This window comes from Cytophagales bacterium, from assembly GCA_033344775.1.
Lineage (GTDB): Bacteria > Bacteroidota > Bacteroidia > Cytophagales > Cyclobacteriaceae > JAWPMT01.
Genome location: JAWPMT010000005.1, coordinates 727,501 through 1,188,873 on the forward strand (window position 1 = coordinate 727,501; position 461,373 = coordinate 1,188,873).

Sequence of the window (461,373 nt, forward strand, 5' to 3'; positions counted from 1 at the left end):
ATTGGGGCGATTTACATCATTCAAGGTTTTGTCATTTCGAAAATCCTATAATCTTCACTATAACTTCAACTCAATTGACTTTTTAGAGTAAAATCAGAATGCAAATATAAATTGTGCTTATAGTAATATGGAATGGATACTGCGGCAGGCCCGCCAGTGCCGGCCTGGTAAGAGGAATTGGTCTTCGATAAACTCAGACTATAGCTGCAATCATATTGACCAACTGCGGAGGGCGACCCCTCGATAAACTCGGGGTGACACATTTCGACAAGCTAGCTCAGCGTGACCTCTACTGCCTTTTCTGAATATTTAATTATCCGGGCGGTTTTCGCAATTCATGTTTTTGCAATTGGCGTATAGGATCAATGAATGATGGATGACATCAAATTGCAATAACTCGCCAACGGTATTCTGAATATTCTGGATTCGTGGGTCGCAGAACTCCACCACTTTATTGCAATCTGTGCAAATGAGGTGATCATGCTGTCGAAAACCAAAGGATTTTTCGTATTGGGCGATGTTCTTGCCGAATTGGTGTTTTGTAACAAGGTCGCATTCACTTAATAAATCCAGTGTATTATAAACGGTAGCCCGGCTGACCCGGTAGTTTTTCTCCTTCATACTGATGTAGAGTAGCTCCACATCAAAATGATCTTTTCTGGTATAAATCTCTTCGAGAATAGCGAACCTCTCAGGTGTCTTACGAAGGTTCTTTTTCTCTAAAAACGCGGTAAAAATTTTCTTTACTTCCTCGAATATCGTCTCCGTCTGCGTCATATTTCAAAGATAGATCAAATCTCATTATTGCTGTAGCGTGATACATTGAGCACTCCCTCAACATTCTCTAATTTTCTGATCATTAGATCCAGGTGCTCCGTATCTTCTATGAATAACTGGATCTCTCCTTCAAAAATTCCCCCTTCGGTATTGATTTTCATGGAACGCATATTAATCCGCAGTTCACTGGAAATCACATTGGACACATCCGAAATAAGTCCCAACCGATCCGTACCAATGATTTTGATTGCCGCTTCAAAGGTCTCATCTTGCTGAGAAGACCACTGAGCTTTTACCACCCGGTAACCATAGTTGGAGAGCAATTCCGGGGCATTTGGACAGTTGGTCCGATGAATTTTGATTCCTTCTGCCACTGTTACAAATCCAAACACATCATCTCCAGGGATAGGATTGCAACATTTGGAGAGCTTATATTCCATGACATCTTTGTCTTCTCCAATGAGCAGGATATCCCCTTTTTCAGCCGGGGCTTTGGTCTTAGATTTCGATGTTTTTACGGCTGGAATGGGAACCGGCTTTTGGACTTTTTCCTCTTGGGAAGTATCATGAAACTTCTTTATGTCATTGTGTTCAATCTTCCCTTTACCTATTAAAAAGTAGAGTTCGGTGGGTGTGGGCACATTGAAGAATGTGATCATCTTATTAAGCGTAGCCTGGTCAAATGGCTGTTTGATCTGTTTCAGTTTTCTTTTGACCACTTCCTTGCCCTCTGCCGCGAATTTCTTTCGCTCTTCTTTTAGCGCTTCTTTGATGCCGTTTTTCGCTTTGGAACTGACCACATATTTCAACCAATCCTCGCTAGGTTTCTGCTTTTTGGAAGTGAGGATCTCTACCTGGTCGCCATTCTTGAACTTGTAATTTAATGGCACCAATTTTTGATTCACTTTAGCCCCAATGCATCTGGCACCTATTTCTGTATGTATATCAAAAGCAAAATCCAGGGTCGTGGCTCCGTTTGGCAAAGTGACCAGATCTCCTTTTGGGGTAAAAGTAAATACCTCTTCACTGTATAGGTTTGACCGGAAATCGTCTACAAACTCAATGGCATTGGAATCACTCTGCTCAAGTACCTCCCGGACTTTCGCAATCCACATTTCCAGCCCCATTTCGTTTTGACCGGCGCTGTTTTCTTTGTACTTCCAGTGAGCCGCATAGCCTTTTTCGGCAATGTCATCCATTCTTTTGGTTCGGATCTGTACTTCTACCCACTGGCCACGATCACTCATAACAGTCGTGTGTAGTGACTCATACCCATTGGCCTTTGGCATAGATATCCAGTCTCTCAATCTTTCCGGATTGGGTTGATAAAAATCCGTTACGATGGAATAGGCTTGCCAACACAAAGCTTTTTCCGCCTGCATGGGTGTTTCCAAAATGATCCTGATTGCAAATAGATCATAGACTTCTTCAAATGAAACTCCCTGTTTTTGCATCTTATTCCAGATGGAATTGATGGACTTGGGACGTCCCTTGATCTCGTAATTGACGCCTAGAGCATCAAGAGAGTCTTTGATCGGTCGCACAAACTTCTTAATGAACTTATTACGTGCCTGACGTGACGCGTTGATCTTGTTTGCTACATCGACATAAACTTCATTATCTGTAATCTTCAAACAAAGGTCTTCCAATTCTGATTTGATGGCATAGAGGCCCAAACGGTGTGCCAGGGGTGCATATATGAATTTGGTCTCTGAAGCAATCTTCAATTGTTTGTCCCTGGGCATGCTTTCGAGGGTACGCATATTGTGTAACCTGTCCGCTAGTTTGATCAGAATTACCCTCACATCTTCAGAAAGTGTAAGGATCATCTTCCTGAAATTTTCTGCTTGTTGAGAAGACCCTTGATCAAAAACTCCAGATATCTTGGTCAACCCATCAATGATCTTCGCGACTTTCGGACCAAAGAGTCTTTCAATATCAGAAAGCTGGATCTCAGTATCTTCCACCACGTCATGCAAAAGTGCAGCCACGATGGATGTAGTACCCAGACCTATTTCATCCACACAAATCATGGAAACTTCAATAGGATGGAAAATATAGGGTTCACCGGAACGTCGCCTCATCCCCTGATGGGCTTCCATAGACGTATTGAACGCCTTTCTTATGACTCTGGCATCATTGTCTTTTAGAACCGGCTTGGCATGTCTTAGCAGCGTTCGGTACTTGCGAACAATTTGTTTCTTTTCGTCTTCTTGCTCGAATTCACGCATTTATTTGCATAATACTTAAACAAAGGTGCATAGATATAATTTTTTAGCTATCTTCGCACTCCGATTTTGCGGATGTGGCGAAATTGGTAGACGCACTAGACTTAGGATCTAGCGCCGCGAGGCATGGGGGTTCGAGTCCCTCCATCCGCACAATTACCCTCTTATGACTTGTTAGCATAAGGGGGTTTTTAGTTTTAAATGACATCTTAAATTATTTCAAAATTGGATATCTCACTTGATAAAACCGAAAACAACGAGGCCTTAATTAAAATTAGCCTAAAGCAAGAGGATTATCAACAAGGTGTTGACCAAAAAATAAAGGACTTCAGTAAAAAGGCCAACTTGAAAGGATTTCGTCCTGGAAAGGTCCCTCCTGGTCTTATCCGAAAAATGTATGGCAAATCAATCCTGGCTGAAGAAATCAATAGAATCCTTGGTGAGGAGCTTACAAAATACATTCGAGAGAGTGATTTAAGAATTCTCGGTGAGCCGATGCCAAGACGTGAGGAAATGGAGGCTATCAACTGGGAAACACAAAAAGAATTTGAATTCACTTATGATGCCGGGTATGCCGGTGAATTTGACCTGAAAGTTGATAAGAAGGTCAAGGTTGACATGGCTAAGATCAAAGTAGATGATACCGTAATTGAAGAAACTATCGGCAATCTACAACGTCAGTTTGGCGAAACTTCTCCTGCTGAAGAAGTTTCTGAAGGAGATACAGTCTACGGACAAATAACTGCAGAAAGCATCGAACTGGATCGGGAGATTACGATTGAATTGAAAGAAGCTGAAAAAGCGGGTATCAATAAATTCAAAGGCCTGAAAGTCGATGACACCTTGACTATCGACGGCAAGAAGTTTTTTAAAGATGCAGATTACGTCACCCGACTAGCTGGCTTGACGGCAGACCAGGTAAAAACAGCCAAGGCCAAATATGAATTCACTGTGAAGGGAATCACACATGTCGAGCCCTCTGAAGTGAATCAAGAGCTATTCGACAAAACTTTTGGAGCTGGAAACGTCGATTCTGAAGAGGTTTTCAAAGAGAAAGTGAGTGAGACACTTTCTCAGACGTACAGTAAGGAAAGTGATCAGCTTTTCTTCATGAAAGTCCGAGACGAATTAGTGGAGAAATCAGGTATCACCTTACCAGACAGCTTTTTGAAGACCTGGTTGAAGGCTACCAATGAGAACATGACTGACGAATTGCTGGACAATGAGTATGATCAATATGCTAAAGAGCTCCGATGGTCATTGATCAGTGATAAAATCTCAGCTGATAATGATCTTAAGGTTGAGCACGAAGATGTGATGACCGAAGCTAAAGCTCAAATTGTGCAGCAATTTGGCGGACCAGCCATTGCGGAGCAATTGGGCGATCAACTGGATCAATTTGCCAACAACTATCTGCAAGGTGAAAATGGCCAGAATTACATGAAAGTATTCAATCAAGTGAAAGGAACGAAGGTGTTTGAATTCGTAAAAGGAGAGATAACGGTAAAAGAGAAAGAGGTCACGCTCGAAGAGTTCCGTAAATTGGTCTAACCTAAAGAACTTAAGATCGCATTAATGAGTTAATAGAGAAGTCCTCACTTATGAGGACTTTTTTTATTTTTGTTAAAATACGCACTACACATAAATGATTAATAAAGAAGAATTTAGAAAATTCGCAGTTAAAGGACAGGGAATTAGTGGCACCACTTTCGATGCTTATGCCGACCGTGTTGAAAATATGACGCGAGCGGTTATCGAGGAAAGGCCAACCAACTTCAGGGAAATTGATGTTTTCTCAAGACTGATCATGGATCGAATCATTTTCCTGGGCATGCAAGTTGAAGAGGGTATTGGTAATGTCATTACAGCGCAATTGCTATTCCTGGAATCCGTAGATGCTAAAAAAGATATCCTTCTCTATATCAATAGTCCGGGTGGATCTGTATATGCTGGTCTTGGCATGTATGATACGATGCAATATGTTGGACCTGATGTGGCCACCATATGTACGGGCATGGCTGCTTCTATGGGAGCCGTATTGATGGCTGGTGGAGCCAAAGGAAAGCGTTCTGCTCTTCCTCATGCAAGAATTATGATCCATCAACCCAGCGGTGGCATGCAAGGACAGTCTCGCGATATGGAGATCACTTTGAAGCAAATGCAAGAGCTTAGAAAAGACCTCTATACGATTCTCGCCGGTCATACCGGTAAAACTTACGAAGAAATAGAACAAGACTCTGACAGGGACTACTGGATGAGGGCCTCCGAAGCCAAAGAATACGGCTTGATCGATGAGGTGTTAATCAAAAAGTAAATCAATAATTTATGGCACAAGTCACTTGTAGTTTTTGCGGACGCAATAAGAAGGATGTGGACCTGATGATCTCAGGGATACATGCTCACATCTGTGACAAATGTATTACACAGGCTCAGCAGATCCTCAATGAGGAACTGAAGACCAAAGATGATCCTGAAACGCCAAACTTCAATTTGATCAAACCGATCGACATGAAGCGGCATCTTGATGAATTTGTGGTCGGACAAGACGAGGCAAAAAGATACATGTCCGTAGCGGTCTATAATCACTACAAGCGGCTTATGCAGCAAAAAAATAAAGACGATGTGGTCATTGAAAAGTCCAACATCGTCATGGTAGGACAAACGGGTACTGGCAAAACTTACCTGGCCCGTACCCTTGCCAAAATCCTACAGGTTCCTTTCTGTATCGCTGATGCCACTGTTTTGACTGAAGCGGGTTATGTCGGCGAAGATGTGGAAAGTATCCTGACCCGACTACTACAGGCAGCTAACTACGAAGTAGAATCTGCTGAACGTGGCATTGTTTACATCGATGAGTTAGATAAAATTGCCCGTAAGTCTGATAACCCTTCTATTACAAGAGATGTGAGTGGTGAAGGTGTACAGCAAGCGCTTTTGAAATTACTGGAAGGAACGAGTGTGAATGTCCCTCCTCAAGGCGGAAGGAAACACCCGGACCAGAAAATGATTTCGGTCAACACTGAGAATATTCTTTTCATTTGTGGTGGTGCTTTTGACGGTATTGAACGACATATCGGTAACCGACTCAATACACGCCCAATTGGATTTGTGAGTGATGAGGATAACGGGTTTCAACACCTTGATAAGTCGAACTTACTCCAGTATATCACTGCACAGGACCTCAAAAGCTTTGGCTTGATCCCTGAATTGATTGGTCGGCTTCCGGTACTTACACACCTCGATCCTCTCAATGAAGAGGCGTTGAAGAAGATTTTGAAAGAGCCTAAGAATGCACTGATCAAGCAATACCAAAAGCTCTTCGAAATGGAAGATGTAAAACTGGAGCTGGAAGAAGGCGCATTGGATTATATTGTGGAGAAAGCCATGGAATTCAAACTGGGAGCAAGAGGATTGCGATCCATTTTTGAAGCTATCATCACTGATGCCATGTTTGAAATTCCTTCTGCGGAAGATGTTAAGGAAATGGTCATTGATCGTTCTTACGCTGAGGAGAAATTTGAAAAGAGCAAATTCAATAAGCTCAAGGCAGCTTAATCACTTTCTTTCATCCAGGCTGTGATATCTTCTGCTACTTTTTGAGAAGCAGAATAACTTCCTATTTGATGGTTTAGTTTCTTGTAGTTGTTCAACATCCGTTGACGATATCCGTCCTTTTCAAAGATCCTTTCCACTTCTTTCAAAACGATCTCCGGCGTGTATTCATGTTGCACGAACTCTTGAACTACCCTGTCATCTAAAATCAAATTGACCAGGGATATAAACCGAACTTTTATCACCGCCCGGGCAATCCAATAAGAAATCTTACTCGTTCGGTAACATACCACCTGCGGAATATTCAACAAGGCCGTTTCTAACGTAGCTGTCCCTGAAGTCACAATGGCAGCATCTGACGCCCGGAGAACTTCATACGTCTTACCCAAAAAGACCTGCACATTTACCAATCCTTCAAGCGGTTTGTAATGAATTTCATCCACATTATCTACCGCAGCGATAAGAAAATGCCAGTCAGGCCTGAGACGTGCGCATTCAATGATCATTTTGATGGAAGTTTGAACTTCCTGCACTCTACTACCCGGCAAATAGGCAATTTTGGTGTCTGTGAAATGGTTAATCGAAAGGTCTGTAAAAACATGTTGCTTAATTTCTTCCACTACAGGATTTCCAACATAATGCACTGGGCAATCATGTCTCTGAAAGAAATCAACTTCAAACGGAAGAATACTGTACAATCGATTGACATACTTTTTGATCGAATTGGCTCTACTCTCTTTCCATGCCCATGCTTTCGGGGCAATGTAGTAGGCTACTTTGAATTGGTGTGAATTGGCAAAACGAGCCATTCTGAGGTTGAACCCCGGAAAATCAATTAAGATGAGTACATTTGGTCGGAACCTCAGTATCTCCCGCTCACATTCTTTCAATCTGCGGGAAATCCCTTGTAGATTCTGAACTACTTCGATGAAACCCATGAAGGAGATCTCCCTGTAATGAGCGACGAGATCCATACCCTGTTCCGCCATTTGATCTCCACCATAACCTCTTAGCTCAGCTTCCGGTTGCAGATTCAGGAGTTGTTTAATTAAAAAAGCCCCATGCAGATCTCCGGATCTCTCCCCCGCAATCAGGAAATATTTCAATGTGTCAGGGTGTTTTCTTCACCAGCTTTCATTCTCCGAAGTATTCAACGAAGTTTCGTGGCGTTTCGTAAAGCTTTAGGGAATGCAACTGTGCCTTAGGGGCAATCTCTTTGACTTTAGGTGCCAGTATTTGCCAAAATTGAAAAATGAGATTTTCGCAACTGGGCAATATATCTTCCATAAAAGGAACGTCCAGGTTCAGGTTCTTATGATCGACCTTCTCCGTGATTTCGACCCTAACCAGTGTGCTCAGTCTTTTCAAATCCACTACAAAGCCAGTGTCCGGATCAGGTACTCCTTTCACTGTTACGATCAACTCAAAGTTGTGCCCATGCCAATTTTCATTGGCACACGGACCAAATACTTCGGCATTCCTCTCCCTACTCCATTTCGGATTATACAGCTTATGTGCGGCGTTGAAATGCTCCTTCCTGCTTACGTAAATCATCATTTCGTCATTTCAATTGCAAAGATAAGAGGTTCTTTCTCATCTATTTTGCTTGCTGCGTGTTTATGATGCGTACTAATTTCGCAATATGATAGTTGTAACCGGGGCCGCAGGATTTATTGGCAGTTGTCTGATCGGAAAATTGAATGCTGAAAATTTCAATCATATCATTGCTGTTGATCAATTCGGGGATGCCCAAAAAGAACACAACCTCAAGGGTAAGCAGCTAAAAAAGATCGAAAGGGATTCTTTTTTTGAGTGGCTGGATGAACATTTCAGGCATGTGGAATTCATCTTTCACCTGGGTGCCCGAACAGATACCGCGGAATTTGACCGGGAACTTCTACACAAACTCAATACGGCATACACACAACAAGTCTGGAAGAAATGTGTGGCATATCAAATTCCATTGGTCTACGCTAGTTCTGCCGCTACTTATGGCTTGAGTCTCGAACCTAGCGAAGATGATGAGAAGAATATCAAAGACCTCACCCCTCTTAATCCTTACGGAGAATCCAAGCAAGCTTTTGACTTATGGGCACTAGCTGAAACCGAAAAACCATTTTATTGGGCCGGGTTGAAATTCTTCAATGTTTATGGGCCTAACGAGTATCATAAATCCCGGATGGCTTCAGTGGTTTATCATGCGTTTCGGCAGATTTCAAAAACGGGTGAAATGAAATTGTTCAGGTCCCATCATCCGGATTTTGAGGACGGCCACCAACAGCGTGATTTCATCTATGTGAAGGATGTTGTTGATGTGATGTACTGGCTTATGAGGTATCGCAAAAATTCGGGTATTTACAACCTCGGCACCGGGCAATCAAACACCTTTCTAGGGCTTACTCATGCGGTTTTTGACGCGCTGGAAAAACCCCGGAAAATATCCTTCATCGATACTCCTGAAGATATTCGAGAAAAATATCAATATTTCACGGAGGCTAAGATGTCCAAATTGCGGTCCATTGGATATGAGGAACCGTTTTGTAACCTGGAAGAAGGTGTCAGGGATTATGTTAGGAATTACCTTAAGGGGAGTCAATATTATTAACAGAAATATTTGAGAAAATAGATTCAAAAGGACACAAATACTCTCCTCTTTGAAGTGGCTTAATCAAAAATAGTTCCGAACAACCCACCCCTCACCCCTCCCAAGAGGGGATTCTTTATCATTCGCCGAAATAAATTTTACGTCGAAAAATCCCGAAATAAAGTCCTTTAAGAAATGAGTATTACTAAGCCAGATTTGGCTGCTGCTCCACAATCCCTAATCGAGATTTTATTTGCTTCAAGAGTAGTTTTTGACCAGCACGTTTTTCTTTATCCTGGTCCGAAGCATTACTTCTGGCTGCCTCCTGAAGTTGTTGATTCTGTATCTCGAAAGAAGGAATATCACTTTCGTAAGCCACACTTTTACCAGAAACTTTCGAATACCCTAGCTCTTTTAATGCTACACCTGCAACACTTTCAAATAAAGCAATCTCCGTTTCTGAAAGCTCCTTTAAATATTTTCCTGTGTTGTCCTTCATGACTGGGTTAAGTACATTCTTCCACATCTCACCCGAATCTGCAGTTCGACGCGACTCATTGGATATGTAGAATTGGAGCATTTTGGGATCATATGTAATCCCTAGTTTGTCGCAAATTTGCTGGATACACGTTTCAGGCTTTATGAGCAGGTCCTCATAGGCCAACACCATGTACCTCTCTGGTGAAACCCCAACCAGAAAATCTCTGACAGCCTTTTGCTCATCAGCCCATTTTTGAGCCAAATGGTAAACGTGCTTAGGGCCTACAATGGCCTTCTTAAAGGAAGTTGCTACATCTCGACCATCTCGGTATAAATAAATGTAAAATGGCCTGATGGCCGATTCCATGTCTGCTACATAATTGATGTTAAACGTGCTTTTACAACACCAGATATTGGCTCCGTCATGTTGCATTCGTGCTTCATAAAGCTGACGGAAAATATCGATGATACTTGAAGTGCTTGCGACAATTTTATTCCGATCAAGTGCTACTCCTTCCCAGGGAACCGGATTGGCATCTACCCAATCACACATATCGTTGACCAAGCTGGTTCTATTATCCAAACGCTGAAAATCACCGTAGTATGACAACAACGGATAAAACGTTTTTAATAAATGAGGTGGATGTGGTGCAGAAATATCCGCATGTGAATCAAGCATCAACCTGAGTAGATTAGAACCGGATCGTTGTGTACCTATGAATTGAATTGCATTGAACCTCATGTTCCTCTACTCCTTCGATTATGCTCAATTTCCAAAATTAGTAGAAACCCTCATGACAACTGGTTTTATCCGATGTGAATTCCTCATGAATTTGATAGGAATAGATCCAACAAGACACTGCCTGTTCCAAAGATCAACATCAACCAAAAGAAATTGATATTGAATTTTGTGATGGCTACAGCTGAAACAATCAGTACCAGTCCTGCAAACCAATCCAGTTCATTGAAAGGAATGATAAGTGAAATGGAAAATACGATGAAACCAATAATGGCCGGACTGATCCCTTTAAACAACTTGCTGATTACCGCCAATCCGCTGATGGACTGATAAAAAACACCTACCAGAATGATCAATAAGGCGGATGGTAAAAATATTCCTACTGTAGCTACTAACGCTCCCAGTATACCAGACACCTTGTATCCAACAAAAGTGGCTGACACCAATATTGGTCCTGGAGTAATCTGCCCGAAGGCTATGGCCTGAGCGAATTCTGAAGAAGCCAGCCATTGATTTTGTTCCACAACTAAATCATGCAATACGGGTATCATGACATAACCCCCACCAAATAACGTAAGGCTCACCTTTGAAAAAGTATTTAGCAGTATTGCCTCTTCTCCCCAAAGAAACGAGATCAATAGAAAAGCAGCTGCAATAACCACTACTCCTATAACTGCAGACCTGACTTTTTTACTCATGTCCACGTCGGTCTTAGACGTTTCCTTCTCCCCCAAGAATAACCCAATGAATCCAGCCAGTACAATGGTGATGATGAACACGATATATCCTTTTAATAGGAATGCACTGATAGCAGTCGCTAGAAATATGACCCACTGCCACCATGTTTTGATGTTCTTTTTAGCCATTTTGAAAGCCACCGAAAAAATAATGGCTGCAATTACAGGGAGTACACCTTCCAGAAAAGCAGCGATTAATCCAATTTCGTTGAAATTGCTCTGGAATTCAGCTAATAGCATCATCAGCAATACTGAAGGAAACAATACGGCAGCCATGGACAGCAATGCTCCTGCCCAACCCTTCAAATAGAATCCGATGTAAGTGGTGATATTTACCGCTAATGGACCGGGGAGAACGGACGCTAGTGTGATACTATCCATGATCAATCGATCATCCAGGACCCGATCCTGCTCGACTAATCGCTTCCTGATGATGGCTACTAGTGCGGTATAACCTCCGAAGGCCGTTACTCCGATAAACAGGAATACTTTAACGAGATACCACAAAGAAACCTTATTCTCCAAATCTGTTATTGTAGGCCGTTAGTTTTTAGGAAATCCGAATCCAAATAATAGGCACGATAAAAAGGCTGATCGCTTAACGCCATCCAGGTAACTTCTCCGTCTTTATCTGTAATGATCAAACGTTTGTTCATGGTGCTACTAAACAGCCACTGATCTTTGCCCATTTCATATACGCTACCTTGTTTAAAGGTAAAAAGTGAATCAGGCAATGTAATGATATCAGTGGTTTGTACTGGGTTTCCATCCCGAAAAGCATAGGCTCGGGAAGTTCCTCGTTCTCGTCGATCTCCATTATCAAAAAGAACTACCTCGTTTCGTACGTTGCGATGTACACCGTGCTGTTTGTAGAAATAATTCGTTTTATCTGAAAAGGTGTCGTGACCTACCTTCCAGATGACTTCTCCGGTTTGGCTATTGATTTTCCAGATCGCATTGAAATCCCTCCAAGAAACCAGATAATGTCCATCCTCTTCAATATATAGGGCATTGGCATGTCCCCAATCTTTCTTGACTCGTTTGATCCCATCAAAAGTCAATGGGTCAATCTCTTGATCCAGCGACCAGTGCCAGAGCTTTTCACCTGTTGCAGATAGTTTGATGATTCCGTCTGTTTTTATGGTATCTGTACTTTCTCCGCCGAATTCAGAAAGATCAGCAGGAATAAATTCACGGGTCAACGCCACATAATTTCCTTCCGAATCTTTGACCAATTCATGATGTAATAGTCGATCAAATCCATTTTGTCCATACCTCAATTCGACAAGCGTATCGCCCTTATAGGAAATATCATGGATGACTTTGTCACTGTACAACGCAACATAACTTTTATCGTAAGGTGCGTAAGGTCTAAACAGAGCGGTATCAGAAGCTTGAAACCACTTTACCTGACCTCTGCTATCGATCATCATCTGAGCACCAGGGCTTACAATTTGTCGAAGAAATATATAACCATCGAAAGACTGTTCATTCCCTACTTCCACCTGAAATGAGGCCAACGTAGAAGGAATGATCAATGGTTCCTGCTCCTTAACTTCACATCTGATAAGACCAAATACTGCCAAAAGGCAGGCAAAAAATGATGATTTGGATATTGATTTCAATTGCTATCTACTTTATTAAATACGCTGACCGGACCATTGCTGCGTATGGCCAGTAACAATTCTCCTTGTCCTTCCATGGACAACCATTGTAAGTCTTTAACATTGCCCGAAAGAAAGATCCCGGTCTTATCTGACTGCATGGCATGATAATTACCCTTTCCGTCAGATTTTAAGACTAATCCAGTTCCTCCATCCCATCTTGGTGTTTCCACTTCCGTATTATAAATATTCCCAGCAAGAATTATTTCATCCAGGCCATCCCCATCCAGGTCTTTGGTGACTGTACTCAACAATGGAAATGTTTGTGCCTGATTTGGGAGTGGCTTTACCTCAAAGCCTTGCGCTCCTTTATTGATCAATAGTACTGATCTAAACTCATTTACTTCGAGTGCAAGTGATTCATTTAGTTCCTCACCAAAAATCTCATCTATAGAGGCATTAGCAAAGGAGGAATAAGTCTCGTACTTTTTGGCAAGGAAAGGCATCTGTTCGGAAGAACATTCTCGCCCCCTTACAGGCACATACTTTTCCTTGTAAGACTGACTTAACACCACATCGAGGGTTCCGTTTGCATCAAAATCATTGGCATAAACCTTAAATGGTTTCTCCACGGAGGCCTTGAATTTTGTATTCAAACCCACATTCCCTACTACATAATCCGGTAAGCCATCCTGATTGGCATCTGTCTCTGTAACAGAAAACCACCACCCTTTTATATCCTCAAGACCATAACTCTCGGTTACCTTTTCAAAGGCGACTCCTGTATTTCGAAAGAGCCCAATTTCACCCCATTCACCTACAGCAAAAAAGTCAGGCTTACCATCATCATTGAAATCAGAAACCAATATATCATTGATGATTCCCTGCTCTAATAATTGAGGAGCAACTTCCGAGGTTACATCAACTAATTTACCTCCATCATTTATTAAAATCTGTGATTGTCCGGCAATTGGGTACTGCTGAGGCCTTATCCTATTTCCTACGATCAGATCCTGATCGCCATCGCCATCAAAATCAATTGGTTTTACCACCCCGCCGCTAAACTTCGGTGTATTTCCTGAAAATTGCTGTCTTTCAAAGTTCCCTTTGCCGTCATTGATGTAAAGTCGATCCTCATACCATTCAGCATCCGGAATGTGCTCATTTCCACCGCTTACTACATAAAGATCTAAATCGTCATCACCATCTATATCAAATAAGCTAGCGCTGATATCTTCATAGACCTTATCCGTCTCGAAAGCGGCCAGGACTAACCTAATAAAGCCATCTGGTCGCTGAACATAAACACTAGCCGCTTGTCCTGAAGCTCCTCCCAGATAAATGTCTTCCAGCCCATCTCCATTGACGTCACCCATGACATAAGCCGGACCTAAAGTTGATTGCTTGTAAGGCAACAAAACTTCTTTGCGGAAATCATCAAATTCGTTCTCCACATGCCGATAATCAAGCCCCAATTTCGTTAAATCAGCCTCCTGAAATAAGGCTATTTTCTCCTTCGCATCACTCATCTTCTCCGTTTCTTCAGCTTTGATCGTTATCCGTTGATTTGCTTGCACATCGTATCGATAAGCGGTTTCACCTCCTGGCCAAACTACCTGGACAGTGTCTACCTTGTCTATAGGGCCTAATCCAAAGTGAGCTACTGGTTCTACATAAGAAAAGTATCCTCGTACTCCTTTTATTTCGATAACCTGAGCTTTGGCGCCATATTTAATGTACACTTTTGGGAAACTTTCTGAAATATCACTCTCTACGGCTATAGTCAAGTAATTCCCAGCCTTTGAATCAACAGCTTTGTTTTGAAACAAGAATGCTTCCTGATCCAGGTTATTGACTACCAGATCCAGGTCACCATCATTGTCCAGATCGCCATAGGCCGCCCCATTAGAAAAGGACGCTTTACCTAAACCAGAAGTCTTACTGACGTCCGAAAAGCCAAACTTTCCATCGTTTTTGTAGAGGACATTTGGCAGTTTTTCAGAATTCATTTGCTCATAGAGCTCACTCTTGGCACTGATTGGCACATTGCCCCGGTACATGATCTGGGTTTTCGTTACCTCATTCTTAAAGTCATTATCCAGGGCATACCTTCGATATCCATTGGTCACATATATATCCTTCCAGCCATCATTATCGAAATCGGTAATTAACCCTGCCCAACTCCAATCCGTCTTAGAAATTCCCATCTGATGGCTTACATTCCGGAAATTCTGATTGCTCGTATTTAGCTGCAGAGAATTGAACATGTATTGATGAGCAAAACCAAGATCCTCCGTAAGCATGTCAAATTGATCTACATCCATGCTTGCCATTAATGTTTTAGAACGATAGTGGTCCTTTGACGCCATGTCAAGCACCAAAATATCTTTGTGCAAATCATTATTAAAATCTGCAATATCCACACCCATACCGAAAAAGGATACCTGACTTGCTCTTAATTTGATTTCGTCAAAAAAGCGACCGTTACCTTGATTGATGTACATGGCATCGGGGATATAATAGTCATTAGCAATATATATATCCAACCAGCCATCATCGTTTATATCACTGATAGAAAGCCCCAGGCCAAATGAAGGCCTAAGCATTCCTGCCTGGGCAGTAATGTCTTTAAAAACGCCTCCATCATTTTCATATAAGTGACTTGAACTTTTACCCAATAAGCCTTTCGTTACTCTCATCTGGCGATAAAATGTAACCGGATCTAAACCATATGCGGGGCTCTCATTGAGCACGAAACAATCAAGGTCACCATCTCTATCAAAGTCAAAGAATCCCGCTTGTGTGCTTATTCCCTGATCTGCCAGGCCATAATCTTTAGCCTTTTCTGAAAAAGTGTTGTCCTGGTTGTTGATGAACAGTAAGTTTCCTCTATCATATTCTTCATTCGGACCACCTTGGGAGACATATATATCTGACCAACCATCGCCATTGATATCTGCAATAGTCACTCCATTGGACCAACGCTTTCCAGCATTGATACCTGCTTGCTCTGAGATATCTTCAAATCTTAATTCCCCTCTATTCAGGTAAAGTCTATTGGGAACCTGATTGCCAGTAAAAAAAATGTCCTGTAAGCCATCGTTGTTGATATCTACCATGGCTACTCCGGCACCATTATAGAAATAATCAAAATCAAACAAATTGGCTTTAGTTGAAACATCGTGTTTCAGATCGTTGGAAAATTGAATTCCTGAAGCATCAGACGAAACTTCTTCAAATAATGCGCTTTCTTCTGGTTCTTCCTTTGTTTTTTGAGTTGATGAGTCTGAACAGCTCATAATAAATAAGCCTAAAAGCAGGAATATGATTAAAAGTCTGTTCTGTGCTAGTCCGAACCTCATAATACTATCACTTAAATCAGAGCAATATTAAAAAAGCCGCCTTATTGCTAAGGCGGCTTTTATCAATTAAATAATTTACTACTTAAGGAGCTAAGGTAAATGGTACACCTCCAGGGAATGTAATTACGGAAGTCGCAGACTCACCATAAGTGTTATCCCAAGCAATGGTCCACTCTTCTCCACTAATAGAAGAAGTGTAGGTCCAGGTATCACCAAAGCTATCAGTAAAGCCAGTGAAAGAAACAACCTCACATACATCAGTAAAGGTAAGGTCACCACTAGCACCGCCACCACCGTAGCAAGGTCCGTATGCACCAAATGCCCAATCGTCGAACTGATATCTACCGCCACCAAGCGCTTGAAGCTCTACAGTGCCAGTTACATCAGCACCACCACACCAGATATCGGTAGTCGCGTAAGAATACGTTCCTTCCAATGCCGAAGGGCAGGCTAAAGGGCGTGTAAACGCAAATCGACCACCTCGGAAAGCCGCACCTCTAACAGAAGAGGAGGAGTTTGTGCTGCGATATTCTGTTCCATCTACGTGCACAATTACAGTAGATAACTGGAATTCGTCTCCAGCAGCAAAATCAGCATATCCAAGACCAATTGCAGAAGTGATTGCAGTAGAGCTTACATCAAACGTAGTTTGAAGGAAGCCATTCTCACTAGCAGTCAATGCAGATGCACCTACTCGAGTTACCTCTACAGCAGCTTGTGCAGATCCGCCAACAGGATTGTACACTACTTCTACATAAACTTCAGCAACATTCTGACCCGCATTGTCATCGACAAACTCAACTGTGTAGCTGTAGTTAGACGAATTGAAATCAGTCTCAGTAAGTAGGTTCACCAAAAGTGCACCATCTTCAGAGATCAACCTTGGGTAGATTCCGTGTCCTGCACTATCGAAAGTTACAATAGGAGCTTTATCAGGATCTTCACAGGCAGTGAAGACCATCACTAAGGCCATCAAACCAATTGACAACCTCAATTTCATGTTATTGAAAAATTTCATTTTCATTCTCAATTAAAGTGATCAATTATCTCAAGTTAGTCAGCGATTGCCAGAACGTAGGAACGGCGATAGGCTTAGTATCAACATTCGAGTTTCTGGTAACAAAATCCACTGGATAGAAGAATGTATTAGGGAATTGTCCCGGATCAACTTCCAGCGTTGGCTGAATGTTAGATGGGAACCCTGTTCTTCTGTACATATTATATGCTTCGAGGCCATTACCCCAAGCTGCGATATAATACTCAGTAACTACAACGTCGATTCTTTCCTGAGCTGTAGTAGCAGCGTCATAAATAGCAAGAATCTCAGCAACGTAATCGTCTTTGTCAGCATCGCTCATACCGAACAATTCTTTGATTGTCCCTATGCTACCATCTCTCAGTTCTACACTGGTTCCCATTTTAGTAGCAACCAAAGACTCAAAGCCTTCCACTTTATCCAGGGACTTTCTGATTCCACTTTCAAGCAATGCTCTGGCATCATCTGCAGTACCCAATGATAAGGCAGCTTCTGCTCTCATGAAGTCTACAAAAGAACTCAACATGATAGGGAAAATTCCTTGCCCAAGACCTCCTAATGTTCCGTTTGCACGGGTATCATCGAAAGTACTGTCATCGAAATCTCCACCACCAGGATACAGACCATAGGAGGTTCTGATTGGACCATCTGGAGGAATACCACCACCATTACCGTGATCTCTACCGCTGTATCCATCAGCCACAACGCAATAAACCTCAGCTAGGTTAGGATCAATGGCAGTCCAGTGATCGATAGTAGTACCAGGATCATCCGTAGGAAGTGCCGTAAAGTGGCAAGAATACGTAGTTGCATCCTGAGCTTCCGCGTCAGAAACTTTTCTGTAGAAGTAATATCTTCTTCTAGGGTCATCGATTCTAACACCGTCAGTGATCTCACTTTCACGACCTCTTCTTAACAACCACATGTAGTAGTTAGACAAGTAAGCACCGTCTCCTACCTCGTAATGGTTATTGTAAAAAGGATGTCGTGAGTTAGGATTGGTTCGCTGATTACCAAAATTAATTTGGAAATCCTCGCCTGCCTCATCGATGATCATGCCACCAGAAACCAAAGTGTTAATGGTAGAAGCATCACCAGTGTTCAATGCAGCTCTCAACTTCAAGGTATTCGCAAACTTAATCCAACCTTCAGGATCCCCTCCGTAGAAGTTATCGAAGGCAGGAGCACCAGCTACTGTTCCATCCAACTGAGCAATGGCCTCATCAAGCAAAGCAATGGCCGCATTGTAAACATCCTGTCCAGAATCAACATTCGGGCTAATGATATCTGTTCCTTGTCCAGCTTCGCTGAAAGGCACATCACCGAAAAGATCCACCAAAACCATCATGGTATAAGCCTTCATGATTTTGACAGTTCCAGCATGGATATCTAAACCGTTTGCTTCAGCAAGCAATAACACGTTATCAATATCCGGGAATAGGCCTGCATAAGCAGTATTCCAGGCAAAGTTGTACGTGTTTGGCGTCGTAGCAGCATTGTAGGTAAATCCTCCAAAGTGATACATTCGAGCTACAGCTCCAGGGTTACCTTCAGTAGCACTATAGAAATCTCCGAAATCCAATTGAATGGAATTATATAAATCATTGACACTAGCATTTGCAGGTGTTACTGCCAATGGGTTATCCTGAAGATCTAAGTCGAAACTGTTACATGCACTGATCATAGCAGTGATCGCAACAGCCATAAATAATCTATTGATAATTTTCTTCATTATCCTAAATCTTAAGTGAATTAGAAAGTTAGACTAAGCGTTGCACCATATTTCTTAGCGGTAGGAGCAGTACGGAAGTCGAAACCTCTACCGTTACCTACACCTAAGCTAGAAATCTCAGGATCAAAGTTGATTCCTTCAGGGAAGTTAGGAGCATTGTACCACAAGTTCTCTCCTGAAAGCGTGATACCAACGGTACCGAAAGGAGTCTTCTCAAGAAGAGACTTAGGTAAAACATATCCAAGAGAAACTTGACGCAATCTGATTACAGTTCCATCAAATACCCCTCCTTCATCCGCGAAGAAATAAGCTCGGAAGAAGCTATCACCAATATATGTCTGAACATCATTAGGCACATAAACAGGGTTTCCATTGTCATCAGTACCCGTTTGCTTCACAGCATTAGGCATTACCAAAGGAACGTTTCTGTCTACGTCAGTATCAACTGTGTTACCCCGAGCAAGTAGTGACTGAACAGTAGAAGAGAAGATATCTCCACCGTCAATGTACTGCCACTGGAATCCAAATGAAATCCCTTTCCAGCTAATGCTGTTATCCCAGTTAGCCTGGAAGTTAGGGTTAGGATCACCAATTACTTCAAAGTTACCAGAAGACTGGTATGCACCTTGGTTGTCTACTACAAACAGACCAACTTGGTCGCCGTAGTTAGTCAGGTTATTTCCGTTTTCGTCAAATACATCCTGAACTTTCAGGAAAGACTCGCCGAAGAATACACCAAACTGCTGACCAGGAATCGCATAGTTACCTAATGTGCTGTAACCTGCAGTCTGAACCTGATCGATTCCTTCGAAGATAGACTCTACGTTAGAAACATTTCTGGTGTAGTTCAAGTTGATGTCCCACTTGATTCCGTTAGGAAGTGGAGGCGTAATGTTCACACCAAGCTCAACTCCCTTGTTCTCCATTTTCGCAGCGTTTACAGTAGTTACTGTAAATCCTGTAGAAGGATCAAGAGGCAAGTTGATGATCAGGTCTTCTGAGGTCTTTTGGTAAAGAGAAAGGTCGATTCCGATGATATTATCAAGTAATCTTGCTTCAACTCCAGCCTCGATCTCGTTGAAGAACTGAGCGGTCAAGTTTCTGTTACCCAAGAAGTTAGATACAGAGTTAGTATTCAATACTGTACCACCAGCAGTTACGAATTGGTTCGTACTTGCATCGAGAACAGACCTAGTTCTGTATGGGTCAGGATAACCTGCAGATCGTCCGTATCCTACACGTACTTTCAAGAAATTCAGAATATTACTGTTGCTGATCGCAGTGATCGCATCAGTAGGTACAAATGCCAAACTAGCAGAAGGATAGAATACTGAACGATTCTCTTGCTCCAACGTAGACGTCCAGTCATTTCTAGCCTGCAAGTTCAAGAACAATGCATATTTGAAACCAACTGAAGCAGTAGCATAAAGACCTAATGTATTTTCCTCACTGAATCCAGAGAAACCTAAGTGGTCAATGAAGTTATTGTGAGAAAGAATGTTATATACAAACTGGTTAGAGCTTGATAGTACAGAGATATCTCTTACTTCTCTACGAGAGTTGAATCCAACAACCCCATCAACAGTGATCTCTCCAGGTAAGCTGAAGTTATACAATACGTTGATGATTTGGTCAGTGATTCTATTACTGATGTCCGTAGTTGTCAACTCACCAAGAGGCTGTCTTGGTCCACCTTTGTTTACATGACGTTTGTTTTCCTGCTGATAGTTATCAACACTCAGACGATACATCAATGAAAGGTTATCAGTCAATTTATAAGACAACTGAGTACTAGAGAAGAATCTGTTGACTTGCTCGCTCTGACCTGAGTTATTCAAAGTCCAAAGCGGGTTTTGGATCGGAGAACCACGTCTATAATAGATGTTAGAACCATCAATAGGAGACTGGAATGGAAGACCCAAAAGATCTACAGATCGAGGAGTAAACAGGATCGCAGCGAAAAGACCGTTACCATCACCACCAAATGCAGGTGCAGTAATAGGTGTAAATCTTTCAGACTGGATATAGTTAAAAGAACCTCTGATAGAAAGACCATTGTTCAAGGTAGCCTGAGCACCCAAACCGAAGTTATTCTTATCAATGTAGTTAGATCGATCACCGTTAGCCAACTTAGGAGTAAAGCCCTGGTCAGTCAAGTAGCTGTAAGTAGCACTCAAAGATGCATTGTCAGCCAACTTACTCTCAACAGCGATTGAAGTGTTTGAAGAAACACCACTTTCGAAGAAGTTCTCAACACTTTCGTAAGGACGATAAATGTACTCCGCTCCGATGAACTCAGGAACATCATCATTATACTGTGTTTGATCCAATGGGTGAGTGATGAGTACTTGAGTACCGTCAGCAGTCAGTCCCTGGAAATCAGAACCGTAAGAAGATGGGTTCAAATCGTTGAAAGCAGCCCCCCAGTTAGAGAAGAACCATCCGAAACCAGCGTTGAAACCGTTTCCGTAAGTGTTCTGATAATCAGGCAGGTTAGCAATTTCAGAAACATAAACACCTTGACGGATGCTAACCTCAGCTTTTCTAGAAGCATTCTGACCAGCTTTACCGTTTTTGGTAGTTACCAAAACCACACCATTACGTCCAGCCTCTCCGTATAGTACCGTTGCTGAAAGACCTTTCAAGATCGAAATTTCTTCAATCGTGTTAGGATCCAGATCAAGGAATCGGGAAGATGCTGTTGCACTACCAGAACCAAACCCTTGGTTACCTGTGTTCGTATCGGTGTTGAAAGGAACCCCATCAACTACGAACAAAGGCTGGTTGGAACCAGTAATTGTAGAATACCCTCGGATGATGATATTCGTACCTGAACCTGAAAGACCGGAAGTTTGGGTAATGTCTACCCCAGTTGCTTTACCTCTTAAGAGACGAGCAACATCAGCTTCCTGACGATCAACTAATACTTCATTGTCGATGGATGACACCCCGTATCCAAGCGCTTTACGCTCTTTACTGATACCGAGGGCGGTAACAACCACCTCTTGAAGTTCCTGCACGTCGGACTGCATGGCTACGTCAATCGTAGACCGGCTACCGATCGTTGCTTCCTGGCTGATTAAGCCAATAAACGAAAACACCAGAATGCCACCATCTGCTGGCACTGACAAACTGAAGTTCCCATCGAAATCCGTCGTGGTACCGTTAGTAGTACCTTTCAGGATCACGTTCACACCAGGTATAGTACTTCCGTCTTCTTCAGAAGTTACCTTACCTGTAACTGTTCTATCCTGCGCTAGGGCAGAAAAGACCACAGACAAACTAAACAAACTAAGTAGTAAAATCCTCTTCATATTAGAATTGGTTTATTAAGCTAGAAACCTTAAAGATTTCTAAATGTCTAAATTATAACTTTTTGGGAATAATAAAAATGTGAGCAATCCTTTTGAGAATTAATACGTAGAAGTTGAAAATATTGAAATTCTCAAAATTTCCCAATATAATTTACATAACTGCCAGTTATTACGGAACATGAGAAAAGAATTACTTGCAGTAACATCAAAAAGCCAGAAATTCTTTGGTACCCGAAATATTATTTTTTCAATATTCCGAAGATTATTTATCTAACGTACCGAGTATGCGAAACTCGATGCGCCTATTCTTAGAATCATCCGTTTGTTGTTCGCTTTGAGAGACCGGAAATTGTGATCCGTATCCTTTGTACTTCATCCTGCTCCCAGGAATCCCTTTTTCAACCAAAAAGTCATATACTGATTTGGCTCTTTTTTCTGATAAATCCAGATTGTATGCCGATCCACCGGATGCATCCGTATGACCAGCGATCTCTACTTCCAGCTTTTCGTTCTTTTTCAGAAACTGAAAAACAAGATCCAGTTCGCTTTTCGATTTATCTATGAGTGCATAGCTGTCGAATTCAAAATAGACATTCTCCAGAATGATCGTTTCTCCACTTCGAAGCGGGTTCAATGAAATATTAAGGGTATCCGGCTTCAAATCAACTGAGGATTGTAAGTCAAATTGAAAATCCTCGAACAAGAAACCATCTGCACTGGCGTAAGCACCATATTCCCCTCCTTCAAATAAAGCCATGAAATATCTACCAGTAACCGGATCAGAAGTGGTACTGTACAATTTCTCCTGAGTTATTAGATCATACAATTCAAGTTTTGCTTCAATCGGCAAATCCGTTTCCTTGTTGGTGATCAAACCCGTTAGATAACTGGCCTTGTGGGATAATAATGTATCAACTTCAATATCGAACGAAAAGAGCTCGCTCCGATTTTCGGACTCATCCGTATAAAATGCCATTTTTCCATCCGCAGTAATAAAGAGTCCGGACTGGTCTTCGAAATCATTGGTGGGATACCCAAGATTCACTGGGTTCGTCCATTCATCTCCCGAGCGTTCTGATACATAAAGATCAAATCCACCCAACCCTACATGTCCTTTTGAAGAAAAGAATAAAGACTCACCATTAAAATGTATGAATGGCGTTGATTCATCCTGCGCCGTATTGATTCTTGGCCCGAGGTTCGTTGGCTTAGTCCAAACTCCTTCTTTTTGTTGAGTCACCCATATATCTCTCTTTCCATGACCTCCCGGGCGGTTAGAAACAAAATACAACGTTTTTCCATCTGCAGACAGGCTTGGCTGAGAATCCCAGCTCGAAGAATTGACAGTTTTACCCAGATTTTTAGGTTTTCCCCATTCATCTCCTTCTCTAATGACATAGTATAAATCACAACTTCCGTAGGATCTTCTGCCTTCACAAGAAGTAAAGATCAAGGTTCGGCCATCTGCCGAAATGGAACAGGCACCTTCGTTGAAGCCAGTATTAATCGTAGAAGCAATCCCATTGGCTGTTTCCCAAACTCCATTCTTTTTATGTGCGATGACAATGTCCTCATCAAATTGAATCCCTGTACCATCACGCTTGGTATATACGATCGATTGATTGTCGATGGTAAGCACCGGAAAATACTGTAGCGAAAAGCGGTTGACCGAATCACTCAGCTTTCGTGTTTCACGGATCATGGGTTTGAGTAAGGATCGATGGGAATATTCGATCGAATGCAAGAGTACGGAATCCCCTTTACCCATTACATTTCCCTTCAACGACGACAGATAATAGTTTAAAACCTCCGATGCCTTTTCATATTTCCCACGCTGATAATAGCGAACGGCTAACCCCCTTGCAATTTTTGGATTGACCTCTTCCTTTGGAATGGTCTCGTAATAGCGCTGGTAATTGGCAAAAGAAGCATCCTCCGCTCGCAAATAATTGTAGACACCTGCGAGCTTGAGGTAAGCCTCTGCAAAATCAGGATCACGTTCGAGCGCTTGATTCAGTGACTTGATTCCTCCTTCGAAATCCCGGGATTTGAATTGTTCTTCGGATTTCTCGTAAAGCTTGATCGCCTTCTTATCCTTCGTATGAAAGTTTTGTCCGAAACAAGGTAACAGTAAAAGTAGCAGACCAAAAAGGATGGAGCCTCTTAGGGTATGCTCATGTATTTGTGCACTTGCAGTGATATCCTCCATTTGGGATTTTCTTTGACAAATTGGATAATCGAAGGTAACATTTCTGATTCTTTCGACCATTCCGGCTGGACATACCAATTGGAACCCTGATGCATTTTTTCCGCGTGTTCCTGCGCCCACTTAAAATCAGACCTGTTATAGATAATAACTTTCAGTTCGTGGCTTTTCGTGTAAAACTCAGGAAGAGGTTTCTTAAATTTTTTCGGTGAGAAACAAATCCAGTCCCAATCTCCCGTCAAAGGATGTGCTCCGGAAGTCTCTATATGTGTCCTTAAACCTGCCGATTTCAGTGACAGGGTTAATTCGGTGAGGTCATACATTAATGGTTCTCCTCCAGTGATCACAACAATCGGTGCCTGACTGGCTTTGGCATTTTCTACGATCTGGTCAATGGCCAATTCAGGATGTGCACTTCGGTCCCAGGATTCTTTCACGTCACACCAAACACATCCTACGTCACAACCACCCAAACGTATAAAATACGCTGCAGCGCCGGAATAAGCACCTTCACCCTGAACGGTATAGAAATACTCCATTACAGGTAGGGTCGCCACATCTGTCAGTTCCAATTTATTACTGGTGTTGATTCTCGTAAGCTTTATACGTATTGAGTAGCAAAGATGCAATAGTCATCGGACCTACTCCCCCTGGCACTGGTGTAATGTAACTTGCCTTCTCTTTCGATGCTTCAAAACTTACATCTCCTGCCAGACGAAATCCACTCTTCTTACTCGCGTCCTCCACACGGGTCGTACCAATATCCACCACCACAGCACCCGCCTTGATCATGTCAGCAGATATAAGATCAGGCTTACCTACTGCAACGACCAGTACATCTGCGGTTCGGGTATGAGAAGGCAGGTCCACCGTGTATTTGTGACAAATCGTAACCGTTGCTGCAGCACGTTGCATCATTAAACTCAAAGGAGCACCTGCAATTCGGCTGGCTCCTACGATCACACAATGCTTACCTTTCAGCTCAATCTCGTAGCGATCTAAAAGCTCCATAACACCATAGGGTGTCGCAGGCAACAGTAATTGGTTGTCAGAAATGATACTCCCAAAATTCTGATTGGTAAAACCATCGACATCTTTGGCCGGTTGCACCGTCTCAATAATGGTTTCAACAGAAATATGCTCGGGAAGAGGCAATTGAACGATGAACCCATCAATATCTTCGTCCTCATTCAGTGATTCGATATGTTTGACCAGTTTCTTTTCAGAAATAGTCTGAGCAAATTGCATCAAGCTATAATCAAACCCAACCGCCTTGCATGCCTTGATCTTTCCATTCACATAGGTGTGACTGGCACCATCATCACCGACAATGATGATCGCCAAATGCGGTACACGCTTATCTGCGGCCTTCAATGCCACTACTTTCTCGGCAATTTCTTTTTTGATGTCAGACGCAATCTGTTTGCCGTCTAATATTTCAGCTCCCATCGTTTTCTAATTATCAAGTTTGAGGACAGCCATGAATGCCTCCTGCGGAATCTCTACACTTCCTACCTGGCGCATGCGTTTCTTTCCTTTCTTCTGCTTCTCCAAAAGCTTCCTTTTCCGGGAAATATCTCCTCCATAACACTTCGCCAATACATTCTTCCGCATTGCCTTCACCGTTTCTCTGGCGATGATCTTCGTTCCAATTGAGGCCTGAACGGCAATTTCAAACATCTGTCTAGGCAACAACTCTCTCAATTTCTCGCAAAGGCGTTTTCCCCATTCGTATGCCTTGTCTCTATGTACAATAGCTGAGAGGGCATCTACCTTTTCGCCATTTAGCTGAATGTCCAGTTTTACCATGGTCGACTGGCGATAGCCAATCAACTCATAATCTAATGAGGCGTATCCACGAGAAATGGTCTTGAGTTTATCGAAGAAATCAAATACAATTTCTGAAAGTGGTAGATCAAAGGTTAATTCTACGCGATCAGCTGTCAGATATACCTGGTTTTTGATCTCGCCTCGCTTGTCCATGCAAAGGGCAATCACAGCTCCGATGTAATCAGCCTTCGTGATGATCTGTGCCTTAATGAAAGGCTCTTCTATGTGTGAGATCGTATTGGGTTCCGGCATTTCGGAGGGTGCACTTACCTCCACCACTTCTCCTTTCGTGCCAATCGTTCGGAATTTCACCGAGGGCACGGTAGTGATCACGGTCATGCCAAATTCTCTTTCCAGCCGTTCCTGCACGATTTCCATATGGAGCATACCCAAAAATCCGCAACGGAATCCAAATCCAAGTGCTGCAGATGTTTCAGGTTCCCAAACAAGAGCTGCATCATTCAATTGCAACTTCTCCATGGACGTGCGTAATTCTTCGAATTCACTGGTCTCTACCGGATAAATACCAGCAAATACCATCGGCTTCACGTCCTCAAACCCTTTGACTTCTTTCTGAGTAGGCTTATCAACATGCGTGATGGTATCTCCCACCTTTACCTCTTTAGCAACCTTGATCCCAGAGATCAGGTATCCTACATTTCCGGTAGAGATTGTTTTTCGAGGTTCATGATCCAGACGCAGTACGCCTATTTCATCTGCCTCGTAGGTTTTACCTGTGTTGACAAATTTTACCTTATCTCCTTTATTGATCTCTCCGTTGAAAACCCGGAAGTAAACTTCAATTCCACGGTAAGAGTTGAACACAGAGTCAAAGATCATGGCCTGCAGTGCCTCGTCCTGATTGCCTTTTGGTGCAGGAATGCGATGAACGATCGCTTCCAGAATATTGTCAATCCCAATTCCTTCCTTGGCACTGGCGTGAATAATATCTTCCAAATCACAGCCGATCAGTTCGATGATTTGATCTGAAACTTCCTCAGGCATCGCACCAGGCAAATCGATCTTATTCAGCACGGGGATGATTTCCAAATCATGCTCCAACGCCAGATATAGGTTCGAAATGGTCTGTGCTTCTATGCCTTGTGCCGCATCCACGACCAGCAAAGCCCCTTCACAAGAAGCAATGGACCGGGATACCTCATAGGAGAAATCCACATGACCAGGAGTGTCGATCAAATTGAGTGTATATTGCTGATTATCATAGAGATAATCCATCTGAATGGCGTGGCTCTTAATCGTGATACCTCGTTCACGTTCAAGGTCCATATCATCCAATAGCTGCGCTTGCATATCGCGCTGAGAAACTGTCTGCGTCGCCTCTAATAACCTATCCGCCAACGTACTTTTCCCATGATCAATATGGGCTATAATGCAGAAATTTCTTATGTGATCCATGATGTCTTTCGCGAAAGAAGGTGCAAAAATAGCAATAGCCCATCAACTCTACGTCAGAAAGTTCATCATTGAAAATAAAGCTTAACAACATCTGGCATTATTTGCGAAAGGAACTACCAGATTTCAGGTAATTAGGGCATAAAAATTACCGCACTTTGGGTATTTCAATAGAGTCGGAGATTTTGTTACTTGCAATCAGCATCTTAGACCACCTAACACCGCCTGATATGAAAGTCATTAAGTACGTTATTCTCGTCATTAGCCTCATTCTTACCAGCATTTTTTTACCCAAAGTCCTGAAGCTTCGGAAATCCTGAAATAGCTTTTTGGCATTCTAGAAATCACGGATTCCGAATGAGCCTTACCTCGGATATGCTGCATTCCTTGGATTGAAGTTGAAAAGGTGGCTATTTTAGCCCGGCAATCAATCCTATCACATGTACATCCGAAAAAAATACCGGGTCCGCGATATGATCCGTTGGACTCGAAGAGAAATTCGCTTTTTTGTTGTTTTTGCCCTGATCGTTGCTATCCTGCATGACCTTTTGGGATTGACCTGGCTACAGCTTCCATGGACTCCCATTGCTATGATCGGTACAGCAGTTGCATTTCTTGTCGGTTTCCAAAGCAATGCCGCTTACGGAAGGATCTGGGAAGCACGCAAAATTTGGGGAGGAATTGTCAATGATTCCCGTAGCCTCGCCATCATGGTGATGGACATGATCACCAACGAATACGCTTCTGAAGAAATGACTGAAGAAGAGATGTATTCCCACAAAAAGACAATTATATATCGCCACATTGCCTGGATGACTGCTTTGAGGTATGCTATGCGCCAAAGCAAACCATGGGAAACCAATCGGGAGATCAAGGAAAACAAGGAATGGCAGGATCGGTTGTATATCCCGGAACGTAAATTCGAACTGGAAGATGAACTAAAGAAAGTACTTCCCGAAAGTGAATTAAAAAACGTAATGGGCCGTACCAATAAGCCGGCAGCAATCATGGCTTTTCAATCTCATCATTTGCGTACCTTAAAAGAACGTGGGATCATTTGGGAATTCTCATTTCTGGAATTGGAAGGAAAACTTAGCGCATTGATCGATCATCAGGGTAAATCCGAAAGGATCAAGAACTTCCCCTATCCGAGACAATTCGCTACCATCGGCTATGATTTTGTCAACCTGTTCATAATGATCTTGCCATTTGGAATTATTCCCGAATTTGGCAAAATCGGAGAAAGATTCATTGCGGATTATCCCCTTATTGCGGATTCATTTATATGGCTAGGTATTCCTTTTTCTGTGATTGTCTCATGGATATTCAATACCATGCTCCGTATTGGTACCACTGGGGAAAATCCATTTGAAGGATCACCCAATGATGTGCCCATTAGTGGAATTTCAAGAGGCATTGAAATAGATATTCGAGAGATTCTTGGCGAGGAAAAAGAGCAGATCCCTGAACCCTTTCCGATTGAATTGGAAGCTCAGATGTAGCTTCGGTAAACTCAGCTCATGGATTTCGACAAGCACGTCTTGCCGGAGTTGATAGACTCAGCATTAAGATTTATTCTAAAAAACGAGGCCCACTAAATATTCATTAGTGGGCCTATATGTTTTATAATGAGGATATATTAAGATATTCCCAGCACTTGCTTCGCCCGGGCTAGATAGGCTTCACGATCTTCCAGGCCATTGTAACCACCATTGATACGTTTAGTAATGGCTTTGATGTCATCCTGATCGGCATAACCATTCAGTTTGCGCATGTCCCAAAACCAACCAGCAGCAGCTACAGCAGCATCCGCATTATCGGCCAATTGATCAGGGTTATTTACCAGGTCCATTCCGGTGGCATTTCCGCAATTGGTGTAATTATCTTTTCCTGTCAATTGAATCAATCCTCTACCACGGTATTTCCAGCCTTCTCCACTCGACTCATCGCCATTCCCCATGCGATTGGCATATACGCGATTAGCAATCTTCTCCGGTTGTCGTGCGTAAGCTTCTGCCTCCTCATCAGTTGGGAAATATTTCCCAAAAACAGCTCTCAATGCACTCGCACTATAATTCAGGTTTTCGGAGCTATAATGAAAACTACCACTTTCATGTGCGAGTTGAGCAATGAAATGAGCAGCTCTCAATGGTGTATTGATGTCAAACTTTGACATTTCACCATTCAAGGCGCCCAGGTATTTATCAATGTTGACCTGAGAGGCTTTGGGCATGATCTCCGCAAGTGTAGCCGCGGTGAAAAATCCATCTCCAGTAGCAGGCGTCGCAGGCTCTTCAGGAGTTGGAGCACTAGGTGCAGGTGCTGCAGCTGGTTTATCTGCTTCATTATCTTCAATTCCTGGCAGAACCAGTTCCTGACCCACTTTGACCACATTAGGATTGGAAATGTCATTAGCTTCCGCAATCTCGGTGTATTTTGACGCGTTGCCGTAAAACTTTTTCGCAATAGTCCCAAGGGTATCACCGGGTTGTATGGTGTATTTTTTCATATACTTGATTTATTTCTAGATGCTGGTAATATTGTAACAGACATGCTGAGATGTTCCATGAACAGAAAAGTAGAAAGAAAAACAACGCGCCGCCAAAATAGGATAGATTTTTTTACGCTGTGATTGCTACATAAATTTGTCCCTACAGCAATTTGAACGAATTTGAAATCGAAACAACTTCTGATACTTGTCTGTTTTGCGCTTTGGGTCAATGACCTGATGGCTCAGGAATTCGATGAAGATCGGCTAACCCTTTCGGAGCGTCAATCACTCATTCGCATCCTACAAAAACGGAAAAACCTCCATCGCCCGAATAGCGACAACCTATTCGACAGAAAGATTCGTGATTTACATGAGAAAAGAACTCAGTTTCTTGTTCGACTGATCAAACACAACCTGCTTATTACTCCTGGGTCCGAATTTCAACGGATCCAATTTCTATTTGATTCTCTGAAAACTTCCGACTTGATCAAGCGAAAAGAAAGCCAACTTCTGATCATGCGCAGCCCTATTCCCAACGCTTTTTGCGTAGGTGAAGGCACCATTGCTGTTACTACTGGGCTATTAGAGATCATGGATACCGATGAGCAGGTGACATGGGTGCTAGGTCATGAATTGGCACATTATGAGTTAGATCACGCCAATCAACATCTAAGAGGGTATGCGCGAAGGCATAGTTCGTTAAGCCGAAGGCAAAAACAAGAATTGTCTGATCCTGACAAAAATATCTCTCTTGAAACCCTCAATGCTTATAAAGAAATGGCCTTTGGACTCGGGAAATTCAAAAGAAAGGATGAGTTTGAAGCCGACTCTTTGGGGCATTTGATATTTCAGGATTTGAAGCAACCTGGGTATATCGGTTTAAAAACACTGAATACACTCGATTCCGCTTTTGAAGAACAACTCCCTTACCACATTGATAAAATATTCAATTTCAGGGACTATCCTTTTCAAAAATTTTGGTTTAAAAACAGACCTTCTTTTTTCTCAAGAATTCCATCCAGTTCGTTATTCCCGGATGATTCAACCAAAAGCCACCCAGCGATGGCAGAAAGAATATCCAAGCTGGATTTAGATTTTGGGATCAGCCAACAGCTGCAGGTTTCCATAAAAACAACCCCTTTAGATAAGTCGTATGCACTGGAGAATTTGAAAAGCGCCTACAGCTCCAAAAATTATGATTTCCTAATCTTTCTGGCTGCCAAGTATTATCGACAAAAGGAATACAGATATTGGATCGTACGACTGGTTTCTGCAGCGCTATTTGAACTTTATCAATTGAAAGGTGAGCCAGATTTTCCTTACCTGGTCAGTCCATTTACCTATCAATATGGAGAACACCTTACGCAGGTCAATAATTTCCTGCACAATGCACGACCAAAAGACCTACTGACGATTGGATTCCTGTTCTTGAATGATGGTAGAAACTTCAACCCTAAGGATGAAAGTCACTTTTTCATGTTATGGAAATATGCACGTGCCATGGATGATTTCCGACTAATGAACAACATCCGTCGAACCTATCAGGAATATCACGATGACCCTAAGTACCTGAGTCAAATGCGCCAGGTTAAATACTAGCTACCAAATGGGCCGCTTCGTAAATGGCTCGTTTCGCATCCAGTTCTGCCGCTTCTTTGGCACCTCCAATTAAATGTGTTCTGATTCCCGCCGCTTCCAACTCTTCAAACAGTGATCTTAACGGCTCCTGTCCGGCACAAACTACCACGTGATCCACAGGTAAAACCTGGGTCTCTCCGTTCACGGAAATATGGAATCCTTCATCATCCACTTTTTGGTATTCCACATTGGCCAGCATGTTCACTTGTTTCATGGCCAAACTCGCCCGGTGTATCCAGCCCGTGGTTTTTCCCAGCCCTTTGCCATGCTTCCCCGTGGAACGTTTCAGTAAGTAAATTTCTCGCGGAGAAGGTGCAGGTTGTGGCATCATATTGGCACCCGGCTTTTCATAAGCCATATCCACTCCCCATTCTTTCATGTATTCTTCTACACTCATACTTGGCGACTCTCCCTGATGCGCCAGGAATTCTGCCATATCAAAACCAATTCCTCCTGAACCAACTATGGCGACTTTATCTCCAACTGCTTTATTTTCATAAAGTACTTCCGCGTAATCCAACACCTTCTCATGGTCTGAACCTTCAAATGTTACCTTTCGCGGGGTAACTCCTGTAGCAATGATCACCTCATCAAATCCACCTTCCTGTAATAATGTTTTGGTGGCTGGCGTATTGAGGTGCAAATGCACGCCATGTACTTCGATCATGCGGCCGTAATAGCGGATGGTTTCCGCGTATTCTTCTTTCCCTGGAATCACTTTAGCCATGTTGAACTGGCCACCAATTTCACCTTTGGCCTCATACAAATGCACTTCATGTCCACGCTCAGCGGCAATTGTCGCAGCAGCCAACCCGCCAGGACCTGCTCCTACTACAGCCAATTTCTTTTTATTATCTGTAAGCTCGTAATTCAATAAAGTTTCATGACATGCCCTGGGGTTCACCAGACAAGAACTGATCTGCATCGTAAATGTGTGATCCAAACAGGCTTGATTGCAGGCAATACAAGTGTTGATCTCATCGGCTTTGTTTTCCATGGCTTTCTTCACCAGGTCGGCATCCGCCAGGAAGGGACGTGCCATACTCACCATGTCCGCACACCCTTCTTCAAGGATCTGATCAGCCACGTCAGGCATATTGATCCGGTTGGTAGTGATCAATGGAATATTGATTTCACCCATCATGCGCTTGGTCACCCAGGCAAACCCACCTCGTGGAACCACCGTCCCAATCGTAGGGACGCGAGCCTCATGCCAACCAATTCCCGTATTGATGATGGTAGCTCCAGCAGCTTCAATGGCCTTACCCAATTGTACTACCTGCTCCCAGGTGCTGCCTCCTTCTACCAGGTCCAGCATAGACAAACGGAAAATGATAATGAACTCTTTACCAACAGCTTCCCGAACCGCTTTCACAATTTCAACCGGGAATTTCATCCGATTTTCATAAGTCCCGCCCCATTCATCTTCACGGTGATTGGTTCGAGGCGCAATGAATTGATTGATCAAATAGCCTTCCGATCCCATCACTTCTACTCCGTCATAACCTGCTTGCTGGGCCAGCTTTGCACAATTTGCAAAGTCTGCAATGGTTCTAAGAATATCTTCATGGGCCAATTCCCGCGGTTTCATTGGATTGATCGGTGCTTGAATCGGTGATGGTGCCACATTGAATGCGTGGTAGCCATACCGTCCGCTGTGCAGGATCTGCATACAAATTTTTCCTCCTTCTTTGTGTACCGCTTCTGTGATTAATTGGTGAGGTGCAACTTCGCTTTCCTCAGAAAGTTTGGCTGAATGTGGACCTACCCAACCTTCTTTATTAGGAGCGATACCTCCGGTCACGATCAAGCCAACCTGTCCTCTTGCTCGCTCTGCATAAAATTGCGCGGCACGTTCAAAACCATTCGGAGCTTCTTCCAGCATGGTGTGCATGGAGCCCATCAAGACCCGGTTTTTAAGGGTGGTAAATCCAAGATCTAATGGGGAAAGTAACTTGTCGTACATCAATTTGAGGGTTTAGGCAGATAAATGCTCTGCATGCATACTATTTTCCAAATATAATAAAGATCACATATCAGCCATGATCTGTGGCCAGATCTCTTTAGAAAATTCAGGATTATTTTGATTAGTTAAACAAAAGCTAACTATATTCGTATTACTTTAACAAATGTTAATCTTATGAACCTGAAACTTGGTGTACTGGAAGAGATCATTTTACTCATCCTCCTCTCAAAGGAAAATACCTATGCGGTGGAAATTGCTAAGGAGTACAAACACCAATTTGATCAGACGGTATCACTGCCCGCCATCCATGTCGTGTTGAAGCGACTGGAGCAAAGAAGTCTGGTTCGTTCTGAAATGGGCGAACCCACCGCTGAACGTGGTGGCCGGAGAAAGCGCATTTACCATGCGACCAAAGAAGGATACCGCCTGGCTGCCGATTTGCAAGAGAAGCGCAACAACCTCTGGCAAATGATCCCAAAATTGAATTTCTCTACCATATGAGTAATTCGCCCATCATTCCTCCGCGTTGGGCGGACTGGCTGCTGGAAAAACTCCTGCACGGCGAAGCACTGGAAGAAGTGCAGGGAGATCTTCATGAGTCGTTTTTATGGCGACTGGAAGAACGGGGAGTCAGACATGCCAAATGGCATTTTATCAAAGAAATCTTACAAAGCATCCGATTGTCAAATCTCAAGCCTTATCCATTCATGCAACAATTTCTTACCCTTTTCTCCAGCCATATCAAGACCGGCTGGCGATTCATCTGGAAAACCAAAGCTTTTTCTGCGATCAATATATTGGGACTAAGTATCGGGATTGTTTTCAGCTGGTTCGCCTATCAGTATGCCGCTGATCAATTCAGCTACAACAAGCATATAAAACATGTAGACCATCTCTACAAGATGTTGATGCGAGCAAACATGATGGGAAATGAGATCAACTTTCCAGGTGGGTCGTACAAAGCGTCAAACATGATCGTGGATGAGCTCCCGGAAGTAGAGGCAGCGGCCCTATTTGCCGAAGAAAAACGACTGATCAAGGTAAAAGGCACACCGGTGCATCAAAGTATCTTAGCTACTAATAGGCCACTACTGGACTACCTGAACCTTGATTTACTGGAAGGTGAACCTGGTACTTTCGACGCTCCCAGAACAATCCTTATCTCTGAACAAATGGCTTATAACCTGGGCATTCGGGGTGAAGCGGTAGGCCAATTCATTGAATTGCAAGATTCCTCGGCATTTACAAGTTATCAGGTTCTGGGGGTGTATCGGGACATTCCTCAAAATACTTCTATCCAGGCAGATTACTTTGTGCCTCTCAAAGACTTTTTGGATAAAGATCCAAGTAGAGCCACCACCTTCATCAATTTCGATCTGAGTGTACTTTTCCAATTGACCCCCGGTGCTCAAGTCGATTCGGTCAATTCAAAGATCAAGGCGATTTTTAAAAGAGAAACGGACAGTGACACCTTTTTTGCCTCGTTGGCACCGATGGCTACTTTTCACCTGGATACCAACCCGAATTTGGGCAACGGATTTCTTCCCGGTGGCAACAAACAACTGGTGGGCTTCATTCTCATAGCAGGAATATTGTGTTTGGTCATTTCCATCATCAATTATGCGAACTTCAGCATATCACAATATGTGAATCGCTCAAGAGAAGTAGCGGTGAGGAAAATCATCGGAGCTGCTAAAAAAGGGGTATTCCAACAGCTGATGACCGAATCATTTCTTACGACACTGATCGCCACCTTTTTTGCGGTGATACTCTATGCCCTACTAGCGCCCTATTTTTCCAGTTTCGTTGAAAGGACGTTTGATTTCGAGACGCTGATCGATGCACGATTTATCCCTGGAAATATCGGCCTAATCCTGTTGATCTCGTTCCTAAGTGGATTTTATCCCGCGGTAATCTTGTCGCGGTTTGAGATCATCAAAACCCTAAAAGGCCATCAAAAAATTGGGAAAGGAAAACTGGTCATGCAATCACTACTGATTGTACAATTCTCTATTTCCACCGCCATGATCGTGTGCATGTTTGTCTTTCGAGGGCAGTTAGATCTGCTACTCAACCAGGACATGGGACGAGACGTAACCGATGTGGTCAGGATCCGTTTTCCAAACGAAATCGTGGATGATCAGAAGACCCAAAGCTTCCTAAATGAGGTAAAACAATTGGCCATTATTGAAAATGTAACCGGATCAAGTGGTTTCAGTATGAACCCTTACGATGATGGCGAACATAGCTTTGGCCTGATGAACATGGGCGTTGACACCTCCTACCTGAATGTACTTGGATATAGATTCCTGGACGGAACAGGATTCATGGAGCCTGCCGCTTCCTCTAAAGAAGTGATCGTGAATGAAGCTTTTTTGAAAAAGATCAATATGAATGATCCCATCGGCAAATCCATCCCTTTTGGCAGAGATCATGGTCAATCTTCAGTCATCGTTGGCGTATTGCAAAACGTCTTACACAATGCGAAATCAGAGGCCAGTGAAGAAGTCTATTTTCCTGAAAATGGAGATCGAAGTATTCGTCAGGTGTTTTTGAAAACCAAACAATCGCAAGCCGATATTCAGCAGGCGATAGCACCCATTTGGGATGACTTTTTCTATCCTTACCCATTCAAGTACGATTATCTATCAGAAGAGCACTCTAAAAAACTGGCACATGAAGCAAAAATTGCCAAAATCTCAGGTATCGGAAGCCTCATCGCCATCTTCATCGCTGCTTTTGGTTTGCTAGGACTAATGGGCGTTACGATACGTCAAAAGCTTAAGCGTTTGAGCATCAGCCGTGTGCTAGGAGCAGAAAGAGTGCACATTGCTCGAATGATCTCCAGCAAATTCATCTTTCCAGTTTTGATAAGCCTCGCATTGGGACTGGCCACCAGTGTGTACCTCGCACAAAGCTGGCTGGAAGCCTATACCATTCGAATTAATCTCATGTGGTATCACCTCTTACTCGCTTCCCTGATCATCGTAGGCGTGTTGATACTTATCATTTGGACCCAGGTAAATGAGGCCTTGAGAAAAAATCCGGTGATTTATTTGAAGGAGGACTAATTCAATCATCAACACAACTTCACTATAATGAATTCCACGAACCCTCGCCCTCCCAGATGGGCAGACTGGCTCCTTGAAAAACTACTGCATGGCGAAGCTTTGGAAGAAGTCCAGGGGGATCTTCATGAATCGTTTTTGTGGCGACTGGAGGATCGTGGAAAAAGACATGCCAAATGGCAATTCGTACTGGAAATACTTCAAAGCATCCGATTCTCGAATCTCAAACCCTATCCAATGATACAACAACTAATGACGCTGTTTACCAGCTATATAAAAACTGGCTGGAGATTTATCATTAAATCCAAAGGATATGCTGCCATCAATATTCTCGGACTCAGCATCGGGATGGTCTTCAGCTGGTTCGCCTATCAATATTCGGTCGACCAATACACCTATGATCAACACATAGATGAAGCGGAAAATCTATACAACATGATCATGGCGCAAGGCTATTTAGGCACATCCGTCTATAGTTCGGGAGGGTCCTATGAAGCAGCCCATCGCATTGTAGATCAAATTCCAGAAGTGGTCGATGTTGCCTTGTTTGCAGAAGAGGAACGGATCCTTAATCTCAATGGAAATACCGTCGCACAAAAGGTATTTTGGAATAATGCCACCTTAGCGAACCTCCTGAATTTGAAGATACTGGAAGGGAAACAAGGCACCTTTGATCAACCGGATCAGGTCATAATCTCGGAACGCATGGCGCTTAAATTGGGTGTTCGTGGAGAAGCGTTAGATCATACGTTAAAATTGTTCGATTCAGCCAGGTTCAACACATATCAAATCATTGGCGTTTACCAGAATCTCCCTAGTAATTCGACGATCAACCCGGACATCATGCTTCCTCTTGATGAGTTTTTGGAAAACAAGCCAGATCGTAAATCCGATTTTGGCAATGGCGATCTGAGTATCCTGTTAAAATTCAAAGAAACGTCAGTGATGGCAATTGTCAATGAAAAAGTCAACCGTCTGTTTGAGGCAGAAGGAGAAGGGAACTTCGTCGCAGATATTAGTCCTTTTTCAGCATATCATTTAGGTAGTAGCGTTTCTTCTACCAATGGATTTGCTCCCAAAGGCGATAAAGAATTCATTGGCTTCATCGCTATTTCAGGACTTCTATGCCTCTTAATCTCTATTATCAACTACGCCAATCTGAGTGTTTCCATTCACATCAATCGTTCCAGGGAAGTAGCCGTCCGAAAAGTTATGGGAGCCGCCAGAATGGGCATTTTCCTTCAATTGATGATAGAAGCCTTCCTCAGTACGATGTTAGCAGTTATTGTTGCCTTAATCATTTATCATCTGGCATCGCCTACATTCTCCGATTTAGTGGAAAAAACGTTTGATCTCAGCACTTTACTGGAAAGTAGATTTATTCCAGGTGTAGTTGGTTGATCTTAATGATTTCTCTCATCAGCGGATTTTACCCGGCTATGATTTTGGCCCGATTTGATATTGTAAAGTCGCTCAAAGGCATTCAAAAAGCACGGAAAGGAAAAGCCGTCATGCAATCCTTACTGGTCGTACAATTTTCTATTTCCACGGCTATGATCATCTGTATGTTCATTTTTCACAGACAACTAAATTTCATCCTCAATGCAGATCACGGCCAAAACATAGAGGAGGTAGTGCTACTAAATACTCCGGATGAAGTCGCTCCTAAAACAACGCGTTATTCTTTAACAAAATCCAGTCCCTGAAAGAAATTAAAGCCTCCACAACCTCCCTGGATGTTGCTGTAATGCCCTATCAAGGAGAAAAACATGCTTTCCCAACTTTGCGACACACTGTTGACGAAAAACACTTCGATCTTTTTGAAATTCCCATTAAGGAAGGAAGAGGATTTAAAGCGGAAGAAGCACGGGATCATATCATTGTTAATGAGGCCTTCATCAAAAGTGCAGAGATTGAAGATCCAATTGGAAAAACAGTGAACCTACAGGGATTATCATTTACCAGAGGGACCATCATTGGCGTCAGTAAAAACACCGTGTTCTTTTCTTCCAAACTATCTACTATTCCGACCATCTATTTTCCCGGAGACAGCAAGGCCAGCATTTTTGCTATTAACGTCAAGTCATCAGCACCGGAGCAAGAACTGATTGCCGCCATTGAACCAGTTTGGGAAGAGTGCTTCTATCCGTATCCTTTAAAGTACAAGTACCTGGATGACTCATTTCTGGAAGCAGTCAAGAAAGAACGGAAAATTGCCAAAATCTCCAGTATCGGAAGCGGTATAGGCATCTTCCTTGCCTTATTTGGCTTGTTAGGATTGGTTTCCATCAATATTAAAGAAAAGTTAAAGCGTGTGAGTATCAGCAGGGTCCTGGGTGCGTCTAGCCTTCATATCGCCGCCATGATATCCAATCGATTCATTATTCCAATTGCCCTAAGTCTAACTCTTGGTATATCCATGGGCGTCTACATTTCCCTCCATTGGTTGGAAAATTATCCCTTCAGAATTAGCCTTGAATGGTACCACCTGACCATCGCCAGCTTTTTGATTTTGGGTTTAGCTGGTGCCATTATCTGGTCTCAGCTCCGAATGGCCCTCAATAAAAATCCGGTGATCTACTTGAAGGAGGATTGAAGAAAATAGAGGTACTACTCAATCTCTACCAACTCAAATACCAGCAACTGGCCTTTATAGTTCTTGTATTGCATCTTAACGAAGCCAAAGACTTCATGGTACCAGAAATCGTGAGTAGATACGCCGTAGCCCGCATCCAGGTAGGAGGTGATGTGCCAGGGTCCTTTGATGTCTCCAAACTCGATTTTGAGCAACGTCTCCTGTCCTACTACTTCATAGGTACTGAATAGCTGCTGATTGTTCCAGTCGCCCCATCCTTCGTAAATGATCAGGTTGGAAGTCCATTGTTTGCCTGTGGACAGTGGCAAATTGACCGATGGATAAGGTGCAACCTGAGTGAACACAAATTGATTCTCGCGGAAAGGCAACATCCAGACGTCATCAGGAGATTCAAAAAGGCCTGCAGGCATCTGATCGATCCAGCTTCGATCTTCTAAATCACTGTTGATGTTGTAGGCTTGTATTCGATCAATTTCTTCTTCTGAATATTGATATTGCGCTACTCCTTCTTGCTCATTCGCTACGCCATCGGGGACCGCATTTCCGGTCGCTGTGACCCGTACCAAACTCTCAGAAATCAAATTATACTCCGCATCCCAATACTTTGCCCGGTAGGTAAATGAACGACATGGAGAGAATACCTGATAATGGTCATACTCACTTTGAATTACCTGACAAGCCACCTCTTCAAATTGGAAGGACTCCTGTGAGGAGCAACTGAATAAGATCAGACCAATAAACAGACAAAATAACCGCTGAAACATGGCTGTAAAACTACCCAAGAATTTATGTCTTTTTATTTTGTTGTCATAACAACTATTTTATACATTTGTCAAGACAGTTATTTTTCAACTACCTATAATCGATTTTGACATGGAAAACGCAACGCTTGAAATTGAAAAAGTATTCGAAGAGGCTCAGGACTTCATGCCAATCAATGGCACGGACTATTTGGAGCTTTATGTAGGCAATGCCAAACAGGCTGCTCACTATTACAAAACGGCTTTCGGATTTCAGTCTTTTGCCTATCGAGGTTTACAAACCGGATGCAAGGATGCTGAATCTTATGTTGTGATCCAGGACAAGATCAGATTGGTACTAACCACTCCACTTAAAAGCGGAACTGAAATTGGAAAACACATTGACAAACACGGAGATGGAGTAAAAGTCATCGCACTTTGGGTGGAAGACGCTACCAAAGCCTACGAATCTGCCGTGGCCAGAGGCGCGAAAAGTTACATGGAGCCTTTTACTGAGTCTGACGAAAATGGCGAAGTGGTTCGAGCCGGAATCTACACGTATGGAGAGACCGTTCACTTATTCGTAGAGCGCAAAAACTACAATGGTCACTTCCTGCCTGGGTTTATCGAGTGGGAAACTACTTACAATCCCACCTCGACTGGCCTGAAATATGTGGATCACATGGTCGGAAACGTGGACTGGGGTCGTATGAATCACTGGGTAGAATTCTACGAAAAAGTGATGGGCTTCACCCAGATCCTTTCTTTCGACGATAAAGACATCTCTACTGAGTACACGGCTTTGATGAGTAAGGTGATGAGCAATGGCAACGGCCGCATTAAATTCCCAATCAATGAGCCTGCGGATGGTGCCAAAAAATCACAAGTTGAAGAATACCTTGATTTCTACGAAGGAGAAGGCGTACAGCATATTGCCGTAGCTACGGATGACATCCTCCACACCGTAACAGAACTCCAGAACAGAGGTGTAGAATTCCTCCATGTACCTACCAACTACTACGATTCCCTGCAAGACCGTGTTGGTAAAATCGATGAGGACATTGATGCACTGAAAGATCTAGGCATTCTGGTTGATCGTGATGATGAAGGGTATCTGCTACAGATCTTCACCAAACCTGTAGAGCCAAGACCAACCATGTTCTTCGAGATCATCCAGCGAAAAGGAGCTCAGTCTTTTGGGAAAGGTAACTTCAAAGCACTTTTCGAGGCCATCGAGCGGGAGCAGGAATTGAGAGGTACTTTATAAGAAATCAAGTAGAAAGTACAAGGTATTAGGTACAGATTAAGCGTACTTAGTACCTTGTACCTGATACTTTCTACCTTTCTATCCATGCCTATCTATCATCGATTAGGGAAAATCCCTCAAAAGCGTCATACCACTTTCAAGAAGGAAGATGGTACGCTACACTATGAGCAGCTTTTTGGCACCATTGGATTTGATGGCATGTCTTCGTTGCTGTATCACCTGCATCGCCCAACCATGGTCCGGGACATCCTGGCCCCGATTGACCTCACGCCTAAAATTGCTGTAGAAAAAAACATCACTTCCCGAAAATTGATCGGATTCAATGTGGCCCCCAAGGATGACTTTTTGGAAGCCCGTGAACCTTTGATGATCAATAATGACGTGCACGTGGGTGTGGCCTCACCTAAGCAATCCATGACGTCCTATTTCTATAAGAATGCGGACGCAGATGAAATGCTTTTCATCCACAAAGGGACTGGTACGCTTCGTACGCTATTAGGCAATATTTCATTCGAATACGGTGACTACCTGATCATTCCAAGAGGCATGATCTATCAGATCGAATTTGATACAGAAGACAATCGCATCCTGTATGCAGAGTCTTTTCATCCGATCTATACCCCCAAACGTTATCGAAACTGGTTTGGCCAATTGCTGGAGCACTCTCCCTACTGTGAGCGGGACTACAAGTTGCCGGAGCAGTTGGAGACTTATGATGAAAGAGGAGAATTCTTGCTGAAGATCAAAAAGGAAGGCGTATTGCATCAGTTGGTGTATGCCTCTCATCCATTCGATGTAGTGGGTTGGGACGGTTACAACTATCCTTACGGCTTCTCTATCCACAATTTCGAGCCGATTACCGGTCGGGTACATCAGCCACCACCGGTTCATCAAACTTTTGAGACCAGTGCGTTTGTGATCTGTTCTTTTTGCCCCCGATTGTACGATTATCACCCGGAATCCATTCCCGCGCCATACAACCACTCCAACATTGATTCCGATGAAGTGCTGTACTACGTGGATGGCGATTTCATGAGTCGGACTAACATCGGGCCTGGGTACTTTTCGTTGCACCCGGCAGGCATCCCACACGGACCTCATCCGGGAACCTATGAAGCCAGTATCGGTAAAAAAGAGACCCATGAACTGGCAGTTATGATCGATACATTCAAGCCGTTGAAATTGACTGAAAATGCCATGAAAATTGATGATGGGACTTACTATCAATCATGGCTCGACCCTTCAACGAAATAAGGATCAAAACCTCTTGTTAAAAAGCATTAATCAATGATTATCAATATTCCTGTGGATTCGCATTTTACGATACACAACATTCCATTTGGCATTTTCTCGACAGAAACTAATGCCGCTCGAGTTGGTGTAGCCATTGGCGACCAAATCCTTGATTTAGCAGCCGTTGCTGAATTGGGTGTTTTCGATTTTGATACAGCTGTTTTGTCCAATACAGTACTGAACGATTTCATTGCACTGGGCAAGCCAGTAACGAATAAGGTCAGGACTGACATTCAAAGCTGGCTGAAAGATGATCAATCTGTGCTGGCTGAGAAAGCCAATCTATTTGTACAGCAATCCGAAGCGACGATGCATATGCCCGTACACATCGGGGACTATACGGATTTCTACTCCAGTATTGAACATGCTACGAATGTGGGCATCATGTTTCGGGGTAAAGACAATGCGTTGATGCCGAATTGGAAGCATATCCCGGTAGGTTATCATGGCCGGTCATCTTCCATTACCTTGAGTGGTGTCCCAGTTAAACGCCCTAAAGGTCAGACACTTCCTCCGGGAGCTGAGCAACCTGTCTTCGGACCTTGCAAGCGCATGGATTTCGAACTGGAAATGGGATTCATTACTAATTCCAATACCGAAATTGGTGAATCAATTAGCGTCGCGGATGCGGAAGATCACATTTTTGGCATGGTCTTGTTCAATGATTGGTCAGCAAGAGATATTCAAAAATGGGAATATGTTCCATTAGGGCCTTTCCTGGCCAAGAACTTTGCTTCTTCTATCTCACCTTGGGTGGTCACGCTGGAAGCATTGGAACCGTTCCGGGTAGCCGGACCAGTTCAAGACCCGAAAGTCTTGCCTTATCTGGAATACGAAGGTGAAAGGAACATAGATATCCAACTTGAAGTGGCTGTCACGACTCAAAAATCACCAGAAACGGTTATTTGTAAGTCCAATTTCAAATACATGTATTGGAACATGGCCCAGCAATTGGCACATCATACGGTCAATGGATGCAACATTAAGCCCGGCGACATGATGGCTTCCGGAACGATCTCAGGAAAGACAGAAGATTCCTTCGGCTCTATGCTGGAACTGTCCTGGTCCGGATCGAAACCCATCGCATTGGCCAACGGAGAAACCAGAACCTTTCTGGAAGATCACGATACAGTGACCATGCGTGGTATAGCTGAAAAAGGAGACATCCGAGTAGGATTCGGAGAAGTTAAAACCCAAATTCTTCCCAGTGACTGATCAATTTCAACACATCGACCCTGCCGACCTGTCCGGAGGGGAAATGCATGGTTTGCTTCTCAGTGCAGTAGCCCCAAGGCCCATTTGCTTTGCCAGTACGATTGATGCTGAAGGTAACGTTAATCTAAGCCCTTTCAGTTTTTTCAATGTATTTAGTGCCAACCCTCCGATCATGGTCTTCTCCCCCGCTAGAAGGGGCAGGGACAATACCACCAAGCACTCTTTCGATAATGTGAAGGAGGTACCGGAAGTGGTGATCAACATTGTGAACTACTCGATCGTGGAGCAAATGTCTTTGTCGAGCACGGAATATGCGAAAGGTGTCAATGAATTTGTAAAATCCGGGCTCACCGAAGTTCCTAGTGATTTAGTAAAGCCTCCAAGGGTTGGCGAATCGCCCATTTCTTTCGAGTGCAAGGTAGATGATGTCATTGAGCTGGGACAAAATGGCGGCGCGGGGAATCTGGTCATTTCAAGAGTGGTCAAAATCCACGTAGACAAGCAATACCTGGATTCAAATAGCAAATTGGATACCGTAAAACTCGACCTGGTTGCTAGATTGGGTGGCAATTGGTATGGCCGTATGATCCCTGAGGCTTTGTTCGAGGTTCCGAAACCGCTAGCTAAAAAAGGTATAGGCGTAGATGCCTTACCGGAGCATGTACGTATGAGTGACGTCCTCACTGGCAATGAACTGGGCCGGTTAGGCAATTTGGAAAGTCTTCCTTCTGCAGAAGCAATAGATAAGATCAGTAAGTTGCCCGAAGTGGCTGCTCTGACCGAATTAGATCCGACCAAAGAGCAGCTGAAAGCCATCCATGGTTTGGCGAGTGATTGGTTGGCAGATGGGAAGGTTGAGGAAGCTTTGGCCCTTATTCTGGCATTCTAATTCGAGAACTGAATAATCCCCCGCCCATGCCTCGTTCGGCAGGCGGGCTGTCTTGTCCTAAAATAGGTTTACACAATTGTGATAAACTAAAATGGATGAAAACAAGAATGGAAGAATTCGCCATGGAGGAGAGATAAGTATAGCTGAACGCCACAAAATGATTCAGGAATATCTCGCTGGCGGTGTTACCAAAAAAGAGATTTGGTACAAATACACAGGCAAGCCCGAGGAGCACGGAGCTATACTAAAATGGATGAGAATGTATGGCTATATCGACGATGAGCCTAAAAGAAGACCTATCTTTAGTCAACCGATCAATTATATGACTATGGGTGGCCCTGAAGATTTAGATAAGTCGGAAATGCTTGCCAGAATTAAGCAGTTGGAGAAGCAACTTGAAGATTCAAAGCTGAGAGAAGAAGGCTATAGGTCGATGATTGAATTAGCAGAAAGGACCTTCAAAATACCCATCAGAAAAAAGTCCGATACCAAATAATCAGTTCATTAAAAGAAAGACATACTCGTGTTTCCCTGGGACGATTGTGTCAATTATTTGGTGTGACCAGGCAATCCTATTATCAATACTACTGGCAACAAGAGACGACTTCATTTGAAGAAGAATTGATTATTAGAGAGGTTCTCAGAATCCGTCAAGTTCATCGTAGAATGGGCGGCAGGAAGCTCTATGAATTACTGGAGCCGTTCATGCTAGAGCATCAGATTAAAATGGGCAGAGATGCATTATTTAACGTCTTAGCTGCTCATAATCTGTTAGTTAAGCGAAGAAAGCGGCGAGTCTTTACGACTCAATCTTTCCATTGGCTCCGCAAGTATCCAAACCACATCAGAGACTTTATACCTAGAGCTTCCAATCAACTTTGGGTGAGTGATATCACTTATTGGAAGATTGAGGCTGGGTATTTGTATATCAGCCTGATCACTGATGCATACTCAAGAAAGATCGTTGGATATCAAGTTGCTGAGACATTAGAATCAGTAGAAACACTTCATGCCTTGAAGATGGCTCTTGATAATAATAAAGGGTCAATAGATCAGCTGATTCATCATTCAGATAGAGGTATTCAATACTGCTCAGGAGTATATGTTTCTCTACTTAAGAAGCATGGCATTATGATATCTATGACTGAAAACGGAGATCCTTTGGAGAATGCGATCGCAGAAAGAATAAATGGTATTATCAAGAATGAATATCTGGATGGCTATGAAGTCAATACACTAAATGTAGCTAAACAGCTCTTGGATCGTGTCATAGAAGTCTACAATAATGAACGACCACATATGAGCCTTGGGAATCTAACTCCCAACCAGGTTCATGATAACCCTTCGATAAACGTTGAAAACATTTGGAAAAAAAGACGAACTGTAAACCTTATTCAGGACTATCGAAAATTGTAAATTACTGATAGGACTATATGTAAAACCTGTAAACTTATATCAGGACGAGACAGGCTTTCAGGCACCCTACGCGGGTCGCCCCCTTTTCAAGGGGGATCTTTTTAGTATTTTCACAGTTGAATGAAAATCTACTCTGTTTTACAGATCGGGCAATTTCATACCAATTATTGTGAGGACTTTTTAGTGACTGAACCTGTAGGCACGGACAAACGCCTGATCGCCGTGCTGGATGGGTGCTCCATGGGCACAGAATCTGCATTTGCTTCAATCCTTTTTGGCAAAATTCTCAGAAGCATCGCCAAACAACTTTATTACAAGGAATTCCTGGAAGGTATTTCGGATGATCTTGATCATATCCTAAAGGATGTCTTACACCAGTTATTCAAAGAAGCAAAGACCATCAAAAATCAATTGAGCCTGGACACCAATGAGTTACTGTCTACTATTATCCTTGGGATTGTCGATGAGGCCCAGGCAAAAGCTACCTTCCTGGCTGTAGGTGATGGATTGATCTACTTCGACGGTCAAATAGTGGAATATGAACAGGATAACAAACCACACTATTTAGGTTATCATCTTGGCGAGGACTTTGAGTCGTGGTTTAGCAAACAAAAGCAACTACTATCAATCTCCGACTTCAAAGACTTATCAATCTGCACTGATGGCATTTTTACGTTTCAGAACCTTACGAATAAGAAGGATCAATTGTCTGAAGGACATATCATCGATTTTATGCTGAGCGATCTGGAATTTTCGGAAAATGATAATTTCCTGGAAAGAAAAGTCAGGTACCTGGATCAGGAAAGGCAGCATTTGGTAACGGATGATCTGGCGATTGTGAGGGTGAGAACACACCCCTAGCCGGTCGCCCCTAACCCCCGCTTCCGCGGACGGTCTCAAGACAGGAATTTTTCTGAAAGAGGTAGGGTCAAAGGGGCTTTCCGGTATTTCATACCAAAGATCAAAGACACGGTATGAAAAAATTGATATTACTGGCTTACATCCTGTTACTCGCTGCTTTGTTGTCTTGCGGAGTTGGTGAAGATGATGATGAAATAGAAGAAGTCATTGACCAGAATGAACAGCTTATCAGTGAAACCAGATTCACTGATGATGAGCTGAATGCTTTCAATGGTATTCTCCATTTAAAACAAGACCTCTTCAATTATGCTAAGCTGAACGTTCCTGAATACTTTGAAGAAAGTAGCGGATCATTACCTCAACAGGACAATACACCAGAAAGTAATCCGGTTACCGATGCAGGAGCTACGCTAGGAAGGGTATTATTCTACGACAAAAGCCTATCCGCCAACAATACCATTTCATGTGCTTCTTGTCATCAACAGGAAAAAGGATTTTCGGACCCTGCGAGATTTAGTGTAGGATTAAATGGCGAAACTACCAAACGTAACTCCATGACACTGATCAATAGTCGTTGGTATCAAAAAAGAGGATTCTTCTGGGATGAGCGAGCTGCTACACTGGAAGAACAAGTGCTGATGCCGATTCAGGATCATGTAGAAATGGGATTGGAGCTTCCTGATTTGGTGATCAAACTGGAACAATTAGAATACTATAGTGTCTTATTCAATAAAGCTTTTGGCAGCCTTGAAATCACGATGGATAGAATTGCTCTGTCATTGGCACAATTTACCCGATCCATCGTTTCTACCGATTCAAAATTTAATCAGGCGGTAAGAGCAGATGGACTGGATGAGGTACCCGAAACAGAAATGGTGGCTCTTTCCACCCTGACTGATCAAGAGAATGTGGGTCTGGACATTTTCTTCAATTATGCGACTTGCGGCTATTGTCATATGGGGCCAGCTCATGTGGCAGACAGCATGAAAAATAATGGCCTTGAAATCAGTTACTTAGATAAAGGAAAAGGAGAATGGACTGGAAATCCACAGGACAATGGTTTATTCAAGCCACCTTCATTGGCCAATATTGCTCAGACTGCCCCTTATATGCACGATGGACGATTTGAGACGTTGATGGATGTCGTGAATCATTACAATGGCAATATACAGGCACATCCTAACTTGAATTTCCGATTAACTATTGAGGATCGAGATGGTACAGTTGGAGGAACACCCCTGGTCCTTGAACTGGATCAAGAACAAAAAGATGCGCTTGTTGCCTTTTTGAAGACGTTCACTGATGAACAGGTGAGTAAAGATGAGAAGTACAGTGATCCATTCATCCAATAAAAGGACGAATTGAATCATTTGAAAACGGAAGGATTTACCATTCGAACTGAACAAAAAATGTGGTTCCCTTTCCGACCTCCGTTTCAAAAGAAATCTTTCCATTTAGTTCGTCAACATAGCGTTTGACGATAGAAAGCCCCAAACCGGTAGAAGACTCATTCCCGGTAGGCTGGGCACTGAGCTTCTGAAACTTATTAAACATCAAGGTCTTATCTGACTCACTGAATCCAGGCCCCTGATCAGTGACTTTGAAAACAAGCTTCTGATGGTTGACCTGCGCGGCTATGGTAACCTGTGCATTGTGCGGTGAGAACTTGATGGCATTTGACATCAAATTGTCGAGTATTTGTAATAATAGCACATGATCAGACATCAACTCAAAGTCTTTGTCACAGTTATTGATACTGATCCCAATACCTTTTTCCCGAGCCCGGGAAGCAAATCTTTGAGCCACTTCCTCCAACAAAGGAGCAATTTTAACTTGTTCTAAAACAGTCGGAGAGTTCATGCCTTCTAAATACTCGACATTCAGGATTTTATCAATCATTTCATTGATCCTGTGTCCGCCTTCAGAAATTTTGCTCAATAATTCTTTTTGCGTGTCATCGGATGCTTTATGTTCGGCAGCCAGAATATCCGCAATACCAATGATCTGACTTAATGGGGATCTTAAGTCATGTGCCAGAATGCGGACAAAGTTGTTTTTTTCCTCATTCAAAGCGATTAATCCGGCATTTCTGGCAATCAATTGTTGACTTTTCTCCTGGAGAGCAATTTGCTGATTTTCCACTTCATTTTTACGGGCCACCAATTCAAGGGTCGTCCGCTTGTTCCGAACAAAAAGCCAAAGAATAATTAGGCCTGAGATCAAACTGAAGATGGTCCCCGCCGTGAGCAGGCGGTTATAACTTTCTTGTTCTGCGATCCTCAATTGTGCATTCCGAATCAATTCCAATTGCAGCTCCTTCTCTTTGGTCAATATGGATGTACCCAATTGCGTCTCGGTTTCTAATTCCTCTAAAAACTCAAATAACTCCGGCCCCAGAAATTCTGAAAAAATGGCGTCTATCTGAGTTCGATATTTTGTGTCATTCAAGAATTCATTGAAAGGAATATCCCAATCACTGTTTTGCGGCATGATCAAACCATACCCCGTCCCTCGGATGGTAAAAATATTTTGCCTTGTCAGGTCTCCTCCTCGCTTGATGAGCATGAGGTATATCGGTAAATCAATGTATCCGAAACGATTCGGAGCTTGTGAAATTTTATCCAAAACATTCTGATCACTGTCGATGTACATCAACTCAAATTCGAGGTTTAAACGTTGCTGTAAATCAGAAAGGAAGTTTTCATAGGTTGTTCCTGCTATGGTGACAGCTACCATTTTGTGCATCATTTCCTCAATCTCTTCAGGAGTTTGTACTATCGCTGACCCCTGACTACTGACCAGTACAGCAATATCAGGAAGATAAGGCGCTGTAAATTGTAACACCTCCTGGCGAGCGGGTGTGATAGAAAAAGCAGAAGCACCGAATACATTCGGATTAGTAGCTCGATTGACCTCCTCCATGATATTTGAAAAGCTGGCTGCTTCTATCAAGTTTGACTCCAGGTCTACTTTGTATTTCTCCTGAAGAAATTCCGAGAATAGTTCAATGAGTTCATACTCAATGCCGGTGAGGTTACCATTGCCATCTTCATAAATGAAAGGCCTTGAAACATACCAATAAATATCAAGTTTGGCAGATTTGTTTGTCTGAGCCACTTCCCAGCTTTGTGAGACAAGGGGAATGGTGCAAACTAAGAGAAAGCAGGCGGCGGCAATCCTAAGCATCTTCTAAAGATGAGGATTTAAACATTATTTTACACGTATTTTTAGCCGTAATTCAAGATATAATATGTGATTTAGCACAACTAACAGCCAAAGTATGCGGCTATTAAAGATTTCTATTTAGAATTTTTGGATCTATGAAAATAAAAAGCCCCTCCAGGTTAGGGAGAGGCCATCTTCATTTGGTTAGGAATATCTTTTTTCTTTGAATTTCTTCTTTCTTGACTTAAAAGTAATGCAAAAAAATTAATTCATCTTCACTCCGATGCTTTTCAAATCTTCCCAATATCCGGGATAGGACTTGGCCACAACACCAGGCTCCTCAACCTGAAGGTCACTGACCAGGCTCAAAGGACCAAACGCCATGGCCATGCGATGATCTTCATAGGTCTGAATCACAGGGGCTGAAAAATCATTTGAGCCCGGCTTCAATATCCAGTTATTACCTAAATCCTCCAGTGTCGCACCAATCTTAGCTAGCTCTGCACGCATGGCTCCTACACGGTCCGTTTCTTTGATGTAAAGTGTCTCAAGTCCTGTCATGGTGAGCGTGATACCTTTCAATGCAGCAGCCACCATCACACCTTGTGCCAGGTCCGGGCATTTATTGAAATCAATGTCCAACTCCGTAGCTGCTTCTTGATTTTTCGTCAGCCTGACGCCATTCGATTCGTAAGTAGAATCCACCCCAAAAGCCTTCATGATGGGTACAATAGCCTGGTCTCCTTGAAAGCTTTTCTCTTTCAGCCCGGTCAACAACAGATTCGCATTGGGGGCTACAGCAGCCATAGCATACCAATAGCTGGCACCAGACCAATCGCTTTCGACTTGATATTTTCCCGATTGGTAAACTTGTGGCGCAATGTCAATAACCGCCTCTTCCCAGGTATGCTCAATCCCAAAATTAGACATCAAACCAAGGGTCATTTCGATGTATGGTCGACTGAATATTCCGTCCGTTAAAGTAAGCTTCAATCCTTCCGGTAATGTCGGGGCAATCATTAACAAGGCGCTAATGAATTGACTGGAAATATTGCCCGGGATAGAAATTTCACGGGTTTTCTGGGTCCTAAGACCATCAATTTTCATGGGAGGATAGCCTTCTTTCTCCAAATAGGAAATATCAGAACCTAGTTTCCGAAGCGCATCTACCAGCAAACCAATGGGCCGGTTTTTCATTCTTTCGGTTCCGGTGATCGTTTGACCTTTTCCATGAACACCTAAATAAGCGGTGCAAAACCTCATGGTTGTTCCAGCTTCCATCACATCCCAAACATCGCCCTGGTCTTGCAGCAACCGAATCATGGTTTGCGTGTCTTTGGCATCCGAAAGATTGGTCAACTCAAAGGGTACAGGACTCAGGGCATTCATCAACAAAACCCGATTACTTTCACTCTTCGATGAGGATAAATTGATTTGGCCGTTCAGATTGGCATCAGATTTGTATAGTTGAAGCATAAATCGCTAAAATCGAAGGTTAATTGTTGAAACAAATTCCGGGTTTTGGCCGTTAAAGGATGTAATACCGCTAAATAAAGTAGACATGAAATTAATAACTAAAGCAATCTTATCCATTTTGGTAACAGCAGTCATTGGGGCATTCACCGTTATCGTAGCATCGCCGAAAAAAGCAGCTAAATCTGATGATGGAAATATCCAGGCCGAAGAGAAAAAGCAGAAAGAAAACCTATTCATCTAGCAGTTTCTGTAAAAAGCTATTGCCTCATGGATCAGTGAAGTTTCGACTTGCTGATCCCAAAAACAACTACCAATCTCACTTAGTAGAGAGTAATTCACTTTACCTCCGGCATTTTTCTTGTCATGTATTAGTAACTGACCAAACGCTTTCAAGTCTGGAATCTCTACCTTTCCGTAAGTGTCAAGCAGGTATTTTGTAAGTGTTTGCAAATCGGATTCCGGTAACCCCGAAACATGGGTGGATAAATAACCTTCCAGGATCATACCTATTGCAATTGCTTCTCCATGTAATAGTCGGTCATTCGTGTCAAGAAAATAAGTTTCTATAGCGTGCCCCAGAGTATGACCGAAATTCAGGATTTTCCTTAGCCCTTGTTCTTCCGGGTCTTCCTTAACCACTGATCCTTTTAATCCCACTGAACGCTCCAAAATCGTAGACCAGTCTTTTTGTGGGTCAAAAGCTTCTTGCTTGAGCTGGTACCAACCTTCTTTGTCTCTGATCAAGCAATGTTTAACGATCTCCGCAAATCCGGATCGAATCTCACGGTCGGGCAAGGTTGAAAGATACTGCGTATCACAAATCACCAGATTCGGCTCTCTAAATATCCCGATGTGGTTTTTCAGACCATTGAAATCAATAGCAAGCTTCCCTCCTATGCTGGCATCTACCTGCGCCAATAGGGTGGTTGGAACATTCACAAAGGACATGCCGCGCTTATAGGTACTCGCCACGAAGCCTCCCATGTCTCCGATCACACCACCTCCCAGATTGATCAACAGCGACTTTCGACTCATTTTGAGGTCAGTCATTTGCTGCCAGATATGGGTGCAAGTTTCAAGGGTCTTGTTTTCCTCCCCACTGCGGATTTCTATAATCGCAACATCGTCCCCAATTTCAGATTTGGGCAAACAATGCGCTCTGGTATTTTCATCCACCAACACGGCAGTCCGATCGAATGTATTGGCTGATCTGAATTCCTTCAAAACAGACAAAGAATCGCCAATAACCACATTATCCGGTATATGCATATGCAAAGAATATCAAACGATTTTAAAGGAGGGGTGAATTGAGATTCAAATCTAAGCTTAGTTATTCAAGTTTTAAATACTGAATTGAAATCAATGTCACATCTTTCGTCACTTTGAGAAAAATCGACGCTCTCAAATTATAATTCCAAATCCCCCGGTCTTCGACCACCCCCTTTTTGTAAAGGGGGAATTTCTCCAAATTTTATAAACTTCTAACAGTTAACTCAACCTAACCTGCCAAGGTCATTTGAAATCAAAAGGAAATGATTTTTTGAAACCGTCGAATGAGTTATTTGTTTTTAACTCGGACTCTATATTTGCGACATCAACGTTTAACCTATGTCAAATACCCCCATTTCTTTTGACGATACCTCGACTGCATTTGCTATCCGGTCTGATCAGGAACTGAAGCAATCACACTTTCTTTTCAGCACCATGAAGTTTCCGTGGATGGTCAAGGCTGGCACTTTCTTTACTGCAAAAGCCTTAAGCTTACGTCTTCCAGTGAAAGGCATCATCAAAAAGACACTTTTCAAACAATTCTGTGGGGGTGAATCCATCGAAGACTGCCAACATACCATTGATCAACTGGCCAGTTTCGGCGTTCAGACTATCCTTGATTATTCTGTAGAAGGTAAGGGCGATGAGCAGAGCTACGACGCCACGCTGGAAGAGGCCATGCGTGTGGCCACGTTCGGTCAAACTGAAAAGAATATCGTTTTCGCAGTGATTAAGCTTACCGGACTTGGCCCCAGCGAATTGATGGAGAAGAAACAAGCAGGTAAAGACCTTACCGACGAGGAACAAGTACGGTATGATCGCTTTGAAGAACGGGTATTGCAACTGGCGCAACACACGGTTGATTGCGGGCTTCGTTTCATGGTAGATGCGGAGGAATCATGGATCCAGGATGAGATTGACAGGATCGTATTGGGATTAATGCAAAAATTCAATATGGAGAAAGCAGCGGTCTATAATACTTATCAGCTGTATCGGCACGCGGCGTTGAGCAACATGCATGATCATTTTGATCAGGTCAGCCAAAATGGAGGTTACTTCGGAGCCAAACTTGTCCGAGGAGCTTACATGGAAAAAGAACGTGAGCGGGCCTATCAAATGGGTTATGTGGACCCTATCCAAAAAAACAAAGCGGCAACAGACCGAGATTATAACGCTGGCGTGGCTTTTGCCCTGAATAATATCGAACGTTTTGGGCTTTGTGCCGGGACGCACAATGAAGCATCCAGTGCGTTGCTCGCGCAAATCATTGAAGATCGTAACCTGGACAAAAACCACGAACATCTGCATTTTGCGCAGTTACTGGGCATGAGTGACAACATTTCATTCACTTTATCACAGAAAGCGTTCAATGTAGCCAAGTACGTTCCTTATGGTCCGGTAGAAAAGGTACTCCCCTACTTATTCAGACGTGCCGAAGAGAATACCAGTATTGCAGGTCAAAGTGGCCGGGAAATAACTTTGGTAAAAAAGGAATTGGAGCGCAGGAAAGCGGAGAAGAAGTGATAACCTAGTCCATTCTACAGCTGTTTTTTGACTTTAATTACGGTAATGAAACAGCGAAAACCTGCTCGTCCTCACTCAAACAAAAATAATCCTGACAGTCATAAGGCAACTATGGGCATTAAGCCTCTGCACGCGTCTGAAGGAGAATTGCGTCCCTTATTGAATGAAGCAGAAAATGAAGTCGTTGAAGACCTGAACTGGGACATACAAAAACAACCCTACAAAAGGTAATTTTAAAACATGCATCGTGAAAACAAATGGTAATTGTAAGGGAGTTGTCCTTCAATTCCAGTTTCACCGGGTCAAGTTCCGCTGAACTTTGAGGTGCAACCGCAAGAGTTCCTTTAATTTTGCCGGAATTTTGAAAATGACCTGAACTGGTCAAGTCCAATAGCCTTACATAGAAATGTTAACTGAGCAAGAATTACAACGTAGACAAGCCCGAGAAGAACTCATGCAAATGGGAGTTGATCCCTATCCGCCAGAGCTATTCAAGGTGAATGTTACCGCAGCAGACATCCACGAAAACTATGAACGGCGAAAGACGGACTATAAAGACATTTCGATAGCTGGAAGGATCATGAGCAGGCGAATCATGGGGTCTGCTTCTTTTGCCGAGATCCAGGACCATACCGGACGTGTCCAGATCTATCTTCGGCGCGATGACATCTGCCCGGATGAGAACAAAGACCTCTACAATACGGTCTTCAAAAAGAAATTGGATATCGGAGACATCATTGGGGTGACCGGATACGTGTTCACTACTCAGACAGGTGAAATTTCGATCCACGTTACTTCCATGAAAGTGCTGACCAAAAGCCTGAGACCACTACCTGTAGTGAAGGAAGCCACCGATGAATCCGGAGAAAAGAAAACCTGGGATGCTTTTACCGATCCTGAGCAGCGCTATCGTCAGCGATATCTGGACCTGATCGTCAATCCTCATATCAAGGATACTTTTCAAAAGCGTACGACACTGGTCAACACCATCAGAAACTTCTTTAATGAAAAAGGATACCTGGAGGTAGAAACACCCATTTTGCAACCGATCCACGGTGGAGCATCTGCACGACCTTTCAAAACACATCACAATACGCTGGACATGGATTTGTACATGCGAATTGCGAATGAGCTTTACCTCAAAAGACTGATTGTCGGTGGGTTTGAAGGGGTCTACGAGTTTGCAAAGGATTTTCGTAACGAAGGCATGTCACGCTTCCATAATCCGGAATTTACACAGGTTGAGCTCTACGTGGCGTACAAAGACTACTTCTGGATGATGGATCTCATGGAAGAGGTAGTGGAAAAAATAGCCATCAACTTGCATGGTGGCACTGAAGTCAAAGTGGGCGAACACACCATTGATTTCAAACGACCATGGAAGCGATTCACGATGTTTGAGGCTATTGAGCATTTCACGGGTATCGACATCTCTGAAATGGATGAGGATCAATTGCGTGAAGCAGCGAAATCCTTGAATGTACCCCTGGATGATACCATGGGCAAAGCCAAAATCATAGACGAGATCTTCGGTGAAAAGTGTGAAGGAAATTTGATCCAACCGACCTTCATCACTGATTATCCAGAAGAGATGTCGCCTTTGACCAAAAAACATCGTTCGAAAGAAGGATTGGTGGAACGCTTTGAGGCAATCTGTAATGGCAAAGAGATCATGAATGCCTACACAGAGTTAAATGACCCCATCGATCAGCGTAAGCGTTTCGAAGATCAGTTGGAATTGGCAAAACGTGGTGACGAAGAAGCCATGGTCCTGGATGAAGATTTCTTACGTGCACTGGAATATGGTATGCCTCCTACTTCAGGAGTAGGATTGGGTATTGATAGGCTGACTATGATCATGACAGATTCTGCGTCAATCCAGGATGTGCTTTTCTTTCCACAAATGCGTCCGGAGAAGAAACCCGAAGTAGCTTCAGAAGCGGATTACGAAGCACAGGGCATCGATAAGGTTTACATTCCTATCCTTCAAAAACTGGGCTATCACACCATCGATGCGATCAAGGAGTCGAACACAAATAAGCTTCACAATGATGTTTGTGGCATGCGCAAGAAGATGAAGCTGAAGGAAGTGAAGAATCCTACTAAGGAAGAGGTTGAGGGGTGGATTAATTCCTAATACCCAGTATTGTATAAGGTTTGAGTCTCAAAAGAAATCCCCCGTCTTTCAGGCACCCCCTTTCAAGGGGGATTTTTATTTAGTTTTTATTTCCGAAAGCTCTTTTCCCTTGATTGGTAATGGAAATTCTATCCACTAGCACATCAAACCAGGCATAAAAAAACCGGGACATTAAAAAATGTCCCGGAATAGACCTATTAGTTTTTTCCTACGGCTGTTTGCTCTAGGCTGTCCTAGGAGCTTAGGAGCTTGCTGTCTTAGACCGGTTATCGGCCAACACGCGGTACTTGTCCATGATCCTGAATACAATGTGGCGAACAAATCGATTGTTATCGAATCGGTCGTTGCCAAATATGCCGGATGCATAGCCTTGCCAAATGGTTTTCTTCAATTTGCGATCATAGAAAGAGATCAGCAAAGTACCTTCCCTCAAATCGCATAGCACAGGATCGTAGGATGCATCGTCCGTATTCCAGGATCCCGCTTCTGTATAGGGGTCAAAACTTGATATCGTTGAATCACTCGCTGCTTCCTCCGCCGCGAGGTTAGAAGCCACTACATTGTTAGAATATCTCTGGCTCACCCAATTCTCAAAATTAGGTTGCTGATATCCTTTCATTTGAAAATCATCGTAGTACAGCTTATAGAAAATAAGCAGACTGGGGCGTTTTGTTTTTTGCTCATACCCCCAATTGGTGAGTGTTTGATCAAGGTATTTTTCTATTAGTTCCTTGTGAATCTCCGAACCTTCAAAATTTCGATCGGCAATAAAATCGAAGGAGTCATATCGCCCAAAATTTCCGTCAAAACTGTAATCTGACTCGATCACATGTCCGTAATAGTTTCCGCACCCGCTCAGCACCAATACCGCCAAAAGCAGTAAAAAGACGTTCTTCATAGGTTATTATGGTTTATTTTTTCTAGTAACAACTGAATATCCAAAGGCACTAAGCCTTTCTGCATTTTATTATTGAAATCCAAAAGCAAACGATATACTATTGGCCCCTACGCTCAATGGGCAATCAATATACTTGGTTTGAACCTAAATTACCAAAGGAGCTCGTACTCAATACCCAAATGTTAACAATTGGACAAAGCTTTCCGCCATTTCAGATAAAACAGGCTTCTCAAACATTTGGTTAAAATGGACCTACTTCTATCTCAGTAGCTGATTCATTATTTTTACAAGTCAACCCAAAAATTCAGCGTACGATGGAAGCTTATGTGGCCGTACTTAATTACGCAATCCCCTTTTTTCTGATCCTGCTTTTGATTGAGGTATGGGCAGCTAATCGAAAAAATGCCAAGGTCATTCGAAGCATGGACACCCTTTCCAGTCTTAGTTCTGGCATGACCAACTCCATCAAAGATGTGCTGGGCCTGACCGTGGTTATCTTGTCTTATCGTTGGGTTGAAGCACGAGTAGGTCTGTTCGATATTGAGGCCACCTGGTATGCTTATGTATTGGCCTTCATAGGAATTGATTTTGCCGGATATTGGAGTCATCGTTTAAATCATCAAGTCAATTATTTTTGGAATCATCATATCATTCACCATAGTAGCGAAGAATTTAATCTCGGGTGCGCTCTGAGACAGACAGTCTCCGCGTGGTTCTCGATGGGGTTTCTTTTCTTGTTCCCAACAGCAGTACTTGGCGTACCTCCTGAAGTGATTGCAGTGGTTCAGCCCTTGCACTTGTTTGCGCAGTATTGGTACCATACCCGCCTTATCGATCGAATGGGCTTTCTGGAAAAAATCATTGTAACACCTTCTCATCATCGGGTGCATCACGCCATCAATGAGCAATATTTAGATAAAAACCTCTCACAGATCTTCATTATCTGGGACAAGCTTTTTGGCACATTTCAGGAAGAATTGAAAGATGTACCTCCCATCTATGGTGTGAAACGACCTGTTAGGACCTGGAATCCTATTCTAATCAATTTTCAACACCTATGGCAGCTGATCAAGGACGCGTGGCGTGCACAATCCTGGTGGGATAAGGCACGCATCTGGTTCATGCCTACCGGATGGCGTCCCGAAGATGTCGCTAAAAACTATCCTTTAGCAGTAATACAAGACGTTTACGCTTACGAAAAGTATGACCCCTCAAGCTCTTTTGCCTTGAAGGCATGGTCCTGGACGCAGTGGGTGGTCGCTGCCACGGCGATGATGTATATGTTCAATTCCCTTACCGCACTGCCTTTTCAAAGTGCTTTGATGTTTGGACTATTTCTGGTGGTTTCAGTCTTTAGTTACACCATGCTCATGGACCGTCATCAGTATGCTTTATTGGTGGAATCTGTCCGGGTAATATTAGGGCTGTCTCTATTCTGGTTCAATGACTGGTTCTTATTGACTTCTATCTTACCTTTTGCTCAGCTCATTGTGATTACCTACCTCCTCACCTCATGGACCCTATGTTTCTACTTTTCGAGGATAGAGAAACCGGAAGTATTGAGTCAAGTGATGGCTTGACGCTACACTTTTCGAATGATAAAATCTACCCAACTTTCAGCCACCCCTTACGCAGGCCGCCCTTTGTAAAGGGGGGATTGGAAATACTCCAAATATTAGACTTTGTATCAATTAAGGTTTTCCCTTAGCAATTTCCTGGCTGATCCCAATGATGTGGCCATCTGGATCGGTGATATCAAAATCTCTCATGCCATAATCACGATCGCCAATCTCAGCGTGTATGTTAACTCCATTCTTTTTACACTGCTCGTAAACCGCATCTACGTCATGGGCAAACATGGCGATGTGAACATGCTCCTGACTGACCTGATAATTGTCTGACTTCAACGAAAGATGTATTCCTATTTCTCCATTTTTCACCACCGCATATGCGGGAGGTTCCTGCCAGGTAAAGGTTAAATCGAATCCAAGCTTATTCACGTAAAAATCGATGGAGGCAGCTACATCTGAAACAGGCAGAATGGTTGCGGCATGAGACAAAAGTGGATTCATAATAAAAGCGACGTTGATTTCATAAAGTTAGCATTGAACATAGTTCAACAGTAGTATGTTCTGATTTAAACAACACTGAACTACTAAAAAACCATGAAAGGGCCAGCGTTTTTCCTCTTAGTATTCCTCATCCAGTTCCAGATTTCAGGACAATTGGTAAAATCCTTTCTGATTGATGAGAAAGGTAGAGGTGCAGATTCTACCCAGGCAAAATACACACGTATTGTGTTTTGGAATAGATTCAAGCAGCTCAGTTTTAAAGATCATGGCTTGCAAGACCTCAAGTTGTATCAATCAGGGAGTATTTTTCCAGACACCCTACAAGGCAATCGCCTGGTCGATTATCCTGTTAAGTATTGGAGAAACGGAGTATGCACCACTTATCATGCAAATGGCCGTAAAAAGCTAGAGGGTTCCTACAAAAACGGAATCCCTGTGGGTGAATTTTCAGAATGGTATTCCAATGGAAAGCAGAAGGGCAAATACCAATACGAAAATATGGAAGAACAAAAGAATCCTTATGATCATGAATACAGGGTCATCTCTTTTTTCGACCGAAATGGAAAGCAGTTAGTGGAGAATGGTGCGGGCCGGTACTTTGAAAGGACTGATGATTCTAAGGGTAACGGTCGTGTTACGCTCGGTTATAAAAATGGACGATGGACTGGCTACTTCGAAGTAGAAGGAGAAACTTTCGAGTACGAAGAATTCTACAGAAATGGCCAGCTTGAATACGGTATTTCAACGGATAGCAAAAAGCAAACTGAACGATATAAAGAGCTACATGTGCTACCCAAGTTTCGAGAAGGCATTCAGTCCTTTTATATATTCGTGGGAAGGCATGTTCGCTATCCAAAAAGCGCGCGGAGGGTTGGCATCACTGGAAATGTTTACGTGATGTTTACGGTAGATGAAGAGGGAAGCACCACCGACTTGAAAATCGCAAAAAGCCTACAGGAAGACTGTGACGCTCAGGCTTTGAAAGCCGTCGATAAAGCGGATCATTTTACCCCGGCGTATTACCGGGGTAGAAAAGTGAAGTTAAGGATGGTGATGCCCATTCTTTTTACGAATAATGGTTAAAAGCGACTTAATGCTCTCTGAGGACTATCCCTATAAGCAAGACAAGTTCAAGAACCATTTTTACTTTCTCCGCTTCAAAAGGACTTGATTTTGATCAACCCACCTCTTACTCCCACTTCGGTGGACCGTCCAGAGAGGAGAACTATTGTGTCCTTTTGAATCGATATACTATTTCCGTGGGATGGGTATTCATGTTATTTCAACTCGTAGACGATTCCCAGCGAAAACATAGGACTTGCCAGGATATTTTGCCCACTGAAAGCACCCAAGGCGCTTCCTGAAACTGACCAGTTGTTACCAAATGAGTAGGCCAACTCAGGACCGAAGGAAATGAACTCCGTGTTATTGGAAAAGATTCCGGTTTGACTGGCAATGGCTTCACCATTCATGAAGGATTCAACCACTGATAATTTCAAAGCGGCGAAAAACCCACTTGGGAAAGCTGCTCCTGCTTCCAATCCAAAATGGAATTCGTCAGAGAAATCTTTGGTTCGATTATTTACTCCTACATAGGCAGCTGCATAAAATGGCTTTGGATAAAAGGAATAGCCTGCATGTAGTCTTAACAATTGATTAAATTCTCCGTCACCAGATTGTAGGATCATGGACTCGCCACCGGCTGTCTCACCAGAAGGCACTCCCAATAAAAGGCTCGTTGAAAGCACGAAGGGTCCTTTTTGTAATAAGCCATATTGCAAACCAACATTGAAGTCACCGAAGCTATTGGATTCGTCCCCTTCCTCTACATTGGTAGAAACCTCAAACTCTTGACGATTGATGGTATTGCGAAAAAAGAATGGCACAAAAGCAACAGCTGTCAATTTATCCGTGAGGCCATATTCGGCATAAATACTGGAGATGTACACTCCTGCCGTTTTAATGTCCTGAATACTTCCCTCAGGTGAATAAAAGGCATCAGAAACAATCACTGACTGACTTAACTTGAAGAAACCTTCGTTCTGTGCTTTGGGCCACGCTCCCTGAGCATAGCTAGCGATGGCAAGGAATAACAGGAATACACTGATCCCTATACTTTTCATGTTTTTCATCTTAATTATCCAGTTGTGCAGTTCCAAATCCGACCCCAAACGGTTTACAATACAATACCACGTTATTGAACGTATTGAGACCAACTCCTTCTGGCACTTCATAGGTATCACCACCCGTTATTGACCGTACTGCTCCGAGTTCAATCCCTCCTGATACACTGTTGCGGCTATTGGAAAGGTAGAAATACAAGCCAGGGCCATCCTGGGCAGAAAAGTTATCTCCGAGTACCATGATCACATTACCTTCATCATTTAACATCAAAGTCACATCACCGCTGGCCCGATAGCCGTTGAGGCCTTCCCATTGACCAGTTCGTGACAGGGACGAAGCATCTCCTATAAAAAGATCTACAAAGCCAGTAACGCCTGAAGCACTGGCTGAAATTCGCACAGAGCCATCCGCGATACCTGTTACCAATCCATTCTCATCCACGGTTGCTACGTCTTCATTGCTGCTACTCCAGGCAATGGTATTTCCTTCAATCTCTCCGCCGGCTGCATTCAGAGTAGTCCCTGATAATTGTAACGTTTCTCCTGGATTGATTACTGAAGTATTATTTTCAGTAACGATTTGCACCAAAGCCACAGTCGTCAAATCAGCCGCAACAGAGATAACAACAGGTTCGCTTTCTATGCCTTGTGCAGCGGCAGTGATCATGGCTGTTCCACCTGATAAGGCGGTAACAGTACCGTCTTCTTCTACGGAAGCCACAGCAGGTGCAGAACTGGACCAGGTCACTTCAATCACCTGAAAGGATCCACCAAGATCGGACATCCCCCAGGCTTCCAGTGTTACCGTTTCACCAACTAAACGAGCAATGCTGCCATTGATGGTTTCTTCCTCGCCTGCGGCGGAAAGTGTCATCGCACTCAGGCGATCTTCTACCAAATCAGTGCCGATACAACTCGACAACCAAATGGCCATTACAGCTACAAGGGATCTTATTTTCATAACATGGGAAGTTTTAATCCAGTCCATTATCTATACGTCTTCCTTTACCGGCGATGTTAGCAGATAGTTTGTTTGTGAAGAGAGTAGAATTAGGAAGTGTCGGAGGCAGGACTAAAATCAGACTGGAAGCTATTATAAATACTTCATAAGATTTGATTCCGACCAAATCATTTAATTAGACCCGCTCTCCTTCTCCGATGGGTCTAACTCAACTTTAGTATGCTTACTTTAGGGTTATGAATCTTCAATCAAATACAGGTATCCTTTTATTTGTATTCATAGCAATTGGTTGCAGCTCAACCACATCCAATCTGCCTGCCAAACTCATCAGAATGGACCATTTCTCTTCTGTAAATATTGATAGTAGAAATGTTGATATTTGGTTGCCACCGGGCTATGATGAAAAAGCGAAGTATCCGGTGCTTTACATGCATGACGGCCAGATGCTGTTCGATTCTACCACAACCTGGAATGGCCAGGAATGGGGAGTAGATGAAACAATCACTACCCTACTTACTTCAAACCAGATTGAGTCTGTCATTATCGTAGGTATTTGGAATACCACTAAAAGACACTCAGAGTACTTCCCTCAAAAACCCTTTGAAAGCCTACCAGTTTCCACACAAGACTCATTATTGCAGCTAGGAAGAAATGAAAACACACCACTATTTCAAATAGAAATTGTTTCCGACTTGTACCTGAAATTTTTAGTTGAAGAATTAAAACCGCATATTGACAACCATTATTCAACCATATCCGGGCCAGAAGGCACGTTCATCATGGGTTCTAGTATGGGTGGCCTCATCAGTATGTACGCCATCAGTGAGTATTCTGAGATTTTTGGAGCTGCCGCTTGTTTATCCACTCATTGGACCGGCACCTATACAGACCAAAACAATCCAATCCCCATGGCCATTTTCAATTACATGGCCGAAAACCTACCTGACCCTACCAATCACAAATTGTATTTCGATTACGGTACCGAAACCTTAGATGCCCTTTACGAGCCCTTTCAGCAACAAGCGGATTCGGTATTGATCCAAGCAGGATTTAATGCCACCAATTGGACCACTCAAAAATTTGAAGGACAGGATCATTCGGAAAGGGCATGGAATAGCCGGCTGGAGATCCCTTTGAAGTTCCTTTTGGGGAAATGATGGATCAATAGCGATCCCTGAGGAAGAATGTATTTCTTCACTGATCCTGAAATGATTAGGTGAATTTTCTTGGGATGGCATTAAAAAAATGCCGAATTAGATCAGATCTCAATCCAAATACAATCAAGCAATATCAATTAAAGAAATCCAGGAAGTTTCTGCGTCGTTCGATCTTCAATTCCTGTAGCAGGGATGCCCGTGGTTGTATGGTCAGATTGAAGGATTGGAACCTACCAAAGGGAACTACATTGAATGCCAAAGTCCAGCAGTGCAGGTCTCGAGCTACATTGATCCGTGTAGTGGTAAACTCCTTTCCCTGAAGGTCATATCCTGAATTGAAAGAAACCTGGGTCTTTGGTGTGAGCGCCACAGATCCTCCAAAGGACAAGGTCTGATTTATCCTCGAATCCTGAAAGCCGGTCTTGGTCCGAGAGATAGCATAATTGGCATTGAGTCGCCAGGGCAGGTTGAAATCCACGTATTGGTCGGGATTATTCAAGATCGGTTGAAGCTGGTCCGGACTCGCCAGGTCATTGGCAATGCTGGGATCATCAAAGAAACTCGTATTATTCAAATCACGGTTCTGTGGTTGATTCCGTTCATTAGGATTTCCAGTGCTATTATTATTGGCATTTCCGCCACCATCTCTTTTGAAGGTTTGTGGACTTAAGGTCAATGTGATGTTAGTTGACAATCTCGTCAGCTGCCCTAATCCTTCTCCATTGTCCCAGGCAAATCGATTGATACGCTCCTGAACTACTGTGCGGGTACCACTCGCGCTAAAAGACTCACTGATCAAATTATAGACGTAAGGATCGATGGTTCCTGAAAAGTTGACGCCAATGGCTCGTTTCAGGAAACTGGTCCGTGCCTGAAAAGTGATGTTCGACAATTGGAAAGAGTCCGCTGCAAAATTGTACCCCGTTCCGAATGAAAGGTTATCAAAGATTTTTATCTTCTTGAATTCATTCCCGGTAGTATCCTTCAAATTGCGCACCTTCATCTCAAGGTTGTTTTGTAAACGGAAGCCGAGGCTTTGACTTTCTCCTCCCGGTGGTGAGCCATAAATAAAACCTTGATACTTGCTTAATCGACGGGTTCGCCCTGTTTCATCGATTTGAACATCCTGAAAAATTCCTCTGGATGGATCCCCAAAGTCGGGATTATAGGACAAGGAAATACTGGGTGTAATCACATGTCGAATGGCCTCAATCCTTTTGCCTTTCACGAAATAAGTACCATAAAGAATCGTATTCATGGACATGCTGGATCGCCAGGAACTGGCCCGACTAAATTTCCTGACCGTATCCACTTCCAATCCTTGTAGCTCGTCATTGTATGACCAGTTGAGTTCCTGGGTGTACCACAATTCCTGATAGTTGAAGGATGGTGTTACTGTGAAGTATTTCAAGAAGCTGAAGGAAGTTGAAACGGGGATGGTATGTCGACCACCGTATCTACCACGAGAAAATACACGATCTATGTCATTGAAAAAGTCAAGGGTGTCAGAATTAGTTGTAGAGGTATTGACGATGTTCAGTCCAGCATTAGTCACAGGGGCATTACTGAATTCACTTCTGGCCACGAAATTGTGACTAAAGTTGAGCTTTGACAATGGGGACTTGGAGTTCCGTACGATCTTCTTGAATGGATTGACACGATTGACATTGAAGGTGACTTCCGGAGCAGTCACATTCATGATACCTGTAGAAATATTCTGATTTTGGCGGGCATTCAACGACAAACTGGACCATCGGAAACGCTGCTGATAACTCAAATTGGACGTAAACCGGGCATTGATACTGCGTTCAAAATCCTGATTTACCAGGTTTTGATTCTGGCTAAAAGAAGAACTACCTAATGACACAGAGGCACTGAAACTAGAATTACCGCGTGTCTCAGGTCGGTGACTCCATCGCACCCAGGTATCATTACTGATCGCTCCGCCCTCTACATCATCCGTGATTGTTCTGTTGAATGAATACGAGAAGGAGCCACTGAATGCGTAGCGCTTTTTGTAGTTAGAACTGATCTCAAATCCCGCGCCACCTTTCGAGTAAATATCACCTGTAATTCGCAAGTCAGCGTAATCACTCATTGCCCAATAGTAGCCCCCTCGTCTCAAAAAGAACCCTCTACGGTTTTCTTCACCATAGCTTGGAAAAATCACCCCAGAAACTTTACTCTTCGGTTGTGGGAACATCGCAAAAGGCAATGCGAGTGGGGTAAAAATAGACTTCCCTTCTGTTGAGCGGAATTTCAAAACGCTGGGGCCCGCCAGGATCTTTTTGCTGGGAATTACCTTGATAATATCGGCCTCAATGAAGAAATGTGGGTCTGCCAGGTTACAGGTAGTGTATCGTGCACGTCGAATGAACAATTCATCGGCCTCGTTTTTCTTTACATCTTCCCCGTGCATGAATGCACCATCTTGCTCGGTGACCACTCCCCTGATGACCGCCCGTTTGTTTTTGAAATTGTACAGGATGTTTTCCGTTTCATAGACCTCCTCTTGATCTGTAAAAATGGGTTTACCTACCTTTCGACCTGTCGAATCCTCTGAATATTGTGAAGAAATGGTTTGATCATACCAGTTCACATTGGTACGGTCCGCGTCGAGACTGATGTCCCCATAGTCAATGTGCGTATCGCCATACATGCTGATGTTTTGTTGTTCCAGATCAAAGAAAATTGAATCTGTGGCTTTGTAATTGATCGTCGTTTCTATGTCACCCTCTTGTTGTGGTCTGGCTGCTTTGGCTCGGGTCGTATCAAATTCCACAGGAATATCCGCCGGAATGTTATTCAATTCGTTGAGGGCATTGACCAAAGAATCCTGACTTGTCCTTGTTTCGGTACGAATATTGAGTGAATCAGCGTTAATACGTTGAACACTGTCCTGTTGAGCAACGGACAAAAGCGTACTGAAGATGAAAAACCCGATAAGAACAATTCGCCTCAAGCCGCCTGGAATTTTAAATTTTGTGGGAAATTTTGCAATTTTGCGTCAAAATTATCGCATTTTATACCTTTTACAACATTAGAGGAGTGAGAAATATTGCGATACCGGTTATCTTTTCTTTGATACTTGTATTGGCATCTTTTACGCCAGCAGGTAAAACAAGGAATACGATCAGCAAAATCGTCATAGATCCTGGCCACGGCGGAAAGGACCCTGGAACCAGTGGCTCCATGTCTAAGGAAAAAGATCTGGCCCTTTCCATCGCTAAGCACCTTGGTCGAATCATGCAGGACGAACTCCCTGAGGTTGAGATACTTTACACCAGAGATGACGACAGTTTCCCCACACTACAACAACGTTCTGATTTTGCCAACAGAGAAGGCGCCGACCTATTTATTTCAGTGCATTGCAATTGGATAAGTAATCCGAAAATCTATGGTAGCGAGACCTACGTCATGGGATTGCACAAAACCGAAGAAAATTTCCAGATTGCGAAACGGGAAAATGCAGTGATCCTGCAAGAAGAAAATTACGAGGAAAATTACGATGGTTTTGATCCGAACTCTCCGGAATCCTACATTTTCCTGACACTTCAGCAGAGTGCTTTCCAAGAAAGCAGTCTTAAATTGGCCACAGGTATCGAAAAACAACTGGGTACCCGGGCAGGAAGAAGAAGTCGCGGAGTAAAATCTGCGGGATTCATTGTCTTGTACAAAACCACCATGCCTAGTGTCTTGGTAGAAACTGGTTACTTATCCAACTCGAAAGAGGAAGCAGATCTGAATGATGACCTGAAACAACGCTATATTGCATCTGGTATTTTTCGCGCGATCCGCGATTATAAAAAGGAAGTTGAATCAACAAACTGACATCTAAGTGTCTAAGGAATTTCGAATAGGCATCATCACCGTACTTTCCGGGGTGATCCTCTATTATGGTTTTAATTTTTTGAAAGGTAGTGACATTCTTACACGAAGCAGTTACTACTATACGATCTTTCCGAACATTGGCACCCTGCAGTTGTCAAATCCGGTAAGTATCAATGGTGTTCCCGTTGGAAAAGTCACGGCAGTGAAACTTTTACCCAAACAGGGCAATGCTGTTCTGGTACAGTTTGACGTGCAAGATGAGGTAACCCTTTATGAAAGTACGATCGCAGAGCTGACCAGCGATCTTTTGGGTTCTACATCCATTGTATTGCGAACGGTCACCTCAGGTCAGGCTTTGACTGTAGGGGATACCTTACAATCTCAAATCGATAAAGGGCTGGAAGAAATTTTAGAAACTGCCCAACCTGTGGCTCAAAACCTTAACATTACCATCAATCGACTGAATGCTCTTCTTGAAGAATTCGAAGGAATTGGAGATCAGGTAAAAGGAGCCGTTGGAACCATGGATACTACCCTTCTCGCGGTGAAAGAACTGCTGGAAGCCAACAAAAATGAAATTTCAGGTATCATGTCCAATACCAATGAATTGATCAAAGGCCTGGATGCTCGAGTGGAAGAACTCAAGCCGATACTAAGTAAGACTGGTGAGGTCATGGAGGGCATTGATCCTGAAAAAGTTGGGAAGATTCTCGATGATGTGAATACCCTTACGAGCACACTTGCGGAAACGATGGAGAAATTGAACAAAGGAGAAGGATCGCTCGGCAAATTGATGAGTAGTGACAGCCTCTATCAAGACATCCACAAAACCATCAAAGACCTGGATTCACTGATCATCCACTTTGATAACTACCCAAAAGATTTTTTGAAACCTCTGGGACGAAAGCACGAAAAACTTAGAGGCAAATAGAACTTATTGAGCCTTCACCCCTTTTATTGGATCAATGGATATCAACTTTAACCGAAATGAAGATGAGAACAAACAATTGTTGTCTCGTCTGAACCATAAGCTGAAGCAAGTACACCTCGGAGGTGGCGAAAAAAAAATCGCTTCGCAACACAAGAAAAACAAATTAACGGCAAGAGAACGCATCGATTACCTCACCGATGACAACACCTCTTTCCTCGAAATCGGTGCACTGGCGGCCGATGGCATGTATGCCGAACAAGGTGGATGCCCCTCTGCAGGGGTAGTAACCGGTATCGGCTATGTAGCTGGTAGACAATGCATGATTGTTGCCAACGACGCCACCGTAAAAGCAGGTGCATGGTTTCCCATGACTGCCAAAAAGAACCTTCGTGCCCAGGAAATTGCGATGGAAAACAAGCTTCCGGTGATCTATCTGGTGGATAGCGCTGGTGTATTTCTACCTATGCAAGACGAGATCTTCCCGGATAAGGAGCACTTTGGTCGTCAGTTTCGCAACAACGCGAAAATGTCCTCCATGGGCATCATTCAGATTGCGGCGATTATGGGTAGTTGTGTAGCAGGTGGTGCGTACTTGCCTATCATGTCAGATGAAGCTTTAATCGTTGATAAAACCGGATCCATCTTCCTGGCGGGGAGTTACCTGGTAAAGGCGGCCATTGGTGAATCCATTGATAATGAAACACTGGGTGGTGCTACTACTCATTGTGAAATCTCTGGTGTAACGGACAATAAATTTGATTCGGATCAGGATTGCCTGGATGCAATCAAAAGGATGTTTGATAAAATCGGCCAACCGGAAAGTGCTGGTTTTGATCGCGTGGAATCTACAGAACCCAAAAAAGACCCTAACGAACTTTACGGCTTGTTCCCCACTGACCGAACGAAACCTTACGACATGGTCGAGATCATTGAACGACTGGTGGATAATTCGGAGTTCGATCAATACAAGAAAGACTATGGAAAGACCATTCTTTGCGGACATGCTCGGATTGATGGTTGGGCGGTAGGCATTGTTGCCAATCAGCGTCAGGTGATGAAGACAAAGAAGGGTGAAATGCAGATGGGAGGAGTGATTTACAGTGATTCTGCGGATAAGGCCGCACGATTCATCATGAATTGCAATCAGCGGAAAATCCCCTTGATCTTTTTACATGATGTTAATGGATTTATGGTGGGAAGTCGCTCTGAACATGGGGGCATCATCAAAGATGGCGCGAAAATGGTCAATGCCGTTTCTAATTCCGTGGTTCCGAAGTTTAGCATCATCGTAGGTAGCTCCTACGGTGCAGGAAATTATGCCATGTGTGGTAAAGCATATGATCCTCGACTGATCTTTGCCTGGCCTACCGCTGAAATCGCTGTGATGAGTGGAAATTCTGCGGCAAATACCCTCTTGCAAATCAAAGTTGCAGGACTGGAAGCCAGTGGACAGAAGATCAGTGACGAAGAAAAAACGAAACTGCTGGACGAAATCAAAGCTTCGTACAATGAGCAGTTGAGTCCGTATTACGCGGCTTCACGTCTTTGGGTTGACGGCATTATTGATCCGCTTACAACGCGTAACGCAATATCAGAAGGTATAAAGGCTGCCAATCTTGCGCCTATGGAAAAACCAATGAATGTTGGAGTCATACAGACCTAGTGTCTAATTTGCACTTATCTCAAGATAAATGACAGACGCTGAATTAAAAGCATTAGTGGTGCTCCTCGACGATGACGACATGGAAGTGGTGACACATGTCGAGGATAAAATCCGGTCTCAGGGGACGGGTATCATTCCTTTTCTGGAAAATGAATGGGAAATCAATTTCAATCCTACACTGCAACGCAGGATTGAAGATCTGATCCATGGCCTTCAATTTGAATTGGTTCAGGAACGTTTGTCGGCCTGGGAAGCTGGTGATCAGGAAGATCTTTTGGAAGTCCTTTGGTTGATCTGCACTTACCAATATCCTGATCTGGAATACAATGATCTGGCCAATCAAATTGAACAACACTACATCGAAACGTGGCGGGAACTCAAAGACGACCTTACACCTTTTGATCAGATCCGGATCATCAATAGTGTGATTTTTGATCGACTGAAGTTTCGGGCAAATACCAAGAATTTTCATTCGCCGGCCAATTCCATGATCAGTGCTGTACTGGAATCTAAGCGAGGCAATCCGATTTCTCTAAGTGCGATTTACCTGTTGATTGCCAAGAAGCTTAACCTGCCCATATATGGGGTCAATGTCCCGAATTTGTTCATACTCACCTATAAGTCAGAGCAACTTCAATTCTACATCAATGTGTTCAACAAGGGCCTGATCTTCTCGAAAGAAGACATTGAGAATTATATTGAGCACTTGCAACTAGAACCAAACGACACGCATTTCGAGCCTTGCTCGCACATGGACATTGCGGTACGATTCCTGCGAAACCTGATCATTTCTTTTGAAAAACTAGGCGAATACCAAAAAACAGATGAGGTGAAGATGTTGTTGAAGGCGTTGGGGCAGAGATATGTAGACTAACCTTTGAAAGGCCTGTCTGCCGACAAGGCAGGCTCAGGTTACTGGACTCTTCGATTCGAGGGTTGTTGGGTAATTACGTTATTTGGTCAGAACTTCGCTCAAATACAGGACTCAAAATGACACTGGTGAGTCAATAATGTCTTTTTCTTCATTTTAAGGTTTATGGCATTTAAAATGCCGAATAAGATGAGATCGCAATGCAATTGCAATCAAGCAGAGGAATCATTATTGCTCCAATCATGCTTGGCAGCATTTGTAATACCTAAAAAGTATACACCAGCAAATACTGCTTCACTTGTTCATGGATGATGGGAATTTCGGTTCTTTCTCCGTTTTGGAGTATCCAGCTTCTTAGGCCCTTTTCGGTGATCTCTACTTTCATGTTGTCTTTGAAGGAGAGTTGCTTCTTTCCGTAGCGTTTGTAGATGGCCTCTTTGGCTGCCCAAATAATACACAATGCTTTCTGATCATCGCGATATTGATACTCTTCTTCATTTAGGAATTTATGTTGAACGCGTTGCATGGTGGCACGGGGCCATTCTACGTCTATCCCGCAAGGTGAGTTCATGTGGATCATTGCAGAGGCGATTGGAAAGGAATGCGAAATGGAAATCTGTGCGGAATGGCCTTTCAAGAATGGTTTTCCGTACTCATCTTTGACAATGCCCTGATACTGCAAATCGAATTTCTGACACAGGTTTTCAATCAACATGCGGGTTGCCATCCATTCCGCCTGCTTGGTCGGGTGATAATCTTCGGGAGGTTGTTCTTTAATCATCTGCTGCAATTGCCCGTTTGTTTCGGAGATTTTCCAAACGGCATAAGCCGCTTCATGGTCATCTAATTTCTTGGACAGCAGTAAAGGCATGAACAAAAAGGATTAAAAAGCAATTGTAATAATTTTGAACCATCTCTTAAGGATGAATAAAGTATCTGTACAAAAAAAGCACTTGCTCACGGGGCATAAGGACTGTTTATACACCCTCGCCCCTATCAATAGCCATGAATTGATCTCTGCGGGAGCAGATGGCATGGTCGTTCGCTGGAACCTCGATGATGCCGAAAATGGAAAAGTTATCGCCAAGGTCAATGCTTCTATCTATGCCATGAACCGGCATGAAGACCAGTTATTGGTCGTGGAGAACAATGAAGGCCTCCATATCATTGACCTCATCGAAAATAAGGAAACCAAATCGGTAAAACTGGGTCAATCGGCCTATTTCGACATTCAGGTCATTCATGGCAATTACTGGATCGGGGCTGGCAATGGCGAAGTGATCGTGGTGAACCCTGAAATGGCCATTCTTTACCGTAAGCAGTTGTCGAACAAAAGTGCGAGAAGTCTAACCTTCATTCCACACAGAAATGAAGTGGCTATTGGGTTCAGTGACCATAGTATCAAAGTCCTCGATGCAACTACATTCAAAAAGAATTGGGAAATTGATGCACATGGCAACTCCGTATTTGCGGTCGTAACAAGTCCGGATCAAAAATTCTTAGTAAGCGGTAGCAGAGATGCCCATTTAAAAATCTGGCATACGGATAATTATACCCTGCATGAATCCGTTGTTGCACATATGTACGCAATCAACGGCATAGATTTCAGCCCCAATGGCCAATATTTCGTAACTTGTAGCATGGACAAGTCGGTCAAGGTCTGGGATGCCAGCAGTTTCAGGCTACTAAAAGTAATCGATAAGGCACGGCATGCGGGACATGCCACTTCCGTGAACAAAGTAAAATGGCTCTCAGATTCGCTCGTGGCATCATGCAGCGACGATAGAAGTGTATCTATCTGGAAATTAGGTTTTTGATATGAAATGAAAAGGTGTTCACTTTGCGGTAGGTAAGCGGCCTTTTTGTAAGAGATTGACAAATGAAAATAACGCCAATAGAGATACGGCAAAAAGTATTTGAAAAAAAGCTTCGTGGGTACGACAAAGATGAGGTGCAGGCTTTTTTACAATCCCTTTCGAACGAATGGGAACGAGTACTGGATGAAAATAAAGAATACAAGATCAAGCTAGATCAGGCTGAGAAAGAGGTGCAGAAACTTCGCGAAGTGGAAAACTCTCTATTCAAGACCCTGAAAACAGCTGAAGATACAGGAGCCAATCTGGTAGAACAGGCCAATAAAGCGGCAGAGCTGCATTTGAAAGAAACACAAATCAATGCAGAGGCTTTGATGCGTGAATCAAAAAGCAAGGCCAGTGCGATCATCGAACAAGCAGAATTACAAGCCAAAGAGATGATCGACGAAATGCAGGAGGCTTTAAAGGACCTGGAAAAGAACTACAGATCCATTGAAAATCAACGTGATAATCTACTCGGTGAGTTGAAGATCTTGTCTGCTGACATCATGGAAAGACTGGATCGCAGTAGCCGTCAGTCTGAGCCATTCAAGGTAGAAGACCACATGAAGCGGGTCAAAAGCATGGTTCGTGAATCGGAACAACGAATCAAGGATCAAAAACTTGAAATCAATCCTCCGGTGGCGGAAAAGATCCCTTCTCTCGATCCAAAAGATTCAGACAGTAGCAAGAAACTAGAATCCTTCCTGAAATCCAGAGAAGAACCAAAAAAACCAGAACCAGTTGCTGAAGAAGCGCCCGTAGCTGCTACCCCGGAACCTGTACCAGCTCCTGAGCCTGTCAAGGTCGAGACCAAATCTCCAGCGCAAAAAAACGGGGATACCACGCCGAAAAAGCCGAAGCTAAAAGTCCGAAAAACCGTATTGCCTCCTCCCGAAGCCACCAAGGAAGACGAGGAAGGTGGATCATTCTTCGATACGCTGTAATTCAATATCATGGGTAAAATCAGTTTGAAAGGCATGGAATTCTTTGCCTTCCACGGCGTGTATGAAGAAGAACGCGTCAAAGGCAACAAATTTGAAGTCGACCTGACCATTGATTATCCTTTTGAAGATAAGGTAGCTGATGATCAATTGGATAATACCATTGATTACGCTGAGCTGTATGAGATTGTCAAAACAGTCATGGATAAGCCTGCCAACCTTTTGGAACACCTTGCTGTATCTATTCGGGATCAGATTAAAGCCAAATTTGCTCAGATCGAACAAGTCAATGTAACGGTCACCAAATTCAACCCTCCGATCAATGGAAGGTGTGATAAAGCGGAAGTTACGGTTTAGTAACTGTTAATAATTTTCGGGAGTCATCTCATATTTATCCGTACTCATTGAAAGTATTTCTGCTTTGGTTGTTTTTGGTTTGAGGTTTTTCATTTAGTACTACTGTAGGGAAGTTTATGAGGGCACAAACTTTGGCTGAGAAAGAGGATGTTGAGCAGAGTAATCGTTTTTTCAATTTTGAAGTAATGGAAACACCAATATTCCCACTTTTAAAAGGGGGTGAAGGGGGATTTGATAGATAAAAAGTTTCAATTACTTCAATAAAGCATTTAGTCCATTTAAATGAGATTGTCCTTAGTGAATAGGAGATCAAAAAGCTATAGCACCGCTTACTATCTTCGAGCAGATGAAAAACATGTACATCATCTCGGCACCGAAAGGTGCTGGAAAGACCACTCTTTCTTACATCATACTTCCTGAAATATTTGATGCGGATGAATTCATTAGTGCCGATGAAATTGCGAAAGGACTTTCTCCTCTGAATCCCGGAAAGGCCAATATCAGGGCCGGTAAACTCATGCTATCTAGAATTCGGGAATTGATGGAAGCAGGGAGTTCCTTTGCCTTTGAAACGACGCTTTCCACCGAATCCTATGCTTCCATGATCAAGAAGGCCAAAACTTTGGGTTATTCGGTAACGCTGTTATTCCTGGCGTTAGACTCCATTGAATTAGCCAAGTCGAGGGTATAAGCCAGGGTTGCAGAAGGTGGACATGATATTCCTCCTGATATTATTGAAAGAAGGTTCGAGAAAGGATTGATTAATTTTTTCAACATTTACATTCCGTTAGTAGATGAATGGATATTAACAAACAACACTCAAAATCACATTAACTTTATTGCAAGAGGTGCAGGGTCTGAATTGAAGATTCAGGACCAGTTAACATGGAACGCTCTCAAAAAAGATTACCATGGAGATCTTGAAGAATTGCAAAAGCAAGTAGAGCTTGGTCTTAAAAAGTCCTATGAGAAACTGATGGCTTTTAAGAAATGCACAACATTCCATTGATCGTTTCTGAGAACGGGAAAGTGGTGGCTATTCCTCCGGATGAGATACCTCCGACACGGGGAGGTGAAGGGTGAAAACTTACTTAACCGTCACACTTCCTGCCTTGCTGGCAAGATGGCGAAGACCTCACACTTCGAGGGCCTCAGTGTGACAGTCACGGAAAGAAAGTAATTGAAACTCCCTCCGAGATCGTCAAAAGAGATTCAGATTAATGTACTGACACTAATCCTCAATCAGGATAAAGCGCGTGAAAGAGATACCGGTCTTTCGTTGACCCTGAAAAGGTAGGTCAACGAAAACCGGATCGCCGGCCGCCGGCATGACTCGCCCAATTAGGCATCGACTCTATGAGTCAAACTTCTTCATGACCACAATAGCATTGTGGCCTCCGAAGCCAAAAGTGTTACTGATGGCTACGTTTATTTCGGCTTTTTGCCCTTCTCCAATAACAATGTCCAGGTTCTCGGGGACTTCCTCGTCCAGATCAGTGGTATTTATGGTCGGGGGTACAAACTGATTTTTGATAGCCAAAATACTGGCTATGCCTTCAATGGCTCCTGCGCCACCCAGCAAATGCCCGGTCATGGATTTGGTCGCACTGACCTTGGGCGAAGGTCCATCTAGCACCCCATTTAGAGCTTGTAGCTCACTGATATCTCCTAATGGGGTTGATGTCGCATGCATGTTCACATAATCCACATCATTCATGGTCAATCCTGCTTCTTCCAGCCCTAATATCATTGCCCGTTTCGCACCTTCTCCCTCTGGATGGGTAGCGGTCAAGTGATAAGCATCACTGGTCATCGCACCACCAACTACTTCCGCGTAAATTTTGGCTCCACGTCTCTGTGCATGTTCCAACTCTTCCAGGATCAAGGTCCCTGAACCCTCTCCCATCACAAAACCATCCCTGTTTTTATCAAAAGGCCGAGAAGCATGCTCCGGGTCATCGTTACGGGTGGACAAGGCTTTGCTGGCATTGAATCCTGCAATTCCGGGCTCACAGATGGCTGCATCCGATCCTCCCGCGATGATCATGTCTGCTTTACCCCATTGGATGTAGTTCATGGCCTCGATGATGGCGGTATTTCCTGTGGCACAGGCGGAAATCGGTGTAAAAGTCACCCCTTTCAGGCCATATTTAATCGAGATCACTCCGGAAGCCATGTTCGGAATAATCTTGGGAATGAAATAGGGATTGAAACGTGGTACCGTTTCACTTTTGATGTAATCCACTACTTCGTTGTAGTACGACTGGATTCCTCCGTTTCCGGTACCCCAGATCACACCGACTCGATACGGATCTACTTCTTCGAAGTTAAGTCTTGCATCCTCGATGGCTTCCTTGGTACTGACCAGCGCATATTGTACGTATGGATCATTGGTACGAATTTCTTTGCGATCCAGGTGATCTTTCACATCAAATCCCTTGAGCTCACAAGCAAAATTTGTCTTGTACGGGGTGGTATCAAAATAAGTAATGGGAGCCGCACCTGATTTCCCGGTGCTTAATCCTTCCCAAAAATCCGATAGGTTGTTTCCGATAGGCGTCAAAGCACCCATACCAGTAACTACTACTCTTCTTTTTTCCATTTTAGGTATCAAAAATTAGGGCAAAACTAAGGATTCAGTCTTTGTCATTTGTTCTCGCTAACACGAGTTCATGAAGAAAAAGTTCTGAATTATCTGTGGAAAAAGAATTGATCTTTTTTCAACCATTTTTCGAATGATCCTCGTTAGTAACTAGAAATCTTTGACTATTTTGGTCAAAGACATTGGAATGAGTGTCTATTAAACCACCGCTTCTGTGATTGAGAAATCTAAAGTTGTATTGAACAACTACGATAAGTTGCAATTTCTCGATGAAGAGTCTAAGCTCTTTTTGGAGAAGATCAATGTGACCAATCTTCTAGATCGACTTACTTTTTCACACGAAGAACTCCACGATCTCATTGCCACGGAATCGGATTATCAACAACTGGACCCTAAAAACCTGCAGCGGGTTTTTCGTAATCGAGGAAAGTAAGGATCAATCAGAATCCCTTAGTGGCCACGAATGCTTCAAATGCTTATTAACACCTAATTCTTCTCGGTTCTCGATTGCCTATCAAAGGCGCGGTGAACCACTTTGAGTTCACTTTACAGCCCTATTCATTCAAATTTTTCCTCAAAAAAATTATGAGTTAAGCAACTTACCAGCATTAAATATTGTACGGGTAATCGTTGCTTATATTTACCCATGGGCCTCTGGTTAACCGAAATTCTATTCTGGTCTGTATTCCTGGCTTTGAACAGCCTGAATTTTGTCATCAATTACATTTTCTATGCCAGGGAGAGTGATTTTTTTCCTATTCTCAGAGACTTTAGAGTAGGAAACAACCTGGGATTAACAGAAAGCCAGAATTGCGACATGTTTCGATTTGTAGCTGAGTTTTCTTTGATCCTGTTACTCTCTCGAATTGTAGACCTCTCGTCCTTCCATGCGCTGATCACAGGTCTCTATTTTTTGTTGCTGATCTTCAACATTTACCAATATGCGATGCGCAGGACTTATCACACCGAGCCTGTCCTGTTCAACGACCTGAAATTGCTGAAGAATGGAATTTCCATCGTCTGGCATGAGTCACCGTTTAAGGTCTTGATCTTCGCGGCACTTCTGATCGGATTTGTAATAAGTTTGGATTACTTCATACAAATGATGTTGGTAAACAACATCCAGCAGGAACTTACCTGGTTCTACATGGTGGCAGCAAGTATTTGGATGATCATCATGTTCCGATCGATCCTCAACATGAAAGGTACTTACCCATTATATCCGGGCGACATCTATATGCGGATCCACTTTACTGCAGTAGAATTATGGATCAACCTGAAAAGAAGTCGCGAACACCTACAACTTTCCAGACAGGAATTCGGGAGTAGGTACCGCAAGGCACGAAAGGAAATTAGCTTAACGCTGAATGGCACTCGACCTAATGTGTTTTTCCTTTTCATCGAATCCTATGGTGCCTATTATTTCAAAGAACCCGCTTTAAGGAAAGCTTCGCTCGAGACTTATCAAAACTTTGATTCGCAACTGGCCAAACATGGCTACTACTCCAATTCGATCTATTCCACTTCCACTGCATTTGGTGGTCAATCCTGGCTGGCATATTCTTCTGTGCTCTACGGCTATGAAATGAACAACAACACCTTGTTTGAGAATCACCTTAATGATCCCATATTCCGACAAAGCAATAGTTTGTTGCATTTGTTCAGAAACATGGGGTATAAAAACTATAACCTCAATCCAATCACCCCAATTGTCGGAATCAATGTGCCGTATGATGAAATGCGGGAATTTTATGCGATCGATCGATGGATCCTGAATGAGGACATCAATTACAATGGAGATGAGTACGGCTGGGGGGCCTGCGCCCCTGATCAATACAGTATGAATTTCATGATGGACCTGATCAAAAAAGAAGAGCCGGGTCCATTCACGTATTTCTATCTGACCAAAAACTCACATAGCCCTTTTATCACTCCGAAATTTGAACAAGATTGGAAGTCACTAAATAATCAATCAGAACAAGAACATATCCACCGCGGTTTTCTGGCCAACCCGGAGCAAGCGGACTATGCCAATGCCATTCAATATGAATTTGATGTAATCCAGGATTTCATCACTCGCCACGGTTCAGACCAGGACATTTTCTTACTAATCGGTGATCATCAACCTCCCTTCCTCAGTGACGAAAAAATCCATGGGCGTGAATCACCGGTGCATATTTTTAGTAAAAATGAGGCATTCATCAACGAGTTTAGTCACTATGGATTTCAAAAAGACCTTGATCAATTAGAAACAAATGTCCGTCATGAAAGTTTGTATTCTATCTTTCTCAATGTATTTGCAAAAAACTATGCCCATTCATACGAAAACCTGCCGGACTATGAAACTGAAGGGATCCAACTATAACCCATGATATCGATCCCGACTTTGAATCCTTTTACGCACCATGAGTCAGAAAAATAAGTCAAGCATGGCATTACGTAATCCATGGATCAGGCAAACCATGAGTTCCAGCACGTTTAGCGGGCGATGGATCTATCCGCATTCGCTGATCAACCTGTTAGGGTTATTCGTCTTTACTTATTCAAGCTTGTATCCCTACTGGCTGGGACTTGTCGGCATGTCACTGACCCTTTTGATTCTGGACATCAATAAATCCATCAAAGTACGTGATTTTCAACCTTTTCGATTTGGATACCCTAATCTGATCACTACCGGCAGACTGATCGGAATTCTCGGTCTGTGCTACACCTTTCATGCCTTATCTGACCTGGCCCTATTCATTGCATTCACCGTGTTGATTCTATTGGATGGTGTCGATGGACTTGTTGCTAGAAAATTGAATCAATGTAGTCCGGAAGGAGAAAAACTGGATACAGAAGTAGATGCCCAACTGGTTTGGTTGCTTTCCTGGATCCACTTCTATTCAGGCAATGTGGATTGGTGGATACTGATCCCCGGAAGTCTTCGATATACCTATCAGTTGTTGTTTTTCTGGGTCCCATCCGTTAGTAGTTTCCCTCCTAAAAGATTCAGGGCTACCATCGCCGTGATCTTTTTCTTCAGTTTGTCATTAGCTTTCATTCTTGAGGAGTCCATTGCTAAACAGCTATTATTTGTGGCCTCTGTGTTAATTGTTTTATCATTTGGTTTGTCACTCATCGGAGGGCTGAAACAACATTACGACCGCAAATCAGCCGCATGAAATTCAATGGTAATTCGCCGCAGAAAGCGGCCATGGTCTACTTAATTCTCGGCATGCTTCCGTCTGGCATCAAGATCTTCTTGCTTCCAGTCTACATTAATTTCCTATCTCCGGCAGATTACGGTATCCTTTCCATTCTCAATGTCTTTGCAGCGGCTTATGGCATTTTAGGCGCCTTTCAAATGAACATTGGTGTAGGCGTCCATTTCTTCAAAACCGAAGCAAAGGATGCTTTCGAAAAAACCGCAATTTCCTCGACGATCATTCTCGCGTTCATCTCATTCTTGTTCTTTATGGCTTTAGGGCCGGTCTTATTCAAGTACTTTTTCAAGATTCCCGAGTTAGATTTCTTTCCTTTAGGCCTCATGACTTTGGTGACCGGACTGGTAACACAGGTCCATCTGGTCTATTTTGTCTTGCTGAAGAACACCTATCGGTTGAAGGAATTGAGTATCTACTCGGTTAGCTTGCTTGTCTTAAGCTCCGGATTACAATTCTTCCTGATCGTTTTCATGGAATTGAATGTGATGGGTTCCGTCCTGGGAGGCCTGATCGCGAATGCTGGGGTTGTTGTGGTTTTGTTATTCTTGAACCGAAAGTCGCTTACTTTCCACGTCAATTATGACATTCTGAAAGGTTGCCTGGCCGTCAGCCTTCCAATGATCCCTTCAGTTTTCATCAATTGGGTCATCAACTTTGGGGATCGAGTCATTCTAGAAAAATACCTTACACTTCATGATCTGGGCATATATACGCTACTGCTCAATATACTTGGGGTTTCCTTACTGATCTCACAGTCCTTGGCCACTGCCATCCGCCCCATGTTCTTCACTTATCTTAACGACCCTCAGGAAAACAAATCTCAATTGATGGGTTTGGATCGGAATTTCACCCTTATTTCGGTATTATCCTCTTCTGCAGTCATGCTGATCGGCTTCAACCTGGAGCTGATCATCTCTGATGAACGATACTTGAGCATCATCCCATTCATGAGTATGGCGATCTTTATTTTGTTGCCTAAAGCATTGGTAAAACTCCCAAGACTTGCCATGGCATTTAAAGGTAAAACCGGCTTGATCTCCTTATTCACTTTTGTGAATGCCGCGGTGATGATCACTCTCATGCTCTGGCTTATTCCCATCGGAGGGATCACGTATGCATTGATCAGCATGTCCATCGCATCAGCCGTAGAACTACTTTTGTGCTACATCATTTTCTATCAATTGAAAATTCCTAATAGTGCCAAAGCAAGTATCATTATGGTCCTTGCTTCGAGTATTTTAATTACTGGTGTCTGTTGGATAGGGTTGAAAATGGATTGGGCCTATGGTATTATCGGTATCCTGCAATTCATGGTCGCGCTTATGATCATTGTATTAATCGAAAGGAAAAACCTGTCCATTTCCAGAATCACAAATATGTTCAATTCATGACGATCGATCGATTTTGGAAAAGAATGCGCCCCCACTTCATCATTATTGGTGGGGTGAAATGTGCCTCTACTTCGATGTTCCGATACCTCATCGATCATCCAAACATCCTACCAGGAGCCTATAAAGAGCCCATGTTTTTCAATCACCTGGGATTAATTAGAGCAACACTGACTTTTCCGCGATACCTGAGGAATTTCCCGATGAAGGAAAACAGGCAATCAGTCACCTTGAACTGGGCCAAGTTATCACCGGAAGGAAAGGTCATTGATACGGTGATCGAGCAGGACGTCAAGGATGGTATCCAGCATGTTACCGGCGAAGCTTCTGCCACCTATAATCATGCAGCTGACCCGAAGGTAGTGAAGGCACTCTTACCCAAAGTGAAGATCATTTTCCTGGTTCGAAACCCCACCGAAAGATTCATCTCTCACTACAACATGTTCCAGCGGTTCCACCGTGAAGGGCGACCAGGATATGATATCGGTGAGTTATCCGCATTTGTGGAGCAAGAAATTGACAACTATCACTCTAATGAACCCATCCGATTATTGCATCAAGGCCTTTACCATGAACTGGCCACCAAATGGACACGACATTTCGGAGAGGGGCAGTTTCTCATCATACACAAGGACCAATTGGATGCACCTGAGAATGCCCATAAATTGCTACAAGAAGTCACTTCATTTCTAGGCTTACCTGCGCATGATTATGCCAATATTCTCACTCAGAAATACAACGTAGCGCCCCAAAAAGAAACCAATGATCGATCCAAAGACTTGTTGGATGAATTTTATGCGCCTGCTAATAAGCTGTTTACGAGGGATTTTGGAATTTCACTTGCTTAGGAACATTTGACACTATCACGATTGTAAGCGGTAACCAAAGTACTGCAACAAGTCCTCATTTACCCCAAACACTTCATTGATTTCCGAAATAGCTGAAGCACTCAGCCGATCAATTTTTTCCTGATTGAAGTTTTTTAGTCCCAGTGGCTGTTGGTAATGATTATGGGCATAAAAAATCCCGCCCGTTTCGATATCACTCAGCTCTCCAAGAAATGCAGTTAGTCGCTTTTTAAATGTCTCAGGATCCTGGACCAGTGTTTCGTAATGAAGCAACAAAGCTCGATCCAATTCTTTTAGATTTCTCTGTTGCACTTTCAACATACGAATCACAAATTCTGCCGTTTGCCTGGGTGTGAAGTCATTTTTCCTAATGAATGTTTCACAGTGAGCGTATGGATCTCTGACAAAAACGAGAAAATAGGCAGGTTCGAAAACAGCTTCAATGGCTCGCGCTCTCAATAAGTTTGTAGGGCTTTTTTCCAGTAATACACACTTTCGGACATCCCAATACTTCCGCCATTCCTGCTTCACAAAATGCCAGTCAATCTCAAGGTCTTCTTCCCACTGCTGCCCATGAGTAAACATGTGATCGATTACTGTAGGCAGCAATTGCCCTTCGCGCGTATGTAAATAATTATTTGACGAAACATGTTCAGACGTGGAAAGCAACTCTGTAAGCTCCGTCGTTCCTCCATGCGTAGCTTCGAGAACGAAAAGGTACTTGTTGTTTACTTTAGATGAAAAGGCTTTTTTCAACGCATTCTGATAAACAATGATGGCATAGTTCATATACACCGATTGATTGATCTACCACGTCTTTACTCTCCTTATGACCTTCTTGAATACAGCAAGCCGCTGCTTCAACGATTGAATAAAAGGTTCTTTTGGCTCAGCATCAAACTCATGTGTTTCCCAAACTGATAATGCCCGTTGTGCCCATTGAAATGCGTTCATCGACATGAATGTCAATCGACCCTCCCCATGGATCGGGTTGATCTCTGCTTGATCCAGTGGGCGGGGCACCTGATAGGGGGCAATTTGAATCCGATTGATTCTTGCTTTTTCAAAAATCGCCGATAGCACAATGTCATCGGCCAACTGGGTTAGTGCTGAATTTTGAAGCGATTCAATGAGTTCTTTAGGAACCAGGTTGGGGTTGAAAAGGATCAAACTAAACCCCTGAACCGTATCTACCGCTAAAGGGGACTTGTTATTCCTGATTACGGTCAATGCATTGTTTTGGAGTTCCTCATGAACCATGAATCGACGGATTTTTTGCCCCTGAAGTACGCCTCCTGTAGAACAGTAAACCTGATGCGGGTCTTTCTGGAAAAATTCATAAAGATTGGCCACCATTTCAGTAGAATAATGACAATCATCATCCATGACCAAGAGCATGACCTCCTCACCTGCTAAATAAGCCAATGCCGGCAGCCATTTTGTTGCAGGGCCAAAATCCTGATCATGCTCAAACACCTTGACTTGCGAAAACTTACCGATAAAATCAGGCAAATCATAGCCGCAACCTTCCTTCAAACAGTGTTTGGGCAATTGCAAATGGATTTCATCCGGTGGCATGGACTGATTCAAAATGGAAAGTAATACGGGTTCCAAATATGCAATCCGTGATGGCATGGTGGTCAATGTGGCAATCAATTTCATGCTTGCGCCTATTTTTCGGCGATCAAGACAAAATACCCGACCTGCCGAAGATTATAGAGTTGCTCTAATATCAGCCCACCAAGATAAATCTCAAACTTTAAACGATGCTGATTTGGAGAAAAGAACAGCATCAATCCGACCAAAAATATTAATGTACTTAAAAGCCATTTTGCCCGCTTGGTTACGTAACTGGAAAGGTCCACCTGTTTTACTGAAAAACCTTTTTGCTCCAGGCACAGCACCATTCTCTCTCTCTTATCGAAACCGGGGACCTGCCAAAACCTTTTATGCTGTTTTAGTTGAACGTTCACATCTTCTAAAACAAAATCATCGGCGATGATCAATGTTCCTTCAGTCTCCAGGCTCTCAGTAAGATTATCAAGAACAACTTCGATATCACCAACATGTTTAATAGACTCAATGGCCAGCACTTTATCGTATTTTTCAGCAATGGGATTATCAAAACTCGCTACCTCAAACGCAATCTGCCGCTCTAAGTCCAATTGCTGAGACTGTTGCCTGGCAAAGGCTACCTCCTCTTTAGACAATGAAATTCCCTTGCCTGATACACCTACGTTTCGCGCCAGCTTTAATAGGCTATAGCCTGTCCCACACCCAGCATCAAAGATCCTATCCTGAGGAGAAAACTTGACCTGATCCATCAACCAATCGAGCAGATCAGCATAGCGATCATCCAGATAAAGGGATTTGTGAATGGGGTAAACGCCCTTACGTTTCCTAGACTCAAAACTGAACAGGGTATCGTACAGTTGAGAGACGTTGCTCATGCTTTTTTCAGTACAAAAATGAATTCATAGGCTCCCCGAATACTGAAAGGGAACCTGAGCACTTTGGAGAAATTGATCATGCGCTTTGGCTTCAAAAATCGGATCACCTTGTAATATGGCCAATGATCGGGATAAATCGCCTCTACCTTCAACCCTACTCCAGCGAATAATTCAGTCCATTCCTCCAGGTTCAGTGCATCCTGGTGGCCTTTATTATTCTGGATCCCAAGGGGTTTCCAAAAGTATTTCCAAAAGAAGTGTTCCGAATTCCGGACCATCAGACAAATTTTTCCATCGCTTCTCAGCACACGCATTTGCTCTTTGAGAGCCTTTTCACGGTCGAGCATACGCTCCATAGAACCAATGCACGAAATGGTATTAAAGGTCTGATCAGCAAAGGGTAAAGCTTCTGCATTTGCTTCCTGTATGCTCGCTTCCGGGCAATACTCTTTCGCCCGCCTGACCGCTTCTTCCGAAAGGTCAACGCCATTGCAAACCGCACCGCGCTGAGACATCACTTTGAGTAACAGGCCCAGACCACAAGCCACATCTAAGTGGGTATCTCCTTTAGATGGATTCAAAATACCTCCGAAAATCTGGTAAGCCTGCAATGGACGCAGATAGGTGAATCCCCATCGCCTGTAATTGCTATCGAACCAGTTCTTGATTTTAATTTGTTCGGTCATGCTCAGTGCCTGATCCATTTATTAATGATTTATGTGGTGCTAATGATATTCAGGTATTCCTTACTACAAACATCCCAGGAATACTCAGTTGGTACCTGACATTGAAAATCAGCTTCGTTGGCTTTATTCATCTCTACAAACGCATGAGCAAGCCTTTCTATCGAATAAGGCGGCACCAAAATTCCCTGATTCGCTCCAATGATTTCAGCTGATCCTCCTACGTTGAAAGCTAACACTGGTAGTCCATTATGTAAGGCTTCACAAAAGGTGATGGGGAGATTTTCCATGACGGAAGTATGCAGCAAAAATGCATAATCACCGTAGGGAACTTGTTCTTGAAATCCCATGATCCTTACAAAACTGAACCGAGACAATTCATCCGCCAGGACCTGATCATTGACTCGTCCAAAAATATGTATCTGAACCTTTATATGCCCCTGTTGTTTCAGCAGGCGAAAAAGGTCCAATGCCCTTGCATACTTTCTCTGATCAATGTTTCCCGCCATGAGCACATTGGAGGTTTTCTCCGTAGTTGGTGCCTTGATTGAAGAAAAACCATTTCTCACTACAGACACCCGATCAGTGAATTTCCGAATGAATTCCGCTTTATGGTGAGATACTGAGAACACATGTTTTGCGCTCCGAAATATCCGAATGTAGGCAGTGGTGTAAAACAAGGACCGTATCCTGTTTTTTAACCCAAACTGTCTCATCTCCGGCCAGTTATCGTGATAAGTGAAGTAGAAGGGCACCCTGGCCAGTAAAAACAAAAAAGCATTGTAGAAATCCCCATAGAAAACGGACTCTTGTTGTATCCATTGTCTGACGAATGTTACCGCTTCTCTCCAGTTATTGTATTTGACAAAATTCAGTGATTTGAATGGATGTACTCCTAGTTGTGTCCCGATGACGGTTACCCCTCGAAATTCCTGCTCAAGTCTGGAGAATATCTCACAAGTGGCTGTAGAACCACCTGAAAAATTGGTCCCAAAGTGAGTGGTTAAAATCACCAGTTGTTTGTCTTTAAGCTTCATAGCTCGCAGAAGCCACGTGGGACTCCAACAATTCGATTTTCAAGCGCAAATGTGGCTCAATCTGTGCTTTGATCTTTCCATGAATGTAGGCCGCCAGGAATTCAGTAGTGGTCAATATTCCTTTTAACTCTGGCATCTCATCCAGGTCCTGATAGTTGAGTTTACCCAACACCTCTTTGGTAATGTTTGTGGCTTCTCCGATATCAATTACCACATTGGCATGATTGAGATCTTTGCTCATAAAAGTGGCCTCTATCACATAGGTGGCTCCATGTTTGTTTTGCGCTGGTCCAAAAAATGGATCAGGCAAAGAATGAGCGATCATGATATGGTCTTTTACGGTTACTGTAAACATCAGCGATAGTTAATGATAGTACTTAATTCCTTTATTTCTCCAGCACGGAGTTTATCGTAAAATTCAGGGGTGTCCTGAAAATTGATTTCGTTTCCCAGCAAGTAGATTGGGTTGATTTCCTGCAATAAGCGAATGACCAGATCTTTCCGGTTTTTGTAATTCCATATTGGCTGCTTTCTGTAGGGAATGTGGCTTACCTGTGAACAGATAAGGCGCTTCCTGCCATAATGAAAATTCTCACCTAATGACAGGTTCACCTGGCGGTTCCCATACCAACTCAACTCTATAACTGTACCTTCTAAACGTGTCAATCGAAATGCATCCTTCAACGCTTGCTCGGAAGAGGTTGTGTTAAAAACCACATCAAATTCCTTTTCTTCTCCATCGTAAAAGCCCAATCCATGTGCAGCAATCAAATCTGATTTTAGCGGATCTATCTCATGTACATGCAAATTCAGGCCAGGATGTTTCTGTAATGTACTAGCTACAAGCGCCCCAATGGTGCCGTAGCCCTGGATCAATACACGATCTCCCAACTCGATTTGTGCATCCCAAACTGCATTGACAGCTGTTTCCATGTTACTGATCAAGGTAGCCAGTTTAGGATCCATTCCTTCTGGAAGGACACGCACATCGTCACGCTTGACAAGGACGACATCCTGGTGAGGGTGCATCACATGTACATATTTCCCATTGAGGTTTCCTTCACTGATCACCTCACCTACCAAGGAATATCCGTACGTGAAACGCTGACTCAACGTCCCTTTTTGATATAACACCGCCATCTTATGGGCAAGTTCAGGATCGAGCATTTGGTTGGTAAGAACCCTTTCGGTACCTGCACTGATCAAGGAATACATCGATCGAATCAAGAGCTGATCTTCCGATGGTGAAGACAGTTCACTCGGTTCCAGCCAGCTTTTTTGAAGATCATGCCACAATTCGACAGACTTCATGATTCGTAGGTAAGGTTTCCAACAAACATGATTTCATCACCCATGGGCACAAACTTACTTTCACTGAACGTGATCGCATCCTCCACCTGATTGACTCCATCAAAACTGAAGGAACTCACCCCAGCACCTAATACTTTCGGCGCAAAGTGCAACTGAACCTGATCCAACTGTCGCTGTTGAATAAAGGACGAAGTAGTGAAACTTCCACCTTCAATGTAAACAGAATAAATACCTGTTTTGCTCAGTTCAATCAATACGTCCTGCAGGTTTATTTCTTCGGAAGATGAACTGCCATTCAAAACAGCTTGATTCTTGTAAATCAAGGTTTCTGGTCCTATCGCATGATATTGTTCTTCGCTGAATTCAGGGGCATCACCAATGATCACTTTAATGGGGTCAGCGCCATTCACTTTTCTAACATTCAGCCGAGGGTTGTCAGTGACTACTGTATTGGCGCCAACCAAAATACCATCGCACAAGGCACGCATGCGATGTGCATGGATTAGGTTTTCTTCATTCCCAATCCACTTGCTATCACCGGTGCATGAGGCAATCCTTCCATCCAGTGTCTGCGCAAAGTGAGAGATAGAAAAACACTTTCCCTGTTTTGAGCCAAAGAAGGGTAAAGTCGTATATGGAAAATAGAGTGTCAGACAATGCTGTTCTTCTGGAGATAAACCCATTTCATCTCTGATACGCAGCTGTTGAAATCCCCCTGCAAAAGGATGGTTTTGGGTTATCTTTTCAACATCAAATTCCAAATAGAGATCGGCTCCTTCGTTGTATTCGAAGGAGACTTCAACATCTTGTCGTAAGTAAATAGAGATCGTAGCAGGAAACTGAGCAGCATTCGTGAATTGTTCCTTGATCGACAAAAGGGCATCCCAAATCTTCATTCTACAATTCATCGGAGCTCAGCATGTGGCCCATGTCGTGCTTTTTGGTTCTTAAATACCCTAAGTTCTCTTTTTTCGGTTGAATTTCCACAGGCACCCGATCTACAACCGCTATGGAAGTACCATCAAAAGCATCGACTTTCTCAGGATTATTGGTCAATAACTTGATTTGACTGACCTCCATATCTTCCAGGATCTCAATGGCAGCGGTGTAATCTCTGGCATCTTCATGGAATCCTAATGCCAGATTTGCTTCTCGCGTATCAAAACCATCGGCCTGCAGGTTGTATGCTTTCAATTTATTGACCAGTCCAATGCCTCTTCCTTCCTGTCTTAAATAAACAATGATCCCTCCATGTTTTTGGACCCACTTCATAGCAAAATCCAATTGTTCACCACAATCACATTTCGATGAACCAAATACATCCCCGGTCATGCATTCGGAGTGGACCCGAACATAAACAGGTTGACTTACATCCAGATTGGGTGTTACAAGCGCCAAATTGGGCATGGCCTCTACCTCATAAGGATACGCTCTCACTGAAAATGTACCATATTCCGTTGGCAATTCAGTGGAAACACTAGGTCTCATGGTCATGGTTGTGGATAACACAGTAAGCAGATATTTATGTATAAATTAAAACCAGCGGCTCAATTGCAACTAGAAATATATCTTTAATATCTGCCTTTACAGCAGGCTTAGATCAAAAGTTGTTTCGGTGAATTATTTATTTTGATATAATACTCAATTTAACTGATTAGAAGATGGTTGAGATCAGCGTAGCCATTGAATTAAAAGCGTATCATTAATCAATTCAAGTTGGGCCGGTGTTGGAAATCCAATAAAACTTAGATCGACTTCCAATATGTGTTTTCTACGGCGAAAATCTTTCTTTTCGTTTAATTTCCATGTTTTACTTTGCCGCTCGATCTTGGTCATCAGCGAGTTGAATCCTATAAAAACGGAAAAGTCGAAAGTTGTAGCATTTCGCTCATTTAATTTTGTAACTTTTGTATAGTCTTCGCCTCTGTAATCCTGCACACACGCTTTGATCCTATCGATTTTGCGTTGTTTTGAACCATTTGAAAGTTTATTCAAACGTCTTCGAATTTTCCTGAGGTTCCGCTGCGATCGTTTATAGCTTTTGAACTCACTTTTCGTAGCATTCACTTTTACGGTTTGCCACTTCTGAAAGAATTCTTTAATCTTTCCTCCGCCTCCTCCAGCTCCAACGATACTCACATTTGCAGCATCATTTAAATCAAACGCATTCCCGGAGATTGTCCAGCTCAACAGGCAGCAGAAGATGAATGTTCTCAACATGGCTATTTTGTAAAGACAATGGATACAGTATCGGCAAGTAAAAGTCCTTCACTCGCATGTGATGCTCTCAGTGTAACCACACCAGTGCTATCATTGATGTTATCGAGTATGACCGAAGCTTTGCCCTCGTTGGACAGTGCGATCGGAGCAAAGTTCACCTTTACCGTATCATCCGATACAGGAGGGCTCAATTGCTCAAAAATAACTTCCAACCCATTGGAAGTCGTCCCAACGGACCTTAGGAAATTACATGTTACGGTAACATCCTGAGAAACATTCGACTCAAAGCTACTTGCAGTCAGGTACAGTGAATCAGGAAACGCCGCCTGAACACCAATAGCCACAGTTTGAACAATCTCCTGCAGTTCAGCACTGATCAAAATGTCTCGATCGAAATCAAGTGGTGCGGTATAAATAAACTCTGCTTCTCTGCTTTTGATCAATAGTTCCAATTCAGTAGTAGCTGCACTTGTATCTGTCGTAGGTACCTGCGTCAAAACTCCAAGGTTTGTGGAAAGCATTACCGTTTGATCTGGTTCTGCACGATCACCAAGCGTAACCTTAAACATCCTAAAGTCCAGTCCATCAGCAACCATGGCTAAAGTATCCCCGTCATTCGCAGGTTTTATGGATAGCACTTCATCTGCAATTACTTCCTCATAGGGGTCTTCCAGTTCAAAAAATTTTTCGCAGGATAGGAGTCCTAGAAAGATCAGCAGGATTAATAAACTTTTAAATGTTTTTAACATGTGATAAAAGTTGGTTTTTTCCATCTATCAATTTCATTCCCATTTTGATCTTTTAGAGAGACAAGCAATACAATAGGACTTTCAAATCCTTGGGTACAAGATAACTTCAACTCCATTTCAACTGTGCACGAACTGCCGTCTGCACATTGAACAGCCCTGCAGACTTGTGTTGAACCCGAAGGCTGAAAAGTACATGGCACCCCTGATTCCAATCCGATACAAATTTGACCGGTACCACCTGGAACGCTATATCGTATTGACACTTTAAAAGACTCCCCACATTTGAGGCGATTATCGACGCTAATATTTTCTATCATGGCTATTTGCTGTAATATTTATCTCGCTTACTCAAGGCATTGATGATGTCCACATCAAAGCTTAACCCTAGAAAAAAGCTTCCTTTTAAACGAGCCGATTCAATGGCAGGACTGACATTAGGTTGATCATAAAAGACCATCCCTCCTTCTATGCTAATGAATCGATTAAAATCTCTGCCGAAACCCACAACCGGCTTAACACCAAGATTTGTATTTTGTAGGTCCTGATTTTTGAATTTGAAATTTTCTGAGGTTACAACTCCCACCAAAAAATACCACCGGTCAAAAAACCGATTGCCTACATAAGCGTTCTTAAGTCCTTTGTCTACAGGAGCGAAAAAGAACTTGAAGGCGAAGTAGCTGAACAAATCAACATCGGAAGCCTCTCTTGATCCTGCATTTAACCACACATTGGCCAAACCAAATGAAGTCCCCACCATAACCGCCTGTAGGTCTGTAGTTACATCCGTCAGTCCTTCAGAGAATCCATTGTAAGCCACGTCCTGAAGTTCTGCGCCCAAAATACCTTTCTGCTCTTCAATAACTTTGTCTTCATCAACTTTGGTGAAATAAAAACCGAGATAGTCTCTGATCGGTCTTGTCTTCGCGTTGATCGCTGAAGTAGCAGTTCCTTTTGCGCCATCAGCTAGCGACTGTACATCAGAACTATTGATCAATTCCGTATGCGCTGATCCATAATTATCCTTTGTTATGGTTTTGTCCGCAACCAATTCTGAAATAAGATCCATTATGGTTTTAGTACCTGCGATCTGTTGGGTACCAATAGCTGTTTTTTCAGTCTCCATATTCTTTTTAGCAGACTCAGAAGCTTGTATGGCGTTTAAGAGCGTTCTATTTCCTGACAATACCTCTGCCAAATCATTGGAAAACTCCTTTACCTTAACTTCATCTTCAATGACGCTTTTTGTTTCCTTTAGTTTGGCAAGAACGTCCTGTGCAGGAATCGTTGTTCGACCATTTGCGACAAACACACCCTCAGCTACTTTGGATAACTCCTCCAGTAAAGTATTGACCTGTTCATCAGAAAGTTTCTTAAAGAAGTAATATTTGAAATCGTAGTTTGTCTTAAACCTCAATGGTGTATCGAAATTGATCTCGAACTCTGTTTCATCCTCTTTCGATCGTGTCCATTGTTTCTTAATATCATCATCCAATGGTCGATCCAAGTCTCTTAAAATGAACACTACAGAATCCGCACCTTTCGCATCACCTTTGATTTTAATCTTCTGCCCGTAAGGCAGCGGATCCGTAGTTATGGACTTTCCATCAAACTTCACCTCCGCATAATCTTGCGCAGAAAGCAAGAAATTACCGGAGAGTAAGATGGCTAGAAATATAATTTTTACTGGGCTGTAACTCATTTAGACAAACATAGTTTGAGTTAGGACTGATTTACAATACCTAATTCTAAGTATATCGAAGGAATATTTCAGATAAATCGTATGAAAACGTAGATAATTTCATGATTCCTTAGAATCACCCTAAATTCCATTAGGATAATACCAATACTCATCTAACCCCGAGATTACCAGCAATAAGAAGAATTGTTATTCATCCACCAATTGGACATACTATTATTTCGAAATCGCCATTATGAGCCATTACATCACCGCTTCTTTTGGAGAAAAGAATGAAGATAGCGTCGTTCTTTCATATGGCGTAAGTTGGCGAACGCTCTCTGCGCTACGGAACTCGGGTATCGATATTTACGAACTTTATGACGGTCATACGCACGATGCTGGCATGAGTGGAGATGGCACTACGATCGAAGTTTCTTCCGAACAAGGTGAATACGCCTACCGACATGTGGTTGCATGGGCTGTTGCCATGCAAGAATGTTATCCTGAAACCTATCAAAAGGAATATGGTGGAGATGCTGTTGCTGAATCCGACCAGCTCACTGATGCGCAAAAAATTAATCAGATCATCGATAATCAACCCTTCCCACTACCTGACATTGAGCCGTTGGCTCAACAACTTTATGATGATCTTTATCAATATCCATTGAATGAGGATCAAATCAACCGTAGTATGGGCTACTTATACCTGTTTTGACATTTGCCAAATCAATTTGGGAATTCACGACTAAAAACAACGAGGGAGTATTTGTTGGATTCTATTGAATACTAATAGAAGGACTAATCCAATTCAGCCCACACCTTCTCAATCAGTTGCTTAGTAGCCCGGATACCCTCCGGTTCGGACAAGTTTTCCCCTTCGTATTCGATCCCGATGTAACCCTGATAACCTGCATCTTTTACGGTCTTCAATAAACGCACATAATCCAGGCGGGGTTGATCACCTGCCTCATCAAAGTCATAGGTCTTGGCACTCACGCCTTTCGCGTAGGGCATAAATTCTTTGACACCTCCTACCAGGTCATAAACTTGCTTACAACTATCATCACGGGTACCACCCCACTTCTCACTTGTACACCAATTGCCAAAATCGGGTAATGTTCCCATGTAGGGTGAATCAACTGCTTTGATCACTTCCACCATCAAATTGGCTTCGGAGCTATAAAGTCCGTGATTTTCAATGAGGATATTGATGCCGGCCTTAGCTGCGTATTCACATAAGCGCCCCATGCCATCGATCAATGCGGATTTCACTACGGACCTTTCACCAGTTCCAAACGCATTGACTCGAATAGAATGACAGCCTGATCGTTTGGCAGCATCTACCCAACCATAATGATTTTCTACCGCCGCTTTTCTGGCATTCTCGTCAGGATTTCCCAGATCACCTTCCTCATCAATCATGATCAACAGGTTTTGCACTCCTTCGGATTTGGAGCGCACCAACATATCGCTCCAGAATGACTGATCATTTTTTTGTTTGCGATAAAAGCTTCCCACAAACTCCACGGCATCCAGTTGATAAGTATTACGAGTAATGGCAGCAAAATCAATTGCGTTGATCTCACCTGCCCTGATCGCACGATTCAAAGACCACTGTGCCAATGAAATCCGGACCGCATTGGATTGTCCGAAAAGAGGGTTGGAAAAAGGCATGACTGATAAGGTAGCTGCAGACGCTACTGCTTGTTTGACAAAAATTCTTCGAGATGACATGGGAAGAAAGTTAATCAAAATTGGAATTGTTGTCTTTCAGGAAAGCGTTTGAGGTCTTCATTTTGTATCATTGACACTTGAGCAACTCCGACATATCACTTCAACGCTTTCTCGTACCCACAGGCTGGAAGGTTGATTGGCATCAATTCTATGAGGTTGATCCCAATGAAGCAATGATGCACTACTTTGACAGTCCTACTTTATTGCTGATGTATCATCAACATGCCAACTTGTTATTGGACATGTCATGGCAGCCTGAATGTGACCCTGAGGGTGAATTTATTGTGAAACTCATCCCTTGTTTGGAAGTATTCAATCCTCAGACAAACAGAATTGATGGCGAAGGCAACTGGGAAGAAGTATTGGAAGAATTTAGAACTAGGGACCGATTGACGCTGGTCGAAAAAATAGAATCCCTACTTGAATTCAGTAAGCGCTACAAAGATCCAAGAATCCTTAAAAGTCCAGGTGTCATAGACGAACCTTCGGAATCCTTAAGGCTACGCCTGCTAGAAGAAGGATTGACCCCATCACTATTTGAAGCAATTGTTGAAAAGGGCAATCCAATCATTCAACTAATGGTAATAGACCATCCAGACATTTCTCCTGACATGCTTAAGGTCATGATGGAAAAAGCCATTAAAAAAGGATTAAGGAAAAAAGCTACTGATATATTCAGTTCTCGCAGATTCCGGAACAAGCATGGATTGGATTAATTCAGAGAACAATTTGAATGATTGATCCGACTAAGATGATCGTCGCTTGAATAAGTTCTGATTTTGTAAATTGTTTGACGATGGTATTCATATTCTTATGCTTTATGATTGAATACCGGAATCATGCAGACACCCTACCCCACCGAACTATTTTTTATTCCGAATCAAATCCAGGGCTTTATTAAGTACCACATCTTCTTTGTTGGAAAATTGATCCCAGGTTGGAATTATTTCATGATCGGGAATCACGCCTCTTGCAGGATATGGATGTCCTACGTTGGCGGTTGTATACTTCCATAATGGAACAAATACTCTTATTCCACTATTGGGCAGTGTAATGGTTTTCGTATTGCCACTGGTGTTGCCATCATATCCTCCTCCCGTTTCTTGGCCTATAAAAACGCCTCTATCATTATGATGCAGCACCGTAGCAACATCCGCACAAGTGGAAAAACTTCCCCCATCCGTCAGCACATATAAGTTTCCTTGAAAAGCATTGGACTGGGGTTCCCAAATATTAAGTCCTTGATGGCTGGTCACATACTTCTTGCCCTTTCTGTTGACCACTCCGCCGTAACCGGAATACTCGTCAGTCACTTCGATGTTGTCAAAGTATCCAAAGGAGTCCGCCAGCAGATAAGACACCAACAATGCTCCATAATTGTCTCTTCCTCCCCCATTACCTCGCAGGTCTAAAACCAGGTTTTCTACACCTTCATTCTTGATTGATCTAAAACTTTGCTCCAAAAAAAGCTCATAGTCTAACCCTGCATTAGATAAGGACTGCTGACCAAAAGTGGAAATGCGCATGTAACTATGATCATCCAAATGATTTAGCTGAAGTGCTGCTTTTCTATCCTCATAACTCGACAATACTTCAATTGCTTTATCCCTAACCCGATTGACCGAAAGCTGCACATTTTCACCTGATGCTGTTTGATATTCAATATTTACCGGATCACTGCTACTTTCAATGTACAGTTGATAATAAAAGGGAAAGAACCAGCTGATCATGCGGCGCTTTCCCGATTCGATGAATCCATCCGCCGCGAGGTGCTGAAAAATGGTCGCTTCTATTTCCTGATAAGATTTTCCATTGATGGATAAAAGCTTAGCCCCTTTAGGCAGTTGTGAGTCCAATGAAGCAGAAATAAAGGGTTCAGCACCCAACAATTGAATTTGAAAAGGGGGGAATCGGCTGTTGGCACGATTGTCACGTCGCATGATATCGGGCATGGCCGTCCGTGTATGCCCGCATTTGACCTGACTGAGCAAAAAGGTGATCCGGGCATAGAGTTCAATACCTTCAAGGCCATCGGAAGTTTGAGCAGCCTCCTCAAAGTAGGCATTCATTTGCGATTTCGGCGTATATCGATACAATCCCGGATGGAATCGTTCCAGTTGATCCCGAAGAAAATTGACATCTTCAGCAACTTGATTGGCATTGTATTCTTTAGGTTGGCTGTAACAGGCTGTGCTGATTAGCAATAGGAAAATGAGATGGCGCATGATTACTTAAACGGAATAGAAAAAACCCTACGTACAGAAATGATTCGGAAGAGCAGTGACGGCTATGGTTGGAGGATTTGGGGTAGTGGTGGTATTTGATTAGACGCGTTGTTGCCTTTTACCCCATAGAATCCTTTCTATTGTAATTAGATCGACTTGACCCGAAAAGTATAAGATGTATTTTTGGTGTGTCCATTTGCGAAAACGTGGAAGAACATATTCCCTGGATTCACCCATCCCTGGCGTCTGGGATAGTTTATGAAAAACGGGAATAAAGCTTTCAATAAAGCTTCAATAATTGGCTTTTCTAATGCATTCATGAATATAGAATTAACACATTTTGGTTTAGGCAGAACATAGACCAGATGATCATTAGAATTTCAAGCTAATCCAAGAACCCTATGATATTATTATATCCATTCAACAAACTCATTTTATCACCAACACCCTGGGATTGATCGGATAAAGCCATTCAATTCCTCTTTCGGTAATCACTGCATCGTCTTCCAAAGGAATGCGAAGTTTTTTCCCGCCCCATTCTGGCACTTTGGTGTAAGCAAACAACTCAATGGAGATCAGGTTAGAAGGCTTGAGTTCATAACCGATCCGGACCGGATTGAAAAACGCAATAGAAGGACCAATACCATGCCCCCAATTTCCCACGGAATGGCATCCAATGATGACATCAGTCACATCCTGATCAGTAGCCTGATTGAAGGCTTTCATTTTATTAAAGCCGGCATCAGTTAAGGCTTTATAGATCTGGTCCTCCGCTTTTTGGGCAGTGACCCCAGGTTTAATGGTCTTTTTGATAATATCACGTACTTTCACTCCCTGATCGAACGCATTTTTAATTCCAGCTGGCACTTCCGTCTCCCCTTCTTTAAGCACATATGCGATGCGTTTCATGTCGGTGAACATGTTCATCAGGCCCACGCCCCAATCAATCATCAGTACATCACCTCGTTGAATGATCCGGTCGGACGAAGTGGCAATGATCCCTTCTGGCCCTGTCAAATAAACAGAAGGCATCCCGAATGAAGAACCCAGATTATGCTTGTGCAACTCTTCCAGCATCCACCAGGCCACGTCTTCTAAGGTAGTAACTCCAGGTGTGATCACTTCATTAGAAAATGCTCGTTCGGCAATAGTATAGGACAATTCTCCGGCCTCGCCATAAATAGCTATTTCAGTGGCTACCCTACGCGATCTAAAATCAGATACCAGCTTCTCTGCAGATACAAATCGATCTTCGTAGGTTTTGCCCAAGGTTTCTGCTAATTCCAGAAAACCCGAATAAGTCAGGCCATCTGCTCCTCCAAAGTTCTTGGAATAATTCAGTCCAATGCGTTTGGGATCTCGTTCTGAAACAAAGGCTTTCAATTCATCTGGAGATCCGAAGTAATCGTAGCCTCCACCTTCTTCTAATAAGTATCCGCCTATTCCCAGGGCTGCTCGCTCAATTCGGTCTCCACCCCGATCTGTGAAAATGTAAAATCCAGTGGCATACACATAGCCCTCGCCCAAATCTGTATAAAGTGGATCAAAATTTCCTTCCCGACACATCACAATCCACATATCGATTTCATTCTCCCGCATGACTTCAGGAAGAACCAAATCAAACTTATCGTTTCTTACCTGATTCAGTTTACGCCATCTTCTAAAAGCCTCCTGGCTGAATGATGTCTGAACAATGAATAGGGTGAGGATAAAAAGGAGCGATCTCATGAAGTACCAGGTTTCCACTAATGTAGCACCTTTTGGTATGTCTTTCTTGCTATCCATTAGTTTTGGAAACATGGAATGGACATCACAACAAAAGTCATTGCTCGAATTTGTGAAAAAGAAACACGGTGATCAAAAAAGAAAATATACAGGCGCTCCTTATTGGACGCATCTGGTCGCTGTAGCCACCATAGTGAAGCCTTATGCGCCGGAAGGTGTAGAAATTGCCCTCTGTCACGACCTGTTTGAGGATACTTCCTGTGGTGAAGAAGAATTGTTGTCATTGCTGACTGAAGCTGGCTATACGAATGAAAAAGCGAATATGATCCTTCATGGAGCCCTGGAATTAACCGATCAATTTGTCCCGGAGAACTATCCTGAACTTAATCGAAAAGAAAGAAAGAAAAGGGAAGCGGTCAGACTGGGTGAAATCTCAGCTCTTGCTCAAACTGTCAAATACGCTGATCTTATCGATAACTCTTCATCGATCATTAAGGAAGATCCAGGATTTGCCAGAATATACCTCAGCGAAAAGCAAGATATATTAAACGTGATGCGCGCCGGAAACCCGACATTACTTAAACGGTGCGAAAAGATCATTGATTGATCTCTCCTCAAGCTTCACGTGCAGATAGAACGAGGTACTCTTTTAGCTTTTTCTTCTTCTTCCTTTCGCGCTCAAAGTCCTGTAACAATTTTGGATGATCCTGAAGAATGATGCGTAGATTTTTCTTGGATAACTCAATGATAGTCCCGGTTGATCGGTCCAGTAGCATCTCTTTCAGGATCGTGTCTTCCATGTATACTTCGTCTATCCAGACCGGATATTTATGAATGTCCACGAAGTAACCGTAATTCCCAATCCATTCTACTTTAAAGAAATCAGTATTCTTCCTGAGTTTAGGCCTGTTCAGATTGATGAACAAAGAACCATCCATATAAACCGCAAATGTCTTTGTCTTTGGGAGTTTGTATTCCCTTGGACCTTTGAAACGATAAGCCGCAATTTTCTGCCCTCTCAATTTCCCTTGATGACGCTGGCGTTCATATCGGAATGTAGGAGGAATCTCTTCCGCAGGTTGATTCGCCAACAGGTCTTCCAAAGTTCGATAGGTGTGAGAATCTTGTGCTGTAGATAACGCCGGGATCAGTAGGATACTAAGAAGGATAAGTAACTGCTTCATGGCTTGATTGTTTGGTAGAATGGAGCAATTATTGGACCAAAACCGACTCCCCTTCCACCGGCATTTTCTCCCCTTCATTAATTCTTACAAATATTTTCCCAAAGAGATTCTTCAATTAACCCGAAATGCTATATTTGCAGTCCTTTTTGAAAGGCAGTCCAAAAATCACGGAGAGGTGGGTGAGTGGCTGAAACCACATGTTTGCTAAACATGCGTGCGAGAAATCGTACCGGGGGTTCGAATCCCCCTCTCTCCGCACTGAACCACTGAAGCATTTGCGGAGGTGGTTTTTAGTTAGAGATACCAGAAGCTATTGGTTCCATAACTCAACTGGATAGAGCAACTGTCCCAACCGGGCACGGCTTCTAATCAGCAGGTTTCAGGCGGTTCGCTGATGCGATCGAGTCCTGGAGGAATCGAAAAGGTATTTCTAGAGCTATTGGTTCCATAGCTCAACTGGATAGAGCAACTGCCTTCTAAGCAGTAGGTTCCAGGTTCGAGTCCTGGTGGAATCACTTGAAACCCCGCAATCAGCGGGGTTTTTTGTTTCCTTTCCGCATTGTCAAAACAGGCCACAATGACCATCCATCCTTAAAAAAAGTTAAATGGTATCGGTTGGTGTGCTTCGGGCCGTCTACACTTTGTAATTTTGGGTGTTATGATTTGGGCAAGAACCATCAGTTCGGCAGAGATGATCTTCATCGGCCTGTTCGTTTTACTTTATGGCATTTATGTCATCAGGGTTTTCAAAGTCGCACAGGCATTGCAATCGCCTATGCGCCGCATTTTGATCAAGCTGACCATCCGTACACTTTACTTCGGTCTATTCATCGTGGCCTTGCTTGGTCCGTCATTCGGTCAGTCTACCAAAGAAGTCAAATCTGTCGGAAAGGACATCTTCATTTGCGTAGACCTCAGCACTTCAATGAATGCCTTTGATGTTCAACCTACTCGACTGGAAAAAGTCAAGTTTGAACTCAAGAACATTGTAGAGGCCTTTAGTGCCGATAGAATTGGCCTGATCATGTTCAGCAACGAGGCCTTCATGCAATGCCCACTGACCTATGACAATAACGCCCTCAATCTTTTTATTCAATCCTTGAATACCTCGCTGGTCCCTAACACAGGAACGGACTTTGGTCCACCTCTGAAAATGGCTTTGGACAAATTGGAAAGTGATGCTTCCAATGTAGCTCGCCAAACCTCAAAAACCATTGTACTGATCAGCGACGGTGAAGATTTTGGTGAAGAAACAGCCGCCATCGCTACAAAAATCGAGGAAGCCGGGATCAAATTATTCACTTTGGGTGTTGGTACGGAAAGAGGATCGAAAATCTCTACCCGCAGAGGTTTTAAAAAGAATAGAAGCGGCGAAGAAGTTGTCTCTAAACTGAATTCCTCTTCATTAAGAAAAATTGCCTCGGATACAGATGGTAAATATTTTGAAATCAATAAGAGCAGAAACGATGTTTCCAGATTGATTTCATCCATTAATGATATCGAAGGCGAATTGCGCGATAGCAAACAAGTGGACGCTAAATCCAACAAATACTTTTATTTCCTGGGTCTGGCTCTTTTACTCATGTGCATGGACCTTATGTCGAATATTAGCGTATTAAGAATATGATCAAATACGTCTTTTTCCTTTTCGCTTTGATAAGCAACGATCCAAAAGAGATTGCCAAGATCAACGAATTAAAGCGTGATGCTGAGCGGTTCTTTAAGCAAAACGAATTTCAGCTAGCTGCTAATAAATACATCTACCTCACAGATTCTATGTATGTGGAAGACCCGGAGGTCATGTTGAATTTGGCACATTGCTATTACAGATTGGCCGATTCAACCAGCGCAAAGACTGCTTACCAAAACGTGGCAGCACTTGGGTCAAATGAAGCGAAAAGCATTGCCTATCAACAGCTTGGAGTCATGGCCAAAAAGCCAGAAACGCTGGAAAAGTCCTTGCAACTGATGAAAGCAGCAGTAAAAGCCGATCCGTCTAATATAGATGCTCGCTTCGACTATGAGGTTGTGAAAAAATTGCTGGAGAAACAACAAGAAGAGCAGCAAAACGATCAGAATAACGACGACCAGCAGCAACAAGAAGACGAAAAACAAAACGAAGAAGAGGAAAACCAGGAGCAGCAGGAAAATCAGGAGCAGCAACAAGATCAAGAGAAAGAGAAAGGCGAGCAGCAACAACAGGAGCAACAGCAAGAACAAGAAGGCGAGGAAGGTGAAGAACAAGAGCAACAGCAGGAACAGGAAGGTGAAGAAGGCGAGGAACAACAAGAACAAGAAGCTACACCCAAGGAAAAGCTGGAGGAAATGAACATCAGTGAAGAAAAAGCCCGCATGATCCTCGAAGCCTTGCGCAATAACGAGATCCAATACATTCAGCAGCAAAAAAGAAAAGCGACCAAAAGACCTGAAAGCGACAAGCCAGACTGGTAATTTTGCAGCACATAAAGCATTAACCCTAAGAATTAAAAATGGAAGAAGTATTTATTCTATCAGCTGTTCGTACCCCAATCGGAAGCTTCGGTGGATCGCTTGCCGGTTTTTCAGCCGTAGAATTAGGTTCAAAGGCCATTAGTGGTGCCTTGGATAAAGCAGGCGTCAACGCTTCAGATGTAGATGAAGTCTACTTTGGCAATGTGGTCAGCGCGAACCTTGGTCAGGCTCCTGCCCGACAAGCTGCTATCGGTGCTGGCATCGGCCACAATGTACCATGCACCACGGTCAACAAAGTTTGCTCTTCGGGCATGAAAACTGTCATGTTAGGTGCACAATCCATCATGCTTGGCGTGAACGATATAGTGGTCACAGGTGGCATGGAAAGCATGTCCAATATCCCTTATTACATCCCCAAGGCAAGATATGGCTACAAATATGGTCATGGTCAAATGGTGGATGGACTGATGCACGATGGCTTATGGGAGATTTACAACGGATTCCCTATGGGAAGCTGTGCTGATAATACTGCCAAAGAGATGAACATCTCTAGGGAAGAGCAGGATGAATATGCCATTAATAGCTACAAAAGAGCCGCTGCATCTACTGAGGCCGGACATTTCAGAGATGAGATCATCCCGGTTGAGATCCCTCAAAGAAAAGGTGACCAAATCGTAATGGCCGACGATGAGGAATATCGAAATGTAAAATTTGATAAGATCCCTTCCCTTCGACCGGTTTTCAATAAAGATGGTAGCGTTACAGCCGCCAATGCATCAACGATCAATGACGGTGCATCATCCATCATTCTGATCAGCAAATCAAAAATGGAAGAACTGGGCCTTAAGCCTGTTGCTAAAGTGCGTGGATTTGGTGATGCTGCTCAGGAGCCTATCTGGTTCACCACTTCTCCGTCTTTGGCCATTCCTAAAGCGATGAAACATGCAGGAGTTGAGAAAAGTGATGTAGATTTCTATGAAATCAACGAAGCATTTTCTGCGGTAGCGATTGCTAACAATCGTCAATTGGAGCTCGATCCGGAGAAAGTGAATGTATTTGGTGGAGCAGTTGCACTAGGCCACCCGCTTGGCGCTTCAGGAGCAAGAATTATCTCTACGTTGAATTCAGTGCTTACCAAAAATGAAGGTTCGATTGGCGTTGCAGGAATCTGTAATGGCGGTGGTGGTGCTTCAGCCATTGTTTTAGAGAAAGTATAATTGATAGTCCCTTTCAGGGAAAATATAAAAGCGACAGGCCCTGATGATTCATCAGGGCCTGTTCTATTTATTAGTAACCAACCAGCTTAGGATTTCTTCCAAACAGTTTGGTTACTCCAATTGATGGTATTGCCATCAAAGTTGATCACACCAGCCTGATCTCCTGCTGCAGGCACTGAGCCATCGGAGAAATCAACACTTACTACAGTAGATCCTAAATCCACTGAAAAACCAGTGAAAGGGCCTCTTCCATTGCTATATTTCAATGAATAAGCGGTAGCGCTACCGTTTGATTGTTCAACTGTGATGGTTGCACCATCCTGATCTGTCCATGTTCCAATAAAAGCACTCATAAAAATTTGAATATGTGGTTTTCCCTACTCTAAAGGCTTCCTGCCCAGGGCTTTTCGGGTTACGCCCTCCGTCAAATCACCGGACGAAAACGGTTCGTTTTTTATCGTGGGTGCTGCTCCACTTGTCTCTTTTGTTTTTGAAGCTTCATCTCTAAAGGACAAGCCAAAAGTAGCAGTAGCAGCCACCGCAACGATACCACGCATGTAGTATCGATGAGATTACGAGTGACGTAGTAAAGGAGGAAAAAAGTCGTAGCTTCAGACATGGATGTTGGCAATGGATTGACTCAGAATTAAAAAATAATCTTAACGGCCTTTCGTTAGTTCACAAGGCTTTTTTACTTTTTCGGTGTTATGCAAAGAGGTTATTCCAAAACCGTTTCAGTTTTACTAATGGTGTTGTGGTGCGCTATTAGCTATGCGCAAAAACCCTATAGAACGTATTATGACTTGGATCAAAAGGTCCTGAAAGAAGAATACGGCATTATCTATACGGATACCATTGTTCCACATGGTGCCTATAAAATGTTCAGTCAGACGGGTAAAGTAATCGTCAATGGCACCTTCGAACAGGGACATAAAGAAGGTAAATTCCTCAACTACTACGAGGATGGCTCCCTACAACGTGAAACGATTTACCTCGCTGGCTTAAGACAAGGCCCAACAAAAGTGTTCTACCCTAACGGCAACCTGCAACAAGAAGCAAACTTTGTCAACGACACCTTGATTGGTGAAGTAAAAACTTACCACCCAGACGGAAAAGTAAAGGGGTTGTCATCGTTTGATCGAGGACTGCCCGAAGGAATGGTAGTCACTTATTTCGATAATGGCAATAAACAAGAGGAAGTCAATTATTCCACCGGAAAACCCAACGGCATCACCCGTAAATTCTATGATACGGGAGTTGTGCAACTAGAAGCACAATATTCCAATGGCCTGTTAAATGGATACTACAAAACCTTCTATGCTTCCGGAAAACTGGAAATGGAAGTTTTAAATGAACGTGGAAAACGATCGGGCTTTGTGAAAAGATATCACGAAAATGGACAGATCAAGTCTACGGGAAACTATGAGGAAGGCGAACTTGAAGGGGAGTTTCTGGTATACTATAAAGATGGAAGTCCTAAGTCCGTCTACAAATACCGATACGGCAGAAAACAAGGGTTAAATAAAGACTTCTATCCCTCAGGAGCAATCAGTAAAGAAGCGGACTTTTCTTTCAATGGTCTCAATGCCTCCATTATAGACTATTATGAAAATGGCAAGGTCTCCAAAGAAAGCTATGTCGTCAACGAGCTACCAGGCAAAAACTGGAAATATTACAATGAGAAAGGTAAGCTGACCATCAGTGAAAATTACGAAGCTGGAAAACTACAAGGAGAACGATTGATTTATGAAGGTAGGAAAATCGTCAGTCGTGAGTCTTATGAACGTGGCATGAAAAACGGAACATGGACCAGCTACCACCCCAATGGTAAAGAAAAAGAGGTCTCTAACTGGAAACTGAACCGATTACATGGCCCATTTACGCTCTACTACAAAAACGGCAAAAAGCAGTATGAAGGAAATTACCTGATCAATAAACGAACAGGCGATTGGGTTTACTATGATGAAAAAGAAAAGGTCACTTCCCGTAAAAAGTACAAATCGGGAAGGATCGTAAGTGAGGAATAACCACTGCCTTTTTTTGTCATCCCCTGCTTTCCTACTGAGTGATTCAACACCCATCAATGCTACCAGACATGATCATGGACAGGAAGGGACTATGGAAACTTTAACATCTCGAAACTCAGCATCAGCAGGACGAATACACTCCTAAAGGTTTCATCAAAAGACTAAATTGTCTGCAACAAGCTTTTTTGCAAGCCTTTTTACCAGATTTGAAATATTTTTTGGTGATCCTTTGTTTTTTAGAAGAATCCACTTCTACCTTTGTCTCGACTTAGAAATGATTTTATAAAGAAGCGTGGAGAGACGGACTCGATGAAGCGCTAGCAACCATCTGCAAGGAAAGGTGCTAAGTTCCGAACTTGAAAAAGTAAAGATGAAATTATGAGAACTACATCCACTTTCAACTTCACACTAACGCATCGCACATCGGATCACGCCCTGATGATTTGTTGTTGCTGTTGTTGTTAATCTTTCCCGGAGACCAGTTCTAAGGATCAGAACGCACTCCATTCCTTTTTTCTTTTCCTGACAAAACTTTTCGTTCAAACATGAACTTCGAGACGAACGCCGTACGTACCCAGATTGAAAATGCACTCCACAGGGAGCATTCTTCTCCGATTTACATGACTAGTAGCTTCACCTTTGCCGATGCAGAGGAAGCGAGGGCCATGTTTGCAGATGAAGTCCCTGGCAATATCTACTCGCGATATTCCAACCCTAATACATCGGAATTTATCGATAAACTTTGCTTGTTAGAAAAAGCGGAAGACGGTATTGCCACAGCAACAGGCATGTCTGCTATGTTCACGAGCATTGCTGGCTACTTGCAAAAAGGGGATCATATTCTGGCTTCAAGAGCTGTTTTTGGGTCTACTCACCAGCTGTTCACTTCTATCTTGCCAAAATGGGGCATTGAACATACTTACTTCAATCTTCATCGTCCGGAAAAGATAGAGAGCCTGATCCAGCCCAATACGAAAATGATTTTTGTAGAATCTCCAAGTAATCCAGGATTGGATATTATTGATCTGGAGCACTTAGGTAATCTGGCCAACAAATACGGAATTGTTTTGAACGTGGACAATTGTTTTGCAACTCCTTACCTGCAAAACCCTATCGATTATGGCGCCACATTGGTCACACATTCTGCAACCAAATTCATTGATGGACAGGGCCGTTCTTTGGGCGGTGCCATCGTCGGAAAAAGGGAAATTATTGAAGAAATACGGTTTTTCGCGCGCCACACTGGTCCCAGTCTTTCCCCATTTAATGCGTGGTTACTGAGCAAAAGTCTGGAGACCCTGGCCGTGCGAATGGATCGCCACTGCGACAATGCACACAAAATAGCAAAATATTTAGAGGGTCATGAGGAACTAGAATTGGTAAAATATCCTTTTCTCGAAAGTCATCCGCAATATGACCTTGCTCGCAAGCAAATGAAACATGGTGGGGGACTTGTTTCGATCATCGTGAAAGGTGGAATCGAACGTGGCGTGAAATTTTTGAGCAGTTTGAAACTTTTGAGTTTGACGGCCAATTTGGGAGACACCCGTACGACGGTGACCCATCCGGCCAGCACCACTCACTCGAAACTGACCGAAGAAGAGCGTAGCAGTGTAGGGATCGCGCCTGGTCTGGTACGTATCTCTGCAGGGTTGGAAGACATAAATGACATTGTACAAGATATAGAACAAGCACTGACTGTAAGTGCAGATGTGATAGTGACATGATGCAATTGGCAAAACATATATGTAGGCAAGAAATGACAATCTGTTGTTGTCCATGTTGCTGTACAACCAAAATAAAATACCGTTAAGTGAGTTATAAAATGATTTTTATAAGACCCTGACGGTAAATCGTCAGGGTTTTTTTATGTCAAAATATTGAAAAACAAAGCATGAGTACCGAATTCGACACCTTATCCCCAGCTGCACAGCGCGACATCATCGAGCTGCAAGACAAGATAGATCGCTTCAAAAAAGGCGAAATCCCAGAAGAACGCTTCAAGGCTTTTCGATTGACCAGAGGCGTTTATGGTCAGCGACAACAAGGCGTGCAAATGTTCAGGATCAAGCTCCCTTTTGGAAAGATCAATCCAACACAAATCCGTGCCATGGCAGACCTGGCGGAAGAATTCGGTCACGGCAATTTGCATCTCACCACACGCCAGAACATACAGATGCACTATGTGGATGTGGCCAATTCGCCCCGCATTTGGGAGGTGTTGGAATCCGTTGGTGTGACTGCCCGTGAAGCTTGCGGTAATACCGTACGTAACATTACCGCCAGTCCCTATGCTGGCATTGATCCTGATGAACCTTTTGATGTATCTCCCTATGCGCATGCTGTATTCGAGTACTTCTTGCGCAATCCCATCTGCCAGGACATGGGCCGTAAGATCAAAATGGCTTTCTCTTCCTCAGAAAAGGACTCAGCCTTCACTTATATCCATGATTTCGGTTTCATCCCAAAAGTGATTGAAGTGCAGGGAAAACAAAAAAGAGGCTTCCGGGTGGTTGTCGGTGGCGGCTTGGGTGCACAAGCTTTTGTTGCTGAAACGGCCTATGAATTTCTGGAAGAAGAAAAACTGATCCCGTTCATCGAAGCAGGTTTGCGAGTATTTGACCGTCACGGCGAAAGAGAAAGAAGAAATAAAGCACGTCTGAAATTCCTGATTGATCCCAAAAAAGGCCTCGGGCTTGAAAAATTCCTGCAACTCGTAGAGGAAGAACGTCAATCTTTGCCCAATCAGGTGATCTGGATTGATCGGGAAACAGTACCCAATGAAATTCCTGATGCCACCACCATTGAAGCAAAACAGACCTCTTCTCCAGCATTTGAACAGTGGCTAAAAGCCAATGTAATTGAGCAAAAACAGGCTGGTTTTTACGCCGCTAAGATCAAAGTTCCTTTAGGCGATCTGAAGGTAGCAAAAGCAAGAAAGTTTGCAGATTTAGTGGAGAAATGGGCCTCTAATGATGCGAGGCTTACCATTAATCAAGGCGTTTTGCTCAAATTCCTCCGCAAGGAAGAATTACTGGGCTTATTCCATGACTTACAGGCATTAGAGCTTGGTAACAGTGGTTTTGAAAGCCTCGGAGACATCATCGCGTGCCCGGGGACGGATACCTGTAACCTTGCCGTGACCAATAGCACAGACCTCACCACAGAACTGGAAAAACTGATCCAAAACGAGTTTCCACATTTGATTGATGAAGCCAACATCCAGATCAAGATCAGTGGATGCATGAATTCCTGTGGCCAGCACATGATCGCCAACATTGGGTTCCATGGCAGCAGTATCAAATACCAGGGTAAAGTCTCTCCTGCTCAGCAAGTGGTATTAGGCGGAGGAGTCGACCCGGAGGGACGTGGATTCATCGCTGAAAAAGTGATCAAGGTACCCACCAAACGAGTGCCTGATACCGTCCGAAATTTGCTCCTGGATTATGAAGCCAACGCAACCGAAGAAGAGTACTTCAATCAGTACTTCCAGCGCAAGGGCAAAATGTATTTCTATGAGTTACTGAAGCCTTTGGCCGATCTGTCTACACTGAATGAGGAAGGTTTTCAGGATTGGGGTCGTGAGGTTTCCTTCACTCCGGAAATTGGTGTCGGGGAATGTGCCGGTGTGGTACTTGATCTGGTCAGTACCATCGTAGGAGATGCGCAGGAAAAAGCGACCTGGGGAAGAGAAGCACTAAATGAGGGTAAGTGGTCCGGTGCCATTTATCATGCGTACAGCGCCATGGTTATCGGAGCGAAAGCCTTGCTGTTACATGAAGAAATTCAGTGCAACACCCACAACCAGATCATCAATACTTTTCAGGAAAAACTAGTAGCCGAAGGAAATTTCAACAGTGTCAGTGATTTCCCTGAGACAGTACTTCAGATCAATAAGCATGAGCCTTCCGAAGGTTTTGCAAATGAATATTTAGCCACTGCAGAAGCATTCATGGCTGAAGTATTGAACTATCGCGAGGTTCAACAAGGAGAAAAATTAGTCATCAGCAACTTCTACAAAGCATAACATGGATCAGTCAAAACTTACCTTAGTCGGTGCGGGGCCCGGAGACCCGGAATTGATCACACTCAAAGGTGTGAATGCCCTTCAACAGGCAGATGTAGTACTTTACGATGCCCTGGTCAATCCTGAATTATTGCAACATGCACCGGAGGCTGAGCACATTCCTGTCGGCAAACGAGCCGGCAAAGCCAGTGTTAAGCAGCAAACCATCAACCAATTGATCGTGGAACATGCCCTGCAAGGCAAGCACGTCGTTCGGTTGAAAGGTGGTGATCCCTTTCTTTTCGCCAGGGGTTTTGAAGAGTTGGAATATGCACGATCCTTTGGTATTGAAGTAAACTCCGTGGTAGGCGTGAGCAGCTTGCATCTTCCGGGCATGTATGGGATTCCGCTCACCTTAAGAGGGGTCAACCAGAGCATCAACATCGTGACGGCCACAACCTCGGAGGGAACATTGAGTAATGAAGTAGAGCAAGCGGCAAAACATGCAGCGACCACAGTATTCTTCATGGGTTTCAACAAACTAGAGCAGATCGTTGACCACTACCTGACTCACCGCCCAGCAGATCTACCTGTAGCCGTCATTGGTCGTGGGTCGTTGGAGGATGCATTTGTCTACCAATCCACCGTCGGAGAAATCGTTACAGAATTGAAGGATGTCAAAGTGCCTTCTCCTGCTTTGTTGTTGTTCGGAGAAGTCGCTGGTGTAAGATATGGTGAGATCCTGTCAGATGTAGAAAGCCAAATCACCCGTGTAGCATGAGTCAGGAGCATCTGCAAAATCACCTTTTCCCCATCTTCCTGAAACTACGGGAAGTACCTACTCTGCTGGTAGGAGGTGGAAATGTAGGTCTGGAAAAACTGGAGGCCTTGTTGAAAAATGATGCAGAGGCACTGGTACACATTGTGGCCCCGGAGATCCGGGAAGAAATTCAGGAGCTCGCAAAGGCTCATCAAGGAATAACCCTGGAATTCCGTGTTTTCGATCCTTCTGATCTGGACAACTTTCGAGTGGCCATTCTGGCAACTGATCAGCCAGAACTACACAAAGAAATCAAAGCTTTGGCGCTGATCAAAAAGGTGTTGGTGAATGTTGCTGATACGCCCGACCTATGTGATTTCTATCTAGGGTCAACGGTCAAAAAAGGTGCGTTAAAGATCGGGATCAGCACCAATGGCCAATCTCCTACCCTCGCCAAGCGGATTCGGGAATTGCTGGAGGAAGTGCTCCCGGATGATACCCCTCAATTACTCAAAAACTTAAAAGCCATTCGGGACCGACTCAAAGGTGACTTTGAATTCAAGGTCAATAAACTGAATGACATCACTACTAAAATGCTCAAGGACGATGAATGATTTTTTAACGGATATCGACCTCAATACGCTCAACAAGGAGTTTGAACCCTTGACGTTTCAGGAACGAATGACATTGCTGTTCGAAAAGTTTGACCCTGAAGAAATTCTAGTCACCACCTCTTTGGGCTCAACCTCTTCTATTTTGCTTCACTTATTGAGCAAGGCGGCTCCGGAGCATCCGGTCAATCTAATCAATACAGGCTATTTATTTGAGGAGACATTAACGCATCGCCGGAACATTGAACAAAAACTAGGCATCAATATCGTCGACGTAAAACCCTCAAAAAATAAACATGTCTTTACCCAGGAAAACAATTCCTGGAATCACAACAATGACCTTTGCTGCTTTGTGAACAAAGTCGAACCCATGAATCGCCTGAAAAAAGGGAAAAAGATCTGGATCTCCGGCGTACTCCGGTTTCAAAATGAAAACCGCAGGCACCTCAATATTTTTCATGATTCGGGGAATATCATCAAGTTCCATCCCATCATCGACATGAAGCAAGAGGACGTTGGATTGTACCATCAGGTATTTGATCTACCAGTAAATTCATTGTTCTATCAGGGGTACGGATCTATCGGCTGTCACCACTGTACTGCGAAAGGAGAAGGACGTGAAGGAAGATGGCTCAATGCACAAAAGACGGAATGCGGGCTACACCTTTGAAATAAGTCACCGAGAATTTTGGCCGACTGAACCAGTAAATTGTCGGTTGATCTAAGATTCACACATCTGGAATCCTATTGGAACAAATTAGCTTCCAAAAAAAGGATATGAATTTTTTCCGGAGAATTTTAGGCCTCAACACCGAGCAACCTTTTCAGTTGAAGTATAACAAGATGTTTGATGAATGGCAGGTATTCGAAGAAAAAAGAGTCGTTTACCAGGGCACCAAATCCCGCTGTAACAAATACATTAAGTTCATGACTTCTAAGTAATTGATTGTCATTTGGATGGATTTACTTTCATTCAACGACAAACACAGGTCAATTAACTAAAAACAACCAACGAAACACGGTGCGTGTAAGCGTCTCTTGATATATTGAATAAGTATACAACCAATCTTATTCTAAATCATGAGTACGCAGAAAATCGAGAAAGCCAACGGTCGTCGGCAATTTCTCAAATCCAGTATTGGCAGCGCCGCAGCTGTCACCTTACCCGCAAGTATGACCATGTGTGGCCCCAATGAAGAGGGAGCTGCACAATCTGCTCAAGGTCCGCAAGGCCCACGTTACCGTAAAAACGTCACGAGCTTAACCGCTCAGGAAAAAGCAGACTTTACCAATGGCATTCTTGAACTAAAAAGAGTACCTTCTCCTTTCTTCAAAAACAACCTGCTGAGCTATTATGATGGCTTGGTACGCATGCATCAGCTTGCGGTAATCCAGGCAAGGCAGCAGGGATTCGGTGTAGGACACAAATGCCCTTCTTTATTGCCATTCCACAGAAAACTGGTCCTTTTATTGGAAGATGGTCTGAGGTCAGTCACGGGAAAAGATATTGCAGTACCCTTTTGGGACTGGACAGATCCATCCAGTGTAGCAACGGTTTTCGCAGATGATTTCATGGGGCCAGCAACAGGGGACCCTAACAATGACTATGCGGTTACCTCTGGGCCATTCAAAAAAGGGGATTATGAATTGAACTTGATCACTGTTCCTGATGGAGACGAGGATTACCTTAACTTTTGCCCATTCCCATTCCTGACGCGTGCGGGTACCATTGGAGACAACAATCAGAAAACCAATATCAATAGCCAGTTGCCGCTTTTAGCAACTGTCGATTTGCCTACCAGTCTTGAAGTAAATGCGGCTATGGAAGTACCAAATTACGACATAGCACCCTTTGACCCTTCCGTAGATCGAGCGCAGAGCTTTAGAAACCATCTGGGCGGATGGAAAGGTCCCGGAGGTGCCCCGACCCTTCACAACGTTGTTCATACGTGGACTGGCGGTTCCTGGGAAAGCTGTTCTTACCGATACTATCCGGGAGCGAAAACTGCCACCATCACCAACTGTGATGGCGACGAAAAAGCATGGCCAGCCTGGATCACTGGAAAACGCTACTATGTAGGGACCATGCAGGCACTGCAAACTTCGGCCAATGATCCGGTATTCTTCATTCATCATGCCAATGTGGACCGAATTTGGGCCGAATGGCAAGCCAAGGAAGGTAATGGCGGCACCGATGGTTACCCAAAACAAGGAGCCGAAGGACTACAAGCAGGCTGGGGTCCTGATGATGAAATCGCCCCTTATGCTGCGCATAAAGATGTTCCTGAAATGACCAAAACAGGCATCACAAACGCATCTATGTTGGACATAGAGAAGTTAGGTTATTCTTACGAGCCAGTGTAACCTTTAGTTATTAAGTGCTCTTCACTGATCATATGAAAGGCTATCGAAATCGGTAGCCTTTTTTTATCTGCACTTGATCGCTATTTATTTAATCATCCCTCTCACTCGCGGATCTCGGAGCCACAAAGCCAGCCACATCACCACCCCGAAAATGGCGGGAAATACGGTATTGAATACAGGGTCCTGATGGATGACGTGTGTAGCAACCGCCCCGCCCAGCCAGGCTGTTAAAAAAAGCGCGCCAATCACCGCCGTTCTCGGAATGGCATATAAAATGGTAGACAGCAATAGTGCCACTCCCAGTTTAAATACCGTGTGCTCCATATAACCAAAGGCTACGGCATTTTGCACGGCTTCTTCATTCTCCATCAAATTCATCGCCGCTCCCATAACAAACATCACAACGATGATTCCTTGCAAAATGTAGGAAGTCCATAAAAGCACTTTAGGGATTGTTTGATCTGACATGTCGATTTAGATAGGTTAGTACCTCTCAAATTAGTCTTTTTTCCTCAATCCAATGATCTCCGCTAATCAGACAATTGTCTGATCAACTCAGCTTGTTCCGGAAATTGAGTGATCAATGCTTCTTGATCGGCCGCTTTAAAATCAGAAAAATCAAAACCTGGAGCCATAGTTGTTCCCATCAGAGCAAAACTTCCACCCTCCTGTAAGTACGATCCCTGCCAGGTTCTCCCTGGGACCTTGTACTGAACTTGATGACCTTTTAGTATGTCCTGACCCAATGTGATCAACTCAGATGTCCCTGTTTCGAATAAATTGAGCATGGTAACCGGATCACCCAAATAAAAATGAAAAATCTCATCAGTTGGAAGCCAATGCAAAGCAGACTGGGTATCGGGAGTCAGTAAGTAATAAATAGCGGTGTAAATAGCCTTATCTTCGTCATAATCCACTTTAAAATGCTTTTTATCAATGATTTCATCGGCTCGATGGGTTTGTCGGTAATACCCCCCTTCCACAGGAAGTGGTTGAAGTTCCAAATAGTCAATTACTTCCTGAGCGTTCATAGGCTTATCAATAGCGTTTTTTAACACCTTTCCTTAAAATGAACTTAACCATTTTTTGTATTACTTCTTCGCAAAATATTGCTATTTTGGGAGACACTCTTAAAATAGCCATACATGTATTCCGCCAACTTTAGAAGAGCTCTAGGCTTCTTAACAGTCGTATTCACTCTTTTCATTTCTTTCTCTATTTCAGCACAAAACAATGCCCTGGATTTTGATGGTTCCAACGATGTAGTCACAACCAGTGATTTCTTCGAATTTCGAACAGATTATACGGTGGAAGCATGGGTGAATACCACTGCAACTACAGGTATGATTGTTAGCAAGTGGGATGCAGGAGATGGAAACTCTACCTTCAGTTTGCAATTATCAAGTGGAAGGCCTTGGGCGAGCAATAATGAGGCCCCTTTTAGTTTCGTGTCTTCGATAACAATCAATGATGGAAATTGGCACCATATAGCCGTAACCTATGATCTCAGCGCAACTACAATCACCATGTATGTGGATGGAATCCTGGATATAACCAATTCATCGGCAGGTGTCAATGGCACGCAGAATGATATCAATATAGCCATTGGTGCCGAAGCAGATGGAGGTACCCCACTGGATGGCACTATTGATGAAGTTAGAATATGGAATGATGTCAGGACCGACGAAGAACTCGCTTTAAATATGAACCATGAACTTTCAGGATCGGAATCAGGACTTATTGCCTATTACAATTTCAATCAGGGAACAGCGGGAGGTTCCAATGGTTCTTTTACTTCATTGCCTGACGAATCCACGAATTCCAATACAGGGACCTTGAGTAATTTCGTGCTTACTGGTTCATCTTCCAATTATTTATCTGGATTTTCGGCCACAAATCATGCCCTTGATTTTGATGGAACGAATGATTTTGTCAATGTAGCCTCACCGAATACGTCTTTTGGAACTGAAATATCTGTTGAAGCCTGGATCAACCTTGCAACCCTTACATCAGCCGAAGGAGTAATGGGGCAAAGTACGGCCAATAGTGATAATTCGGGGACAAATGTCTGGCTTCTGGGAAACATCGGGACCTCCGACGGATCACTTACTTTTTTCGTGTGGGACGGCAGCAATGTAAGGTCCGCAACGTCTACTACAGATTTTGCCGGAACTGGTTGGCATCATGTGGTCGGTGTGGCAGATGCCACCTCTACAAGGATATACGTCGATGGTACGTTAGAAGCATCTGGTACGGGTATCAGTTCAGGAGTTCAAAGTAATGGCAGCGCAATAGTGCATTTAGGAAAAGACTCCAGATATTCTTCCGCGAGATTTGCGGACGGCCTGATCGATGAAGTCCGAATATGGAGTGACGCTCGAACATGTTCCGAAATCCTATCTACCAAAGACGTGGAACTCACCGGATCAGAAACTGGCTTGGTTGCTTATTATAATTTTAATCATGGTTTCGCCTCAGGAACCAATTCCGGACTCACCACTCTCCCAGACCTAAGCGGAAACAATAGCGATGGAACCCTGACCAATTTTGCTTTATCGAGCACGTCTTCCAACTATCTCGATGGGTCTGGAAATAGCGTATCTGGAAATACCCCTGCTGCTCAACCCGAGATCAATGTGCAAGGCAACAGTAATGATATAACGGATGGATCTACAGCGATCAATGGCACTATCAACACAGATTTCGGAACACAGACCTCCTCCAATGCTATTGTTTACACGATTCAAAATACCGGATCAACCACTTTGACCATTTCCAGTATCACTGCAACCGGTACCAATGCCGGGGATTTTGTGATCAGTGGCGCTCCTACTACAGTCGCTTCTTCAGGCAGTGAAACCTTCACCGTCACATTTGGTCCGCTGGCTACTGGAACCCGAAACGCCACCATCAACATCAATTCGGATGATTGCGATGAAGCGGCTTACGACTTTGCCGTGCAAGGTGTTGGCGATACTAATCACGCCCTGGATTTTGACGGGTCGGATGATTTTGTTGCATTAACTAAAATCAATCTATTTACCGGGCTTAGCTACGAAGCATGGATCCGAACTACCAGCACCGACGCTACCTCAGGATATGCCGGTAATTCTGCGATAAATATTATCGGAGAACATACCAATGACATCTGGAACTCCTTTGGAGTACACGACGGAAAAGTCCGGTATTCACATTTCACAGGTTCATGGAATACATTGGAAAGTACAACTTCCGTCAATGATGGAAATTGGCACCATGTTGCGGTTACGCACAATCAAAGCACTGGAGAAGCAATCATCTACGTCGATGGAACTGCTGAGGGCACGTCCACAATCAGTTACGGTGCAGGTGGTGGTTCGGCTAAAGTTGGCTTAACTCGAATCGGCGGTAGTTATTCGGATGGCACGAATACCGCAGACTTTTTCGATGGGGATATTGACGAAGTTCGCGTATGGAACAACACTAGATCCTGTTCACAGATCTTAAGCACCAAAGATGTAGAGTTAACAGGCTCGGAATCTGGCCTGGTAGGTTATTACAATTTCAATCAAAATGATGCAGGAGGCACTAATACCGGTCAGACTACCCTGGATGACCTGACATCAAACAATAACGATGGAACCCTCACAGGGTTTAGTTTATCCGGCTCAACCTCCAACTGGATAGACGGCTCCGGAAATAATGTAAGCAATTCAACGACTCCTGCCGACCAGCCAGAGATCAACGTACAAGGCAACAGCAATGATATCGCCGACGGCTCTACTGCGATTAATGGCGCTATCAACACAGATTTCGGAACACAGACCTCCTCTAATGCCATTGTTTACACCATTCAAAATACAGGATCAACTACGCTAAACATATCCAGCATCACGTCAACAGGTACTAACGCGGGAGATTTTGTAATCAGTGGCGCTCCGACTACTGTCGCTTCTTCAGGCAGTGAAACCTTCACCGTCACATTTGGTCCGCTGGCTACTGGAACCCGAAACGCCACCATCAACATCAATTCGGATGATTGCGATGAAGCAGCTTATGACTTTGCAGTGCAGGGTGTTGGAGATACGAATCATGCCCTGGATTTTGATGGTGCCGACGATGATATCATTGTCTCAGGCTTCGCAGCTTCCACCGGAAGCTGGACTTATGAGTTTCTATTTTCACCGACAAGCACTTTGACTTCAGCGGATGCCCGAGAGGACCTTTTCTACTATAGTACGGGAGGTAGGCCGCACATTACTTTTAATAGACAGGGTAATGGGTCTATTGGTATACACACTGATATTGGTGGTTCACAGCAGGATATCACAACCACAACTACCACCTGGACCTCTGGTACGTGGTACCATATAGCCTTTAGCTATGATGGCACAGCTGTTAGAGCGTATGTGAATGGAACCGAAGAGAATAGTTTGAATGTCAGTGAGGCATCAAATGCGGCATCAACTTTAAATATCGGCTCTGCGGGTTCAACTAATTACTTCGCGGGACAAATGGATGAAGTCAGAATTTGGAGTGTGGCAAGAACATGCTCGGAAATTCTCTCAACGAAAGATGTGGAATTAACCGGATCAGAAACAGGCCTGGAATTGTATTACAATTTCAATCAAAATGAAGCCGGTGGAACTAATACCGGGCAAACCACCCTTGATGACCTCACTTCCAATAACAACGATGGAACCCTGACCGGTTTTGCATTGACTGGATCTACTTCCAACTGGGTGGATGGCTCCGGAAACAACGTGAGCAACTCAACGACTCCTGCCAATCAGCCCGAAATCAATGTTCAAGGCAACAACAATGATATTGCTGATGGCAGCACCACCATCAACACAACCATCGATACGGATTTTGGCATTAGCAGCAATGCGATTGTCTATACCATCCAAAATACAGGTACCGCCACGCTTAACATCAGCAGCATTACCTCAACGGGCACCAATTCCAGCGAATTTGTAGTCAGCGGAGTTCCAAGTACGATAGCTGCCTCAGGAAGTGAAACTTTTACCGTTACTTTCACCTCCGCAGGATCTGGAACGAGAATGGCCACCATTACCATTAACTCCGACGATTGTAACGAAGCAGCTTATGATTTTGCTGTACAAGGTTCTGGTGCAGCACCAGGTGGTTTTGGCACGGACCTCCAACTCTGGCTGAAAGCCGGGACGGACTTCACAGCAAGCCAGTGGGATGACCAATCCGGGAACAGTAATCACGCTACACAAGGAACAGCATCCGCCCAACCTGCAAGCACAGCCAATGCCATCAACTTTAATACGGCTATTGATTTTGACGGATCGGACTTCCTGACCCTCACCAATGATGCAGGCACCATGGGACTCAACAACTCGGACTATGAGTTGTTTTTTATTGCGAATACGTCTCAAACTGATGTTCGATTCTTGATTTCAGCAGTTACCCAGGAACGTTACGAAATGCACCTCAACGGGGATGCCGGTCATCGGTTCATACCTGCAAATGCGACCAACATCTCCGATATTGGCTCGGCGAGTGATTATGCGGATGGAATCGCTCGTATCTTCGGGGGCACCTTACAAAGTAGTGGAGCTTCTGCTGCCTCGCACGTTAACGGGCTATTTACAACCGACATAGAAACAGCTGGGCTGCAAACTACTGAAACAGGAGCTATCACCATCGGTAGAAGAGAATTTAATGATTCTTTTCATTGGTTGGGACAAATGGGAGAAGTGATCATCTACGGTGATGCCATGACTTCCACGCAGCGACAACAAGTCTTTTCCTATTTGGCCTTGAAATATGGCATTACGCTAGATCAAACTTCTGCTACAGACTACCTTGCTGCTGATGGTGCTACCGTTTGGAATGCAACAATCAATGCTGCTTACAATGATGACATTGCCGGACTCGCACGAGACGATGCCTCCGAATTGGGTCAACGACAATCCGAGAGTATCAACAGTGGTGCTATCCTCGAATTGGCCAATGGCACACATGCTTCTCCTTCTACTTATTCCGCAGATGATTCCTGGTTGATCTGGGGGCACGATGGTGGGGCCACTACCTTTGGATCGGGCAACATCAACAATAGTAATGCTACCACCTCCAATCGAATGGCTCGGGTATGGCGAGCCCAGGAAACCGGAACCGTGGGCGGTGTTGAAATTCGCTTTTCTAATTCACTGGCAGCAGGAACCGTTTCTCTTGTAGCACACACTTCCGATGCGAACTTCCCTGCCGACGGGAACCGAAGAGTCGTAGAAATGGTCGATGATGGCACACATTATAGTGCTTCTATCGATCTGGCGGATGGCGAGTACTTCTCTTTCGCAAATGCCAATTACGCCACACTGACCTCTCAATTTGTAGTGATCAATGAAGTGATCACTGATCCTCAACAAGACTGGGGAGCCAGTAATTTTTTCAATCCAAGTCCGGGAGGAACCGGAGATTCAGATGACGAGTGGGTTGAATTGTACATTGCTAGTGACAACCTGGACCTGACTAACTGGACCATTGAAATGAATGACGGTACTAATGAGTCTGGGAGCGTTGCTGCCGGCGGTGCTTTTAACCAATCCAATTATCGATCCCTGACCGGAGGATTTTTCAACAACACCAAAGCCGGAGATTACCTCATCCTTGGTGATCCTTCCTCCGGCATGATGAACTCGGTAGGAGGATTAACTGTCGTGCTAAAAGATGGTAGTGGCGGAACCATCGATCAGGTGACCATTGCTACCGGTTCAGGAACTGGTTTTAGCGGAAGTGCCAGTTCAACTACAGATGAGTCAGTAGCAAGAATTCCAAATGGTTCGGATACCGATGTTGATGCCACAGATTTCGTAAAGACCAGGGCTACATTAGGAGAATCTAGTACGCCATCAGGTACCGTAGTGATTAATGAAGTGGTGACTGATCCTTTCACGGATTGGAGTTCAGGTGGCTTTGATGGCAGCGATGGAGGAAGTACCGTCTCCAACATTGACGAATGGGTGGAATTATATATCGGTACCGATGGACTGAACTTAACCGGTTGGACGATCAGCCTGATCGATGGTTCGGGTGATGTTGTTGATCAAAGCATTGCCGCCGGAGGCGCTTTTTCCGTGAACCAGTATTACGGTTCTGGTTCCTTTATCAATACCTCAGCGGGTGATTATCTTGTATTAGGTAACCCTGGTTCAGGTACTAGCGCCATGAACAATGACGTGCAAATTATATTGAAAGATGCTTCAGGGAATACAATCGATCAAGTCCAGCTAGGCGGAGGAAGTGGTGAAGCCCCAGACGGGGGTAATTCCGCTTTTAACAGTGAGGCCGTAGTACGATATCCAAATGCTGCTGATACAGGAACTGACAATGTAGACTTCATTCAGACGCGACCTACTCTGGGCACGACTAATTCACCTACAGGGACTGTCGTCATCAATGAGATAGTCACTGACCCGAAGCAAGACTGGAGTTCGAACGGGTTTGATGGCACCATTGGAGGCACGACCATAGACGCAGATGATGAGGATGAATGGATAGAATTGTACATCGCCTCATCTGAGATCAACCTGACAGGTTGGACCATCAGCCTGGAAGATGGTAACGGAGATATTGTTGATCAATCACTGGCTGCGGGAGGAGCATTTTCTACCTCCAATTACATTGCTGCGAGTATCGGATCGTTCGTGAATACAGAAGCTGGAGATTTCCTTGTTCTTGGAAATCCAACAGGATCTGGAACGGTACAAATGGACAATAATGTTCAGATTACGCTGAAAGATGCGAGTGGTAACACTGTAGATCAAGTGAAACTGGGGGGTGGATCAGGTGAAGCCCCAAGTGGTGCCTCCACAGTGATAAGCGACGAAGCCATTGCCCGAATTCCAAATGGTACCGATACCGATAATAATGCTTCCGATTTCACTGCTGGTCCAGCCACTTTAGGGGCAGTGAATCAAACGGCTCAACTACCAGGTGTTGGGAATGGGTTGGTATTTGATGGCACAAATGATTTAGTAAACCTGGGAAGTCAGATCTTAAGCAGCTCGACTTTCACAGTGGAAGCCTGGGTAAATGGAAGCTCTTTCACCAATTCTGGTCGTTTCAACCGGATTATGGCCATCAATTATGGATCCTACACCAGTGACAACCCATTTGTGCTATTCGTCGATAATTCCGGAAATATTGGCTATGTCTTTGGCACAGGAGATGCTTCAACCGACCAGCAAGTCCCGCTATCGTTTAGCCCAACTTTGTCTACCAGCACCTGGTATCACGTTGCATTAACTTTCGATGGATCCAACAAACGGCTATACGTCGATGGGGTTTTATATGGTACCATCAACGATGCAGGAACTTTTACGAACACCAATTCCGAGCCATTGCTGATCGGAGATTTCGACACGAGTACATCAGATGATGGAGAATGGGAAGGTAGTATCGATGAAGTTCGTATCTGGAATGATGTAAGAACACATGAGGAAATCGTTGAAAATATGATGGGGCTCTTAAATCCGTCGGAATCTAATCTTCAGGCCTATTATCGGTTCGATCAATCCAGCGGTACTACACTGCCGGACCTTACTTCAAATGGTAATAATGGCACCCTCACCAACATGGCTGGTACGGAATGGGCAGCTGCCGGATGGGACATATTCGCACAAAACCAGGCCATCTTCCAATCTGGAGGATCAGATACCTCCACTGGTACATCCGGGGAATTAACCTTAACCGATGCTAGCTTCCTCAATGACGACAATGACCTTCTTTTGGCTGGACATGATAATGGAAGTTTCAATGAAGTAGCTTCTGACCTTCCTTCCGGAACCTTGCTTACCGCTCGGTATGATCGCATTTGGAACCTGAAGAAAAATGATGCTTCAGGAACGTCCAATGGCTCAGTGAGACTAGGTTTTGACCTGGGGGCTACACCCGATGTGACCTACACCTATTATTTACTCGAACGAACTGGGACTTCAGGAGACTTTGCGATTGTTCCTGCCCTCGGCATAAACCCAAATAGCAATAGCGTTGAATTTACAGTGGATGCTTCTGCGATCGACAATGCTTCCTACTATACCCTGGGAAGATCGGATGCGGGAGTAGGGAATGCCTTGAATTTAGATGGCTCAAATGATTACATTGATCTGGGAGATTTGACACTTACCACCGGAACGGTAGAAATGTGGCTGAATCCAGATGCCTTACCGGCTAATCAACGCATCTATGCACAACCAACTGGTGCTACGACGCAACAGGGTTCTTTGGGGATTAATCCACAAAATGATGGCAATGACTATGACATTTTTGTTTGGTCGGGCTCAGCATGGTTAAAACTCGTGGATTTATCCGCCGATTGGTCAGGAGAATGGCATCACCTGGTTGTCGTGTATTCCGGTGGAAGCGCAACTGCCTATTGGGATGGGGTCCAACAACAAACGCAAACTACAAATTTCGATTTTAATGGGGTTGTATTTGGTTTAGGGAGTAATTACACCGGACCAAATGGAACTACCTGGGATGGCAATTTTGATGAAGTGCGTATTTGGAGTGATGCAAGAACCCAACAGGAAATTCTGGACAATATGTTCGCCAATCTCACCGGAGATGAAGCTAATCTGGCCGCATACTATCGCTTTAATCAAGGTATAGGAGACAGTAACACCAGTTTGCCAGACCTAAGTTCAAATAGTAATGGCGGTACCCTGAACAATTTCGCAAACCTGGGAGGCTCAACTACTTCCTCCAATTACATCGCATCAACAAGGACTGCAATAACTACAAGTGTCATCATTTCTAATGGAGGTGACTTATCGGCTACCGATGGCGAATTAGCGCTGACCAGCACCCAAAATGCCGGAGACTTCTTGCAAGATTCCAATGATTTCATCAGATGGAACAATGACGGTGGGGCTTTCACGGAAACTACGGCAGACGTGCCCTCCACTACGCAAGTCACCACGAGGTATACTAAAACCTGGCAACTCGACAAAAATGATGCGGTGGGAACCGCCAATGGAAACGTAACTTTCACATTTGATTTGGGTGCAGTTCCCGATCCCGATTACACGTATTTCGTACTTTCAAGATCAGGCACGTCAGGAGATTTCTCCATCGTGGAAGCACTATCCTCCTCCCCTTCTGGCAATACCATCTCATTCACAGTTGATGCGGGAGAAATCACAGATGACAACTATTTCACTTTAGGTCGAACCGATGCAGGGGCTGGGAATACCATCGATTTTGATGCTGATAATGATTATATCGATGTGGCTGATGCGGATGCTTTTACTTTCGGAAACGGAACAACTGATTCGCCCTTCAGTATTGAGACCTGGGTGAGGATAGACAACACGGCGGAGTTCACCATGATTTCGAAAAAAAGCGGAGGACTCGCTGCAGGAGAGTGGTACATGGGCTCGGGAACGGGAGGCCAATACCATGTCACACTTTGGGATGAGTCTGCTGGAGGAAGTGTGTATCAGCAAACAGCAGCGGGCTTGTTCACCGCAGGAGAATGGTACCATTTGGCATTCACCTATGATGGTAGCGGTTCAGCTAATGGACTTACCCTATATGTAGATGGTATCGCGAGTAATGACGGCACCGGCGGCTCCGGAAGCTATACGGCCATGGAGAATACTACCTCATCCGTCCAGTTTGGTGTAGTCACAAATACTTTTTCAAATCTGGACGGGGCTTTGGACGAAATTAGGATTTGGTCTGATGAGCGCACAGAGCAAGAAATCCGGGACAACATGAATCGCAAACTGGATGTTGCGAACGAATCCAACCTGATCGCTTATTATCAATTCAATACTGGAATCGCTGGTGGCACCAATACAGGAGTAGATGTATTAACGGATCGCAGTGGAAATGGCAACAGTGGCACATTAACCAACCTGGCATTAAGTGGAACAGCTTCCAACTGGGTTGCTTCCACGGCAACAGTAGCGGATCAGACCGTAGCAACTAGTCTTCAAGGTGCAGGAAATGCATTAGATTTTGATGGAGTAGATGAATTTGTAGCAATTGCAGATAATGCGACATTAGAATCTTCGTCCACTCTGACGATAGAGGCATGGATCAGACCTGACGTTACCACTAGTTTCCGTGGTATTGTCTCGAGATATTTCACCTCGGGTGATGCCAGCAACGCCTACTTGATAGAGATCAACTCAGGAAATTACAATTTTACCATCAATGAAAGTGATAATAATCTGGTCACCGCCTCTGCCGCAGCAACCGCTTCTACCTGGACGCACGTCGCCGGGGTAGCTGATGGCACCAATGTTAACATCTATATCGATGGTATCCTGATAGCCTCTACCGCATATGATGGCACCATTACTTCGAACAGTTCTAGGGGCTTATTTATCGGAAAATACCGAACTGATGATTTATTTGGCCCCTATGATGGGTTGATCGATGAAGTAAGGATCTGGAATACTGCCCGCACCGGGGCAGAGATCCAAGCCAATATGTTTGAATCGCTTACAGGAAATGAATCAGGGCTGGTGGCCTACTACACCTTCGATGAAAGTAGTGGAACCACTCTGGACGATAACTCAGCTAATACTAACACCGGCACTTTGAACAACATGGAAGACGCAGATTGGGTAGATGCTTCTGCTCGCGAGCCTTTCAAAACCAATGGACCTGGTAACCTGAATTCAGGAGGAACCTGGATCGGGGGTGCTGCCCCGGGTGCTTCTCAAACACTTTATGTACAGCATGACCTGACGGTAGATGCTAACCTGACGGTAGATGATTTCAACCTTACCTCAGGCAACACCCTTACTTTGGGCGCTGGACAAACATTGACCATTACTGGTAATTTGGTCAATAATGGTACGATTACGGGAGATGGTAAAATTCAATTCACCTCCGGCAACCCTATGATCTCGGGAGGCACTTTCAGTAATCTGGAAATGAATGGTGGAAGTCCTGTTCTTTGTGGCAATACCACCCTGACTGGTACACTTACCATGACCAGCGGCAATTTGCAATTGGAAGGGTTTAACCTCACGTTAAACTCCGGCGCTAGTATCTCAGGAGGGAGTAGTTCCAGTTACATCCAGACGCTCAATCAAAATAGTTCAGGTGGTTCCATTTCCATGGAAATAGGATCTTCCAATGGTGTGGTGACCTATCCAATAGGGACAAGCACGAATTACACCCCTATTTTCTTCACCAACCTGGGTTCAACAGCTACGTTTGCCATTCGTACCTTCGATGGTATTTACACAGAAAACACATCAGGAACAGCAATCACCTCTGAAGTGATCAACAAAACCTGGGATGTAAATGCTACCGGGAGTGGCTTCAACGTGACACTTAGCATCCAATGGAATACCGCTGATGAAACTTCAGGATTTGACCGAACCAACATGTTTGTGTCCACCAACGATGGTTCAGGATGGGTACAACGTTCGGGTCAGGTAAGTGCTAGCGAAGTTTCTTCAGGCATTTATCAGGCAACTGCCAGTGGCATTACTGGTTTCTCCGGCGTTGGTGGCGGTGGTGATGTGATTACACCCGTCACACTGCTTGATTTCTACGCCCTGGAAATGGAAGAGGCAATCGAGTTGGTCTGGCATACAGCTACTGAGATCAACAATGAGAAATTCATGATTGAGCGATCTGCCGATGGCATTGAATTCACAGCGATTGATGAAATCCCAGGCAATGGAGACAGTGATGACATCATTGAATATCGGTATGTGGATACCGAACCATTTGTAGGTTCAAACTATTATCGACTGAAGCAAATGGATTTCGATGGTGAGTTTGAATATTCTCCCATTGTATTGGCAGAAACCGAACGCATCACCCATGATCTGGTGGTTTATCCGAATCCTTTCTCTGATCGATTATACATTGGGTTGAAAGAGGCGGATGTACCTGCTAATGTAAAGCTCACGAGTATGAATGGACAAGTCATCCTTTCCGAATCAGTGATCTCTGATAATCGTTTTGTACAGTTCGAAGACCTGCAAGCTTCTCCCGGGATCTATATCCTGGAAATCGAGCAAAGTGGTGAAGTCGTACGAATGAGGATTGTGAATGAATAAAAGGAACATGTATTAAATAGAAAAAGGAAGGTTTCGACCTTCCTCTTCTATATTTTATTCCAATAAATCTTATTCACTCTTCAGCACCTTGGCAGGGTCCGAATGTGCGGTTCTCAAGGTGATCATACCGGAACTCAATGCAATAATGATCAGCATGGAAAGGCCGGCTAGTAGAAATATTCCAGGACTTAAGGTAATTCGATAAGCAAAATCTTCTAACCACCAGTTGGACAAGTAATACGCTCCAGGTAGTCCAATCAGTAGCGCAAATAGCAATAGCCAGGCAAATCCTTTTGACAATTGTTTGAGCAATTCCAACAGACTGCCGCCCAGGACTTTTCGTATGGCAATTTCTTTCGCACGCTGATGCGCATTGTAGCTGGCCACGCCAAAAACCCCTGAGATGGTCAACAAAATCGTGATAATGCAAAACACCCAAACGATGGTCATCAACTTGCTTTCCGCCAGGTAAAGCTGCTCAAATCGCTGATCTAAAAACTCGACTTCCAAAGGGGGCAGATTGGGGTAGACCTGAAGTGAAGCCCTTTCAATAGCCGCCAGGACCTTGTCCGTGGCCTGAGCTTCATATTTGATGCTGGCGTATCCGAAGATGGCTGGGGGCAAATTCGAAATAGTCAGCGGTTCAACTTCCGCATGTAATGTCTGAAAATTGAAATCCTCGATGACCCCAACAACAATCCCTGTATCTCCAGAGATAGTAATTTCCTGATTGATTGGATTTCTATCTCCGAAAAAGCGCTTTGCTGCAGTTTGGTTGAACATATACTCATCATTTCCCAGTTCGATGGTTGGATCGAAATGCCTTCCTTCAAGCAACTTGATGTCATACGTTTCCAGGAAAGTCTCATCTGCATACAATAGCCGACTGCTATATTCTTCACTGGAGCCTAGTTCAGACATGCCCTCCAGCATGATCCGATAACCAGGAACAGAAGAGGAAGTCGACACGGATTTGATCCCTGCGACTTGTAACAATTCATTTTCGAATTGATTGAACTGACCTGTAATAGAGCGTTCCAGCCTGATCAACAGTACCTGATCCTTTTCAAATCCAAGGTCCCTGGATTGAATGTAAGCCAATTGATCATAGACCACCATGGAACTAATAACCAGGATCACTGAAATACAGAACTGTGCAATCATCAGCACCTGCCGGGTCAATCCGACCTTTTTCATGGACCGGGATTGGCTTCCTGATTTCAAAGTCTCAGCTGGCATGAACCTACTTAACACCAACGCCGGGTACAACCCACTGATCACTTGCAGGGTGATCAAAATCCCAATTAGTGCTATTAAAATTGTAGGGGAAGTAAATACATTCAACGGGAGCTTCAAGCCTGAAAACTCCTGAAAAACAGGTGCCAATAAGGCCAAAGCAGACAAACATATGATTCCGGAAATCGATAGTAAAATGCTGTTTTCTCCAAGAAACTGAACAACAAGTTGAGACCGGTTAGCACCAACGACTTTTCTCAAGCCTACTTCTTTCGACCGGTCCAGTCCTTTGATCACGGTCAGGTTAATGAAATTGATACAGGAAATGATCAGGACAAACAAACCGATAGAGAAGAGAATGTACACGTAATAGACATTACCATTATCTGCATACTCCTTTTCATGATTGGTGTACAGATGGATCTGCTTAATTGGGACCATCAATATATGATAAAGACTTAGCTCATCCTCAGGTATGTCCCGTATGCTGGCGAGTTCCTGCTTGATGATCGATTTTGTATTTTCTGTTGTTGCCCCGGGAGCTAACTCCACATATGTATACACCCAAAAATTGCGCCATTGTCGAGAAAACCTTTCGTTGAAGGAATAAATCGAACAGAGATAATCGAACTGTAAATGAGACTGCTCCGGCAGATCGCGCATGACTCCAGAAACGATCCGTGGTTCTATGTTCCCTTCCCGGTCCGAATCACTAGAAAGTTCGAGCTGTTTACCCATCGGATCCTGATCACCAAAATACTTTTGGGCCATGCGCTCGGTAATCACAATAGACCTGGGATCTGTTAATACAGATTGCTTGTCACCTCGTACCAATTCAAATGAGAACATTTGAAAGAAACTACTATCAGCATAAAAACCGTTCTTTTCATAAAAGAGCTTGTCTTCGAATTTGATTGTCGTGTTTCTTATTGGGGCCATTCTAGTCATATGGAGTACTTCACCACCATTGTCCTGCACAAATGGTCCCATTCCCATGGGTGTAGCAGCCCACTTGTTGCCTTCGGCGGATGAGCCTACTCGAAATATGCGGTCTGCTTTTTCATGAAACTGATCATAGCTCAATTCGTACCTGGCGTAGACCAGAGATAGCAGGAAGATGGTAATCCCCAGGGTAAAGTTCCCAATGCGGATCAGCCCGGACAATTTGTCCCGACGAAGATTCCTGAAGGTGAGTTTAGCAATCGCTTTCATAGATAGATAATTCGGATGTTGTATGAGTTTTTGAAAAGGTTTTAGCCTGAATAGGCTGAAATAACGGAACACCATGATCCAATAGCGAAGACTTGCTTTTCGATACCCCACACGCTGATTCTCCAATTCGAACCACTCGTGCAGATCACCTTGCACCTCTTCCAGATAGTATTCGGCACAATACCATTCCAGGAATCGGTCAGGCCACTCAGGAGGATTTTGTTGTGTCGGTTTCAAAAGATCAACTGGTAAAATCAAACTTCAATTCCGGCATCACTGACCACATGCGATTCCGGACTTCCCTGGCTTCATTCAATGTCTGATAACCAATAGAAGTGATCTTATAAAGTCTTCTTCTCCGGCCACCGCGTTCCTTCAAGGCCCCTCCCATGTAGGAATTGACAAAACCCTTCTTTTCCAGGCGGTTCAATGAAGTGTGAACGGAACTTAATGTCAGTTCCCTATTGGTTTGCCGTGCAATTTCCTCCACGATCGTCACCGTGTATGCATTGCCAGCCAAAAGCGCGGTAGACAACAGGACCAGTTCTTCTAATTCTCCTAAATGATTTCCTCTCATGGATATTAGTATTCTATTTGTAAGACTAATGTACGGCATTAATTTGATTAGTGTTGCATTTGTAAGAGTAATAGTTAAGAAAAAGGCCTCAGCGTGGTGCCGAGGCCAATCATTTCAATTATCACCCTTGTACGACAATCTGAGGATCCCATTGGTAATAACCTAATAAAACCGGGTAACCATTATCATCTCTTTGGTACACCGCAAACCGTACCTGATAATTCTCAGTACCTGCCTGAATCACATTGGCTTGAAAAAACCAAAACCTTTCCGATCCTACATGTGCAGGAAGAACGGCTGGATTTGAAGGAGAAACTCCTGATTTGGTGAAAGTATAACTGATAAATTCACTAAATACCTGGGAACCACCAAACCTGGGCATTCCATAAAGTAAAACCGCGTTCTCAAAATTATTGGATGCGGAACTCCCATGGAATCGCACTGTGTCTCCTACCTGAGCTGCAAAACTTAAATCCGCACCTCCCTGACCTGAAATAGCTGCACCATCTGTTACCACCATAAATGCATACTGATGGCCAATTTGTGATGGACTTTCTGGATTTTTGCTTGGGTTAGGGACGTCTTTGATTAATGTATCCGTATCAATGGTTACCTGAACATCGATTATATTATTCATGATTAAAAATTTAACCCCTACTCATATGGCTTTTCGGTATCGCCTTCTATCATGTCTGGACAGAAACAGTTCGTTGATTAAAGTGGGTTCTGCTCCACTTGTCCGTGCATCTTGAAGCTTCTTGATTCGCAATTGACAAGTCAAAGGTCAGGGAACCAGGATCGAAATAGACCATCACAAAAACGTATTGTTTTGGATAACGTGATTGGGGTATCGACCTGGTGACCCATTAAAATTCAGAACACAAAAAAGCCTGGCAAAAGTGCCAGACCCTTGATTTATCGTTAATTATAGTACTCTTTAATCCTTATAGCTACCCTGCCGGTATTTGATCTTACCTGACTGGGCATCTTGCCAAACCAGGGTCAGTACTTTGCCATCTGAGGTCATGCTGATCGGACTGTCAATATTGATCGATACGTTCTCCATCTCCCGTTCATCAGTCCACCCGGCCTGGTCGAGCGTGCCATAGCCATTGGTCAATTCATTAGAAGCTGTATAGATACCAGTCAAGCCGAAAATCTCGGTGTAGGCATTAGACAGATCCGGATAACCTCCCCGATGAACCAAATGCATTTCACCAGAAGCGGTAGCCATGGTCATGTTTCCCAGGTTTTGGTATTCATCCTTTAAGGCGGCCATCTTGCGGGCAAAGTGTCCAACCGGATAGTCTGCTACTGCCCATTGATGAAGAGAAGTATCATTTTCAGGTGCCGGATCGCCCTGGAAATTCACCGCATCAAAGGCATTGAAAGGTGCCACATTATAAGAAGTCATGCGCATCTTTCGGGTGTTTCGTTCCTTGTAAACCAGAAATAACGACCCTCCTACCTGGCCCAGGGTCATGGTACCATCCGTCAATTGGCCCACGGGTATTATCTGACCGGAAAATCCCTTTTCATCTCCCAGCATGGACTGCATAAAGCCATCTCCTCCTACCCAACAAAGCATCAGTTTTTGTTGAGCCGATGCATAATCCAAAAAGGATGACACTGCGAAACTTCCATGTGTTTTGATCTTCAGGCCTACAGGTTTGGACCACTTTCCTGACCCTTCTTTACTGATACTCAAAGACAAAGCCTGATGCTCATCTGAAGTGACCAGATAATAAATACCATTCAAGCAAGTCAGGCTTATGCCGTTTCCGGCAGGTATCCCAACTTCTGAAGGCTTGTCCCATTTTTTCTTACCTAAGCTACTTTGCTGCAATACTCCGTTTTTATCAGAAAAGACCATCAGTTCTTCCTTCTTTCCTGCAGCTACTTCAAGGAATTGACCTACTGCGAATGACGTTTCCTCCACCTTGCTCCAGGAAAACTCTTCGTCCCATAAAAAACGGAACCAATTGGCGTCTTTATCATTCTTTTCTAGGCTGCCCAGATTGAAATTTTCTTCTACCGTACGGATCAGATTGAAATGATTGTAAGGTGTTGGAATAACTGTTCCCGGCTTGATCATGTCTCCAAGCAATACGGTGTAGATCTGATTTGGGCCATCATAAGAAGTATCGTACCCTACTGCATCAAAATCTGCTTCATCAAAAGTGACCACCAATAACGTTCGCGGGGGCACATTAGACTGTTTCCATGCTTTCTTAGGATCAGTTAGCAATAGATCCACATCGAGGTTTAAGCCAATATTTTGCAATCCGGTGGCCATCCCGCCCTGGATGTTATCATAGGCAATCTGCCCCAGAAATACATGTTCCAACCAGGCCGACAATTGGGGTACTAATTGCGTACGCGGATTTGTATCGATGTGCGTATTGTAGAGGTAATGTCCATCGTTCCAGATATCGGGTGTGAACCAGCTGTACTCTGGCAGTGAATCATTGGCCACATCCTGCCAAAACTCGACATCACTCACGATCCTCTTCCAGCGACGCTCTTCCTTCTGAATGGTGTGAAAAGAAGCAAATGCATTGTGTTTTCGGTAATACCGTGATAAATCAGCCGCACCTTCAGGAGGAAACTGACCGATGGGAGGCGGTGTGGTTTTTGAGTAACCCGGAACTTTCCACTTCGGATTCCAGGGGTCGCCTGGATAGGCTTCCATATAGGCCTTCCAACTCACGTCTTTCTTTTCCAGTAAATCCACCAGGGTTTGCTGCATCAGAGGCGCTACGGGTGGGGTATCATTGGTCACCGCACAAACTTCGGCAGCCAACGAGGCGATGTAATTGGTTTGGGAAGGGTGAAAAGCACCAAAATAATTGGTCATATCCGCACCTGCGGAGGCTAGCTTTTTCAAAAATGGATTCTGGATCACATAACTGCGATACTGGTTTTCAAACATCACCGTAATGATGCGATCAAAGGGTTTTGCCATGTACGTGTTGGTTGTATGCTTGTAGCTTTCTAAACTAGTAAAGGCCCTTGAGCCGTGCAACTGCTAGGCAAAAGAAAAGCCCAGTCGGTACATGGGCTTTCATGCATTCAAGACTTCATTGATCAATTAGAATTTCTGAACGGATGCCTCAATGGTTCCCGAGTTGTTGTCTTTATCGCTATCAAAGCACCACAATGTGAGTGAGTCACCTTCTACAGGAGAACTGTTTTCTTCGTCCACACCAATCACAGAGAGGCAATAACCATAATCCCGGTCACCCATTGCTTTGCCCGGCTCAGCCGAGATGAATAATTGATATCCCTGACCTATGCGGCGAAGTTCAATCGAACGACAACTGGGAAAGACAATAAAATTGCACTCATATGATAATGGATAGTATTTTATCAATTAACGCTTTTAAGTTATTGCAAAGTTATTGTATGGCTACCGTGCTTGATGTACCTTAAGTTAACGTATTAGTAAAGAGGTAAGTAAAGTAATACCCCGATTGGGGTAACCGTGCAGCGATATGAAATAGCAATTTTGGGTAAAATAATTAACAATTTTAAAATACTTAATCATGGCTATTGAATCATCGACAGTTTCCCAAAACGGTAGTTTAATCCAAGAAAATGAATCTACTGATCGTATCATTAATGTTAGGTTAGGTCCAGATGGATCCATGGATGTTGAAAATATTACAGGGTTCGTAAATGACCCTGTTTATCTGAATGTCACGGAAAATTCAAATATGATCCGCTTCATGGCTATTATTGTTTGGAATTCCATTTCCGACCCGAATGATCCAGGCACTGGTTCGCAACCGGGAATTAGAATCAATAAATCACCATTACGTGCAGATACCGAAGCAAGAGGTATTCCTCTAATTGTACCAGGATCTACGGAAAACCCCATTCTTCTTGGTGAAATGAAGTTTTCAACCACAGTGGAGTACACTATAATTATTACCAATGGCACAGATTACTGGTACAAAGACCCGCAAATGACTATTACAACGGGCACTGTTGATGACCTAACCAAATAAATTCCTGAGCCAACTATTGAGAATCTACAAGATGATTAATCGTATGTCAAGAATAAAAAAACCCTATATGAAACTCTTTCTTATGGGGTTTTATTTTCTTGTTCATTTTCAGTTGTTCTCACAAAAGCAATCAACAGCTGATAGTTTAATGCTTATTTATCATAAGGAAAATAATGACTCCCTTAAGATCAAACTACTATTAAAATTGGCTTTCAATGAAGTTACAGACCTTCAATTGGCTTTAGAGTATGCCGAAGCCTTAATCCATTTAGGGGAATCCTTAAATGACGACCAAGCCATGTTCGAAGGTTGGCTTCAAAAAGGATATAAAAATTGGGGGCTGGGTTATCATGAAGTTGCTCTCAAGGCATTTATCGAGGCTGTTGATCTGGCGATAAAAACAAAGTATGCTCGAGGAGAAGGAGCTGCCTATAGCGCAATGGCGAGTTTATACGTTACCACTAAAAGTTATGAGTATTCATTTCCATATTTTAAAAAAGCAATTGAAGTATTGAGCAAAACGGATGATACTGTGGCACTGGCAAGCACCATATTAAATACCGGAGATGCTTTTTTAACAATTAAAGAATATGATTCAGCCCTACACTACTTTCGAGAATCCGGCAAAATATTTAACAAACTCCATCATCGTTCCGGGCAGGCATTTACATTAGGAAATACCGGTATGGCTTATGCCAACATGGGGGAAACGGAGCTGGCTGAAAGAAATATTAATCAAGCTATTGATCTATTAGAAGGTTTGGGAAATTTCTACCCAGTGTGCTTCTATCTGCTTTCGATGGCAGATATTTTTTGGGAACGTGGTGATATTTCTGAAGCCTTAGCCTATGCGCAAAGAAGTCTTGATCTGGCTGTTCAATATGAACTCAAGCAACAAATCTCAGATGCCAATCTCAAACTCTTTGAATTTTACGAAAGTCAAGGAAATTCAGATCAAGCCCTACAACATTATAAAGACTACATCGCTTATCGCGACAGTGTGATCAACCTGAAAAATGTGCAGGAAATAGCAGATCAGCGTACGGAGTTTGAAGTAAGTCAAAAGCAAAACGAAATCGATCTCCAAAACCAGGAAATTACTATTTTGGAACGGGAAAAAGAACTACAACGCACCTATGTAGCCATTGCTTTTATTTTATTGGTGTTATCTGGTGTTGTTATCTTGTATTTTCGGCAGCGCTTTTACAATACAGAACTCATGGCCAAGGCAGAGCGCAAGGAACATGAAGATGAAATCCATGGCCTCCTGAAATTTCAGGAAACTAAGGCGCTTCAGTCCATGGTGAAAGGCAAGGAAGAAGAACGCCAACACCTGGCCAAAGAATTACACAATCACCTGGGTAGCTTGCTGGCTACAGTTAAGGTTAATCTGAATGGATTAGACCAAAATCACGAAGAAAATAAACTGGACACGATCATTGGACTGGTAGATCAGGCTACACAAGATGTTCGTAACATGTCTCATGAGCTGCACATGGGCGTGTCTGAAAACTTTGGCTTGATCCCGGCGCTACAAGAGTTGGTCAATCACTTGCAGCAATCCAAGCAGATAAGAACCAAACTCTCCGCAGACCTGGGAGCGATTCACATTTCTTCAGAAGATGAGATAATGATCTATCGCATCGTCCAGGAGTTGGTAAGTAATGTGCTGAAACATGCGGGAGCGACGCAACTGACCATCTCCCTGACCGGCTTTGAGGAAGACAACCTGATCAGTATCATGGTAGAAGACAATGGTCAAGGATTCGATCCTGAGAAACTTCAAAAATCTGATAAAGGCATTGGGCTGGATAGCCTTGAAGCAATGATCCATCAACTGGAAGGTGAAATTCACATGGACAGTTCCTCAGGTCGGGGGACAACCATCAACGTGGACATCCCATTCGCCATCCCTGAAAATCAAATCACCTCATGATCAGTGTACTTATCGTCGACGACCATGCGTTGTTTGTAGAAGGTATGAAATCTATGTTCAAACCAACAGATGGTATTGAAGTGACCTGCACAACACAAAATGGCCATGAAGTTCCGCACATTCTGGAAGATCAAGAGGTTGATGTGATCCTGATGGACATTGACATGCCAATCCTCGATGGCATTGCCACGATGGATATGCTGAAAAAGAAAGGTTATGAGATCCCCGTTCTGATGCTTACCATGCACCAGTCGATCAAAAGGATCCGTGGATCGTTGGAAAGAGGGGCTCAGGGCTACATCTTGAAAGATGCTTCCAAGCCAGATTTGGTAGAAGCCATCAAAAAGGTGAGTCAGCGGCAAAATTATTTTCATCCAAAGATCAACGATCAGGTTTTTGATTATTTCCGGGGGAAAACAGCGGCCAAAAATACCTTGCAGGAATTGTCGGATCGGGAAATCGAGATCATCAAGTGCCTCTCCGATGGGATGAATACCAAAGCGATCTCAGAAGCGCTTTTCATCAGTGAGCACACGGTAAAAACGCACCGCAGGAACATCATGCAAAAGCTTCGGGTAAAGACTTCCGCGGAGTTGATCCGATTGGCGATGGAAAGGGAGTTGATTTGATTGAGGCCTAGTAGGGGAATCTAGGTGAGTGTATTTTTTTCCTGTTGTTTAATAGATTCAGAAAAGCGCGAGAAAGAGATACCGGTCTTTCGTTGACATGGAAAAGGTAGGTCAACAAAAACCGGCATGACGCGCTTATTTTAGCTGAGCTTTTTGCTAATCTGCAGAAAGTTCCAGATAGGTAATGACGTCTACGTATCTTGTGTAGTAGTACACTGTAACTTGCTGATCATTGGCAGTTACTGTTTCATTGTCTACGAAATATTCAAACTCCAGTGTACCCTCCTCTCCTTCGATTTTAAGGCTACTTGGCAAGTCTCCTGAAGTCCGGGTTGCTCCGCGGATAATACCTGTGAAGCTTTCGAGTCCTTCATGATCTTCAGGAGCGTACTCACCTAGCAGAAATTGTCCGTTGAAGATGATGTCCAACACTTCGGTTGATTCCTCTGACTCATAATAGATTGTAGCATATTGCTCCAGATAGGCACTTGCTTCATGCGATAGCGCTGCTTGTTCGGCGTTGAGAGAAAAGTTGCTGGAGCTCCCGCGTTCCGGGAAAGAAATGGTCACATTGTACAAAGGATAGCCAGCATCCTGCATTTCGGTGATCACTCCAAATTCATTCAGTTCATCATCATTGGGATCGCGGACCACAAAACCAGTCGGTGCTTCAGGTGTTTCCTCCAAAGTGGTTGGTTCTTCAACTTCCTGTTGGGCTACCTCCTCAACTTTTTGTTCACTTGTTTTTGGCGTACAAGCCACGACCAACAATAGACAACTAACAAGCAGCGTGAATGGCTTCATTATTCAATCAAAAATTCTCCTTAAGGTTCTACAATAATTATCCATAAGTTAGGCTACTTCTACTTTCACACCTGAAAAAGCCGCATTGCCTGAAATAGGGTCAACAAACTGATCATCGGTCAGGTCGTTGATAGACACACCGGCATGTTCTTCCGCAATTTTCCATTGGGTTCCTTTTCGGTTGTGTCCCCATCCATGTGGGATGCTCACCACACCCTGCATGACTTCTTCGGATATCTCTGCTTTGATCCGGACTTTACCTACGCGAGAAGAAACCTCTACTTCCTGCTGATTTTCAATCGCACGTTGAGCTGCATCTTCGGGGTGGATCAATAAGGTACACATATCTCTCCCTTTTACCAGTCGCAAGCTGTTGTGCATCCAGCTGTTGTTACTTCGAAGCAATCGACGACCGATCAATACCAACCCATCTTCACCCTGATCAAGGGACAATTTCTTCAACTGATCTACAAATAAGGATGGGGCCAAATCCACTTTTCCGGAATCGGTGTATATCCTATCCTGTAGCACCGGCTTATGAGGGCCTAGATCAACACCATGTGGTTCTTTTTTCAGTTTCTTCACTGAAAGGTTATTGTTGCTTCTTTTAAAACCTCCATCCAGCATGGTCTCAGGCGTCATGAATGGATCTTGTAATTTCTGGCTGAGTGATTGTTTTGAGAATCTTTTGGCCAATGCTTTAAGGATCTCCCAATCTTTCATCGCTCCAGGCTGCGGGTCAAATAATGCTTCGGAATATTTTGCTTGATTGTGGATGGCCAAGGTATGGAACACCACGTCATAATGATCATTTTCCAAACCTGTGGCAGGTGGTAAAATCACATCGGCATATTTGGTAGTTTCATTGATGTAAATATCAATAGACACCATGAACTCCATACTTTCCAGTGCCTTCTCTAATTGATTGCCATTAGGAGTAGACAAAACCGGATTCCCGGCAACAGTGAGCATGCCTTTGATGCCCCCGGCAAGTATGTCTTCCGCCATGGCGGCTACAGGTAATTCCCCACCAAACTCAGGTAGGTTTCTTACTGCACTTTGCCAGCGATTGAATTTCTTATAGGTACCTCTACCGGACATCCCGACCGTATCAAACGCTGGTGAAGGAAACATGGCTCCACCTTCTTTATCAAAATTGCCAGTCAAAATATTGATCAGGTTGATCATCCATTGACAAAGCACACCATGCTCCTGCGTTGAAAGCCCCATTCGTCCATAACAAACTGCAGATTCAGCTTCACAAAAATCAGCTACTAACCGTTTCACAGCTTGTGGGTCTATGCCGGTAAGTTTCTGAGTACTTTCAGGAGAATAGGCCTGAAACATCTCCTGAAGCCCCTCTTCATGTTCATAAATATCAGATAAGGACTGTACCTTTCCTTCCTCAAAGAGCACATGGATCATAGCCGCCAACAGATACACATCTGCTCCTGGCTTGATGAATAAATGCTGATCAGATTTATCTGCTGTTTCTGTTCTTCTTGGATCCACCACCACGATCTTTCCTCCCCGGGCACGTAAGTCTTTCATCTTTTGAGGCATCCCTCCTGCCGACATCAAACTGCCATTGGAAACCACAGGATTAGCCCCCATGCACAAGAAAAACTGCGTACGATTGATATCGGGAACCGGGATCATAGACATATGTCCAATCATGAATTGCGATGCATAATGATGTGGCAACTGATCCACGGAAGTAGCGGAAAATCGATTCCTGGTCTTAAGTGACCTGATAAAATTGGGGCCAAATAGCATGGCGCCAAGGCTGTGAACATTTGGATTTCCCTGATACACACCTAGCGCATCTACACCGTGCTGTTCCTGCAGTGCTTCGATCTTTTCTTCGACCAGATCGAAAGCTGCTTTCCAGGAAATTTCCTCCCAGCCATCGACGGTCTTTTTCACTGGTTTGGTCAGGCGATCCGGATCTTTGTAAATGTCCTGTAGTCCTGTGGCCTTAGGACAGATGTATCCTTTGCTAAAAGGGTCTTGCTTATCTCCTTTGATGGATTTGATTTCATCATCTACCACCTCGATCTCTACGCCGCACATGGCTTCGCAGAGATTGCAAGTTCTGTAATGTGTAAATGTCCCGGATTTCTTAGCCATATCAGTCAAATTATCTTTGTAAGATAATTCATTCATGACTTTTGAAGTATGTCTTATCTGACCATTGGAATGTTCTACATTTTTAAGAATACAAATCTGTTGCTTGCATCATCTCTACGGCCTCTTCTATGCTGGCAACCGGATATGCCTCCAAAGCACCTTGACCCTGATATAGCCTGGCTGTCTTACGGGCAGAAAGCTTACTGATGGCTGATTGTGGTAATACCACGAACAAGAACTTGATGCCATTTTCCGCCAATTTGGGTCGGGCCACATTTTTACGAAACTCCTGAACTTCGGGTCTAAAAACACCATTGCTATTACTGGTATCAATGATCCAACCGATTACGCCATTTTTTGGAGCATAATCCAGGATGCCGATCTCATAAACAGATGCTTTCCAATCATCTAAAGTAATAGAAAGTGATTCCCATGTATCGATTATTGTATTGATTTCCGAATGGTGGTGACCTACCACCTTACCCGGAATATTGTAGAGTTCATTTACCATAGCAATATATTTATCGAATTTGACGGATTTATGTTTCAAGAAACATTAATAAACCCGGTCGAATTTTCGAGGCCTTACTTCTAATAGAAAATCGGTATTTTGATATATGTTTCTGATAATACCTAAAACGTGAACCGACGAACAGCTTCCCTCAATAAAAAATCTACTGTGGCGATTACAGGAGTAAATGATCAAACAGACCTGGATAGCCCGATTTGGGCCATTAATTGGTTCAATCTGAAGCGATCCAAACTGTATACATTTTACAATGTAATGGTTTTTCCCCACGTAAAAAAGGTTGGTGGAAAGGCACATTTCAAAGGCTACATCAAAGAGAAATTGGAAGGAAATTCGGACTTTGATCGACAAATGTTGCTGATTGTAAAGTATCCGACAGCCAGTGCTTTCCTCCAAATGTTGACCAATAAATTATTCCTGCTAAAAAGTGTTCTGAGAATGAAGTCCGTAAGCCGGTTCATCTTCGGATTTACGAAACGAATCGGGGATCAACCCGCACCACCGGAAAAACCTACCAGGTACATTGGGAAAAATTACTACCTCGCTCACTTGTTTCAGAGCGAAAAAATATCGGAGGATGATCTCCTGTTGTTGAAGCCGCTTTTTAGTCAGTACAATTTGGTGAACTATTTCTCCGGTCTTAAAGCCGCAACGCTTTCCAGGATAGATGAAGGTGACAATGAACAGATGCAACCCTTTTTCGTGGATGGATTATTTGTCTTGGAAGGCTCAGATCGAGCGTCGTTTAAAATGCTCTTAAAAGACCCCATTTATGAAGCTTTTAAGTCGAAGTGTACGGAGAATAATGTGTATTTGGTGAAGCGGGTGATTTAGGGTTCGAGGGCCTCACCATTCGAGCGCCTCAGGGTTCGTTCGAGAGCTAAAGCAAAGAGAGTCACACGCTTCGAAGAGCCTCAGGGTTTGGGGTTGTTAATCCTCTTCCAATACAAATCCTTTTCCATGCACATTGGTGATGCGGATGGAAGGGTCTTTGTCCAGGTATTTTCGTAGTTTGTGGATGAAGACATCCATGCTCTTGCGGTTGAAAAAGTCACTTTCACCCCAGATGGATTGCAGGGCTTTTCTGCGGTCCAATACTTCGTTTTTCTTTTCACAAAGCATCAAAAGGATACGAGCTTCTTTTTCGGTCAGTCGTTGGACGTGGCCTTCCAATTCCAGCGAGTGATTGGAAAAATCAAAGGTGTATCGACCAATTTTATGAGCCGCCGGAGTTTCCTGATGTCGACCAGCACTTCTATTAATGATGGCCTGTACGCGGGCTATAAACAATTCTTCATCAATCGGTTTCACCACATAATCATCACAACCTAATCGAAAGCCTTTGAGCTTGTCCACTTTCAAAGCTTTGGCAGTAAGGAATATGAAGGGTGTATCCTGATCCAATTGACGAATCTCTTTGGCAAGGGTAAAACCATCTTTCGTGGGGAGCATCACATCTAAAATGCACAATTCAAATGCCCCTTTCTTGAAGGCCTGTAGTCCTTCTTCGCCATCTGTGGCCAGGGTCACCTGAAAATTATGGATCTCAAGGTATTCCCGCAGGATATAGCCGAAGCTTTCATCGTCTTCTACCAAAAGGATATGATTGGCTTTGCGCATCAGGTGGTAGGAAAGTAAAGTTGAAATTCGCTACCTTCATTTAAACGGCTGGACAAGGAAATGCGTCCTTGATGTGCCTGCACCAGTTTCTTTACATAACTAAGACCCAGTCCAAACCCTTTGGCATCATGAACATTGCCAGACTGTGAGCGATAAAATTTATCAAATATGAAATCCTGAATTTCCTGACCGATCCCGATGCCATTGTCTTTGATGGAAATTCGGATACCTTCTGTACTATTAGCCGTGACTATTTCTATTTTGGGCTGGTCGATGGTGTACTTCAGGGCATTGTCCAGCAAATTGTAAATCACATTGACCAGATGTGTATTGTCCCCCAATACTTTCGAAGGACTGGCCTCAAACGACTTGGAAATCAATGCTTTTCGTTGCTCTATGGTCACTCCCATACTTTCGATGACCGTTTCAATCACTTCGTGGATATCGACTTCCTTTTTATCCAGTGTAAAATTCCCGGAATCGATCATGGCTATCTGCAATATCTTATCCACCTGTCCCTCAAGCCGTTTACTCTCTTTGTCGATCAGGTTGATGTAATTCTCATGTTTGGCCTCATCCTCATTACCACCTCGCCGCAACAAATTTGCGGCCAGGTTGATACTGGCAATTGGTGTCTTGAATTCATGGGTGAGGTTATTGATGAAGTCGTTTTTGATCTCCGAAAGTTTTTTCTGCCGCTTGATCACTAAAATCGTGTAGGTGAAACAACCAATCAGCAGCAATATGAATGCGATGGACAGGAACATGGCCCCTTGCGACTGGGCAAATACGTAAGCCTCTTGCTGCGGAAAGAACAACGCCAGGTGATAATCTCCATAGTCCATACTCGGTGAACAAGTCAGGTTGGCCCATCCATGCCCGCGTTCTCTCGGATTCTCACAACTAACCAGATCAAAATCCAAACTGGCACCATCATCGCCAAGTACGAATTGAAATCCGGAACCTTCTTCTTTGTGTTCATACACCGCGTACTCATAGGGTGTGTCGATGTTATGATCCTCGAGAATAGGTTCGATGACTTCTCGCAAAGCTCCGTCAACTTTCGGCTCGTTGATCCCTCCGGTACAGGACAATCGAACACCGGCATCACTTAACAGCAACGAGTATTTCCTGTTCCCTATGAAGGATTCGGTCATCTCTTTGGAGGCAAGGTCTACTTTTTGTAAAAAGATCTGTCGATTGGTTTTGATGGATGATTGCAGGTTCAGGATCTGCAAAACAGATAGCCCTAAAAAAGCGACCAAAGCAAGGCTGATCACCAGATACGTCGACTTATTTCCCGGAACTTTTTTAATCATTTGCGCAAATGAAATGCCTTTCAATCTTCAAATTAGGGCTTTTTAAACCTTCGTTTAAAGTTTTTAACTTTTCGTTAACCAATTTAATCTTTCTTTAAATCACCTTAACCATGCCTTAAGCAAAACGTCTTTTGCAACCGACTAAGCTTGTGAAAAAAGAACATCGCAATGCTCAGCAATTTTTTAAAGCACTTCACCCGTAGCCTTCGCAACTTCTGGTTCCTTAACAGCATTAACCTACTTGGCCTTTCACTAGCTGGAACTGCTGCGATCCTGGTATTTCTATATGTAGATCACGAAACCAGCTTCGATCAGTTTCATGAAGCTAGTAAAAACATCGTCAGACTGGAGGCAAAAACCAATTCCGATGAATGGTTTTCCAATCTCGGGGTGGAACATGCCAGGGCCTTAAAAAATGGCACCTATCCTGAGTTGGAACGATTGACTGTCCTTAACCGAAGGTCCCGAGCATTCGTGGAAACCAACAATCAGCGTTTTGCTGAGGAAAACATCTATCAAACCTCAGTAGGATCTGCTTTCTTCGAAATGTTCGATTTTCCATTTGTAGAAGGAAGTCCCGAACAAGCACTCAAAGACCCGAAGCAGATCGTCCTTACCGAATCTACTGCCAGGAAGTACTTTGGTAATGCTCCTGCATTGGGCCAGATAGTCATCTATGATTCTACAAGCTACTCCATCGCCGGAGTGATTGCCGACCTGCCCACCCACACCCATTTCGAATTTGACTTGGTAGTTAATAGCGGCAGTTTTAATGGTACCGATCACTTTCATGGGAATGCCTACCTGAAACTCTATCCGGATGTTAATCGAAAAGTGCTTGAACAAAAAATCCTTGAGCTGGATGTGGCATACAATGAGTACCATGATCTACAAGGCGTTCGATTGATGAACATAGGTGACATCCATCTGAAGTCCGACGTATCTTTTGGCGCATCGGGAAAAGGTGATTTGGTTCAGATCAGAATCTTTCAGGTATTGGCCATTCTCATTCTGGCCGTAGCAGCCATCAACTACGTTAACCTGAGTTTTGCCATATTTCTGAATAAGGGTAAAGAACTGGGCATGCGCAAAATTCTGGGTGAAACACGAATGGAAATCATCATTCATCTTAGTTTACAAGCGGTAACAACGGCGCTATTGGCTCTTCCCTTCATTGCCTTGGGGTTGTACTTTTCCTTACCCTCATTTGAAGCATTGATGGGCATTAAAATCACGGCTTTACTGTTCGAACACCCTGCTTATATCTTTCTTGGCATTGGGCTTCTGGTATTGATCGGATTGCTCACGGTAATCTATCCACTAGCGGCCATCGGACAGATCTCTATTGGTGAAATGCTAAAATCCAAGCAACTCCTCAATGGCCATGGTGGTGTACGATACCGGAATCTCCTGATGTTCATTCAGTTTGTATTCCTGTTTGCTTTAGGCATCTCTGCCTGGTTCATGAATCGTCAGATTTCGTATCTGGATGAAAAGGACAAGGGGTTTGATGCCAGTCAGGTATTGAAAGTGCAGAATGCATATGATATTGGTAGTTATGAAGATTATCAGTTATTTAAAAACAGACTACTCTCCTATCCTCAGATACAGGGAGTGGCTTTTGGTCCCATGATGGGAGATGGCATGTCTCCGTTGAGTTATCAAACAGAGGGAAGCGAAGAAATCTATGAAAACCTGCTGTCTTATGGTGTAGATACGGACTACTTTGAAGTCATGGGCATTCCCATCCTGGAAGGTGATTTCAAAACGGTATTGGCAGGAGCGGACAATGGACAGATTGTATCGCTTGTCAATCAAAGTTTCATCAATCGATTTAACTGGAAGTCCGATCCGATTGGCAAAAAGATCACCTTGCGTCCCGGAACAGAAAATGAACTACACCGCAAAGTATCCGCAGTTTTCCAGGACTTTCACTTCTTTTCTTTCAAGGAAAAAATAGCTCCACAGATCATCTCCTTAAGACCCGACCCACAATTCGTCAACACCAATATACTGGTGAAGGTGGCCACGCCTGATTTCATCGGAGTGAGCAAAATGATTGAATTTGAATGGAACAAAATACAGCCGGGTTTACCCCTGGACCTTATCACGATGGAATCTGCTGTAAGAAAAATGTACACCAAGGAGCGACAAACCGCCACGGTGGGCATTAATCTTTCTTTTCTGGCCATTGGCCTTTCGATCATGGGGGTATTGGGATTCATGGTTTACCTGATCAGCATCAAATCGAAGGAGATCGTGATCCGAAAAGTGTTGGGGGCCTCCATTGCACAGATCATAAAACTTTTGAATCAACAACTGTTTCTGGCGGTACTTGCTGCTGGTGTAGTTGGAAGTCTGACCAGTTACTGGTTGCTCTCACGCTGGCTAGAAGCCTATGCCTATCGAATTACGCTGAACCCTGTGGCATTCTTGCTGTCTATCATGGCTTCGTACCTGACAATCATGGCCATCACCGCCTATCAGACCATTCGTTCTACGCGAGTTAATCCGGCGGTTGTATTGAAGGAAGAATGAAGTTTGTAAATGGTCTTTTCGCCTGTATTAAGCATGTTGAATTGAAAATAATATCCACCAGTTTTCGATTGCAAAGGAAATTACCTTTATTGGCTTGAAATTAATTCAACCTAATTGATGAGTAGATCAACCTTTATCACAGCCCTAGTACTTGTAGGAATGATGCTGTCCTGTACCAGTCAAACAGAAGAAGCCAAAACACCTCCGGCCGATGAGATCAAATTGAGTTTTGCCTTCATCGGTTGTAACCGCATTTCCTACACGGATAGAAAAGAGTCCAATGCATCAAAAGCCAATGTGCCAGCTGTCCGAAGAATATTCAAGGAGCTCACGGGTATGGAACGCAGACCTGAGTTGCTGTTCTTTCTTGGTGATATGGTCCTCGGAGAGCAGGATACTTCAGCTTTGAGCACACAACTTGATGCCTGGGTAAAGCAATACAAAGACCCAGCCTTTAGCGGCATCGCAACTTCTGGCATTGAACTCGTGGCTGTAACTGGTAATCATGAAATGCTTTTTTATGATGTGACCACCAAGGGGGAATACCCTCTAAAAGGGGCTACAGAAGATTGGCTTACCTTTATGACTGAATACATGCCATCAGACCGGAACCAAGTGCCATACGATTCACTGCTCAATGGCGCCACCTTTTCCTTTGTTCGAGATAGCATAGGATTTGTAGTCATGAATACAGACACCTACAATGAACCCAAATCAGGTCAGCAATATGGTGAAGAAGGCCGGGTGCCTTACAAATGGGTGAATGAAGAAGTATCAAGATTGGGGTCAGATCCTGGAGTCAAACACCTTTTCACAGTAGGTCACCGACCTTATTACGTGGATGGAAAATATGACACGCTACATGGTGGTTTCCCTGATGGCCCTAAGATTTGGCCAACGATGTTGGTAAATGATGTAGTGGCAATGATCGTCGCACATCAACACAATTATCAACGATGGCAACCAGAAGGTACAGGTATCTATGAAGTGATTTCGGGACAAGGTGGCACCTACAGCGGTCCCGATACACCGAAATTCTATGGATATTCAATCATTAATATCTATGAAAGCGGTCGCATCGAACTGATCACCAAGGGCTGGGACTTACCTAACCCAACCTGGGGTGCTGCTCCTCAAAACCCTACTACCACAAGGGACTCTACGACTTTGAGTTACAGACCTAATGCCAATCCTTATGATAATGGTACGACTGGAAAGTGACACTTCAAGCACCTCAGCACATTCCAAGTCACATCAACACTCCTCCCTTCGCCTTTATCGGTGCAGGGAGTTCTGTTTCACCTAGCATTTCACGCAGGTCAATTTCAATGGTGCGACACAGCGACATCATTGGGATGTCATTGGCCATGCCCATGAAGGGGTTTTCGGTGTAATCGCCTACTACTTCCATCATGACATAAACCCAACCGATCAATACGGAAATCGGAATGGATAGCCAGCCCCAATCACCCATTTTCAAAAGTTCGGGGATCATACTGAAGGGAAACAGTATGATGAATATCGCGACAAAATACCGGCTCATGTTGGCGTATTGTCGAGGCAAAGGAAACTTCTTGATCCGTTCGTTCTTTCCCTGATATTCGTAAAAGCTGCGAAGTACATTACCCATTTCCATGTGTCGGAAATCATCTATCAGGTTAATTTTTCTTAAAGCTGCCAGATCACGAGATTGTTCATTGATGATCTGAGTTGCAGTATTCGCATGATTGATCAGCCGGTCATGTTCATCAGGTGGCAAATAGTGCTTTAATTCTGTTTGAGTCGTCTCATCACCATATAAGCCAATGCCATATTTTTTCTGACGATTTTCCACAAACTTACCCAGGTACCCACCCTGACTGATGTGTTCCCATTCCGTAGGGATCAGAAGCTGACTTCTATGTGCATATAACCACCCGATATGTCGATAGATCAGTCGTTTTTTGATCTTTTGCACCTCATCCGACCTTAGTTTTTCCTGAGCGAATAAATTAGAAACATAACCATCCACCATCATACCCCACGCACGACTATCGTTCACTATACCACCCCACACTTTTCTTGCTTCCCACATGCGGTCATAAGCCTGGTTGTTTTTAAAACCTACATAAAAAGCTACCGCTGTACCGATCACCGACATGGGCAACCAGGGAATCGCAAAAGTGAGTAGTCCCAGATGATAAAGCGCAGATATTGACCCCATCATCAATGTCAGCCATATGATGTGATGTCGGGTCCATCTCAGCAGTTTACCTATTCCTACACCTTTGGTTACGAGCATCGTACTATTCTTTGCTCACAAGATAAAATGGTCGCATGGATCTGACAAATGATCCGCTCCAGCTAAACCCTTCTTATTCTATCATGTATACCCTGCTGCACCGCGATTTCCTTTTCTTTTGTATCTCGTTCAACTTTCCAGTAGTTATTCTTTAAGTTCTTTCTCAATGTGTTTACACCATTTGGTTACAGTGTTCAATTGTCCTAACCTTTTAGTTGCAATGGTTCTATCTAAATGCATTACGTCCTTAAAATCCAAAACCTATTCCACCAAAGCCACCGCCATTCAGATCGGGCGTATGACGGTCTCTGCCACGATTATATAGCTCACTCAATGAAGGATAATCCTCTCTTCCCTGACTTGTCTTCGCTCGTTTCCGTAACCTTTTCTCAAGTGCTTTCTTTTCGGCACGTCGTTCCATGACCTCCTGGATCAGTTGATCATAGCGCCCATGTCCTTGAGTTTTTAAAATGGCCATAGCAGCATCGCCAACGATCTCTACCGGATCTTTGACCAGAACCATCAGCGCATCTTTTACTTTTTCTGACGTGATGAAGGTCCTCAAATGGGAACAAGCCAACAGACGTAAATCGAATTGCCCTTCCTGTGTGGCAAAAATCAAATGATCTACTTTTCCCAATTTAGCCCAGCGATCAATGCGGGATCCTGATAATTTGAGCCATCCGGACTTGTAAAAGAGTTGCTGTATTTGATGCATAAGTAGTCGTTCAGTATTTCAAATATAGCCAACCCTAAGCCATCACCGAAACCATACTCAGTACCTTTTCAGCCAGGCGTTGATCACCTTCGATTGTCACTTGATCCTGAATCTGGCTTGGTCGCAAACTCTTGGTGAACAGCTTCCACGAGATGTCCAAAGGAACATTTACCGCGGCATCAAACCTATCTGCTTGCTCCACCAATTCCCATTGATCTGCTGCTCTTTTCAACCACCATGTTCCTCCGGCATCAGCATCAACCGTCACTCGAATGATCGTTCCATCGCTCGCTGTAACGTCACGAAAAGTATGTGGCAAGGCCAGCATGAATGTGTTGATTACCGGTTGAAAGAATTGCTGACTAAGAATGGTACGATCTTCCATGGCATCACGGATCTGCTGCTGATGATGCCATTTCTCGGTGTATTCCCGTGCTACGTGCATCCAGTTATAACTCGTGGCTTCACCAGCCCATGCCACAGAAAAAGCAGCTTCCTCCCATGGATCAAGAGTCGAGTAGTATTCTGAAACTTGTTCACCAGAAAGTTCGAGTAACATCACAAGCACAGCCGGACTCAATCTTTTAGTCGCCTTGACCCAGTCAGCATTCAGCTGATTTAGCCATTCAACCAGATCGCGGAAGCCCTTGATCTCAGGCGGGTTTTCCCCGAAATAGTAATCGCGTTGCATCGATAAGGCCCTTAAATTTCCATCCAGTAAATGCGTGGCAACATCTTTTACTTTCCAGTGTTTTGCTACTGTCTGCTTATTCCAATCAGTAGGTTCCAGTTGTTTTAGAAAATCGATTAATAGATGATCCAGCGGCTTGAATAAGGGCCTGGCATCAACTGGAATCTCCGACTTACTCATCAGACAATGGAATAAGCCTTGCGCTTAGATCAGGGTCCTGCATATCCGGATCTAATGGATAGATCGGTCGATTGATGCGTTTATAATCCAATCGTTTCAGATCCTGGTCCACCCCACCTGGGGTTAATGCCATGACCCAATCCGCCCGGATATCATAGAGTTCGGGAACCAGGTATCCAATTTTCACAATGACAATGTCCGTTTCCAACGGATTGAGTGTCAACCTCGTAAAATCCTGAATCTTATGGTAAGGCTTGCGCTTTTGGGTGACGATGACACTGATGGTGCCGACCTGAACTACAACTTCCGTCTCTGCGTGAATATCACCTGGCTCAATCGCTTTTACCACCCCTTTGAGCCGCACTGGAGGAGCAAACCTGTCATCAATTTCAGCGCCAACCACTTCATCGACTTCTCCACCAACTCCGACGGCTACCGCTTTTTCCACCAATTTGGGGCCAGGGATGGAAGCATAGATGACGGATGGTCCGTTTTCCTCAAAAAATTCTGGTCGTTCGAGCAATTGTTGCAGCGTCCAGGAAACATCGCCAGCGCCACCAGCCGTCGGGTTATCGCCCATATCACTGATCAGATAGGGAACTTTATCACTAGCAATGGCCATATCAAGACTCGCTTCCAGTGTGGCAGTAGGGGCTACAAATTCAAACCGCTCCCGTTCCTCCCAGAATGATTTGGCCAGGGCTTCTGCAGATTCTTTTACAGATTGTTCGTCATCGCCAACTGCCATCACTACCGCATGATTTCGTGGTTCATCAGCCCAGGCGTAGCCTACCCATATCGCAGCGTCGATCACACCTTCTATTCGTGTGAGTGGGTCTACTTTGGCATAAAGACTTTTACCTGGATCGATTCTCGTGCTTGTTTTCTCTCCCGGCAACAAAATTGGTACACGGATCCAGGCTTTGTATTTTGGTTTTCCCTTGCCACTTTCTAATCGATCGAGCAGGTTTACCAACGCCCTCTTTTTTGATTCAATTGCATCCTCGTGTGGTGCCATTCTGTAGCAGGTGATCAAGTCTGATTGCCTGGCCAGTTTCTGAGATACATTTCCATGTAAATCCATGGAAGTGGAAATCAACGTATTCGGGCCCACTACCTGGCGGATCCTGGAGATCATATTTCCTTCAGGATCATCCATTCCTTCGACGCTCATGGCGCCATGGATATCAAAAAACAAACCATCATAAGGCAAATTTTCCTGTAACATGGTCAGTGTTTTTTCCATCAAGGACTCATATGTTTCTCTGGAAACAATACCCCCAGGTAAGGCATGCCCCCGAAGGGTCGGGAACCACATGGCGCGTGATCGATTAACCGAGTCCTGATCCAGAAAAGGGTAATAGGTAAACACTTCTTCACCAATCCTGGAATGGAAGGCATCTTCATAGGTAACAGCAGGAGAAAAAGTACTGGATTCAATCGCAAGGCCAGCGATGGCTACTCTGGGCAAAGACTTTTGGATTTCTTCTTCCTGGCCTTGCGAACCGCAGGCAAGAAGTGCCACACTAACCAATAGGAATAAACAGAGACGCATGAACCAATTAGGATGTAAAGCTCTGAAATTAAACAATTCGTAGCAGGAGAAAGCAAAGGAATGTATAAACCTGTACGAATAGTGCTGTAAGTGGCTTTAATGGAATCAACAAAACATCAGCTAAACTCCTATAAATCCGTATCTTAGAAAAGTCGATGAGGACAAGCAGCACTTATAAAAAGAGAAGCAGGCCAATCAACCGAACTGGAAGCCCATTCGGTAATGGAAGAGGAATAGCGGGTCCGAAAGCGCTGCATTTATTTCGGTTGGAAGATCAAGTCAATCAAAGTGATCGGGTGCGGCATGGCAAGCTGTTGCAGCAAAAAGCCTATCTGTTCACCACACAACTCAAGAAAAACGGGCAAGACGAGTCTCCCAATCATCAAGTTGGAAAATACATCCCTTCCAAAGGAGCAGAGATCCACGTATACGAATCCCCGCATGGCAATAAGAAAATCAAAGGACAATTGTCGGTCGGTCAAACCACATACCTCATCAATAGCCACCACAAGGCCCTAAAAGCCCTCGAATTGCTTCGGCAACATCGAGAAGCCAAAGGATTCAGTTAGATGGAGTCCATGCTGATCTGTTGGATCGAAGCGTTGAACCCCTCGAATGAAACTGCTCCTGAAGAAAGTCCTGTCAAAAAGAAACACGGAGATGGAGATGGTGAACCAGGTGTGAATCCATCAAATACTCCTTCAGCTTAAAATCAATAAAGCTATTGTCGCTCAGGAAAGAGCCGAAGAATGTCTGCTTCGTTGGCTGCACAAATCCCTCTTTCGGTAATCAATCCCGTGATCAGCCGCGCGGGAGTTACATCAAAACCATAATTGATCGCAGGACTATCCGGAGGGGTCAACAACACCTCTTTGATATCACCTTCGTGTAATCCCCAGATGGATTTTACTTCCGAAGCACCACGCTCTTCTATGGGTATTTCCTTAACACCATCCCGAATGTTCCAGTCAAAGGAAGAAGAAGGTAATGCCACGTAAAAGGGAACCCCATTGTCATGGGCTGCCAGTGCTTTCAAATACGTTCCAATTTTATTGGCCACGTCGCCTGTTCGGGTGGTACGATCTGTGCCTGTGATCGCCAGGTCCACCTGGCCATGTTGCATCAAATGCCCTCCGGTATTGTCCGCAATCACCGTATGAGGAACACCATGTTGACCGAGTTCCCAGGCCGTAAGTCGCGCTCCTTGATTTCTCGGACGTGTTTCATCTACCCACACGTGGATATCATACCCCTGATCAAATGCTTCATAAATTGGCGCCGTAGCACTACCATGATCCACAAACGCAAGCCAACCCGCATTGCAGTGGGTAAGAATATTGATGGTGCCTTTCTTCTTTTCGGCAACTTTCTGGATTAACGACAAACCATGCTCTCCCAATCGCTTGCAAAAGCTTGCATCTTCATCCGCAATTTGATTGGCTATTTCGCGAGTATATACAACCTTCTCCTCGACTTTATCAGTACTATCAATGGCTTTCAATTGTCGATCAACTGCCCACTCCAAATTGACAGCTGTGGGGCGTGTGGCCTTTAACTGTTGCGCTAACTGTTGGATAGATAGGTCGAAATTATCCGAGAGCGAAGCCTCCTTAGCTGCCAGGTACATGCCGTATCCGGCAGCAGCCCCAATCAGGCCTGCTCCTCTCACATGCATGTCTTTGATGGCCGTACACATCTGTGCAACCGTTGTAATATCTTCCACTACAAATTGATGTGGAAGAGTCCGTTGATCAATGATCTGTACAATTTCAGGTTGATCCTGTTTCAACCAGATGGTTCGAAAATGCTGCTCCTTAACGTTCATTATCTGCAATTTATCGAATGGTTGTTTCAAATCGTCGACTTTCATGCGGCAATCCCGTAAAAGATGGTGAGATTGAATAATCCAAATCAGCCTGTTAGACAACACTCAACCCCAGCTATCGACCTTTGATGATTTAATGCTGGATCTAACATGTTAAACAACTGCTCACAAACGACAGGCCGCGGAGACCTATGGCAAATTGATTTAAGAAAGCGACACGAATTTCTCTCCCAATTGATGGTCGCCATTGGTTGGGACTTCCTTCCTCCCAATAGTTTTGATCTTGACCTGACCTGCTTCCTGCTTGGAGATGATGGCAAATTACTTTCCAAAGAACACCTGATCTTCTACAATAATCTGGTCTCACCTGACAAGGCTGTAGAACATAGTGGTGATAATAGCGATGGCAAAGGAGACGGTGCCGATGAAATTATTCTGGCTGATTTAAATGCGCTTGATCAATCAGTACATGAAATTGAATTTGTTGTATTTATCGATAATGCCGGAAGTAGAGACCAGGTATTTGGACTACTGAAACATGCTTTTGTCGCAGTGGAGGATGTCGGAAACCACAAAGAATTACTTCGATATCGCCTTGATACGGAATGCCCTTCAGCCAGTTGTGTCAACCTGGGCAAACTTCAGAAAGAGCGAGGAGAGTGGAAATTTTTGGCTGAAGGAACTTGTTCGGACCTTAATCTGGAAAATTATTTACAGTTGTTGGGTGCTTAATCAAGTTCGTACCACTCAGGTGTTGGGAGGTTTCTTCTACGGCCCTCGTCCACGGGCGCATAAAATTCAGCGAGGTACCAGACAATGATCTCTTCATTCTCTCCCAGTTGCCAAAGCCCCTGTGTCTCTTGCATCCACTGAATAGTTCCTCGCCATCCACTGGCTGTGGCTTTGTTTTGGGTGATCAATTTTGCAGAATGGCATCCCGTACAATTGCGAATCACCATGTCCAAACCCGGACCGTCCAGCAATCCGGTTGGCGTATGTACGCCATCTACAATTTCTGATGATTTGATCATGGTTAAAGACACTTCCTCTTCTGTAGCATCACTCCAGGAAGCCACCCATTCAGGGTTTCCGTTGAGAAACAATACGCCTACAAACAGGAATGCCACTAAAAAGGTCAGCCCCACAATCAGGTTGAACAGCTTTACCAGTAAATTGATAAGTTCCTTCATCGATTAGTTGATCTGGACCGCAATTCGGTGACAAGCATTGTTCAGATATCCTTTTGGGTTCCAACCTGGAAGGACCAATGGTTGTGCCAACCCATTCGAATCCGTCGCTCGGGCCCACACTTCATAGTATCCTTTTTCAGGAAAATTGATTGCTGCTTTCCATTGTTGCCAGGCAAGACGATTCACAGGTTTTGACAGGTCGCAAGACTCCCAGGTAGCTCCAAAATTGATGGAGTATTCTACTTTTGTCACTTCTAGTTCCCCAGCCCAGGCCTGTCCATTGATCTCAAGTAATTTTCCACGCTTCAGCATGGCTCCTGTTTTAGGATAGGTGATCAGCGATTTGACTGGCATGGACTCAATGATGCACATGTTTTCATCAGCCACCTTAGTTCCCGGAGCTACGGGTTCGCAGGGTACCCGATAGGAAGAACCACCCATCTTAGCTCCATCATGGACCTGATCGCGCACCACTAATTTATGCAGCCACTTGCCCGAAGCAGACGCGGGCCAACCTCCTGCCACCAACCTTAGCGGAAAACCATGTGCCAGAGGAATGTCTTCACCATTCATGGCATAAGCCACCATTGTTTCTTCCATCATGGCTTTTGAAAGAGGAACACCCCGAGAAATCGGATCTTTGCTTGCATCGCCACTCAAATGCGTATCCCTGCCATAGTAACCGATATAAACCGCGTCATCTTTGATCCCAACATCTTGCAGCAAATCTCTCAGACGGACCCCTGTCCATGTAGCACAAGCCACCGCTCCAATCGTCCATTGATTCCCTTTCGCAGGGGGATTAAATTCACTCCGCCCATTACCTCCGCATTCCAGGGTTAATTGATAGGTATGTGCTTCAAAACGTGATTTCAGGTCCTGCAACGTATAAGTCCTCCTACGGTTAGCAGATTCTCCTTCAATGGTCAGTGTCCACTGGGACACATCAATGTCTTGCGGTATCCTGCCATTATTGCGAATGAACATGCGATCTGCAGGAGTAATAGGATCGTTCAGCAAGTGCGCCTGCGCCTCCATGTTCCAGGGACGATCATTCAACAGCACCATTTCCGCATGCTTCGAAAAAAGCTCATAAGGGTCCTGAATACCCAACAAGTCCATCCCTTTTGGTAGATTTCTGGCAAATACAACATCCAGTCCCAACCCCAGTGAAATTCCTCCAAGGGCGGATTGGCGTATAAAAGATCGTCTATTGGTCATGTACTCATCAGGGTTTATGGCTCATGGCTAAAAATAAGTTATTTTGGTTGGTTGAATGATACCTGAACATATCTTGATCTCTTAGAACCAGCCATGAATGCAACTGACCTGACGATCACACTCCTTAGTTGTGCCTTTTTCATGGGCCTGGTAGCCTATGTTTCTTATCTAAAAACCAGGGGGCAAGCCAATTCTCGTGAAGGATATTTTCTGGCCGGCAGAAGCTTATCCGGAATTTTCATTGCTGGTTCATTGCTACTCACCAACTTATCCGCTGAACAACTTGTCGGCCTGAATGGATCGGCATATGGCAGCAACCTGAGTAGCATGGCCTGGGAAGTGACTGCCGGATTGGCCATTGTGATCATGGCACTCGTATTCTTACCGAAATATTTGAAAGGTGCGTTCACCACTCTTCCTGAATTCCTGAATACACGCTTTGATGATGATGTACGGCGATTGTCCGTGATTCTTTTCATGCTGGGGTATGGTCTCATCACCATTCCTTCCGTTTTGTACTCTGGATCAATCGCAGTACTAAGGCTATTTAATGTACCCGACTTGCTAGGTGTCGGCTACTCATCAGGACTCATCATTACGATCCTGATCATCGGTATCATTGGCGCTCTTTATGCCATTTTCGGAGGACTAAAAGCGGTTGCAGTTTCCGACACCATCAATGGCATCGGCTTATTGATCATCGGTCTGCTCATCCCCGTATTGGGACTGATTGCTTTGGGAGACGGGAATTTCTTTCAGGGACTAGAAACACTCACCACCACCAAGACAGAAAAACTCAATGCCGTGGGTGCTGCCACCGATCCCTTGCCCTTCGGAACGATTTTTACCGGAATGATCTTCGCGAATCTTTTTTATTGGGGTACGAACCAATACGTAATACAAAGAACACTTGGTGCGGCGAGCCTGAAGGAAGGTCAAAAAGGAGTGATTCTATCTGGCTATTACAAAGTACTGGTACCTTTCATGATGATGATTCCCGGCACCATTGCTTTTCACCTTTATGGTCCCGGACTAGCTACCATCGATCTGGCTTATCCTACTTTGGTAAAAGACCTGCTACCTACTTTCATGGCAGGGTTCTTTCTGGCGGTACTGCTTGGAGCGGTATTCAGTTCGTTCAACTCGCTACTGAATAGCGCAGCAACCATGTTTGTACTGGATGTCTACGAACCCTTACGCCCCGGAAAGTTGTCCGAAGTTCAGGTCATCAAAGTAGCGAAGATCGCGAGTGTAGTGATTGCTGTTCTTTCATTCGTCGTTTCGCCCCTGCTTCAATATGCGCCGGAAGGCTTATGGCAAATCATCCGCATCTTCACGGGATTTTATAATATCCCAATCATCACCGTTGTGTTGGTGGGCTTGTTTTTCAAACGTGTGCCTGCCCTGGCAGCCAAAGTCTCCATCGTTTTCCATGTGATCGCCTATGCTCTACTCCGTTTTGTCATCGAAGTTGATATTCATTTTGTGCATGTCTATGCCATCCTGTTTGCCATAGAGTTTGCCTTGATGCTACTCATTGGATATTGGAAACCCAATCAAAAAGTTTGGACACTAGCCAAGAATGACGAAGTGGACATGACCCCCTGGAAATATGCTTATGCCGCCTCTATCTGGTTGATCGCAGCTATCGTGATCTTGTACCTTACTTTTTCAAAAATAGGACTTGTGGATGGCATTGGAGCAAACTACTTCCTGACATCAGGAGCAGTAGTAGTCCTTGCTGGGATCGGAAGTTGGTGGAGTGTGAGGAAAGACCAACAAACGTAGCACTTCCTACGGCAGGCCCGCCGGTGCCGGCTCGCCTTGCTGCGAAGCGGGCCTGCCACGAAGGATTGCGGGGAGGGCGCCCCAATTACTTTTCAAACAATAATGATCAACCCGAAGCAATCACCAAATATCAAGAAAGCAAGGATACCCCTGCCGCAATTTGGATCGGGATCGGTGTAATGGATTGATTGAATTTCTCCTGATAGGCCTGATCAAGCGCATGAATGAAGTCTTCTTCTGTCCCTTTTTTGACCAGATTGATCGTGCATCCACCAAATCCACCACCTGTCATGCGTGCACCCAGCGTATCGGGTCTTGCATTGGAAAATGCTGCCATAAAATCAATTTCGGGGCAGGTGATCTCATATTCGAACTGCATGCCTCGTTGTGACTGTTTCATTAATTCCCCAGCATGATGAATATCTCCCTTTTCCAGTGCTTTGGCAAAGGCATTGACGCGAGCATTCTCTTCTAACACGTATTTGCAGCGTCGAAAAATCAGCTCCGGGAACTCATCTTGTAGCGTATATAATTGCTCCAGGGAGACATGACGCAAAGTACTCAATCCGGGAATGTGCTCTTTTAATATTTTGACTCCTTCTTCACATTGTTGTCTGCGCTCATTGTAGCCAGAATCCGCAAGATTGTGTGTCACATTGGAGTTGCACAACACCAAAGAATATTCTTGTAACTGGAATGGAAAGTAATCGAAATCCAGTGATTCGCAATCCAGCCGGAACGCGTGATCTGCTTTTCCCAGGACACTGGAGAACTGATCCATAATCCCACACATCACCCCTGCATAATGATGCTCCGCTAATTGGGCTATCTGTGCCATCTCTACCCTGGGGATATCCAGACCAAATAACGCACTCAAACCAAAGCAAGTACCACACTCTACTGCTGCTGAAGAAGACATTCCTGCACCTCGAGGCACATTTCCTGTAAACACGACATTGAACCCTTCAAGCGTTCTCCCAGTCGCTAAAATTTCCGCAGCAACTCCCATAAGATAGTTTTCCCAGGAATTAGGAGGCTGTGGCTTCATTTCAGATAATTTGAAATCATAGCGTGCATTGAGGTCCATGGCATACAGACTACAATCCTCAGATGCCCCAGACTTACCTAGTGCGAACTGGATCTCGTGTCCCACTGCTGCTGGAAATACGAAGCCACCATTATAATCTGTATGCTCGCCAATGAGATTGATCCGACCTGGTGCTCTCACCACCAAATCAGGCGCGGAACCGAACTTGTTCTGGTATGCTTGTACGACAGACTCCATAGTGCTCAACAATTTTGAGGGTGCAAATTAATCACCAGAAACTTATTAGTAGCATATAGTAGCATAGCTTAATTTATTCCTTAGAAATAACAACCTTCATACTCATCAGTTCTGGTTTAGTCAAAGCCGCAAGCAGGAAATAGGCCACACTTCGGCGACTGATCGTCAAGTTTGGTTTTTGTTCATTCGAAAATGATTCACGAACCTTTTGTTTTACAGAAGAATTGGTCAAACCGACAGGTTGCACGATTGTCCAGGGAATGTTGGACGCTTCAACTAATTGCTCTTGTCGAGCATGGTCCTGGTAAGCTACACCAATGTTGCTGTTATTGATGAACCAGCTGAACCAACCAGGAATATCATTAGCTGTCTCGCCTACTCCCCATGCAGAACAGACCACTAAACGTTGGATGCCTAACGTGGTTATCAAAGGCAAAAGAATCTTCATGGTATCGGAGAGCAAAGTGGGAGGTGTTCTTAGCCTGGACCAGGGAAAATCAGAGTTTCTGGATACATTCAATACACTGATTACCCCTTCACAACCTTCCAGTGACCTGCGAAGGTCTTGCTCATTGGTTGTATCTCCTTCGAGGATATTCAAGCCTGGTTGAGGATGAATTCGACTGGTATTTCTGGCCAGGCACGTCACTTCATGGCCTTCCTTTAATGCTGCTGCCAGCACTAATTTCCCTGTTCGTCCTGTTGCTCCAAGTAAGCAAATTTTCATGAACCTCACTGTTTGGTTTTGCCACTAATGGAGTTCAAAATTACGCTAAGTGGTCACAGGAAATACCAAAGAAACGCCCAAAGTTACTGAGTGAAAAATAGAAAAGAGTATGCCAATTGACATCCCCTAATCAAAAAGACAAGATCGAATCACGACTGTTCGGCTTGTGCTTTCAATTCCTGATTCATCTTTTCAAAACCAGCAGCGGTACTGGCATGGATCTTCTTCATGATCATACCGCTGAATAAGCCTTTGAAGGTTTCGTAATTCGTGAATTTCACCTGATTCGGCCCTAGCTCTTCGATGCGGAAGCCATGCGTTCCGTCAAAAATACCGGGCATAAACAATCGACCAATCCAGATCAATTCTTTGTTTGGTTCCGCTTTCAATATCCTGGGCTTAAAGACCATTTCTTTCCCGTCATTATCAAACGTGTTTTTGAGTTTGGTGCCTGTTTCTGCCTTCCCCTCACTCTTGATGATGAAAGAATTCCAGTTTTCCCAGTTGTCAAAGTCTGTCAATACCTGCCACACTTTCTCCGCGCTGGCATTGATGATGATTGATTTTTCCAGACTTCTAAGATTTTGTGATTGTGCCATAAGTCCCGCCGTAAAAAATGTAAATGTCGTAATTGCTCGCATGATTATTACTTTTTGATCATGGAGCTAAGCTAGCGGAGCCAAATACTGAAAAACGTTAACAAAAGATAAGAATGGAAACGACCTTTCAATTCAATTGAAATTGCGTGTTTGTTGAAGTGGTCTTTTTTTCGATTGAGAAATATCAAAGGTTTATGGTTCCTGGTTTTTGGTCGAAGGTTTCACTAAAAACTAAAAACCATAAACTGAGATCATCTCCTTTCCAATAAGCGCTTCCTGATCCTGCTAAGAGAAACTGGGGTCATGCCCAGGAATGAAGCAATGATGTGTTGAGGGACACGATTGAGAAGATCCGGTTCATTGGCCATGAATTTCTCATATCTCTCTTCCGGACTGTCAAGCACAAATGAAGAAAAGAAATGCAGCAGGTGGTTGAGTCGGAGTTGCGTATAAGTCATGATGATAAAGGATAGATCTGGAGATTGCTGAAAGATGGCTTCCAAATCTTCCTTGCTTATTTCGAGTCCTTCGATTTCCTCTATGGTTTCAAGCACCAACAAACTAGGCTTCTCAAACAGATAGCTTTGAATAGAACCAGCAAACATCCCTTCCTTGAAAAAGAACAACGTCTTCTCCTCCCCGTCTTTATATCCGTGCAATCGGGCCAAGCCCTTGCTGATAAACACGTAGCTATTCGCAACCGTCTCCGTGTCAATGATCCGCTGCTTCTTTTGATAAGTCACCGGCTTGAATTTGGATGCAGCCATCTCCCAATCTTCATCCGAAAGAGGTCTGATGGCACGTAGGGTTTGGAGGAGGTGGGTGTGGGGGGACATGCCTTAATATAATTCAAGACGCCCAACTATTGAAAAGCCAGAACGGTGAACCTTTTCCTGGCCTGGCTATATTCCTGGACCTCTCGAATTTACAGTTATTCCATTACGGTACTCACCCGGACATAGTCAATTTCGGCTGTACTGCTGTAGGCAGTCATCGCGAGTGACTTGTTTATTTCTAAATTGTTATTATGATCCGAGAGTACCCTAGTACCATTGATGTAATAACTCAACTTACCATCTTGAACAACTACCTTTAATAAGTTGTAATTCCTACTTCTCAACACACTGGTTGTTTTCCATTTGGATTCCTCAGTATAAAACTGCTTTTCCCCAATAAAAAAACGGCTCCATTTATTACCCATCAACCAAGCGACACCTATGTGTCCATCGTTAGATTTTTCAGTAATTTTCAATTTTGTCTCAATTACAAAGTTTTTAGTCTTTATAAAAAAATCGTCACTAGTGATCGCCCGAAATTCGTCTGTGCCCACCAAAGTACACTTTCCATTCTTAATTTTTGCATAACTGGTATTTAGATTATTCCAGCCATTGCGATTCGAAGTGAACCCATCTAAAATATCAAATTCTATCTTTCCACTAACGTAAGTTCGCATGGTCTTACCAGGTGATGGCGAATACGCCACATACAATAATTCACCTTCCCTATCGTAAGATTCTGATTTAACTAGCCGTTTCGATTTATCGTACCACTTTTTGGAAGAGAGTTTATCACCATTATAAGCGGTAACAGACCTTGCATAGCCTTTAGATTTCAGATTGGACAATCGATTATTGCGATCTCGATAAGATATTTCGATATTTCTACCTGACTTGTCATAATCGTAATTTACAGTAGCGTAGCCTTCGGAATTATTAACGAGATTCCCACCTACATTTTGATAAGAGATCAAAGTCAAGTTGCCTTTTTCATCAAAAGAATTCAAGTATTTATGGTAACCTTCTTTTGATCGTATTTTCTGATCCAAGGCATTGTAATAGCTTTCTTCGATAACCTTACCTCTATAGTTAAATTTACTCCTGGCTATCGCATATCCCAATTCGGCATTGATCAGCTGGTCGGTCTGGTTTACGTAGTAGGTTTTAATGCGATTTCCATGAGCATCGTACTCGTATCGCTTTTCAGCAGCAACGCCTTCAATTTTTGCCAACCTTCCATCCTTCCTTAGGTTTGATTCACTAATCAGTCTCCCGATAGGATCATAAGCTTTTGAACTCTCAAAAACCCCGTCAGTATTTTGAGATTTTGTTTCGCCATTGGCTTCAAAGTATCGTTGAGAAATGAGTCGGCCAGACTTATCATAGTCCATCTTCACTACAGGAACGCCGTAGTTATTTTTGTCTGTGGGTTTTAAGTCATCATTGAAGAAACTTACTCTTGTAATATTTCCATTTCTATCATAAACATATGAAACAGAGGAATAACCATCATCAGTGATGGTGGCCTCACTATCTTTATCAATGTACGTTTTTTGTAAAATCTGGCCTTTTTCGTCATAATTAGCATACCAACCAGCATATTGTTTTTTATTTAATGCGGGCTTTAGGTCCTGGTCATAATACTTGAGTTCCACGACCTGACCACCCTTATATTTATACTTCGTAATGAGATAGCCATCAGCATAGGCCCCATCCTTATTGATCCTCGCAAATTCTGTTTGATTTCCCTGATCATCATATTTAGCCTTCCAGCCTGCATAACCCTCACTTTGCATGACAGGCAGATTATCTTCATCATGATAAAGTACAGACGTTTTGTTTCCTTTAGCATCATATTCTGAAATAACCCGGGCGTAGCCAATTTCTCCAGAAGTGAGTGTACTGTCCAAGCCAAGAAATTCTCTGGACACCTCGTGACCTAAATTATCGTATTCGTACTTTATTCCTGAAATTCCTTCCTTGCTCAAAGTAGGCTCATTAGACTCTCCATAGTAACCAATCTGGGTTGTGTTTCCTTTTTGATCATATCTGGTTCTGGTAATCGCAACATTTCCGCTACCTACAACAGGTTTTCCATCAACACCAATTCGAGTAAATTCGACCACATTACTTCTTTCGTCGTATTTAGCTAAATACCCATGTGTTCCATCCCTCTGCAGACTTGGTTTTTTTTCCGTATCAAAAACCCGAAAATCAATGGTATTCCCCAAACTATCTCTTTGGATTTTGAAACCGGCATACCCGCTACCTGAATAGGTCAATTCATTTTGTGGATTTCGGAACCACGATTCGGAAATATTCCCTTTATCGTCATACTCACTGGTGATGATTGCAATGCCGGACGTGCTGTAAGTGATTTGTCCCTGGGCGTCGTAGTATACGGTGGAGGTTGTATTTCCAAACTCATCGTATTCATATCTCTGACCAGCCACTCCATTATTTGACGCTGCTCGTTTCCCTTCTGTATCCAGATAAAAATGATAAAGCTCATTACCATTTTCATCGTAAGCAGATTCCCAACCGAAAATGCCAACTTCTGTGATCATCGGATTATCCTCGTCATCATAATATTCCTCACGGATTGGATTTCCATATTCATCATAATAAACTACTTCATATGAATGTCCTTGTGAATTTCGAGTCAGGCCCCCTTCCTTATCTATCCATGACGCACGGATACGATTATCTTCAAGATCGTATTCATAGGTTTTACCAGCAAAGCCTAATTGGGTTTCTTTAAGGTTTCCTTCCCGGTCAAGGTAATTGATGCTTCGGATACGACCTTTTTCATCTACGCCAATTTTACGGCCAAAAATTCCATTTTGATCACTGGTCAATTCATTCTGGATTTTGGCATATAAAACCCTAGAAACAAAGCCATTTTCATCATAATCCAATAACCACCTTGTGATCTCTCCCTTATCTTCTTTCTCCAAAAACGGATCAGTGAACATCTCTGAAGACTGACCTGCCAATGAAAGCTCTGTACCAAATTCATCAGCTTGGCGGAATGTCACCACATTCAATTTTTGATTATAGTCCTTGATATACAAGACTTTCCCATTGTCATCAAGTACCTCTACAAAATCTATCTTTCCATCCGATTGATAGAAGTACCTGGCATGATAAGGTCTCTCCACATCTTCGGAGTTACGGTATTCTTTGATCAACCCAATATGATTGACCCTAGAAATTCGTCGCAATTTGTAGCCCTGATACTCAAATTTTATTGCAGTTTCAGCTCTCTGAAATTCATCTTTATTCAATCGATGGATTCCTTCGGCCACACCCCAACGTTCGACATAATCTCGATATATCCTTACTTTCACTCTGGAATAATCCCAATACCAGCCACCGGCACCAAATAATAAGAATAAAATCGCTGCGACCACCCATTTCAAGGCTTTGGAAGAGCTACTTTTCTCCTCAACAGGTGCAATGGCCTGGGTAAGGTGCTCTTTGAAGGCTTCGCAGGATTCAAATCTATCTTCTGGGAGTTTCTCGACTGCCTGATCGATGATTATTTGGACATTATCACTGGCATAAGGATAAAATTCTTTAGCTCTTGGCAATTGTTCCTCCACGATCTTATGATTGATCTCATACTCAGACATGGTAGTATCATCATATGGTGCCTGGCCTGAGATCATTTGATGCAGCACGACGCCTAAGGCATAGATATCTGACCGAATATCTACACTCTGTCCCTGGACTTGTTCAGGGCTCATGTACAAAGCGGTTCCCATTTTGGTTCCCACCTTTGTCTCTCCTGGAACGCTTTCTTTGATGATTCGGGCAATCCCAAAGTCGAGGACTTTTACTTTCAGGTCTTCAGTGATGAGGATATTAGAAGGTTTAATATCTCTATGAACAATTCCTTGTGCATGTGCATAGGTGAAGGCATCCAACAACTGGCCAAACATTTCAAGGGTTCTTTCCTCGGGAATGGGTCCAGAGATTTTTCTGATGTATTCATCAAGTGTTTCTCCTCTAACATATTCCATGATAAGGAAAACGCCCTCTTCATTCTCAACATAATTCAGGAATTTGACAATATTTTGATGATCAAGAGAAGCCAACAGATTTGCTTCTTGTTCAAACCTTCGTTTGACTTCTTGATGGTTAGCAAGTCTCGAAGCTAAGACCTTGATCGCGACTTTTTGATCAATATAAGTATTGGAAGCAAGGAATACTTGCCCCATGCCCCCTTGTCCAATGAGTTCTTCTATCTGATAGTTCAGTACTTTCTTTCCCTTCATGGTTCTAAGACATTTTAATAGTGTTAAGTCGGTTTATATTCATAGTAAAGCCAGGTTAAAAACAGGTACAGTGCAAACCCGATAAAAGACAGAATACCTGACAACTTTGCTTCTTTTACATGACGATTATACCAGGTGTAATACCTTACCCATCCGATGATGGGGATCAATAAACAAATAGCTAAATCAAAGAAGGACTTCTCTTTTTCTGTTTTGGTATTTCTATGAATAGATGAATGATTCGGAATTCTACTCGAATTATCAAAACAGCCCTCAATTTTTGACCAGGGAAGTTGCACTTTCCCTGCCAGGAAAATCTTGCTATCAGGACCAATTTCGCAACGCCGATGCACATATTGATTATTGTCGATAATCGTACCATTGCTACTGTTATCGCGCAAGTAATAGTGGATACCATCAAACGTGATTTCTGCATGGAATCGACTTACAGAATTTTTATCGTCATTCACCGTAATATTGCAGGAGTCATCCCGGCCTACAGTAACTTTTGCTAAGTCGTCAGTTGTTTCGGAGCTCCCTTCTCGAAAATTTAATGCGTCAAGGAACGATCTACAATCCTGAAATCTCCTGGTCATGTTTTTGTCTGTGGCCCGATCAACAATGGATTGGATGTGATCAGAAACAAAAGGATACAAATCCCTCATTCTGGGTAACGGCTCATTGATGATTTTCTTCATCAATTCATACTCCGAAAGTGTCTTAAGGTCATAAGGCGGTTTGCCGGTGATCATATAGAACAGCGTGACACCAAGAGAATAAATATCTGTGCGGTTATCAATGGTCAGTCCCTTAGTCTGTTCAGGGCTCATAAATGTTACTGTACCTAAAACCGCACCCACCCTGGTCCTCTTCGAATCAAATGCTTTTGCCACGCCAAAGTCAATGATCTTCACACTCATATCTGTACCAATGAGGATATTGCTGGGTTTTATATCACGATGAATGATATCCTTCTGATGAAAGTACCCTACAGCGGCAAGAATCTGACTGAAAATCTCATTTGCTTTTACCTCCGGAATGGGACCAGATTGTTCAATGATGTGAGAACTCAAAGGCATGCCATCACAATATTCCATAACCATGTATAGCCTGTTGGCAGTTTCTACTACTTTGTAGATCCTTATTACATTGGGATGATTAAGCTTTTTAAGTGTCTCCGCTTCAGCCAAAAATCGAATGCGATATTCTTCGACATGAACAAACTTTGAGTACAATTCCTTGATGGCATATTCTGCTTTATTCACGTCACTTCGAACGTGGTAAACTCGTGCCATTCCTCCTTCACCAAGGGTGCTTAAAATTTCGTACTTCCCAATTTTAGCTTCCATAAAACCTTTAGCTAAATGTTATGATCTGGACAGTGATATTATCTGGTCCACCACCTCTATTCGCCATTTCAATAAGCTTATTGGCTTTTTCCTGTTCTGTACCTTCCTTTTTCAAAACTCTTTCAATTCGAGCATCTCCTACGACACCTGTCAACCCATCGGAGCAAAGCAAAAAGCTATCTCCTCTTTTCGCTGGAATAGGATTCGAGGCTAACTCAGGTTCAATGTTCTCTTTGATACCTAAAGCCCTAGTGATCTCATTTTTTCTAGGATGTTGTTCTGCCTCCTCACTGGAGATAATTCCCTTATCCACCAATGTCTGTACGAAGGAATGATCCTTCGTCAATCTTTCTAATCGTCTTTTGGAAAGAAGGTAGATCCGACTATCTCCTACATGTGAATAATACACATTAAGACCTTTGATAAGAATAGCAACACATGTTGCGCCCATACCTTTGAACTTAGGGTAATTCCGCGCATATCTAATGATTGCTTCATTTGCGGCAATAATTGATTCATAAAGGCCTACCCTTGGGTCCTGAAATACCTTTTTATCCATGTAAGCACAAATGGTCTCTACAGCTAATTGAGCAGCCTTAGCACCTCCAACATGCCCTCCCATTCCGTCACAAACGAGGTAGAGTTCACCGTTCCTTGTCTCTTGCGATCCGTAATAATCTTCATTTGCTTTTCTAACCTGACCAACATGAGTGGCATTTCCTAGTCGATGACCCGTTGGTATGACACTTGAATTTATTTCCTGATCTTCTTCATCCTTGGTCAATTTCGTCTTCTTTTTCATATGGTGTCTGCTTACCACGATCAAAGTCAAAATCAACAAAATCAAGGCGATCCCCGCAATCAATATTGGTGTTTGGTATTTACGAATGAAAGGCATCAGGTCTTCTATAAATTCATCCGGGCCTTCCGCTTCGCTATTTTCCGTGAGTTTGTCAGTTCTCACAAAGAAATAGTTATTTCTCAGGGACTCCAATACTAAACTATCACCATTAGAATACGATATCATTTTTATCTCATGTTGTCTTTCAATAAGCTGAATAAGTGTGAGTGTAGTATCTAAACCCAACATGGGGATTTTAATAATCAAATCAGTTTTTGGCACCTCCACTTCAGGCCTGACCACTCTTGCCTCGTTCAATCTGTGTTGCGTTGAATTAACTTCAAAGGGCCCTTCCTTTTCGTTCGGTATTTCCTGCCCACTCACGACGCCAAATACCAATAGTTGATAGAGTATCGCTATCAAATAACCTATCTTTCTTTTATGCATTTCCATCACTAATCAGTAGGTGCCAGCATTAAATGAAGGTTGGTACTTCCAATTTGAATGACGTCACGATCACCCAAGACTCCTTCTTCTTTGCTAAATCCGTTAATGTTGGTGCCATTCGTTGAAAATTCATCTTTGAATCTGCAAAGACCACCTCGGAATAAAATGGTAACATGTTTTCCTGAAATTAAATTATCAGAATCAATGTGTATGTTACTTGATGCAGCGGAACCTATAACATTCTTGCCTTCATAAAGGTGAAAAACCTTCCCAAGGGGATCCAAATCGTATGTAATCAATACACCCATAAGTTTCTTCCCATCAGTTATATCCCCACCAAATATCCTGGTATGTTGAGACGGAGCCTTGTCATGCACCGCTTCTTGCATCGGTATCGTTTCTCCTCCATCGTCATTAATCGTTGTTTTATCAGAAGGTCGCGGACAGTAGGGACAAACCTCATAGATCTGATTATCGTAAATATGGCCTTGTGGACATTTTGTAGTACTTGTCATATACTCATGAATTTAAAATAGTCAATCAATTGATTCCTTGCTTAATGTCACTCCATTGTAGCTCATACCTCTTCGCAATTAAGATTTCATCAGTGGGTTTGATTTGCCTGATACCCACAATTTTTTGTCCATTGATGTACACTCCATTACTTGAATTTTCATCCTGAATCTGAATGTCTCCATTTTCGGAATACCATAGGGTGGCGTGAAGTCTTGAGACATCATTACCACCTATCACGATATCACATTTTGATCCACGACCGATAGTTCTTTTGGTCACGGTTCCCTTGCTTGGGAAGGATTGAAAATGAGGGGTCCATTCGACTGGGTAGCGACCTACGGAAACCCGATCCGATTTCCGCAGCGATGCTTCATCAATTTTTTGTCCATTGACATACGTTCCATTTGTAGAATTCAAATCAACGATCCGAATCTTATTGCTGCGATCCATAGTGATTACGGCATGTTCGTTGGATATTGAAGAGTGGTTCAGGACAATATCATTTTGCGGAGATCGACCAATTTTCACTTCTTTGAGGTAAAACCCAATTGTTGATCCTCCACTATAGAAACTCAAATCGGAATTCAAGTTTTGAAGTCTATTTTCATGGTCATTTCCAGAGGTCAGATAAGTCTTTTCATCTATGAGTAAACCAGTGATTCCCCCACCAGGACAATCAGGAGCCTGGCATATGAAATCCGAAGTAGGGATCTCGTAGTAAGTATCACACAACATGCAGTAGTAACCCATCAGTCTAAGGTTGAAGGTTATCGATGAGTTGAAGAAGATTCTTCTTTACTGAAGCATGATTTTGCTCGTATACTTCATTAGTAATCAAATTCTTTTCAAGGTCTGATTTCAATGCTAACCATCTTCTTTCAAGAATTTTTGTCCGCTTGGACAAACTTTCAGAAATATTCTGACCTTCGGTAAGTAGCAAATGAAAAGCTTCCGTTAGATCATAATTTAGAGCCAAGGATTTCAACTTATTGTGAAGAGATTGCTCCGGTTTGCTTTCATTTTTTTTATCTCCAGGATTATCATTTCCTACTTGATTCGAAATATTACTCACGTGAATATTCGAACTGTTCGAAATACTCAAAATTTGACCTTTGTTCTCTTTTTTATCCATCATGCAGAATGTCTTATTTTATATCTCATACCTGAAATCCTGATACTTCTGGATTTGCTGATATTGATACTCTGGCTGTTATTGATATTATTGATGATCAGTTGTTTCAATTCCTCAGTCAGAAGATCGTTGGCCTTGGCAAATTCTTCAATTCCCACCATGATTGTGAAGGTGGCTAACTTAATGTAAGACTCAAGGTCCATCTTCTCAAAAGCGTTGCCCAAGTCATTATTGATCTCACTTCGTATAAAATATTTTCGTAATAACCAGTGATAAATCCATAGCCAATAGGTCAATGGAGAGGTTACCACGAATAGCAAGACCTGGTGCCAGGCATACTTGTTCCTTAAATGTATCCTGGTATTTATTGCCAGCTGCTTTCCGACGGTATCTAGATTTACAAAATATGAAATCTGACTGTTCCGCATCGAAACAAGCTTTATTTTCAGGAATAGCCTTGCATCCGATTCTAAATGACTATCAATGACCTTAACGATCTCCGAGGAGAACCTTTGATTTGTTCCGAAACGAGCTTTTACACTTTGGGAAAGGTGATAATATAAATTTCTAGCAAGCTCCTCTGAATTTTTACTTAGATTTTTGACACCTATCGGGATAGTTTCATTCTTTAAAAGTTGACCATATCGTTGAAATAATAAGTCATCATAAAACCACTCACTTTTGCCTTCTGCATATCCTTTCTCGGCAAAGAAGCAAATCAGCGTAATGATCATAATGATCAAAAAAAGCAGGGTAAGAATGGTCGCTAACCAAATTGGAATGAATTCGTTCAGGATTGAGCCTTGGGATCCAATGGCCACATTTGCAATCATAGCATAAATACCAATTGTCGATATCGCGGCCATTACATTCTTTATACCATGACGCAATGGACCCAGCAATAATGGAATACACAGAACTATTAAACTCACTAAAACGACGAGGACAGCATTCATAACGGCGAAGTATTTATGTCAAAACTAGAATTTGAACTCGCACCGTATTATCGTAGCTTCTATTGATTTTGTATCCCCAAAATTGAGGAGGCCGCAATGGAAATTTCATGATAATCAACCAGCGCTACTGAATTATGAAAAGGAAGAATTCTCTTTTTAAGAATGTTATTCAAGGTATGAAAACTGTAGTTTGACGGCTGATTTAAATCCGTACAAGCACATCCCTTACATATAGGCATTTCAACGAAAGTGTTTTCATGACCTCCTCAGAATTGAGGAATGGAAATCGTAAATACCACCGATTCCATCATTATCTTTTATCTCTCAAATTTGAAAAAAAACTGATTTAACCATGACAGATTCAATGATTCATCACAGGATGGTTTTCGCACCATTCGAAGAAGTTACTCAAGGAAATGGTGCCATGCCCGATGACAAAGAGAGACCCGGGGGTCAAATCCCAGAGGAAGATGAAAGTAGCGACCCTGAATCAGAAAGAGGAGGGGGTGGAATTCCAGAAGGAGATGATGGAGAAGACCCTGATCCCGAGAAACCAGGGGGTGAAATACCAGATTGACCCCTTTTAAGTTAAGATCCGAGTAGAGTTTTCCTAAAACTTTATCTCGAAAAAAATTGAATGGGTTATATTCCAAATAGTCTGAATATAACCTATTTACGATCTGGCCTATGTTCCAAGCCCTAAAAATTCCAAGTGTGTGGATTTTAACCTTACTTATCAAAATATTAATAATCGCAGATAGCCTGGCTCAAGACCAAAGATTGGTGGACAGTCTACAGAACCAACTAACACTCAACATTGATTCAGACCTCAAAATAGATGTGTTAAACGAGCTCTCCTGGGTACTTAAAAATTCAGATCAGGAAAAAGCGAAAGCGTATGGGCTTCAAGCTTTGCAACTCAGTAAAGTACTGCAAGATTTCGAAAAACAAGCGACGAGCCTAAATCGAATTGGAGAAGTCGAACGAATATGGGGCAATCTCAATCAAGCTGTTGTCTACTTTGAAAATGCCTTATCCATCGAGCGTGAAATTAACCATGTTTACGGTATCGCACGAGCTCAATCCAATCTATGTACAACCTATAAAAACCTAGGCTTTTACAGAAAAGCTGAAGAAGCTGGCCTGGAATGCCTTCAACTTTTTCAAAGACTTAACAGGACCTTATCAGTCAAACGAACTTACCAACGACTGGCACTTGTCTACCAAAAGATGAGACAACCGGATAAGGCAATCTCTATGCTTCAGAAAAAACTAGATTTAGATTCTACTAGCACTGATTCAGTTAGCATTGGTAATTCCTTGATGACCATTGGAAACATGTATTATCAGGGCGCTAGTTATGATGTAGCCATAACCTACCTAAATAAAGCCCGGGATATTTGGGTAAAAAAGGGAAATAGACAAAAAGAAGCATTCGTTTACACAGATCTCAGCAGGATCTACATACAGCTTGAAGAATATTCAACAGCCGAACTTCTCAATAAAAAAAGTATTCAGCTTAAAGACAGTTTGCAGGTTCCGTTACTATCGGCCACTAATTACAATAATCTAGCGTTGATCAAAGCCAAAAACGGTGATTTTGACAGTGCAAAAATTTTCTATCACAAAAGCATCACGTTGAAATTACTGGGGGGGTCCAAAAAAGGCCTCTCCTTGAGTTACTACAACCTTGGAACGCTCTTCAAAGACGAGGAAAATCTGGACTCAGCAATTCATTATTTTCAGAAGAGTCTAGAGGCAAAACCCGAATCACCAGGATTGAAAATGGAACTCTACTGGAACTTATCAAATATGTTCTATTTGAAACGTGACTTTGAAAGGTCAAATAATTTCAAAACGGAGTATGGGATTATTCGAGACAGCCTCGACCTATTAGTAGAAGAAGCCGCCAGGGCCAAAGACAACTTCGAATTTGAACAAAGAGAAAAGCTCAGACTAACGAAAGAAAGTCAGATCAAACAAGTTCAGCTGGCAAAGCGAACCCAGCTTACCTACTTCTTAATTGCCGGCTTGATTCTTTTATCTCTACTCTTTGTTGTAGGATTTCACTATTACCGAATTCGAAAAAACACGGTCATTTCGGAGAAAAACGCCAAAATCAACCAACAACAAATTGATGACTTGTTAAAAAATCACGAACTCAAAGAATTAGGAGCGCGACTAGACGGTCAGGAGAAAGAACGTGTTCGAATAGCCCGTGAGCTACATGACCGATTGGGGAGTACGCTTTCTATTGCAAAAATGCATTTTAAATCAGTCGAGCAAAATCTCAACCACCTCCAAAAACAAAATCAGGAGCAATACGAAAAAGCCACTGATTTATTAGATCAAGCCGTTGATGAAGTCAGGTCTATTTCAAATGAAATGATCTCTGGTGAGCTGTACAAATTTGGTTTGGTCCAGGCCCTGAGAAGTCTGAGGAATTCAGTAAATGAATCGAATGAATTAAACATCAAGTTCATCGAAAAGGGTTTTGATGGAGAAAGAATGTCTTACGACACTGAGATTAACATCTACAGATGTATTCAAGAGTTGCTTAGCAATACGCTGAAACATGCAAATGCATCTGAGGTCATTATTCAACTCATCAAAACAGAAAAGCAAATCCATGTTCAGGTAGAGGACGATGGAATTGGATTTGACACACATAGAATCGCTGATGGAGGAATTGGATTGAAAAATATAAGAGCTAGAGCTGAGCAATTAGATGCGGAAGTAAACATTGATGCCCGAATTGGAAATGGGACCTTCATAACTATTGATATACCATTGAAAAACTTATGATAAAGTTATTGTTAGCAGATGATCATCAAATCGTTTTAGATGGTCTATCCTCTTTATTGTCTAAGGAAAGAGATATGAAAATTATTGACGAAGTGCCGGACGGGGAATTGGTATTAAAAGTTCTTGCTACTAAACAGGTGGACATAGTCATACTAGACATTGAAATGCCAGAATTAGATGGCATTGAAACGACCAAGGCCATTAAAGAGACATACAAAACGGTTAAGGTATTGATCCTAAGTATGTATAATGACGAGGAATTTATAAAGCAAATCATTCAAATCGGAGCCTCAGGCTATATTCTCAAAAATCGAGGAAAAGAAGAACTGGTAGATGCTATTCGTAAAATAGCTGAAGGTGGACAGTTTTTTGGTGAAGCAGTAACCAATGTTCTTATCGAGGGACTAAGAAAGCCAAAGAACCTGCAAGAAAAAGAAGAGGTCATCTTGACCCGGAGAGAAAAGGAAGTATTGGGCTTGATTTCACATGGTCTTACTACCCCTCAAATAGCTGAAAAACTTTTCATTGCACATAGCACCGTAGAAACTCATCGAAGAAATTTGATCGACAAGACCAATTCCTCTAACACAAAAGCTTTGATTAGGTACGCTTATAAAAATGGCTTGGTGGATTGAATACAGGTGGTAAGCAAATCATGAAATACTCCAATTGTTTTGAAAGATAGACGATAATCATTAGAAAGATAAAATGAAAAAGGCACTTCTTGTAGGAATCAACGATTATGACTGGGCTCCTTTGAATGGCTGTGCCAGCGATGCTATCGCCATGGCGAAGGTGCTGGGAAGAAATTATGATCAAGAGTCCAACTTTGCATGTAAGGTTATTATTTCAGATCGAGAAAAAAATCATTATGATATTGAAGACATTCCAGTTTTTATAAATCATGATGTGAAGAGATCGAACTTGCGAAAAGCTGTGGAAGAACTTTTCTCGGATCCGAGTGATGTCGCTCTTTTCTACTTTTCAGGTCATGGACATGAAAGTGATATGGGTGGCAGTCTGGTCACAACAGATGCTAAAAAATATGACGAAGGAGTGGCAATAGTTGACATCCTTCGAATGGCTAACAGTGCTACACATATAAGAGAAATAATTCTAATTCTGGATTGCTGTCATAGTGGGCAGCTAGGCAATTTACCAGATTATGAAAACAACCGTGCTCTTCTCAGAAAAGGCATCTCTATCTTGACTGCCAGTACAGCAGAGCAAGTGGCAAGAGAAAGAAATGGCCATGGGGTGTTTACCAGTGTTCTAATTGAAGGACTTTTAGGAGGAGCCGCAAATTTGATTGGAAACGTAACCTCTGCAAGTCTATATAATTTCGCAGATAAGGCTTTAGGAGCATTCGAGCAGAGGCCAGTTTACAAATCCCACGTCATTTCCTTACGCACCATAAGAAGATCTGAACCACAGCTAACCATACAGGAAATAAGAGAGATTCCAAAAATCTTTCCTCAGATCGATCATCAAAAATTCCTGGATAAAAGTTATGAACCAGCAATAGAACCTAGAGATAGGAAAAACGAGCTAGAATATAAGTTAATTCAAAAGTTCATAGCGGCTTCTCTTGTTAAGCCTTCTTCAAGGGATCACATTTATTATGAAGCTATCGAAAATGGAAGTTGCGAATTGACAGCTCTTGGGAAACTTTATTGGCGAATGTCAAAAAATAATAGGATTTAAAATCAGTCACGAACAACTACTAAAACTGGCTCGGATCAAGTATCCTTTTTGAAAATTGAAATTAGACTTTTCGATGATATTTATTGCTAGATCCGATACTCCGAAGAATATCCCTGGATCCACATTAATTTCAACAAAAAAAGCCTCAGTTTTCACTGAGGATTTTTAGCGTGATTCGTCTGGGCTTACCCGCCTCTGCGGGCATGAACTTCTCACCCCAAGGCCATAAATGAAAAAACCCCGGGAAACCGGGGTTTAACTTTGTGATTCGTCTGGGGCTCGAACCCAGGACCCTCTCCTTAAAAGGGAGATGCTCTACCAGCTGAGCTAACGAATCTTACCTTTTACACTATTTTAACACCTGCTTTTGCGCTGCGTTTGTTAAAATTGCGGACGCAAAAGTAATGATACCTTTGTAAATCCAAAATGTAAAGTGAAAATAAAATCAAACTTCTTCATAATCTTCGCATTTTTTCTTTTCAACCTGCCTGGTTCGATGGCTTCGGACCTGAATCAAGCGGATTCTTTGTTCGAGGCGAAAAAATATACGGAAGCCCTGGAAGTGTATGAAAATATCTTTCAAAATGACCAGGCCTCCCCAAGTATGCTGCTCAAAATGGCATTCATCCAGGAAGGTCTGGAGAATTATGTCGATGCTCTTTACTATCTGAACCTCTACTACGAAAAGTCGGGGAACAAAAAGGCGCTGGTAAAAATGCAAGAAATTGCCGCGGCGAATGAGCTGGAAGGTTATGAGTTTACTGATCAGGATTACATTCTGAATATCCTCAGCAAAAACAAGTTACTTATTCAGATTGCCTTGTTGACACTCGCACTCTTGCTAATGGTCTACATCATTAGAAAATTTCAGAAAAAAGAATCAGCGAGGCTGCCATTGATTTTTCAGGTATTGATCATCGCAGTATTGTTTGTCTTCAATAATGAGACCTTTGCTACGGAAAGAGCCATCGTTCTCAATGATCATACCCTGCTTCGTTCTGCACCTTCCGCAGCAGCTGAACCGCTGGAATCTATTGAAAAAGGGCATCGGGTACGGGTACTGGAGCAATCAGAAGTCTGGGTCAAGATCGAATGGAACGATCAATCGGCCTATTTAAGAAAAGGACGCATCCGACTTATCTGATCAATCTATGGATTCCAGGCACATTATTTACCAGCTCGGTGAAGAATTCGAAACGGATGCAATTCCCGGGTCCCCTCCTATACATCAGACATCCAATTACCTTTTCAATAGTGTAAAGGGCATGCAGGCGGCACTAAGAGAGGAGCACGGCCTTCCCTTTTATACACGTGGCACCAACCCTACTGTGCAATTGCTCTCTAAAAAAATTGCTGCATTAGAATCCATGGAGGATGCACTGGTTTTTGGCAGTGGTAGTGCTGCTATCTCATCTGCGTTATTATCTTTTCTAAAGGCTGGTGATCATGTTGTTTGCACAGCCTCTCCATATAGTTGGACGGGTAAACTGATGCGGAACTGGTTGTCCCGATTTCAGGTGGCCGTGGATTTTTTTGGCCCTGAAGATGATCTTAAACAAGCCTTAAAGTCCAACACGCGACTGATCTATCTTGAAAGTCCCAATTCCTGGACTTTCGAAGCTTACGATCTGCAAACCGTTGGGCAATTAGCGAGAAAAATGGGTATCCTAACCATTTTGGATAACAGCTACGCGACTCCCTTGCTTCAAAGACCTGCTGAAGCATCCATTGACCTGGTGGTCCATTCCGCCACCAAATATCTGGGTGGACATAGCGATCTGGTTGCAGGTGTAGTATGTGGTTCTACAGCACACATCACCACTATCTTCAAGGAAGCGTACATGACCCTCGGAGGCATCATTTCTCCGAATGATGCATGGCTACTGCTTCGTTCGTTAAGAACGCTCCCACAGCGACTGGAAGCCATCCAAAAAAGCACTAAATCAATTATGGGATTCCTGCTGGAGCACCCGGTCATTCAAAAAGTGCATTACCCACAATCACCCAGTCAATCATTGAAGGACATGAGCGGCTTGTTCACCATAGACCTGAAAACAGATGACACACAAAAAGTGGAGCAGTTTTGTGATGCGTTCAAAGTATTCAAGCTTGGCCCTTCCTGGGGATCTTTCCATTCGCTCATATTTCCGGCAATCACGACCATCAACTCCATGAATTATCATGCTGAAGATACCGTGGCGGGCAGAATTCGGATCAGCATCGGACTGGAAGATGAAACAGTATTAATTGAAGATTTATCCAACGCGCTGGACTTACTTTCGTAAAAAGGTGAAACTGGTATCATGTTTGCCAGAAGGAAAGTCAAAACCTCAATACTAAAGCATGCCCTTGCTAAGGAATTACCTTGCCATTTGTATCCTATTCATTTCGTCTTTAGGCTTTAGCCAGAATCAATCGATCATTCGTGGAAAAGTGACCGATGAAAATGGCGTCGGACTCCCTTTCGCGACTTTGTTACTACAAAATACCTCGATCGGGACCACCACCAACCTTCAGGGCGAATTTGAATTCAGCATTCCTGTCGGAAGTCATCAGATGATCGTTCAGTTTGTGGGTTATGAACGCCAGATCATCCCTATCAATGATGGAAACACAACTTCTCTGAACATTGCAATGGAACCGGTTATTCTGCAACTGAATGCGGTCACAGTTTCTGCAAAGGATAAAGATCCGGCTTATCGGGTAATTCGTGAGACAATCAAGAAAAGAAAATACCACCGCGATCTGGTGCAAGCCTTTGGTTGTGATGTCTACATCAAAGGATTGCAGCGATTGGATGACCGACCGGATAAGATCCTGGGTGTAACGATCACGGTGGATACTGGGATCGTATACCTATCTGAATCGGTTTCACAATTCCAGTTCGAACGACCCAATAAGATCAAGGAGGTCATGATCTCTTCAAAAGTTAGTGGCAACAACAATGCCTTTAGCTGGAACCAGGCTTCGGACATGCTGCTCAACTTCTACGAAAATGGCTTTTCACCGGAAGGCCTTTCCGAGCGACCGATTGTATCCCCTATTGCCAATAATGCATTCTTTTTCTACGATTACAAACTAGAAGGATTTTATCAGGAAGGAGATCGGTTCGTCAACAAGATCAAGGTGATCCCCAGAAGAGCCACAGATCCGGTTTACAGCGGTTATTTATACATTGTGGAAGACCAGTGGAACATTCACAGTGTGGACCTTTTGGTAACCAAAGAACGTGGTGTCGAATTCCTGGACTCTATCCGGGTTCATCAGGTTTATGCGGCCATGGATCACGACATCTGGATGCCCGTCTCTCAGGACTTCACCTTTCAATTCAAAGTATTTGGATTCAAAGGCAGTGGCCACTTTGTGGGTGTTTATAGCAACTATGTCGTGGAGCCAAACTATGATGTTTATCAACCGAAAACAGCGACTCACACGTCTCAAGAGAAAGTAGATCTCTTCAAAAAAGGGCACTTCACCCGAGAGGTCATGAAAGTAGAAGAAGAGGCAAATGACCGGGATTCACTCTACTGGATCAAAGTCCGACCGATCCCGCTTTCTAAAATCGAACAAGAAGATTACATCGTCAAGGATAGCGTTCGTCTGGTGAAAGAATCTCGCCCCTATAAAGATTCGGTAGATCGAAAAAGCAATACCATCAAGCCTGGCAATTTATTGACCGGTTACACTTATCGAAATTCCTTCAAAGGTAATTACTACACTTCCAGCCCCTTATTGAATGTGATCAACTTCAATTCCGTAGAAGGTTGGGTGCTAGATTTTACTGTGAACTATAGAAAAATATTAGATCGAAGAACCATCTGGAGCATCCAACCTACAGTCCGATATGGATTTGGAAATGAACAATGGTACGGCAAATTGGAGACCTTGTATTATGTGGATGACCGAAAATTCACTCGCTGGGGCGTATCCGGCGGCCATTACATTGAACAACTGAACGCCAACAATCCCATCGATTTCTGGAGTAACTCTTACTTCACCATCACGGAAAGACGGAATTTCATGAAGATCTTCTCCAAAAGCTTTCTTCACCTTAATTGGCGACAGGAAGTAAAGAATGGATTGCTCTTAAATGTATCTACCGAATTTCAACGCAGGAATCCAATGGAAAACAACGTCACGAAAGCCTTTGGTGAATCCGACGAAAACGCCTATTCTTCCAACCACCCTGAAAACATTGAGGTGGCCAATACACAATTTGACACACACAATGCTACATTTTTAAATGCGAGCTTACGATGGCGCCCAGGCCAACGCTACATCAACCGTCCTGATCGTAAGGTCATCCTGGGTTCTAAATATCCGGATCTGACACTAAGTATCCGCGCTGCTGTGCCTGTCACACATAATGCCGCTGACTTTCAGCAAATCAGTTTCAAGGTCTCAGATAATCTTTTTCTGGGTTATTTCGGAAGTCTTAATTATTCTACGACTATCGGAACATTCTTAAGTAAGAACCGATTGGAATTCCTGGACTTTCATCATTTCAATGGCAATCGCATTTATACAGGACAGTTTGGAGTAACTAATTTTCAGACCCTCGACTATTACTTATTCTCAACCCAGGATCAATATTTTGAAGCACATGCGGAACACCATTTCAATGAATTCCTACTGAACAACATTCCTTTGATCAAGAAACTCAATTGGCAGACTGTTGCTTCCGTCCATACCTTGAACACCCCGTCAGCCGGCAATTTTACTGAATGGGGAATTGGTATTGAACACATCTTCAAATTCCTCCGGATTGACTATTACCAGGGTTATCATCGAGGAAAGCTTTTCTCAAAAGGCGTTCGGATCGGAGCAGGGTTTTGATGATTTAAAACGGTCGCTTACTCATCCCAAAATATGCCTCATTCAACTGCAAACTTTACCTTGGGATTTTAATTAATCCAAGACAAAATATAATTTTGCCACCACACTCTACCACAGGTAATCAACCATATTTTCAACCTATTTTTTTAATCCTTTTGGGATTAATCAGTCGTATCTATGAAAATGAATACCATTCGAGGGCGGATTTTATTTGGTTATTTATTACTTACTGCAGCCATATTGACCATCATGGGCTTGTCCTATTGGTTGTTGCTGCAACATCGGAACATATCTGATGCAGAACATCAGGTCAACACGGTATATACACACTATTTGGAATTGGCGCAGGAGTGTCAAAACGTATTGCATGTGGATGTCCGAACCCCTTCATTTCATCAAGTTGAGAATACCGAGCACCTACAGTCCATCAACGCTGCATTCGAACGGCTATCCTCATCTATGATGGTACTCGAAGAAAGTCCAATTCCGGAATTTCGCTATTTCCACGAAAAATTCATCAAACTCGATACGTTAATCTCTGACTACCATCACCTCTATCAAGAACTTGTTCAACTTTATCATGAAAAGGGTTTTACCAATACAGGGCTTGCAGGCTTGATGCGACAAAAGATCCATGAATTAGAGAAAACACACCAATTCATTACCTTATCAGATGTTTTGCAATTACGCCGCTTAGAAAAAGACTACTTCTTGAGGAATGACTACACCTACGTTTTAGCTCATCAAAATCTGGTTGAGTCCATCTTACCTAACATACCAAAAGGCCATAAGGAAGCAGTTTTACTTGAAGCATACGCTGAACTTTTTTACAAGATCATCAAGCTTGAAGGAATCATTGGTAATGAAAAAGACGGGATGGTTGCTGCCTTATTCGATACCCAAGAGAAAGTTGGGACACAGTTGACCCAGGCCCAGGGAGAAATGAAATCTACTGCAGGTATTTTGATTCAAAACTTATTTATCAACCTGGGATTAGCTGTATTAGTCTGCATTCTTATCACTGTTTTTTCAATCGTCTTCCTGCCTCCTTTAATCGTAAGGCCCATTAAACGATTAAGCACCTCCATGCAAGACATCATCGAAAATGACTTTAAAGAGGAGATCGGTCCTAACAGTAACAAAGGAATAGTGGAGATTGATGAACTCTCGTCAGCTTACAAGACGCTGTTAATCCAAATCCGCAATCAGTTTGAGCATGTCAATCATCAAAACGAGGAGCTTCGTCAGCTGAATGAAAAGCTTACGATTTCAGAATCCAAAGCCACAGAACTGGCGAAGATGAAAGATAAATTCTTCTCTATTCTGTCACATGATCTACGGGGCCCAATGAGTACGGCACTCATGTTTTTATCTGCCCTCAAAGAAGATCCGGAGAGTATGTCGAAACAAAGAATGGAAAGGTTCTTTATCAAGCTCAATGAAAACTTTACGAATCTGAATAACCTGATGGTCAATCTGCTTAACTGGGCTCGATCACAGATGCAGGCCATTCACGTAAACTCCGACAAGGTCAATCTATGTGAAGTAGCCAATAGAAATATCGCATTGTTTGCAGAACAACTCGAAGAAAAGGACCTCTCTTGTGAACTACTTTCCGACAAACCTGCTTTTAGTCTGGCTGACCAGAATATGATTGACTTTGTGATCCGGAATTTACTTTCTAATGCCATCAAGTTCACACCTGAAAAAGGAATGATCAAAATTCAGATGGAACAAGGAGAACATCAAACGGTGGTGAAAATCACTGATTCAGGTGTCGGTATGTCTGATGATCAAATTCACCGCCTTTTCGTTTCTGAAGAACATTTGAGCACAAATGGTACAGCGAATGAAATAGGCACCGGACTAGGATTGTCGCTTTGTCGTGAGTTTATTGAGCAGAATAAGGGTGAATTAAGTGTCACCTCAATCAAGGACCAGGGCACCACATTTTGCATTCACCTGCCAGCAGCAGCCTGACTTATTCCCCTGATGCTTGTTCAATCAGACCTGGGATATCCTCGACATTGACAAGCCCTGCCAGAAACAAAGCCCACTGACGGTACATCTGCGGATAATACATAGCAGTACCGGGAATGTGTTTGATCCCTTTGGCTTGACAATGGCCCATCAAGTATTGTCCGGGCATTTCGTGATCAAATGCCACTTGCGCCCCTTCCACAGCCTCCAAAAATCCCGGAGCTTCTTCCAAAGGCTTGTCGGTCACCGGCGAGGCATTTATGAATAGTTGCTTGGGACTTCCGTCATGCGGCTTCAAACCATATTGCTCATTGATCTGGACTACTGCTTCGCTTCTTCGGCCTGTTACATAGACCTTGAGGCCCATGCTTTTAAGGACATGATAAACCACATTGAATACACCACCATACCCATAAACAAGGGCTGTTTCGATGTTCAACCCTGCAATCCCTTCTTTGATCGCCTGCTCAAACCCATATGCATCCGTATTGTAGCCTAGGAGTCGATCACCTTTTCGAATGACTGTATTGACCGACTGTACACGCGCCGCTAAATCATCCAGTTCATCGAGGTGATGAATGACCTTTCCTTTGATGTCTTTGGAAATGGCGCCGCCAATGGCACCTAATCCACTAATAGCATTCACAAAATCATCTGGTAGGATCTTTGTCGCATCATCCTTCGCGGAGATAGGCAGGTAGGCAATATTTAATCCCAAAATGTCCTGCAAAAGGCGCTCATAACGGCGGATAGACGTAGGCCTACCAGAGGTAGAAATGATGTATTTTGTCCCAGTTGTAATGTTCATCTTTCCTTAAAGTTTTTCATCAACCCCTCACCGATCCATTTGGCTAAAGCTTCCCTATTGTCATCGATGAGTATCCTGCGTTGATCTTTAGAGTTGACGATGTTCCCTAATTCGATAAAAACTGCTGCCGGACTGGTATTCTTCAACACAAACAAACTACTGCGTGGTTTGACAGAACCACGATACGTCCGATTAGGTTGAAATTCTTTGTAGTTCCGATCGAAGGTCTTCAAGATATCATCAGCAAGTTTTTTCCCTCTGCGGCTGCTCGGATAGTGGTAGAAAAACACATCTACATTTTCATTGGTGGCTCGGCTGTCCACATGAATCACAACCATTCGCTGGTATTTGGATCCTCGATGTTTCCGATAAAGGCTATTAATGATGTCTGAACGCTGTTCCAGACGTTTGACCTGACTTCTTGGAATGCTTCCTCGAGTGTACGCATATTCATCCTTATCACAGGGCAGATAAGGGCCATCGCGAATCCCATCATTATCATCACGAACAATGAAGTAGACCAGGGCATTGCGTTGAATCAACCAACGGGCCAGTCTCAGCGTCACATCATACGCATACTCATCTTCGCATAAATCACCATTTGTTCGCTCAGCAACCGCACCTGGATCCGGACCTCCATGACCAGACACCAGATAAAAAACACTCCCTTCTAATTCATTACTGAGGATCTTTAGCCGTTCATGTTCTTTGCCAAAAATTGGATAAACCCGCCATTCTTCCTTCGGAACTACTACCCATTGAGGATTGATTTGATAAGAAACATCTTTCAATAAGGATTCATTCGCCCCAAGCCGTGAAGCATTTAATTTGACAAATTCGGTTTTGAATTTTCTATCTACTCCGTTTCGCTCCAGGAAACCATAAATGCCTTCACCTGAAAGTGGCGTAGCTCGTTTTAACTCCTGCGCATTTAGTGACAGACTGGCCACCAACATTCCGATCAACAGTGCCTTTTTGATCATGCTATCTGAAAACGCAAGTATAATCAAACGTGGTGCTCTTAAAAATTACCAGTCATGAATGATCGGATTATTTGTCACTTTACTGCATTTGTGGTATCACATTTTGATCAAATAGCTACAAATTCGCTTAAAAAAGGTGCTAGACAGGTAAAGAAATCTTTTATATCTTGACTCCTTTAAATAAAAACGGGCATAATTTTTTCGGAACATGAATGATAATGACCAGCATTTAGACGAACAAAGCCCTGAAGAAAGCCTTGAAGAAAATACGGATTACATCCCAAAAGGGCGAGGTTCAGAGTTGATGCGTGATGAACGTTACATCCAGGAACGACTTCAGACAAGCGAGCAGTTACTAAATGACTTAAGTTCAGAGAATCAAACCAAATACAAGCGATTGAAGAAATCGGAAATCATCATTGCTGCTACCATCCCATTTGCAGTAACACTTTCCAGTATTTCCCCTTTCAATGAGTCAGTATTGATGGAAACCATCCTTACGATCTATGCAGGAATTGGCGGCGCTGTACTTGCTTTGATGAGTAACGTTCTGAAAATGGGTGGCTTCTATGACAAATGGATGGAGTACCGCAGCAGGGCCGAGCTTTTGAAAAGAGAAGAATACCTGTATGTCACCAACATGCCACCTTACGAAAGCCTTGACGCGTTTCCGGTACTGGTAGAACGCGTAGAGCAAATTTTGAACGAACCTGAGGAAGAAACCGGAAATCAAGATGGCTAAGCAAAAGAAATTCGAAGGCACAACGCTCAACTACGAACCTATCAAGCGAAAACTCCCACTGCTAGCCGATGAAAAATACGTCCAGGAGCGGGTTCAGGATCAAATTGACTGGCACAAGCGCAAGAGTGAGTTGATGCACAAGAAATTTAACCGACTCAAAAATATCGATACGGTGGTTGCTTCCCTGGTCCCCGTCACGTTAAGTATACACAGTGCTTTAGGTGGAATAGGTGCCGGTGGTTATGGCCACACAGGGGAAGTGCTCCTGAAGATGATCACTGCAGCGGCAGGTGTATGGCTGACCATATCATCAGGCTTTTTTGAGGTCGAAGGGTACGAAAAGAAGGCCAAGGATTACAAAAAGCTCTACAAAAAACTCGAGACAGAAAAATTCAAATACCTGACCCGAACCGAACCTTACGATGAAGACGATGCCTATGGCAAAATCGTGATGAATGTTGAAAATCAGCTGCACCTTGATGTAATGAACTACTTCAAAGCGGAGGCCAATCAGTCTGGCGAAGAGGACGAAAAAGAAGATAAAAAGACAAAGTCAAATAAATAAAATCATAAAGACCAGCTTATGAAAGTATTTCTTGATGGCACAGAAAACGGATCTACATGGCGACAACAGCTGATCCCACAACTTGAAGATAAAGGCATAGAATTTTTCGACCCTACGATTCAGGCACGATCAAAGCGATCATATCAGGAAGAATTGGATCAGAAAAAACAGTCGGATTTTCATCTTTATCTCATCACTCCCAAGATGGACGACTTTGAAAACATTTCAGAACTCATTGAAGACTCTAATAAAAATCCGCAGAAGACCTTGTTTCATTTCATGGAGGCAGATGAAAATGACGCATTCAACACCCACCAGATCAAATCACTCAAGCGTGTAGGCGAAATGGTTGAGAAGAATGGAGGTATTTGGTGCAAGGAAATTGATGAAATTTTTAATACGCTAACCGCAACCCAATGAAAGTTTTCTTAGGCGGAACAGTAGCGGATTCAACCTGGAGACAGGAACTCATGCCTCTGCTCACCATCGACTATTTCAATCCGGTGGTAGACGACTGGAATGAGGAAGCGTATCAACGAGAGTTGTATGAACGTGAACATTGCGAATACAACCTCTATGTGATCACTCCCAAGCTAATCGGCTACTACTCCATCGCCGAGATCATGGATGATGCCATGAAAAAATCAGATCGAACGATCTATTGTTTTTTCAACGAAGATGGCAATTCAGAGTTCTCTCCTGCACAGATCATTTCTCTGGAAGAATTGGGCCGAAAAGTCAGTTCCTATGGATCGGTATGGGCCAGATCACTTCAGGAAATAGCAGACTTTCTGAACTATGCCGGGGGATACGGGAAGGACGATAAAACCAATGAGCAGATCAAATTAGAATCAGATTACTTTGCCGGATACAAAACCATCAATCAGGCGACCGAACAATGGTTAAAGGGCAATGAAGACGATAATCGACTCTGGTCAGGCACCAAACTGAGTCAGGGACTCATCACCTGGAAAAAATTACAAATCAAGCCAGCGGATCATCTGCCGGATCTCACCACTGACATGCAGCGATTCATCGATGGTGGCATTGCATTAGGTGAATCCAGCCGGAAGGTAAATTTATTCATTTCCTACTCAAGAGATCCAAGTACTCCCCTTGCCCGTGGCATGTACGAGCATTTGAAGGAGAAGTACGACGTATGGTATGACAAAGTCAGCATCCCTCACGGCGAAGATTTTAAGATTTCCATAGAAAAGGGCATCCGAAATTGCGACAACTTCCTGTACATCATCAGTACTAGAGCGGTCTTGTCTCCCTATTGCCAGGCTGAACTGGACACAGCTAAGGAATATGGCAAGAGGATCATCCCTATTCAACAGGAAATGGATGTTGAAAATGATCTTATCGATGCAGACATTCGGGACATCAACCGCATTTTCCCAGAAGAAACTGGCAAAGATCAATGGAACTATGCGGCTCTTGAGGAACAGATCCAAAAAGTAGCCAGTTTGGAGCAGGAATTGGTCAGTACACACACCAATTTCCTTCGTAGGGGTGTCACCTGGAAAATGGAAGACTTCAATACCAAGGTATTGATGTACAACGAGGACATCCAGCAATATGAGAAATGGTCTCATGAATTGCAGGAAGCCAGGATCTTAACCAATCCCATCACTCCAATCCACCAATCTTATTACAGCGAATCATTTGCCTTTAGCGAGCTGGGATACCGGGAATTTTGGATTGCTGGTGAAGATCTTGCTGTAGAAAAAATTGTCAAAGACGGCTTCTCTGTCGGTTCCGATCCAAGAAATGGTTCTCCGGATGGGCTTTTCAAAGCCATGAACTTTTTGTTCATCCTAAATGATGACAGTAGTACACACAATGTCTATAAAGAACAACTTCAGCATGCACGAGATCAGGGAACACCCATCTTCATCGTCAACATGGGTCTTGCGGAAAAAGACGAAGCCTTTGAGATACTTCCCGACGTAAAATGGATTGATGGTTCTGACGGACTAGATGATAATGAAATAGAACTCTTAAAGTCTGAAGTAGCTGTAACTATCGGAAATGAATTCAGATACTACAAGAGTCCGGGTTACCTCTCAATGAGTGCGCGTCACTGGTCAACAAGAAACAAACAGAACTCCGACCTGATGCGGGGAAGCATGTTGTCCTATTTCCTTTATTATCAGCAAACATATCCGCTCAAATTATCGGACACAACTAAGGAGTACCTTGAAGCTTCCAAAGCGGTCACTGATCATACACCGTACGATGTATTCATCTGTCGGCAAAAGTGCAAGATGAATTTTTCGATGTGGCTGGGCATCCAGATGTTGAATCAAAAACTCACCTCCTGGAACCAGCATGATTACCTCACTGGGGACGTCACTGAATTGCGAGATGAGATCCAGGCAGGTATTAAGAACTCTCTCAACTTCGTATTGATCCTCTCCCAAGACCAGGGAGATATCCGTGAAGACGAATGGATCATGTTCCAATTGGAAGAGGCCAAGCGCCTGGAAAAGCGGATTTTCATTGTGAAAAATGACCTGGGTATGGAGCTCGGGGACTTTGATCAATACCAAACGGTCGATTTTACGGCCAATCCGCAGCAAGCTTCCTTTGAGCTGATCAACATGCTCACCACAGATCAGGCTTTCATGAAATTCTTCAATGAGATCTTTCCTACTGCCCTGCAGTGGAGTGAGCGTGAAGATAAATCGGCCAGAGATCTGCTACTCAGTGGATTTCCCTTGGACAATGCCGAGAACCAGTTAGAAGGACATGAACAGGATGTTCCCGAGACTTTTCAGAAGTTCATCAAGGCCAGTCGTCATGAAAGCAATTTAAGAGCAAAAAGAAAGCGCTACACACGAATTGCCATTGTCCTTTTGGCCATATTCTCCTTCCTTGGCGCGATTGGAGCATTGATCCTTTGGCAACAAGCCGAGCAAGCACAATTAGCGGCCGTAAAAGCACAATTGGTAGCAGTTGAAAATGAAAAAAAGGCAACCACAGAAGCAGATCGAGCCAACAAAGAAGCGCGTAGGGCTAATAATGAAGCCCGAAGAGCCAATGATGAAGCCACCCGTGCCAATAGCGAAGCAGATCGAGCCAAATTGGCAGAAGCAGACGCTTTACAAAAGAAAGTAGAAGCAGACGCTGCTAAACTAGTGGCCATTGATAATGAGAAAAAGGCCAATAACCTCAAAACCATCGCCCGTCGCGAAAACAGGTTATCAACCTCTCTGATCTATGCTTACCAGACCCGAAATACTGAGAGTTCTTTGATCGATGAGGAATTCCCCAGGAAAGTAATTCAATCTTATTATTTCCATCAAAATGATGGTGGGGACACCAAGAATGACCCAGACATTTTCACGGCACTTTTCCGGGTGGCTACTTCAAATCGCTATGAACCGGAGGTGAATATTGTTAAGAAATTCGGCAATAATGATCTCCCCTATCGGCCATTTGCGATTCACTATGCGCCACAAACGACTCATTACTACACGCTGAAGAAGCACAAACATCATACAATGCTGGATATTCGAACACGTGAGGACGAACTCGTGAATCAATATGAGTTTGTGAATACAGACTTTGAAGGTGGCGTTGTTTCCCCGGATGGCAAATATTACTGGGCATTCGGCAGAAATGGACTGCATCGATTAAGCCTGGCTGATGGAATACTGGAACGTGTGGGTCGATCTACGGAAGCGGTAAAAAAAGTAGCCATCGCGAGCATTCCAAGAAAAGAAAATGGTGTCCAGTTGTTAAACGAATACATCGTTGCTGTTTCTACAGTTGATAAGATCACATTGTACAAAAACGTGCAAGACAAGACGACCCAATTACCCCATCCGATCAAGCGAACCGAAGATTATGTTTTCGCAGAAGCAATGGACATAGAAGGTTCATCCGGTGGTTACATGCTTTCGTACGGAAAAGGTGATAGTGTCATTACTGTCAGAGGCAGAAAACTAAATCCTCCGGATATGGCACGACCATGGATCAAAAGGCTTGACAAATCAGATACAGACCAGGTTTCCGCAATAGATATGGCCGGATTCAAAATTGCGATCGGGACACGAAGTGGCAAAGTAGCAGTTGGAGAGATTGGTCCGATCAGTCGGGATAAAACATTTGCTGTTACTCAAAAATCTAAAAGCAGGATCAAAAAGATCGTGCTGGGTAATGTCTATTTCGCGGCGATCACTTTTGGAAATCAATTGGAGAAAACGAAGCTGATCCTTAATACAATCTATAGTGAAATCAACGCCTCCGATGGATCTGGCATGGCACACGTCGAACGCGATAATGAAGATATCATCAGTGATATCGCACTGACAGGTAGCAATTTGTTCTACGTTGAGAACAATAATTACGTGAAATTTCACACGCTCCAGGCCACTCAGATGGTGGAGCAGATCTGCAACCTACTTCAGGATTGTGATCAGGAATTTGAAATTTTTAAAACCTGGTACCAGGAAGAAACCATGGTCCAAAATGAATTAAAATTCTGTAACTGTAACGAGGAAGAAACTGAATGAAGAAGTTAGCCAGCATCATATGTTTCCTCGTCTTGTGCACATTCGCACAGGCACAGGAAAAATTTATTTACGGATATATACTTGAACAAAAAGATGCAAGTATTATCCCGGAAGGGGCAACCCTGTCCTTGAGAGATAGTACCGGGATCACAGAACCGATCCAAAAGAAGAGCAATAAATTCAATGGGTACTTTGAATTGTTGGTTGAGGAGCGATTTGAAACGCTGATCATCTCCAAGGATGGTTATGAGACCAAAGAAGTCAATTTGATAGAGCTCAAAGGGCTAATCCCTCAGGATTCACTGAGTCTCATCCGCAATTTACAACTGGACCTGAGGGCTTACCCCAGTGCACAAAGCAACAGCTTCATCTCTACAGGACTTGAGGTGAAGAGAAAGATAGACTTTGCCGATGGCACTGCAGAAACCACTACCCTATTCGGGGAAGATGATGCCATTCAGGCCATTGTACTTACACAATCCGAAAGTCAATCGGATTCGTTGCTAATTACCTCGGAAGTTTACGAAGATGAATCCATTTCCATTGCCGAGTATTTCAATGAGCTACCTGCCTCGGACCGGATCAACTTTATTCTGGCGGATACCCTGAAAGCAGTTGAAAAACTATTTTTCCAGCAAGGGATCTCAACTGCTGGAAAGCGGAACCAAAGCATTGGGCAGATTCCCGCCAGTGTGGTGATCGTAAGCAAAGAAGAGATTGCAGCACAAGGCTATCAATCTGTGCCTGAGATCCTTGAAAATGTGACCGGACTTTATCTTTTTCGTGATTATTCCTGGTCAGGAGGCGACCCTATCGTGGGCATGCGAGGATTCTTCTCACAAGGCTTCAACAATGATATCATTATCCTTGTGAATGGCGTGAACATGTATGAAGAATACTGGGGCTTCTATCCGTTTTCACGGTTTCCGATAGGTGTAGAAGCCATCGACAGGATCGAAATTGTAAGAGGACCAATGTCTGTGCTCTATGGTAGTGGTGCCTTCTTCGGAGCCATTAACATCATCACCAATGCTCCTTTGGACAAGGAAGTAACGGACGAAGAGATTTTACCAAAACACCTGGCTTTGTCCTACGGAAGCAGGGACACAAGAAGGCTGAGTGGTGGATTGAAATACAAGAAAGACCGGGTGAGTTTTGCTTTCAACACCAACATTACGCTTTCCGATGGATTAAACCAGCCATTCAGCAGGTTTTTACACGATACTACCAACGTAAGCGTAGCAAATGCCATTAGTAATAATCCTGCTTTAAGATCAACAACCGAAGCGATGCTTCCTGTAGAGCAACGCTACGTTAGTGCCTCCCTCAACTTGCAGGATAAGGCCGGTTTAACGCAATACAGTGTGGACCTGACAGCCTCATCAGAAAACCGTGGCGTATTTGAATCAACGGCGGCTTCTTCTAATACCTTTTGTCAATGTCCTATTCCACAAGCCAATCCTAACGCGCCGGGCATTTTAAACAGAAGTTCAAGTGCGTATGGAGGTATCCGGGTTACACATTCCCCTCGGGACAATAACCTGAACCTGAACCTTAACTTGTTCTTTCATGAATTCAGCACAGAAATAGACTATACGGCCGGCGGCAATCGATTTGGCTTGTCTTCATTTCTTTCCAAGGCTTTCGAATTGGAAGGAAGTGCATCAAAATCCTGGGACCGGCTAAGTGGTATTGTTGGGGTGAACGCCAGAACTGCTGTTGACTTATTCACTGCTTTTGACTTTCCAAACGACACATTGGGAGGTGGAAATGACTTTATTCGGCTGGATGGTAATTCTGAACTGAACCTTTTTTCAGCTTTTGGTGAATTCGAATATGAAGTGGTCAAGAATAAAGTATTCGTGACAGCTGGCGGCCGGCTAGAGCAACTCAGTGATTTTGATTTTCTCTCTGATGCCGCGATCAATACAACAGATACTATTCCTGATAATCTGGTCTTTCCTCCAAACTCCAGTAGTATCACCGGAATTAAACCTGTATTCATTCCAAGGGCTGCAGTGGTCCTGAACATCAATCCCACTAACTTCTTGAAGTTCCTGTTTGGTGAGGCGCGGAAAAGGCCTTCCTTTGGAAATTTCACGGACAATAATGCGCTATCATTTCCCTTGATCCGAACACTGGAGTTGAACTTTATTCGGGAAAGTAAGATCAACCCCGATAGCAAAATAAGATCAAGTTTAAACGCGAGTTTCTATAGAAATGAGATCGAAAATCTGATCAGCAGGATCTCTTCAACGAGAAATGGGCAATCCGTATTTGGTAGTAGCAATGCTCGTAATGTAACAACTTACGGTGCCGAGATCGGCTTCTTACTTCAAGAACCGAGCAAGTGGAGCATTGAGGTCAGTGGTTCGTACAACCAATCCGACGAAATACAAGAGCTTACCGAAACCCTGTCTGTCGAAGATAGTACCGCTTCCTTTTCCCCGGTATTACTGGCTTATCTCAAAGGCTCCTATTACTGGTCTTTAAAGCCTTTTGATTTGCAATTAGGACTTAATTCACGGTACATATCTTCTTCCAGATCAGAGTTCACCCTGGACGAGGGTGTTCCAAGAAGATTGGGTCAAACAGTCCCTAGTTATGTGGTGACCAACATGAATATAAGATTCAGCCCTTCTTCCTTGAAAGAAGATCATCAGAGAAACAAATTTCGTAACCTGTATATTGCATTGAACATCACCAATATGTTTGATGTCGACATACAATACCCCACAACTGGTAACAATGAATCCTGGGCCATTCAGGGCTCCCCCGGCTTTGGTCGGCGATTCTTCCTTACCCTGGGCATAGACATATAAACCACCCTTCGTATAGCACAGACATTTAACCATGACTAAAAATGACAACCAGCACCCCAACATTGTTAGGCCTCCTCAATCAACGCGCAGATAATGCCGCTGTATTTTATAAGGAGCAGCACATCTCTCACGGAGAGGTAGATATATTGACACAAAATATTGCGCTTCACCTAATAAATTCAGGTATTCAAAAAGGTGATCGTGTGGCCATTTGCGTCGATCCGGGTCCGGATTTGCCTTTGGCCATTCTGGGAATATTGAAAGCAGGTGCGGTTTTCGTTCCTCTTGATACAAATATTCCAAAGGATCGCATGAAATACATGATCCAGGACAGTGAGGCAAAATACTGTATTTGGAACGGGGCAACCGAAGGTATACATCTTTCAATCGATGAGCTGAAGCAACGCATACAACCTGGAGGACTTCCTTCGGTAGAAGCAAACGATGCTGCTTATGTAATCTATACTTCCGGTACGACTGGTAAACCTAAAGGTGTGATCGTGTCGCATGGAGCGATCCTGGCTTACCTCAAATATGCGTGGGATACTTACATCAAACAGGAAGGAAATGAAGTCATTGCGCTGATCACCTCCCCTTCTGTGGACATGACGCTCACATCGCTGTTGCTTCCTTTCATCACCGGGAATACACTCGCCATCTACAATTCGGGATCCAATCTTCAAAACCTGGTTGCTGCCTTAAAAGATGAGCGCGTCACGTTCTTAAAATGTACGCCGACACACTTATCGATGATCTCGGAAGAGAACGCCAGCCATCGAAACATTACCACCTTCGTCGTTGGAGGGGAAGCATTGACTCGAACAGAAGCGATACGCATTTCCAACCTTTTCCAAAAAGCAGATATTTTCAATGAATATGGACCTACCGAAGCAACAGTGGGTTGTGTTGTCCAGCAATACGATGGATTGGCCAGTAGTGCGTATGTGCCCATCGGACAACCTGTTCCTAGTGCTTCGATCCTCCTGCTGGATTCAAATCAACAACCAGTTCAAGCAGGTGAGAAAGGTGAACTCTATATCGGTGGAGATTGTCTGGCAATGGGTTACCTGAACAATCCTAAGGCTACAGCAGCTCGCTTCGTAGAAATTGAGGGCGACCGATATTACCGCAGTGGTGATGTGGTCCAATATCAGCAAGGCACCCTGCAATACCTGGGACGGGAAGATGATCAAGTCAAAATCCGGGGTTATCGGGTAGAACCTGCTGAAATCTCAGAAGTAATCCTAAGCTATCCGGGCATAGAAAATGCCAATGTGAGCAAGGAAGGTCATCAATTACATGCTTACTTAAAGACCAAAGACGTGGAATTGGAAGAGCTGATGGCATTCCTTTCCAAAAAGCTACCTTCCTGGATGGTCCCTACACAATACTTCCTGTCAGACCACTGGATGGTCAAGGCCAATGGAAAGCTGGATCTGGAGCAAATGCGTTCCAATGCAAAAAAACTTACTTCCACTGATCAGCCTTCTTTAGAAGATACCGAAAATATTACGGACCTCATTAAACGATTGATCATTGCCAACAGCAGGATCAAACGGCTAACGAAAGGAACTAACTTGTTTCATGCAGGAATGGAGTCCATTCAATTGGTCAATCTGGTGGTAGATCTTGAAGAACAATTCAATTGCCGGATCAGCATGGGGCCAGTTGTATGTTCCCCTACTCTGGAAACACTGGTGCGGTCTGTTCAAACCGCAAGGGATCAGCCGGTCTTTTCAAAATTCAATGAAGGGATCGACGCAACTGCCGTTTACTGCTTTCCGGCGGCCATAGGTGGTCCCATGGCATTTCGAGAACTGATCAAAGGCGATCAGGACCATTTGTATCGCACGCTGGAAGATCCCGGGAAATTCATGGATCCGCTGAAAAGTTACGCTGATGCCCTTACAAAGGATGACCATTTCCCCTGCGTACTTTTGGGGTACAGTGGTGGTGGCAATCTTGCTTTTGAAGTCTGTAAGCTCCTGGAAGCCAAAGGCAAGAAAGTTTCAGCGATCATCATGATCGATGCATTCCGAAAACGATACATTCCCAAAACCATGCCTGCGGATATTGTGATCATGAAAGAAGAAGCCATGGCACAATTGGGCGATGCCGCCAGTGACAATGCCCTGGAAGACTTGTCTCGATACTACGATCTGGTCAATTTTGAACTCAATGATTTTGAAGGATCCGTAAAAGCTGACGTGTACCTACTTACATCCGAAAACCGGACTACCTTTGGCGACAGAAAAGTGGATGGAGTCCCTTTCTTTCACCCCTGGAGCAATTGTACAAAAGGAAATTTCAAAGAAATTCAAGGAGCCGGCAATCACGAGGACATGCTCAAAAAACCCTGGTTGGGCACAAACTCTCAATTGATCAGCCAGATCCTTAAAGCCTATTAACAAACCATGAAAGTATATTTAGGTGGGACGGTCAACGGTTCGAGTTGGAGAGACTATGTGATATCAAACATCGATATCGAGTACTTCAACCCTGTGGTCGATGACTGGAATGAAGAAGCACATGAACGAGAATTGTACGAACGCCGGCATTGTCATTTCTCACTCTATGTGATCACTCCTAAGCTGACTGGCTTTTACTCGCTTGCTGAGGTCACGGATGACGCGATAAAAAGACCGGATCGGACGATCTATTGCTACCTGAAAGAGGATGGAGGTGATGAATTCACCGAAGATCAATTGGTTTCACTCGATCAGATTGGGAAACGAGTGGAGCGGAATGGCGGTCATTGGTTCCAAAACCTGGATCAGGTCATCCATCACCTTAATGCGGCTAAAAAGCAATCTGAAGGCTTTGAAGTAGGTGATCGTGAAAACCTTGACGCCTACATTTCTTATGGACGGAAGAGCAGTAGGGAGTTCGTCAAAGACATGTCAGACTATCTGACGAAAGAAGGCATTCACACCTGGCATGATGACGGTCTGGTACCGCTCGAGATCCGGCATTTAGATCAAGTGAATCGGCTTATTGAAAAAGCAGATAATTTCATTTTCGTAATTTCTTCTCATGCCGTCAGATCCGAGTACGCCCTCAGGGAATTAGAATATGCGAAAAAGCTGAAGAAGCGAATCATACCTGTTATGCATGAGCAGCCTCACGCGTATCTGGACAATCTCCCTTTTGAGATTCGACAGGGCAAGATTCTATATTATACCGGAGGAGGACAGGCACAAGAATTGTTCGATCATATTCATGATGTAATTCTGGAAGAGCGTGAGTATGTTCAAAAACACACGGAGCTCCTGCAAAAGGGATTGCAGTGGCAATTAGCAGACCAGGACCCAAGACTTCTCCTATATGGACTCGATCGTATAGAGGCATCAAAGTGGCTGAAAACAACCTTTGAAAATGTAAGGCCTCCGGCGGTTCCTTCCGAAATTCACCTTTCATTCATTGAAGCATCCGAAGCACTCAACATCTCGAAGCAGCTGCTGCACTTCCTAAACCGGCTGACCTCCTTTCTCACGGAAAGGAAAGCTTTCGATAACTTTATTGGCATCGTCTCTTTGGCCAATCCAATTTCACTTGTACCTCAGCTCATCACCGTACTGAATTCAGATGACCTATCCTCTGTATCGGAGTACACTTTTGGCCTATTTGCGTTCCTCAATCTCTGTTTTGCCCTGGTAGGAATCAAGCAAAAGAACCTTGGGATGTTCATCAGTATGTTCCTGAGTATGATCATGAATTTATGGATCATTGGCGTGAAGTTGTTTCCTGAGATATTTTAGACTTCTTCTAAATCTAAATCCCCCGGTCTTCAGCCACCCCCTTTCCTAAAGGGGGACTTAATCCTATTGTAGCAACGTAAAGACCCAAAAAGTAACCTAACTGTAATTCCTTCGTATTGTAACTTATAAAGTTATAATGCTATGCGTGCCAGTACCGACTTCACCAAAGCCATCCAGATCTGTTTATTCCTGAACTTGAAAGAGGGAGAATTTAAATCCTCCACCCAGCTTGCAGAAAGCGTGGACACCAATCCCGTGGTTGTTCGCCGACTTCTGGCCAAACTCAAAAAGAATGGCATCGTAGATAGCATCGCTGGTGCACAAGGTGGGTTCCTCCTGGCCAAAGCGCCTGAACAAATCTCACTTTGGACCATTTACAAAGCTGTGCAGGAAGAGCAACTATTTGCCCGCCATAAAATCAATGACGACTGTGATATCAGCTGTAACCTGGAATTGCTGATCAAAGACACCTTTGACGAGGCTGAGCTTGCTATGAGGCCTTCTTTAGAAAAATCCAACGTGGCCAATTTATCCACTCAATTGGTTGAAATCCTTGATTTATCGATAGCCTGAAAAAAAAATAAAAAAATTTCACCCTAATTGAAACTTTTAGAGTTACTAATGGGTTTAATAACTGTAACATTTGAAATTACATATCAACACAAAAAAATGAAAAAGTTCTCAATCCTCCTCGTAGCAGCATTCGTATTCTTTGCAGCTAGTCAAGTTTCAGCACAAGACGCACCTAAAGTGGTCAAATTGACTCAAGTAGATGGTAAGTTCACCAAATCATCATTGAACCTTAAGCCAGGTAAATACATCTTCGAAGTAACTAACAAGAAAGTAGACAGAGAAGTAGGTTTGGTAGTAGCGAACACTACAGAAGAAGGTAAAGCTGGCGATCATATCAAAGCAGGGTACTTAGCGAATACGATCAAGAAAGGAGAAACAGCAAGATCTCAAGTGGTAGAGTTAGGGGAAGGTACTTACAAGTACTTCTGTCCGCTAAACCCTACCCCAGAATACACAATTACAGTTAGTGAGTAGTAGTGAGTTTTTATGGTTGGTTAAAGAGGTCTGCTCCCGCGGGCCTCTTTTTTTTGTTTTACCCAACTAAACTCCCGCTTACTTTCGGGCAATTCCATCGAGGCCAAAGTAATAGATTCCAGTTCGCTTTCTGAACCTAAAAGGGACATCAAAAAAGGAGAATACCTTCCAATTCGAACTCAGGCAACAAGGTGTTTGATCCCAAGTAGTCGGATCAGTGTTTCAATAATTCCGGAATCAATCCGTTTACAACTCCGTTATTCTAGCTTTAAATCATTTCCAGTTTGAAAAATCTTCCTAAATCTGAAAATGATGACCGAAACCTCTTCTAAAAAAGAAAGTGGAATCCTCTCTTCGATAAGCTTTAAAGAGAAAATAGGGTACGCAGTTGGTGATGCTGGATTCAACTTTTACTGGATCATTATTGGGTCCTACCTCTCGTATTTCTACACAGATATTTTTGGGTTATCCGCAGCAGCAGCTGGCACCATGTTCTTAGTGACCAAAATAGTTGATGCTTGTACCGATCCGGCAATGGGAGCCATCGCAGACAGAACCAATAGTAGATGGGGAAAATTCCGTCCGTACTTATTGTTTGGAGCAGTTCCTATGGCAGCTGCAGCCATTTTGACCATGAGTACCCCCGATTTGTCCGAAGGAGTTAAGCTCATGTGGGCATACGGTACTTATACCATGATGATGCTTTGCTATACCATCCTGAGTACTCCTTATTCTTCGTTGGCAGGGGTAATCACAGCTGATGCGGGCGAAAGAAATTCCATTTTCGGCTGGAGGTTTTTCTTTGCGTACTTTACCGGAATCATAGTTGGAGCATTTACCCCTGGGTTGGCCGAGTACTTCGCTAATGGCAATGAAGCCCGAGGTTGGCAATTGACCATGGCACTCTATTCCTCTGTAGCAACCGTCTTATTCCTCATCACTTTTTTATCAACGAAGGAGAGAGTTCAACCTCCAAAAGAGCAAAAAACCAACCCTCTGGACGATATCAAAGATTTACTGGATAATAAACCATGGCTCATACTATTTGCTTTAGCCATGATTATCATGATGACCATTGTTTTCAGGGGAAGTTCTGCCACATACTATTTCAAATACTTCGTAGAACGACCAGATTTAATGGGAGCATACATCGGAATTCAAATGGCCTCTTACGCTATGGGTAGTTTGTCCGCTCCTTACCTGACGAAATTGATGGACAAAGCCAGGTTATTGATGCTGCTGATGGGACTCGTCGGAGGATTGAGTATTCTCTTTGCTTTTGTACCAAAACCTTCCTCCAATGGGGTGAGAACCATCTCTGCGACTGAAGCCATCACCCTTGAAGCGAAAGATCTGCTAGGTGAACCAATCAAACCGACTGATAAGATCAGATGGATATCTCATGAAACAGGGATATTTTGGTTCATTCAGGACCGAAAGCAAATTGAAACGGATAGCCCCACCTTGAAATTAAGTGAAGCATCAGAAGGCAGTAATCGCGTAATCAGTGTCATCAAAACAGCAACTGATGGGACCATTTCGGATAGCTCGGATCTGCCCATTGAGATTATCATCATGTTTATCCTCAATATTTTAATCAGTCTTTCATTAGGACCTAAGTCTCCCATTACATGGTCCATGTATGCGGATGCGGCTGACTACAATGAATGGAAGACAGGAAGAAGAGCCACCGCTATGACTTTCTCAGCGGCTACATTCTCTCAAAAATTGGGTGGTGCTTTAGGTTCCGCAGGGATCCTTTGGGTATTAGCCTCTATGGGATACGCTGCGAATACTGTCCAGGAAGGGGCGTCCTTAACTAGTATTGTATGGTTACAGACCTTGGTTCCGGCATTCTTTGCTTTCGCCGCCATTTTTGCCTTGAAATTCTACAACCTCAATGGTGAAAAGTTGAAAGAAATCAACCAGAATTTAGCAACTAAACAAGAAAATAAATAAGCCGCCTACCTATGTTGATAGAACGTTCTGACGGGGGAGAGCGACTAAATCTCAGTAGTCCAACAGCATTACCCAAAGCTTCTGCATTCCTTTGGAATAAGAAGATGATGATCCACATGAATTGTCGAGGCTATGCAGTTGCTCAGTTTATGCAACCCGAACCGGCCAAGTATGCCTACGCCCCCAATCTGGAGGCCAAAACCTTCATGCAGCCGGAACAGCCTTATTATGCACATCATCCTGGCAGGTTCTTTTACATCAAAGATGAAGCAACGCAATCTCTTTTTTCAGCACCATACGAACCTGTCAGAGCAGATCTGGATCATTTCACATTTTCGGCGGGCAAAAGTGACATTCAGTGGATACTCATCAAGGATGGCATCAAAATTCAGTTGAAATTAACCTTGCCCCTGGACGAACCTATGGAGATATGGGAAGCCACGTTGACCAATGAAAGTAGAAACCTTAGAAAACTAAGCCTTTATCCCTACTTCCCGATTGGGTACATGTCATGGATGAACCAATCCGGCTGGTACGACCCATCACTTAATTCGGTCGTTTGCAAAGCGATCACTCCTTACCAAAAGCTTGCAGACTACCGAAAAATTAAGACACTTAAAGATTACACCTATTTCATGGCGGACCGTCAGCCGGATTCATGGGAAGTCAACCAGGCGCATTTCGAAGGTGAAGGTGGCCTACATGCCCCAACCGGAGTATTACAAGCCGAATTAAACAAAGGAGATGCTCGCTACGAAACACCTGCCGGCATCATGCAATTCCGGATTGACCTCAAGGCAGATGCCTCTGAAACCTATCGTTTCCTGTTTGGTCCTGCTTTTGATGAAAAGGAAATCAAAGCCATACATTCGCAGTATTTGGGGAATAAAGATGGAATTCAGAAGGCTGAATATGCCTACCTGAACTATCTCGATGCAGGTGAAGGCTGTCTAACAATTGAAACTCCTGATCCGGTCCTTGACAATTTGGTAAATCACTGGCTACCCCGCCAGGTGTACTATCATGGTGAAACCAATCGTTTGAGTACCGACCCACAAACCAGAAATTATCTTCAGGACAACATGGGCATGGCTTACATTCAGCCAGAAATTTCGAGAAACGCGTTTCTTACTGCACTGAGTCAACAAGAGATCAGCGGTGCTATGCCTGATGGTATTCTCATTCAGGAGCATGCCGAATTGAAGTATATCAACCAAATCCCCCATACCGATCACTGTGTCTGGCTTCCTATCTGCCTGAAAGCCTACCTCGATGAAACAGATGATTATGCCCTGCTGGACATAGAAATTCCATTTGGGGATGCTAATGAAAAAAGTACAGTTGCTCATCACATTGATCTTGCCTTAAAATGGTTGGTAGAAAATCGTGATGAACGAGGATTGAACTACATCAATCAAGGAGATTGGTGTGACCCGATGAATATGGTCGGACCGAAAGGCGTCGGTGTTTCGGGGTGGTTGTCTATGGCCACTTCTTATGCCATACAAACCTGGTTGGACATTACCGCTGCTCATCAGGGAACACCATTCCTAAATGTCTTCCAAAAAAACCTTGAGGATCTAAAAGCTGCGATCAATGAGCACTTGTGGGATGGGGAATGGTATGCTCGAGGAATAACGGATGATCACGTGACCTTTGGGATCAGTAAAGATGAAGAAGGGAAGATCTTCCTGAACCCTCAAGGGTGGGCGTTCCTATGTGGATGCGCCTCCGATGAGCAAAAAGTGAAAATACAAGCTGCAGTAGCCGCGCACCTGGAAACTCCCTATGGCGTACAAATGCTCGCCCCCGCCTTCACCAGCATGCGAGAAGATGTGGGTAGGGTAACTCAAAAACATCCCGGTTCCGCAGAAAATGGCTCTATTTATAATCATGCGGCAGCTTTTTATGTTTATGGTCTGTACCAAATTGGCGCCACAGACAAAGCATTTGACGTATTAAGAAAGATGATCCCTGGCCCGGATCAAATGGATTTGATACAAAGGGGGCAATTACCGGTATTTATTCCCAACTACTATCGAGGCGCTTACCAGCAATTTCCAAGAACTGCCGGAAGATCCAGCCAATTGTTCAATACAGGGACTGTTCATTGGATGTACAGAGCTTTGATCGATGGCCTGTTCGGCTTACAGGGCAGCAGAGAGGGGCTTAGCGTTTGCCCCAATTTACCTGCTCAATGGCAACATGCACGTGTGAAGAGAGTATTTCGAGGTGCTACTTTCAATGTTTCATTTCAAAAAACGGAACAAATTGCTTCTACAGAGATTACAGTAGATAATCAAAAGCTATCAGGATCTGTCATTCGAGATTTTCAATCCGGAAGAACCTATGAGGTAAAAGTCCTCCTACCTGCCATAGCCTAGGTAACTGCCTTAAGTCTGAAGTATGTACTTTGATGATCAGTCCAGAATTTTTCTAATTTTCCGACCCTCTTTTAGGTATTCCTGTAAGCTTTCGGCATCCCCTCCCTGAATCAATTGCTTCATGGCTCCCAGTTGATCCATTAAGGCTTCAAGGCTTTCCAAAACAGGCACTTTGTTGTCCAACAAGATGGGTGCCCACATTTCCGGTGAACTTTTAGCTAATCGTACCGTCGAAGCAAAACCCGATCCTGCTAGTTCCAGGATCACCTCACCATTTTTTTCCTTATCGAGTACCGTCTGGCTTAGCCCGAAGGCAATGACGTGACTTAAATGTGAAATGTAAGCCAGGTGTTTATCATGTTCTTCGGCACTCATGAAGGTAAGGCTCATGACCAGGCTTTCACACCAGCGGGCGAAGACCTTTACGATGTTTATGTCCGACTTTTCATGTTCGCAGGCAATCATCACCTTACCGTGATATAGCTCTGCAAATGCTGCTTCTGGCCCGGAATGTTCTGTCCCTGCAATGGGGTGAGCCGCTATGTATCGGGATCTGTAAGGGTGTTCAACGATTGCCTGACAAATGGAGTTTTTGGTAGAGCCAAAATCAATAATAAACTGATCCTTACGAATGTTATCCAATAGCCCACCTATCGTATTCAGGATCGCCGAAACCGGGACGGTCAGGATAACACATTCGGCCCAATCAATCGCAGCATCCTGAGTATCAAAAATCTCATCCACCACGCCCAACTTTAGGGCTTTCTCTCGGTTTTCCCTTGAGAGATCCCATCCGCCAAACCTCAAGGAAGGGTCTATTTTCCTCAATGCCAGTGCAAATGAGCCTCCGATTAATCCTGTGCCAAAAATTAAGATATTCATGAACGTATGCGATTGATCGCGGCTACAAATCTTTGCTCTGGCGAACATAAAGACACACGGATATAATTCGTCCCTGCCACGCCAAAAATCATTCCAGGTGTGATAAAAACATGATATTTCTCCAACAGTTCGTCGGATACAGCCACTCCTGTACGGCCAGCAGGCACTCTGGCCCAGACAAACATACCCGCCGCTTCTTTTTGATACTGGCAATCCAGCTCATCCAGGAGCTGATAAACTAACCGTAGCCGATTTCGATAGGTCTCATTTAAGGCATTATACCAATCCTGGGACAAACTCAAAGCTTTTACTGCTGCCATTTGGACCGGCTTGAACATCCCACTGTCCATGTTGCTTTTCACTTGTAAGATGGCCTGGATGATTTCCGATTCGGCAACAACCCAACCTACACGCCATCCAGCCATATTGAAGGTTTTAGAAAGGGAGTTCAATTCAATGCAACAATCCTTTGCGCCCTCATAACCGAAGATGCTACTAGATTGATCGTTTAAGATGAAACTGTACGGATTGTCATGACACAATAAAATTCCACGATCTTTCGCGAATTGCACAAGCCGTTTTACCACCTCAGGGCTTCCCCTTTCGCCCGTTGGCATGTGCGGATAATTGATCCACATCAGCTTGACCTTCTCTGTATTCAGGTTTTCAAGAAAATTCCAATCGGGCTCCCAATTTTGATCCTCTAACAAGGGAAAATAAATGGGATCTGCTTCCACCATTTTAGTGACGGAAGTATACGTGGGATATCCCAGGGCTGGGATCAACACTTGATCTCCAGGATTAAGAAAAGCCAAAGAAATATGGGTAATGGCCTCTTTGGAACCCATCATCGGTAAAATCTCCTTGACAGGATCAATGGTAACCTGGTATTGACGAAGATAAAAATCAGCAATCGCATTTCTTAACTCTGGCAATCCTCGATAGGATTGATATTGATGATTTGCCGGATCTGCAGCCGTCCGCGTAAGTTCCTCGATCACCTCCGGAGCTGGAGGTAAATCAGGACTCCCGATCCCCAAATTGATCACATCATGACCTGCTGCGGTCAATTGTCGAATCTGCTCTAACTTCTTCGAAAAATAGTATTCCTCAACTCCACCCAGACGAGTTGCCGTTTCTACCCTCATGTTTTCTAAAAAGGAAATATAATGTGCGGCAAACATATGGAATCAATTAGTTTGCATTGCAATTTTCAACACGATCCAAACACGTTTCTTGAACGGAAACTGACATATATGAAGAAAGCTATGAAATTCGGTACAAAGGCCATTCACGCTGGGGTCATGCCCGACCCTTCAACAGGTGCCATCATGACACCCATTTTTCAAACGTCCACCTATGCACAGGCCGGACCCGGAGATAACAAAGGATATGAATACGCCCGATCCAAGAACCCCACACGTGATCAACTGGAAGCGAGTATCGCCGCCCTGGAAAATGCATCACATGGCCGATGTTTTGCCTCGGGCATGGCCGCAACAGACTGTATCATCCGATTATTGGGCCCTGGTGATGAGGTCATTGTATCCGAAGATCTATACGGTGGCACGTATCGACTCTTCACCAAACTATTTGAGCCTCAAGGATTGAAATTCCACTATGTGGATATGAAGGATCTGGATAAAGTTGAATCGACATTCAATGATAATGTGAAGATGATCTGGATTGAGACCCCAACCAATCCGATGATGAGCATTGTCGATATTGGGGAACTCGCCCGAATCGCGAAAGCCAACCATGCGCTGGTTGCTGTGGACAACACCTTTGCAACGCCTTACCTTCAAAACCCTATTGATCTGGGAGCTGATATCGTCATGCATTCTGTTACCAAATACATTTCGGGGCATTCGGATTTGATCATGGGTGCAGCAGTAACCAACTCGGAAGAACTGGACAAAAAACTAGGCTTCATTCAAAATTCTGCGGGTGCAATACCAGGACCTAATGATTGTTTTCTGGTCTTAAGAGGTATCAAAACCTTACATGTACGTATGGATCGCCATTGTGAAAATGGCAAGCGGATCGCCTATTTCCTAAAATCCAATCCTTTGGTGAGGCATGTTTATTGGCCCGGATTTGAGGATCATCCCAATCATGATATCGCCAAAAAGCAGATGCGTGGTTTCGGTGGCATGATTTCATTCGTTCTCAAAAATGACAGTCAAGAAGCGGCATTTAAGGTACTCCGGAAATTCAAGGTGTTTTCACTGGCGGAATCCCTGGGAGGTGTGGAATCCCTTGCCGGACATCCGGCTAGTATGACACATGCGAGTATTCCCAAAGAGGAACGATTGAAATCAGGACTGACAGACTCCCTGATCCGATTGAGCGTAGGTATTGAAGATGCAGAAGACCTGATCGAGGATTTGACACAGGCCATAGAGGATTGATGTGGACTACTAGCCCACTAATTCTATCATCATTTCGATGTGATCACAATGAGGTCACCCTAGAAATAAGGACAGCAAGCCACTTCCTGCAGCTTGCTGTTTGTTATTACTGATATTTAAATCTCTTTCTAGATCTCTCCGGCAATCGTGATGGTCACTGAAGTTTGGTCTGAAAGACTTACACCATTAGGTAATCCCAGATCTGAAAACTCTACAATGATGGTTTCATCACCTTCCTGAATTTCGTCCGTTTGGATCAGGATACCAAGATTAGCACTATTGGTTCCTTCTGTAATGATCACACGGGTACTTGATTGATAGTCGGACCCATTGGTCGCTGTTCCTCGATAGATCACTGGTACGGAAATATTAGAAGAAACAATCCTATCTGAAGTAACTGTCAGGGTTACCATATCACCTTCTGCTACCTGATCGGCAGTAGTAGATAGAGAAACAACCGCCGCAATATCCGACGGATCATCGCCGCCACAAGCTGTCAATACAAGGGCGAGTACAAAAATTTTAGCTAAGGTTGAAAGTTTCATAACAAATAATGGATTTAAAACATAACTGATTTTTAATACGTAACTGTGGTTCTGATCCGATCTTTGTCCAATCGGAAAAATCTTTCTTTATCATTCAGGAAAAATTCCATGATATTGAGGTGCCCTTCAATCTTGTTGATCAAACAAGTATTACTCACATCGATCTTTTTTATCGCTCGCAAACCGGAGATGAGTTTACCTCTCAATAGGATGTTCTCTTCCGTGTATTCAATCTCCGTTAATTCATAATTGATCGACTCATCATCAATATTGATGGTCACGTGCTTCTCGATGTATTGCGTGATCTGATCAATTACCTCTTTTTGGTATTTCTGAGTACTATAGATCTCCTTTAGAATGTCTTCCCGATCAAAGTTGACATTAAAAACATATCCTGTTGAAGTGGCCGTGATACGGAAACGGGCCACACGTAAATCGTGCGTTGCAGACACCTCGAAAGCGCAAAAGCAAAGCAGGATCGCAATCCCCAAATAGATGTTTTTCCGAATAGCATTCATTCCTAATGACGAAGGTAATTCAACGACCTCCTGTCCTAGCATTACGAGTAGTGAAAGGGGATAGTTGCCTACCTAAAGGGCAAAATTCTGGAAGAGCAATTAACAAGACAGAATTAATAAAATCGCTAAAAATCTGAACTCTTTTAAACAGAAAGGAATGCTCCTTCTAAATCCTTCCATAGGATAGAGAATAAAAAAACGCTTACATCGTAAGCGTCGTAATCAGTGGATTTTAAATGGTCTCGATAAAGAATTCAGGTGCTTCATACAACTTCTTCCGTTGCCGCATCCCCTCCTTTACCATCAAAACTTCCTTTTATGCTTTGCATTTGAGTCTTGTTCAACTTTTTCATTATTCAGTTTATTTATTGTTATTAATCCAATAAGATTTAATACTAGTACCCGGAATCAAAATCGTATCCTGCCAGTACTTTCTACATTTGCGATTTTTTCAACTTTTCCATGGTCCCCATGTTTGTACAATGAATTTATTGAAAATATCGAATCCCTGAAAATAAATTAGTTAACGCTACTTCTCGCGGATCATGTCAAAGCATCCGCTAAAACTCCGTCAAGACTTGTTTGATTTTTTCCCAGGTATCCGGGTCAAAAAGCCGGGCACCTCCCAACAAAGCTGCTTGTTCTTTCAACTGGGAAACCTTGACTTCCAATTGCAATTTTTCCCGATCCAACTCTTGATAAAAAGAGGTTGAAAACAAATCCCAGGCCTTGCTGATGTTTCCGCCCATGACCAACACATCCGGTTCAAATCTCTGGATCCAGATGTTGATGAATTTTCCCAGGTTGATCCCAAACTCATGGAACAACAACATGGCCACTGAATCTCCTTTTTTATGCAGATCATGTAGTTCTTTCACACCTGGAATTTCTTTACCAGTCAATGATTTGTAACTATTGGTGAACCACCGGGTAGAGAAAAAGTCATCGCCTATGCCATCCTGAAAAGGCAAATGCCATAAGCACCCATGCTCGGGGACCGTTTCTCCGCTGGTTACGGGAATGCCTTTCTTAACAAATGCGGAACCAAACCCTGTCCCCAGGGTGATTGATAAGGCCTTATTCTTACCGGCAGCTTCTCCTTTCCAGGCCTCTCCTACCGCAAATGAAGAAGCATCATTCAGGAACCGCATTTTGAGGGTTTTTGAAATCAGCAAGGGTCCCAGCGATTGTGGAACATGACAATCATACAATGATTCGTATTTCTCATTCCCCTCAAACAAAGCCACACCTGTTTTATAATTGAAAGCTCCGGGCATGGCAAAACCAATGCCCAGGACATGATTCCCTTGTACAGCTTTCAATGACTGATTGATGGTGCCTGCCCATGCTTGCATGATAGCTGTTCTTGATGCTTTGTTATCAATCTTTGCATCGAATAAAGAAGTTCCTAATAAGGTACCGGTTTGTAATTCAATAGCGCCACTCAATATGTGGCTTCCCCCAACATCTACGCCGATTACGTAGGAATTTTCGCTCATGTTTTTACTCGACAGGATTATTACTCATTTCAAAAATCAGAGTGCCTCCATCCACTACTTCTTCATGCGTGATGTAGCTTCTGTCTAATGGTACTCCATTCAAAAGGACTTGCTGAACATAGACATGATCCAGCCCCTGATTCTTAGCGATTACTTTGAATTGTTTGCCCTCAGGTAATGATAAGATCGCTTCATCGACTTGAGGGCTACCAAGAACATATCTACCATCTGCTGGATTGACCGGATAGAACCCTAAGGCACTGAACAGGTACCACGCTGACATCTGACCACAATCTTCGTTTCCACATAATCCGTCAGGGTCTGTCGTATACAAATCATCCATGATCTGACGAACGCGTTGCTGAGTTTTCGCTGGCTGACTTACGTATTGATAGAGATAAGGCACATGATGTGAAGGCTCGTTGCCATGCACGTACTGTCCGATGTAACCAGATATCCAAACAGGGGACTCCCCTTCTGATTGAGTGACTTCAAACATGGAATCTAATTTCATTTCAAAATCGTTCTCACCACCTGACATTTCAATCAAACCGGGAATGTCATGAGGTGCAAACCAGTGGTATTGCCATGCATTGGCTTCCGTATAATCTTCAGGGTGGTAAGCCAATGGATCAAATGGTTCTTTGAAGTTCCCAGTCTCATCCTTAGCTCGCATGAAGTTTGTCTTCGGATCATAATGATTGCGATAGTTCAGGGAACGTTCCATGAAATATTGATAATCATCTTCTTTATTTAAATACTTTGCCACCTGAGCAATGCACCAATCATCGTAAGCATATTCCATGGTCAGTGAAACATTCCAGGAAGCTCGTTCATGAGGCACATACCCTTTTTCCTGATAAACATCAATCTGGAATTCTTCCTGCATAGCAGAAACCTTCATCGCTTTATAGGTTTTCTCCGGATCAATGCCGGGTAGGCCTTTCAAAATCGCGTCCGCCATTACCGGCACCGCGTGATAGCCCAACATCATGTCTGTTTCATTTCCATGAAACTCCCAAACCGGAAGCTTTCCGGATTCCTCGTAATGTGCATATAGCGATTGCAGCATATCAGGCACACGATCCTGATGTATTAGGGTGGTCAATGGATGCCATGCACGAAAGGTATCCCACAAAGAAAAGATGGAATATCTGGTATAATCCATACGGTAGGTTGATCCATCAGCACCTCTGACTTCACCATTTACATCCGAGAATGTTACAGGGGCCAACATGCTATGGTACATGGCTGTATAGAATTGGACTTTGTTGTCTACATCGGTCTCGACTTTGATCTTTTGTAATTGCTCCTCCCAGGCCTGATGCGCTTTGCTCCGGACTCCTTCAAAATCAAATCCGATCTGTTCTGCATCAAGGTTGCGTTTGGCATTCTCAATACTCACTGAGCTTAGGGCGGTTTTGACCATCACTTCCGAATCAGCAGCGTTCAGATCAAAATGAAAAACTGCTTTTATCTCTTTTCCTTTAGCAATTGATACATCCGTCAATCCTCCCTCGCTCCACAATTCCAGATCGGCGATGGGCTTTGAGAAAACTGAATAGAAAAATACGCGCTGATCTCGGGCCCAGCCGGTTGACTTACGATAGCCAACAACCGTTGAATCGTTTACGACCTCCAGAAAAGTGGCTTCGGTTTCGTCCCAGTTGCGAGAATAACCCAGATCGAGTTTGACCCTTGGGTCATCCAGTTTTTTGAAGTGATAGCGCTGTAAGCCTGACCGATTAGTGGCCGTGAGGTTTACTTGCACTTCATAATCTTCCAACCAAACTTCATAATAGCCTGGATTTGCAGCTTCCCGATCATGGCTAAAAGTAGAAATGGTGGTTGGTTTGGCGTTAATTTCATCGAGTTGTTTTTGTCGCTCAGTACCTGTCAAGGGCATGAATGAAATATCGTACAGATCTCCTGCACCTGTCCCGGTTAAGTGCAGGTGACTGAATCCGGCAATCATAGAATCGGGGTAGAAGTATCCCGAAATCCAATCCCAGCCATTTCTTCCATTATCAGGGCTTAGTTGCACCATTCCGAAAGGCACGGTTGCTCCGGGGTATGTCTTTCCTTTCCCATCGGTTCCGATAAAGGGATTAACGTATTTGGTGAGGGATTGGGTGGGTGCTTCGCTGGGAGACTGGCATGATAGTAGCAAGACTATTAGTATGAATTGTCCAGGAATTCTGCATTTCATCTTCATCTAATTAATTCCTCGTTACTTGATTTATGCCAAAAATCAATACGGAGATGTTAAGCCTACAAAACAACATCGTCATTCCGAGCGAATGCCGGAATCTCAATATTACTAGGTTGAAACAATGATGAGATTCCTGAACAAGGTCAGGAATGACGCTTAACTTCTCCGTATTGAAACCTGCTAAGAACAGTGATTTGTCCTCATAGTTTTCAATAAGTTTTAGACTAAACATACTCATCAGTACTCTTCTTCAATCTTCACCGGTCAAAGGCCGAATTAATAGCTTCTGCATATTCAGAGACTAGCTTGCTATTATCAAAATCATCATAGAGCCATAAAAAGCCTCCTTTGATATCGCAGCGGTTGTTCCACTCGGATAATATTTTCCGGATCTGTTTAGCATCTTTATTACCATCAGAAGTTCCCTTCGCCCATAAGCCAGGCACGATGGGTACACCCAGTTTCTGCCATTTTTCATCGCAGGGATTATTTCCTTTTCCTCCGGCATAAACTTGCAAGTACATCAGGTCCACGGATCCCGGATTAGCCGCTAACATTTGATCCGTGAATGGTTGCCAATACGTCGCTGCATTTTTATAGGGCACTCCGGTAGTTTTCACTCCCAGTTCGAACAGCATGGTATGAAAAGCAACTGCACTCGCTACATCATAAGTCACCTCATCATCATTATTAAAGGCATCTATCTCAGGTATTGCTTCGATCAGTGCTTTGAAATTCTTGTATAATAGGCTGGATGGACCTGTTCCTTCTTTTTCTATCAGGTTTTTGATGTTCTCGTACGTTGGTGAACCCCAGGCACTCAAACCAAATTCAATTCGCTTTACCGATGACCCTGAAGATTTCAATGCCTTCATATCTGAGCGAAAGTGTGGATGAGATTGATCACCGATATACACACCATCTGTCACCAATGGAAACTCGACATTGAAATTCAAATTACCATCCTCATCAATATGTATCGTCCAGACAATGACCGTATTTAAGCCTGATTCTCTTAATTCTTTGGCCGAATATTCCCTACCATTATAAATGCCTCCGCCTCCATAAACAGCAGAGATATGCTCCTGAGCAACGGACACATAAGAAGTAAGGATCAACAGAAAAAGTAACCTGAATTTCATAGCACCTGCTTTTGATGTTTATTTATTGTTCACTGAAACAGAGAACGGACGTCCTGATTGATCATATCCCCAATTGCTTTCTGTATCAGACATATTGAATTTCAGTTTACCGCCTTTTTGTAGTTCATCATGTCCGATCCAGGTATTTACATAGTTGTGTCCATTCAATTGGGCACTACTGATGTATACATTTTGGCTGGCATTGTTCTCTGCCTCAATGATGAAATCAGCTCCTCCTGGCATTTTTAGTTTGACTTGTTCAAACAGCGGACTACCAATCACGTATTGCGGAACAGCTGGGGTTACCGGATAAAAACCTAAAGCACTGAAGACGTACCAGGCTGACGTTTGCCCATTGTCTTCATCGCCACAATATCCATCGGGAGTCGGAGCGTATAGTTTATCCATGACTTCCCGGACGCGTTGCTGGGTCTTCCACGGTTGACCTGCATAATTGTACAAATAGATCATGTGCTGGATAGGCTGATTCCCATGCGCGTAATTACCCATGTTGACGATTTGCATCTCCCGAATTTCATGAATGGTAAAGCCATAATAGGAATCATCAAAATCCGGCGGCATGGTAAATACTTCATCGAGTTTGGACACAAATGCCTCATTGCCACCCATGAGATCGATCAGTCCCTGGATGTCATGAAAAACAGACCAGGTATAATGCAGGCTATTTCCCTCAGTAAATGCATCTCCCCACTTCAATGGATTGAAAGGTGACTGGAATGTTCCATCCTCATTTTTACCCCGCATCCATTTGGTTTCCGGATCAAAAAGGCGCTTATAATTCATGGACCGATCCGCATAAATCGATACATCCGACTCTTTCCCTAACTCCTTCGCCATTTCAGCAATGCCAAAATCGGCAAACGCGTATTCCAGTGTTCGTGCGGCGTTTTCATTGATGCCTACATCGTAAGGCACGTAGCCCAATTCATTGTAATAGTTCACTCCTTCTCTACCTACCGAACCAATGGTATTGCCATTGCCATCCACCGGACGCCCTTCGGCAGTTGAAGCATTTTTCACCACCGCTTCATACAGGGTTTCTATGTCATATCCTCGAACTCCTTTCATGTAGGCATCCGCAATGTTGACGGCAGAATTTGATCCAATCATCACCCCTCTATGTCCCGGGCTTGCCCACTCGGGCAACCATCCCGATTCTTTGTATGTGTTGGCCAGCCCTTCCATGATCTGTGCGTTGAGATCTGGGTACATCAGGGAGAAAAAGGGGAATACGGCCCGAAACGTATCCCAAAAGCCATTGTCGGTAAACATGTAACCCGGCAAAACTTCACCATTGTAAGGGCTGTAATGGACAATATTTTCCTGATCGTCTAACTCATAAAATTTTCGCGGGAATAACAATAGGCGGTACAGACAGGAATAAAAAGTCTTGATGTTCTGTTTGTTATCATCCTGTACCTGAATGCGATCAAACTCTCGCTTCCAGGAATGATAGGCCTTGTCTTTTGTTGCATCGAAATCATCTTTCCCAATTTCGCGATCGAGGTTGAGTTGTGCTTGCCCCAAACTAATGAAAGAACTGGCGACTTTTACGTTCACCTGATCACCACGCTTCGTCTTGAATCCAATGACGGCTCCTACGTGATCTCCTTCATTTTCGGTCGTATTTTCCTGTAAGTTCCAACCATCACCCCAGGTATGGGTCACTTCAAAATCTCGATCAAACTCAGCCACAAAGTAGTTGTGAAAATTATCAGGAGCTCCCCCGTGGTTGTAGCGATTGTACCCGATGATCTTTCTTTCTTCAGGAATTACCTTAACCATCGACCCTTTTTCAAAAGCATCCAAAATGAGGTAAGAAGATTCGCTATCGGGAAAAGTAAATCGAAAATGGGCCGCGCGTTCTGTCGGTGTTACTTCCGCATTGATATCATAATCCGCGAGATATACCTGATAATAGTGTGGTCTCGCAGTTTCAGCCTTATGTGAAAACCAGGAAGCTCGTTCATCTTCCTGAAATTTCAGATCACCCGTTACGGCCATCAACGAAAAAGCTGCATAATCATTGAGCCAGGGGCTGGGCTGGTGGGTTTGCTTGATCCCCCTGATCTTGTTCTCATCATACTTGTAGGTCCATCCGTCTCCCATTTTACTGGTCATGGGAGTCCAGAAATTCATCCCCCAGGGTACCGCAACGGCAGGATAAGTATTGCCATTGGACAAGCTGAATTCGGAATCTGTCCCCATCAAAGTATTGACCATCCGCACTGCATCATAATCAATACGCTGCTGTTCAGAAGATTGATGTTCTATGGTACAACCCGACAGGGCCACTACCAGCAGAACAAGCACTTTCTTTGCTATTTTTTTCATTTGAGATTCTAAGGTCATCTGATCTTCCATCTATTCATCTGTAAGTGAACCACTACGACCCAGCAGCAATAGAAATATGTCAATACTTATTTGTATGATGCTTTTCATTTGCGGGTGTTAATCTTCTAGTTTTTCGAGCCAGTTTTTCTTTAGGAGGAATGAGGTCACTACCAAAATCAGAATTCCGACCGTCATGGGTACAAATTCCTTGATGACCAAATAGATTGGGATCACTACCAGTGACATCTGCCAAACCACGCCAACGAGGATATTGACCATGTCTCGTTTGAAATCCTTGTTGACCGGGAAGTTTGCTTCTTCTACCAAAACTTTGGCTTTGATCGGTCCCCAAAATCCCCATGGTCGGACTTTCTTGTAGAATGAAATAAGTACCGCTTCCTCATCAGGAGGAGTCATGAGCGTACCTGCCACGGAACCAATCGTTGAGAACAATAGAATGTAAGGGAATGCATACAAGGGCTGTACTTCTGGCGCCACAATTGGCATCAATAATGAAGCCACTAATCCGGCAACCATGCCCCAGAAGAAACCATAACTATTAAACCTCCACCAATGCCATTTCAGTAGGTTCGCTGCTGTATAGCCACCGAACAATGCCCCAAAAATCCACTGCATCATGTCGTTGATGGTATCCACCAAAAAACCAAAAACGATCCCTATCGCCACCAAAACGAAGGAGGACAAATAACTTAATCGGACGTAAGTTTTATCGGATTTTTCCGCGTTGAAATATTTCTTATAAATGTCATTGACGAAATAGACCGGTGCCGCGTTCACCGCAGCAGCAAACGTAGACATGAATGCAGCGAGCAAGCCAGCAATTAAAATACCGACCAATCCAACTGGAATAAAGTTATTAATGGCGTATGGGAGGATCAACTCAAAATCGAAGGCTCCTCCTTTTGCTTGCAATTCCGGCCCGAGGAATACTAGTGCTAAAACCGTCAGTCCGGCTACCATCATGTATCTCGGAAAAAACATGACCAAAGAAACAATGCCACTCATTTTCGCTGCATCCTTCGGGTTCCTGGTGGCCAGAATTCGCTGCATGTCGTAATTCGGCACGGGTCCGGCCATACTTGAAAAGATGCCTTTGAAGATCATCATCATGAAAATGAAACCGAACAAACTAAATCCATCATCATCAATCTTTTGATTGACCGAGTCGAGGATCCCTGTCCAATCAAGATCTAGTTTCCAACCAAAGAACAGGTCTTTCCAGCCATTGGGAATGACCGCATTCAACATGTCCGGGCTCACATTGATCATCGCAATGACTCCCACCATGATCGCAGCAATGGTCATGATCCCGAATTGCAACAATTCTGTGGAAACCACGCTGTACATACCGCCTTTGACAATGTAAAGTGTAGTAAAGCCTAAAATAATCAGCGCATAAACATCCGGAGAAAGATCCCACGGCAAGAATGTCGAAGAAAATTTACCAATCCCTTTGAACGCATAGGAAATGAACCCAATGGCGCTAACGATGGCAAAAATGACCACAATCAGATGAGACAATTCTACGCCTTTTCCATTACCAAAACGCGTTCGCAGCCATTCGGCTCCTGTCATGACATTGGACCTCCTAAGCCAGGTGGAGATATATACCATTAAGAAGATCTGATTGAAAGTAGGCCATATCCAGGGTAACCAGGCACTTTTCAGTCCATAAACAAAACACATCGATACTAGCCACATGGTCCCGGCAATGTCAAACATCCCCGAAGCGTTGGAAACCCCCAACATCCACCACGGGATGGTCTTACCTCCCAAAAAATAAGAATCCATGTTCTTGGAAGCGCGCTTCGAAATGTAAACCCCGATGGCTATCGTGATTCCGAAATACGCAATAATGATCCCTATGTCCAGCAGTCCTAATTGCATATCAGTAGGTATCTGGGATCGACATGACCTTCAATTGAGGCGGAGCTTCCATGCCCTCTCTCGGGAACCTAACCTTCTTTACCTCATAGGGTAGTAGGTCAAAAAAGTTATCGGAGAAATTTCCTGAAACTCCCTCAAATTCCAGGTACATACTCTTGACGAGGACAGTAGCAGACAAAGTCACTAACCAATGTTCCCCCTCCTTTGAAACTTCATAGATGAAGTCAGGTTCGGGTAGTGCTAGCTCCTTGACCGGATGCCAGTAATACTGATTGGTATACATGTTATCTTCCACAGCAAGCCTTGCATCCAAAAGTATTTGCTTCGTGTCCAGATGGGCATAGGCTATTGGTTCAATCGTGAAGTACAATTCACTGACTCCTGGTTTCACAGTGATGGTTTGGTTTTCAACCACCAGTTGATTGCCTTCAAAATCTTTAATGATCAGTGAGATACCTGCAGGTACAGCTTTTACCTTATCCGAAACCACATGGACATTGATTGTACCATCTTCCAGAAAATCACAGGTGATCAGGTAATCCGTATATTGACGAGCTACTTCGTAGTGAAGCGCTTTCCATTTGCCATAATAATCAATCCCCGACCAGGAGGCTACCGGCCAGCAGTCATTGAGTTGCCAATAAATGGTACCCATACAGAAAGGCTTACTCCTCCGCTGGGCTTCAATGCCCATGCGCATGCCTTCCGCCTGAACCACCTGACTGAGGTACAGGAAGGATTCAAAATCTTTGGGTGGATGGTAGCTCCGATTGGTATAGGTGGCTATCAGTTGATTGCCTCTTGGATGTTTTTGATGCACCTTCATGACTTCCGAGTCAATGGACCAATCTTCAGGGAGTGAATAACGCTGCACAGAAGACTGAACCGGAAATGACTGAAAGCCAAACTCACTCATGAACCGGGGAACACTTCTTTTGAAATCTTCAAAAGGTGCTTCTCCATGCCAAACGCCCCAATAATGATGATTCCCATATTTGAAGAGATCGGGATCTTCCCAGTTGTTCATGGGAGACGAAGACAAGTAGTGACGTCCAGGGTCCAACTGACTGATCAGTTCGGGCAGCAGCTTCTGAAATAATGCCTGATAATCCGTTTCTAATTTCTTCAAATCTTCTGGGCGGTAGTTGAATTTCTCCGTCCAACCCCAGCTGTCCCAGCCCATTTCGATTTCGTTGTTGCCACACCACATGACAATGGACGGATGATTTCTAAGGCGCCTGATATTGGCAGTAGCCTCTTGCTTAACACTGTCCAAAAATACCTGATCGCCAGGGTACATGGTACAAGCAAACATGAAGTCCTGCCAGACCATTAAGCCGTGTTCATCAGCAAGCTCATAAAACAGATCCTTTTCATAAATCCCGCCGCCCCAAACCCGGATGATATTCATATTAGCTGCGATCGCACTTTGCAAAAGCGTATGATAATGCTCATCAGACACACGTGTAAGGAAACTATCCTGAGGAATGTAATTCGCTCCCTTGGCGTAGACTGGCACCCCATTGACTTTAAAGAAAAAGGACTGTCCCATGGCGTCCTTTTCAATCACTGTTTCAACAGTCCGCAATCCTACTTTTTGTACCGTTGAGGAAACCACCGTTTCATCTATGATCAAATCCAGCCGGAATTCATATAAATACGGATCACCCAGGCCTCTGGGCCACCATTTCTTATAATCCTCAATTTGGACAGAAGTCTGTAGTTGATTTTGACCTAATGACAAAGGAATCGAACTTCCTTGATGGTCCAGGTCGTCACTCAGGCAAGTGATCTCCAACAAAGCTTCTTGCTCCACTTCTGACGATAAGGTGACATCAAAGTTCACCGTTGCTACTCGTGGAGACAGAGACTGGTTGACCTGAATTTCTTCGATAACCGCCTGTTCGTAAATATGTAACCAAATGGGTCTCCAAACCCCGGAAGTAACAAATCGAGGGCCCCAATCCCATCCAAAATGGTAGGGCGCTTTACGGGTAAATACACTTAGATTTTCTTCAGAATGGTCATTCTCCGCCGGGTACAAGATACCCGTTGCCTGGGCTTTCTCCCCCACTTCGTCGATCGGAGACCGAAAGAGGATATACAGCTCATTTTCTCCTGGCACCAAATGTTCTGCAACATCACATCTCCAGGGAACAAACATGTTGGAAGCTTCCAGGATCAGGTTCCCATTCAAATAAACATCCGCATAAGTATCCAGTCCTTCAAAGACCAATTCCAATTTTCCCGTTTGAGGTACTTCATCCAACATGAAGCTGGTTCGATACTCCCAATTTCTTACCTCGATCCATTGCAATTCAGACTCATTGTTTCTGTCGAATGGGTCCGGGATCAATTGATGATCCAGCAGGTCAGTAAAATTCGTTCCCGGCACAGTTGCCGGATACCATTGTTCCTCTCCTACTGATCTAAATTCCCAACCTGTATCAATCTGCCGAAGGCAATTCGTCCCAGTTTCGGAATGAACTTTGATCTTATGGTCTGTTTCGTTCAACATGAACTTATTTCTGGTTTCTTGGCAGAACTCCCCATGTGTGATCGGGTTGTTCTCCTAGGGTGATTTTCAATTCTCCGCCTGCCATGAGTATTTCATGACTGAAAAGCGGCACGTCAAGAGGTTTGCCGTTCAATTCGGCACCCCGAATGTACTGATTTCCATCAGATGATCCTTCAGCTACTATCCTGAAAGTCTTTCCACCAGGCAAATGGATGGTTGCTTCATCAAACAAAGGACTCGAAAGTGAATACTCACCATTCGCAGGATTGACCGGATAGAAACCTAACGCACTAAACACGTACCACGCCGACATCTGCCCACAATCATCGTTACCACAAAGTCCATCTGGTTTCGTGTGGTATTGTGTACGCAGGATATTCCTCACGACTTCCTGGGTCTTCCAGGGTGCTCCTGCATAATTGTACAAATAGGCCACATGGTGGCTAGGCTCATTGCCGTGGGCATACTGACCAATAAGACCAGAAATGTCTGCCGAAATGTGATTCCCGGTGATCTCTGAATCCGTGGAAAACAGTGAATCCAGTTTTCGCGTGAATGCCTCGTTACCACCCATGAGGTCAATCAGGCCGGGAATATCGTGTGGAACAAACCAGGAATGTTGCCAGGCATTCCCTTCGGTATAGTCCGTATTGACTCGATGTTCAGAGCGCTTTGGATCGAAAGGCGATCTCCAGCTACCATCACTCAATTTACCACGCATGAAGCCCGTGCCAGGGTCATACAATTTCTTGTAACTCATGGCTCTTTCCATGAAGTATTGATAATCGTCCTCTTTTCCTAAATCTCTTGCCACCTGTGCAATGCACCAGTCATCGTAAGCATATTCAAGGTTTTTGGTCACCGACTCTACTTCCAGGTCACTGGGAATGAACCCATATTCTTTATAGAACTTGACACCTCGAATGTCCTGAATCGCACTTTTTTTCATGGCCTCATAGGCCTCTTCAATATCAAAACCTGTAAACCCTTTGAAATAGGCATCGGTGATTACGGGAATGGCATGGTATCCGGTCATGGTATTTGTTTCATTACCCAACAAGGACCAAACAGGCAGCAATCCATACTCGCGATAATGAGCTAGGATCGAATTGATCATATCGTTGACTTTGTCTGTCTGTGTGATGGTGAACAGTGGATGCGCCGCTCTGAAGGTATCCCACAAAGAGAAGATATCGTATCGTGTATAGCCTTCCGCCTGATTGATCGCTCCACCTGCGCCTTTGTATTCCTGATTGGGATCAGAATAAACTACCGGCGCCAGACTGGCATGATACATGGCCGTGTAGAAGGTCTTTTTCAGTTCAATGTTATCCGATTTGATGGTGATTTTAGACAGTTCTTTTTCCCATTTTGCAACAGCTTCGGCACTCACCTGATCAAAGGTCTTTCCATCAGACTCGTTTAAACTAAGTATGGCACCAGCTTCAGAAGCACTCGATATTCCTGTTCGTACCAGTATTTCGGAACGAGAAGTTGATGGAGCAAATTCCAGTAACGCTTTGAGTTTAGCTCCTTCATTTACATCACTGTTCAATAAAACTGTACTATCGGCAAAAGTTGTTTTCAGAACGGGTTCAGAAAAAGCAATCGCGAAGTAAACACGTTGATCTTCGGCCCAGCCAGTCGAAAAACGATAGCCCGTAATCAAAGTATCATTGACCACTTCTATTTTTCCCGATGTGGATTTGTCCCAATTAATATTGTGGGATAAGTCGAGTACAATCGACCTATCCCCAACCGGGAAAGTGTACCGCTGCAGTCCCGATCTGCTCGTTGTAGTAAGAGCAACTTCGATCTCAGAATCCAGAAGGCTTACCCGATAAAAACCAGGCCTGGCTTCTTCGGATTCATGCGAGTATTTTCCATAATAATCATAATCCGTTCTGGAATTAATCTCTTTGGTTAAATCAATCGGACGATTCGCTGGCATTAGACGGATATCCCCCAGATCTCCAATTCCGGTACCAGAAAGGTGCAGATGACTGAAGCCGACAATGATGCTGTCCGAATAATGATAACCAGAACACCAATCCCAGCCAGTAACACCATTGTCTGGGCTGACCTGAACACCACCGAAGGGTACGGCAGCTCCGGGAAATGTATGACCATGTGCTCCCGTGCCAATGAATGGGTCAACAAAATCAACCAACTGAACTTGCGGTGATGAATAAGGAGATTGCTCTCGTTGACATCCAACCAGAATGATCAAGCCTAGCAATAAAACCACCTGGCTTCGGAAAGTTCGATAGGATTGCGATGGGCGAATCATGCTTGCATTGAATTTGAAGTAGGACGATGGCCGCGTAAGCCATAAAACAAAATGTACAGGTAGCAAACCACGGGCAAAAGGAAGGACAACTGCACACCAAATGAATCTGCCAGGGCTCCCTGCGCCGGAGGGATAATCGCACCGCCCACGATCATCATCACCAAAAGCGATGAACCCTGACTGGTATATTTTCCAAGATCTTTGATGGCCAGCGTGAATATGTTGGACCACAAGATCGAATTGAAGGCTCCTATTGCGATGGCACACCAGAAAGCCGTGAGGCCATTAGAGAATACCACAATCAATAGTAGCCCAACTACTACGGTGGCAAATACCGAAAGTGTCTTTGCAGGATTGGATCCTGAGATCAGGAAAGCGAGGTAATTGATAGCCAGGAACAGCAAAAAGATCGCAACCTCTCCAAATGGAATGAATTCGATGTAGAATTGATCTCCATCATTCTTAATTGCAGTAATGAAGTAAACCACAAAGAAACTGATGACCGAAAGACCAGCCATGACGAGGTATTTCTTCGCTTTTTCTGAAATACTACCCATGGAAACTGATCCTAGAAACCGGCCGATCATGGCCCCGCCCCAATAATAAGCGAGGAACTTACCACCTTCAGCCTCCTCCAACCCCATGATATTTTCTAACTGAAAGAAACTGATCAGGTAGCTACCAACGGATACTTCTCCTCCTACGTACATGAATATGGCAATCATACCAAGGAGTAAGTGCCGGAATTTCAGGACCTCTGTCCCTTTAAGAATTTCTTCTTTGTTAACGAAGGAAGGAAGTTTAACTGCTTTTACTAGCAAAGCCAGAAGGAAGAAAAGCCCCCCGTAAATGAGATACGGCAACTTCAAACCATCTACGGTGATGGTGCCGTTTGAAAATATCTTGTAAATCAATATGGCTCCTACAACCGGAGCCAGTGTTGTTCCGAAAGAATTGAATCCCTGGGCGAGATTGAGTCTGCTGGAAGCGGTTGCTTCACTTCCCAGAATGGCTGCATATGGATTCGCAGCGATTTGAAGAATGGTCACACCGGAAGCCAGGACAAATAAGGCGGCCAAAAAGAAACCGTACACCTGATATTGCGCGGAAGGATAAAACAGGCAACAGCCTATACCACACAGGACCAATCCCAGAATGATCCCGTTTTTATAGCCAATTCTGGAGATAGGGTCTTCTTTGGTGACCGAAATAATGAAATAGATGAGGGATACGATAAAAAACGCAATGAAAAATGCAAACTGTACCAGCCCTGCCTGAAAGAAGCTTAAACTGAATACGGATTTCAAATGTGGGATCAATACATCGTTCATCACCGTGATGAAGCCCCACATGAAAAACAAAAACGCAATGGTAATGAAAGGCCTTAGGTTGTTTTGAGATGTATTTTCTTGCACTGGTATAAAGATCTTGGTCAAACGAAAAGCATAGAAATCAGGCAGGCAGAACCTGCCTGATAATCAAACTATCTATTTTGTTTGTATGAAGAAGATTGTTGAAGATTAGTGGGGAGGCTGAAAAAATACCTCCCCCTTAATCAACCTAATCACAATTGATTTTTAATTGACATCCCACCAAATGCGGGTCAGGAAATCATCAGGACCTTGATTAGCAATTGCCGCTGAATAATTATCAGGATTACCTCCGATTTCACCTTCTGGGTATCTCATTCTCCTAGGAATCACTCCACCGGTTACGTTACCCGAATAATTTACAGGAGTAAGTGCTGGGAAACCGGTTCGTCTCCAATTAGACCATGACTCCATGTGATTGAAATAAGTCGCTGCCCAATACTGCTCACCAATCAGTCTCATTTTATCAGCATCAGAAGCGGAAGAAAAGTCAAGGCTGGCGATGTAAGCATCAGTCGCTGCGGCATCAGCCACCAATGAAGCATCGTAAACTGTCCAACTCCCAATCGCTGCTCTTACAGCATCATTAAATAAGTCATCTGCACTTGCTGTGCCGACATTCCAACCCATCAACGTAGCCTCAGCAAGCAGTAAGTTTACCTCAGCAAAGCTTTGAAGCATCATTGGTTCGTCATAATCATAAAGCAATGGATTCAGGAATGAATACAGGTTATTGGTGAATTCACTGGGGTCAGTGATTACGCCATCAGCCTGTGCTCTGGCAATGATCGTTTCTGAATCGAAGCCATTTGGTAACCCAATTTGATTGGCAGGATCGGTATCCCAAGATCCGGGATCAGAAGGATCTCCAACGCCTCCGCTGATGATCATCAAACGAGGATCTCCGCCATCTCTCATCCAGTTGATGAAAGTTTCACTGGGTCGGGCATTCGCAAGCTCTCCACCATTTCCTGGACGGAATACTTCAGAATTACCATTTCTATTGATTCCTCCACCATCTAAATGCTGAACATAAGCATTATCGGCATTGGAAGTAAATACCCCTGCTGAATGGTTAGCGGCTTCCTCAACAACACTTCGAGCCCTGGCTTCATCCACATTGGACATACGCATTCCAATCCTAACAAGCAGGGAGTTCGCCCATCGTTGCCAACTAGCTACATCTCCTCCATAAATCACATCCTGAGCGCCAAGCGCATCGCCTGTAGCATCTAATTCATCTCTGGCTGCTCGCAAGTCGGTGACCAACAGTTCAAAAACTTCACTTTGGCTTTCGTAAGCAGGAAACCAATTTTCCTGACCATCCAGTCCTCTTCCTGCTTGCAGGTAAGGAATATCACCATACACATCTGTTAATCGTTGCAACGTGAAGCTTCTGGAAATTGAAGCCACCGCGTGCAGATTTTCACTTCCTGCAACACCCGCTGATCGATCAACAACGTGGGTCAGGGATTTCAACACATCTGGATAATAACGATCCCAAAGTGACGCGCTGTAACCGGCGTTGTAGAGATATTTATCTCCTGACCAGTATCCTGCTAAGGAAGCATTGTGCTGAATCATCGTAGAGCTGTAGATCAGATTCAATCTCCACATTTCATATCTCGTACCTGACATTCTTAGCTGACCTTCGGCCAACACAAATGAAAGGTCTATGTCATTCGATGCATTGGGGTTCACATTCAAATCCAACAAGGCATCATTGTCGCAGGCAGAGATGCTGAGCATCAACACAGCAAATACCGCAATTAATGTTTTATTTCTCATCATGATATTATTGATCTCTTAAAACGTAACTGATAAATTGAACCCAACATTTCTGGTTGCTGGTAGTGCAAAGAATTCCAGACCTTGCGTGCGCGAGCCACTAGCATAAGAAGACTCAGGGTCAATATTTGGCACATCTGACCAAAGCAACAATAGATTTCTTCCTACGAACGACAAGCTTGCTGTCTCAATTGGAAGGTTAGCCAATGCGGATCTTGGAATGGTATACCCAAGCGACAACTCTCTTAACTTACCGAAAGAGGCATCGTACACGAAGTTGTTAGTAATGTCATTGTATCGACCATAATAATCATCTACGTCTTCCGGAGCGATATTAACCGTCAATGACTCGCCCGCTTCGTCTACTCCTGTTACAGTCAATCCGCTTTCTCGACCGACTACTGTCTCTTCATGCAAACCAAATCCATAAGCCAACAAATTGGTTCCAGACATCACTGAACCACCGCTTCTCATATCTATGAGGATACTCAAGTCAAAGTCCTTGTATCGCACGGAGTTTCTCAATCCAGCACTGAATGGGTGACGTCCTTCGCCTAGGATCTCGAATTGCTCACTTCTTACAGGGAAGCCATTCGCATCGTATACAGGCTGACCATTAATTTGTCTGTGTCTGTAACCTGCGATAATACCAAGAGGTTGACCCACATAATGTCGGATACTCTCCTGCAATGTTCTCGCAGCATCAAGGTTCAGGAATTCGATAGGTTCTCCTTGCGCGTTCTCTCCCAGACTGATTACTTCACTGATGTTGTTCGCCATGTTGAAAGAGACATCCCAGGAGAATGCACCTGTTCTTACCGGAGTAGCGTTGATCAACAACTCAATACCCTGATTGGTCAACTCGCCAATATTGATCAGCGTCGTTCCAAATCCTGAAGTAGAAGAAATTGAGGTTTGCAGGATATCATCTGTTGTTTTTCGAGAGTAGTAGCCAACATCAATACCGACACGGTTATCGAACAATCTCAGATCCAGTCCTATTTCAAATTCCTGGGAAGTATAAGGCTGAAGTCCTGCATTAGGAATTGACCCGTTGGTGATTCTTCCAAGCGTAGCTCCATTGTGCTGCTCTCCAAGCAGGCTATAGGTTTGAGCCAATTGATATGGATCGGGAGCTCCACCACCTACTTGTGCCCATGAAGCACGTATCTTACCGAAAGTAACTGCACTCGGCAAAGACATCATATCTGAAACAACAACACTTAAACCAACGGAAGGGTAAAAGATGCTATTTGAACCTTCAGCAAGTGTAGAAAAGTTATCCTGACGTCCTGTAAAATTCAGGAACAGATAACCATTGTAACTAAAGTTGGCCTGGCCGAAAATAGAGTTGATACCAAACTCCGAGAAGTTGTAAGTATAGGTTTGGTTCGCGATGTTAGTCACCGATGAGAAGAACGGAATATTGAAATCGTCTCCACCAATTCTGGTGCTTTCATCTGATCTGCGCATTCTGTTCCCTCCAAGGAGAATGTCTATTTCGAAATTATCGAATGCTCGATTAGCGCCAATCAGCACATCAACGTTGTTTTCACGCAATTTTCTTGTCGTCAGGTTAAAATCTCCACGAGGCTTAAAGGCAGTCCCATATCCGGTAGTGCTCTCACTGGTTACGGAAACCAGGTCTGTACCGATTCTACCCTGAACATACAACCAATCCGTAATGTCATACCTCAAAGAAGCATTACCCAGGATTCGATCTTTATCATCGAAGCGTCTCCATTGGTACGCTGCCCAGTAAGGGTTTTGAGCAAAAACATTGCCCTGGTGTTGCAATTCCGTTCCATCTGCATTCGCACCTAATTTGTTAGGATCTCCTTTTAAGCTTTCGAAGCTGATGGCTGGTGATTTCAATAGCGCAGTAAAATTCGCATTACCCGGTGAATCTGATAACCTGGGACGGTTCTTCGCCTTTTCATTCGAATACTGAATAGAAACCCTCGTTGTAAGTGGCCCATGATTTCCAGAAAGATTGGCGGAAAGAAGCCGTCGGTCGAAACCAGAATTAGGAACAATGTCTTCATTATTCAACTCCGATGCTGAGAATCTGTAGGTCATACTTTCGCCTCCACCTGAAAGGGCCAGGGTATTGGTCCAGGTATATCCTGTGCGGTAGAAATCATTCAGACCTTCGCCAGTATCGGAATAAGGTCTTTCAACCCCATCAAATTGAACTACATTGGTTCCATCCAATCTCGCACCCCATGAATTTTGACCATTTTCTAAAGCACTTGCCTGATTCGTTGGCTTCTGACCATTCTGACCATGACCATATTGGTTCTGCCACTCAGTTAGATCATTCACACGATCTACGGTGAAATTTGAGTTGTAAGAGATTCCAATACCTTGTTGTGCTTTACCAGATTTAGTGGTAATCAAAATCACACCATTGGCAGCTCTTGCTCCATAAAGTGCCGCAGCGGTATTTCCTTTCAAAACAGAGATATTCTCAATATCATCAGGGTTTATCGAAGAAAGTCCATCTCCACCATCGTTACCACCCCAGAGACCAGCAGCTCCAAGGTTCGTATTGTCAATGGGCATACCATTAACCACATAAAGTGGTTGATCATTTCCTGATAAAGATGATCCACCTCGAATCACAACTCGACTGGATCCAGCTGCGCCGGAAGCCGGAGTAGAAACGTTGACTCCAGCCACTTTTCCAGTTAGGGCTGCTCCAAGGTTAATCGCTCTTGATTTGGTGAATTGATCACCGTCTACTTCAGTAACAGAATATCCGAGCGCCTTTTGTTCTTGCTCCAGACCGAAAGCAGTAACTACTACCTCATCCAGTGCCTCCACATCGTACTGCAAGGTGATATCTACAACTGATCTCGATCCTACGGAGACTTCTTGAGATTTAAAGCCCACATAGCTTACGACGAGTGTTGCATTCGATGCCACGGTAATTCTATAATTACCATCTACATCTGTTACTGCTCCATTACTCGTCCCTTTTTCTAAAATGGTCACCCCTGGCAGAGGCTCTCCATCATCCCCGGTAATCCGTCCGGATACGTCTGTTTGCGCCCTGAGTGAAAATGTCAGGGCAAGCAAACAAGTGATTGCAAGTAAAGTTTTCTTCATGATTTAGATTTTAAGTTCAGGAACTCGATGGTAATGTTAGCAAGCTCCGGCAAAAAAACAAAGACATTCCTGCAAAAACATGCAATTAATAAAATGCAAATACGGAAAATAGCGCAAATCAATACCCAGCAATGAAGAAGTATTTTTACTATTTATACTCATATATTAATATTATTACATTACAATCGTTTTCCGCGTATGCGCCATTAAGCGCATAATTCAATCATTGATTTGCATGTTTATGCGTTTTTATATTGATTTACTAAAGAATTGATTGATTTGTGATCATGACGATGGAATCATAACTATGCCTTTGGAAACAGTAGACATGCGCGTATGCTAAAACAGGAACGGCAAGAACTCATTCTTTCAGAAATAACCGCACAGAACAAAGTGCATTCGGCTGACCTCAGTCTGAAGCTGAATGTTTCAGAGGATACCATACGTAGAGACCTGAAAGAGCTTGCGGATCAGGGATACGTCAAAAAGGTACACGGAGGCGCCATGGCTAATCCTGTAGGCCCGCAATCCATCCAACAAGAATCCATTTCTCATGAATCGGAGCGTCAGGTTTTGATCAACAAATGTCTGCCACTGATTCGCCCTCATGGCATATTGATCATAGAAGGAACCGAAACTGCTGCCTTACTTGCAGAGCAATTGCCTTCCGATCTCTCATTGACCGTATTTACGAATTCACTGCCTGTAGCCAACCGATTGCTACATGTCCATCATGTAGACACGCACTTCATAGGAGGGAAAATTTCCGTCAAGCACCAAGGAACCATGGGAACGGAGGTCATTCAGAACCTGGCAGATATTCAAGCTGATCAATGTTTCATGGAATTTTCAGGCATTCATCCTGAAATTGGCATCACTGCTGCGGACCGTGAATATGCCATTACTCTAAAAGCGATTCTGAAATCTTCGACAGAATTAATTGGCCTGAGCCTCTCAAAAGACATTGGAACCATGCAGCCCTTCCGGGTAGCCACTACAGATAAACTATCTAAACTGGTGACAGAGCTAGAACAACCCAACAAACAAGTTGCTACTTTCCTGGATAAAGGCGTAGATGTGCTGTAATAAAGCTTTCTTATGAATTTGAAAACTGCTTCCATATTTATATATCTCACCTTATTCCTCGCCGGATTAACTAGCCTTGCCCAAACTCCGGCGGATTATGTAAATCCGTTCATTGGTACAACCAATTATGGCGCCACTCATCCCGGGGCTCAATATCCGCACGCCATGGCTTCCGTCAGCCCATTCAACGTGGCATTCAAGAAAGAAGAAGGCAACATCCATGAGAAAGACAGTGAGTGGAATTCGCGGGTCTATATCCATGAACACAAGTACCTGACCGGATACAGCCATGTCAACCTAAGTGGTGTCGGGTGTCCTGAACTCGGGAGTATCCTAACCATGCCAACACACGGACCACTAGAGCTCAATCCAGAAATGTATGCCACAACCTATCAAAATCAGGAAGCCAAGCCGGGGTATTTCACCCATGACCTGGACCAACATCAAACGAAAGTTGAATTAAGCAGCACTCTACGCGCTGGAATTAGCAGATATACTTTTCCCAAGGGAGAAAACAACATCCTGATCAATCTGGGACTTGGCCTGACGAACGAGACCGGGGCCATGATCAAAGTAGTGTCTGAACAAGAAGTGGAAGGTTACAAAACAATTGGCACGTTTTGCTACCATGCCGAAGATGTAAGACCCATCTATTTCGTCGCTCGTCTAAGCAAACCAGCAAAAAACTATGGCGCCTGGAAGAAAATGCCCAAATACTACGCTGTAGAAGGGGATTGGGTAAAATACAATGACACGTATAAACCCTATAATCAATACGCTTATGAATTACCGGGTGAAAACGTAGGCGCCTATTTTTCCTTCGATACGGAAGATCAGGAACAGATCACGGTAAAAATCGGCATCTCCTATATCAGCATTGAAAATGCCAGAGCCAATCTGGATCAGGAAATCCCTGATTTTGATTTTGACAGAGTTGCCCAAGCTTCTTACGACCGATGGAATGAACTCCTTAGCAGGATCCAGGTTGAAGGGTCCGAAGAAAACAAAACGATCTTCTACACGGCATTGTATCATTCGCTGATCCATCCCAACATCATTCAGGATGTAAATGGGGAGTTTCCTTTGATGTCAAAACCAGGTATTGGCAAAACACAAGACCGGAATCGGTATTCTGTATTTTCCCTTTGGGATACTTATAGAAATGTACATCCTTTTCTGAGCCTGATTTATCCGGAACTTCAATCAGAAATGGTAAATACCATGGTGGACATGTATACTGAAAGCGGCTGGATGCCCAAATGGGAATTGGCCGGCATGGAAACCGGCGTGATGGTCGGCGACCCGGCGGCTCCAGTGATCGCAGACACTTATTTGCGCGGGATTAAGGACTTTGACATCAATAAGGCCTACGAAGGGTTATTGAAAGCTGGTGAGACGGGTGAAAACAACCTCCTACGTCCAGATCATCAAGCTTATCTGGAGTTAGGATATGTACCTGTCGATAATGAGGATCAGTGGGGTGGCTCGGTTTCTACTTCTCAGGAATACTACATTTCTGATTGGAACATCGCGCAGTTAAGCAAAGCCCTAGGCAATCAGGATAACTTCAAAAGTTACCAACAGCGATCCATGGGTTATAAAAAACTATTTGATGGCAGTACAGGCATGTTGCGCCCAAAACAAGCCAATGGTTCCTGGTACAGTCCATTCAATCCGGATTTGGGAAAGAACTTCGAACCAGCCGTAGGATACGTAGAAGGGAGCGCGTGGAATTACCGTTTTTACGTCCCACATGATATGCCCGGATTGATCAAACTCAATGGTGGCCCTAGAAAATTCACAGAAGCGTTACAAAAAACCTTTGATCTGGATCATTTCGACATGGCCAATGAGCCGGACATCACCTACCCATTCTTATTCAACTATGTAAAAGGTGAAGAGTGGCGCACCCAAAAAACGGTGAAGGAACTGATCAGCAAACACTACACTAATGCTCCAGGCGGAATTCCTGGTAATGATGACACAGGAGCTTTATCGACGTGGCTATTGTACAGCATGATGGGCATTTATCCGGTGTGTCCCGGTGATATGGATTATGCCTTGTTTACGCCTTCCTTTGATAAAGTGACCATTCAACTCAATGAGAAATATTACGGAAATAGCGAAATTGTCTTACAAACTGACCGTGAAAGCGACAGCAGTTCATTCATCAATCGGATGTCATTGAATGGAAAACCATACAAAAGCTACTTTTTATCTCATCAAGACCTGACCAAAGGAAATACATTCACTTTTCACCTGATCGATAAGCCTAAAAAGTAAATGCAGCGGATTAAGTCAAGTTTATGTTATGCATTGATCACCGGACTCGCCTGGTCTTGTGGACCATCAGCTGCTGATTTGAGTGAGAACAATGGCCCCTTGTTCACTCAGCTTACCCCGGCAACAACCGGCATTACTTTCAATAATAAAGTAACTGACGAAAAAGAACATAACATCCTTCTGTACGCCAATTACTATGGAGGAGCGGGTATTGGTGTAGGGGATTTCGACAAAGACGGACTACCCGACTTATACTTCGCGGGGAATTTGGTCAACGATCAACTTTATCACAACCAGGGAGACTTCAAGTTCGAAGACATCTCTGCCTCCGCTGGGCTTGAAAACACGGGCAGCTGGTCTTCTGGCGTAATAATAGGTGATGTGAACGGTGACGGATGGGATGACATTTATGTAACCTGTGAACTGTACGATGACCAACCTGAACTACGCGCCAATAAACTGTACATAAATCAGGGTGATCTCACCTTTAAGAATGAAGCAGCCTCGTGGGGAGTGGCAGACACAGCCAGAACCCGACATGCGACCTTCCTGGATTATGACCAGGACGGAGATCTGGATCTTTTTGTGCTCAATCAACCTCCAAATCCCGGCAACTACTCTGCATACAAAGAGGCAGATTTAACAAAGGAGGAGTATTCTTCGCGACTTTACCAGAATACTGGATCTAAATTCATTGATGTAACCGAACAGGCTGGCGTGCTAAAATCAGGCTTCCCCAACAGCGTGGTAGCGACGGACCTGGACAAAGACGGCTATACGGACCTCTACATTGCAAATGACTTTGATGCACCGGATTTCCTTTATCACAACAATGGCGATGGCACTTTTACAGATATACTAAAGACTTCTACGGGTCACACTTCTTTTTACAGCATGGGAGTTGATGCCGCGGACATCAATAATGATGGTTGGCAAGATTTGATGGTACTGGACATGGTTGCGGAAGATAATTTTCGGCTTAAGGCCAACATGAGTGGCATGGATCCTGACAATTTCTGGAAAGTGGTGAGAAATGGCGGGCATTACCAGTACATGTTCAATACACTCCTTCTTAATCGTGGACAAAACACGTTTGGAGACATAGCACAATACGCCGGTATCGCCGCGACAGACTGGAGCTGGTCCAACCTTTTTGCTGATTTGGACAATGATGGTTTGAAGGATTTATATGTCACTAATGGATTGGTACGCGACATTCGGAATACGGATGCTCAAAAAGAATTCACCAGGCATGTAGTAGAAACCTCCGTCAAATTCATTGAAGCCTTTCCGGATTCCTCCAATATTTCCATGATTGACATCATTGACTTAGAAGAATCGCTTAAGATCATCCCTTCTGAAAAGCTCACCAATTATGCTTATCGGAATACTGGCTCGGCCGCTTTTGAAAAGATCACAGAAGTCTGGGGGCTAAATCAAAAGTCTTTTTCGAATGGCTCTGCTTATGCCGATTTGAATAATGATGGCCATCTGGACTTGATCGTTAGTAACATCAATGAAGAAGCATTCATCTTCAAGAATGAAGGCGCTGTGGTAAGCAAAAACCACTTTATCAGGATCAAACTGGAAGACCCCAGCAAGCATACGACCCTTGGAACAACTGTGATGGCTGAAGTTAACGGAGCTAAACAGTACATCACCACAACCAGTGTTCGGGGCATGTATTCCTCCAGTGAACAGATCGTACACTTTGGCATTGGTAAGGCTGAGTCGGTGGACCACATCGAAATTACCTGGCCTGATGGCTCGATTACCACACAATCAAATATCCCAGCAGATCAAGTATTGACCATTACTAAAGCCAAAACGACTGATCCGAAAAAGTCTACTAAACCCACACTTTTTCAGGCACAAAAAGATGCCAAAGGATTGGAATTCAAACATCAGGAAAACTACTTCGATGACTATCGTTTTCAGGTATTGCTCCCACATGAATTATCACACTTCGGCCCAGCCATGGCAGTGGCAGACGTGAATGGTGATGGCTTGGAAGACCTGTTTATCGGGGGTGCGTCGGGGCAGACCGGCAGTCTACTCCTACAAAGCGGTAATGGTAGTTTCCGAAAAGCTACCCAACAACCCTGGCAGCAACAGTCCATCATGGAAGATGTGGATGCCGTGTTCTTTGATGCAGATCAGGACGGAGATCAGGACTTATATATCGGTAGCGGTGGCAATGAATTTGAGGCCAACCATTTTTTCTACACAGACCGGCTGTACGTCAATGATGGATCAGGCTCTTTCAAATATGCAGCCGATCGTTTACCAGAATTGCACATCAGTACAGGAGTTGTACTTCCCTTTGATTACGATGCAGATGGAGATCAGGATTTGTTCGTCGGAGAGCGTTTCATTCCCAGGGACTATCCCGCGCCGGGATCCGGATACGTGCTTCAAAATGAAAACGGCCAATTCAGAAATGTGACGAATCGACTCGCTCCTGATTTCGCGAAACTAGGTTTGATCACAGATGCCATTTCAACGGATCTGGATCAAGATGGCAATGCAGATCTGTTGATCACAGGTGAGTGGATGACTCCCAAAGTATTCCTGAATAAAGACAATGGCTTTATTGACCAAACTGCTGCCTTTGGTCTGGATTCCCTGCATGGCTGGTGGTTCAGCATTCAACAAGCAGATTTCGATCAGGACGGTGACATGGATTTCATTTTGGGTAATTTGGGAAACAACTATAAATATCAAGCCACCATAAACGAACCCTTCGAAGTATACTACAATGATTTTGATGGCAATGGCTCCAAAGACATTGTACTGAGCTACTACAATTTTGGGAAGCAATATCCGGTAAGAGGTAAGTCTTGCTCCACTCAGCAGGTTCCGGATCTCTCAAAGAAATTTGATACCTATGAAATGTTTGCTGCCTCAGGATTGAATGATATCTATGAACCAGAAAAGCTTCAGGGAGGATTGCATTTGATGGCCAGTCATTTTGAAAGTGTGATCATCAAGAATAAAGGCAACAATAAACTGGAAGTAACAGCACTCCCTGCGCCTGCTCAATGGGCACCTATCATGGATTTCACCATCAATGATTTCAATCAGGATGGAAACCCGGACGTGGTATATGGAGGAAATTTATACGTTTCTGAAATCGAAACCAGTCGTGCAGACACAGGCATCGGTGGACTATTACTCGGTGATGGCAAAGGGAATTTTGAAGCCGTTCCAGCAAGAGAAAGCGGCATCTACGTTCCAAAAGACATCCGTGAGATTGAACAAGTTTCCGTCGGTGGAAAAGAAGTGTTGGTCTTCGCTACAAACGATGATGAATTGGTCAACCTGGAAAGGACATTACGATGAAAATACAAATTCTTGGATTTTGCACACTTCTAGCATACCTACCCCTCTGGAGCCAACAGTACGAAGGCTACCAGTTCAATCCGGAAAAGTATGTTGCGCATCGCAGTATTGCTTCACTTGAAGTAGACGGCAAATTGGATGAAGAGAGCTGGAAGCAGGCGGACTGGACCAACGATTTCGTAGACATAGAAGGAGATCATGCCCCTGCTCCTCCTTATCGACAAACCCGGATCAAAATGCTCTGGGACGATGACTATCTCTACATCGGGGCAGAAATGATCGAACCCGATATTTGGGCAACCTATACCGAGCGGGATGCTGTCATATTTCATGAAAATGACTTTGAAGTGTTTATCGATCCGGATGGAGATTCTCACAACTACTACGAACTTGAAATCAATGCATTAGGCACTATCTGGGATTTGATTTTGCTTAAGCCCTACCGCGATGGTGGACCCGCATTGAATGCCTGGGACATTGCCGGATTAAAAAGTGGTGTACATGTTTATGGTACATTGAATGACCCCTCAGACGAAGACGAGAAATGGACGGTTGAACTGGCATTCCCCTGGGCCATGCTCAAAGAAGCTGCCAAACCGAGCCGCAGACCCGAAGACGGTGAGCAATGGCGTATGAACTTCTCCCGAGTACATTGGAGGATCAAAGCAGAAAATGGCGTTTACGTCAAAGAAACTGATCCAACAACAGGAAAGAACCTATCCGAATTCAATTGGGTATGGTCAGAACAAGGGAAAATTGCCATGCACCAGCCAGAGACTTGGGGTTATGTCCAGTTTTCTGAAACTCCAGTTAATGAAAAGAAAGTGGCGTTCATGACCTCATCTACTGAATCCGTAAGGTGGTCTTTGTATCAGTATTACTATGCACAAAGAGCACATTTCCAATCCAATGGTAGCTATGCCGCATCGATTGATGCTTTAGCGCTTCAAGCCAGCCATCGAAAAGCATTGTCCTCATTTTTATCTGTAACTGTAAGTCACATTTCCTTTGACGCCATTTACCGCGAGGGAAAAACTATCCTTTCTATTGATCAGGAAGGCAAACTCCAAAACCTGAGCCAACCATGAAGAAACGCTCCTTCTTAAAAAATACAGCACTCGCCTCCGTGGGGCTGTCCACCGGATCTCTCGTCTGGCAGTCTTGTACTCCCAGCACCACCCAAACTGATAAATCGGCAACAAGTGATCCTTTGACGAAGAATTGGGCCTGGATCAAGCCGCCCTCACTTTGGAAGATGGACCATTGGAAAAGTAAATTGGCACTTGCTAAGGAGAGCGGCATTGATGCCATTGTTTTGGAGTGTTATAATTCCAATGCAACCATTTATCCGCATTTTAACGAAGATGTGCCCATGCGTGATAATTTGCTTCAGGACATCATTCAGATCTGTAAGTCCAATGACCTGGAGATCCATACCTGGATGTGGACGGTTCCTTGCAACATTCCTCAAATTATCCTCAAACACCCGGACTGGTATGCCGTGAATGGCTTGGGACAACCGGCACATACACACCCTGCCTATGTGAATTACTACAAGTTTCTGGACCCATGCCATCCTGAAGTACAGGAATTTATCGCAGGTAATGCCCGGTCGCTTGCACAGGTCGAGGGATCAGATGGCGTTCATCTGGACTATGTACGTTTACCGGACGTGATCCTCGCGGAAGCCCTTCAGCCAACTTACGACATAGTTCAGGATAAGGAGTATCCGGAATACGATTACAATTACTCAGAGCATGCCCGAACCCAGTTCAAAGAACAGACGGGTATCGATCCGCTGAAAGACCTGAAAGATCCTGCTGCTCATGCTGAATGGCGCCAGTTCCGGTACGATAGTATCACCAATCTGGTGAATAATCACCTGCTACCAGAGATCAAAAAGGAGGGTAAAATGGCAACAGCTGCTGTTTTCCCCAACTGGGAAAGTGTACGTCAACAATGGCATAATTGGGAGTTGGATGCTTATTTACCCATGCTCTACCATGGTTTTTATAACCGAGACATTGATTTCATCGAAGAGCATACGAAAAAAGCACTGGCCAGACTAGATGGAAAAGCACCCGTTTATAGTGGCTTGTACATGCCGGATATCCAGCCGGAGCAAATGGCAGCTGCGCATCAACATGCTCTGTCCGCAGGTGCTAAAGGCATTTCAATCTTCGCATTGGAAAACACAACCGAGCCTCAGTGGGCAAGCCTGAAAGAAACACTCAAGAAGAAAGCATAACGTGATTGTGAATGATCAATAAGGAGCCTTTTATTGAAGTAAATCACCCGGAACAAGCCTGCTGGGAGGGATGGGAAGCCATTGCCTATGAGCTCAACCGGGCTGTCCATGCATTGAACAAAAACAAGGTTGTGATTGCAGTAGATTGTTTTCAAGGAACGTATACCGACATCAACCTGAATGCACTTAAAGAATCCCTGATTCCTGATACTTCCTGTCAAACCAAAGATCTCTATCGAAGCGAACGTGAAATTCGCAACCTGGTCAGTAAAGATCTCAATATCAAAACAGGTGTATCAAAAGTATCCACACACAGCATTGAAGACTATTTTGATCCGGAAAAACTAGCGGCCATTCGCACGAATATGAACCTGCTCGAATCAGGTATCATCCTGATCCATGGAACGGGTGCAAGCAAAGTCCTGAAGGCAGATATTGTGATCTACTCTGATATCTCTCGATGGGAAATATTCCAGCGCTTCCGTAGGAATGATATTTCGAATCTGGGCGTCTCCAATAAGACAGATCATTTCGATGACCAATACCGATGGGGATACTTCATTGACTGGCGCATTTGTGACAAGATCAAAAAGCAGCTGATTGGAAGTTGTCAGTATTTCATGGAAAGCAACAACTGGCAAAAACCTAAGCTAGCAAATGGTGACGTGATGAGGGCTGGGTTTGATCAGGCTACCCGACAACCTATCTTCATGGCCCCCTTCTTTGATCCTGAACTTTGGGATCAGCAATCCATTCATGACCTGAAACAGGAAGATTTCGAATGGGGATTTAATTGCGATATAGAGGAAGACAATGTCCTGCTCCGTATCAGCAACAGCCTTTTTGAAACACCAGCCATTAATCTGGTTTACTATCAGGCCTCTAAACTATTAGGTGACTCAGTGTACCGCAAGTTCGGATCGGATGTACCTGTAAAGTTGAATTTCGTCGACGGCACTGAAGACGGCAATCATTTAAGTCTGGACATTTATCCAGGCGCAGATCACCTGATGGATCACTATGGCCTGCGCTATCAGCAAGTGGAGAATTACTACATCATGAATGCCAAGCGAAAGGCCCGGATGTATGTTAATTTAAAAGAGAGTGTGACCGAATCTGAATTTAAAACTGCCCTGACCTCTGAGAAAACCAATGACGTCACTTCTCTGCTAAACTTCATCAATCTGGACAAGCACGATCACCTGGCCATTCCTCAAGAAACGCTTCACAGCAATGGCAATCAGGCCATTATGCTACACATCAGCACAGCCCCACAAATCTTCAAATCGATCTTATTCAAGGATAAAGGTGAAAAACCTAAGCTTACGGCTAGAAGCGAAACTTTGATCAGCGAAGTGGCACGACATCAGCGCAGGAAAGTAGTTAAGAATAACTTCCATATCCTGGATGGCCCAATCCATGAAGAATTGCTCTCTCCCGATGAAAACTCACAAATGTGCTTATCAAGGATCTGGTTTGATAAAGAACTCATACAGGAAACGAATGGTATTTTCCAGATCTACAACCTGATTGAAGGAAGCGAGATCATCGTCGAAGGACATCAAAAAGAATTCAAGCCATTCAGCGTACATTATGCCGAGACCTTTTTCATTCCTGCCGGAGTAAGCAAATTCGTGATTAAGTCTGCTTCTCCTTCGAGGGTGGGATTGTTAAGGGTGAGGCCGAATGTCTAGCTTCCTGCCTCGCCGGCGGGCGACAGGCTCAGCTTACTATTCGACAGGCTCAAATTGACAATTGATTTCATCCCTTTCCACCAAAAACATCGAGCAAAACGCCAACCAAAACAATGACTAACGAACCAGTCAAGGTCCCAAAGAAATAAGCAAAACAGCTTTTGAGATAACTCCCTACTTTGCGCTTGTTGAAGAAATCCCCAATGGCCCAGGTGGAATACAGAAGTACAATTAAAAATGTTGTACCATAACTCTCAAAACCAGTGATGCTTTCAACAATACCGGAAAAAGTGAAAATCAGATTACCCATTCCGATGGTGAAAAACATCAGGATAAAGATCTCATATATGTTGAATTCCGACTTTCGAAAAAACAGCTTTGCCCAAAAACCGATAAAGAAACCCATCAGTATATTGACGATGCCAAAATGCTCTCCTGCCCATTCGAATGCTTTTGTTATACCGGGGCTACCCAGGTCTTGCGTTTGTGTACCAGTCTTGAACCCGAGCACTTGATGAGCGATAACGAAAACCAAGGAACTGAAAATCACAAAAATGACTGGCTTTACTAGTCTATCTCTGTCGTGCTGCAAGAATATCCGAACCGTGTTTCCTGGCCTTAGAAATAATTCCTTTATCGTATAAAGGATCCCTTTATCAAAGTTCAATACACGTGTCAGCTCTCGTAGAATATATTTCCCATCTATGCGTTCTAAATTTCTTTCCGTTTGGGTTTTTCCTTCAGGTTGATCTTTCATTTATCTCAAATGCCACAGGTTATCAAGTAGTTGTTTTGACGATTATCTTCACAAGATACACCCTCCTTTTCAAAGAATAAGAAGCAATCTACCTCTCTGTGCCAATACAGAACACAGATAACTAGGTTTCCGAAAATTCAACCTCCGTTTCTATTGGGCTGGCATTTTTTGCAATGATATAACTCAAAAAACCTCCAAGAGCAGCACCAAATATGGCAAAAAGATAGGCGCCTATTCCTTCTCCTAAAAGTATTACCCCAATGACCGCACCTATCACCTCAAAACTTAACCACATCACCACCATTAAGAGTACGAAGAGTAATGGTTTTCGACCCTTTTCTCGAATAATCTTGCTTATTGATTTCCCTAAACTGACAATTGCTATGATCTCTAACATGTGTTGTTTACTTTAATTGAATTACAAGCCCTAATCGGGCTAGTTGTTTATCAAATCTAAAATAAACGAATTCCTGTTAGCATGCAACCGTGCTTCAGAATGAAACTTCTTGTTCCGCCATCATTAACTTCTCGTGATATACCTCTGCTCTTGCATTGGCATTGATATCAATCAACAAAATAGCCACCATCATGAAAATGGTTGTGATACCGATGGCCCTCCACAGCGGTGTATTCAGAAAAACAATGAGTAAAGCTGCAGCAACAATAATGAAAGGAATAACCTTGAAAACGATGCTCTGATACTCTCCCATGGCTTTCTCCATGCGTATAATTTCGGACTTCACAAAAGCACTTGCATCAGTATTGTAGTCCGATTCAAAGCTTGCCAGCCTGGTCTGATTGGAGTACACTAATCCGATCCCAATGGTCAGCAGTAAAGCACCGGCTACAACAGGAGGCACGATGAATGCTTTGGCCATTTCTGTTTTGCCCAATTGCCAAAACCCGATCGCAACCACGGTAAAAATGATTCCGAATAGGATGAAAAACCTTGCGGAAAAAACCTCGTCTTTGGCCCATTCTGTGGCCGCTTTTAATATTTCCATGTTTCTTAAATTAAAACTTTTTGATCAATGCTGGCTAGTACCAATCGCGCTGGGACTAAAACCAAAAGCCTTTTTGAAAGCGAATGAAAAATGCGAAAGATTCTCAAAACCCGCTGCCAGGTATACTTCTGTAGCCTTCTGCTTCTCGACTTTAATTTTTTGATACGCCAGGTCCAGCCTTTTCTGAGTCAGCCACTTTCTTGGGGTTAGCTGAAAAGTCTTCTTAAAATCTGATTTGAAAGTGGTCAGACTTCTGCCGGTGAGAAAGGCAAATTTTTCCAATGGCAGGTTATACATAAAATGCTCTTCCATGTACTGTTCAATATCTATTTTACCTATCTCACTGAATGTGCCTAAAATCGAACTGACCCGTTTATCTACTTCATCGATAATAGTAAGGGCTTCCTGAATTTTGATCGCGACCAGTACACCTGGCAGTTCATCTTGTCTTTCAAAATAGGAGAATAAGGATTCAAAGAAGCTATCTAGCAACGGATGAGGATTGATTGGCCTTTGTTTCGCGATATCCTCTCCCGGACTATCGAGTATTGCACGGTCCACATAAAATTCCCGCAATTGCTCCTCTGGTAGCAGCATGGACACAGCTTTGAAAGGCTGCCCATTGACCGGACCCTTTACGACCCTTGTCAACTGATTTTTGGGAACCAGGATCGTGTCTCCCGCCGCGAAGTTCAGGGTATGTTGCCCATAAGAGAGGTTCATTTCTCCTGAATAAATAAACACGATGATGTGCTGGGATGAATTGTGTTCCCAGGTATATTGTTTATCCACTGACCCTGCCAGGAATACCCTTCCTTTGTCCTTTATCTCCGGTTCCATCGCATTACAATTGAAATGTTTGCCCAGTTTGCTTTTCTGAGATCGTCCATAGCTTTGAGGCTACTTCCTTGTCTCGAGCATGCGGTTCTAGTTTACATTCACCGACTGGCCCTGTCCAGTAATTTCGTCCCGTGGGTCCATAGAAGCCCTTTTGGTCCAGGTTTGGCTCTGTAGCGCACATCAATTCCGGATATGCACCTCGCTCTGCCGATTGTACAAACGGTGACAGTTTCATGAGTTGCCAAATAAATCGTGTTGCTAAACTACCGCTTGTCTTGATCAATGACGTCCTGGAAGCCCCGGGATGACAAGCATACACTTTTACATCCGTATTGCCGGCCTTTTTCAATCTATCTTGTAATTCATATACGGCCATGATCTGTGCTAATTTACTTTGACTATAAGCATCGTTTCCAGTATAGTCTTTGTCCCAGTTCATATCGTCAAACTTGATCGTCTTAAGCCCCATATTGTAACCCATGCTCCCGACAGTTACTATACGGCCCTGGGATTTTTGAATCAGCGGAAAAAGCAATGCCTGCAAGGTGAAATGACCATAGTGGTTCACCCCAAGTTGACTCTCATAACCATCAACGGTTAGCTGTTGCCTGGGCACCTGAGCAATCGCACCATTACACATGAGCGCATCAATTCGGGTTACTTTATCCAGCACCTCTACGGCAGCTATTCTAACGGAAGCTTGTACAGCCAGATCGATAAGGATAAATGATACATCGATATGATCACCAAGTTCCTCTTTCAAAAGCCTAATCACCTCTGCTGACTTTTTCGAATTGCGGTTTAGCATCACCACTTTCGCACCTTTCGAAAGCAGCATTCGGGTTGCTTCAAACCCGGTGCCGCTTGTCGTCCCAGTGATGACATACGTTTTACCAGTTAAATCTCCCATCCTTTCAGTAGTCCATCCTCGTTTACCAAATTTATTGTGATTGCTCATGATTCTTGCTTCGAATATTTCGATACAAAATTCATAAGCAACCGGAAAGAAGACTTTGCTCAAAAGTCGTTTATTGTTTGTTTAAAAGTCTAATTCTTCTTTTAAGCAGAAAATACGGAGTTTAGGACTACAGCCAAAGTTCAAATTTCACCTTTCTCACTCCAAAGTCGGTATCCCATTGCTCTACTTCTTGAAAACCGAATTGCTTATATAAGTTAGTCGCAGGTTCGTTTTCTAATCCAGTCTCGACGATGAAGTATTGGGTATCAAACTGATCTAATGCAAACTGCAATAAACGCTTGGCAATACCTTGTCTAAAGAATCGGGGATCAACTACCAGGCTATTGATATCTACAAAATCGTTATGCTCTTCGATTTCAATAACACCCGCAAGTGTTCCGTTTTGAAAGCATCCAAAAAATTGATTTGAATTCTCAATAAAGTGCTCAACGGGCCTCCTTAGTGGAGGGAAGTCCTCTACACCTAATATTGCTGCTTCTACTTTGTAAGATGACTGAAAAACAGCACGGATCTTTTCAGCTATTTCCGCATCACTATTTTGAAGTAATTCAATCATCAAGTTAAGTTAGAAATACCTCCAATAACGATCAATGAAACATTATAGGAATTCAAAATGCGCAATAAGGAATCCCCTTCCTTTTAATCGTGTCTATTAAAATCCGGACGAAACGCTCTTCTTTTCACCGGCCTCTCTTCATTCAATTGGAAAAAGAGGATCGACCCCACAATTGGAAAACATAGGACTAACAACAGCCAAAGGGTCATTCTAATAGGATCCATCCGACGCGATTGAGTGATTTTAATCAACGCCCACACCCAAAGTGTGATCGTCAAGAGGCCAAGTAAAAGGATTAATCCGGTATCCATTCCATCGAAAGTATTATAAAAAACGTCTCTTAGTGCGTCATTCCAGAATTTTCTGACCTAAAATTCCGAATCTGGTCAGAAAATTTCAGACACCCAGTCCGGGGAATCTCTTTGACGCACTTTCGAGATTCCCGACAAAATGCCCTCTAGAGAGAATTATAGAGTCCATTTTTCGAGAATGACGTTTTTTATTGTACGGTTTTTATTGAACCACATCTATTCACTCCCGTGCATAAAAATAGCCTATACTATCAGTCTTTAAGTAAACGTTTCTACCCTTCCATTCTGCTTTGTACCAATCTTCTTGTTCCTCTACGAATTCCAATTCATCTCCTTTTCCCAAGTAGCCAACTATTGGCGCATTACTGGCTGGAGCCTGATGCATGGCGATACTATCACCGACTGCATTGGTATTTAAATACCTTTTGAGATAATCACTGGCAAAAAAGTCGACGGTGTATAACAGGTTTTCATCCCAATGGGATTTGAAATAAACCTGAATAGAATCTTTATTTTCAACGTAATCCAATCCCAGATCCTCGATCACATCCAATTCTATTTCATCATCAACCAATGTTCTACGGATCGCTTCACCCGCTTTGACATTGGACCAAACAGAATACACGGAATCCTGATCATTGATGGCCTCATTTTCCTCAAGCGTCTTTGTGGATACAGATGAAGAGATCTTCTTCTTTGAATCGGGAATGATCGCCATAATGCCACCAAGCACCAGACCACCGATAAGAATACCTTTTCCGGCTTCAGGATTAGGTTCAATATAATTCCCATCATCGTCCTCTCCTCCTAATGCAACTATTCCTGCTAATAATGCACCAGTAAGCATGGTGACTCCACCTGCGACTCTGGTCTCTCCATTATCAGCTTCTTCAAACTCCGTGATTAGCTCTTGAAATTCATATTGCGTTACTTTTTCAAAAGAGACGGTTAATTCCGGATCCCATGAAGTGGGCAATTCATGAACCACACAGCGATAGGTACTATCCAGGAACATTCGGCTATCAGGAATTTCAGTTGTTTGGGTGCTGTTGCGCATGGTGGTACATGAGCTTATAAACAATGTAATGGCTACCATTACAATAGAAAAATGCTTCAGATGTGATGACATATAAAAATATTCTTGGTGGTGGGTAAGTTTAGATTCCTTCTGAATCCAAACCAGAGTATTCATATATCGTGCCAATTTGAAACTAGTGAGTGGCTTGGCTGCTATCGGCTCTAAATAGTCAGAGAAAAGTTTCGCTATTCAGAAGCAATTTCATTTGATCTTCATTGAAATACTTCCCTTCCCATTTGATCGCTTTCTGCTCCGAAGCATAGGTCTCAAATCCAAAATTTTCGTAAAGCTTCTTTGCATGTTTATTGGTGGGAATGACAGTCAAATTAATTTGCTCCAAATCATCAATTTTCCTGGCACGACTGATAACTTCCTGGATCAATCGCTTTGCTATTCCTCTTTGTCGGTATTCCGCATCCACATATATTTTAAAGAGGATCCCTTTGTGTCGGAGCTTCATTCGGTCTTCACCGTCCCTTTTGAAACTTGCCACACCGATCAGTTTGGTTTTGTCGTAGGCTCCCAGGGTGAAACTATCAACCTTGCCGGTGGTCGGAAATGGAGCAGAGACCTCATCTTCCGGAGTGATTCGAAAGCAATCAGCATCTACGGCCAAGCCTTCCAATATCAATTCCTTGTAAGCATTTATCTGTTGGGAAGTCAATTCTGTGATTTCTAATTCCATATGGGCAATTTGCCTTTTTAACCTTGAAACTTCTGATAGGGTCTGTCCCATAACTATGTGCGAATTGTTGCTAACGATCAGATAAGCTCAGTGAGCATATCCTGTCAGATTGATTCTAAAGTTACAGTTTCGCACTGAAATTTGATCATGGCTAAGTCTGCTCATGGAGCTTATCATTTGTTATGTCTCTTTTTGTGGTTCACCTAGGTTATTTTGTTCCTAATTCAATAAGTTTTGCTTTCGAATACGCTTGTTCAGGGTTGAGCTCAACGGCTTTCTGATACCATTCGAAAGCATTCTCTTTGTCACCTAAAGAAAGATAAGCTTCTCCTACACTTTCGTTCCAAGTGGCATTGTCTGGTTCAATCTCGACTGCAAATTGAAATATGTCCAAGGCTGCTTTCTTATGTCCACGCCAAAGTAGATCATAACCGAGTTCGTCCAAAAACTTTGGTTCGCACCAATAGATGCTGTCTTTCTTTGCTGCTTCAAAATAGATCTCTTTGCATTTTTCTATTCCTTCTGTTAGGATATAATCCTTCAATTTATATCCAATCGAGACCTTCCATTCCTTTTCTACTTCACCTAAAACGAGCTGCTGCATCCAAACCTTGGACGCATCACCACTCCAATAAAAATCATTATTCGCCATCATAACAAAGCCTAAATTCTTCTCAGGAACAAACGCAAAAAAGGAAAGATAACCGTCATCGCCACCACTGTGGTTAATAACTTTGTATTCGCCAACTTCTTGAATTCCCCATCCCAAAGCTCTTTTTATCCCCCATTCCGTTACAACTTGAGATGAGGTTAAGAGATCGTACGAATCTTCTGAGTAAATTCTTTTGCCGTCAATTTCTCCTCTGTTCAGATTGACTCTAGCCCACCTAAGCATATCTTCCACATTTGATTGCAAGGTTGAACTTGGCGAGTGTCTCCTGTTATAAGGATAGTGATAGCCTGTGGCAATTTGTAGAGAATCATCAAGTATATGAGGAGTGGTAGCTAAATCCTCCGGTACTTCAGGTGTATAAAAAGTACTACTGGTCATTCCCGCAGGTTCAAAAATGAACTTCTTCATGTAATCCTCAAATGTCATCCCAGACAATGATGAGATCACATTGGCTAACAAGTCATAAGCTGCATTGCTGTAATTGTATTCTGTTCCAGGTTCAAAATCTAAAATAGCCTCAGAAAAGCTAGAGGCATATCTTTTAGCGGCATCTTCATCGTATTGTGGTTGGCTCCATTCATAATCGTCTACATCAGGAATACCTGAAGTGTGCGTTAAGATGTGTTTGATCGTTATCTCTTGATACCTGGTATCTGCCATTTTGAAATATGGGATATATTCAATCAGTTTATCATTGAGATCCAATTTTCTTTGCTCCAATAGTTGAATAATAGCAGTTGCAGTAAATGGCTTTGAGACAGAAGCCATATGGAAAATAGATTTGGTTGTGATCAAATCCTCTGTCTTGATTGATTTCACGCCTATACCTTTAGCATAAACAACGCTATCATTTCTTAGGATCCCTATTGCAAGGCCGGGAATGTTCCATGATTCTTTTTGAACGCGTAGTAAAGAATCAAAGGTCACTTCAACCTCACTTCTCAGGTTTTGAGAATTTTGACATCCAGAAAAGACAATTGTTAATATTAAGAGAGACAAAAAGTGAATTCTCATGAGTTTAATTAAAGCGAATCAATGAGATATAACGTCCAGCTAAGCACAGTCGGCTTAGCCCTTCAAATTTCTTCTAAGCTATCGCATTGTACAGTCCTTTGCAAACAATCATGTAAGCCGATTGGGCTTAGCACCTGTTCTATGCCGTTTTGTTCGGTAGCAGTGCGCCTTCTACGACATCTAGAAAATCGAAGAAAGCTGGTAGCTGTTGCATGAAGACCTGAAATTCATCAGAAAGTTCCTGATGTTCTTTGTTCAGAAAGTAGAAGGTAAGCATTCGTAAGTTCCTCCGAAAAGTTCGGGGAAGAAGTTGGCAGCAGGTTTGAAAATTCACCCAAAGGAGCTACTAGATTTTTGATTTCTGTGCAACTTTCATTTTCGAGTTTAGTTCCTGTGATTTATAGAATTTGTACCCTTTCACAACTTTGATAGTTCTAATTACCATATATATTGCTAGATAGGATATGGTTATCATGAGAACCCCGTGTTTGAATTCTAGTTCTTCATTTTGCGAGTACTTATGAACGAGATCTAAGGCCCCATAATAGCTTGCGATTAAGAATAGAGCTCCGAAAATCAACCCTGTATAAATTTCTGATTTTTTGTACTTTTCTGCATCGCCCTTCCGATCAACATCAAAAATGAAGTTACATTCCTCACATGTATATAGTCCTTTCTTTTTGGTATGGGCAACTAAAGAACAGTTTGGACATTCAGTTTTTTCACTTTTCCTCTGAAACGAATCAAAACTATCAGCAAATCTCACCAAGAATACCAGTCCAACTAGAACTGCAATCCAAATAAGTAGTAGAGTCATTTTGTGGTTATTTATGGCATAGAACGTCCATGTATGAGGCGTGTGCTCTCACTTTGTGGATAGCACTAAAATAGTGAAGTCTGCCGGTGCTTCCAAAGTTTGTAGAAAGCAGTGCGTTCTGAAAGTAAAAAATCCCGCGAATTGAGGTATCCAAACAGCACTACACTTTTTCGGCGGCAGACTCACGGTCAAGTCCTGATGCTGTTTGTAGAAAGCACGCAAGCACATGCCTGATACATATTGTTGTGTGGCGTCTATTTTCGCATCGGGTATTTCTTAAGTTGAGAAGTTAGGTCGTTGGCGAGTTGCTTTAAATTTTTCTTGTTCACCTCGAAAACAACGAAATACTCGTCCTCTTCATTAGCTGATCTTTGGCGAGATTCCAGTTGAAATTCAAGTTTGATTTGTTTGACTGGATCAGTTGGATAGTTCAAGAGTTCGAATGAAAGATTTGGCTCTATAAATTCTAAGTGCCTGTACTCTGGTTCTCCGTTGTTTGAAAGCGTAAGAAACCAGTTTATGAGTTCTTCTACTTCCCATGTCAGCAAACTAGGGTCAGTGGTTTGCCATTTCCCGAGTTCACTATCTACGTCCAGATAAATGTTCAGCCAGTTGCCATCATAGTCCCTATCTGGAGTTTGGGGAAATTGATAGTTAGTTATTCGTAGTTCAACAGTCTGACTATTTATTCCGAGAATCTTCACTTATTGTCGGTCTGAATTTCTTTGTTGATTTCTGTTTTCTCAGCTTGTCGTTCTGATTTCCAGAAGATTCGTTTATAGTCTTTGCGAAGGTGCTTAGCCCACTCCGTTACTGCCGTCAATTGTCCTTTCTTTTTTGTTGCCATCTTTTCGGGGAGCTATGCCACACAACGCTCAGGTAATATGCTGTGTGGCCCGAGCTTTTTAAATTCCGATAAAAGTAGCGATTCTGGCTCAGGCTCACAACGGTTCAGATACAGCACGTTCCACAAGCATTTTTCCGAGTGGCAGTAAGAAAAGTAGAAAGCACTGGGCATTCCAGAAGCCAGAAATCGCGGTTCAGTTGTGCTGAAGCTGGCAGATGGACAGCAGCCACATGCATTTTTACCGACTGTTAGTTGCTTTTGAATTGTTCGTTTAGTTCGGTTGTTAAGAGTTGAAGTTGGTTTTTACTTATTCCTTTAGTTTGGGAGATTTTCCAGAGTCCGTGTTCCTCAATGCTGGCATACCATGTCTCAACTTGTTCACCAGTAATCCTATAGGTCATTAGACTTCCTTGTCTGTTCGTAACCGAGTTGGTTGAAATCCAAAAGCAAATCCCGTTATCTGATCTCTCCCTTACTTGATTTTTAAGGTTGTCGGTTGAGCGTTGATAAACGTGAACTGGTTCAATGAATTTGGAATTGTGTTGTCCGTCTGGCTTATAGAAGGTCTCCGACAAAACTCTGTTCGGGTTAAAAGGCGGGACGGTTATTTCGTTCCTCCAGAAAGTTTTAAGGACAAAAGGAATTCCTGGTTCAGTTATCAAATCGTACTTCTGCGGTCCTTGCCCAGAATAGTTCAGCCATTTGTGATCAAACCAGTTCTTGATCCTTATCACAGCAACTTCGTCTGGGTTATGCAGTTCCAAAAGTTTAAAAGTTAGATGATCAATGATCTCTTTAAATCCCTCTGCATCATCCTTGAAGTATTTGATTTTTAGTGGTTTCCAATCCATGCTGATTCTAAGTTCGCTCGATCTGCGCTATGAACGAAATTGCAACTAACGACTAACTAAGCTCTGTCGGCTCAGTCTTTCAAGTATCTAAAAAGTATCTGTTCCAAATGCCCTTTGCAAATAACTAGGTAAGCTGATGGAGCTTAGTATTTGTTAGGTTTAGTTACTTCTTTCCCATAAGGTTGAGCATTCCTGGTTTAACATCTCTCCACGAATCCATCCAGCCAGGTTTTGTCGAAAGATGGACAAGAGAAGAGCTAAAGAAATTTTCCAATTCAGTGTCCTTAGGTTTTGGCTTTATCCAAAGGTGTTTTATCACATTATTTGATGTTCCTGTGAAAATTTCTAATTGACTATTTATGTTCTCCGTGCTCCAACTGAGCCAGCGTCTGATGTTAGGATCAGACATTGAGAGACCAAGAAAGACCATTCTATTGTTCGTCGATTTATAGGAAAACACATTTTGAGCCCATCCACTCATTATCCCTGCAGCTTTTGAATAGGAGCTTTCCGCAAATATTAAGTTATCCCTTGAGTCCCTTTTCTTCCTCTTTCTTGGAATTTCGGGGTAAATCGTACCATGTAAATGCAATATTGGTATTTTCTTATCCCCTGTTTTAAAAGGTCGAGTTATTCTAACATAATCCTCTGTTGGATAGTCATAAATCCCTGTGTGATTGTACCTCCTTCTTACTCCAAAAACTACCAGCAATGAATGTAGAATGGGATCGGCATTGAAAGTAATAATGGAGTCTGGTTTCGATAGCTTTTCTTCTTCATCCAACAACACATCTTTAAGCTGCATCACAGTTGAACCGCTGAAATTGTTTTCAAAGAATTCTGCTAGTCCAAGAAGCTCGTCTTTATTTAGCCAATGAGGATTATGAATCATTACCCCTATTGCCTCTCCCAGTCCAAAGGATTCTGCTAAGCGAATTAAATCTCCATAAAGGTATCTTTCCAAGATAAGATTGAATTCATCAATAGTTTTGCTTTTTTGAATTAACCTGTTTAATCCTGCTTGTAACCAGCTATCCAGGCTAAAACCCACTTCCTCACTTTTCACTTTAAAGTCGTCATGATTCCAAGATGTACCAAATATTTCATTGGTTACATTTTTTGTCAGTTCAAGCCAGTCTGGTAATATTCCTTTACAAATCCCTGCGCCTAAACACAGTGACCAGGGATTATTATTAAGATAATTGAATGCCTGCTTCGATTTGATGTCTATGCTTTCGTTCATGGCAATTTAAACCTAACGTTGAATGTAAAATGCGTTTTAATGCATTTTACATAGTGTTGTACACTGTTTTTAATTTAAATAATCTTCAATTTTCTTCATTTCAATCACGATTTCATCAGATTCAGGAAGACATTGTATTAGTTCAGTTGGAGCTACTCTATCCTCCATCGGTAATTTTCTGTACCATTCTAGAACTTCCTGAAACCTTTTTCTGCCAATATCCTTATTCCCTAATCTATAATTACAGAATCCAATTTGTTCAATCAGTTTGACGTATCTCCAAATTCGAAATTCTTTTAAGTCTTCCTTATTTACTTGTTCATAATATTTTAGTGCTTGGTCAAGTTCACCTTTGTCATGGAGGCAATGAGCAACATACAGGCAAGCAAGAAAGTTGGTTGAATCGAGTTCATATGCTTTTAAGAATTTCTCCAAGGCTAAGTTCGTATGATATTCTTTGTCATCATCTGACATGTAATAAGTTAATCCCCAAATATGAAAATCATTTGTCTCTGGGCTGTCTAATTCCTTAAGAATATTAAAAATCTCGAATCGCAAGAGCTTTTTCCTTTCTGGATTATCTTCTGATGAGAAGTCTTCGTACTTTTTTATTAATATGTCTTTTTGTTCTGTGGTCATTCTATGGTGTACAACGTCTAGCTAAGCACAGTCGGCTTAACCTTTCAAAAATCTCAAATGTATCGGATTCAAATGCCCCTTGCAAACAACTAAAGTAAGCCGATTGGGCTTAGCGCCTGTTGTAGCACGTCTATTCTACTTGCTCATTTTCCAGTTCCACAAATTTCTGTTTGTCAGTTATTTTGGGTTCTGCAAGTTCGTAATGTTGATCGTCAAGTATACCGAAATCCACAATGTTCAGATATTCGTCAACAATGGCTCTCTCGATTTTTACTTTACCACCACCAGCCCAATGTCGGTCTTGGCCGTTCTTCTTCACTCCGGAAATCCAAAATTCATCTCCAGTTTCAATATCATAAAAGTTTCCTGCTGTTCCTCCGGATTTGAGCTTCTTGTATGCACGTCCGTTGAAGTAAACAGTTTGTCCTGATTTGGAAAATTCAGCCAATCCGATCCATGCTTCGCCACGATCGTTCTGATCAGTTTTATGTTCAATATACATGATTCGACTTTGCATATTTCGGTTATTTTTTTAGCCAAAGTTCTCTGAAAAAAGGAGTAACGGACCAGGTGTCCTCAATATTTTCGTTTGTCCAACAACTCCAATAGAAAATTGTGTATTGATGTAGTTCGAAATCTTTTAGTAACAGATTCTTGACCAATGGCCACTTCAGTTTAATCGATTCAATACTTCCCTGGTCTTCGAGTGCCTGAATTATCATTTCCATCAATGAAAACTTTGTGTCTTCATTTTTGATTTCATTGTCATATGCCTGAATATAATCTTCTATTCTTTCTGGTTCGGCAATTTCATATGTCCAATCTTGTGAAAGACTATCTATCGTATAGTTAAAAAGTGTTGCTAGTTCTTCCCAATTGCCGCCAAATCTATATTTAGGTTCTACTATTTCCATCTGGTCACCATGTGCTACAACATCTGGCTAAGAGGCGTCCGCACCCCTCAACAAACTCCCACCAAAATAGTGAACCTCTGGCGAACCACAAAAGCCAAGTCGAAGTTCCGATTAGAAAGTGAAAGCTGCCGAGTAAGCCACCTGCGAAAAACCACTTTCCTCTCAAGGCCAGAGGGGCACGGTGAATGTTCTGATTACATGCCAAATTCCCAAGTAAGCGGATGCTTCTTAGCAACTGTTGTAAGCCGTCGGCTCTAGTCTTTCAGCGTTTCTTTTTTAGTTTCCAACCTTTTTTCGTCTTAACGTCAGTTGTTTCAACCTCTTGAGTTCGTAAGGCCAAAATTATATTATGGAAACGTATGGGAGGATCAAAATGGATTCCGGTCAATCTGATATTCTCGATTTCGTCTACAGTATTATCTGGAAGTGGTCCTAGGGTTTCTTTTTTCACAAGAACTCCCTTTTTGAAGGATTTCCGAATTTCAGGAGTTCCAAGCGAGTCTAAGGTCAAAATTCTATCATGGTTATCAACAAATTGCCATAAGCGACCATTTGAGTGGAATTCAGCGATTTTGCTCCATAAGTGATCATTATCTCCTATTAAAGTTATAGAATCGGCAATTTGAAGTTTTTTGATGGAGGCTCGATCGTTTGTGTCTCCATGAAGAACAATCTTCTCAACTCCAATCAAAGACCAATTGAAGGTTTCAGTATTACTTGGCTCGTAGTAGATCTCTCCCAGATCAGTATTAATTTGAAATTGGTAGGTGGAATCTGGGTAAAGGATTAGCCATCTTGTCCATTCACCGATATCCTCAGTCTCATAGATCCCACTAATCGTACTGGCAAATTGGCCGTAAGTAAGATTTGATAATATTAAAAGAATCGCAAAGTAGAAGCTCTTCATCGAAGGAGAAATACTGACTAACGTCAGGTTATTTCATGTTAATTATTTGAATATTTATATAATCACTCATTTTTCATTGAATTGCTGACCTGACGTTAGCTTCTGAAATCAATTTGGAAAAACCGAAATTGCCATCTTTTAGGCCTGCGAACTTCCCAATCCCCACCAAAGTATCTTGACCAATTAAACCTCATTCATTCATAGCATATGTTAGCCACTTAGCTTTCAATCATACAGGTCAAAGCAGTTAATTTCATCTTCTGGGTATCTATTCAGTTTGGCTTGACAGCTGTCTCTATAAATAGATTCATAAAAAATCATCATACCTATTTGCTTCATTCTTTCCTCAAAGAAGTTATGGTCATCTACGCTTACTTTTTTGCGTCGACCAAGTTCAAGAAATACATGCTCTTCTCCAGGTAAGATACTAGTTCCCTTATTCAGGTCAGAAGTAATCCAACCATAGCCTAGTCTAAGTTGAGTAGCAATCTGTTTAATTTTTTGATCTACTGGTTCTCCATTTATAGAATATGAAACACTATTGATTTTCGCAGGACCTAGTCCGTCATTGGTTACCAAAATTCGATATTTATACTCTCCAAACTTTCCACTATTCCTTATTGGTTGAATTCTAGCAACAAGATTTGGTAGGCTTGTCCTTCTATTAAAATCTTTTGTTTGATTTAACTGTTCTTTAAAAGACTTTAGCTCTATTTCGAGTCTTTCTGAATCTGATTTGATACGTTGATCTAGATCCTCTTTAGCCAAATCATATGAGTCTTGATCTTGCTTTCTTTGATTTTCAGCAGCATTACTTAGGATTGTATTTTGTTTTTTAAGACTCTTCGCCTGTTCACCTAAATGAATGTTGCTTGAGTCCAGTTTGACAATTTGCTCAGTTAAAGTAATTGTTTGCTTCTTATTTTCTTTAGCCAGTTTTGCTGTCTCACGAGCTAAAGAGTCTAGTGATATGGCTTGCTTTTCCGCCTGTTCTGCAATTTTAGAAAGGTTAATGATCTGTTTATTTTGTTCGTTGTTTTCGTCGATCAACTTCCAGAAGCCCACAACTACTCCAATAATTCCAAATAATGCACTTATTGCCTGAATCCAATCAGTGAGCTTCGAGGGTTCATTACTTAATTTGAATTTCATTGTTTAGAATCTTGTGGTGGCTAACGATCAGCTAAGCACAGTCGGCTCAGACTTTCAAATATCTCAAATGTATCTTATCCAGATGGCCTTTGCAAACAACTAAGTAAGCCGATTGGGCTTAGCGCCTGTTATATGCCTTCTCAAGCTTCTAATTCTTCGAATAAGCAGAGTCTCTACTAGGAGAAATGGGAGTAAAATGAATAAAAAAATGACGATAACTTCATTTAGGTATTCCATCATTAGTTGTTCTGATTTATTTGTTCGAAATAGCTCGGCTAATGCGTCTACAGTCATAACAACATAAATTACATAGAGTACATAAGTAGCTGTCCCGATCAGCAATGTGTTATGGATTAGCAATATCCAGACACTTCCTGAGTTTTGGAATCTAGATTTAAAAGTTAAAACGACAAAGACTAGGTATGCAGCTATAATGAAGAATAGTGTTGCCAATTGCCAAGTTGCCACTGAAATGTATGAATCATGAAGTTTGATATCAATTTCTGCCAAAAAATTGAAGTTAGTCAACAAGCCAGTTGTTACTATACAGATTAGGAAGGTTCCTAAATACCAATATGCGTTTGAGTTCCTATTATGAGATATGCTATACACCCTGGGTTTGATTCAGGTATTGGTCAAAAGTATGATACACCTGAAGTTCTCCGTTGGAGTTGACCGTTAGATATTTATTGGGCAGTTCGAGAAGCTTCGAAAGAATTAAAGAAGAATGCTCTTCAGGAGTCGACATCTTGATTAATTCGACTACATCAGACTTGTTCAGAAGTTCAAAATGACACTCACCATCATCATGAGTACTTAATGAGCCATAATCTTTAAATTCCACTTCAAAGGTTAAAAACCATACTTCGTTTGAGGTTAGGAAGTCTGAAAGTTCGCCCGATGTTCTAAAAGTTGGAAAATCACTTTCAGTTGCCCAGCTTAAGTTCTTGTAGTCAGTAGTTCCAAGTGAGAGGTTCACAATATCTAAATCCCTAGGAAGTAGCAACATTCCTTGTTCAGATGAATACTCACCTAGGTACAGTATAAATTTACCGTCCCGTTTATCAAGGAGATATGTACTGGGATTTGCAGTCATAGCATATAACGCCAAGCTAGCAGGATTGTGCCCCGAGCTTAGCAAGTTCAGATAAAACTAATGAATCTGCCGGTGCTTCCAAAGTATCCAGAATGCACTGCGTTTAGAAAGATGAAAAACCCTGCGAGATGTGCTCAGTAGAAAGCACCAACCTTTCTCAGCGGCTGATTCATGGTGAAGTTCGCACAGAAACTTGTAAAGTGGCAGTTGTCGCATTCGTGCTAGCGATTGTTATGCACATCCTTTCTTCGCCTTGCTATTAAGACGATGTTCAGCAATAAACTGCAACCTAAAGCTGCAATTAATACAGCGTTAATGTTCCAAGTCCGCTCAGAAGGCTGTTCGGCCTCAGGTATGTAATGTTGATCTGTTCGAGGGATTCCGGGTTCACCAAGCTGTTCGATGAGATGTGCATATTCTGAAAATAATCCGGTTCCTTCGCATTGATCTGTTCCCAAATATCTGTTGGAGTTCCATGTACCGATTAGGTAAGTTGAATCTTTGAGAAAACCACTGGCACAATCATTTTCATCGTTCATTATTGTAATTGTATCATTCATGACCGCATCCTTGGGCCAGTATTCCAAAACTTTAATGTTCACCAAGTTTCCGTGTCCCCAACGGTTAAAGACGTTCGTGCCAATTTGGTTGTCGATTACAACTCCTTTGATTATGAAATGATGTTGATTCGTTGGTAAGGTGTCGTTCTGATTCAGATAAGTTAGTGGGAATGAGTCGTTCCAACAGAGACATGCAAAGGAAGGAGTCGAGAGAACAAATAATAAAAAAGTGATGAACTGTCTCATTGGTGTGGTTGTGCATAACGTCACAGCTAAAATCCGTAGGCTAGCTGTTTCATTTTTCTTCTAAAATATCAGATTCTTACGCTGTTTGCAAGTGACTAAGTAAGCCTATGGATTTTTAGCGAATGTTAGCCACTTGCTCCGTGCCTAATACGGCATTAGTTCTGCCAGTACTATAACCACATGAGCGAAAATATGTGCCATTACAGCACTTTCCAATCCATTTTTCCAATATAACCAACCAAATATTATTCCACCAATTGAATTTCCTATCAAAATATAGGTCAGTAGCATAAAAGAGGGATTACCTACTAATTGATATACAATTGGAAAATGAGCAAGAGCAAAAACTATTGCCGCTATTATTATTCCAGCCCAATATATAATTGGTTTGGTTCCGTTAAGCAATTTTGAAGCGATCCAAACAATAAAAGTCATTAATCCAAATCGCATAAGAATTTCTTCCGTAATTCCCCCATATAAAAACCTTGTTTCCAAAGCGGGTTTAAAAGATTCTCCCAATTCCAAAAATTCCGTTGGAAGAATCGGGTTGAAAACAAGACCAACAAGAACCAATAAAATGCCAGATAGAATACCTCCTAAAATGCCATACTTTAAGATGTCAAAACCCACGGAATTGTCATTATTGATTCCAACAATTTTTTCAATTAAGGGTATTTTCAAATGGACTTTTTGATATAGTATCGTTCCGACGATAACCGCAATTAGCAACATGATTGTAGGATTAATCAAACTCAATAATCTGACCTGTCGGGATGAGAACTGATCTCCTAGCATGGCTTCAATTTCTGATGGTAGTGACATTTCCATAGTTAGAATTGAAGCTATGCCCATTAATCCAAAAGCAAACAAAATAGAACCTAAGATCACTTTAGATTTCATAATTCTCTATCTTTTTTAAGGTTATTAAATAGGATGTACGAGTAGATAATAGGAATTAGGGATATGATGAATGTAATGGACAGAAAGAAGTGAAGTAAATACTCATGACTAATTAGCCAACTTGATAACACAATCACGATACCTCCCGCAAACCACAGTTTTCCACCTAATATATGAGTGCCTTTCCACACCATCTCATCTTCTAGTGTCCAGGGAGTTCTGATACCAATAAAATAGTTGGCCTTTATTGTTTTTAAATAGTTTCCAAGAATTGCGTACATGATTCCCAAAGCCATTACGATCAGCTTAGGATTGGCAATAGTTGGATTTTTTACCTGATAAAGAACAAAAACGATCATTAGCGACACAAATGCAGTGAGTATATTTTTCAACTTTTCGTACTTTTTGCCCATGGACATAAGTCTATTTTTAGGATCCACCTTAGGGATGATTGTAAATATCAAATAGATCACAAGTGGTGCAAGACTCATGTAGACGAGTGTGGATTTATCACCCACCTTATCAATTTCACCCTCCATATTCCAATGAAGAGGTACGCTGATAGGCAGAGAATTGTATATGATACCTAAATAGATCAAGGGGATCAAAACAATAAATATTAAGTGTAATTCCTTTTTTATAGAGCTCATCATATTTCTATTTTTTGATGGTTAATATCCATGTCAACAAGTCTTCCAAAATGGTTGTGTTTAATGTGTATTCAATGAATTGCCCTTTTTTTTCAGAGTGGATGAGATCTGCCTGCTTAAGAATGTCAAGATGATGCGAAATACTGGGTTTTGAAATATTGAATTTATCGGCTATTTCTCCAGCGTTCATTTCCCGATCTTTCAACAGTTCAATTATCTGTCGTCGTGTTTCATCATTGAGCGCTTTGAATAGCTTATTCATTAATTAAATATTTAGGCAAATATCTAAATATTAGTTAGAAAAGCAGACTATTTTGTCATTTCCTTGCTCCAGAATTCATAGGATTGTCTTTGCCTAGACTTTGTTGAGGCTAACGCCCATGTATGAGGCGTGTGCTCTCACTTTGTGGGCAGCACTAATGTAGTGAAGTCTGCCGGTGCTTCCAAAGTTTGTAGAAAGCACTGCGTCGTGAAGGAGAAAAAATCCCGCGAGCTGAAGTTTCCAAACTGTACTAAACTTTCTCGGTGGTAGATTTCACGGTCAAGTCCAGATGCAGATTGTAGAAAGCACGCAAGCACATGCCTTCATACATTTTGTTAGGGTGTCGTCCGATTTCCCTGCTTGTCAATTTCGAACCAAGAATCGCTCTCAACTCGAAGGTGTTCATCTACATCTCGATACTGCTTAGCCTCGAAAGTTACTTCAGCTACTCCGTTCTGAAACCATTTGGCAAATGCATATTGACAAGGAATAACCACTTCACCCTTTTCGTTCGCATATCCCATTTTTCCATTTCGCAGTACTCTTGTTAGTCCTTCGTTGAAATAGTCTGGGCCATTATCAAAGCTCACTAAATCAAATAGGATATTCTCATTTCGGTCAATTCCTACCCACCGTCCGTAAGTACTGTCATTCGGGTGCAGAAGTACGTTGGCAAAGAAGTTCAGAGTGTCAGTTCCAAAATATGCGAAGTTCCCAAAAGGTATGATGGTGTCACCTTGGATGTTCACAAAAGCCACATTAGAGCCGTATTGCAGATATTCTTCATTCGTTACGGCAATCAATGGTTCAAGTTCCACAGTATCTGAGATCTTAATATTGTGATATTCATAGTTCGTTTGTTCTTGTTCGATGTAGTTCCGACAAGAGAAAAGTACAAGGAAAATTGTGAGATATGAGAGACTTCTTGAGTTCATACAAATGCACCCTAACGCCGAGATAGGGGTCGTGTCCCCTCACTCGACAAACATCCATAAAGATAGCAAGTCCGGAATCAAACGGTAACGATCCAAATCGAACACCTCTGAAAGTCTCTGCCTCAGTGAGAACATAAAGCCTCTAAAGAGCCATTGTCAAGTAAAATGGAGGACTTGCGGTCGGTGAAGCCATAGAGCTTAAAGATCGAAAGGGTCGGGACATGACACCTATCGTATGTTAGCCTTCGTTTTTTATTGTTTTCTTGATTTTTCATTCGGTTCAGCCATGAGTCCTTGGTCTATCCAGTGCCACGCAATAGTTTATAATAATAGAGGAATTACTGATTATTTAGTTTGTTTGATGCTGACGCGAGTTCAGACTCAGCTATCTATTAAAACTGCTTTACGTAGCTTAATTTTAAAATCCCTTGTTGCTCAGATTGTTGTTCCTGAGGGTCATCTATGAAAGTACGTTCGTTATATACCAAATACACATAAGACATGGGTTGATATTCCCATGTAAACCGTACATTGATATTTTCTAAATCATTTTCTGAATTTTTCTGATAAATGCCTGTTAGTCGAATTCTTGGATTTACCGCAAATCGTCCCTCAATAGCATATAAATCAACCTTTTTAGATATTTGGTCAACTCCAACCTTCGAGAAACCGATTCGATTGTATCTGGTAGATAAAGAAATGTGCGGTATGGGAACAAACTTGAAGGTGAGATCTAATGATGATAAATCACCATCAAAATAGTTGCCCCAATCTACAAATCCAGATACACTTATTTTTTTTGAAGGATCTGTGCTAGCTAAGAAGAAGTGCCTCAGATAATCATATTCGCCAGGTATTATTTCGACCTCTAATGGGACAAATGATTCTTTTAGATTTTGATAGTTAGTATTTAATCCATACCCGATATACCCCCCATTTTGTAAGTTCAAATAAAACGGGTTTAATACATATTTTCGTTCTATTAAATCACCAGTTGACGCTTGATGAAAGAATTGTATGGCAACACTTGGTTCAAATGCCCGAATCCATTTTTTAAAGGGTAATTTCTCACCTCTAAAGGTTCGTATCACGCCGGGAGTCGTCCCGATCACATCTTGCCTGGAAATAAAACCCATTTCCGGATTATAGTTTTTTGTAATTATTGATTGTGTCCACCAACCAATCCATTTGTTCGTGTTATAATAGTATTGCCCAATGGCGGATAGCCCCTTTCCAGCAGAGTTGGAATCTTGTGAATAACTCACTAATGTATTCAGGGAATGTACCTCATTAAGTCTGAAAAATCCATCTGTGGTGAACGTAATATTTGATTTTTCTGGTTGATTTTTAATGGTCATTAATCCACCAACTCTATTTTGCTTTCCGAAGTTTTTAGAATATCTACCAACGATGAAATTAGTAGCTGAAGTGAGAGAATCTCCTTCCTGCCTAATTGCAATACCACCATAATTTGTTGTTGCAGAGCCATGAACAAATCTCGCACCAGCTACAATTGGAATTGGCTTGCTTTCTTCGTCTAACCCTATTCTTCGACTAAAAAATGGTTGAATATGAATAGCACCTTCATCACCTGTGCGTCTGTTTACATTAATTCCAAACAATGATGCATTTTCCAGGAAAAACTGTCTTCTCTCCGGAAAGAAAACAGAGAATCGACTTGTATTGTTGATTTGCCTATCAACATCTGCCTGGGCAAAATCAGTATTAAAGGTTAAGTCCAATACGTCATTTGATGAAACTGCCCATTTAACTTCTCCGCCAATCTTAATATCAGGATCTACTTCTTCTTGCGAATCCGATGTGCTATGTTTTTCTATTGATGTTAGAGCGTAAGGTTGAATTCTAATATTTGTTTTTGCAGGAGGGGGTGGCTGAATACCTTTTAATAACCCGGCATAATCCATTCTTGCCGAAGGATATGTTTGTGGAAAAGGAGAGAAGGCTGATATTTCGTTAATAATTCGGCGGTTTCGGTATATCTGAATTCCCCATTGTTGATTTTCATTGTCAAGATGCGGATAACGAATAGTCTTCCATGGGATAGCTATTTCCGCTATCCAACCATTATATGTAATTGAAGTTCTTGCTTGCCAAATAGCATCCCAATCGATATCATAGTACAACGCGTCAAAAGAAAGATAATCCCTTTGTACGCCATATGGATTCACAGCAAATGTCATGGCATTTCGCTCAGAGTTGAAAGCATCAAAGTTGATATTGATTAAGTCATGGGTCCTATGATCAAAATCGCGCTTAAAATCAGTCGCTCTTATAGCTGATTTGCCTAAAGAATCCATACAAAAAATTCCGAAATACAGAAACTTGCTGTCAAAAAGCACTTTGACATCAGTATCTTGGCTGGGCTTTGCTTTTTGATTGGGGTCTACTTGCGTGAACGATGGAGATTTTGGTGCTTCAGACCAGACAGTTTCATCTAAAATACCATCTATTTTTATTACTGATGTCGTTTCAACAGCCCTTAATTCCAATTTAGGTGAATCGGGTCTAAATATCTCTGCTTCTTGAGAATAGGAAGCAAAGAATAGTCCTTTAAGAATTAAAATTAGAGCTAGTTTTTTCATTTAAATCCTTAAAATATAACTTTTTTTTGTTCTTGTGCTAAGAACTCACTTTAAGTGGCTATGCATCGAATTTTCTCTGCAGACTTATTATTGGGAGGACATAATGAAGGCTAACGATCAGCTAAGCACAGTCGGCTTAACCTTTCAAATATCTCAAATCTATCTGATTCAAATGCTCTTTGCAAACAGCTAAGTAAGTCGATTGGGCTTAGCGCCTGTTACAGACTGTTTCTTGGTTCCAGGAAGAATAACAGTGTGTCGTTCCTTACTTGAAAAGAGTTACTGTTAGAGTTCGAATATCCGTGTTCGAGGTAGTCGTTCCGTTCATAGACTTCATAAGAGACAGATTCAGAAGAGCGGTCAATGAGAAGTTCGTAATCTCGAAAGTTGTCTTTTGTAACAGTATATTTCTCCGTTGGACAGAATCCTGTTACATAACTGATCTCGAAATAACCGTTAGAATCTGTTGTGAATTTCCTATTGTCAAATTGAATAGTTGCGTTCGTTATGGGTTCATTAGTAAGTTCGTTCAAGACAAATCCTTTGTGATCCACCACACAGTCACAAGAATTCAGTAGAATAAGATTCAAGGTAAGTATGCCAGATATTCTAATAAGTTGATTCATCTCCGTTTTTCAGTTGTCCGTTTGCCTGTTCAGAAAGTTCAAGTTGAACTGTTCCAGAAGCGACCAAGTTGAAAAGAGGTTCGCCAGTCAGATGTTCAGGGTACAAAATCCGTGAGTTAAAAAGGGTTGAGCTGGCCAGTTTAGGTTGTAGATGACTGTTGAGAAGACTTGAAAGTTTCGTCCAGAAAGTTGGGTAGTTAATCAAGTCGTTAGATACCTTATAAAGTGTTCCGTTCGAGTTGACAAAGACGAAAAAATAGTCATCAAAAAATGGGCCTCCTTCGGTTGTGTATTCGCCGATAAGTTGAATGGATTTGAATTCAATCGACCATGAAATTCGACTGTTCTCAGTTAGCTCCAATTGTTCGTTCCGAATATTAAGTTGTGCAGTCATGGTCTGTAACGTCCAGCTAAAATCCGTAGGCTAGCTGTTTGTTTATTTCTCTAAAGTATAGGGTTCCTACGCTGTTTGCAAACAGCTACTAAAAGCCTATGGAATTTTTAGCGAGTGTTGTGGTTAGTTTCTGTTCGTCTGAATCCAAGTGATTAAGTCTTTCTTAATAGAATCCATTTCCTGATTCAAGTAGGATTCAGAGTATTCTTTATTCCTTCTGTTTTTTCTAATTGATTTCAACCTTTCCTTAAAATTCTCAAACTCGAGCAGCGCTTTCAGAGCTCCTTTTCCAGCGTAGTAATTATAAATACCATCCAGAGCTCTTTGTAGTAAATTATTATTCAATAAGTCATCCGTAGTATCACAGACTTCAGGTGAAAGAGATCCAGAATTCCAACGACCTTGGTTTTCGACATAGTTATCAATCCTAGTACAGAAGTCTGAATACTTCGGAAAGTATGAGTTTTTTTCAAGAAAAATTTTAACCGTCTGCGTTTTTTCGTCGAATGACAAATCACCAGGAGATTTTAGTCTATTTCTAATCTGTTGAGCTCTATTAAATCCAAAACCAAACCCAACGAAGTACTCAACTTGATGAGGTTCATTTTCGATGCTTTTGGTGATCGCATATAAATCATCCTCGTTGGAAATTAACCCAATTTTCAAGCCGGCTATTTCACCGTGGACTATTTCCGCATATTCTCCCAAGTGACTTCTAATTAACCACAACATCTTTATAAGATCACCAGGGTGATCTTATCTACCTTTCAAATATACCGTTTGTTCCCAGGTAGTCCAATGGGCTTTTTACTTCTTCCAACTTTTTAGAGCTTACGTGCGTGTAAATCTCTGTGGTTTTCACACTCGTATGTCCTAGTAGGGTCTGTACGTATCTCAAATTGGTGCCATGTTCCAATAAGTGGGTAGCGAATGAGTGTCTTAGCGTGTGGGGCGTCACTGGTTTCACAATACCTGCAGCTTTTACTGCTCTTCCCAATACTTTCGGACGCTCCCTGCACTATAAGGTTTTCCGTTTGGTCCTTCGAAAAGAAACTCCCTGGGTCGATATTGCCTAAAGTAGATTCTCAATAGGTCCAATAAGTTTGTTGATAACACAGTGATACGGTCCTTGCCACCTTTACCATCTCTGATCCGTATATTCATCCGCTGAGAATCAATATCGCTGATATGCATGCATAAAACCTCGCTCACTCTCAACCCTGCAGCATAAATAGTGGTTAAAATGGCCTTATGCTTAATATTGGAAGTAGCACGCAGGATTCCCAATACTTCTTCTTCACTTAATACCTGGGGCAACACCTTTTTCCTTTTAGGCCGCTCCAGGTCGAAAACCTGCCGGTCCTGCCCCAAAACCTGCTCCAGATAAAATTTAATGGCATTGATGCTTTGGTTCTGATAAGAAGATGAAACATGCTTCTCTTGAATCAAACATCGATGATGTTGCAAGATGTCCCATTTATTGATCTGATGAAGGGGTTTGGGATACACGCTCTTCAAAAACTCCCGAAACATATATCGATAGATATCTCTGGTGGATTCACTATACCTACCAACTAATAACTGGGTATCCATCAAATCAAGAGCAGCACGATAATCCTTTGCTACTGGCAATTCAGGTTTCATGGGACAAACAAGCCACTTTATGAATAATTAGCTGTCTTCTTAAACGTATAGATACGTATCTATGCGTATATCAAACGCTTATGGAACAACTCAGAACAACAAAAACGTGTCTCAACTGTCACAAGACTTTGGCAGGAAGACGAGATAAGAAATTTTGTGATAACCAGTGCAAAGCAGAATATCACAATCAAAATAAATCTTTTGGGGAGCTTTACATCTCTGAAATTCAGAGAATCACCCGATCCAATCGAAAAATCCTAAAAACACTCTCTCCTGAAGGCAAAGCTACGATTCGGAAAGAAGTGCTAGAGCAAATGGGATATGACTTCCGTCACTTTTCTGGTATTTATAAAAGCAAACAACTCGTTTATTACCTGGTCTACGATTATGCGTTTGCCCCAACCACTGACTCTAAGGGCACGCAAAAAGCCATTATTGTTCAACGCCAGGACTACATGAACCAACTGGGATTTCCTATTTGGAAAACTTAACAAATAATTTGCCTGAATATTAAACAGCAGCGCAACCCTATTCCTCTCAAGTCGTAAGAATTAAGACAAGACAGCTGTTCTACAACTAAATTTTTAATAACACTAAACATTATTTTCAAAATGACTGATGATGTAATTCAATCAGATGAAACGACTATTTCCAATGACGTACTGATGGCCATCCCGGCCAGTGAAGTGCGGCTACCGACCATTCCCGTAGACACCTTCGTACAAGAAGCGTATGACTTGCACGAATGGATCGAAGAGGACCAAACACCGCTCACCAACGCCGGACTGGATGGTGAGTACATCACGGACCTTCCAAACCGTGCCCGGATGCTGCGACAAGCACAATCCGTATGGATGAAAGAGCGATACAGCAGAGAAGAAGCACAAAGGGAATGGGACGAGCGATCCATAGAGGCTTACGACCTCAAAGACACACTGGAAGCTTCTTTCCGATTTGCTTTCCGCCGACATCCCGATCTGGTCAGTAAGGTCAATGCGATCTCCGAGGGATCAGGACATGCAGACATGGTGCAAGACCTGAGCGACCTCAGCGTGCTGGGCAATGCGCACGATAATCTACTAACCGCAATTGGCATGGACATGACCCAACTGGATACTGCAGCCACCTGGGCCGATGAATTGGCTACTTTACTGGCTAGGGTCAATGGGGAAAGAAGCGATGACAACAGCGCTAAACTGCTCCGTGACAAAGCCTTTACTCATTTGAAAGAGGCCGTAGATGAAATCCGGGTTACCGGAAAGTTCGTCTATCGCAAAGACCCGGAAAAACTTCGAGGCTTTCAGCGCACTCGAAAATAACCTGTTCTCATTCCAGCAGATACTCATATAAAACGACCCCCAGAGGTCGTTTTTTTGTCCCTGATCATTCCACAGCCGTCAGAAACCTTTTTAGCATCAGCATTTCAGACCCATTACGCCAACTTCGCCTCCATTTAGCAGCTTCACTACTCCACAATCATGATTTGAGCTCCACTACTAAGCTTTTGCCAACCACGATTGCAAAACACCCTCCACCACGCTAAAAATGCTAATCACGATTGCACTAGAGCTCCCACCACGATCACCTTGCAAACCACGATTGCAAAACATCTTCCACGACTCTAAAATGCCAATCACCTTTGCACAACCCCTTCCATTACGCAGTGGAGGCGGTTTTTGCTTCCTGGGCTCACACAATGGTGGCTCTGATAATTCAAAAATTAAAGTAATGGAACTCATCAATCGACTACTAATCAACTTCTCATATCAACAAAATTGATCAAAATGATTTTCCAAAGACACTTACGACATCATTCTGAAAAAGTGCTTCTATTAAATTAGCCCAATGACCATGAAACCAATACGTATCCTCCTAATCCATTTCCTATTCTGCCAGATGTTCAGTGTAATCGGTCAGGGGGTCGAAACAAATAAAATGGACCAATTGGATTTCATGATTGGGGAATGGATTGGAACCTAAGCCGTTTATGAAGACGGAGCCATATCGAAACAAGGACCCGCGCACCAGAAGATCAGTTATGATGTAAACAAAAGCATTGTGGTCATCGAGTTGAGTTCAGAGTTCTTGCAGCTACACACCATCATCAGATATGATGCGGACGATGAGACGTATTACTATTACCCTTTTTCCGAGCGAGGTACTAATCGCTATCCAGCGGAATTCAATGATGGAGAACTGACCGTGTGGAGTAGTGAAACCAACCGATTTATCTTCAGTAATCCATCAACTGGTACTTTTCGGGAATACGGGGAACGACTGGTCGATGGACAGTGGTTGAAATACTTTGAAGACAACTTCCATTTGGTCCCGTAGAAGTTCTATCCACTCAAACTTTCCCCTTCTGGCACGCATTTCATCACACTTATCGCAACAAAAAGGGCACCCAGATGAAATATTTTCAATATTCTTAAAAATCACTATTGTTTTATACAATAATTTTAAAATTAATTTGAAAAATTAATCACACTTTTACACATTCATTAGAAAATTTTTAAAGCTATGTGTGGTATAGTCTGTGTATTGAATCGTGATAACGACGATGCTTCTGAATTAAGAAGTCAGGTTTTAAAGCAATCAAAGAGGGTTAGACATAGAGGACCGGATTGGTCTGGGATCTATGTTGGGGATAATGCAGTGATTGCGCACGAGCGACTTGCCATTGTTGATCCTCAGTCGGGTGTCCAACCACTCTATTCTCCCGATAGGCAGCAGGTTTTGGCTGCTAATGGTGAAATATACAACCACAAGGAACTGAGAGCTGCCCTAAAAAGTGAGTATAACTTTGCCACGAAATCAGATTGTGAAGTCTTGTTGGCACTCTACAAGGAACAAGGTCCCGACTTTGTAAAATCACTTAATGGTATTTTCGGTTTCTGCATTTATGATGAAGCTAAGGACGATTTTTTAGTGGCTCGCGACCATATGGGGATCATTCCTTTATACATGGGCTGGGATGTGAGAGGTCAATTGCACATCGCTTCAGAATTGAAAGCCATCGAGGGCTACTGCAACCAAATTAAGGAATTTCCTCCGGGACATTACCTTACCTCCAAAGATGAGGAGCCGGTCCAGTGGTATTCACGTGAGTGGACTTCTTTCGAGCAATTGGCAGACAAAGAGAAAACACAAATTGCACAATTACGTGACTCCCTAGAAAAAGCAGTACACCGGCAATTGATGACAGATGTGCCTTACGGTGTGCTGTTGTCTGGTGGACTTGATTCTTCCGTAATTTCAGCACTTGCCAAAAAATATTCATCCAAACGCGTAGAATCCGGAGATAACGAGGGAGCCTGGTGGCCTGCTTTGCACTCCTTCGCCATTGGACTGAAAAACTCTCCCGATTTAATCGCTGCTCAAAAAGTAGCGGATCACATTGGCACCATTCACCACGAAGTGAATTTCACCATACAGGAAGGGATGGATGCTTTGAGAGATGTGATCTATCACCTGGAAACGTATGATGTCACTACCATTCGGGCTTCTACGCCTATGTACCTGCTTGCTCGTGTGATCAAATCCATGGGCATTAAAATGGTGCTTTCCGGTGAAGGGTCAGACGAACTGTTCGGTGGTTATCTCTACTTCCATAAAGCACCTAACCCAGAGGAATTCCATAAGGAAACCGTACGAAAGCTTTCCAAACTTCACATGTACGATTGCCTTAGAGCCAACAAGTCACTCGCTGCCTGGGGAGTAGAAGGTCGTGTACCTTTTCTGGACATTGAATTCATGGACACAGCGATGCATGTGGATCCGGCAGATAAGATGATCACTGGCGAGCGAATTGAGAAATGGATGCTTCGAAAGGCCTTTGAAGACATGTTGCCGGATGAAATTGTCTGGAGACAGAAAGAGCAGTTTTCTGATGGTGTGGGTTACGGCTGGATTGATGCCCTTAAAGACCACACCAACGAAGTAGTATCCGACACGGACTTTGAGGTGGCGAAGTTCAAGTTCCCGATCAATACGCCACAGAGTAAAGAGGAGTACTTCTATCGCAGCATTTTTGAAGAGCATTTCCCATCCGATGCTGCGGCTAAATGTGTGCCTTCGGTACCTTCCGTAGCCTGCAGTACACCTGAGGCTTTGGCATGGGATGCCTCATTTCAGAATGCTAATGAACCTTCCGGAAGAGCCGTAACACAGGTGCACGATTATGGCTACACCGAGTAATATCATTGCGTAAGAAGTAGAAACATGATTTAGACAAAAGCCCTGTTATGTGACCCTGGCAGGGTTTTGTTTTTAAAACAATTGCGAAAAGAGTTTTGGGCCAAAAACAATTAATCCAATGGCAACAGCACCAATAGCCGCTAGAAGTACAGCCCCGGCAGCCACATCTTTGGACTTTTTCACTAATGGATGAAATTCTGGGGCGTTACATCTGCCAGAAACTCAAATGCCGTATTCAAGGCTTCAGCCATCCAAACCGAAACGATCGCTAAAATGATGAAACACCATTCGACAGTAGTTAATTGATAAACTACCGCCATTGCAATTGTGATTATAGTGGCGACAAAGTGAATCCATGCATTGTGCTGTGTCTTTAGCATCACCCATAAACCGGCAAATGCATATTTAAAGCTTCTTATCCTTCCCGTAAATTCAAATGGTCGTTGCATGATCGTTAGTTATTTTGTGCATCACTTTACAAATAAAGATATCTTCTTTTAGGCAATTCAAGGCCATTATTCCAAAACACCGATCATGCCGGTAGCGTGGTTTGCAAATGCAATGGTTCCATCGGCACTCAGACTCACATCGGTTGCTGGGATTTCCGTGGACAACCACTCTAATCGGCCGTCAGTGGTAAGGGATGCCATGAAATAATTACTTCTAACTAATGCTTCAATGGGGCCAAATTGACCTCCCGAGAAATTATTTCCGGCAACAACGATACGCCCGTTTTTCACCGCTATGTCCTGCAATTGGGTTGTGGAGGCTACCGTCCACTGAATGTTGGCTTCTCCATCTATTCTCAGGATATCTGAAACGGTGTTCAGGTATATTTCCGAATCATTAACCACTTCAAGCCCATATCCACAAGAGCCGAGGCTCTCATTGGTGTAAATCAACGCTCCGGCAGGGCTTATTTTTTTTAAGGAGATCATATCTGCAATGCACTCATAACAGTAAATGTTGCCGCTGTTGTCTACACCGAGTCCTCGTATGCTCGAAGCAGGTGCTGGTGGTGAAGGCAATGACCAAAGTACCTCTCCCGACGCATTGTATTTCACGATAGCTGCAGAGCCGAGAATATTTCCTAAGAAGGTATCTCCATTTTCCAGGCGTACGGTTCCATTAAATATACCTCCCAGGATAATATTACCTTCCTGATCAATGGCAATACCAGCAGGCTTATCATTCCCTGAACCGGAAATTTCTTGATTAGCAACCTGCGTGTTTGTTGCAGGGTTCAACTCCAGATACATCACATTCTGAAATCCCACGGCCTTGCCAGAGACAATGGGATTCCCATTGGGAAGAAAAGACAAATAATTGAGGTCGTGGAATACCTGTAACCCAAGATCCATGGTTGCTTCTATTTGACCCGATTGGTCCATTTGCAACAGAAAGCCATTCCTTATTCCCTGAGTTACTTGTTGAAGTCCTGTAATGCCCGGATTACCGGTATAATCACCTGTGATTAACAGTTTGTCTCCATTGCTCCACTCCACATCAATTGAACCCAAACTGCTAATTTGAGTGCTCCAGGAAATTGCCGGTACGCCCACGTTGGCTTCGGAAGCCATGCCTGGAGCATCATCACCAGCGCATGAAATGAATAAAGAACAAATCAATAAAGTAAAGAGGAAAAAGAAGTTGCGCATCATCAGGACATTTTTCGATCAAAAAAAAGCCCTATTGGACAAATTCAAAATACCGTGTTCAGGGTATTTTGGAGGCAGTATTTGATAATCCTATGCCTGATTAACGTCAGCAACTCAATTTCAAGAAAGTATTTGAATTGACGACTTTGCAAGTTTCGAAATCCGTCTGGTTCCCTGGATGTCCTGAATGTAACTATTTCTGTTGGAATCAGACTTTTTGGAGGTACCTCTTAATCTGTTCCCTGCCTTTTAAAGTATCGGATTCTCAAACGGTTTACAAGTGACCTGGCCATCCTATCGATTTTAGTGGTGTAATACTCCTCAATTCAACAAAATCTCATCCAGGAAGATCCAGCTTTTACCATCGGGATTGGGATGCCACCAGGGGTTTTTCTGCACATTTCGAATGTCAACACGAACAAATTTTGCGTCCTTTATATTGACCGGCACATCAAAATAATTCATTTCATCCACCAATGTCTTGGGTTGTTCCAGGGGAAAATCGACCTTTCCCGCAGCCTCAAATTGCTTACCATCTTTTGAATAAGAAATTGAAATCATTGTCGGATAAAAGATCCAGCTTCCTTGTGCAGACAAGGCACTAACTGTCACCCGGTTTAAATCCGATGCATTGGCTAATTCCAACGTCACAGTAGCATCTTCTCCTTCATATCCAATCCATTTGCCATCTGTAAAACGCTGGGTGCCTTTAAGACCATCAATGAGCGTCAATCCACCCATTCCCTTATATTTTTCACTTGGATGCTTGGCCAGTACTGCCTTAACCGGCACCAACTCGGTAGCAATCAATCTTTTTTCAGCAACATCACTCGCATCCCACCCTGGTTTATGGCTAATGGCTTTCAAAAACACGGATTTAGTGATCACAATTGGTTCATCATATCGTTCACTGAGCGTATCAGGTTCGGATCCATCCAGTGTATAATAAATACTTGCACCTCTCAAAGCCGTCTTCATTTCCAACTCCACCGTGCCTTGAAAGATCTCTTTATCAATGGAGAAAATAGGGGGTGCCATCAGACTTGCATCAAAAATATCATCATAAGCCCCTTCATGAATATTTAACAATGGCTTTGCATTTTTCAAATCTTCCAGCGCATCCCTGGTTGTGTTAGCATTCCAAACATAGAGGTTTTTCAATCCTGGCATCTCCTTCAACATCGGAATCACTTCATCCGTCACAGCTGTACCATAGAGGTTCAGTGACTCCAGGTATTGCAGGGCTGATAATGCTCCGATGGTCTTTTCTGAAATGGCAGTATTCTGCAATTGCAGTTTCTTCAGGTAAGTAAACTTTGACAATTGACTGCTCTGATCATCTGTGAAATCACTACCAGCCAGATTCAACTCCAATACATTTTCCGCAATGGATCGAATGGGTTTCAAACCTTTCTCCTGAATATCATCACGAAAAGCAAGATTGACAATGACCATGGGATTTTCTTCAGCAACGGGTTGTACCGCGTAACCTTCTTCCCAAAACCCTTGATATTCTTTTTCACTGAGTGGATCAACATCATCATATGCCACTTTAGACACAGGCTGACTGAACTTTTGCAGAATGTCATCCAATGGTTCTCGTTCCTCCATTTCTGCCACCCGACACTCGATACAGGCTTCATTGCTAATCCACCATTGAAGTAAGGCGATCTCATCCGCGGTTAGCTGGGATTTCCCTTTCGGTGGCATGTGCTTATCATCTTCCATTGGTAAGTCTACTCGCTTCAAAAAACTGCTGTTCAAATGGTCTTCAAAGTCAAAAATGGCTCCTCCCTTTCCTCCGGACAATAAGCCTGCTGTAGTGGTCATGACCAGTTCTCCTTTTGCTTTGGAAGGGTTATGACAAGAATTGCATTTCGTATCCAGGATAGGTTTGATGATCTGGTCAAAAACAAGGGCTTCATCGATATTGGGAATGATGATTGTGCCATCAACCGGCTTACTGAACAGATAATCTTCACCATGGGTCATGTTACCACCGAAATGCCCAGTAAAAACCAACAAGAGTGAAACCAGTGCCAGTACCGGAAATTGATATTGCTGAAAGTATTGCTTCGCATGATTGAGAAAGGCCAGCACGGAGACGACAGCCAGTACAATTCCCATCCACTTGTGCCAGTTCAAGGCAGCATTTTCATAACCTCCTTCATCCGCCAACATGAGCCCGGTAGCTACTGCGGCAATCGAAGATGCTGCCCCTAGAAATAAGGCAATCCCGATGGAGAAATCCATGTCTGTCCTTTTCTTCAAGCGCTTCACTACTTCCAATGCAAAAGCAAAGAACAGGATCCCAATGGGCATATGCACAATCAAGGGATGAAAACGGGCGATGTTCAAATAGAAACCGGGTTCTTGCATGGATTAATTACTAATAAAAATTTCGTCAATGAATAGCCAGGGGGTGGTACCTCTACCGTCGTGCCAGGCAGGTATCTCATCCATGAGCACGTTTACTTGTATGGTCCCCTGAACCTTGTTTTCCAGAGGAATGGTAATGAATTGAAAGGTTTTAGACGCAAATGCAGTAGGCGGAGCAGTCTTCCACTGCCCAACCTGAGTTTCCCCTTTCCAAACTTCGATCCGAGAAGGAGCAAAGATCCAGGAACCATGATCGGCCAGCACACTTAAATTCAATTGATCAATCGACGTATCTGCTCTTATTTCAAAAGTGACAGTATCTGAGGAAAACCCCAACCAATGACCATCTCTGAAGTTCATGGACCCTTTTCGAGAATCAAACAAGGAAGCAGCGCCTTGACCCGCATACTGTGGAGCTGGATCCGGAGAATAGGACACATTAATGTCTTTCCCCTTTGTTATTCTAAATACCTGCACACTGACCATTTCGCTTGGCTGATAATCGCGATGGAAAGCTTTTGCTTTGATCGTGGCTGAAATTTTCACGGTAATTGGTCGTTTAAACAGGGGGCTGTTTTCGGTAACTTCTTCTCCTTCCAAAGCATACCTTAGTTCCACACCTTCTACATCGAGATCGAGGCTTACAGTGCTAGATGTTTCGAAAAATGGCTGAGTCGCTTCGATGGCTGGTGGTGCTAACTGGAAGTGGCCGATTGGGGTGTATTGAGCGTGTAACGGAATTAATCCAAATAAAAACACGATCCCGATCAACCTCAACTTAAGCGTCATTCCTGTGCTATACAGGAATCTCAAATTAAGATCTGCTAGCCGATGATGAGATTCCTGCCGCTCCCGGATGGGAACAAAGTCAGGAATGACGAACTCAATTTTATGGCTTAAGTTGAGTTTCATCACACCCTCTTCAATTTAATCGGATAGGCCCCGAAGGCATTCCACTGTGGTACATAGAGGTTATCGTCCCGATCCACGCAAACATCATGGGGGTGGCGGAAGATCTTGAAGGCTTGTCGGATTGGTTTCAAAGCACCCTCCTGATAGCGAGGTGTAGTTCCTCCGGGAGCTGAAACCAATTGATTGTTCTCATCTAATACGGAGATAAATCCGGTTCCTTCGGAGCCATCACCTGACCAAATGGTAGCCAGGTATACCTGGTTGTCCTTGATCACGGGTCTGCAAATAAATGCTCCCGGCAAATGAATGGATTCCAGGTATTCGCCTTCCATTGAAAAGCGTTTCAGTTTATTCGCCATGCGGTCGGTGATCAACAAAGTAGGCTGTTTTCCTCCTCGCTGATCGACGCAAATACCATGTGCATTGGAAAAGTGATGTTCTTCTTCTCCCCGACCTCCAAAGATGTTTTTCAATTGACCCTGGGTATCATAATGCATGATGTATTGTGAGCCGTACCCATCCGCAACGTAAATATCTCCATTGTCAGCAATGGCCGTCTCTGTTGGCACATAGGCACCTGCTTCTTTGTATTTCCCTGATTCCCTGGGATAAGGAAGTGTCATGATCACTTTTCCTTTCAAATCGGTTTTGATCACCTCATGTCGACTATTATCTGCGATATAGAGAAAATCTTCGCCCCCTTCATCTTTCAATGTCAAGCCATGGGCACCGGGATAATCATTGCCCCAGGTTTTGAGCAGCTTGCCAGATTTATCATAGATAATGACGTTGTTTTTCGTCTCGTTGGTCAGCAAAATCAGTCTCCCCTGGCTGTCCTCTACCATTTCATGGCAGTCTTTCACAGGATAATAGGTCGCATTCAATGCACCCCAGTTCAGATCGACCTTGTAACGAAAGTCTCCATGGCCAATGATCTGGTCTTGCTCGATACCTGAAAATCCCGACATGACCAGTCCCGCGCCTAGCAAACCACCACCACTGCTTTTGATGAATGTTCTCCTCCGCATCAGGTAAGAATGTCTTTTACCACATGGCCTTCTACATCGGTCAAACGATATCGCCTACCTTGATATTTGTAAGTCAATCTTTCATGATCGATCCCTAGTTGATGCAACAGGGTTGCCTGGAAATCATGTACATGTACTGGGTCTTTCACAATGTTATATCCAAATTCATCGGTCTCGCCATAGACGATCCCTGACTTGATGCCACCTCCGGCCATCCACATCGAAAAACATCTGGGATGGTGATCGCGACCATAATTGGTTTCTGTCAATGTTCCTTGCGAATAGTTGGTCCGGCCAAATTCTCCACCCCAAATGACCAGCGTATCTTCTAACATGCCGCGTTGCTTGAGGTCCATGACCAGCGCCGCAGAAGCCTGATCCACATCTTTCGCTTGCTTTTCAATTGCTCCAGGCAGGTTATCATGTTGATCCCAACCCATATGGTACAACTGAATAAATTTCACTCCTTTTTCAGCCAGTCTTCTGGCCAGGATACAATTCGCGGCAAAGGTGCCCGGCTTTAATGCATCAGGTCCGTACATCTGGTAGATGTAATCTGGTTCATCATCGATGTTCATCACTTCGGGTACAGATGTCTGCATGCGATAGGCCATTTCATATTGAGCAATTCGGCTTTGGATCTCAGGATCGCCAAATTGTTCGTATTGCATGTTGTTGAGTTGAAAAAGCTTGTCCAACATCTTTCGCCGACTGTTCCTGGTGAGGCCTTTTGGATCATTCAAATACAATACCGGGTCTTTTGCAGCCCTGAACTGTACTCCTTGATGTAAGGAATGCAAGAATCCGTTCCCCCAAAGTCTGGAATACAGAGGTTGCGCGAAAGGTCTTCCTGTACCTCTCGATAACAGGACAGAAAAAGAAGGCAGATTTTCGTTTTCACTACCCAATCCATAACTCATCCAGGAACCAATACTGGGTCTACCCGGTTGCTGTGAACCCGTTTGAAAAAAGGTGATGGCCGGATCATGATTAATGGCCTCCGTATACATCGAATTGATGATGCAGAGCTCGTCAGATATTTTGGACGTGTATGGGAGCAGATCACTGATCCAGGCGCCGTTCTGGCCTCGTTGTTTGAATTCGAATTGGGAACCGACCAGCGGAAAATTGTCCTGACCGGAAGTCATTCCTGTCAGTCGTTGACCATTGCGTATGGATTCAGGCAAATCCTCTCCTCTTCGCTTATTCAACAGGGGTTTATAATCAAATAGCTCCAATTGAGAAGGCCCTCCACTCTGAAACAGATAGATGACCCGCTTCGCTTTAGCTGCATGATGCAAGACATCCAGTGTTCCCTGGATTCGACCATTGGCTCCTTCCGCTTGTAGCACACCTTTCTCCTTACGAAACATCTTCATTCCCATCAGGCTACCAAGTGCCAAGGTCCCTGCGCCGAGTGCAGCCTTCCCCAAAAAAGCGCGTCGGTTTTCACTCAATGCATATTCTTCTAATTCTTTTTTCATCTCCATCGTATTATCCTCTGATTACGGATTCATCCAGGTTAAAAATCGCATTGGCTACTAGCGCATATGCGGCCAGGTCGGCACTTAATTCAGGCACCTTATATCTTCCAATTTCCAAAAAGTCTTTGACCAGTTCTTCGTCCTCCGAATACCGTGATTGCTCTTCTTTAAAATAGGCTTCCAGCAACCCGATCTCTTCGACCGACGGTGACCGGGAAGTCACTTTCCTGAACATATGTTCAATGATTTGATCCGTCTTATTCAAGCCCATATCAAGTGATTGCTGCGCCAAAGCTCGGCTAGCTTCGATCACCTGCGGATCATTCAAGAGTACCAATGCCTGAAGAGGAGTCGAAGTTTGCTGGCGCTGCACGATGCACATGTCTCTGCTAGCCGCATCAAAGGTCATCATGCTCGGCGGAGGCATCGTTCTTTTCCAAAAAGTGTAAAGACCCCTTCTATAAATCTGATTACCCGTATCTAACTGATAACTGGCCAAACTACCGCCTCCACCTCCAGTCGTTTCTTTCCACAGGCCCTCTGGCTGATAAGGTTTCACGCTGGGACCGCCAATTTCATTGTTTAAAAGTCCGCTGACTGCCAACGCCTGATCCCGGATCATTTCTGCGGTCAGTCGTAACCTTGGTGCTCGAGCGAGGTAAAGATTCTCCGGATCGCGTTGCTGCAATTCTTCTGTGACCTTATTGGATTGCTGATAAGTTTCAGACATCACTATGTATTTGAGCATGGCTTTGGTATTCCATCCTTCTCGTTGATACTTCAATGCCAGGTAATCCAACAAGGCCGGATGTGTAGGCAAAGCACCCTGGTTTCCGAAATCATTGGCGGTGGACACGATCCCTTTTCCAAAAACCTGCAGCCATAGCCGATTGACCGCTACACGAGCCGTAAGCGGATTATCTTCATCAAATAACCATTTGGCCAGTCCTAATCGATCTCTTTGAAATTCATCTTTGTATCCCAAAATAGCCGGGGGTGTATCTGGCAGCACCTCATCCGTCGGCTGATCATATACGCCCCGATTCAGAATGTGCGTCTTACGTGGCTGATCCATTTCTTTCATGACCATGAGGGGTATGGAAGAAGCCTCAGTTCGATTGTTAATAAAGGTCAATACTTCATCAATGTCTTTTTGCGAGATTTCAATTTTCGGTTCAGCTGCTAATTGATTCATATTGATCAATCCGACTTCAGGAATGTTATTGAAGAAGGCAAACAAAGAGAAATAGTCTTTCTGGGTAATGGGGTCGTACTTGTGGTCATGGCACCTCGAACATTCCATGGTCAGTCCGAGGAATGCAGTCCCTACTGTTTGACTCCTATCCGCCACATATTCTGTTCGGTATTCTTCGGGGATTACTCCTCCTTCTGCAGTGATCTTATGGTTTCTGTTAAAGGATGTGGCGACGATCATTTCCATTGTCGGATTTGGCATCAGGTCCCCGGCCAATTGCCAGGATACAAACTCATCGTAAGGCAGGTTTTTATTGAATGCATGGATCACCCAATCCCGCCAGGGCCAGGCGATGCGTTCGAAATCATCTTGATAACCATGCGAATCCGCATATCTCGACACATCCATCCAATCTACAGCCATTCGTTCGCCATAAGCGCTGGACGCCAATAACGCATCTACTCTTTTTTCAAAAGCATCCTCAGATTCATCAGCCAGAAAGGAGGACAGCTCTTCCTGTGTGGGTGGTAAACCCGTCAAATCGAAAGTCACCCGACGTAGCAATTTTTCGGGGGATTCTCTTTTCGAAGGCTTGAAGCCTCTTTCGATCATCTTCTCTGCAGTGAAGCGATCAATTTCATTATTTCCCCAATCGGTTTGATCTGCTTCAGGTACTAACGGATCTACTGGCTTGGTAAATGCCCAGTGTTTTTTCCATTCCGCGCCCTGGGCTACCCACTTTTTCAGGATTTCTTTTTCCCGAGCGGTCAATGTTAAATTCGATTCCGGTGGTGGCATGATGTCATCCGGATTCTCCGTGAAAATCCGCTGAATCAATGTGCTGCTATCAGGCTGTCCCGGTTTTAATGCAAATCGATCGTGATCTTTTCCTAAGGCTCCAAAGGCGAACTCAGCCGTATGCAACGCAAGGCCACCTTCTCTGGTATTGGGATCGGGTCCGTGACACTTGAAACATCGATCAGAAAGAATGGGCTTTACGTGAAAATTGAAATCGACGATCACCGGAATGGCATCCTCATCAATGCTGATGCTTTCAATGGACTGATTGGTCCTGCAGGCATAGATGAATGCACCTGTGAACGCACAGGTAATCAAAAAGAAGAGGCCTTTTGAAATGACTGATCGTGTAAAAACCATTGATACAATTTAAGCTTATTTCATGACGATTTCAGGGCCAAACTAGGGGTTACAAGCTTAAAAGATGGGTTACAAGATGGGTTACAGGAGTGAGAAAAGTGAAAAAATTAATATCAAATTTTCGGGTAACTCAGAGTCTTCGATGAATGATGATGAGTAGCAGATACAAGTAGAGACTGGCAATTGAAAATTGACTTTGAGGATTTGCAGGAACTACAACTGGCCAACTTTAGCCAAAAAATAAAATCCGTCATTCCCGCGTATGCAGGAATGACGCTAAAGTTGGTCAGGAGTTTGACGAATTCATCTCCTTAAAACTCTTCGGAAACTGCTCCTGATATAGCTCTTTATACTTCTTGGCAAACTCCTCATAGAAATACGACGCCAGGCCATGTTTGCCGAGTGTCGTGAGTGATCCTATTTTCAACCTGGCAGCTTGTTCATGTAGGTCATCGATGGTCAATATGACATCTGCCAGCCTGATCTTCCGATCTTCCTCCGAAACCTTTTCACTGATTTCCATCAAGCTGCTGGTTACATGAAAATTCACCTTCCCTTTGTAATCATCCAGCCATTCTATCTCGGTGTTCGGCAAAAAAGGCCCTCTTCCTACTACTGTGATCAATCCATCCAGGGTTTCCTCAGAAAACTGCTGTTTGAGCTGTTCCAGACTTAGCATGGTCAGGTGATAATCGGTTGGCAGCTCGTTTTTCCAATCCAATTTCCAGGCTCCATTTTCATTGACTACCTGGACACTCTCTACCTCTTGCAAAGCAGAACGCAAGCGTCCCATGGTCACGCCCAGTGCATTTTTAGCTTTGGCACGTTCGTAGCCTGGCCATACTTTTTCATAGACTTTCTGGGCCTTGATTCCCTGAGCTTCACCAATGCTATTGAAAAACAACACCAGAAAAAGCTCTTTGATCTTAGGGCTGAATTGATCGGAATGATTGGCTCCTTCTTTGTCAAAAACAGTGAACCCACCCCATAAACGAATGGCATTTTTATCGGACTCTTTTAGCGGTTGGTGTTTGATCTGATTTGAATTAGTTGCTTTCGTTCTTCGAACAAAGGCGGCTATCAGAAAAACTAAAAGCAAAATCGCGAACCAATACCATTTAGGTCGGAACAAATCCGAAGAGGCCGATAACGGAGCTTTCTCTGGCGGAAATAGAATACTGAACAACTTCAATCGGGCCTGCTGATCTTCTACGCCCAAAGTATAAGCAATTAGTTCACTGGTCTTATCATTTTGAAATAATCCAGCCTGTGTTCGGTCAAATCCTTTTTGGACAAATGGTATTGAATCCCCCACTACTTGAATGGATGCCTCGCTTATGCTCAATTTCATCAAGGCGAGGTTATTGACTTCACCAAACGCGCGATAGCCTAATACATAGAGCACTTCCTCTTCCTTTGAAAAAACCATCTGATTGACCACTGAAAAGTGTGAATTGATATCAGGCAGCTCCCACAACTTTTGTAAAGTCGCCGTTCTCATGTCTAACAAATACAGGTCATAATAGTGCTGAAGTCCTAATTCCTGCTTTCCTGTGAGATTGCCTATGCCTCCGAAAACATAAAATTGTCCTTGCTCCGCACCTTTGGATATAGCATGATGGTATCGGGGCGCCAAGGTATCTCCGCTCAATGGGATGAGCGACCATTCCTGCGTAGACTGATCATAGGCCCATAGCGTATTTTTTGAGGTGAAAAAGCCATACCCACCTAACAACATCAGGTTGCTATCCAATGGGTTGATGAAAGGTGCAGACAGCCAGAGGTTTTGTATGGGTTCTCGGGGATTTGCTTTCTGGCCCAGCAACCTTGCTAAAGTATCTACTCGGAACTGCGAAACACCAATGGGCTCCATGTCGTAGGTGATCATCTGATCATTGAGCGGATCAAATAATCCAAATCTAGATTCAATATCAGAAGTTAATTCAAACTGAGTCGCATAGCCATTGGTCAGGTCATAGCTTTGAATGCCTTCAGGGTGCACCCATAAGACGCGTTGACGAATCGGATCATGTCCTACTACCAGTGACATAGGTCCGGTCATCTCACCCATCTCTTTCCAATGAAAACTTTGGGCTGCACGCCATTCACCATTGACTACTTCCAGCGATGTTCCTCCAATGATATCCTTGACTTTAGCTCCTTGAACTTCATTGGCCGGCCAGTGATATTTACTTTCTCCGACAGAGATTTTAAGATCACGGATCATGAAGGGCGGACAATCGACCGTTTGAAGGTCAGGTAAATCATTCACACCAAATATGAGCTTAGCAATGGTCAGGTTTTCCAAAATATTCAGTACAATAATTTGATCACCGCTTGTGAGTGATAATTCAGAATCCCTGAATGTCAGCCGTATTGGCCGCCAGAAATTTCGACGGACTTCTTCTGGTTTTATGGCCAGATTTAGTGGAGTCTCCCGACCATCAATAATTACCTTGAACTGACCTCCATCACCCGGTGTGTACAGAAAATCAATCTTACTTCCATTCGTCGCTAAGGCTCGAAAGATGTAACCGAAGGATGAAAAACCATTCAAAGCCAGGTCAAATTCTAAGGATTGAATTGGATCATCCAATACCCCGGAAATATCAAGACTTGTCCGATTGACAGGTTCTACTTCAAAGGACTTGAAGATCAGTCCATGATTAGTCGGTAAGTCATTTTGTGCTTGTGCAGATACCCTTAAAAAACAAAGGGCTACGGCGACTGTTGTGAACAGCAATAACCGATCAGAAAGCCCCCGCCAATTAAGAATACCCACTTCATTTCGCATCAGATTTCGAAAATAGTGAGAAACTATACATCGCCGATGCTGATGTTTGAAACTTCGTTCTTTTTTATTCCTGGTAGTTTACAGTTGTCTTGCAGTTGGTTCAAAGTCTGCAATTGAAAATGGCTTCAGTTACAAACTGAAGCCAGAAGAAGAGCGGTGATAAAAAGCTTCTATTGCAACCCTTCCAAAAACCCAGTATGTGCACGCTTGGGTGAAAAATCAGCATTGTAGAGCAGTGGCCAGTCGGGATGTCCCCAGAAATCCGTGAGCCAGGTTTCGTCATCCTTCATACCCCAAATGGTAATGCCAAATTTACTTGCTTCAGGTATCGCATTATATACTTCTACTACCTCCCGGACCTTAGTTTGTTGTGAAATTGCACGTTGCGTACTGAGTGCCTGTAAGTCATTGTTAGGATTGGCTCGAACATCCAATTCTGAAAAGTGCAACAACAATCCTAGATCTGTCACTTCTTTGGCCGCTGATTCAATGGCCGCTTTATTGGGAAAGTCATGAGAAATATGCATCTGATAACCTACACCATCGATAGGGATTCCACGTTCTATAAAATCTGTTACCAAATTGATGGTAGCTCTATGCTTTACCGGGTCGATGACCATGCTGTAATCATTGTAGAATAACAACACATCCGGGTCCGCTTCTCTTGCCCATTGGTAGCATTTTTCAAGGTAGTTGTCACCCATTTTCTGTCGGAAAACGGAATTTCTCAATGTTCCAATGTTGTCTTCAAATGCCTCATTGACTACATCCCAGGATTTCACTTTGCCCTGGTATCGGGTCACCGTTGTTTTGATATAATCTTCAATCAGCGCTTCAAATTCGGCATCTGTTCCACTGTAATTTTCGACCCAACTTGGTGTGGCATTGTGCCAGATCAACGCATGTCCATGTACTTCTAATCCATTGGCAATTGCCCAATCTACGGTGGCATCTGCCCGACTGAAATCATAGTTCCCTTCTGAAGGATACATGATGTTCATCTTCATTTCATACTCACTGGTGATTTGATCGAACTCGTCCTGCAAAATCGTTTCATGTTGTCCATTGAGACGGGCTACCTGGACTGCCATTCCTACTGCAAATTCCGCTGAATTTTTAAGTGAAGTTCCCGGTTGTGAATCGTTCTCTGATAAGGTGGTTACTTCCAGGGTATTGGAGTACTGAGAAAAAGAATCTCGAAAGACAGATCGTACCCTGAAGTAATAAGTGGTTGATGCCTCCAGGTCGGCAATCCGAATTTCCGAAAAGCTTTGCCTTGACTCCTGATACGGCGCAACAAAATCAGAAAAGGACGCATCTATTGCCAGGTCAACCTGATAGGCTTCTGCTCCTTCTACAAAATCCCAATCTACTGAAAAAGAATTGGAAGTAATGTCTGTGGCACCAGTTAAGGTAGGTGCTTGTAATTTAGGCTCCTCAGTGTTGTCTCCGCCACAGGAAACGAGCAACAGGATTCCACATCCTGTGATAAACGTACATAGTTGAACAATAATGTTCTTCATGTTATTGGTTTAATTGAATTTTTGAATGCCTTATTGCTCCTTACGAGGAGGTGATTTCTTGTAATGCTTCGGATTAATTTTTTTGCAAATCCCCCTTACCCCCTTTGAAAAAGGGGGAATAGTGGCCTATAATCCGAAGCCACTTTAATGAAGCTTGATCAATGAAGATTGGGATGTAAATACTTGGAACTATTCTCCGATTAAAAATTTGGGTGCCCGAGAAACCTCAGGCACCATGAAAATTACAAACTATCTAAATCCTACATGATCTATGTAGATGTCGCCGGACCATCCCTGGTCCTGAAACCATATCTCTGTTACTTCGGTAAAGCTTCCGAAATCAGACAATGGAATTTCAATATCTGTCCATTCACCTTCTTTGATGGTGATCAATTGTGGATTATCCGAATCCAGTTTCACATTCACATTAAGCTGCTGGTCACCGGTTCCGGCACCACCGTATACGGAGAAGGCAAACACGCTCATTCCTGTGATGTTCACATTGTCTTTGCCCCAGGTGCCGAATTGTGCCTGACCACCCCAATCACCTGCATAGGTAACCTTGATGGAAGTACTTCCGTCTCTGGCCACTTCTGTGTTAGCAAAATCTGAGGCGCCACCACCCCAGCCACCACCTTGGCCAAAGATGTCAGCGATTCCTTCGTCAAATGCAACAATGGTTAATGGATCTGGTCCTGCTGCTCTTTCCAGGTCAAATCCCATACGGTCAATGTAAACCGTACCTGACCAGCCTTGATCCTGGAACCAGATTTCTGTGATGGCTGTTGGGCTTCCCAGATCCGCAAGTGGGATTTGGAAATCTACCCACTCACCTTCCTGGATTGTTACCAGCATGGTATTGTCTCCACCAGACTTCACATTGAAGTTCAATTGCTGGCCGTCCGTTCCTGCTCCTCCGAAGAGAGAGAAAGAGAATACTTCTGCTCCTACAATGGATAGATCGGGTTTACCCCAGGTACCCAATTGGGCCTGACCTCCCCAGTCACCGGCAAAGGTTGCTTTGATCGCAGTGGTTCCCTCTCTTGGGTTCTCAGTATTAGCAAAGTCGGTGGAACCTCCACCCCAGCCACCACCCTGGCCGATTGTCTCTGCTACCGCATCAACGAAAGTTGGAATCAATAAGTCGGCTAAACCTCCTGAAGAAGGTAAACTAACCGCAATCCCCAATGACCCTTCAAATTCATGGATTGTGGTGTAATTGATCACACCAATGGAAGCGTCCACTGGCATCAGGAAAACAATGGCATCGGCAGACTGACTGATGAATTCATCCGCTTCCACTACTCCATGTCCAGGTATGGAAATAGAGGCTACTAAATCCAGGTCTGTACCTGTGATGGTCACTTCATCTTCACCGGGACGCTGGGTATCCGGACTGATCGAAGTACCTGCGGGCAAAACAATAACCAGGTCATTTTCAGATTCAATTTCTACTGGAGAAGCTTGTTTCAACGTGATTTTACCTTGAACCGCCGTAACAGGCACCGTAACCTCAATGGCCGTCTCCGACTGAGACACAAAGGCATCTTGTAAGACTGAAATGCCTTCATAGAATACAATCTCAGTTACCAGGTCCAGGTTATCCCCTTCTATGGTCAAGGTAGATGCGTGTCGGGCTGCAGCGGGGTTAAGTGCTGTGATTTGAGGCGTCTGCACTTCCAATTGGGTCTCATGCGCGAACATTAAAGGTTCTGTTCCTCCTGTCTCGAACATGATAAAACCTGATTGGGCATGCATGGGCACCGTTGCGGTAAGCTCCGTTAGCGATTGCGAATCAAAGTCTTCTTTCAGCATGACAATATCACTTGGGAAAGTGATGCTTTCAATCCAATTCAACTTATCTCCTGTTATCGTTAGCACTTCTCCTGGTTTTACCGATGGAGAAAGGCTACTGATGGTCACAGGAACTTTGAAATTCAAGATGGACTTAGTCTCGATTTCCTGTGTGGGTGTCCGTAACACCAATACCCCTGGCTCCGCTGCTTCAGGAACGGTAACCATCATGGAGGTGGCACTTTGCTCTTTGAACGTCGTTACCTCCACTCCTGGTTGAAACAGGATTGAAGTCACATTATTAAGATTAGTGCCAATGATCACTATGTCGTCACCATGCTCTACTCCTGAAGGACCAAAGCTCAGGACCGTAGTGGCGGTAATCATAGGCTCGTCTTCCTGACAAGCCACAAGTATCAATTGACATGCCATCAACAGCAGCAGCACCAATCGTACTTGAGAATTTATTTTCGATAATAACTTTTTCATTTGATCATAATTTGTCAGAACCGACCAACCGAAACCAAAATGTTCCAGCCGGTCAGTCTGTGAATGATTATGGTTCTACTACTCGAATGTTGTCAATATGGAATTCCACAGGATTGCCCGAATTCTCAGGAGAACCGATGAGCCACATGCTGATAGATCCCGCGGCAGATTCCACAAAATCCTGTCCTCCGGTGTAGGTAATACCTGAGTCATCGCCATCAATGCGATAATGGAAATCTGAAAAAGGAATCACCACCGTGATCCACTCACCATCGGTACTGAATTCCGTATTTTCCTCAGACCATGGTGCCCAAATCGCTCTTGCGTTGATGTCGTTGCTCCAGATCTCCTGGTTGCTATCGATGTGCTCTGGTGGAGCCAGGCAGATATTGAGATGTCCTCCAAACCACTGGTCTACTCGGGCTTCAAACTTGAGCACATGATCTCGGGAAGCACCAGCATAGTCCGGGTAGAAATTTCCTATTCTGGAAGCATCGCCTCCACCCCAGTAGTGGAATAGCATCGAAGAAGTTGCCGGAGCACCGGGTCCTTCATCTCTGACATTGGCAGCAAGGTCTGAACGGAACACATTGTAGTTTCCATCAATTTCACCCCCCGCTGCTTCTGGGGTTCCGATTCTCCAACCATTGGGATTGAGGTCATCAAAGTTCAGGATGACATTTCTGGAATCCCACAAGTGGAAACCAGACTCAACTTCACCAAAATTGGTGGTTAAGGTAACCGGTCCTTCGGTCGCACCTTCGGGAACCGTGAACTCTATCCTTTGCTGGGAAATGGAGACTAATTCTCCCGTGACTCCACCAGAATAAGTGATGGTCGCAGGCTCAAAAAAGAAATTTCCTGTGATCACCAGGTTCTCTCCGGCCCGTGGCCATTCATTGACTGCCGTTAAAATCTCTGGCGCACTGATCGAAACCTCAAACGGATGTGTAATGGTATCACTGTTGGCATCGACCAATGTAATGACATTGTTAACCGTATTTGGCGCGATGCTAGGCACCTGCACAAAGATCGATTGATTGGACACCCAGGTAGGATTCAAAACCGCCTGACGATCGTTGAACCATACTTCTCGGGTTGCACCAAGGTTTTCACCAATCAGTACAATTTCACTTCCCAGGTCAGCCCTCACTAAAAGGGAATCTGATTGTTCAGGATTAGCCACCCTTACATACAAGACAGAGGGAGTACCATTGGGATCTTCGAGGCTAATGCCATCGGACTCTTCGCAGGCGATAAAAACCATCAGCGACAGCATCACCAGCAATAATGAACCTAAATATTTCTTACTATTCATTTCCATTAATTATTAAATACATAATCAACCGCTTCAGCCTCAGGTCGCAAGAGTGGATTGGTTACCTGCTCCGGACCTGGGATAGGAAGCCACATTTTATCCGCCGTAATCGTAATTTCCGGCTCGGTGTTAGTGACCAAAGGATTCATCACACCAAATCGGCCAGCTGCTATCAACTCATACCCGGCAGGGTTGTTTTCATTGGTATCATTAGGATCAATTCTGAAATATTGACTCGATCGACCTTGTGCATTAAGTAGGTCCAGAGTTCCCTGAGCATCCCGATAGTATTGCCGTTTGATGTCCAACCAGGACTGTGCCTCCAGCCCTAATTCAATTCTACGCTCGTTAAAAAGATCTCGGAAACTCATTTCCCCATCGGTTGGAGCAGCCAGACCGGCACGGTTTCTAACCGCGAGGTAAGCATCATAACCCGGGCCTGAACTTAAAGAGGATGCTGATCCCATGAGTGCCTCTGCATAAATCAAATACACATCGCCTAGTCTTAGCATGTACAGGTCCAGCGGTGAGTCCTGGTTGGATACCACAAATCCATGATCATCTACATTACCAACCACATGTTTTTTCAGGCTGGTCAAGGTAGGAGATTGAGATTCTGTTTGTACACCATCTGCATCCCTGTTTACTATGTTGTAGGTATAGCCACCTTCAGGCACGTTGAGGTAATCATAGAAGTCGCCACTTTGCATGTATATCGCTCTACGCCGTGCATCAACCGCACCTTCTGCGTTAGCCACCAACGTATTCATGAAATCTTCTGAGATGGATTTAGCTGCACCCCAAGCCTGTGGATCACGTGTCACCAATGAATTCCTCGCAAATCGAGCTTGACGGCTGTTACCAAATCCCCAACCGGCGTTAATGAACTGGAGCGCGAATAGTACTTCCTCATTTTGCTCATTCTCTACCCGAAACATGTTTTCATAATTCGGATAAAGGCTGCGGCCACTGTTGTTGATCACATCCGCAGCATAGTCAGCAGCAATAGTAAAATCCTCAGTAGAACCGATGCTACCACCACCTACGGATCGCTGCGCCATGGTCACGTGCAGCTTGGCTAGCATGCCTTTGGCTGCCCATTCTGTGACCCGGCCTTCTGCATCCGAGCTCGGCAAGTTTTCCGCTGCATAGACGAAATCCCTACGGATGAATTCATACACGCTAGATATTGTGTTTTTCGGCAAAAAGAGGTCATTGCTGGCCACTTTGTCCGCTGGTCTTTCAATGATGGGCACATTGCCCCAGTACTCTACCAGGTAGTAGTAGGCAATTCCTCTGAAGAAGCGTGCTTCTCCCAAACCAGCATTGATGTCTTCCTCGCTTACACCATTACCACTGGCAATGACCGGCATGTCATCAATGATCAGGTTCGCAAATGAAACCACATCATACAAACTCTGCCATCCGTTTTGGATATGGACATTGTTTTCATTGAATGAAGCATAGAAGAACTGACCTTCCTGATCCCAGTTGTGGAACATGTCACCTGCCATCAGGTCACCCACACACCAACTCAACACATCATTGAATTGGAACCAGGGTCTCCCATAAAGGGCAGCTGTTCCTTGTCGTATTTCTGTTGCATTCCTGTACCAGCCATCTACAGTGGCCTGGTCTTGTGGAACGAACTCTAAAAAGTCTTCCTGACAGGCGGTGAATTGGACACTCAAAACAACCGCCAAAATGATTTTTATATATCGTCTCATTTTCTTCACTGTCTATTCTTTAAAAATCAAGTTTCAAGCCCATCGTGAATACCCGAGGTGTTGGGAACCTGCCCAAATCGACATTTCTGATCCTGGGGTTTTGATTGAAGTTCCCGATCTGTGGATCCAAACCTGAGTAGTTGGTGAACGTGGCTGCGTTTTGAACATTAGCATATACCAACAGATTGGTCACATCGATTTGATCCAACCACTTGGTCTGGATGCGATAACTCAACTTGATGTTCTGGATACGCACGTACGTTCCATCTTCAATCCATCTGGTGGACATGTGATGGTTGTTGTTCTCTCCACCATTATCGAAGCGAGGGATCGTGGCATTGACGTCTACTAATTCCACATCATTGATGTTATTGAAATCTGTACCGCCTTCGACTAGCCTGGTTCTTGCACGCCCAAGGACTGTCCTCGATTGGTTGTCAAACGCATTGAGCAGCTGCTCATTACGAACTCTTGAATAATTAAGGATATCACCCCCAACTACTCCGGTTAAAAAGACATCTAATGACAATCCTTTGTACTCGAAAGAGTTGTTAAATCCGAAAGTGAAATCTGGGTTAGGATCTCCGATGACCGTTTGATCATCATTGTTGATCACGCCATCACCATTCAGGTCTTTGAATTTCAAATCGCCTAACCACAATCCGGTCGTACGATCAATCTTGTTAACCGAAGGGTCGGAATCGGACGGGATTTGAACGGCGTGATTGCTGATCTCTTCAGCAGAGGTGAATAAACCTTCTACAACAAATCCGAAGAATTGTCCGACTGGTAGTCCTTCTCTGGTGGTAGACGCGGACTGGAATCCTGAATACCAATAGATCGGATCATTGAATACCGTTTCTCTTAAATCCTTGACCTCATTTCTGTTGAGGGTCAAATTGGCGCTTGTCGACCACCTGAAAGGGCCTTGCACGAAATTCTCCGTTCTGACCGAAAACTCCAGTCCCCGGTTTTCCATGCTTCCGACGTTAGCAATTGGTCCACCTACTTGTCCACCAAAAATATCAGGTAGATTGATGGCCAATAAAAGATCATTTGTTTGCTTGTTGTAGGCTTCCGCTTCGATCCCAACTCTACCAGAGAATAATTCGATATCTAAACCAAGATTGGTCGCGGTAGTAGATTCCCACTGTACATCTCGATTGGAGTAACGTGTATTTCTTACCGCAGAACCGAAGAATGAATTCAGTGCAGTCAATGAGGAACCAAAGGCATAGTTGGCAATCTCCTGGTTTCCTACCTGTCCCCAACCAACTCTCAATTTCAGGTCACTTAAGATGCTGCTGGCAGGCATGAACGGCTCATCCATGATTCTCCAGGCGAATGAAGCAGATGGGAAGATACCCACACGTCTGTTCGGACCAAATCTAGAAGAACGATCCCGACGTAAAGTAGCGGTAAGCAGATAACGATCTGCGAAACTGTAATTCACACGAGTGAATTCAGAAGCAATTGAGCTCCATCCTTCAAATCCTGTATTAGGAATATTGGAGATATCTCCCTGATTGATGGTCTGAATGTCGTTAGGCAATCCCACTTTATAAGCAGTTAAGCCTTCCCAGTTGCTTCTTTGTGCTTCCAAACCGGCCAATACTGTCAAGTCATGCTCCCCAAATGATTTGGTGTAGGTCGCATAGCTTTTCCATAGCCAGAAGAAGTTTTGATTGGCAACCTCCGCCAGTTGACTGGTGGTATTGACGATTTGCCCCCATTCATAAGTAGGCAAAAACGCTGTGCTATTGAAGTTCGAGTAGTTGGTGCCCAGTTCCGTTCGCAAAGTCAAGCCGTCAATGATCTTCGCTTCGGCATACATGTTATTAAAAAACCGGTTTTCCAGTGCTGTGTTGGTTCGGAGCAAAGCCAATCCAACAGGGTTTGCAGTCACCTGGGAAGACACGTTTTGCGTAGCAGGCCCGGCAAACGATCCATCGAATTCTCTAACGGGAACTGCCGGTGACATTTGCGCTGCCTGAGCAACCACGCCATCACCACCGTCCTGAAGCAGGATCTGCTCATCCTTTCTGGACAAAGACATGCTTGTTCCAACCTTCAGCCACTCGTTGACTTTGCTGTCAACATTGACGCGTAGGTTCAAACGATCAAATCCGGAATTGATGATGATCCCATCTTGCGAAAAATATCCTCCTGACAAAACAAACTTTGCTGCATCCGTACCTCCTGAAAAGGTGATCGTGTGGCTCTGAATTGGAGCTACTTCAAAAATGGCTTCCTGCCAATCTGTGCCTTGTCCCAGAATAGAAGGATCGGCAAATCTTGGATTGGGTTGTATCGTGGAGACTTCCTGAGTTACCTCGTTGTTGTACTCTGCGTATTCACGTAAGTTCATCATGTCATATGTTCGGTACACTTCCTGAACAGAATAGTACCCATCGTAGCTGAACTTACCTTTCCCGTTCTTACCACGCTTGGTCGTAATGATAATCACACCATTCGCCGCCCTGGATCCGTAGATCGCTGTAGCCGAGGCGTCTTTCAACACGTCGATGCTTTCAATGTCATTGGGATTCAAAAAGGACAAAGGGTTGATGTTATTGGTTTGTCCTCCGGCTCCACCGGCCCACGAAAACCCAGCAGAACTGGACGCAGCTCCTGAGATTTGGACTCCATCCACCACATACAAAGGCTCACTGCTCTGGGTCAATGAAGTAGTCCCACGAATTCTAACGGAAGCCACGGCTCCAGGTCTTCCCGAGTTCTGGGCAATCTGAACACCTGCCAGTCTTCCTTGTAACGCCTGATCGACATTCGCAGTGATTGCCGTATTCAAGGCATCTCCTGAAATGGAAGAAACAGCACCTGTAAGGTCACCCTTTTTCTGTGTTCCATAACCGACCACAACCACCTCTTCAAGGGCTTGCACATCGATTTCCATGGAAATAGCAAAGGCTGTTCGATTGCCAATGGGGATAATTTGTGACTTAAATCCCACAGAACTTATAGACAATGAACTGCCGGAAGGATCGGGTACCTCCAATCGAAAGTTGCCATCAATATCTGTGATCGTGCCATTGGTCGTGCCATCAACCACCACAGTGGCACCCACTAAGGGTTCTCCAGTATCCACATCCGAGACGGTACCGGATACAATCGTGCTCGTCTGTTGCCACACCACATCGAACCCGGAAGCGAGTGCGACCTGAAGCTGAAAACAACAGAGTCCAATCATCAGCACTGCCTGAGTAAGGTAGTACCTTGATTTCCTCAATTTTGGTAATAGTTTAATCATAATCAATAGGTTTTAGATAGTTTTCGGAGCAGCCAGATCTTGCTGGCCTTTGCTCATTTCATCATGATCTGTTGGGTTAGGGTTTTGGTATTTGGTGAATCAGCGACGCCAGAAAATCCGGGTTGTTTTCCTCCAACAGTGAGGAACACCTTTCCTTCCGGGTCTATTTTTTGTCCATCGGCAGCTACGACTTTTAAGCTTTCAGATGGGAGATTGATCTTCAGTATTCGGGTCTCGCCCGCATCAAAAAATTCCTTTTGAAAAGCGATCAATGCGCGCTGTGGCGTATTGGCCATATCTGGTGTTGACAGATAGACCTGAATGGTTTCGAGTCCGGCTCTTGTACTCGTATTTTCAATGGTCACCTCGATATGATGATCGCTGAATTTTAAGTCTGTGTATTCAAAATTGGAATAGCTCAATCCATGACCGAATGGAAACAAAGGCTCCTCTTCAAAGTACTTGTAAGTGCGACCTGTCATGTCGTAGGACTTGAAATCAGGAAGTTCTTCGACGGATTTATAAAAAGTGACTGGCAGTTTTCCAGATGGGTTGACATCTCCGAACAAGATCTCTGCAAGTGCCAGACCTCCAAACTCACCAGGGTACCAGGCTTCCACGATTGCGGGTACATTTTCAGCCGCGTAATTGATCGCCAAAGCACTGCCATTGAGTAACACCAACACCACTGGTTTGCCAGTAGCCATGACGGCCTTCAACAATTCTTGCTGAGAAGAAGGCAGGACAATGTCTGATCGATCTCCCTTGTCAAACCCTTCCATCACCACAGGCATCTCCTCTCCTTCTATGTCCGGACTCAGTCCCAGACACAACACGGTCACATCAGATTGACGAACTAAATCAAGTGCTGGAGTCAATAGGTCTTGCTCAAGGAGTGACCATAAGAGATGGACCTGAGGATCTGCATGAAAATTGTAATAGTCGATTTGAACCGCTATGGTCTCACCAGCCTTTAGCTCAATGTCGTGATAATCCATTCGTGGCTGATGGTCATCAGAGAAACTGATCACCTGTTCTCCGTTGAGGAATAGTTTCCCGGAATTACATGCCCTAAGACCAATCCTGTATTTGCCGCTCGTTTCAGGAACGATTTCTCCGGCCCACCTAACGGTGAAGGTATCTATCTCCATTTCGAAGGGTCGGTCTACCCAAATGAAATCAATTTGTTCATCGGCTTTTTCCAGAACAGGTTGGCCCTCCCATTTCGCGTTGGAGAAGTAGGTTCCTTTCAATCCGGTCGTATTTCCGGATTTCAGATTTTTCGCAGGAATGGGTGTCAGCAAAGGCCACTCTTTGGTGATGTTGCTGCCTTTTGCATATTTCACATCGGCATGGGGCAATCGCTCACGAATGGCTTTGAATGGCGTGTTATGAGCGACTGAAGTACCGTGATAGTTGCCAAGCAGTGGCTGAATGGAATTGGCATTGGGTCCAATTATCGCAACTGATCGCAGGTCTGTACTGAGTGGCAATACGTCACTTTCATTTTTGAGTAGTACGATGGACTCCCTGGCGACTTGTTTAGCTAACTCCTGATGGTCTTCATTTCGAACCACCTCATATGGAATCCTGGACCAGGGTACCAGATTGGGATCATCAAACATCCCTAGTTTGAATCGAGCCGACATCAGCCGCGTCAAGGCCTTATCTACTTCCGACTCATCAATCAATTGTGAGAGGACTGCTTTGCTGAGATTGGGATCGAATGTATTGCCACAGTTGAGGTCCGTACCAGACTTTACTGCCAGGGCAGATGCTTCTGCTCCTGAACCGCTGACTTCATGTCTGTTGGGCAGATAAAAATCATTGATGGCCCAGCAATCGGAAACTATGTAGCCGTCAAATCCCCAATCCTGGCGTAGGATTGAATCGAGCAATACATTACTGCCACAACAGGCCAGATCATTGGTCCGATTGTACGCACACATGACTGAATGGACCTGCGCTTCTTTTACCGCTTTTTCAAAAGCAGGCAAATAGGTTTCATTCAGATCTCTTGGTGTAGAGATATAGTTATCGACATGTCGGGATTTTTCGGGTCCGCTGTGAACTGCGAAGTGTTTGGCGGTCGCTACCAACTTGAGGTATCGATCGTCATCACCCTGCAAACCATTGATATAGGCTACTCCAAGGTCTCCGGTAAGCAATGGATCCTCACCGTAAGTTTCTTGTCCTCGTCCCCACCTTGGATCACGGAATATATTGATGTTAGGTGTCCAAAAGGTCAGGCCCTGATAAATGCCTCGTTTCCCTTCTTTTACAAATCGATGGTGTTTGGCACGGGCTTCATCCGAAACGGCCACTCCCATGCGATGGATGAGGTCTGTATTCCAGGTGGCCCCCATTCCTATGGCTTGTGGAAAAACGGTTGCTTCACCGGCTCTTCCTACGCCGTGTAAGCATTCATTCCACCAGTTGTATTGTGGGATATTAAGACGTGGAATTGCTGGTGCGTCGTAACGCATTTGAGATACTTTTTCCTGAAGCGTCATTTGCGCTACCAGGTCCGCAGCTCGAGCTTCCGGGGCAAGTGTCCAATCTCGGAAGGCGAAATAGGTTTCTCGATTGGCACATCCTCCCAACACTGCTAAGAGTGAAAAAAAGACCAGTGTTTTGATCAGCAACTGGTTTCGAAAAAATGAAGCAGCGTGTTTATTTTCATTCATTAATTAAGGCTCTTTAGTATCAAGATCAATAGCGCCGCCAAGGCAATCACCACAGCCAGTTCGGCCTGGGTTATGTTCTTCAATCGATTGCGTCTTTTGGCTTTCAATGGGCTAGAATTTCTATTTCGCAAGAAAGGAGGCCCTGAATTGAAGAAATAGAAATATTGAGGCCTTATGCATCAAGTTTGTTGCATGGTTTGTATTCATGCAACGAATGTGCTAGTGGGTGCAACGGTTGTTTTATTGGGCTCCTTCGACATTAGAGTCATTCGTAGGAGACTCTGAGTATTTTGGGATATGACTCTGATAGGTTAGAGAAGGAATTTGGACTGATCCGCTATTTCGCTTTCAAGCCATCCATTTCCTGCGTGGGGAGGATGCCAAAGTGGTCTTTGTAGCACTTGGTAAAATAAGAGGCAGAGGAGAAGCCTACTTTGTGGCTTACGGCGTTGACATTGGTATTGGGTTGCGCCAATAGTTCTTTGGCTTTTTCAAGGCGGATGTTACGGATAAATTCGTTGGTTTTCAGGCCTGTCAAAGCCTTGATCTTTCGGTACAATTGGCTCCGGCTTAGTGACAGTTCTTCGGCCATTTGTTCAACGCTTAGCTGCGGATCTGCAAGATGTTCATAGATAAACGCAAGCATCTCTTGCATGAAATCACGGTCTGCGGTTGTCGTACTGGCATTGGCCTCTAGTGCGCTGATCTCTCCCAGGTATTTATCAAACACCATTTGACGGCTTTTCAAAAGCGTCCTCAACTGAGATCTGAGCAGATTGATTTCGAAGGGTTTCGTGATGTAAGCATCAGCCCCCTTGTCCATGCCTGTGATCTGATCTTCGGTACTGCCTTTGGCTGAAAGCATGACCAGCGGTACATGGCTGGTCTTCAGGTTTTGCTTGATCCGTTCGCAGAATTCAAAACCGTCCATTTCAGGCATCATCACATCGGTAATGATCAGGTCGGGTGTATGTTTCTCAGCTTTTTCAAGGCCTTCTTTCCCATTTTTGGCAATTTCGATCACATATTCCTGCTGCAACTCCGCTTTTAGGTAATTCCTTAGTTCCGGATTGTCATCTATGATCAAAAGGGTTTCAGAAGACTTACCCATTGATCTCAAGTCCTCGGTCTCGCTTACTTCAGTGGCGAGTTCCCTGGATAAAAACTCTTTCTTCCCTGGATATTCACCGGCAACTATGTCTTCGGGAGCATAATGTGCTTTGCCCAGTGGAAAGTATAGTTTAAAAGTGGTCCCTTCTCCAGGTTCGCTGGCAACATCCACATGTCCCTTGTGTAGTTCAATAAAGCTTTTGACCACTTCCAGGCCTATACCTGTTCCCCCGAAATAGCTTTGGTTCATCTCCTCCACCTGATAGAATCGCTCAAATATTTTATCAATGTGCGCTTTCTTCAATCCTGGTCCGGTATCAGCAACCGACAAACACATCGCATCTACTTTCCCAGCTTCAATCAATGGCAAGGATATTTTGACTTCCTCCAAACTGACTTGAATACAGCCGCCTTCCGGAGTTACCTTGAAGGCATTGGACAGCAGATTGAACAACATTTTCTCCACTAAACCGGAATCCACCCAAACCATATAGGGGCTATTTTCACCCACCACTTCTAATTGAATGGATTTGGCTTCTGCCTCTATCTCAAAGTAATTGACGATCTCTCGAATGAATGGACCTAAATCAACTTGATGTACATGGATCTTTAGTTTTCCGGAGTTCACTTTTCGGAAATCCATCAACTCGTCGATCAACCGCTCCAGTCGACGTGCATTTCTTTGAATGAGCAACAAATTCTTCGAAACTTTGCTGGTAAATCCGGAATGATCAACCAGCTGATTTAGGGGATTTAAAATGAGTGTGAGGGGCGTTCTGAATTCATGTGAAATGTTGGTGAAGAACTGCAACTTTCTCCTGGCTAGCTGTTCACCTTGCTCTCGTCTTTCACGTTCATTCAGTACTTCCTGCCGTTCCTGGATGCGTTTCCTGATCAAAGCATTGAGTAAAATGATGCCTGAAAAGAATAGGATGATATAAATCGTGAGTGCCAAATTGCTCTTGTACCAGGCTGGTAGAATAGTGATGTTGAGACTTGTCACTTCATCTGACCACAACCCATCATTATTGGCCGCTTTTAATTTAAAAACATAATTCCCTGCCTGAAGAGACGTATAGGTTGCACTTCTTTGGTCTCCAACATAATTCCAATCATCTTCCAGTCCTTCGAGGTAATAGGCAAATTCAATCTTATCTGATCTGGTAAAATTGACACCCGTATATTCCAGCGTAAAAACAGACTGTTCATGGTTCAAGGTGATCTCATCAGTAAGTCGAAGTGAATTCGTTAATGGCGACCCCTCATCTCCGGGAATCACGTCTTTATTGAATAGTTTCATCCGTTTCAAGTAGGTCTTGACGGGTTGACCATTCAATTGAAAATCCTTAGAAGAGAACATATTAAGCCCTTCCTGGCTACCAAAGAAAAGTTTACCATCGTGCCTGCTGTAAATGGCATTGTAGTTGAAATCATTGGAAGATAGTCCGTCCTTTTTCGTGTAGTGTATAATTTCAGGCGAATAACCAGGGATGTACTTAGCAATTCCAGACTTGCCCGTAAACCAAAAATTTCCTTCTACATCTTCTGTGATGCCACAGATCGCTTGAAGTTCAAGACCGATCACATCACGAAAATCCGTCAATGACTTTCGGCGAGGGTCATACTGATAAAGTCCTGCACCATCCGTACCGATCCAGATGATTCCCTGTTTGTCTTCATATAAGGAAAGTACATAATTGAAATCGGGATTGTATTCCTTCTGGTAATATTCATTTCGGAAAGCAAACATGGTGGTATCCTGTTCCTCCATTTGGATGCGAAACAGGCCCAGTGGCGAACCAATCCAAAGGCTTCCATCACGAGAAGCCAGTATATCTCGTACATCTTCATTTTGTATCCCCTCCTCTTCGAATCGCTTCGTCTCAAATGGAATGATCGAGTTGGTTTCCGGATCGAAATAGTGCACCCACCCACCAAATGTGGCGATCCATATCCTCCCATTGACATCCTGATCGATCGAACTGATGCGATTAGATTTCAAGCCCCCATTGGTATTGGTCATGTTATAATTCCGGAATTGACTGGATCCTTTAGTGAGTCGATAAAGGCCACCTTCCCAGGAACCTACCCATAGCGTCTCGTCTCGATCAACGAAAAGCGTTTGAACAAATTCATTGTCGAGTCCCTGATAACCTGAATCTTCATCCAGATGAAGAAATTTTCCGGTATTCAAGTCAAGTCGATCAATTCCGCCACCATCCATCCCAATCCACAAATGGTCTTCTCCCGCCTCCACCACGCTATTGACCGTATTAAAATGAAGCGAATTGGGATTTCCTGAATGATGCTGTGCAACTTCAAACTTGCTGTACCTGGCGTCATACAAACCAATCCCCTGATTGTAGTAACCAAGCCAGAGTCGTCCGTAAGGATCTACCTCAAAGGACCAGATAGAATTGGATTCCAGGTCATTATTATTGGAAGAATCATGGGTAATTTTCGTAATAACGTCATTTTCTAAGTTCCAGCTAATTAACCCATCATTTTCCGCCGCACAAACCAATGTATGTTCATTAATGATGAGGTCCATGATCTGATTTTGGCTGATGTCATGCTGAACCATGCGCATCCCAATACCTTCAGGTATCCCCTGTATCACACCGTGATTACTGGTTCCTAACCAAACTTCCTCACCATAAGTAGTCAATGAAACATAAGGATGGCTTAACCATTCTTTACCGGTCTCTGATGAAATGGATTCTAATGCTAAAGCAGATTCATCATATCGGAATAATCCGCTTCGGGTTGCTGCATAGGTAATTCCTTCTGCAGTAGTGGCTAAACCAACGTAAACCAGTGATGTATCGGTGATATGAAAATCAAACTTTTCCGGGACCGGATCATCCTTAAAATCGCTATTCAGAATGATCAAACCATGTTTGTTGGTGCCGATCAGCAAATTGCCCTGGGCATCTTCGATCATGTCATGCACCGATATGGGTTCATCGGGAAGGATATCATGATCCTGAAAAACGACCCTACGGAATACCTCCCACCTTTCATCAAACCAGCACAAACCTCGATCCGTCCCTACCCACAATCTACCGTTACGATCTTCCAATGCAGACTGAACAAAATTGCTGGGAATTGTAAACGGATCCTCATAGTCAAACAAGAACGATTCATAGGCGACTCCATCGAATCGATAGACTCCAGCTCCATATGTCACGATCCATAGAAAACCCTCGCTATCCAGTTCCAGGTCATGGATAGGCCGATTGGGGAACTCCTCTTCAAACGACTGAAAAGAAAGTTGTTGACTTGTAGCACTAATGGCCAGTAAAAATGACAGGAATAATATGGAAAGTCGCCCCCGCATACAATCGTTTTCAATCCTTCTTCAAGGTAATTAGGTTCGGCAAGAAATCAATAAAACAGGAACGTACCACCTTGGAAAATGCACGATTCACGTGCATTCTATAGAAACGTCGCTCAATAATTCAACATCACCCAATTGACATTGGCCATGATGCGATCCTTATCTGATTTATCTTTGAATACCACATACAAATCACCCTGATCTGCAGACGGCATAATGGGTATCGTGTAAAATTTGTGGGCCTCTTTATTTTCATTGAAGTAGCTCAATTGCTGACGTCCAAGTACTTTTCCTGTAGGAGAGCCTTCTCTGATCTCAATGCCCCCACGATAGTCATAATTGGCAATGTAAAAGGCGGCAAAAGTCAGGCTCTTTATTCCTTTGAGATCAAGCCTCTCAAATCCCAAATAACTATTGTGTTTGCCTGACCCAATCAAGGTCGCACCTCCTGCTTCCCAAACGCCCATCTCCTTACTTCGAGGCGAGGCAAGTTCTGCTTCTAGTTTCGGAGCTTTGAAAACCACTTTGGCATTGGCAGATAAAGAAGAGTTTGGCACCTCTGGATTGCCTTTGTCCAGAAAGGAAGCCATCAAAATAAATTTACCTCCGGTATTGCCTTTGATGTGATCTTTAAAATTGATGGTGCCAGCCAGAGGCAATAGCTCTTCTTCTGGTTTTTCAATGGGATCTAAAGACAGAATGTAGTCAACGATTTCGCCAATGTCCTCAATTTCCAATTGCGGGTGCGCAGACATCACCGTCTCGCCCCAAACACCGGAGCCTCCTTTGCGAATTCGATCAATCAAATATCCGCGATCATTTTCACTATACCTTTCAGCAATCTCAACATAGCTCGGACCATTCACTTTTTCATTGGTCCCGTGACAGGCCTTGCAGTCCGTTCCATCAATCAATGTTTTTCCTAAAGGAACTACGTTCTGCTGATGCCCAATGGTGGCTTTGATGATGTCCTCACCTTCTGGTATGTAGGTGAAAGTCACTTTCACATCTTCCGCTTGTATCGTACCATTTGCTGTAGCACCATCTTCCGGATCTGTGACGATCACTTGATAGTCTAGCTGCTTAAGCGGTGTATACATTGAATCCTTCGGCTGTATTTCAATGTCTATTTCAGGTGTGGAATTGCCAGCCAGGATTTTAGTCTCCGTGGTTGCCTCATTACCCTGCTCATCCGTCACTTTAAGCTTTACTGTATAGGCACCTGCCTGAGTAAATGTGAACACTGGATTAGCGTCGGTTGATCCTACCGTTGATTGGTCCGTAAAAGACCATTCGTAAGTCAAGGCATCTCCGTCATAATCAATGGAATTAGATCCTGTAAATTTCACCGTTAGAGGTATTGCTCCAATCTCCTTATCTGTCATAATTTTTGGTACCGGCGTTTGATTACCGGGCACATAAGAAATCTGACTCAGGCGTGCATCGAGGTTTTTGCTATTCCATTTCTGGCCGTATTCCAGGACATACAATTTGCCATCCGAACCAAATTTCATGTCCATGGGATGTGAGAATTCCGTGTTTGGCATGAAGGGCTCTGCTTGTACAAAATGCTGGTTTTCATCAAGTGTTACCACATAGATCCAGTCACGCATCCATTCATACACAAACAATTTATCATTGAAATAAGCCGGCATGGCTCCTTCCGTCGCATTTGGGAAATCCTCTGCGTGATAGACATCTCCAGCCATTGGATTCACACCTCCATCTCCGAGCCAGGGAAATTCATTGGATTGATCGTAAGAATACCAAATCATGGACTCCTGAGCAGGCGGAAGTACCTGCATTCCGGAACTATGTGGTGAGTTGTTCACGAGGCGATTGGGATCAAACTTCGGACCTGATGCTTGCTCCTTGAAATCATAATCGTTGTAGACTTGATTGTTGCCTCGGGTGTACGGCCAACCCCAGAAACCTGCTTTACGAGCCTGGTTGAATTCCCCCATGCCTTTCGGTCCACGATCCGGATCGTCACTTCCAGAGTCCGGGCCTACATCTCCCCAGTACACATAACCCGTTTTTGAATCAATCGAGAAACGGAAGGGGTTTCTAACGCCCATCACGTAGATTTCTGGGCGGGTCTTAGGTGTGCCTTCAGGATAAAGGTTTCCCTCTGGAATTGAATAGGTACCATCCGCCTCAGGTTTGATTCGAAGGATCTTCCCCCTGAGATCATTGGTATTGGCTGCAGATTTTTGTGCATCCCAAAGCGCTCTTCCCGGACGTTCGTCAATTGGTGCAAACCCATTCGATTCGAATGGATTGGTATTATCCCCCACACCAATGAACAGGTTACCATTATGTCCGAAAGCGAGCCCTCCTCCACTGTGACAACATTCGCGAATGACAGGAATCGTCAGCAGTACCTTCTCCGAGTCCAGGTCCAGCTCATCTCCAGCCAAGGTAAATCGTGATACTCGCTGAAGTTTCTGGTCTTTGACTGAATAGAACAGGTAAATCCAATTGTTTTGCTGATAATTAGGGTCAACCGCTAACCCGAGTAACCCATCTTCATTCCCATAAAACAACTCCAGTTGATGCAAATCTTTGGTCTGGGCCGTCTTGAAATCAAACAACCTCAATCGACCTCTTCTTTCGATGAACAACATTCCCCTCCCTGGTAATTCTGCCAATTGCATGGGTTCATCTAGGTTAAAGTCCAATACTTTTTTGACGAATCGGGTTTCCGGGGCCACACGTTGTGAAGTGGCTTTTGTATAATCCAGGCTTCCTTCACCCATCGCATACGTCAATCCCCCCAGCAAGTGATCGAGAAAGGTTGGGTTTTCGAAGGTCTCATTGGTATGGCCCATGGCCGTATAAAATGCACGACCACCTTCAAAATTATGGAACCATGAAACCGGATGATTATCACCGTTTTCTCCTCCTTCATAGGTGTTTTCGTCAATGGTAAGCAGTGCATTGATCTTTGGATTGATGTTTCGGAAGTTATACCACTCGTCTTCCTTCTCCCAGGTATCATCCAACATCTGTGTGCTCAAATGGGTACTATTCACACGACGAAGGGTCGCTACTTGAACTTTTGGATGGTTCATGAAATAGGCACCCACTAATCGGTTGTACCAGGGCCAATGATATTCGGTATCGGTGGCTGCGTGGATACCCACAAACCCTCCACCCGCCTGGATGTATCTTTCAAAATCAGCTTGTTGGACCGCATTTAGTAAATCTCCAGTAGTATTTAGAAAAACCACCGCATCATATGACTTTAAGGAGTCTTCGGAAAAGTAGGTCGCATCTTCCGTTGCCAGGAGGCCAAAGCCCTGTTGTTCTCCCAGTTTTTTCAGCGCATTGATACCAGCTGTAATGGACTCATGACGATAACCAGTAGTCTTGCTAAAGACAAGAATGGCTTTGTCCTTTGGGGAGCAAGAAAAGACGAATAGTCCGATCAAAAAAATGATGAAATACCTGGCGTAATTCATAGTGATGAAAATTCTCATTGGGTTGAAAGCATGAAACTAAAGGTTCAGCAGCTAATTCCTGTTTATTTTTAGTCGTTGAAAGATTTTATACAAGAACCATACTTTGACAGACTTTAAAATCAATTGATTGGCAACCTCAACCCTAAAGGGTGATCAATTTGATTTTCAGCTTCTTTTTTCAGAAAAATGAGGAAGAAATGACGAGCTATGAATTTGGTAAATGATTAAAATTTCTCAAATATTCAATCAGAATGGGGGATAACATAACACCTCAATGAAAGATACTATACAGGAAATCCAACCTTATGAAGCTGATGGAATCATCTATCATGCAGATAAGTGCCTTCCTTTGGTAGACGCTGCTCAACGCAAGAAAATCAATGCTCGAATGCTCTCCCGTCATACCTATCCTGGCGAGCGATTGGATCAAAACACAATGGGTTTAAACAGCATTGGGTATTGGGATGCACATGAGACGCAGGATTGGGGACTGGACTGGCATAGAAACGAGGGGATTGAATTCCATTTTTTGGAATCGGGCAGCATGCCCTATGCACAACAAAATAAGCAAGTCGTGCTACAGCCTGGCAACCTGACCATCACACGTCCATGGGAAGCACATAAGGTGGGTGATCCCTATGTGGGCATCGGCAAGTTTTATTGGGTAATTCTGGACATGGGTGTTCGACGGCCTCATCAGGATTGGAAATGGCCCGACTGGATCACCTTGACACCTGGAGACCTGGATCGATTGACGACAATTTTGAGGCTTAACGATCAATCAATTATCATGTCAGACAAGGAAGTGGCCAATTGCTTCATTAACTTGGGAAAAGCCATTGATCAGGACCGTTCCGGAAGTAGTGCTTCGCGTATCCGGGTGCTCATTAATCAGTTACTGTTGCTATTGCTGGAGATGCTCAATCAAGAGGACATAGAACTCAATGAATCACTGACCGATAGTTCAAGAAGTGTCAAGCTGTTTCTTAAAGAACTCGATAACAGCCTGGCTAAAAACTGGACCATCGAAGAGATGTCGCAATCTGCTGGAGTAGGCATTACAAGATTCACCCATCATTGCAAGCAATTGACCAATCTCACGCCCATCCGCTACCTGATGTTCAAGCGCCTGGAACTTTCCAAGCAATTACTCATAGCACAAGAAGAAATGAGCATCTCCAAGATCGCTTATACCTGCGGCTTTACCACCAGCCAGTATTTCGCGTCCGTCTTCAAGAAATCGGAGAAGTGTACGCCGAAAGAGTATCGGGTAAAGTATTTGGCCACACTTGAGCAATCATTGGAGTTGTCATAAAACTTAATCCACAGTAACCCCTCCACCCAACGTATCATGATGCACGAGGATTAATGAACGCAAGTAGCTTCCGATGGTATACACGCTTTCGAAACCGGCTACTTTGGCGGCCCGGTCTTCTTCTTCGACAGGAATGTCCGCACTGGATGCATAGTCTTTGATGCCGGTATAGCAACCGATGGTAAAGATGTCCCAGGAAGCGCCTGTTACTTTGGTGAAAATGAAGTTGGGTCGGCGATTGATCTCTTCAAGATATACATTTTCCATTTCGCGCTCTTTCAGTAATTCTGCTTGCTTGCCTGCTAAAGCAGTGAAGATCTCAATATGATAATAGCCGTATTGCTGAAACCAATCATTAAATAAAGCCTTCTCCGGTCCTTTCACGATGGATTCTTCCTGAAAGCTGATCTGCTTATAAAAGTCATCTCCATAAGTCTTCCCAAGGCTGTTTGAGCCCTCCAGGCCTTTCTGGAATTCATCACTGAAATAGCTCGCCAGGTCATTGACCGGATAGATCATCATCAGGTCCCAATGATCTCCCTGGCTATGACGAATCAAATAAGGTTTATCAATGCCGTAGGCCTGATGATTCTTCATGTCCGCTTTCAGCAATTCAATCACTTCCAGCAATTGTCCGGGAGCTGCCCGAATCAATTTCACTTGGTACAATTGGTCTTGTGCCTGAATCGCGAGGCAGCCGAATAGCAATAAAGCAACTAGTATTGATCTCATATCAGGGACGGATGATGGAGTGGCCATGAGTAATTTTCATTTCGGAATCCAGGGAGGCTGCTACCGAACAATACTTTACCACTGCCAATTGAATGATTTTCTCAGCCTCTTCATCGGTCAGGTCAGGAGAAGTGAGGTCATAATGAATATGGATATTCACAAATTTTCTCGGATGCTCATCTCGACGTTCTCCTTCTGCAGATCCTTTGAAATCCACCAGTGTTTTACGCTTTTTCTTGATCATGGACACGATATCCACCGCTGCGCAGGCCACCACTCCTGAAAGTAGCAACTGTGTGGGTGACTGAGCTTGCTTGTTCTCAGGAAACATGTCGATATCTACCACATTGCCTGATTCATTGATGGATCGGTATTCCTGATCGGATTTGTATTCGAGGGTGACTTTCATTTCTTCTTATCTGTTATTGCAAAAATATACTTTCTTACAATCGAAGAACAGGATAAAAAGTGCCCTTGATCAATCTGAAAGTTCATCCCACACTTCAGGGCGTTCAAATAATCCCCATTCGCGACAATCACTACAACGCTTGTGGGCATAAAACGCATATTCCCCTACTTCAGGAATATCCGTAATTCTCCACTCTCCCAAACATGCCGGCACATTCAAGAGTGAACCCAAATCCGTGAAATCGTAAAAGAACTCCGTTAGGTATACCGTATCACCACGTTCTACTCGGAAAGTATCGACACTAAATAAAACCTGAACCGCTGCTTCAGAATTAAAAACACAACCTGAACCTGCCATTCCTGTACAAACCCACTCTTCTGTACGGATGCCATCTTCCTCAAATTCCTTGTAATTGAAGGTCCGACGAACTTCCGAAGCTCCGGCTACCTCGAAGTATCCCAGCACGGTCATGTCCGTTTCTCCGACACTCGAAATGTTGCCTTGAAGAATGCCCAATTGTCTGTCTGATAATGAGCCGGAGGATTCGTTGATATCTCTAAGTTGCCTGAAGTATTGATAAGCTTCATCCGTAATCGTGTATTGACGAACCCCTAATCGATAGTCATAAGCCAGATCAGGCAAAGATTCATTGATGAATCGAACAGGCAATTCCAGGATGCTGTTTTCGGTTTGATTTCGGGTAGTAGCAATGATGGTCCTGGATTGTTGTCTCTTTCGATAACAGCGGTCCAATGGCCGATCCCGCTCAATGATCTCAAAGGTTGGTCCTGAACCTCGAAAGTCATACCGGGAAGGAAAGGGCACATCCACCGCATAACTTTCCTGGAATTCGTATCTGAAATTATGATGTCCCTGATCGTTGGACCGTGCATCTAAGAAAACCTGGACCCCATTCTGAAATCGCTCATTCCTATCATTCGGCACGATGATGTATCGGCCATAAACACTATCAATCTCCACCGGCTGAGGCATGGTTACTTCTTCCGAAAGAAATCGTTGCCCATCCGTTAGAATGACTTCCAGTTGATAAGATTGGCCCGGCAATCCGAAGTAAGAAGAATCGGTTCGATAAATTCCACCTTCTGTCTCAATCAAACGAATGCGTTCACCTGCATGAATGAAACTCACTGAAGCCCCTGAAACAGACCGAAATGAGGTACTATCAAGATTTTCAGCGAAAGAAAGTTTCACCAGGTGTGCTTTCTCTTCATTCGTAAGCGAGGCATCAATAACCAACGCATTGGGTTCACTGATCACTTCAAAATCATAGGGTGCAACACAGGCATGAAAGCAAATAAGCAGGAATGAAAACCTTAATACGGCAAGGTTCCGTTCATTGGGAACGAGTAGGCTGAGGTTTGGCATGTCGGGTAGGTTGACATCTTAAGAACAAATTGCAAAGGAATCCCCTTAGCTCTGGCAAGAGCTATTTAGTTCAGCTTTTGGAAACAGCTTTCTTACATTTTAGTGACTTTCTGGGGAAATGGATTTTACTTTTGTTTCATCCACTATTGAACGTCTACCTTATCATTGGGTGAATCAAATAACATAGCTGCCATCATCTTTGGCATCAGTACGCTACAGGGACTTCTGGTAGCACTCAATTTACTGTTCCTGAAGAAGGGTAACCAACGTGCAAATCGGTTTTTGGGGGTACTCATCTTGGTCATTGCACTTATCCTGTTTCAGAACTTTGTAATAGCTGCAGGATTTTACACCTATTTGCCACATCTCATATTTGTCTTCTATCCACTCAATGGTTTGATCGGACCACTATTTTTTATCTATGTCATCGTCCTGTTATTCCCTCAACATCAATTTCGTCCAATTGAATTATTACACTTCCTGGGATTCACTGTTTTGATGATTTTCCACTGGAATTATCTCTGGTTCTCAGCTGCGCTCAAAATCCAATTTGCAGAATGGGTTTACTTCAGTGATAGTGTTACCCAGAAGCAGGCTTTAATTTCTATCATATCACTTCGGCTACACACAATAGCCTATTCAGTTTTCGCCATTCTCACCATAACAAAAAGGATCAATTCCTTGAAAGGTCATCATGCAAACGGCAGTATTTCCTACCTCAATAAGTTCAATCAAATTGCTTATCTGTTTGCAGGCTATGCGCTAACATCTATGATCGTAAGCATCTTTGCATTCACTTTCGAATGGAAAATTGGGCTGTTTGAAGTTTACGGTCATGTCGTGAATTCTACCTTTCTGCTGCTGATGGCCGTCATCACCCTTCACTTCCCTAAGCATTTATTCTTCGTACTAAAAGAAAAACCTCATCACGCTAACGAAATTCCTGGTCCCATTGCCTTACCTGAAGCCGAGCTCTATGCATGGATGAATGAAAAGAAATACTTTCTAAACCCAGACCTGAAACTCCATGATCTGGCTATCCAACTACAAGTTGCCCCACATGCTTTGTCCGAAAGGATCAATCAGGACCTGAACATGAATTTCTACGATTTTGTGAATCATTTCCGCATAGAAGAATTCAAACAACGAGCGCTTGCACCAGAGAACAAACATTTAACGCTACTGGCCCTGGCCTATGAGGTTGGGTTCAACAGCAAAGCTTCCTTCAATCGGATCTTCAAGAAGAACACGGGACTTACGCCAAGTCAGTTTTTACGACAAAAAGAGGTCTCAACTTCAGATACTGAGGCGATTTAGGCTATTTCATGCCCTTGTATTGCGTGAAAACATCACACGATACAAATTCATGAAACGCAACAAAATCATTTTTTTCTTTGCCACTTTGCTTTTCCTCAACGCTTGTAGCAATACAGAGAATCCGGAAGTAGTCGAAGAACTGACCTTTACCAACCTTACACTGGCAGATCGGGAAAATACCGGCACCGCAGCAGATATTAATCTCACCGTTTTCATGGACGGTACTTTTGAGGTAATAGACGAAGTACGCCTGTTTCTGATCAATACCCAGGAATCGGCAAACATAGATGCAGCGCTGATCTCAGGCTTTTCACAATCCTTGTTAGCAGGAAGGTCCTTGGATATTTTACTCGATGCGGATCTTAAAGACACCCAAGGCGAAGTAGTAGAAGAAGGGGTCCCCTACCAGGTAGTGCTGCAGGGGATCTTCTCTTCGGGAAATACCATTACTTCGGAATTGTCTAATACCCTGACGCTTGCCAATGAGATTGTAGTCACAACTCCAAAGCTTCAAGGAGATTTCAACGGGATGGAAGATATAGCCGTTGGACCAGAGGGAGAACTCTATATTGCTGGTGGAGGAACTGCACCTGAGTTTGTCTATAAAGTAACTTCAGAAGTAAATAGCACCGTCTTTACCAGGGGTCATTTTCAACCAGTAGGTATCGACGTAGATAGCGAAGGCAATGTCTACGTCTCAAACTTTAATGCAAACAGCATTCAGAAAATCACACCAACTGCAGCAGTAACAACTTTTGCCACCAGTGATGCTTTATCTGGCGGTGGCGGAATCGCCATAAATAATGAGGGAGTTTTGTTTAATGCCTTTTTCGCGGGATCGACCATCTTTCAAATCACTGAAGGAACGGTTGATAGCTACGTGACAGACGGATCTCTACAAGGACTTGTAGGTATGACTTACGATCCTGAAGAAGATAAACTCTACGCTTCCAACTTTAACGATGGCACCATCTTTCATGTCAGCTCGGATGGTACCAGAACATTAATAGCCGATACACCCTTAAGCATTGGTCACCTGGCCTATAAAAACGGACTTTTCTACGCCACAGGCTGGCATCAACATCAGGTGATGGAAATTTCGAAAGACGGTGAAATTACTGCAACTATAGGTACTGGAGTTAATGGCGATCGAGACGGTACCGAAGATGCTACGTTCAACTCACCCAATGGTATCGCCGTGAGCCTGGATGGCAAATATGTTTACGTCACGCAAGGGAATGGTAAACTCAGAAAAATCATCTTGCCGAGAGCCGACTAATCGAGAGAGCAAGGTGCTGAATTCGTTTTTGTTTAGAGAAGAAGCTGTCTTACGGGCAGCTTTCTTTTTTTGAGCAAAATATTTAATCGGATTTCACAAGAACAGAAAAGTCAGTCTCTTTCTGCTTTGGTTAACACCAAAAAGTCCATGAAATAGCTGATGGTATCTTCCATGTCGTTGTTGAAGTTTTCAATCTTGAAGGTCAGGTAATTATAAAAGAGTTGTAGAATCACGGCAATTACCAATCCACTTACCGTCGTAATCAATGCCACTTTGATCCCATTAGCTGCTACACCAGCCATCCCTTGAGAAGCATCTAGGCTTGCAATCCCATCAAAGGCGTCGATCATACCGATTACTGTACCCATGAATCCCAGCATGGGCGCCAAAGAAATGAATAGCGCCAACCACGGCAAGCCGGATTCCAATCTTGCCTTTTCGATGCTCGCATACGTCAGCAGGTTTTCCTGCACCTTGTCCAGCCCCCTGGGAATGGCATCCAGGCCATGTTCCAGCACAGAAGGTATGGTTCCTTTCTGTTGTTGTAAGGTCGTCCTCAGTCCTTCTACATCATCAATTCCTCCAGTTGCTTCGCAAGCATTGATGATCTTCTCTTTGTTCGATTCTATCGTACTGATGTAAAAGATCTTATTGATAAAAATGGTCAGCCCCAGCAATAAACAGATCATAGTAAGGGACATGAATTGCCAGCCACCTTCCACGATTTTTTCAAAGATCTGATCATGAAAAGAAGGGGGTTCAACGACTTGCGAACTGCCCGATTGCCCTAATGCAATAGCAAGAGTTGTGAAAAAAAATAGGCCAAGGAGGATAGATTTCTTCATTGTTTTTATTTCAATTGTAGCTGCTAACAGCCACTAAAACGGCATTCTTGTGTGAACGACAGCAATACTGGGTGAACGACATTAAACAAATTCGACTTAGGAGACTTTCCTTCAGAGACCGGCTGATTGCTTTACAATTAGCCCTGATTTTAGTATGCCTGTTATTTTTCGAATTGGGACACCTGTGGACACCAATCCATTCATTTCCTGTTCAATCATGGTTGTACCTCAACGCCTCTGACCAGGCTAATCCATCACCAAATGATCAAAGCTGGTCCGATGAAAAATCAAAGGACGCGGCCTACTGGATCAAAAGTAAAATTACATTGGACGAAGACCAGGGTTTTAATGCTTTACAGGTTTCATTCTCTGAAAGCTATCTGGTCTACTGGGACGGTTATTTGATAGGAACACATAAACACCTACCCGACAGAGGTGTAACCCGACTTCATCCACTGGAAAAGTATCACGTGCTTGCTGGAATACATCATGTCATGCTCTACATCCCCCAACCGAGAAACACTTTACTGGATCTTTCTAAAAAACAATTGCTACTTGGAAATGAAGCTTCTCTTCGTATGATGGCCATGCTCCGACTCTATTGCCTGATTGGAGCATTAGGCCTTATGGGCATGATCATCGTACTATTCGTCAAACACTTAAGAAGTGCTCAAACACATCCTAAAGCTGCATTGTGGATGCTTGGGGCCTTCTGTACTTACCTGGGGTTTGCACTGGTAGACACGCTGTACCTACAGCCATTCCAATGGAGTAATCCCGCTTTACTGGCCATTGCTACTGCTTGTAGCCTTCAATTGATATTTACCCTTTCCAGACATCTTCCCAATTTACAATTCAAGAGCTTTTTCTCCATTGCGTTGGCTACCTACATCATTGTCTATTTTGTTTTGGGTAATCAACAAGAGCGGCTGATCCTTTATCATGTCGCTTTGTTGCTGACGCTATACTTCTTTGTCTACACGACCAGCCAGAAGCGCGTGAGCCTGCTTTGGTGTCTGGTTCCGATATTACCCTTCCTGTCTCCTTTCGAGAGTCTTGGCCTGATGGTGATGGCTGTGCCTCTCTTTGGCGTACTTATTTTACAGCTTTTTCATGTAAAACCATTACGAGAAGGTGAAGAAGTAAGTCTGGCAGATGATACCCTAAACAACAAAAAAGACATCAACTATTTATTGGTCAATTCAAAGTCAGATAAAAAATCAATCCCTTTGGAATCGGTAGCCTTGATCAAGGCAGCCAACAACTATTCCATCATTGTGATCAACTCGGGAGAAACTTTTTTACACGACAAATCGCTGCTCAAACTTTCGTCAGAACTACCTGGCAATTTCAAGCGCATTCACAAGTCATATCTGGTCAATTTCGATCAGGTGGAAGAAGTAAAAAACAAGTCGGGTGGAGGTAAGATTTTACTTATGAAAAACATGGAAGAGGTGCCTGTTGGCAGGGTCTATCAAAAAGAGCTTACAACAAAGTTTGCCTGATCTAGAACCTCACAATTGATGCAGCATCTACCTTCAAGTTTACCTGCGCTCCTACTTTTGGGGCTTGGCTATTTGAAATGACTTCAATCAAATCTGATTTACCAGACATACGTACTTGCAAATAGGTAGTAGGACCGTGAAAAAAGATGGCTTCAACGATTCCTGCAACACCATCATTCGATCTAACCAGGGAAATTTTTTCAGGGCGAATGCCAATGCTGGACGCTGACTGTTTTCCTCCAAAAATCCCAATCCATTCTTCCGGTTCAAATACATTAATAGGACCAAAGAATTTAGCAATCGCTGCATTACCGGGTTGATTGTAAACTTCCTGAGGTGTGCCTACCTGCGCAATCTTGCCTTCGGACAACACAATGATTCGATCCGCCACAGCAAGAGCATCCCTTGTGTCATGGGTTACAAAAACGGCAGTCGTCCCCAGCAATTGGGTCTGTTCTTTGATCTGCCTCAGAAATACCTGCTTTGAAAAAGGATCAAGATTACTGAACGGCTCATCCATCAACAATATGGCTGGTTCTACTGCCAGTGCTGTGGATATGGCTAGCTTTTGCTGTTGGCCTCCGGATAATTCGTATGGCTTTTTCTTTCGCTTGTCCTCCAGGCCGGAAAGCTTGAGCAATTCATCCAGCTTTTCATTTTGGAAGTCTTTGGTGAAGCTCAATAACGGTCGCTTGATATTGTCCTCCGCTGACATGTAGGGATGCAAATCGAACTGTTGATGTACCAACTGGATCTCCTCATAGCCAGGCACGAGACGAGCAGCCGGCCCCTCTAATGTTTCTCCATCAAAAACTACTTCGCCTGAATCTGCATCCAGGTAACCTGCCATGATCCGAAGCAGACTGGATTTACCAGTTCCACTTTCACCAACAATGACCAGAAATTCTCCTTTCTGAACTTCGAAAGACAACTGATCCAGGATGGCCTCGGCATCGTACTTTTTTGAAACTTCTTTTACTTGTAGTATGGGATTAGCACTCAATATTTGGACGCTTTAAAGGTCGCAAATGTAAGACGACCTGCTGATTAACACCTTCGGGAATAATTTGGTTAATCCCAATACAAAACCAACTAAGGGCTTATAAAAATTCTACGTACCCGATTGACATGAGTGAGGTACCTTTTTATCTTTAGAAAGGTTTCGACCATTGACAATCAGCATTCGAAGAACCGCCTACATATGATAACCACCTACCAATTCTCTAACAAGCCCGGAAAATTCTGGCCAGCAGCCCTGCTCCTTGGCTTTTCCGGAACCCTGGCGATCTCCATCGCTTACGCTGCACTTACCTGGTACATCTCCAATCAAATCCTATGCATGATCTTGTGCTTTCTTTACTTTTCAATGTGGGCATTGACCCTGGGCAAGCTCGCTATTGCAACCAAATGCCGCAATCCATCGGCACTCCGCTGGACTGCCGTTTTCTTCGCTATCATTTGCTGGCATGTGAATTGGATCGTATTTCTCGATTTGATTGGCGATGGTTCCATCAATGGTCCATCTTTTATAGCCTTGTTTAGTAATCCGGGAATGGCGTACCAACAGGTAGCAGATCTGGCAAATACAGGTAGGTTCACCTATAATGAAGAAGGACTCAATGCGACCTTGCATGGGGCGATCTGGATCGGAGAAGCGGTCGTCATGCTCCTACTATGTCCTTTGTCCGTCACTGGTTCACTTTCCGGTAAAGTCTTTTGCGAAAACTGTGGTAACTGGATCGATGATGATGGCTTTGAATATCCACTGATGCAATCAGAACAAGGCACGACCATCTCCCAAGATCCGAATGCTGTCATTTACAAGAACAAAAATGACTTTCTGGAGGTCAATCCGGAAAAGATCCCGAACCTGCTCAATTGGCAATACTATCGTGAAATTATGCCCACTTCATATGTAAAGGTGAACATCCAACAATGTGAACAATGCCATCAAACATCTACGGTCCGACTGGATGTGATAGACGTGCGTATCACGGAGGATGAACGTGATTATTCAAATCAACCTATCTATAACCATAAAAACACGAAGGAATCTACTTCCAAGACAGGTAAGCATTTTCTGATTTCCAATCAGCTCTATGGCCATTTTTTAAAAAAGAAAGCCGCCTTTGATGACAAAACCCTTAATCCATGGGTAGCACCTCTTGAAGATTAAATGCTTAACAGGATCGCATACTACCGCAGTAACTGAATGAATCCTTTGTATTGAGAATTCACGTACTGAGCAACGTAGTAGTACGTTCCGGAAGGTGCGTCCCCTCCGTCCCATTGAAATTCTCTGGTCTCTGCCCGATAGACTTCTTTTCCGGCACGATTCACCACAGCGAGGTACAAGAATCGATCGTCGCAGTTATTGGGAGGCAGGTTTGCGGACAAAGGCTCTAATCCTGTAAGTGTAAACACATCATTGACCCCATCTCCGTTTGGCGTAAAGACATTCGGCGGGATAAATTCGTCCGCACCCATTGGATTGATGATTTCAAAGGTGAGGGTCATCGAATCAAATTTGTTTGACGGACATGCATCATCAAAAACAATGAATGACAAATCGTAAAAGGCTCGATCCTCCCCATCCAGCAAAGCGCATTCTGGGGTCCAGGTAAGCTCCGATGTAACCGAACCTCTTCCCGAACTTCGCAAGAAGCCAAGTGATGGAGAATTGGGTCGTCTTGCTCCCGGAAAGTAATCAATGGTCAGTAGATCATCGTCATTGGCATCTACTCCTCCAATCTCAAGTGCAAAAGGCTCATCAGTAAATAACTGAAAATCGGAAAACCGATCAATCATTGGTTGATCATTCCCAAAATCCAAATTGACTGTAAGTTCCAGGGTGTCGAAATTGACCACCTGACATTTGTCTACATCATCCGACACAAAATAGAATTTGAATTCCGATTGTGCCTCGGTCTCAAACGCACAATCCAGGTTCCAGGAGAAATCCGAAGCTGCAAATCCAACACCGTCCGTATCTTGAAAACTAATGCCCAATTCCTGCGGGTTAAAATTATCCGACACCATTCTTAGGTTGATCACGTCCCCGTCATCATCGGTAGAATTTACTTCAAAATTGAGGATACCCTCGGGCCTGATCGTAATCTCCTGAGTCGAAGCAAAAGGACCTCCTGCTAATACATTAGGTGTGGTATTCGGAGGAAGAATGACTGTCGAAGGAATCCATAACGTATCCGGATTAGGAGCCATACAAGTATCCAGGTCATCTACAATGATCCCCACATCGAAATCTTGCTGGAGACTAAAATCCCGAACCAGACAGTCCGTATCCCATCGAAACTCTCCTGCTATTCGACCCGGCTCTGAACTGATTGTCTCCACACTAAATCCAGGTATGGAGGGTACGTCAATACCGCGAACAAACAAGTCGATGAACATCAAATCTCCATCGGCATCTGTCCCCTGAAAAGGCAGCGCAAAGAAGTCATCTTCTGGCAATCGAAGGCGCTGATCACCGGGTGTGATCACCGGAAATTGATTGGCCGGAGCATCAACCTGCATAGTCAATCGGAGCGTATCTAATTGGGGCAACGGGCAAGCATCGTCCCCAGCGATGAAATCCACAATGAACGGGCCCACCAAAGGTGGACAATCTGACACGCAAACTTCTACCTTTAGGGTATCGGTTCCAGTACCTACAAATTGTTGATTGACACTAAAGACATCCAATAATTCGCCATCAAAATTCACCCCTTCTGCCCTCAAACTGATGGTTTCTCCTTCCGTCACATTCGTTACAAAAAAGTCAAAGCACTTCTCTTCTGCTACCGTGTACTTTAACGTATCTATTTCACTTCTAAAATCAGGCCTTCCTGGAATTGATGCTGCAACAACCGGCGGATCGGGCGGGTTACAACCTTCACTGATCACCAGCATCTGAAAATCTCTTTGGACTTCTCCAATCTTTCTTCCTCGACGAAATTCTTCCACCAAGACTGAAAAAACATACAGTCCTTCCTGATTCGGAGTGACCGTTAATAATCCTCTATTGCTAATTGTTAAGGCAGGATCCCCTGGGATGGTGTTCTCTACACTAAACGGCTCGCGAAAGACCACTTCGGGATGTGGTTTCGGTTGTGGAATAGGCACCGCCACCGCTGCAGAACTATTCAAAGGTGTGGCCAGTGAATACACCAGAGAATCTCCATCAGGATCAGTACCTGTGAACTCGACATAATACAATTGGTTGATACAGGCATAATCACTCAGTGGCTGAAACAATACCGGCGAGGAATTCCTATAAGGCCGACCGTTTTGCCACAATGGTGGAATTTCCAGGACGTATTTCATGCCTGTGCCCAGTGGATTCACAATATTGACCACATTCAGGTTTCGGCAACAACGTTCCCACGCAATATAGTACCCTTCGAAATGGGAGTATTCAATGGGGTTGAGCGCAACATCGGCACTCCAAACGACACGCGAGGTTTGCAGTTCACCAATAGCGCACTCAGGATTGGTGTAAGGTACGGTCACATTTTCTTGCAGGAGCAGTTGATGGGTCGAGATCAACTCATCATTACGGTTGCTAAAAATGGAGATAAATACGGAGGGTTCAGGACCAGGGTTGACTGGATTGGCCACATCAAAATATTGCACCACGTTGATGCGGTACAGTCCATCCCTGAGGTAGATAAATTCTATCTCACCCCCAACAATGTGATTTGCTGTAGCGGTTAAGTAGCAAAAAAACGCGAACGCGATTCCGACGAGTTTCTTCATAAAGCAGGTTACCTCTGAATACAATCTGATCAACACTTACCCTAATGTGCTTGCGAAAATGACTATGTTAAATTTTCAGGTCACGCTTATCAGTAAAATTATGGAAAAACCTGAGCCCAGATTAAACATGAATGTAAAAACAACTAAAGTACGCTAACACGACACGATCTCAATGACCGAATCTTTTAAAAACTCCATACCAAGTCAGGGTCCATAAGCATTATAAAAGAACAGCATAATTTTTTTTTACAATTAATTGTATGAGGTATTTAACAATATCATACCAATGCCAGTTATCCGAATATCTCCTGTGACTAAGCAATCAGGGGATCGAAACATTTCATTATTAAACCTAAATTCATGACTATGAGAAAATTCTCCTTATCAATGTTGGTGGTATTGGCATTGTCGCTTACTACTACCGCACAAATCATTAACGTGACTGGTGGTCCAGGGCGAGTCAATAACAGTACTGTTATTGAGGGATTGCCCTTCACCGCGACGGTAACAGGCCTAAACGGCACGCCCCAACGATGGACCGTTGGAATTGGAGACATCAACAATCAGTTGATCTTTAACACAAGCTCAACGACCATCACCAATGCCATTGTCGATCGGTCCATTTCTGGCAATACCGCAGTGATCTCTGTTGGCGCTACTAATGGAAGGGGAGTTGCCAGGTTCCTTACTGTGCAACAGCCTCCTTCTTGTAATTCAGATCTGTTATTTCTGCAGGCAACAGACTGTTCCTTGATTGCGGCCATACTTAATCCCGTACCTTCCGGAGCTACCGGATACTCCTGGTCAGTTTCTCCCTCCGTTCCATTTACAGTCAATGGCACTGGTACTTCCATCACCTTAAACAACACCAATTCATTCACCACCTATACGGTAAGTGTCACCATTACAGGCGGGGTATGTAATGGTGCTACAGTCACTAACCAGGTGCAGTGTACAGGCGGAGGATTCCTGGACAGAAGCGTATCTCCTTCGGGAATTGGAGAGATTAAAGTCTTCCCTAATCCAGTTTCTGGCAATGAGCTCAATCTGGAGTTTGGTCAATCATCGGAAAAATATCGAGTATTCATATTCTCCGAAACCGGTCAACCTGTTGAGGGCATCAGCGTAGAAAAACAAGGTAACGGAGCAAAATTAGGTGTAGGTAACCTATCACCTGGCACTTACTACCTAAGAACCATCGACGCAGACGGAAATTCAGAAACGCAACGTTTCAAAGTTGAGTAAAGTAGCCAATCTTAAAATTGAAAGCCGCCTCAACTTTGGGGCGGCTATTTTTTTATCAGGGATAGATAAGGCTGAAATCGTAAACTTCAATGAATATCCTCCCAAACTTCCGGACGTTCAAAGGCACCATAAGTGGTACAATCACTACAGAAACGATGTGTGAAATAGGCAAAATCTTCATCCTCCGGAATATTTGTAATCCGCCAATTGTCCCTACAACAGGGTAAGTTGATCAAAGAATCCAGCGAAGTAAAATCAAAGAAAGATTCAATTGTCCTGACAGTATCACCTCTTATGATGTCCACCACTTCCTGTTCGTAACGAACCCTGATGGGAAATTCCCAGTCGAGTGTACATGTACCAAACGGCGGGCAACCTAAGGGTCGTCTGATCGAATCTATCGGGCAAACCCAGTCAGGTGTTTGTATCCCATCTTTAAGAAAGTCTTCAGCATTGAGCGACATTCGAACTTCCGATACACCGGCCACTTCGAAGTAACCCAACACATCCAAAGCAGCTCCGGGACTTCCTGAAATATTTCCAGTTAGCCTACCTAATTGTCGATCTGACAGTGAGCCAGAACCCTCATTATTTTCTCTTAGGCGCTTGTAAAACTCAAAAGCCTTATTAGTGATGGTGTATTGACGTACTCCGATGCGATAAGCATAGGCCAATTCTGGTAGTGATTCACTAATGAACCGAATCGGTTGTTCCGCAATTCTATTGGCGCTGAGACTCTTGGTTGTTGCAATAATGGTGGTTGATTGACGAGCAGTTCGGTAGCACCTTTCCAGTGGCGCTTCTCGTTTGATCACCTCAAATGAATTCCCAAATCCCTGAAAATAATACTGAGACGGAAAGGGAACATCAATGGCATAACTTTCAAGGTATTCATACCTAAAGTTTAAGGGTTCAGCCCCTTCTCCATGTGCATCCAGAAAAATCTGCACACCATTCAAATCATTCGCATTATCGTCGTTGGGAATCACAAGGTATCTCGCATATATACTATCAATGGGTACGGCGATGGGCAATGTTTCAGTAGTAGAAAGGTATTCCTGACCATTTTCAAGAATGATCTCCAATTGATAACTATTGCCAGGAATTCCACTAAAAGAAGAATCTGTTACATAAACTCCAGGAACTGCCTCTCGCAGGGCAATCCGCTGATCTGAAGAAAGGTAGGCCACTGAAGCGCCACTGACCGTCCGAAACGTCGCACTGTCCAGGTTTTCAGCCAAGGTCAATTTCACAGTATGTGCCTTCTCTTCATTCGTGAGTGTTGCATCTACCACCAGCGCGGTAGCCTCTCCTAATACGTCAAAATCATAGGGAGTAACGCAACCGGTCAATAAGAAAAGCAAGTATCCGCCCCATTTCAAAAGGAACTTCTGAAGAAGGGCGGTATCAAGTAGTAAAATTCTCATTGGTCTTTAGTTACTTAATACAACAAAACGTTCCGGCCTTTCCCTCATTCTTTTGAAATGATAGATACGCATGCTGAGCTTAGTCATTTATTCTCGTAATGAAAATGCTAATTTTGCGCCACTATTTGAAAAGCTATGTCTAGAAGAAAGCAGAACAGATTTGTCAAGCGCGGAGAAACGATTGAGATTCTCATTCAAAACTATGCTTTCGGAGGTAAGGGCATTGGCAAGATGAGCAATGAGCAAGGGGAGTTCGTCATTTTCGTCCCCAATACCTTACCGGGACAACTCGTTAAAGCGCAGGTTCAGAAAATCAGCAAGACCTATGCAGAATGCAAACTCGTAGATGTCGTTAAGCCTTCTGAAGATGAAGTAGAAATACCCTATCAGGAAATTCCTGGCGCTCCGTACATCAAGCTACCCATTGAAAAGCAGCACGCCTATAAAAAGCAAAGTACGCTTGAGCTATTTCGCAGGATCGGTAAAATTGAGGATCCTGAATCGCTATTTGATGAATTGATCAGTTCACCCAACACCTTCCATTATCGCAACAAAATGGAATATGCCTTTTCAGCGATCGGCTATGACCATGAAAAGAAAACAGATGTCGATGAATTCACACTGGGATTCAAAAAGAGAGGCACCTGGTGGTGTGGCGATGACTTAAAAAAGGATTCTGGCTTATTTGATCAGGAAGTAGAAGACAAACTCAAGCTGATCAAAGACTTTTGTGAGTCGACTGGTCTCCCACCATGGCATGGACCAAAAAGAGAAGGTTTTTTCCGGTACTTTGTGGTGCGAAAATCTCTAAAAACCAATCAGGTTTTATTCAATCTGGTCACTACTTCAGAGAAGCTTGCTGAATTTGACTTACAAAAGTTCACAGACTTTCTTGTTGCTGAATTTGGGGAGCGATTAGCAGGCTTGCTACACACGACCAATGACGAGACCGGTGATCGGACCATCGCGACGACCGGAAAAATCTCACTGATCTATGGCGAAGACAAGATTGTCGAGGAATTGCTCGGGCTGAATTTCGAGATCAGTATGAAGAGCTTTTTCCAGACTAATCCTGCCTCAGCAGAAAAGCTTTATTCGAAAGTAATCGAGTATGCCTTTGAGAAGAAAGAAACGATTGACAACAACATCGTATTGGACCTATTCTGCGGAACCGGCACCATCGGACAGATCCTCGCTTCCCGAAGCGAAAAAGCACAAATTGTAGGGGTAGATATCGTGGAATCAGCCATTGAAAATGCCAAAGAAAATGCCGATCGTAATGGCATTGAAGGTGTGAAATTTTACGCTGCTGATGTGGGCAAATTCCTATACGAGCATCCCGAATATCAAGGTAAGATACGCACCCTTATCCTCGATCCCTCCCGTGCTGGCGTAGCCCCAAAGACCATGAAAAAGATCATCGGCCTCAACGCCGAGCGCATGGTCTACGTCTCCTGCAACCCTGCCACCCAGGCCAGAGATATAGAGCAATTGGCTTTAGCTGGATATGAATTGAAGAAATTCAGCCTTGTTGATCAGTTTCCCCATACCAGTCATGTAGAGAGTGTGGTTTTGTTGGATTTGAAAACGTAGATAGGAAATTTTCCGGAAAAACTGGAAAATCTCTATATACCCATTTCCTATTGTTTACTTTCAAGTCTATTCCAGGTCTTTCTTATTCATTCCATTCTAATTGAGTCAGTTCTACCTGACCTCAAAAAAAGGTTCAGGAAGACCCAATTGAAGGAGACAACTATTTTTAGTCAAAGGGGAGGTCCTACACTTTGTTGTTTCGGGTATTTCTTGCCCAATGCCTTTAACTTTTCCGTATTAATATCTCCTGCCTTTCTTAGCTCGTGCAATTCTTTGAACATGTCCTCGATGTTTAAGGCGGGGCTCAAAAAGTATCGAATACGTGCTTTCTCCAGACCTACATTTTTCCAGGTATGAGGAGTACCTTTTGGTACTAGTGCCACATCACCTGGTTTCAGGTGATGTATCGCACCATCAGTTTCCAAATCGAAAGAGCCCTCAATTACTATGAAGGTTTCATCTTGCAAATGATGAATGTGACGACCTGGCCCCACTCCCGGATCCACTAAATCCTCAAACATGGCAAAAGAATTATTGGTATCTTCTGCTCTCAAAAGTATCCTCACTTGAATTCCTTCATTGATCGTAAGCGCAGATATGTTCTGATAACTGATATGCAAGGGTTCCATTTTCTAAAGACTTGTTCTAATGAAAATTCCGAAGTTTTCTGCAAAAATCTTCTCTGGACCAAAGTAATCCAGGTTGGTCGCGAAACCGAAGTTGTAATCCTTGATACCTATCCCCAATCGTAGTTGTAAATAGCTCCTCTGATGCGCATCAGAATTCAGATTGTGGTTATAAAGTCCTTGCACCCTACTGTATAGCCTTAGGTCTTCTTTCAGCTCAGGATGATATTCAATCAAAGAGAAAACTGCTATGTTTCTATCGCTGGTGAAGATGTAATCCGGAGTAAAGACCATTACCAACTTTGGAGATGCATACACATATCGAATGCCAAGTGTAGGAGAGAGTCCAGTAACTTTATTCGCATTTAAGCCCCCAGTTATCCCGATTCCTTTGTATAACTCATAGGCTACCTGAGAGGTATTAATGATATCAATGGCACCAACATCATTTTCATAATTAGTGTCTAATGCAGTGACTGAAAAGAAGGACAACTTTTCACTCTTTGGTAAGGAACGATTGATGATCGTTTGCATACCGTAGCGGTTGTTACCGAGAATTAGTTCTAATAAAATTGGGGGTTCTCTCTTTTCCTGAGCTACTGCTGTCCATGCTATTAGAACGAGTCCAATGATTAACGTATTTCTTAGATTCATTTCCAATTGATTTTAGACATGATGTGTTGTGACATAGGCACGAAGATGAGTCCGCACAAATAGGCAATAGGGATCATGATTAACAGGTTTGTTAACCATGCAATAATCCAACCCTCGAAAAAGCCGGAGCTTATCACCATGCCAATGAAAGACATGACCATACTAAATGGAATGGCCAATGCGAGGTTCATCAGAATAGGTTTATACTTCTTGTTGAGTGTCATATTTTCTTGCTGGATAAATTGATTCAGAGCTTCTTGCCTCTAATTAGATCGCTATAGATCGAATTGATTTTTTCAAGGCTGTTGCGAAGTGCCGTTTCCGAGGTGTGTACAGAACTTCGTCCAAGAATCAGATTGTGTTCAAATTTTTTAGCAGATCCTAGAATAAGACTCACTCCAGAGTTGGTTTCAAATCGTACTGGACTGGTGCCTTGTTCGAAAACTATTAATTCTCCTTCTTTCACTTCGATATCACCTATTAGTTTTCCTTCAAATACCTGAACCCATAAAACATCATGATTTGCTGGTGGCGTGTATGTCCAATCCTTCAGTGGAGCGATAGCTACCTCCAGATAATTCATCTCATTTGGAGGGGGAATTTTGGATTTCATTCCGTTATACTCACCCAGGAGAACTGTGACATTTTCATCATTTTCAAAGTCTTCCTTTTTCAGAAAAAGGCTCTTCGAATCTTCTTCTTCCAACTCTGGGGGTAAGGAGATCCACAGTTGAAATCCTTTAATCCGAGTCCCAACTTCCGGACTTCCTGTATGCCACGCACCGGAGCCAGCCTGAAGGTACTCCACATCCCTGGGCCCAAAGCTCACCTTGTGGCCTGTGCTTTCTTCAATGTGACTCCCACCCTCGATATGATAGGTGAAGGTCGCAATCCCTGAATGCGGATGCCATCCAAATCCAGCCCCCTCCGGGGCTACCCCGTCAATGAAATCAAGAAAGACAAAGGGCTTGGTTATTTCTCCAACATCGGAAGGACTTATCATTCGGTTAATAAATCCATGTCTTTTACCCGTGGTTCGGTGAATGATGTTCCTGTTCATTCCATTACTTCTTTTATACGATGGAGTTCTTCATCGAATTTGTTCATCTCAGTACCAAATGACTCCAAAAGGCCCTGATCAACAATTCCATCTTTGGGGTTAAAATTCTTATGATAAGCTGGTAATGAGTACACTCCACTTACCCTGGCTCCCAGATAAGGGAAGCTCTCTTTTGCTATTTTCAGTACACTTTTACCTCCTGATGGTCCTGGCGAGGTAGCCAACAAAAGGGTAGGCTTGTTGCCCCAGATGTTACGATCGAGTCTGGAAAGCCAGTCCAGAATATTCTTAAATACTGCTGTGTAATTGCCATTATGTTCCGCTAATGAGATCACAAAACCACTGGCTGACTCCAGCATTTCTCTTAAATCGTGAACCGATTCAGGTATTCCTTGCTCTTTCTCCAGGTCAGCACTATAAATGGGCATTTCATACTCATTTAAGTCAATGAGCTCTACATTGTCTATTCCTGTTTTGCTTGCTGCCCAGTAAGCAAACTGTCTATTTATTGAGTTTCTACTATTGCTGCCACCAAGTGCTACTATTCGATTCATACCCATAGTTTTTTTTGACACAATATTCCCCCATCGCACTACAGGATACCTATAAGGTACCTTAAGAAAGATGTCATTTATTGTGAACATTAATTTTTAATGTAATAACCTGGATAGTATCTGACCGGAGACCAATCAGGTATTGGTTCCGGGATGATTGGGGCCAGCATTTCAAACTCTCCAACACCATATACTACTCTTCCTCCAAGAATTGTTAGGACAGATGAAATGGTACTAATCTGATCCTCAGATACTTTGAAATAATCCTTATCAAGCAGCACAAAGTCTGCCAAATGACCGGGCGCAATTCTACCTTTTTCGTCCTCGTCATACTGAAACCAGGCACTTCCCAGAGTATAAAGTCTAAGCGCTTCTTCCCTGGTCAATCTATTGTCTTCGGCCAGCACTACCGTACCCGAAACTGCTTTTCCTGTTACCGCCCATGACATTGCGATCCAGGGGTTAAAACTGGATACTCTCAATCCATCTGTACCGAGTGTTAAAGGAATCTCACTTTCTATCAGTTTTCTAAACGGTGGGGTTTGCAATGCTTTTTCTCTCCCGTAGGTTTTGATAAAGCCATCCCCATGCCATGCCATTTTGTTTTGCAAAGTAATTCCAGCTCCCAGTTTTTGAATACGCGCTATATTATTGGTTGAAATCATTTCAGCGTGCTCAATTCCCCAGCGCAGGCCATCAAAGGGTAGTTCTTTATTCAGCGCTTCAAGAGCATCTAACATTACCGTTAGGTTTTCATCGTAAGTAACATGAATTCTGAATGGAATTCTTCGTTTCACCAATTCACTTACATCCTGGCTAATAACTTCTTTAATGAGTTCCGGGTCAAGGATATGAGGGGGCCTATCAAAGTTTTCGTAATCAAGCATCTCTACTCGAATGGCCTCCCCGACACCCTCGTATTCATATCCGTGTTCAAGGTAGGGATGAAGATTTTGTCCTGGGCTAATGGGGTCGAGTTTGGTAATGCTGTGAATTTCTTCTTCAATTTCTCCCATTTCTGTATATCCATCCCCAATATCGGTGAATGAGTACCTTAAGTTCAATTTGTCTTCGGTAATCACCTTCTTCATAATTCCATATTCCTGGGGATAGCTCACTCCTCCTGCATCGATGACAGAGGTCAACCCCAAGCGGTTAAACTCTTTGGTAAGTTGCAGTAATGAGTTCTCTTGCTCTTCGGGAGTAGGTTGTGGGACGATGGTCTCAATAACCCAGAACATGATGGAACCGGGATCTCCATAAAGCAATCCTGTCAATCTTCCTTCTTTGTCTCTTTCAAATCGGGTAAAAGGAGGAAGCCAAAAGTCTTCTTTATCCACGCCTATGATTTCTAGCGCCTTCTCATTGAGGAATGCAACATTATAGGAGTATTGAACAATGAACGGTCTATTTGGTACAGCCTCGTTGAGCTCCTCCATTGTGGGTAACCGATTTTCCTCAAACTGATAAGGAGACCAACCACCTACTACTTTGACCCAATGGCCCTCAGGGGTTCGTTTGGCCTGGTCACTTAAAATTTGCAAGGCTAGTTTGAGGTTGGGAACTCCGTCCCAACGCACGGCGTAATTATACCTAAGTCCGGCCTTGTGAAAATGAATATGAGCATCATTTAAGCCTGGGATAAGGCGGTTTCCACGAGCATCAATCAGTTTGGTTTCAGTACCTTTTAGCTCAAGAATTTCGTCATTTGTACCTACTGCATAAATCCTTCCTCCTTTGACAGCTAATGCTGAAGCAGAAGGTTGGGCTGGATTCTGAGTAGTGATGTGTGCATTGTATACGACCATGTCAGCGCCGGTGGAAGTTGTGACTTGAGCATATGAGGCTATTGAGGTGGTTGCCGAAGAAATTATTGCAATAACAAAAACAAAACACCAATATGACCACCTATTTTCTTTGGTCTTACAGGCTACTTCTTGCCAAGGAATTCTTCTTATTAAAATAATAGCCGAGTGATATCTATTCATGGTAACAGGGTTTTGAGTGAGATTTGCTCAAAAGTCCATGAATGAGTGATGGAGTACTCTTAAGGTATCTTAAGAAATCCTTGAAGCTATTTATTTGCCAACTAAGTTCTTTCTTACGGTGCTTAGAAACTCAGGTGTTACCCCTAAATATGAGGCGATCTGAACATTTGAAACCCTATTGAAGAGATCAGGATACATCTTGATGAAATTAAGATACCTTTCTTCCGCTGTATAACTTATGTTCCTTATGATTCTATATTGAAGGCTGACGATCGCATTCTCCGCGAGGGTCTTGAATACTTGATTAAATCGAGGAAATCTTTCAAATAGCTCCAGTTGATCTTTCTTTTTGATTTGTAGGATGGTCGATTTTTCCAGGGCTTTAATGTATACTCTCGAGGGTGTCTCTTTTTGGAAGCTGTGAATATCTCCGATCCACCAATTCTCTATTCCAAATTGAACAATGTGCTCTTTTGCATCGCTATCATGGCAATACATCTTAAAGCAACCTTCGACAATAAATGTACTGTATTTGCAAATCTCACCTGCTTTGAGAAGAAATTCCCTCTTATCTACTTTCCTCTCTTTGTAGACTCGTTCTATAAAGGATATTTCTTCTTCAGTTAGTGTAATGAACTTACTGAAATATTCAATTAGTGCTGTGGACATGTCTAAATTTAGGAATTTAAGGTACTAACAGCAGTATATTTTTCGTCAGAATGATAGCGCTTTATTTATTTCGGTCATGTTTAACATACACCGTGCAATTAGCCACTCACCTTCAATCTTTTCAAAAATGAAAAGGGCTCTCTTGGCCAGGATGGAGGTTGTTCCTGTTTGTAGTAGAATGGTTTTTACCATTGAATTGGCCAAAGCGAAGGCAAAAAGATCTTCAATTTCAATTTCTTCAATACTTAAATCAACCGTTATTTTCTCTTTGGAGAATATTGAGTTATATGATTCCAGAATCCTTTCAGGTCCAAAAGCGGTTGGAGATCCAGAGGGCATGAATATTCCTTCTTTGGTATAAAGACTTTGAGCCAAATCGGCATCCGAAGTATTAAGTGATTTCTGGTATTCACTGAGTAGCTCCACGATTTTTTGTTTTTCAAATCTTTCTCCCATTTTAGGTCAAATTTGAAAATACAGTGGATGAAAAACCTATAATGTAGCTTAAGAAAGGTTTAACCCAGAAGCAATAATCTTCCGTCTCATTTTATTCTGGTTTTGTGAGACGTCTTAATTACCACATACGAGTCATGTGGAGAGTATGGTTTTGTTGGAGCTAAAGAAGTGACCTTCTAATCGCATAATTACTAGTTATAACTTGTCGCAATTCAATTTCTCCGAAATGTATTCTCATTCAGGGATATGTTTAGTGAGAGCTCATGTTTAGACTTCTAAATTTGTTCCATGTCTAAATCGATTCATATTAGTTCGATTCGAGAGATGTTTGACAAGCTGAACCTTGGACAGCCATCAAATCCTTTAATCTCTATCATACGGGAATGGCCTGCGGTAGACTTTCAGGTGAATGAAGTTTCGTTTACTAGTGATCTGTTCTATATTCAATTAAAAGGAGATGTGAGCGGTGAATTTCTCTATGGAAGAAGTACTTACGATTATCAAGAAGGTACACTCCTCTTCATGGGCCCTAGACAGATGGCCACCTTCAATCGCGGCAATGAAGCAGTTAAGACCTCCGGTTGGACATTGTTGTTCCATCCAGATTTGATTCGAAAATCACCTTTAGGAAGGGTGATTAATAATTTTTCCTACTTCAACTACAATATCAATGAGGCCTTACATGTATCCGAGAAAGAGCGAAAGTTCATTAATACAGTTGTTGAAAGTTTAGAAAGTGAAATCCTTCAAAACACCGACAAGCATTCTCAAGGTCTTATCGTGAATCTTTTAGAAACGATTCTGAATTATAGTAATCGCTTTTACGATCGTCAATTTTATAATCGCAGCAACCTCAATAAAGATCATGTTACACGCTTCAAAGTTTTCCTAAACGAGCATTTTTCTGATCAGTCTACAAGAAAAAAAATCCCAACACTCACCGAGTGTGGAGAGGCTCTCCAAATGTCAGGCCCGTATTTAAGCGATCTTCTAAGAGTAGAGACTGGAAAGAGTGCGAAAGAGCACATATATGATCATCTAATCGGCGAGGCAAAAACCTCCTTAGCTTTTTCAACCAAAACCATAAGCGAGATCGCTTATGATCTTGGGTTTGAATACCCACAGCATTTCAGTAAGCTTTTTAAGTTAAAAACAGGAATGACACCCACAAAATACAGAAATCTCAATTGACCTATGCAAAAGAAAAAGCTTATTAAAAGGAAGTGGTTTAAAATCACTTCTATTTCTTTCGGAGCGATCTTCCTGGCATTAGTAGCCGCAGACATATACGTAAGAAACATGCTAGTGCCAGACTGTGATAGCGGGGAAGCGCAAATAAAATGTCCTTTCCTAGCGATTTCAAAGCCATCGATGGAAAGTAGAGAAGCATTTGTAAATGATGTGGAGAAGTTCGGTATGGATCGGACTATGGCACAATTGGTGGCAATTCAAGTAGGCTGGCAACAGAATGGTCTATGGTCTGTAATTAAAGGAGAGGCCCCCAATATTTACAAATTGGATCAAGTGCATGGCGTTACCCATTGCGACTTATTTTCTAAATACTTACCCGAACTGGAACAACTAGCCAAAGGCTTGGAAACAGAAGGGCAGATTACACTTCAAGATATCGTGGATATGAAAAAATGGGTAGCTAAGCAGGAAAATGTGGAGCCGAATGAGCCCAGCAAACTTGAGTGTGCATTGGTTTTTGTCAAAGCAGGTGGGAATCTGAAAACCCAAAAAGTATATACGGAAGACGTTTTTACATTCCTACAAGGAATACGTCCAAAAAGAGACGCACCAATAAGTCTTGACTTAATGAATGAAGCAAGAGCATTGGCCAACTGGGATGATTGAAAGAAATAATATCATACCTATGAAGACGATAGCAATTACTGGTGCCAGCTCTGGTATTGGAAAAGAGGCAGCTAAGCTTTTCGTGACTCATGGATGGAGAGTTGCTGCTACAATGAGAAAACCTGGTAGCGAAAAGGAATTATCTGAGTTAGAAGGTGTTAAGCTTTACGAACTTGATGTTACTGATACTTTATCCATACAACAATGCGCTAAGAGCATTTTAAAAGATCATCAAGGGATCGATATTGTCCTAAATAATGCTGGCTATGGCTTAGTAGGGCCATTTGAGGCCGCTACTCCGGAGCAAATTCAACGTCAGTTCAATACCAATGTATTCGGTTTGATGGAGGTGTCCAGGGCATTTCTCCCATATTTCCGCTCCAAAAGAGCTGGCATGTTGATTAATGTATCTTCATTAGGGGGACTTATTACTTACCCCTTTACCAGTTTATATCATAGCAGCAAATGGGCAGTTGAAGGATTCTCAGAATCACTTTCCTTCGAATTGGGTGAACTAGGTATTCAAGTAAAATTAATTGAACCAGGAGCAGTCTCAACAGATTTCAGTGGTCGTTCCATGGATTTTGCAATGCCTAATGATTTACCTGATTATGGACCTCCAGTCCAAAAATTTCTGGATGCCCAAAAGAATTCGGATAGGGTTCCAGCCACACCAGAAGAAATCGCCCAAGGAATCTATGAAGCAGCTACCGATGGGAAGCAGCAGTTGAGGTATTTGTTAGGAGATGCACCTCATACTATAAAAGTGAGAAAAGAAGCAGGTGATGATGAGTTTATTGCTGCAATGAAAGCACGAATATTTGATACACCATAAATCTTAACCCTTAACCCAGACACTTTAGATATGAAAAAATCCATTACAGTAAGACGATTTCTATTAGTTTCATTAATCATTTTCTCCGCGTCCTGTGCAAAAGTGAGCCATGCTCAATCTGATGATCATCCGAACCTCAAAGCAGCCAAGTTGATGATTGCAGCGACTGAAAATAAGGATATTGAAACCTTGATGAGCTTTTTTACGGAGGACGCCATATTTGCTCAACCATTTAACCCTCAGGGGGTGGACTATGCCTATTCAAGCAAAGAAGCTATACGGGCTGGCTTTGAGGGAATTTTTAAATTGATAGATACAATGAGCTATAAAAACAAGGCATTCACTCCTTCTAACGATGGAAGTGTTGTGTTCTTTGAAGCACAGGGGGATATGCAATTGTCAGGCTCAGGAAAAGATTATGACAACATGTATGTTTTTCGTGTCGATTTTGATAAAAATGGAAAAGTCACAAAGCTCACTGAATATATGAATTCGCTTTATTTAGCTAAAACCTTTAATGTGTTGAAATCAGGCGAATGAGACTGCATTATTCTGTTTTAAGGTCTTTTTAATAAGAAAACTAATACCTCAAGTTTTGATCAGAAGCCAATAAACTTCTGGTTAGCCATATTTACTAATAGATGAGAAGTTTCTAATCTTTTTGAGCTACTTTTTAGAAGTTGGGAATGATTTCTCAACATTTTCCCAACTTATCTGGGAAAAAACTGAGAACCGAACATGCGCTTGTCCGTTTTTTGTCCAAACAAACACCTTAAAGCTTTAAAATCAGCTCATACATTCAATGAAGGGCCATTTTATGCCTTACAAACATCTCATGTAGAGAGTGTGGTTTTGTTGGAGCGGGGGTAGAACAACTTTTATTGGTTTAAAACAAAAAAAGCTGCCTCTTTACGAGACAGCTTCCATTTTAACTTCTTTTGGTTCGGCGCATCAACCTGTTTACAATGCCAATTTGTCACCTACCTATTCATCGACTAGAAAGTTCTTCCTTCAACTTCATTCGGTTGATTTTTCCATTAGGTAACTTGGGGAATTCGGTTAAACAGATGGCAACATCGGGTACGTAATCTCTATTCATCAATTTGAAACAAGCCTTTCTCACATCCAGATCAACATTTTCTCCATCTTTCATCTGATAAAAAAGTACGAGTTCTCTCCCTCTGATTGAGTTCCTGTCTCCTGCGATGACTATTGATTTTTGCACTGCTTCGATTCCATGCTCAACTTTACGTTCGATTTCATTGAATGAGATCAGTTTGCCATTTCTATTTACGGTATTATCATATCTATCCAACAAAAGAAATCTATTCGACCCCTTTCGAGCACAAACATCATTTGAGGGGAACCACCCATCCTTGCTCGGCGATTTGGACTCAATCTGAATTGGCATGCCTAGTGAATCCATGTAAGTATCAAAGCTGTAGGGATGTTTTATTTCTAACAGGAATTTATCTTCATCAAGTGGCTTCCATTGAGGTTCGACTGTGTCAAGAAAACTTAAGTAACCATCGTGCTTCAATGCCGGCTCATCAGTTACAATTGACGTTGCAATGACTCCCAATTCGGTACTGCCATAGAGGTTGATTAACATACCAAATTTTTCTTCATACGCTACCCATCGAGACTTGTCTGTTTTATCTCCTGCAACGATTGATAATTTATATTTTTGAGCAGCCCCGGAGAGTTCAGTCAGCATATTAATCATAGAAGGTGCCTGAAATACAATTGTCGGCTCAAAAGCTCTACTATATTCAGTATACTTTATGATGTTATAGTTTCCCAGCATGTGAATGGAAGCACCAGCGATAAGACTTGGCAGTAATGCCGCCCCCAGACCGTACATATGATAGCAGGGCACACTAATGAAAACATTATCCTGGTTCAAAATATTGATTCGACTCAGTACATGTTTAGAATTGTATAAAAAGTTCGTTTTTGAGAACAAAACGAACTTAGATGAACCCGTACTTCCTGAAGTTTCTACTATTACACATTGGTTCTGTTTGAGTGGATAATCCTTGATATTTAGTTCGCTAAGTTGAACGACATCATTCAGCGACCAATCCGATTCCTTCAATCTCTTTTGGTCAATCGCTATAGAATGACTGCAAAACGTGGGGCTTTCTTCTTTTCCAGATATAAAAACATTTACGTTTTTAGAAAGTAAGTACATCAGCACTAGCACATCTACCGGGCTATTTTGGAAATAAAGACGGAAACAAGCATTAGAAGGAATGTCTCTTAAATCAACTAACCCATCAAGTTCCTCAAAATAGTTGCCTAACTGACTGTATCTGATGGTAATAAACTCATTTTTAATACAATTATCATTATGACGCCACTGTCCTTGTAATTCGTGTATCAAATTCATATTAACATCTGGTTAGCGACTCTTTATTGAATATCTCCTTGAATAAGCCAATGTATCTTTTACCATTCCATAGCTTGTATCTCTTATGATAAAATAAGTTGGAATGCGTGTTTAATATCTGCTGTAACCTGTTGTCTTTTAGCCTTTCAATGTATAGGTCACTCTTGGACAAATCATAGTTGAATATCTGACCAATAGGAACAACGCCAGATTCTACATGCCTGGCTTCAACCTCATCCAACTCTGCCAGCACCAAAGAACTAATTGAATACAAAACAGGCCCCTTGTCATCGCTAAAATATAATTCCGAAGCCCGCAACATACATTCCTGTTGATGATCATCTATGTATTTTTTTCTAAATGCCACCCGACATAATAAAACCTGACTAGCCGCCCGTTCCAGTATTTGGGTGGTTGACTTGTGGTCATCAAGTATGCTATTAATAAGATTAGGCATTAGTACAGCGTAGTTCTAACTTGATTTTCGACACAATAATTTCGACGGAAGGCCCAACAACTTTTCCGTCTTTTGAAGGTCATCAATAAAATAATGATCCATATAATCCCTAACAGCATCTGAGACAATGCCTTTTTTGTTACCCATATGATGATGCCCCATTTTGTATCTCATTTTCTGACTTATTTCCTTCGGGGCCGTACGCAACTGAGTTATCACTTTATCTCGCAGCACTCTTGTAACATTCTTTGGATCTGTTTCAATAGTAACATCTTGTCGAACGTCCAGAAAAGCGAATATTTTCTTAAGTTCCTCTTTCGTATCACTGATCAAGTTGTCGAACAGAACAACATGAATATTCTCCCTTGGGAACAGATCAAGGTAGAATTCCAATTTTTCATAGTAAGAGCCAATCGAGGTATAGTTTAATCCAGACGGAAAATAGCACGAAGCCGGAAGGCACTCGTTTTTTCTTCGCTTAGACTCCAGTTGCAGTGCCTCTTCCAGGTTTGCCACACTTTCATTACCGGTTCTTAGATATAAGGAATGCAACGAAATGATCATTTCCGTAGGGTGACGCAGCAGTATAATCGATTTTGATTGAGCGTTGTACTCCTTAAGTTTTTTGGCAGCCGATCGAAAATACAAATACCAAACCGACCCTTCTCCAAAATACTTAGCATCACCAGCCTGATCGAAAATTTGCTCATACAACTGAATATTGTCAACCACAGACGGATGATCAAAGTATTCATGACAGAAAAAATTGGGCTCTTTTAAAACAGACGTGTAAATCTCCGGATGCTGTTTCAAATATCCGTAAAGTGAGGTGGTACCGGACCTTGGCATCCCCACTACGAAAAGGTTTGGCTTTCTCAAAATTTGCCTAATCAATACTTAGTGACGAATAGAAACCGTCTCCACCAAAACGACCCCCCGCAATCTTTAGCAGGATTTCGTTCTCCCCGGCCTGTAAATCGAACTCAATACTTTGACCGGAATTTTCTTCATTAGATAGAAAATCGTGCCACGCCATTTCAGACACTTTAAGCTTACCAATGTACTTTTTATTCACCCAGACGTGAATAGGATTGGTATTTGAAATGTTAAGTGTGGCTTTAGTGGCTTTTTCGCTTTGTACAGTTTTCAAAGCGTAGACGATCTTCTTGCCGCTCACGCGTTCTGTCATCTTCGAAAGGTTTACACAACCTCTGGCATCTGCATTTACAGTTTTCCATTCTATATTTTGAGACAGTGAGTCATCAAGCACAATACCTTCCTGTTTGTGAATAAAAGGTCCCCACATTTTCCAGGAAGAGATCATACGGTCCTTGTCTGGATATTGGGTATTTGGAATTGGATCTCCTTGATAACTCAATTGAGAAATGCGCTTAACAGAAATATCGTCTATCCAACATGGAGATCCGGTATCTCGCGGCTTAAAGCCCAAAGACCCTGTTGATTGAAAGAAATGCTCAAAAGTAAGCTGTGGCCTTTCCATATTTCCAACATAAAAATGGCAAACAGAATCGTAGACTTCAGCCTTAAATTTCCTCCACTCTCCAACCTTTACAATATCATCGGCGGGTACATTCGCCCAAAATTCCGGATATAATTTTTGAGTAGCGTTACCATCAAAGTGAGGGTTTGCGCGAACTCTATTTCCTGGTTCATAATCCGGTATCCTGGTCTTTAAATATTTATTTCTAACCTCTAAATGCTCTTCCTTTTCTCCACCATAAGGCCCAAACAAATGAACTGAACCAAAATCTGCTCTATGTGAGGATTCTTGGTAGTTATAAATAAGGCCCATATAGTGATGATGGTTTTCAGGAAATTTGACATATCCTTCTACAGAATATCGATTCCACTTATTCGAATTATCAATAATAGCGTAAACGCTAGCTTCTGCAGGATACAATGCAAGGACCTTACCTCTCTGATCATCGCCAGATTCCACCACTTGAATTTTTGTCTTATTTGTGATCTTCCACTTAGACAAACCTGTCTCGAAATCCTCGTTAAATAAGTCGCTGCTATTTCCTCCATTCTTAAAACCTGAATACACGATAAAAGTGATAAACAAAAAATAAATGGTAATTCTACTATTGATTTTCATGGTCATTAAATTTCAGAATCATCTAAAGCCACATAAAAGCCATCTCCAGAATATCTTCCTCCGTTAGCTCTTATGATAAGACTATTTTTGCCTTGTTCTAAATTAATTTTAAGTGTATCTCGTTCCCTGGATGGATTAGTGATAAAATCTGGATATAAAAACACGCCTGTCCTCTTTGACCTGATGGAACCAACTTCTTCACCATTGAGCCAAATGTTTAGTCCAATCACAGAGTGAATCAATAAATTAGCCTCCTTCGGTTCGTCAGCGTCAATGTCTGTTTGAAAATAGGCAAGTCTTTTACCACCCTTGAATTCGGTAATTCGATCAGCTACGACGCACCCTCTGTTATCGGTATCAATCTGCTTCCAGTCGTTTTGCGCTGATGAATTTAGTACCATCGAATCCATGTCATGATGAAAAGGTCCGAGGTAACTCCATTTGTTAATGCATAATTCTCGATTTGATTGGATGTCCGACTTGAACCCAAGCTGCGGTTTTAGCGGCACATCTCTATTCACTACTACATTATCCAACCAAAATTGGCTACCGCTATATCTCGGCTTGAACCCAGCCTTTCCGGAAGAATACTCAAAGGCGTCAAAGGTCATTTTGGGGGTCTCCATATCATCAACAAAAAGTTGACATACTGAACCTGAAACGATTGCCTTTAATCGGTGCCATTCGCCGGACCTTACGACATCACCTTCCCTTATGTAAGAATAAAAGTCGGGATATAAAGAACGACTTGCCTTAAAGTCCCTATGAGGATTTGCCCAGATGACATTGCCCTGCTTACTTGGTTCAATAGGTTCTTGATTGGTTAGGTAACTACGATAGGCCGGCAACAAAGAATCAATTGGCTGGCTATAGGTGCCAAAAACATAAACACTCCCAAAATCTGCTCGATACAAATTTTGAACATAGTTGTATATGAATCCCAAGTATACATGATGATTGACGGGAAACATGAAATCAGCTTCTAGACTATAATTTTCCCATTTTTCCGAACCTTCAATCAATGCAAATGCTCCGGCTCCGTTGGGATGAAATTCCAATACATTCTTGTATTCCGGATCTCCAGAATCAACAATTCTGACTTTATGAGGACTGGTTACTTCCCAGTTTTCAATTCCTGCTTCAAAATCATCTGTGAAAAGAACAGAGTCGTCTTTAGCACAGGAGATTAGCATAATGAGGCATAGACACAATGCTACATTCCTATTCATGTGTGTAGGTTAAGTAATAGACAATATTTGATTAAAGATTCAATGCCATTTAGTTAAGAGAAATACATCGTCATTGCGAGTTGGCGATCGGACCGCCGAGTGGCAATCTCAAATGTCTTTTCGAAGCGCAGATGTAGAACAGACTGCTGCTTCGGTGTTGACCGACCAGGCGGTCCGATCAATTCCTTCGCAGTGACCGGGTCGCGAAAACCGGGTCGCGTCAGACCGAGTCGCGCAGACGAGTCTTAACTAAAGGGTATTGATTAAAGATTAAGCTCTGACAGCTTTTTCAGGGTTGGTATTGGAAACTTTGTTTACATAAAGGCTCACCACGATTACTACCATAGCCAATAAAAAGAAAGTAGGTATGTACATCAAAATCCAGGGGAAGTCAATTCTAAATGCATATGTTTCCAGCCAATTTCTAACAAAAAAATAAGACCCAGGTATCGCAATTAAAATAGACGCTAGCACCAATTTCAAATATCTTCTAACATAGGCCAGAATCAATAAGCTAAGTGTGGACCCCAATATTTTCCTTAAACCAATTTCATTTCTTCGATTTATCATATCTGTAAATAATATTCCAGAAATGCCAAGGAAAGTCATTACGATGAATATGATAGAAAGTGAGAAAATTAAGTATTTGAGTAAAAATTCGTTGGAATACTGCAAAGCATATTGGTCCGATAACACCCTATATTCAAACGGGAAATTAGGTAACAGTCTGTTCCAAATAGACGCTATTTCTCCCACTAAATATTCAAAATCTGCTTCATTATACTTAAAAGAAAGATTCTGCTGAGGTGTTTTTGAAAGCATAAAGGCGGTTGGTATGAAATCTACTTTGACAGACTGTTGATGATAGTTCTCAATAACAGCGATTATCTCTATTTCATCATTTTTTACCAGCAAACGACGACCCACTGCTGCTTCCGGGCTCGCAAAGTTTAGAAGTTCAACTCCTCTTTCATTCAGTACTATTTTTTTTGAAGTTGCCAGGTTCAGATTCGGTAAAACCTCTCCGGCAATAACCTTGTGGTTGTAATTGAAAATATAATTTTGATCTATATCCAAAGTAGACAGATATTGTTGTTTACTTTCATCTTCTCCACTTTTTCTGTACCTACGACGGTTAGGTATATCTTCACCGGGTAATCGAGAAGAATAGGCCAAATGACTAATACCTGGTTGGCTTTTCAATTTATCGAAAAATGTGTTGTAGCGTCGATTGAACGATGAATCTGAACGAGAAGTTTGTGGGGGTTTATTAATGACCAGGGTATTTTCAATATCTATACCAAGATCCCTTTCAGAGGAGTAGGTAATTTGCTGATTAACAGAGATCGCATAGATCAAAAGGTAAAATGTGGCTGCAAACTGAAAGACGAGAAATATATTTTTGAGTGGTTTAATTTTCCTTTCATTCACCATATTTCCTCGTCCTTTCAGAAAAAGAGCAGGCTTGATCGACTGTACAATCCCAGTAAGAAATAAAGCTGGGAAAATGGAAAAAACTAGGACAATAAGGAATGCTGCAATAAAAAACTCCGCTGTAAAGTAAATTTCGGAACCCAATACATTGTTTATTGGGGCTCTTAAAAGAAGAAACAATAGAACTGAAAATGCGACGATCGGTAAAACAATCATCGTATTCTCGAATATAATCTGCCTGGCAAGCAATGATCTATTTGCTCCCAGTGATTTTCTTACTACTACTTCTTTGACTCTGCCTAATATTTGTGATGCCTGGATATTGAGAAAATTGATAAATGTGATAATCAGGATCAGAATCACGACCCCAAACATGTTTCGTACGGTATCACCGTCTCCATTTTTACCGAATTCATACAGTAGATCAGAGTACAAGTACATGTCTTCAATTGGCTGAAGAGAATACTTATAAACCATGTTTCTTTTTTCGAAGGTAGCTGACAAGTACTTTAGAGCAGTATCATTTATTTTTCTCTCTACCTCACTTTTAACAGCAGTCTCATTTACTTTGACATATGTATGCGTGAAATGTGGCCACCAATTATTCCTAAGGCGCATTTGATCAAGCTGATTCTCAAAACTTGCTACCGCACTAAAGTTGAAATACGTATTTCCTGGTAAATCGTAAAAAATTCCTTTTACTTCATAATTTTTATTTGAAGAGAATTTATCGGAAACAACAATTACCTTGTTCATAGGGTCTTCATCACCAAAGATTCTTTTCGACATAGATTCCGAAAGAAATATGGTGTTCGGTTTCCCCAGGGCCGATGTATCTGATCCGTTCAAAAACTCGAATGAAAAAAGCTCAAACAAAGAAGCGTCAGAATAAATCATATTATCATCAAATATGACCTTGTCTTCATGTCTGATCGTTGCCTGGACGATCTTGCCTATATTTGAATAGTTGATTACTTCTGGAATTTCGTCCTGAATAGCCGGCCCTATCGGTGCTGGTGAGCATGCTACCGACAATGTAAGCGCGCCATTTTTATAGTTGTCAGCGATGACTCTATATACCTGAGATTTGTCTTTGTGAAAACGGTCAAAGCTCCTTTCATAAAAAGAATAATATAGCAAAAACAGGCTTGAGGTTAACCCTATTAATAAACCAGCTACATTTAGAAATGTAGTTAGTTGATTTTTCTTGATTTGCCTCAAGAATGTCATTAGGTAATTTTTTAAAATAACCATGCGTGCTTCTTTTTATTAAAATTATTAAACTTCGAGGGCAACCGATAAAATAGAATAAAACTTTTTCACTTATCTATTATAAGCCCGACAAGCGGTTTCTTTCTGGTAGTTTTTCTTTTGAAGTTTTTGTGAAAAATTTTAGAACCTCTTCAAAAGAAATTCACATATATGATCACTCAATTCTGCCTGGGACCACCTTGGTGTGAACGTATGGTCCACACCTTTAAAAACCTGAAAAGAGTAGTTAATCTCGCCATCAGATTTTAATTGAGAAAGCTCTTCATGTGAGGCTATTCGAAAAGTCTCATAGAACAGATCCCCTTCACAGAAAATGAGAAAACACTGTTTTAGCTTCATCACCTCAATCAATTTGTCGCTGTTTTTCTGCACCTCCTGGTGATTGGTATTACTAGATTGATTTCGTTTTGTTTGCTTAAATAGCTTTTTGTAAACGTCTGACTTACCAGAAATCAACCTGAGCCACTGCTGCTCACTTAATATTTTCTTTTCGTTAAATAAAATCTGCCTATTTTCTTTGGCTCTTTTGATTATACCTTTTGGAAGACCAGGGTCGAACACATTTGCATTAATAGGTATGATTCCTACGATTCGACTATCACTTAGTGCTGCCCTAAACGCCGTGGTACCTCCAGAACATAGCCCCAATAAGATGATTTTCTTGCCCCCCGTTTGCTTCTCAATTATCGATACCACATGCGCAATCTCAGCTACTATACTTTGATCATAATCCAGATTTTTGTCCAATTCATAATAGCCACTGTTAAAAAAATTGAACCTAAATGAGGCATATCCACATTGGGCAAATCCGCGAGATAGATTAACATATAATCTGTTCGGGCCTGTGGCATCGATAATCCCCGCGTTTATGAACAGTACAATTGGCTTTTCCGGACTAAATGCTTCCGGGGTGGTCAGTATCCCATTGCTGTGATATTTATCAATTGGAACTATAGTTGTCTGCATTTCTTTACGATTAGATAGAAGAAATCCATTTAATAATAGAAGAAAAGTCTTCTTCGGGAATTAATCTTTTGGCACCCTCGTCGCTTTTTCTCTCCCAAAAACGATTATTTCTGCTTTTCTGATAAGTTAAGTTGTCTTGATCCGTTTGAAGGACAAGATTTTCACCTCCGAGCTGGTAAATTTTCACATCATCCCTCGTTAAGGCATTGTCTATGTGCAGACGCTCAATTTCTTTGATAAGTGTATTGGGAAAGTAAGAATCTTTGAACTCCTCACCACCTTTTTGCACTCTTTTCTGAAATGCGAACCCACCATTAAACCACTTTTTGTGATTGGCTCTCGCTTCTTCAATGAAACCTGAACCATCTTCTACTGGCTCCCATAGAATCAATTTATCTACCCGTTCGAGGCGTCGGATATGCATCATTGACAAGAGCCCTCCAAATCGTAATCCTAGCAGGACAATTTTGTCGGGATTGCACTTCGTCTTGATTTCGTTTACTGCTGTTTCAATGTTACAAACCCAATCGTCGACAACAAAGTCTGATAGCTCACCTTCTGAATTACCAGTGCCTGCAAAGTCAAAATATATCGTTGGATACGCATGTTCTGATATCTTCTCAGCCAACTTCGAAACCGTAAACTTCGCTACAATACTCTCATTCCCAATAGATTGGCAAATGATTACTGCCACATTCTTTTTCGCGTTAAGGGGTTCATAGTAATCGTAGTATATTTCTTTGGACCGGGATAGACCAAAGAATGGTCTATTAACAACCCTTACTTTTGGTTCATTTAGCTGTCCTGAATCTATGAGTTCTGCCAGATGCTTAATCTTGGGGTTACTCATAAAGTCTATTAGTGAAAGACTTACCTGAAACTGATTTTCAATTCTTGCTACCAGCGACATGGCCTTCAATGAATTGCCCCCAAGTTCAAAAAAATCATGGTTGAGGCCTATGCCCTTGAGATTGAAAAACTCCTGGAATACCGTTACCAGAATTACCTCAGTCTCTGTTGTGGGTTGCTCGTAATTGTCCCCGTTAAGATATGCTTCGATATCTGGTTGAGAGAGGGTTTTTACATCGACTTTCCCATGTGTGGTGAGCGGTATTTCATCGAGATGAATGAAAATAGAAGGTATCATGTACTCAGGTAATGAGGCCATGAGATATTTACGAAGTTCACCATTAGGGAGCTCTTCCGGTGATGTGTAATAAGCAATCAGAATTTGCTCAACTTTAAGCCCTATTACTACCGCCTGTTTGATTTCCGTATGCTGGGTAAGCGCCTTTTCGACTTCACCTGGCTCAATGCGGTACCCTCTGATCTTCAATTGACTATCAGCCCGTCCTAGAAACTGAACATGACCGTTTTCTAACCATTTTGCTTTGTCACCAGTTCTATAGATCCTTTCCGTCAGATCAAAAGGAGAAGGCATAAACTTGGCATTCTCCCCATCGCTTGCGTTCAGATAACCTAAGGATAGTCCTGTACCTCCAATGTATAGTTCTCCCGCCATACCTATAGGGACAGGTTTCCGGTATTTATCCAGAATATAAATCTGTGTATTCAAGATCGGCCTGCCAACCGGTAGTTGACCTTCGTGGAAATCATAGTCGTTACACCTGCAAGAAGTCGAAAAAACTGTAGCTTCCGCCGGACCATAGGCGTTGATCACTGTTATACCGGGGAAGGTTTGATAGATATGATGCAATGTTCGGGCACTTACCGATTCAGCACCCATAATAATCTTGTTCAAACTGGTCTTCGTCTCTTGCGAGCTGACCTGTTCACATACACCCTCCAAAAGGGAGGGAGGAATACAACTCCACGTGATTCCATAGCTAGCAATCACCTTCGCGATAGTTGAAGGTGTGAACTCATCTGTGTCTGAAGTAATAAATAATTCAGCACCATTTAAAAGAGCAGTAAAAACCTCTAATACGTAGGCATCAAAAGAAACATTTGCAATGCATAGGCATACGTCTGAAGAATTGAATTGATCAGAATATGCGTTGTTCATTGACGTTACAGTATTAATCAACGACCGGTGCGAAATCTGTACCCCCTTCGGATTACCGGTAGTACCAGAAGTATAGATAAGATAGGCCAGCGTCTCGGCATTATCGAATTCTTCCGACAGAGCAAAAGGTTCATCGTACTTGACCGCCTCCTGGTAATGGTTGGTTTCAACACCTTGCACCTCAAACAAATTCACATCATCGGTCAGTATACACTTAGGCTTGCTGTCATTCAATAAGTATTGAATCCTTTGCTCTGGTAGGGACCTGCTCAAGGAAAGAAAGCCTGCTCTGAGCTTCAAAACGCCAACCATGGATACGATCAATTCAGGCGAGCGTCCAATAGAAAGCGCAACTATATCGCTATGGCCAACTCCCCGGCCCGATAAGTAATTGGCTACCTTCCCGGATAAGACAGACAATTCTCTGTAAGTAATACTTTTACCATGGGTGCTTACCGCAATGCCATCCGGATTTTTTACAGCGTGTAATTCTATGATGTCAGAGATGCTCTTTTGACCATCAATATTGAATGAAGAGGTCTGACTGAAGGAGGCAATCCGTTTAGCTTCTTTCTTATCAACTATCGAAAGGTCCTTAATCTCAGCTTTGGAATTAAGCGCTACGTTATGGATCAAATTCTCAAAGCAAGAGGCAAACCTTTTCATGGTCTGAGGTTTGAAGAGACTCTTCCTGTAAAAAATATTAAAGAGAAACTTCTGCTCTCTCTCATGTACCACTACTTCAAAGTCAAATTTCGGCGAAACTCCTTTTCGCTTCTTCCTTTCCAGGGTATACTGATCAAATTCTAAAGTAAGGCTATCAAGATTTTGAAGGATAAATAGCGTATCAAATAGTGGATTTCTACTAACCTCCTGATTGATACCCAGGTCATCTACGATGCGTTCAAAAGGGTATATTTGATTGTCAAATGAAGAAATACAAACATCACTAACTTCTTTCAGATAGGTCAAGAAAGGCTTGTCACCTACGGGCTGACTTCTCAACGCAAGGGTATTGGCAAACATCCCTACTATTCTTTGAGTTTCGGCTTGAACTCTCCCCGCATTCACAGTGCCAACAATTAGATCCTCTTGCCCGGTATATTTTGAAAGCAAAACTTTGTAGAGACTCAAAAGCAAAGTATATACAGTCACCTCGCTACTTCTGCATATCTCTTTGAGTGACGCTGATATTTCTGCAGACAGCTCGAAAGAAACGATATCTCCTTCAAGGTTTTGCTGAGCAGAACGTGTAAAGTCCATTGGAAACTCCAAAACGGGAATTTCACCAGAGAATACTTCTTGCCAATATTGCTTTTGCTTAACTAACCCGTCGCTTTTAAATAAATCTTGTTCCCAGGTGGTATAATCCTTAAACGCTACCTCTAGTTGTTCTAATTCCTGACCGTTATAGATTTTGTTTAATTCATCAATTAATATTCCATTTGAAAAACCATCTGAAATAATGTGGTGTATGTCCATGAGAAAGCAATGCTTCTCAGGGTTCAGGCGATGGAGTTGAAACCTAAACAAAGGACCCTGGGTCAGGTCAAAGGGTCTTTTGAATTTTTCAATTGTGTCTTCTAAGTGGTCCTCTTCTGTTTCATAGAAGTCAACACAATGCTCAGGAGTGTCCATTATCTTTTGAACCAGCTCCTCTCCATCCAAAACGAAATAGGTTCTCAAAGACTCATGCCGCTCCACCAGTCGTCTGACAGACTCCATTAATTTATCTGAATCTACTTCTCCATGAAAGAAGTAGCATGAAAACATGTTGTAAGTAGTACTCTCAACATTGAGCCTGTGCAGTGCAAAAAGACGCTTTTGATTGGAAGAGGCATGATAAATTTTTCTACCTGCATCTGGTTTAATTTCAGGTAATTTTTCTGACTGACCTGGATGTTGGTCTTCACCTTTGATCACAAAACTTTCCAGAAATGCAATCGTAGGCTGTTTATAGAAATCTTTTAAACTCAGGCGTAAATCAAATGCTTTATTGAAAGCTGATAACAAATGCACCAACTTCAGTGAATGCCCACCTAAGGCAAAGAAATTACTCTCACAATAAAGCTCGTCCCGCTCAATATTTAATAAATCTGACCATTGCTGCGCAATTTTTTTCTGTAAATCACTCGTAGGTCGGGTCAACGTAGTGACTCCTTTTTGTATTTTAGGTAATAACCTACGATTTACTTTTCCTGAATTTGTCTGTGGAATTTCCTCCAATTGCATGATCCCCGATGGCATCATATATTCAGGTAGTTTCTGCCATAAGAAACTTTCCAATTCAGCAACGGATAATTCCTCGTCCGATGTAAAATAAAGGTTTAGCGTTTCTTTTGGCATGCTTGGGTCATGAACGCTGGCGGCAACATTTTTGACCCTGGGGTATTGTGCCATCGTTTGTTCAATTTCGAAAAGGTTGACCCTATTTCCCTTAATCTTGTACAAGTCATCTACCCGCCCTTCAAACTGGAGCGTGTCATCTTCTACTATCCTGACAATATCTCCTGTTTCAAATTGTCTCTCTTGTCGCAAGCGATCAACAACCGAACTTTTCTCTTTGACCAGGTCATCGACATATTCTGCCAGGTAAAAACTTTTGAGGGTCAATTCATATTTTCCATAAACCTTGATGTCCTTATTATCCTTCCCAAAACTAAGCTGCATGTCAGCGGGTGGATAACCAATCGGAATGTTGCCAAATTCCTCTAACTCATTAAAGGACTGTATGTTCAGACTTACGATGGAGGCTTCAGAAGCGCCGTACAAATTCACCAATCGTGTTTCCTCGGGGAAATGTGATTGATGATTCACTACCATGGAAGAGAATACTTGCTCTCCCCCTAAAACCACATATTTCACAGAAGGAAATATGACATGTTTGGGAGTAGACTGCATCAGCATTCCAAAGACTGTAGGTACAGAATGATAAATTGTGATTTTTTCCTCATTCAACCATTCCGACAAGTCCATGGCTTCGCCACTTTGTAAACCTATCTGATAGCTGCATAAAGTGGCACCATTCAAGAGACCACTAAATATATCAACGACCGAAGCATCATGGGCCGGATTGGCAAGCCAGGCCATTCGATCATTTGCATTGATCCCGAGTGCTTCTGAGTATTGGCATACGTGATATAAGAGGTTTCTTGCTGATTGGGCAACACACTTCGGTTTACCAGTAGATCCCGAAGTATACAGGGCATAAGCAATTTCGTCATTATTGTAAGTCAGATCCGTTGTAAAGACATTCTCTTTATTGGTCGCCAATTCCTTTGAATCAAGGTTCAATACCTGGATGTTACCCAAACGACTTTGAATCTCATCGGCTTGACTTTGAGCATCAGCATGGGTCAAAATCAATTTTGCCCCGGATGCTTGTGCAAGTGTCTCAAGCCTATCCAGCGGATAATTGATATCCAAAATGACATAAAAGTTATTTGACCGCAATACGCCGAGTATGGCTGCAACAAGTTCAATCCCCTTGTCTAATAGCAATACAACCGGCTGTCCGCCTGCTTTATCACTGTTAGGACTTTGAATTATTTGGTTTGCAATAACATGAGACAGCTCATTAAGCTCATCATAAGAGATTGATCTATCTCTGTCTCGAACAGCAGCCTTTTGTCCATAAGCAGTTACTATTTCATCGAAGTAGTCTAGAATGGTTTTGTCGGAATCTTTGTAATCAAGACGGTTCTTACTACTGATGGGCTCAGATGGCTGTTCAATTAATTGCCCTTCATTGAGATTAAATTGGAATAAGCTAAACGCTGAAATCTTTCTATGAGGATTCGACAAAACTTCATCCAACATTAACTGATATTGATCAGCCAGGTACAGAATTGTCTTTTCTCTTAATAACTTAAGATCAAAGGTGAATGAAACATCTATTTTGTCGTCCCATCCTAAAAGATATGCCCGGAGGTCAAAGTTTGACTGATCTTTTGACAAGCGAAGGGGAATAAATTGAAGTTCCGGGTGATAGTTTTTTACACCACTAATTTGATCTGTCTCTTTATAATTGAATAGTGTATCGAATATCGGGTTTCTATGAACATGCCTTTTTATTCCTAATTCGTTTACCAATTCGTCGAACGGATAATCCTGATTGGTGTGTCCTGAAATGGTGATATCATTCAACTCCAAAACGTAATCCAAAAAATTGATGTGCTTCTTCGGCTGGCTACGAATGGCCAATGTATTGATAAACAGCCCCAAAGTTTCACGAAATTCAGGCTGAGGCCTGTTATCTACCGGAATGCCAACGACAACATCTTCGTCACCAATAAATTCAGATAAAACCACTTTATAAATGGCAAAAAGGACGGCATGCATTGATGTGTTTATTCCTCCGCTAAGCTGTCTTAGCTGATTGAACTTGTCATCTTCAATAGAAAATGTAATGCGGCCTTGTGCCTCTATATCTCCATCGTTTGGTGTTTTGTCATACGGTATTCTGCTTTCATCAGAAAACCCATCAAATACGTTGATCCAGTATTTTTTCTGTACTTCAAGATTTCTTTTAGCACTTATCTTTAGCCAGTTTACATAATCGAAGAATTGATGACCCTCACTGTTCTCAAGAGGTAAACCATCATATGCTTTAAACACCCCTTTTAGCAGTAATTCATTAGAGGTGGCATCCGAAATAATATGGTGCATGTTCATCACCAATATATGGTCAGTGCTTGATTCCCGAATCAAGAATATCCTGCAGAGCGGGGCTTGATTTAATGGCAGGTTTTGAATCAAGCGTGAGAGACTTTGAACTGTTTTACCAGCATTATCAATCAACTCAATTTTAAAGTCAAACTCTTCTTCAATCTGCTGCCAAATCTCTCCATCAGCCTCATGAAAGGTGGTTCTCAAAATTCCATTATTCCGGATAACATTGATGAAGGCATTCTCAAGCTTTGCGATATCGAGATTTCCCTTTATTCTAACCGCATGTGGTGCGTGATATTTTAAGCCACCTGGGTTAAGCTGATGAGCAAAGTAAATTCTCTTTTGAGCCGAGGAAAGTTCAAATCTTTTATTCTGAACCCTTGGAATGACTTTTTTATCCTGCTCCTCAATCTTCTCAAGATACCTCGCCAAACTCTTAATGGTCGGAGAAGAGAATATTTTTTTGAGGTCTAGCCGAAGGTTGTAGGTATGCTCAAGTTCTCCAATAAGCTTTACCGCCTTAACCGAATTGCCCCCGATGAGGAAGAAGTTATCAAGAATTGACAATTGATCCAGCGAGAAAAGCTCCATCCAAATTTTGAATAAAACATGCTCGTATTCAGTTTGCGGTAAAACAACACTTTCTAACTGCAGTTCACGTGAATCAGGAGCTGGTAATCGGCCTACATCAATTTTTCCGTTATTCGTTGTGGGGAATTGATCCAGCTGATAAATAAATGCTGGTAACATATAGTAGGGCAACTTTGCTTCCAATTGCACCTGCATTGCATCAATTTCAATTTTTTGGGCCGCTGTGAAATAGGCACATAAAATGACATCTTCCTGATTGGGTTTAAATACATTGACAAAAACACCATACACACCGTTAATGGAGCTAATAGCTGATTCTATTTCGCCTTTTTCAATTCTGAACCCTTTTATTTTTACCTGTTCGTCATTTCTTCCAATAAAATCTATTGTACCATTAGGTAGCCATCTGGCAATGTCCCCCGTTTTGTACATTTTGCCATACCCGGCAAACGGATCATCTACAAATTTTTCGTTGGTCAACGCTTCATTGTTCACGTATCCCTGACCAACGCTTTTTCCAGCAATACACAATTCTCCAGGTACCCCTATAGGAGTGATTCTTTGATACTTGTCTAGTATATGTATCTGCGTATTATATAAGGGTCTTCCAATTACAGGCGTTTCAATGAATGCATCCAAATTATCGGGAGTAACCAGATGAGATGTTGAAGCAATTGTTACTTCCGTAGGACCATACGCATTAAAGACTTTAACATGTGGTAGTTGATCCAAAATAACCCTTATCGTACTGGTTTTTACCTTTTCTCCTCCTGCCATTACTACCCTCATGGACTTGAATTTCGAAGAAGAAAAATACGGTGAATCAACAATTACGCTTAAAATAGAAGGGGTCGTCGGAATGACTGTTATTTCCTCATTATGAATGTATTCATTCATAATTTCCGCATTCAAAACCTGCTCCTTTTTTGGTAAATGTAGCTCTGCGCCAGTTGTCAGAGACGGAAAAATACTAATGTAGGCAGCATCAAATGCAAAAGACGTTGTAGTAACAAACTTGTCCTTACTTGAGACTTCATAATCATCATTGACCCATGTAATATAGTTGAGCATGTTGCCATGAGAAATCTTTGTCCCTTTAGGTTTCCCCGTAGTTCCTGAAGTATATATTACATATATTTGATCGTCCGGTGAAATATCAATTAACCGCTCACCTGAATTCGGTGTTTTGTTGATAAGTTGTTCCAATTCACTGACTGGAACCGGAACATTTTTCCTATCAATATGTGTACTGCCAAGTACCAAAGCAGTGTTACAATTAGAAAGAATGTATTTGATTCTTTCCATGGGCAGTTCAGGATCAATTGCCAAATAGGTACCACCCGCTTTCAGTATGCCCAAAATACCAATTATTGTCTCTATCGAAGGGTCAGATAAGAGTGCACATATCGCACCCTTCTTCAATCCTCCATCTAACAAATTGAAAGCAACATTATTACTTAGCCTGCCAAGCTCACGGTAAGTAATTGTTCTTGTTCCTTCCTTCAGTGCGATTTTATCCGGATACGTAGCCGTTGCATTTTCAATTAGATCTAAAATCGAACGGCACTGGGGCAAAGGGTTGGAAAAATCTGTCTTGTTAAATTCATTCAGGATTTTTTCTCTCTCGGTTTTTGAAATATGCGACACCTCGCTGAGCGAAATCTCTTCATTTTCTATGACTTGAGAAAGTATATCCAGGTAACTCGCTGACAGACCATTTAGGTACTCCCTACTCAATTGTGCTTCATCACATATAAATCGAATTTTTATATCAGTAATGCTATCGATCACAGTCAATGAAAGCGCAGCATGGGTTGCCCTACTCTTCTTATCAAAGAAGTTATTCTTAAATGGATCAATCCGAATTCCACTTACATGCTCGTCATTCCTACCCGTCCCAGGGTCTTTTATTAAATTGAAAGTAACATTAAAAAGAGGATTCAATATATCACCGCTGTTATTATACCCACAATCCCTTATGAGATCTTCATATAGATACGCTCTCCTTGAATATGCCTCGATAAAGTCATCGTTGACCTTTTTGATATATTGCTTTAGACTCTGATTGCGGTCGATGGTAGATTTCAGTGGCAAGGTATTGGCAAACAGCCCCAGGCCTTTTTTGAATTGAGATTTATTTGCATCTCGCCCATTGACTACTGTACCCACCATCAACTCTGTGTGAGCTGTATAACCATGCAACAGCAGATAAAGTGAGGTAAGGAATGGAGCGGAAAATATCACTCTTTTTCGCAAACAGTGATTTCTTATTTTTTCCGTCAGCTCAGAACTGATAACGATCTCTTGATAGTTGGCTTTTTCAGACAAATCATTTTCAAAAGCCATGGCAGGTAATTCAAGGAAGAAGGAACTACCCTGAATTTTTGACTTCCACCAGAGCCTTAACTCATCGTATCTTGGGGAGTTTTTAAACTCTTTTTGCCATAAGGCATAATCATGATACTGGACACTTTGATTATCCTCCTCTGCCGCACGTCCATTCAGAAGTGAATGATATTTGTCTACTATTCTTTTTTTAAGCACCTGATTAGACGTAGCATCAGAAATGATATGATGCTTGCAAGAAAACAGCAGGTGCTTTTTATCATCAATTTTGACCAGGACAAACTTAATGAGAGGTAAGCGCTCCAGTTGGAATTCCGTGGCATTGAGATTTGTGCTGATTTGCTTTATCGTATCAGCATAATCTTCTTGTTGAGCACTTATGTCAGACAGGGCAAAATACGAATCAAAGTCAAACTCATCTTGAATGGATTGTTTAACGCTATCATCTTCCAGAATAAAGACGGTTTTGTATATTAGATGCTCACTTATAATGGACTTAAGTGCCCTTTTGAATACATCATAATCTAAATCACCACCAATTTCCCACACAGTGGTTCTTGTCCATCGAGAGTGATCTTCGGCTTGCAAATCATGAAACCAAACACCTTCTTGCTGTGTAGACAGAGGGTATGTTTTGTATTCCATAGCTGATGATACTTTTTTCACTCGTTTCAAGCCGTTTGCCTAAAATGAAAATTTCAGCATTTTGTATAATTGCTCGGAATCAATTTTTGAAAGCCTTTCACTCGGACTTCCCGATCGAATATTATCGATCACTTTTTGTGGAACGTCGGTCCCGGTCAGGTCATTTTTTGAATACCAGAATATTTCAGCATACTTCATAGCCAAATCTTTCCACTCCATTTTTTCTATCCGCTTGCCAATGACAATCATCATACCCTGAATCTTTTTTATCAATTCTGGTATTTGCTGAACCTCAATGTCCTTGCCATTAACCAGTATCCGATGCTGTGACAAGTTTTTGGTCGTATTTGCCCCCTCGTCTTTAAAGATATTGCTGAATATGTCGACTTTCAGTCCGCAAGGTTTGTATCCGGTAATTACCCGAATATTATTAATCTCAAAATCAGCAAGCTCTTTCCAAAGGTGTGAACAGTTGAGATCGATGTAATCTCTAACTATAAACTCCAACTTATCAGACACATATGGTCCGTGAAACTCTCTGACCAATCCATGAGTCTTGAAAAAAATGGTTTCGGAATATGCATAAAGGATCGAACATAGTCTATGGATTAAAATCGATTCCTGATGTGCGGAGGGTTCTAAGGAGTTATTAAGCAACTTTTCGAGCTCTGAATCAATTAAAATATGATTAGCACCGGTTTTGTTAAAAATGTCTCCGGCCTTAGTTTGCTGGACAAAAGTGATCATTCGCGTAATATGAGCGTGTATCTCACTAACGTGCAATTTGGCTCTTTTCATCCCCATGATCAGCGGCACCATAAGCCTTATGATTCTTCCTGGAGATTTAAACCTTCTGCTTATCTCATACTTACTTAGTCCCTCTGACTCAAGCGCATTGATTTCTGATGTGAGCTCTTCGAAAAATTCCTGAATAAAGAGGTGAATAATGCTATTCAAATCTATGGGCCAGGTATTTTTCCCATCTTGTGCCCAAAGTGCCCAGATTGATCTTTTAAAATCATCAATCCATTCTACCTGCTCATCCGAAATATACTGTTCCTTCGTCTGCATCTAATACGATATGATCGTTATCCGACAGCTTTTCAAGTGCACCATTGGCATCTACAAGGCATGGAATCCCCAGCTCTCCCGCCACTATGCATATATGAGAAAGTAGACCTCCTTTCTCGCATATCAGCCCTTTGCATTGCATAAGACCAGTAGCGTAAATGGGGTTATTCTCTCCCACTACCATGATGTCCTGGTCTGTGATTTTGTCCAGATCACCGAGTTCTTTGACTATTTTAACCATACCAGAGGCTCTACCTGGAGAGGCGCTGGTTCCTTTTAAAACTGATGTTTTAGTGTTTTCCATTTTTCACTGCAAATGATACCCAATTGCTTACTTCTTTAATTCCTTTGTTGACGTAGTTCAGATCGTATTGAAGAACCTCTGTCTGTCTTTTTACCGGATCATGAGATTCGATTCTTTTTGAAATAACCTCCATATTTTCTTCCTCGAAAAACTGGCTAAAGATGTAAGTGGGTTCTGTCCAGGATAGTATTCCTCCCTGACTAATATATTTCGACATGAGCGTGTCAATTACCTTTTGTATGTTATTTGAAATACTTAGACTCGACATGACTTTATGCAGATATATCCTATCTACTTTTAGTTGAAAGACATCTTCAAGTTCCTGAGCACCCGTAACTGTGTAGTTCAATATTCCGCCGCTTGAGCCATTTCTGCTGAGCATCTTTCGTTTTAATTCCCAGTATTTCACAGCTTCGTCTGTAATATTGATTCCAGCATTGATACAGTTCACTATTTCAGAGGCCGGTCGACCATCTTCGGTGACATACTTGCTAGCAATCTTCTCGATCAACTTACAATTATCAGCATCTGGTTCTGCGACAAAGACCTGATCGTATATCTCGGCGAGCATAAATACGCAATAACCCATTCCAGGCCCAACATCTAGCACAGAACTTCCTGTTTCAGTAGACATTATGGCACGTTTATGTGATGCGTAGCCACCTTGATAGTTATTGCCAAGAATGGTAAAGATTTCGTCCAATGAACCCATTCCCCACTTTTGAGTATACGTGTCTGAACTACCCGATGCTTTGATCGAATTTTTCAGCTTCTCACAAAAAATTTCTAATTCTGGAATTTTTGCCATCAAGACATTTTTTTGATTTTTAAATTCAAATTGAGTGTACAAGAGTTTGCGCCACTAGATAGGCTCTAAAAGCATGCTTCAAAAGCTAAACGGTAGGGCCGTCAAACAGTAACCTGATTAACATGAGGAATTAAAGTGTTGAAGTGTGGTACTAAGCATCACCCTTCAAAGCACCATCGCTTTACCTATTGTTATAGGTCTTGATTGAAGCACAACTATGGTGTTGTCTTCCGACAAGGTCCATTCTATATCCTGTGGCTGCCCAAAGTGGTGCTCTAGTTCAGTACCTAGGGCGATTAGCTGCTCCAGGTTTTCCCTGGTGAGAGAGCTTTTGCTTTGCTTCTCTTTGCTTACTTGCTGCTCAACAACCTCATTGCTCCCCACAGAAAAACTGAACTCTTTAGTTCCTATTTTGCTCGTGATATGATATTCATCTGCTCCAAGGTCAATTTCGTAGTAATCAGGTACTACTGCCCCAGATACCACAGATTGAGCCAAGCCCAAATTTGACTCAATCACCATATTGTCGTTTCTATAGGGATGTTTGGTAAACATTACACCTGAACATAAAGGCTTGATCATCGATTGTATGATCAATGACAGTCGCAGTTGACGCTTGTCTATATTTCGCTTTTGAGCATAATCATACAAGACTTTTGCATCCAGGGCATCAAAGCACTTTTTAACACAATGAATCACATGATCTATGCCATCCACATTCAAAAAAGTCTCAAATAAACCTGCGAAAGAGGCTTGATTGGAGTCTTCTACAGATGCGGAGGACCTTACTGCAACAGCTGAATGACCAGATCGCTTAGAAAGATCCTTGTAGCTATCATGTATTTCATTGGAAATGACATCTACGTAAGCATGATCAGCTTTGTACTTTTCAAATACATCATACGATAAAACAAAACCATCTGGAATGTTAAAATGATTTTTGCCCAAATGAATTAAACTTTTGGCTTTAGCCCCGCAACTGGAACTTTCGTTTACTTCTTCATAGGCCATTATATCAGGCATGCGTACGATATTTCAAGAAATGATTAAAGTAGACCAATTAATCAGTGTGATGAAAATTAAATCTCCGTAGACATCAACAATTTGTCGAGCTTGAAATACTCCTTAAGAGCTACTGCTATTCTCATTCCTATATAGTCTCCAAATAAGATCCCTTTTCTAGTTGCCTTTATTTCATCGTGATTTATTCGGATATAGTCTTCGCTTTCGAGCTCGGACAGAGTCGGCCGGATCACTTCTCTCAAATCAAAGCCAAACATCTGCTCAAACCCATCAAAATGGATAGTAGTCAATTTTGCACGGAGTAGTATGTACCTAATCGCACCTTCAGCATGCGACAAGTCATATGTTCTAATAACAGGCAACTCTGATTTATCGAGCTTTTCATAATATGTGTTGAGGTTACTTGTATTTTGGAAACATGATTTACCCAAATTTCCAAAGCTGGAAATTCCTATTGGGTACATATCACCTCCATTCCAGATATTCTTCAGATGCCCATCCTGATATCCTCCATCGAGATTAAATGTAAAATAAGTAGACGCTTGGTAGTTGTACTCCTCGAATTTATCCAGGGCCAGATTCATATAATCAAACTCCTCCTCGTCAGTCGGTAACTTGATGTCATCCCTCCGGACTCCATGTTTGAAGAAATCAGTATTGGAATAGGTCTGCATCTTATAGACCGTGATGTTGTGGATTTTCATATCAACCGCTTCCTGCACACTTTGGCTCCACGTCTCGTAGGTGTCATTCGCCAAACCACTCAACAAGTCGATATTAATCGTGGCATTGCTTTCTGCTAACATCAATTCCAATCCTTCCCTTACCTGTGCACGGGTATGATTTCTATTACTTAATTCCAATACATCATCATTGAAGGATTGGACTCCCAAACTAATTCTGGTAAAACCCAGGTCATTGAGTATGCGAACTTTCTTCTTCTTTACGATTTTAGGTTCTATCTCAATGGTCATTTCTGCTTCCGAAATGTCATAGCTATCACTCAAGGCGGTAACAATCTTCGTAAGGTGTTCATCACCCAAGATACTTGGAGTACCCCCACCGAAGTATATTGATTTTACTTTTCTCCGTGATAGCCCATGCACTTCACTACCCAATTTGATCTCTTTGCAGACCGTATCGACATATCTGTTTATCTGTGCCAGGTCTTCGTACTTTAATGTCAGGAAGAAACAAAATGAGCACCGCTGCAAGCAAAAAGGGATATGGATATAAAGACTTAGTGGTGTATCATCGTCAGTTGGTGGAGTTACTTCACTAATCCCCTGGGAACTGATGTTCCGCCAGTATTTGAACTCAGGATAATTGGTGACAAATATTTTACGAGTTGGATATATCTCAATGGTGCTCATGTTGTAATTTGTTTTCAATAAGCTTTGACAACACTGTCAATGACTTGAAATCCTTAGTACTGATCTCATTGTCATTTATTTGGATTTCGAAATTTTTTTCTATCCTGGTAATTAAGTGGACAACAGCAATTGAATCAAGACCAATGCCGTCTTCAAACAGTGATATGTTTTCATCGAGCTCTTCCTCAGAAATGTTTATATCCAGGTCATTAGCTATTATACCTTTTAATAGGTCTACTATTTTTTCATTTTCCATAAGGCTTAATTATATGTGAATAAAGGCTTCAAATTCTTAATCGGCACATTACGTAGCATGTACTCTATGTTAGAGGGGTAATTCCAACAAAAACTGGGTTTAGGGTCGGTCTTGCGAACAAGAGAATTCCGCTACATACCCACAAAAGTTATTTTAAGATGTCTATGCGGTTAATAGAATTGTCTTGAAAGAGATGATTAATTAACTGTAGGGCACAGCTTCGCTACTTTAAGTCCCATACTCTGACTTAAATGAATGAAATTTTATTTTTTAGCTAACTTATTTAGGTTTTAGCTATTTAAAATCGAACCTAGCTTTTTTTTACGAAAAGTCAAAAAACGTTAACCAAATATTAAGTAATTCAACAATCGAAATATTCAATTCCTATTCAGAAACGCCCTTTTCAGGAACGTTGGCCTCCTAAGATCAAATGCTTTTGATACGACTCCTAAAAAACGAAACAACACTAAATGACAGTAACCCTACTCTTGTTAGAAATTATAGTAAGGAATAAACTGAAAATGCTGCAATTTTATTTTATGATGTGCACAAATCAAGGTATTAAGTAGTTTAGAAAGGTTTTAAAAAATTGTGTGAGTATGTAGCTACACATAGCCATAACATTCTTAATACACATCTAAAAGAAAAAAGCCTCATAAGCTCAACAGAAACCTATTTTAAGTGAAACAAACATCTCATGTAGAGAGTGTGGTGGTGGAGCGGGGGAGATCAACATCTCCGGTTATTTCTATTCGAAATTTCCAGAATTATAGCCCTTATAAATCAATGAAAGAAGGGCAATTGAAACTTTTGTATTGGCTTTGAGATTAAGCTGAGAGGATAAGGGGACATCTATGCAAGGTGTCCCCGACTATAATAATGACTAATTCCCGTTATTAAATGGATCATCTGTTACACTGCCACCACCGCTTGCTTGTGTGGCTTGATTTGACTCGTTGTTTTTAATGTTTTCTGGCTGGAAAAATGAAAGCATCAAAAGAATGAGAAATGAATAAATGTAGTGCATAGTTATTTTTTTATGTTTTAGATTGGCAAGATACTTCCATTTTCTAAAATAAGTGCATTGTCCTTCCAGCGAGGCAATCACTCGGACATCCAATTATTTGCACCAAATAAGAGAATGATAAAGCAAGTTCAAAACCTTTTCGTCTAACTACGCAACCCTTCACACCTTTTTTGCATCTAATCCGTAAATAGTCAAAACTCAACTCTATGAAAAGGAATTTTCTACTCTTCGCGTTTTCTTTTGTTATCCTGTTCGCTGCTCAAGCTCAGTACTCCGAAACCAGGCCGCTGGACGTCTTTGATGCCATAGATTTTGATGGCAATGCCAGGATCTATTTCGAGCAAGGTGAAACGCCTTCTATCAAGATACAGGGAAAAAAAGAGCATCACGTCAGGGAGTTCATCAGTGAGGTCAAACATGGCACCCTGCACTTAGGCTTTGAAAATGATCGTGAAAACAAACGCAAAATCCGGCTGACCATTATTCATACGGGCATCAACCGAATGGACATGGATGGTTTCGTAAACATGATCAGCTATGATCCATTAACTAGCAGAGATCTGGACATCAAAGCAGATGGGTTCATCAAAGGAGATCTGGAAGTCGATGTAGAAGACCTTCAAATCGATGTAGATGGCTTCATTCAATTGACAGTCTACGGAAAAGCCGATCGAGCTGACCTGGAACTGGATGGCTTTGGCAACATCGATGCGCAGGATCTGGATGTAAAAAAGCGCAGAAAAAGCGCCGACGGATTCGCCAGGATCAAGTTTTAATTTCCTAAGAATTCATAAAAAGCAATCGCCCGGCATGATACCGAGCGATTGTAAGGGTTGTTGCGGGTTGTAATTTTCAATCAGCTTATCTGACCAGCAGTGACTTGCTGACATGCTGGTTTTTAGTTTTTAGGGAGATGATGTAGAGCCCTGGATTCAGGTTACTCACATCTATTTCCGTTCGTCTCATGAAAACTTTGGTCAGTACTTGCCTGCCATTCAAATCAAAGAGAGCAAGCTTATGTGCCCTCATCTCGTCCACTTCAATTTGGACGCGTTCGGATGATGGGTTGGGGTATACACTCACTTGAATAGGCTCCGTCAGCTTATCAGCACTCAACGGGACATACCCATCGTTGAAAACCGTCACAGTCCCCCTGTTGGATTCCTTTTTTTGTCCTCCGTTTCCAGCCAGTATTTCACCATCGATGGATCGAAAACTGTGCCCCAGGTGAGTTTTCGTCCCATCAGAAAGCCGATACTCCTGAGCTACAGTCCACGCTCCGGTTTCGTTGGTGTATTTATAGATGACTCCCTGATCCTTAATCGCTCCATCAGTATTAGGAGATGAAATGAAGAGTTCGCCATTGTCAACCTGCAACTGATAACCAAAGAAATTATGACTATGAGGGGTCTCTTGCAAGATTTCGGTGTTCAAACTCCATGTGTCGCCCTGATTAATGTAGTGATAAACCTTTCCTGCAAAAGCATATTCATTTCCATCTGCATGCGGCACATTATTGTGAGGGGCAGAAATAAACAGGTTGTTTTCATCTGCCGCTATGGCATATCCAAACCAGGAGCCTACTTCTTCGTCTTCCGGTTCAATGTCCTGCACCTTTTGCCAAACACCATCCATCAACTCATAAACAAAAACCCCTCCTTTCATCACACTTTTCGCAGTTGAAGGAGCACCTATGATGAGTGTATTACCTACCAGCTGAAGCGTCTTACCAAACTCATATCCTACCGGATGCGGCGCATCTATGGTTTGAAGCAAAGTGACGGTATTTCCTTCTATGGCGTAGACATATACCTCACCGGTGTGATTCTTTGCACCAGATGCTCCAACAAACAAATAGTTAGCGTCCATAGCCAGGGCAGCACCGAATTGTACCTTGTCATCACTCCTCTCCGGAAGTACTTCCGATATCAAGGTCCAGGCATCATCTTGTAACTGATAGATACTCACCGCTCCCGCCATGAACCCTTGTCGGGAATCTCCGATGGCCGAAATGGCCAGGTGGGAGTCTGTCATGACTGTTTTGTGACCGAAAAGCCCATGCTTCTCAGGGTTGTTTGGTGTAATCCGATGCGTGAATCGCCAGGTACCACCTCTTCTTCTGTATAGACTGACACTCCCATTACCATAATCAGAAATCACATCTCGAGGGTCTGATATGGCACAATGGTTTCCTGCTCCGGAGATGTACCATCCGAAGTGATTCTGGTCGTGCGTGGTTTCATTGGTGATCGTGTAATCCTGTGCTACTAAGGACTGAACTGCTAACACCATGCACAGCACTAGCACTTTTAATGTTGCGTATTTCATATCGATTCGCATTTGCTATTTCTTACTGATTTTAACCTCTACCGATATTGGCTCGCCGACATATTGGATGACATGTCCTCTGCTAACCGGGGACTCCTGATCCGTCATAAATCCCCTTTTCAAATAATACTCTAAGGAGTAATCGGCCGGTTCCAACCCTTTTCCACTATGGCGATGGCCATCGAAGTAGAAATTGCCATTTGCATCGGTGACACTACTGGGTTCAGCACCATCCAACTGATGGGAACTATGTGGGGTCTCCCCTTGCCGCTTAGGCACCCTGTTCAGGTCCAGCTTCCCATTCTTATTGAGGTCAAGAAATACAACTACACCCGACACGCCTTTTTCACTTCCATCCACATTGACCAATTGCCCGGTAATCCTGCTCACAGGAGTGATCCCTGCAGAATATTTGGACAATACCGGAGCATTCGTTTTATCGGCAATAGTCGCATAGAAGTAATGGGGTTCTCCTGGCTTGTTTCCAACTACTTCCCAATCCGTGGTATGGATCTGGATGCCATTCTGAAAAGTACTGTCCAGCTCGTGGAACTCTCCGATCAGCTTTCCATCATACCCGACCGAATCCGTATCTACAAAAACCTTGATGGTTGCTGCATTTTTCTCACTATTCGTGGCATGAGGAGTGGGCTTGTGATTATGATGGATCGTATTGGTTGTAGAATCATAAGATGCCTGTAAATGAACCTGAGGAACCCAGCTGAAAGTCTTGATCTCCGCCATATTACTGGACTGATCATAGGAAACTTCCAGGTCAATCAAAGTCTTGGAGTGACCTAAAACTGACTCCATTGTTACCTGCGCGGGAGCCATCACCACGATTTCATACATCCCTTTTTCCAATTCTGGTAATTTGGGATCTGCCTGGCTATTTGATTTAAAATTCTGAGTTGTCTTCCCTTCGTGAAAGGATTCCGCAATGGATAAAGTGATTTCAGAAAGCATGGTGCCTTGCGGAATAGAATCCAAACTCTCTACGGCAGTGTACCCATTGATGGAATCGTATAAGGTCAGCGAGGGCTCATGCATTTTATGCGGCCCGATCACCGACAGGCTTAAGCTATCCGGATCTACTTCCTGATCGAAAAGCAACTTGACTGTCATGTGGTCTGCTACTTCTTCGTCAGAAATCATGACTTCAAAGGTCTGCTTCTGGAGGGTATTGTCAATACCAAAGGCACGACTCGCATTGAATTGCTTCTGAATATTGTCTACTCCTGATTGTCCAATTTCAGAAAAGCTCTCCTCACCAAAATTGTACTGCAACCCATAGGTCCCACTGAACAAACAACGTCTCCAGTCTCCATCGCAGTACCAGTGGTCGCAGGAGATACATCCGATATCAAAAGTAGTCCAGCCAGCCGCATAGCTATCATCGGAATTGTTATGATCCAAATAGAGGGCGCCACCGATATCTCCCAACACATCTCCACCGATGAAGTCCCAGCTTTCGGGAACTCGAACTTCCACCTCACCATACACGGCAGTCACGTTATTATTAATAATGATGTCTGTGGTAGTTTTTACACCATAGTCGGTAGGAATCAGCACCTCACCACTGAGCGTATACGAATCCTCGGCCCAATTAAAATCGGCATTTAGGGTGGCATCACCAATGGTACTGCTCCAATTGGGTGTTGCATCCGCATCAAAGTACGCGCCTATATACAGGTCCAGGTTCAGATCAAATTGTCCGGGATCATAGGTTCCTGTGGCATCCAGAAACATCAAGAACCCTTCATTTCCATCAAAGCTGTAGGGTTCTCCACTACTCAACTGGAAGCTTCCTTCAATTTGTAAGTCGTTTTCCTGTGTCAGGTTATTGACCTGTGCACTAGCCCCTTGCAGGAAGACAGGTCCTAGCGGCAGTCCTTCATTAGGAGGTAAAATCTCAAAACCCAGACCAAGGTTGTTCAATTCCCAGGTATCATCAGGCGAGTCTCTTACCAATTCAATGTCTCCAAGTGCCTCGAAGTTGTCACTGACAATCAAGGTACAAGCTACCATCAAGGTATCAGGATCATATTTCAATTCCATGTTTTCGATGGTGGCAAACCCTACGTGTACCTCTCCCAACTTCACATCCAGGTTCTCCACTTCAAATGAGGAACTACCGTCTTTTTCAATGATGAGAATACCTGGCTGACTATCATTTCCCAGAGAAAGGTCCGCATTCCACAATTCCTTCACCTGAAAGTCTCCAAATAGTGCTGTTTGATTGGCACTCGTCACACTGTCCGGCCAGCGTATGCCTGCTCCAGTGGTAAGCAGTTCCATTCCACCGAGCGTGATATCGCTGTTGACTTCTACGTTAAGTGCTGTCAAACTCCCATCCACAAGGATGATTCCGGGATCTTCTTCATCACCGAGAAAGCAATCAATCTCCTGGCCATCAATCACCACCTTGATGCTATCGTACATCTCAAAATGCTCTTGCCCGAAATCGTAAGCAAATACCAGGTCTTCAGGTTGGATCTCAATCCCGCGAAACTTAAAGTCACTGGTGATTCCGATACTGTACTGCTCCAACTCACCATATCGGAATACCAATCCAGGATTAGAAGGACTGCCGAGGCTGGCTTCAATGGAATCCGAGTCTACTACGACCAATATTTCCCGGTCATACATGGATAGCAGACCTTCTGTACTTTCATAAACGACTCCCAGACTATCGATACCTACCGTCAATCCTAGCAACTCTTCATGCGCGCTCGCCACAAAGGCAACATCCACTACCCTGCCGCTATCAATGACTACACCCGGAAGGCTGTCATTTCCGAAATAGGCCACAAGACTATCCTGATCAAAGTGAATTTGTGCCACACCACTATGCAACTCAAACACAGCACTATCAGGCTCATATTGAAACAAAAGACTGTCCGTGCTTAAGTCCAGACCACTTATCGAAAAATTACTGGTCAGTTCTCCCAGAAATTGCTGTACTTCACCTGACTTGATGATCAATGCATCTCCGGTTTTATCAAAACTCACCTGCAGGCTGTCCTGATCATATTTCAATTCAAGGGAGCCCTCGCTCAATTCAAATTGATCGCTACTTTTGGTCCATTGCAGATCGATACCATCAGAGAGGAGTTCAAAGCCGAGAAGTTTACCTCCTGAGGTCAATGTCAGATTGATCGACTCCAAAGCCCCATCATCTATAACCAACCCTGGATCATCCGCAGTACCCAGGGAGCCTTCAATGCTGTCTTTTACAATCAGTAGATCAACAGGACCACCGTAGATCTCATAATGATCATTGGCACGATCATATTCGAAGAAGGCATCCTGCATTTTGAAAGAAGCTCCTCCCAGGCTGATCGTATCCGATAGGCCGAAGTTGGCATGAAACAATTCACCATCCTTAAAGATCACCCCAGGGTCATCTTCTGTACCCGGTTGTACAAGCAAATCATGCCCTTCAAAACCAACACCTAATGATGGCCCGTATATCTCGTAAAAAGCAGAATCGCTGTTGTATTGAAAAGTAACGCTATCGGAATACAGCGACAGTCCGGCAATGGAAATTGTATCGTTCAGAAATAAATGGATGCTTTCAAGGCCTTGCTCACCGAATAATAAACCAGGCTGTTCAGCATCACCAAATCCCAGGGTCAGCGTATCATGGCTCAATGCGAATCCAATGGAAGTGCCATATAGCTCAAAAAGGGCACTGTCCTGATCATAATCAATCGTAACCTCGTCAAGGAATAAACCTACTGATTCAATGCTCAAGGTATCCGTCACGGTGAGGTCTACTTCAAGTAATTCACCTGCTTTGAATTGCAGTCCCGGTGCCGTCGCCGTACCGAAAGACAACACCATTTCATGCGATGTGGTAGTTGTGCTATTGTCAGCATTCTTTTTTTGTTGCACAAAGCCAAGGGTATCAGGACCGCCATACACTTTAAACTGCTCGTTCGCAGCCGCATAGTCGAATACCAGAGACTCCCCTCTCAAAAACAATCCCAACACTTCACCCTCATATAGGTGAAACCTGAGGGTCACGATTGCTCCATCTTTCAAGTATCCTCCAGGATCACTGGCTGTACCTAACCCCAGCGTCAGGGAGTCATCATGCACAGCTACTTTCAATGTGTCTCCATAAAAGAGGAAATTCTCCTCCTCTGGCTCATATTTGATGTAGGCTTCATCAGTTGAAAAATCAAAATCCAGCAATGAAAATGAAGTATTGAGATAGATCAGCAATGAGCTGACCTTACCGTCCTTAAGTTCGATACCTGGCAGCCCCTGATCAGCATTGCCTAGTTGTGCTTTGAGAGTATCCTCTCCAACAATGAAATCCACACTACCCGACACTTCAAAATTTCCGGACAACTCATACTTGACTTCAACTTCCACATCCTTGAAGTTGAATCCGGCGAACGAAAAACTGAAGGTATCGGTCAAAGAGAAAGTGTCCAGTTTCTGGACATATTGATTAACGAAATGAAGGGTATTTTCCGGCAAAGAAAACTTCCGATCCAGTTCACTGAAATCGAATTTACCCGAAAGACTATGTCCTGTACTATCTGTTTTATTACCGCCGATATGAGTCAAATGGATCAATTCGGGCAAAAAAGAATGTCCACTCACTTTGATCGGATTGCCATTGTCCAATTGCCAGCCTTCATCGATGAGGTCGGCTATCGCAAAATCTGAATTCATTGGAAGTGTTGCGAGTGTATCGGGGCCAAAAAGCGATTTCAAATAAGCTGAATCTGTCAAAGAAACAGTTCCGGCAGTAGCATCAAATGTGATCCCGGTTCCTGTTACCGATAATATCCAGGTCGTATCCGTATCCTCACTTAAAAGATCATAAGCGATCGCCAGTGAATCACCAATATCGTTATCATAGACGACCAGCAGGCTATCCTGCACATAGGAATCGTATTGAGCGACTGATGAAAGCTTCAGCGTCAAGAGTAGAATTACAGTAAGTAGATATGCTTTTCTCATGGCAATAAAGGCTTGCTTTAAGTGAATAATAGGAGTAGGAAAGCACATCAAAAGTAGCTGGCAGGATCAGCCAACTTTAGCGTATAAAAACGCATTTAACAGGATACGTATTAATACGTATTCCTTCAAAAAACACTCGAATGGTATCACCTTAAGAAGGTGCTTATAATTGGATAAGGTGTCAATTAAAGCATGAATGCAAGACCTGAAAATTTGTGATCAATGAAAAGTGGAAGAAATCATACCTAGCATTGCCTATAAGTCAATCTTCGATTCTTGAATTAAGAAACTCCCGTATAATATCGCCGGGCTAGCGATCCGCCTCCTCGCGAAGACGGGAGTTTTTGATCTCATAAAATTAAGTTCACAACTTCTGTGTTAGTTGGAATGGATAAGCTCACCTCGTAGGTACGTTCTGATCACCCTGGTTTGGTTGATCCGGCTGGGATCGACCTGGAAAATATTCTGGTTTAAGACGATGAAATCAGCTTCTTTGCTTACTTCAAGTGATCCAACTTTATCCTCTTGCCGCATCACGTAAGCAGCATTGAGGGTATACGCTTTTATGGCTTCTGCTAACGTAAGGTTTTGCGGTGTTCTGGTCACGGCGTTCTGTAAACCAACAAACGGATTCAGAGCGCTCACATCCCAGTCACTACTCAAGGTAATGCGTGCGTTGGCTTCACTCAAACTCCTAATGGGAATTACTGCATTGTTCAATGCTGAGCCAATAAGTTCATCGGTTTCATTCCAATTTTCGGGTTGGGCAAAATCCCCAACTACCTGCGCATCAGCCGTAACATTAAGCTGCGTAAATCGGTCATAATCTGCAGGATCTACATACTCGATATGAGTAAGTCGGTGACGTCCGTTGGCGGTCCCACTTCTTTCAATGGCATTCAAGGCTTCATGTACGCCACGATCGCCGATCGCATGAATGTGGAAGTCAAAGCCAGTCGGCTCCAGCGCTTCAATGTATCGGGCCATGCGCTCTTGTGTGATGTAATTCAAGCCATTATTAGCCGTTCTTCGAAGGATGTTCAACAAGTAATTGGTATGCAATGCAGCAGTCGTATTGATCACAATTCCGTCCGCATACAACTTGATCTGATTGATTTTCAAAAAACTATTGGGGTCATTTGAATACAAAGATTGGATCGTGGCAATTTGAGTGTCATCATCCTCTGTGGGATAAACCCACAATCCAAGATTGGCCCGGACGGTCAATTGCCCTTCCTCTTCTGCCCGTCTCCAGGTCTCATGGTGATTTCTTTTCCAATAGGTCCGGGCGTCACATATAGAGGTAATGCCATTTCTCGCCAATTCCGGGAGTGCGAAGTTGATCAATCCATCATAGTCGTTTGCCTCACTGTCTGGAATGGAAGCGATAGCCAGGTCCACGACCAGGTTTCCGGCATTATCAATCAATAATCCGTTGGGGAAACCAAACTCATCCTTCATGATCACACCGCCGGTCGGGTCAGGTGTATTTTCATCAATTCCCGCCAACTCAAGGGCTTTACTGTTTACCCAAATCGAATGAGAAGTCTGTTCCATTGCAATGATGGCCTGCGTCGAGGAGATGTCATCCAGTATTTCTATGGGTTCTCTGGTTGTATCAAGTATCGTATAGAAGTCATACCCCCAACCCAACAGCCAAGGGGAATTGGAATTGCGATCTAATGCATCGGCAATATCTCTGGCATAGTTCTCAGGGTCAGTCTCGGTACCGTCCAATATGAATCGAAAATTGTCTGAAGCGGCTTCCAAAGGATGAAGGTGCACATCATGAATCCCTGGCATGACCATAGCACCCGACAGGTCCGCGACTTGCGCATCACTCGAGGCCTCAGGGGTCACTTCTTCAATCGTTCCAATGGCCACAATCACACCGTCTTTAACGAGCATTGCTTCGGCCCAGGGTTGTTGCTCATTGACCGTATAAATAGCACCATTGGTGTACAATTGTTCTCCACCCTGAACAGGGTCAATCCCTCCATTATCTCCACTGCAAGACATCCAGATTGGCAAAATGGAAAACAACAATAAGAGCATGATCAGGTTTCGATTCAACATATCACCAGGTAATTTCATGAATTTAAGATCCAAAACAATTAATTCTGTACTCTCAAAAAAAGTCAACTTGCTTAATCGTCCCCTCTTCCAGCTCCGTTATTGACCTCTCAATTCATACAAGTGAATTGCTACAACCCCCAATAATCACTCTTCATTTGAATAGCCAACTACCAATACCAACTAAAAATCAACCTGTGTAGTCATTAAACTTTTCCCTTTCAACGTGATCTTGACACCTTCATGACAATTGATTTTGGTGATCAATCAGCGATAGTAATTTTGAATGAATAGAACCAGGCTATTCATGTGCTACCGCCAAAGCCTGATCATGAAATATTTTTTATTAGCCCGACCAAGTGCTCTCATTGTAGAGAAAATGAAAAAACTGGTCGAATCTACAGGAGCCACTCCTGTCCCTCTTAATCAACTCCATGATGCCAGTAATTATCGTTCTGACGAAATAGAAGCCATTGTGGTTTCTACCGCCTTGTCTTCTCCTGTGCAAGAAAGTTATACCTCGGTCATTGATTACTGTTGGAAAACCATTGGTAAGAAACCTACCTTTCTTGCCACATACGCGGATTTGAGAAGGACAAAGTTGATCGCCAACTCCAAATTCAAATCCTACGGATTGGATGTAACCTTATTAGGACTCGAAGAAGCCATGAGAATGGACGAAGAATTGGATAAAGATCCTGTATTCATTATCACTCACGATGAAATCGCTGATCCAACCTCCTTCCCGGCAGCATTAACAGCTCTTAATACCATACTCCGGAGGCATCATGCGATCACTTCTTAAGAGAAGTTCGATCTATCTTAAAATCTTCTAGCCATTTTCTCATAGTCTGGGTTAAAAAGATGGTTTACTGATGTCAAAAATTATTGTGCATGCTCTTCCCTTTTTGAAAGACCAAGACATCTCGGTCACATACATTTGTGATCATGAAAGCCATCAAAAACTTCCTACTCGGGGTTATAATCCTCTTCACCACAATAAGCTTTTATCCAGCAACTGCTCAAACGATATCAAAGCACGTCATATTCGATCATGATGGTGGTGTAGACGATCTCCTTTCTCTGCTACTATTGACGCAGATGGAAAATGTGGAACTGGAAGGCGTAGTGGTCACACCAGCAGATTGTTTTCTCGAAGATGCGACCATCTCATCATTGAAACTCCTGAAAATGACCGGACTAACCAACGTATCGGTAGCCAAAAGTCAGGCCAGAGCAGTCAATCCTTTTCCTACGGAATGGCGCGCCCAACCGATGGTATTGAATGCCTTTCCCGACATGCTCACCATACAAGGGAATAACCAACAACTTAGCACTTTGCCTGCTTATGAGTTTATTGCCTCCAAGCTTAGATCAGCGAATGAGCAATTGACTTTTCTCATTACCGGGCCTTGCTCTAATCTGGCAAAAACACTAGGCACTTATCCCGAACTAAAGTCAAAAGTCGGAGAAGTAATATGGATGGGAGGCGCCGTAGATGTACCTGGAAATGTCCGTACGCACAAGCACAACGGAACCGCCGAATGGAATGCCTACTGGGACCCTCAAGCGGCTGCAGAACTTTTCAAAATGGGATTGGACATTAAACTGATTGCCCTGGATGTAACGAACAGCGTCCCTGTCAGCATGAACTTCTTACGGCAACTGGCCGCACAAAAGCAATTTCCCCTCTCCAACCTGGCTTCTCAATTCTGGGCGACCACCATCAACACCATTCCTAGCTATGAATACACCTACTTCATGTGGGACGTATTGTCTACCACCTATCTGGGCATCCCGCAAACCTTCACCTCAGAAAGAGCAGAACTGGCCGTTCGCACCGAACTACCCGCTGAAGGGCAAACCATTCGCGCCGCAGGAAATGAAAATTGGGTGCACATTGTAAAAACCGTGGATAGGGAAGCTTTCTATGGGTACGTGTTGGGGTTGTTGAGGAGGTAGTTTAGTCAGCATATCCGTCTTACTTAATACAACGCCAAACATCCAATGCGTATAGGCAATTTCATTGGTTGACCTTCTTTACCGGTATGAGATTGAAAGATCACCAGAAAATCACGCTGCAGGGATCGGAGATCGATGAAGATTTAATTAAGGCTTTGATTTCTCAAACCTTACTATCTTAACCGCATGAGCCGCCAACTCCTGACCTGCCTACTACTACTCATGCTCTCCTGGGCCTTGCAGGCTCAGGAACCACCCCTGGAAATCAAATCTATTGGGTTACCACTCATTGAAAATTTTGGTACTTCGGATTATGATGCGGCAGTAAATAATTATGATGTCATCATCGGTGACGATCAACGAATCTACTTTGGCAATGAGGAAGGGGTTTTGATCTACGATGGACAGGAATGGACCAAAGTACCACTCCCTAATCAGGGAGCAGTTTATTTCTTCACCAAAAGTGATGATGGGACCATTTACGTGGGAGGCGTCACTGAATCGGGATATTTGCAACCAAATGAAAATGGGGTAATTACCTACCATTCACTGAATGAGACGATCCATGGCGATTCCATCCCTGGTTCCGTCAGGGTAGTAACAAGAGTGGAAGATCAAATCGTTTCACTAAGCTCTACGGACATTGCTTATATCAACCCTGAGACCAAAGAGGTGGTCAATTTCACCAAACAGCGCTGGGTCAATGACAACTGTTACTCGCTCTTTTCTGAAGGCTACTACAGCGTATGTGGAGACGAAATATATGTCCTGAACAAGGATGGCTGGAAATTCCTTAGGAAAGGAACCATCGCTCAATTCTATGAAAAATCACTGGTCGGTCCGGTAACAGTCAATGGCAGAAAATTGATGGTCACCAAGAATGGCTTTTATGATTTTGATACCGATGAACAACTCCCAATCAACTCACAAGTCAAAGACTTTCTCAAGAACAATTTTGTTTATCGGATCAACCTACTCTCCAATAACTACCTGGCCATCTGTAGCTGGAGCGGATTATTGATCACAGATCTATCCGGGGAACCCATCCAATTCATCAACAAAGCAATGGGACTCACTGATGACTATGTTTTTGGAGTGGCCATGGACAACTCAGGTGTGCTTTGGGTAGCAACTTATAATGGGATCAGTAAAATCACCTTGAACTCAAGATTCTCATATTTGGATAACGCATCGGGCGGACATGACGGTATAGTCCATGACATGACTTTATTCAGCGGACAACTATATTTTAGTACAATACAGGGCACTTTTCGCGGATCATGGAATGAATTAGGCGACCCTTTTCTGGATCAGAAATTCACACAAATCGACGAAAATATTGGGCACTATTTTTTTCAATCAGATGAGACTTTATTCATGACCTCTGAACTTGACGGAAGTCTGGTGATGAATAAATATGGCAAATTCGAAACGATCGAGGATCTACCCAAAAGAGTTTATTGGACGGGATTCAAATTCGAAGCATCCGATGATGTATTGTTGGGTGGATTTGAAGGCTTTATGGTCCACGTGAAAAACATGAATGGTCACTGGAAGGCCACTGAGGAGTTTGACCCCATCTTTAACAGTGTTGAGTTCATTATTCAGGGCGAGGGACAAGATATCTGGGCAAGTGGAAAGGCCGATGGACTTTATCGACTGGTTTACGATGTTGAAAATCAGGTCATTCTGGATGAGAAAAAGTATGGAATAGTAGATGGTCTACCAAGCAACCAGAACAATTACGTTTTTCGAATAGATGGGCAGCCTTACTTTGGAACCGAGAAGGGCATTTATCGGTACGATAAGATCAGTGATCGAATTGTACCAGATCCTGCTTTAATTGAACTTACTGGAGAAGAACCCATACGTATCATTCGAAAGGAAGGAGAAGATATCTTTTACTTTTCAGATCAACTCTATTTGCTACAAAATTCACAAGGTGCGTATATCAAAAAAGCTTTCCCTGGACTCGATTACAAGAAATACTCACCAATGAGCATAAGAGTGATCGATAATGAAAATGTGCTGGTGGGAAGTGCCAATGGCATGGCACACCTCAATCCGAAACTCAAACCAGTTTCTAATGCGTTTCATAGTCAAATAACAAGCTTCAGGCATCTGGATGTCGATACAGTATTATTCGGGGGATTTGGCCAAAAGCCTCAACTAATATTTGCGCCAAATCAAAACTCGTTTCGCTTCAAATTCACCACAGATTTCCATCAGGGAACTTCCCTATTTAAGTGGAAGCTTCAGGGTTTGGATGGTGCCTGGTCCAACTGGTCTGAGGAAACCAGCAAAGACTATACAAATCTTCCCCACGGACAGTACACTTTTCAAGTACTATCCAGAAATACTTATGGACAGGAAAGTATACCCGCAACGATAGAATTCTCTATACTGCCACCCTGGTATTTAACGCTATGGGCCTATTTCCTATATGTGATCATAGGATGTGGAACCATCTATGGGATCATTGCACTATATGCTACAAGACTTAAATCAGAAAACAGGAAATTGGAGGAGAAAGTAGCTTTAAGAACCCAACAATTGCGTAAACAAACAAAAGAACTCCAAAATCAGAACGACCTGAAGAAGCGTTTTTTTGTCAACATTTCTCATGAGCTAAAAACACCACTAACCCTCACACTCGGCACACTTACCAGGGCACTCAATCATTCTTACGGTCACTTGAGTACGAACCTTGAAAAGAACCTGAAGGTATCATTTAATAATGCGGAAAGACTCCTAAAAATGGTCAACAGCATCCTGGATATCTCCAGATTGGAAAGCGGTAATATGCAACTAAAAGCCTCTTTGGTAAGACCTGCAGCTATTATTGAAAAAGTTTTGGCTTTTTTCGACTCCAAGTTCCTCAACAAAAGCATTCAGCTAGAAAAAGAATTGCTACAGGATGAAGAAATCTATCTGGATTCGGACAAATTCGAAACCATGCTCATCAATCTGATTGCGAATGCATTCAAATTCACCCCCGAAAATGGTGTGATTCGCGTTCAAATGAGTACGACAGCAGAGCACGTTAACATCACGGTAAAAGATTCCGGTCAGGGAATTCCTGAACAAGACTTACCTTTTGTCTTTGACCGGTTTTATCAGAGTCCTTCCGTTAAAAGTGGCGAAGGCCTCGGCGTTGGCCTTGCCCTAACCAAAGAGCTAATGGACCTGCATCATGGAGAAGTAGTAGTGACCAATGAATATGGCGCCAAGTTTGTCTTGAGCTTCATGAAAGGGAACACACATTTGAATGAGAACGAAATTGCTCTGGAAAATGAAGTGATGACCAGTGAGTTGGCTAGTAAATATCACTTGAATGAGTCCTCCGTTCCCGCACCGGAAATTGGAAATAAAGAGGAAGACCGGCCACATATTTTAATTGTAGAAGATAATCCTGAAATGCAGGCCTTCATCAGCGAATTGCTTGCCAGTCAATTCAATGTCTCCAGTGCCGCTAATGGCAAACAGGGATTGGAAATCCTGAAAGAAGTTACACCTGATCTGATCATCAGCGACTACATGATGCCAGAAATGGATGGTCTCCAATTCGCTACATTAGTGAAGCAATCCGGTAAATTCGCTTTCGTACCTTTCATATTTCTCACCGCCAGAACGGATGAAGAAGACAAACTGGAAATACTCAATCTTGGTGTGGACGATTATTTGTTCAAACCTTTTAACCCTCAGGAATTGCTTGTCCGGGTGACCAATCTGCTATATGCCCGGCGCGCACGACAAGAGTACATCGACGAGGAAGGTGTAGAAGCAGATGAAATTGAATGGAAAGATTTTCAGTCCGATTTGAGAACGCACCTCGACCAATACATCGATGAACACCTGGATGCAGAAATCACCACAGAACAGCTCATAAATGCCACGAAACTCAGTGAAAGAAGCTTGTATAGAAAAGTCAAATCGAACACCGGCTTATCCCTGCTAGGCTATGTGAAAGAATACCGGCTGAGAAAAGCCCGAATCATGCTTGAAGAGCAAAAATTTATGACTGTATCCGAAGTGTCCTATGCTGTCGGATATAAATACCTTAGCCATTTCACCAAAAACTTTAAAGATCGATTCGGCAAACAACCTTCCGAGTATTTCCAGGAAGGAAAGTTCATCTAAAAATTGATCCGACATATATTGGAGTATTCCATTATGGCAAGGAGCTATAAATCGTGGCAGGCTCATGATAGGGTTGGCAGTCCGATGACAACATTGGCAAAACAGTCTTAACAGTCAATAGAGGTCCTTTATCACATTTGTTTCCATAGAATCCAACCATAAATTCCTATGAAAACAAGGTTTACTAATACAAACAAGACCTGGCTATCGATGGTCTTTTTCCTGATGCTAATGCTATTCGCGAAAAGCATCTCCGCTCAGACGCTGACCATTGATCCCATTGCCAACATTACCGTACAGGCAGATGCAGGACAATGCGGAGCCAACGTCTCCTTCGACATCAATGCTTATTACGCGACAGATCCTAACAGTGGTTTCGATCTTGGAGGTACCCTGAACGGCCACACTTATTTTGTTACCAACACAAGCATTGGCAAGTTCTGGCCTGATTCAGAATCCACTGCACAAACTTTTGGAGGTCACCTGGTCGCAATCAACTCGCAAGAGGAAAATGATTTCGTGAGAACCCTCACCAACAATACTTTCTGGATCGGCTTGAACGATTTGGATAGCGAAGGCAACTTCGTCTGGTCCAATGGTGATCCAGTTTCTTACACCAATTGGGGGGCTGGAGAGCCAAACAATAACAACAACGAAGATGTCGTTGAAATGTCTCCTGTTACAGGCTTATGGAACGATGCCAAAGTAGGAGGAGTAACGATCACTTATATCATGGAGTTGGGAGACATCTCAGTTACTTCCTCTGTCGCATCAGGTACATTCTTCCCGGTAGGCACTACACCTGTAATCGTCACGGCTACCGATGAGTCAGGCCATACCATCACACAGTCTTTCAATATCACGGTACATGATACGAAAGCTCCGACGGTCTTCACACAAGACCTGATCAAAAACCTGGATGCCGGAAATTCCGGAAGAAAAGGACAAGTAACAATCACACCTGAAGAAGTGAACAATGGTTCATTTGATGCCTGTGGCATAGCTAGCATGACGCTGGATCAATCGCTATTCGAATGTGCTGATCTGGGTGCGAACACCGTTACCCTAACCATAACGGACCTGAATGGAAATACTGCTTCCGCCACAGCCACCATCACCATTCAAGATGTAACCTCACCTGAAATCCTGGGACTTACAGATGTTATCGTAAGCGCTGCACCTGGAACCTGTGAAGCGACGGTTAATTATACCGCCAGTGTCAATGACAATTGCATTGCCGCACCCCGATTTGTACCAGGATTTACGTTCGGAGGCACTCATGACGGCCACACCTACTTCGTAGCAAACGAAGCCAATTTTTGGCCTGAAGCTGAATCCATTGCTCAATCATTTGGTGGGCATCTGGTAGCGATCAACGATGCAGCTGAAAATGAATTCGTGAGGACCTTAACCGCTTCCACGATTTGCATCGGACTCAATGACCTGGATCAGGAAGGTACTTTTAAATGGACAAACGGCGATCCGGTCACCTACACCAATTGGGGTGTTGGGGAGCCAAACAACAATAACAATGAGGATGTAGTCGAGATGTCTTCGGTCACCGGATTATGGAACGATGCCAAAGTATCAGGCGTAGTACCCACCTACATTTTGGAATTCAACACTCTGCCTATGCAATTTGAGTATTCTATCGCAAGTGGCTCCAGCTTTCCAACAGGAAGCACGGAAGTAACCTTTAGTGCAACAGATGGGTCCGGAAATTATGCTGAAACGAGCTTTACCGTAACCGTAGAAGACAATGAAGCGCCAACAGCCGCAACAACAAATATTACCCTTAACCTGGATGCCAGCGGACAGGCGTCCATTGAAGTGGATGATATCGATAATGGATCGATTGATGGCTGTGGCATTGCCAGTCGTACACTGGACAGAACGTCCTTTGATTGTAGCGACCTGGGTGAAAATACAGTTATCCTGATTGTAGCAGATTCCAGTGGCAATGTTAGTACGGCATCTGCGCTTGTGACGGTAGTAGACGATACACCTCCTGCAGTGACAGGCTTAACAGATATCACCGTCAATGCCGAACCTGGCACTTGTAGCACATCCGTCAACTACTCTGCGCTTGTATCGGATAATTGTTCGTTAGTCGTGCCGTCCTTTCCCGGATTTGAATTCGGAGGCACCTTCAATGGACATACCTATTATATCTCGACCATCCCGAACTTTTGGCCAGAAGCTCAAGCAGCAGCTCAGGCGATTGGTGCAAATCTGGTGGCAATCAATGATGCGGCTGAAAATGAATTTGTTCGCACATTGACCAGCTCTACCATTTGGATTGGCCTGAATGACCTGGCCAGCGAAGGGAATTTCGTTTGGTCCAATGGAGAGTCGGTCACCTACACCAACTGGGGCCCCGGAGAACCCAATAACAACAACAATGAGGATATCGTGGAAATGTCTGCTATCACCGGACTTTGGAATGATGCCAAAGTATCAGGAGTAGTTCCTACCTACATCGTGGAATTCAATAGTATTTTGGTCGGAGATTACTCCATTCCTTCTGGTAGTGACTTTTCCGTAGGAACGACGGAAGTGACTTATACGATCTCAGATCTATCTGGGAATACGGCTACTTCAACTTTCAATGTGACGGTTGCAGATGTTACTCCTCCTACAGCCATCGCCAAAGACCTAACCATACAACTAAATGAGTTTGGAGAAGCAATCGTCAGCCCGGAAGACTTGAATAACGGAAGCTTCGATACCTGTGGCGATATTGATAGCCTGGCCATCATTGGGCAAAACACGTTTACTTGTGACGACCTGGGCAGTACGGTGTTAGTCACACTGGAGGTCACCGATGCTGCAGGGCTTTCCAACACCGCACAGAGTACGCTGACCATCGCCGCGGATAATATTCCAGACCTGGATAATGATGGCATGCCGAATGTTTGTGATACTGATGACGATAACGACGGTATTCCAGACGAATTTGATACCTATCCATTGGACGCTACCAATAACAACGCTGGCACAGTCGCTTCCTTCCTTTGGGAAGACCTGGATGGCAATGGCGTGCAGGACAATTTGGAACCTGGCATGGGTGGGATCACCGTCAATTTGTTAAACAGAGATGATTCCCTGATCGCCACGACGGTATCTACCCCTTCCGGTGTAGCCTATTTCTTCGACGTTGTTGAAAACAGGGTAAAAATAGAAGTGATCCGACCAACGGACCATGGGCTTACTTTCAGAAGACAAGGCCTGGATACCAAGCAGGACAGTGATATCAATCGCCGCAGTGGGATTTCACGAGCCTTTGTAATTCGTCCTGGAGAGATTGTTGATGATGTGGATGCCGGACTATGGCTGCCTGGGTCTGCAGAAGCTTTTGTTTGGGATGACCTGAATGGCAATGGTTTGCAGGATGCGGGTGAACCAGGAATTCCTAACATAGCTGTAACGCTCATGGACATTGATTCGCTGGTACTCGACCAGGCAGCAACCGATGCTTCAGGCGTGGTGACCTTAAATGGTGTTCCCGCCGATCGACGTGTAAGACTTACCCTGACCAAACCCACAGATCATGCATTTACATTGAGAGATGAAGGGATTGATGATTCGATAGATAGTGATTTTGGGAGAAAAGGCAGATCTGCCGCATTCAAAGCCACTCAAAGCCAACAGATCCACACGTCAATTGACGCTGGACTCTGGTCTCCAGGAACAGTACAGGTATTTGTCTGGGACGATTTGAACAGTAATGGCTTACAAGATGCTGGCGAGCCTGGCGTATCAGGCGCATCAGTGAATTTACTGACCCGAAAGAATGCAGAAATCACACAAGCCACTTCTGACTTCAATGGCATTGCTACCTTGAATGGCGCACCTGCGGATATCGCCTTAAAGATCGAAGTTGATGCACCAACCGGTTATGCTTTCTCCTTGCTTGATGCAGGAACAGACGATACCATCGATAGTGATGTCAACCGCAGGGGACGGTCCAGGGCCTTCCGGGCAAGTCGCGGAAATGAGCTCATGACCAACACAGACGCAGGCCTGATCAACAATACGGCCACCCGATTGATTCAGGAAGACCTACCTACGGAATTCACTGCCATGATCTATCCCAACCCAAATACCGGATGGTTCAAAGTGAATATCACCGGACTGCAATCGGACGGAGAAGCTCTGCTCTATGACCTTAAAGGCAACCTGATCCAATCCAGGGAGGTCCTGGCCGGTAACAATGAAATTGCAATGGGTCAGGATGGATTAACACCGGGTATTTATTTTGTTCGGATCAAGACTGACGATCAGCTGATCATCAAGAAAATGAAAGTCCACTAGCCGCCAGGCAACCGCGAGGGCAGGGAAACGGTCAATGGCCGTTTCCTTTTTTGTGCCTTTACCTTAGAGCATCAAACCATTACTTCCTATTCAAACAACTCAACAATGATCGGCAGCAAAAAGGTGTCTTGCTTTTCAATTTCAAAATGAGGTATTGCGGATCTGTCGGCGGCGGCATTTTACTAAACGATGCAAAAGCTTTACATGTACAACACATTAATGCCTATGACCGATGCCTTATTTTAGCCACGTATGAGTCTCCCGAAAGCGTTTCCCGACCAGGGAATATTTAAGAATCTTAAGATTTTCCAGCTAGACCCTATTGGCTACATGGAAAAAGCCATCAGGAAAGGTGGTTCTCCTGTAGACCTGCATTTGCCCATGGGAGATTTTGTGTTACTCAATGATCCCAATCAATTTTCGGAAGTGTTTCTCAATGAACGGGAAAACTATCAAAAAAGCAGGGGTTACAAGGAAATCGCACATGTATTGGGTAACGGATTGCTGACAGCCGAAGGTGAAGAATGGCATCTCCAGCGCAAGATGCTGCAACCATCCTTCCATAAAACTGAACTAAGAAAACTGATCCCTGCCATCTGGCACACGGGGGAACACTATTTGGAAAGCATAAAGAATGGGCAATCTCTTCGTTTGGATACGGAGATGAGTGGCCTGACCCTGACCGTACTCATGAATTCGCTGATCCATTATCAGCATGAAGAGTTGATCCAAAAAATGGGCCAGCACATTGTTTTTAGTCAGGAATTCATTGTAAACCGGATCCGAACACCTTTTAAATGGCCCTTGTGGATACCAACGAGGGACAACAAGGGCTACCACCAAATGATGCGCGAAACCAACGAATTGATCCAGCAATGTGTTGATTCGCGTAAGGCAGATCCCAATAAGATCGAAGACATCCTCACGGTGCTGATGGAGCAGTATGATCCTGAAAGGGAATTTGTTCAGATCAGGAACCAACTACTGACTTTACTCATCGCCGGTCATGAAACTTCTGCTATTGCCCTTACATGGACCATGCATCTACTGGGCCACCACCCGGAAATCCAACGAAAGGTATTTGAAGAGGTAAAAAAGATTCAAGCACTCGCAGATATCGACTTGATGAATTACACAGGATTGGAATACACGCACAAGGTGATCAAGGAATCGCTGCGATATTATCCGCCGATTTGGAATGTTGTTCGTCGGGCCATCAAGCCTCACCGTGTTGGTGGTTTTGAGATACAGAAAGGAAAGCAGCTGATGCTCAATGTTTATCTTCTCCACCGAAATGAACAATACTGGGAACGGCCTGAAGTCTTTGATCCGGAACGATTTACCCATGAGAAAATGCGTGAATTTCACAAATTCCAATACTTGCCGTTTGGAGGAGGTGGCCGATTCTGTATTGGCAACAACTTCGCGATGTATGAAATCTTGTTACTCTTGACTCAATTTGTGCGATCATTTGAAATCAAGTCACTTTCCCCGGAAAAAGTACCCTTTAACCCCTTATTGACCTTGAGGCCAAAAGAAACGATCGAGGTGAAATTGATAAAGAGATGAAATCAGGGCATGAATTGCTTTGGAATTTCCACAAAAAAGGTAGTCCCTTGACCTTCCTTCGTTTCAAACCAAATGTTTCCCCGGTGCAGGTCGACTATTTTCTTGGCAATAAATAAACCCAGGCCATTAGAAGGCTCTCCGCTTGTCCCAGGTCGTCCCGAGGCAGGATCAGCAAGAAAAATGGAGGCGTGGAGTTCTTCGGGAATCCCTATTCCCCGATCTTTTACCGAGAAGCACACATGTTCTTTATTGATGGTGGCGGAGAAGGTAAGCTTCGCTCCTGAATCTGAAAACTTGATAGCATTTGACATCATATTGTCCAGTACCCTGACCAACTTGTACTGGTCCCCTTCAATCAGTGTCGACACTTCCGGGAATTGGCATCGCAAGTCGATTTCCTTTTCAGTTTGCGACAATACCTCATATTTCTTTTTTAACCTGGTGAGGAAGTTCGCCAGGTCAAAAGGGAATATTTCTAATTTCATGGCATCCCCGAGATCATCAGAAGCCCCCAAATGTTCCATCAGCAGGCGGCTCGCATTATCATGCACTTCACTCAATAGATCGATCAACTCTTGCACGCTTGCTTCAAATGAATATTCTCTGAGTAAAAGCAACGCTCCTGCCATTTGTGCAAAGGAGTTCCTTAAATCATGAGACATCAACCTAAGTGTTTTGGAACGAGTTTCTTGTAAATCAAACAACTCACTTTGAACCCGCTTTCGATCAGCAATATCTCTAATGATAGAGACGATCATCGGATGACCTTCCATACTGACAAATTGCGAATGGACTTCTACTGGAAACTCTTCGCCTGCCTTATTCTTATGCGTCGTTTCGAACAGGACGTTACCATGCTTACAAATGTTTTCAATGAGATCCGGCACTTTGCGAGGATGGGCATTGATCATGGAAAAGTCCGCATGAAGGATTTCCTTAAGTTCATAACCATAGGATTTCCTAAACGAATCGTTAATCATCAACATCTTATGGAATCTATATTGATCATCCACCTGATATATCAATATGGGATCCAATATGTGATTGAAAATGGCTTTGTAACTATTGAATAGAAAATTGGGTTCACTCATGAAATTTCATTCAAATAAGTATCCTTTCCCCTTTCTGGTCTCTCAATTGAAATGGATGCTTAAAAAACAGTCAGTCCCGCCTATTACTTACCCTGATCACCTGCCTTTACTAGCCAACTGAAGCAAGCCTCAACAACAGTTGGAAATTTAAAGCATAATTATTTGCCAACTCAACCGTTCATCCTGAACATGAAAAAAGGCCGCTCAAATGAACGGCCTTCTCATCTTCTTAAGTGCTATTCTTTAAAATTCGTATTTGATCTTAGCCAGCATTCTTCTGCCAATGAATGGCATGTTCTGATAATATCTGTACTCATTATTGAACAAGTTCGTAGCAGTAACATCTACCTGTATTCCGAAATCAAACTTGTATCCTACTCCAGCATCTACCAGATTTCGATCTCCGGTATCACCGGAAAACTGTCCTGCAATCGGATTGAAGGAATCGTCATGTTGGAAGGCTACATTGGCACGAATTCCAAATTCAGGTGTGTAGTTTGCGCCCAATCTGAATTTATTCTTCGGTATGTTCAGACTGCTTGGCAGCTCCTGTCCACTGGCATCTCCGCGTACCGTCTGCATGAAATCGGTTCGGTCCACTCCGGAGTAGTTTCCAAAGAATGAAAGGTCCGCATTCACGTAGTACTCAATACCAAGATCCCAGCCATAGTAAGTTCTTGAATCAAATGTACGATAACCTGCCGCCAGGTGTGTGATACCATCACCCTGAGGCACTTGCTCTGTCTCTACAGTCGCATGGAATGGCAATGCAGCCATCAATTGTGCCAGGGTCAATCCTCCAAAAGCAGCTGAAGGAGTATTCAACGCAGCATTTCCTGCATCGGTATACGCGCCATTAATAACCGGTCCGAGAGAGGCCGCAGTAGCCGTAGCAGTAGCTTCATCCAGTCCGGCTGCCTGTAATGCGGCAATGAGTGCTGGTGTAAACAATCCTTCCGCATTGTTACCAAGATCTGTACCAAGACCATCAATGCCTAACAAAGCAAAGGCAGGTGAAATCGCCGTAAACTGGGAATTACCGTCTTCTGTTACACGATAGAGATCGACAGATACACCAATTTTATTATTGAACACCCCTTTGTATCCGATTTCCCAGGTATCCTGAGTTGCAATCTGTGAAATAGGTGCAGTTTGCAGACCAAGTGGTGATCCATCAAAAATGTTGAATCCAGGAGAAAGTGTTCCGCCAAATCCAATGGAGGCCGGATTAACGGCACCCAAAGCAGCCGCAACGGCATCTACCAACGGGGCAGTCGCTGGGTCTGCAGCGAGTGCAGCCAGGATGCCGGCAATAACCGCATCATTTAAGCTTACTCCGGGAGCTGCTTCCTGCCCCAGGATCACAGCCAATGGCAATCCAGCCCCTTCAGTTCCATAAGGAATGCTAGGGATCAGACCGGTAAACCAATCGATGGTCGCATTATCACTGAAGGTCTGTTCTGATTTATTTCCTTTCAACCAAACATCAAAAGATCCTGGAATTACACCGGATAGTGGAAAGTCAATGTTCAGCTGAAGGTTAGAAACTGTAGTAGTAGATCGATTGTAAGAAGCACGGAAGGTATGATTAGGTGCCGCCTTATATACCAATGCTGCTCTCGGAGAGAAGGCCCCGTCATCGATGAAGTTGAAACGATCGTAACGTGCCGCAGCTACCAGATCAAATTTGTCACTGAGGACAAACTTACCCTGTACGTAACCTCCTACCACACTAAAGTCATCATCTTCTTCCTGACGACCGTATACAAATCCTTGTGTATCCTGACCGGCAAACCGGTAATCAAATCCAGCCGTCCAGTTGGCATTCAGCAAATCAGGTGTATCAAAATTATACTGTGCTTGTGCCTCAAACTGCGTTCTTGCAATTGAAGTATTCAAACCAGTCTGATAAAGGAAGGTTGGTGCTTCGTCAGAACCTCCATCATTGGACACGCCGAAAAATTGCACGAACAATCCGCCGATCTGAGCACGCGCCTGGCCCCAATATTCGGTTGCTTGTGCTAATCCTTCACCTTGCTCGTTGTAGAACACAGAACTGGCCTGATTGAATCCTCCAGAGACATTGATCGTCATGTCATCTTTTGGACGGAATTCTAAAGTTGTTGCCAATTGCGCATTGAACCAATCATCTGCCATCGGGTTTCCATCTCCATCAACATCCAGATTACCTCTCAACAAGGTACCTGGTGCTGTCTGGTCCACCACTCCCAAGCTATTAATTGTTGGTGAGGTCACCGTATTTTGGAATCGTGCGATCTGAACCGCATCATCTGCATTATCAGGATCTAAGGTAAATTCATCTCCTTGTCGGTACTGACCAGTAATCTTAAAGCCGAATTTGTCGCTGATCTTGGTCCCGTGACGGAAAGCACCACCCCAGGTGTTCAATTCGCCGCCAACCAGTTCTACAGCTGTACCAGGTTTATCGATCGGGCTCTTGGTAATGAAGTGTACGACACCTTGTGTCACACCTGGTCCATAAAGTGCGGAACCTGCACCACGAACGATCTCTATCTTGTCTATATCCAGGCCGTTAATCCCTGATTGGTCCGTTTGAAAGGTACCAATACCCGGACCGATCAAGCTTCGATAATCCATGATTGGGAAGACGGATGTTCCGAAAAGCCCTGAACCGCCCCGCATAGAAATATTGATTCGGTTAGCCGATTGTTGTTGCACCTGAACTCCGGCTACATTGATCAGGTTTCTGGTAACATCTGTCGGGTTGGGGGTAGCTTCCAAACTTTCAGCTGATAGTACGGAAACCGAAGCAGGCGCTTCTTGCACTTTTTCACGTCGACGTGACGCAGAAATCACCACTTCCTGTCCCAGCAAAAGACCAGCATCCAGCGGCACGGCAAGGTTAGTAATATTCGAAGAGTTGATCGAAAGCGTTTTAGTAGCAAAACCTGTAAATCTGATCTCTATATCATAAGGAGGGGGTGTATCGGATGATAATTCGAAAGAACCATCTATGCCTGTGATGACACCCTGGGTAGTTCCCTTGACTACCACAGTGGCACCAACAAGGGGTTCACCGGTACTTCCATCAGTGACTTTACCCGAAACGACACTTTGCGCCATAGAAGTGAGACCGAAAAGAAATAATAATAGAAAAGAAAAAATGTTCCTGGTGGGAAGACTTCCCGACCTGGCATTGGGCCATACAGACCCTGTTTTTGTAAAGGGTTTTACAATCATTATAATCAGGTTTGGTGTTAATATCGAGATCTTCTAATCCTCAATTCCGGGCATAAAATCACGTAACTTCGAATTGAAAATCATAGAAAGATAACCTTTAATATATTCTTATCACAGAAAGATGATATGCAATATTTTATTTTGTTTATTATCGAACACCAAGAAGTATCCATTTGAAATTAAAATTCAAGTGATTTGGTAGCTATTTCTTTATATGAGAATGAAAACGTTTTCGCTCATGGAATTCTAGTTGGCAATTTCCTGAAAACAAAAAGTCGATAGCGAAATACGCTACCGACCCTTAACTATATAAAAAATTACCGGTTGGTAATTACCTTGAAATCTTCTCCAAATAGTAAAGCTCCTCCGCAGAATCAACCACAATTTCAATCCTATTATACAGCAGGTCCTTTGCTAAACTGAGCATGAATATATAGAAAATTCCGGGATAAAATTTAAAAATTAAGAATAATCAGGTAGAATTATTGAAATATTTCAAAGATTCAATGGGTATTCAAGCCAAAACCGAAGAATTTGCAAGTCGGTATCGGTATTTATTTTGGACGTATGATGACACCAGCATCAAATCCGAATCCATTCAATTTCAATTCGGGAGCGATCCCAGCCTGTGTACTAGAACCATCCGGGGCAACTACCGCATCCGAATCAAACATAACTTCCACTTCACCCGCTTCAATCGTTGCTTCATTGCCAAGTGAAACTGAATAGAAGAAATTTCCGTAAAGCGCAAAACGTTCGGTTAATTGGATCACGGGCTTCACTCCCAATTGAACGGGAATGTTATTGAAAGTTACGTCAATGGCATCACCGGCATCAAAGGTTCCTTCTGGCAAAATAACCGGTGGTGTTTTTCCTGGCAGAATATCAGCAGTCGTACTTCCACCGAAACCTGTGGCATAACCTGCTTTCAATACGCCACGGAGTTGAAACAGGTTAGCATTGATCAATGCGTATTCAGCACCAACCATGAAATCCAACACAAAGAAGTCCGTTACTCCAAGCCCCAGCTCCAGCAGTCCGGTCCACTTCTCATTGAAATTGTAAAGCAACGCTCCGGTCACACCATACGATGAGGTGGCTCTTTCCTCTGAAAGCGGTACAGCAACACGTCCCTCGATACTACCAAGGCCGAAATCCTGCCAGTCAGAAATGTGAAAGTCGTTAAAATCTTCGGATTCCAGGGGCATCCTGATGATACCTATGCTGTAGGTGATGTTCTCTCGATTGAAAGATTGAGCGAACGTAATTGTTCCAAATAAAATAAAGGCAATCAATAGCAGTGTATGTTTCATAATGATCAAAAATTGGTAAGATTTAACTACAAGGTCGGTTGCTCAATTTTTGAACTAAAATTTACTTTATGAAGGACTCGATATAATTCACGAAGGGAAGGCAATAACCAACGAAGGGAAATAAAAAAGCGGCACAAGGCCGCTTTTCCAAAAGGGTAATCACTAATTAGACTCGCCAGTCTATTCTGTTTTTAAGTAAAATACACCTCTTAAACGAGCTTCTTCCCAGGGTTTCTGCCTACCATTAGATTTATCTTCAACCTCATTTCGCGTATTCATAAATACATCTTCAATTCGCTGAGGGATACTCATCTGCTTGATCAGCTCTCCGGTATACAATCCATTTTCACCAGTACCATCGGAGGCGGTACTCCCAGGGGAAGTAGCATAAGCAATCAACATGCCTGTAGCTGGAGTAACTCTGGCCAGTCCAGTGCCTCCACCGACTGAACGATCACCATTAGGAAAGGGGTTATTTCGGCAGGCATCAAGAATGATGATATTAAGCTTATCATCATTGGTCATTTCCAGATACTTGGTAAGTTGACTGACCGAAAGTGTATTCAATTTTATTTCTTCCCTGGTCTCTCCTTTCACATCAACGGGCAAGAGAAAGTTTTCTCCATCCAATTCTAAACCATGACCTGCAAAGAAAAATAATGACACATCATAGCTTTCTTTGTTCCCTGCAAATTTCCCAACCTGTTTTCTAATCGTTTCAAAATCAGCATCCAGGACAGTTGTCACCTCAAAACCGATGTTCTTCAGCAGGATGGACATGTCCTCTGCGTCATTTTTAGGATTCTTAAGTTTACTGATATGTTGATAGTCACTAATGCCAATCACCAAAGCGTTTTTCTTGAGCTCTTGGGGATCAATTACTTTGGGCGTTTGATCATTCTTTTTGAGTCGCTTTATTTTTAAAGACTGTGTGGCGTACTCCCCTTTCTTATCAAATAACTTAATTTGAATATCCTTTTCAGAATCTTTCACCGATATAGCTCGCGAAAAAATGCCCTCTTTATCCCAGGAAGTCTCCAAACCATCGACTAACAATGTTTTGGCAGATTTAGGATCATCAATCAACCCGTAAACTGTAATGCTTTCTTCATACACGACTACATCTCCGGTAGCTGCTCTTACAGACGGACTCACCACTTTGAATTCCACTGATTCAGATTTTTCAATTACCGGAGGTGTCATCGGTGGAATCGCTCCCCCTTGCTGATTACCTATAGCTAGGTTATTGATACTGATTCCAGAATTGCTATTTGCTGGACTTGTAGTATTGTCAAAAAGCGGCCTGCTGTTTGTATTGGAAGCCTTATACACCTCCGCCACCGCCTTGTATTTTGAATCAATTGCATTCCCTGCTAATTCAAGGCTTTTATTTTCATAAGCCCAAATCCGCTCATATTCATCTCCGGTTTCTTTAATAATTTCCGTTTTTATTTTGGCAGCCGACGCATAGCAGTTAGCTTTCGGGTGAATCTGTACTAGTGCATGGGCAGCAGCTTCAAATCTTCGTAATGCCATTGCGGATTCCGCTACATTCAGGAATTTTTCACAATCCCGATTCAAAGAAGCCACATAAACTTCCTCCATCTGTTGAACTGCCTTCGGATAGCAACCTTCTGCGATGACAGGTATTGAACCCAGCTTGTACATCGCTCCATCATAATCCTCAACAATTTTCAAAGCATCGATCTCAGCGATAATTCGGTCACAATTCTCGTCGTAATAGTCTGCTATTTTCTTTCTAGCATCATCAAAAAATTCCTTCAGTGCCGAACCTGAAGTTGGAATTTTCCGGACTAAACCCAGAATTGATTGTTTTTCATTTCGACCCGACCCTCTAATTCGTTGTGTGTAAGAAGAAAACACAGGTCCATTCACCTGACTTATGAACAAACTAAATTCCCCATCAGTGACATAGATATTTTGCATTCCTTCCACAATTGTGGTCTCATATATATCAACGGCAGGTTTAATGACAAACGGCGTGCTGTTATTCGATCCAAGTCCATTTCTTGTGAGCAATTGTTGCACTTTACTTTCGATGGTCTGTAAGTGCAAATCATTCAACGTCAAATCATCATTTGATGGTGGTTGATATTGAAAGGACACATCAATCTCAGATATATCCTGGCCATGAGCAATTTGAACAAGAAAGAATAAGTACAATAAAAGGCACCTTTTCATAGGATTTCAATTAATTGATATTTGCATACTTGTTCCTACGATCGAAGTGGTCGCATCCATACCCATATCATCGAAAAAATTGAATACTTCAAATTCAAACTCATCGATCTGATAATTCTCACCGTATTCATTTTTCAGAGGGATCCGAAAATCGTCCACAGTAATGTTAGCCGCCGAAGAACCTTGTAAATGGTAATAGCCTTTATAGGATTTCTCTTTGAGCCACTTTCTGATCGCAAACTTCAGAGGTATGTCCTTATCCCCAATTCGAGTATTCATATCGTAGGTTGATGTTTCAGAAAGGGTAAATGACAAAGTAATGGTCCGACCATTTTCCACGATATTGGCAAATTTCTCATTCATCACATTCAAAAAATCTTCTATACAAGATTCCGTAGCCTGTTCTGCCAAAATCCCAAGCTTATCAGTTCGAAATATTCTGGACCTTCCTGTCGCATTAGAGAGTGATTGTGCGGAATAGGCATCATATCCCTCTAGGATAATTTCGACCATATTCCCATTATCACTTGCCGTTAAGATATAGTCTACTTCTACATAAATATCCGCACCTGAATTCTCAATGATCTGACGTTTGATTGAGGTCTGGTCCATACCCGACAATGCACTGTTTTGTGTTGCAGCTTTGAGTTTCGCCCGAAAATCCAGTGTCGTAAATCCCCTGGAATCAAAACCCTGTTTGACCTCAGACATGGATATCCTCTTGTTTGGATCTTCTTCGATAATGGTCCGAATATCTTCTCCTTCTTTAGTGAAAGGAATGACCATGATTGTTGGTTGAACCGTATTTTCACCCTGCGCTTCCTGTGCAAGATTGAGTCTGCTCACTATAAGTAAAACAATGAATAGCAACTTTCTCATAACATTAAAATCCAAATTTTCTGACTATACCATTGCCCTCTAATTCCGTTCTTAGCAAATCAAGATTCAAAGTAGAGGAAAATGAATATTCGTAGTATTTCTTTAGTCTTTTGTCGGAACCCAAAAGTCTTACGTTGTTGAAATAGATCAAAAACCTTTCCTGATCGAAAAATTCATCAAGGTATAGTAAGGAACTTTCTGAAAGCTTATTGAAAGAAGGGATCAAAGGATCTTTCAATGGAGAACCTTTTTCCGGAAACCCTTTAAAAAGAACAGTCTCCATTGCGGCCCTTAATGCCAGATAGCGAGCTTCTTCTTGATTTTTTTTCTTTGCAATACCGACACTTTCTAAATATAATTCGTTTCGGTCGCTGCCGGACAACAGAAATACCTGATCTGTCTCCGTGAGGTTTCTTTGGGCATACATGAACTGCATTGCACCAATCATGGCAATTACGAATATTAACGATCTCATATCAAATAGATCATTTAACCCTTAGTCTTACAGACCAATGTAGCATCATTACCGATTTCCTTTTTCAGTAAATCACCCCCTTTTTTGATTTGAACAAGAGAGGCTTGCTCCCCTAGTAACTCAATTACTTTCCCCTCGGCAATCTGCTTTTCTATTTTGATCGGATCTCCAGTACCTATATCCTGAAATGACTTCTTGATGATCACTACCCCCATTCCATTGGACAGACCCAATTTGGAGCCAGCACTGATATATATCTCACGCACTTTGCCCTTTTGTTCCTCCTTGACCGCCCCGATGCCCATTTCGATCGGCAAATATTCGCCAATAAATTTATCTACCTGCTTACCTAAAGGTTTTGTGATCTTTCTGAGTGCAGCCCCACGTGTATCCGCCGCAAATAACTGTCTATCAATCAAGCTAGGTTGGATATTTAGAGTAGAACTCCCATTTACTTCTCCGGTCTCTACATTGACAACTCTAAGTGTGACAGTGACAAAGGCGATATACTCTGCATCAACTTCCTTCACTGTAGAAGATGAGTTCTTCTCTCTGGAATTTGTTGTCTTTTCCTTTACGTTAGTTTCCTCAATCGTCAGTTTACTGACTTTTCCCAGCAGCATGTAGCTAGCACCTACCATTTTACCTTGCTCTGCAAGACTCGAAATATTATTTAGAAAATCCTCCTCTTTTTGATATTCCAACTCTTCCTTTAGCTTAGTAACCATCTCACGTTCCAGTATATTAAATCGTTTACTGTTAATAAAACTATTGGTAACTAAGTCCTGGACGACTGCCACATCTTCAACTTTGATGCCTACACCCTCGGTAAAATCAAAATCAACAATTCCAATGGATTGTTTCTCCTGTGCCAACAAGTAGTTTGATACACAGATAGAAGAAACAAGTAAGAGCGTAAAAAACTTTTTCATCATGGTTTTCATTTTTGTTCAGTTTAGATTGGTATGTTTAATTATGCCGATGTGCAGGCTTTTATTAAATCATGTTTACATACTCATCAGCGCTTTTTTCATTTATTTTGAAGAGTTGATCCAATAGGATTCATTCATCGATTTCTTTGGAGACCTGCCTGATCAATTCATTCTCCAGCGACATCCAATCAGCGTATTCCAGAAAGCTTGCGAGCTTTTCGCGAGTAGTCTGATTCATATGATTTGGAGGTGTATGACCGGGGTATTTGAATAGTCGTTTGACGGTTGATTCGCTAACCAATAAGATACTGGCCAATGCCACAAAATGCTTATTTGCCCAACCATCAAGGGGTTGAAGAAGAAAATCATAGCTTGAAAGCTGCTTCTCCCTGATGTACTTTTGCAGCCTCTGATAAATCATTTCCGACAAAATCCTGGAATACCTCGTAGACACTTCTAATTTTTAACCGAATATGACTTGATCATTTTTTGAGTGAAAAAAAGATTAACCAACGGCGCTATTCGGTTTACGAAGAGCTCAATTTGGTTGAGGAAAGAAATGAGAAAGAAAGGGCTGGTTGCTACCTGGAACTGCCGTCTACGACGAAAACTTCGCTGATGAAATTGCTAAAGACAACTATGAGTCGATCCTTGTATGCTGTCGGAAAAGGCTTGAAAGCTCCTCGCTCGCCAATCCCACGGGCGTAGAAACCGCTCACATCGTAGTTGATTTGTGTTTGAATATTAGACACCTCTGCAAAATGCACTGAGATCTGTATCTGCTCGTGGTAGCTGGGAGTGATGATCTCTTTCCCTTCCACAATAAACAGATGTTGAAAAGAATCAGTCGTATCTATAGAAATGAGCTCAGGCCCAACATTGAGATTAGCTTCTACATAGTTCATCACCGCCTGCCGTAAAACACCCCTCGCCTTGCCGATTGGTTTTTGTAGCGGAATCATTCCCGACATATCGAACATGGACAGGTCGTCCAGATCTACCTCCAGCGCACTTCTTTCCGACGTGTAGTTTTTCGTGATTTTGATCTCCGGGGGATCATACCCAACAAAGAGTAAAGGCAAATATTGAATGCGCATAAACTCCTCTTGATTGAATTCAGATCGGAAGACAATTGCGACCTCACTGAAAGGTCGATTGGTTAGCCGGATCAATCGATTGAGTATGAACCGAGCCATGTCCGCTTCTAATGAATCATAATGTTCTGTCAGTCGATCCAGGAGCACGTAGGCCATTTCAATTTTGAGTGGATCATCAAAAGCAGCTTTCACCCCAATGGTCAGTTCACCTCTCCCGGAATTATAGCTATCTACTTCGAATACGTCCGTCAAGGGTGTTGAAGCCAACCACGATTGGTAGTCACTTGCTACACCTTGAGCAAAAAGTCCGAATATTCCTAGGCTATATAATATGGTAAACAGCAGACGCATCCTGCAATCAAAGGCTTGTTTGTTGGTTAAGTTGGCTTGAATTTAATATGAACTCATCGAAGAGGAAAGCGTTGAAGAATATTAGGTAAGCTAAGCGCCGCGACCAACGCAAATAAAACCTCACCAATCCACAAAACATTCATCAGGGTATTGAACCCAACCCAGGAAGGTTTAAATGCACTTAGCAACATCAAAGCCGCATAAATACCATAACACCCTACCAAAACAATTACGGCACCTATGTCCACACGCCTGACTGCTTTATCCGTAGCTACCGGATAGGGATACCGAACCATAAAGGCAATAAAGGCGGTTCCATAAAAAATACTCACAACACTCAAAGTCCTCAGCATTTCGAAAAATTCCTCCTCAAAGAACCCTCCCTGTGTGTAAAGCACATAGATCAGCACCATAACAATCACCCTGCTGATGAGGTGAATTTTACTGTGGATATGTATGAGTGAAATGTCCTTCATGGATCAACTTTCATAAAATAAATAGGAGAATATTTACCAATCAACAGAAATCTCGAATATAATTGAAGCGCCTTACTCATAACGCTTAAAAAATCGCAGTGAATAGTGACATCAAAATACTAGTCCTGGAAGATGAAATACTGCTCGCTAAGGATCTGCAAGGGAAACTGGAAGACTTTGGTTATCATGTAGAACATGTTCGTAGCGGGGAAGAAACCCTGAAGGCTTTTCAAAAGGACATTCCGGACCTGGCCGTATTGGACATTGAGGTAGAAGGAGAAATGGATGGTTTGGAAATTGGATCCTACATCACCAATACTTACGGTACTCCAATCATTTACCTGACGCAGTTCAAGGACCTGCAAACTTTTCAGAAAGCTAAAAAGGCCAAACCTGTGTCCTACCTAACCAAGCCCGTCAATTTATGGGACCTGATCCGTGCCATTGAATTGAGCCTGGAGCACGCTGCGATCGCCACCAATGTGGAAGAGAAAAACTACGTGTTATCCAAGGCCATTTACCTGAAGTCCGAAGAGCAACACTTCGAGAAGGTGAGCATCGATGATATCTATTACCTAAAAGCAGCAGGGGCCTACACAGAAATCCATACCACAACCAAAACCTTCATCTTTTCAGATAACATCAGCTATTTCGAAAAGAAGCTGATGGCCCCACAATTGATGCGAGTACACCGATCGTGGATGATCAATGTCAACCGTGTAGATAGCATCGACAAGAGTAATTTGGTGGTACATGACGAAAAAATACCCGTTGGTAAAAGCTATAAAAAGACCGTTCAGGCCACGTTCAAGCTAATTTCATAGGTGCATAAATACTGATAGACGTACCGGATTCGCTGCTTTCGGTGGTCATTTTTCCGCGCAATTGATCTACCAGCGTCTCGATCAAGTTCATCCCGAAAGAAGGTTCATCCTTCTGGGTTTCCATAATCCCTGGACCATTGTCGGAAACTTTGAGGAAAATAGACTCTCCCTCCTGGCCCAAGGACACCTCAATGGCAGGATGATCGCTCAGCATCCCGTATTTAAAAGCATTAGTCAGTAATTCATTGAGGATCAAACTCAGAGGGATGGTCTGATTGACATCTACCTTCAGGTCTTCCAATTGCGTGTGAACTGGCACCAATCCTTTTCGCGGGTTGGCATAAACGCCACTCAGATAGTGACACAGGTTTTCCACGTAGCTGGCAAACTGAATGGAAATTTTCTGATCATCCCAATAGAGCTCCTTATGCAGCAAATTCATGGCATTGAGACGATTTTCACCTTCTTCTGCCAATGCCCGGGCTTCTTCGTTAGAAGTGTTTTTGGCGGCCAGGCTCAGGATGCTGGCCAGCACGGTAATGTTGTTTTCGATGCGGTGATGCTGCTCGCGCATGCGTAGCAAGACATTGTCTTTTTCTCTTTTGTTAGCACGGTATAATCGATACACCAGTAGTCCGACAATGATCAACAACAAGGCGATGATGAGCAACCCGATGATGGTCAGCCGCTGGACCAAAATGGATTGTTGGTTCACTTCTTCCCTCGCCAGAGATGCCTGTAGCTGCTCTTCTTTTTTCTCGGATTCATATTTGATCTCCAGGTCATTGATGGACCGGATCTTTTCTACATTGAGCAAGCTGTCATTGAGCACTAAGAGTTGCTCCAGCGCTTCAGACTTGTTTTGATAATCCGCCACCGCATCGTAGTACGCCACCCAAACCTCGTACGCTTCCTTGAGTTTTTCGAGGTAGCTGTATTGCAGGGCGATCTCTTCTCCTTTCTTCAAATTCTCTGGTACTTTCTGAAAGTCACCACTCCTTAGATAAGCACGCCCCAGGTTGATGTAATTGCTTGCCGTACTTCGGGTTTGATGCTTTTGTAGTTTGATATCCAGAGAACGATTGAGATACCAGATGGCTGAGTCGAATTGTTCCAGTTTGATATACACATCGCCGATGTTGTGGAGGTAACTTGCAAAATCCGGATTAAAATCGTACGCCTTCAAATAAGATATTAATGCCTCTTCGAATTGACTTTTACGATAGCAAAGTATACCAAGTTTGTTGTAAGCAGACGCTAATTTCATCGAGTCTTGAGATATGGAATAGTGTTCAATTAGTTCAACATATATGTCTTCAGCTTGATCGTAATTACCAATACGTTCCATAACGCTACCAATTCGGCTTTTTATATCTACCACTCTCGATGGCTCAAGCTCTTCGTAACCCCTGAGCGCTACGCGATAGTGTTTCAATGACTTCTGGTAATCGCCAATCTGTTTATTAACTATTCCTAGACCATCGTGGGCATAGTATGACAAGATATCTATTTCACCTATTGCTGGATTTATTATTACTTGTTTATAATGTCCGATGGCATCTAAATATTCACCCTTTCGAATCGCTATTTCACCTAATAAGATTTCTCTTTTTGCACTATTCTGAGGCGTTGAAACAAGAGGTAATAAAGCATTCGCTAAACTTTCAGCGCTATCTAAGCTACCAGAAACTTCTACATGATAGTAAGCATGGTGGTATAAGGAATCAAATGACTGAGCTCCCAAGTAGTTAGTCACAATCAAGAAAAATCCAATCAAGGTTCTATTCATATTGGGAAAGGTCAGAGTGATACCTAGCAGCTTATTTCCAAATAGACAATTTATCTACTGTTGCACAACAAATTAAATTCTCAATCGAGCTGGAAATTACAAATGGAAAATAAGAAAAATGATTGAAAGCTTCAAAATCAAAAAAGCCACCTACATTAAGCAAGTGGCTCCTATCAGGTTAATCAAGTGGACTATCCTCCTGATGGAGGGTTGGGAGGATTATCATCCTCATCATCCTCAGGATCTAAGCTCAACTCCTCTAACTGAGGCTGTAGCAAATCTTCTTCGGCGCACGAACTCATGCACCATCCACAAACCAGTATTACTATTAATAATGAAATACGCTTCATAATATTCAATGTTTTTCGTTGAAAAATTTTGAATGAAGCCCGCGAGTAGGCCGGGATGTATCGATCGGCGAATTGGTTTCGACAAGGGCATACCTATCCCACTTGCCGCTATTATGGCGGTGATGGACACATTCAGGTCACATGGTCATTGGACTTCAATGATGGGAAGGTGAATGAGGCAGTAAATCAGTTTCCCGGACTTACTTACCAACTCATTCGGTGCGCATGCACATCAACGTTGACAGAGCAATTTTACGACGCTAGTATGTTGGAGTCTAAGCTTTTGGTGATTCGTTGTGCTTTGTGAAATGATTTTTTCTACTAACTGATTATCAGTTAGTTACACCAATAAAAAATCACTTTAAATCTATTGGTTCTGTTCGAATTCAGTAATTACAAGGCTTCTCAGCGGATCGGGTGCGTTTAAATTTCCCAATCCGTCTGAAATCGCCAGGTAAATCGTTTCTTTTTGATCGGTGAGTTTCAGCCAGGTGCCAGAAAATGGCTTCATTTGTACGGCTTCCATCTGGCAATTCCTTGAAATAATGATGCGCCCTGTCTCACTCAGGTGAATCAAAAAATCCTGAGTCATGGACAGTTTACCCACAGTACAGGACCTCCATAGCTCCCAAATCCGAAATCGTTTCTTACGGAGCAAAACCGGCTCGCCAAACTCAAAACTTTGCTGTTTTACTTTCACCTTTTCGGCAAATGCGAAAAGGGGTTTCATTTCATTTTCGTAATATCCGATTTCCTCGATGAGGTTGTTACCAAGTTCCCGCAACAGTTTCTCAAAATAGTTTTTCAAGTACTGCGGGTAATTCAGTGGCAGGGCCTGCTGATCATGCTCGTAATTTTCAAGGACCTGATCCCCTAGCTTCTTGTACCAGGCCCTCTCCGGTTTCAAATAAGGTCGGTTATTGATGGAATGGTGTTCGCAAGGAATTTCTGCTAACTCGAATGCCCTCAAAAAGCACTCATACATTTTCTCCTTTTGAATGTTCTTTTTTCGATTTCGGCTCATAGTGTACCTCTAGTTTAATTCTTTTCTGAAGATACGGAATGAAATCAGGCGTGTCAATAGCTACTGGGATTCATCAGAAAATTGAGGAGCACATGTGACACAATGTTCAGCAGACTTGCAAAAGGTCAAAACAATGGCGTGCAGCATTCAGCAGGCTAGCAGATGGGTGAAACAATAGCACGCAGCCATTGCGAAATAAGTTTGGATAAAACCACTAAAGTAAGAGTTGTAAACAGTTCCATTTGTTCACTGGTTACCTGACTTAACGCATTGTTGCTTAATTTCATCCATCAAATGCTGCGATCATGAAATCACTACTTCCTTTATTCCTGACCTTCGTCATATGGGCCTGCTCGGTTCCTCAACAGCTGAAAGAAGGCTCCTCCAATCTGGGAGACCTGAATCATCAGTTTTCTATTTCCTCCGCAGCAAAGCCTGATTTCGATCAGGGATTACTCTTGCTGCACAGCTTTGAATATGACGATGCAAGGGAAGCGTTCGAGCTGGCTTTGGATGAAGATCCTAATGAGGTCATGACCTACTGGGGCCTCGCCATGACGCACTATAAAGCACTCTGGGGTTTACAGGATGTGGACGCAGGCCGTCAAGTGATGAAGCAACTAGGCGCGGATAAACCCGCCAGATTGGCCAAGGCCGAAAATCAGTTAGAAAGGGACTTTTGGACAGGGGTCGAAATTTTGTATGGAGAAGGTGAGTTGAAGGAGCGCAATCAGAAGTATCTGGATCACATGGAGCAGGTATATCAGGCCAATCCTAATAACCACGAAGTAGCCGCTTTTTATTCGCTGGGCTTGATGTGGGCTGGATATGACGATCAGGAGAACCTTAGCAAGTCTTCCAAAGTAGTGCAACAAATCATGAAGGAAAACCCGACCCATCCCGGGGCACTACACTATATGATCCATGCGAACGATAATCCTGAGTTTGCGGTTGAGGCCATTGCTGCCGCCAATGATTATGCCAAAGTAGCCCCGGATGCAGCTCATGCTTTACACATGCCATCACACATTTATGTAGCCCTGGGCATGTGGCAAGAAGTGGTCAGTTCCAATCGTGATTCCTATGATGCGAGTTTGAAAAGGGTGGAGCAAAAGCAACTGAACGGAAAAGCCCGTGGCTATCACTCAATGGCCTGGTTGCATTACGGTCATTTGCAGTTAGGCAACTATGACAAAGCCACCTCTATTCTGGAGGAAATGATCAGTTACCATGGAGACGGTACTTCCAGCAAAAGCTACCTGATCATGATGCAAAACCAGCAACGGATAGAAGCGGGCTCCTGGCCAGAAACACTGGACTTTCAGGATATCGATGAAAGTGCCCTCAAGATCGGCATGGAGGGTAAGGCCAAGATCCATTTCCTAAAAGGTCTGTTGGCCTATGACCAAAAGGATGCTGCGGCTGTCGCCAAAGAAGCAGCTGCCCTGGAAACACATTGGGAAGCTTCGAAATTACTGGTCAACAATGAAGGCGTAGCCTTGTGTAGTGCAGGTCCTACGCGATATGCCCCCAACCAGGAAAACCTGACCCGTACAGCCGTGGTGATCCAGCAGATCAAAGCAATGGCGGCCATTTTGACTGATGATCCCACTTCCACTGAAGCTGCGCTACTGAAAGCAGTCGCCTTAGAAGAGGAAGCCGGATACGATCCTGGACCTCCTTTTATTGCTTATCCATCATTTGAACAGTACGGAGATTGGTTGTTGGAACAAAAACGCTTCGAAGAGGCCATAGCTATGTTTGACAAATCACTGGTACAACGAACCAATCGAACCAAAGCTTTGCGAGGAAAACTGGCAGCATTGAAGGCCCTGGATAAAATGGAGGAAGCGAATGAAGTGACCAAAATTTTGCAGAAATTGCAGGTGGAGTCAGTTTAATTCGAAAAGATTTATTCAGCGTCTTCGAAGGATGCTGAGGAGAAATCATACAAAACACTATTTTCACATGCAAACCTATAAAGCCCTCATCTATCTATGCTTTGGATTCGTGGTACTCCTATTACCTTCCTGTGATTCCAAGGCCAGGTATGACAAGCTCATTTCAAATAACACACCTTATACGATAACCATCTTAGGCGGGAATATTGACGATTTATTTGACATCTATTTCGAAGACAGTATCTCAGTACCCCCTTCCACAAAACTCCACTTTCTGGGTAATTCATTTCTAGGAGGAGCCGTAAGTGGCTTTACAGATTGCCCGTTCTATCCGGAATCAGGAGATACCTTATTTGTGCAGGCCCTGGGACCAGATGATACCATTCACGAGTTTTTCATCACCGAAAACGATGATTGGGAACACTTCATCATTTCACAAGACAAAAAAGGAATAAATGGCAGCTGTGAATGCATCCTAAATATTGACGAAGAGGACCTGCCTTTTTGAAAAACAGGGGGTTACAAACTCTTATCATCAATAGGTCGAAGGCGCTATCTCTGACCAGATGGTTTTCTTCTGAGTATAGAATTACTGAAACCCCGCTACAAGCGCTCTTACCTTCGCTTTCTGTTCCGAAAAGCCGTATTTAAGGGTGGCGATCTCTTGCTGCATGTGCTCAAACTTTGATTGCCGCGAATCGCCATCCGGGCTACCTTCCGCCATCCATAAGGTGTAATCTTTGGTCAGTTTCAATTCATACCCCGGTGAAAAAGCTTGCGCAACTGCCTGCTCAATGGACTTATAGAACTCTTGCTCCACCTGCTGCGCCTCTTCTAAAGTCGTCACCACCTCAGGTTTCTGCAGCACTTCTTCCAAGGTCCTTTCCTTGATTTCGTCTGCCTCAACGAATTCAAAAGGAGTCCTGATGGATATCAATCCCATCGCCACTTTTTGTTCCATCGGTATGGACTGGACCCGATTATCTACAACCCGCTCTCCTGGCTTTAAGGTTAACAGGCCTTCTTCTACCAGTTGATCAATCTGTTTGGCAACAATTTTTCCCTCCTGCAATACTTCATAAGCGGACAACTCCAACAGCCCCCGTTCAATCAATTGTACATCAGACAACTCCCTTAAGTTACCCGCAGCATCAATCTCAAATTGTTCGGGAATTTCTTCTCCCTCCCACCAGGCTAACAAGTGATGGCTCTCGGCTTGGGGAAAGATATCCAGTGTAGTTGCCTCATCCTGTTTTTCCACCTCAGCCGTACTTAGTATTTTCTGAGGGTTTTTAGCAATTAATAGATACATGATGTTTTTGAAATTTTATATGACTCGAATCAGTTTGAGTAATCCTACATAGGAGGGTACATGAGAGGATGACTTGATGGCACCATAAATAGGATGGCGGTGATTGCCTTCGTTATCCGTGTAGCGGTCTTCCCATCCTCCAGAACCCCAAGTCATGGAATAATACCCACTACCAGAAGTATCATGTCCATTATTCCAATGAAACCCATATCCGGAACCTCCAGATGACCGGAAACTTCGGATCGTTCTACCGCTCATATCCAACCATTTATGATTATGTGCTCCGGCAAAACCATTGTAGAGGCTATGCGAGTGGTTGTGACTATCACGTCCGCCATAGACAGCCCCTGATGCACTACTTGAAGTAACTCCACGTACAAAACGTCCATTGAGATTAGGTAAACGTTTCCCTCGCATGGATGCATCAGCATTTTGATCTTTACTGGAGATATAGTCTCCATTTGCAATACGCCAACCCGTAGGAATAGCCGTATTTTTTGTTGGTCGAAACCAGTCGATGACCGTACCCACAGGAGGTGTATCATGTGAAACTTTATGCACTGACACAAAAGTCTGCTGGGTTTGGTATCCTTCCATCCCCGTGACTACTACCGGTATGTTTACTGTGCCTGTCAAATTATTGATACTCACTCCGTTGAAGGTATAAGCCCTCGATACGCCAGGACCAATATTTCCCATGTTCCATTTAAATACCTGAAATTTCCCAGTTTCCGATGGGCCAAAATCAGGATTGCTTGTACCACAGCCTCGGGCACTACCCGACAGGTCATCTACTTTATTTCCATAGGGAATACTGATGATCAATTGTCCTTGTTCTTGGATTCTGATCATTTTATCCGTCCGGTTTTTGACATAGATCGTAAACGTATTGGAGGACTTACCGCGCACCAGGTCCTGCGGCGCACGAACAGCTACTGAAAAGGGTGCTCCCGCTTCCAGGTCTTCCAGCCGTTTGTTGGTTGTTGAACTCCTATCATCAACTTCATTATCCAATAAGGTCAAGCGCTTATTGACCAGAGAAAGGATATCTCCCAAACTCTCGGCCTGCTCCATACCATCTATCTGCTTCCCTTTACTGAGGTTTTCTTTCAATTTTTTCAGTTCAATTGCCGTCCGGCTTTCCATGTTATCGATCTTCTGATCGGTCAGTGAGACTTGCTCACTCATCTGACTGATGTACTGGTTGTTGCTCGACAGATTCAGGATATCTACCTGCCGGGTCCGATCACCGGTCAGGATTCCACCTGATTTTAAATTCATTTGTCGGTAACTCAAACTGACATGCGTGCCACGCTCACCTAATGCACCATCTGCTGAGCGGTATTGAAAAGGGAATATCCAACTTTCACCAGCTTCCCAGGTAATCGCTGACTTGGCCAGGAAAAAGACGGACCAGGTATGATCCAACGGATCTTGCAAAGGCTCAGAAATGATCCAGTCCGCATGTTCTTCGAACTGTAATGTGTCTTTGATCTGAGCGAAAACCCCATTGCGAAACCGCAACTCAAAATGATGATTTCCTTTACCAGCAGTTACCTGATTGCTGGCCTCTAATTCAATGGGTTCTGTATCTACGTTTTGCACAACGAGTTGCATCGGTACCGTATCCTTCCCGATGGCATCCACGATAAATAGTTTATCATCCGGATAGCCATCGAAAGGCCCGTCACTTTGGTTCACCAAATTGAAATTGATTGGCTGAGCCTGAGTAAAGGACTGACTGATCGTGGGCAGGTCACTGATGTAGTTACTCTGAATCGCGGACTCACTTAGCGCTAATTCGGTAAACATAGGATTTGCCAGGAGGATATGCCCCGAAGCACTGCTGAAGGTGAGTTCACCCGTCAATTCTACAGCATCCAACTCCATCGCTGCACAAAATTCCCCATTGATATGCAAGGTCACCTCGCCATTTTTAAAGGTCAGGCAGAGGTAATACCATTGATCCTGAGGCATCACTTGTCCCGTAGACGTTTCATTCAGCAATAACTCTCCTTCAGCACTGATAGACCAACCTCCCGCAACAGAAAGATTGAGCTGTGAATTAGTGGATTGTCGTTTGATCCAAACACTACAGGTGGCCTGCAAGTGTGCCAGTTCCAAAAGCTTTAGTTCGCTATTGGCTTCCAATTGGAGGGCCTGCGAAAATCTCTGATCAGCAATTGGTGTAACTCCGGTCATTTCAATAGACTCCAGGTCAATTGTGCCGGGTCTTAATTCGGTAATCATGTTTAATTCTTTTTATGTGTGTTTTTTGTGTTCAACTCAAGGGCGATAACCAGCCTTCCATCACGCGGACTTTGGAATAAGCCAGCGGAGCTACATCTGCCGGACGGATGATACCTCTTTGTACAGTGGCTTCCAGCAGAGGTGCCAGTGCCTCCAGCTTTTGACGTATTTCATTAGTTTGCTCACCCTTTGGGATTTGCAATTGGCCTCGTCCAGGCTTTTCAATGACCAGTATGTGCTGATCCTGTAACCATTGCCAGTCCACTTCCGAACCACCTCGCTCGATGAAGTCTCCCATATCCAGCAGGTCACTGTCCTGTTGGGCCAGGTAATTCCCTGATTCGCCAGTCGCACTTTCCCACAACCAGGATTCTCCAGCGGGCAAAGGCAATACCGTTTCATCTATGGGTGAGAGCATTGGCGCCATGAAGTACCGGCCCGTGATCTCACCCACCACATCCCGGTAATGCTTGGGGGAAATTTGCAATGATTTTTTAGGCACAACACCAGTCGTTGCGTGAACAGGCGCATCGGGATCCATGAGCATCAAAACGGAAAGAGGTCGGTCGTTTAAACTTTGACTCAAATTGGCCACTCCTTCTGCACGGATCTGGTCCACATAATCATGCTCGGAACGGTCAAAATTGGCGGCATCAATGAACCCCTCCACATCATCCATGTCCGATTGCGGAAAGTATCCATCAGCAGGCAGTTCATCCTTATCGAACACCTGCCAGTATGCAATCAATCCATCATCCAGGTTATTGTACTCTCCCAACTTGATGGGAAACTGCACCTTCGTATATTCCCGATCACTGCGCTTCGGGTGATTCAGGGCATGATTGACTGCTGACCAGCTTTTATCCGATTCCGGCCCTCCTTGCATTTGCAGATCCAGCTGAGCTTTCACAATTGCCAGTGGCTTGATCGTTCCTGGTTGACCTTGATCGGAAGCATGAATGGGTTCTACATTATCAATCCCCCGACGGATAGCTTGTTTCAACTGAGGCCAATAGTTCTTCTCGGAAAGTGCCTTCCTGAACCATCCTCGACCTTTAGCAAAATCAATTCCGGTTTCAGGTTGAATGCGAGTGGACCATTCTGCTTGTGTCATCGGAATCAACAAAGCTTTCTTGTCCGAAAACTTTCGCAACACACCTAGCTGCACGAATTGATCCCACAACTTTTCGCTGGTTCCCTTTTGTCGGAGAAAGGCCTCCTTTTTGATGCGGTTACCTCGATGAAAAGCCAGTAACTTCTCGATGAACAAACGCATTTGCCTGGGGATGTCCGCACTTAGTGATTGCATGAATCCTCTTTCATTGCACCATTCTCCATCGCTGTTGATGTGCCCCATGAATGTACCTGCTTCATCAAAGAAAAGTACGGTGGCATCAAATACATTGTAGCCCAACCATCCCTGGATCGGAGTGGCCTCGGCTACCGCTGGATTGTCTTCCCATCGGAATGACATCCGCAAGGGCTGTAACACGCGTGGAGGTGCATAAAGCGCATTGCCATGTGCTGAGCGATGCGGACGCATCAGTTCCTCCGTTTCTATGGTTTTGTAGCGACCAAAAGTATCCACTAATTGAAGGGCCCCTAGTTTTTGAATGCCGCTCTTGATAGGAGTGAACCGATGACCTGTAGCAGGTAATTTGAAATCATGTCCTTGCAACAACGCCTTTACTTTCTCCGTCACATGTTTATCCGCATGGCGTGGCAGAAACATGAAAGGATCATCCACATCCATCAGTGACAAGTTGCTATACATCAAGAGATTGTCGTATAAGCCATCTAAAGACAGCAGGGTACAATTCGTCTCTTCCAGTAAATCAGAAGTAGCAACGATGCGATCATAGATCGTCCTGGACTGCCCTGTTTCCCCGGGAGCGGGTTTGTGTTCCTTTACGAAGCGATCAAACCGATCCTGCATCACCTTTTTGACGGTATCACTCAATAATGCCTGACCAAGAACAATGGTTGGTTGATTCGTAGTAGCCAGCGTTCGACCTCTATCTTTCCTTAAATCAATGGCCGAACTGGGTAAACCAAACTGCTCATCGTTCAATGGAATACGATAGTTACCCGTGATGAATTTTGGATCATAATCATATTGGTTGGCCTGGATGGATTTACTGGCCATTTCGTCAGGAAACAGCCTCATGCTCCATTCCACGAGCAATGGCGACCAGGGCTGATGTGACCATGTATTGACCGCATGATTGTCCCAGGTCCAGGCCGTTTTGACATCAGCCGATTCCAAAATTTCCAATATCGAGTCTTTAGATCCTTGAATCACCTGGCAAGTCAACAGGCCATCCGCGCCATGTCTTGCAGAAGTCTTCGCCAGGTTACCTTCGATCAACAAACAAGGATCGCGCGGTTGCCAATAGCGAGGCGCGGGCACTTCTTCCAATAACGCAACAGGCAAGTAGCCCAGGGTTCTATCTGCGGGTTCATGTTCCGTTTTCCATTTCAAATAATGATTTTGTAACACTTCCTTATTCAGGGAAACAGACTGTTCGAGATGACTCAGTTTCGCCAATGCAGCTTCCAACGCGGGAATACTTTGCTGGGTCATCAGTAATCGCAAGATATCTATGTCGGGGTAGTAGTCCCCTTCCAGATCCACCGGATGCAACGTCTGCATGTATTTGCTCCAGTCATTGTAGAGCACCCGGCGCTGATAGGCTACCTGATGTTCCGCTTGATTTTTGGCCTCTTGCAAACTATTTAGTGCAGCAAGTTCCGTACAAAACCGAGGCTTAGCCTGCTCCCAGGCTTCTTGCACCTGCGCTTTGATGGTATCGTCATAGATATCTTCTTTCAGACTTGCTTCATCCAACATGTCCCAGAGTGTACCACCGGAAACTGGCTCAAACTCAGATTTGTGACGTGCTTCTTTTAACTGATCTACAAAATCAACTCCCTGACCTTCCACATCAGCATTGTACAGCAAAGACAGGATCTGATTTTCTAATTTGACAGCCTGAGCTTCATTTTCACCCTCTTGCTGTGCCTTGGTTTTAGAAAGAAATGTTGCTATAGCTTCTGGGGGTGATGGGGCAAAAACCAACTTTGTTTGCGCCTCATGTGTCGGATCTTTCAAAACCGCCTTATCGCTAAAATCCACCTTCCCATAGCAAAGCATTGATTTTAGTTCTTGTCCCTTTCCTAACTCAAACTCCCATTGAGCTTCTGAATTCGCAACAGTCGCAATATCCAGATCAGATTTGGTCAAATGTTGCCTGACAAAATCCTGTTGCTCATTTGCGTACCAGCCATAGACCTCATAGGTATAGTCTTTGACTTGTTCGTCGCTCAATGTCTCATCGTAGTACCCAAATACACTGTAGCAACTGGTATACAACGCTGAAAACAATGGATTACCCCAACCCAGCACATTGAGTTCTGGTAAATAGCGATGACTATTTCTAAGCACCTCAGACTCCTGAAGCCATTGATCCAGTAAAATCTGACGCCCCATGAATTGACATTGAGATGTACCGGCTGATTGTTGGGGCATCGCAGGAATGGCAATGGCCCGATCAGGCACCACGCCATCCGGATAGAGGTAGTCACTTTCTACCATCCAGGATTTGACTTGATCTGGTGTGCTTTTTTTGATTCGTCGCACCAACCAACGATTGGGTACGATAGGCATCTTGATCCCATGCTCGTCACTCTTCCCTTTCGTCATGGCATCTGGCATGCTCCAGTGCAGATGCACACCTTTCGGCAGGGTCTCATAACTGTTAAAAGGTGTTTTTGCAATGGAAGAAGCCATGTTAGCCACATCAAAATTGACATCTTTATGCTGCTTGTTCACATAAGGCAAGACATCAAAGTCATCCGTGGTAGTTACTACTGATTCCACTGTTTTAGCCACAAAGGCATCTACCCGAATGGGCACTGCTAATACATTCATGATTCTCTTGATTTTTCCTGACCGACCGTAAACTCTACTTTGGGTTCTCCTTCCAACATGAACCGCCCTATACGTGCGGACTTAAATGCTCTGAGTCCATTTTTGTAGCCCTGCAATTGGGCTTTCTGATCAGGATCAGTCTGTTGATCAATTCTTTCCTTTAGGTGCTGATCCAGTACCCCCTTGACATCTGTTGCAAGTCGTGATGCATTGATGATCGCGAGATTGGCATCGGTCATGGAAATATTAAAGGTTCCCGCTGTTGTTCCTTTGAACTTGACACCTTTGGTAAATTGCCTATTGCCATCAAAGTCCGTCCCGTAATGCAAGCTTTCCGGTGGCAAGGCAAACGACACATAATCAAAAGGCTTTTTGGTGAGGTAAAGCGTCAGATCCGGCTGTAATTGATGCGCATCTGTAATTTCAATGGGGGGATGTTTTTCTATGAGGTCTGTGAATTGATCCTCGAAATCTTCTTTCATTTCCTCGATATTCAAGTTATCGGATGTACCGGTAAAATGATTCAACTTCAAGTCTCTTAGGCTTACGATCAGGTCATCATCAATATCCACAGCTTGTTCATCGATATTCCGGAAATGTGCCATCAAATCAGGGTAGGCCCAGACAATGTCGGAATTCAAAAACGCCCCTGATCGCGGCAAGCTTTCATGCCAATCTTGCCAACAAGACTTGTACATTAGTTCAGTCACCTGGGCGCGGCCATCCAGTGAAAGTGCTCCTAACCACAATGCCTGTATCCAGGCTGGATCAATATTGAAAGTCCGTAAACTTTTAGGGGGCAATAACCGCAAGTCTGGGACCAGGTACCACGAAGGAATTTGAGATAAGCGGGACAGTTTGATCAACCAGGTCTTGACAACCTCCAATTGACTGACTGAATCTGCTGCCTTTATCTGGGCATAGGGTAATTCCTCAATATGGATACCCAGATCTTGAACACGCGCCATTCGCTGTTTATCTGTCTCCATTAGTTTGATGTAGCGAGATTGCGTTTTCTTATACTGCCTAAGGTTCTTCAGATAATCAGGATTTTGGAGCGAGAGCACCCTTCCCAATTCATAGGCTGCAGCATAGCTGATGTCCATCATGCCGTCTTTCGCATGATACAAGAGCAATCGGTCTGCATCAGTCGCAGTTTGCGTTCCAATCTGATCTTTCAAAAAATGGACATCCTTCCAATTATTATTCACGGTAGGCACCAGAGGTCCCCGGTACCATGAAAGTCCTCGATCGTTATTTCGAAAGGTATGCGGTAAAGGCACCAAACCTGACTCCAACTTATCTTTGAATCCAGACATGGATTTGATCTGTCCATCTGTATAGCGGAAGGCATTGGCATTGAGCGCCTTGCTTCGTTGCTCAAAGTTGATCTTGACAGGTTGACTCTCGAACTCCCAGGAAGTCAACACCATGAACCGCATCCATCGGTTGGCGTTTAAATGATCGATCTTTTCCAGCGATGCTTCCGTCAAATATTTTTCGAGGGACACCACCATGGCGATGTTTCGTCCGGGTCGGTTAATCTTGCCTTTATAATTCTGAGCAAAACGATTGGCCATCAGCACGGACAACTCGCGCTTTAGTTTAAGTTTTTGGACCTTCACCTGCTTCCCATCATCGGACACCACATCCAGTAGCAAATCCCCATTAAGCGAGTCTTGCACCAACCAGCTTCGATCATTACTGACCGTGGACAATCTACCAGCTGATCCTGGCAATCCGAGCTTCGCAAGCTTCGTGCCTTCGTTGAGCTGTTCTTTTGCTGAAGCCGGTAGCACGATAGGTTGGCCTGATTCACCCCATCTCCGACGAACATGGGCCAGGTATTCTAGTTGGTCTTTGTCGTCATGATCATTTCGGTCGTTGAGCAAGAGTTTTCGAAACAAGCCTTGCTTAATATCAACCGTATTGATTGTCCTCTGACTCCCGGTCAACGTCGCATCTTCCTTCAAGCTTCGGAGTTGTTCTGATGGGAAATAAGCATCGCTGTTCAAGTCATTGATGGATCGAGGGCGTATGGATCTTACCAACCCATCCTCGAGATCATTTTCATTCACAACCATTAGGTACAACCAAGGTTCATAGATCTCCACCTCATCTCCGGACTCATCATCATGGCTGTAAGCCGAACGAATCCAGGGCAACGTCCCTTTTCGGAAGGAAATGTGCGGAATGGTATCGGCAAAGTTGCCACTTTCTCCAGGTGGCGGATAACAGGCAAAAATGACGTCATCACCGATTTTTACGCGCTCACCGGTAACCCTAAGGTTCAGTTTAGCATTTTGACCCGAGCCTTCTCCCCGGTATCGGTGTGAAGTGGTGAATTGATAGTCTCCAGCCTCAAGTTTTGGTTTGCGATAATCGATGAATTGTAATTGGTCGTTACTCATGGTCGTATTTTTTCAGCACTCTGCATGTGCGTTTTTCTTTTATTAATTGGTCGTGGTACTCGGCATCCCCACGAAAACTGCTGCTGGACACCTGGCTGAATCCTTCATCGACATTGGCTCTTGATATTCAATGAAGTCCGCCAATGCCTGTCGACGCTTCATAACGCGATCTGTCGTAATGGTTTCCCGGATTAGTTGCTCGTTTTTCGTTTCTTCCTTCTCAAAAGATCTTTTCAGCATTGTTCCCCACTGCCAGGTTGGGTCATTCTCGACTACATCCTGAAATTTGAACTCATCTGCATCCACTGCTTCCGTAAAACCTGGCGGCTTTCCTGGCTTGGGCACAAAACGGGTACCGCTTAGCAAGGTCATGGTTGGATGCTTAGACGGTTTTGGCTTGAAGTCCTTGCCCCAAACCGCTTTTGGATAAGGACGCTCCAAAGTTTCTCCATGAAAGTACATTCCATCAGGACCATTGTACTTCACATCGAGGTACCACTCATCCGTACTTTCTTCCCCATTGGGGTCGGTTGGTGCCAGATGGAAGGGTTCTCCTTCGACAGACCAGGCTTCGTCCTGTTGATCACTGGCTGCAGGTAGCAAGGACAATTTGCGTAACGGGAATTTGCTATTGCACCTGAGTTCGATCTGATCCGGATCGATGATCTGCCACACTTCGCCATCCGGATCGGTCATCACGCCCAGACCTCCACGAACCACTGCAAAGTCTGGCGTCAGGTGCTTCCCGTCAGACAAGTAGTCTTCTCTGAATTTGCGCCAGCTGATGGACTTGGCATTAGGCTTTGATTGCGATCCGAATTTGATGTCAAAACTGAAAATGGTCCAGTCTACTTTGGCCTTACCTGCAAACGAGGGCCCCCATACTTCCAGATCCGCACCTAAACTAGCTTTGAAGGTTTTCTTGATGGTAAAACCAACACCCCAAACCTCAATTTTAATCTTTAAAGTAACCGCCGCACTGATGTTTACCGAAAGGTCCGCTTCATAGTAAAACGGCTGCCAGTACATCATGAAATGGAGTCCGGCATCAAATGAAGCCTTCAACGGGCCTGCCTTATACGTTGCTTCAAGTTTACCCCCAGCCATCACATTGGTTGGCGTCAAGGCCATGTACATCTTGCCTTTGGCTTTCAGCTTAGAAGTGATCTTCCAGTTAAGCTTGAGACGAGACAAGCTCGGATAATGTGACGGCTTATTAAACTTGGGTGCGTATCCACCCATGGTGACCACAAAGTCGCCTGCAAGTTTCCCAGCCAGCCAGGAATAGGCGGCAAAATCTCCGGTGAGCTTTGCTGCTTTCGAAAGCACGTAGCTATTGTCAGTCAGTTTCCCATCAATTTTGATGCTCCCTGATGCTACATCTACCGCACCTTTGTATTTCACTTCCATGTTCACCACGGTCGTGAGGGGCTTGGGTGGTAATTTGATAGAAGCCATGCCAACCAGATAAGCCGCCAGATCCGAACCCATTTCAACCATGAACACATTCGTGGAATGGATCAGTCCAAAAGAAGTGCCTTTGAAACCCACCGCCAGGGTCTGGATGCCTTCTTTTTTGGGCAGTTCTTTGACGAGGCTTGAAATGGCCTTTTTCGCTTCTCTGATCGCATTCGAAGTAGGTTGATCACTGATCGTCATGCTTTCGCCAAGTTGTTTGACCAAAGGAAAGCGTTCGACCTTTTTGGCCTTCGGCATACGGACTTTGCGATTCGCCGCGAGGGCCAAAGCCATGCGCTTCACTTGAAAGGAAGACAGGTTGATCGTGGGGTTTTTCATTTGCGCATAAGCAAACAATCGATCCAGGGAATTGCCTCCATTGTAAGTAGCGATTGTGGAAATATTGAACAATCTGCTTTGCAAGCTTAATAATCCTACATCATCCCCTTTGGCTCCATCAATGGAAATGGCGGTAACGTCCACTTTCGTAGCTTTCAACGCCGTACGCGCCAGGACTTCCAGCAGTTTTTCAGGTCGATTGAGTAAGTCAGTAAGGAAATCTTCTACCAATTCCACTGCTCCGGACTTTAGCTGTTCCCAAAGACCTTCCGAAGACGATGGCATTACGGAGAGTCTTAGTTCCTGACTAAACTCCTCACCCAGTGCAGCAAATTTTGTATCAACCGCAAAAGTGAATTGATTGAGGCTGGCACTTACGGATAAACTTGCTGAAATGGACGTATCAAAACCTACCGGATCACTGACTTTGACTCCCTGAATGATGATCGGCCCTGTACTCAAGCTAAATTCCTGTTGCATACTGCATCCGCCACTGATTTTAACATCATTGCCTTGCTTAGCTAAGCCTATTTGAGCATCTATTCCTAGCATCGTTCCCGACACCTGAAGCGAATGATCGGTCAGTTTCACCGCTCCGGTAATCAGCGGAACTCCTCGCACCTTGAAGATGGTACTGCCTGTAATATCAATACTTTGAGAAGTAAACTGACCCGCTACATCTGCAGCCAGTGATAGTATTTTTGAATTCGGGAACAAGTCCAATGCCCCACTCAAAAAGAGTTCATCGTTCTTGAGCCCTACCTGGCCAGACAGTACCGGAAATCCCAGCAAAGTCAATTCACTAGCCCCCTCTATCGCCAACAGCGCAGGATCGGTTTCCAGGGCTACTTTTCCAGTTAAAGTGACACCAATCAGTTGATTGACCAATGTACCATTGAAGCAAAATCCCGTACTGGCTCCTGCAAATCCACCACTGAATGCCAGAGTACCACTTAATCTAGCGGCTTTGGAAAGGGTAACTTCACCGTGAAGCAAGGCGACCAGTCGATTGTTGTCTTGATCGTTTGGAAGTAAAGCCAATGTAGGTGCTACTCCTGATTGCTTTGGGTTTAATTTGGAGAACGAAGTGGTCTTAAATTCTTCAGGAGAGCTGACGACCCAGGATAATCCAAGGTCAATTAAGCCGAAAAAGGACAAGTCCTGCTCACCTACCCGGTACTCCAAAGGGAAGCTTTGCACAAACTCATCGATCTGACCTGTTTTCAAAAAATTGAAGGTATGCGCCACATGTGGCCACAGGTCTGCTGATGCTACATTCAACAAGGATGTCTCTTTTCCTAACAACTGTTCACCGGTGTACTCGGGGGTTTTCAGGTATTGAAGACCAATCTCGAAGCAAGTTTCCAGTGCTTCCGGAATGACCTTAGGATCTAACAAACCTTTGGGTTTATCAGCAGGTAATGTAAGAAAATCCACCATGGTAGCCACCAGACTTACCATATTCAAGATATCTGATGTTGGCTTAGGTAAACTGAATTGTGAAGCCAGATTAAACCCTTCCGCGCCCAATCGACCCAACGCAATTTTGTCATAGAACATCGGCATGACCGCACCTGTCTGAAAATTGATGATAGCCATCACTTTCCTCAGTTCTACCTGGGTATGTAAGGTCGAAGCATGCGGGATTAATGGAGTTCGTGCCTTACTCAAAGTCATGGATGCCACGATCTCTGGCAGGAAAAAATAGTGCACTGTTACATCCAGTTCCAGTAATCCAAGTTTACCTCCATTTAGTTGTCCAAGGCTGGCTTGTCGTAACTCAACTCCCAGCAAGCCAAGTCCCGCCGGCAGCAGCAAGCGAAGGGGCTGCTCTTCAGAGAGTAGCACCCCGCCCATCGCACTGCCGTCGGCATTCAACCTTAAGTTGTAATGGAAGCGATCCGGAATGGTAAAATTCAAATAAGATTTTAGTTGGTTGGGAAGGTAGGATACCAAACCAGAAAGCTGATCGAATAGTACTTGTAATCCATCGGTCAAGGTATCTCCCCAGAGTTGTCCTAGATCTTCTGAACTGAGTTTTCCATCCTTGAGCAGGGCAATGTCTTTGAGTTCCAGGTGATCAGGTAATACGCTATTGGCTCCGGAGAACAAAACATCGTCGATCAATTGATGAAAAGGGGCTAAGGCAATTTTCAGTGGGCGGATGATATGAAATCCACCACTGGCCGCCATGGCCTGCGAGGTATTGGACCGGGCAAATACTGGCGGATCTAAATGGATCAGGCCCTCTTCTTCCAGGTCGATGATCCAGGTATTTCCTTGCTGAGCACCGGGCACATTGCTCTTAGACTGGGTATCAATGCCTTTGATGGGAGGAGTCAGCAATTGATATTCAATGCCCTCAGGCTTAATGGATAATCTGCCCGTAATTCTTGTTTCGTCCGGTCGGTTGGGGTCAAAGGTTTGGATCCAATCCAGGTTAGCTTTTCCATCAGCATCTGTACCCGTGAATTTATTGAGCTCCGCAGGCAAGCCCAGGCCACAATCTACAGTGAGGTAAGGCTGAAAGCCAGCTTTACTTTCCAGCACTACCGATAGGTTGCTCAGGAGCATATTAACCGACCCAAAGTCCAATTTCGGCAAACTCGGAATGGTGACAATCTCAGGAATTTCCGGGATTGGAACAGTGACATCCTCCATGAGATGAGGTATAGTCATACTGACCTGAAGGTTAGAAGTGCCGCTGATATCTGTCATACTGGCAATTACCAGATTGAAAACCAGTTCTTCCGGAAAGTATTGTGTGAGTGACTCTGGTCCACCCACGATCCCTATAAGTCCTGCACTAATCAATGCACTTGTTTTAGTGCCGTTTACTTCCTCTCTGACAACATCCAGCGCTGAGACAGTTGAGGCCAAAATCAACGACGGATAGCCCGGAATGGGGATGGTTACTGGAGGCAATTGACTTGCTTCGCTCAGTTGAAACTGTACCGAAGCAGGCATACCAGGCTTGACTTGAAGGACCAACTCTCCTCTCAAACCAACCCAATCCGATACGTCTAGTTCTCCCTTGAATGACAATGTAAAAACACTCCCTGTTGTTCCCAATTCAGATGCCGAAAGCTTCTCGATGGCTAACCGAAACTGCTCAATCTCCATGCTCGCAAGTCCTCCCAATAGTTGGAGCTTCGCTCCTTCCAGCTTGATGAGCCTTTCCAGTTCCTCACCCGCTTCTCCCGTACTACGCAGTTGGTTTACGACTGAATCTCCTGCCAGCCATTCGATCAATGATAATAAGCCGCCCGCGATATCTTTGGGTAGGACCTGGCAACACCAAATGGAACCATTGGTCCCCTGGGTGGCAGTGATACCGAGTCGGCCGTCGCTTCCAGAGAGGGCAAGCACTTTTTGAGAAAAGAATTGGGTAAACATATTCGGATTATTTGAGCAGTTTTAGGGTTTGGGGGTTGCCGGTGATCGCGCCCATTAGAGTTGAGATTAGTGAAAGTCAACTGGTTACTATTTTAATTTCTGTTAAGACCTGAGTAATCTCCGATGTATCACCTAAGTAATCCCGCCCATCATAATACTTAAACTTGCCTATCACTGCTTTTACAATACGGTTAGCATGCTTATCCAATTTTGGGTTCCAGTGGCCACTTATGGTCAACCAATCTTTTCCGAATGTATCTTTCGACCAATAGAATTCACTTATTTGACTCCATTTTTTATTTACTTGTAGATCGGTCAACTTGCCCAAGCAAGTAACGATATACTTTTGTTTCTCATCTTTGCTGCCGTATTGCCTAATAAATTCAGCCTTATTCAAGGCCTTTTTCTCATTTAAATAAGCGTCATAATGCAATTGTGATTCCTGCAGAGTAGTTCCTTGACAAATTCGCGACAGATATTCATCTTCAATAGGATTTGGAAGGTGAAAAACTAAGTTATTCATCTCTTTATTCTGTTGATAGTCACTGTAAGCGGAATACCCCTTCGATAGTAAAGTACCAATAACATGCAAATACCGTTTGCCCTGGGACCAGTCCTCCAGGGGCTTCATGGTCAAAGAAGCAACTTTGATCGCAACCTCTTCCGGAGAAGTGCCCAAAACGACCATAGGATTATCATATTTAATGATATTCGCTTCGTTTTCATCATTCTTTCGTTGTGATATGTATTTTTCGATCGACTCAATAACGTTGTACTTGGAGTCTTTCTCAAACAATTTTATTGCTATTGCCCAATCGCCCTTTTTTCCTGCACGAATGCTTTTGAGCTGTTGATAGGATATCCGAATGTCTTCATAATCCGCTATTTCCTTATCGCAATTAACCACGAAATAGCTTAAATAGTAGGAGACTATTCTATCCTTTCTTGCATTCAGTTTCTCAAGTTCCTTCTCATATATTGCATGTTTTGCACACAAATCATTTAAGGGCTCACCTGATGCTGAATCAATACATTCCAAGGAATTATCAATCTTTTCCTCCAAAGACTCCTTTGTATCACTTAATTCTTGGCCTGAGTCCAATTCCTCCGACCGAATCCGTTTGCAATTAAGAAAACACTTGTCATATGTTCTGCTTTGTTCGTATTCAAAACTTTTGCTGATTGACTGATAAATTTCTTCAGTGGTATCATGGACTAAACTCCATATGGCCTCTGCAAGGTTTTTCTGTTTCTCGATACTTTCGATCTTTAGCCTGGCTTCCTTGCTCTGCTTTTGTTTGGTTACATTCTGAAAAATATTCTTCGCTAATTCACTCATTTTATCTTTTTTTAATCTTTAAGAACATACATTTAAGCTGCCTCCATCCATTCCTTCACTGTCTCGATTGGCAAGTCAAACAACCCCTTTAAAACCACTGTCGGCATAGCCAGTAGCAGGCATAGTAGATTAGGATCGTTCTCACCAAAAAGGATATTTTCTATGGGTTGAGGCAGTGATTCTTTTAATTCCGCAGGTACCCTGATGGCTTTGAACAGCTCAAATAGCATATCAATCAGGCGAACCAGGGTGTCTACCAAAAATTGTAGGACTTTCTCCAGAAAGACCCTCGCTGTTTCGAAGAGCAAGCCCACTCCATTGACTAATTGGATCAATATCGTTCCTAGTGTAGGTGGAGTGCTGTCTGCTTCGTTTTCTTCAAAGCCAAGTGTAGTTCGCAATGCCGCAATTTGTTCGGCGAACGCTACTGCTAAACCACTACTTTCCCAAAAACCTGACAACTCAGCTTCCAATTGCTGTTGCCACTCGCCATCTTTCAGGTACATTGCAATATCTTTCTTATCATCTGTTAGATGAGAGATCACGCCAGATTCCCGATCGCCCAGCAAGTTCATGATTACCTGGTTCCAGGAAATCAACTCATTTGGATCAGGCGTATTTTTTGCATTTCCAGTACTTCCTTCGCCCAGGTTTGAACCACCGGGCTGTTTACTTGCTTGGCTTGCATTATCGTCCGTGACCTTTGCTTCAGGAGCAGGAACTGATCCACTATAACTGGTGGGCTGTAAGGCCGGGGGCTGGGAATCTTCATTAGGTTCTTCCAGAGAAATCCCCAGGTCATTTCCTTTGATGAATTGCCAAATGAGTTGCCCCTTTTCAATGCTATCACGAAGACCATTGACCAGAATGGATATCATGCCTTTGGAGGACGGAGCCACCGACTGTTCCGTTCCGGGCCCAACATCCTCGGCCTGCGATGGGTTGTTATCTTTTGTTACCTTATTATTTTCAGGACTTTCTTCACTGGCGGGGCTTATCCAATTCAGGATCAACTTCAGTTTATCCAGTACAAAATTTGTCACACCATCTGTAGAATTCAGGTCCGCTCCGTCTGTAGACAATAATTGCTCAATCGGTGATTTGACTTGTTGGTGCAAGTTGTCTATCGTAGTACCCAACACCTCCACATGATTGCCCCACTTTAGCAGCTCTTCTACTTTGCTCCTAAACCAGGCCATCAACACATCAGGCTGCAACGTGTCCAGGTCTTCCGGTAATGTAAATAAAGTCATGGCCTCACTTACCCATGTAGTGAGCTTATCTTCTAAAGTCTTTTCCTCTTCAAATCCTACTAGCCTGACAGGAAGCGCCTGTTGTAGATCAACAAGCGTCAGTAGTTGTTGGGTAATTGAAGATGTTTCCAAAAACGTTCGGATAACCGTAAACAGTTGCCTGAGCTCTGGAATGAGTTCTGAAACATCGAGATTGGTCCAATCATTTCCCTCGGCGAGGGTTTGTATTGCTTCAGTAATTAATGGAAAATGTTCCTGAAGGTGCCCCAGCAATTGCTCCAGGCCTCCAAACCTGTCCAGCAAAGGGTCGAGTTCAGGAATCGCCCTGCTGAACTCTGCTTTCAAAATTGGCATGGCATGCTGAGCCTGCTGCATAGCACCCAATACCTGTCTTATCTCCGAGGGTAAAGCAGTATTTTCTTCTCCGACTCGAGATTCAGTAAGTTTATCAGAGATTCCTGCAACTGTCTCAATTCTTGAACTGAAAGAAGGTTTCGTTGCTCCATTGTTTTCCTGAGCTCGTTGCAGATCGAACCCGGTGAGGGTAAGGATCAGTGCAAAAACCTTGGGACGAATCTCAATCATCACTTCCTCTTTGAACTGTTGAACCGCCTCAGCATTTTCAAAATCGACCTCTGGCCAATTCAGGAGGACCTCTACAAGGTCTCGCAATTGATCTACCGCCAGTAATAAGTCTACCGCTTCTCCATTGCTTTTGCCAAAGGAAAGTTCCTGAAAGGTTGCTTTTAGCAGGTTTGCTTTCTCATCGATAAGGGTCGTTCGCTGTGCTTCGTCTTCCCAGTCGAAACCCTGGGGAGTAGACATCCACGCTTTGATGTCTAAGGGTATTTTATCTAGTTCTGCGAACTGAGGAGTTGCTGTCAGCCAATCCTCTACTTTCACCCAATCTACTTTTATGGCAAACAATAGCTGAGCAATCCATACACGCAATTTCTCTTTGTGGGAATGAACAAATTGATGACCCTGATCGACAAAAGCTTCCAGCGTGTCGGCTTGTTCTAACACATCCTTCCAGTTATCGGGGATCAGGTTCAATATTTTCTTAAAAGTGTCCATCAGTCTGGAGTTGAGCTATGGTTTAAAATTTGAGTTAAGTTCATGCGACACCTTCTGTCAAGCGAATCACATGTGTGAATGCTTCGATATTCTGTATGAATGGATGCGGAATTTGTATGACGATCCTTCCATCATACTTTGCATCAATCCACCAAATGAATGACTTTCCGTCCATTGGTTACTTCTTCGATTGGGTCACCCATACAAGTGGCGGTGGTGATCCACTTCCAGCTGTATTTACCTGGGATGCTTTTGTTTTTGACCCCCTTCAGTATGACTTCAATCATACTACCCACGGGTACCCGAAAATCTTTAAGCCGGAGGCAAAGCCCATTCTTATAGTTAAATGAATTGGTTCCAACCGTATCAACTTCTACCGACTCTCCATTCAGGAGCACTTCAACCTGGGCAGTATTGATCGGGTTTCCAATACTTGACGTATCTACGGCTTTGTTATTGGCCAACGCATAAAAGATGTAGTAAGGATTGGCTACGCCAATCTTATACTTGAAACAATAAGTAACATCTTTTGCCCCGGACTTCAATTCTGAAGCCCTCCACGAAAATCCTTTTAGTTCCATGAGCAGCGTAGTTTTAATAATTGACCATCACATGCATTTGTCAGCAATAATTGGCCGACACATGGTTCAAGGTTATTTCACATTTTTCCGAGATCAGATTTAATTGTGTGGGTGACATCTTTATTTGTGTGTATGCGCAAGAATATCATGTGGCGCACTGCCGGTCCAACCTGAATAATTCCTTTTTTATCAAAGACTGATTGCTTTGTCTGCATTCCATTCTTAATTTATCCACCGATACTTGATTTGCCCCGGTAACTCAAGCGACTATTTACAATCAAACCATAGCACCAAATGAAATTTTCTATCTCTCAGAATGGAGTAGTCATCTCCTCTGTCTATTTCAATGATAATACGATCAAGGAAATCGTCACTTTTTGGACGAATGTTCAGTATCAGTCTCCTCAATTTGCGTTGGACCTAAGTCCTAAAACCAGTAGTCAATTGGATCAATTGTATCCTAATGGATTAATTCCCAATATCTCTACTGGCCAGGCAGCTACCATTGAAGTTCTAACCGATAGTCCCCTTCTTCAGAACATCTACATCGTAGAGATGCAGCTAATTTTTGTTGGCATTCCTGATAGTTCCAACAGTTGGTCAGACCACTTTGATACGGCAACCTGGGCAATCACACCTGCGGGTACCGCATTCTTGTCACCTGTTGAGGCAAATTCCAGCTCCATCACAATAACTCCGCTTGCGACTCAGGATCCTCTTGATGTCTCTTATAAGGCATTGGTCTCTTTTCAAATTGCCAATGATCCGGATCACACCTATTTTGCCATCATAGACCCTCTGGCGAAGATCACTACAAGTACGGGATCTTCCTGATTTTCAGATGTGTCAGGAAATTAAAAGTGCTGCCATCAGCCCAATTCAGAATTGGGCTAAATCCATCCTAATTCTTATCTGTTTATTTCATCAAATGGCCGTGTATTCGCAAAACCAGCATAGAGCGGACAGTTTGAAGCAGGTGCTAAATACCGGAAATTTATCCGAGGAGGAGGCTATGGAGGTACTGTTGAAGGTTACTGTAAATGAACCAGAACCAATAGAAGCCATTCGCTATGCTCGCTTATTGCTAAAGAATGCAGAAGCTTCTAATAGTCAGTTGATGCAAGCTAAGGCTTATGAAGAAATTGGTGCCAACGAACGAATTTTAGGCAACAATATTCGTTCAACAGAGGCTAGTCTAACTGCGCTGAATATTTTCAGTGAATTGGGTCTAGAGGACTCAAAAGCGACTATACTAGCACAATTAGGGAATAATGCAGTAACAGATGAAGACTATTCGCAAGCCATCAGCTACTTTAAGCAAGCGTTGCTCACTTATGAGGCAAGTCAACAAGGCATTTACATGGCATTAACCCGACTCAATCTGGGGGAAGCATTTCGATTAAATGGCCAGTTAGATAGCGCAATGTCCTACTTCAAAAGTGCGCTATCGATCAATGACTCCATTCAACATCCAATCATTGCTTCTTACACGCTGGGAAACCTTGGCATGACTTACAATACGCTGGGTCAACTGGAAGATGCAAGATCAGCTCTAAGCACTGCGATCAAACAAGTCAGAGGTCTGGGTGATCCATATACGCTTTCGGTATACCGCGCAGACCTGGCACTCGTGGACCAAAAGGAGCAAAAATGGCAAGCTGCTGAAATTGGATTCAAAGAAGCCTTAGGAATTGCTCAGGAAAATGCACTGAAGGAGCAGATCCGCGACATCAGCGAAATGATGGTCACGTATTACAAACTTCAGGCGGATTTTGAAAATGCACTGGTGTATCAGGAGCTGTTTCAGGTCTATCAGGATAGCCTGGTCAATAAGGAAAACGTGCAGGAACTGGAACGTGTGAAGGCGAATTATGAGATAAGTCAACGTGATGTGGAGATCGAACTTCTTAATGACCGTGATCAACGCCGAAGACAGCAAACTTTTGCAGCCATTGCCGCCATGGTAGTTTTTCTCGGGTTGAGTCTGTTGCTTTATCGCAGCAATCGCTCCAAGCAGCAAGCCAATCAAGTATTGGCAATTCAAAAAGAAGAGATCCATAACCGTGATGAAGAAAAAGCTTTGTTACTCAAAGAGCTGAATCATCGGGTAAAGAATAATCTTCAAATGATCAGCAGTCTACTCAACCTTCAGGGCAATGAATTGAAAGGTCATCCGGCAGAAGCGGCCATTGCTGCGGGCAAATTTCGTGTAGACGCACTGGCTTTGATCCATCAAAAACTGTATCGTGAAGACATCCATACCACCATTGCGCTAAAAGATTACCTCGAAGAGCTGATTCTCAACCTTTGCTTTTCTTTTGCTGACCGCATTAAGCCCGACCTGGACATTGAGGCCTTGGATGTAAACATTGACCAGGCCATTCCGCTTGCACTGATTGTCAATGAATGGGTAACGAATGCATTGAAATACGCATATGAAGGCATAAACACGCCTGAACTAGTCGTAAGGTTAGGACAAAATCCAGGTCAGCTGAAATTGCAGGTCATCGATAATGGTATCGGCATGTCAGAGATGCCTCCGGAAAATCATAGTTCCTTTGGTTTGAAACTTGTGTATTCACTAGCCAAACAGCTTAAAGCGGAGATCAATTATGTCAATGATCAAGGAAGTGAGTGGACATTAACCATTCCAACAGCGTAATTTCGTGAATAAGTATGGCTGAAGCCCGCATTAACATATTGGTGGTTGAAGATGAGATCCTGCTGGCGCAGGACATTGCCTTGAGGTTGTCGAAACACTATTCAGTTGTGGGTACTGCCGCTAGTGTGAGTGAAGCATTGGATCTGCTGGAACAGCATCCGGAAACCGACATCATACTTTCGGACATCAAGTTGGAGGGTAACCGGGATGGAATAGACCTGGGTCAGATCATCAATGAAAAGTATCAGCTTCCTTTTATCTTTCTGACGTCTCACGCCGACCATGCACTGGTGGAACGAGCCAAGCAAGTCAAGCCAGCTTCATACATGCTTAAGCCCTTTAATGACCGGGAAATTCCCATTGCCATCGAACTGGCCCTGGCCAATTTTGCCAACCAGCCGGAATCTCCTACGCTTCACCAGAAAAAGGCCTTTGAAGCACATGAAAATCAGGTCATGAACATCTCCGACCGGCTGTTTCTGAAAAAAGATCATCATTTTCAACGAGTGGCCTTGAAAGACATTTCACTACTGGAGGCGGATGGAAATTATACGACCATCTACGCCCAGAAGGACAAGTTCATTTATTCTACCCAGCTCAAATACATGGAAGAAAAGCTTCCCACCGACCGCTTCATCCGCGTGCACAGGAGCCATGTGATCAACATTGACGCAGTGGACGGCTGGGAAGGAAACACCTTGTTCGTACAAAATAAACGGGTCATGGTATCGAAGCAATACCGTGAAAAAGTGTTTAGCATTTTCAATCCTTTTTGAATCAGTAATCAGGTTACTAAGTAACCTGATTACTGACGAAAGCTATGAACTGGATTTTAAGCGCAGGATACTAATATTTGGATGAGAAAACCAGGGATCTGTCCCTCCGTCACAATCCGTATTATTTGGAAAGAAATTCGATTGCAATTGCCCTTGATCTACTTTCAGGCCTATGGTACCAAGCCCTACACCGGTCGCATCATTGTTCTTTTCAATACCGACACGGTCATCATTTAAATGACCAATTACCGTAGAATCTATGATATCAACCAAATAATAGCATCCAGTATCAATTGCTCGTGAAGGTCCGGCGGCAATCATTACATGCCCCGTATCACCATCATGATCCAGATCTTCATCCCAGGCAATGATGTCACCTGGCTGGATCAAGCTAAAATCCACCTCTCCGTCATCACCAAAAACTTTAGTCCAGGATCCCCCCATCAACGGTTGGAAGCTGGCAAATTGAGCTGCGGATGGACAATACGGCAGGTGACTTTCAGCATCAGGAAGATTATTCATGATCTCATCAAAAGCTGACTTATCAGTCTGGTAAAGAATGTAGCTAACAAATCCTGAACAGTCTGTGAATGCAAAATACTCATCATCAGTAGTCTTGCCCACGTATGGGCCTTCTTCATTGAAGGTAAGCGCTATGGAAGATTGGTCGATGTTAGTCGGTACAGCAAAGTCATCAATTGCCTGTACTGGTGGAGATTTACCTTCTTCCGGTGTGTAAGTTCCGTTACCATCTGATACGAGATGCGCATAACTATACATGTTATAGCTATTGGTTTCGTCGCAGGTCGTTGCTCCATCACAATAGGGTTTGGTTTGCAGGTTGCCAAAAAACTCGAATGCAGCCAAAAACAAAGGGTTGTTATTCTTACAACTGGTTTTGGCTGACTTCAAGGCTTGCGTAAGGCTACCTGTAGTTTCTCCATCACCAATATTCGTCTTGTCCAAGCTGTTGCTTGTTTGTTGGCCAGCAGCGCTAAGCATGCATTGACCCGTACTTGGCCACCATTCGTCGTTTTCAACCCGACCGCTAGTCGGATTGTCGGTAAAAAGGTCCTGATAATCAGCCAGAAATTGTGTCATTACCCTAAGGTGTACAATGTGATTAAGCAGTCCTTCTTTTTCTTCAGTACTCAGGCTTTCACTAACCAATTCTGTAGATAATTCCCCACTCAGATAAGTCAAGTAACTGGTATGATCCGCATGATCGGGGATAGCATCATGAAGGTTGTCTACTTTATCTTTTAGTGTACCAGTAATCGGACTGGTATCCGGATTATCAATCGCATCAACAAAAGCCGTATGATCGTCTCCCTCAAAATAGGAAGATGAGATCGACTTCAATGATTCATCATCAAATCCGAAAGAGCTACTACTTCGGATCTGTTCTCCGAAATGGCGCATATGACCCAATAAATTGGACTCATACGTGGCGTAATCCTTCTGACTTAGCGGAGTAGGATCGTTTTGGTCATCATTTTGGCAGCTCGTAAAAACTACCAGGCAAATACACCAAAGCAAGTGTTTGGAAATGGTTGAAAATTTAATTCTCATGGTTCTACTTTTTCTTTTGATTGTGTGTTTGTGCTTCAATAGCAATTCAAAAGTAGAAGCCGGAATAAAGGCCTGTAAGCGTGTAAAAACGGGTTTTGGTGAATGCGTATTTATACGTACGACCTACTACCAATGAGGTAATAATGGTTGCAGAATCCGCAAATAGAGGACCTGAGCTAAATACTTACCAGTCGTTGTTGAAACGCAAATGCCACGAGGCTGGCAGAATTTTTACAATGTGTCTTTTCTAATAAGTGTTTGCGATGCCCTTCTACGGTACGCTTACTGATAAAAAGTTTTTCCGCAATCTCACCATTGGTATCTCCCTGACAGATCAGGTGCAGTACTTCTTTTTCCCGTTCTGAAATAGACAGGGTACCAGCGGCCGCTCCATGTTGAAGTTTACGCTTACGCAAACCATGAAACATGATCTCGGAGATATGCGGTGTAAAATAAAAACGCTCTTCATGTACCTTCACGATGGCGTGATACAATTCCTGGGGACGTGCAGTTTTCAACAAATAGGAGTTGACCCGAAGTTCTTTCAGGCAATTGAGAATGATACTTTCATCATCAAAAGAAGACAAGACGATGATTTTCATATCGGCGTATTTTTCCTTCACCAACTCAATCACATGCTGCCCTGACATGGCTGGCATTTTTAGATCGACCAGAATGATTTCCGGTTGTTGCTCCTCCAGTAAGTTGAGAAACTCATGAGGATTACCGGTTTCAAACAGGACATTGATGTGCTCATATTGACCAAATAAAGAAACCAAACCAGCCCTGAACATGGCATGGTCATCAATGAGGGCCATCGTAATTTTATCTGCGTCTTGCGTCATAGGGCTTTATCCATTTATGCTGATCTTCATTCCGGGTTCATCATGATGAATTCTAAGCGTAGCAGCAATTAATTGACACCTACTTTCGATGTTCTTCATTCCCAGGCCACTATTTTCCATCGTGTCCGAATCCTTACGCAAACCTATTCCGTTATCTACATATTCATATAGGAATCCTGACTGATTTCGTTCGAACTTCATCACAATCTCACTGGCCTGGGCATGTTTCAAGGTATTGCTTACCAACTCTTGTGCAATACGGTATAAAGCGAGTTCAGTTTCAGGAGGCAAGCGGTCCTGTCCTTCCCATTCCAATTGGCAAGACAGTTTTTCAGTGGCATTTAAACGAGTAATCATACTCATCAAGGCCTCTTCCAGGCCCAATGATTCCAATGAGGCTGGCATCAATTCATGCGATAAATTTCTTACCTCCAGGATCGTCTGAGCGAGTAACTCCGTACTTTGCAGTTCCAATTCCTGCTGATTGATCTGATGCAAAAACAGCTTCAATGTCTGCAGATCATTCCCAATCTGATCGTGAAGCTCTGCAGCAATTCGGCTGCGCTCCTTCTCCTGTGTATCCACTGCTGCTTTCAGCAAATCCTGCTGGTGCTCTTCTTTCAGTCGCGCCTTTTCTTCTAGTTGCTTTCTGATCTGCTTCTGAGAAACGGCAAATAGCACGACAAAACCTGTCACCAAAATGAGCATTCCGCCCATTCCAATCAGGATAAAACCGGTGATTTCGCTTTCTTCCAATCGATATAAATGGCAAAAGTATAAAAAAGATAGAGCGCAAAACTTACCACCGCATGGAAGTCCCATATGAATTTATTGAACGCCATTGAGAAGTTGTCGATCAAGTAATTGCTCATGTAGAAAAGGAGCATATTGGTTGAAAAATAAATCAGAATACCTGTATTAATCCAAAACATAGGTTTGTTCCGGGCCTTCACACCTTCCGGCCTGTAAAGTTGCTGAATGGCATATCCAATCGCCAGGCAGAGCACCAGGAAGCTTTCCAGTCCACGGCCATGAGTATTGAAGACATGTAAGGGTTGAATATACAGTACATTGGCCACTGATAGGAGAACAAATAACACACCTGCAACCAGAAAAGCTATTGGCTGGACGGTACTCCTCATATTCAAGCTGTATATGGTCAATATAATGGAAAACTCAATCGGTGGATACAAATGGAAAAGAAAGAGGTTCGGGGTTTTATGATACGCTAAATATGCCCCAATAAACTCTGTTAAACAGGCCACTAAGGACAACAGAATCAAGTAACGAATGGCTCCATGGTTCCTGGAAAAAGTGAAGAGTCCCAGTAACAGTGGCAATAATGACGCATAGAGTCCCACGGTTTTAAGTAAGGTACTTACCATCACTTCATCTAATTAAAAACTCCTAATGCCTTTAGCGTAATGTTTAGCAGGGAGGACAAGGAATCGTCAGTTCAAAACTAACCGGTCGAATCACATCCGTATCGGTATCTCCTTTTCCAGCCACATCTGCCGCTGAAGGAGGTACCACATAGGACTGTAAGATCGGGCCAAATGGATAGCGCCTCATATCACCAGGAATTACCTGATGAAGGGCAAGTAAAACAAAAGAATAAACCGTCGTGCCTTTACCTGGATCAGACATGACCTGAACCATATTACTCACATTCATATCAAACTTACTCTTTTCAATTCTGTAACGGGAGCCGTTGATCACGGTCTCCAACTGATCCACCAATTTACTGGTCGGACACGACCTCCAGGCATAAAAAAGCCACTGTTCAATGGTAGGAGTGATGAATTCATCTGTCACATGATCCAGGTTGGCATTCAAGTAGGGATTTGCTGTCGGGGTACCTACCTCGTGGCTGAACAGCGATTTATAAATCGCCTTAGGATAGTTCTGGTGGATGTCACTTTTTGTTAGCGACTTCAAAGAGTGATACGGAGAATAAACCTTATTGCCATTCTTATCAGCCTGAGCACTTCTCAAATACAACTTAAAGGCTGCTTGCTCTCCTCCTAAATCTTTCTGATCAAAACCATAGACGAGCTCAAGGTTGCTCCCTTGTCCTGTCGTAAGTTCTTGAATATCTTGCTGTTGGACTTCAAAGGCAATGATCCGATCAATCAATGGATGTTCATGCGAAGTATTGGTTGATCGAGAATTTAACTGATAAAAAGAATCAATTACTTGGCTTGGTAACGCTGTTTTCCAGGCATGCACATGATCGTGTGCTGCTTTTTGGTCATTTATCAAAGGCATCGTACTGGTGTATTATTTGTGTAAAATGACAGTTAAGATAAGGAATACCCGCATATCTAATCACATGTAGTCCATTATTTCATGTAAATGTCATCGGCATTTATCTTAATAGTAAAAAAGAGCAATTCACGCAACGGCTTAATGTTTTGCAACTTTGTTTCTTTTTATTCAATTCTTCTCAAATAACGATCAGGAAGCCATCAGGGCCTTGCAATTGGGCCTGAATTATTGGAGTAGTTCCTTCGACTACTTGAGCCTCAACATTAAGTTCATGTAATAGCTGATCAATCTTAGCTGGCTCAGGGTGAGTCAGTCGAATTTCATTGAGTTTGAATGGAGTTGACTCAAGCACTTCAGTTGGATGCATGTCTGATTGACTCCAATCAAGCGCAAATGGCACCACTTCTACCTCCGGCTCGCTGAGCGGCATGATCAGTTCCCATTGTAACAATCCTCCCGAAGCGGTTTGTCGTGAACCGGGCCAGATCTTTCCCATCTCCGGATGGTACTTTCTTAAAATGATCTGATCGTTTTGAAGGTTGTCGGATTTAATGGCCCATCGAATCAACTTGGGGCTTTCCAACAGATCAATACCCATCCAGCGATCCTGCTGCACATCCAGATTATCGTGATCAATAGCGATAACTTCCAGATAACATTCATCCGATAAGTTCAGGAGGGCATTCTTGGTACCCTGGGTCTTGTGATAGCCTCCAAAAACAGGCGCTATGCCTAATTTCTCTTTGAAATATTCAATCCCAAATTTAAGATCCGGAACTCCGTATACGATATGGTCTACCGCTCTTTTGATGAAGGTAAATTTAGGATTTAATCAGCACGCTCCAACACGTAAACAATCTCTCTTTCGAAATTAATTTTGTGAATGGAATGGCGAGACTCATCCACGACAGTATTCAAAAATGCCTCGTAGTTGGTTTCCATGCCTTTGCTTTTTCCTCCAAGTGATTTTGACGGGAAGGAAACTACCAAAAACCTGCATTTGATTTCGGTGAGGAGTTTTACGCTAATGCCCTTCTCCTGCTGCTCCAAACATGGAAGGGCTTTCAAAAGCATGACCACATCGATTTCACGATGCTCCGGAATATTTAAAAAAAGATCATTGAAATATACCTGAGCCGGATAACCGAAAGACTGTAACAGTTCATTCATGAGTTGAGTAGTCTTCTGATCTATGTCATAGCCAACATAAGGGATCGCACCATGTTCATGGATCCAGGGATAGGACAATGGGTTGAGGCCACAGGCCAGGTCAATCATGCGGTCTGGAATACCTGTTACTTCAAAAATCCTATTGTAGAACCCCGAAAGATCCTCCAACCTTTCCTGTGAGGAGCTATGCAGATCCATTAACTCCTGACAAAATTCTTTGATTTCATCCTGGTTATCTGGTCTGTCTCGCAATGCTTTCTCAAATGCGGTTGCATTACTGGGATTAAAATAGGCACCATAGATCTGATGCAGTTTTTTCCTGGCCGTCTTGTCTACTTCCTTCTTTTTGACCCTTGCCTCCGCCCAATCCAAAATACGCTGAACCGTATCCGGAGACAGGTTGGCATATTTCTTCGCCTTTAGTATCTGCTGTACTGCCTTAGATGGGTCACCGCTCATTCCTGAGAATCTCAAGCATCTTGGAATAAAACCTTAAGTTGTGAATGGTAGCCAGTCGATAAGCCAGATGGTCATTAATGTTGAACAGATGATGCAAATACGCACGGGTATAGCGGCTGGTGTGACTATCGCAGTATTCATCGATGGGTCGATAATCCCGCTTGTGTTTTTCATCTTGCATGTACAGGTAGTCGTAAAACTCGGCTCCTTTCAACTGATCCACGTGAGTAAACTCATCATTGTAGACATAAAGCCGTTTGTGTCTTGCGTCTCGTGTTGGGATCACACAATCGAAGATGTTGTAGCCTGCCCGGAACGCACTGAGCAAATTTTCTGGCTTACCAATCCCTAACGCATGTTTGGGATAATCCGGACCGATCAATTCTGAAACATAGCTAACCATATCAACCAATTGACCATCATCGGTAATGGGCCACCCACCAAAACCAAATCCATCAAAACCAATATTGAGGAGCTCTTCCGCACATTGTTTACGCAACTCTTTGCTATTACCTCCCTGGACAACCGCAAAAAGCAGCGGTCTTTTGAAATCTTTTTTCTTTTCTTTTAATAAACGGTCGTATTCCTTTTTGCACTTCTTGGCCCACTGAATGGTGTATTCCACACTTGTTTTCTGAACAGAATGATCCATATCAGGATGGGTACAATAATCAAGACAGTAGATCGCATCTGCACCGATCTGAAATTGCAATTGAATGCATTTTTCTGGCGTCAGGTTCTTTTTCTTTTGCCCCTTGGCCAGCTGATAGACAAACCCTTTGGCATTGATGCTTCCCATTTTGGATTCATAGATCATGGAAAACACCTGAAATCCACCGGAATCTGAAATGATGGGTTTGTCCCAATTCATAAAGTCGTGGATGCTGTGCTGAGACGTAAAGGAAGTCATCCCGGGCTTGGAAGATAGGTGCAAGGTATTCACCACCAGTCCTTCAATTTTGGCTTGCTCCACATCCAATGAATCCACCGACCGAACAATGCCTCGAGTAGCATCCGGCAAAAACACCGGGAGCTTCAGGGTGCCGTGGTTAGTTTCAAGACTTCTCATCCGTCCTTATGAATTTAGGGTGATTACCTGCGATCACTAGGGTGATCTCTCCTTTGATGCTCGACTGCTCCAATTTGGGAATAACATCACCGATGTAGCCTCGTGTCGTTTGCTCAAATTTCTTGGTCAATTCCAGACAAACCGCACAATAGCGATCTCCATATACTGCCAGTGCCTGGTTCAGGGATTTAATGATTCGGTGCTTCGACTCGAAGAATACCAACGTATGTGGTTGCTCCAATTCCATTTCGAAGAACTTCTGACGCTGGCCATCCTTTCTCGGGATAAATCCTTTGAAAGTATAACTGGAAGTCGGCAATCCGGACTGAACCAGGGCATTGTGCACGGAGCTTGGCCCCGGAATGACATCCAGATCATGCCCCTCTTCAATGACCCTGGAGATCAGTCTATATCCTGGATCACTAATACCCGGCATACCCGCATCCGAACAAATGGCTACATCCTCATCATTTTCCAGATGTGAAATGATCCGGGTGATCGCGCGCTGCTCATTGTGCTCATGGTAGGAGAAAACATGCATTGGGAGTCGCACCTCATACCTCGTCAAAATCTTTTTGGTGACTCTCGTATCTTCACAAGCCAACACATCGATTTCGTTGAGCAGCCGGACCGCCCGATAGGAGATGTCTTCCATGTTGCCAATAGGCGTTGCAATTACATACAGTTTGGCCATTTGCTATGCCTTATGAATTAAAACGAGCCACTCATTTTCGAACTCAAGTCGATGCATCGACCATCCTTCCGATTCAACCAGTTGCTCAATTGGCTGCGAATATCGGTCATACATGATCATTTTCGCTCCTCTTAAGTTCTGAAGCGGAAAAGAAATGACCATCCAGTCCGTTTTTGTATTCCTAATGATCTCCAGTCCTGATCCCTTCTTCCGGTGATCCAGGCAATGATACATCTTGAAAAGGAAGGCTACATCTGCATGTTGCTCTGGTGGATTACTGTAAATGTCCTGCCAATGTGCCAGGGGCTGGATACTCTCTAGCGCAAAATAGTGATTGATCAGGTCCACAAAATTTTTATTGATATCGTAGGCATTGTATTGCACTTCCTTCGGCAAATTCATCCAGGGAAAGCAAAATGGATGAAAGGCACACGCCAGGTCTGTGACGATTTTGGGAACACCCGTGATCTCAAAAATTCGCTGGTAATAAGCCTCACTTAGCACAACCAGCCGTTCTCTGGCAGATTCATGAATGGACATGACGTTGATACAGGCGTTACGAACCGTTTCCAGATCACTTGCTTCAAAAGCCTCCTCAAGCTCTTGTTTTGCCTTTTTATAATTAGGTAATCCCAGGTAATCCTGCCACACATTGTGTAGCTTTTTCCGGCATTGTTTCTCAATCTCCTTAGGAGAAAACCCATCTCTCAACAGCCCTTCACAAATGTCCCTAATGGTACCTTCATGCAGGTCTCTGTACTTTTTGGACTGTGAAATACGGGTGACGACTTTATCTAGATCCATATGTTATTCGAAAGCAAAACTTGCCGACAATCCTGAGACGATCAACAAGTGAAGATAAAAACATTCTTTACTAGCGGCATTTCTGATCGTAACGAGAAGATTTAACTTTGCATCAATCTTATTAGAAACTTGTCTTAACAGAGGCAAAAAACGCATTTTAGAAGAAAAGAGACCCACGTCTCAGGATGAATCGATATGCAGAACGATCCAGAACTTGACCCAAAATTTTTAGGAACGATATCCTCGGATTTCGTCAAGGTATCAGAATACATCAAAGAAGCCTCTTACCAGATCCGAAAAAGAGGATTTTCGGAATTTCCAGTATTCCCGGTTTCGGACACGCAAATACCCATTGGTAGCCCGCTGTATGAAAAAGGCGTCATGGAAAATCAGTTTCATTATTATGCTTCGTATATGGAAGAGTTCCTGGAACGACAGCTGATAGAAAAGGAGGCAGATTTCAAAAGCATTTATAAACCCGCCGATGAATTCTGCTGTCTGTTTGTAGTAAAGGAAGAATTTACGAATTTTTTATTCATCCCATATCCCGTAGATTAGTTTTAGGTCATACATGCGCACGACTTGTCTGCAATGAATCCAAACCATCAAAACTTGGAATAGTGATATTCAAGTTGTCCTTACCAACTGTTAGTCAAATATGCCTCAATCGCCAGATGTTAAGCATTGGTTAAAAAAAATTAACACTCAAAACATTTTGGTTTAACATCGAATCTACTATATATTTGTATCACTACAGTCGCCCGACTGTAGCCTTTAGTTGTTTTGGGAGCAATCTGATTTTTATCGGATTGCTCTTTTTTTTGCTCACAACTTGTTTTTACCCCCTTTCTTTATTGAAATAGTACAATTAGCCGTCGATTTGATTCTGTTCTGAAAACAATTCAAATGCAAATTTGATTATCAGAAGTTTTTACGAATGTAAAAAATGGGTTCCGCTAGATGAAATATTCTATTAATCATTGAATAATGAACAGGTATCTCTTTACAGTCTAAAGGACTGAAAAAATCGATCTGAATTTCAGATCACAAGTCCATCCAGCGCTTGAAATCCCCAACTCTGTCTCGACTTACGATCACCTCATCCGCCAACTCCGGGGATAATCTAAGCAACAGTCTGCTGTTGAAGTAGCTATGGATTTCTTTAATACAAGACAGACTGAGTATCAGCTTTCTATTGATCCGAAAAAACTCCAGCGGATGTAGCAGGGATTCAATATGGTCCATGGTGTAGTCCAGGGGGTATTTTTTACCATCATTAGCCACCAAATAAGTCATACCATCATGGTAATGGAAATACCTGACGTCTTCAATGTTCACAGATCGGTATTGATCACCCAGCTTGACGAGGAATCGTTTTTTAAAGTCCCCGGTCAGGATTTTCTTTAGTTGTCCAAAGTCCTGCCCTACACTGGGCGTACTGGCTGTTTCAGCCGGCCGGTCTTGCGCGCGCAACTTTTCAATGCTGTGTTGCAGGTCTGATTCATCGATGGGTTTCAGTAAATAATCGATGCTATTGAATTTGAAGGCCTTAATAGCATAGTTGTCATAAGCCGTCGTGAAGATTACAGGGATCTCAATTTTGAGCTCCGTAAGCACATCAAAGCCGAGGCCATCATTAAGCTGAATATCCAAAAACAAAATATCAGGAGGGCTATTATCACGGAACCAATTCCTGGCGCTACTCACCGAATCCAGCACTTCCAGGATTTGGATCTCAGGATCGATTTTATTGATCAGTACTTTGAGTCGATCCGCCGAAAGTCGCTCATCTTCAATGATCAGTGCTTGCATCTAGGTAAATCGTAGCGTATTTAATATCGGGAGTTTCACCGTGAAGAATTGCTCATCTTCTGTCACAATCACTGATTGCTTGGTCTGAAGTTCATACTGGCTACGGATATTTTCCAGACCGAGTTTTGTGGAAGATTCTACCGCACCTTTCTTTTTCACCTTGTTTTTCACCACCAGATAGCCCTGATCAACGGACAAGGTCACGTGAAGTGGCTCACGACTGGAAAATTGATTGTGTTTCACTGCATTTTCGATGAGCATTTGCAATGAAAGTGTAGGTATATATGACTGTCGGTATTCCTCGGCAATATCTACCGTCACATCAAAACTATCTTCATGACGTATCTTCAATAGATAGATGTAGAGGTCCAGCACCTCCAACTCTTTCTTGACGCTACTCATGGACTCTTCGCGATTGTCCAATATGTGACGATACATCTTTGAGAGCCTGGAAAGGAACTTACTCGCTTCTTCCGGCTTGGTATCAATCAGACTTTGTAGCACACTGAAACTATTGAATAGAAAGTGTGGATTGACCTGATTCTTGAGGTTTACATACTGACTTTGCAATAGCTCTTTTTGCATCAGCGCCTTATCGCGTTCCTGTCGTTTGGCCTGATCATGATAGATCCTGAACAATTCTCCGGCTATGATCAACCATCCCAGCACCTGCCCTTGAAAGGACATCACAATGAAGTTTTGAAAACTACTGGTGTAAACCACACATTCGTTCTGAAAATTGGGTTTGATATGGTATTCCGAAAAGTATATGGACGTCAGCACCATAGGAATCGATACGAGTGTAAGGATCAGGATCAGGTGCAAAAGGTTCCGGTAATTACTCAAGTCCTTGTTTTGCGCATTGAGGCGTTTCAACGTAAAGTCAAATACCTCCCAGATGCCAAGCACCATGATCACCGTGTAAATGATGTAAACACGATCTAATCCGCCAAACCGAAACAACGTTTCGCCTGCCTGGGTACTATTTACATGAAAGAACACATAAACAAGCAGGGATATGAAAACGCGAATGCCGTATTTCTTGAAGGGGCTCATGCTGTAAAAGTGAAGTAGCGAGCGCCAAAAGCATCCCGCTACTATCCAAACCTAACTAATATTATTGTTTTAACCGAATCAAAAGCTGGTCTTGATCATCAAGGATTTATTGTCCGTTGGTACTGACCTGCTGACCTGAATTAGAGGTCACAGTAAATGTTGTAGACCGGATTGAGTTTTTCCATCGACCTGCTCCGTCAATCATCAAGGTGTAGTTTCCAGTTGTGGTACTCGTAGCTTCTACACGCAAGGTATATGCATCTGCTTCAGCAGCGATCGGTTCCAAAGTGATGTTCAGGTCATCATTCTTCTGAACAGCTAATTCAGTCTTTACCTTTCTAAGTCTTTTTGAGCGCAACAGGTATACTTTGGTTTCAGCCGAACCTGAAGTCAAGTCAAGTTCGTAGCTATCTAATTTGATTACAATACCGGATTTTGGCAGTTCTTGTGCCTGAACAGCAGAAGCAACAACCATGAATGCAAATAGTATGAGAGAGAGTTTCAAGTTTTTCATCACAACAAGTTTTTTAGTTATGATGAGAAACGCCTCTACCAACTTTTCTTCCCTCGATTTCAGTCGAATCGTCAGATTTCCTACTCGAATCGTCAGATGGTCCGGGTCATTTACAATTCGCTTTTGTACACTTTTCCAGCTTTCATCACGAAAACCACCCGACCGAAGGCATCAATGTCCTCCAGTGGGTCTCCATCAATTGCGATGATGTCGGCTTGCATTCCCTTTTGAATGCTCCCGATCTGATCTTCCATTTCGAGGATTTTCGCATTGACGGACGTGGCCGCCTGAATGGCTTCCATGATCGGCATCCCGGCTTCGTTCATGTACTTCAATTCCTTCCAGTTATCGCCATGAGGAAAGACTGCCGCATCAGTACCAAATCCAATTGGCACCCCCTTGGCGTAAGCCTTCTGAAATGTGGACTGGATCTGTGGCCCAATTGCCTTCGCTTTCGCAGCTACGATAGATGGGAAGTAACCCGGCTGATTTGCTTTACCAACGACGTACTTTCCTGCCGAAATAGTTGGAATATAATAGCAATTGTTTTTGATCATTAATTCCATGATTTCTTCATCCATGAAGGTCCCATGCTCAATGGTTTTCACCCCTGCTCGAACCGCGCGTTTCATACCTTCTGTACCATGTGCGTGAGCAGCTACAGAAAAGCCCAGGTCTTTAGCTGCACTTACGATGGCTCCAATTTCATCTTCTTTGAAGTGAGGGCCCAATCCATCCTTGGCCACACTCAAAACCCCGCCAGTAGCTGTGATCTTGATCCAATCCGCACCGTTTTTGTACCGCCATCTCACCGCCTTTTTGGCATCTTCTATGCTGTTGACCACTCCTTCTTTAGGGCCCGGATCTCCCATCAGGTCTCTTCGGTGGCCATTGGTCGGGTCTGCGTGCCCTCCTGTGATGGACAAGGCCTTTCCGGCGGTTAAGATCCGGGGACCGTCTACCTTACCCCGATTGATCGCATTACGCAACGCAATGTTTACACCGCTTCCTCCCATATCCCGAACCGTCGTTACCCCGGACATCAGGGTCTTTTTCGCATACGTCAAGGCATCATACGCTACGTCTGCTTCATTTTGAGTGAATCGTTTCAAATATCTGTCCGGACTGGTCTCCCCTTCGATGTGCACATGCATGTCGATCAAGCCTGGAGTCACGGTCATGGATTTCAGATCGATCGTGACATCACCTTCTTCAGGACTGGTGTATCCCCGATCAACGGATGTAATATTCGAACCTTCAATAATGATGGTTCTTTCTTCAAGAATTCGATTGTTAGTTCCATCAATTAGCTTACCGACATGAATGAGGGTGCGCTGCGAAAAAGATGAAAAAGACAAGATTATAAAAAGGAATAAAAGAGACTTCCTCATGTGGGTAAAAATTAAACTAGGTTAGCTACTGATAAAGCTAGAAAAATTTCAGAAACTGGCCATTTCAATTCTCTCAATGGTACCCGTAATAAGTGCGTTTTAACCTCCCAAAACACCAATGAACGATGTTTTTTTACTATTCATAGAAAATTTGTGACAAGAAGTCATAAATTATTTTGCAGAGATCAAAAATCTTCGTTCCTTTGAATCACTACAGTCGCCCGACTGTAGCCTTTAGTTGTTTTGGGAGCAATCTGATTTTTATCGGGTTGCTCTTTTTTTGCCCCCTCGTCAAGCTCGGGACGAGCCTTCCCTTCGACAGGCTCAGGGCACGCTCTTTTCTCTGCCAGTATTCTGATTGGCAACGAGAAAAATACTTCTCTCAATTATACCTCTGACCCTGACTTTAAACCATTGGTTGGAAGCGTGAAAAATTGATGATCACATTTCTTCTTCTGATTCGAAAAGGAGGCTGCGAATTAAGTCTGTAAAATACAAATCATCAGCGTCCTCATAAGTGACGCGGACGGGTAGTAATAGGAAATAAGTTTGATCTCAACTTTGGATCAAGCAATATTCTTGGGGAGCACCCAAATAGCATGCAATTCCTAAGATTTAAAATTTAGCTGAAGTACCTGAATCATCTACTGTGCGTTTGTTGAGGTCTGAGGCATCGTTTTCTCTTGCCACTTTTCCATCGATGAAAAGTGCCAAAAATCTAGGCCGGATTCATTTTTTAACGCCTTTTGTCTCAAAAGAGCAGGAATAAAATAAACTCGCAATTTCGTGAAATCAAATCAGTTGAGACTCTACCGGCGAACAGAATTTTATTCTTTTCTGCTCTTCTTTACCCCAAAAACCTAAAATGAATCAAGGCCGACCCAAAGTGACAACTTCATTTTGCACAATTACTCCAAAGGTTTATGGCTTGATCCTCAACTTTTCAGGAACTATGGTCTGCGACGATTACCCATTCACCATCGAGGTTTCTCCAGATCAGTGAAAAATGACCGCTTGGTATGTCGTTTTCTCTTGTCAATTGCCACTTCCCTACCACAAACCAATAATCATCACTCAAAGGCTCAATGATTTCCAGGGTAAATTTCAATGTTCCCATGGCTGCTTTGTCAGGATAGGACGCCTTGTAGTTATCCAATGTTTGTTGCCAACCATAAGTGAGCCCTTTACTACCGATGAATACGAGTTCTTCACTTTGCCAGTAGCTCTTCATAAAGCAATCCAGATCACCGGCGTTCCAACATCGTTCCTGCTCAGCCATGGCTTCCTTGATGGCTGTTTCGGGAGTTTGAGCCAATAGAACAAATGAACAGGTAATTAAGAAAAAAGTCAGCAGGGTCTTCATACGCGCAAGGTACAATGCTCATGCCTGATTTAAGATGAGAAATGTCATAAACGTACGATTCCGGGTTTGTGCTGTATTACTTCGACACGAAACGACTCATTCTCAGGTAGGAAGGAAATTTCACCAACAGGTCCAGCCACCAGATCATAGAAAGGGCTATGCCTTGCAACATCAAGACCGGCTTTTTCCAAAGCTTGACCTTGGCAAGAAAATGATAGCCCAGGTGCTGAAAAAACACCTCCCCGTAGATATGAGACAAAGGATCTCTATCCCTATACTTCTTGTACAGGGCCGGACTTTTTTGATAAAGTGTAAACTCACTTTCCATGATCTTCATGCGACGAGACACTTTTCGAAACGTGTCTCTCCTTGGCGGGTGATAAACGCGCATTTCCTTACAGAAGACCACTTTACCAATTTGCTGTATCCGCCAGCTCACATCTGCGTCTTCATTGTGAGGTGAAGGGAAAGATTCATCGAATCCATCAATGAACATCAGTGCTCCTTTTGAATATGCTGCGTTGCAAGTAGGAACGGAATTGTGGCCAGTCAAATTATCGATCTGATGGGTCAGTGGCGTGACGCTTTCGCGATCCGTATAAGTAGCACCTTGCATCCCTACGATAGATTCATTCCATCCTGCCAGGATTGTTTCCAACCAGTTTCTTTCTACCACACAATCGTCATCTGTAAAGGCAATGATAGGCCCCGAAGCGACCCTAAGTGCCGTATTTCTGGCCTTTGCCGGACCTCCATTTTCTTGATGGAATACCTTCAAATTGTCGTAAAAATCCAGAATATGATCCAGGTATTCCTTCGTCCCATCACCAGAGCCGTCATTCACTACAAGCACTTCATATTGCGCTTCAGCCAGGGTCTGGCTCATTAATGCATTTATCTGGCCCTTCAAAAGTTCCAGCCGATTATAAGTAGGAATGACTACTGATATTTTGATCGCACTCATGATTCTTGTGCTTGTTTAGATGATTGATTTTTTGAATGTCGAATATTGACGAATAGTAGTCCGAGCAGCACCCAGAACAACAGACTCATCGGAAAGACCCCCGCAACCTCTTGCCCTATTTCCACAACCCCCAGTGGCGGAAGCATACAGAGCATTCCAGCCACTTGCGCTTTCTGGGGACTATCCGGCATCCGCCAATAAGCCATTACTCCTTTCAGGAATGCTATGAAATAAATGAGCAGGAAGATGATCAGACCAATCCACCCGAGCTCAACCGCTACGCGAATGACCCCCGAATCCGGAGGAAAATTGGCCAGGAAGGTACCCGGTGAAAATCGTTGACCCCAGACTCCTGTACTTCCTAATCCTCCACCGATGGGATGCTTCATGATCCAGGGTGTGATCATTTTTCGATTGTTCGCTCGGATCTGGTAAGACTTATCTTCAGAAGCTTTAAAGACCGATTGGATCCTCAAGATGTGGTAGTTACTCGTAGGCATCTTCGCTACAGCCCCCAATGCCATACCTGCGAATACCAGGCTGACCCACAGCTTCCGGTTTCGGCTGATCACTACTTTGATGAAGTAGTAGATGGGAATGATGATGAAGGAAGACCTTGTACCGGAAAAGACCATTGCCAGGAGACAGATACACCCAATCAGCAGGTAGATCACTTTCGATCTTACCTCCCTGGATCCGAAGGCGGTATTCAGACTCAAACAGCACATCGCCGCCATAATGATTCCATATTGAGCAGGGCTACCGATTGGTCCAAATGCTCGCCAACGACCATTATTGAATACCAGATGAATGGTATCCGTACGGATCACATGGCTCATTTCCCAGCCGAAATACCCAAACAATCCTTGATAAATACCCCACAGACCAGCAATGGCGCTCAGGAATAGCACAAAGTTGAATAAGCGCCTGCTATCTTTTGAAGTTACCATGGCCTGCCATACTAAAAAGTAGAGCATCAGGTATCCGACTGCTGGCCGGATCACATAAAACCAGGCTACCCTGGAGGCGGCATAAGGGTTTGCAACTTGAGCCAGGTTATACACCACCCAGATCATAAGGATAACCGTGAGTGGACTTTTCAAGCCTGTCCAATTTCTTTCGTATTGCATCTTATAGATGTTACCACTAACCATGATCAGAATCATCAGGTCTAAGCCTATCCCCACAGGAATATTGGGTACCAGCCGGAGGGCCACACTCAGGAAAAATGAAGCGATGACCATGATATATATCCCAACCTGAGTCTTCCAAAGAGCCGTAAAAACAAGGGGGCCAACCACCACAACTCCTGCGAACAGGATCGCGCCCAGAAGTCCTAACTTGTACACTCCTAGCGTGACAATAAGGGTAATCAAACCCAGTAAAATGATCATGAACCATCCGCTTATGGTGGATTGCCCCCGACAATAATCCACCAACCTTCCAACAAGGGACTTTTCCCAGGTTTCACTAGCTAGCGAATCATGTGACCGGATGTTGGAATTGATCATGATCCGAAAGTAGCAGACGGCCTTCAAGCACAAGGCGACTTTTCGGAAAACGGTAGGAAGTACAGGGATTTGTGTGGAAAAGGGGAATTTTAGAAATGACCATTAATTATTGCACGCCTATTTCTTTTAATGTTTAACTTCCATATCGAAACGAAAAAGGCATGATCTCCATTGATTTTTCCAAGTTTGCAGAAAACCTCAAAACATACCTGGATTCTGTTGAAAAGAAGCAACAGACAATCTTTATCAAAAGAAATTCGGGTAAAGGAGCCGTAATGATGTCTTTGGAAGAATACAATTCAATGGTGGAAACGTTACACCTACTTAGTTCCAAGAAGAATGCAGACAGACTTTATGAATCTATGGATCAAGTAAAAGCAGGGAAGATTGATACTCTAGGATGGACCTCTAAATATTAATTTTCCAACAGTGACCCTCTTGTAGTTTACCTCACTGCCTCCAAAGCCTCCTCGTACATCGTCACCATCACAAGCTCTTGTCCGGTAAGCTCCACAAACCGCAATTGAAATTGGATCAGGACCTGGTCCAGGTTGTCCATATCATGTGAACTGGTGTCAAAGTAATAATCCAGAATTTTAGCCAGCGTTCGATCGGTCATGACGTCTTGCATTTTATAAACAAGTGTCAATTTTTGGGTCATCTCGAAATCGAATTCCGCGATGATACCTGTTTCTTTCGCTGATTCCCAGGCCGTATTGGTAAGAAAAGCATCAATCAAAGATTTGTTATCCGTTAAAAACCCAAGATCAAGGTACGTCTTGCTTGCAATGGCTTGCTTTAAGCTGTCATTCTTTCCCTCAATTAACTCCGTTAATCGGCCCAAAACTGTCTGATGTTGATCCTTCCAGCGATCGAGAATGGCCTGATTTCGGTAGAGTTCCTGAGTAATGCTTTTCAAGGCCACTGCTTTCCGTTGATTGGTCTGATAACTTTCGAAGGCCTTATTGATGAACAAAGCAAACAGGACACTAAATATGATCAGCGTCCCTTCTCCCAGGTATTTCTTGATTTTCAAAATGGCCATTACTCAGGGAAAATACTACGGACAGGGGAAAATTGAAAATTTAGAATGCCTCAGATTGAGAAGCCTGAGCGCCAATTCGACGTTTCATCCACAACCCTGGCACCCATGCTCTAAACCAATACCTCCAGAACTGCATGACCTGAATCGCGATATCTGACATATGGAGTTGAATGACTCGCAGACCTTTTTTCATGATCACGAATCCGACAATTTCTGTCAATACAGGACATAACATAGCCCCCCAGATCCCCAAATAGGGCATTGAAATGATCATGGCAGTCAAGTTGACCAAACTAGTGATCAAGACCAGTTTCGTAATGCGTTCGGGATGATTCATAACATTCATAATGGAGCTAAATCCAGTACCCAAAGGCAACAAGAAAGTAGTCAGTAATACACGGATGATCAGAATAATTGCTGCGAATGCATAAGTCGATCCGTGCAAACCGATGATGAGTAAAGGTGATGCCAGGCAAATCATCAAGGCCAAAGGAATTAATAATGCATACATTTTTCCAATGCCCTCGCTGGCTGCGGCTCGTAGCTTTCCTGAATCAATACCCACTTTAAGTAATATCGGATAAATAAGACCGCTCAAACTACTTCCAGGAATAGCGATCAAAACTGCATATCGATTGGCAAGCCCTAACAGAGCTGTATCACCCATGGTTAAAAAATAGGCCGCAAGAAACACTCCGGACTGATGAGAAATAGAACCTGACAACTCTTTCAAAAATCCGTACTTCCCAAAATTACACAGCTGATACAGCCTCTGTTTGCTTGGCCTCCCCCACAGCGCTTTGAAAAGCAAATTTCGATTTTCAGGAAAAGAAAATGTCCCCAATCCATAAGCAATTCCGGCCGCCATTAAGCAATAATGAATCGGCAATTGCCAGAGATAAACCATTAACAACCCTGAGCATACTCCCACCAACACAAGAATATTGACACGAAAAATGGTAGCTAAATTCAGGTCACTTTTATGAATGAACAGGGTCCAACGATAATGAGAATAACCTACAACCTGAATCAAATAGAATGGCAGGAAAGGAGCTAATGATTCGTTGAAAAAAGTGATGCATCCAAAAACCACCACATTCAGTACATCCCAGGCCCAGGTGATCAACAACCCGGATTGCAAAATCGTACGATCTCCCTGACTTTCAACGTAATACTTGACGAATCCATTTTGCAAGAAGCCTTCCTTGAGGTTATTGAGCACGGCCACAATTGCCATGATCAGAAAATAGATACCTGCCTGTTCCTGTGTGTAGTTCCGCGTGATGAACATAATCGTGATAAAACCCAGGGCTACTTCGATCACATTTCCGCTCAGGGCCTGGATGATTTTTTGCTTACTCATCATCCTAGTTCAATGCGCGTTGATACAACGCCAGGGTTTGTTGAGCCACTCGATCCCAGGTGTATTGGCGAACATGTTCCTGCCCCATCATCGACAGGTCTTCCGCTAGTGTTTTTGATTTCATGATGTCTTTGACGCCTCTTGCAAACCACTCCGCTTTGGGGTCAACCAATAAGGCCGCATCACCAATCAATTCTTCAAAAACGGGAATATTGGAAGCTAATACCGCTGTTCCGGCAGCCATGGCTTCCATAGGTGGAAAACCGAACCCCTCCATCAAACTTGGGAATACAAACAAATCAGCCCCGGCTAAAAAGTTGGCTTTTTCTTCATCTGGAATGAAGCCTGGAAAAGCTACATTTTTAAGTTCCAGTTCCGCAACAAGATCCCTCAAGGCATGCCGTTCCGGAAGATACCCTCCCAACTCCAGTTTGAAGTCAATTCCATCTTGTTCCAGCATTTGGGCCATGTAAAGCAACATCGCAACATTTTTATGCGGTGCTCCTAAACCTCCCAGGTATCGTATGGTAAATACTTTATATTCTTCCGGTTTTGTCTTCGGTTGAAATGCTGAGACGTTGATCCCATTGGGTATGCTGACTACTTTCGACGGATCTACACCCGCTTGCTTGATGAGATCTAGACGTGCTGTTTCCGAAACGGTCACCAGAAATTTCGCTTGCTTGATCGCTTTTTTCAGCTGGTTCTTATAAAACCGAAAATCAATGGCATTTCCCGGATAGTGAAATGGAATGGCATCATGCACCGTAACGATGGATTGCTTTCCTACACGAGCGCACGCCAATGCATCAAAGGAGCTTACATAATCCGCATGCCAGAGGTCTGCCTCTTGCTTTCGGATGGCCTGTCTTAGAAAAAAGGGAGCCACCCGATGCTGCCATGAACGAAATGAACGATAAGGATAGGAATTGAAAACATCGTCATCGGGACCATCTTTCCGATAAACTTGCACGTCCAGTTCTTGTTTACTCAGTTGCTTTCCGAGGTGTTCGGTATACTGTCCGATCCCACAATTTCTCGTAAATGTCGATACAATATTCACTTTCATCTCAAGCCACTTTTTGATAGACCGCTAATGTTTTTTCTGCACAGTTTTCCCAGCTGTACTGCTGTACCCAATCCAGCCCCTTTTGGCGAAACCGATCACACAAAACAGGATCATCGATGAACTGTTGAATAGTATCTGCCAGGTCGTATTTTGAATATCGCACTTGCGCACAACCTCCTCCCGAGATTTCATTCAACGCTCCTCCTTTGGTAGAGATGACTGGCGTGCCCGCCGCCATGGCTTCTAATGGAGCAAAACCAAATCCTTCATATTTGGACGTGTATACCATTAGGTCGGAACCATTGTAAAACTCATTCATGGATTCATCAGGAAGGAAACCGACGAATTTGATCTGTTTCAATCCTTTTTCTTTTACCATCACAGGATAAGGTGTCCTTTCGGGATGATTACCAGCTATATCCAGTTGAAAGTCCACATGTCTTTTCTCCAGAATCTCGCAAGCTTCAATGATCAAATCGAGGTTTTTTCTGGGGCTTAGTCCACCTGCATAGACGATTTTAAATCGTTCATTCTGCTTTTGGACCATCGGTCGGAACTGTTCAAAATTGATCCCATTCGGTATGGCATGGACCTGACTTTCAGTGAACACTCCAAACTGCATGGCATCCTTCTTAGCCTGTTCAGACACAACGATGATCGGAACGCCTGACTTTTTCAGAAACTTTAGCGCATTTCGATAGTAGCGCGTGAACTTCGGACTCATCTCTTTTTCATGTAGCAAAGACACATCGTGCATGGTCACGACCATGTTCTTCTTCCTCGCCTTTTGAAGTCCAAGTCCAGCCATGAACCAATGTCCATGAAAAATCTGGCTATTTTCTTTCCACAATTGTCCTCCTATGAAATAAGGCAATAAATAGGGATGCAAATTCCTAAGTGACTTGTATCGGATCTTTCGGATCCAATTAAATTTTTGATCGAAATGGATGTCATCGGCATCCTGCTTGAACGGCTTAAAAAGTTGCAGTGATTTGTGTTGCTTTCGTAACGCTTGAGACAGCTCAAAACTGTAGCGTCCGATGCCGGAATTCAAATGATGATCGGTTACCAAAGTGAGATTCATGGTGTTTTGAGGTTATCGGGTATGAATAAAAGTGCCCAGGTGTTTGCTTTTGAGTGAAGTCAATGAATGGTATACGTTGCTACGCAGTACAGACAGACCTCCTTTGATTAAGTCCAACATTTTTATCTGATCCAGGTAAGGAAATGCGACCATTAGGAAAGTCAGGTAATTCAGTACAAAAGGGATGCTTAAGATGCCAGGCATACTGTCCCACAAATCAATGGCAGCGAGTAAAAAACTCATCGCGAACAATACTATTCTAGGGGGTCTGGCAAGTGACACCCAGTAATCCAGGCATTTCAAATTGCCCTTCAGCACGCTTCCCAACAATTTTCCCGCTTTATAAAATGCGTTATAATACTGCTCTCCGAACCAACGTAAGCGCTGCCCATCGTAATTCTGTACGGTGGCTGTCTTTTCCTCATATACAACCAGGTTTTTTGAAAATTCGGTCCTTAAAGACGGGTAACTGGTCAACAAATTGACCATGAAGTTCTTGTCAAAACCAGGAGCTTTTGGATCAAGCTGTTTGATACAATCCTTAAAAATGTCGGTCTTGATCAATGCTGCACTTCCGCTTAATTCAGCAGGGCCACCCCAGAAACACTTTCCGGCCCGGAGCATCAGGTCATTTAGTCGCTCTGACAAAGCGTCGAAGACCTGGAGACCATGTGCGGTCTCCAGGGGTCTTCTCACACTCTGAACCAAATCAAAACCAGACAAATCAATTTTTTTCAACTCTTGAAAGAAGTCTGCAGCCATCAGGTTGTCCTTATCCAGGATCATGACATAGTCGCAGCTTCCCTCTGGTAAATGTTCTGCAGCCAGATATCTCAATGCATGTTGGTAGCTATTTCCATTTAAATGATCAAATGCTTTGATTTCGTATTCAAAATCAAGTTCATCAGCTAATTCATAGTATTTCAAGTCAGCATATTGAAACAGGATGAATACTTCTGCTGACTGACCTTCAGTCACCATCTTTAGTTGCTCTAATACCTGAGAAAACCGTGCATCGGGTTTGTAAGCAGGCAATAACAACTTGATCCGGGGCAATTGAAAATTTCCGGAGCGTTTTGGCCGGTAGAGCAATCCAGATAAGACAAGGATGAACATGTATGCTGAGTAGACAACTAATATTGAAAGTAGGATATGAAGTATTAGCATGGCTTGTTCGTTTCTGTGATGATTCAAAAGTAGAATGAGGTCAGACCGGAACGCGAGAAGTTTAGGCAAACTGCTTTTTGAGTCCGGTTTTCTGCATTAATCCCCGGAGTTGGGTTTATGTCCTTTGAAATCCTCAAAAATTTACGGTTAAACGATAAAAAACGCCTGACATTACCGCCAGGCGCCGCTCTTAGATTGGATCTGTCCCAAATACACTTACCATTCTCTCTGAATTATTTTTTTAACTATTCGTCTGAACCAGTTTCTTTGCTTCGGAATCCCACCAACATACCCCTCCATGTGTTCGGGTTTCAGATTCGTTAGCACCATACCAAGGTGCCTAAACCCAGGCGCTTCAAACAACTTCATTATTCGTTTGTCTGCGGAAGTTTTCACTCTTCCCAGACCAAAGGTGAGCAGGTTACAATCACTGGCTTCCGCCAACGCCAGACCATCATAGGAATATTGTAATGGTGGTGGCAACACCAATACCTGATTATGCATTTCAGATCGTTGCTTCATCAGACGAACAACATCTGCTTCATCCTCTGCTTGTCTAAGGTCAAGGACATCTACATCCTCACCTTCCATCTTTTGTTTCAAAGCCTCGGCCACAGGCATGGTGTCCTCCCGCGCACTCAAAGCGTTAATCGTAATGATTTTTGAATCTCTTATTTCCGCAAGTACTTTCTTCACTTCTTCCAACTGGAAGTACTTCAATGAACTGGTAAATAATCGATCTTTTGATTGGGTAGAAGCGGGTAGAGCAGCTAGTGCCGTTTCTCCGAATCTACGTTCGAATGTCCCTACATCCTGGATACTGTCATTGATCAGGAACAATATGATGAATAGTACCGCGAGCACCACAAATACAGCAATCGCTCCTCCCAGTATGATGAATATTCTTTTGGAAGGGATAGGAGCACCAGGAATTTCAGGGTGATCGATTACCGCCAATCGGCTTTCACTAGAACCCAACTCCATGGATTCGGTCAGGTTCAGTTTATTCAACAAAAGCAGATAGGTCTGACGTGCGGTATTGATCTCTTCCGTCATGGTACCAATCGTGGACTCGAATGGTGCAAACCGCGCCGAGTACCCATTTACACGCTTTATTTCCCGCTCTACGATAGTCAGTTCCTGCTGAAGTTGATCCACGTCCAACGTCGCATTGATGTAACGCAAAGCAAGTGACGTATAGATTTTGTTTGGGTCATAGGTCGAAGAACGACTAATATCAGTCAGGCCATTTCGAATGGTACTTTGATGATCATTGATCAGTTGTTGTTGGCGGAGGATTTCACTGACATCTATGGTATTTTTCAGATGACTCAATTTAAGGCTTTGGGCATCATACAAAGCCTGGCGACTTTGGTCAATGGCCATATTTTCCTGACGATATTGCGTTACAAATTCCTCCGTTGCCATTCCCGCTTTGATCGACCCTCCCAACTCTTTTTGGGCTGCAATTCTGGCTTTCACATCCGCGCGTATGCCCTCTAACTGCACCAAATAAGTCACAATGGCTTTGGTGTGCTCCCCCAGGTTAATGATGTTATTTTTCACCTTCATGGCTTCAAGTACATGCACTTTTTCATCCAAGTCTTTTTTGGCTTTGCGCACTAATTCCTCTATGACCTGACGGTGTTTGACAATCGAAGATTTGGACAGCTGCCCCAATTCATTTTGCAGTTGCTCGATCATGGATCTCAACAGGAAATTAGCACGATACGGATCATCATACTTCAATTTCATTTGGAGGAAATGCGAATCCATCACACGAAAAGCCAACAAGGATTTTCTCAATTGATCATGACTCAAATGGTATTCCTGGAAAAAAGTGCCAATCACTTGATTAACCCTTGACCTGGCATCAAAATTCATAGTACCGTCACCCCTTTTGTTTAAAGCAATCCGCAGCTCCTCCTGAAGTGAATCAGGCCAGGGAAAAGGAAAAAGATTCAAGGTATCGCTTATACTTTGTTGGGCTATTTGAATCCGTACTTTTTCAATGAGTTTTTTGGACCTGGCCAGTTCAATGGCATTCTGGAAATAGGTATGGATCTGGTATTGCTTCACATCCTGATCTCCCAGGCTTATGTTTTTGTTTTCCTGAAAGGCCATCATCATCTTCGCCTCAACTTCATACACCGGACGTTCATTTCGGGTCAACCAGTGTAGCGCAAATGCTGCCAAAGTCGGGAATATCACTAACCACAAGCTGTTCTTGTAGATCAGTTTCAGTATTTGAGTAAAATGTTCCATTACGCTGAGATGAATAGTTCGATTTCTCGTTTCAGTTTCATAACCGTAGTTTCGGCCCGAACCAATGCTTCTTGCTTGAGCATCAAGTCACCCAACATTTTGTTGTACTCATGCGTGGTGATGCGACCTTGACGAAATTGCTCATCGGCCACCAACTTGTTTTCTTCAGAAATCATCAGGTTATTCTCTCTGATAATGAATATTTCAAGGGCTTGCTGATATTCAAGGAACTTCCCTATCACATAAGACTCAATGTCTCGTCGGTCTCTTTGCAAATCCTTTTTACGTATCTCAAGCTCCTGTTCGGCCACCCTGATCCTACTCTTCCGATTGATAAAGTCTTCGGGATTCACCCCCAGGGTCAGGCCAATATTGGAAAGTACGGAAGCTTGCGTTACACTTACATTGCCATCATTGGCAGAGGGCACCGTACTGACATTGAAAAAGTTCACGCCAAATCGAAAGCTTCGACTCCAACTATTGCGTTCTTGTTTGATCGCATATTGTTGTTGTTTGACGCGTGCTTCGTCCAACTGTAATGTGTAAGAGTTCGCTAACGCTTTTTCCACGATGCTATCGATATTAGTCACATCTAATAGCAAAGCCTGAATGGTCTCCAATTCATGTTGTGGATTGAGTGAACTGCTGTCTTGTAAACCAGTTGTGATCAAAAGAGATAAAACAAATATTTTCATGCGAATGGCGTTTACTTGGTTACAACTTCGATGGTGAGTCGAAATTAGAGGTGGCAGTTATGATGTTCTGGAATGATTAGGAGAACTGCTGGTTCACCCCTTTTTTCAGCCGCAGCTTGTTGAATTCAGTTTTGTACGTTGAGTTATCGGTGATTCTAAACCGTTCTCCGACGGTTTAGGGCAGTTCCTAGGATTTAACCTCCTGTATCGCAGCTAGTGGCGTCATCAATAAGATCTTGATATCCATCAAAAACGAATACTGACGGGCATATTCTATGTCTTTGAGTTTGCGGCTATCTACTGACATGTTGGCTTTGCCACGATCGGTGACTTGCCAGTAGCCCGTAATACCAGCCGGCGCCATGAACCGTTCGATATAAGCGTCTTCCGTTAGCTTTTCCGCTTCATACAGTGGTAAAGGTCGATTGCCCACCAAAGACATATCTCCAACTAATACATTCCATAGTTGTGGCAGTTCATCAATACTGGTCCGTCGTATGAAAGCACCTACTTTTGTGATTCGAGGATCGTTCTTCACTTTAAAAAACGCATTTTTTACCTCATCTTCTCTCTGCGCGTTCCACTGATCCTCGCTTATGATCTCATCGTCCGCTACCCTAATTTCGGAGGCATCATCAAGCAATACAGGCTCAAATTCCATTTTCGACTGGTATTGACTCTGGGCTTTTAACGCACCTACTCGTTGGTCTGCATCTTGAAACATGGACCGGAATTTCCAAAATCGAAACGTATGGTAATGCTGCCCAACTCGTTTGGCCGCATAAAATATCGGGCCCTTACTTTCCAGTCTTATCGCAACCGCCACAATCAACAATAATGGACTTAACATCAAAAGAAGGACGCCACTGATCAATACATCAATGGACCTTTTACCGAAATTTCTGTAATTAATGTACATGATAATCCTGGTCCTGGTGAAACGCTACTTTTTTGATTCGTGCCTCGAGTTCACGGGGATTGAATGGCTTCTGAATGAAGTCGGTGGCACCGGATTCCAGGCACTCCACCTTTACATCAATGTTCCCATTTGAAGATATGATTAGCACGGGCATGTTGTGCGAAGTACCTTTCACAAATCGCATCAGGTCAACTGCACTCAATCCTTCTGTCTGTAAATCCGCAATGATGATATGGGGTACATATCTGTCATCTTCATATGCCTTGATGAATTCTAGCGGCCCCTCAAAAGTCTGGACCTGCCATTTTTCATTCAAGAATCTTTCAAGAAATGAAAGCATCATTGGGCTATCATCGATTATGGCAAGTTTTTTCATTGGTGCATACTTTATTAATTGAAAGCCTGAGCTAGTTGCCGATGCTTTTTAGAATCTATTTGATGATCCGAAAGTATGACCTAATGATAGTGTGAGGGAGGACTATTAGGAGAACTGCATCAGAACTCCGGTTTTCTGCATAATTGGATGGAAATTGAATTTTAACAAAAAAAAGCGCGGAGAATACTCCCCGCGCTTCAAGTGCTTGTCGAATTAGCTCGACCTATGTCTTACTTTGTAAATTCTACATCCTACGAATCTTGCCACTTCCAGAAGCGCTGTTGATCACACGGTCAGGATCTCCTCTGTAGTACACATTGCCACTGCCGGAAATACTCGCTTCGATTTCATCCTCTACGGACATGTAAATGCTACCCGAACCGCTGATCCGAGCATCTAATGATTTTACTTCCAGGTCGTCTGCTTTGATCTTGCCAGAACCGCTGATCCGGGCATAAACTTCTTCTCCAGAGCCTTCCATCTCAATGGACCCTGAGCCTGAAATGCCGATTTCAAGGTCTCTGCTTTCCACTTCCAACTCCATACTTCCTGATCCACTGAGTTTTACCTCCAAATCATCCGTCTTCAATAAGCTCTCTCCATATATTGGGCCTGAGCCGCTTAAGGTGATCGCCTCTATGTCTCGCATGGTCACGTAAATCTTCAATTCATATTTCCCCCACCCACGATTCCAGCCGCGATCATTTCTGTTTCTGATCACCAGTCGGTCACCTCGTTGATCAAAATCTATTTTCTCCAATATGTCTTCATCTGCATCGACAACTACTTTTGCCTCCGATCCTTGTGTCAGGTACAACACTCCTGAGGTACCGAAGGTCAGTTCTGAAAAATCGTCTACTCGAATTTCTTGTTTTTGGGCAGCTACGCTGAAAACGATCATCATTGCTGCGATGTAAGTCATTGATCTAATCATAAACGGACAGTTAAGTTATGGTAATAGACCCCCGGAACCAAGAAAGGTTGCACAATGAAATGAATTAATCTTAAAAACAGATCAAGCCCTCATATAGCTGATTCATCGAATTATTCACGTGTTACTCCGAAGAATGCTTGCCTGAAACTTTCAATATCACTTAATTAGACAAGAGCGAGTCAGCTGACCTTCAATATTTATATACAAATCAAAAACAAATGTAAGCAACGCCGTTGCTAATAATAACTTAAATTAGCCTGACATGAAAGGGATCATCTTTACGGAACTTATGGAAATGGTTGAAGGCGGGCATGGATTAGAAATCGCCGATAAGATGTTGTCTCATCCCGAACTATCTACGAAAGGAGTTTATATCGCTACTGGCACTTACCCCGTCGAAGACCTGGAAATATTACTAGGGACACTTCAAGAAACGCTTGGAGCAGATAGAGATACTTTACTCAAAGTTTTTAGTGGGCATTTATTTCAGACGTTCGAAAAGAAGTATGCCAGTCTCTTGGCCAATTATTCGGATACATTTGGTCTACTCAAAATGATTGAAGGGCACATCCACGTAGAAGTGAAAAAACTTTATCCTGATGCCGAGTTACCTGAGTTTCAAGTAGAAAGCGAAACAAGTGATCAGCTGGTATTGATTTATACTTCCAGCAGACACATGGAAGCATTGGCAGAGGGGCTCATGGAAGCTGCAGCTAAACACTTTCAGGAAACTTTTGATATTCGAAAAGAAAAAACCTCTCCGGAAAGCACTCGATTCATCCTTAGTCGTACATGAGTGATGAAATCGCCATATTGAAAAGACACCTGGCCAGGGAGCGGGCCGCAAGAAAACAAGCGGAAGAATTACTCGATTCAAAAACGCTGGATTTGCATCAGGTAAATCAGGAACTGTCTGATGCCACCGAAACCTTAAAGTCACTACTCAGTTCACGAACGGCAATCATTTCCAATCTGGTCACCAATCTGAGTAGTGGGATCTTGCTGGAAAATGAAGTGGGCGAAATCCTATTTGCCAATCAGGTTTTCTGTGATCAATTTGAGATTACGGCGCCTCCGGATAAACTCGTGGGCAAAAAACTCTCTCGTTCCTTGCAGGATTTTGAACGGATTTTCGCTGACCCTGAACAATTTTACAATAAACTCCCACGGGTCTTTGAAGCCAATGAAAAGGTCCTCAATGAATCCATTGAACTCAAGTCAGGGATTACCATTGAAGGAGATTTCATCCCTATCGACATCATGGGTGTGCACAAAGGTCGACTATGGCAATTCCGTGATATCACTGAAAGGAAAACCAATCAACGTTCTATTGAGCAAAGTGAACGTCGATTTAAATTGCTTGCAGCTTATTACGAATTTATCAGGGGAGCCAGTCTGCGCGCATTATTAGCAAAGACGACCACATTTCTTAAACAGGAAGTGGAAATTGAAGAGATTTCAATCTCACTCGTAGAAAGCCCAATCGAGTCTTTGAATAGCTGGATGCGGGAACAAGTGACTAAAGTGGACAATCCACTGGTAAAACTGTTTACCGCGGAGAACATGAAGGCGCTCGATCAGAAACCAATCTATCTGGATGATATAACCGCCGACACCTCCGACCAACAAGGCTTGGAATGGTTAGTCAGGGGGTTTCGCAGTGCCTTAAATATGCCCCTCATACTTGAGGGTGACTTTCTAGGTGTGCTGAGTATCGCCTCTCGACAAATAGACGGCATATCCGAAGATACCAAAAGATTCTTCGCGCTTTTCGAGCCTCGATTGACGTACGCTTTGAAGAATCTGATCCTGATCCAGGACTTGGAATGGACGAAAGATACCATCAAGCAAAGCGAAGAAAAGTACCGCGGCATCATGGAAAACATGGAACTCGGACTCATGGAAGTGGACAATGATGACACAATCATCAAAGTCTATGATCGCTTTTGCAAATTGACGGGTTATGGGTCCTGGGAGCTCATAGGAAGAAAGGCCTCAGAAGTTTTCGTATTGCCTGAATACAAACATGTCCTGGACGACCAGCATAAAGACCGGGATAGGGGTATATCTGGTGTTTATGAAATTGAAATACCCACCAAAAGCGGGGAACGAAAGTGGGTGCTCATTTCCGGAGCACCCTATTATGACAGCAATGGAAAAAAGATGGGTACAATCGGTATCCATCTCGATATTTCCGACCGGAAAAAGATGGAGCAAAACCTGATCCAGGTCACCTCCGAAGCAAAAAAAGCGCAGGAAGCCGAAAAGATTTTCCTGGCCAATATGAGTCATGAGATCAGAAATCCCCTGAATGCTGTCATCGGGATGAGTCATTTGTTAGAAGATACCAACCCGACCAAAGAACAACAAGAATACCTCGGATACATCAAAAACTCGTCCCAAACATTGATGAGTCTGATCTCTGACATCCTGGACCTGTCAAAGATCCATGCCAATGAGATTTCCTTCCACCCAGTAGAAATATCGCTGAAAAAGACCGTTCGGGACATTCAAAGCATGTTTGAAGTGAGGTGTTTGGAAAAGGGCATTCAATTCCAATTTCAGTACGACGATAACATTGAATTGAAGGTGTATGGTGACCAACTCATCTTGCATCAAATTCTGAACAACTTGTTGGGTAATGCCCTAAAATTCACGGATGAAGGGGGTAACATTTCGTTGCATGTTGATCTGTTGGTAAGGAAAGATAATAATTACCAAATAATGTTCACCGTTGAGGATTCTGGAATAGGAATTAAAGAAGAGCACCTTGCGGATATTTTTACCGAATTCAAACAAGCGGACAGCTCGACAAAAATCAAATACGGAGGAACCGGTCTTGGCCTTGCCATTTCACAAAAGCTGGTCACACTCCATGGAGGTAGCATTGATGTAGAAAGTACTGAAGGCGAAGGGTCTACTTTCCAGATAGTGATCCCTTTTGAATACACTGAGAATGCAGATCGGGCACAAGTAGAAAAACCCAGAGAAACATTTGAAGAAATGAATGTGGGCAGAGTGCTGATCGTGGAAGACAACCCGGTCAATCGAAAGTACCTCAGCCGAACGCTACAAAAATGGCACATCTCCTGTGACGAAGCTGAAAACGGGCGGATCGCACTTGAAAAACTTGAGGCTGCTACTTATGACCTGTTGATCATGGACATACGAATGCCAGAAATGGATGGCTATGAAGCCATAGGTAGAATCAGAAAACATCCTGAAGACCATATCCGCAACATCATGGCCATTGCCCTCACCGCCGATGCCATGCGCGAAGAACGAGAAAAAGCCTATCACCAGGGCTTTAATTACCACATCACTAAACCGTTCAAATCAGAAGAACTGCGCTCTAAACTAATGGAGCTAGCCACCTTCCAAACGGAAGAACCCCACATCACACCTGAAGAAAAATTGTCCATTGATACTTACTTTGACCAGGAAGCCCTTAACAGGTTGTATGAAGGAGATGAGGAATACATGATTGAAATGTTTCAGATCTTCAAACGAACCACACCGAAAGAGTTGGAAGGACTTCAGGCAAGCATGGATAAAGAGGACTGGGAAGAATGCAAGAGCATATTACACCGGGCCAAGCCTACTTTCGAAATGGTTGGCCGACCTGGATTGACTAAAATTGCCGGACAATTTGAAGCGATTTACGATAAAGAAAAAGTGCTTTCTAAAACAGATTTAGGGCTGTTCATGGTAGAGGTCCGGGAATTGCTCAAGAAAGTTGATTTAGAAATTAAGAAAACCAAATAACCACATGAATCCACTAAGAACAATCATTGTAGAGGATGAAGAAATGGCGATGACGCACATCAAACGACTATGCAGTAAGACGGAAGACCTGGAAGTCGTGGAAACGTTCACCTCTGGATTTGATGCCATGAAATTCCTGAAAGAAGATCATGACATTGACTTGATCCTACTAGATGTGGAAATGCCGGATTTCACAGGACTGGATCTATTGAAAATTCTTAAAGATCCGCCCCAGGTCATCTTCACTACCAGTAAAAACCAATATGCAGTGGATGCCTTCGAATTTCAGGCGACGGACTTCCTGACAAAACCTATTCAGGCACCGAGGTTCCTGCAAGCCATCGATCGCGCCAGGCAACTCGTAGAAACCCGTATCTCAACGACCAACGATCTGGAACAGATCTTTATCCGCGTGGATGGTCGCTACATCAAACTGGACCTCAATGAAATCCTGTATGTAGAGACCCTGGGTGATTACGTAACTTTTGTGACTGAAAGCGGTGAAAAGCTGATCGTACATTCCACTTTAAAAAACATCGACGAAAAGCTGAAGAGCGATAAATTCATCAAGGTACATCGATCTTTCATCGTTAATGTGACCAAAATCGTCGACATAGAAGAATACAACCTGGTGATTGATGAAAAAGTGATCCCTATCAGTCGTACGCTAAAGCCCATACTGATGAATAAGATCAAGACGATTTAGACAGAGGCGGATAACCTCCGTTCCGCTTTCTCCCAGGTTACTTGCTGACGGCCCTTCAGTAAGCGCATGAATCCAAGGAATACGGCGTAGTTCATCATGGTGAAGTAGTAGGGAACAAACAGTCCTTTGATCGTCAGTTTCTTCTGTTTGAAGTACGATCCTAACAGCGCAATTCCGTAAAAAGCAATTTGGGTATACAGCAAGGATCCATATATCCATGAATTCTCCATCAATGCAACATTGAGCATGAATATGAAGGGTAAACTTAGAGGTGTCAATGTCCAGCGTAAAACCCTGTGCCCGACATATTGATAAGTCAACAAGCCATATCGAAAAGGATTCAACAATCCGCGCAACCGCCAGATCGCTTGTAAACCACCCGCAGCAATGCGTACTTTTCGCTTCATTTCGTCACCGATACTAGCGGAAGGTAATTCATGAGCTTTGGCTTGTGGACAGTAAGCCACCTTATGACCATCTGCTGCAATGCGCATGGACATTACAAAGTCTTCAATGTAAGTATCCTCCTCAATTGGTTGATACAAACTTTTTCTAAACGACATCAATTCGCCAGCACACCCAACCATGGTATTGAGTTCACTATCCCACTTTTTGATAGCAGACTCATATTTCCAGTAAAGCCCCTCACTCGCTGTAGCATCATCACTTCCATCGCTGATTACCACTTTTTCACCAGAGACTGCCCCTACCTTTTCATTCAGAAATACCTGACCCATCTCTTCTAATGCCTCCGTATTCAATAGGGTATTGGCATCGGACAATACAATCACTTCTGAATCCAGAAAGGGCATTACACGGTTAATGGCAGCCACTTTCCCTTGTCGTTCTGGCTGATGATACAAGGTTACTCCTGGATATTGACGAACTATTTCCGGTGTATGGTCATTTGAACCATCTGCAACCACCACCAATTGTAGTTTGTCCCAATCATAGTCCAGCTGAAGGGTGTTTTCAATCTTTTCCCGAATACAGCTAGCCTCATTGTAGGCCGCTACGACAAAAGTCATGGTCGGCAATTCGGTGATTGTATTACTCACTTTTGGAGCACCAATACCCAGTTTATTCAACATCAACAAAGAAACAGGATAGCCGAAATAGGTAAATAGAATTAAGGCGATCAAAGACCAGAATAAGATTTGCATGACTTAATGGATTTGAGTTCAAGACAAATCAACAGTTTGATATTCCTTACCCAATTATATAATAGGAGTTCAGGTCAAAACACCCGATAAACTGCATAATACAGGCTTTTCGTTCTTCGAATCTTCAAATTCAGCACTTTTCAGGTCCATTTCACCCGAAAACCGAAAGGGTTACTATCCTACTCTTCATTCTTGATTCATTTGTTCAAAACTTACAAACATAGAAAAGCTCATCTCCATCATTACCATCAACTATAACAATCGCAGGGATACGTTTCAGTTCCTCCGATCGATCGACAAACTCAACTCAAAAAACATTGAGGTCATTGTCGTGGATAATGGCTCGAAGGAAAACATTGTGCCTGTACTCCAAACTTATTTTCCGCATGTAAATGGAGTTCGGAGCGAGCAGAACCTTGGATTTGCCGGTGGGAACAATCTGGGAGTCAATAGCGCCAATGGGGAATTCCTTTATTTCGTGAATAATGACACGATCTTTTTGGAAGATCACTTTTCCGCGCTGGCCAATCAACTCATCAAACATCCAGAGATAGGGGCGATCTCACCACAATTGATCTACCCGGATGGCCGCATCCAGTTCCAGGGAAAGTCAACCATGAATCCGCTGACTGGACGAACGAAAGACCTGCATTATGATCATAAAGGCCTGGCACCAACCTCTTACATCCATGGAGGTGCGGTAATGATCAAGCGTGAGGTCCTGGATTCAGTAGGAATTATGCCTGAACACTACTTCCTTTATTATGAGGAATTGGCCTGGTCCGAGCAAATCAAATCAGCAGGGTTTGAACTGGCCATAGACCTTAAACATGAAATTGTACATGATGAATCAGCTACCACCTCGAAAATCAGTGACTTAAAGACTTATTTCATGACTCGCAACCGAATGTTGTTCATGAGAAAATATTCGAGCCGTTATTTTTTATTATTTTTACTATATTTCACAACGGTTGTATTACCTAAGGAGACCTTGAAAATGCTGATTCGAAGAGAATTCGGAAACTTGAAAGCCATAATCGCAGGTGCTTTTTGGCATATGAATCATGGACCAGAGAGTCGGCAATTGGGTTACAAGTTCAACTACCTTAAACCTGTTGCTGCATGATCGCACCATATGACATAGTAATCCTTGCTTTGAATCGCTGCGATGACGTGTTGAATTCTTCTACCTGGCAGATGGCCAACTCCATGGCACATTCCAAACGGGTATTGTATGTGAATCATCCAAAAACCTGGCTCGATTGCCTGAAGATGCGCAAACGAGTACACCAAAAAATCACAAGGCATACTTCTAACCTACATTGCCTGGAACCAGCTGCCATGCTGCCCACCAATTTCTTACCTAAAGGAAAGTTTTACGACTGGTTGCAAAAGATCAATCACGAGTGGTTGTACCGATCCATCATCAAAGTGCTGGGCAAAGGGAAAGTAGAATTATTCATCAATGCGTTTGACTTCTACTACCCCTACCTCCAAAGAAAACTGGCCAACCGGGTGAATAAGGTTGCCTATTACAGCCTGGACCCTATTGTGAAGGATCGATCTAAAAAACACGGCATAGCGAACGAAAGGAAATTAGTGGCCGATGCAGATCATGTTTTTTGCAGCGCCAAAAGCCTCTATGATCAATGGCAAAAGGAACACCATAGCGTGCATTATTTGCCTAATGCCGTCAATTTCAACGGACTTCAACATCAGGTAGCCCATCCCCCAAAAACCATTTCCATGCTCAAAGGAGTAAAAGTTGGACTATTTGGCAACATTGATCGACGTGTAGATCTGGATCTATTGAACTCCACGCTCAATGCGGGATACATGAGCCTGGTTTTAGCTGGCCCTGTGTCCCAGAAGTGTGAAAAATTGATGCAATTACCGAATGTGTTCTATTACGGCACTTATCAATACCATAACCTTAGGTCTTTTGTGGAGTCGGTAGATGTATGCCTGATCCCCTATCGAGTCACACCCGACATGGAAAAAATTTACCCATTGAAACTCATGGAATATTTCGCTTTCGGAAAGCCAGTCGTGATGACTCCTTTCAATACGGATCAGGTTCAGCAACTAGGCAAAATGGTCTATTTAGCAAGAACCGCTAATGAGATGCAGCAAGCTATTTTGAAAGCCTATCACGAAGACAATCCTTACCGCAGACATGAAAGGAAAGCCATTGCCGCTGAAAACAATTGGGACAGCCGTTCAAAAACACTCTTAGATGTCGTCTATCATGATCAGTCAGCTTAAATCCTACATCAAAAAGCACCCAAAAATCAAGAAAAGCATTCATTCGCTTATCTTTCGAAAAAAGCCATACGACGCCAGGTTGAGGTGGTATGTTTGGCTTTGGTGGACATTGCCCCAATATTTCAAAAGAGGTATTGCCTGGAATGCACGCCTGGATCTGGTCCCTTTTCATCGGTTCAGTCTAGGTCGGCATTCTCGAATTGAAAAGCATGTGGTCATCAACAATGGAATGGGTGATGTCGCATTAGCGGATGAAGTACACACCGGCATTGGTTGCGTCATCATTGGCCCGGTAATAATGGAAAAGCATGTCGGACTCTCTCAATATGTTCGGATCCTGGGCATGCATCATGGCATCGACCCAAGAACGCCCCATCATCATCAACCTTGTACAGCTGCTCCAGTAATTCTCGAAGAAGATGCCTTCATAGGTACCGGAACCGTGATTATGGGCAAGAAAGATGGTAGTCCACTTACGATTGGAAAGTACTCACGTGTTGGTGCCAATTCTGTTGTGACTACTGACATCCCCCCCTATTCTATTGCAGTGGGTAATCCAGCCAGGGTTGTCAAAACCTGGGATCATGACAAGCAAACATGGATGAAAGTGGCCTATCCTACAGATTACAACGAGATATTTGGCTCAACGATCTTGAATAGCCTTAACTAAACCAACAGCGAAATGTATTCAGACTTCCACGAAATGGATACATGATCTAAACCACCTCTTCCTACCTTTATCTTGTCATATATCAGTAAAGGTAAGACGTGGAAGAAATTGTTCACATCAGAAGTATCGCCGAGGTATACAATTTTCTGGAAACAGAAAAACCACCTCATCCGCTAATTACGGTCATGCGAAAATGGCCTAAAGTTCATAAGGGAGTCGATGAGCTCCGGTTTTCAAGTGACTTGTACTATATCGCCTTGAAACGCAACATCAGTGGCAGTTTCAAATACGGCCGAAACTCCTACGACTATCAGGAAGGCACCATGGTATTCATAGCTCCGGGGCAAGTAGCCACCTTCTCGCTGGACCGTGTAGGCACCGTGCCCCATGGATGGGCCATTCTTTTTCACCCCGACTTGATCCGGAAAACACAGCTAGGTAAATCTATCCGACAGTATTCTTATTTCAATTATGAAATCAGCGAAGCCCTACACCTGGCCGATAAAGAACAAAAGTTCGTGAACACAATAGTGGACACCATTGAGCAAGAGATTAACCAAAACATCGATCGACATTCTCAAACCTTGATAGTCCAAAACCTGGAAACGATCCTCAAGTATAGCCAGCGCTATTATGACCGACAATTTTATACCAGAAGCAATTTTGACAAGGATTTGGTCACGAAGTTTGAGCAATACCTGCAAGCATATTTTGAGTCTCCCGAGCTTCGTGAACAAGGTATACCTACCATTGATCAATGCGGGGCTGCCATGAATATGTCCGGAGCTTATCTCAGTGACCTATTGCGTACTGAAACAGGAAGAAGTGCCAAGGACCACATTTATGCTTATCTCATTGAAAAGGCGAAAACAACACTGCTAAGTACTCAAGCACCAGTAAGTCAGATCGCCTATCAACTGGGGTTTGACTACTCTCAGCATTTCAGTAAATTATTTAAATCAAAGACGGGTATGAGTCCCAGTGAATACCGCAATCTCAATTAAGCAATCATGAAAAAAACAGCCTACAACATCATCGAAGGTCAGAATTTGACAGGAAAGATCTTCCTGATCACCGGTGGCTACACCGGACTGGGAGCTATCCATACCCGAGCTTTGCTCATTTCCAATGCCACCGTCATTATATCAGGTCGCAGTGCTCAAACACAAGCTGAATTTGCCAAAGATTTGCAAGAAGATCCTGAGATCAATTTTGAAGAACATCAATTAGATGCTTCCCATACGGTCGATTTGGGCGACTTGGCATCCGTCAAAGCATTCGCATCTTATATCAAAAGCACCTACCAGTCATTGGACAGCCTCATCCTCAATGCAGGGGTCATGTTTACTCCACCCGGAAAAACAAAAGATGGTTTTGAAACACAAATGGGCATCAATGTGATTGGTCACTTTTTGTTAGCTAAGATGTTGGTGGATATCACCAAACGTCAGGTTTGGCTTTCCTCTCAAGGACACATCAGATTCGGTGCTCCGGGTATAAATTATGAAGCCATCAAACAAGTGGATGAGCAAACTTATGTCAGTCGAGCACGCTATCAGCAAGCGAAATTGGGTAACATCTTGTTGGCTAAGGAATTTGCTCAACGATATCCTCATATGAAAGCGGTCTCCTTACATCCGGGAGGTGTCAAAACGAACCTGGGACGACACATGACTTTGGGGCAAAAATTGGGCATGGTCTTGAAGCACCCTTTAATGATCCTCTCCATGGTTGAACCGGAAGTAGGTGCAGCCACTCAGACAATGCTCTCCATACTCCCTGATCATGAATTGGAAAATGGTGCCTATTATTCTGATTGCAAAGTGATCGAAGAAGCCCCAAGCGGAAAGGACATGACCGATGCAAAGAAGCTCTTCGATTACTGTGAAGAAGCCACTAAGGCATTTCAGGTTTAAAAAGAAAAGCCATCGTCTGAGAGGACTCAAACGATGGCTCTTTCGTTGGACTTCTATGCCAGCTCAATACTCCATATTTGTCAGGTTGAGCTTGTCGAAACCTTACTTCGACAAATACTTCACTACTTCCCCCATCGCAGCATTGACTGCAGCTTCTTCGAAGTACAGCTGCTGTTGGTTGAAGTCATTAAGCCACACGATCTCCTTATCTCCTTTCAGGTGATCATAAAACTCTTTCGCTCCATGTGGTACTGCCCCACTTTCACTGTGGACAATGAACACTGGTTGCGTGATCTCTTTGCCAGCTGCAATTCCATCAAACGTTAACCAGGGCTCCCAGCTACTTACCGCAAATCGGTTGTCATATTTCGCTCCAGCGGCTTTTGCAGGATCGAGGTAATAATCAAAGGCATTTTCAGGAACATACATCGCACTCAAAGGATCTAATTCGCTCGCACCGAGCACATATTCCATTTCTCCAGTGCTCTCATATTTTGCCTTGGCTGCTTTAGAAGAAGCCAACAAGCCTTCTGTTCCACCTGGTCGTAAGTCATAGATGGACTTAGCAATCGCTGGATTGTGCAACCACGGAGCCACTAATACCAATTGTTTGATCCTTTTGTCCTGAGCTGTCGCATGGGCCATGTATCCTGAACTTGCACAGACGCCCAATCCAGAAAGTTCGTCTTTGTTTACTGAAGGATGGCGGGTCAAGAAGTCTACCGCAGCCTTGATGTCGGCGATCTTCAGTTGGTAATCTTCCACCTGCCTTGGTTGACCTTCACTTTCACCGAAACCGGTGAAATCAAAGGTTAAGGTGATCAGGCCATCTCTGGCCAATAAGCTGGCATATTCGTCAGGCATTTGCTCTTTCACGCTGGTCCAGCTTCCTGTTACAATTGCAGCAGGATAAGTTTTACTTGCATCAAAATTTGGAGGTAAAAACAGGTGTCCTTTCAAATTCACACCCTGACTATTGAACACCACTGCTTCTAGTGTGACACCTGATGTAGTAGAAGCCCCCGCCGCATGTACGGAATAACTTTCTGGCTTCAGGCCTGGCCATCCACTTAACAAGATATTAAGGTTGAACATCTCCACGATCTCCGTGATTTTACCTTGTTTTACCATGTAGATATTGACATAGGCATTGTTGTAAGGCTTGCCTTCACCGGTAGTGACTTGTCCGTTAAATTTTACAATCACTGTATTAGGATTGGAAGTCGGAAGGTAGATTCGATCATACGACTGCTCATAATCCATCACGCCTTTGTAAAGTGATTTCATGGCTTCAATTCCCACAATCTCTTCAGGAAAATTGGCAGGAGCCAAAGGCATTTTCTGAACTACTTCGTCATCCAGGGTATTGACTAATGCTTCGAAATTGGTCGCTTCCAATGCCTGAAAGAATTTTTCAACGGTAGCTGTCGCATCCGACGCGGAAGCCAAAGGATTCGCAGCGCCATTCTCCATTACCGCTAAAGCTGCCTGAGGTAATTCGGAATTCCCCACCTGATCGTACAAACTCAAATCAATTCGCGCCAGACGCCATTTACCATCCTGCTTGATAAATTCCGTATCATACCCTACAAAAACAGTCCAGTGATTCTCGCCTGATCCTGCTTCCAGATAGTGTGCAGCGATCGCATCGAAAGTAGCCGATGCCCGATCACCAGCGACCCAAATGGCCTGGTTATGAACCTGATGTACCGTACGATCAAATCCGGGTAAGAAGGCTTTCCAACCACTGACGATCTCTTCAGGAGACTGAAATCCTACAGTCCCTCCCAGCGCCGAATAATCTACATAGACGGAATTCGCCATTGTACTTTCCGCGATTCCCCATTTACGATCATCAGCCGCCTTAAAAAGCTCATCGATCAGGTCTTTGATTGCCTGTTGATCCTCTGAAAGGATCGTTGTTTGTGCTAAAGTTTGCGTATCCATTGCTTTTTGGTTTATCAATTTTGTTGACGCGAGTGCCAAGCCGATGAAGACCAACACTCCGATTTTTCTAATGATATTCATGACTTGCACTCGTTTAGTTTTTATTTTCAAAGCAAGTTTACGGGTGGGCAGATCGGAAGTCGCTACGCAATTCAATGGAAGAAATACGCAATTCAAAGGAGTGATCTAAAAAGGCTGTTCGAAGAATAAAAATCAGCCAAAATAGGATGGATACAGCATCGTTAACCCACTTTTGATGTTATCACCAAAAGGTAGCCATGAGTGCGAACACTTAACAGGTGATAACACCTGCAAGGGCATCCATAAATATGTGCCCTAAGCACTCCCCCGGAAAGCGACGGGAGTCATCCCGGTTTGCTTCTTGAAGAAATTCGTGAAATGATTCGGATAGGGATAATGCAATTCATGCGCGATCTCTTTCACTGACTTACCGGTATGTTTCAGCGTAGACTTGGCTTGATTAAGGACATGCTTTTGAATGTGCTCGGAAGCGGAATGCGTCGTAATTCGCTTTACAACGGCATTCAGATGATTCGGATGGATCGCTAATTGATCTGCATAAAACTGCACTTGATGTGGAGAGGTGGTCTTGTGCTCAAAACCCGGCTGGAAACTGGTTTCGATCAATGATTTAAATCGACTGACCAAATTGAGGTCATTATTCCTCTCCTTGTAAGTCAACTGCTCCTTATTGACAATTCGATTGAAGGTCCGGGACGTTTTCACCAACAAGATCTCCAGATAATGCTGAATCACTGATCTATTATTAGGCAGGCATTCGCGGAATTCTGAAAAGATCTCCTGAAAGGTGCTTTCGAATAGCCTGGCTTCATTCCCTTCGATAGACATGGGTATGGTGTTATCCACGAGTAAAAAAGGATACGCTTCTACCAGTCGGCGCGAACGGTCCATCAAAAACTCCTCTGAAAAGATCACGTAGTAGCCTTTCCAATCTGGCGCAATGTCCCAATGCGTGATCTGGTACGGGGAATTAAAAAAGATTGTTGCCCCTCTTTCTGGCGTTTGATAATTACCCGTTGAGGCCGCTCCTGCACCTTCCAGCTTCAGGGCTACGGCATAGAATTCATGCTTAAATGGAGGCATCTGATGCCGGACCGACTTCATGTTGTCTTCAAAACTTCTTATATCAAAATCGCTCCATTTCGGTTCTGATATACCTATACCTTCGCAATAAGTCGCTAACGTTGGAAAGTGGAGCGTTTCGTTCATAAGGATCAATCAACTTTCTTAAAGTTAAGAAAGGCCTGGGACGATTGGACCACACATTTGCCTCGAATCCGGTAAAACCCTAGCTTAGGTCCGTAATTCGTAAAATAAGAGACAAATGACTAAGCGAGATTTTTTCAGGTTACTGATCAAGGTCTTTGGTCTGTACTGGTTGGTTTCAACTGTATTTCAAGTGGTACCCAGCAATTTGGGGTATATCATTGAAAGTGCTGAAGTATCAAGTGTTGTATGGGTACTATTTTCCGCGGCTGTTGTCTTCATCGTGTTTTACTGGCTGATCATGCGCGCCGATTTCGTGATCGACCTCATGAATCTGGACCAGGGTTTTGACAATGACAAAATGGATACAGTCAACTTTAACCCTAAAAGCATCGCCCGTCTTGCCATGATCATCATCGGCGGGATCATGATCGTTGATAATATCCCTACTTTTCTGATGCACATCTTATTCGCACTGGAAGAAGACATTACCGGATACACCTTAAGACCTGAAGGTAACTTTTATTGGGCTGTCAGCGGCATCAATGTGGTTGTGGGATTTCTGCTGATCAGAAATTCAAGTTGGATTGAAAAACTGCTCGTAAAAACCCGTGAAGGAAAAAGCGATTCATGAAAGCTCGTCTTTTAATAACATGAAAATCTCAGAAGCTACTTACAGTATTGCCCATAGCCTTACCGAATTGACGATCCGATCCAAAGCGCATTGGGGATATTCACCCGAACAAATGGAAGCTTGGCGAGCCGACTTAACCATTTCTGAAGATTACGTTGCTCAAAACCATGTCTTTGCACTTAAAGATCAACAGCAAATACTTGGTTATTATTCATTTTTTGAGGAATCAAGCGCGGTTGTCAAATTGGACAATCTGTTTATCGATCCGGATTTTATGGGTCAGGGCTTCGGCGGAAAACTGATGGATGATTTTATTCAAAAAGTTGAAATAATGGGTTTCGAAAAAGTCACCCTTGACGCTGATCCTAACGCTCGTACGTTCTACTTGAAATATGGCTTTCGAATTGCTGGAAGACTGGAAACTTCCATACCAGGAAGATACTTACCAGTCATGCGGTTGGATCTGAAATCCGCACAAAAAACGGACTGGAAGATTAAGAATATGCCTAAGGAAACGTCTGTTTTTAAGCTTCAAAGGTCTTTTTCCAATAAAGAGCTTATCCGTCTAAAAAGAGGATTGGTCCCTCACCATATGGAAGATAAATGGCTCATCTATTTTGAAAACAACAAACTCTATTTTCATCGGAGCTGGAGTGGCACTTGCATTTATATAGTTTCCATAACACAAATTGCTGATGGAGCTGAGATCTCCCATGTCCTTGTGAACAGAAATGATGATCAATATCGTTTTGAAAGTAGGGAATCAGAACAACAAAGATTGACTTTCATCATTGATCGCATACTACTTGGCAAACAAGTAACTCACCCTTCAGATCAATCATAAAAAGCTGCAGTTAGCATGGAAAGAAAAGGAGAAATGCACCCATTTGATTTCACTTTCCGTTGAATCATATACATGAAAAAAGTAACTCCCTACAAAACAACAAAAGGAGCCATTGCCTCATTGGACAATGGTGGTCGGTTTTACAACTTAGCTTCCCGTGCCAATGATGGGGAAATTACGCACGCAGAGTTAGCAAAAGCCGCAGGTGTTGTTTCGGATACCCAAAAGATCATTACCTATCTGGAATTATCATTAGATCAGCTTGAGTCTCCAGCTAAGCAAGAAGTAATGTCGCACCTCTCTAATGATTTAAGACATAAATACAACAAACACCTGCCACAGCGATTTCTACCCTCAGAAGCGGCTGAACATGCTCAAGTCGCTACTCCTTCGATTATCACTGGAATCCCAAGACTGGTCGAATCGAAATCAGAATTTACCGGATTTATCATGATCCCCATTAGCACAGGAAGCGTCACGACCTTCGTGATGGTCCCTATCATTGACCAATATGACGTTTACGAACTGAGGGATCAGTCAACAGATGAAACGTTCTTTGTGGCGCACGCAAGAAGCAGAAAGAAATTACCTGAACAAATGGTAAGCTGCGGTGGGGTGATCAAGGAGTTAAAAGCGGATAAAAAGGAGAAAGTAGCTTCCAGGAAGTATTTGGAGATTTCGCATTACGCAATACACTAAATGCTAGAATCCATGTATTGATTATCGTCTTAAAGACTTACATACTCAAAATTTCAAATTGTCAGGATCTTGCCTGGTATCCCAAAAAGTCAAGAGTTCTATCTCTGAATCCAAAATCCTATAATATAAACTCACATTATTGGAAATTACGGCCCGATAGACCTCTATCTTGCTTGAATAAATGTACAGTTTTGGTCGGTTCGTTACGAAATCAAGGACTTCTTCCGTGCGAAATATAAATGCCTCTATCTCCTTAGAGGACAATGTTGTTCCAGATATACAATCACATTCGCGAAGGACAGTTCAGCCTCCGGTAACCACTTAATAGAATATGTCACTTCAGATACTTCAATCTGATTTCTTCCATAACCTTCTCATGTGACCTACCTTCACCCTTCTCAGACTGATCGATTGCACGGTTGATTGAAGCTTGTATATCAGGAGAAGTAGTATCCCACCAATCTTGCTCTATATCAGTATCAATCATTCCTTTGACTAAGGTCAAAAATCGATCATCAGCTTGATCCACATAGTCATGAATTCTCTGTCTGATTCCTACTTTATCCATTTGCATCCTCTTTCCAAAGATTAAATTAACAATTTCTAAGCGTATTTGATCAATACAAATACTCAAAAGCGCTTTCGTAACTCCCTTTTTCCTGGCAGAAAGCGATTAGTTCGTCATAGAATTTATGATTGGACAGGGTGGCGGAATCGCCGACAATGATCAATCGGAATCGGGCGCGGGTCATGGCTACATTGGTACGTCTGATCTCCGAAAGGAAACCAACTACCCCGTTTGGGTTGCTACGCACCAAGTCGATGAGCATGATATCCCGTTCTTGACCCTGAAATCCATCCACGGACTGGATGGTGATTTGCTTTTGTAATTCCTCGTACCAGGAGTAGTGAACGATTCCTTGTCTTAGCACTTCCAAATGAGCTCGGTATGGAGCAATGAGCCCAATGGACATGTTTGCAGCATCAGGATATTTTTCCAACAGCAAATCCACCAACTTCAAGGAGAATAGTCCCTGTTCTTTATTGAATGTACTTAGTGTTTCGGGATTGATCTCTTCATCAAACCCACATCCTGCAGTATCGATGAAGGTCAAGGTTTTTTCAAACACCTGTCGTCGATTGAATACATTTTCACCGGTCTCCATTTCGCCATTGTAAAACTTTTGATTGGAAAACTCCAGGATCTGCGGCTGCATTCGGTATTGGACTTTCAACATCGAGGTGGAACCATATGCTTTGATGCAGCGTCCAAAAATCGTTGTTTCCAGTCCTTCTTTAGCTGCCTCATTCGATTTCACTGTTGGCGCCAGTTGCTGGTGGTCACCGGCCATGATCACACGATGGGCTTTGAGAATTGGGACCCAGTTAGCGGGCTCCAACGCTTGGGAGCATTCATCAACAAATAGGGTAGAAAAACTACGATTTCTCAGATAATCTGAATTGGCGCCGATCAACGTGCAGGCCACTACTTGTGCTTCCTGCAACAACTGATAGATCATATGATCTTCCAGATGCATGGCGTCTTCTTTCAGCTTTTTGGCCTCGTCAAGTAGCATCTGGCGCTGGGCACGTTCTTCTCTACCGAACTTCCGTTTGTATTTAAAACCGAGCTTCTTGAATTCCTCTGATTTCTTGCGTAAGTCTTTCAGCATTTTGGCATCAGCATGCTGCGAAAGCTGTACATCCAGAGTATGACTCAATACCTCCTCATCTACACGACCGGGGTGTCCTAACCGAAGTACGCTAATTTCTTGCTGATGCAATCGCTCGACCAGCAGGTCTACTGCTGCATTACTTGGCGCACAAACCAATACCTGATTTTCTGTTTGAAGTACTGCGCTGATGGCCTCTACCAACGTCGTGGTTTTTCCGGTCCCTGGAGGTCCGTGGATCGTTGCAAATTCGTTGGTCCCAATCACTCGACTCACGGCTTCATTCTGTGAATCATTCAATCCGACTCCCTGATGTGGATTTACTTCACGGTATGTAGGCTCTTTTTGACCTAGTAAAAAAGGAATAAGCTCGAGTGTTCGGCCTTTCTCCAATTTCTTTAATCGACGGAGTGTCTTAGCCATCTCATCATACGTGGATTCATCGAAGAGCAAGTCCACCCCAAGTTTACCATCATCCAGCCAGTCGGGTGGATCGTCTCGGTTAAGGACGATGGTCATATTATTTTCTCCCAACCGGCTTACCACACCATTCGCAGATCGGGTCACTTTCTCTTCAGCCAGAAACAAGCTCACAGAAGCTCCTACCTGAAAAAGGTGCCTCCTCCCGACTTCCTGGGTACGTTCTACCGATACTATCCAGCGCTCACCAGTCCCCAATCGGGACTGATTGACCGTGACCGGATACCATGTAGCTCCATCTTTTCTCCTGTCCGTGATGGACCGATTCCGTATTTTTTGTTCGTATTGCTCCCGGTCAGCGATCCGCTCCTTTTTTAGTAGATCGTTGAGGTGAGCAAAATGCTCCGTAAAGTCCATCCAGTTAGTGCTTCAGGAATTTTTGTATGGTTGATTTGAGGCTATCCTTGTCTGTTGTGATGTCAGGATCGCTATAAATTTTCACCATGAGCTCCAGCAATACTGCTTCGTCATAGCCGAGCTTTCCTGCCAACTTCGAACAAAAATTAATCTCTTCCTTGTACAGGCGTCCATCAATTTTCATCAGTTGTACCAGGTTGTAGATGTACTCGTACTTCTCATCATCAGCAATGTCCGAAAGATCACTGATCTCACTATCCGGATCATCAAAGCAAGCACTGATCTCCTCTGAGCTAAGGCCATGGGCCTCCCCTATTTGTTTGATCAGATCGATTTCATCCTGAACAACAACTCCATCCACTTTGGCAAGTTGGACCAGCACATGTAGTTGGTCTATCGACGACATATTCCCTTTTGCGGCATTTAAGGCGTTAAAAGTAATTGTTTAAGGCTAAATTTTCTAAACTTACAGGGATTAGCGGTAAAGAGTGTTTACAGTATAGAACTATACGAATATTGAATTGAACTTCCTTGCACATATCTACTTATCTGGACAATCCGAAGAAGTGATCATGGGTAACTTCATTGGTGACTTTGTGAAAGGCAGTGACCTGAATGCTTACCCGGAAACCATGGCCATGGGGATCAAACTCCACCGGGAAATAGATCGGTACACAGATACCCATGAAATTGTTCATCAAAGCAAATCCCTGCTTCGAGAAAAATACCGACACTACGCTCCGGTGATCGTCGATATCTTTTACGACCATTTTTTAGCTTCCAGTTGGAGCAAAAGACACTACTTACCACTGCGTGATTTTACACACAAATTTTATCGCCTTGCAGAAAAGTACCTGGACGTGATACCTAAATCGGCAGCAAGAGTACTCCATTACATGAAGGCCGACAATTGGTTATATCACTATGGATCGATAGAGGGAATTGACCGAGCACTGGTAGGCATGTCGCGTCGTACGACCTTCCAGTCAAAAATGGACGAAGCGGTACACGACCTTGAAAAGCACTACGATCATTTCAAGGATCACTTTGATGCATTTTTCCCTGAATTGACTCAATTCTCGAAAACATTCATAGAAGAAAACCAAAACGGTACTGCATGAAAGACCTGTTAATGGTTGGTATTGGTGGGTTTGCAGGTAGCATACTCCGTTATAAGATCGGAACATTTGTTTCCGAAAAAACTACCTCAAGCTTTCCATGGGGAACCTTTTGCGTCAATTTGGTCGGTGCATTTCTGATTGGACTACTCATTTCTTCCGCCCTAAAGAGTCAACAGGCAGCCATGCTATTATTGGTCACCGGATTTTGCGGGGGCTTCACAACCTTTTCCACTTTTGCTATGGAAAACCTGAAGCTACTTCAGAGTGGTCAGTGGAGTACTTTTCTAGCTTACATTCTATTTAGCTTGGTAGGAGGTATCAGTTTGTGTTTTGGAGGTTACTTGATCGGCAACAAAGCCTTGTAATTATCGACGTTCACCCAAGTCAATAGGTCGTTTACCCACGATTCCTTGATTGAAATCTCCTTTCCTAAGAATTTTCTGGCTTCAAATGAAGGATTTCATTTGCATAGCTTGGTCAAACGAAAAAGAGGGATTACGAAGAATAGTCCCTTTTTTTTCTAGTGGAAGCCTCCTTAGGATATGAATTATTCTCCTGTTATCGATCTTTGATACTTCAACAAGAACACGGGACATGTAGCAAAATAAGCTGCTTTGTTCTTTTTCCATTGAAGAAAAAGAACCAAAAATTCTAGGCCGGATTCATTTTTTAACGCCTTTTGACTCTGAAAGCAGGAATAAAATAAACTCGCCAAGAAATTCGCTTTTTCATAAAAGATATCGGAAGGCTCGAACAGAATTTTATTCTGATCTGCTCTTCATTGAGTCAAAAACCTAAAATGAATCAAGGCCACCCCAAATCGGCAACTCCTTTCGACACAAATACTTGATTTCATACAGACACATTAGGTCAAAGGAAAATTTAAATTGATACTCAATCTTGGTATGGCTTTTGCTTAACTGAAAACAATAAGCTCCTAGAATGACCAAACCAAAATTCCTTTTCCTCACCTCGTTTTTGATTTTTTCAACTTCACTTTTTGCTCAAAACGATTTTCGTGAGATCGGACTCTCCGTTCGAGATGAATTCAATCTGGCCTTTGTTTACAAAAAGCAAAGAGCTGAAAACCGCTACATCAGCTTTGATGTACTTTTTGCAAATTTGAGCGTATCCTCAAATTCAGGAAGAAGTTCTACTTCTTTTTCTACTGGACTATCAGTGACCTTTGAAAACAGAAAGGAAATCGCTGAGAAAGTCCAGTTCATCCATGGATGGGCACCAAGCCTTAGTATCGGCAACAACCGTAGCAGTGGCAACAATAGTGATTTCTCTTCTACGATCTTCACACCAGGTGTGGGGTATCGACTGGGGTTCATGTACCTGTTCGCTGAGCAATTCTATGCTTCCTTA

360 protein-coding genes, 4 tRNA genes and 1 riboswitch (1 of these 365 only partly in view) are annotated in these 461,373 nt (G+C 43.3%); of the genes, 135 read left to right on the top strand and 229 right to left on the bottom strand.

Going from position 1 to position 461,373, the window contains the following annotated elements:
* Nucleotides 1-309: 309 nt before the first annotated feature.
* Entirely contained in the window at nucleotides 310-777 is a 468-nt protein-coding gene (locus R8G66_20675; GenBank protein ID MDW3194801.1) for a transcriptional repressor, read from the bottom strand.
* A 14-nt stretch (nucleotides 778-791) separates the two neighbouring features.
* Complete coding sequence (locus R8G66_20680) at nucleotides 792-3,008, bottom strand: bifunctional (p)ppGpp synthetase/guanosine-3',5'-bis(diphosphate) 3'-pyrophosphohydrolase (protein ID MDW3194802.1); 2,217 nt, start codon at nucleotides 3,006-3,008, stop codon at nucleotides 792-794.
* Between the two features lie 68 nt (nucleotides 3,009-3,076).
* Here R8G66_20680 and R8G66_20685 point away from each other — a divergent pair.
* The 4 genes from R8G66_20685 to clpX all read left to right on the top strand — a co-directional run bounded on the left by R8G66_20685 (nucleotide 3,077) and on the right by clpX (nucleotide 6,560).
* Nucleotides 3,077-3,158 (top strand) — tRNA-Leu (locus tag R8G66_20685).
* Between the two features lie 72 nt (nucleotides 3,159-3,230).
* A complete protein-coding gene (gene tig / locus R8G66_20690) occupies nucleotides 3,231-4,556 on the top strand; it encodes a trigger factor (protein MDW3194803.1) in 1,326 nt (441 codons plus the stop codon).
* A 94-nt stretch (nucleotides 4,557-4,650) separates the two neighbouring features.
* On the top strand, nucleotides 4,651-5,319 hold the full coding sequence (locus R8G66_20695; GenBank protein ID MDW3194804.1) for an ATP-dependent Clp protease proteolytic subunit: 669 nt from the start codon (nucleotides 4,651-4,653) through the stop codon (nucleotides 5,317-5,319).
* A gap of 11 nt (nucleotides 5,320-5,330) precedes the next feature.
* Nucleotides 5,331-6,560: an ATP-dependent Clp protease ATP-binding subunit ClpX gene (gene clpX / locus R8G66_20700; GenBank protein ID MDW3194805.1), complete on the top strand. Its 1,230-nt coding sequence runs from the start codon at nucleotides 5,331-5,333 to the stop codon at nucleotides 6,558-6,560.
* On the opposite strand, the gene lpxB is transcribed toward clpX, so the two are convergent.
* Nucleotides 6,557-7,663 carry a lipid-A-disaccharide synthase gene (lpxB, locus tag R8G66_20705; GenBank protein ID MDW3194806.1) on the bottom strand — a complete coding sequence of 369 codons (1,107 nt, stop codon included), beginning with the start codon at nucleotides 7,661-7,663 and terminating at the stop codon, nucleotides 6,557-6,559. The two genes, clpX and lpxB, sit on opposite strands and share 4 nt — an antisense overlap.
* A 28-nt stretch (nucleotides 7,664-7,691) precedes the next feature.
* Nucleotides 7,692-8,111 carry a 6-carboxytetrahydropterin synthase gene (locus R8G66_20710; protein ID MDW3194807.1) on the bottom strand — a complete coding sequence of 140 codons (420 nt, stop codon included), beginning with the start codon at nucleotides 8,109-8,111 and terminating at the stop codon, nucleotides 7,692-7,694.
* A gap of 88 nt (nucleotides 8,112-8,199) precedes the next feature.
* On the opposite strand from R8G66_20710, the gene rfaD reads away from it, so the two are divergent.
* Entirely contained in the window at nucleotides 8,200-9,162 is a 963-nt protein-coding gene (rfaD, locus tag R8G66_20715) for an ADP-glyceromanno-heptose 6-epimerase (protein ID MDW3194808.1), read from the top strand.
* Nucleotides 9,163-9,346: 184 nt separating this feature from the next.
* Here the strand turns inward: rfaD and R8G66_20720 are convergent, their stop codons facing one another.
* The 11 genes from R8G66_20720 to lepA all read right to left on the bottom strand — a co-directional run bounded on the left by R8G66_20720 (nucleotide 9,347) and on the right by lepA (nucleotide 27,597).
* A complete protein-coding gene (locus R8G66_20720; GenBank protein ID MDW3194809.1) occupies nucleotides 9,347-10,363 on the bottom strand; it encodes a sulfotransferase in 1,017 nt (338 codons plus the stop codon).
* 83 nt (nucleotides 10,364-10,446) lie between these two features.
* Nucleotides 10,447-11,622 carry a chromate efflux transporter gene (gene chrA, locus R8G66_20725; GenBank protein ID MDW3194810.1) on the bottom strand — a complete coding sequence of 392 codons (1,176 nt, stop codon included), beginning with the start codon at nucleotides 11,620-11,622 and terminating at the stop codon, nucleotides 10,447-10,449.
* Between the two features lie 5 nt (nucleotides 11,623-11,627).
* Nucleotides 11,628-12,722, bottom strand: coding sequence for an aryl-sulfate sulfotransferase (locus R8G66_20730; protein ID MDW3194811.1), 1,095 nt, complete (start codon nucleotides 12,720-12,722; stop codon nucleotides 11,628-11,630).
* Complete coding sequence (locus R8G66_20735) at nucleotides 12,719-16,000, bottom strand: VCBS repeat-containing protein (protein ID MDW3194812.1); 3,282 nt, start codon at nucleotides 15,998-16,000, stop codon at nucleotides 12,719-12,721. The genes R8G66_20730 and R8G66_20735 overlap by 4 nt, the downstream gene beginning before the upstream one ends.
* A 145-nt stretch (nucleotides 16,001-16,145) precedes the next feature.
* On the bottom strand, nucleotides 16,146-17,081 hold the full coding sequence (locus tag R8G66_20740; protein ID MDW3194813.1) for a hypothetical protein: 936 nt from the start codon (nucleotides 17,079-17,081) through the stop codon (nucleotides 16,146-16,148).
* Between the two features lie 25 nt (nucleotides 17,082-17,106).
* Nucleotides 17,107-18,831, bottom strand: coding sequence for a SusD/RagB family nutrient-binding outer membrane lipoprotein (locus tag R8G66_20745; protein MDW3194814.1), 1,725 nt, complete (start codon nucleotides 18,829-18,831; stop codon nucleotides 17,107-17,109).
* Between the two features lie 20 nt (nucleotides 18,832-18,851).
* On the bottom strand, nucleotides 18,852-22,145 hold the full coding sequence (locus R8G66_20750; protein MDW3194815.1) for a SusC/RagA family TonB-linked outer membrane protein: 3,294 nt from the start codon (nucleotides 22,143-22,145) through the stop codon (nucleotides 18,852-18,854).
* A gap of 262 nt (nucleotides 22,146-22,407) precedes the next feature.
* On the bottom strand, nucleotides 22,408-24,354 hold the full coding sequence (locus R8G66_20755; GenBank protein MDW3194816.1) for an OmpA family protein: 1,947 nt from the start codon (nucleotides 24,352-24,354) through the stop codon (nucleotides 22,408-22,410).
* Nucleotides 24,309-24,890, bottom strand: a complete 582-nt coding sequence (locus tag R8G66_20760; protein MDW3194817.1) for a 7-carboxy-7-deazaguanine synthase QueE — start codon at nucleotides 24,888-24,890, stop codon at nucleotides 24,309-24,311. The genes R8G66_20755 and R8G66_20760 overlap by 46 nt, the downstream gene beginning before the upstream one ends.
* A 37-nt stretch (nucleotides 24,891-24,927) precedes the next feature.
* Nucleotides 24,928-25,800 (bottom strand): bifunctional 5,10-methylenetetrahydrofolate dehydrogenase/5,10-methenyltetrahydrofolate cyclohydrolase, encoded by an 873-nt coding sequence (locus R8G66_20765; protein MDW3194818.1) that lies wholly within the window; start codon nucleotides 25,798-25,800, stop codon nucleotides 24,928-24,930.
* Nucleotides 25,801-25,806: 6 nt separating this feature from the next.
* Nucleotides 25,807-27,597, bottom strand: a complete 1,791-nt coding sequence (gene lepA / locus R8G66_20770) for a translation elongation factor 4 (GenBank protein ID MDW3194819.1) — start codon at nucleotides 27,595-27,597, stop codon at nucleotides 25,807-25,809.
* A 437-nt stretch (nucleotides 27,598-28,034) separates the two neighbouring features.
* Between lepA and R8G66_20775 the strand changes: the two genes are divergently transcribed.
* The gene (locus R8G66_20775; GenBank protein ID MDW3194820.1) at nucleotides 28,035-29,096 is read left to right on the top strand and encodes a bestrophin family ion channel; all 1,062 of its coding nucleotides are present in this window, start codon (nucleotides 28,035-28,037) and stop codon (nucleotides 29,094-29,096) included.
* 137 nt (nucleotides 29,097-29,233) lie between these two features.
* Here the strand turns inward: R8G66_20775 and R8G66_20780 are convergent, their stop codons facing one another.
* A complete protein-coding gene (locus R8G66_20780; GenBank protein MDW3194821.1) occupies nucleotides 29,234-30,103 on the bottom strand; it encodes a glycoside hydrolase family 19 protein in 870 nt (289 codons plus the stop codon).
* Between the two features lie 162 nt (nucleotides 30,104-30,265).
* On the opposite strand from R8G66_20780, the gene R8G66_20785 reads away from it, so the two are divergent.
* Nucleotides 30,266-31,684 carry a M48 family metalloprotease gene (locus R8G66_20785; protein MDW3194822.1) on the top strand — a complete coding sequence of 473 codons (1,419 nt, stop codon included), beginning with the start codon at nucleotides 30,266-30,268 and terminating at the stop codon, nucleotides 31,682-31,684.
* Here R8G66_20785 and R8G66_20790 read toward each other — a convergent pair.
* Nucleotides 31,674-33,689 (bottom strand): NADPH-dependent 2,4-dienoyl-CoA reductase, encoded by a 2,016-nt coding sequence (locus R8G66_20790; GenBank protein MDW3194823.1) that lies wholly within the window; start codon nucleotides 33,687-33,689, stop codon nucleotides 31,674-31,676. The genes R8G66_20785 and R8G66_20790 overlap by 11 nt on opposite strands.
* 174 nt (nucleotides 33,690-33,863) lie before the next feature.
* Between R8G66_20790 and R8G66_20795 the strand changes: the two genes are divergently transcribed.
* Genes R8G66_20795 through R8G66_20815 form a run of 5 tightly spaced genes read left to right on the top strand, consistent with a single transcriptional unit; the run spans nucleotide 33,864 to nucleotide 39,353 of the window.
* A complete protein-coding gene (locus R8G66_20795; protein ID MDW3194824.1) occupies nucleotides 33,864-34,190 on the top strand; it encodes a helix-turn-helix transcriptional regulator in 327 nt (108 codons plus the stop codon).
* Nucleotides 34,187-36,760, top strand: a complete 2,574-nt coding sequence (locus R8G66_20800) for an FtsX-like permease family protein (protein MDW3194825.1) — start codon at nucleotides 34,187-34,189, stop codon at nucleotides 36,758-36,760. The genes R8G66_20795 and R8G66_20800 overlap by 4 nt, the downstream gene beginning before the upstream one ends.
* A gap of 27 nt (nucleotides 36,761-36,787) precedes the next feature.
* A complete protein-coding gene (locus R8G66_20805) occupies nucleotides 36,788-38,158 on the top strand; it encodes a permease prefix domain 2-containing transporter (GenBank protein MDW3194826.1) in 1,371 nt (456 codons plus the stop codon).
* 5 nt (nucleotides 38,159-38,163) lie between these two features.
* On the top strand, nucleotides 38,164-38,463 hold the full coding sequence (locus tag R8G66_20810; GenBank protein MDW3194827.1) for a hypothetical protein: 300 nt from the start codon (nucleotides 38,164-38,166) through the stop codon (nucleotides 38,461-38,463).
* Nucleotides 38,464-38,504: 41 nt separating this feature from the next.
* A complete protein-coding gene (locus tag R8G66_20815; GenBank protein ID MDW3194828.1) occupies nucleotides 38,505-39,353 on the top strand; it encodes an FtsX-like permease family protein in 849 nt (282 codons plus the stop codon).
* A 14-nt stretch (nucleotides 39,354-39,367) separates the two neighbouring features.
* Here R8G66_20815 and R8G66_20820 read toward each other — a convergent pair whose 3' ends face one another.
* Nucleotides 39,368-40,117: a hypothetical protein gene (locus R8G66_20820; protein MDW3194829.1), complete on the bottom strand. Its 750-nt coding sequence runs from the start codon at nucleotides 40,115-40,117 to the stop codon at nucleotides 39,368-39,370.
* Nucleotides 40,118-40,226: 109 nt separating this feature from the next.
* Between R8G66_20820 and hppD the strand changes: the two genes are divergently transcribed.
* The 8 genes from hppD to R8G66_20860 all read left to right on the top strand — a co-directional run bounded on the left by hppD (nucleotide 40,227) and on the right by R8G66_20860 (nucleotide 48,386).
* The gene (gene hppD, locus R8G66_20825; GenBank protein MDW3194830.1) at nucleotides 40,227-41,360 is read left to right on the top strand and encodes a 4-hydroxyphenylpyruvate dioxygenase; all 1,134 of its coding nucleotides are present in this window, start codon (nucleotides 40,227-40,229) and stop codon (nucleotides 41,358-41,360) included.
* Nucleotides 41,361-41,444: 84 nt separating this feature from the next.
* Nucleotides 41,445-42,614 carry a homogentisate 1,2-dioxygenase gene (locus R8G66_20830; protein MDW3194831.1) on the top strand — a complete coding sequence of 390 codons (1,170 nt, stop codon included), beginning with the start codon at nucleotides 41,445-41,447 and terminating at the stop codon, nucleotides 42,612-42,614.
* Nucleotides 42,615-42,647: 33 nt separating this feature from the next.
* Nucleotides 42,648-43,868, top strand: coding sequence for a fumarylacetoacetase (gene fahA / locus R8G66_20835; protein ID MDW3194832.1), 1,221 nt, complete (start codon nucleotides 42,648-42,650; stop codon nucleotides 43,866-43,868).
* A 43-nt stretch (nucleotides 43,869-43,911) separates the two neighbouring features.
* On the top strand, nucleotides 43,912-44,757 hold the full coding sequence (locus tag R8G66_20840; GenBank protein ID MDW3194833.1) for a flavin reductase family protein: 846 nt from the start codon (nucleotides 43,912-43,914) through the stop codon (nucleotides 44,755-44,757).
* Nucleotides 44,758-44,848: 91 nt separating this feature from the next.
* The gene (locus R8G66_20845) at nucleotides 44,849-45,253 is read left to right on the top strand and encodes a hypothetical protein (protein ID MDW3194834.1); all 405 of its coding nucleotides are present in this window, start codon (nucleotides 44,849-44,851) and stop codon (nucleotides 45,251-45,253) included.
* A gap of 35 nt (nucleotides 45,254-45,288) precedes the next feature.
* Nucleotides 45,289-46,173, top strand: coding sequence for an IS3 family transposase (locus tag R8G66_20850; protein MDW3194835.1), 885 nt, complete (start codon nucleotides 45,289-45,291; stop codon nucleotides 46,171-46,173).
* A 120-nt stretch (nucleotides 46,174-46,293) separates the two neighbouring features.
* On the top strand, nucleotides 46,294-47,034 hold the full coding sequence (locus R8G66_20855) for a protein phosphatase 2C domain-containing protein (GenBank protein MDW3194836.1): 741 nt from the start codon (nucleotides 46,294-46,296) through the stop codon (nucleotides 47,032-47,034).
* Nucleotides 47,035-47,147: 113 nt separating this feature from the next.
* Nucleotides 47,148-48,386 carry a cytochrome c peroxidase gene (locus R8G66_20860; protein ID MDW3194837.1) on the top strand — a complete coding sequence of 413 codons (1,239 nt, stop codon included), beginning with the start codon at nucleotides 47,148-47,150 and terminating at the stop codon, nucleotides 48,384-48,386.
* A 34-nt stretch (nucleotides 48,387-48,420) separates the two neighbouring features.
* Here R8G66_20860 and R8G66_20865 read toward each other — a convergent pair whose 3' ends face one another.
* Nucleotides 48,421-50,220, bottom strand: coding sequence for an ATP-binding protein (locus R8G66_20865; protein ID MDW3194838.1), 1,800 nt, complete (start codon nucleotides 50,218-50,220; stop codon nucleotides 48,421-48,423).
* Between the two features lie 243 nt (nucleotides 50,221-50,463).
* The gene (locus tag R8G66_20870) at nucleotides 50,464-51,675 is read right to left on the bottom strand and encodes a 3-phosphoshikimate 1-carboxyvinyltransferase (GenBank protein MDW3194839.1); all 1,212 of its coding nucleotides are present in this window, start codon (nucleotides 51,673-51,675) and stop codon (nucleotides 50,464-50,466) included.
* An 85-nt stretch (nucleotides 51,676-51,760) separates the two neighbouring features.
* Between R8G66_20870 and R8G66_20875 the strand changes: the two genes are divergently transcribed.
* Nucleotides 51,761-51,916, top strand: coding sequence for a hypothetical protein (locus R8G66_20875; GenBank protein ID MDW3194840.1), 156 nt, complete (start codon nucleotides 51,761-51,763; stop codon nucleotides 51,914-51,916).
* Here R8G66_20875 and aroB read toward each other — a convergent pair.
* Nucleotides 51,913-52,944, bottom strand: coding sequence for a 3-dehydroquinate synthase (aroB, locus tag R8G66_20880; GenBank protein MDW3194841.1), 1,032 nt, complete (start codon nucleotides 52,942-52,944; stop codon nucleotides 51,913-51,915). The genes R8G66_20875 and aroB overlap by 4 nt on opposite strands.
* A gap of 339 nt (nucleotides 52,945-53,283) precedes the next feature.
* On the opposite strand from aroB, the gene R8G66_20885 reads away from it, so the two are divergent.
* The 3 genes from R8G66_20885 to lysS all read left to right on the top strand — a co-directional run bounded on the left by R8G66_20885 (nucleotide 53,284) and on the right by lysS (nucleotide 56,605).
* Entirely contained in the window at nucleotides 53,284-54,468 is a 1,185-nt protein-coding gene (locus R8G66_20885) for a proline dehydrogenase family protein (protein ID MDW3194842.1), read from the top strand.
* Between the two features lie 45 nt (nucleotides 54,469-54,513).
* Nucleotides 54,514-54,699 (top strand): hypothetical protein, encoded by a 186-nt coding sequence (locus R8G66_20890; GenBank protein ID MDW3194843.1) that lies wholly within the window; start codon nucleotides 54,514-54,516, stop codon nucleotides 54,697-54,699.
* 175 nt (nucleotides 54,700-54,874) lie between these two features.
* On the top strand, nucleotides 54,875-56,605 hold the full coding sequence (gene lysS, locus R8G66_20895) for a lysine--tRNA ligase (protein MDW3194844.1): 1,731 nt from the start codon (nucleotides 54,875-54,877) through the stop codon (nucleotides 56,603-56,605).
* A 241-nt stretch (nucleotides 56,606-56,846) separates the two neighbouring features.
* On the opposite strand, the gene R8G66_20900 is transcribed toward lysS, so the two are convergent.
* Nucleotides 56,847-57,503 carry a DUF4136 domain-containing protein gene (locus R8G66_20900; GenBank protein ID MDW3194845.1) on the bottom strand — a complete coding sequence of 219 codons (657 nt, stop codon included), beginning with the start codon at nucleotides 57,501-57,503 and terminating at the stop codon, nucleotides 56,847-56,849.
* 314 nt (nucleotides 57,504-57,817) lie between these two features.
* Between R8G66_20900 and R8G66_20905 the strand changes: the two genes are divergently transcribed.
* Nucleotides 57,818-59,083, top strand: a complete 1,266-nt coding sequence (locus R8G66_20905; GenBank protein MDW3194846.1) for a sterol desaturase family protein — start codon at nucleotides 57,818-57,820, stop codon at nucleotides 59,081-59,083.
* Nucleotides 59,084-59,194: 111 nt separating this feature from the next.
* On the opposite strand, the gene R8G66_20910 is transcribed toward R8G66_20905, so the two are convergent.
* Nucleotides 59,195-59,575, bottom strand: a complete 381-nt coding sequence (locus R8G66_20910; protein ID MDW3194847.1) for a VOC family protein — start codon at nucleotides 59,573-59,575, stop codon at nucleotides 59,195-59,197.
* A gap of 93 nt (nucleotides 59,576-59,668) precedes the next feature.
* On the opposite strand from R8G66_20910, the gene R8G66_20915 reads away from it, so the two are divergent.
* Nucleotides 59,669-60,658 carry a TonB family protein gene (locus R8G66_20915; GenBank protein MDW3194848.1) on the top strand — a complete coding sequence of 330 codons (990 nt, stop codon included), beginning with the start codon at nucleotides 59,669-59,671 and terminating at the stop codon, nucleotides 60,656-60,658.
* A 194-nt stretch (nucleotides 60,659-60,852) separates the two neighbouring features.
* Here R8G66_20915 and R8G66_20920 read toward each other — a convergent pair whose 3' ends face one another.
* Nucleotides 60,853-61,698 (bottom strand): transporter, encoded by an 846-nt coding sequence (locus tag R8G66_20920; GenBank protein MDW3194849.1) that lies wholly within the window; start codon nucleotides 61,696-61,698, stop codon nucleotides 60,853-60,855.
* A 10-nt stretch (nucleotides 61,699-61,708) separates the two neighbouring features.
* On the bottom strand, nucleotides 61,709-62,659 hold the full coding sequence (locus R8G66_20925) for a DM13 domain-containing protein (protein ID MDW3194850.1): 951 nt from the start codon (nucleotides 62,657-62,659) through the stop codon (nucleotides 61,709-61,711).
* A gap of 332 nt (nucleotides 62,660-62,991) precedes the next feature.
* Between R8G66_20925 and R8G66_20930 the strand changes: the two genes are divergently transcribed.
* A complete protein-coding gene (locus R8G66_20930) occupies nucleotides 62,992-63,816 on the top strand; it encodes an alpha/beta hydrolase-fold protein (protein MDW3194851.1) in 825 nt (274 codons plus the stop codon).
* A 133-nt stretch (nucleotides 63,817-63,949) separates the two neighbouring features.
* On the opposite strand, the gene R8G66_20935 is transcribed toward R8G66_20930, so the two are convergent.
* On the bottom strand, nucleotides 63,950-66,778 hold the full coding sequence (locus tag R8G66_20935) for a putative LPS assembly protein LptD (protein MDW3194852.1): 2,829 nt from the start codon (nucleotides 66,776-66,778) through the stop codon (nucleotides 63,950-63,952).
* Between the two features lie 86 nt (nucleotides 66,779-66,864).
* Here R8G66_20935 and R8G66_20940 point away from each other — a divergent pair, with 86 nt between their 5' ends.
* The 4 genes from R8G66_20940 to R8G66_20955 are packed head-to-tail and all read left to right on the top strand — an operon-like array spanning nucleotide 66,865 to nucleotide 71,115.
* Nucleotides 66,865-67,647, top strand: coding sequence for an N-acetylmuramoyl-L-alanine amidase (locus R8G66_20940; GenBank protein MDW3194853.1), 783 nt, complete (start codon nucleotides 66,865-66,867; stop codon nucleotides 67,645-67,647).
* Nucleotides 67,648-67,654: 7 nt separating this feature from the next.
* Nucleotides 67,655-68,578, top strand: coding sequence for an MlaD family protein (locus R8G66_20945; GenBank protein ID MDW3194854.1), 924 nt, complete (start codon nucleotides 67,655-67,657; stop codon nucleotides 68,576-68,578).
* A 34-nt stretch (nucleotides 68,579-68,612) separates the two neighbouring features.
* Nucleotides 68,613-70,241, top strand: a complete 1,629-nt coding sequence (locus R8G66_20950) for an acyl-CoA carboxylase subunit beta (GenBank protein MDW3194855.1) — start codon at nucleotides 68,613-68,615, stop codon at nucleotides 70,239-70,241.
* A gap of 28 nt (nucleotides 70,242-70,269) precedes the next feature.
* Nucleotides 70,270-71,115 carry a transglutaminase-like domain-containing protein gene (locus R8G66_20955; protein ID MDW3194856.1) on the top strand — a complete coding sequence of 282 codons (846 nt, stop codon included), beginning with the start codon at nucleotides 70,270-70,272 and terminating at the stop codon, nucleotides 71,113-71,115.
* 262 nt (nucleotides 71,116-71,377) lie between these two features.
* Here the strand turns inward: R8G66_20955 and R8G66_20960 are convergent, their stop codons facing one another.
* Nucleotides 71,378-71,983, bottom strand: a complete 606-nt coding sequence (locus R8G66_20960; protein ID MDW3194857.1) for a 4'-phosphopantetheinyl transferase superfamily protein — start codon at nucleotides 71,981-71,983, stop codon at nucleotides 71,378-71,380.
* Between the two features lie 52 nt (nucleotides 71,984-72,035).
* Between R8G66_20960 and R8G66_20965 the strand changes: the two genes are divergently transcribed.
* The 4 genes from R8G66_20965 to R8G66_20980 all read left to right on the top strand — a co-directional run bounded on the left by R8G66_20965 (nucleotide 72,036) and on the right by R8G66_20980 (nucleotide 74,957).
* Nucleotides 72,036-72,929 carry a WD40 repeat domain-containing protein gene (locus R8G66_20965; protein ID MDW3194858.1) on the top strand — a complete coding sequence of 298 codons (894 nt, stop codon included), beginning with the start codon at nucleotides 72,036-72,038 and terminating at the stop codon, nucleotides 72,927-72,929.
* Between the two features lie 62 nt (nucleotides 72,930-72,991).
* Entirely contained in the window at nucleotides 72,992-73,912 is a 921-nt protein-coding gene (locus R8G66_20970; protein ID MDW3194859.1) for a DivIVA domain-containing protein, read from the top strand.
* Between the two features lie 9 nt (nucleotides 73,913-73,921).
* Entirely contained in the window at nucleotides 73,922-74,266 is a 345-nt protein-coding gene (gene folB / locus R8G66_20975) for a dihydroneopterin aldolase (protein ID MDW3194860.1), read from the top strand.
* A 355-nt stretch (nucleotides 74,267-74,621) separates the two neighbouring features.
* Nucleotides 74,622-74,957 (top strand): zeta toxin family protein, encoded by a 336-nt coding sequence (locus R8G66_20980; protein ID MDW3194861.1) that lies wholly within the window; start codon nucleotides 74,622-74,624, stop codon nucleotides 74,955-74,957.
* Nucleotides 74,958-75,620: 663 nt separating this feature from the next.
* On the opposite strand, the gene fabF is transcribed toward R8G66_20980, so the two are convergent.
* On the bottom strand, nucleotides 75,621-76,868 hold the full coding sequence (gene fabF, locus R8G66_20985) for a beta-ketoacyl-ACP synthase II (GenBank protein ID MDW3194862.1): 1,248 nt from the start codon (nucleotides 76,866-76,868) through the stop codon (nucleotides 75,621-75,623).
* Between the two features lie 214 nt (nucleotides 76,869-77,082).
* On the opposite strand from fabF, the gene R8G66_20990 reads away from it, so the two are divergent.
* From R8G66_20990 to R8G66_21010, 5 genes are all read left to right on the top strand, one after another.
* The gene (locus R8G66_20990) at nucleotides 77,083-77,301 is read left to right on the top strand and encodes a hypothetical protein (GenBank protein MDW3194863.1); all 219 of its coding nucleotides are present in this window, start codon (nucleotides 77,083-77,085) and stop codon (nucleotides 77,299-77,301) included.
* A 213-nt stretch (nucleotides 77,302-77,514) separates the two neighbouring features.
* Nucleotides 77,515-79,233, top strand: a complete 1,719-nt coding sequence (locus R8G66_20995; GenBank protein ID MDW3194864.1) for a sulfatase-like hydrolase/transferase — start codon at nucleotides 77,515-77,517, stop codon at nucleotides 79,231-79,233.
* Nucleotides 79,234-79,297: 64 nt separating this feature from the next.
* Nucleotides 79,298-80,032 (top strand): CDP-alcohol phosphatidyltransferase family protein, encoded by a 735-nt coding sequence (locus tag R8G66_21000; protein MDW3194865.1) that lies wholly within the window; start codon nucleotides 79,298-79,300, stop codon nucleotides 80,030-80,032.
* Nucleotides 80,029-81,465, top strand: a complete 1,437-nt coding sequence (locus R8G66_21005; protein MDW3194866.1) for a lipopolysaccharide biosynthesis protein — start codon at nucleotides 80,029-80,031, stop codon at nucleotides 81,463-81,465. Before R8G66_21000 ends, R8G66_21005 begins: the two co-directional genes overlap by 4 nt.
* Entirely contained in the window at nucleotides 81,462-82,310 is an 849-nt protein-coding gene (locus tag R8G66_21010; GenBank protein MDW3194867.1) for a sulfotransferase, read from the top strand. The genes R8G66_21005 and R8G66_21010 overlap by 4 nt, the downstream gene beginning before the upstream one ends.
* Before the next feature lie 15 nt (nucleotides 82,311-82,325).
* On the opposite strand, the gene R8G66_21015 is transcribed toward R8G66_21010, so the two are convergent.
* The 12 genes from R8G66_21015 to R8G66_21070 form a co-directional block, all read right to left on the bottom strand.
* Nucleotides 82,326-83,099, bottom strand: coding sequence for a sulfotransferase (locus R8G66_21015; protein ID MDW3194868.1), 774 nt, complete (start codon nucleotides 83,097-83,099; stop codon nucleotides 82,326-82,328).
* An 18-nt stretch (nucleotides 83,100-83,117) separates the two neighbouring features.
* Nucleotides 83,118-83,972, bottom strand: a complete 855-nt coding sequence (locus R8G66_21020) for a glycosyltransferase (GenBank protein MDW3194869.1) — start codon at nucleotides 83,970-83,972, stop codon at nucleotides 83,118-83,120.
* 8 nt (nucleotides 83,973-83,980) lie between these two features.
* Nucleotides 83,981-84,760, bottom strand: coding sequence for a methyltransferase domain-containing protein (locus tag R8G66_21025; protein MDW3194870.1), 780 nt, complete (start codon nucleotides 84,758-84,760; stop codon nucleotides 83,981-83,983).
* Nucleotides 84,757-85,464, bottom strand: a complete 708-nt coding sequence (locus R8G66_21030; protein ID MDW3194871.1) for a class I SAM-dependent methyltransferase — start codon at nucleotides 85,462-85,464, stop codon at nucleotides 84,757-84,759. The genes R8G66_21025 and R8G66_21030 overlap by 4 nt, the downstream gene beginning before the upstream one ends.
* 11 nt (nucleotides 85,465-85,475) lie before the next feature.
* Nucleotides 85,476-86,480, bottom strand: a complete 1,005-nt coding sequence (locus R8G66_21035) for a glycosyltransferase family 4 protein (protein ID MDW3194872.1) — start codon at nucleotides 86,478-86,480, stop codon at nucleotides 85,476-85,478.
* A complete protein-coding gene (locus R8G66_21040) occupies nucleotides 86,470-86,835 on the bottom strand; it encodes a 6-carboxytetrahydropterin synthase (GenBank protein MDW3194873.1) in 366 nt (121 codons plus the stop codon). Before R8G66_21040 ends, R8G66_21035 begins: the two co-directional genes overlap by 11 nt.
* Nucleotides 86,835-87,791, bottom strand: coding sequence for a zinc-binding alcohol dehydrogenase (locus R8G66_21045; GenBank protein MDW3194874.1), 957 nt, complete (start codon nucleotides 87,789-87,791; stop codon nucleotides 86,835-86,837). Before R8G66_21045 ends, R8G66_21040 begins: the two co-directional genes overlap by 1 nt.
* Complete coding sequence (locus R8G66_21050; GenBank protein MDW3194875.1) at nucleotides 87,788-88,687, bottom strand: RibD family protein; 900 nt, start codon at nucleotides 88,685-88,687, stop codon at nucleotides 87,788-87,790. Before R8G66_21050 ends, R8G66_21045 begins: the two co-directional genes overlap by 4 nt.
* Before the next feature lies 1 nt (nucleotide 88,688).
* Nucleotides 88,689-89,279, bottom strand: coding sequence for a GTP cyclohydrolase II (gene ribA, locus R8G66_21055; protein MDW3194876.1), 591 nt, complete (start codon nucleotides 89,277-89,279; stop codon nucleotides 88,689-88,691).
* Between the two features lie 183 nt (nucleotides 89,280-89,462).
* On the bottom strand, nucleotides 89,463-89,981 hold the full coding sequence (locus R8G66_21060) for a hypothetical protein (GenBank protein ID MDW3194877.1): 519 nt from the start codon (nucleotides 89,979-89,981) through the stop codon (nucleotides 89,463-89,465).
* Nucleotides 89,982-90,013: 32 nt separating this feature from the next.
* Nucleotides 90,014-90,760 (bottom strand): hypothetical protein, encoded by a 747-nt coding sequence (locus tag R8G66_21065; protein ID MDW3194878.1) that lies wholly within the window; start codon nucleotides 90,758-90,760, stop codon nucleotides 90,014-90,016.
* Between the two features lie 319 nt (nucleotides 90,761-91,079).
* On the bottom strand, nucleotides 91,080-92,459 hold the full coding sequence (locus R8G66_21070; protein MDW3194879.1) for a hypothetical protein: 1,380 nt from the start codon (nucleotides 92,457-92,459) through the stop codon (nucleotides 91,080-91,082).
* Between the two features lie 232 nt (nucleotides 92,460-92,691).
* On the opposite strand from R8G66_21070, the gene R8G66_21075 reads away from it, so the two are divergent.
* On the top strand, nucleotides 92,692-93,153 hold the full coding sequence (locus R8G66_21075) for a hypothetical protein (GenBank protein MDW3194880.1): 462 nt from the start codon (nucleotides 92,692-92,694) through the stop codon (nucleotides 93,151-93,153).
* A gap of 83 nt (nucleotides 93,154-93,236) precedes the next feature.
* Here R8G66_21075 and R8G66_21080 read toward each other — a convergent pair whose 3' ends face one another.
* Nucleotides 93,237-94,172 carry a TIM barrel protein gene (locus R8G66_21080; GenBank protein MDW3194881.1) on the bottom strand — a complete coding sequence of 312 codons (936 nt, stop codon included), beginning with the start codon at nucleotides 94,170-94,172 and terminating at the stop codon, nucleotides 93,237-93,239.
* A 77-nt stretch (nucleotides 94,173-94,249) separates the two neighbouring features.
* On the opposite strand from R8G66_21080, the gene R8G66_21085 reads away from it, so the two are divergent.
* Complete coding sequence (locus R8G66_21085; GenBank protein ID MDW3194882.1) at nucleotides 94,250-94,888, top strand: hypothetical protein; 639 nt, start codon at nucleotides 94,250-94,252, stop codon at nucleotides 94,886-94,888.
* A 147-nt stretch (nucleotides 94,889-95,035) separates the two neighbouring features.
* Here the strand turns inward: R8G66_21085 and R8G66_21090 are convergent, their stop codons facing one another.
* Both R8G66_21090 and R8G66_21095 read right to left on the bottom strand, forming a co-directional pair.
* Nucleotides 95,036-96,397, bottom strand: coding sequence for a S41 family peptidase (locus R8G66_21090; GenBank protein MDW3194883.1), 1,362 nt, complete (start codon nucleotides 96,395-96,397; stop codon nucleotides 95,036-95,038).
* A 429-nt stretch (nucleotides 96,398-96,826) separates the two neighbouring features.
* Entirely contained in the window at nucleotides 96,827-98,125 is a 1,299-nt protein-coding gene (locus tag R8G66_21095) for a M24 family metallopeptidase (protein MDW3194884.1), read from the bottom strand.
* Between R8G66_21095 and R8G66_21100 the strand changes: the two genes are divergently transcribed.
* Complete coding sequence (locus R8G66_21100) at nucleotides 98,124-98,729, top strand: metal-dependent phosphohydrolase (GenBank protein MDW3194885.1); 606 nt, start codon at nucleotides 98,124-98,126, stop codon at nucleotides 98,727-98,729. The two genes, R8G66_21095 and R8G66_21100, sit on opposite strands and share 2 nt — an antisense overlap.
* A gap of 7 nt (nucleotides 98,730-98,736) precedes the next feature.
* Here R8G66_21100 and R8G66_21105 read toward each other — a convergent pair whose 3' ends face one another.
* Complete coding sequence (locus R8G66_21105; protein ID MDW3194886.1) at nucleotides 98,737-99,306, bottom strand: hypothetical protein; 570 nt, start codon at nucleotides 99,304-99,306, stop codon at nucleotides 98,737-98,739.
* Nucleotides 99,307-99,475: 169 nt separating this feature from the next.
* Between R8G66_21105 and R8G66_21110 the strand changes: the two genes are divergently transcribed.
* From R8G66_21110 to R8G66_21130, 5 genes are all read left to right on the top strand, one after another.
* A tRNA-Ser gene (locus R8G66_21110) sits at nucleotides 99,476-99,562 on the top strand.
* Nucleotides 99,563-99,747: 185 nt separating this feature from the next.
* Nucleotides 99,748-99,821: transfer RNA gene (locus R8G66_21115), tRNA-Arg, on the top strand.
* Between the two features lie 143 nt (nucleotides 99,822-99,964).
* The gene (locus R8G66_21120; protein MDW3194887.1) at nucleotides 99,965-100,933 is read left to right on the top strand and encodes a VWA domain-containing protein; all 969 of its coding nucleotides are present in this window, start codon (nucleotides 99,965-99,967) and stop codon (nucleotides 100,931-100,933) included.
* Nucleotides 100,930-101,757 (top strand): hypothetical protein, encoded by an 828-nt coding sequence (locus R8G66_21125; GenBank protein ID MDW3194888.1) that lies wholly within the window; start codon nucleotides 100,930-100,932, stop codon nucleotides 101,755-101,757. Before R8G66_21120 ends, R8G66_21125 begins: the two co-directional genes overlap by 4 nt.
* A 38-nt stretch (nucleotides 101,758-101,795) precedes the next feature.
* Nucleotides 101,796-102,974 (top strand): acetyl-CoA C-acyltransferase, encoded by a 1,179-nt coding sequence (locus R8G66_21130; GenBank protein ID MDW3194889.1) that lies wholly within the window; start codon nucleotides 101,796-101,798, stop codon nucleotides 102,972-102,974.
* A gap of 86 nt (nucleotides 102,975-103,060) precedes the next feature.
* On the opposite strand, the gene R8G66_21135 is transcribed toward R8G66_21130, so the two are convergent.
* Together R8G66_21135 and R8G66_21140 are read right to left on the bottom strand one after the other, a co-directional pair.
* Nucleotides 103,061-103,327, bottom strand: a complete 267-nt coding sequence (locus R8G66_21135; protein ID MDW3194890.1) for a hypothetical protein — start codon at nucleotides 103,325-103,327, stop codon at nucleotides 103,061-103,063.
* Between the two features lie 24 nt (nucleotides 103,328-103,351).
* Nucleotides 103,352-103,531 carry a hypothetical protein gene (locus tag R8G66_21140; protein MDW3194891.1) on the bottom strand — a complete coding sequence of 60 codons (180 nt, stop codon included), beginning with the start codon at nucleotides 103,529-103,531 and terminating at the stop codon, nucleotides 103,352-103,354.
* A 246-nt stretch (nucleotides 103,532-103,777) separates the two neighbouring features.
* Here R8G66_21140 and R8G66_21145 point away from each other — a divergent pair, with 246 nt between their 5' ends.
* From R8G66_21145 to R8G66_21175, 7 genes are all read left to right on the top strand, one after another.
* Entirely contained in the window at nucleotides 103,778-105,001 is a 1,224-nt protein-coding gene (locus R8G66_21145) for a toxin-antitoxin system YwqK family antitoxin (GenBank protein ID MDW3194892.1), read from the top strand.
* Nucleotides 105,002-105,278: 277 nt separating this feature from the next.
* A riboswitch (SAM riboswitch) is annotated at nucleotides 105,279-105,378 on the top strand.
* Between the two features lie 168 nt (nucleotides 105,379-105,546).
* A complete protein-coding gene (locus R8G66_21150; protein MDW3194893.1) occupies nucleotides 105,547-106,728 on the top strand; it encodes an aminotransferase class I/II-fold pyridoxal phosphate-dependent enzyme in 1,182 nt (393 codons plus the stop codon).
* 167 nt (nucleotides 106,729-106,895) lie between these two features.
* Nucleotides 106,896-109,028: a nitrite/sulfite reductase gene (locus R8G66_21155; protein MDW3194894.1), complete on the top strand. Its 2,133-nt coding sequence runs from the start codon at nucleotides 106,896-106,898 to the stop codon at nucleotides 109,026-109,028.
* Between the two features lies 1 nt (nucleotide 109,029).
* Nucleotides 109,030-109,788 carry a uroporphyrinogen-III C-methyltransferase gene (gene cobA, locus R8G66_21160; GenBank protein ID MDW3194895.1) on the top strand — a complete coding sequence of 253 codons (759 nt, stop codon included), beginning with the start codon at nucleotides 109,030-109,032 and terminating at the stop codon, nucleotides 109,786-109,788.
* On the top strand, nucleotides 109,785-110,381 hold the full coding sequence (locus tag R8G66_21165) for a bifunctional precorrin-2 dehydrogenase/sirohydrochlorin ferrochelatase (protein MDW3194896.1): 597 nt from the start codon (nucleotides 109,785-109,787) through the stop codon (nucleotides 110,379-110,381). Before cobA ends, R8G66_21165 begins: the two co-directional genes overlap by 4 nt.
* Nucleotides 110,374-111,048: a phosphoadenylyl-sulfate reductase gene (locus tag R8G66_21170; protein ID MDW3194897.1), complete on the top strand. Its 675-nt coding sequence runs from the start codon at nucleotides 110,374-110,376 to the stop codon at nucleotides 111,046-111,048. The genes R8G66_21165 and R8G66_21170 overlap by 8 nt, the downstream gene beginning before the upstream one ends.
* A 410-nt stretch (nucleotides 111,049-111,458) precedes the next feature.
* Nucleotides 111,459-112,742: a tyrosinase family protein gene (locus R8G66_21175; protein MDW3194898.1), complete on the top strand. Its 1,284-nt coding sequence runs from the start codon at nucleotides 111,459-111,461 to the stop codon at nucleotides 112,740-112,742.
* 84 nt (nucleotides 112,743-112,826) lie between these two features.
* Here the strand turns inward: R8G66_21175 and R8G66_21180 are convergent, their stop codons facing one another.
* A complete protein-coding gene (locus R8G66_21180; protein ID MDW3194899.1) occupies nucleotides 112,827-113,210 on the bottom strand; it encodes a DoxX family protein in 384 nt (127 codons plus the stop codon).
* A 62-nt stretch (nucleotides 113,211-113,272) separates the two neighbouring features.
* On the bottom strand, nucleotides 113,273-113,773 hold the full coding sequence (locus R8G66_21185; GenBank protein MDW3194900.1) for a cupin domain-containing protein: 501 nt from the start codon (nucleotides 113,771-113,773) through the stop codon (nucleotides 113,273-113,275).
* A gap of 114 nt (nucleotides 113,774-113,887) precedes the next feature.
* Between R8G66_21185 and R8G66_21190 the strand changes: the two genes are divergently transcribed.
* Nucleotides 113,888-125,788, top strand: a complete 11,901-nt coding sequence (locus R8G66_21190; GenBank protein MDW3194901.1) for a LamG-like jellyroll fold domain-containing protein — start codon at nucleotides 113,888-113,890, stop codon at nucleotides 125,786-125,788.
* Between the two features lie 69 nt (nucleotides 125,789-125,857).
* On the opposite strand, the gene R8G66_21195 is transcribed toward R8G66_21190, so the two are convergent.
* The 5 genes from R8G66_21195 to R8G66_21215 form a co-directional block, all read right to left on the bottom strand.
* Nucleotides 125,858-128,473 (bottom strand): ABC transporter permease, encoded by a 2,616-nt coding sequence (locus R8G66_21195; GenBank protein ID MDW3194902.1) that lies wholly within the window; start codon nucleotides 128,471-128,473, stop codon nucleotides 125,858-125,860.
* A 4-nt stretch (nucleotides 128,474-128,477) separates the two neighbouring features.
* The gene (locus R8G66_21200) at nucleotides 128,478-128,813 is read right to left on the bottom strand and encodes a PadR family transcriptional regulator (protein MDW3194903.1); all 336 of its coding nucleotides are present in this window, start codon (nucleotides 128,811-128,813) and stop codon (nucleotides 128,478-128,480) included.
* 121 nt (nucleotides 128,814-128,934) lie between these two features.
* Nucleotides 128,935-129,450 (bottom strand): inclusion body family protein, encoded by a 516-nt coding sequence (locus tag R8G66_21205; GenBank protein ID MDW3194904.1) that lies wholly within the window; start codon nucleotides 129,448-129,450, stop codon nucleotides 128,935-128,937.
* Nucleotides 129,451-129,750: 300 nt separating this feature from the next.
* Nucleotides 129,751-131,778: an alkaline phosphatase family protein gene (locus R8G66_21210; protein ID MDW3194905.1), complete on the bottom strand. Its 2,028-nt coding sequence runs from the start codon at nucleotides 131,776-131,778 to the stop codon at nucleotides 129,751-129,753.
* A gap of 126 nt (nucleotides 131,779-131,904) precedes the next feature.
* Nucleotides 131,905-132,186, bottom strand: coding sequence for a hypothetical protein (locus tag R8G66_21215; GenBank protein MDW3194906.1), 282 nt, complete (start codon nucleotides 132,184-132,186; stop codon nucleotides 131,905-131,907).
* A gap of 172 nt (nucleotides 132,187-132,358) precedes the next feature.
* Between R8G66_21215 and R8G66_21220 the strand changes: the two genes are divergently transcribed.
* The 3 genes from R8G66_21220 (at nucleotide 132,359) to R8G66_21230 (ending at nucleotide 135,388) form a co-directional block, all read left to right on the top strand.
* Nucleotides 132,359-132,823, top strand: a complete 465-nt coding sequence (locus R8G66_21220) for a hypothetical protein (GenBank protein ID MDW3194907.1) — start codon at nucleotides 132,359-132,361, stop codon at nucleotides 132,821-132,823.
* A gap of 67 nt (nucleotides 132,824-132,890) precedes the next feature.
* A complete protein-coding gene (locus R8G66_21225) occupies nucleotides 132,891-134,759 on the top strand; it encodes a tetratricopeptide repeat protein (protein MDW3194908.1) in 1,869 nt (622 codons plus the stop codon).
* The gene (locus R8G66_21230; protein ID MDW3194909.1) at nucleotides 134,756-135,388 is read left to right on the top strand and encodes a response regulator transcription factor; all 633 of its coding nucleotides are present in this window, start codon (nucleotides 134,756-134,758) and stop codon (nucleotides 135,386-135,388) included. The genes R8G66_21225 and R8G66_21230 overlap by 4 nt, the downstream gene beginning before the upstream one ends.
* Before the next feature lie 156 nt (nucleotides 135,389-135,544).
* On the opposite strand, the gene R8G66_21235 is transcribed toward R8G66_21230, so the two are convergent.
* From R8G66_21235 to R8G66_21245, 3 genes are read right to left on the bottom strand one after another with little or no spacing between them, the layout of a single operon-like run.
* Nucleotides 135,545-136,192, bottom strand: coding sequence for a hypothetical protein (locus tag R8G66_21235; GenBank protein MDW3194910.1), 648 nt, complete (start codon nucleotides 136,190-136,192; stop codon nucleotides 135,545-135,547).
* A gap of 48 nt (nucleotides 136,193-136,240) precedes the next feature.
* Nucleotides 136,241-138,358 carry a molybdopterin-dependent oxidoreductase gene (locus R8G66_21240; protein ID MDW3194911.1) on the bottom strand — a complete coding sequence of 706 codons (2,118 nt, stop codon included), beginning with the start codon at nucleotides 138,356-138,358 and terminating at the stop codon, nucleotides 136,241-136,243.
* A 46-nt stretch (nucleotides 138,359-138,404) separates the two neighbouring features.
* Nucleotides 138,405-138,833, bottom strand: coding sequence for a hypothetical protein (locus tag R8G66_21245; GenBank protein ID MDW3194912.1), 429 nt, complete (start codon nucleotides 138,831-138,833; stop codon nucleotides 138,405-138,407).
* A gap of 129 nt (nucleotides 138,834-138,962) precedes the next feature.
* Here R8G66_21245 and R8G66_21250 point away from each other — a divergent pair, with 129 nt between their 5' ends.
* Nucleotides 138,963-139,685, top strand: a complete 723-nt coding sequence (locus R8G66_21250; GenBank protein ID MDW3194913.1) for a hypothetical protein — start codon at nucleotides 138,963-138,965, stop codon at nucleotides 139,683-139,685.
* 96 nt (nucleotides 139,686-139,781) lie between these two features.
* Here the strand turns inward: R8G66_21250 and R8G66_21255 are convergent, their stop codons facing one another.
* Nucleotides 139,782-140,471: a response regulator transcription factor gene (locus R8G66_21255; protein MDW3194914.1), complete on the bottom strand. Its 690-nt coding sequence runs from the start codon at nucleotides 140,469-140,471 to the stop codon at nucleotides 139,782-139,784.
* A complete protein-coding gene (locus R8G66_21260) occupies nucleotides 140,471-141,790 on the bottom strand; it encodes a HAMP domain-containing sensor histidine kinase (protein ID MDW3194915.1) in 1,320 nt (439 codons plus the stop codon). Before R8G66_21260 ends, R8G66_21255 begins: the two co-directional genes overlap by 1 nt.
* A gap of 168 nt (nucleotides 141,791-141,958) precedes the next feature.
* On the opposite strand from R8G66_21260, the gene R8G66_21265 reads away from it, so the two are divergent.
* Both R8G66_21265 and R8G66_21270 read left to right on the top strand, forming a co-directional pair.
* The gene (locus R8G66_21265) at nucleotides 141,959-144,328 is read left to right on the top strand and encodes an ABC transporter permease (protein MDW3194916.1); all 2,370 of its coding nucleotides are present in this window, start codon (nucleotides 141,959-141,961) and stop codon (nucleotides 144,326-144,328) included.
* A 117-nt stretch (nucleotides 144,329-144,445) separates the two neighbouring features.
* The gene (locus R8G66_21270) at nucleotides 144,446-145,549 is read left to right on the top strand and encodes a hypothetical protein (protein MDW3194917.1); all 1,104 of its coding nucleotides are present in this window, start codon (nucleotides 144,446-144,448) and stop codon (nucleotides 145,547-145,549) included.
* A 28-nt stretch (nucleotides 145,550-145,577) separates the two neighbouring features.
* Here the strand turns inward: R8G66_21270 and R8G66_21275 are convergent, their stop codons facing one another.
* From R8G66_21275 to R8G66_21290, 4 genes are all read right to left on the bottom strand, one after another.
* A complete protein-coding gene (locus R8G66_21275) occupies nucleotides 145,578-146,609 on the bottom strand; it encodes a bestrophin family ion channel (protein ID MDW3194918.1) in 1,032 nt (343 codons plus the stop codon).
* Between the two features lie 247 nt (nucleotides 146,610-146,856).
* A complete protein-coding gene (locus tag R8G66_21280; protein MDW3194919.1) occupies nucleotides 146,857-147,327 on the bottom strand; it encodes a hypothetical protein in 471 nt (156 codons plus the stop codon).
* A 34-nt stretch (nucleotides 147,328-147,361) separates the two neighbouring features.
* Nucleotides 147,362-148,198 (bottom strand): maleylpyruvate isomerase N-terminal domain-containing protein, encoded by an 837-nt coding sequence (locus R8G66_21285; GenBank protein MDW3194920.1) that lies wholly within the window; start codon nucleotides 148,196-148,198, stop codon nucleotides 147,362-147,364.
* The gene (locus R8G66_21290) at nucleotides 148,191-149,753 is read right to left on the bottom strand and encodes a M81 family metallopeptidase (protein MDW3194921.1); all 1,563 of its coding nucleotides are present in this window, start codon (nucleotides 149,751-149,753) and stop codon (nucleotides 148,191-148,193) included. The genes R8G66_21285 and R8G66_21290 overlap by 8 nt, the downstream gene beginning before the upstream one ends.
* A gap of 155 nt (nucleotides 149,754-149,908) precedes the next feature.
* Here R8G66_21290 and R8G66_21295 point away from each other — a divergent pair, with 155 nt between their 5' ends.
* Nucleotides 149,909-150,322 (top strand): hypothetical protein, encoded by a 414-nt coding sequence (locus R8G66_21295; GenBank protein MDW3194922.1) that lies wholly within the window; start codon nucleotides 149,909-149,911, stop codon nucleotides 150,320-150,322.
* Entirely contained in the window at nucleotides 150,323-150,463 is a 141-nt protein-coding gene (locus R8G66_21300; protein ID MDW3194923.1) for a hypothetical protein, read from the top strand.
* An 11-nt stretch (nucleotides 150,464-150,474) separates the two neighbouring features.
* Here the strand turns inward: R8G66_21300 and mtnA are convergent, their stop codons facing one another.
* The gene (mtnA, locus tag R8G66_21305) at nucleotides 150,475-151,578 is read right to left on the bottom strand and encodes an S-methyl-5-thioribose-1-phosphate isomerase (protein MDW3194924.1); all 1,104 of its coding nucleotides are present in this window, start codon (nucleotides 151,576-151,578) and stop codon (nucleotides 150,475-150,477) included.
* Nucleotides 151,579-151,728: 150 nt separating this feature from the next.
* Here mtnA and R8G66_21310 point away from each other — a divergent pair, with 150 nt between their 5' ends.
* On the top strand, nucleotides 151,729-152,310 hold the full coding sequence (locus R8G66_21310; protein ID MDW3194925.1) for a TerD family protein: 582 nt from the start codon (nucleotides 151,729-151,731) through the stop codon (nucleotides 152,308-152,310).
* Here R8G66_21310 and R8G66_21315 read toward each other — a convergent pair.
* Together R8G66_21315 and R8G66_21320 are read right to left on the bottom strand one after the other, a co-directional pair.
* Nucleotides 152,307-152,768: a hypothetical protein gene (locus R8G66_21315; protein ID MDW3194926.1), complete on the bottom strand. Its 462-nt coding sequence runs from the start codon at nucleotides 152,766-152,768 to the stop codon at nucleotides 152,307-152,309. The two genes, R8G66_21310 and R8G66_21315, sit on opposite strands and share 4 nt — an antisense overlap.
* Before the next feature lie 3 nt (nucleotides 152,769-152,771).
* Nucleotides 152,772-153,989 carry a sulfite oxidase gene (locus R8G66_21320; protein ID MDW3194927.1) on the bottom strand — a complete coding sequence of 406 codons (1,218 nt, stop codon included), beginning with the start codon at nucleotides 153,987-153,989 and terminating at the stop codon, nucleotides 152,772-152,774.
* A 93-nt stretch (nucleotides 153,990-154,082) separates the two neighbouring features.
* On the opposite strand from R8G66_21320, the gene R8G66_21325 reads away from it, so the two are divergent.
* A complete protein-coding gene (locus R8G66_21325) occupies nucleotides 154,083-155,777 on the top strand; it encodes a solute:sodium symporter family transporter (GenBank protein ID MDW3194928.1) in 1,695 nt (564 codons plus the stop codon).
* 130 nt (nucleotides 155,778-155,907) lie between these two features.
* Here R8G66_21325 and galK read toward each other — a convergent pair whose 3' ends face one another.
* The 11 genes from galK to R8G66_21380 all read right to left on the bottom strand — a co-directional run bounded on the left by galK (nucleotide 155,908) and on the right by R8G66_21380 (nucleotide 168,595).
* On the bottom strand, nucleotides 155,908-157,062 hold the full coding sequence (galK, locus tag R8G66_21330) for a galactokinase (GenBank protein MDW3194929.1): 1,155 nt from the start codon (nucleotides 157,060-157,062) through the stop codon (nucleotides 155,908-155,910).
* A 73-nt stretch (nucleotides 157,063-157,135) separates the two neighbouring features.
* A complete protein-coding gene (locus R8G66_21335) occupies nucleotides 157,136-157,789 on the bottom strand; it encodes an NAD(P)-binding oxidoreductase (protein ID MDW3194930.1) in 654 nt (217 codons plus the stop codon).
* Nucleotides 157,790-157,938: 149 nt separating this feature from the next.
* Nucleotides 157,939-158,430 carry an SRPBCC domain-containing protein gene (locus tag R8G66_21340; GenBank protein ID MDW3194931.1) on the bottom strand — a complete coding sequence of 164 codons (492 nt, stop codon included), beginning with the start codon at nucleotides 158,428-158,430 and terminating at the stop codon, nucleotides 157,939-157,941.
* A gap of 209 nt (nucleotides 158,431-158,639) precedes the next feature.
* Complete coding sequence (locus R8G66_21345) at nucleotides 158,640-159,224, bottom strand: Crp/Fnr family transcriptional regulator (GenBank protein ID MDW3194932.1); 585 nt, start codon at nucleotides 159,222-159,224, stop codon at nucleotides 158,640-158,642.
* A gap of 95 nt (nucleotides 159,225-159,319) precedes the next feature.
* Nucleotides 159,320-163,444: a protein kinase gene (locus R8G66_21350; protein ID MDW3194933.1), complete on the bottom strand. Its 4,125-nt coding sequence runs from the start codon at nucleotides 163,442-163,444 to the stop codon at nucleotides 159,320-159,322.
* Nucleotides 163,445-163,467: 23 nt separating this feature from the next.
* Nucleotides 163,468-164,793: an FHA domain-containing serine/threonine-protein kinase gene (locus R8G66_21355; GenBank protein MDW3194934.1), complete on the bottom strand. Its 1,326-nt coding sequence runs from the start codon at nucleotides 164,791-164,793 to the stop codon at nucleotides 163,468-163,470.
* A gap of 7 nt (nucleotides 164,794-164,800) precedes the next feature.
* On the bottom strand, nucleotides 164,801-166,081 hold the full coding sequence (locus tag R8G66_21360) for a Stp1/IreP family PP2C-type Ser/Thr phosphatase (GenBank protein ID MDW3194935.1): 1,281 nt from the start codon (nucleotides 166,079-166,081) through the stop codon (nucleotides 164,801-164,803).
* An 8-nt stretch (nucleotides 166,082-166,089) separates the two neighbouring features.
* Complete coding sequence (locus R8G66_21365) at nucleotides 166,090-166,596, bottom strand: FHA domain-containing protein (GenBank protein MDW3194936.1); 507 nt, start codon at nucleotides 166,594-166,596, stop codon at nucleotides 166,090-166,092.
* Between the two features lie 25 nt (nucleotides 166,597-166,621).
* Nucleotides 166,622-167,347: an FHA domain-containing protein gene (locus R8G66_21370; GenBank protein ID MDW3194937.1), complete on the bottom strand. Its 726-nt coding sequence runs from the start codon at nucleotides 167,345-167,347 to the stop codon at nucleotides 166,622-166,624.
* A gap of 4 nt (nucleotides 167,348-167,351) precedes the next feature.
* A complete protein-coding gene (locus tag R8G66_21375; GenBank protein ID MDW3194938.1) occupies nucleotides 167,352-167,732 on the bottom strand; it encodes a hypothetical protein in 381 nt (126 codons plus the stop codon).
* Nucleotides 167,729-168,595: a hypothetical protein gene (locus tag R8G66_21380; protein MDW3194939.1), complete on the bottom strand. Its 867-nt coding sequence runs from the start codon at nucleotides 168,593-168,595 to the stop codon at nucleotides 167,729-167,731. The genes R8G66_21375 and R8G66_21380 overlap by 4 nt, the downstream gene beginning before the upstream one ends.
* 442 nt (nucleotides 168,596-169,037) lie before the next feature.
* Here R8G66_21380 and R8G66_21385 point away from each other — a divergent pair, with 442 nt between their 5' ends.
* From R8G66_21385 to R8G66_21400, 4 genes are all read left to right on the top strand, one after another.
* Nucleotides 169,038-169,262, top strand: a complete 225-nt coding sequence (locus tag R8G66_21385; GenBank protein MDW3194940.1) for a hypothetical protein — start codon at nucleotides 169,038-169,040, stop codon at nucleotides 169,260-169,262.
* A gap of 137 nt (nucleotides 169,263-169,399) precedes the next feature.
* The gene (locus tag R8G66_21390) at nucleotides 169,400-171,490 is read left to right on the top strand and encodes a sensor histidine kinase (protein ID MDW3194941.1); all 2,091 of its coding nucleotides are present in this window, start codon (nucleotides 169,400-169,402) and stop codon (nucleotides 171,488-171,490) included.
* Nucleotides 171,487-172,125 (top strand): response regulator transcription factor, encoded by a 639-nt coding sequence (locus R8G66_21395; protein MDW3194942.1) that lies wholly within the window; start codon nucleotides 171,487-171,489, stop codon nucleotides 172,123-172,125. The genes R8G66_21390 and R8G66_21395 overlap by 4 nt, the downstream gene beginning before the upstream one ends.
* Before the next feature lie 73 nt (nucleotides 172,126-172,198).
* Nucleotides 172,199-173,194, top strand: coding sequence for a caspase family protein (locus R8G66_21400; GenBank protein ID MDW3194943.1), 996 nt, complete (start codon nucleotides 172,199-172,201; stop codon nucleotides 173,192-173,194).
* Nucleotides 173,195-173,458: 264 nt separating this feature from the next.
* Here the strand turns inward: R8G66_21400 and R8G66_21405 are convergent.
* Nucleotides 173,459-173,531: transfer RNA gene (locus tag R8G66_21405), tRNA-Lys, on the bottom strand.
* A gap of 159 nt (nucleotides 173,532-173,690) precedes the next feature.
* Between R8G66_21405 and R8G66_21410 the strand changes: the two genes are divergently transcribed.
* The 4 genes from R8G66_21410 (at nucleotide 173,691) to R8G66_21425 (ending at nucleotide 180,010) form a co-directional block, all read left to right on the top strand.
* Complete coding sequence (locus R8G66_21410; GenBank protein ID MDW3194944.1) at nucleotides 173,691-174,338, top strand: SH3 domain-containing protein; 648 nt, start codon at nucleotides 173,691-173,693, stop codon at nucleotides 174,336-174,338.
* Between the two features lie 7 nt (nucleotides 174,339-174,345).
* Entirely contained in the window at nucleotides 174,346-175,479 is a 1,134-nt protein-coding gene (locus R8G66_21415) for a PLP-dependent aspartate aminotransferase family protein (protein MDW3194945.1), read from the top strand.
* Between the two features lie 58 nt (nucleotides 175,480-175,537).
* Entirely contained in the window at nucleotides 175,538-178,030 is a 2,493-nt protein-coding gene (locus R8G66_21420) for a DUF5686 and carboxypeptidase regulatory-like domain-containing protein (GenBank protein ID MDW3194946.1), read from the top strand.
* A gap of 177 nt (nucleotides 178,031-178,207) precedes the next feature.
* Nucleotides 178,208-180,010, top strand: a complete 1,803-nt coding sequence (locus R8G66_21425; GenBank protein ID MDW3194947.1) for an ATP-binding protein — start codon at nucleotides 178,208-178,210, stop codon at nucleotides 180,008-180,010.
* 1 nt (nucleotide 180,011) lies between these two features.
* Here the strand turns inward: R8G66_21425 and R8G66_21430 are convergent, their stop codons facing one another.
* Both R8G66_21430 and R8G66_21435 read right to left on the bottom strand, forming a co-directional pair.
* Nucleotides 180,012-180,818, bottom strand: coding sequence for a hypothetical protein (locus R8G66_21430; protein ID MDW3194948.1), 807 nt, complete (start codon nucleotides 180,816-180,818; stop codon nucleotides 180,012-180,014).
* Entirely contained in the window at nucleotides 180,815-181,801 is a 987-nt protein-coding gene (locus tag R8G66_21435) for an N-acetylmuramoyl-L-alanine amidase (protein MDW3194949.1), read from the bottom strand. Before R8G66_21435 ends, R8G66_21430 begins: the two co-directional genes overlap by 4 nt.
* Before the next feature lie 208 nt (nucleotides 181,802-182,009).
* Between R8G66_21435 and R8G66_21440 the strand changes: the two genes are divergently transcribed.
* From R8G66_21440 to R8G66_21490, 11 genes are all read left to right on the top strand, one after another.
* Nucleotides 182,010-182,543: a DUF4231 domain-containing protein gene (locus tag R8G66_21440; GenBank protein ID MDW3194950.1), complete on the top strand. Its 534-nt coding sequence runs from the start codon at nucleotides 182,010-182,012 to the stop codon at nucleotides 182,541-182,543.
* Nucleotides 182,536-183,108, top strand: coding sequence for a DUF4231 domain-containing protein (locus tag R8G66_21445; protein MDW3194951.1), 573 nt, complete (start codon nucleotides 182,536-182,538; stop codon nucleotides 183,106-183,108). The genes R8G66_21440 and R8G66_21445 overlap by 8 nt, the downstream gene beginning before the upstream one ends.
* 18 nt (nucleotides 183,109-183,126) lie before the next feature.
* A complete protein-coding gene (locus tag R8G66_21450) occupies nucleotides 183,127-183,528 on the top strand; it encodes a hypothetical protein (protein ID MDW3194952.1) in 402 nt (133 codons plus the stop codon).
* Nucleotides 183,525-187,631 carry a TIR domain-containing protein gene (locus R8G66_21455; GenBank protein MDW3194953.1) on the top strand — a complete coding sequence of 1,369 codons (4,107 nt, stop codon included), beginning with the start codon at nucleotides 183,525-183,527 and terminating at the stop codon, nucleotides 187,629-187,631. Before R8G66_21450 ends, R8G66_21455 begins: the two co-directional genes overlap by 4 nt.
* Nucleotides 187,628-190,453 carry a TonB-dependent receptor plug domain-containing protein gene (locus R8G66_21460; GenBank protein ID MDW3194954.1) on the top strand — a complete coding sequence of 942 codons (2,826 nt, stop codon included), beginning with the start codon at nucleotides 187,628-187,630 and terminating at the stop codon, nucleotides 190,451-190,453. Before R8G66_21455 ends, R8G66_21460 begins: the two co-directional genes overlap by 4 nt.
* Nucleotides 190,454-190,494: 41 nt before the next feature.
* Entirely contained in the window at nucleotides 190,495-192,861 is a 2,367-nt protein-coding gene (locus tag R8G66_21465) for an amino acid adenylation domain-containing protein (protein MDW3194955.1), read from the top strand.
* A gap of 6 nt (nucleotides 192,862-192,867) precedes the next feature.
* Nucleotides 192,868-194,211 (top strand): TIR domain-containing protein, encoded by a 1,344-nt coding sequence (locus tag R8G66_21470; GenBank protein MDW3194956.1) that lies wholly within the window; start codon nucleotides 192,868-192,870, stop codon nucleotides 194,209-194,211.
* A gap of 141 nt (nucleotides 194,212-194,352) precedes the next feature.
* Nucleotides 194,353-194,784, top strand: coding sequence for an Rrf2 family transcriptional regulator (locus tag R8G66_21475; protein MDW3194957.1), 432 nt, complete (start codon nucleotides 194,353-194,355; stop codon nucleotides 194,782-194,784).
* A 96-nt stretch (nucleotides 194,785-194,880) separates the two neighbouring features.
* Nucleotides 194,881-195,258: a cupredoxin domain-containing protein gene (locus R8G66_21480; GenBank protein MDW3194958.1), complete on the top strand. Its 378-nt coding sequence runs from the start codon at nucleotides 194,881-194,883 to the stop codon at nucleotides 195,256-195,258.
* Between the two features lie 309 nt (nucleotides 195,259-195,567).
* Nucleotides 195,568-197,217 carry an MFS transporter gene (locus R8G66_21485; GenBank protein MDW3194959.1) on the top strand — a complete coding sequence of 550 codons (1,650 nt, stop codon included), beginning with the start codon at nucleotides 195,568-195,570 and terminating at the stop codon, nucleotides 197,215-197,217.
* 11 nt (nucleotides 197,218-197,228) lie between these two features.
* Nucleotides 197,229-199,601 (top strand): hypothetical protein, encoded by a 2,373-nt coding sequence (locus R8G66_21490; protein ID MDW3194960.1) that lies wholly within the window; start codon nucleotides 197,229-197,231, stop codon nucleotides 199,599-199,601.
* A gap of 36 nt (nucleotides 199,602-199,637) precedes the next feature.
* Here the strand turns inward: R8G66_21490 and R8G66_21495 are convergent, their stop codons facing one another.
* Together R8G66_21495 and R8G66_21500 are read right to left on the bottom strand one after the other, a co-directional pair.
* Nucleotides 199,638-200,483: a prephenate dehydrogenase gene (locus R8G66_21495; protein MDW3194961.1), complete on the bottom strand. Its 846-nt coding sequence runs from the start codon at nucleotides 200,481-200,483 to the stop codon at nucleotides 199,638-199,640.
* Entirely contained in the window at nucleotides 200,480-201,667 is a 1,188-nt protein-coding gene (locus tag R8G66_21500; protein MDW3194962.1) for an aminotransferase class I/II-fold pyridoxal phosphate-dependent enzyme, read from the bottom strand. Before R8G66_21500 ends, R8G66_21495 begins: the two co-directional genes overlap by 4 nt.
* A 72-nt stretch (nucleotides 201,668-201,739) precedes the next feature.
* Between R8G66_21500 and R8G66_21505 the strand changes: the two genes are divergently transcribed.
* A complete protein-coding gene (locus tag R8G66_21505) occupies nucleotides 201,740-202,894 on the top strand; it encodes a cystathionine gamma-synthase (GenBank protein MDW3194963.1) in 1,155 nt (384 codons plus the stop codon).
* A 128-nt stretch (nucleotides 202,895-203,022) separates the two neighbouring features.
* Here the strand turns inward: R8G66_21505 and R8G66_21510 are convergent, their stop codons facing one another.
* From R8G66_21510 to R8G66_21565, 12 genes are all read right to left on the bottom strand, one after another.
* Nucleotides 203,023-203,439, bottom strand: coding sequence for a Calx-beta domain-containing protein (locus R8G66_21510; protein ID MDW3194964.1), 417 nt, complete (start codon nucleotides 203,437-203,439; stop codon nucleotides 203,023-203,025).
* A gap of 32 nt (nucleotides 203,440-203,471) precedes the next feature.
* Nucleotides 203,472-203,999 (bottom strand): DUF6702 family protein, encoded by a 528-nt coding sequence (locus R8G66_21515; GenBank protein ID MDW3194965.1) that lies wholly within the window; start codon nucleotides 203,997-203,999, stop codon nucleotides 203,472-203,474.
* A 518-nt stretch (nucleotides 204,000-204,517) separates the two neighbouring features.
* Entirely contained in the window at nucleotides 204,518-205,456 is a 939-nt protein-coding gene (locus R8G66_21520; protein ID MDW3194966.1) for an ROK family protein, read from the bottom strand.
* 4 nt (nucleotides 205,457-205,460) lie between these two features.
* A complete protein-coding gene (locus R8G66_21525) occupies nucleotides 205,461-207,665 on the bottom strand; it encodes a GH92 family glycosyl hydrolase (protein ID MDW3194967.1) in 2,205 nt (734 codons plus the stop codon).
* Between the two features lie 260 nt (nucleotides 207,666-207,925).
* On the bottom strand, nucleotides 207,926-208,810 hold the full coding sequence (locus tag R8G66_21530) for a hypothetical protein (GenBank protein MDW3194968.1): 885 nt from the start codon (nucleotides 208,808-208,810) through the stop codon (nucleotides 207,926-207,928).
* A gap of 18 nt (nucleotides 208,811-208,828) precedes the next feature.
* On the bottom strand, nucleotides 208,829-211,165 hold the full coding sequence (locus tag R8G66_21535) for a GH92 family glycosyl hydrolase (protein MDW3194969.1): 2,337 nt from the start codon (nucleotides 211,163-211,165) through the stop codon (nucleotides 208,829-208,831).
* A gap of 117 nt (nucleotides 211,166-211,282) precedes the next feature.
* Nucleotides 211,283-213,073 (bottom strand): sodium:solute symporter family protein, encoded by a 1,791-nt coding sequence (locus tag R8G66_21540; protein MDW3194970.1) that lies wholly within the window; start codon nucleotides 213,071-213,073, stop codon nucleotides 211,283-211,285.
* 1 nt (nucleotide 213,074) lies between these two features.
* Nucleotides 213,075-215,591 (bottom strand): glycoside hydrolase family 2 protein, encoded by a 2,517-nt coding sequence (locus R8G66_21545; protein ID MDW3194971.1) that lies wholly within the window; start codon nucleotides 215,589-215,591, stop codon nucleotides 213,075-213,077.
* A 4-nt stretch (nucleotides 215,592-215,595) separates the two neighbouring features.
* Entirely contained in the window at nucleotides 215,596-217,881 is a 2,286-nt protein-coding gene (locus R8G66_21550; protein MDW3194972.1) for a GH92 family glycosyl hydrolase, read from the bottom strand.
* Complete coding sequence (locus R8G66_21555) at nucleotides 217,878-219,296, bottom strand: sugar MFS transporter (GenBank protein MDW3194973.1); 1,419 nt, start codon at nucleotides 219,294-219,296, stop codon at nucleotides 217,878-217,880. Before R8G66_21555 ends, R8G66_21550 begins: the two co-directional genes overlap by 4 nt.
* 162 nt (nucleotides 219,297-219,458) lie before the next feature.
* Nucleotides 219,459-221,042: a SusD/RagB family nutrient-binding outer membrane lipoprotein gene (locus tag R8G66_21560; protein MDW3194974.1), complete on the bottom strand. Its 1,584-nt coding sequence runs from the start codon at nucleotides 221,040-221,042 to the stop codon at nucleotides 219,459-219,461.
* A 15-nt stretch (nucleotides 221,043-221,057) separates the two neighbouring features.
* Nucleotides 221,058-224,150: a SusC/RagA family TonB-linked outer membrane protein gene (locus R8G66_21565; GenBank protein MDW3194975.1), complete on the bottom strand. Its 3,093-nt coding sequence runs from the start codon at nucleotides 224,148-224,150 to the stop codon at nucleotides 221,058-221,060.
* Nucleotides 224,151-224,486: 336 nt separating this feature from the next.
* Between R8G66_21565 and R8G66_21570 the strand changes: the two genes are divergently transcribed.
* The 6 genes from R8G66_21570 to R8G66_21595 are packed head-to-tail and all read left to right on the top strand — an operon-like array spanning nucleotide 224,487 to nucleotide 234,803.
* Nucleotides 224,487-225,236 carry a DeoR/GlpR family DNA-binding transcription regulator gene (locus R8G66_21570; GenBank protein ID MDW3194976.1) on the top strand — a complete coding sequence of 250 codons (750 nt, stop codon included), beginning with the start codon at nucleotides 224,487-224,489 and terminating at the stop codon, nucleotides 225,234-225,236.
* Nucleotides 225,237-225,248: 12 nt separating this feature from the next.
* Nucleotides 225,249-227,519, top strand: coding sequence for a GH92 family glycosyl hydrolase (locus R8G66_21575; protein ID MDW3194977.1), 2,271 nt, complete (start codon nucleotides 225,249-225,251; stop codon nucleotides 227,517-227,519).
* Entirely contained in the window at nucleotides 227,520-230,861 is a 3,342-nt protein-coding gene (locus tag R8G66_21580; GenBank protein ID MDW3194978.1) for a VCBS repeat-containing protein, read from the top strand.
* Nucleotides 230,858-231,949 carry a carbohydrate-binding family 9-like protein gene (locus R8G66_21585; protein ID MDW3194979.1) on the top strand — a complete coding sequence of 364 codons (1,092 nt, stop codon included), beginning with the start codon at nucleotides 230,858-230,860 and terminating at the stop codon, nucleotides 231,947-231,949. The genes R8G66_21580 and R8G66_21585 overlap by 4 nt, the downstream gene beginning before the upstream one ends.
* Nucleotides 231,946-233,109: a family 10 glycosylhydrolase gene (locus R8G66_21590; GenBank protein MDW3194980.1), complete on the top strand. Its 1,164-nt coding sequence runs from the start codon at nucleotides 231,946-231,948 to the stop codon at nucleotides 233,107-233,109. The genes R8G66_21585 and R8G66_21590 overlap by 4 nt, the downstream gene beginning before the upstream one ends.
* A gap of 11 nt (nucleotides 233,110-233,120) precedes the next feature.
* The gene (locus R8G66_21595) at nucleotides 233,121-234,803 is read left to right on the top strand and encodes a hypothetical protein (GenBank protein MDW3194981.1); all 1,683 of its coding nucleotides are present in this window, start codon (nucleotides 233,121-233,123) and stop codon (nucleotides 234,801-234,803) included.
* A 67-nt stretch (nucleotides 234,804-234,870) separates the two neighbouring features.
* On the opposite strand, the gene R8G66_21600 is transcribed toward R8G66_21595, so the two are convergent.
* From R8G66_21600 to R8G66_21755, 32 genes are all read right to left on the bottom strand, one after another.
* Nucleotides 234,871-235,560, bottom strand: coding sequence for a DUF3667 domain-containing protein (locus R8G66_21600; protein MDW3194982.1), 690 nt, complete (start codon nucleotides 235,558-235,560; stop codon nucleotides 234,871-234,873).
* Between the two features lie 121 nt (nucleotides 235,561-235,681).
* Nucleotides 235,682-235,957, bottom strand: coding sequence for a hypothetical protein (locus tag R8G66_21605; GenBank protein ID MDW3194983.1), 276 nt, complete (start codon nucleotides 235,955-235,957; stop codon nucleotides 235,682-235,684).
* 94 nt (nucleotides 235,958-236,051) lie between these two features.
* Nucleotides 236,052-236,564 carry a hypothetical protein gene (locus tag R8G66_21610; GenBank protein ID MDW3194984.1) on the bottom strand — a complete coding sequence of 171 codons (513 nt, stop codon included), beginning with the start codon at nucleotides 236,562-236,564 and terminating at the stop codon, nucleotides 236,052-236,054.
* Between the two features lie 24 nt (nucleotides 236,565-236,588).
* Nucleotides 236,589-237,404: an AraC family transcriptional regulator gene (locus R8G66_21615; GenBank protein MDW3194985.1), complete on the bottom strand. Its 816-nt coding sequence runs from the start codon at nucleotides 237,402-237,404 to the stop codon at nucleotides 236,589-236,591.
* A 4-nt stretch (nucleotides 237,405-237,408) separates the two neighbouring features.
* Entirely contained in the window at nucleotides 237,409-238,362 is a 954-nt protein-coding gene (locus R8G66_21620) for an SDR family oxidoreductase (protein ID MDW3194986.1), read from the bottom strand.
* Between the two features lie 127 nt (nucleotides 238,363-238,489).
* A complete protein-coding gene (locus tag R8G66_21625; GenBank protein MDW3194987.1) occupies nucleotides 238,490-238,939 on the bottom strand; it encodes a GNAT family N-acetyltransferase in 450 nt (149 codons plus the stop codon).
* Nucleotides 238,940-239,470: 531 nt separating this feature from the next.
* Nucleotides 239,471-240,379, bottom strand: coding sequence for an SH3 domain-containing protein (locus R8G66_21630; GenBank protein MDW3194988.1), 909 nt, complete (start codon nucleotides 240,377-240,379; stop codon nucleotides 239,471-239,473).
* A gap of 118 nt (nucleotides 240,380-240,497) precedes the next feature.
* On the bottom strand, nucleotides 240,498-241,013 hold the full coding sequence (locus tag R8G66_21635; GenBank protein ID MDW3194989.1) for a GNAT family N-acetyltransferase: 516 nt from the start codon (nucleotides 241,011-241,013) through the stop codon (nucleotides 240,498-240,500).
* A 208-nt stretch (nucleotides 241,014-241,221) separates the two neighbouring features.
* Nucleotides 241,222-242,700 carry a serine hydrolase gene (locus R8G66_21640; GenBank protein ID MDW3194990.1) on the bottom strand — a complete coding sequence of 493 codons (1,479 nt, stop codon included), beginning with the start codon at nucleotides 242,698-242,700 and terminating at the stop codon, nucleotides 241,222-241,224.
* A gap of 139 nt (nucleotides 242,701-242,839) precedes the next feature.
* The gene (locus R8G66_21645) at nucleotides 242,840-242,977 is read right to left on the bottom strand and encodes a hypothetical protein (GenBank protein ID MDW3194991.1); all 138 of its coding nucleotides are present in this window, start codon (nucleotides 242,975-242,977) and stop codon (nucleotides 242,840-242,842) included.
* A 69-nt stretch (nucleotides 242,978-243,046) separates the two neighbouring features.
* On the bottom strand, nucleotides 243,047-243,517 hold the full coding sequence (locus R8G66_21650; GenBank protein ID MDW3194992.1) for a hypothetical protein: 471 nt from the start codon (nucleotides 243,515-243,517) through the stop codon (nucleotides 243,047-243,049).
* A 254-nt stretch (nucleotides 243,518-243,771) separates the two neighbouring features.
* Nucleotides 243,772-244,221: a hypothetical protein gene (locus tag R8G66_21655; protein MDW3194993.1), complete on the bottom strand. Its 450-nt coding sequence runs from the start codon at nucleotides 244,219-244,221 to the stop codon at nucleotides 243,772-243,774.
* A complete protein-coding gene (locus tag R8G66_21660) occupies nucleotides 244,218-244,364 on the bottom strand; it encodes a hypothetical protein (protein ID MDW3194994.1) in 147 nt (48 codons plus the stop codon). Before R8G66_21660 ends, R8G66_21655 begins: the two co-directional genes overlap by 4 nt.
* A gap of 248 nt (nucleotides 244,365-244,612) precedes the next feature.
* Entirely contained in the window at nucleotides 244,613-245,215 is a 603-nt protein-coding gene (locus R8G66_21665; GenBank protein ID MDW3194995.1) for a hypothetical protein, read from the bottom strand.
* A gap of 163 nt (nucleotides 245,216-245,378) precedes the next feature.
* A complete protein-coding gene (locus tag R8G66_21670) occupies nucleotides 245,379-246,458 on the bottom strand; it encodes an SIR2 family protein (protein ID MDW3194996.1) in 1,080 nt (359 codons plus the stop codon).
* A gap of 69 nt (nucleotides 246,459-246,527) precedes the next feature.
* On the bottom strand, nucleotides 246,528-247,097 hold the full coding sequence (locus tag R8G66_21675) for a hypothetical protein (GenBank protein ID MDW3194997.1): 570 nt from the start codon (nucleotides 247,095-247,097) through the stop codon (nucleotides 246,528-246,530).
* Nucleotides 247,098-247,227: 130 nt separating this feature from the next.
* A complete protein-coding gene (locus R8G66_21680) occupies nucleotides 247,228-247,614 on the bottom strand; it encodes a hypothetical protein (GenBank protein MDW3194998.1) in 387 nt (128 codons plus the stop codon).
* Nucleotides 247,615-247,621: 7 nt separating this feature from the next.
* Nucleotides 247,622-248,011, bottom strand: coding sequence for a hypothetical protein (locus tag R8G66_21685; GenBank protein ID MDW3194999.1), 390 nt, complete (start codon nucleotides 248,009-248,011; stop codon nucleotides 247,622-247,624).
* A gap of 262 nt (nucleotides 248,012-248,273) precedes the next feature.
* Nucleotides 248,274-248,918, bottom strand: a complete 645-nt coding sequence (locus tag R8G66_21690) for a hypothetical protein (protein MDW3195000.1) — start codon at nucleotides 248,916-248,918, stop codon at nucleotides 248,274-248,276.
* A 225-nt stretch (nucleotides 248,919-249,143) separates the two neighbouring features.
* The gene (locus tag R8G66_21695; protein ID MDW3195001.1) at nucleotides 249,144-250,070 is read right to left on the bottom strand and encodes a hypothetical protein; all 927 of its coding nucleotides are present in this window, start codon (nucleotides 250,068-250,070) and stop codon (nucleotides 249,144-249,146) included.
* Nucleotides 250,071-250,674: 604 nt separating this feature from the next.
* Nucleotides 250,675-251,181 carry a hypothetical protein gene (locus tag R8G66_21700; protein ID MDW3195002.1) on the bottom strand — a complete coding sequence of 169 codons (507 nt, stop codon included), beginning with the start codon at nucleotides 251,179-251,181 and terminating at the stop codon, nucleotides 250,675-250,677.
* 206 nt (nucleotides 251,182-251,387) lie between these two features.
* Complete coding sequence (locus R8G66_21705; GenBank protein ID MDW3195003.1) at nucleotides 251,388-251,972, bottom strand: hypothetical protein; 585 nt, start codon at nucleotides 251,970-251,972, stop codon at nucleotides 251,388-251,390.
* 144 nt (nucleotides 251,973-252,116) lie between these two features.
* A complete protein-coding gene (locus tag R8G66_21710; protein MDW3195004.1) occupies nucleotides 252,117-252,872 on the bottom strand; it encodes a CPBP family intramembrane glutamic endopeptidase in 756 nt (251 codons plus the stop codon).
* Complete coding sequence (locus tag R8G66_21715) at nucleotides 252,869-253,525, bottom strand: SdpI family protein (protein ID MDW3195005.1); 657 nt, start codon at nucleotides 253,523-253,525, stop codon at nucleotides 252,869-252,871. Before R8G66_21715 ends, R8G66_21710 begins: the two co-directional genes overlap by 4 nt.
* Before the next feature lie 4 nt (nucleotides 253,526-253,529).
* The gene (locus tag R8G66_21720) at nucleotides 253,530-253,784 is read right to left on the bottom strand and encodes an autorepressor SdpR family transcription factor (protein ID MDW3195006.1); all 255 of its coding nucleotides are present in this window, start codon (nucleotides 253,782-253,784) and stop codon (nucleotides 253,530-253,532) included.
* Between the two features lie 335 nt (nucleotides 253,785-254,119).
* On the bottom strand, nucleotides 254,120-254,719 hold the full coding sequence (locus R8G66_21725) for a WG repeat-containing protein (protein ID MDW3195007.1): 600 nt from the start codon (nucleotides 254,717-254,719) through the stop codon (nucleotides 254,120-254,122).
* Nucleotides 254,720-255,111: 392 nt separating this feature from the next.
* Nucleotides 255,112-257,322, bottom strand: a complete 2,211-nt coding sequence (locus R8G66_21730; protein ID MDW3195008.1) for a DUF5916 domain-containing protein — start codon at nucleotides 257,320-257,322, stop codon at nucleotides 255,112-255,114.
* 218 nt (nucleotides 257,323-257,540) lie between these two features.
* Nucleotides 257,541-257,948, bottom strand: coding sequence for a hypothetical protein (locus tag R8G66_21735; protein ID MDW3195009.1), 408 nt, complete (start codon nucleotides 257,946-257,948; stop codon nucleotides 257,541-257,543).
* Entirely contained in the window at nucleotides 257,932-258,342 is a 411-nt protein-coding gene (locus R8G66_21740) for a hypothetical protein (GenBank protein MDW3195010.1), read from the bottom strand. Before R8G66_21740 ends, R8G66_21735 begins: the two co-directional genes overlap by 17 nt.
* Before the next feature lie 123 nt (nucleotides 258,343-258,465).
* Nucleotides 258,466-259,050, bottom strand: coding sequence for a hypothetical protein (locus R8G66_21745; GenBank protein ID MDW3195011.1), 585 nt, complete (start codon nucleotides 259,048-259,050; stop codon nucleotides 258,466-258,468).
* A 52-nt stretch (nucleotides 259,051-259,102) separates the two neighbouring features.
* Nucleotides 259,103-259,339 carry a tyrosine-type recombinase/integrase gene (locus tag R8G66_21750; GenBank protein MDW3195012.1) on the bottom strand — a complete coding sequence of 79 codons (237 nt, stop codon included), beginning with the start codon at nucleotides 259,337-259,339 and terminating at the stop codon, nucleotides 259,103-259,105.
* On the bottom strand, nucleotides 259,324-259,986 hold the full coding sequence (locus tag R8G66_21755; protein MDW3195013.1) for a tyrosine-type recombinase/integrase: 663 nt from the start codon (nucleotides 259,984-259,986) through the stop codon (nucleotides 259,324-259,326). Before R8G66_21755 ends, R8G66_21750 begins: the two co-directional genes overlap by 16 nt.
* Before the next feature lie 80 nt (nucleotides 259,987-260,066).
* On the opposite strand from R8G66_21755, the gene R8G66_21760 reads away from it, so the two are divergent.
* From R8G66_21760 to asnB, 4 genes are all read left to right on the top strand, one after another.
* Complete coding sequence (locus R8G66_21760) at nucleotides 260,067-260,477, top strand: hypothetical protein (GenBank protein ID MDW3195014.1); 411 nt, start codon at nucleotides 260,067-260,069, stop codon at nucleotides 260,475-260,477.
* A gap of 120 nt (nucleotides 260,478-260,597) precedes the next feature.
* A complete protein-coding gene (locus tag R8G66_21765; GenBank protein ID MDW3195015.1) occupies nucleotides 260,598-261,305 on the top strand; it encodes a hypothetical protein in 708 nt (235 codons plus the stop codon).
* 739 nt (nucleotides 261,306-262,044) lie between these two features.
* Nucleotides 262,045-262,320, top strand: a complete 276-nt coding sequence (locus R8G66_21770; GenBank protein MDW3195016.1) for a hypothetical protein — start codon at nucleotides 262,045-262,047, stop codon at nucleotides 262,318-262,320.
* A 186-nt stretch (nucleotides 262,321-262,506) separates the two neighbouring features.
* On the top strand, nucleotides 262,507-264,183 hold the full coding sequence (gene asnB, locus R8G66_21775; protein MDW3195017.1) for an asparagine synthase B: 1,677 nt from the start codon (nucleotides 262,507-262,509) through the stop codon (nucleotides 264,181-264,183).
* 72 nt (nucleotides 264,184-264,255) lie between these two features.
* On the opposite strand, the gene R8G66_21780 is transcribed toward asnB, so the two are convergent.
* The 17 genes from R8G66_21780 to R8G66_21860 form a co-directional block, all read right to left on the bottom strand.
* Entirely contained in the window at nucleotides 264,256-264,366 is a 111-nt protein-coding gene (locus R8G66_21780) for a diacylglycerol kinase (protein ID MDW3195018.1), read from the bottom strand.
* The gene (locus R8G66_21785; protein ID MDW3195019.1) at nucleotides 264,366-264,632 is read right to left on the bottom strand and encodes a diacylglycerol kinase family protein; all 267 of its coding nucleotides are present in this window, start codon (nucleotides 264,630-264,632) and stop codon (nucleotides 264,366-264,368) included. The genes R8G66_21780 and R8G66_21785 overlap by 1 nt, the downstream gene beginning before the upstream one ends.
* Before the next feature lie 66 nt (nucleotides 264,633-264,698).
* Nucleotides 264,699-265,844 (bottom strand): hypothetical protein, encoded by a 1,146-nt coding sequence (locus R8G66_21790; GenBank protein ID MDW3195020.1) that lies wholly within the window; start codon nucleotides 265,842-265,844, stop codon nucleotides 264,699-264,701.
* 318 nt (nucleotides 265,845-266,162) lie between these two features.
* Nucleotides 266,163-268,220, bottom strand: a complete 2,058-nt coding sequence (locus tag R8G66_21795) for a chitobiase/beta-hexosaminidase C-terminal domain-containing protein (protein ID MDW3195021.1) — start codon at nucleotides 268,218-268,220, stop codon at nucleotides 266,163-266,165.
* A gap of 3 nt (nucleotides 268,221-268,223) precedes the next feature.
* On the bottom strand, nucleotides 268,224-269,132 hold the full coding sequence (locus tag R8G66_21800) for a chitobiase/beta-hexosaminidase C-terminal domain-containing protein (protein ID MDW3195022.1): 909 nt from the start codon (nucleotides 269,130-269,132) through the stop codon (nucleotides 268,224-268,226).
* Nucleotides 269,132-270,160: a 6-bladed beta-propeller gene (locus R8G66_21805; protein ID MDW3195023.1), complete on the bottom strand. Its 1,029-nt coding sequence runs from the start codon at nucleotides 270,158-270,160 to the stop codon at nucleotides 269,132-269,134. Before R8G66_21805 ends, R8G66_21800 begins: the two co-directional genes overlap by 1 nt.
* On the bottom strand, nucleotides 270,160-271,644 hold the full coding sequence (locus R8G66_21810) for a DUF1501 domain-containing protein (protein MDW3195024.1): 1,485 nt from the start codon (nucleotides 271,642-271,644) through the stop codon (nucleotides 270,160-270,162). The genes R8G66_21805 and R8G66_21810 overlap by 1 nt, the downstream gene beginning before the upstream one ends.
* 10 nt (nucleotides 271,645-271,654) lie before the next feature.
* Nucleotides 271,655-273,997, bottom strand: coding sequence for a PSD1 and planctomycete cytochrome C domain-containing protein (locus tag R8G66_21815; GenBank protein MDW3195025.1), 2,343 nt, complete (start codon nucleotides 273,995-273,997; stop codon nucleotides 271,655-271,657).
* 286 nt (nucleotides 273,998-274,283) lie between these two features.
* Nucleotides 274,284-276,791: a hypothetical protein gene (locus R8G66_21820; GenBank protein ID MDW3195026.1), complete on the bottom strand. Its 2,508-nt coding sequence runs from the start codon at nucleotides 276,789-276,791 to the stop codon at nucleotides 274,284-274,286.
* A 170-nt stretch (nucleotides 276,792-276,961) separates the two neighbouring features.
* Nucleotides 276,962-278,314 (bottom strand): endo-1,4-beta-xylanase, encoded by a 1,353-nt coding sequence (locus R8G66_21825; protein MDW3195027.1) that lies wholly within the window; start codon nucleotides 278,312-278,314, stop codon nucleotides 276,962-276,964.
* Between the two features lie 249 nt (nucleotides 278,315-278,563).
* The gene (locus tag R8G66_21830) at nucleotides 278,564-280,597 is read right to left on the bottom strand and encodes a hypothetical protein (protein MDW3195028.1); all 2,034 of its coding nucleotides are present in this window, start codon (nucleotides 280,595-280,597) and stop codon (nucleotides 278,564-278,566) included.
* A 67-nt stretch (nucleotides 280,598-280,664) separates the two neighbouring features.
* Nucleotides 280,665-281,915, bottom strand: a complete 1,251-nt coding sequence (locus R8G66_21835) for a glycan-binding surface protein (GenBank protein ID MDW3195029.1) — start codon at nucleotides 281,913-281,915, stop codon at nucleotides 280,665-280,667.
* A 5-nt stretch (nucleotides 281,916-281,920) separates the two neighbouring features.
* Nucleotides 281,921-283,642 carry a RagB/SusD family nutrient uptake outer membrane protein gene (locus R8G66_21840; protein MDW3195030.1) on the bottom strand — a complete coding sequence of 574 codons (1,722 nt, stop codon included), beginning with the start codon at nucleotides 283,640-283,642 and terminating at the stop codon, nucleotides 281,921-281,923.
* A gap of 19 nt (nucleotides 283,643-283,661) precedes the next feature.
* Nucleotides 283,662-286,910 (bottom strand): TonB-dependent receptor, encoded by a 3,249-nt coding sequence (locus R8G66_21845; protein MDW3195031.1) that lies wholly within the window; start codon nucleotides 286,908-286,910, stop codon nucleotides 283,662-283,664.
* A 53-nt stretch (nucleotides 286,911-286,963) separates the two neighbouring features.
* Nucleotides 286,964-289,597, bottom strand: coding sequence for a glycoside hydrolase family 3 C-terminal domain-containing protein (locus tag R8G66_21850; protein ID MDW3195032.1), 2,634 nt, complete (start codon nucleotides 289,595-289,597; stop codon nucleotides 286,964-286,966).
* Nucleotides 289,598-289,934: 337 nt separating this feature from the next.
* On the bottom strand, nucleotides 289,935-294,047 hold the full coding sequence (locus R8G66_21855) for a two-component regulator propeller domain-containing protein (protein ID MDW3195033.1): 4,113 nt from the start codon (nucleotides 294,045-294,047) through the stop codon (nucleotides 289,935-289,937).
* Nucleotides 294,048-294,160: 113 nt separating this feature from the next.
* A complete protein-coding gene (locus R8G66_21860; protein ID MDW3195034.1) occupies nucleotides 294,161-297,529 on the bottom strand; it encodes a ThuA domain-containing protein in 3,369 nt (1,122 codons plus the stop codon).
* Nucleotides 297,530-297,785: 256 nt separating this feature from the next.
* Here R8G66_21860 and R8G66_21865 point away from each other — a divergent pair, with 256 nt between their 5' ends.
* Nucleotides 297,786-298,826: an AraC family transcriptional regulator gene (locus tag R8G66_21865; protein ID MDW3195035.1), complete on the top strand. Its 1,041-nt coding sequence runs from the start codon at nucleotides 297,786-297,788 to the stop codon at nucleotides 298,824-298,826.
* A 3-nt stretch (nucleotides 298,827-298,829) separates the two neighbouring features.
* Here R8G66_21865 and R8G66_21870 read toward each other — a convergent pair whose 3' ends face one another.
* The 3 genes from R8G66_21870 to R8G66_21880 all read right to left on the bottom strand — a co-directional run bounded on the left by R8G66_21870 (nucleotide 298,830) and on the right by R8G66_21880 (nucleotide 301,353).
* A complete protein-coding gene (locus tag R8G66_21870; protein MDW3195036.1) occupies nucleotides 298,830-299,558 on the bottom strand; it encodes a hypothetical protein in 729 nt (242 codons plus the stop codon).
* A 1-nt stretch (nucleotide 299,559) separates the two neighbouring features.
* Nucleotides 299,560-299,967, bottom strand: a complete 408-nt coding sequence (locus tag R8G66_21875) for an OsmC family protein (GenBank protein ID MDW3195037.1) — start codon at nucleotides 299,965-299,967, stop codon at nucleotides 299,560-299,562.
* A gap of 69 nt (nucleotides 299,968-300,036) precedes the next feature.
* Nucleotides 300,037-301,353, bottom strand: a complete 1,317-nt coding sequence (locus R8G66_21880) for a DUF4249 domain-containing protein (protein MDW3195038.1) — start codon at nucleotides 301,351-301,353, stop codon at nucleotides 300,037-300,039.
* 165 nt (nucleotides 301,354-301,518) lie between these two features.
* Here R8G66_21880 and R8G66_21885 point away from each other — a divergent pair, with 165 nt between their 5' ends.
* Both R8G66_21885 and R8G66_21890 read left to right on the top strand, forming a co-directional pair.
* A complete protein-coding gene (locus tag R8G66_21885) occupies nucleotides 301,519-302,670 on the top strand; it encodes a helix-turn-helix domain-containing protein (protein MDW3195039.1) in 1,152 nt (383 codons plus the stop codon).
* Between the two features lie 49 nt (nucleotides 302,671-302,719).
* A complete protein-coding gene (locus R8G66_21890; GenBank protein ID MDW3195040.1) occupies nucleotides 302,720-303,949 on the top strand; it encodes a hypothetical protein in 1,230 nt (409 codons plus the stop codon).
* A gap of 110 nt (nucleotides 303,950-304,059) precedes the next feature.
* On the opposite strand, the gene R8G66_21895 is transcribed toward R8G66_21890, so the two are convergent.
* The gene (locus tag R8G66_21895; GenBank protein ID MDW3195041.1) at nucleotides 304,060-304,794 is read right to left on the bottom strand and encodes a MotA/TolQ/ExbB proton channel family protein; all 735 of its coding nucleotides are present in this window, start codon (nucleotides 304,792-304,794) and stop codon (nucleotides 304,060-304,062) included.
* 47 nt (nucleotides 304,795-304,841) lie between these two features.
* Between R8G66_21895 and R8G66_21900 the strand changes: the two genes are divergently transcribed.
* Complete coding sequence (locus tag R8G66_21900) at nucleotides 304,842-306,299, top strand: LytTR family DNA-binding domain-containing protein (GenBank protein ID MDW3195042.1); 1,458 nt, start codon at nucleotides 304,842-304,844, stop codon at nucleotides 306,297-306,299.
* Between the two features lies 1 nt (nucleotide 306,300).
* On the opposite strand, the gene R8G66_21905 is transcribed toward R8G66_21900, so the two are convergent.
* Nucleotides 306,301-307,302 carry an ABC transporter ATP-binding protein gene (locus R8G66_21905; GenBank protein ID MDW3195043.1) on the bottom strand — a complete coding sequence of 334 codons (1,002 nt, stop codon included), beginning with the start codon at nucleotides 307,300-307,302 and terminating at the stop codon, nucleotides 306,301-306,303.
* A 198-nt stretch (nucleotides 307,303-307,500) separates the two neighbouring features.
* Here R8G66_21905 and R8G66_21910 point away from each other — a divergent pair, with 198 nt between their 5' ends.
* Complete coding sequence (locus R8G66_21910) at nucleotides 307,501-308,475, top strand: hypothetical protein (protein ID MDW3195044.1); 975 nt, start codon at nucleotides 307,501-307,503, stop codon at nucleotides 308,473-308,475.
* Nucleotides 308,476-308,495: 20 nt separating this feature from the next.
* On the opposite strand, the gene R8G66_21915 is transcribed toward R8G66_21910, so the two are convergent.
* Nucleotides 308,496-311,054, bottom strand: a complete 2,559-nt coding sequence (locus R8G66_21915; protein MDW3195045.1) for a gliding motility-associated C-terminal domain-containing protein — start codon at nucleotides 311,052-311,054, stop codon at nucleotides 308,496-308,498.
* A 366-nt stretch (nucleotides 311,055-311,420) separates the two neighbouring features.
* Between R8G66_21915 and R8G66_21920 the strand changes: the two genes are divergently transcribed.
* Nucleotides 311,421-312,299, top strand: a complete 879-nt coding sequence (locus R8G66_21920; GenBank protein MDW3195046.1) for a T9SS type A sorting domain-containing protein — start codon at nucleotides 311,421-311,423, stop codon at nucleotides 312,297-312,299.
* Between the two features lie 86 nt (nucleotides 312,300-312,385).
* Here R8G66_21920 and R8G66_21925 read toward each other — a convergent pair whose 3' ends face one another.
* On the bottom strand, nucleotides 312,386-313,726 hold the full coding sequence (locus R8G66_21925) for a DUF4249 domain-containing protein (protein MDW3195047.1): 1,341 nt from the start codon (nucleotides 313,724-313,726) through the stop codon (nucleotides 312,386-312,388).
* 135 nt (nucleotides 313,727-313,861) lie between these two features.
* On the opposite strand from R8G66_21925, the gene rlmD reads away from it, so the two are divergent.
* Nucleotides 313,862-315,319 (top strand): 23S rRNA (uracil(1939)-C(5))-methyltransferase RlmD, encoded by a 1,458-nt coding sequence (rlmD, locus tag R8G66_21930; GenBank protein MDW3195048.1) that lies wholly within the window; start codon nucleotides 313,862-313,864, stop codon nucleotides 315,317-315,319.
* A 170-nt stretch (nucleotides 315,320-315,489) separates the two neighbouring features.
* Here the strand turns inward: rlmD and R8G66_21935 are convergent, their stop codons facing one another.
* The 8 genes from R8G66_21935 to R8G66_21970 all read right to left on the bottom strand — a co-directional run bounded on the left by R8G66_21935 (nucleotide 315,490) and on the right by R8G66_21970 (nucleotide 321,326).
* A complete protein-coding gene (locus R8G66_21935) occupies nucleotides 315,490-315,948 on the bottom strand; it encodes a cupin domain-containing protein (protein MDW3195049.1) in 459 nt (152 codons plus the stop codon).
* 3 nt (nucleotides 315,949-315,951) lie between these two features.
* Nucleotides 315,952-316,599 (bottom strand): hypothetical protein, encoded by a 648-nt coding sequence (locus tag R8G66_21940; GenBank protein ID MDW3195050.1) that lies wholly within the window; start codon nucleotides 316,597-316,599, stop codon nucleotides 315,952-315,954.
* Nucleotides 316,596-316,790: a DUF2798 domain-containing protein gene (locus R8G66_21945; protein ID MDW3195051.1), complete on the bottom strand. Its 195-nt coding sequence runs from the start codon at nucleotides 316,788-316,790 to the stop codon at nucleotides 316,596-316,598. The genes R8G66_21940 and R8G66_21945 overlap by 4 nt, the downstream gene beginning before the upstream one ends.
* Before the next feature lie 56 nt (nucleotides 316,791-316,846).
* Entirely contained in the window at nucleotides 316,847-317,659 is an 813-nt protein-coding gene (locus tag R8G66_21950) for a pirin family protein (protein MDW3195052.1), read from the bottom strand.
* Entirely contained in the window at nucleotides 317,656-318,213 is a 558-nt protein-coding gene (locus R8G66_21955) for an NAD(P)H-dependent oxidoreductase (protein ID MDW3195053.1), read from the bottom strand. Before R8G66_21955 ends, R8G66_21950 begins: the two co-directional genes overlap by 4 nt.
* An 89-nt stretch (nucleotides 318,214-318,302) precedes the next feature.
* Entirely contained in the window at nucleotides 318,303-320,201 is a 1,899-nt protein-coding gene (locus tag R8G66_21960) for an amidohydrolase (GenBank protein MDW3195054.1), read from the bottom strand.
* Between the two features lie 90 nt (nucleotides 320,202-320,291).
* Nucleotides 320,292-320,870 (bottom strand): Crp/Fnr family transcriptional regulator, encoded by a 579-nt coding sequence (locus R8G66_21965; protein ID MDW3195055.1) that lies wholly within the window; start codon nucleotides 320,868-320,870, stop codon nucleotides 320,292-320,294.
* 45 nt (nucleotides 320,871-320,915) lie between these two features.
* Nucleotides 320,916-321,326 (bottom strand): nuclear transport factor 2 family protein, encoded by a 411-nt coding sequence (locus tag R8G66_21970; GenBank protein ID MDW3195056.1) that lies wholly within the window; start codon nucleotides 321,324-321,326, stop codon nucleotides 320,916-320,918.
* 405 nt (nucleotides 321,327-321,731) lie between these two features.
* On the opposite strand from R8G66_21970, the gene R8G66_21975 reads away from it, so the two are divergent.
* The 4 genes from R8G66_21975 to R8G66_21990 are packed head-to-tail and all read left to right on the top strand — an operon-like array spanning nucleotide 321,732 to nucleotide 324,558.
* Nucleotides 321,732-322,517, top strand: coding sequence for an AraC family transcriptional regulator (locus tag R8G66_21975; protein MDW3195057.1), 786 nt, complete (start codon nucleotides 321,732-321,734; stop codon nucleotides 322,515-322,517).
* A gap of 3 nt (nucleotides 322,518-322,520) precedes the next feature.
* On the top strand, nucleotides 322,521-323,183 hold the full coding sequence (locus R8G66_21980; protein ID MDW3195058.1) for a hypothetical protein: 663 nt from the start codon (nucleotides 322,521-322,523) through the stop codon (nucleotides 323,181-323,183).
* Nucleotides 323,149-324,018, top strand: coding sequence for an SDR family oxidoreductase (locus R8G66_21985; GenBank protein ID MDW3195059.1), 870 nt, complete (start codon nucleotides 323,149-323,151; stop codon nucleotides 324,016-324,018). The genes R8G66_21980 and R8G66_21985 overlap by 35 nt, the downstream gene beginning before the upstream one ends.
* Nucleotides 324,019-324,048: 30 nt before the next feature.
* A complete protein-coding gene (locus R8G66_21990; GenBank protein ID MDW3195060.1) occupies nucleotides 324,049-324,558 on the top strand; it encodes a nuclear transport factor 2 family protein in 510 nt (169 codons plus the stop codon).
* 448 nt (nucleotides 324,559-325,006) lie between these two features.
* Here R8G66_21990 and R8G66_21995 read toward each other — a convergent pair whose 3' ends face one another.
* The 15 genes from R8G66_21995 to R8G66_22065 all read right to left on the bottom strand — a co-directional run bounded on the left by R8G66_21995 (nucleotide 325,007) and on the right by R8G66_22065 (nucleotide 350,109).
* Nucleotides 325,007-326,410: an AMP-binding protein gene (locus R8G66_21995; protein ID MDW3195061.1), complete on the bottom strand. Its 1,404-nt coding sequence runs from the start codon at nucleotides 326,408-326,410 to the stop codon at nucleotides 325,007-325,009.
* 1 nt (nucleotide 326,411) lies between these two features.
* The gene (locus R8G66_22000) at nucleotides 326,412-326,867 is read right to left on the bottom strand and encodes a hypothetical protein (protein ID MDW3195062.1); all 456 of its coding nucleotides are present in this window, start codon (nucleotides 326,865-326,867) and stop codon (nucleotides 326,412-326,414) included.
* Nucleotides 326,868-326,882: 15 nt separating this feature from the next.
* Nucleotides 326,883-327,746 carry a sulfotransferase gene (locus R8G66_22005; GenBank protein ID MDW3195063.1) on the bottom strand — a complete coding sequence of 288 codons (864 nt, stop codon included), beginning with the start codon at nucleotides 327,744-327,746 and terminating at the stop codon, nucleotides 326,883-326,885.
* Nucleotides 327,747-327,753: 7 nt separating this feature from the next.
* Complete coding sequence (locus tag R8G66_22010; GenBank protein MDW3195064.1) at nucleotides 327,754-328,986, bottom strand: hypothetical protein; 1,233 nt, start codon at nucleotides 328,984-328,986, stop codon at nucleotides 327,754-327,756.
* 5 nt (nucleotides 328,987-328,991) lie between these two features.
* A complete protein-coding gene (locus R8G66_22015) occupies nucleotides 328,992-330,215 on the bottom strand; it encodes a hypothetical protein (GenBank protein ID MDW3195065.1) in 1,224 nt (407 codons plus the stop codon).
* Nucleotides 330,216-330,485: 270 nt separating this feature from the next.
* Complete coding sequence (locus R8G66_22020) at nucleotides 330,486-332,903, bottom strand: FtsX-like permease family protein (GenBank protein ID MDW3195066.1); 2,418 nt, start codon at nucleotides 332,901-332,903, stop codon at nucleotides 330,486-330,488.
* Between the two features lie 138 nt (nucleotides 332,904-333,041).
* Nucleotides 333,042-333,887 carry a hypothetical protein gene (locus tag R8G66_22025; GenBank protein ID MDW3195067.1) on the bottom strand — a complete coding sequence of 282 codons (846 nt, stop codon included), beginning with the start codon at nucleotides 333,885-333,887 and terminating at the stop codon, nucleotides 333,042-333,044.
* 10 nt (nucleotides 333,888-333,897) lie between these two features.
* A complete protein-coding gene (locus R8G66_22030; GenBank protein MDW3195068.1) occupies nucleotides 333,898-344,166 on the bottom strand; it encodes an amino acid adenylation domain-containing protein in 10,269 nt (3,422 codons plus the stop codon).
* Nucleotides 344,167-344,205: 39 nt separating this feature from the next.
* Nucleotides 344,206-345,237, bottom strand: a complete 1,032-nt coding sequence (locus tag R8G66_22035) for a hypothetical protein (GenBank protein MDW3195069.1) — start codon at nucleotides 345,235-345,237, stop codon at nucleotides 344,206-344,208.
* Nucleotides 345,206-345,541 (bottom strand): PEP-utilizing enzyme, encoded by a 336-nt coding sequence (locus R8G66_22040; protein ID MDW3195070.1) that lies wholly within the window; start codon nucleotides 345,539-345,541, stop codon nucleotides 345,206-345,208. Before R8G66_22040 ends, R8G66_22035 begins: the two co-directional genes overlap by 32 nt.
* Nucleotides 345,528-346,349: a hypothetical protein gene (locus tag R8G66_22045; GenBank protein MDW3195071.1), complete on the bottom strand. Its 822-nt coding sequence runs from the start codon at nucleotides 346,347-346,349 to the stop codon at nucleotides 345,528-345,530. Before R8G66_22045 ends, R8G66_22040 begins: the two co-directional genes overlap by 14 nt.
* Before the next feature lie 165 nt (nucleotides 346,350-346,514).
* A complete protein-coding gene (locus R8G66_22050; protein ID MDW3195072.1) occupies nucleotides 346,515-347,372 on the bottom strand; it encodes a PEP/pyruvate-binding domain-containing protein in 858 nt (285 codons plus the stop codon).
* Nucleotides 347,373-347,428: 56 nt separating this feature from the next.
* A complete protein-coding gene (locus R8G66_22055) occupies nucleotides 347,429-348,745 on the bottom strand; it encodes a coproporphyrinogen-III oxidase family protein (protein ID MDW3195073.1) in 1,317 nt (438 codons plus the stop codon).
* A complete protein-coding gene (locus tag R8G66_22060; protein MDW3195074.1) occupies nucleotides 348,732-349,001 on the bottom strand; it encodes an acyl carrier protein in 270 nt (89 codons plus the stop codon). Before R8G66_22060 ends, R8G66_22055 begins: the two co-directional genes overlap by 14 nt.
* Before the next feature lie 883 nt (nucleotides 349,002-349,884).
* Nucleotides 349,885-350,109, bottom strand: coding sequence for a hypothetical protein (locus tag R8G66_22065; protein ID MDW3195075.1), 225 nt, complete (start codon nucleotides 350,107-350,109; stop codon nucleotides 349,885-349,887).
* A 125-nt stretch (nucleotides 350,110-350,234) separates the two neighbouring features.
* On the opposite strand from R8G66_22065, the gene R8G66_22070 reads away from it, so the two are divergent.
* Nucleotides 350,235-350,804 carry a DUF2807 domain-containing protein gene (locus R8G66_22070; GenBank protein ID MDW3195076.1) on the top strand — a complete coding sequence of 190 codons (570 nt, stop codon included), beginning with the start codon at nucleotides 350,235-350,237 and terminating at the stop codon, nucleotides 350,802-350,804.
* 85 nt (nucleotides 350,805-350,889) lie between these two features.
* Here the strand turns inward: R8G66_22070 and R8G66_22075 are convergent, their stop codons facing one another.
* The 3 genes from R8G66_22075 to R8G66_22085 form a co-directional block, all read right to left on the bottom strand.
* Nucleotides 350,890-352,356, bottom strand: coding sequence for a T9SS type A sorting domain-containing protein (locus R8G66_22075; protein ID MDW3195077.1), 1,467 nt, complete (start codon nucleotides 352,354-352,356; stop codon nucleotides 350,890-350,892).
* 15 nt (nucleotides 352,357-352,371) lie between these two features.
* Nucleotides 352,372-357,336, bottom strand: coding sequence for a hypothetical protein (locus tag R8G66_22080; protein ID MDW3195078.1), 4,965 nt, complete (start codon nucleotides 357,334-357,336; stop codon nucleotides 352,372-352,374).
* A gap of 378 nt (nucleotides 357,337-357,714) precedes the next feature.
* Nucleotides 357,715-359,430, bottom strand: coding sequence for an amidohydrolase (locus R8G66_22085; GenBank protein ID MDW3195079.1), 1,716 nt, complete (start codon nucleotides 359,428-359,430; stop codon nucleotides 357,715-357,717).
* 310 nt (nucleotides 359,431-359,740) lie between these two features.
* Here R8G66_22085 and R8G66_22090 point away from each other — a divergent pair, with 310 nt between their 5' ends.
* From R8G66_22090 to R8G66_22110, 5 genes are all read left to right on the top strand, one after another.
* Nucleotides 359,741-360,214: a hypothetical protein gene (locus tag R8G66_22090; protein ID MDW3195080.1), complete on the top strand. Its 474-nt coding sequence runs from the start codon at nucleotides 359,741-359,743 to the stop codon at nucleotides 360,212-360,214.
* Between the two features lie 143 nt (nucleotides 360,215-360,357).
* A complete protein-coding gene (locus R8G66_22095; protein MDW3195081.1) occupies nucleotides 360,358-361,371 on the top strand; it encodes a nucleoside hydrolase in 1,014 nt (337 codons plus the stop codon).
* Between the two features lie 186 nt (nucleotides 361,372-361,557).
* Nucleotides 361,558-365,511, top strand: a complete 3,954-nt coding sequence (locus R8G66_22100; protein MDW3195082.1) for a response regulator — start codon at nucleotides 361,558-361,560, stop codon at nucleotides 365,509-365,511.
* Between the two features lie 168 nt (nucleotides 365,512-365,679).
* Nucleotides 365,680-369,825 (top strand): SdrD B-like domain-containing protein, encoded by a 4,146-nt coding sequence (locus R8G66_22105; protein MDW3195083.1) that lies wholly within the window; start codon nucleotides 365,680-365,682, stop codon nucleotides 369,823-369,825.
* A 252-nt stretch (nucleotides 369,826-370,077) separates the two neighbouring features.
* A complete protein-coding gene (locus tag R8G66_22110; protein ID MDW3195084.1) occupies nucleotides 370,078-371,394 on the top strand; it encodes a cytochrome P450 in 1,317 nt (438 codons plus the stop codon).
* Between the two features lie 2 nt (nucleotides 371,395-371,396).
* Here the strand turns inward: R8G66_22110 and R8G66_22115 are convergent, their stop codons facing one another.
* From R8G66_22115 to R8G66_22160, 10 genes are all read right to left on the bottom strand, one after another.
* On the bottom strand, nucleotides 371,397-372,485 hold the full coding sequence (locus R8G66_22115; GenBank protein MDW3195085.1) for a PAS domain-containing sensor histidine kinase: 1,089 nt from the start codon (nucleotides 372,483-372,485) through the stop codon (nucleotides 371,397-371,399).
* A 243-nt stretch (nucleotides 372,486-372,728) separates the two neighbouring features.
* Nucleotides 372,729-375,707: a TonB-dependent receptor gene (locus R8G66_22120; protein MDW3195086.1), complete on the bottom strand. Its 2,979-nt coding sequence runs from the start codon at nucleotides 375,705-375,707 to the stop codon at nucleotides 372,729-372,731.
* A 554-nt stretch (nucleotides 375,708-376,261) separates the two neighbouring features.
* Nucleotides 376,262-377,020 carry a hypothetical protein gene (locus R8G66_22125; protein MDW3195087.1) on the bottom strand — a complete coding sequence of 253 codons (759 nt, stop codon included), beginning with the start codon at nucleotides 377,018-377,020 and terminating at the stop codon, nucleotides 376,262-376,264.
* Between the two features lie 180 nt (nucleotides 377,021-377,200).
* Nucleotides 377,201-379,222, bottom strand: a complete 2,022-nt coding sequence (locus R8G66_22130; GenBank protein MDW3195088.1) for a caspase family protein — start codon at nucleotides 379,220-379,222, stop codon at nucleotides 377,201-377,203.
* Between the two features lie 6 nt (nucleotides 379,223-379,228).
* Complete coding sequence (locus R8G66_22135) at nucleotides 379,229-380,101, bottom strand: DUF6175 family protein (GenBank protein MDW3195089.1); 873 nt, start codon at nucleotides 380,099-380,101, stop codon at nucleotides 379,229-379,231.
* A 4-nt stretch (nucleotides 380,102-380,105) separates the two neighbouring features.
* The gene (locus R8G66_22140; GenBank protein MDW3195090.1) at nucleotides 380,106-380,576 is read right to left on the bottom strand and encodes a hypothetical protein; all 471 of its coding nucleotides are present in this window, start codon (nucleotides 380,574-380,576) and stop codon (nucleotides 380,106-380,108) included.
* A 14-nt stretch (nucleotides 380,577-380,590) separates the two neighbouring features.
* The gene (locus tag R8G66_22145) at nucleotides 380,591-381,511 is read right to left on the bottom strand and encodes a CsgG/HfaB family protein (protein ID MDW3195091.1); all 921 of its coding nucleotides are present in this window, start codon (nucleotides 381,509-381,511) and stop codon (nucleotides 380,591-380,593) included.
* 127 nt (nucleotides 381,512-381,638) lie between these two features.
* Complete coding sequence (locus tag R8G66_22150; GenBank protein ID MDW3195092.1) at nucleotides 381,639-381,929, bottom strand: hypothetical protein; 291 nt, start codon at nucleotides 381,927-381,929, stop codon at nucleotides 381,639-381,641.
* Between the two features lie 160 nt (nucleotides 381,930-382,089).
* Nucleotides 382,090-382,956 carry a hypothetical protein gene (locus R8G66_22155; protein MDW3195093.1) on the bottom strand — a complete coding sequence of 289 codons (867 nt, stop codon included), beginning with the start codon at nucleotides 382,954-382,956 and terminating at the stop codon, nucleotides 382,090-382,092.
* Nucleotides 382,957-383,009: 53 nt separating this feature from the next.
* A complete protein-coding gene (locus tag R8G66_22160) occupies nucleotides 383,010-383,432 on the bottom strand; it encodes a hypothetical protein (GenBank protein MDW3195094.1) in 423 nt (140 codons plus the stop codon).
* Nucleotides 383,433-383,530: 98 nt separating this feature from the next.
* On the opposite strand from R8G66_22160, the gene R8G66_22165 reads away from it, so the two are divergent.
* A complete protein-coding gene (locus R8G66_22165) occupies nucleotides 383,531-384,256 on the top strand; it encodes a response regulator transcription factor (GenBank protein MDW3195095.1) in 726 nt (241 codons plus the stop codon).
* Here R8G66_22165 and R8G66_22170 read toward each other — a convergent pair.
* The 3 genes from R8G66_22170 to R8G66_22180 all read right to left on the bottom strand — a co-directional run bounded on the left by R8G66_22170 (nucleotide 384,240) and on the right by R8G66_22180 (nucleotide 387,419).
* Entirely contained in the window at nucleotides 384,240-386,045 is a 1,806-nt protein-coding gene (locus R8G66_22170; GenBank protein ID MDW3195096.1) for a tetratricopeptide repeat protein, read from the bottom strand. The genes R8G66_22165 and R8G66_22170 overlap by 17 nt on opposite strands.
* Nucleotides 386,046-386,236: 191 nt before the next feature.
* The gene (locus tag R8G66_22175) at nucleotides 386,237-386,395 is read right to left on the bottom strand and encodes a hypothetical protein (protein MDW3195097.1); all 159 of its coding nucleotides are present in this window, start codon (nucleotides 386,393-386,395) and stop codon (nucleotides 386,237-386,239) included.
* A gap of 367 nt (nucleotides 386,396-386,762) precedes the next feature.
* Nucleotides 386,763-387,419, bottom strand: coding sequence for a hypothetical protein (locus R8G66_22180; protein ID MDW3195098.1), 657 nt, complete (start codon nucleotides 387,417-387,419; stop codon nucleotides 386,763-386,765).
* 305 nt (nucleotides 387,420-387,724) lie between these two features.
* On the opposite strand from R8G66_22180, the gene R8G66_22185 reads away from it, so the two are divergent.
* The gene (locus R8G66_22185) at nucleotides 387,725-389,320 is read left to right on the top strand and encodes a hypothetical protein (protein ID MDW3195099.1); all 1,596 of its coding nucleotides are present in this window, start codon (nucleotides 387,725-387,727) and stop codon (nucleotides 389,318-389,320) included.
* Nucleotides 389,321-389,387: 67 nt separating this feature from the next.
* A complete protein-coding gene (locus tag R8G66_22190) occupies nucleotides 389,388-389,828 on the top strand; it encodes a hypothetical protein (GenBank protein ID MDW3195100.1) in 441 nt (146 codons plus the stop codon).
* A gap of 81 nt (nucleotides 389,829-389,909) precedes the next feature.
* Here R8G66_22190 and R8G66_22195 read toward each other — a convergent pair whose 3' ends face one another.
* The 8 genes from R8G66_22195 to R8G66_22230 all read right to left on the bottom strand — a co-directional run bounded on the left by R8G66_22195 (nucleotide 389,910) and on the right by R8G66_22230 (nucleotide 408,667).
* The gene (locus R8G66_22195) at nucleotides 389,910-390,632 is read right to left on the bottom strand and encodes a hypothetical protein (GenBank protein ID MDW3195101.1); all 723 of its coding nucleotides are present in this window, start codon (nucleotides 390,630-390,632) and stop codon (nucleotides 389,910-389,912) included.
* 15 nt (nucleotides 390,633-390,647) lie between these two features.
* Nucleotides 390,648-392,882: a hypothetical protein gene (locus tag R8G66_22200; GenBank protein MDW3195102.1), complete on the bottom strand. Its 2,235-nt coding sequence runs from the start codon at nucleotides 392,880-392,882 to the stop codon at nucleotides 390,648-390,650.
* A 31-nt stretch (nucleotides 392,883-392,913) separates the two neighbouring features.
* Entirely contained in the window at nucleotides 392,914-396,813 is a 3,900-nt protein-coding gene (locus tag R8G66_22205) for a hypothetical protein (protein ID MDW3195103.1), read from the bottom strand.
* Nucleotides 396,810-399,224 (bottom strand): hypothetical protein, encoded by a 2,415-nt coding sequence (locus tag R8G66_22210; GenBank protein MDW3195104.1) that lies wholly within the window; start codon nucleotides 399,222-399,224, stop codon nucleotides 396,810-396,812. Before R8G66_22210 ends, R8G66_22205 begins: the two co-directional genes overlap by 4 nt.
* 42 nt (nucleotides 399,225-399,266) lie before the next feature.
* Nucleotides 399,267-404,417 (bottom strand): DUF6603 domain-containing protein, encoded by a 5,151-nt coding sequence (locus tag R8G66_22215; GenBank protein ID MDW3195105.1) that lies wholly within the window; start codon nucleotides 404,415-404,417, stop codon nucleotides 399,267-399,269.
* A gap of 76 nt (nucleotides 404,418-404,493) precedes the next feature.
* Nucleotides 404,494-405,519, bottom strand: coding sequence for a hypothetical protein (locus R8G66_22220; protein MDW3195106.1), 1,026 nt, complete (start codon nucleotides 405,517-405,519; stop codon nucleotides 404,494-404,496).
* Between the two features lie 269 nt (nucleotides 405,520-405,788).
* On the bottom strand, nucleotides 405,789-408,086 hold the full coding sequence (locus tag R8G66_22225) for a hypothetical protein (protein ID MDW3195107.1): 2,298 nt from the start codon (nucleotides 408,084-408,086) through the stop codon (nucleotides 405,789-405,791).
* Nucleotides 408,087-408,229: 143 nt separating this feature from the next.
* Complete coding sequence (locus tag R8G66_22230; GenBank protein MDW3195108.1) at nucleotides 408,230-408,667, bottom strand: hypothetical protein; 438 nt, start codon at nucleotides 408,665-408,667, stop codon at nucleotides 408,230-408,232.
* Nucleotides 408,668-408,961: 294 nt separating this feature from the next.
* Here R8G66_22230 and R8G66_22235 point away from each other — a divergent pair, with 294 nt between their 5' ends.
* From R8G66_22235 to R8G66_22245, 3 genes are all read left to right on the top strand, one after another.
* Nucleotides 408,962-409,501 carry a hypothetical protein gene (locus R8G66_22235; GenBank protein ID MDW3195109.1) on the top strand — a complete coding sequence of 180 codons (540 nt, stop codon included), beginning with the start codon at nucleotides 408,962-408,964 and terminating at the stop codon, nucleotides 409,499-409,501.
* Between the two features lie 94 nt (nucleotides 409,502-409,595).
* Nucleotides 409,596-411,329, top strand: coding sequence for a histidine kinase dimerization/phosphoacceptor domain -containing protein (locus R8G66_22240; GenBank protein MDW3195110.1), 1,734 nt, complete (start codon nucleotides 409,596-409,598; stop codon nucleotides 411,327-411,329).
* 14 nt (nucleotides 411,330-411,343) lie between these two features.
* On the top strand, nucleotides 411,344-412,105 hold the full coding sequence (locus R8G66_22245; GenBank protein MDW3195111.1) for a response regulator: 762 nt from the start codon (nucleotides 411,344-411,346) through the stop codon (nucleotides 412,103-412,105).
* Nucleotides 412,106-412,147: 42 nt separating this feature from the next.
* Here R8G66_22245 and R8G66_22250 read toward each other — a convergent pair whose 3' ends face one another.
* The 10 genes from R8G66_22250 to R8G66_22295 all read right to left on the bottom strand — a co-directional run bounded on the left by R8G66_22250 (nucleotide 412,148) and on the right by R8G66_22295 (nucleotide 420,986).
* On the bottom strand, nucleotides 412,148-413,677 hold the full coding sequence (locus R8G66_22250) for a hypothetical protein (GenBank protein MDW3195112.1): 1,530 nt from the start codon (nucleotides 413,675-413,677) through the stop codon (nucleotides 412,148-412,150).
* Between the two features lie 176 nt (nucleotides 413,678-413,853).
* Nucleotides 413,854-414,522 (bottom strand): response regulator transcription factor, encoded by a 669-nt coding sequence (locus R8G66_22255; GenBank protein ID MDW3195113.1) that lies wholly within the window; start codon nucleotides 414,520-414,522, stop codon nucleotides 413,854-413,856.
* 6 nt (nucleotides 414,523-414,528) lie between these two features.
* The gene (locus R8G66_22260) at nucleotides 414,529-415,278 is read right to left on the bottom strand and encodes a histidine kinase (GenBank protein ID MDW3195114.1); all 750 of its coding nucleotides are present in this window, start codon (nucleotides 415,276-415,278) and stop codon (nucleotides 414,529-414,531) included.
* Nucleotides 415,245-415,907 carry a hypothetical protein gene (locus R8G66_22265; GenBank protein MDW3195115.1) on the bottom strand — a complete coding sequence of 221 codons (663 nt, stop codon included), beginning with the start codon at nucleotides 415,905-415,907 and terminating at the stop codon, nucleotides 415,245-415,247. Before R8G66_22265 ends, R8G66_22260 begins: the two co-directional genes overlap by 34 nt.
* Nucleotides 415,908-415,950: 43 nt before the next feature.
* A complete protein-coding gene (locus tag R8G66_22270; protein MDW3195116.1) occupies nucleotides 415,951-416,790 on the bottom strand; it encodes a hypothetical protein in 840 nt (279 codons plus the stop codon).
* Between the two features lie 178 nt (nucleotides 416,791-416,968).
* Nucleotides 416,969-417,601, bottom strand: coding sequence for a VOC family protein (locus R8G66_22275; protein MDW3195117.1), 633 nt, complete (start codon nucleotides 417,599-417,601; stop codon nucleotides 416,969-416,971).
* A gap of 17 nt (nucleotides 417,602-417,618) precedes the next feature.
* Nucleotides 417,619-418,419, bottom strand: a complete 801-nt coding sequence (locus R8G66_22280) for an Rmt family 16S rRNA (guanine(1405)-N(7))-methyltransferase (GenBank protein MDW3195118.1) — start codon at nucleotides 418,417-418,419, stop codon at nucleotides 417,619-417,621.
* Complete coding sequence (locus R8G66_22285) at nucleotides 418,409-419,488, bottom strand: tRNA guanosine(34) transglycosylase Tgt (protein MDW3195119.1); 1,080 nt, start codon at nucleotides 419,486-419,488, stop codon at nucleotides 418,409-418,411. Before R8G66_22285 ends, R8G66_22280 begins: the two co-directional genes overlap by 11 nt.
* A complete protein-coding gene (gene rsmI, locus R8G66_22290; GenBank protein ID MDW3195120.1) occupies nucleotides 419,475-420,182 on the bottom strand; it encodes a 16S rRNA (cytidine(1402)-2'-O)-methyltransferase in 708 nt (235 codons plus the stop codon). The genes R8G66_22285 and rsmI overlap by 14 nt, the downstream gene beginning before the upstream one ends.
* Before the next feature lie 3 nt (nucleotides 420,183-420,185).
* On the bottom strand, nucleotides 420,186-420,986 hold the full coding sequence (locus tag R8G66_22295; protein MDW3195121.1) for a hypothetical protein: 801 nt from the start codon (nucleotides 420,984-420,986) through the stop codon (nucleotides 420,186-420,188).
* Nucleotides 420,987-421,181: 195 nt separating this feature from the next.
* Here R8G66_22295 and R8G66_22300 point away from each other — a divergent pair, with 195 nt between their 5' ends.
* Entirely contained in the window at nucleotides 421,182-421,544 is a 363-nt protein-coding gene (locus R8G66_22300; protein MDW3195122.1) for a hypothetical protein, read from the top strand.
* A gap of 486 nt (nucleotides 421,545-422,030) precedes the next feature.
* Here the strand turns inward: R8G66_22300 and R8G66_22305 are convergent, their stop codons facing one another.
* The 7 genes from R8G66_22305 to R8G66_22335 all read right to left on the bottom strand — a co-directional run bounded on the left by R8G66_22305 (nucleotide 422,031) and on the right by R8G66_22335 (nucleotide 429,597).
* Nucleotides 422,031-422,798, bottom strand: coding sequence for a LytTR family DNA-binding domain-containing protein (locus tag R8G66_22305; GenBank protein MDW3195123.1), 768 nt, complete (start codon nucleotides 422,796-422,798; stop codon nucleotides 422,031-422,033).
* Complete coding sequence (locus tag R8G66_22310) at nucleotides 422,799-423,854, bottom strand: histidine kinase (protein ID MDW3195124.1); 1,056 nt, start codon at nucleotides 423,852-423,854, stop codon at nucleotides 422,799-422,801.
* Nucleotides 423,855-423,960: 106 nt separating this feature from the next.
* Nucleotides 423,961-424,368 carry a hypothetical protein gene (locus R8G66_22315; GenBank protein MDW3195125.1) on the bottom strand — a complete coding sequence of 136 codons (408 nt, stop codon included), beginning with the start codon at nucleotides 424,366-424,368 and terminating at the stop codon, nucleotides 423,961-423,963.
* Nucleotides 424,369-424,478: 110 nt separating this feature from the next.
* Nucleotides 424,479-425,759 carry an amidohydrolase family protein gene (locus R8G66_22320; protein MDW3195126.1) on the bottom strand — a complete coding sequence of 427 codons (1,281 nt, stop codon included), beginning with the start codon at nucleotides 425,757-425,759 and terminating at the stop codon, nucleotides 424,479-424,481.
* 943 nt (nucleotides 425,760-426,702) lie between these two features.
* The gene (locus R8G66_22325) at nucleotides 426,703-427,122 is read right to left on the bottom strand and encodes a nuclear transport factor 2 family protein (protein MDW3195127.1); all 420 of its coding nucleotides are present in this window, start codon (nucleotides 427,120-427,122) and stop codon (nucleotides 426,703-426,705) included.
* A gap of 76 nt (nucleotides 427,123-427,198) precedes the next feature.
* Nucleotides 427,199-428,086 carry a glycosyltransferase family A protein gene (locus R8G66_22330; GenBank protein MDW3195128.1) on the bottom strand — a complete coding sequence of 296 codons (888 nt, stop codon included), beginning with the start codon at nucleotides 428,084-428,086 and terminating at the stop codon, nucleotides 427,199-427,201.
* Nucleotides 428,083-429,597, bottom strand: coding sequence for an O-antigen ligase family protein (locus R8G66_22335; GenBank protein ID MDW3195129.1), 1,515 nt, complete (start codon nucleotides 429,595-429,597; stop codon nucleotides 428,083-428,085). Before R8G66_22335 ends, R8G66_22330 begins: the two co-directional genes overlap by 4 nt.
* Nucleotides 429,598-429,758: 161 nt before the next feature.
* On the opposite strand from R8G66_22335, the gene R8G66_22340 reads away from it, so the two are divergent.
* On the top strand, nucleotides 429,759-430,016 hold the full coding sequence (locus R8G66_22340) for a type II toxin-antitoxin system Phd/YefM family antitoxin (protein ID MDW3195130.1): 258 nt from the start codon (nucleotides 429,759-429,761) through the stop codon (nucleotides 430,014-430,016).
* Between the two features lie 26 nt (nucleotides 430,017-430,042).
* On the opposite strand, the gene R8G66_22345 is transcribed toward R8G66_22340, so the two are convergent.
* The 10 genes from R8G66_22345 to R8G66_22390 form a co-directional block, all read right to left on the bottom strand.
* Complete coding sequence (locus tag R8G66_22345) at nucleotides 430,043-430,642, bottom strand: hypothetical protein (GenBank protein ID MDW3195131.1); 600 nt, start codon at nucleotides 430,640-430,642, stop codon at nucleotides 430,043-430,045.
* A 40-nt stretch (nucleotides 430,643-430,682) separates the two neighbouring features.
* Nucleotides 430,683-432,008 carry a polysaccharide biosynthesis C-terminal domain-containing protein gene (locus R8G66_22350; protein MDW3195132.1) on the bottom strand — a complete coding sequence of 442 codons (1,326 nt, stop codon included), beginning with the start codon at nucleotides 432,006-432,008 and terminating at the stop codon, nucleotides 430,683-430,685.
* A 1-nt stretch (nucleotide 432,009) separates the two neighbouring features.
* Complete coding sequence (locus tag R8G66_22355) at nucleotides 432,010-433,074, bottom strand: glycosyltransferase family 1 protein (GenBank protein MDW3195133.1); 1,065 nt, start codon at nucleotides 433,072-433,074, stop codon at nucleotides 432,010-432,012.
* A 1-nt stretch (nucleotide 433,075) separates the two neighbouring features.
* Entirely contained in the window at nucleotides 433,076-434,158 is a 1,083-nt protein-coding gene (locus R8G66_22360; protein ID MDW3195134.1) for a glycosyltransferase family 1 protein, read from the bottom strand.
* A 12-nt stretch (nucleotides 434,159-434,170) separates the two neighbouring features.
* Entirely contained in the window at nucleotides 434,171-435,274 is a 1,104-nt protein-coding gene (locus R8G66_22365; GenBank protein ID MDW3195135.1) for a hypothetical protein, read from the bottom strand.
* A gap of 267 nt (nucleotides 435,275-435,541) precedes the next feature.
* On the bottom strand, nucleotides 435,542-437,590 hold the full coding sequence (locus R8G66_22370) for a hypothetical protein (protein ID MDW3195136.1): 2,049 nt from the start codon (nucleotides 437,588-437,590) through the stop codon (nucleotides 435,542-435,544).
* Nucleotides 437,590-438,285, bottom strand: coding sequence for a TolC family protein (locus R8G66_22375; protein ID MDW3195137.1), 696 nt, complete (start codon nucleotides 438,283-438,285; stop codon nucleotides 437,590-437,592). The genes R8G66_22370 and R8G66_22375 overlap by 1 nt, the downstream gene beginning before the upstream one ends.
* Before the next feature lie 187 nt (nucleotides 438,286-438,472).
* Nucleotides 438,473-439,204 carry a sugar transferase gene (locus tag R8G66_22380; protein ID MDW3195138.1) on the bottom strand — a complete coding sequence of 244 codons (732 nt, stop codon included), beginning with the start codon at nucleotides 439,202-439,204 and terminating at the stop codon, nucleotides 438,473-438,475.
* Nucleotides 439,194-439,580 (bottom strand): response regulator, encoded by a 387-nt coding sequence (locus R8G66_22385; GenBank protein ID MDW3195139.1) that lies wholly within the window; start codon nucleotides 439,578-439,580, stop codon nucleotides 439,194-439,196. Before R8G66_22385 ends, R8G66_22380 begins: the two co-directional genes overlap by 11 nt.
* A gap of 244 nt (nucleotides 439,581-439,824) precedes the next feature.
* Nucleotides 439,825-440,514: a head GIN domain-containing protein gene (locus tag R8G66_22390; GenBank protein MDW3195140.1), complete on the bottom strand. Its 690-nt coding sequence runs from the start codon at nucleotides 440,512-440,514 to the stop codon at nucleotides 439,825-439,827.
* 262 nt (nucleotides 440,515-440,776) lie between these two features.
* On the opposite strand from R8G66_22390, the gene R8G66_22395 reads away from it, so the two are divergent.
* The 3 genes from R8G66_22395 to R8G66_22405 are packed head-to-tail and all read left to right on the top strand — an operon-like array spanning nucleotide 440,777 to nucleotide 444,985.
* Nucleotides 440,777-441,310 (top strand): heme NO-binding domain-containing protein, encoded by a 534-nt coding sequence (locus R8G66_22395; protein MDW3195141.1) that lies wholly within the window; start codon nucleotides 440,777-440,779, stop codon nucleotides 441,308-441,310.
* Nucleotides 441,307-444,279: an ATP-binding protein gene (locus R8G66_22400; GenBank protein MDW3195142.1), complete on the top strand. Its 2,973-nt coding sequence runs from the start codon at nucleotides 441,307-441,309 to the stop codon at nucleotides 444,277-444,279. The genes R8G66_22395 and R8G66_22400 overlap by 4 nt, the downstream gene beginning before the upstream one ends.
* 4 nt (nucleotides 444,280-444,283) lie before the next feature.
* On the top strand, nucleotides 444,284-444,985 hold the full coding sequence (locus R8G66_22405; protein MDW3195143.1) for a LytTR family DNA-binding domain-containing protein: 702 nt from the start codon (nucleotides 444,284-444,286) through the stop codon (nucleotides 444,983-444,985).
* On the opposite strand, the gene R8G66_22410 is transcribed toward R8G66_22405, so the two are convergent.
* The gene (locus tag R8G66_22410; protein MDW3195144.1) at nucleotides 444,982-446,148 is read right to left on the bottom strand and encodes a glycosyltransferase family 2 protein; all 1,167 of its coding nucleotides are present in this window, start codon (nucleotides 446,146-446,148) and stop codon (nucleotides 444,982-444,984) included. The genes R8G66_22405 and R8G66_22410 overlap by 4 nt on opposite strands.
* Nucleotides 446,149-446,395: 247 nt before the next feature.
* Here R8G66_22410 and R8G66_22415 point away from each other — a divergent pair, with 247 nt between their 5' ends.
* From R8G66_22415 to R8G66_22435, 5 genes are all read left to right on the top strand, one after another.
* Entirely contained in the window at nucleotides 446,396-447,274 is an 879-nt protein-coding gene (locus R8G66_22415; protein ID MDW3195145.1) for a glycosyltransferase family 2 protein, read from the top strand.
* The gene (locus R8G66_22420; GenBank protein ID MDW3195146.1) at nucleotides 447,271-448,413 is read left to right on the top strand and encodes a glycosyltransferase; all 1,143 of its coding nucleotides are present in this window, start codon (nucleotides 447,271-447,273) and stop codon (nucleotides 448,411-448,413) included. The genes R8G66_22415 and R8G66_22420 overlap by 4 nt, the downstream gene beginning before the upstream one ends.
* Nucleotides 448,397-449,083, top strand: coding sequence for an acyltransferase (locus R8G66_22425; protein ID MDW3195147.1), 687 nt, complete (start codon nucleotides 448,397-448,399; stop codon nucleotides 449,081-449,083). The genes R8G66_22420 and R8G66_22425 overlap by 17 nt, the downstream gene beginning before the upstream one ends.
* Nucleotides 449,084-449,181: 98 nt before the next feature.
* The gene (locus R8G66_22430) at nucleotides 449,182-450,087 is read left to right on the top strand and encodes a helix-turn-helix transcriptional regulator (protein MDW3195148.1); all 906 of its coding nucleotides are present in this window, start codon (nucleotides 449,182-449,184) and stop codon (nucleotides 450,085-450,087) included.
* A gap of 6 nt (nucleotides 450,088-450,093) precedes the next feature.
* Nucleotides 450,094-450,999, top strand: a complete 906-nt coding sequence (locus R8G66_22435) for an SDR family NAD(P)-dependent oxidoreductase (GenBank protein MDW3195149.1) — start codon at nucleotides 450,094-450,096, stop codon at nucleotides 450,997-450,999.
* A 102-nt stretch (nucleotides 451,000-451,101) separates the two neighbouring features.
* Here R8G66_22435 and R8G66_22440 read toward each other — a convergent pair whose 3' ends face one another.
* Nucleotides 451,102-452,946 (bottom strand): nuclear transport factor 2 family protein, encoded by a 1,845-nt coding sequence (locus R8G66_22440; protein ID MDW3195150.1) that lies wholly within the window; start codon nucleotides 452,944-452,946, stop codon nucleotides 451,102-451,104.
* 336 nt (nucleotides 452,947-453,282) lie between these two features.
* Nucleotides 453,283-454,197, bottom strand: coding sequence for a helix-turn-helix domain-containing protein (locus tag R8G66_22445; protein ID MDW3195151.1), 915 nt, complete (start codon nucleotides 454,195-454,197; stop codon nucleotides 453,283-453,285).
* A 115-nt stretch (nucleotides 454,198-454,312) separates the two neighbouring features.
* On the opposite strand from R8G66_22445, the gene R8G66_22450 reads away from it, so the two are divergent.
* The 3 genes from R8G66_22450 to R8G66_22460 all read left to right on the top strand — a co-directional run bounded on the left by R8G66_22450 (nucleotide 454,313) and on the right by R8G66_22460 (nucleotide 456,371).
* Nucleotides 454,313-454,828, top strand: coding sequence for a hypothetical protein (locus tag R8G66_22450; GenBank protein MDW3195152.1), 516 nt, complete (start codon nucleotides 454,313-454,315; stop codon nucleotides 454,826-454,828).
* Between the two features lie 19 nt (nucleotides 454,829-454,847).
* Entirely contained in the window at nucleotides 454,848-455,672 is an 825-nt protein-coding gene (locus R8G66_22455; GenBank protein MDW3195153.1) for a GNAT family N-acetyltransferase, read from the top strand.
* A 72-nt stretch (nucleotides 455,673-455,744) separates the two neighbouring features.
* Nucleotides 455,745-456,371, top strand: coding sequence for a hypothetical protein (locus tag R8G66_22460; protein MDW3195154.1), 627 nt, complete (start codon nucleotides 455,745-455,747; stop codon nucleotides 456,369-456,371).
* A gap of 334 nt (nucleotides 456,372-456,705) precedes the next feature.
* On the opposite strand, the gene R8G66_22465 is transcribed toward R8G66_22460, so the two are convergent.
* Genes R8G66_22465 through R8G66_22475 form a run of 3 tightly spaced genes read right to left on the bottom strand, consistent with a single transcriptional unit; the run spans nucleotide 456,706 to nucleotide 459,287 of the window.
* The gene (locus R8G66_22465; GenBank protein MDW3195155.1) at nucleotides 456,706-456,939 is read right to left on the bottom strand and encodes a hypothetical protein; all 234 of its coding nucleotides are present in this window, start codon (nucleotides 456,937-456,939) and stop codon (nucleotides 456,706-456,708) included.
* Between the two features lie 49 nt (nucleotides 456,940-456,988).
* Complete coding sequence (locus tag R8G66_22470) at nucleotides 456,989-458,881, bottom strand: AAA domain-containing protein (GenBank protein MDW3195156.1); 1,893 nt, start codon at nucleotides 458,879-458,881, stop codon at nucleotides 456,989-456,991.
* Nucleotides 458,882-458,885: 4 nt separating this feature from the next.
* Nucleotides 458,886-459,287, bottom strand: coding sequence for a TerB family tellurite resistance protein (locus R8G66_22475; protein ID MDW3195157.1), 402 nt, complete (start codon nucleotides 459,285-459,287; stop codon nucleotides 458,886-458,888).
* A 115-nt stretch (nucleotides 459,288-459,402) separates the two neighbouring features.
* Here R8G66_22475 and R8G66_22480 point away from each other — a divergent pair, with 115 nt between their 5' ends.
* From R8G66_22480 to R8G66_22490, 3 genes are all read left to right on the top strand, one after another.
* A complete protein-coding gene (locus R8G66_22480) occupies nucleotides 459,403-460,002 on the top strand; it encodes an ACP phosphodiesterase (GenBank protein MDW3195158.1) in 600 nt (199 codons plus the stop codon).
* The gene (gene crcB / locus R8G66_22485; protein ID MDW3195159.1) at nucleotides 459,999-460,367 is read left to right on the top strand and encodes a fluoride efflux transporter CrcB; all 369 of its coding nucleotides are present in this window, start codon (nucleotides 459,999-460,001) and stop codon (nucleotides 460,365-460,367) included. The genes R8G66_22480 and crcB overlap by 4 nt, the downstream gene beginning before the upstream one ends.
* Before the next feature lie 577 nt (nucleotides 460,368-460,944).
* On the top strand, nucleotides 460,945-461,373 hold the 5' portion of the coding sequence (locus R8G66_22490) for a hypothetical protein (protein ID MDW3195160.1). Its footprint extends 135 nt past the window's final position; only the first 429 of its 564 coding nucleotides appear in the window; it begins with the start codon at nucleotides 460,945-460,947; its stop codon lies off the right edge, out of view.

Bases quoted from the DNA above. Each gene is read 5' to 3' on its own strand.
- R8G66_21660 (MDW3194994.1), bottom strand. From the start codon at position 244,364: ATGGCAACAAAAAAGAAAGGACAATTGACGGCAGTAACGGAGTGGGCT.
- R8G66_21385 (MDW3194940.1), top strand. From the start codon at position 169,038: ATGACAGATTCAATGATTCATCACAGGATGGTTTTCGCACCATTCGAA.
- R8G66_22395 (MDW3195141.1), top strand. From the start codon at position 440,777: ATGAAAGGGATCATCTTTACGGAACTTATGGAAATGGTTGAAGGCGGG.
- R8G66_22285 (MDW3195119.1), bottom strand. From the start codon at position 419,488: ATGAGAAGTCTTGAAACTAACCACGGCACCCTGAAGCTCCCGGTGTTT.
- R8G66_21400 (MDW3194943.1), top strand. From the start codon at position 172,199: ATGAAAAAGGCACTTCTTGTAGGAATCAACGATTATGACTGGGCTCCT.
- R8G66_20680 (MDW3194802.1), bottom strand. From the start codon at position 3,008: ATGCGTGAATTCGAGCAAGAAGACGAAAAGAAACAAATTGTTCGCAAG.
- R8G66_21510 (MDW3194964.1), bottom strand. From the start codon at position 203,439: ATGAAACTTTCAACCTTAGCTAAAATTTTTGTACTCGCCCTTGTATTG.
- R8G66_21340 (MDW3194931.1), bottom strand. From the start codon at position 158,430: ATGCGAGCAATTACGACATTTACATTTTTTACGGCGGGACTTATGGCA.
- R8G66_21320 (MDW3194927.1), bottom strand. From the start codon at position 153,989: ATGACCAATAGACGATCTTTTATACGCCAATCCGCCCTTGGAGGAATT.
- R8G66_21045 (MDW3194874.1), bottom strand. From the start codon at position 87,791: ATGAAGTCTGTCGAATTGTGGCATGATCTTCAAAAAAGCTGGCTGGAA.
- R8G66_21720 (MDW3195006.1), bottom strand. From the start codon at position 253,784: ATGAATAAGCTATTCAAAGCGCTCAATGATGAAACACGACGACAGATA.
- R8G66_22280 (MDW3195118.1), bottom strand. From the start codon at position 418,419: ATGAGCGGTGACCCATCTAAGGCAGTACAGCAGATACTAAAGGCGAAG.
- R8G66_20780 (MDW3194821.1), bottom strand. From the start codon at position 30,103: ATGAAAAAATACACCATACAACCCGGTGATACCCTTGGGACTATTGCG.
- R8G66_21565 (MDW3194975.1), bottom strand. From the start codon at position 224,150: ATGAAGAAAACTTTACTTGCAATCACTTGTTTGCTTGCCCTGACATTT.
- ribA (MDW3194876.1), bottom strand. From the start codon at position 89,279: ATGAGACCTAGTGTTTCCACTGAATTGCCAACGGAATATGGTACATTT.
- R8G66_21950 (MDW3195052.1), bottom strand. From the start codon at position 317,659: ATGAACAGGAACATCATTCACCGAACCACGGGTAAAAGACATGGATTT.
- R8G66_22085 (MDW3195079.1), bottom strand. From the start codon at position 359,430: ATGAAATTACCTGGTGATATGTTGAATCGAAACCTGATCATGCTCTTA.
- R8G66_20830 (MDW3194831.1), top strand. From the start codon at position 41,445: ATGCCTATCTATCATCGATTAGGGAAAATCCCTCAAAAGCGTCATACC.
- R8G66_21805 (MDW3195023.1), bottom strand. From the start codon at position 270,160: ATGCGGAGGAGAACATTCATCAAAAGCAGTGGTGGTGGTTTGCTAGGC.
- R8G66_22075 (MDW3195077.1), bottom strand. From the start codon at position 352,356: ATGAAATACGCAACATTAAAAGTGCTAGTGCTGTGCATGGTGTTAGCA.
- R8G66_22140 (MDW3195090.1), bottom strand. From the start codon at position 380,576: ATGAGATCGTTAATATTCGTAATTGCCATGATTGGTGCAATGCAGTTC.
- R8G66_20910 (MDW3194847.1), bottom strand. From the start codon at position 59,575: ATGAATCCACTTTTGTCTCATGCCGCAACCATTCTGCCTGTTTCAGAT.
- R8G66_21790 (MDW3195020.1), bottom strand. From the start codon at position 265,844: ATGATGCGCAACTTCTTTTTCCTCTTTACTTTATTGATTTGTTCTTTA.
- R8G66_21150 (MDW3194893.1), top strand. From the start codon at position 105,547: ATGAACTTCGAGACGAACGCCGTACGTACCCAGATTGAAAATGCACTC.
- R8G66_22310 (MDW3195124.1), bottom strand. From the start codon at position 423,854: ATGAGCCCCTTCAAGAAATACGGCATTCGCGTTTTCATATCCCTGCTT.
- R8G66_22335 (MDW3195129.1), bottom strand. From the start codon at position 429,597: ATGATCAATTCCAACATCCGGTCACATGATTCGCTAGCTAGTGAAACC.
- fabF (MDW3194862.1), bottom strand. From the start codon at position 76,868: ATGGAAAAAAGAAGAGTAGTAGTTACTGGTATGGGTGCTTTGACGCCT.
- R8G66_21345 (MDW3194932.1), bottom strand. From the start codon at position 159,224: ATGTCCCCCCACACCCACCTCCTCCAAACCCTACGTGCCATCAGACCT.
- R8G66_21595 (MDW3194981.1), top strand. From the start codon at position 233,121: ATGATCAATAAGGAGCCTTTTATTGAAGTAAATCACCCGGAACAAGCC.
- R8G66_20900 (MDW3194845.1), bottom strand. From the start codon at position 57,503: ATGAAGAACGTCTTTTTACTGCTTTTGGCGGTATTGGTGCTGAGCGGG.
- R8G66_22110 (MDW3195084.1), top strand. From the start codon at position 370,078: ATGAGTCTCCCGAAAGCGTTTCCCGACCAGGGAATATTTAAGAATCTT.
- R8G66_21465 (MDW3194955.1), top strand. From the start codon at position 190,495: ATGACAACCAGCACCCCAACATTGTTAGGCCTCCTCAATCAACGCGCA.
- lysS (MDW3194844.1), top strand. From the start codon at position 54,875: ATGTTAACTGAGCAAGAATTACAACGTAGACAAGCCCGAGAAGAACTC.
- R8G66_21025 (MDW3194870.1), bottom strand. From the start codon at position 84,760: ATGAGCAACGTCTCTCAACTGTACGATACCCTGTTCAGTTTTGAGTCT.
- R8G66_21925 (MDW3195047.1), bottom strand. From the start codon at position 313,726: ATGAGAATTTTACTACTTGATACCGCCCTTCTTCAGAAGTTCCTTTTG.
- R8G66_21280 (MDW3194919.1), bottom strand. From the start codon at position 147,327: ATGCATCAAATACAGCAACTCTTTTACAAGTCCGGATGGCTCAAATTA.
- R8G66_22435 (MDW3195149.1), top strand. From the start codon at position 450,094: ATGAAAAAAACAGCCTACAACATCATCGAAGGTCAGAATTTGACAGGA.
- R8G66_22240 (MDW3195110.1), top strand. From the start codon at position 409,596: ATGGCCGTGTATTCGCAAAACCAGCATAGAGCGGACAGTTTGAAGCAG.
- R8G66_21590 (MDW3194980.1), top strand. From the start codon at position 231,946: ATGAAGAAACGCTCCTTCTTAAAAAATACAGCACTCGCCTCCGTGGGG.
- R8G66_21520 (MDW3194966.1), bottom strand. From the start codon at position 205,456: ATGAGCGAAAATTCCTACGTAATCGGCGTAGATGTTGGGGGAAGCCAC.
- R8G66_21620 (MDW3194986.1), bottom strand. From the start codon at position 238,362: ATGAGCAATCACAATAAATTTGGTAAACGAGGATGGACTACTGAAAGG.
- R8G66_22315 (MDW3195125.1), bottom strand. From the start codon at position 424,368: ATGAAAAACTTGAAACTCTCTCTCATACTATTTGCATTCATGGTTGTT.
- R8G66_21960 (MDW3195054.1), bottom strand. From the start codon at position 320,201: ATGAATAGATATCACTCGGCTATTATTTTAATAAGAAGAATTCCTTGG.
- R8G66_21410 (MDW3194944.1), top strand. From the start codon at position 173,691: ATGGCTTCGGACCTGAATCAAGCGGATTCTTTGTTCGAGGCGAAAAAA.
- R8G66_20735 (MDW3194812.1), bottom strand. From the start codon at position 16,000: ATGAGCTGTTCAGACTCATCAACTCAAAAAACAAAGGAAGAACCAGAA.
- R8G66_21785 (MDW3195019.1), bottom strand. From the start codon at position 264,632: ATGCAACGACCATTTGAATTTACGGGAAGGATAAGAAGCTTTAAATAT.
- R8G66_20860 (MDW3194837.1), top strand. From the start codon at position 47,148: ATGAAAAAATTGATATTACTGGCTTACATCCTGTTACTCGCTGCTTTG.
- R8G66_21870 (MDW3195036.1), bottom strand. From the start codon at position 299,558: ATGAGATCAATACTAGTTGCTTTATTGCTATTCGGCTGCCTCGCGATT.
- R8G66_22230 (MDW3195108.1), bottom strand. From the start codon at position 408,667: ATGGAACTAAAAGGATTTTCGTGGAGGGCTTCAGAATTGAAGTCCGGG.
- R8G66_20855 (MDW3194836.1), top strand. From the start codon at position 46,294: ATGAAAATCTACTCTGTTTTACAGATCGGGCAATTTCATACCAATTAT.
- R8G66_22385 (MDW3195139.1), bottom strand. From the start codon at position 439,580: ATGAAAAAACTTGCCATAATCGATGATAGCCCAATGATGCTTTCATTT.
- R8G66_21370 (MDW3194937.1), bottom strand. From the start codon at position 167,347: ATGGGTTACTACTGCATGTTGTGTGATACTTACTACGAGATCCCTACT.
- R8G66_21725 (MDW3195007.1), bottom strand. From the start codon at position 254,719: ATGAACTCAAGAAGTCTCTCATATCTCACAATTTTCCTTGTACTTTTC.
- R8G66_21640 (MDW3194990.1), bottom strand. From the start codon at position 242,700: ATGAGAATTCACTTTTTGTCTCTCTTAATATTAACAATTGTCTTTTCT.
- R8G66_21120 (MDW3194887.1), top strand. From the start codon at position 99,965: ATGATTTGGGCAAGAACCATCAGTTCGGCAGAGATGATCTTCATCGGC.
- R8G66_20875 (MDW3194840.1), top strand. From the start codon at position 51,761: ATGAAATTAATAACTAAAGCAATCTTATCCATTTTGGTAACAGCAGTC.
- R8G66_22350 (MDW3195132.1), bottom strand. From the start codon at position 432,008: ATGATGAGTAAGCAAAAAATCATCCAGGCCCTGAGCGGAAATGTGATC.
- R8G66_22300 (MDW3195122.1), top strand. From the start codon at position 421,182: ATGCAGAACGATCCAGAACTTGACCCAAAATTTTTAGGAACGATATCC.
- R8G66_21360 (MDW3194935.1), bottom strand. From the start codon at position 166,081: ATGCATAAAAGAAAGATAGGTTATTTGATAGCGATACTCTATCAACTA.
- R8G66_21810 (MDW3195024.1), bottom strand. From the start codon at position 271,644: ATGAAAAAAGAATTAGAAGAATATGCATTGAGTGAAAACCGACGCGCT.
- R8G66_22390 (MDW3195140.1), bottom strand. From the start codon at position 440,514: ATGATTAGATCAATGACTTACATCGCAGCAATGATGATCGTTTTCAGC.
- R8G66_20840 (MDW3194833.1), top strand. From the start codon at position 43,912: ATGCATGGTTTGCTTCTCAGTGCAGTAGCCCCAAGGCCCATTTGCTTT.
- R8G66_21670 (MDW3194996.1), bottom strand. From the start codon at position 246,458: ATGAACGAAAGCATAGACATCAAATCGAAGCAGGCATTCAATTATCTT.
- R8G66_21765 (MDW3195015.1), top strand. From the start codon at position 260,598: ATGACTGATGATGTAATTCAATCAGATGAAACGACTATTTCCAATGAC.
- R8G66_21585 (MDW3194979.1), top strand. From the start codon at position 230,858: ATGAAAATACAAATTCTTGGATTTTGCACACTTCTAGCATACCTACCC.
- R8G66_20965 (MDW3194858.1), top strand. From the start codon at position 72,036: ATGAATAAAGTATCTGTACAAAAAAAGCACTTGCTCACGGGGCATAAG.
- R8G66_21895 (MDW3195041.1), bottom strand. From the start codon at position 304,794: ATGAAGAAATCTATCCTCCTTGGCCTATTTTTTTTCACAACTCTTGCT.
- R8G66_22035 (MDW3195069.1), bottom strand. From the start codon at position 345,237: ATGCAGACGAAGGAACAGTATATTTCGGATGAGCAGGTAGAATGGATT.
- R8G66_21175 (MDW3194898.1), top strand. From the start codon at position 111,459: ATGAGTACGCAGAAAATCGAGAAAGCCAACGGTCGTCGGCAATTTCTC.
- R8G66_22080 (MDW3195078.1), bottom strand. From the start codon at position 357,336: ATGAGAAAAGCATATCTACTTACTGTAATTCTACTCTTGACGCTGAAG.
- R8G66_21365 (MDW3194936.1), bottom strand. From the start codon at position 166,596: ATGACAAGTACTACAAAATGTCCACAAGGCCATATTTACGATAATCAG.
- R8G66_21840 (MDW3195030.1), bottom strand. From the start codon at position 283,642: ATGAGACGATATATAAAAATCATTTTGGCGGTTGTTTTGAGTGTCCAA.
- R8G66_21030 (MDW3194871.1), bottom strand. From the start codon at position 85,464: ATGGATCAGGCACTGAGCATGACCGAACAAATTAAAATCAAGAACTGG.
- R8G66_22425 (MDW3195147.1), top strand. From the start codon at position 448,397: ATGATCAGTCAGCTTAAATCCTACATCAAAAAGCACCCAAAAATCAAG.
- R8G66_20810 (MDW3194827.1), top strand. From the start codon at position 38,164: ATGATTTCTCTCATCAGCGGATTTTACCCGGCTATGATTTTGGCCCGA.
- R8G66_21570 (MDW3194976.1), top strand. From the start codon at position 224,487: ATGCTAAAACAGGAACGGCAAGAACTCATTCTTTCAGAAATAACCGCA.
- R8G66_21440 (MDW3194950.1), top strand. From the start codon at position 182,010: ATGAATGATAATGACCAGCATTTAGACGAACAAAGCCCTGAAGAAAGC.
- R8G66_21355 (MDW3194934.1), bottom strand. From the start codon at position 164,793: ATGGAAGCTAAAATTGGGAAGTACGAAATTTTAAGCACCCTTGGTGAA.
- R8G66_21245 (MDW3194912.1), bottom strand. From the start codon at position 138,833: ATGGTAAATGAACTCTACAATATTCCGGGTAAGGTGGTAGGTCACCAC.
- R8G66_21850 (MDW3195032.1), bottom strand. From the start codon at position 289,597: ATGAATGAAAATAAACACGCTGCTTCATTTTTTCGAAACCAGTTGCTG.
- R8G66_21935 (MDW3195049.1), bottom strand. From the start codon at position 315,948: ATGGAACCCTTGCATATCAGTTATCAGAACATATCTGCGCTTACGATC.
- R8G66_21495 (MDW3194961.1), bottom strand. From the start codon at position 200,483: ATGAATATCTTAATTTTTGGCACAGGATTAATCGGAGGCTCATTTGCA.
- R8G66_20755 (MDW3194816.1), bottom strand. From the start codon at position 24,354: ATGGAGGATATCACTGCAAGTGCACAAATACATGAGCATACCCTAAGA.
- R8G66_20805 (MDW3194826.1), top strand. From the start codon at position 36,788: ATGAATTCCACGAACCCTCGCCCTCCCAGATGGGCAGACTGGCTCCTT.
- R8G66_21260 (MDW3194915.1), bottom strand. From the start codon at position 141,790: ATGATTAAAAAAGTTCCGGGAAATAAGTCGACGTATCTGGTGATCAGC.
- R8G66_21225 (MDW3194908.1), top strand. From the start codon at position 132,891: ATGAAACTCTTTCTTATGGGGTTTTATTTTCTTGTTCATTTTCAGTTG.
- R8G66_21220 (MDW3194907.1), top strand. From the start codon at position 132,359: ATGGCTATTGAATCATCGACAGTTTCCCAAAACGGTAGTTTAATCCAA.
- R8G66_20750 (MDW3194815.1), bottom strand. From the start codon at position 22,145: ATGAAGAGGATTTTACTACTTAGTTTGTTTAGTTTGTCTGTGGTCTTT.
- R8G66_22045 (MDW3195071.1), bottom strand. From the start codon at position 346,349: ATGGCAAAAATTCCAGAATTAGAAATTTTTTGTGAGAAGCTGAAAAAT.
- R8G66_21880 (MDW3195038.1), bottom strand. From the start codon at position 301,353: ATGCCAAACCTCAGCCTACTCGTTCCCAATGAACGGAACCTTGCCGTA.
- R8G66_22130 (MDW3195088.1), bottom strand. From the start codon at position 379,222: ATGAAAAGGTGCCTTTTATTGTACTTATTCTTTCTTGTTCAAATTGCT.
- R8G66_20950 (MDW3194855.1), top strand. From the start codon at position 68,613: ATGGATATCAACTTTAACCGAAATGAAGATGAGAACAAACAATTGTTG.
- R8G66_22190 (MDW3195100.1), top strand. From the start codon at position 389,388: ATGCAAACCTATAAAGCCCTCATCTATCTATGCTTTGGATTCGTGGTA.
- R8G66_22090 (MDW3195080.1), top strand. From the start codon at position 359,741: ATGAAATATTTTTTATTAGCCCGACCAAGTGCTCTCATTGTAGAGAAA.
- R8G66_20995 (MDW3194864.1), top strand. From the start codon at position 77,515: ATGGGCCTCTGGTTAACCGAAATTCTATTCTGGTCTGTATTCCTGGCT.
- R8G66_22105 (MDW3195083.1), top strand. From the start codon at position 365,680: ATGAAAACAAGGTTTACTAATACAAACAAGACCTGGCTATCGATGGTC.
- R8G66_20905 (MDW3194846.1), top strand. From the start codon at position 57,818: ATGGAAGCTTATGTGGCCGTACTTAATTACGCAATCCCCTTTTTTCTG.
- R8G66_21665 (MDW3194995.1), bottom strand. From the start codon at position 245,215: ATGGATTGGAAACCACTAAAAATCAAATACTTCAAGGATGATGCAGAG.
- R8G66_20955 (MDW3194856.1), top strand. From the start codon at position 70,270: ATGACAGACGCTGAATTAAAAGCATTAGTGGTGCTCCTCGACGATGAC.
- R8G66_21505 (MDW3194963.1), top strand. From the start codon at position 201,740: ATGAAGAAAGCTATGAAATTCGGTACAAAGGCCATTCACGCTGGGGTC.
- R8G66_22330 (MDW3195128.1), bottom strand. From the start codon at position 428,086: ATGAGTGCGATCAAAATATCAGTAGTCATTCCTACTTATAATCGGCTG.
- R8G66_21475 (MDW3194957.1), top strand. From the start codon at position 194,353: ATGCGTGCCAGTACCGACTTCACCAAAGCCATCCAGATCTGTTTATTC.
- R8G66_21855 (MDW3195033.1), bottom strand. From the start codon at position 294,047: ATGCGGGGGCGACTTTCCATATTATTCCTGTCATTTTTACTGGCCATT.
- R8G66_21540 (MDW3194970.1), bottom strand. From the start codon at position 213,073: ATGCAATTAGGACTGCTGGACATAGGGATCATTATTGCGTATTTCGGA.
- fahA (MDW3194832.1), top strand. From the start codon at position 42,648: ATGATTATCAATATTCCTGTGGATTCGCATTTTACGATACACAACATT.
- R8G66_22365 (MDW3195135.1), bottom strand. From the start codon at position 435,274: ATGTTCATCCTTGTCTTATCTGGATTGCTCTACCGGCCAAAACGCTCC.
- R8G66_22265 (MDW3195115.1), bottom strand. From the start codon at position 415,907: ATGGTAAGTACCTTACTTAAAACCGTGGGACTCTATGCGTCATTATTG.
- R8G66_21730 (MDW3195008.1), bottom strand. From the start codon at position 257,322: ATGAAAAAACTAGCTCTAATTTTAATTCTTAAAGGACTATTCTTTGCT.
- R8G66_21915 (MDW3195045.1), bottom strand. From the start codon at position 311,054: ATGAAGAAACTCGTCGGAATCGCGTTCGCGTTTTTTTGCTACTTAACC.
- R8G66_21020 (MDW3194869.1), bottom strand. From the start codon at position 83,972: ATGAAATTGATTGCCACATTGACCACCATGCCATCACGGATTGCATAT.
- R8G66_21430 (MDW3194948.1), bottom strand. From the start codon at position 180,818: ATGAACATTACAACTGGGACAAAATACATCATTTCTACCTCTGGTAGG.
- R8G66_22215 (MDW3195105.1), bottom strand. From the start codon at position 404,417: ATGTTTACCCAATTCTTTTCTCAAAAAGTGCTTGCCCTCTCTGGAAGC.
- R8G66_21445 (MDW3194951.1), top strand. From the start codon at position 182,536: ATGGCTAAGCAAAAGAAATTCGAAGGCACAACGCTCAACTACGAACCT.
- R8G66_21615 (MDW3194985.1), bottom strand. From the start codon at position 237,404: ATGGAACCGGAGATAAAGGACAAAGGAAGGGTATTCCTGGCAGGGTCA.
- R8G66_21425 (MDW3194947.1), top strand. From the start codon at position 178,208: ATGAAAATGAATACCATTCGAGGGCGGATTTTATTTGGTTATTTATTA.
- R8G66_21990 (MDW3195060.1), top strand. From the start codon at position 324,049: ATGAAAAAATCCATTACAGTAAGACGATTTCTATTAGTTTCATTAATC.
- R8G66_22160 (MDW3195094.1), bottom strand. From the start codon at position 383,432: ATGAAGGACATTTCACTCATACATATCCACAGTAAAATTCACCTCATC.
- R8G66_22095 (MDW3195081.1), top strand. From the start codon at position 360,358: ATGAAAGCCATCAAAAACTTCCTACTCGGGGTTATAATCCTCTTCACC.
- R8G66_21560 (MDW3194974.1), bottom strand. From the start codon at position 221,042: ATGATGAGAAATAAAACATTAATTGCGGTATTTGCTGTGTTGATGCTC.
- R8G66_20960 (MDW3194857.1), bottom strand. From the start codon at position 71,983: ATGCCTTTACTGCTGTCCAAGAAATTAGATGACCATGAAGCGGCTTAT.
- R8G66_21875 (MDW3195037.1), bottom strand. From the start codon at position 299,967: ATGAAAGTCACCCTCGAATACAAATCCGATCAGGAATACCGATCCATC.
- R8G66_21415 (MDW3194945.1), top strand. From the start codon at position 174,346: ATGGATTCCAGGCACATTATTTACCAGCTCGGTGAAGAATTCGAAACG.
- R8G66_22055 (MDW3195073.1), bottom strand. From the start codon at position 348,745: ATGAGCACCATTGAGATATATCCAACTCGTAAAATATTTGTCACCAAT.
- R8G66_21550 (MDW3194972.1), bottom strand. From the start codon at position 217,881: ATGATTCGCCCATCGCAATCCTATCGAACTTTCCGAAGCCAGGTGGTT.
- R8G66_21065 (MDW3194878.1), bottom strand. From the start codon at position 90,760: ATGTTAAAAACATTTAAAAGTTTATTAATCCTGCTGATCTTTCTAGGA.
- R8G66_21335 (MDW3194930.1), bottom strand. From the start codon at position 157,789: ATGAAAATTTGCTTACTTGGAGCAACAGGACGAACAGGGAAATTAGTG.
- R8G66_22225 (MDW3195107.1), bottom strand. From the start codon at position 408,086: ATGGACACTTTTAAGAAAATATTGAACCTGATCCCCGATAACTGGAAG.
- R8G66_22050 (MDW3195072.1), bottom strand. From the start codon at position 347,372: ATGCCTGATATAATGGCCTATGAAGAAGTAAACGAAAGTTCCAGTTGC.
- R8G66_21695 (MDW3195001.1), bottom strand. From the start codon at position 250,070: ATGAAATTCAAATTAAGTAATGAACCCTCGAAGCTCACTGATTGGATT.
- R8G66_21635 (MDW3194989.1), bottom strand. From the start codon at position 241,013: ATGGAATTAGAAATCACAGAATTGACTTCCCAACAGATAAATGCTTAC.
- hppD (MDW3194830.1), top strand. From the start codon at position 40,227: ATGGAAAACGCAACGCTTGAAATTGAAAAAGTATTCGAAGAGGCTCAG.
- R8G66_22000 (MDW3195062.1), bottom strand. From the start codon at position 326,867: ATGCCTAATCTTATTAATAGCATACTTGATGACCACAAGTCAACCACC.
- R8G66_21970 (MDW3195056.1), bottom strand. From the start codon at position 321,326: ATGGGAGAAAGATTTGAAAAACAAAAAATCGTGGAGCTACTCAGTGAA.
- R8G66_21080 (MDW3194881.1), bottom strand. From the start codon at position 94,172: ATGTCATCTCGAAGAATTTTTGTCAAACAAGCAGTAGCGTCTGCAGCT.
- R8G66_21125 (MDW3194888.1), top strand. From the start codon at position 100,930: ATGATCAAATACGTCTTTTTCCTTTTCGCTTTGATAAGCAACGATCCA.
- R8G66_21865 (MDW3195035.1), top strand. From the start codon at position 297,786: ATGAAAGATACTATACAGGAAATCCAACCTTATGAAGCTGATGGAATC.
- R8G66_21645 (MDW3194991.1), bottom strand. From the start codon at position 242,977: ATGCTTACCTTCTACTTTCTGAACAAAGAACATCAGGAACTTTCTGAT.
- R8G66_20710 (MDW3194807.1), bottom strand. From the start codon at position 8,111: ATGATTTACGTAAGCAGGAAGGAGCATTTCAACGCCGCACATAAGCTG.
- asnB (MDW3195017.1), top strand. From the start codon at position 262,507: ATGTGTGGTATAGTCTGTGTATTGAATCGTGATAACGACGATGCTTCT.
- R8G66_21470 (MDW3194956.1), top strand. From the start codon at position 192,868: ATGAAAGTATATTTAGGTGGGACGGTCAACGGTTCGAGTTGGAGAGAC.
- R8G66_20775 (MDW3194820.1), top strand. From the start codon at position 28,035: ATGTACATCCGAAAAAAATACCGGGTCCGCGATATGATCCGTTGGACT.
- R8G66_22135 (MDW3195089.1), bottom strand. From the start codon at position 380,101: ATGAGAAAGTTGCTATTCATTGTTTTACTTATAGTGAGCAGACTCAAT.
- R8G66_21500 (MDW3194962.1), bottom strand. From the start codon at position 201,667: ATGTTTGCCGCACATTATATTTCCTTTTTAGAAAACATGAGGGTAGAA.
- R8G66_21530 (MDW3194968.1), bottom strand. From the start codon at position 208,810: ATGAAATTCAGGTTACTTTTTCTGTTGATCCTTACTTCTTATGTGTCC.
- R8G66_22255 (MDW3195113.1), bottom strand. From the start codon at position 414,522: ATGACGCAAGACGCAGATAAAATTACGATGGCCCTCATTGATGACCAT.
- R8G66_22445 (MDW3195151.1), bottom strand. From the start codon at position 454,197: ATGAACGAAACGCTCCACTTTCCAACGTTAGCGACTTATTGCGAAGGT.
- R8G66_21165 (MDW3194896.1), top strand. From the start codon at position 109,785: ATGAGTCAGGAGCATCTGCAAAATCACCTTTTCCCCATCTTCCTGAAA.
- R8G66_21040 (MDW3194873.1), bottom strand. From the start codon at position 86,835: ATGTTTACAGTAACCGTAAAAGACCATATCATGATCGCTCATTCTTTG.
- R8G66_21580 (MDW3194978.1), top strand. From the start codon at position 227,520: ATGCAGCGGATTAAGTCAAGTTTATGTTATGCATTGATCACCGGACTC.
- R8G66_22145 (MDW3195091.1), bottom strand. From the start codon at position 381,511: ATGATGAAAAAGTTTTTTACGCTCTTACTTGTTTCTTCTATCTGTGTA.
- rlmD (MDW3195048.1), top strand. From the start codon at position 313,862: ATGTCTAGAAGAAAGCAGAACAGATTTGTCAAGCGCGGAGAAACGATT.
- R8G66_22010 (MDW3195064.1), bottom strand. From the start codon at position 328,986: ATGAAAATCAATAGTAGAATTACCATTTATTTTTTGTTTATCACTTTT.
- R8G66_21290 (MDW3194921.1), bottom strand. From the start codon at position 149,753: ATGCGTCTCTGTTTATTCCTATTGGTTAGTGTGGCACTTCTTGCCTGC.
- R8G66_21350 (MDW3194933.1), bottom strand. From the start codon at position 163,444: ATGAAGGGAAAGAAAGTACTGAACTATCAGATAGAAGAACTCATTGGA.
- R8G66_20820 (MDW3194829.1), bottom strand. From the start codon at position 40,117: ATGTTTCAGCGGTTATTTTGTCTGTTTATTGGTCTGATCTTATTCAGT.
- R8G66_21480 (MDW3194958.1), top strand. From the start codon at position 194,881: ATGAAAAAGTTCTCAATCCTCCTCGTAGCAGCATTCGTATTCTTTGCA.
- R8G66_21630 (MDW3194988.1), bottom strand. From the start codon at position 240,379: ATGTCATCACATCTGAAGCATTTTTCTATTGTAATGGTAGCCATTACA.
- cobA (MDW3194895.1), top strand. From the start codon at position 109,030: ATGGATCAGTCAAAACTTACCTTAGTCGGTGCGGGGCCCGGAGACCCG.
- R8G66_21000 (MDW3194865.1), top strand. From the start codon at position 79,298: ATGGCATTACGTAATCCATGGATCAGGCAAACCATGAGTTCCAGCACG.
- R8G66_21845 (MDW3195031.1), bottom strand. From the start codon at position 286,910: ATGATTAAACTATTACCAAAATTGAGGAAATCAAGGTACTACCTTACT.
- R8G66_21740 (MDW3195010.1), bottom strand. From the start codon at position 258,342: ATGACTGCACAACTTAATATTCGGAACGAACAATTGGAGCTAACTGAG.
- R8G66_21190 (MDW3194901.1), top strand. From the start codon at position 113,888: ATGTATTCCGCCAACTTTAGAAGAGCTCTAGGCTTCTTAACAGTCGTA.
- R8G66_21460 (MDW3194954.1), top strand. From the start codon at position 187,628: ATGAAGAAGTTAGCCAGCATCATATGTTTCCTCGTCTTGTGCACATTC.
- R8G66_22325 (MDW3195127.1), bottom strand. From the start codon at position 427,122: ATGAAGACCCTGCTGACTTTTTTCTTAATTACCTGTTCATTTGTTCTA.
- R8G66_22030 (MDW3195068.1), bottom strand. From the start codon at position 344,166: ATGGAATACAAAACATACCCTCTGTCTACACAGCAAGAAGGTGTTTGG.
- rfaD (MDW3194808.1), top strand. From the start codon at position 8,200: ATGATAGTTGTAACCGGGGCCGCAGGATTTATTGGCAGTTGTCTGATC.
- R8G66_21940 (MDW3195050.1), bottom strand. From the start codon at position 316,599: ATGAATCTAAGAAATACGTTAATCATTGGACTCGTTCTAATAGCATGG.
- R8G66_21205 (MDW3194904.1), bottom strand. From the start codon at position 129,450: ATGAATAATATAATCGATGTTCAGGTAACCATTGATACGGATACATTA.
- R8G66_20915 (MDW3194848.1), top strand. From the start codon at position 59,669: ATGAAAGGGCCAGCGTTTTTCCTCTTAGTATTCCTCATCCAGTTCCAG.
- R8G66_22180 (MDW3195098.1), bottom strand. From the start codon at position 387,419: ATGAGCCGAAATCGAAAAAAGAACATTCAAAAGGAGAAAATGTATGAG.
- R8G66_22470 (MDW3195156.1), bottom strand. From the start codon at position 458,881: ATGGACTTTACGGAGCATTTTGCTCACCTCAACGATCTACTAAAAAAG.
- R8G66_21050 (MDW3194875.1), bottom strand. From the start codon at position 88,687: ATGAAGATTTGGGATGCCCTTTTGTCGATCAAGGAACAATTCACGAAT.
- R8G66_21800 (MDW3195022.1), bottom strand. From the start codon at position 269,132: ATGAAACTCAACTTAAGCCATAAAATTGAGTTCGTCATTCCTGACTTT.
- R8G66_21270 (MDW3194917.1), top strand. From the start codon at position 144,446: ATGAGTAGATCAACCTTTATCACAGCCCTAGTACTTGTAGGAATGATG.
- R8G66_21575 (MDW3194977.1), top strand. From the start codon at position 225,249: ATGAATTTGAAAACTGCTTCCATATTTATATATCTCACCTTATTCCTC.
- R8G66_21835 (MDW3195029.1), bottom strand. From the start codon at position 281,915: ATGAATAGTAAGAAATATTTAGGTTCATTATTGCTGGTGATGCTGTCG.
- R8G66_21455 (MDW3194953.1), top strand. From the start codon at position 183,525: ATGAAAGTTTTCTTAGGCGGAACAGTAGCGGATTCAACCTGGAGACAG.
- R8G66_21830 (MDW3195028.1), bottom strand. From the start codon at position 280,597: ATGAAAAAGTTATTATCGAAAATAAATTCTCAAGTACGATTGGTGCTG.
- R8G66_21275 (MDW3194918.1), bottom strand. From the start codon at position 146,609: ATGCTCGTAACCAAAGGTGTAGGAATAGGTAAACTGCTGAGATGGACC.
- R8G66_21650 (MDW3194992.1), bottom strand. From the start codon at position 243,517: ATGACTCTACTACTTATTTGGATTGCAGTTCTAGTTGGACTGGTATTC.
- R8G66_21600 (MDW3194982.1), bottom strand. From the start codon at position 235,560: ATGAAAGATCAACCTGAAGGAAAAACCCAAACGGAAAGAAATTTAGAA.
- R8G66_22020 (MDW3195066.1), bottom strand. From the start codon at position 332,903: ATGGTTATTTTAAAAAATTACCTAATGACATTCTTGAGGCAAATCAAG.
- crcB (MDW3195159.1), top strand. From the start codon at position 459,999: ATGAAAGACCTGTTAATGGTTGGTATTGGTGGGTTTGCAGGTAGCATA.
- R8G66_20970 (MDW3194859.1), top strand. From the start codon at position 72,992: ATGAAAATAACGCCAATAGAGATACGGCAAAAAGTATTTGAAAAAAAG.
- R8G66_21140 (MDW3194891.1), bottom strand. From the start codon at position 103,531: ATGCGTGGTATCGTTGCGGTGGCTGCTACTGCTACTTTTGGCTTGTCC.
- R8G66_20870 (MDW3194839.1), bottom strand. From the start codon at position 51,675: ATGCTTCAACTATACAAATCTGATGCCAATCTGAACGGCCAAATCAAT.
- R8G66_21375 (MDW3194938.1), bottom strand. From the start codon at position 167,732: ATGATGGATAAAAAAGAGAACAAAGGTCAAATTTTGAGTATTTCGAAC.
- R8G66_21435 (MDW3194949.1), bottom strand. From the start codon at position 181,801: ATGATCAAAAAGGCACTGTTGATCGGAATGTTGGTGGCCAGTCTGTCA.
- R8G66_21255 (MDW3194914.1), bottom strand. From the start codon at position 140,471: ATGCGCAAAGCCAATCATATCCTTTTGGTAGAAGACGATGAAAGCTTC.
- R8G66_22070 (MDW3195076.1), top strand. From the start codon at position 350,235: ATGAAAAGGAATTTTCTACTCTTCGCGTTTTCTTTTGTTATCCTGTTC.
- R8G66_21680 (MDW3194998.1), bottom strand. From the start codon at position 247,614: ATGCAAAGTCGAATCATGTATATTGAACATAAAACTGATCAGAACGAT.
- R8G66_21095 (MDW3194884.1), bottom strand. From the start codon at position 98,125: ATGAGATCGCTCCTTTTTATCCTCACCCTATTCATTGTTCAGACATCA.
- R8G66_21910 (MDW3195044.1), top strand. From the start codon at position 307,501: ATGATAACCACCTACCAATTCTCTAACAAGCCCGGAAAATTCTGGCCA.
- R8G66_21005 (MDW3194866.1), top strand. From the start codon at position 80,029: ATGAAATTCAATGGTAATTCGCCGCAGAAAGCGGCCATGGTCTACTTA.
- R8G66_21295 (MDW3194922.1), top strand. From the start codon at position 149,909: ATGAGGACAAGCAGCACTTATAAAAAGAGAAGCAGGCCAATCAACCGA.
- R8G66_22320 (MDW3195126.1), bottom strand. From the start codon at position 425,759: ATGAGGAAGTCTCTTTTATTCCTTTTTATAATCTTGTCTTTTTCATCT.
- R8G66_22235 (MDW3195109.1), top strand. From the start codon at position 408,962: ATGAAATTTTCTATCTCTCAGAATGGAGTAGTCATCTCCTCTGTCTAT.
- R8G66_22040 (MDW3195070.1), bottom strand. From the start codon at position 345,541: ATGGAAAACACTAAAACATCAGTTTTAAAAGGAACCAGCGCCTCTCCA.
- R8G66_22155 (MDW3195093.1), bottom strand. From the start codon at position 382,956: ATGCGTCTGCTGTTTACCATATTATATAGCCTAGGAATATTCGGACTT.
- R8G66_22025 (MDW3195067.1), bottom strand. From the start codon at position 333,887: ATGCAGACAACTATAGTTCCAATTGATAAATATCACAGCAATGGGATA.
- R8G66_22345 (MDW3195131.1), bottom strand. From the start codon at position 430,642: ATGGCCATTTTGAAAATCAAGAAATACCTGGGAGAAGGGACGCTGATC.
- R8G66_21075 (MDW3194880.1), top strand. From the start codon at position 92,692: ATGAGCCATTACATCACCGCTTCTTTTGGAGAAAAGAATGAAGATAGC.
- R8G66_21210 (MDW3194905.1), bottom strand. From the start codon at position 131,778: ATGGCAAAACCCTTTGATCGCATCATTACGGTGATGTTTGAAAACCAG.
- R8G66_22410 (MDW3195144.1), bottom strand. From the start codon at position 446,148: ATGCAAATCTTATTCTGGTCTTTGATCGCCTTAATTCTATTTACCTAT.
- R8G66_20695 (MDW3194804.1), top strand. From the start codon at position 4,651: ATGATTAATAAAGAAGAATTTAGAAAATTCGCAGTTAAAGGACAGGGA.
- R8G66_20740 (MDW3194813.1), bottom strand. From the start codon at position 17,081: ATGAAATTTTTCAATAACATGAAATTGAGGTTGTCAATTGGTTTGATG.
- R8G66_21130 (MDW3194889.1), top strand. From the start codon at position 101,796: ATGGAAGAAGTATTTATTCTATCAGCTGTTCGTACCCCAATCGGAAGC.
- R8G66_21995 (MDW3195061.1), bottom strand. From the start codon at position 326,410: ATGAATTTGATACACGAATTACAAGGACAGTGGCGTCATAATGATAAT.
- R8G66_21985 (MDW3195059.1), top strand. From the start codon at position 323,149: ATGAAGCAAGAGCATTGGCCAACTGGGATGATTGAAAGAAATAATATC.
- R8G66_21815 (MDW3195025.1), bottom strand. From the start codon at position 273,997: ATGGTTTTTACACGATCAGTCATTTCAAAAGGCCTCTTCTTTTTGATT.
- R8G66_22405 (MDW3195143.1), top strand. From the start codon at position 444,284: ATGAATCCACTAAGAACAATCATTGTAGAGGATGAAGAAATGGCGATG.
- R8G66_21860 (MDW3195034.1), bottom strand. From the start codon at position 297,529: ATGAGAATTTTCATCACTATGAATTACGCCAGGTATTTCATCATTTTT.
- mtnA (MDW3194924.1), bottom strand. From the start codon at position 151,578: ATGAACGTTAAGGAGCAGCATTTTCGAACCATCTGGTTGAAACAGGAT.
- R8G66_21675 (MDW3194997.1), bottom strand. From the start codon at position 247,097: ATGACCACAGAACAAAAAGACATATTAATAAAAAAGTACGAAGACTTC.
- R8G66_20930 (MDW3194851.1), top strand. From the start codon at position 62,992: ATGGACCATTTCTCTTCTGTAAATATTGATAGTAGAAATGTTGATATT.
- R8G66_21610 (MDW3194984.1), bottom strand. From the start codon at position 236,564: ATGGAAATATTAAAAGCGGCCACAGAATGGGCCAAAGACGAGGTTTTT.
- R8G66_21760 (MDW3195014.1), top strand. From the start codon at position 260,067: ATGGAACAACTCAGAACAACAAAAACGTGTCTCAACTGTCACAAGACT.
- R8G66_20790 (MDW3194823.1), bottom strand. From the start codon at position 33,689: ATGTACGACAAGTTACTTTCCCCATTAGATCTTGGATTTACCACCCTT.
- R8G66_21170 (MDW3194897.1), top strand. From the start codon at position 110,374: ATGAATGATTTTTTAACGGATATCGACCTCAATACGCTCAACAAGGAG.
- R8G66_22170 (MDW3195096.1), bottom strand. From the start codon at position 386,045: ATGAATAGAACCTTGATTGGATTTTTCTTGATTGTGACTAACTACTTG.
- R8G66_21090 (MDW3194883.1), bottom strand. From the start codon at position 96,397: ATGCGCCATCTCATTTTCCTATTGCTAATCAGCACAGCCTGTTACAGC.
- R8G66_22205 (MDW3195103.1), bottom strand. From the start codon at position 396,813: ATGAATGTATTAGCAGTGCCCATTCGGGTAGATGCCTTTGTGGCTAAA.
- R8G66_20815 (MDW3194828.1), top strand. From the start codon at position 38,505: ATGCCCTATCAAGGAGAAAAACATGCTTTCCCAACTTTGCGACACACT.
- R8G66_21265 (MDW3194916.1), top strand. From the start codon at position 141,959: ATGCTCAGCAATTTTTTAAAGCACTTCACCCGTAGCCTTCGCAACTTC.
- aroB (MDW3194841.1), bottom strand. From the start codon at position 52,944: ATGCATATACCGGATAATGTGGTTATTGGCGATTCTTTGTCTGTTTTG.
- R8G66_21605 (MDW3194983.1), bottom strand. From the start codon at position 235,957: ATGTTAGAGATCATAGCAATTGTCAGTTTAGGGAAATCAATAAGCAAG.
- R8G66_21420 (MDW3194946.1), top strand. From the start codon at position 175,538: ATGCCCTTGCTAAGGAATTACCTTGCCATTTGTATCCTATTCATTTCG.
- R8G66_21705 (MDW3195003.1), bottom strand. From the start codon at position 251,972: ATGAGACAGTTCATCACTTTTTTATTATTTGTTCTCTCGACTCCTTCC.
- R8G66_21240 (MDW3194911.1), bottom strand. From the start codon at position 138,358: ATGAATGAATTATCTTACAAAGATAATTTGACTGATATGGCTAAGAAA.
- R8G66_22355 (MDW3195133.1), bottom strand. From the start codon at position 433,074: ATGAAAGTGAATATTGTATCGACATTTACGAGAAATTGTGGGATCGGA.
- R8G66_21100 (MDW3194885.1), top strand. From the start codon at position 98,124: ATGAAGTACCAGGTTTCCACTAATGTAGCACCTTTTGGTATGTCTTTC.
- R8G66_21315 (MDW3194926.1), bottom strand. From the start codon at position 152,768: ATGAAGGAACTTATCAATTTACTGGTAAAGCTGTTCAACCTGATTGTG.
- R8G66_22195 (MDW3195101.1), bottom strand. From the start codon at position 390,632: ATGTATCTATTAATTGCTAAAAACCCTCAGAAAATACTAAGTACGGCT.
- R8G66_22125 (MDW3195087.1), bottom strand. From the start codon at position 377,020: ATGAAACATACACTGCTATTGATTGCCTTTATTTTATTTGGAACAATT.
- folB (MDW3194860.1), top strand. From the start codon at position 73,922: ATGGGTAAAATCAGTTTGAAAGGCATGGAATTCTTTGCCTTCCACGGC.
- R8G66_21180 (MDW3194899.1), bottom strand. From the start codon at position 113,210: ATGTCAGATCAAACAATCCCTAAAGTGCTTTTATGGACTTCCTACATT.
- galK (MDW3194929.1), bottom strand. From the start codon at position 157,062: ATGGAGTCTGTCGTACAAGCATACCAGAACAAGTTCGGTTCCGCGCCT.
- R8G66_20980 (MDW3194861.1), top strand. From the start codon at position 74,622: ATGTACATCATCTCGGCACCGAAAGGTGCTGGAAAGACCACTCTTTCT.
- R8G66_21715 (MDW3195005.1), bottom strand. From the start codon at position 253,525: ATGATGAGCTCTATAAAAAAGGAATTACACTTAATATTTATTGTTTTG.
- R8G66_21235 (MDW3194910.1), bottom strand. From the start codon at position 136,192: ATGAAGCCATTCACGCTGCTTGTTAGTTGTCTATTGTTGGTCGTGGCT.
- R8G66_21515 (MDW3194965.1), bottom strand. From the start codon at position 203,999: ATGCTAGGACAGGAGGTCGTTGAATTACCTTCGTCATTAGGAATGAAT.
- R8G66_22115 (MDW3195085.1), bottom strand. From the start codon at position 372,485: ATGAGTGAACCCAATTTTCTATTCAATAGTTACAAAGCCATTTTCAAT.
- R8G66_21155 (MDW3194894.1), top strand. From the start codon at position 106,896: ATGAGTACCGAATTCGACACCTTATCCCCAGCTGCACAGCGCGACATC.
- R8G66_21380 (MDW3194939.1), bottom strand. From the start codon at position 168,595: ATGGCCGCGATATCGACAATTGGTATTTATGCTATGATTGCAAATGTG.
- R8G66_22120 (MDW3195086.1), bottom strand. From the start codon at position 375,707: ATGATTGTAAAACCCTTTACAAAAACAGGGTCTGTATGGCCCAATGCC.
- R8G66_21535 (MDW3194969.1), bottom strand. From the start codon at position 211,165: ATGAAAAAAATAGCAAAGAAAGTGCTTGTTCTGCTGGTAGTGGCCCTG.
- R8G66_20675 (MDW3194801.1), bottom strand. From the start codon at position 777: ATGACGCAGACGGAGACGATATTCGAGGAAGTAAAGAAAATTTTTACC.
- R8G66_22295 (MDW3195121.1), bottom strand. From the start codon at position 420,986: ATGGATCTAGATAAAGTCGTCACCCGTATTTCACAGTCCAAAAAGTAC.
- R8G66_22245 (MDW3195111.1), top strand. From the start codon at position 411,344: ATGGCTGAAGCCCGCATTAACATATTGGTGGTTGAAGATGAGATCCTG.
- R8G66_20865 (MDW3194838.1), bottom strand. From the start codon at position 50,220: ATGCTTAGGATTGCCGCCGCCTGCTTTCTCTTAGTTTGCACCATTCCC.
- R8G66_20760 (MDW3194817.1), bottom strand. From the start codon at position 24,890: ATGGAGTATTTCTATACCGTTCAGGGTGAAGGTGCTTATTCCGGCGCT.
- R8G66_21545 (MDW3194971.1), bottom strand. From the start codon at position 215,591: ATGTTGAACGAAACAGACCATAAGATCAAAGTTCATTCCGAAACTGGG.
- R8G66_22380 (MDW3195138.1), bottom strand. From the start codon at position 439,204: ATGTACATTAATTACAGAAATTTCGGTAAAAGGTCCATTGATGTATTG.
- R8G66_21825 (MDW3195027.1), bottom strand. From the start codon at position 278,314: ATGAAGAACATTATTGTTCAACTATGTACGTTTATCACAGGATGTGGA.
- R8G66_21310 (MDW3194925.1), top strand. From the start codon at position 151,729: ATGTTAAACAACTGCTCACAAACGACAGGCCGCGGAGACCTATGGCAA.
- R8G66_21965 (MDW3195055.1), bottom strand. From the start codon at position 320,870: ATGTCCACAGCACTAATTGAATATTTCAGTAAGTTCATTACACTAACT.
- R8G66_21070 (MDW3194879.1), bottom strand. From the start codon at position 92,459: ATGAGTTACAGCCCAGTAAAAATTATATTTCTAGCCATCTTACTCTCC.
- R8G66_22465 (MDW3195155.1), bottom strand. From the start codon at position 456,939: ATGGATAAAGTAGGAATCAGACAGAGAATTCATGACTATGTGGATCAA.
- R8G66_21625 (MDW3194987.1), bottom strand. From the start codon at position 238,939: ATGATTGAATTACTTCAAAATAGTGATGCGGAAATAGCTGAAAAGATC.
- R8G66_21490 (MDW3194960.1), top strand. From the start codon at position 197,229: ATGTTGATAGAACGTTCTGACGGGGGAGAGCGACTAAATCTCAGTAGT.
- R8G66_22015 (MDW3195065.1), bottom strand. From the start codon at position 330,215: ATGAATAGGAATGTAGCATTGTGTCTATGCCTCATTATGCTAATCTCC.
- R8G66_21135 (MDW3194890.1), bottom strand. From the start codon at position 103,327: ATGAGTGCTTTTATTGGAACATGGACAGATCAGGATGGTGCAACCATC.
- clpX (MDW3194805.1), top strand. From the start codon at position 5,331: ATGGCACAAGTCACTTGTAGTTTTTGCGGACGCAATAAGAAGGATGTG.
- R8G66_22060 (MDW3195074.1), bottom strand. From the start codon at position 349,001: ATGGAAAATGAAAAAATAGTAGACCTATTAAAAGGTATAATAGCTAAT.
- R8G66_22100 (MDW3195082.1), top strand. From the start codon at position 361,558: ATGAGCCGCCAACTCCTGACCTGCCTACTACTACTCATGCTCTCCTGG.
- R8G66_22475 (MDW3195157.1), bottom strand. From the start codon at position 459,287: ATGTCGTCGATAGACCAACTACATGTGCTGGTCCAACTTGCCAAAGTG.
- R8G66_22200 (MDW3195102.1), bottom strand. From the start codon at position 392,882: ATGATTACCGAATTAAGACCCGGCACAATTGACCTGGAGTCTATTGAA.
- R8G66_22455 (MDW3195153.1), top strand. From the start codon at position 454,848: ATGAAAATCTCAGAAGCTACTTACAGTATTGCCCATAGCCTTACCGAA.
- lepA (MDW3194819.1), bottom strand. From the start codon at position 27,597: ATGGATCACATAAGAAATTTCTGCATTATAGCCCATATTGATCATGGG.
- R8G66_22210 (MDW3195104.1), bottom strand. From the start codon at position 399,224: ATGAGTAACGACCAATTACAATTCATCGATTATCGCAAACCAAAACTT.
- R8G66_21980 (MDW3195058.1), top strand. From the start codon at position 322,521: ATGCAAAAGAAAAAGCTTATTAAAAGGAAGTGGTTTAAAATCACTTCT.
- R8G66_22450 (MDW3195152.1), top strand. From the start codon at position 454,313: ATGACTAAGCGAGATTTTTTCAGGTTACTGATCAAGGTCTTTGGTCTG.
- rsmI (MDW3195120.1), bottom strand. From the start codon at position 420,182: ATGGCCAAACTGTATGTAATTGCAACGCCTATTGGCAACATGGAAGAC.
- R8G66_20800 (MDW3194825.1), top strand. From the start codon at position 34,187: ATGAGTAATTCGCCCATCATTCCTCCGCGTTGGGCGGACTGGCTGCTG.
- R8G66_22250 (MDW3195112.1), bottom strand. From the start codon at position 413,677: ATGAGAATTAAATTTTCAACCATTTCCAAACACTTGCTTTGGTGTATT.
- R8G66_22305 (MDW3195123.1), bottom strand. From the start codon at position 422,798: ATGCAAGCACTGATCATTGAAGATGAGCGACTTTCGGCGGATCGACTC.
- R8G66_22420 (MDW3195146.1), top strand. From the start codon at position 447,271: ATGATCGCACCATATGACATAGTAATCCTTGCTTTGAATCGCTGCGAT.
- R8G66_20920 (MDW3194849.1), bottom strand. From the start codon at position 61,698: ATGAAAAGTATAGGGATCAGTGTATTCCTGTTATTCCTTGCCATCGCT.
- R8G66_21525 (MDW3194967.1), bottom strand. From the start codon at position 207,665: ATGAAATGCAGAATTCCTGGACAATTCATACTAATAGTCTTGCTACTA.
- R8G66_20795 (MDW3194824.1), top strand. From the start codon at position 33,864: ATGAACCTGAAACTTGGTGTACTGGAAGAGATCATTTTACTCATCCTC.
- R8G66_21710 (MDW3195004.1), bottom strand. From the start codon at position 252,872: ATGAAATCTAAAGTGATCTTAGGTTCTATTTTGTTTGCTTTTGGATTA.
- R8G66_21735 (MDW3195009.1), bottom strand. From the start codon at position 257,948: ATGAATCAACTTATTAGAATATCTGGCATACTTACCTTGAATCTTATT.
- R8G66_22185 (MDW3195099.1), top strand. From the start codon at position 387,725: ATGAAATCACTACTTCCTTTATTCCTGACCTTCGTCATATGGGCCTGC.
- R8G66_21230 (MDW3194909.1), top strand. From the start codon at position 134,756: ATGATCAGTGTACTTATCGTCGACGACCATGCGTTGTTTGTAGAAGGT.
- R8G66_21955 (MDW3195053.1), bottom strand. From the start codon at position 318,213: ATGAATCGAATAGTAGCACTTGGTGGCAGCAATAGTAGAAACTCAATA.
- R8G66_21945 (MDW3195051.1), bottom strand. From the start codon at position 316,790: ATGAACCTCGCATTGGCCATTCCATTTAGTATGGTCATGTCTTTCATT.
- R8G66_21450 (MDW3194952.1), top strand. From the start codon at position 183,127: ATGAAAGTATTTCTTGATGGCACAGAAAACGGATCTACATGGCGACAA.
- R8G66_21185 (MDW3194900.1), bottom strand. From the start codon at position 113,773: ATGAACGCTCAGGAAGTAATTGACTATTTGGAACTTCAACCACTTCCT.
- R8G66_22150 (MDW3195092.1), bottom strand. From the start codon at position 381,929: ATGATTTATCAGAGGCTGCAAAAGTACATCAGGGAGAAGCAGCTTTCA.
- R8G66_20765 (MDW3194818.1), bottom strand. From the start codon at position 25,800: ATGGGAGCTGAAATATTAGACGGCAAACAGATTGCGTCTGACATCAAA.
- R8G66_21200 (MDW3194903.1), bottom strand. From the start codon at position 128,813: ATGAGAGGAAATCATTTAGGAGAATTAGAAGAACTGGTCCTGTTGTCT.
- R8G66_21690 (MDW3195000.1), bottom strand. From the start codon at position 248,918: ATGAAGAGCTTCTACTTTGCGATTCTTTTAATATTATCAAATCTTACT.
- R8G66_20890 (MDW3194843.1), top strand. From the start codon at position 54,514: ATGAAACAGCGAAAACCTGCTCGTCCTCACTCAAACAAAAATAATCCT.
- R8G66_22375 (MDW3195137.1), bottom strand. From the start codon at position 438,285: ATGAAAATATTTGTTTTATCTCTTTTGATCACAACTGGTTTACAAGAC.
- R8G66_22340 (MDW3195130.1), top strand. From the start codon at position 429,759: ATGATCTCCATTGATTTTTCCAAGTTTGCAGAAAACCTCAAAACATAC.
- R8G66_20745 (MDW3194814.1), bottom strand. From the start codon at position 18,831: ATGAAGAAAATTATCAATAGATTATTTATGGCTGTTGCGATCACTGCT.
- R8G66_22400 (MDW3195142.1), top strand. From the start codon at position 441,307: ATGAGTGATGAAATCGCCATATTGAAAAGACACCTGGCCAGGGAGCGG.
- R8G66_21820 (MDW3195026.1), bottom strand. From the start codon at position 276,791: ATGCGAAATGAAGTGGGTATTCTTAATTGGCGGGGGCTTTCTGATCGG.
- R8G66_21035 (MDW3194872.1), bottom strand. From the start codon at position 86,480: ATGAAGCTTAAAGACAAACAACTGGTGATTTTAACCACTCACTTTGGG.
- R8G66_21920 (MDW3195046.1), top strand. From the start codon at position 311,421: ATGAGAAAATTCTCCTTATCAATGTTGGTGGTATTGGCATTGTCGCTT.
- R8G66_20885 (MDW3194842.1), top strand. From the start codon at position 53,284: ATGTCAAATACCCCCATTTCTTTTGACGATACCTCGACTGCATTTGCT.
- R8G66_21105 (MDW3194886.1), bottom strand. From the start codon at position 99,306: ATGAAGCAGTTACTTATCCTTCTTAGTATCCTACTGATCCCGGCGTTA.
- R8G66_22460 (MDW3195154.1), top strand. From the start codon at position 455,745: ATGAAAAAAGTAACTCCCTACAAAACAACAAAAGGAGCCATTGCCTCA.
- R8G66_21325 (MDW3194928.1), top strand. From the start codon at position 154,083: ATGAATGCAACTGACCTGACGATCACACTCCTTAGTTGTGCCTTTTTC.
- R8G66_21300 (MDW3194923.1), top strand. From the start codon at position 150,323: ATGGAGTCCATGCTGATCTGTTGGATCGAAGCGTTGAACCCCTCGAAT.
- R8G66_22360 (MDW3195134.1), bottom strand. From the start codon at position 434,158: ATGAATCTCACTTTGGTAACCGATCATCATTTGAATTCCGGCATCGGA.
- R8G66_20925 (MDW3194850.1), bottom strand. From the start codon at position 62,659: ATGAAAATAAGATCCCTTGTAGCTGTAATGGCCATTTGGTTGTCGAGT.
- R8G66_21755 (MDW3195013.1), bottom strand. From the start codon at position 259,986: ATGAAACCTGAATTGCCAGTAGCAAAGGATTATCGTGCTGCTCTTGAT.
- R8G66_21395 (MDW3194942.1), top strand. From the start codon at position 171,487: ATGATAAAGTTATTGTTAGCAGATGATCATCAAATCGTTTTAGATGGT.
- R8G66_21795 (MDW3195021.1), bottom strand. From the start codon at position 268,220: ATGCAAGAACCCGGTTTCTATTTGAACATCGCCCGTTTTCATCCCTTG.
- R8G66_21890 (MDW3195040.1), top strand. From the start codon at position 302,720: ATGAAACGCAACAAAATCATTTTTTTCTTTGCCACTTTGCTTTTCCTC.
- R8G66_22270 (MDW3195116.1), bottom strand. From the start codon at position 416,790: ATGCCTTTGATAAATGACCAAAAAGCAGCACACGATCATGTGCATGCC.
- R8G66_21685 (MDW3194999.1), bottom strand. From the start codon at position 248,011: ATGGAAATAGTAGAACCTAAATATAGATTTGGCGGCAATTGGGAAGAA.
- R8G66_21015 (MDW3194868.1), bottom strand. From the start codon at position 83,099: ATGAACTATGCCATCATTGTTTATCAGAATGCGTTGAAAAAAGCCTTT.
- R8G66_20845 (MDW3194834.1), top strand. From the start codon at position 44,849: ATGGATGAAAACAAGAATGGAAGAATTCGCCATGGAGGAGAGATAAGT.
- R8G66_22370 (MDW3195136.1), bottom strand. From the start codon at position 437,590: ATGGAACATTTTACTCAAATACTGAAACTGATCTACAAGAACAGCTTG.
- R8G66_22175 (MDW3195097.1), bottom strand. From the start codon at position 386,395: ATGAAGCGTATTTCATTATTAATAGTAATACTGGTTTGTGGATGGTGC.
- R8G66_21485 (MDW3194959.1), top strand. From the start codon at position 195,568: ATGATGACCGAAACCTCTTCTAAAAAAGAAAGTGGAATCCTCTCTTCG.
- R8G66_22440 (MDW3195150.1), bottom strand. From the start codon at position 452,946: ATGGATACGCAAACTTTAGCACAAACAACGATCCTTTCAGAGGATCAA.
- R8G66_20720 (MDW3194809.1), bottom strand. From the start codon at position 10,363: ATGAGGTTCAATGCAATTCAATTCATAGGTACACAACGATCCGGTTCT.
- R8G66_21010 (MDW3194867.1), top strand. From the start codon at position 81,462: ATGACGATCGATCGATTTTGGAAAAGAATGCGCCCCCACTTCATCATT.
- R8G66_21285 (MDW3194920.1), bottom strand. From the start codon at position 148,198: ATGAGTAAGTCGGAGATTCCAGTTGATGCCAGGCCCTTATTCAAGCCG.